The 326,311-nt window shown below is 72.6% G+C and carries 324 protein-coding genes, 1 tRNA gene, 2 pseudogenes and 5 riboswitches; of the genes and pseudogenes, 160 read left to right on the top strand and 167 right to left on the bottom strand.

The window, feature by feature from the left end:
* Positions 1-564 precede the first annotated feature (564 nt).
* Together QSK34_RS09090 and QSK34_RS09085 are read right to left on the bottom strand one after the other, a co-directional pair.
* Entirely contained in the window at positions 565-1,104 is a 540-nt protein-coding gene (locus QSK34_RS09090) for a DUF1062 domain-containing protein (RefSeq protein WP_285581983.1), read from the bottom strand.
* A 246-nt stretch (positions 1,105-1,350) separates the two neighbouring features.
* Positions 1,351-2,088 carry a VOC family protein gene (locus QSK34_RS09085; protein ID WP_285581982.1) on the bottom strand — a complete coding sequence of 246 codons (738 nt, stop codon included), beginning with the start codon at positions 2,086-2,088 and terminating at the stop codon, positions 1,351-1,353.
* Between the two features lie 33 nt (positions 2,089-2,121).
* On the opposite strand from QSK34_RS09085, the gene QSK34_RS09080 reads away from it, so the two are divergent.
* Positions 2,122-2,763: a class I SAM-dependent methyltransferase gene (locus QSK34_RS09080; protein ID WP_285581980.1), complete on the top strand. Its 642-nt coding sequence runs from the start codon at positions 2,122-2,124 to the stop codon at positions 2,761-2,763.
* Here the strand turns inward: QSK34_RS09080 and QSK34_RS09075 are convergent.
* Positions 2,732-3,436, bottom strand: a complete 705-nt coding sequence (locus tag QSK34_RS09075) for a sulfite exporter TauE/SafE family protein (RefSeq protein WP_285581978.1) — start codon at positions 3,434-3,436, stop codon at positions 2,732-2,734. The genes QSK34_RS09080 and QSK34_RS09075 overlap by 32 nt on opposite strands.
* Before the next feature lie 73 nt (positions 3,437-3,509).
* Between QSK34_RS09075 and QSK34_RS09070 the strand changes: the two genes are divergently transcribed.
* Positions 3,510-4,172 carry an HD domain-containing protein gene (locus tag QSK34_RS09070; RefSeq protein ID WP_285581976.1) on the top strand — a complete coding sequence of 221 codons (663 nt, stop codon included), beginning with the start codon at positions 3,510-3,512 and terminating at the stop codon, positions 4,170-4,172.
* A 126-nt stretch (positions 4,173-4,298) separates the two neighbouring features.
* On the opposite strand, the pseudogene QSK34_RS09065 reads toward QSK34_RS09070, so the two are convergent.
* Positions 4,299-4,880 (bottom strand): annotated as a pseudogene (locus tag QSK34_RS09065) (GntR family transcriptional regulator); the annotation flags it as partial.
* A gap of 48 nt (positions 4,881-4,928) precedes the next feature.
* Here QSK34_RS09065 and QSK34_RS09060 point away from each other — a divergent pair.
* The gene (locus QSK34_RS09060; RefSeq protein WP_285581974.1) at positions 4,929-5,399 is read left to right on the top strand and encodes a DUF5946 family protein; all 471 of its coding nucleotides are present in this window, start codon (positions 4,929-4,931) and stop codon (positions 5,397-5,399) included.
* Here QSK34_RS09060 and QSK34_RS09055 read toward each other — a convergent pair.
* Entirely contained in the window at positions 5,383-5,913 is a 531-nt protein-coding gene (locus tag QSK34_RS09055) for an ATP-binding protein (RefSeq protein WP_285581973.1), read from the bottom strand. The genes QSK34_RS09060 and QSK34_RS09055 overlap by 17 nt on opposite strands.
* Positions 5,914-6,031: 118 nt before the next feature.
* A complete protein-coding gene (locus QSK34_RS09050) occupies positions 6,032-6,478 on the bottom strand; it encodes a MarR family winged helix-turn-helix transcriptional regulator (protein ID WP_285581971.1) in 447 nt (148 codons plus the stop codon).
* A gap of 75 nt (positions 6,479-6,553) precedes the next feature.
* On the opposite strand from QSK34_RS09050, the gene QSK34_RS09045 reads away from it, so the two are divergent.
* Positions 6,554-7,318 (top strand): SDR family NAD(P)-dependent oxidoreductase, encoded by a 765-nt coding sequence (locus tag QSK34_RS09045; protein ID WP_285581968.1) that lies wholly within the window; start codon positions 6,554-6,556, stop codon positions 7,316-7,318.
* Here the strand turns inward: QSK34_RS09045 and QSK34_RS09040 are convergent.
* From QSK34_RS09040 to QSK34_RS09030, 3 genes are read right to left on the bottom strand one after another with little or no spacing between them, the layout of a single operon-like run.
* A complete protein-coding gene (locus QSK34_RS09040) occupies positions 7,285-7,980 on the bottom strand; it encodes an NADPH-dependent F420 reductase (RefSeq protein WP_285581966.1) in 696 nt (231 codons plus the stop codon). The genes QSK34_RS09045 and QSK34_RS09040 overlap by 34 nt on opposite strands.
* The gene (locus QSK34_RS09035) at positions 7,977-9,014 is read right to left on the bottom strand and encodes an LLM class flavin-dependent oxidoreductase (protein ID WP_161477677.1); all 1,038 of its coding nucleotides are present in this window, start codon (positions 9,012-9,014) and stop codon (positions 7,977-7,979) included. The genes QSK34_RS09040 and QSK34_RS09035 overlap by 4 nt, the downstream gene beginning before the upstream one ends.
* Positions 9,011-10,051, bottom strand: coding sequence for an LLM class flavin-dependent oxidoreductase (locus QSK34_RS09030; RefSeq protein WP_285581963.1), 1,041 nt, complete (start codon positions 10,049-10,051; stop codon positions 9,011-9,013). The genes QSK34_RS09035 and QSK34_RS09030 overlap by 4 nt, the downstream gene beginning before the upstream one ends.
* A 72-nt stretch (positions 10,052-10,123) precedes the next feature.
* Between QSK34_RS09030 and QSK34_RS09025 the strand changes: the two genes are divergently transcribed.
* Together QSK34_RS09025 and QSK34_RS09020 are read left to right on the top strand one after the other, a co-directional pair.
* On the top strand, positions 10,124-10,609 hold the full coding sequence (locus QSK34_RS09025; RefSeq protein WP_161477679.1) for a MarR family winged helix-turn-helix transcriptional regulator: 486 nt from the start codon (positions 10,124-10,126) through the stop codon (positions 10,607-10,609).
* A 511-nt stretch (positions 10,610-11,120) separates the two neighbouring features.
* Positions 11,121-11,375: a MerR family transcriptional regulator gene (locus tag QSK34_RS09020; protein ID WP_285582078.1), complete on the top strand. Its 255-nt coding sequence runs from the start codon at positions 11,121-11,123 to the stop codon at positions 11,373-11,375.
* Between the two features lie 290 nt (positions 11,376-11,665).
* Here the strand turns inward: QSK34_RS09020 and QSK34_RS09015 are convergent.
* Together QSK34_RS09015 and QSK34_RS09010 are read right to left on the bottom strand one after the other, a co-directional pair.
* Positions 11,666-11,733: transfer RNA gene (locus QSK34_RS09015), tRNA-OTHER, on the bottom strand.
* 42 nt (positions 11,734-11,775) lie between these two features.
* On the bottom strand, positions 11,776-12,507 hold the full coding sequence (locus tag QSK34_RS09010; RefSeq protein ID WP_030453828.1) for a DUF7873 family protein: 732 nt from the start codon (positions 12,505-12,507) through the stop codon (positions 11,776-11,778).
* A gap of 94 nt (positions 12,508-12,601) precedes the next feature.
* Here QSK34_RS09010 and QSK34_RS09005 point away from each other — a divergent pair, with 94 nt between their 5' ends.
* From QSK34_RS09005 to QSK34_RS08985, 5 genes are read left to right on the top strand one after another with little or no spacing between them, the layout of a single operon-like run.
* Positions 12,602-13,120 carry an RNA polymerase sigma factor gene (locus QSK34_RS09005; protein ID WP_285581958.1) on the top strand — a complete coding sequence of 173 codons (519 nt, stop codon included), beginning with the start codon at positions 12,602-12,604 and terminating at the stop codon, positions 13,118-13,120.
* The gene (locus tag QSK34_RS09000; RefSeq protein ID WP_285581956.1) at positions 13,117-13,884 is read left to right on the top strand and encodes a zf-HC2 domain-containing protein; all 768 of its coding nucleotides are present in this window, start codon (positions 13,117-13,119) and stop codon (positions 13,882-13,884) included. Before QSK34_RS09005 ends, QSK34_RS09000 begins: the two co-directional genes overlap by 4 nt.
* A complete protein-coding gene (locus QSK34_RS08995) occupies positions 13,869-14,717 on the top strand; it encodes an ATP-binding cassette domain-containing protein (RefSeq protein WP_285581954.1) in 849 nt (282 codons plus the stop codon). The genes QSK34_RS09000 and QSK34_RS08995 overlap by 16 nt, the downstream gene beginning before the upstream one ends.
* Complete coding sequence (locus QSK34_RS08990; protein ID WP_285581951.1) at positions 14,714-16,072, top strand: hypothetical protein; 1,359 nt, start codon at positions 14,714-14,716, stop codon at positions 16,070-16,072. Before QSK34_RS08995 ends, QSK34_RS08990 begins: the two co-directional genes overlap by 4 nt.
* Positions 16,069-16,671 carry a hypothetical protein gene (locus QSK34_RS08985; RefSeq protein ID WP_285581949.1) on the top strand — a complete coding sequence of 201 codons (603 nt, stop codon included), beginning with the start codon at positions 16,069-16,071 and terminating at the stop codon, positions 16,669-16,671. Before QSK34_RS08990 ends, QSK34_RS08985 begins: the two co-directional genes overlap by 4 nt.
* On the opposite strand, the gene QSK34_RS08980 is transcribed toward QSK34_RS08985, so the two are convergent.
* Together QSK34_RS08980 and QSK34_RS08975 are read right to left on the bottom strand one after the other, a co-directional pair.
* Complete coding sequence (locus tag QSK34_RS08980) at positions 16,652-17,473, bottom strand: alpha/beta fold hydrolase (protein ID WP_285581948.1); 822 nt, start codon at positions 17,471-17,473, stop codon at positions 16,652-16,654. The two genes, QSK34_RS08985 and QSK34_RS08980, sit on opposite strands and share 20 nt — an antisense overlap.
* Before the next feature lie 32 nt (positions 17,474-17,505).
* Positions 17,506-17,943, bottom strand: a complete 438-nt coding sequence (locus tag QSK34_RS08975) for a MarR family winged helix-turn-helix transcriptional regulator (protein WP_285581946.1) — start codon at positions 17,941-17,943, stop codon at positions 17,506-17,508.
* A gap of 40 nt (positions 17,944-17,983) precedes the next feature.
* Between QSK34_RS08975 and QSK34_RS08970 the strand changes: the two genes are divergently transcribed.
* The 3 genes from QSK34_RS08970 to QSK34_RS08960 are packed head-to-tail and all read left to right on the top strand — an operon-like array spanning position 17,984 to position 20,552.
* On the top strand, positions 17,984-18,658 hold the full coding sequence (locus QSK34_RS08970) for an NAD(P)-dependent oxidoreductase (RefSeq protein ID WP_285581943.1): 675 nt from the start codon (positions 17,984-17,986) through the stop codon (positions 18,656-18,658).
* A gap of 53 nt (positions 18,659-18,711) precedes the next feature.
* Complete coding sequence (locus QSK34_RS08965; protein WP_285581941.1) at positions 18,712-20,010, top strand: PP2C family protein-serine/threonine phosphatase; 1,299 nt, start codon at positions 18,712-18,714, stop codon at positions 20,008-20,010.
* 56 nt (positions 20,011-20,066) lie between these two features.
* Positions 20,067-20,552, top strand: a complete 486-nt coding sequence (locus QSK34_RS08960) for a DUF3592 domain-containing protein (protein WP_285581939.1) — start codon at positions 20,067-20,069, stop codon at positions 20,550-20,552.
* 222 nt (positions 20,553-20,774) lie between these two features.
* Here the strand turns inward: QSK34_RS08960 and QSK34_RS08955 are convergent, their stop codons facing one another.
* From QSK34_RS08955 to QSK34_RS08945, 3 genes are read right to left on the bottom strand one after another with little or no spacing between them, the layout of a single operon-like run.
* Positions 20,775-21,908 (bottom strand): NAD(P)/FAD-dependent oxidoreductase, encoded by a 1,134-nt coding sequence (locus tag QSK34_RS08955; protein ID WP_285581937.1) that lies wholly within the window; start codon positions 21,906-21,908, stop codon positions 20,775-20,777.
* A gap of 51 nt (positions 21,909-21,959) precedes the next feature.
* Positions 21,960-22,829 (bottom strand): RNA polymerase sigma factor SigJ, encoded by an 870-nt coding sequence (sigJ, locus tag QSK34_RS08950; protein WP_285581935.1) that lies wholly within the window; start codon positions 22,827-22,829, stop codon positions 21,960-21,962.
* 23 nt (positions 22,830-22,852) lie between these two features.
* Positions 22,853-23,623 (bottom strand): TetR/AcrR family transcriptional regulator, encoded by a 771-nt coding sequence (locus QSK34_RS08945; RefSeq protein WP_285581933.1) that lies wholly within the window; start codon positions 23,621-23,623, stop codon positions 22,853-22,855.
* Between the two features lie 57 nt (positions 23,624-23,680).
* Between QSK34_RS08945 and QSK34_RS08940 the strand changes: the two genes are divergently transcribed.
* From QSK34_RS08940 to QSK34_RS08930, 3 genes are all read left to right on the top strand, one after another.
* A complete protein-coding gene (locus tag QSK34_RS08940; protein ID WP_285581931.1) occupies positions 23,681-24,607 on the top strand; it encodes an ATP-binding cassette domain-containing protein in 927 nt (308 codons plus the stop codon).
* A gap of 103 nt (positions 24,608-24,710) precedes the next feature.
* Positions 24,711-25,499, top strand: coding sequence for an ABC transporter permease (locus tag QSK34_RS08935; protein WP_285581929.1), 789 nt, complete (start codon positions 24,711-24,713; stop codon positions 25,497-25,499).
* 10 nt (positions 25,500-25,509) lie between these two features.
* Positions 25,510-26,244, top strand: a complete 735-nt coding sequence (locus tag QSK34_RS08930) for an SRPBCC family protein (RefSeq protein ID WP_285581927.1) — start codon at positions 25,510-25,512, stop codon at positions 26,242-26,244.
* A gap of 9 nt (positions 26,245-26,253) precedes the next feature.
* Here QSK34_RS08930 and QSK34_RS08925 read toward each other — a convergent pair whose 3' ends face one another.
* Both QSK34_RS08925 and QSK34_RS08920 read right to left on the bottom strand, forming a co-directional pair.
* A complete protein-coding gene (locus QSK34_RS08925; RefSeq protein ID WP_285581925.1) occupies positions 26,254-26,904 on the bottom strand; it encodes a CHAP domain-containing protein in 651 nt (216 codons plus the stop codon).
* Positions 26,905-26,964: 60 nt separating this feature from the next.
* Positions 26,965-27,169: riboswitch (cyclic di-AMP (ydaO/yuaA leader) on the bottom strand.
* A 119-nt stretch (positions 27,170-27,288) separates the two neighbouring features.
* The gene (locus QSK34_RS08920) at positions 27,289-28,632 is read right to left on the bottom strand and encodes a serine hydrolase domain-containing protein (protein WP_285581924.1); all 1,344 of its coding nucleotides are present in this window, start codon (positions 28,630-28,632) and stop codon (positions 27,289-27,291) included.
* Between the two features lie 30 nt (positions 28,633-28,662).
* On the opposite strand from QSK34_RS08920, the gene recD2 reads away from it, so the two are divergent.
* On the top strand, positions 28,663-30,852 hold the full coding sequence (gene recD2 / locus QSK34_RS08915; RefSeq protein ID WP_285581922.1) for an SF1B family DNA helicase RecD2: 2,190 nt from the start codon (positions 28,663-28,665) through the stop codon (positions 30,850-30,852).
* A 166-nt stretch (positions 30,853-31,018) separates the two neighbouring features.
* Positions 31,019-32,227 carry a L,D-transpeptidase gene (locus QSK34_RS08910; RefSeq protein WP_285581920.1) on the top strand — a complete coding sequence of 403 codons (1,209 nt, stop codon included), beginning with the start codon at positions 31,019-31,021 and terminating at the stop codon, positions 32,225-32,227.
* Positions 32,228-32,235: 8 nt separating this feature from the next.
* Here the strand turns inward: QSK34_RS08910 and QSK34_RS08905 are convergent, their stop codons facing one another.
* Positions 32,236-32,415 (bottom strand): hypothetical protein, encoded by a 180-nt coding sequence (locus QSK34_RS08905; RefSeq protein ID WP_030453809.1) that lies wholly within the window; start codon positions 32,413-32,415, stop codon positions 32,236-32,238.
* A gap of 36 nt (positions 32,416-32,451) precedes the next feature.
* Between QSK34_RS08905 and QSK34_RS08900 the strand changes: the two genes are divergently transcribed.
* A complete protein-coding gene (locus tag QSK34_RS08900) occupies positions 32,452-33,219 on the top strand; it encodes an MBL fold metallo-hydrolase (RefSeq protein ID WP_285581917.1) in 768 nt (255 codons plus the stop codon).
* Here the strand turns inward: QSK34_RS08900 and QSK34_RS08895 are convergent.
* A complete protein-coding gene (locus QSK34_RS08895) occupies positions 33,176-34,123 on the bottom strand; it encodes an aminoglycoside phosphotransferase family protein (RefSeq protein ID WP_285581914.1) in 948 nt (315 codons plus the stop codon). The genes QSK34_RS08900 and QSK34_RS08895 overlap by 44 nt on opposite strands.
* 228 nt (positions 34,124-34,351) lie before the next feature.
* Here QSK34_RS08895 and QSK34_RS08890 point away from each other — a divergent pair, with 228 nt between their 5' ends.
* The gene (locus QSK34_RS08890) at positions 34,352-35,815 is read left to right on the top strand and encodes an ankyrin repeat domain-containing protein (RefSeq protein WP_285581912.1); all 1,464 of its coding nucleotides are present in this window, start codon (positions 34,352-34,354) and stop codon (positions 35,813-35,815) included.
* Between the two features lie 356 nt (positions 35,816-36,171).
* Here the strand turns inward: QSK34_RS08890 and QSK34_RS08885 are convergent, their stop codons facing one another.
* Both QSK34_RS08885 and QSK34_RS08880 read right to left on the bottom strand, forming a co-directional pair.
* A complete protein-coding gene (locus QSK34_RS08885) occupies positions 36,172-36,900 on the bottom strand; it encodes a phytanoyl-CoA dioxygenase family protein (protein WP_285581910.1) in 729 nt (242 codons plus the stop codon).
* A gap of 82 nt (positions 36,901-36,982) precedes the next feature.
* A complete protein-coding gene (locus QSK34_RS08880) occupies positions 36,983-37,966 on the bottom strand; it encodes a radical SAM protein (protein ID WP_285581908.1) in 984 nt (327 codons plus the stop codon).
* Between the two features lie 97 nt (positions 37,967-38,063).
* Here QSK34_RS08880 and QSK34_RS08875 point away from each other — a divergent pair, with 97 nt between their 5' ends.
* Both QSK34_RS08875 and QSK34_RS08870 read left to right on the top strand, forming a co-directional pair.
* Positions 38,064-38,387: a DMT family transporter gene (locus QSK34_RS08875; RefSeq protein WP_030453803.1), complete on the top strand. Its 324-nt coding sequence runs from the start codon at positions 38,064-38,066 to the stop codon at positions 38,385-38,387.
* 28 nt (positions 38,388-38,415) lie between these two features.
* Positions 38,416-38,739, top strand: coding sequence for a DUF952 domain-containing protein (locus tag QSK34_RS08870; RefSeq protein WP_030453802.1), 324 nt, complete (start codon positions 38,416-38,418; stop codon positions 38,737-38,739).
* 17 nt (positions 38,740-38,756) lie between these two features.
* Here QSK34_RS08870 and QSK34_RS08865 read toward each other — a convergent pair whose 3' ends face one another.
* Together QSK34_RS08865 and QSK34_RS08860 are read right to left on the bottom strand one after the other, a co-directional pair.
* Positions 38,757-39,416 carry a response regulator gene (locus tag QSK34_RS08865; RefSeq protein WP_161477703.1) on the bottom strand — a complete coding sequence of 220 codons (660 nt, stop codon included), beginning with the start codon at positions 39,414-39,416 and terminating at the stop codon, positions 38,757-38,759.
* Positions 39,413-40,597: a sensor histidine kinase gene (locus QSK34_RS08860; RefSeq protein WP_285581903.1), complete on the bottom strand. Its 1,185-nt coding sequence runs from the start codon at positions 40,595-40,597 to the stop codon at positions 39,413-39,415. Before QSK34_RS08860 ends, QSK34_RS08865 begins: the two co-directional genes overlap by 4 nt.
* A gap of 134 nt (positions 40,598-40,731) precedes the next feature.
* Here QSK34_RS08860 and QSK34_RS08855 point away from each other — a divergent pair, with 134 nt between their 5' ends.
* Positions 40,732-41,361, top strand: coding sequence for a DedA family protein (locus QSK34_RS08855; RefSeq protein WP_285581901.1), 630 nt, complete (start codon positions 40,732-40,734; stop codon positions 41,359-41,361).
* Here QSK34_RS08855 and QSK34_RS08850 read toward each other — a convergent pair.
* Entirely contained in the window at positions 41,352-41,807 is a 456-nt protein-coding gene (locus tag QSK34_RS08850; protein ID WP_285581899.1) for a hemerythrin domain-containing protein, read from the bottom strand. The two genes, QSK34_RS08855 and QSK34_RS08850, sit on opposite strands and share 10 nt — an antisense overlap.
* A 121-nt stretch (positions 41,808-41,928) precedes the next feature.
* Between QSK34_RS08850 and QSK34_RS08845 the strand changes: the two genes are divergently transcribed.
* A complete protein-coding gene (locus QSK34_RS08845; protein WP_285581897.1) occupies positions 41,929-43,098 on the top strand; it encodes an AF_0692 family protein in 1,170 nt (389 codons plus the stop codon).
* On the opposite strand, the gene QSK34_RS08840 is transcribed toward QSK34_RS08845, so the two are convergent.
* The 3 genes from QSK34_RS08840 to QSK34_RS08830 are packed head-to-tail and all read right to left on the bottom strand — an operon-like array spanning position 43,095 to position 45,622.
* Positions 43,095-43,922, bottom strand: a complete 828-nt coding sequence (locus tag QSK34_RS08840; RefSeq protein WP_285581895.1) for an ABC transporter permease — start codon at positions 43,920-43,922, stop codon at positions 43,095-43,097. The genes QSK34_RS08845 and QSK34_RS08840 overlap by 4 nt on opposite strands.
* Before the next feature lie 6 nt (positions 43,923-43,928).
* Positions 43,929-44,684, bottom strand: a complete 756-nt coding sequence (locus tag QSK34_RS08835) for an ABC transporter permease (RefSeq protein WP_285581893.1) — start codon at positions 44,682-44,684, stop codon at positions 43,929-43,931.
* A 14-nt stretch (positions 44,685-44,698) separates the two neighbouring features.
* Entirely contained in the window at positions 44,699-45,622 is a 924-nt protein-coding gene (locus tag QSK34_RS08830; RefSeq protein WP_285581891.1) for an ABC transporter ATP-binding protein, read from the bottom strand.
* 181 nt (positions 45,623-45,803) lie between these two features.
* On the opposite strand from QSK34_RS08830, the gene QSK34_RS08825 reads away from it, so the two are divergent.
* Both QSK34_RS08825 and QSK34_RS08820 read left to right on the top strand, forming a co-directional pair.
* Complete coding sequence (locus QSK34_RS08825) at positions 45,804-46,247, top strand: ribonuclease domain-containing protein (RefSeq protein WP_285581890.1); 444 nt, start codon at positions 45,804-45,806, stop codon at positions 46,245-46,247.
* A gap of 9 nt (positions 46,248-46,256) precedes the next feature.
* On the top strand, positions 46,257-46,631 hold the full coding sequence (locus QSK34_RS08820; RefSeq protein WP_285581888.1) for a barstar family protein: 375 nt from the start codon (positions 46,257-46,259) through the stop codon (positions 46,629-46,631).
* On the opposite strand, the gene QSK34_RS08815 is transcribed toward QSK34_RS08820, so the two are convergent.
* Positions 46,621-47,067, bottom strand: coding sequence for an SRPBCC family protein (locus QSK34_RS08815; protein ID WP_285581886.1), 447 nt, complete (start codon positions 47,065-47,067; stop codon positions 46,621-46,623). The two genes, QSK34_RS08820 and QSK34_RS08815, sit on opposite strands and share 11 nt — an antisense overlap.
* Before the next feature lie 86 nt (positions 47,068-47,153).
* Between QSK34_RS08815 and QSK34_RS08810 the strand changes: the two genes are divergently transcribed.
* Positions 47,154-47,537, top strand: a complete 384-nt coding sequence (locus QSK34_RS08810) for a DUF3224 domain-containing protein (RefSeq protein ID WP_285581884.1) — start codon at positions 47,154-47,156, stop codon at positions 47,535-47,537.
* An 865-nt stretch (positions 47,538-48,402) separates the two neighbouring features.
* On the top strand, positions 48,403-48,852 hold the full coding sequence (locus tag QSK34_RS08805) for a hypothetical protein (protein ID WP_285581882.1): 450 nt from the start codon (positions 48,403-48,405) through the stop codon (positions 48,850-48,852).
* A 65-nt stretch (positions 48,853-48,917) separates the two neighbouring features.
* Here the strand turns inward: QSK34_RS08805 and QSK34_RS08800 are convergent, their stop codons facing one another.
* Positions 48,918-49,403 (bottom strand): cupin domain-containing protein, encoded by a 486-nt coding sequence (locus QSK34_RS08800; protein WP_285581880.1) that lies wholly within the window; start codon positions 49,401-49,403, stop codon positions 48,918-48,920.
* Between the two features lie 60 nt (positions 49,404-49,463).
* Here QSK34_RS08800 and QSK34_RS08795 point away from each other — a divergent pair, with 60 nt between their 5' ends.
* The 3 genes from QSK34_RS08795 to QSK34_RS08785 all read left to right on the top strand — a co-directional run bounded on the left by QSK34_RS08795 (position 49,464) and on the right by QSK34_RS08785 (position 52,191).
* On the top strand, positions 49,464-50,492 hold the full coding sequence (locus tag QSK34_RS08795; protein WP_285581878.1) for a tyrosine-type recombinase/integrase: 1,029 nt from the start codon (positions 49,464-49,466) through the stop codon (positions 50,490-50,492).
* Positions 50,493-50,578: 86 nt separating this feature from the next.
* Positions 50,579-51,340, top strand: a complete 762-nt coding sequence (locus tag QSK34_RS08790) for a MerR family transcriptional regulator (RefSeq protein ID WP_285581875.1) — start codon at positions 50,579-50,581, stop codon at positions 51,338-51,340.
* Between the two features lie 128 nt (positions 51,341-51,468).
* Positions 51,469-52,191, top strand: coding sequence for an HAD family hydrolase (locus QSK34_RS08785; RefSeq protein WP_285581872.1), 723 nt, complete (start codon positions 51,469-51,471; stop codon positions 52,189-52,191).
* 11 nt (positions 52,192-52,202) lie between these two features.
* On the opposite strand, the gene QSK34_RS08780 is transcribed toward QSK34_RS08785, so the two are convergent.
* The 6 genes from QSK34_RS08780 to QSK34_RS08755 form a co-directional block, all read right to left on the bottom strand.
* The gene (locus QSK34_RS08780; protein WP_353051370.1) at positions 52,203-52,508 is read right to left on the bottom strand and encodes a transcriptional regulator; all 306 of its coding nucleotides are present in this window, start codon (positions 52,506-52,508) and stop codon (positions 52,203-52,205) included.
* Between the two features lie 22 nt (positions 52,509-52,530).
* Positions 52,531-53,127 (bottom strand): hypothetical protein, encoded by a 597-nt coding sequence (locus QSK34_RS08775; protein WP_285581868.1) that lies wholly within the window; start codon positions 53,125-53,127, stop codon positions 52,531-52,533.
* 87 nt (positions 53,128-53,214) lie between these two features.
* Positions 53,215-54,255 (bottom strand): DUF4037 domain-containing protein, encoded by a 1,041-nt coding sequence (locus tag QSK34_RS08770; protein ID WP_285581866.1) that lies wholly within the window; start codon positions 54,253-54,255, stop codon positions 53,215-53,217.
* A gap of 41 nt (positions 54,256-54,296) precedes the next feature.
* The gene (locus QSK34_RS08765; RefSeq protein WP_285581864.1) at positions 54,297-55,343 is read right to left on the bottom strand and encodes a GNAT family N-acetyltransferase; all 1,047 of its coding nucleotides are present in this window, start codon (positions 55,341-55,343) and stop codon (positions 54,297-54,299) included.
* The gene (gene purB / locus QSK34_RS08760) at positions 55,340-56,764 is read right to left on the bottom strand and encodes an adenylosuccinate lyase (protein ID WP_285581862.1); all 1,425 of its coding nucleotides are present in this window, start codon (positions 56,762-56,764) and stop codon (positions 55,340-55,342) included. Before purB ends, QSK34_RS08765 begins: the two co-directional genes overlap by 4 nt.
* Positions 56,765-56,802: 38 nt before the next feature.
* On the bottom strand, positions 56,803-60,003 hold the full coding sequence (locus QSK34_RS08755) for an efflux RND transporter permease subunit (RefSeq protein WP_285581860.1): 3,201 nt from the start codon (positions 60,001-60,003) through the stop codon (positions 56,803-56,805).
* 138 nt (positions 60,004-60,141) lie between these two features.
* Between QSK34_RS08755 and QSK34_RS08750 the strand changes: the two genes are divergently transcribed.
* Positions 60,142-60,675, top strand: coding sequence for a MarR family winged helix-turn-helix transcriptional regulator (locus QSK34_RS08750; protein WP_161477721.1), 534 nt, complete (start codon positions 60,142-60,144; stop codon positions 60,673-60,675).
* Positions 60,644-61,417, top strand: a complete 774-nt coding sequence (locus QSK34_RS08745) for an SDR family NAD(P)-dependent oxidoreductase (RefSeq protein ID WP_285581858.1) — start codon at positions 60,644-60,646, stop codon at positions 61,415-61,417. The genes QSK34_RS08750 and QSK34_RS08745 overlap by 32 nt, the downstream gene beginning before the upstream one ends.
* A gap of 354 nt (positions 61,418-61,771) precedes the next feature.
* Here the strand turns inward: QSK34_RS08745 and QSK34_RS08740 are convergent, their stop codons facing one another.
* A complete protein-coding gene (locus QSK34_RS08740) occupies positions 61,772-62,245 on the bottom strand; it encodes a pyridoxamine 5'-phosphate oxidase family protein (RefSeq protein WP_030453777.1) in 474 nt (157 codons plus the stop codon).
* Between the two features lie 116 nt (positions 62,246-62,361).
* On the opposite strand from QSK34_RS08740, the gene QSK34_RS08735 reads away from it, so the two are divergent.
* Complete coding sequence (locus QSK34_RS08735) at positions 62,362-63,333, top strand: aldo/keto reductase (RefSeq protein WP_285581855.1); 972 nt, start codon at positions 62,362-62,364, stop codon at positions 63,331-63,333.
* A gap of 1 nt (position 63,334) precedes the next feature.
* On the opposite strand, the gene QSK34_RS08730 is transcribed toward QSK34_RS08735, so the two are convergent.
* Both QSK34_RS08730 and QSK34_RS08725 read right to left on the bottom strand, forming a co-directional pair.
* Positions 63,335-64,102, bottom strand: coding sequence for an alpha/beta fold hydrolase (locus QSK34_RS08730; protein ID WP_285581853.1), 768 nt, complete (start codon positions 64,100-64,102; stop codon positions 63,335-63,337).
* Between the two features lie 163 nt (positions 64,103-64,265).
* Entirely contained in the window at positions 64,266-65,234 is a 969-nt protein-coding gene (locus QSK34_RS08725) for a helix-turn-helix transcriptional regulator (protein ID WP_285581851.1), read from the bottom strand.
* Between the two features lie 56 nt (positions 65,235-65,290).
* Between QSK34_RS08725 and QSK34_RS08720 the strand changes: the two genes are divergently transcribed.
* Both QSK34_RS08720 and QSK34_RS08715 read left to right on the top strand, forming a co-directional pair.
* On the top strand, positions 65,291-66,049 hold the full coding sequence (locus QSK34_RS08720; protein WP_285581849.1) for a DeoR/GlpR family DNA-binding transcription regulator: 759 nt from the start codon (positions 65,291-65,293) through the stop codon (positions 66,047-66,049).
* A gap of 16 nt (positions 66,050-66,065) precedes the next feature.
* Positions 66,066-67,274 carry an MFS transporter gene (locus QSK34_RS08715; protein ID WP_285581847.1) on the top strand — a complete coding sequence of 403 codons (1,209 nt, stop codon included), beginning with the start codon at positions 66,066-66,068 and terminating at the stop codon, positions 67,272-67,274.
* On the opposite strand, the gene QSK34_RS08710 is transcribed toward QSK34_RS08715, so the two are convergent.
* The 7 genes from QSK34_RS08710 to QSK34_RS08680 are packed head-to-tail and all read right to left on the bottom strand — an operon-like array spanning position 67,210 to position 72,876.
* The gene (locus tag QSK34_RS08710) at positions 67,210-67,926 is read right to left on the bottom strand and encodes a sulfite exporter TauE/SafE family protein (protein WP_161478605.1); all 717 of its coding nucleotides are present in this window, start codon (positions 67,924-67,926) and stop codon (positions 67,210-67,212) included. The two genes, QSK34_RS08715 and QSK34_RS08710, sit on opposite strands and share 65 nt — an antisense overlap.
* 48 nt (positions 67,927-67,974) lie before the next feature.
* Entirely contained in the window at positions 67,975-68,838 is an 864-nt protein-coding gene (locus QSK34_RS08705) for a DUF2268 domain-containing putative Zn-dependent protease (RefSeq protein ID WP_285581845.1), read from the bottom strand.
* Positions 68,839-68,872: 34 nt separating this feature from the next.
* The gene (locus QSK34_RS08700) at positions 68,873-69,955 is read right to left on the bottom strand and encodes a zinc-binding dehydrogenase (RefSeq protein ID WP_285581843.1); all 1,083 of its coding nucleotides are present in this window, start codon (positions 69,953-69,955) and stop codon (positions 68,873-68,875) included.
* Positions 69,952-70,356, bottom strand: coding sequence for an acyl-CoA thioesterase (locus QSK34_RS08695; protein WP_285581841.1), 405 nt, complete (start codon positions 70,354-70,356; stop codon positions 69,952-69,954). The genes QSK34_RS08700 and QSK34_RS08695 overlap by 4 nt, the downstream gene beginning before the upstream one ends.
* The gene (locus tag QSK34_RS08690; protein ID WP_285581839.1) at positions 70,357-71,496 is read right to left on the bottom strand and encodes an acyl-CoA dehydrogenase family protein; all 1,140 of its coding nucleotides are present in this window, start codon (positions 71,494-71,496) and stop codon (positions 70,357-70,359) included.
* Positions 71,497-71,524: 28 nt separating this feature from the next.
* On the bottom strand, positions 71,525-72,118 hold the full coding sequence (locus QSK34_RS08685; RefSeq protein ID WP_285581837.1) for a TetR/AcrR family transcriptional regulator: 594 nt from the start codon (positions 72,116-72,118) through the stop codon (positions 71,525-71,527).
* 17 nt (positions 72,119-72,135) lie between these two features.
* Positions 72,136-72,876, bottom strand: coding sequence for a hypothetical protein (locus QSK34_RS08680; protein ID WP_285581835.1), 741 nt, complete (start codon positions 72,874-72,876; stop codon positions 72,136-72,138).
* A 197-nt stretch (positions 72,877-73,073) separates the two neighbouring features.
* Between QSK34_RS08680 and QSK34_RS08675 the strand changes: the two genes are divergently transcribed.
* Genes QSK34_RS08675 through QSK34_RS08665 form a run of 3 tightly spaced genes read left to right on the top strand, consistent with a single transcriptional unit; the run spans position 73,074 to position 75,921 of the window.
* Positions 73,074-74,078 carry an AAA family ATPase gene (locus tag QSK34_RS08675; protein WP_235965855.1) on the top strand — a complete coding sequence of 335 codons (1,005 nt, stop codon included), beginning with the start codon at positions 73,074-73,076 and terminating at the stop codon, positions 74,076-74,078.
* Complete coding sequence (locus QSK34_RS08670) at positions 74,075-74,977, top strand: DUF58 domain-containing protein (RefSeq protein ID WP_285581833.1); 903 nt, start codon at positions 74,075-74,077, stop codon at positions 74,975-74,977. Before QSK34_RS08675 ends, QSK34_RS08670 begins: the two co-directional genes overlap by 4 nt.
* Positions 74,974-75,921 (top strand): VWA domain-containing protein, encoded by a 948-nt coding sequence (locus tag QSK34_RS08665; RefSeq protein ID WP_161477736.1) that lies wholly within the window; start codon positions 74,974-74,976, stop codon positions 75,919-75,921. The genes QSK34_RS08670 and QSK34_RS08665 overlap by 4 nt, the downstream gene beginning before the upstream one ends.
* Before the next feature lie 19 nt (positions 75,922-75,940).
* Here QSK34_RS08665 and secD read toward each other — a convergent pair whose 3' ends face one another.
* Entirely contained in the window at positions 75,941-78,175 is a 2,235-nt protein-coding gene (secD, locus tag QSK34_RS08660) for a protein translocase subunit SecD (protein ID WP_285581831.1), read from the bottom strand.
* A gap of 41 nt (positions 78,176-78,216) precedes the next feature.
* Positions 78,217-78,579, bottom strand: a complete 363-nt coding sequence (locus QSK34_RS08655) for a hypothetical protein (RefSeq protein ID WP_285581829.1) — start codon at positions 78,577-78,579, stop codon at positions 78,217-78,219.
* 92 nt (positions 78,580-78,671) lie between these two features.
* Here QSK34_RS08655 and QSK34_RS08650 point away from each other — a divergent pair, with 92 nt between their 5' ends.
* From QSK34_RS08650 to QSK34_RS08620, 7 genes are all read left to right on the top strand, one after another.
* The gene (locus QSK34_RS08650; RefSeq protein WP_285581827.1) at positions 78,672-79,034 is read left to right on the top strand and encodes a hypothetical protein; all 363 of its coding nucleotides are present in this window, start codon (positions 78,672-78,674) and stop codon (positions 79,032-79,034) included.
* A 120-nt stretch (positions 79,035-79,154) separates the two neighbouring features.
* Complete coding sequence (locus QSK34_RS08645; RefSeq protein WP_285581825.1) at positions 79,155-79,493, top strand: TraR/DksA family transcriptional regulator; 339 nt, start codon at positions 79,155-79,157, stop codon at positions 79,491-79,493.
* Between the two features lie 74 nt (positions 79,494-79,567).
* Positions 79,568-80,161: a class I SAM-dependent methyltransferase gene (locus tag QSK34_RS08640; protein ID WP_285581823.1), complete on the top strand. Its 594-nt coding sequence runs from the start codon at positions 79,568-79,570 to the stop codon at positions 80,159-80,161.
* The gene (locus QSK34_RS08635) at positions 80,158-80,703 is read left to right on the top strand and encodes a TrmH family RNA methyltransferase (RefSeq protein ID WP_161477741.1); all 546 of its coding nucleotides are present in this window, start codon (positions 80,158-80,160) and stop codon (positions 80,701-80,703) included. Before QSK34_RS08640 ends, QSK34_RS08635 begins: the two co-directional genes overlap by 4 nt.
* Before the next feature lie 66 nt (positions 80,704-80,769).
* Positions 80,770-81,555, top strand: coding sequence for a glycerophosphodiester phosphodiesterase family protein (locus QSK34_RS08630; protein ID WP_285581820.1), 786 nt, complete (start codon positions 80,770-80,772; stop codon positions 81,553-81,555).
* 12 nt (positions 81,556-81,567) lie between these two features.
* Positions 81,568-82,926, top strand: a complete 1,359-nt coding sequence (locus QSK34_RS08625; protein ID WP_285581818.1) for an MFS transporter — start codon at positions 81,568-81,570, stop codon at positions 82,924-82,926.
* A 146-nt stretch (positions 82,927-83,072) separates the two neighbouring features.
* Positions 83,073-83,417: an RNA polymerase-binding protein RbpA gene (locus QSK34_RS08620; protein WP_030453745.1), complete on the top strand. Its 345-nt coding sequence runs from the start codon at positions 83,073-83,075 to the stop codon at positions 83,415-83,417.
* 150 nt (positions 83,418-83,567) lie between these two features.
* Here QSK34_RS08620 and ligA read toward each other — a convergent pair whose 3' ends face one another.
* Together ligA and QSK34_RS08610 are read right to left on the bottom strand one after the other, a co-directional pair.
* Entirely contained in the window at positions 83,568-85,655 is a 2,088-nt protein-coding gene (ligA, locus tag QSK34_RS08615; protein WP_285581815.1) for an NAD-dependent DNA ligase LigA, read from the bottom strand.
* Positions 85,656-85,663: 8 nt separating this feature from the next.
* Positions 85,664-86,623, bottom strand: a complete 960-nt coding sequence (locus tag QSK34_RS08610) for a GlxA family transcriptional regulator (RefSeq protein ID WP_285581813.1) — start codon at positions 86,621-86,623, stop codon at positions 85,664-85,666.
* Between the two features lie 120 nt (positions 86,624-86,743).
* Between QSK34_RS08610 and QSK34_RS08605 the strand changes: the two genes are divergently transcribed.
* On the top strand, positions 86,744-87,175 hold the full coding sequence (locus QSK34_RS08605) for a DUF6010 family protein (protein WP_285581811.1): 432 nt from the start codon (positions 86,744-86,746) through the stop codon (positions 87,173-87,175).
* Here QSK34_RS08605 and tenA read toward each other — a convergent pair.
* Together tenA and QSK34_RS08595 are read right to left on the bottom strand one after the other, a co-directional pair.
* Positions 87,121-87,807 carry a thiaminase II gene (gene tenA / locus QSK34_RS08600; RefSeq protein ID WP_285581809.1) on the bottom strand — a complete coding sequence of 229 codons (687 nt, stop codon included), beginning with the start codon at positions 87,805-87,807 and terminating at the stop codon, positions 87,121-87,123. The two genes, QSK34_RS08605 and tenA, sit on opposite strands and share 55 nt — an antisense overlap.
* Positions 87,803-87,913, bottom strand: a riboswitch (TPP riboswitch). Its footprint overlaps the gene before it by 5 nt.
* 36 nt (positions 87,914-87,949) lie before the next feature.
* The gene (locus QSK34_RS08595) at positions 87,950-89,833 is read right to left on the bottom strand and encodes an ATP-binding protein (RefSeq protein WP_285581807.1); all 1,884 of its coding nucleotides are present in this window, start codon (positions 89,831-89,833) and stop codon (positions 87,950-87,952) included.
* A 54-nt stretch (positions 89,834-89,887) separates the two neighbouring features.
* On the opposite strand from QSK34_RS08595, the gene QSK34_RS08590 reads away from it, so the two are divergent.
* Together QSK34_RS08590 and QSK34_RS08585 are read left to right on the top strand one after the other, a co-directional pair.
* A complete protein-coding gene (locus tag QSK34_RS08590; protein WP_285581804.1) occupies positions 89,888-90,742 on the top strand; it encodes an alpha/beta fold hydrolase in 855 nt (284 codons plus the stop codon).
* A gap of 104 nt (positions 90,743-90,846) precedes the next feature.
* Positions 90,847-91,335, top strand: coding sequence for a hypothetical protein (locus QSK34_RS08585; RefSeq protein WP_285581802.1), 489 nt, complete (start codon positions 90,847-90,849; stop codon positions 91,333-91,335).
* Positions 91,336-91,339: 4 nt separating this feature from the next.
* Here the strand turns inward: QSK34_RS08585 and QSK34_RS08580 are convergent, their stop codons facing one another.
* Positions 91,340-92,116: an isoprenyl transferase gene (locus QSK34_RS08580; protein ID WP_502875403.1), complete on the bottom strand. Its 777-nt coding sequence runs from the start codon at positions 92,114-92,116 to the stop codon at positions 91,340-91,342.
* A 310-nt stretch (positions 92,117-92,426) separates the two neighbouring features.
* Here QSK34_RS08580 and QSK34_RS08575 point away from each other — a divergent pair, with 310 nt between their 5' ends.
* From QSK34_RS08575 to QSK34_RS08555, 5 genes are all read left to right on the top strand, one after another.
* A complete protein-coding gene (locus QSK34_RS08575; protein WP_285581800.1) occupies positions 92,427-93,293 on the top strand; it encodes a nitroreductase/quinone reductase family protein in 867 nt (288 codons plus the stop codon).
* 74 nt (positions 93,294-93,367) lie between these two features.
* A complete protein-coding gene (gene trpB, locus QSK34_RS08570; protein ID WP_285581798.1) occupies positions 93,368-94,543 on the top strand; it encodes a tryptophan synthase subunit beta in 1,176 nt (391 codons plus the stop codon).
* Positions 94,540-95,406: a tryptophan synthase subunit alpha gene (trpA, locus tag QSK34_RS08565; protein WP_285581796.1), complete on the top strand. Its 867-nt coding sequence runs from the start codon at positions 94,540-94,542 to the stop codon at positions 95,404-95,406. Before trpB ends, trpA begins: the two co-directional genes overlap by 4 nt.
* The gene (locus tag QSK34_RS08560) at positions 95,327-96,079 is read left to right on the top strand and encodes a GntR family transcriptional regulator (RefSeq protein WP_285581794.1); all 753 of its coding nucleotides are present in this window, start codon (positions 95,327-95,329) and stop codon (positions 96,077-96,079) included. The genes trpA and QSK34_RS08560 overlap by 80 nt, the downstream gene beginning before the upstream one ends.
* Before the next feature lie 53 nt (positions 96,080-96,132).
* A riboswitch (SAM riboswitch) is annotated at positions 96,133-96,248 on the top strand.
* Positions 96,249-96,263: 15 nt separating this feature from the next.
* Positions 96,264-97,478, top strand: a complete 1,215-nt coding sequence (locus QSK34_RS08555) for an aminotransferase class V-fold PLP-dependent enzyme (RefSeq protein WP_285581792.1) — start codon at positions 96,264-96,266, stop codon at positions 97,476-97,478.
* Here QSK34_RS08555 and QSK34_RS08550 read toward each other — a convergent pair.
* Positions 97,465-98,028: a TetR/AcrR family transcriptional regulator gene (locus QSK34_RS08550; protein ID WP_285581790.1), complete on the bottom strand. Its 564-nt coding sequence runs from the start codon at positions 98,026-98,028 to the stop codon at positions 97,465-97,467. The genes QSK34_RS08555 and QSK34_RS08550 overlap by 14 nt on opposite strands.
* A 92-nt stretch (positions 98,029-98,120) precedes the next feature.
* On the opposite strand from QSK34_RS08550, the gene QSK34_RS08545 reads away from it, so the two are divergent.
* On the top strand, positions 98,121-99,008 hold the full coding sequence (locus tag QSK34_RS08545) for an NmrA/HSCARG family protein (RefSeq protein WP_285581788.1): 888 nt from the start codon (positions 98,121-98,123) through the stop codon (positions 99,006-99,008).
* Here QSK34_RS08545 and QSK34_RS08540 read toward each other — a convergent pair.
* The 4 genes from QSK34_RS08540 to QSK34_RS08525 are packed head-to-tail and all read right to left on the bottom strand — an operon-like array spanning position 99,005 to position 103,533.
* Positions 99,005-100,375, bottom strand: coding sequence for a glycoside hydrolase family 5 protein (locus QSK34_RS08540; protein ID WP_285581786.1), 1,371 nt, complete (start codon positions 100,373-100,375; stop codon positions 99,005-99,007). The genes QSK34_RS08545 and QSK34_RS08540 overlap by 4 nt on opposite strands.
* A 13-nt stretch (positions 100,376-100,388) precedes the next feature.
* Entirely contained in the window at positions 100,389-101,186 is a 798-nt protein-coding gene (locus QSK34_RS08535; RefSeq protein WP_197038681.1) for a carbohydrate ABC transporter permease, read from the bottom strand.
* Positions 101,170-102,123: a carbohydrate ABC transporter permease gene (locus tag QSK34_RS08530; protein WP_202609511.1), complete on the bottom strand. Its 954-nt coding sequence runs from the start codon at positions 102,121-102,123 to the stop codon at positions 101,170-101,172. Before QSK34_RS08530 ends, QSK34_RS08535 begins: the two co-directional genes overlap by 17 nt.
* A gap of 18 nt (positions 102,124-102,141) precedes the next feature.
* A complete protein-coding gene (locus tag QSK34_RS08525) occupies positions 102,142-103,533 on the bottom strand; it encodes an ABC transporter substrate-binding protein (protein WP_161477758.1) in 1,392 nt (463 codons plus the stop codon).
* A 358-nt stretch (positions 103,534-103,891) separates the two neighbouring features.
* Between QSK34_RS08525 and QSK34_RS08520 the strand changes: the two genes are divergently transcribed.
* The 7 genes from QSK34_RS08520 (at position 103,892) to QSK34_RS08490 (ending at position 111,535) form a co-directional block, all read left to right on the top strand.
* Entirely contained in the window at positions 103,892-104,938 is a 1,047-nt protein-coding gene (locus QSK34_RS08520; protein ID WP_285581782.1) for a LacI family DNA-binding transcriptional regulator, read from the top strand.
* Positions 104,939-105,021: 83 nt separating this feature from the next.
* Positions 105,022-105,387, top strand: coding sequence for a tautomerase family protein (locus QSK34_RS08515; RefSeq protein WP_161477759.1), 366 nt, complete (start codon positions 105,022-105,024; stop codon positions 105,385-105,387).
* Positions 105,388-105,396: 9 nt separating this feature from the next.
* Entirely contained in the window at positions 105,397-106,413 is a 1,017-nt protein-coding gene (locus tag QSK34_RS08510) for an NAD-dependent epimerase/dehydratase family protein (protein ID WP_285581778.1), read from the top strand.
* The gene (locus QSK34_RS08505; protein WP_285581776.1) at positions 106,413-107,258 is read left to right on the top strand and encodes an SMP-30/gluconolactonase/LRE family protein; all 846 of its coding nucleotides are present in this window, start codon (positions 106,413-106,415) and stop codon (positions 107,256-107,258) included. Before QSK34_RS08510 ends, QSK34_RS08505 begins: the two co-directional genes overlap by 1 nt.
* Position 107,259: 1 nt before the next feature.
* Positions 107,260-108,186: an aldo/keto reductase gene (locus QSK34_RS08500; protein ID WP_285581774.1), complete on the top strand. Its 927-nt coding sequence runs from the start codon at positions 107,260-107,262 to the stop codon at positions 108,184-108,186.
* A complete protein-coding gene (locus QSK34_RS08495) occupies positions 108,183-110,486 on the top strand; it encodes a beta-glucosidase family protein (protein ID WP_285581772.1) in 2,304 nt (767 codons plus the stop codon). Before QSK34_RS08500 ends, QSK34_RS08495 begins: the two co-directional genes overlap by 4 nt.
* A 59-nt stretch (positions 110,487-110,545) precedes the next feature.
* Entirely contained in the window at positions 110,546-111,535 is a 990-nt protein-coding gene (locus tag QSK34_RS08490; RefSeq protein ID WP_285581770.1) for a Gfo/Idh/MocA family protein, read from the top strand.
* Here QSK34_RS08490 and QSK34_RS08485 read toward each other — a convergent pair.
* Positions 111,520-112,575 (bottom strand): LacI family DNA-binding transcriptional regulator, encoded by a 1,056-nt coding sequence (locus QSK34_RS08485; protein WP_285581768.1) that lies wholly within the window; start codon positions 112,573-112,575, stop codon positions 111,520-111,522. The two genes, QSK34_RS08490 and QSK34_RS08485, sit on opposite strands and share 16 nt — an antisense overlap.
* Before the next feature lie 18 nt (positions 112,576-112,593).
* A complete protein-coding gene (locus tag QSK34_RS08480; RefSeq protein WP_285581767.1) occupies positions 112,594-114,324 on the bottom strand; it encodes an IlvD/Edd family dehydratase in 1,731 nt (576 codons plus the stop codon).
* Positions 114,325-114,433: 109 nt separating this feature from the next.
* Here QSK34_RS08480 and QSK34_RS08475 point away from each other — a divergent pair, with 109 nt between their 5' ends.
* On the top strand, positions 114,434-115,630 hold the full coding sequence (locus QSK34_RS08475; RefSeq protein ID WP_285581765.1) for an RNA-guided endonuclease InsQ/TnpB family protein: 1,197 nt from the start codon (positions 114,434-114,436) through the stop codon (positions 115,628-115,630).
* A gap of 38 nt (positions 115,631-115,668) precedes the next feature.
* Here QSK34_RS08475 and QSK34_RS08470 read toward each other — a convergent pair whose 3' ends face one another.
* The 3 genes from QSK34_RS08470 to QSK34_RS08460 all read right to left on the bottom strand — a co-directional run bounded on the left by QSK34_RS08470 (position 115,669) and on the right by QSK34_RS08460 (position 118,630).
* Positions 115,669-116,415, bottom strand: a complete 747-nt coding sequence (locus tag QSK34_RS08470) for an SDR family NAD(P)-dependent oxidoreductase (RefSeq protein WP_285581763.1) — start codon at positions 116,413-116,415, stop codon at positions 115,669-115,671.
* A complete protein-coding gene (locus QSK34_RS08465) occupies positions 116,412-117,506 on the bottom strand; it encodes an alcohol dehydrogenase catalytic domain-containing protein (protein ID WP_285581760.1) in 1,095 nt (364 codons plus the stop codon). Before QSK34_RS08465 ends, QSK34_RS08470 begins: the two co-directional genes overlap by 4 nt.
* A gap of 188 nt (positions 117,507-117,694) precedes the next feature.
* Positions 117,695-118,630, bottom strand: a complete 936-nt coding sequence (locus tag QSK34_RS08460; protein WP_285581758.1) for an NADP-dependent oxidoreductase — start codon at positions 118,628-118,630, stop codon at positions 117,695-117,697.
* Between the two features lie 50 nt (positions 118,631-118,680).
* Here QSK34_RS08460 and QSK34_RS08455 point away from each other — a divergent pair, with 50 nt between their 5' ends.
* From QSK34_RS08455 to QSK34_RS08440, 4 genes are all read left to right on the top strand, one after another.
* Positions 118,681-119,301: a TetR/AcrR family transcriptional regulator gene (locus tag QSK34_RS08455; RefSeq protein ID WP_161477769.1), complete on the top strand. Its 621-nt coding sequence runs from the start codon at positions 118,681-118,683 to the stop codon at positions 119,299-119,301.
* A 121-nt stretch (positions 119,302-119,422) separates the two neighbouring features.
* Positions 119,423-120,358, top strand: coding sequence for an aliphatic sulfonate ABC transporter substrate-binding protein (locus QSK34_RS08450; RefSeq protein ID WP_285581755.1), 936 nt, complete (start codon positions 119,423-119,425; stop codon positions 120,356-120,358).
* Positions 120,355-121,113 (top strand): ABC transporter permease, encoded by a 759-nt coding sequence (locus tag QSK34_RS08445; RefSeq protein WP_285581752.1) that lies wholly within the window; start codon positions 120,355-120,357, stop codon positions 121,111-121,113. The genes QSK34_RS08450 and QSK34_RS08445 overlap by 4 nt, the downstream gene beginning before the upstream one ends.
* Complete coding sequence (locus QSK34_RS08440; RefSeq protein WP_285581751.1) at positions 121,086-121,805, top strand: ABC transporter ATP-binding protein; 720 nt, start codon at positions 121,086-121,088, stop codon at positions 121,803-121,805. The genes QSK34_RS08445 and QSK34_RS08440 overlap by 28 nt, the downstream gene beginning before the upstream one ends.
* Positions 121,806-121,810: 5 nt before the next feature.
* On the opposite strand, the gene QSK34_RS08435 is transcribed toward QSK34_RS08440, so the two are convergent.
* The 5 genes from QSK34_RS08435 to QSK34_RS08415 form a co-directional block, all read right to left on the bottom strand.
* Positions 121,811-122,434: a response regulator gene (locus QSK34_RS08435; RefSeq protein ID WP_285581750.1), complete on the bottom strand. Its 624-nt coding sequence runs from the start codon at positions 122,432-122,434 to the stop codon at positions 121,811-121,813.
* Positions 122,431-123,549: a sensor histidine kinase gene (locus QSK34_RS08430; protein ID WP_285581748.1), complete on the bottom strand. Its 1,119-nt coding sequence runs from the start codon at positions 123,547-123,549 to the stop codon at positions 122,431-122,433. Before QSK34_RS08430 ends, QSK34_RS08435 begins: the two co-directional genes overlap by 4 nt.
* A gap of 2 nt (positions 123,550-123,551) precedes the next feature.
* A complete protein-coding gene (locus QSK34_RS08425; RefSeq protein ID WP_285581746.1) occupies positions 123,552-124,289 on the bottom strand; it encodes an ABC transporter permease in 738 nt (245 codons plus the stop codon).
* The gene (locus QSK34_RS08420; protein WP_285581744.1) at positions 124,286-125,188 is read right to left on the bottom strand and encodes an ABC transporter ATP-binding protein; all 903 of its coding nucleotides are present in this window, start codon (positions 125,186-125,188) and stop codon (positions 124,286-124,288) included. The genes QSK34_RS08425 and QSK34_RS08420 overlap by 4 nt, the downstream gene beginning before the upstream one ends.
* Positions 125,189-125,443: 255 nt before the next feature.
* A complete protein-coding gene (locus tag QSK34_RS08415) occupies positions 125,444-126,376 on the bottom strand; it encodes a helix-turn-helix transcriptional regulator (RefSeq protein ID WP_285581742.1) in 933 nt (310 codons plus the stop codon).
* A 74-nt stretch (positions 126,377-126,450) separates the two neighbouring features.
* Between QSK34_RS08415 and QSK34_RS08410 the strand changes: the two genes are divergently transcribed.
* The 4 genes from QSK34_RS08410 to QSK34_RS08395 all read left to right on the top strand — a co-directional run bounded on the left by QSK34_RS08410 (position 126,451) and on the right by QSK34_RS08395 (position 130,884).
* A complete protein-coding gene (locus QSK34_RS08410) occupies positions 126,451-126,840 on the top strand; it encodes a VOC family protein (RefSeq protein WP_285581740.1) in 390 nt (129 codons plus the stop codon).
* Entirely contained in the window at positions 126,837-127,391 is a 555-nt protein-coding gene (locus QSK34_RS08405) for a YdeI/OmpD-associated family protein (protein ID WP_285581738.1), read from the top strand. Before QSK34_RS08410 ends, QSK34_RS08405 begins: the two co-directional genes overlap by 4 nt.
* 271 nt (positions 127,392-127,662) lie before the next feature.
* On the top strand, positions 127,663-130,440 hold the full coding sequence (locus QSK34_RS08400) for a M14 family zinc carboxypeptidase (RefSeq protein ID WP_285581735.1): 2,778 nt from the start codon (positions 127,663-127,665) through the stop codon (positions 130,438-130,440).
* Between the two features lie 105 nt (positions 130,441-130,545).
* On the top strand, positions 130,546-130,884 hold the full coding sequence (locus QSK34_RS08395) for a peptidase inhibitor family I36 protein (RefSeq protein ID WP_285581732.1): 339 nt from the start codon (positions 130,546-130,548) through the stop codon (positions 130,882-130,884).
* On the opposite strand, the gene QSK34_RS08390 is transcribed toward QSK34_RS08395, so the two are convergent.
* The 3 genes from QSK34_RS08390 to QSK34_RS08380 form a co-directional block, all read right to left on the bottom strand.
* Positions 130,881-131,966, bottom strand: coding sequence for a DUF5685 family protein (locus QSK34_RS08390; RefSeq protein ID WP_285581730.1), 1,086 nt, complete (start codon positions 131,964-131,966; stop codon positions 130,881-130,883). The two genes, QSK34_RS08395 and QSK34_RS08390, sit on opposite strands and share 4 nt — an antisense overlap.
* Before the next feature lie 84 nt (positions 131,967-132,050).
* Positions 132,051-133,085: a hypothetical protein gene (locus tag QSK34_RS08385; protein ID WP_285581728.1), complete on the bottom strand. Its 1,035-nt coding sequence runs from the start codon at positions 133,083-133,085 to the stop codon at positions 132,051-132,053.
* Between the two features lie 263 nt (positions 133,086-133,348).
* On the bottom strand, positions 133,349-133,819 hold the full coding sequence (locus tag QSK34_RS08380) for a hypothetical protein (RefSeq protein ID WP_285581726.1): 471 nt from the start codon (positions 133,817-133,819) through the stop codon (positions 133,349-133,351).
* A 64-nt stretch (positions 133,820-133,883) separates the two neighbouring features.
* On the opposite strand from QSK34_RS08380, the gene QSK34_RS08375 reads away from it, so the two are divergent.
* From QSK34_RS08375 to QSK34_RS08365, 3 genes are read left to right on the top strand one after another with little or no spacing between them, the layout of a single operon-like run.
* Positions 133,884-134,669, top strand: coding sequence for an ABC transporter ATP-binding protein (locus tag QSK34_RS08375; protein WP_285581724.1), 786 nt, complete (start codon positions 133,884-133,886; stop codon positions 134,667-134,669).
* The gene (locus QSK34_RS08370) at positions 134,666-135,679 is read left to right on the top strand and encodes an aliphatic sulfonate ABC transporter substrate-binding protein (RefSeq protein ID WP_285581722.1); all 1,014 of its coding nucleotides are present in this window, start codon (positions 134,666-134,668) and stop codon (positions 135,677-135,679) included. Before QSK34_RS08375 ends, QSK34_RS08370 begins: the two co-directional genes overlap by 4 nt.
* A complete protein-coding gene (locus QSK34_RS08365; RefSeq protein ID WP_285581720.1) occupies positions 135,676-136,491 on the top strand; it encodes an ABC transporter permease in 816 nt (271 codons plus the stop codon). The genes QSK34_RS08370 and QSK34_RS08365 overlap by 4 nt, the downstream gene beginning before the upstream one ends.
* Here the strand turns inward: QSK34_RS08365 and QSK34_RS08360 are convergent.
* A complete protein-coding gene (locus tag QSK34_RS08360) occupies positions 136,399-137,181 on the bottom strand; it encodes a MerR family transcriptional regulator (protein ID WP_285581718.1) in 783 nt (260 codons plus the stop codon). The two genes, QSK34_RS08365 and QSK34_RS08360, sit on opposite strands and share 93 nt — an antisense overlap.
* A 79-nt stretch (positions 137,182-137,260) precedes the next feature.
* On the opposite strand from QSK34_RS08360, the gene QSK34_RS08355 reads away from it, so the two are divergent.
* From QSK34_RS08355 to QSK34_RS08330, 6 genes are all read left to right on the top strand, one after another.
* Positions 137,261-138,388 (top strand): erythromycin esterase family protein, encoded by a 1,128-nt coding sequence (locus tag QSK34_RS08355; RefSeq protein ID WP_285581715.1) that lies wholly within the window; start codon positions 137,261-137,263, stop codon positions 138,386-138,388.
* Between the two features lie 40 nt (positions 138,389-138,428).
* Positions 138,429-139,286, top strand: a complete 858-nt coding sequence (locus tag QSK34_RS08350) for a fumarylacetoacetate hydrolase family protein (protein WP_285581713.1) — start codon at positions 138,429-138,431, stop codon at positions 139,284-139,286.
* Positions 139,287-139,356: 70 nt separating this feature from the next.
* On the top strand, positions 139,357-140,208 hold the full coding sequence (locus QSK34_RS08345) for an ABC transporter ATP-binding protein (protein ID WP_285581711.1): 852 nt from the start codon (positions 139,357-139,359) through the stop codon (positions 140,206-140,208).
* A complete protein-coding gene (locus QSK34_RS08340) occupies positions 140,208-140,915 on the top strand; it encodes an ABC transporter permease (RefSeq protein ID WP_285581709.1) in 708 nt (235 codons plus the stop codon). Before QSK34_RS08345 ends, QSK34_RS08340 begins: the two co-directional genes overlap by 1 nt.
* On the top strand, positions 140,906-141,964 hold the full coding sequence (locus QSK34_RS08335; protein WP_285581707.1) for a sensor histidine kinase: 1,059 nt from the start codon (positions 140,906-140,908) through the stop codon (positions 141,962-141,964). Before QSK34_RS08340 ends, QSK34_RS08335 begins: the two co-directional genes overlap by 10 nt.
* The gene (locus QSK34_RS08330; protein WP_285581705.1) at positions 141,961-142,554 is read left to right on the top strand and encodes a response regulator transcription factor; all 594 of its coding nucleotides are present in this window, start codon (positions 141,961-141,963) and stop codon (positions 142,552-142,554) included. Before QSK34_RS08335 ends, QSK34_RS08330 begins: the two co-directional genes overlap by 4 nt.
* Positions 142,555-142,640: 86 nt before the next feature.
* Here the strand turns inward: QSK34_RS08330 and QSK34_RS08325 are convergent, their stop codons facing one another.
* Complete coding sequence (locus QSK34_RS08325) at positions 142,641-143,480, bottom strand: SDR family NAD(P)-dependent oxidoreductase (protein WP_285581703.1); 840 nt, start codon at positions 143,478-143,480, stop codon at positions 142,641-142,643.
* Between the two features lie 33 nt (positions 143,481-143,513).
* Between QSK34_RS08325 and QSK34_RS08320 the strand changes: the two genes are divergently transcribed.
* On the top strand, positions 143,514-143,981 hold the full coding sequence (locus QSK34_RS08320) for a MarR family winged helix-turn-helix transcriptional regulator (RefSeq protein ID WP_285581701.1): 468 nt from the start codon (positions 143,514-143,516) through the stop codon (positions 143,979-143,981).
* Here QSK34_RS08320 and QSK34_RS08315 read toward each other — a convergent pair.
* The gene (locus QSK34_RS08315) at positions 143,944-144,525 is read right to left on the bottom strand and encodes a TetR/AcrR family transcriptional regulator (protein ID WP_285581699.1); all 582 of its coding nucleotides are present in this window, start codon (positions 144,523-144,525) and stop codon (positions 143,944-143,946) included. The genes QSK34_RS08320 and QSK34_RS08315 overlap by 38 nt on opposite strands.
* Positions 144,526-144,596: 71 nt before the next feature.
* Between QSK34_RS08315 and QSK34_RS08310 the strand changes: the two genes are divergently transcribed.
* Positions 144,597-145,607, top strand: coding sequence for an aldo/keto reductase (locus tag QSK34_RS08310; protein ID WP_285581697.1), 1,011 nt, complete (start codon positions 144,597-144,599; stop codon positions 145,605-145,607).
* 42 nt (positions 145,608-145,649) lie between these two features.
* On the opposite strand, the gene QSK34_RS08305 is transcribed toward QSK34_RS08310, so the two are convergent.
* From QSK34_RS08305 to QSK34_RS08285, 5 genes are all read right to left on the bottom strand, one after another.
* Positions 145,650-147,989 carry an alpha/beta hydrolase gene (locus tag QSK34_RS08305; protein ID WP_285581694.1) on the bottom strand — a complete coding sequence of 780 codons (2,340 nt, stop codon included), beginning with the start codon at positions 147,987-147,989 and terminating at the stop codon, positions 145,650-145,652.
* 136 nt (positions 147,990-148,125) lie between these two features.
* Positions 148,126-148,689: a TetR/AcrR family transcriptional regulator gene (locus QSK34_RS08300; protein WP_030453680.1), complete on the bottom strand. Its 564-nt coding sequence runs from the start codon at positions 148,687-148,689 to the stop codon at positions 148,126-148,128.
* Between the two features lie 13 nt (positions 148,690-148,702).
* Entirely contained in the window at positions 148,703-149,158 is a 456-nt protein-coding gene (locus QSK34_RS08295) for a nuclear transport factor 2 family protein (RefSeq protein ID WP_285581691.1), read from the bottom strand.
* A gap of 47 nt (positions 149,159-149,205) precedes the next feature.
* Positions 149,206-150,072 (bottom strand): LysR family transcriptional regulator, encoded by an 867-nt coding sequence (locus QSK34_RS08290; protein ID WP_285581689.1) that lies wholly within the window; start codon positions 150,070-150,072, stop codon positions 149,206-149,208.
* Complete coding sequence (locus QSK34_RS08285; protein WP_285581687.1) at positions 150,053-151,048, bottom strand: glycoside hydrolase family 113 protein; 996 nt, start codon at positions 151,046-151,048, stop codon at positions 150,053-150,055. Before QSK34_RS08285 ends, QSK34_RS08290 begins: the two co-directional genes overlap by 20 nt.
* A gap of 109 nt (positions 151,049-151,157) precedes the next feature.
* Between QSK34_RS08285 and QSK34_RS08280 the strand changes: the two genes are divergently transcribed.
* Positions 151,158-161,591, top strand: a complete 10,434-nt coding sequence (locus QSK34_RS08280) for a non-ribosomal peptide synthetase/type I polyketide synthase (protein ID WP_285581685.1) — start codon at positions 151,158-151,160, stop codon at positions 161,589-161,591.
* On the opposite strand, the gene QSK34_RS08275 is transcribed toward QSK34_RS08280, so the two are convergent.
* Entirely contained in the window at positions 161,588-162,181 is a 594-nt protein-coding gene (locus tag QSK34_RS08275) for an NAD(P)-dependent oxidoreductase (protein ID WP_285581683.1), read from the bottom strand. The genes QSK34_RS08280 and QSK34_RS08275 overlap by 4 nt on opposite strands.
* 63 nt (positions 162,182-162,244) lie before the next feature.
* Between QSK34_RS08275 and QSK34_RS08270 the strand changes: the two genes are divergently transcribed.
* Positions 162,245-162,607, top strand: a complete 363-nt coding sequence (locus QSK34_RS08270) for a winged helix-turn-helix transcriptional regulator (RefSeq protein WP_285581681.1) — start codon at positions 162,245-162,247, stop codon at positions 162,605-162,607.
* Here the strand turns inward: QSK34_RS08270 and QSK34_RS08265 are convergent.
* Genes QSK34_RS08265 through bla form a run of 4 tightly spaced genes read right to left on the bottom strand, consistent with a single transcriptional unit; the run spans position 162,600 to position 167,327 of the window.
* A complete protein-coding gene (locus QSK34_RS08265) occupies positions 162,600-163,148 on the bottom strand; it encodes a dihydrofolate reductase family protein (protein ID WP_285581679.1) in 549 nt (182 codons plus the stop codon). The two genes, QSK34_RS08270 and QSK34_RS08265, sit on opposite strands and share 8 nt — an antisense overlap.
* A gap of 57 nt (positions 163,149-163,205) precedes the next feature.
* The gene (locus QSK34_RS08260; RefSeq protein ID WP_285581677.1) at positions 163,206-164,132 is read right to left on the bottom strand and encodes an RNA polymerase subunit sigma-70; all 927 of its coding nucleotides are present in this window, start codon (positions 164,130-164,132) and stop codon (positions 163,206-163,208) included.
* A 4-nt stretch (positions 164,133-164,136) separates the two neighbouring features.
* On the bottom strand, positions 164,137-166,479 hold the full coding sequence (locus QSK34_RS08255; protein WP_285581674.1) for a transglycosylase domain-containing protein: 2,343 nt from the start codon (positions 166,477-166,479) through the stop codon (positions 164,137-164,139).
* The gene (gene bla / locus QSK34_RS08250; RefSeq protein ID WP_285581672.1) at positions 166,479-167,327 is read right to left on the bottom strand and encodes a class A beta-lactamase; all 849 of its coding nucleotides are present in this window, start codon (positions 167,325-167,327) and stop codon (positions 166,479-166,481) included. Before bla ends, QSK34_RS08255 begins: the two co-directional genes overlap by 1 nt.
* Before the next feature lie 83 nt (positions 167,328-167,410).
* Between bla and QSK34_RS08245 the strand changes: the two genes are divergently transcribed.
* The 4 genes from QSK34_RS08245 (at position 167,411) to QSK34_RS08230 (ending at position 170,886) form a co-directional block, all read left to right on the top strand.
* Positions 167,411-168,280 carry a LysR family transcriptional regulator gene (locus QSK34_RS08245; RefSeq protein ID WP_161477808.1) on the top strand — a complete coding sequence of 290 codons (870 nt, stop codon included), beginning with the start codon at positions 167,411-167,413 and terminating at the stop codon, positions 168,278-168,280.
* A 17-nt stretch (positions 168,281-168,297) separates the two neighbouring features.
* Positions 168,298-169,155 (top strand): serine hydrolase, encoded by an 858-nt coding sequence (locus QSK34_RS08240; protein ID WP_285582076.1) that lies wholly within the window; start codon positions 168,298-168,300, stop codon positions 169,153-169,155.
* Between the two features lie 29 nt (positions 169,156-169,184).
* On the top strand, positions 169,185-169,967 hold the full coding sequence (locus tag QSK34_RS08235) for a TIGR02452 family protein (RefSeq protein ID WP_285581669.1): 783 nt from the start codon (positions 169,185-169,187) through the stop codon (positions 169,965-169,967).
* A gap of 544 nt (positions 169,968-170,511) precedes the next feature.
* Positions 170,512-170,886 carry a hypothetical protein gene (locus QSK34_RS08230; RefSeq protein ID WP_285581667.1) on the top strand — a complete coding sequence of 125 codons (375 nt, stop codon included), beginning with the start codon at positions 170,512-170,514 and terminating at the stop codon, positions 170,884-170,886.
* Between the two features lie 73 nt (positions 170,887-170,959).
* Here QSK34_RS08230 and QSK34_RS37920 read toward each other — a convergent pair whose 3' ends face one another.
* Together QSK34_RS37920 and QSK34_RS08225 are read right to left on the bottom strand one after the other, a co-directional pair.
* Positions 170,960-171,097, bottom strand: coding sequence for a hypothetical protein (locus tag QSK34_RS37920; protein WP_502875388.1), 138 nt, complete (start codon positions 171,095-171,097; stop codon positions 170,960-170,962).
* A 35-nt stretch (positions 171,098-171,132) separates the two neighbouring features.
* A pseudogene (locus QSK34_RS08225) lies at positions 171,133-171,515 on the bottom strand (SPFH domain-containing protein).
* On the opposite strand from QSK34_RS08225, the gene QSK34_RS08220 reads away from it, so the two are divergent.
* Both QSK34_RS08220 and QSK34_RS08215 read left to right on the top strand, forming a co-directional pair.
* On the top strand, positions 171,453-171,650 hold the full coding sequence (locus QSK34_RS08220) for a hypothetical protein (protein ID WP_285581663.1): 198 nt from the start codon (positions 171,453-171,455) through the stop codon (positions 171,648-171,650). The pseudogene QSK34_RS08225 and the gene QSK34_RS08220 sit on opposite strands and share 63 nt — an antisense overlap.
* Before the next feature lie 556 nt (positions 171,651-172,206).
* A complete protein-coding gene (locus tag QSK34_RS08215) occupies positions 172,207-174,219 on the top strand; it encodes an NACHT domain-containing protein (RefSeq protein ID WP_285581660.1) in 2,013 nt (670 codons plus the stop codon).
* Here the strand turns inward: QSK34_RS08215 and QSK34_RS08210 are convergent, their stop codons facing one another.
* The 5 genes from QSK34_RS08210 to QSK34_RS08190 form a co-directional block, all read right to left on the bottom strand.
* Positions 174,220-175,107 (bottom strand): SGNH/GDSL hydrolase family protein, encoded by an 888-nt coding sequence (locus QSK34_RS08210; protein WP_353051369.1) that lies wholly within the window; start codon positions 175,105-175,107, stop codon positions 174,220-174,222.
* Positions 175,108-175,385: 278 nt separating this feature from the next.
* The gene (locus QSK34_RS08205; protein ID WP_285581658.1) at positions 175,386-177,662 is read right to left on the bottom strand and encodes an ATP-binding cassette domain-containing protein; all 2,277 of its coding nucleotides are present in this window, start codon (positions 177,660-177,662) and stop codon (positions 175,386-175,388) included.
* 10 nt (positions 177,663-177,672) lie between these two features.
* Positions 177,673-178,368, bottom strand: a complete 696-nt coding sequence (locus QSK34_RS08200) for an ABC transporter permease (protein WP_285581656.1) — start codon at positions 178,366-178,368, stop codon at positions 177,673-177,675.
* A complete protein-coding gene (locus QSK34_RS08195) occupies positions 178,365-179,840 on the bottom strand; it encodes a DUF1349 domain-containing protein (protein ID WP_285581654.1) in 1,476 nt (491 codons plus the stop codon). The genes QSK34_RS08200 and QSK34_RS08195 overlap by 4 nt, the downstream gene beginning before the upstream one ends.
* Positions 179,837-180,742, bottom strand: a complete 906-nt coding sequence (locus tag QSK34_RS08190; protein WP_285581652.1) for an ATP-binding cassette domain-containing protein — start codon at positions 180,740-180,742, stop codon at positions 179,837-179,839. Before QSK34_RS08190 ends, QSK34_RS08195 begins: the two co-directional genes overlap by 4 nt.
* A gap of 111 nt (positions 180,743-180,853) precedes the next feature.
* Between QSK34_RS08190 and QSK34_RS08185 the strand changes: the two genes are divergently transcribed.
* Complete coding sequence (locus QSK34_RS08185) at positions 180,854-181,900, top strand: sensor histidine kinase (protein WP_285581650.1); 1,047 nt, start codon at positions 180,854-180,856, stop codon at positions 181,898-181,900.
* Positions 181,897-182,535 (top strand): response regulator, encoded by a 639-nt coding sequence (locus tag QSK34_RS08180; protein ID WP_285581648.1) that lies wholly within the window; start codon positions 181,897-181,899, stop codon positions 182,533-182,535. Before QSK34_RS08185 ends, QSK34_RS08180 begins: the two co-directional genes overlap by 4 nt.
* 4 nt (positions 182,536-182,539) lie before the next feature.
* Here the strand turns inward: QSK34_RS08180 and QSK34_RS08175 are convergent, their stop codons facing one another.
* A complete protein-coding gene (locus QSK34_RS08175; RefSeq protein ID WP_285581646.1) occupies positions 182,540-183,973 on the bottom strand; it encodes a multicopper oxidase family protein in 1,434 nt (477 codons plus the stop codon).
* Complete coding sequence (locus QSK34_RS08170) at positions 183,970-184,335, bottom strand: hypothetical protein (RefSeq protein ID WP_161477812.1); 366 nt, start codon at positions 184,333-184,335, stop codon at positions 183,970-183,972. The genes QSK34_RS08175 and QSK34_RS08170 overlap by 4 nt, the downstream gene beginning before the upstream one ends.
* Before the next feature lie 167 nt (positions 184,336-184,502).
* On the opposite strand from QSK34_RS08170, the gene QSK34_RS08165 reads away from it, so the two are divergent.
* Complete coding sequence (locus tag QSK34_RS08165; RefSeq protein WP_285581643.1) at positions 184,503-185,561, top strand: serine hydrolase domain-containing protein; 1,059 nt, start codon at positions 184,503-184,505, stop codon at positions 185,559-185,561.
* Here QSK34_RS08165 and QSK34_RS08160 read toward each other — a convergent pair.
* The gene (locus tag QSK34_RS08160; protein ID WP_285581642.1) at positions 185,551-186,267 is read right to left on the bottom strand and encodes a GNAT family N-acetyltransferase; all 717 of its coding nucleotides are present in this window, start codon (positions 186,265-186,267) and stop codon (positions 185,551-185,553) included. The two genes, QSK34_RS08165 and QSK34_RS08160, sit on opposite strands and share 11 nt — an antisense overlap.
* Positions 186,268-186,328: 61 nt before the next feature.
* On the opposite strand from QSK34_RS08160, the gene QSK34_RS08155 reads away from it, so the two are divergent.
* Positions 186,329-187,213 carry a DUF3800 domain-containing protein gene (locus QSK34_RS08155; RefSeq protein ID WP_285581641.1) on the top strand — a complete coding sequence of 295 codons (885 nt, stop codon included), beginning with the start codon at positions 186,329-186,331 and terminating at the stop codon, positions 187,211-187,213.
* On the opposite strand, the gene QSK34_RS08150 is transcribed toward QSK34_RS08155, so the two are convergent.
* On the bottom strand, positions 187,156-188,166 hold the full coding sequence (locus QSK34_RS08150; protein WP_285581639.1) for a zinc-dependent alcohol dehydrogenase: 1,011 nt from the start codon (positions 188,164-188,166) through the stop codon (positions 187,156-187,158). The two genes, QSK34_RS08155 and QSK34_RS08150, sit on opposite strands and share 58 nt — an antisense overlap.
* A gap of 103 nt (positions 188,167-188,269) precedes the next feature.
* On the opposite strand from QSK34_RS08150, the gene QSK34_RS08145 reads away from it, so the two are divergent.
* Together QSK34_RS08145 and QSK34_RS08140 are read left to right on the top strand one after the other, a co-directional pair.
* Positions 188,270-188,830: an ArsR/SmtB family transcription factor gene (locus tag QSK34_RS08145; protein WP_285581636.1), complete on the top strand. Its 561-nt coding sequence runs from the start codon at positions 188,270-188,272 to the stop codon at positions 188,828-188,830.
* Positions 188,827-190,134, top strand: a complete 1,308-nt coding sequence (locus tag QSK34_RS08140; RefSeq protein WP_161477818.1) for an MFS transporter — start codon at positions 188,827-188,829, stop codon at positions 190,132-190,134. The genes QSK34_RS08145 and QSK34_RS08140 overlap by 4 nt, the downstream gene beginning before the upstream one ends.
* On the opposite strand, the gene QSK34_RS08135 is transcribed toward QSK34_RS08140, so the two are convergent.
* Together QSK34_RS08135 and QSK34_RS08130 are read right to left on the bottom strand one after the other, a co-directional pair.
* The gene (locus QSK34_RS08135; protein WP_285581633.1) at positions 190,036-190,743 is read right to left on the bottom strand and encodes a pentapeptide repeat-containing protein; all 708 of its coding nucleotides are present in this window, start codon (positions 190,741-190,743) and stop codon (positions 190,036-190,038) included. The genes QSK34_RS08140 and QSK34_RS08135 overlap by 99 nt on opposite strands.
* Complete coding sequence (locus QSK34_RS08130) at positions 190,740-191,312, bottom strand: helix-turn-helix domain-containing protein (RefSeq protein ID WP_285581631.1); 573 nt, start codon at positions 191,310-191,312, stop codon at positions 190,740-190,742. Before QSK34_RS08130 ends, QSK34_RS08135 begins: the two co-directional genes overlap by 4 nt.
* 78 nt (positions 191,313-191,390) lie before the next feature.
* On the opposite strand from QSK34_RS08130, the gene QSK34_RS08125 reads away from it, so the two are divergent.
* Positions 191,391-192,011 carry an AzlC family ABC transporter permease gene (locus QSK34_RS08125; RefSeq protein WP_285581630.1) on the top strand — a complete coding sequence of 207 codons (621 nt, stop codon included), beginning with the start codon at positions 191,391-191,393 and terminating at the stop codon, positions 192,009-192,011.
* 174 nt (positions 192,012-192,185) lie between these two features.
* Positions 192,186-192,482: an AzlD domain-containing protein gene (locus QSK34_RS08120; protein ID WP_285581628.1), complete on the top strand. Its 297-nt coding sequence runs from the start codon at positions 192,186-192,188 to the stop codon at positions 192,480-192,482.
* Here QSK34_RS08120 and QSK34_RS08115 read toward each other — a convergent pair.
* The 5 genes from QSK34_RS08115 to QSK34_RS08095 all read right to left on the bottom strand — a co-directional run bounded on the left by QSK34_RS08115 (position 192,466) and on the right by QSK34_RS08095 (position 196,028).
* Positions 192,466-192,804 (bottom strand): DUF4180 domain-containing protein, encoded by a 339-nt coding sequence (locus QSK34_RS08115; RefSeq protein WP_285581626.1) that lies wholly within the window; start codon positions 192,802-192,804, stop codon positions 192,466-192,468. The genes QSK34_RS08120 and QSK34_RS08115 overlap by 17 nt on opposite strands.
* Before the next feature lie 2 nt (positions 192,805-192,806).
* Positions 192,807-193,220, bottom strand: a complete 414-nt coding sequence (locus QSK34_RS08110) for a helix-turn-helix domain-containing protein (RefSeq protein WP_285581624.1) — start codon at positions 193,218-193,220, stop codon at positions 192,807-192,809.
* A 30-nt stretch (positions 193,221-193,250) separates the two neighbouring features.
* Entirely contained in the window at positions 193,251-193,472 is a 222-nt protein-coding gene (locus tag QSK34_RS08105) for a hypothetical protein (RefSeq protein WP_161477824.1), read from the bottom strand.
* Between the two features lie 266 nt (positions 193,473-193,738).
* The gene (locus tag QSK34_RS08100; RefSeq protein WP_285581621.1) at positions 193,739-194,392 is read right to left on the bottom strand and encodes a response regulator; all 654 of its coding nucleotides are present in this window, start codon (positions 194,390-194,392) and stop codon (positions 193,739-193,741) included.
* 427 nt (positions 194,393-194,819) lie between these two features.
* On the bottom strand, positions 194,820-196,028 hold the full coding sequence (locus QSK34_RS08095; RefSeq protein WP_285581619.1) for a sensor histidine kinase: 1,209 nt from the start codon (positions 196,026-196,028) through the stop codon (positions 194,820-194,822).
* 111 nt (positions 196,029-196,139) lie between these two features.
* On the opposite strand from QSK34_RS08095, the gene QSK34_RS08090 reads away from it, so the two are divergent.
* From QSK34_RS08090 to QSK34_RS08075, 4 genes are all read left to right on the top strand, one after another.
* Positions 196,140-196,847: an ABC transporter ATP-binding protein gene (locus QSK34_RS08090; protein ID WP_285581617.1), complete on the top strand. Its 708-nt coding sequence runs from the start codon at positions 196,140-196,142 to the stop codon at positions 196,845-196,847.
* The gene (locus QSK34_RS08085) at positions 196,841-199,180 is read left to right on the top strand and encodes an FtsX-like permease family protein (protein ID WP_285581615.1); all 2,340 of its coding nucleotides are present in this window, start codon (positions 196,841-196,843) and stop codon (positions 199,178-199,180) included. The genes QSK34_RS08090 and QSK34_RS08085 overlap by 7 nt, the downstream gene beginning before the upstream one ends.
* Positions 199,181-199,233: 53 nt before the next feature.
* On the top strand, positions 199,234-200,412 hold the full coding sequence (locus tag QSK34_RS08080; RefSeq protein WP_285581613.1) for a sensor histidine kinase: 1,179 nt from the start codon (positions 199,234-199,236) through the stop codon (positions 200,410-200,412).
* Between the two features lie 90 nt (positions 200,413-200,502).
* Positions 200,503-201,171 (top strand): response regulator, encoded by a 669-nt coding sequence (locus QSK34_RS08075; RefSeq protein WP_161477831.1) that lies wholly within the window; start codon positions 200,503-200,505, stop codon positions 201,169-201,171.
* Here QSK34_RS08075 and QSK34_RS08070 read toward each other — a convergent pair.
* Positions 201,152-201,934, bottom strand: coding sequence for a class I SAM-dependent methyltransferase (locus QSK34_RS08070; RefSeq protein ID WP_285581609.1), 783 nt, complete (start codon positions 201,932-201,934; stop codon positions 201,152-201,154). The genes QSK34_RS08075 and QSK34_RS08070 overlap by 20 nt on opposite strands.
* A gap of 389 nt (positions 201,935-202,323) precedes the next feature.
* A complete protein-coding gene (locus tag QSK34_RS08065) occupies positions 202,324-202,719 on the bottom strand; it encodes a YciI family protein (RefSeq protein WP_161477832.1) in 396 nt (131 codons plus the stop codon).
* 25 nt (positions 202,720-202,744) lie between these two features.
* On the opposite strand from QSK34_RS08065, the gene QSK34_RS08060 reads away from it, so the two are divergent.
* The 3 genes from QSK34_RS08060 to QSK34_RS08050 are packed head-to-tail and all read left to right on the top strand — an operon-like array spanning position 202,745 to position 205,319.
* Entirely contained in the window at positions 202,745-203,962 is a 1,218-nt protein-coding gene (locus QSK34_RS08060; protein WP_285581606.1) for an RNA polymerase sigma factor, read from the top strand.
* 5 nt (positions 203,963-203,967) lie between these two features.
* Positions 203,968-204,912: a tyrosine-type recombinase/integrase gene (locus tag QSK34_RS08055; RefSeq protein ID WP_285581604.1), complete on the top strand. Its 945-nt coding sequence runs from the start codon at positions 203,968-203,970 to the stop codon at positions 204,910-204,912.
* A complete protein-coding gene (locus QSK34_RS08050) occupies positions 204,909-205,319 on the top strand; it encodes an ACT domain-containing protein (protein WP_285581602.1) in 411 nt (136 codons plus the stop codon). The genes QSK34_RS08055 and QSK34_RS08050 overlap by 4 nt, the downstream gene beginning before the upstream one ends.
* On the opposite strand, the gene QSK34_RS08045 is transcribed toward QSK34_RS08050, so the two are convergent.
* Genes QSK34_RS08045 through QSK34_RS08020 form a run of 6 tightly spaced genes read right to left on the bottom strand, consistent with a single transcriptional unit; the run spans position 205,268 to position 210,234 of the window.
* Positions 205,268-206,119, bottom strand: a complete 852-nt coding sequence (locus QSK34_RS08045) for a phosphotransferase family protein (RefSeq protein WP_285581600.1) — start codon at positions 206,117-206,119, stop codon at positions 205,268-205,270. The two genes, QSK34_RS08050 and QSK34_RS08045, sit on opposite strands and share 52 nt — an antisense overlap.
* Positions 206,116-207,315 carry a TolB-like translocation protein gene (locus QSK34_RS08040; protein ID WP_285581598.1) on the bottom strand — a complete coding sequence of 400 codons (1,200 nt, stop codon included), beginning with the start codon at positions 207,313-207,315 and terminating at the stop codon, positions 206,116-206,118. Before QSK34_RS08040 ends, QSK34_RS08045 begins: the two co-directional genes overlap by 4 nt.
* The gene (locus tag QSK34_RS08035) at positions 207,312-207,809 is read right to left on the bottom strand and encodes a SigE family RNA polymerase sigma factor (RefSeq protein WP_285581596.1); all 498 of its coding nucleotides are present in this window, start codon (positions 207,807-207,809) and stop codon (positions 207,312-207,314) included. The genes QSK34_RS08040 and QSK34_RS08035 overlap by 4 nt, the downstream gene beginning before the upstream one ends.
* Positions 207,810-207,854: 45 nt before the next feature.
* Positions 207,855-208,658, bottom strand: coding sequence for an NAD-dependent protein deacetylase (locus QSK34_RS08030; RefSeq protein WP_161477839.1), 804 nt, complete (start codon positions 208,656-208,658; stop codon positions 207,855-207,857).
* Positions 208,658-209,890, bottom strand: coding sequence for an RNA polymerase sigma factor (locus tag QSK34_RS08025; RefSeq protein ID WP_285581594.1), 1,233 nt, complete (start codon positions 209,888-209,890; stop codon positions 208,658-208,660). Before QSK34_RS08025 ends, QSK34_RS08030 begins: the two co-directional genes overlap by 1 nt.
* Positions 209,887-210,234 carry a YciI family protein gene (locus QSK34_RS08020; protein WP_285581592.1) on the bottom strand — a complete coding sequence of 116 codons (348 nt, stop codon included), beginning with the start codon at positions 210,232-210,234 and terminating at the stop codon, positions 209,887-209,889. Before QSK34_RS08020 ends, QSK34_RS08025 begins: the two co-directional genes overlap by 4 nt.
* A 235-nt stretch (positions 210,235-210,469) precedes the next feature.
* On the opposite strand from QSK34_RS08020, the gene QSK34_RS08015 reads away from it, so the two are divergent.
* Both QSK34_RS08015 and QSK34_RS08010 read left to right on the top strand, forming a co-directional pair.
* The gene (locus QSK34_RS08015) at positions 210,470-211,426 is read left to right on the top strand and encodes an ATP-binding cassette domain-containing protein (RefSeq protein WP_285581591.1); all 957 of its coding nucleotides are present in this window, start codon (positions 210,470-210,472) and stop codon (positions 211,424-211,426) included.
* A 3-nt stretch (positions 211,427-211,429) separates the two neighbouring features.
* Positions 211,430-212,179, top strand: coding sequence for an ABC transporter permease (locus QSK34_RS08010; protein ID WP_285581589.1), 750 nt, complete (start codon positions 211,430-211,432; stop codon positions 212,177-212,179).
* A gap of 326 nt (positions 212,180-212,505) precedes the next feature.
* On the opposite strand, the gene QSK34_RS08005 is transcribed toward QSK34_RS08010, so the two are convergent.
* Positions 212,506-213,276, bottom strand: coding sequence for a hypothetical protein (locus QSK34_RS08005; protein WP_285581587.1), 771 nt, complete (start codon positions 213,274-213,276; stop codon positions 212,506-212,508).
* A gap of 300 nt (positions 213,277-213,576) precedes the next feature.
* A complete protein-coding gene (locus QSK34_RS07995; protein ID WP_285581585.1) occupies positions 213,577-214,692 on the bottom strand; it encodes a winged helix DNA-binding domain-containing protein in 1,116 nt (371 codons plus the stop codon).
* A gap of 264 nt (positions 214,693-214,956) precedes the next feature.
* Between QSK34_RS07995 and QSK34_RS07990 the strand changes: the two genes are divergently transcribed.
* The 3 genes from QSK34_RS07990 to QSK34_RS07980 are packed head-to-tail and all read left to right on the top strand — an operon-like array spanning position 214,957 to position 217,859.
* Positions 214,957-215,604, top strand: coding sequence for a lysophospholipid acyltransferase family protein (locus tag QSK34_RS07990; RefSeq protein WP_285581583.1), 648 nt, complete (start codon positions 214,957-214,959; stop codon positions 215,602-215,604).
* 22 nt (positions 215,605-215,626) lie between these two features.
* On the top strand, positions 215,627-217,237 hold the full coding sequence (locus QSK34_RS07985) for a penicillin-binding transpeptidase domain-containing protein (RefSeq protein ID WP_285581581.1): 1,611 nt from the start codon (positions 215,627-215,629) through the stop codon (positions 217,235-217,237).
* 31 nt (positions 217,238-217,268) lie between these two features.
* Positions 217,269-217,859, top strand: coding sequence for an ArsR/SmtB family transcription factor (locus QSK34_RS07980; RefSeq protein ID WP_285581579.1), 591 nt, complete (start codon positions 217,269-217,271; stop codon positions 217,857-217,859).
* Here the strand turns inward: QSK34_RS07980 and QSK34_RS07975 are convergent.
* Positions 217,856-218,425, bottom strand: a complete 570-nt coding sequence (locus QSK34_RS07975; protein WP_285581577.1) for a TetR/AcrR family transcriptional regulator — start codon at positions 218,423-218,425, stop codon at positions 217,856-217,858. The genes QSK34_RS07980 and QSK34_RS07975 overlap by 4 nt on opposite strands.
* Before the next feature lie 56 nt (positions 218,426-218,481).
* Here QSK34_RS07975 and QSK34_RS07970 point away from each other — a divergent pair, with 56 nt between their 5' ends.
* Positions 218,482-219,612, top strand: coding sequence for an FAD-dependent oxidoreductase (locus QSK34_RS07970; protein WP_285581575.1), 1,131 nt, complete (start codon positions 218,482-218,484; stop codon positions 219,610-219,612).
* Between the two features lie 2 nt (positions 219,613-219,614).
* Here the strand turns inward: QSK34_RS07970 and erm are convergent, their stop codons facing one another.
* Positions 219,615-220,295 carry a 23S ribosomal RNA methyltransferase Erm gene (gene erm / locus QSK34_RS07965; protein ID WP_502875402.1) on the bottom strand — a complete coding sequence of 227 codons (681 nt, stop codon included), beginning with the start codon at positions 220,293-220,295 and terminating at the stop codon, positions 219,615-219,617.
* Positions 220,296-220,747: 452 nt separating this feature from the next.
* Positions 220,748-221,014: a DUF3040 domain-containing protein gene (locus QSK34_RS07960; protein ID WP_030453621.1), complete on the bottom strand. Its 267-nt coding sequence runs from the start codon at positions 221,012-221,014 to the stop codon at positions 220,748-220,750.
* 133 nt (positions 221,015-221,147) lie between these two features.
* On the opposite strand from QSK34_RS07960, the gene QSK34_RS07955 reads away from it, so the two are divergent.
* From QSK34_RS07955 to QSK34_RS07935, 5 genes are all read left to right on the top strand, one after another.
* Complete coding sequence (locus QSK34_RS07955; protein WP_285581571.1) at positions 221,148-222,158, top strand: Rv2578c family radical SAM protein; 1,011 nt, start codon at positions 221,148-221,150, stop codon at positions 222,156-222,158.
* Between the two features lie 71 nt (positions 222,159-222,229).
* Positions 222,230-222,925: an ABC transporter ATP-binding protein gene (locus QSK34_RS07950; RefSeq protein ID WP_285581569.1), complete on the top strand. Its 696-nt coding sequence runs from the start codon at positions 222,230-222,232 to the stop codon at positions 222,923-222,925.
* Entirely contained in the window at positions 222,922-223,656 is a 735-nt protein-coding gene (locus QSK34_RS07945; RefSeq protein ID WP_285581567.1) for an ABC transporter permease, read from the top strand. The genes QSK34_RS07950 and QSK34_RS07945 overlap by 4 nt, the downstream gene beginning before the upstream one ends.
* On the top strand, positions 223,653-224,699 hold the full coding sequence (locus tag QSK34_RS07940; RefSeq protein WP_285581565.1) for a sensor histidine kinase: 1,047 nt from the start codon (positions 223,653-223,655) through the stop codon (positions 224,697-224,699). Before QSK34_RS07945 ends, QSK34_RS07940 begins: the two co-directional genes overlap by 4 nt.
* Positions 224,699-225,304, top strand: coding sequence for a response regulator transcription factor (locus tag QSK34_RS07935; RefSeq protein ID WP_285581563.1), 606 nt, complete (start codon positions 224,699-224,701; stop codon positions 225,302-225,304). Before QSK34_RS07940 ends, QSK34_RS07935 begins: the two co-directional genes overlap by 1 nt.
* Here QSK34_RS07935 and QSK34_RS07930 read toward each other — a convergent pair.
* Positions 225,301-226,110, bottom strand: a complete 810-nt coding sequence (locus QSK34_RS07930; RefSeq protein WP_285581561.1) for a GDSL-type esterase/lipase family protein — start codon at positions 226,108-226,110, stop codon at positions 225,301-225,303. The two genes, QSK34_RS07935 and QSK34_RS07930, sit on opposite strands and share 4 nt — an antisense overlap.
* Positions 226,111-226,275: 165 nt before the next feature.
* Between QSK34_RS07930 and QSK34_RS07925 the strand changes: the two genes are divergently transcribed.
* Together QSK34_RS07925 and QSK34_RS07920 are read left to right on the top strand one after the other, a co-directional pair.
* Positions 226,276-227,484: an isochorismate synthase gene (locus QSK34_RS07925; RefSeq protein WP_285581559.1), complete on the top strand. Its 1,209-nt coding sequence runs from the start codon at positions 226,276-226,278 to the stop codon at positions 227,482-227,484.
* Between the two features lie 83 nt (positions 227,485-227,567).
* Entirely contained in the window at positions 227,568-228,767 is a 1,200-nt protein-coding gene (locus tag QSK34_RS07920; RefSeq protein ID WP_353051375.1) for an MFS transporter, read from the top strand.
* Here the strand turns inward: QSK34_RS07920 and QSK34_RS07915 are convergent.
* The 6 genes from QSK34_RS07915 to QSK34_RS07890 all read right to left on the bottom strand — a co-directional run bounded on the left by QSK34_RS07915 (position 228,726) and on the right by QSK34_RS07890 (position 233,611).
* Positions 228,726-229,340, bottom strand: a complete 615-nt coding sequence (locus QSK34_RS07915; protein ID WP_285581557.1) for an IMPACT family protein — start codon at positions 229,338-229,340, stop codon at positions 228,726-228,728. The two genes, QSK34_RS07920 and QSK34_RS07915, sit on opposite strands and share 42 nt — an antisense overlap.
* Before the next feature lie 29 nt (positions 229,341-229,369).
* Positions 229,370-229,783, bottom strand: coding sequence for a cupin domain-containing protein (locus QSK34_RS07910; RefSeq protein ID WP_285581555.1), 414 nt, complete (start codon positions 229,781-229,783; stop codon positions 229,370-229,372).
* A 10-nt stretch (positions 229,784-229,793) separates the two neighbouring features.
* Positions 229,794-230,282, bottom strand: a complete 489-nt coding sequence (locus tag QSK34_RS07905; protein ID WP_161477859.1) for a flavin reductase family protein — start codon at positions 230,280-230,282, stop codon at positions 229,794-229,796.
* Positions 230,283-230,452: 170 nt separating this feature from the next.
* Positions 230,453-231,049: a DedA family protein gene (locus tag QSK34_RS07900; RefSeq protein ID WP_285581552.1), complete on the bottom strand. Its 597-nt coding sequence runs from the start codon at positions 231,047-231,049 to the stop codon at positions 230,453-230,455.
* A gap of 10 nt (positions 231,050-231,059) precedes the next feature.
* The gene (menD, locus tag QSK34_RS07895) at positions 231,060-232,700 is read right to left on the bottom strand and encodes a 2-succinyl-5-enolpyruvyl-6-hydroxy-3-cyclohexene-1-carboxylic-acid synthase (protein WP_285581550.1); all 1,641 of its coding nucleotides are present in this window, start codon (positions 232,698-232,700) and stop codon (positions 231,060-231,062) included.
* Positions 232,697-233,611 (bottom strand): o-succinylbenzoate synthase, encoded by a 915-nt coding sequence (locus tag QSK34_RS07890; protein WP_502875401.1) that lies wholly within the window; start codon positions 233,609-233,611, stop codon positions 232,697-232,699. The genes menD and QSK34_RS07890 overlap by 4 nt, the downstream gene beginning before the upstream one ends.
* Positions 233,612-233,662: 51 nt before the next feature.
* Between QSK34_RS07890 and QSK34_RS07885 the strand changes: the two genes are divergently transcribed.
* The 3 genes from QSK34_RS07885 to QSK34_RS07875 all read left to right on the top strand — a co-directional run bounded on the left by QSK34_RS07885 (position 233,663) and on the right by QSK34_RS07875 (position 236,514).
* Positions 233,663-234,769 (top strand): AMP-binding protein, encoded by a 1,107-nt coding sequence (locus QSK34_RS07885; RefSeq protein ID WP_285581548.1) that lies wholly within the window; start codon positions 233,663-233,665, stop codon positions 234,767-234,769.
* A gap of 47 nt (positions 234,770-234,816) precedes the next feature.
* Positions 234,817-235,122: a hypothetical protein gene (locus QSK34_RS07880; protein ID WP_285581546.1), complete on the top strand. Its 306-nt coding sequence runs from the start codon at positions 234,817-234,819 to the stop codon at positions 235,120-235,122.
* A 156-nt stretch (positions 235,123-235,278) separates the two neighbouring features.
* Positions 235,279-236,514: an RNA polymerase sigma factor gene (locus QSK34_RS07875; RefSeq protein WP_285581544.1), complete on the top strand. Its 1,236-nt coding sequence runs from the start codon at positions 235,279-235,281 to the stop codon at positions 236,512-236,514.
* A 97-nt stretch (positions 236,515-236,611) separates the two neighbouring features.
* Here the strand turns inward: QSK34_RS07875 and QSK34_RS07870 are convergent, their stop codons facing one another.
* Positions 236,612-237,388, bottom strand: coding sequence for a VOC family protein (locus QSK34_RS07870; protein WP_285581542.1), 777 nt, complete (start codon positions 237,386-237,388; stop codon positions 236,612-236,614).
* 88 nt (positions 237,389-237,476) lie between these two features.
* Positions 237,477-237,857, bottom strand: coding sequence for a hypothetical protein (locus tag QSK34_RS07865; RefSeq protein WP_285581540.1), 381 nt, complete (start codon positions 237,855-237,857; stop codon positions 237,477-237,479).
* A 105-nt stretch (positions 237,858-237,962) separates the two neighbouring features.
* Here QSK34_RS07865 and QSK34_RS07860 point away from each other — a divergent pair, with 105 nt between their 5' ends.
* Together QSK34_RS07860 and QSK34_RS07855 are read left to right on the top strand one after the other, a co-directional pair.
* Positions 237,963-238,529, top strand: a complete 567-nt coding sequence (locus tag QSK34_RS07860; RefSeq protein ID WP_285581538.1) for a TetR/AcrR family transcriptional regulator C-terminal domain-containing protein — start codon at positions 237,963-237,965, stop codon at positions 238,527-238,529.
* A gap of 312 nt (positions 238,530-238,841) precedes the next feature.
* On the top strand, positions 238,842-239,042 hold the full coding sequence (locus tag QSK34_RS07855; RefSeq protein WP_030453600.1) for a DUF5999 family protein: 201 nt from the start codon (positions 238,842-238,844) through the stop codon (positions 239,040-239,042).
* 18 nt (positions 239,043-239,060) lie between these two features.
* On the opposite strand, the gene QSK34_RS07850 is transcribed toward QSK34_RS07855, so the two are convergent.
* Positions 239,061-239,651 carry an alpha/beta hydrolase family protein gene (locus QSK34_RS07850; RefSeq protein ID WP_285581535.1) on the bottom strand — a complete coding sequence of 197 codons (591 nt, stop codon included), beginning with the start codon at positions 239,649-239,651 and terminating at the stop codon, positions 239,061-239,063.
* A 94-nt stretch (positions 239,652-239,745) separates the two neighbouring features.
* Between QSK34_RS07850 and QSK34_RS07845 the strand changes: the two genes are divergently transcribed.
* Entirely contained in the window at positions 239,746-240,084 is a 339-nt protein-coding gene (locus QSK34_RS07845; protein WP_285581533.1) for a hypothetical protein, read from the top strand.
* Positions 240,085-240,098: 14 nt separating this feature from the next.
* Here QSK34_RS07845 and QSK34_RS07840 read toward each other — a convergent pair whose 3' ends face one another.
* The 10 genes from QSK34_RS07840 to QSK34_RS07795 all read right to left on the bottom strand — a co-directional run bounded on the left by QSK34_RS07840 (position 240,099) and on the right by QSK34_RS07795 (position 251,891).
* On the bottom strand, positions 240,099-240,587 hold the full coding sequence (locus QSK34_RS07840; RefSeq protein WP_161477871.1) for a hypothetical protein: 489 nt from the start codon (positions 240,585-240,587) through the stop codon (positions 240,099-240,101).
* Between the two features lie 131 nt (positions 240,588-240,718).
* A complete protein-coding gene (gcvP, locus tag QSK34_RS07835; protein ID WP_285581530.1) occupies positions 240,719-243,559 on the bottom strand; it encodes an aminomethyl-transferring glycine dehydrogenase in 2,841 nt (946 codons plus the stop codon).
* A gap of 36 nt (positions 243,560-243,595) precedes the next feature.
* Positions 243,596-243,697, bottom strand: a riboswitch (glycine riboswitch).
* Positions 243,698-243,793: riboswitch (glycine riboswitch) on the bottom strand.
* Positions 243,794-243,833: 40 nt separating this feature from the next.
* Complete coding sequence (locus QSK34_RS07830; protein ID WP_030453595.1) at positions 243,834-244,454, bottom strand: MerR family transcriptional regulator; 621 nt, start codon at positions 244,452-244,454, stop codon at positions 243,834-243,836.
* 146 nt (positions 244,455-244,600) lie between these two features.
* Positions 244,601-245,071: a bifunctional nuclease family protein gene (locus QSK34_RS07825; RefSeq protein WP_156045686.1), complete on the bottom strand. Its 471-nt coding sequence runs from the start codon at positions 245,069-245,071 to the stop codon at positions 244,601-244,603.
* Between the two features lie 85 nt (positions 245,072-245,156).
* The gene (gene ftsR, locus QSK34_RS07820) at positions 245,157-245,810 is read right to left on the bottom strand and encodes a transcriptional regulator FtsR (protein WP_161477873.1); all 654 of its coding nucleotides are present in this window, start codon (positions 245,808-245,810) and stop codon (positions 245,157-245,159) included.
* Between the two features lie 2 nt (positions 245,811-245,812).
* Positions 245,813-246,343: a double zinc ribbon and FHA domain-containing protein gene (locus QSK34_RS07815; protein ID WP_030453592.1), complete on the bottom strand. Its 531-nt coding sequence runs from the start codon at positions 246,341-246,343 to the stop codon at positions 245,813-245,815.
* Between the two features lie 186 nt (positions 246,344-246,529).
* On the bottom strand, positions 246,530-249,034 hold the full coding sequence (locus QSK34_RS07810) for a sugar phosphate nucleotidyltransferase (RefSeq protein WP_161477874.1): 2,505 nt from the start codon (positions 249,032-249,034) through the stop codon (positions 246,530-246,532).
* A 16-nt stretch (positions 249,035-249,050) separates the two neighbouring features.
* A complete protein-coding gene (clsA, locus tag QSK34_RS07805) occupies positions 249,051-249,620 on the bottom strand; it encodes a cardiolipin synthase ClsA (RefSeq protein WP_062332225.1) in 570 nt (189 codons plus the stop codon).
* 10 nt (positions 249,621-249,630) lie between these two features.
* On the bottom strand, positions 249,631-250,296 hold the full coding sequence (locus QSK34_RS07800) for a response regulator (RefSeq protein ID WP_062332222.1): 666 nt from the start codon (positions 250,294-250,296) through the stop codon (positions 249,631-249,633).
* Complete coding sequence (locus QSK34_RS07795; RefSeq protein WP_285581518.1) at positions 250,293-251,891, bottom strand: sensor histidine kinase; 1,599 nt, start codon at positions 251,889-251,891, stop codon at positions 250,293-250,295. The genes QSK34_RS07800 and QSK34_RS07795 overlap by 4 nt, the downstream gene beginning before the upstream one ends.
* Positions 251,892-252,009: 118 nt before the next feature.
* Here QSK34_RS07795 and QSK34_RS07790 point away from each other — a divergent pair, with 118 nt between their 5' ends.
* Entirely contained in the window at positions 252,010-252,606 is a 597-nt protein-coding gene (locus tag QSK34_RS07790) for a class I SAM-dependent methyltransferase (protein WP_161477877.1), read from the top strand.
* A gap of 22 nt (positions 252,607-252,628) precedes the next feature.
* Entirely contained in the window at positions 252,629-253,810 is a 1,182-nt protein-coding gene (locus QSK34_RS07785) for an acyl-CoA dehydrogenase family protein (protein WP_285581517.1), read from the top strand.
* On the opposite strand, the gene QSK34_RS07780 is transcribed toward QSK34_RS07785, so the two are convergent.
* A complete protein-coding gene (locus QSK34_RS07780; protein ID WP_285581515.1) occupies positions 253,807-254,673 on the bottom strand; it encodes an alpha/beta hydrolase in 867 nt (288 codons plus the stop codon). The genes QSK34_RS07785 and QSK34_RS07780 overlap by 4 nt on opposite strands.
* 58 nt (positions 254,674-254,731) lie before the next feature.
* Here QSK34_RS07780 and QSK34_RS07775 point away from each other — a divergent pair, with 58 nt between their 5' ends.
* Positions 254,732-255,520 carry a TSUP family transporter gene (locus QSK34_RS07775; protein WP_285581513.1) on the top strand — a complete coding sequence of 263 codons (789 nt, stop codon included), beginning with the start codon at positions 254,732-254,734 and terminating at the stop codon, positions 255,518-255,520.
* Between the two features lie 3 nt (positions 255,521-255,523).
* Here the strand turns inward: QSK34_RS07775 and QSK34_RS07770 are convergent, their stop codons facing one another.
* Complete coding sequence (locus tag QSK34_RS07770; RefSeq protein WP_285581511.1) at positions 255,524-256,336, bottom strand: AfsR/SARP family transcriptional regulator; 813 nt, start codon at positions 256,334-256,336, stop codon at positions 255,524-255,526.
* A gap of 93 nt (positions 256,337-256,429) precedes the next feature.
* Between QSK34_RS07770 and QSK34_RS07765 the strand changes: the two genes are divergently transcribed.
* On the top strand, positions 256,430-257,365 hold the full coding sequence (locus tag QSK34_RS07765; RefSeq protein WP_285581508.1) for an ArsR/SmtB family transcription factor: 936 nt from the start codon (positions 256,430-256,432) through the stop codon (positions 257,363-257,365).
* Between the two features lie 13 nt (positions 257,366-257,378).
* On the opposite strand, the gene QSK34_RS07760 is transcribed toward QSK34_RS07765, so the two are convergent.
* On the bottom strand, positions 257,379-258,065 hold the full coding sequence (locus QSK34_RS07760) for a gamma-glutamyl-gamma-aminobutyrate hydrolase family protein (protein ID WP_285581506.1): 687 nt from the start codon (positions 258,063-258,065) through the stop codon (positions 257,379-257,381).
* A gap of 346 nt (positions 258,066-258,411) precedes the next feature.
* Between QSK34_RS07760 and QSK34_RS07755 the strand changes: the two genes are divergently transcribed.
* Positions 258,412-259,527 carry an FAD-binding oxidoreductase gene (locus tag QSK34_RS07755; RefSeq protein WP_285581504.1) on the top strand — a complete coding sequence of 372 codons (1,116 nt, stop codon included), beginning with the start codon at positions 258,412-258,414 and terminating at the stop codon, positions 259,525-259,527.
* A gap of 40 nt (positions 259,528-259,567) precedes the next feature.
* A complete protein-coding gene (locus tag QSK34_RS07750; protein WP_030453580.1) occupies positions 259,568-259,879 on the top strand; it encodes a ubiquitin family protein in 312 nt (103 codons plus the stop codon).
* On the opposite strand, the gene QSK34_RS07745 is transcribed toward QSK34_RS07750, so the two are convergent.
* The 6 genes from QSK34_RS07745 to QSK34_RS07720 all read right to left on the bottom strand — a co-directional run bounded on the left by QSK34_RS07745 (position 259,876) and on the right by QSK34_RS07720 (position 268,592).
* Positions 259,876-262,734, bottom strand: coding sequence for a CLIPPER-2 domain-containing protein (locus QSK34_RS07745; protein ID WP_285581501.1), 2,859 nt, complete (start codon positions 262,732-262,734; stop codon positions 259,876-259,878). The two genes, QSK34_RS07750 and QSK34_RS07745, sit on opposite strands and share 4 nt — an antisense overlap.
* An 82-nt stretch (positions 262,735-262,816) precedes the next feature.
* Complete coding sequence (gene thyX, locus QSK34_RS07740; RefSeq protein WP_161477886.1) at positions 262,817-263,527, bottom strand: FAD-dependent thymidylate synthase; 711 nt, start codon at positions 263,525-263,527, stop codon at positions 262,817-262,819.
* A 20-nt stretch (positions 263,528-263,547) separates the two neighbouring features.
* Positions 263,548-264,330 (bottom strand): ABC transporter permease, encoded by a 783-nt coding sequence (locus QSK34_RS07735; RefSeq protein ID WP_285581498.1) that lies wholly within the window; start codon positions 264,328-264,330, stop codon positions 263,548-263,550.
* Positions 264,327-265,220: an ABC transporter ATP-binding protein gene (locus QSK34_RS07730; RefSeq protein ID WP_285581496.1), complete on the bottom strand. Its 894-nt coding sequence runs from the start codon at positions 265,218-265,220 to the stop codon at positions 264,327-264,329. The genes QSK34_RS07735 and QSK34_RS07730 overlap by 4 nt, the downstream gene beginning before the upstream one ends.
* A gap of 54 nt (positions 265,221-265,274) precedes the next feature.
* Entirely contained in the window at positions 265,275-266,390 is a 1,116-nt protein-coding gene (locus tag QSK34_RS07725) for an amidohydrolase (RefSeq protein ID WP_285581494.1), read from the bottom strand.
* A gap of 78 nt (positions 266,391-266,468) precedes the next feature.
* Positions 266,469-268,592 carry an anthranilate synthase component I gene (locus tag QSK34_RS07720; RefSeq protein ID WP_285581492.1) on the bottom strand — a complete coding sequence of 708 codons (2,124 nt, stop codon included), beginning with the start codon at positions 268,590-268,592 and terminating at the stop codon, positions 266,469-266,471.
* Between the two features lie 298 nt (positions 268,593-268,890).
* Between QSK34_RS07720 and QSK34_RS07715 the strand changes: the two genes are divergently transcribed.
* From QSK34_RS07715 to QSK34_RS07705, 3 genes are all read left to right on the top strand, one after another.
* Positions 268,891-269,097 (top strand): DUF3311 domain-containing protein, encoded by a 207-nt coding sequence (locus tag QSK34_RS07715; RefSeq protein ID WP_285581490.1) that lies wholly within the window; start codon positions 268,891-268,893, stop codon positions 269,095-269,097.
* Positions 269,094-270,692 (top strand): monocarboxylate uptake permease MctP, encoded by a 1,599-nt coding sequence (mctP, locus tag QSK34_RS07710; protein WP_285581488.1) that lies wholly within the window; start codon positions 269,094-269,096, stop codon positions 270,690-270,692. The genes QSK34_RS07715 and mctP overlap by 4 nt, the downstream gene beginning before the upstream one ends.
* A 113-nt stretch (positions 270,693-270,805) precedes the next feature.
* Positions 270,806-271,909 (top strand): AI-2E family transporter, encoded by a 1,104-nt coding sequence (locus QSK34_RS07705; RefSeq protein WP_285581487.1) that lies wholly within the window; start codon positions 270,806-270,808, stop codon positions 271,907-271,909.
* A gap of 5 nt (positions 271,910-271,914) precedes the next feature.
* On the opposite strand, the gene QSK34_RS07700 is transcribed toward QSK34_RS07705, so the two are convergent.
* A complete protein-coding gene (locus QSK34_RS07700) occupies positions 271,915-273,180 on the bottom strand; it encodes an aminotransferase class V-fold PLP-dependent enzyme (protein WP_285581485.1) in 1,266 nt (421 codons plus the stop codon).
* Between the two features lie 113 nt (positions 273,181-273,293).
* On the opposite strand from QSK34_RS07700, the gene QSK34_RS07695 reads away from it, so the two are divergent.
* The 3 genes from QSK34_RS07695 to QSK34_RS07685 all read left to right on the top strand — a co-directional run bounded on the left by QSK34_RS07695 (position 273,294) and on the right by QSK34_RS07685 (position 276,385).
* Complete coding sequence (locus QSK34_RS07695; protein ID WP_285581483.1) at positions 273,294-274,307, top strand: PLP-dependent cysteine synthase family protein; 1,014 nt, start codon at positions 273,294-273,296, stop codon at positions 274,305-274,307.
* A complete protein-coding gene (locus tag QSK34_RS07690) occupies positions 274,304-275,476 on the top strand; it encodes an MDR family MFS transporter (protein ID WP_285581481.1) in 1,173 nt (390 codons plus the stop codon). Before QSK34_RS07695 ends, QSK34_RS07690 begins: the two co-directional genes overlap by 4 nt.
* A 360-nt stretch (positions 275,477-275,836) precedes the next feature.
* Positions 275,837-276,385, top strand: a complete 549-nt coding sequence (locus QSK34_RS07685; RefSeq protein ID WP_285581480.1) for an EXLDI protein — start codon at positions 275,837-275,839, stop codon at positions 276,383-276,385.
* A 4-nt stretch (positions 276,386-276,389) separates the two neighbouring features.
* Here the strand turns inward: QSK34_RS07685 and QSK34_RS07680 are convergent, their stop codons facing one another.
* The 3 genes from QSK34_RS07680 to QSK34_RS07670 form a co-directional block, all read right to left on the bottom strand.
* A complete protein-coding gene (locus QSK34_RS07680) occupies positions 276,390-278,645 on the bottom strand; it encodes a catalase (protein WP_285581478.1) in 2,256 nt (751 codons plus the stop codon).
* 86 nt (positions 278,646-278,731) lie between these two features.
* Entirely contained in the window at positions 278,732-280,048 is a 1,317-nt protein-coding gene (locus tag QSK34_RS07675; RefSeq protein ID WP_285581475.1) for a PEP/pyruvate-binding domain-containing protein, read from the bottom strand.
* A gap of 5 nt (positions 280,049-280,053) precedes the next feature.
* Positions 280,054-280,599: a transcriptional regulator gene (locus tag QSK34_RS07670; protein ID WP_285581472.1), complete on the bottom strand. Its 546-nt coding sequence runs from the start codon at positions 280,597-280,599 to the stop codon at positions 280,054-280,056.
* Between the two features lie 120 nt (positions 280,600-280,719).
* On the opposite strand from QSK34_RS07670, the gene QSK34_RS07665 reads away from it, so the two are divergent.
* Entirely contained in the window at positions 280,720-281,865 is a 1,146-nt protein-coding gene (locus tag QSK34_RS07665; protein ID WP_285581468.1) for a zinc-dependent alcohol dehydrogenase, read from the top strand.
* Positions 281,866-281,922: 57 nt separating this feature from the next.
* Positions 281,923-282,495, top strand: a complete 573-nt coding sequence (locus QSK34_RS07660) for an HDIG domain-containing metalloprotein (protein ID WP_285581463.1) — start codon at positions 281,923-281,925, stop codon at positions 282,493-282,495.
* Here QSK34_RS07660 and QSK34_RS07655 read toward each other — a convergent pair.
* Positions 282,464-283,561, bottom strand: coding sequence for a quinone oxidoreductase family protein (locus QSK34_RS07655; RefSeq protein ID WP_285581460.1), 1,098 nt, complete (start codon positions 283,559-283,561; stop codon positions 282,464-282,466). The genes QSK34_RS07660 and QSK34_RS07655 overlap by 32 nt on opposite strands.
* Before the next feature lie 141 nt (positions 283,562-283,702).
* On the opposite strand from QSK34_RS07655, the gene QSK34_RS07650 reads away from it, so the two are divergent.
* The 4 genes from QSK34_RS07650 to QSK34_RS07635 all read left to right on the top strand — a co-directional run bounded on the left by QSK34_RS07650 (position 283,703) and on the right by QSK34_RS07635 (position 287,283).
* Entirely contained in the window at positions 283,703-283,951 is a 249-nt protein-coding gene (locus tag QSK34_RS07650; protein WP_285581456.1) for a hypothetical protein, read from the top strand.
* Positions 283,952-284,044: 93 nt separating this feature from the next.
* A complete protein-coding gene (locus tag QSK34_RS07645; protein ID WP_285581453.1) occupies positions 284,045-284,776 on the top strand; it encodes an ABC transporter ATP-binding protein in 732 nt (243 codons plus the stop codon).
* Entirely contained in the window at positions 284,773-285,594 is an 822-nt protein-coding gene (locus QSK34_RS07640; RefSeq protein ID WP_161477903.1) for an ABC transporter permease, read from the top strand. Before QSK34_RS07645 ends, QSK34_RS07640 begins: the two co-directional genes overlap by 4 nt.
* 84 nt (positions 285,595-285,678) lie before the next feature.
* Positions 285,679-287,283, top strand: coding sequence for a serine/threonine-protein kinase (locus QSK34_RS07635; RefSeq protein WP_285581448.1), 1,605 nt, complete (start codon positions 285,679-285,681; stop codon positions 287,281-287,283).
* Here the strand turns inward: QSK34_RS07635 and QSK34_RS07630 are convergent.
* Positions 287,277-287,687, bottom strand: a complete 411-nt coding sequence (locus QSK34_RS07630) for a hypothetical protein (protein ID WP_285581446.1) — start codon at positions 287,685-287,687, stop codon at positions 287,277-287,279. The genes QSK34_RS07635 and QSK34_RS07630 overlap by 7 nt on opposite strands.
* 75 nt (positions 287,688-287,762) lie before the next feature.
* Here QSK34_RS07630 and QSK34_RS07625 point away from each other — a divergent pair, with 75 nt between their 5' ends.
* From QSK34_RS07625 to QSK34_RS07610, 4 genes are all read left to right on the top strand, one after another.
* The gene (locus QSK34_RS07625; protein WP_285581444.1) at positions 287,763-290,840 is read left to right on the top strand and encodes an AfsR/SARP family transcriptional regulator; all 3,078 of its coding nucleotides are present in this window, start codon (positions 287,763-287,765) and stop codon (positions 290,838-290,840) included.
* 750 nt (positions 290,841-291,590) lie between these two features.
* Positions 291,591-291,980, top strand: a complete 390-nt coding sequence (locus QSK34_RS07620) for a hypothetical protein (RefSeq protein ID WP_285581442.1) — start codon at positions 291,591-291,593, stop codon at positions 291,978-291,980.
* Between the two features lie 15 nt (positions 291,981-291,995).
* A complete protein-coding gene (locus QSK34_RS07615) occupies positions 291,996-292,514 on the top strand; it encodes a hypothetical protein (RefSeq protein ID WP_285581440.1) in 519 nt (172 codons plus the stop codon).
* Positions 292,495-293,205: a CpaB family protein gene (locus tag QSK34_RS07610; RefSeq protein WP_285581438.1), complete on the top strand. Its 711-nt coding sequence runs from the start codon at positions 292,495-292,497 to the stop codon at positions 293,203-293,205. Before QSK34_RS07615 ends, QSK34_RS07610 begins: the two co-directional genes overlap by 20 nt.
* Here QSK34_RS07610 and QSK34_RS07605 read toward each other — a convergent pair whose 3' ends face one another.
* Genes QSK34_RS07605 through QSK34_RS07590 form a run of 4 tightly spaced genes read right to left on the bottom strand, consistent with a single transcriptional unit; the run spans position 293,206 to position 299,395 of the window.
* The gene (locus QSK34_RS07605; RefSeq protein ID WP_285581436.1) at positions 293,206-294,618 is read right to left on the bottom strand and encodes a WS/DGAT/MGAT family O-acyltransferase; all 1,413 of its coding nucleotides are present in this window, start codon (positions 294,616-294,618) and stop codon (positions 293,206-293,208) included. It abuts the gene before it with no gap.
* A 50-nt stretch (positions 294,619-294,668) separates the two neighbouring features.
* Entirely contained in the window at positions 294,669-295,196 is a 528-nt protein-coding gene (locus tag QSK34_RS07600; protein ID WP_285581432.1) for a DUF7158 domain-containing protein, read from the bottom strand.
* Positions 295,193-298,945 (bottom strand): glycoside hydrolase family 38 N-terminal domain-containing protein, encoded by a 3,753-nt coding sequence (locus QSK34_RS07595; protein ID WP_285581429.1) that lies wholly within the window; start codon positions 298,943-298,945, stop codon positions 295,193-295,195. The genes QSK34_RS07600 and QSK34_RS07595 overlap by 4 nt, the downstream gene beginning before the upstream one ends.
* 42 nt (positions 298,946-298,987) lie before the next feature.
* Positions 298,988-299,395, bottom strand: coding sequence for a PH domain-containing protein (locus QSK34_RS07590; protein ID WP_285581425.1), 408 nt, complete (start codon positions 299,393-299,395; stop codon positions 298,988-298,990).
* 126 nt (positions 299,396-299,521) lie between these two features.
* On the opposite strand from QSK34_RS07590, the gene QSK34_RS07585 reads away from it, so the two are divergent.
* Positions 299,522-299,653 (top strand): hypothetical protein, encoded by a 132-nt coding sequence (locus tag QSK34_RS07585; protein ID WP_268903063.1) that lies wholly within the window; start codon positions 299,522-299,524, stop codon positions 299,651-299,653.
* 343 nt (positions 299,654-299,996) lie between these two features.
* Entirely contained in the window at positions 299,997-300,881 is an 885-nt protein-coding gene (locus tag QSK34_RS07580) for a helix-turn-helix domain-containing protein (protein WP_285581419.1), read from the top strand.
* Here QSK34_RS07580 and QSK34_RS07575 read toward each other — a convergent pair.
* The 3 genes from QSK34_RS07575 to QSK34_RS07565 all read right to left on the bottom strand — a co-directional run bounded on the left by QSK34_RS07575 (position 300,878) and on the right by QSK34_RS07565 (position 303,442).
* A complete protein-coding gene (locus tag QSK34_RS07575; protein WP_285581415.1) occupies positions 300,878-301,669 on the bottom strand; it encodes an SAM-dependent methyltransferase in 792 nt (263 codons plus the stop codon). The two genes, QSK34_RS07580 and QSK34_RS07575, sit on opposite strands and share 4 nt — an antisense overlap.
* Positions 301,670-301,924: 255 nt before the next feature.
* A complete protein-coding gene (locus QSK34_RS07570; RefSeq protein WP_161477915.1) occupies positions 301,925-302,869 on the bottom strand; it encodes a Ppx/GppA family phosphatase in 945 nt (314 codons plus the stop codon).
* Positions 302,870-302,935: 66 nt separating this feature from the next.
* Positions 302,936-303,442 (bottom strand): CGNR zinc finger domain-containing protein, encoded by a 507-nt coding sequence (locus QSK34_RS07565; protein WP_285581409.1) that lies wholly within the window; start codon positions 303,440-303,442, stop codon positions 302,936-302,938.
* A gap of 107 nt (positions 303,443-303,549) precedes the next feature.
* Here QSK34_RS07565 and QSK34_RS07560 point away from each other — a divergent pair, with 107 nt between their 5' ends.
* A complete protein-coding gene (locus QSK34_RS07560; RefSeq protein WP_285581404.1) occupies positions 303,550-304,314 on the top strand; it encodes a class I SAM-dependent methyltransferase in 765 nt (254 codons plus the stop codon).
* Between the two features lie 28 nt (positions 304,315-304,342).
* Here QSK34_RS07560 and QSK34_RS07555 read toward each other — a convergent pair whose 3' ends face one another.
* From QSK34_RS07555 to QSK34_RS07525, 7 genes are read right to left on the bottom strand one after another with little or no spacing between them, the layout of a single operon-like run.
* Positions 304,343-305,494: a 4-hydroxybenzoate 3-monooxygenase gene (locus tag QSK34_RS07555; protein ID WP_161477918.1), complete on the bottom strand. Its 1,152-nt coding sequence runs from the start codon at positions 305,492-305,494 to the stop codon at positions 304,343-304,345.
* The gene (gene pcaDC, locus QSK34_RS07550; RefSeq protein ID WP_285581400.1) at positions 305,491-306,591 is read right to left on the bottom strand and encodes a bifunctional 3-oxoadipate enol-lactonase/4-carboxymuconolactone decarboxylase PcaDC; all 1,101 of its coding nucleotides are present in this window, start codon (positions 306,589-306,591) and stop codon (positions 305,491-305,493) included. The genes QSK34_RS07555 and pcaDC overlap by 4 nt, the downstream gene beginning before the upstream one ends.
* Entirely contained in the window at positions 306,572-307,999 is a 1,428-nt protein-coding gene (locus QSK34_RS07545; RefSeq protein WP_285581398.1) for a lyase family protein, read from the bottom strand. Before QSK34_RS07545 ends, pcaDC begins: the two co-directional genes overlap by 20 nt.
* A 14-nt stretch (positions 308,000-308,013) precedes the next feature.
* Complete coding sequence (gene pcaG / locus QSK34_RS07540) at positions 308,014-308,559, bottom strand: protocatechuate 3,4-dioxygenase subunit alpha (RefSeq protein ID WP_285581396.1); 546 nt, start codon at positions 308,557-308,559, stop codon at positions 308,014-308,016.
* Entirely contained in the window at positions 308,556-309,299 is a 744-nt protein-coding gene (gene pcaH / locus QSK34_RS07535) for a protocatechuate 3,4-dioxygenase subunit beta (RefSeq protein WP_285581394.1), read from the bottom strand. Before pcaH ends, pcaG begins: the two co-directional genes overlap by 4 nt.
* Positions 309,292-310,050: a CoA-transferase subunit beta gene (locus tag QSK34_RS07530; protein ID WP_285581390.1), complete on the bottom strand. Its 759-nt coding sequence runs from the start codon at positions 310,048-310,050 to the stop codon at positions 309,292-309,294. Before QSK34_RS07530 ends, pcaH begins: the two co-directional genes overlap by 8 nt.
* Entirely contained in the window at positions 310,047-310,859 is an 813-nt protein-coding gene (locus QSK34_RS07525; protein WP_285581386.1) for a CoA transferase subunit A, read from the bottom strand. The genes QSK34_RS07530 and QSK34_RS07525 overlap by 4 nt, the downstream gene beginning before the upstream one ends.
* A gap of 95 nt (positions 310,860-310,954) precedes the next feature.
* Between QSK34_RS07525 and QSK34_RS37735 the strand changes: the two genes are divergently transcribed.
* From QSK34_RS37735 to QSK34_RS07480, 8 genes are all read left to right on the top strand, one after another.
* Complete coding sequence (locus tag QSK34_RS37735; protein ID WP_353051368.1) at positions 310,955-312,460, top strand: IclR family transcriptional regulator domain-containing protein; 1,506 nt, start codon at positions 310,955-310,957, stop codon at positions 312,458-312,460.
* Between the two features lie 30 nt (positions 312,461-312,490).
* Entirely contained in the window at positions 312,491-314,092 is a 1,602-nt protein-coding gene (locus QSK34_RS07510; RefSeq protein WP_285581383.1) for a RecQ family ATP-dependent DNA helicase, read from the top strand.
* Between the two features lie 22 nt (positions 314,093-314,114).
* Positions 314,115-314,891: an SDR family NAD(P)-dependent oxidoreductase gene (locus QSK34_RS07505; protein WP_285581380.1), complete on the top strand. Its 777-nt coding sequence runs from the start codon at positions 314,115-314,117 to the stop codon at positions 314,889-314,891.
* The gene (locus QSK34_RS07500; RefSeq protein ID WP_285581376.1) at positions 314,888-315,460 is read left to right on the top strand and encodes a TetR/AcrR family transcriptional regulator; all 573 of its coding nucleotides are present in this window, start codon (positions 314,888-314,890) and stop codon (positions 315,458-315,460) included. Before QSK34_RS07505 ends, QSK34_RS07500 begins: the two co-directional genes overlap by 4 nt.
* 126 nt (positions 315,461-315,586) lie before the next feature.
* A complete protein-coding gene (locus tag QSK34_RS07495; protein ID WP_285581373.1) occupies positions 315,587-317,839 on the top strand; it encodes a glycosyl hydrolase family 18 protein in 2,253 nt (750 codons plus the stop codon).
* Positions 317,840-317,958: 119 nt separating this feature from the next.
* A complete protein-coding gene (locus tag QSK34_RS07490; RefSeq protein ID WP_285581369.1) occupies positions 317,959-318,885 on the top strand; it encodes an NADP-dependent oxidoreductase in 927 nt (308 codons plus the stop codon).
* Positions 318,886-318,914: 29 nt separating this feature from the next.
* Positions 318,915-320,708 carry a hypothetical protein gene (locus tag QSK34_RS07485; RefSeq protein ID WP_285581366.1) on the top strand — a complete coding sequence of 598 codons (1,794 nt, stop codon included), beginning with the start codon at positions 318,915-318,917 and terminating at the stop codon, positions 320,706-320,708.
* The gene (locus QSK34_RS07480; RefSeq protein ID WP_502875376.1) at positions 320,693-323,059 is read left to right on the top strand and encodes a Tex family protein; all 2,367 of its coding nucleotides are present in this window, start codon (positions 320,693-320,695) and stop codon (positions 323,057-323,059) included. The genes QSK34_RS07485 and QSK34_RS07480 overlap by 16 nt, the downstream gene beginning before the upstream one ends.
* A 287-nt stretch (positions 323,060-323,346) precedes the next feature.
* On the opposite strand, the gene QSK34_RS07475 is transcribed toward QSK34_RS07480, so the two are convergent.
* Genes QSK34_RS07475 through QSK34_RS07465 form a run of 3 tightly spaced genes read right to left on the bottom strand, consistent with a single transcriptional unit; the run spans position 323,347 to position 324,566 of the window.
* On the bottom strand, positions 323,347-323,760 hold the full coding sequence (locus QSK34_RS07475; RefSeq protein ID WP_285581358.1) for a hypothetical protein: 414 nt from the start codon (positions 323,758-323,760) through the stop codon (positions 323,347-323,349).
* Positions 323,761-323,814: 54 nt separating this feature from the next.
* Positions 323,815-324,291: an HAD domain-containing protein gene (locus tag QSK34_RS07470; RefSeq protein ID WP_285582070.1), complete on the bottom strand. Its 477-nt coding sequence runs from the start codon at positions 324,289-324,291 to the stop codon at positions 323,815-323,817.
* A 20-nt stretch (positions 324,292-324,311) separates the two neighbouring features.
* The gene (locus tag QSK34_RS07465; protein ID WP_202609527.1) at positions 324,312-324,566 is read right to left on the bottom strand and encodes a helix-turn-helix domain-containing protein; all 255 of its coding nucleotides are present in this window, start codon (positions 324,564-324,566) and stop codon (positions 324,312-324,314) included.
* Between the two features lie 65 nt (positions 324,567-324,631).
* Between QSK34_RS07465 and map the strand changes: the two genes are divergently transcribed.
* Both map and QSK34_RS07455 read left to right on the top strand, forming a co-directional pair.
* A complete protein-coding gene (gene map, locus QSK34_RS07460) occupies positions 324,632-325,399 on the top strand; it encodes a type I methionyl aminopeptidase (RefSeq protein WP_285581355.1) in 768 nt (255 codons plus the stop codon).
* 38 nt (positions 325,400-325,437) lie between these two features.
* The gene (locus tag QSK34_RS07455; protein WP_285581353.1) at positions 325,438-326,091 is read left to right on the top strand and encodes an alpha/beta hydrolase; all 654 of its coding nucleotides are present in this window, start codon (positions 325,438-325,440) and stop codon (positions 326,089-326,091) included.
* Positions 326,092-326,311 lie beyond the last annotated feature (220 nt).

Genomic DNA, 326,311 nt, shown 5'->3' with positions numbered 1-326,311 from the left:
GGTCCGGCGGCAGCGAGCGCCGTCCCGGGTGATGGCCGACAGATCAAACACAGGGCACATGGGCCAGTCGTAACGCGGGTCAGACCACCACCCGAGGCGGCACCCTTCGATCCTCACAGTCGTAGCGGGTCGCTGCGGCACGGAACTGTTTGAGCCGGTTGATCGCCCGCTCGACCACCTTACGGCCCGCGTCTCGTGCGGGGTCGTAGCCGGTCGGGCGGCCGCCGAGAGGGTCGCGCCGACGGCAGTTGGCCTTCTGATCGGCTGGTTCGGGAGTGATGAGCCGGATCTTGCGAGATCGAAGGTAGGCGCAATTGGTGGGGGAGCTGCGGGCCTGGACGGCGGCGGTTGGCCTTCTGATCGGCTGGTTCGGCGATGGTGTGCCGGATCTTGCGGGATCGAAGGTAGGCGCAATTCGCGCGGGAGCTACAGGCTTTCTCGGCGGCCGAACTCGTCGGCCGCCGCCGATGCGGCGACGCGGATGCGTTGCAGTACTGCGGCCAACCCGCAGATGATCAGTATCCCGGGGGCGGCCCCATCCACGAAACCGCCCCCGGATCACCACTAATCGGTGGCCAGCACCGTAAAGGAGAACCCGCTGCTCACCGAACGCCGCAGCGACACCTCACACTTCACCCGGCGCCCCACCTCCCTCCGGCTGAGACCAAGCCCAGCGGCGATGAGCCGATCCGCCCGCACCGGCACCGGATCGTCGAAGCCCACCTCCACCCGAACCGGCCAAACCCCGTCGAGCGGTATCGAAGGGCCGTAGAGCCGCCAGGCCCCGGCCCAGTCGAGCCCGATCCGGTTCCGGTGGGCGAACAGTGGATCGAGCAACGTCGTGGCCACCAGGCGGGGATCGTTGTCGCGGTAGCCCCGAAGCGCGTCCGCCTCCAGGCACCTGACCGGCACCCGCTCGTGAACGGTCAGCTTGCTCGTCCGGTCGCAGGACACGCACCGGACCAGCAGCCACACGTCCAGCAACTTCCCGTTGGCATTGACCCGGAAGCGTCCCGCCCCAGTGGTGAAGGACCGCGTCCCGCAGTCGACGCAGCGTAGTGACAGCAGCGGCAGCCTGGTCCGGCGGACGGTCCAGGGCAGCACGATATGAGGTTGTGAAGACATGGTCTCTCTGGATCTGACACGAGGCCGATTGCGCGCGGCCTCGAACGCCGTGTGACCGGGCGCTCAAAACGGGCAGCCCGGCGGAGCCGACCGCGGGGTCGGCTGACGGTGCGCGGAATTACGTGTCAGATCTGGAAAGCAGGCGGGGTCACGCGGGTGTCCTCATGTCTTCACGGCTGGGGCCGCAGGCAACCTACGGCCACGCCGATCCGGAGCACAAACGGTTTACATCGGGGTCAGCACGCAGAACTCGTTGCCCTCGGGGTCGGCGAAGACGGTCCACGGCACGTCGACCTGGCCGATGTTGATGTCGACGGCGCCGAGTGCGCGGATGCGGGCCGCTTCGGCGGCCTGTTCGTCGCCGGGGTAGGGGCGCAGGTCGAGGTGGACGCGGTTCTTCACGGTCTTCACGTCGGGAGTGCGGATGAACTCCAGGTAGGGGCCGACGCCCTTGGCCGAGCGCAGGCGGGCGTGGTCGTCGGTGACCTCGTGGAGGGTCCAGTCGATCGCCGCGTCCCAGAAGCGTGCCATGGCGCGCGGGTCGGCGCAGTCGACGACGACGGCGGCGACCGGGCCGGTGTCGCGGTAGAGCTCCCGGGGTTCCAGGACGCAGAACTCGTTGCCCTCGGGGTCGGCAAGAACCGTCCAGGGCACGTCGCCCTGGCCCACGTCGATCGGGGTCGCGCCGAGGGAGCGGAGGAGGGCGACCAGGTCGGCCTGGTGGGCGGCCGAGGTGGTGGCGAGGTCGAGGTGGACGCGGTTCTTGACCGTCTTGGGGTTGGGGTCGTGGACGACGTCGATGCAGACGGCCGTCGGGTCGGGGTAGACGAAGCCCTCGGGTTCGAGGTTGGTGACGCCCGGTCCTTCGCTGGACATGCCCCAGCCGAGGGCCTGCGCCCAGAAACGGCCGACCGCTTCGTCGTCCGCGGCTTTCATGTGAATCTGCACCAGCCTCGTCGCCATGCGGACGATCTTATGCGTGGGTCTAATGGAGTCATGCCCAAGCTCTTCGCCCGGATGTGGCCGCGTCTGCGGCAGACCATGGACCGTCGCGGCATGGCCGAGCACCGCCGTGCCCTGCTCGCGGGGTTGTCGGGGCAGGTGGTGGAGGTCGGGGCGGGGGACGGCGCGAACTTCGCCCACTATCCGCCGGCCGTCACGCGGGTTCTGGCGGTGGAGCCGGAGGCCCTGCTGCGGCGGCACGCCGCCGCCGCGGCCGCGGCGGCGCCGGTGCCGGTCGAGGTGAGCGCGGGGGCGGCGGGCCGGTTGCCGGCGCTCGACGCGAGCGCCGACGCCGTGGTGTTCTGCCTGGTGTTGTGCTCGATCCCGGACGTCGGCCAGGCGCTGGCCGAGGCGCGGCGGGTGCTCAGGCCCGGTGGCGAGCTGCGGTTCCTGGAGCACGGAAAGGCCGACACCCCCGGTCTTGTACGCATGCAGCGCGCCCTCGACGCCACGATCTGGCCCCCGCTCGCGGGTGGTTGCCACACCGGCCGCGACACCGTCGCCCTGCTGGAGCGCGGCGGGTTCACGGTCACCGGCGTGCACCGCTACAACTTCCCGCCGGTCCGCACCCCGTGGTCGTTCCACACGCGGGGCAGCGCCGCCGTCAGCCCTGCAGGCCCTTCGCCAGGGTCGTGAGGCCGCCGGCCAGCGCGAGCGACAGGACGACCCACCGGGCGGGGCGTTCGGGCACGTGCCGGGCCAGCAGCGAGCCGACCGCCAGCCCGGCCGCGATCCCGGCGCCGACCAGGGCCCACGTCGGCGCGCTGAGCCGGGGGAGTCCCTTGGCGGCGATCGAGAAGACGTTCACGACGACGCCGTAGAACTGGGCGTTGGGGACGAACTCGCGTACCGTCCAGCCGGCGTTGACGGCGTACAGGGAGACGGCGGGGCCGCCCACCCCGGCCGAGGCGTTGAGGAACCCGCTCGCGGCGCCGGCCGCGACCGCGCCCCCGCGCCCGCGGAGCGATCGCACCCGGACCCCGCTCATCACGAGCAACGCGGCGGCGCTGACCAGCGCTCCGGTGACGGCCAGCAGCGCGGGTTCGGGCAGGCCGCGGGCGATCCAGGCGCCGGCCGGTACGGTCGCCGCCGCCGCGACGACCAAGGGGATCATCGCGCCCGGCCGGACCGACCGCCAGGTGCCGACGAGCCCGGCGGCGCTGATGACCAGCGCGCCGCAGTTGGCCAGCCGCACCCCGTCGGCGGGGCCCAGCAGGAGCACCATCGCGGGCACGCCGACCAGCGCGAACCCGATTCCGGCGAGCCGCTGCACGGACGCCCCCACCACGACGATCCCGAACAGCACCACGCACCCCAGCCTCACGAACCGGGCCGGTCCCGCTCAACGGAATTTCACCTTCCGGACATCTCGCCCCGCAAAGTTGATCTTCGACAACACCCGGCTCCTGCACGCCCGCACCGCCTTCGAGCAGAGCGGCGCGCGGCACCTGCAGGGTGTGTACGCCGACCTCGACGGCCTGGCGAGCACGCTGGCGGTGCTGCGCCGGACGGCGGCGCTCGACGAGCTCGACGCCCTCTTCACCGGCCCCGGCACCGGCGACTACCTGGGCGAGGCCGTCACGATGGCCGGGCACATGCTTCAGGCCGCCGCGCTCGCCGAGGCGGCCGGCGCGCCCGCGCACCTGGTCGCGGCGGCGCTGCTGCACGACATCGGCCACCTCGACGGGGGCGCGGAGCTGATGTCGGGCGTCGACAACCGGCACGGCCACACCGGCGCGCAGGTGCCGGCCCGCTGGTTCGGGCCGGAGGTGACCGAGCCGGTCCGGCTGCACGTCGCCGCCAAGCGTTACCTGTGCGCGGTCGAACCCGATTACCGGGCCCGGTTGTCGGCGGCCTCGGAGTTCACCCTCCAGGTGCAGGGCGGCCCGATGAGCGAGGAGGAGGCCGCCGCGTTCGCGGCGCTGCCGGGCGCGGCCGACGCGGTGGCGGTCCGGCGCTGGGACGACGAGGCCAAGGTCGCGGGCGCGGCGACCCCCGGTTTCGGCCACTTCCGGCCGCTGCTGGCCCCGCTGCTGCGCCGCTGACCGCAACCGCGACAACGTCGAGGTCGCGATCGAGTTGTGCACGGTGAACGCCACCGTCCCGGGCAGGTAGCGGTCTTCGGACCACTCCACCGGCCGCCCGGCCGGGTCGGTGGTGCGGCGGCGTTCGCGCAGCAGCGCGGCGCCCTCGGGGCAACCGAGCAGCCGGGCGTCGTCGGGGTCGGCGAAGGCCAGGTCGATGGTGTGCTCGGCGTCGGCGAAGACGATGCCGTGGCCGAGCAGCCGTTCGGTGTACGACACCGTGTCGGCCGGCAGCCGGGCCACGATCTGGCCGACCCGGGCCGGATAGCAGGTGCGTTCGATCATCACGGGGCGCCCCGACAGGGTCCGCACCCGGAGGGCGGCGTACACCTCGGTGCCCGCGCGCAGCCGCAGCCGGGTCAGCTCCTCCTCGTGGCCGGGCCGGACGGTCAGCGATTCGAGCATCCCGCCGGGCTCCTCGCCGATCGAGCGGGCCCAGGTGGTGAAGCTCAGCAGTTCGGCGAAGCTCTGCGCCGGGGCCGCGCCGAGGACCACCCGGCGGGTGCCGCGCCGCGAGGTGACCACGCCGCCGGCCCGCAGCAGCGCCAGGGCCTGCCGGCTCGTGCCGCGGGAGACGCCGTAGTGCTCGGCCAGCGCCGACTCGGCCGGGAGCCGGCCGTCGGAGCCGTAGACCCCGCCCGCGACGGCCTCGCGCAGGTCGGCGGCCACCCGGCGGTAGAGCACGTCACGGTCGTCCACTCACCTATGATCCAGGCCATGACGGATCACTGTGACTGCGGGGCGCCCGCCGGGCCGCTGGGCCGGTGCGCCGACTACTACTACGCGATCCTGGCCGAGGAGCAGGCCGACCCGGACATGTACCGCTGGCACAACCCCGTCGTCTGCTCCTACCTGCTGCAACACCCGGCCGAGGGCCACGCGAAGCACTTCGACGTGCAGTTCCGGTGGCTGCAACTGCTGCTCGACCAGGGGGTCGACGCGGTGGTCCGGGTCGCGGCCCACCAGGTCGCGCGCAACCGGCACACCTCACGCCAGGGCTATGACATGACGCCCTTCGAGACCTACGCGCCGCTGCCGCCGGGCGCGGCGGCGACGGGCTTCCGGGCCTCCTTCAGCGCGCTGCCCGTCGTCGGCGGCAGTTTCGTGTTCGACGGCGCCGAGGCCTACGGCCGCCGTGTCGAGGCCATCGCCGCGGCGACGGTCGAGCGGCTCAGCGGTCGAACCTGACCTCTTTGAGCCGGTCGGCCTCGTCCCGGGTCAGCACGTGGGCCGTGAGGGCGGGCGCGGGCTCGCCCTCCTGTACGCGGCCAAGCAGCCGCCCCCACCTGCGCAGATGCCGGCCGAAGGCGGCCTCGGGCACCACCCGTCCCCGCGACCGCTGCCCGGCCTTCGCCAGGTGGGGCGGGGTGTCGAGCATCAGCAGGTGCAGCCGGGTGCCGCGCCGGACGGCCAGCCAGGCCAGCACGTAGAGGGGGAAGACGCCGCAGCCCCGGTTGTGGGCGATCACCGGGCCGGTGCGCATGGCCCGGGAGATGCGGGACATGTGGGTGACCCAGGTGATCGCGGTGCGCACCGGTTTGGGCGCCCATGGGATGCGGCCCCTCCAGTGGAGCCGCGACTGGTAGCTGTCGATGACGGTCAGGCCGCCCCTGTCGACGGGCCGGGTCTCCTCGCCGCTGAGGGCGTAGAGGCGGCGCAGCAGTGTGGTCTTCCCGGCGCCCGGCAGGCCGGTCAGGATCACCAAGGATCCCGGCGGATAACGCAGTGTGTCGGCCGTCCTGCCGGCGGCCGGTACCCCCAGGGTCAACCTGTCCCCTCCCGTTGTCCTTCATGATGGCGAACAAATCGGGAAGATGGGCTCAGTCGGCGAGGGCGACGTTCCCGATGGCGCGGGCCAGGCGGGCGACGTCGATGCCGTCGAGGTGGTCGAGCAGGTGCCGCCGCAGGCTGGCCAGGTTGGTCGGCCAGGCCCGTTCGAGGCGGGCCAGCCCCGCGTCGGTGATGACGGCGTTCCAGCCGCGGGCGTCCTCGTCGCTCCTGACGCGTTCGATCAGGCCCTGTCTCTCCAGCACGTTCGCGATGCGGGTCATGCCGCTCAGCGACAACTCGCACGCGGTGGCGAGCTCGCCCATCCGCATCCGCCGCCGAGGGGCCTCCGACAGGCGCATCAGGGCGGTCCACTCGATCAGCGGGAGCTGCTGTTCGCGCACCATGTCGGCGTCGATGGCCCGGGGGAGGGCGTACATGAGCCGGGGCAGCGCGCGGACCAGGGCGTCCTCGTCGGGGGAGAGCGGTCGTGTGGTCATCCCCACATGGTAGTTGCTTCACGAAAGAAGTAATGTACTTTTTTGACGAAGCAACTATTACTCGGGGAGGACTCGATGGGATCACTGAACGGGAAGGTCGTGCTGATCACCGGCACCGCCGGAGGGCAGGGACGGGTCGCCGCGCTGGCCTTCGCCCGCGAGGGCGCGAAGGTGGTCGGGTGTGACATCCAGACCGCCGCCAACGACGAGACGGTGGCGCTGGTGCGCCGGGCGGGCGGGGAGATGACGGGCGTCGCGCCGATCGACCTGACCGACCCCGGGCAGGCGCGCCGGGTCGTCGAGGAGGCGGTCGCGGCCTACGGCGGGCTCGACGTCGTCTACAACAACGCGGCCCTGCCGCGTTTCGGGCCGCTGCCCGGCTTCTCGGTCGACGACTGGCACACCACCATCGCGGGCGAGCTCGACATCCCCTTCTTCGTGTCGAAGTTCGCCTGGCCGCACCTGGTCGCGCGCGGCGGCGGCGTCATCGTCAACGTGGCGTCGATGGCCGGCCTGATCGCCGGCGAGGTGCCGCCGATGGTCGCGCACGCCGCGGCGAACGCCGGGGTCATCGGCATGACCCGCCAGCTCGCGCTCGAAGGGGCTCCGCACGGGATCCGGGCGGTGGCCGTCAGCCCGGGGCCGGTGCTGACCCCGGCCAGCGAGCGGGACCTGGGCGACGACCAGGCGGCCCGCGAGGCGATCACGCGCAAGACGCTGCTCAAGCGGTTCGCCCGGCCGGAGGAGATCGTCGAGCTGGTGGTCTTCCTCGCCTCCGACCGGGCGGCCTACATCACGGGCGCCAACTACATGGTCGACGGCGGCGCGACCGCCTGGTGACGGGCGCGTCCGCGCTCCGATTCGGGGAACCGGGCCAGCATCGCGCGCAGTTCGGCGGCCTCGACGTTGGCGCCGAACGGCTCGGTTCCCGGCTCCATCCGCACGCCCTCGGCCAGCGGCCCGGCGATGACCGGGTCGAAGCCGAGGGCGTCGACGATCCCGGCGACGACCGCCACGTCGCCGGGGTCGTCCCCGGCGACGGCGATGGCCCGGCGGCCGGGCGCGCCCGAGGGCAGCGCGCCGTCCTCCAGGTCGTGGTAGCCCATGTGGTTGAACGCCTTGACCACCCGCGCGCCCGGCAGGAACTCCTGGACGATCTCGCTGGTGGTGGTGCGCGGGTCGGTCAGGTCGTCGCGGACGCCGTCGACCTCCCACCAGTAGTTCATCGCGTCGACGACGAGCTTGCCGTCGAGCGCCCGCGCCGGGATGTCGCGGTGCTTGCCGAGCGGCAGGGCCAGCACGACCACGTCGGCCCCGGCCGCCGCCTCCCGCGCCGTGACCACGGTCGCGCCGGGGGTGAGCACCTCGACGATGAGGGCGATCTTGGCGGGGTCGCCGGAGCCCGCGATCAGCACACGGTATCCGGCCGCCAGCGCCAGCCGGGCCAGGACGGTGCCGACCTTGCCCGCCCCGAGGACGCCGATCGTCTGTACGGGGCTCATGACCGGTCGCCCAGGAGGTCGCGGACCATCGGGATGACCTTGCCGCCGAACAGCTCCACGGCCTTGGTGCGGGCGCCGACCGGCTGCGGGCCGACGCTGTAGATGAGGTCGAACCGGGCGACGCCGAGCGTGCCGACCGCCTTGGCGATCTTGCGGGCGACCGTCTCGGGCGAGCCGATGTAGAGGGAGCCGTGGGCGATCTCGGCGTCGTACTCCGACCGGCTGATCGGCGGCCAGCCGCGGGTGGCCCCGATCCGGTCGCGCATCACCTTGTAGCCCGGCCAGAACCCCTCGCGCGCCTCCTCGTCGGTGTCGGCGACGAACCCCGGCGAGTGCATGCCGACCGGGTGGGCGGTGGTGCCGAACTGCTCGGCGGCCCGCTTGTAGAGGTCGATGTAGGGGGCGAAGCGGTCGGGGGCGCCGCCGATGATGGCGAGCATCAGCGGCAGGTCGTAGTGGGCGGTGCGGACGACCGACTGGGGCGAGCCGCCGACGCCCACCCACGTCGACAGACGGCCCGACTCGGTCTTGGGGTAGACGTCGGCCTGGTCGAGCGGGGCGCGGACGGTGCCGCTCCAGGTGACGGGCCGTTCGTCGAGGAGCTTGACGAACAGCTCGATCTTCTCCTCGAACAGCTTGTCGTAGTCGGCCAGGTCGTAGCCGAACAGCGGGAACGACTCGGTGAAGGAGCCGCGTCCGAGGATCACCTCGGCCCGGCCGTTCGACAGCGCGTCGACCGTCGCGAAGCGCTGGAACACCCGGACGGGGTCGTCGGAGCTCAGCACGGTCACGCCGGAGGCCAGGCGGATGCGCGAGGTGCGGGTGGCGATGCCGGCCAGCACGGTCTCGGGCGTGGAGATCGAGTATTCGGGGCGGTGGTGCTCGCCCAGCGCGATCACGTCGACGCCGAGCTCGTCGGCGATCACGGCCTCGTCGAGGACCTGGCGGATGGCCGCGGCGTGGGACAGCGGGGCGCCGGAGTCGTCCGACGGCACGTCGCCGAAGGTGTCCAGGCCGAAGGTGATGTCGGTCATGCGCTTCTTTTCTGCGAGGAGGAGAGGAGTTCACGGACACGGGGGGCGACGTCGCGGCCGAGCAGCTCGATCGTGCGGGCTCGGGCGTCGCGGGGGAGACGCATGATGTCGTACTTGAGGTCGAAGCGGCTGAGCCGCAGGTCGCGGGCGGTTCTGGCGATCTTCCTCGCGACGGTCTCGGGGGAGCCGACGTACAGGGCGCCGTGGTCGAGTTCGGCTTCGAAGCGGTCGCGGGTGGGGGCGTAGAAGCCGCGTTCGGCCGCCAGCGCCGCGACGACCGGCTGCCAGTACGTCCACCAGGTCTCCCTGGCCTCTTCGTCGGTGTCGGCGACCAGGCCCAGGGAGTGCTGCCCGATCGGCAGCTCCGGCCGGCCCGCGCGCCGCAGCGCGGTCAGGTAGAGGTCGACGTTGCCGGCGAACCGCTGGGGCCGCCCGCCGATGACCGCCATCATGAGCGGCAGGCCGTGGCGGGCGGCGCGGAGCACCGAGCCGGGGCTGCCGCCGACGCCGATCCAGGTGGGGATGCCTCCCGGGCGCATGCGGGGGCGGGCGGCGTACCGGACCAGAGGGGTTCTGACCGTGCCCGACCAGGTCACCTCCTCCTCGCGCTCCAGCCGGACGAACAGGTCGAGCTTCTCCTCGAACAGCCGCTCGTAGTCGGCCAGGTCGTAGCCGAACAGCGGGAACGACTCGGTGGCCGAGGCGCGGCCGAGCACGATGCGGGCCCGGCCGCCCGACACCGCGTCGAGGGTGGCGAACTCGTGGTAGAGCCGCACCGGGTCGTTGGTGCTGAGCACGGTCACCGAGGTGCCGAGCGCGATGCGGCCGGTGGCGGTGGCGATGGCGGCCAGCAGCACCGGCGTGGCCGAGTCGGTGTGGCCCTCGCGGTAGTGCTCGCCCAGGCTGAACACGTCGAGCCCGGACGCCTCGGCGAGCCGGGCCTCCTCGACGATCAGCCGCACGGTCTCGGCGTCGGACAGGGTCCGCCCGCCGTCCGTGGCGACCTCCCCGAAGGAGTTCAGCCCTAGTTCGAACATGTCGTGCCTCAACGTCATATGATCGGAAATGATTGACGTGTCAATTATATTCCCGGCGGGGAGGAGACGACGTTGACGCAGCGCAGAGGCCGCTTCCCCACCCGGGAGGAGCTGCGGATCTGGCGGGATTTCATCGAGACGACGGAGGCGCTGCGAGCCGCGACGGCCGCCCGGCTGCTGAGCGAGTCGGGTCTGTCGACGGGCGACTACAGCGTCCTGCTCGCGCTGAGCGAGGCCGAGAACGGCCGCCTGCGCTCCTCGGAGCTGGCGGCGACGATCGGCTGGGAACGCAGCCGCCTGTCCCACCACCTCGGGCGCATGGACCGGCGCGGCCTGATCAGGCGGGAGAACTGCACCGAGGACAACCGGGGCGCGGAGGCCGTGCTCACCGAGGAGGGCGCCGCCGCCTTCCACCGGGCGACGGTCCCGCACCTGCGCGCCATCCGCGAACTGTTCGTCGACGGGCTCACACCCGCGCAGATCCGGGCGGCCGGCGACCTGGCCGCCGCACTCCGGGACCACCTGATCCTTGACCGGGAGAAGGAAGAAAATCTGTAGTCGCGACGATAGACATTCGGCCGCGTGGGGGATAACGTTTGTGTCAGCGTAAGAGAAGGATCCACGAGGGCAGCGCAGTACGAGCATCACGACGACCTGCCTGGACGAGCGTGGAAGCAGTAACGATGCGGAGGAGGCGGAAGGTCGGACCGTCGCGGCCGGCGAAGTCAGACAGGGCCGGGACGGTGGACGCGCCGCCATTGCAGGAATGCAGAGATAACCGGAAAGGAGTGTTGAACGCCATCAGGGATCGCCCGTCGCAGGCCGCTTGCGGCCGCACGGGTACCGGAGCTCCATGAACAGGATGGTGGTCTACGGTCACGCATACGCGATCCACGCACATAGGTGAACCGGCCGACACGGCCGGTGGATGGTGTTAAACCCTCTGGGCCCCGGCGCATCACCGCGCCGGGGCCCCTGTTCGCGTTTTCAGGAAGGTTGAGTGGATCAAGCACATCAGGCGTCAGCCTCAGAACAACGCTTCGACGATGACGACTATCCCGCCTACAGCATGGGCCGGGCCGCCGAGATCCTGGGGGTCACCCCGGCCTTCCTGCGCAGTCTCGGCGCCGCCAAGCTGATCGAGCCGCTGCGCAGCGAGGGAGGTCACCGCCGTTTCTCCCGCTATCAGCTCCGGCTGGCCGCCCGCGCCCGCGAACTCGTCGACGCCGGCACCCCGGTGGACGCGGCGTGCCGCATCATCATCCTGGAAGACCAGCTCGCCGAGGCGCTGGCCATGAACGAGGAACTGCGCCGGCGCGGCTGACACCGGCCGGCGAAAAGGCGGTGGCCCCCAGGAAATACCCTGAATCCCGGGGGCCGTTACGCCGCCACATCGCGGCGCCGGAACCTTTGAAGGCCACGGATCACGATCATGTCGTCCGCTCTTCCGTTGAGCTACGGGCGCAGGGAGAGCACCCGGTGGGATTCGAACCCGCAACCTGACGACTTCCGTCCGTGACCGGTCGCTCCGGCGACCGGCGGCAATGCTGAGTCTGGAGCGAGAGCCTGAGTTTGAACGGCTGCCTCTACCGGTTGGGCCACCCCCGCGAGAGATGCAGGGGGCAGGATTCGAACCTGCGCTGTCACCGTCGTTCAGTCGTGATGCTTCAGTTTCAGCTTGCGCTCATCGCGCACCCCGCCCTTCCGGGCGGGGGTCCTTGGGGTCACCCGAGCAGGTAGCCGAACAGCGCCTCCCCGACCCGCTGGTCGGTGATCTGGGTGCCGTTGGCCTCCTCGCGGGCGAATTTCACCGCCTCCTGCAGCTTGGTCAGCCGGGTCAGCAGCTCGTTGACGCGCCGCTGGGGCAGCGCGCCGGAGAAGGCGACGCGCGTCCAGTAGCCGACGACGACGTCCTCGGTGAAGACCTGGACCTGGGCCGGGTGCTTGTCGGTCGCCTCGGCCAGCACGTGGTTGCGCGGCACCTTCTTGGTCCGGGTGGTGCGGACCGGCTCGGTGCGCCAGGTGTCGGTGTTGCCGTCGAGCGACCAGGTCTCCGACGGGTCGAGCGTGGGCAGCCGGGAGATGAGGCCGTGCAGGTCGGCGAGCTGCTTCTCGAGGAAGAGCAGGTAGGTCACCGGCACGTCGCGGACCAGGGTGGCGCCGTCGACGACGATGTCGGCCTTGGCCGAGCAGTTGGCGACGTCCTTGGTCGCGGTCACGTCGAACAGCCGGGTCAGGGTGACCGTGACGTCCCGCAGCACCTGCTCGGCCTGCACCTGCACGCGCGTCGACTCGGGCGGCAGCTGCTCGCCCTCGTCGTCGATCGGCTGGTAGGTGCGCGAGATGCCCGACAGCAGCGGCGCCTTCTGGATGAGGGTGTTGGCGTCCGTCACCTTGCGCTGGACGTCGGCCTTGACGCCCTTCTCGACGGCCAGGATCTGGTTGAGCTTGGTCACGATCATGACGGTAGCGGCTGCCTCGTTGGGACTTCACCTGATTTGTTCCACTCGGAGCAGAACCTTTCTCCCCGCCGGTCGCGATAGAGGAGACATGAGCCCCGACAGCGACGCCGCCCTGCTGGCCGCCGTGGCCGAGGGCCGGCTTGAGGCGCTGCGTGTGCTGCACCACCGGCACGCGCCCTGGCTGCGGGCCCGGCTGGTCCGCCGGTGCGGCGACCCCGACCTGGTGCAGAGCGCCGTGCAGGACACCTTCGTCGCGGTCTGGCGGGACGCGGGCCGCTACCGCCCCGCCGACGGCGCGGCGGGGGCGTGGTTGTGGACGATCGCGATCCGCAAGCTGGTCAGCGCGCTGCGCGGACGGCCCGTCCCGGTCACCGCCGAGGTCACCGCGACCGAGTCGGCCGAGGACCTGGTGCTGCGCGCGGTCGAGCACGGCGACCTCGGGACGGCGCTGAACCGGCTCTCGCCCGACCTGCGGGCGGCGATCCGGGCCACCGTCCTGGACGGCCTGACCGTGAAGGAGGCCGCGCGGCTGCTCGGCGTCCCGGAAGGCACCGTGAAGACCCGCGTCATGCGGGCCAAGGCCCGGCTGAGGGAGTTGCTCACATGAACGGGTGGCACGTGCCCGACGACCTGCGGGCGGCCTATCTGGGCGGGGGCCTGCCGGAGGCCACGGCGATGTCGGTGGAGGCCCACGTGGCGTCGTGCCCGGCCTGTCAGGCCGCCTTCCCCGCGGAGGAGGCGTGGCTGGAGGCGAGCTGGGCGGCGGTCGCCGACGTCGTCGACCGGCCCCGGCCGCGCCCGCTGACGCGGCTGCTGACCGCGCTGGGGGTGCCCGAGCACGTGGCGGTGTTCCTGGCGGCCACGCCGGGGCTGACCCGTTCGTGGTTGCTGGGGGTGGCCGGCGCGCTGGCGTTCGCGGTGGCCGCCGCGCACGCCGCCGACCGGTCGATGCTCGTCTTCCTGGCGGTGGCGCCGGTGCTGCCGCTGCTCGGCATCGCCGCCGCCTACGGCGCGCGGATCGACGCGCTGCACGAGATCACGGGCGCCGCGCCGATCCGCCGCACGCGGGTGCTGCTGCTGCGCGCGCTGGCGGTGCTGGTGACGGCGCTGCTGGTCACCGGGGCGGCGACCCCGGCGCTGCCCGGGTTCACCGCGGCCTGGCTGCTGCCGTCGCTGGCCCTGACGGGGGCCGCGCTCGCCTTCGGCGCGCGCCTGGCGCCGCAGCGTGTGTCGGCGCTGCTGGCCGCCGGGTGGCTGGTGGCGGTGCTGGCCGGCCGGGAGGCGCTGTTCGGCGCGCCCGCGCAGGCCGCGTACGCGATGGCTCTGATTCCGTTCGTCTATCTGGGGGCACGTCGATGGAACCGACTCTGACCGTCTGCGATCTGACCCGGCGGTTCGGCCGCCGGACCGCGCTCGACCGGGTGTCGTTGGCGTTCGGCACCGGCGTGACGGGCCTGCTCGGCCCGAACGGGGCCGGGAAGACCACGCTGATCCGGATTCTGGCGACCACGCTGGCGCCCGACGAGGGCGGCGTGCGGGCGTTCGGGCTCGACCCGGCCGACCGGGAGCAGCGGCGGGCGCTGCGCCGCCGTCTGGGCTACCTGCCGCAGGATCCGGGCGTCTACCCGCATTTCACCGCGTTCGAGCTGGTGGAGTACGTCGCGATCCTGAAGGAGATGCACGACCGGCGGGCCCGGCACGACGAGGTGCGGCGGGTGCTGGCCGAGGTCGACCTGAGCGACCGCGCCCGCACGAAGGTCCGCAGGTTGTCGGGCGGCATGCGGCAGCGGCTCGCGCTCGCCCAGGCGTTGCTGGGCGAGCCCGATCTGATCGTCCTGGACGAGCCGACGGTGGGCCTGGACCCGGAGCAGCGGATGCGGTTCCGGGCGCTGCTGTCGAAGCTGGGCGCGAGCCGGACCGTCGTGTTGTCGACCCACCAGACCGAGGACGTCACGACGTTGTGCGAACGCGTCGTGGTGCTGAGGACGGGGTCGGTGGTGTTCGAGGGCACGCCGGGCGAGCTGGCCGCCAAGGCGTCCGGGCGGGTCTGGCTGACCACGACTCCGCCGGACGGGACGTTCTGGCGCACCCCCGACGGCCGCTACCGCTCCCTCGGCGACCGGCCGCCGTCGGCGGTGCCGGGCGAGCCGGGCGTCGAGGACGGCTACCTGCTGCTGCTCGGCGCGCAGGGGGTGCGGGCATGACGCTGGCCGTGTTCGAGCTGCGGCGGATGGCGCGCAACCCGCTGATCTGGGCGGCCGTCGTGGTCGCGGTGGCCGTGGAGGGGCTGCGCGCGTCGTCGTGGTGGCCCGATCTGACGTTCGTGACGTTGCGCGCGGTGACGGCGTCCACGCTGGTGGCCGGGGCGGTGCTGGTGGCCGCGAACCTGGCGGCGGGCCGCGACCGCAGGGGCGGCCTGCCGGAGTCCCTGGGCGCGCTGCCCGCACGGGCCGCCGCGCGCACCCGCGCGGTGCTGCTCGCCGCCCCGGTCGCCGGGGCGCTGGCCGCCGCCTCGGTGATCGCCCCTCTGGTCGGGTACGCCCTGCTGCGCGGCCCCGCCGCCGGGACCTTCGACGGCTGGGAGGCCCTCAACGGCCTGGCCCTGACCGCGCTGGCGGCGACCCTCGGCGCGGCGCTGGCCCGCTGGACGCCCTGGCCCTTCACCCCCCTGCTGGTGATCTTCGGCTTCGCGTTCCTGATCTTCGCCAATCCCCGGGGCGAGTACGGCGGCTGGGCGCTCCCGTGGGTCGCCACCCACGACGCGACGCTCGGCCCGCGCCCCTCGGCGGCGCACCTGTCGTATCTGGTGGCGCTCGCGGTCGCGGCGGGCGCGGTGGCGGTGCTCCGGCACGGGCCGCGGCCGATCCCGGCGGTCCTCGCCGCGGTGTCGCTGGCCGTGGCGGTCCCGGTGGCGGCCCGGGCCGATTACCTGCCCAAACCCGCGCCGGCGGGGTGCCAGGACCGGGACGGGCTGACCTTCTGCCCGCGCCCGGGGTACCAGCCGTGGGTGGCGCGGTGGGCCGCGGCGCTGCGCCCGATCACCTCGGTCGTGCCGCCGGGGGCCCTGGCCCGGGTTCCGGAGCTGCGCCAGGACCTCCACGGCTCGCTGCCGCTGGTCTGGCGCACGGGGGTGAGCGAGACGAGCCTGGCGGGCGTGGAGGCCCACGGCGCGGCCGGGCTGGAGCCGGGCCCGGTCTGCGGTCAGGCCCGCACGGTGGTGGCGTTGTGGCTGACCGGCCGGGTCGCCGGGCTGGCGGAGAGCGCGCCGCGAACCTGGGGGCCACCTCCGGAGACCATCCGGCCGGGCGACGGCTGGCACGTGTACCCGCTGGCCGAGACCGGCAGTTCCGCCATCGTCCCCGGACGGCTGAACGGCGCCGTCTACGGCGACGCCGACCTGGTCAACGCCCGCGTGCTGCTCCGCGACCCGGCGGCGGCCGGGCGGGTGCGGGCGCACTGGGCGGTGCTCACCGATCCGGCCACCACGACCGTCCGGGCCGCGCCCCTGCTGGGCATCAAGGCGGTCACCGACTCCCGGGCGTGCGGGGAGCCGGCATGAAGACGCCGGCGGTGTCACTCGCGGTGCCGCTGGCGCGGGCGGCCGACTGGCTGCCGCTCGGGATCACGGCGCCGCTCGTGCTCGCCGGGGCCTGGCTGGTCCCGGCGGAGTTCGCGGGGGCGGTGGTGCGGTCGGCGGGCGCGGTGCTCGCCGCGGCGGCGGCGTTCACGCTGGTCGACGGCATGGCCGCGACGACCGCCGCCACACCGGTGCCGCGCTGGGTGCGGCAGTGGGCGCGCACGCTGATGGCCGCCGCGGCGGCGGGCGGGGGGTGGGGGGCGGCCTGGTGGCTGGCCGGTGCCCCGGGGCCGGCGGACGCGCTGGCCGGGGAGGCGGTGGCGGCGCTGCTGCTGGCGCTGGCCGGGGCGGGGTGGGCGGTGCGGCGCGCGGAGGGCCGGTCAGGGGGCCGGTCAGAGGGCCGGGCGGTGGCGCTGGCGGGGGCCGCGCCCCTGCTGGCCGCCGGCGCCGGCACCTGGGCTCCGGTGGGGTCCGGCTGGTGGTGGGCGGTGGTCCCGCTGCTGCTGGTGGTGGCCGCCGCGCACACCGACCCGGTTCGGCGGGGCCGGTGGCGCGGCGGGGTCATCCCAGGAACTCGTTGACGGTGCCGGTCTGGCCGGTGATCAGGTGGCCGACGCCGGGCAGCAGCCGGACGTCCGCCTTGGGCACGTTGGCGCGCACCCGCCGCGCCGTCTCCGGCCCGTTGATGAGGGCGTCGCGGTCACCCGCGATGACGAGCACCGGCATCGTCAGGCCGGCGAGCTCGGCGTCGGTGTAGATCCTCAGGTCGGTGCGGCGGGGCTTGAAGTCGCGGTTGATCCGGTCGTGGAACTCGCCGAACCATCCGGTGCCGCTCAGGTCGGCGCCCAGGATGAGCTTCTGCGACCGCTTGCGCTGCCCGAGCGCCAGGAGCAGCAGCGCCACCAGCAGGAGGCCGCGCCGGACCCTGCCGATGCCGCCGGGGCAGATCAGCGCGAGCCGCTCGACGCGGCGGGGGTCGCGGACCGCCAGGCCGGTCGCGATCCAGCCGCCCAGCGACAGGCCGACGACGGTGGCCGACTCGACGCCCAGACCGGTCATGACCTCGCCGAGCCAGCCCGGGTAGTCGCCGATCGGCGGCCGGTTGGGGGCCGACAGGCCGGGCTCGCCGGGGATGTCGACGGCGTAGACGCGGTGGTGCTCCGACCAGGCGGCGATGTCGCCGTACCAGGTGAGGGAGTTGGCCATCGCGCCGTGGACCAGGATCACGGGCGGCGCGCCGGGCGGGCCGGAGGCCAGGACGAAGGTGTCGCCGAGCGTGGTGGGGACGGTCAGCCGCTCGGCCGGGACGGGCCAGGTGTCCAGGAGGTCGCGGTAGCGGTCGAGGAGGGCGCGCCCGGCGTCAGGGGAAGTGAAGATGTCCATGAAGACACCGTATCACTCCCTTTGATAGGGAGTCATAGGGAATTTTTCGCCGTGGTAGCGGCGTCGGTGACCTTGGTGATGAAGTCGAGGAGGAGGGCGCGCTCCTCGGGGGAGTAGCCGGCGCAGATCTCGTCGAGGGCACGGGTCATGCCGGCGTACAGAGAGACGATCTCGGGGACCCGGCGCGGGAGCGGGCGGATGAGCACCGCGCGCCGGTCGTGCGGGTCGCGTTCGCGGGCGATCCAGCCTCCCTTCTCCAGCCGGTCGAGCACGCCGGTCATGGTCGCCGGGTGCAGGCCGGTCAGCTTGGCCAGCGCCGAGGGCGTCATGGGGGCGTGCCGGGAGATCAGGTAGAGGCAGTCGCGGTCGACCGGGCGCAGGTCGAGCCGCCCGCCGACCTGCTGGTTGAGCAGCGAGACCTGGGCGGTCAACGCGCGCAGCGCATCCTGGATGGAAGATACTGAAACCATATAATACGACTCTCATACTATTCGCGTTTCGGAGGAATCCGTGAAGATCACGATATTCGGCGCCACCGGCGGAGTCGGCAGCGAATGCCTCAGACTGGCCATGGAGGCGGGCCACGAGGTCACCGTGGTCGTCCGCGACGCCGCCCGCCTGTCGCTCGACCCCCACCACGTCATGGTCGCCGACCTGCGCGTCGCCCCCGACAAGAAGGAGCTGATCCTGGCCTGCGAGGGCGCCGACGGGGTGTTGTCGTGCGTGGGGCCGCGCTCGCCCAAGCACGACCGCGGCGTCGTGACGGCCGCGACGCGCGTCATCGTGGCCGCCATGCACGCCGCGCACGCCCGCCGGATCCTCATCGTCAGCGCCGCCCCCGTCTCGACCGTCCCCACCCCGGGCAATCCCGACGCCCCCAAGCACGACCCGGGCGAGGGCCCGTTCGCCCGCTACGTGCTGACCCCGATCATCAAGCGGGCCATGCCCACCGTGTACGCCGACCTGTCGGCCGCCGAGGACGTGCTGCGCGAGAGCGGCCTGGACTGGACGGCTGTCCGCCCGCCCCGCCTGACCGACAAACCGGGTACCGCCCGCTACCGCACCGCCCCCGACCGCAACCTGCGCGGCGGCCTGTCGATCCCGCGTGCCGACGTGGCCGCCGCCATGCTCGCGATGGTGAACCAGCCCTCGACCGTCGGCCACGCCATGGGCGTGGCAACCTGATCGGCTTTTCGGGTAGGGGACCGTGAGGAGGGAGCACACCCGGGAGGCCGGCCATGACACGCGACGGACACGACCGCCTCGTCCAGGCCCAGGCCGCGTTGTCGCGGTCGGAGCTGCTGCTGCGTCTGGCCGACGACCTGGCCGGCACCACCAGCCTGCTCGACGTCCGGCGGCGCGTCCAGCGCCTGATGGGCAGCGACCTGGAGCCGGTCTACGTCGGCCTGGTGCTGGCCGAGGACGACCGGCTGCGCCGCGTCATCGACGACGAGATCCCCCGCACGGTCGAGACCCTGGCCCGGCAGTACGACGTCGACCCCCACGGCCCGACCTCCGAGGCCTTCCGGCGGGAGCGCATGGTCGAGCTCACCGACCCGGCCGCCCTGCGCGACGGCTACGGCGACGCGGCGCTGGCCGCGTTCACCGACCTGGGGCTGAAGTCGGCGGTGTGCGTGCCGCTGCCGGGGGTGGCGGGGCCGGTCGGGGTGCTGGTGCTGGGCTGGGACCGGCCGCACCCGCTCGACGTCGAGGAACGCGCCGTCCTGCTGGCGGTGGCCGGCTACACCGCCCGCGCGGTCGAGCGCGCCCACGTGCTCCACCAGCGGGTGACGGTCGCCCAACAGCTGCAGCGGGCGATGCTGACCGACCTGCCGCCGGTGACCGGCCTGGAGGTCGCCGCGCTCTACCGTCCGGCGATGACCGCCGACCTGGTCGGCGGCGACTGGTACGACGCCTACTTCCTGGACCTGCCGGAAGGGTCGGGACGCCGGCCGCTGGCGGTCACCGTGGGCGACATCACCGGCCACGACATGCAGGCCGCGACCCTGATGGGCCAGGTGCGCAGCATGCTGCGCCAGGCCGACGTCGACCACCCCGGGCACGGGCCGGCCACCTCGGTGACGGCGCTGGAGCACGCCTGCCGGCTCGTGCTCCCGCAGGCGACCGGCAGCCTCGTGCACGGCCACCTGGTCCCGCGCCCGGACGGCTGGGAGCTGACCTGGACCAACGCCGGGCACCCGCCGCCGATCCTGGTCCACCCGGGCGGCCGGGCCGAGGAGCTGACCGCCCACGACCTGATGTTGTTCCCGACCCTGGACCCGCCCGAGGGGAGCAGGCGCACCGAGTCGACCCGGCTGCTGCCGCCCGGCACGCTGCTGGTGATGTTCACCGACGGCCTGGTCGAGTCGCCCCGCGTCGACCTCGACACCGCGACCGCCCACCTGCTCGCCGCCCTGTCGCGCCGCGCCGGCCGTCCGCTGCCCGGCCTGCTGGAGGAGCTGGCCGACGAGATGGCGGTCGGCGAGGGCAACGTCGACGACATCGTCGTGCTGGCGGTGCGGGTGCCGGCGGGCTGAGACGCACGGCACAAAACGGCGTAGACGATCACGTGAAGGTGCCGCATAGTCGAGGAGTGATCGGCGAATTCATCCGCTGGCAGGTGCTCACGTGGCTGGGCGTCTCCGCGCTCGCCTTCGGGGTCGCGGCCTTCGTGTACGCCGGGGAGACCGCCTTCGCGCGCCGGTCGGTCGTCACCTCGGGCACGGTGGAGGAGGTTCGCCGCAGCGGCGTGCTCTACACCGATGACGGCAGCTCACAGGTGGAGTACCACGGCCGGGTGCGTTACACCGTGCGGGGCGCCGAGGTCGTCAGCAACCGGATGCGGCTGGCCGGCTGCGACGTCCCGGTGTGCCCGGCGCCGAAGGAGGGGCAGATCGTCCATGTCGCCTACGACCCGGAGAACTTCAACCGGGCCGTCCGCACCTCGGCGGCCGGGCTCCCTCACTGGCCGGTGCCCGGCCCGGTCGTCTGGATTCTCGGGCTGATGGGCCTGGTCCCGCTGATCGGCGCCGTGGTCAACCTGGTGTGGATCTGGCCCGTGCTCCGGACCAGGTCCTAATCGCGTCACCGTGGCCTCAGATCCGGCGGCCACCAGCGCCAGACACGAGCGTGACCCCATACGCCGTGGCCCCCCGGATGGTCTCGTGTGGTGCGGCGTAGTCCAGGCCGTGACTCCGCGCTGACCTGTCCCGCTGGCCGAGCAGCGCCGCCGCCCGAAGGTGGTCGTCCCTCGCCGCTGCTCGGCCACGGCTCGTGTGATGGAGGCGGACGTGTTGCCAGGTCAGCCCTGGCGGGCGGCCAGCACGCTGATGCCCGGGTGGCGCGGGTTGTAGCGGCCCGTGGTGCGCAGGACGGCCTTCTTGATGAGCGCCACCCGGCGGCCGGTCAGCGGTCTGCCGTGCGGGACGCCGTCGAGGCCGGTGTGCTGGAGGATGCCGTCCCACGCGCCGAGGCCGATGCACAGGGTGTCGGCTTCGACGCGCAGGGGCCTGGGGTCGCGTCCGGCCATGCGGGCGGTGATGGCGTGGAAGGCGCACGCGCCGGCCAGGCCGCCGGGTCCGCAGCCCATGCGCAGCACGTGGCCCTCCCTGGTGCGGGCGGCGGCGGCGTCGCCGATGCCGTACACCTCGGGGTGCGAGCGGGAGCGCAGGGTGGCGTCCACGAGCAGGCGGCCGTGCTCGTCGACGGCGAGGCCGGCCTGCCGGGCCAGGGCGGGGACGGTGAACCCGGCGGTCCAGGCGACCGCGCCGGCGGCGAGGTGGCGGCCGTCCTCCAGCAGCACGCCGTCCGCGTCGACCTTGGCGACGGCGGTGTGCTCCCAGACCTGGACGCCGAGGCGGTCCAGGACGCGGCGCAGGTGGTCGCGGCCCGGTTCGGTCAGTTCGCGGCCCAGTGTCCCGGCGGTGATCAGTTGCACGGTGTGGCCGGGGTGGGTCTCGGCCAGTTCGGCGGCGGTCTCCAGGCCGGTCGGCCCGGCGCCGACCACGGCGACGGTGCCCGCGGCGCGCAGCCGTTCGCGCAGTCGCTCGGCCTGGTCGACGCCGGCCACCGCGTGGGCGTGTTCGGCGGCGCCGGGGACGGCGTCGAGGTCGGCGTGGCTGCCCAGGGCGTACACCAGCAGGTCGTAGCCGAGGGGGTCCGCGCCGCCGGCGAGTTCGACGTGCCGGGCGGCCGTGTCCAGGCGGGTGACCCGGTCGACGACCAGCCGGACGCGAGATCCCCTGAGCAGGTCGCGCAGCGGCAGGCGGCGTGTCTTGCGGCCGGCGGCGACCTGGTGGTTGCGCATGCGTTCCACGAAGTGGGCGCGGTCGTTGACGAGCGTGACCTCGGCGGCGGTGCGCCGGGCGAGCAGGTGGGCGATCGTCAGTCCGGTGTATCCGGCTCCCAGGACCGCGATGCGGGGTGTTTTCGTCATGCGCGATGAACGGGGAACGGGCGCGATTCGTGACAGTGCGGCGGAAAACAATCAGATTTTCTGTCTGGCGAGGTAGGCGAGCTTGGCGGGGTTGGCGACGGCGCGGATGGTCACGACGCGGTCGTGGTCGAACTCGACGACGGTGATCCCGGACAGGTGGCCGTCGAGGTAGAACGCCAGGGCCGGCTGGCCGTTGACCGTCTCGGGTTCCAGGCGGATCCGCCCGGCGTAGCGGGTGAGGGCGAGCAGGTGGCGCACGACCTGGTCGCGGCCGGTCACCGGGCCGCGTGTGGCCGGCGCCTTGCCGCCGCCGTCGGCCCAGGCGACGACGTCGTCGGCCAGCATCCGTTCCAGCGCGGCCACGTCGCCGGCCAGGGTGGCGGCCATGAAGCGCTGCAGAAGCCGGTCGCCCTGCTCCGGGGAGGGGGTGAACCGTGTGCGCTCCTCGGCGAGGTGCCGCTGCGCCCGGCGGTAGAGCTGGCGCACGTGCGGCTCGGTGGCCTCAAGGATGTCGGCGATCTCGCGGTGGCTGTGGCCGAAGGCCTCGCGCAGCACGAACACCGCGCGCTCGGGCGGGGTGAGCCGCTCCAGCAGCACCAGCAGGCCCAGGGACAGCAGTTCGCGCTGCGCCACCACCTCCAGCGGGTCGGGCGGGCCGCCGGTGAGGATCGGCTCGGGCAGCCAGGTCCCAACGTAGCGCTCGCGCCGGGCGCGGGCGGAGGTGAGCCGGTCGAGGCACAGATTGGTGACGATCTTGGTCAGCCAGGCCTCCGGGGAGACCGCCGTGTCGCAGCGTTCCCAGCGCAGGTAGGCGTCCTGCACCACGTCTTCGGCGGCGGAGGCCTCGCCGAGCAGCCGGTAGGCGACCCCGAACAGGCGGCGCCGGTTGGCCTCGAACCGTGCCAGCCGCTCGGGGGTCATGGGAGCCAGGGTAACGGCGGCCCCTACCGCCCCTCGATGAGGGCGGCGATGCCGTCGAGGAGCCGGGCGAGCCCGAACTCGAAGGCGCCCTCGGGGTCGGCCGGGGCGTTGTAGGCCTCGCCGCTGGCGCTGCCGACCCGGCCGGCCAGGGGGTAGGCGGACATGTCGCCGGCGGCGGCCAGGAACGGCTCGTGCGCGCGCCACCACTCCTCGTCGGTCATGCCGGTCTCCTGGGCGGCGCGGGCGGCCTCGACCACGCCGCGGGCGGCGCCGTGGACGTAGGCGCCGATGAGGGTCAGGACGTTGTCCATCTCCAGGTCGGTCAGGCCGATGCCGTCCAGGGCCGACAGTTCGTGCTCGTACTTGCCCAGGGTGCCGGGGCCGAGCGGGGGGCGGCTGACGGCGAGCTGGAGGATCCACGGGTGGCGGCGGTAGAGGGCCAGGTTGTCGCGGGCGACGCGCTCGACCCGGGCCCGCCAGCCCTCCGGGATCGGCGTGTCGGTGAAGGTCTCCTTGAAGACGGTGTCGAGCATGACGTCCAGGAGCTCGGCCTTGCCCGGGACGTGGGTGTAGAGCGACATCGTGCCCACGCCCAGGTGGTCGGCGACCTTGCGCATGGACAGCGCGGCCAGGCCCTCGGCGTCGGCGACCTCGATCGCGGCGGCGATGACCCGGTCGGCGGTCAGTTCGGGGCGGCCCTTGCGGGGGGCGCGCTCGCGGGCGCGGGACGGGTCGCGCCACAGCAGCGCGAGGGTGCGCGCGGGGTCGCCTCGTCCGATGTATTCGGTCGTCATGATGCCGCTCAGCGTACTCGGGCGCTTAACCGTAGGCTGTACGGTACGCTGTACGGCATGACGTACACGATAGAGGCGCACGGGCTCGTCAAGCGCTACGGCGCGCGGGCCGCCCTCGACGGGTTCGACCTGGCCGTCCCGGAGGGGACGGTCCACGGCCTGCTCGGCCCCAACGGGGCGGGCAAGACCACCGCGGTGCGGGTGCTCACCACGCTGCTGCGCCCCGACGCCGGCACCGCGCGGGTGGCCGGGTTCGACGTGACCCGCGACGGCGGCCGGGTGCGCCGCCGCATCGGCCTGGTCGGGCAGCACGCCGCCCTGGATGAGGCCCTGTCGGGCCGGGCCAACCTGGAGATGTTCGGCCGCCTGTCCCACCTGCGCCCCAGGGCCGCCCGGCTCCGGGCCGGGGAGCTGCTCGACCGGTTCGGGCTGGGCGACACCGGCCGCAAGGCGGTCAAGGACTATTCGGGCGGCATGCGCCGCCGCCTGGACCTGGCGGCCGGGCTGATCCTGTCGCCGCCGGTGCTGTTCCTCGACGAGCCGACCACGGGCCTGGACCCGCGCGGCCGCGCGGAGGTGTGGGCGGCCGTCCGCGCTTTGGTCGCCGACGGCACCACCGTGCTGCTGACCACGCAGTACCTGGAGGAGGCCGACCAGCTCGCCCACCGCATCACCGTCGTCAACGAGGGCCGCCAGGTCGCCGAGGGCAGCCCGGAGGAGCTGAAGAAGACCGTCGGCGGCGACCGGGTGGAGGTCGTCGTGCACGACCCGGCGGACCTCCCGGCCGCCGCGGCCCTGCTCGGCCCCGCCGCCGAGACCGACCCCGACACCCGGCGCGTCAGCGCGCCGGCCCCCGACCGCATGGCGACCCTGAGCGCGGTCGTCCACGACCTGGCGGCGAGCGGCATCGCCGCCGACGACGTCGCGATCCGCCGGCCCACCCTCGACGAGGTGTTCCTGCACCTCACCCGGGGTGCGGCGTGACAATCCCCTTCCGTTACGGCTCCGCCCACCCTGCCCCGCCCGCCGCCGCCGGCGCCCGCCGTATCCGGCGCCGACCGGCCGCGCCCGCCCCGAGGAGTCACGCGTGAACCGACTGACCTGGGCCCTCGCCGACGGCTGGACCGTCACCCGGCGTGAGGTCACCCACTGGACCGCCAACCCCGGCCAGCTCGTCGCGGGGCTGCTGTTCCCCGTCATGGTGCTGCTGCTGTTCGGCTACCTGCTGGGCGGCGGCATCGCGGTGCCCGGCGGCGACTACCGCGAGTTCCTGATGCCCGGCATGTTCGCGATGACGATGGTCTTCGGCCTGGAGGGCACCTTCACCGCGATCGGCAACGACGTCACCAAGGGCGTGACCGACCGGTTCCGGTCGCTGCCGATGGCCTCCTCGGCGGTGGTGTCGGGCCGGGCGGCGGCCGACATGCTCACCACGGTGTTGTCGCTGACGGTGCTGATCGTCAGCGGCCTGGCCGTCGGCTGGAGCGCCCGCAACGGGTTCGGCGACGCGCTGGCGGCCGTCGGGCTGCTGTTGTGGTTGCGCTTCGCGCTGTTGTGGGCGGGGATCTGGCTCGGGCTGAAGATCCGCAACCCGGAGGCGGTGATGGCCCTGCAGATCCTGGTGTGGCCGATCGGCTTCCTGTCCAACGCCATCACCTCCCCGGCGACGATGCCGGGCTGGCTGGGCGTGATCGCCGACTGGAACCCGCTGTCGTCGACGGCGGCGGCGGCCCGGGAGCTGTTCGGCAACCCCGGCTGGGCCAACGACACCTGGGCGGCGGCGCACGCGCTCGAACTGGCGCTGGCCTGGCCGCTGGTCATCACGGCGATCTTCGCGCCGCTCTCGGTGAGGGCCTACCGGAACCTGTCTCGCTAGGCTGAGCCGCATGGCACACGAGTTCGAGGTCCGTGAGGAAATCGTCCTGCCCGCCACGACCGAGGAGGTGTGGGAGGCGATCGCGACCGGGCCGGGCGTCGACTCGTGGTTCATGGGAGCCAACGACTTCGAACCCGGGGTCGGGGGCGCGGGCCGTCAGACGGTCGCCGGGTTCACCACCCACGCCACCGTGACCGGCTGGGAGCCGGGCGAGCGGCTGGCGTTCACGACCGACACGGCGGCCGACGGGTCGTTCATGGCGTTCGAATACCTGCTGGAGGGCCGGTCGGGCGGCAGCACGGTGTTGCGGTTCGTGCACTCGGGGCTGCTGACCGGCGACTGGGAGGACCAGTACGACGCGCTGTCGGTGGGCGACGGTCTCTACCTGCGCAAGCTGGAGGCCTACCTGCGGCACTTCCCGGGCGTGACCGCCGACTACGCGTTGTTCGAGATCGGCCGCCCCACCCCCGATGCCGCGAGGGTGTGGGCGGCCTTTCTCGACGCCTTCTCTCTGGGGCAGCCACCGGAGAAGGGCCGCGTCGCGGTGCCCGGCCTGAACCCCGACGACGCGCAGGTCGTGTTCGCCGAGGCGGGGTTCCTGTGCGTGGTGACCGCGACGTCGCTGATCACGCTCGTCCACGGCTACCGCGACGCCGTCGTCGCGGAGCACCACGCCTTTCCGGGGGAGATCGCCAGGCCGCTGGCGGAGAGCGCCTGGCGGGCCTGGCTGGGGGAGAACTTCTAGGCCGTGGGGTCAGGCCGTGTAGACGGGGTAGCCGTATCCGACGACGTCGGCGGTCTGCCGCTCGCGGACCTCGACCACGCCGTTGCCGGTGTTGCCCTCCACGGTCTCGATGGTGCCGTCGCCGTTGTCCTTGATGACGAAGCCGACGTGCTGGATGTCGTGGATGTCCTTTCCGCCGTTCCAGTCGAAGAACACGACCGCGCCGGGGGCCGGGACGGTGCCCCAGCGGTTGTTCTCGGCGAACCACTCGGCGTGGCGGACGGTGTAGGCGTCCTCGCCGAGCACCGGGCTGATGCCCAGCTGGTTGCCGACCCAGCTGACGAACATGTCGCACCAGGGGGCGTTGGCGTAGCCGTAGCGGGTTCCGCCGTCACGGGCGATGGTCTCGGCCGCGCGCTCGGAGTTCATGTACCAGTGGTGGAACTTGGTGCCGCCGCCGTACATGTTCTCGCTCGTGCCGACCTGGCTGGTGGCGAGGTTGAGCACCTGCTGGGCGCTGACCTTGGGCAGTCCCTTGGCGACCTCCAGCAGAGGGCTGTAGGCCAGGGTGACTCCCTCGGGTGCCGTCCCCGCGGGGGCGGCGGCCTCGGCGTTGGCGACGGCGTTGGGGGTCAGGTCGACAGCGGCGACGGTGCCGCCGGTGACCAGGGCCGCCGTCATCAGACCGGTTGCCAGGACAGCGCGGATTCCAGGTTTGGGGGCTCGCATGGGTGGGGTTGACTCCTTGCTTCCATGCGCCTACCGGGTTAGCTGACGGACTCGGGCGTGGAAGCCGCCCTACGGCCTGTCGTTGAGGGGCAGACAGGCCGATTCACCCCAGAGGACCCGGTGGGTGTGCGTGGTGATCGGGAGAGTCAGGTGATCACCGGGTCCTCGCTGGTTCCCCGGTTCCGCGCGGGGCGCGCGGATTCGGCGATCTCTAGTTGTCTTCCTTCGGCGGCTGACCTGCGGTTACGTAGGTCACACCGCCTCGAGTTCCCCAGAAGGTAGTACAAAGCCCAGAATCGGTCAAACTTGGACAATCAACACATTGTGGGGGTAACGTCAGCGCCAGCCCTCCGGGTCGACCCCGCCGGGCACCGGTCCGGGCGGCCCATAGGGCTCGCGGGTGAACACGAAGGTGTTGAGATCGAGGTGTACGCCCTCGCCGGTGCGGACCACCCGAAGCGTCTCGCCGGCGTAGTAACCGTCCAGGCCCAGCCAGGTTCCGTCGGCGAGCGCGGCGAACCGGGAGGCGCGCCCGGTCTCGCCGACCGGCGTCAGGGCCAGGCCCCGGCCGGGCAGGGCCCGCAGGACGTAGGCGGCCGGCCCCCAGTACCAGGGGCCGGTCAGGGCCAGCAGGTCGTCGTCGACCGGGGCGGGCCGCCATTCGGCCGGCAGCGCGGGTTCGTGCTCGTCGAGGATGTCGAGCAGGTCGCCGGTCAGGGCGTTGCCCTTGACGCCGCTGGTGGTGTTGGCCAGGAACAGCACGCCCACGCCGTCGGACGGGTCGGCCCACACGGTGGCCAGGAAACCGGGCATCGAGCCGGTGTGCCCGGCCAGGCGGCGGCCGTTGTGGCGGCGCAGCTGCAGGCCCAGGCCGTAGCCGGAGGTCCACGACGGGCCGTCTTCGACGGTGGCCGGTTCGCGCATCTCGGCCATCGTGGCCGGGCGCAGGACGCCGGCGCCGTCGCCGCCGACGAAGATCGCCCACCGGGCCAGGTCGGCCGGGGTGCACCACATCTGCCCGGCGGGGGCCAGCGCGACCGCGTCGTGCTCGGGCTCGGGCAGCAGCACGTCGGCCCACGGGTGCACGGCGTATCCGGTGGCGTGCGGGACCCGGGGCCGCTCGGTCGTGTCGCGCATGCCCAGCGGGATCAGCACCTCGTCGTGGACGGCCTGCGCCCACCCCCGGCCCCGGACGCGCGCCACCACCTCGCCGAGGAACCCGAACCCGAGGTTGGAGTAGTGGAAGCGGCGGCCGGGCCGGTGACGGCCGGTCATCGCGTCGAGCATGCCGACCAGCTCGGGCATCGGAACCCCGGGCGTGCGCTCCCACCACGGGCCGGGCGGCTCGGCGGTCAGCCCGCCGGTGTGCGAGAGCAGCTGGGCGATCGTCACCTCGCCGGCGGGCGTGCCGGGCAGGTGCTTCTCCAGCGGGTCGAGCAGGTCCAGCAGCCCCTCGTCGCGCAGCCGCATGATCATGACGGCGACCATGCTCTTGGTGATCGACCCGACCCGGAACTGCGTGGAGGCCGTCGGCGGGCCCTCGCCCACGCGTCCCCGGTAGCCCGACCAGACCAGCTCGCCGCCGCGGATCACCGCGACCGCCAGAGCGGGGATGCGGGAGGCGGCCTGCTCGGTGGCCACCCGTAGCGCGAGGGCCCGCGCCGTACTCTCCAAGACCATGGGGCCAGGCTATGGTCTACGCTCTGGCGCGTGGAATCGGGCTCGGTGATCGAATGCGTTCTCGAACGGATCACTTTCGCCAGTGAGGAGACCGGCTACACCATCGCGCGCGTGGCCACCGAACGGTCCGGCCCCGACCTGCTGACGGTGGTGGGCCCGCTGCTGGGCGCGCAGCCGGGCGAGTCGCTGCGGCTGACCGGCCGCTGGACCTCCCATCCCCGCTACGGGCGGCAGTTCGAGGTCTGGTCGTACACCACCGTCCTGCCGGCGACGATCCAGGGCATCCAGCGTTACCTGGGGTCGGGGCTGATCAAGGGCATCGGGCCGAAGATGGCCGAGCGCATCACCCTCCACTTCGGCGTCGACACCCTGCGGGTCATCGAGGAGGAGCCGGCCCGGCTGGTGGAGGTGCCGGGGCTGGGCCCCAAGCGCACCAAGATGATCGCGGCGGCGTGGGAGGAGCAGAAGGTCATCAAGGAGGTGATGATCTTCCTGCAGGGGGTGGGCGTCTCCACCTCCATCGCGGTCCGCATCTTCAAGCAGTACGGCGAGACCTCCATCGAGGTCGTGCGCGCCGAGCCCTACCGGCTGGCCGACGACGTGTGGGGCATCGGCTTCAAGACCGCCGACACCATCGCCCAGGCGGTCGGCATCGCCGCCGACAGCCCCGAACGCGTCAAGGCGGGCCTGCGCTACACCCTGTCCCAGGCGGCCGACGACGGCCACGTCTACCTCCCGGCCCCCAACCTGGTCGCCGACGCCGTCAAGATCCTGTCGGTGCCGCCCGAGCTCGTCGCGGCCTGCCTGGAGGAGCTGGTCGCCGAGGAGGGCGTGGTCCGCGAGGAGGTCCCGGTCGCCGAGGGCGCCGTCCCGGCGGTCTACCTGGTGCCCTTCCACCGCGCCGAACGCTCGCTGGCCGCCACGGTGCTGGGGCTGCTGCGCTCCTCCCGCGACCGGCTGCGCGCCTTCGCCGACGTCGACTGGCCCCAGGCCCTGGCGTGGCTGAAGACGCAGACCGGCGCCGAACTGGCCAAGGAGCAGGACCAGGCGGTCCGGCTGGCGCTGACCGAGAAGGTGGCGGTGCTGACCGGCGGCCCCGGCTGCGGCAAGAGCTTCACGGTGCGCTCGGTCGTCACGCTGGCCCGCGCCAAACGCGCCAAGGTCATCCTGGCCGCCCCGACCGGGCGGGCCGCCAAACGCCTGGCCGAGCTGACCGGCCACGAGGCGACCACCGTCCACCGCCTGCTGCAGCTGCGGCCCGGCGGCGAGCCGACCTTCGACCGCGACAACCCGCTCGACGCCGACCTGGTCGTCGTCGACGAGGCCTCGATGCTCGACCTGCTGCTGGCCAACAAGCTCGCCAAGGCGGTCGCGCCCGGCGCGCACCTGCTGTTCGTCGGCGACGTCGACCAGCTGCCCTCGGTCGGCGCCGGGGAGGTGCTGCGCGACCTGCTGGCCGCCCCCGACGTGCCGCGGGTGCGGCTGACCCAGATCTTCCGCCAGGCCCAGCAGTCGGGCGTGGTCGTCAACGCCCACCGCGTCAACGCCGGCCAGCTGCCGCTGGTGCGCGACTTCCCCGACTTCTTCCTGTTCCCGGCCGAGGACCCCGAGGAGATCGCCGCCCTCACCGTCGACGTGGTCGCCCGCCGCATCCCGGCCAAGTTCGGGCTCGACCCGCGCCGCGACGTCCAGGTGCTGGCCCCCATGCACCGCGGCGCGGCCGGGGCCGGGGCGCTCAACGGGGCGCTGCAGGAGGCGCTCACGCCCTACCGGGAGGGCATGCCCGAACGCCGGTACGGCGGCCGGGTCTTCCGCGTCGGCGACAAGGTCACCCAGCTGCGCAACAACTACGACAAAGGCGCCGCCGGGGTGTTCAACGGGACGGTCGGCGTGGTGACCGCGATCACCCCCGACGACCACAAACTGACCGTTTCCACCGACGAGGACGAGAGCGTCGACTACGCCTTCGACGAACTGGACGAACTGGCCCACGCCTACGCCGTGTCCATCCACCGCTCGCAGGGGTCGGAATATCCGGCGGTGGTGATTCCGTTGGCGACCTCCGCGTGGATGATGCTGCAGCGGAACCTGCTCTACACGGCGATCACCCGGGCCAAACGCCTGGTCGTCGTGGTCGGCTCCCGCCGGGCGCTCGGCCAGGCGGTCAGGGTGAAGGGGGCCGGACGCCGCCACACCGGGCTGACGCACCGGCTGCTCTGACACCGATCCGCAGATCGGCTGATCAGGACGTGAACCTTACTTGATCGTCAGACGTCTCAAGTGGCATCGCTACCGAATTGTGAGTCAAGTCAGGTGAAAGTGGCTCACAAGCCAGGTAAGCCCTAATAGGGTTTTAGATGCGCTTTGCCACTGTGGGGGAGTAGTTGTGAACAGCAAGTCTCGTCGCCGGAATCTGCCTTTCGTCACGGCCGCCGTCGTGATGTCGGCGGTCCTGACGGCATGCTCGGGGGGTACGACGCCGGCGCCGGGCGGCGGCGGGAACGTGACAGGCGGCGGCGACAAGCCGTCGGTGGCCGCCCCCACCCTCAAGGTGTCGCCCGCCGAGGGGGCCCAGAAGGTCCGCCCCGACAAGAACGTCGTGGTGACCGCCGCCGGGGGCGAACTCGACGAGGTGACCGTCCAGTCCCAGGGCGTCCCGGTCGAGGGCGAGTTCGACGCCACCCGCACGAAATGGACCTCCAGCAAGCCACTCAAGCCCTCCACCACCTACACGGTGTCGGCCAAGGCGACCGGCGCGGGCGGCCCGGCCGCGCTGACCAGCGAGTTCACCACGCTCAAGCCCAAGCGGGAACTGCAGGTCATCGACATCACCCCCGGTATCAAGGGCGAGACCGTCGGCGTCGGCATGCCGATCATGGTGACGTTCAACAACGACGTCACCAACAAGGCCGCCGTCGAGGCCGCCCTGCACGTCGAGGCCGAGAAGAAGGCCGTCGGCGCCTGGCGGTGGATCTCCGACCGCCTGGTCATCTACCGCACCGCCAAGTACTGGCAGGCCCACCAGAAGGTCGTCTTCACCGCCGACCTGGCGGGCGTGCGCGGCGCGGGCGACATGTGGGGCACCAAGTCGTTCCGGCAGACCATCAAGATCGGCGCCGCCCAGATCAGCAAGGTCGACACCCGCACCCATCAGATGGTCGTCCGCGTCGACGGCAAGGTGAAGCAGCGCATGCCGATCAGCGCCGGCAAGGCCGACACGCGTGAGTACACCACCACCAGCGGCGTGCACCTGACGATGTCCAAGCACAACCCCGAGATCATGATCTCGCCCGGCAAGAAGGAGGGCGACCCCGGCTACTACAAGGAGATCGTCAACCACGCGGTGCGGATCTCCAACTCGGGCGAGTACGTCCACTCGGCCCCCTGGTCGGTCGGCTCGCAGGGCCGCGCCAATGTCAGCCACGGCTGCATCAACGCCAGTCCGGCGCAGGCCAAGTGGTACTACGACAACTTCCAGCGCGGCGACGTCGTCGACATCGTCGGCACCGACCGCGAGCTGGAGTGGAACAACGGCTGGGGCTTCTGGCAGATGTCGTTCGCCAAGTGGAAGAAGGGCAGCGCCCTGGAGGCGTGACGGGAGGCCTAGCGGACCCCCAGCTGCATCAGCAGCAGCGCCCCCGCGAACTTGACCACGACGACCCCCACGACGACGCAGAACACGATGAAGGCGGGCCGGTGCTCGAAGTGCCGGCCCTCCTTCAGCGGAGGCCGCTTGGCGACACGGTCGGCGATCCGCTCTTCGAGGGGCTTACGCGCAAACATGACCCCAACGTTACCCTTGACCGCCACTATGGGGCGGTGAAGGTCCACCACCTCAACTGCGGCACGATGCGCCCTGCGGGCGGATTCACCATCGTCTGCCACTGCCTGCTCCTGGAAACCCCCCGCGGCCTGTGCCTGGTCGACACGGGCTTCGGCATCGGAGAGGCGGCCTTCGGCGCACTGCCCGGCTACTACCGCCCCCTGATCCGGCCGGCGCTGCTGGACTCGGAGGCGGCCTACAACCAGGTGATCGGCCTGGGCCACGACCCGCGCGACGTGCGCGACATCGTGGTGACCCACCTGGACGCCGACCACGCCGGCGGCCTGCGCGACTTCCCGTGGGCCCGCGTCCACCTGCACGCCGCCGAGCACGCGGCCGCCACCCGCCCCGCCACCTCGGCCGACAAGGGACGCTACCGGTCGCGGCAGTGGGCGCACGGGGTCGACTGGATGACCTACGACGACCGCGGCGGGGAGACCCTGTTCGGCCTGTCGGCGATCCGGCCGCTGTGCGACCTGCCGGACCTGGCGCTGGTGCCGCTGGCCGGGCATTCACGGGGGCATTCGGGGGTGGCGGTCGACACCGGGACGGGATGGCTGCTGCACGCGGGGGACGCCTACTGGCACCACGGCGAGGTGGCCCCCTCCCCGCACTGCCCTCGGGCGCTGGCGCTGACCCAGCGGCTGGTCGCCACCGATCACCGGCAGCGGCTGGCCAACCTGGCCCGGTTGCGGGAGCTTCCGGCGCAGGTCCGGGTGTTCAGCGCCCACGACCCTCATGAGCTGGATCTGGCGGTCGCGTAGGGGCGGTGGCGAGCAGGCGGCGCAGAGCGGCCCGGGCGGGCGGGCCCCACGTGGCCTTGCCGCCGGGACGGCCGTGCACACCGGCGTCGCCGATGAGGATCCCGCTGAGCGCCCGCGCCATCGCCCATCCGCGGGCGCGGCGCACCGTGGCGGCGTCCGCCCGGTAGGCGGCGTGGAGGTGGCCGGCCGCCCCGTCGGGCAGCAGCAGCCACGCGGCCGACAGGTCACACGCCGGGTCTCCCGCGCAGAGGTCACCGAAGTCGACGACGCCGCAGATCGTGCCGCCGGCGGTCAGGACGTTGGCCGGGTGCAGGTCGCCGTGCAGCCACACCGGCGGCCCCGCCCACGCGGGCGCCTCGAGCGCGTCGGCCCAGACGGCGCGGACGGCGTCCGGGTCGGCCACCGACCCCGACCGGACCGCTTCGGCGAGCTGCCGGTCGAACCCGTCGGTGTATCCGGCGAGGGGCCCGCCGCGTCCCCGGCCCCGGGGGGCGTGGCCGGGAGCCGGCCGGTGCAGCGCCGTCAGGAAGGCGGCCAGGGCGCCGGCGCTGTGCACCCCCTCGGTGACGGGCGCACGGTCGGCGGGCTCGCCCTGCACCCACGTGGTGACGATCCACGGGCGCGGGAACCGCGGCGAGGGCGCGCCGAGGCGTTGCGGGACGGGGACCGGGAGCGGCAGCCGCGCGGCGAGCCCGGGCACCCAGGTGTGTTCCTTGCGGAGCAGGTCGTCGGCGGACTCCGTCGCCCAGGGAAGGCGGACGGCCAGGTCGTCGCCGAGCCGCCACAGCTGGTTGTCCCAGCCGCGCGCACCGAGCCGGAGCGGAAGCTCGGCCAGGTCGGGGTGCTGGTCGCGGAGCAGATCCCGGACCAGCTCCGCGCTGACCTCGGTTTCGGTGTACGCCATGCTGATCAACAGTAGGCCCCATTGGCGAACTCCCATGCCGTAACGGGCACCGGTGTCCGGCCGCCGCGGTCGTGCGCCGGACTCGGTCGGCGTAGGCTTGGGGGGCGCTCAGGGCGCGTCCGATCCGCGGGAAGGGCCGAGCCCACCTGATGCTCCTCGAACCACCCGGTCCGACCTCCTTTCCGGCCTGATCATGCGGATGCCAGGCCACACGGAAACGAGGTTGTGATGGCCGTCCGCCGACTGCCCGACGATCCCAGCATCGCGTGGCTGCGCAAGCAGGCCAAGACGCTCCTGCGGCAGGCGCGGTCGAAAGAATCCACCGAGCTGGTCGCCGAGTTCCATCCCCGCCCGCCGCGCACGCTCACCCTGTCGGACGCGCAGCTCGTCGTCGCGCGCATGTACGGTTTCGCGAGCTGGCCCCGCCTGAAACACCACCTCGACACCGTCGCCCGCTACTCCCGCTCACCGCACCTGGTCGAACCCACCGCGGACCTTGCGGCCGAGTTCCTGCGGCTGGCCTGCCTCACCTACGGCTCCGACCACCCGGGCCGGACGCGGGAGGCCGACCTGCTGCTGGCCCGGCATCCCGAACTCGCCGCCGCGAACGTGTTCACGATGGCGGCCACCGGCTCGGCCGAGGCGCTCGCCGCCGTGCTGGCCGCCGACCCCGCGCTCGCGCGGGCCGAGGGCGGCCCCTTCGGGTGGGAGCCGCTGCTGTATCTCACCTACGCCCGGCTTGCGGCACCCGGTGATCCCGTGGCGGCGGCGCGGGTGCTGCTCCGGCATGGGGCCGACCCGGACGCCGGGTTCCTGTGGGAGGGGCTGACCTCGCCGTTCACCGCGCTCACCGGGGCGTTCGGCGGCGGGGAGTCCGATCAGCCCGCGCATCCGCACGGCCTGGCGCTCGCACGGGTTCTGCTGGAGGCCGGCGCCGACCCCAACGACGCCCAGACCCTCTACAACCGAGGGCTGGGCGGCTCCTTCACCGACGACACCGACCATCTGGAGCTGCTGCTGGAGTTCGGCCTGGGCCGGGGCGGCGGCGGGCCGTGGCATACGCGGCTGGGGCCGACCCTGCAGTCGCCACGGCAGCTGATGCGGGAGGAACTGGCCACCGCGGCGCTGCGGGGCGGGCCGCGCCGGGCCCGGTTGCTGCTCGCGCACGGCGCCGAGGTGGACGGCCGGGGCGAGCATCCCGCCTACGGCGGGCGCACCCCCTGTGAGCTGGCGCTGCTCAACGGGCACACCGAGGTCGCGGACCTGCTCGCCGCCGCCGGGGCCTCGGCGGACCTGGGGGAGCTGGAGGCCTTCGTCGCGGCCTGCATGCGCGCCGACGCCGCGGCGGTCGCCGGGTTCGGGCCCGAGGTGCTCGCGCGGGCGCTGGCGCGGCATCCGGGGCTGATCAATCGTGCCGCCGGGCTGGGGAAGGCGGAGGCGGTGCGGTTGCTGGCGGCGCTGGGGTTCGACGTCGACCACCGGGAGCGGTCGACGCCGCTGCACGAGGCGGCGTGGAACGACGACGTGGAGACGGTGGGGGCGCTGCTCCAGCTCGGGGCGGACCCGGCGATCACCGACACGCGGTTCGGGGCGACCCCGCTGGGGTGGGCCGAACACGGCGGCAGGCACCGGGCGGCGGCCCTGCTGCGCGAGGTGGGGGAGCGGCGGGAGACCTCGCCGGAGCCGGGCTGAACGCGCCGGCTCCCGCTGTCACGCATCTCCGCGATGCGGGGGAGTGAGGAAAGCACGCGTCAGAGCCGGGTTGGGTGCGCCGGTTCCGGTGGTCGCCCAGGTGAGGCGATCCGCGCGGCGGGCGCGACAACGGATCGGGGCGGTCCTGGCCGTGGTGTGCGGCCAGGTGATCGCCTCCTCGAAGGACGCGCCTTTGGCGACGCCCTCGCCGTAAACGCACGTCGACGTGGTCCCGGAAACATCCGGACACCGTCGTCGCGGCGGTTGGGGGCGCGGCCGGTTGGCGCCGGATGCGGCGCGCGGGCTGGGCGGGGGGCGGTGCCGGGGTGGGCGGAGCCGTAACGGAAGGAAGGAAGCTAGCGCAGGGCGGCGCCCAGCGGGGTGTCCTCGGCGGGGTCGAGACGGGGGTCGAGGGTGATCGGAAGCTGGGACATGAAGCGGGGGCGGGTGCCCTGGTGGGTCTGGGCGGCGTGGACGAGGAGCGGGTGGCAGATGTAGACGTCGCCCGGCTCGCCGGTCGCATAAGCCAGGGGGCGGTCGCGGCTGACCTCCTCCAGGCGGGGCCCGTAGGCCATCAGGTCGACCTCGTCGTCGCCGAGCAGCGCCGCGACGTCGCGCTGGGAGCCGGCGCGGATGCGGGTGGGGGCGTCGTCGGGGCCGACCTCGGAGAACAGGGTGAGCAGCAGCAGGCTCCGCGACCGGACGGCGATCTTGGACCAGTCGGCGGCGGCGTTGAGGTCGATGTGCCAGCCGGTGTCGCCCGCGTCGGGCAGATTGGGGAACCGGACCGGGATGTTGCCCAGCGTGGTGCGCCTGCCCCAGCGGCCCTCGCCGGCGATCTGGTCGAGCCCGGCGGCCAGGCGGGGGGAGCCGATCATCTGGCCGAACGGGCCGAAACCGGCGGGGTCGGCGGTCCACACGACCGTCTGGGTCCAGGAGGACGGGTCGTCGGGGGACAGGCCGATCTGCTGCCACAGGACGGCCCGGGCGGCGTCGGCGACCTCCCGGGGGACGATCGCGGGCAGTTTCAGGAAGCCGTCGCGGGCGAAGGCGTCGAGATCGGCGGCGGAGAAGGGCGCGGACATGGGGGCGACGGTAGCGAGGTCCCGCGCCGCCGACCATCCATTTAACCCGCCGCCGCGCTGCCCGCAGGGCGTGATCGTGCTCTCAGACCAGGGTGAGCTGGCGGTCGGGGGAGCGGCGGCGTTTCCACTGCCGGGAGGTCTTGCCGATGCCGTAGGCGGCGGCCAGCGACTCGACCTGGGCGGCGATGCGGGCCCGGTAGTCGGCCGGGGTCAGCGGGCCGGTGCCGTAGAGGTCCTCATAGCGCGGCACCAGGCCCGGGTGGTCGCGCGCCAGCCACGCCAGGAACGCCTCGCGCGCGCCCGGCGGCAGCCGCAGCACGCCCGGCACCAAAGAGACCGCGCCCGCCTCGGCGGCGCGGCGGACGGTCGCCTGCAGGCTGTCGGGCGAGTCGGTGATCAGCGGCAGGATCGGCGCCATCAGCACCCCGCACGGGACGCCCGCCTCGTTGAGCGCGGCGCACACCTCCAGGCGGCGCTGCGGGGAGACCGCGCCGGGTTCCAGGCCGCGCCGCAGCCGGTCGTCGACGAAGCCGACCGACACCGCGACCGACACGCGGGTGACCTTGGCGGCCTCGCGTAACAGCGGCAGGTCGCGCAGGACCAGCGGGCTCTTGGTCAGGACGGTGAACGGGTTGCCGGCGTCGGCCAGCGCCTTGATGATCTTCGGCATGAGCCGGTAGACCTCTTCGGCCCCCTGGTAGCAGTCGCCGTTGAGGCCGAGCGCGACCGGCTCGCCCCGCCACCGGGGCGCGGCCAGCTCGCGGCGCAGCCGGGCGGCCAGGTCGGTCTTCACCACGATCTTGGTGTCGAAGTCGTCGCCGGTGTCCAGGCCCAGGTAGCGGTGGCCTCTGCGGGCGGCGCAGTAGCGGCAGCCGGTGGCGCAGCCGCGGTAGGGGCTGACGGCCCAGGCGTAGGGGAGCTCGGCGGCGGCCGGGACGGCCTCGATGGCGGTGCGGGCGCTCACCTCGTAGCAGGTGATGTCGCCGAACTCGCGGGTGATCGCCTGCCGCTCGACCCGGGGGCGCGCGGGCCCGGCCTCGTGCAGGGTGGGTGCGTCCCAACGCATGACGACCAGTAGAACACGCATTCGACCCTTCTCGCCAGTCGGACGCGCCCACCGATAACGTGTCACAAAAGGTGCAAATAACGTGAAAGGAACAGCTGTGGCGTGGATTTTCCTGGCGGGAGCCATCGTGTCCGAGGTGCTCGCCACCACCGCGCTGAAACTCAGCAACGGCTTCTCCCACAAGCTGTGGTCGGTCGTCGTCGTGATCGGCTACGTCGCCTCCTTCGCGCTGCTGTCACGGGCGCTGAAACTCCAGATGCCCGTCGGCGTCGCCTACGCCGTCTGGGCCGGGGTGGGCACCGCCGTGATCGCCTCCATCGGCGCGCTGTTCCTCGGCGAGGCCATGACGATGGCCAAGGCGGGCGGGATCGCGCTCATCATCGGCGGCGTGGTGCTGCTGAACCTGTCCGGATCCCACTGACAGAATCGCCCTGGCATAAGGTCGGAGGGTGATCTTTCATCTCGCGCTGGCCTCGGACTGGGCGCACGCCCAGAAAGACGGGGAATACCGCATCTCCACCCTGGGACGCACCCTGGAGCAGGAGGGTTTCATCCACGCCTCCCGCGACCTGCCGCAGGCCCGCGCCGTGGCGACCCGCTACTACGCCGACGTCACCGAGCCGCTCCTGCTGCTGCACATCGACGACACCCGGCTCCAGGTCCCGGTCGTGATGGAGACCCCCGAAGGCACCGCCGAGGAGTTCCCCCACATCTACGGCCCGCTCCCGGTCGCCGCCGTCGCGGCCGTCACCCCGTTCAGCCTCGCGACCTGACCCGATCTCACCCGGTCTCACCCGTCGAAGGTGACCGCGCCCGCCTCATAGGCGACGATCGCCGCCTGCACCCGGTTGGCCACCCCCAGCCGGGTCAGGATCGCGCTGACGTAGGTCTTCACCGTCCCCTCCGTCAGCCGCAATGACCGGGCGATCGCCTGGTTGGACAACCCCGCCCCCACCAGCTCCAGCACCTCTCGTTCACGCGGCGTCAGCACCGCCACCCGGCCCCGCGCCGCCGCCGCCCGCCCCGAGTCGCGGTTGTTCAGCTCGGCGATCACCCGCGCGGCGACCTTCGGCGATAGGTAGGCCGCCCCGCCCGCCACCGCGTGGATCCCGGCCAGCAGCTCGCGCGGGTCGCCCGACTTCAGCAGGAACCCGCCCGCGCCGACCTTCAGCGCCCGCGCGATGTACTCGTCCTCCCCGAACGTCGTCAGCATCACCACCCCCGTCGCGGGGGAGACGCGGCGGATCTCGGCCGCGGCGGCCAGCCCGTCCATGACCGGCATCCGGATGTCCATCACGACGACGTCGGGCCGGTGCGACAACGTCCGCTCCACCGCCTCCCTGCCGTCGGAGGCCTCGGCGACCACCTCGATGCCCGCATCGGCGTCCAGGATCGCCCGCACCCCGGCCCGGATCAGCATCTCGTCGTCGGCCAGCACCACCTTGATCATGCGCGCGCCTCATCGGGCAGGCCCGCGCTGATCTCGAACCGGCCCTCCTCGGCCCGCGCGGCGAACGTGCCGCCCGCCAGCCGCACCCGCTCCGACAACCCGACCAGGCCCGTGCCCGCCCGCGTCATCGGCCGCGTCATCGGCCGCACCGTCTCCGCGCCGGGTTCCAGGTCGTTGCGCACCGTCACCGTCATCCGCCCCTCCCGCCGGGTCAGCCGCACCACGACCGGCGCGCCCGGCGCGTGCTTGGCCGCGTTCGTCAACCCCTCCTGCACGACCCGGTAGGCCGCCCCCAGCGGGTCGGCGCCCGCCGGATCCCCCTCCAACGTCACCGTCATCCCCGACGCGCGCGCCCGCGCCACCAGGTCGGCGATCCCGCCCGCCCGCGCGTGGGGGAGCAGCGTCACCGGTTCGTCCTCGGTCCGCAGCATCCCGATCACCCGCCGCAGCCGCTCGGTCGCATCCCCCGCAGCCTCCCGCAGCCCCGCCGCCGCCTCCCGATGCCGGGCCGGCAGGTCGGAGGCCATCTCCATCGCCCCCGCCCGCAACGCGATCAACGCCAGCTCATGCCCCAGCGAATCGTGCACGTCCTGCGCGATCCGCGCCCGCTCCCGCAGCCGCGCCTGCTCCTCGACCATCCGCCGCTCCCGCAGCCGCCCCTGCCGCCGATGCCGCACACTGCGCCCGGCCGTCCACGGCAGCAGACTGCAGATCAGCACCCCCGACAACCCCGACACCCACACGTTCGGCTCCAGCGACGGCGCCGGACCCAGCGTCGAGACCGCCGCGCACACCCCGCCCACGACGACGATCACCCCGTACAGCACCACCGCCGGCCGCGCCCGCTCCATCCGCAACCCGGCCAGGAAACTCAGCGTCACCACCGCCGGCGTGAACCCGTTCAGCGGGCCGATCTTCGCCGAATGGTTCATCGGCCACAACTGCACCGTCGCCAGCGCCTCACTGGACGCCCACGGCCCCAGCAGCAGCACCACCACCAGCGCCACAAGCGGCCGCGCCCGCGCGAGCGCCACCGCGCCCGCCAGCACCAGGCACCCGCCCGCCACCGACACCACCAGCGTGTTGCCCGACAACGGCCGCCAGTCATAGGGGTTGACCGGCGCGAACACCACCGGCACACACAACACCAGCCACAACGGCAGGTCTCTCAGGCGGGGCACCCCAGCACGCTACCCCGCCCCGCCACCAGCCGCCCTCATCCCCAGGTCGCACCCCACCCCTGCCGAAAGTCAGCCCCGCCGGGCGACCATCGCCGGGGGCGCCCCCACCCGCCACCGCCCTAGGGTCGGCTGCCATGACCGATGCCGTCATGACCCTCCTGCACGACGTGATGACATCCCCGTGGATCTACGCCGCCATCGCGGCCATCGCGGTGATCGACGCGTTCTTCCCCGTGGTGCCCAGCGAAACCGCCGTGATCACCGCCGGGGTCTTCGCCGCCTCCACCGGCGCCCCCCACCTCGGCCTGGTGATCGCCGCCGCCGCCGCAGGAGCGTTCATCGGGGACAACATCTCCTACCAGATCGGCCGCGCCGGAGGCGCCCGCTTCCAGAAGCGCGCCGCCATCCGCTGGGCCCACGCCGCCTTCGAGGAACGCGGCGGCCTGCTGCTCGTCGTGGCCCGCTACATCCCCGGCGGCCGCACCGCCGTCACCCTCACCACCGGCGTCGTCCGCTACCCCCTGCACCGCTTCGCCTTCTTCGACGGCCTGGCCGTCATCTCCTGGGCCCTCTACTCGGCCATGATCGGCTACATCGGCGGCGCCGCCTTCGAGGACAACCCCTTCAAAGGCCTCCTGCTCGGCCTCGGCATCGCCCTGACCGTGACGGCGATCGTGGAGATCGTCCGGTACGCCGTGCGCCGCCGCACCCGCCCCGCACCCGACGCCACCGAACAGCCGCGCGTCCCGGCCGGTCAGCCGTAGACGCGCAGGAACTCCGGCGGATCCTCCCGCCACTCGGGGACGTCGATCCGGTTCAGCGCCTCGACGATCGTCCTCTCCTCGTAGGCGAAATGCGAGGTCACGATCGCCGCCAGACCGGCCACCTCCCCGGCCACCTCCCCGGCCAGCCGCTCCTCGCCCGGCCGCCCGGCCACCGCCGCCAGCCGCGCCAGAATGCCCGCGATCATCTCGTGGTCGCGGCGCAGCAGCTCCAGCGTCGGCCCCAGCTCCGGGAAGTCCTCCTCCACCGCCGGGAAACCGCGCGTGTCCTCCCCGACGTGATGCCGCTCCAGCGCCGAACAGAAGGCCAGGCAGTGGGCCCGCAGATCACCACCCCCGCCCTCACCGGCCACCAGCCGGTCAAGCTCCTCCCGCAACCACAGATGCACCTCGACGAGCTGGTTCCCGAACGCCGCCAACCGCCCCACAGGGCCTTCATGAGATGTATGCATACGGCCGCCCACTGTAGCCCGCCCCGACCAAAGTCACCCCCGGCCCCGCCTTCCGCCCGATCCGCCGAACCCGGCCCGCCCCCTACGGTTCCTGGACATGACCCGGATCGCCCTGGCCGTCGGGCTGTTCCTCCTGGCCCCGCTGATGGGGGAGTACCTCATCGGCAACATCCCCGCCACCCACCTGCCCGGCCTCATCGTCCTGGCCCCCATGTACGGCGGCGCCGCCCTCCTCATCCGTGAGGTCACCCGCCGCACCCGCCGAGGCTGGCCCACCCTGCTCACCCTCGCCACCGCCTACGGCCTCCTCCAGCCCGCCGTCATCGACCAGTCCCTGTTCAACCCGTCCTTCGACGGCCACGACTTCACCGCCGCCCCCACCCACCTGCCCGCCCTCGGCCTGGACCCGGGCCTGCTGCTCACCTTCACCGCCGGGCACGCCATCACGACCCTGGCCGTCCCGATCGCCCTCATCGAGGCCCTGGCCCGCCACCGCGCCGACCAGCCGTGGCTGCGCACCCCCGGCCTCATCGTGACCACCCTGCTGTTCGCCGCAGGGTCATGGCTCATCTACGACGACCACCAGCGCACCTTCCAGGCCTCACCCACCCAGCTGACCATCTCCGCGCTCGTCGTCATGGCACTGACCGCTGCCGCGTTCACCTTCCGCCCCGGGGGCGGCAGAAATGACCGCACGGGGGAGAGCCGCGGTCCGGCCGCCGCCAAGCACCTCAGACCATCCGCCCCGAACCCAAGCACGAACTCCGCCCCCAGCACCGCCCCCAGCACCGCCCCCAGCGTGGACTCGGGCGTGGACTCGGGCGTGGACCGAAGCGTGAGTCGAAGCGTGGACCCGGGCGTGAGTCCCGCGCCTGATCCGGCCCCCTGCCCGGCCCCCAGCCCCGCCACAAGCCTGGCCCTGAGTCTTGGCGCACGCCCCGCGCCCCGCCCCTGGCAGGTCGCCGTGGCGGTGTTCGCCCTCGACACCGCCGAGACGCTGCGTCCCGAAACCTGGCCCGGCCTCATCGCCGGTGCCGGCATCCTGGCCGGCGCCGCCCTCGTCATCACCCGCTGGGCCGCCCGCCCCGGCTGGTCACGCCGGCACATCACCTGCCTGGCCGCGGGGGCCGCCCTCACCCCCATGTGGACCGGATTCCTCCTGCTCCACCTCACCGGCAACGCCACCCCGGCCAACCTCACCGGCCAGGCCCTCGTCGCCGCCACCGCCCTGGCCGTCGTCACGGCGGCCGTGCGCGCCGCCCGCTAGACCAGCAGCAACTTCCCGATCCGACGCGACGCCACCCACAACCCGGCCACCGCCATCACCACCAGATAACCCGCGTGCACCAGCAGCATCCACCCCGCCGGCCCGACCGCCAGCCCCCGCACCAGCTCCACCGCGTGATAGAGCGGCGTCAGCGTCACGATCACCTCGAACACCACCGGATAGTCCTGCACGGGGGAGAAGGTCCCCGAGAACAGGAACAGCGTGAACTGCCCCGTCGTCAGCAGATCGAAATCCTGCCAGCCGCGCAGGAACGTCGAGATCGCCATCCCCACCGCCCCGAACGCCAACCCCACCAGCGCCGTCGCCGGAAACGCCGCCAGCGCCCCACCGGCCGAGGTCAACCCCAACACCACCATCACGACCAGGAACATGAGCGTGTAGAACAGGCACCGCACCAGCGCCCACGTCAGCTCACCCAGCGCGATCTCCACCGGACGCACCGGCGTGGCCAGCACCGCGTCATACGTCTTGGCGTACTTGAACTTGAAGAACACGTTGAACGTCGTCTCGGCCAACGCCCCCGACATCGCCGACACCGCCAGCATCGCCGGCGCCACGAACACCGCGTAGTCGACCGGACGCCCCCCGACCGGCACCGCCCCCACCAGCGCCCCCACCCCGACACCGATCGACAGCAGATAGAGCAGCGGCTCGAAGAACCCCGACAGCAACACCAGCCAGTAGGCCGGCCCCGACCGCAGCGCCCCCACGTTGCGGCCCAGCACCGCCCCCACCCGGCCCGCCGACACCCCGCCCAAAAGGCCACGCCGGACCGCCCGCCCGGCCGCCAGCACCGTCATCATCAGCCGCTACACCGCCAACCGGCGGGCGAACCCGCGCATCGCGAACCAGCCGCCCGCCACCGTCCACGCCACCAGACACGCCACATGCGCCCAGACCGGCCACGGCGGCGCCACCCCCAGCGTCGCCGCCCGGCACAACTCCACCCCGTGCCACAACGGCGACACCCACGCCAGCCACTGCGCCACCACCGGCAGCTGCGACACCGGGAAGAACACCCCCGCGAACAACGTCATCGGGATCATCACGAACCGGAACAACAACGCGAAATAGCCGTCGTTGTCGATCCGCGCCGAAAACCCCATCACCGGCAGCGCCGAGGCCACCACCACCGCCGCGCACACCAGCGGCGTCACCACCGACCACCACGACCGCAGCCCGCCGAACAGCAGCACCACCAGCAGGAACACCACCGCCTGCGGCAGCACCCGCACCACCATGAACAGCACCTGACCGGCCACCATGTCACCGATCCGCACCGGCGTCGCCCGCATCGCGTGATAGCCGCGCGTCCACTTGAAATCACCCAGCACCGGATAGGTCGTCTCACCGACCGCCATCTGGAACGCCGTGGACGCCATCACCCCCGGCACGATCCACTGCAGATAACTCACCCCGCCGAGGTCACCCACATAACCGCCGACCCCCAGCCCGATCGACACCAGGAACAGCACCGGCAGCAGAAACGACGACATCGCCGACGCCCAGAACAACCGCCGATACAACGTCAGATGCCGCTCCAGCACCGCCACCGTCGCATGCACACCCGAACCCGCCATCAGTCGACCAGCGTCCGGCCCGTGAGATGCAGGAACACATCCTCCAGCGTCGACCGCCGCACCAGCACACTCGACGGCGCCAGCCCCCGCCGGTGCACCTCCGCCACCGCCGCGTCACCATCACGCGCGTAGACCAGCACCCGGTCGGGCAGCGGATCGACCCGCTCACCCACCCCATCCAGCTTCACCGCCGCATCCGCGCCGCCCGCGAACCGCAACTCCACCACCTCCGGCGTCGAATAACGGGCGATCAGCTCCCGCGGCGACCCCTCCGCCACGATCCGCCCGCCGTCCATCACCACCAGCCGGTCGCACAACTGCTCGGCCTCATCCATGTAGTGGGTCGTCAGCACCAACGTCACCCCCCGCCGCTTCAGCTGGTAGAGCCGCTCCCACAACAGATGCCGCGCCTGCGGATCAAGCCCCGTCGTCGGCTCGTCGAGCAGCACGATCTCCGGATCGTTCACCATCGCCCGCGCGATCGTCAGCCGCCGCTTCATGCCCCCCGACAGCGGCTCCACCTTCCCCTTCGCCCGATCGGCCAGCTGCACGAACTCCAGCAACTCACCCGCCCGCCGCCGCGCCTCGGCCCGCGACAACCCGAAATAGCGCGCATACGTCGTCAAGTTCTCGAACACCGACAGATCGGTGTCGAGATTGTCCAGCTGCGGGCACACCCCCAGCCGCCCCCGGATCGCCACCCCGTCACGCACCGGATCCATCCCCAGAATCCGCAGCTCGCCGGCCGTCGGCGCCGACACACAACTGATCATCCGCATCGTCGAGGACTTCCCGGCCCCGTTCGGCCCCAGAAACCCGAACGCCTCACCACGCTCCACCGACACGTCGATCCCGTCGACCGCCGTGAACTCCCCGAAACGCTTGACCAGCCCACGAGCGACAATCAACGGTTCCTCAGCCACGAGACCCGACCCTAGCCCCGCCCACCGACAGTTCCGCAACGCCTTTCCCGCCTGACCACCGCGCCCCCGCACGGCCACCCCAACCCCCACGACACGGCCATGCCGAAAACGCCGCTAACTGTTCACCGTCCCGTTGATCGTCTTACATTGCACGTGACCACCCGCCAAGTGATCATTCCGGATGACCACACCCCACCCCCACGGAGGCACCGTGCCCACCCCGCAGCGCCCCCACCTCACCTGGCCGGCCGGGCTCACCCTCATCCTGGCCACCCTGGTCTCCCTCATCGCCGTAAACGCCCCCGCCCCCGCCCAGGCCGCCGTCTACTCCACCTGCACCCAGACCCGCTGCGCCGACGCCCGCACCGCCAACACCGTCTGGAAATCCAAGGGCTACCCCACCAGCGCCGGCTGGTACACCTGGACCGGCGGCCTCTACAACTACACCGGCGGCCGCCACTACAACCGCGAAGGCCAGCTCCCCACCAACGCCACCTACTACGAATACGACGTCTACCCCCGCCCCCGCGGCGCCGCCCGCGACGCCTACCGCATCGTCGTCAACCGCAGCACCGGCGCCACCTGGTTCACCCCCGACCACTACGCCAACTTCTACCGCCTCTAGGACCCGCCCATGACCGCCCGACCCCTGCCGACCTGGCTCACCCTCACCACCGGCCCGGCCCCGGCGGTCATCGACGGACGCGCCTGCCGCACCCGCGCCGCCCTCTTCGACGAAACGGCGCGGGTCCTGCGCTTCCCCGACTACTTCGGCCGCAACTGGGACGCCTTCGCCGACTCCCTCGGCGACGCCGTCCGCGCCGGCACCACCACCCTCATCGTCCGCCACGCCGAAGACCTCCTCAGCGCCGAACCCCCCGAGCAGTACGCCACCCTCCTCGACATCCTCGCCGTCGCCGCCCGCACCGGCCTCACCCTCACCCTCCACACCGACCCCGCCCAAGAACCCCACCTGCGCGCCCGCACCACCGCCGCCCTCACCCCCTAGCCGCCAGCCGCGCCAACCGCTCCAGCGACACCTTCAACGCCGCCGCCGCCACCGGCCGCGCCACCACCCACCCGGCCCGGCCCACCACCCCGAACGGCAACTCCAGCTCCTCCACCCACTCCACCCGGCTGCGCCCACCCGGCAACGGCGACACCCGGAACACCCCGCCACCCCGCACCAGCGCCCCCGTGTGCCGCACCTCCACGATCGCCCCCGCCGTATATGCCGTGATCTCCATCGTGTCGGTGAACCCCACCCGGCCCACCCCCGTGAACGCCGACAACCGCGACCCCACCCCACGCCCGTCACCCGACGTCACCCGCGCATCCGTCAGCACCATCCACTCCCGATGCCGCGGCCAGTCCGTCATCACCGCGAACAACCGCTCCGCCGGCACATCGGCCTCCGCCGCCACCCGCAACCGCACCACTGCCACGACGCCCCCTCCACTCCAGATGGCACACCCCTACCCGATCAGAAAACTGACACCCCCTGGCAGGAACCCCCGCCATCCTGGACCCCATGCACGCAACCGGAACCTTCGACATCACCAGCTGGGACACCCTCGCCACCGACGACCACCCCGGCGCCACCATCAGCCGCCACCGCCTCACCAAACACTTCACCGGCGACCTCACCGGCACCTCCACCACTGAGATCCTCACCGTCGCCACACCCGCCGGACCCGCCGCCTACACCGGCCTCGAACACGTCGACGGCACCCTCCACGGCCGCAAAGGCACCTTCGTCCTGGCCCACAGCGCCGGCGGGGGAGCGGACGGCACCCCCTGGATGCGCTGGGAGATCGTCGCCACCTCAGGAACAGGCGAACTGGTCGGCATCACCGGCTCTGGCCAGATCATCAACGACGACGGCCACCACTACACCCTCGACTACACGCTGTAATCAACCGGTGTTCGCCCTCGTCTGCACGAATACAGGTTCCGGCTCGAACCGGGGCAGCGGCGGGTGTACGCCTCGATCGAGGCCTGAGGGGACAATGCTCACCCGCGGGAGGGGAGTCCTCGAGGCGGACGTCGAGGAGGCCCAGACCTCGTTACACCGGGGGACGACCCGCCGATGGGCCGGTCGACTGCCGTGTCGCCCCTCGGCGGCGCAGGAGCGGCCAGAGGCGGTTGCGTCCCATTTGGACCCGACCTCCGGAAGCCATGCATGCGCGGCTGGGACCCCAAGCGGGGGAGAGGCCCACACCACCGAGTCGGGCGCGAGTTCTGGCCAAGATCAAGATCCGCGCCGAAACCCGGACTCGTGACGGCGCGGCCCCCAGCGCCCGGTTGCCGCCTGCCACCGGCCAGACCCCCGGCGGCGGGAGGCGCCGGCCAGGCGGAGCCGTAACGGAAAAGGAGGAGCCCCCCTCCCAACAGACGGGAAAGAGGGCCCCTCATCACGCCACGGCACCGGCAGGCGACGGGGGACGGCACCGCGCGGGCCACCGCCGTAACCCGCGACGCCGTCACCACCGGCGGCCCCGGAAGCAGGCGGCCGGCACCGCCGCGACCGACCACCACACCGGCGCCACCCAATCCCGCCGACACGTCATGCCCGCCGAAAGCCGGACGAACGGCGATGTTCGTTCCCGCCGCCCACGCCGGTCAAAGCCGAGACCCGCTCACGACCGGCCCGGCACCCGCACCCACCAGCACAACCACGCCCGCCTGTGCCGCCCGGCGGGCTGAACCTTTCACCCCCGCCAGCCAACTTGACATAATGTTCATTATCGAGCAGGCAAAGCCGTCGTAAGATCACCGTCATGGGCACCGTCGGACCCGCCGAAATCCTGGTCCTGCTGATCCTCCTCGGCGTCATCGCCGGCATCGTCCTGCTCGCCGTCAGAGCCTCCGGCGGACGACCCCGCGCACAGGTCGCCTACTGGGCGCCCGGCGTCATCCCGCAGATCGCCGAACCCATCCGCGAACGTGTGCGCGAACTCGGCGCCGAGGGGCGCGTCGTGGAGGCGATCAAACTCGTCCGCCAGGAGACGGGCCTGGGGCTGCGCGACGCCAAGTTCGTCACCGAATCGATCATCGCCGGGCGCTACCTCCCCACCAGCACCGAACGCGCCCTGCAGACCGGCCCCGACCTGGCCGGCCGGGTCCGCGAGCTCAAGGAGGCCGGGCGGACCGAGCAGGCGGTCTTCCTGGTGCGCGGCGAGACCGGCATGAACCAGGAACAGGCCGAGGCGTTCGTCGGCCTCATCTGAAAACCGTCATAACGGGCAAAAGATGGCTATACCAGACAGAAGGTGAATTCTGTTTGGTATCGGATTTACTTCTCGTCGACCCAGAACGTGTCGTGCCGCACGAAGAACTCCTGGTCCTCACGCCCCGACGCGGCCCACTCGGCGATGCCCTCGAAGTAGCCCTCGCGCGGCGCCCCCGGCGAGAAGATCAGCAGCAGGCTGGCCGGTTCGCCCGATTCGTTGCGGAATCCGTGGACGCCGCCCTCCGGCACGTGCACGAAGTCGCCGGGCACCGTGGTGATCCACTCCTGGCCGTTGTAGATGCGGACCGTGCCGGTGAGGATGAAGAACGACTCGGTGAGGCTGCGGTGGAAGTGCGGGGCGGGCCCGCTGGGTTTGGCGCCCATGTCCCAGCGGTAGAGGCCGAACTTGCCGCCGGTGGTGGCGCCGGTGGCGAGGTAGGTGCAGGTGCCGCCGTTGGCGTAGCTGATGTCGGGCGGGGCGCCGTGCGGGAGGTAGGTGGCGGTGATCTCCCCGGTGTCCCCCAGGTAGCGCGGTTCCGGATATGTCATGTTATCGATCATGCCACTGAGCTGTGGAATTGTCGGTGGCCGGGGTTAGGGTTTGGGGTCATGCGTCCGGCGGAGCTGAATCGGTTGTCGGTGGAAGAGGCGGCGGATCGTTATGTGGAGCTGGTCCGCGCGAAGGTGGTGACGGGCGGTCTGTCGCGGGCGACCGCCGAGGTGTACGCGCGTGATGTGCAGACGTTCGTGCGGCTGACGCGGGTGTGCCGGTTGTCGGAGGTGCTCGACGATCTGTCGGGTGACGACGTCGACGCGGTGCTGCTGGCGTTCGCGCGTAAGCCCGACGAGCGGCGGCGGACGCCGTCGGAGGGCGGGGAGGTGCAGAGCGCGGCGTCGCAGGCGCGGTTCCGGCGGTCGGTGTCGGCGTTGTTCAAGCATGCGGCGCTGGCGGGGTGGGTGCAGCTGAATCCGATGGCGTCGGCGACGGTGGTGGCGCGGGAGCGGGGCGGGTTGCGGGCCGAGCGGCGGGCGTTGACGCGGGAGCAGGCGCAGGGGCTGGTGGGGGCGGCGGTGTCCCCTGCCGGTGATGAGGTGCGGGGGCGGCGTGATCAGCGTACGGAGGTGCGGGACGCGTTGATCGTGCTGCTGCTGACGATGGTGGGGCCGCGGGTGTCGGAGCTGGTGCGGGCGAATGTGGAGGATTTCTACACCAACGACGGGGAGCGTTACTGGCGGATCTTCGGTAAGGGCGGCAAGACGCGGGATGTGCCGCTCCCCCGGTTGGTGGCGCGGGTGCTGGCGGCGTATCTGGAGGTGCGTCAGCAGGCCCGTGAGGGGGATGAGAAGGCGTTGTTGTTGTCGTGGCGGGGGCGGCGGCTGGCGCGGGGTGATGTGCAGGCGGTGATCGACCGGGTGCAGGCGCGGGTGGATCCGGAGCGGCGGCGGTCGGTGACGCCGCATGGGTTGCGGCATACGACGGCGACGCATCTGCTGGCGGGCGGGACGGACATGGACGCGGTGCGGCGGGTGCTGGGTCATGGGGATCTGAGCACGCTGGGCCGGTATCGGGATGAGTTGCCGGGTGAGCTGGAGGCGGCGATGCGGGCGCATCCGCTTGTGCACGATACGGGTGTCTAGGGCGGGCGGTAGAGGGCCGTATAGGGCTTGACTCTCACGTTACGGGAGGCCGCAGGCTGGGTCGCGTCAGGAAGGGAGGGGGAGGCGTGGCGGGTTATTCGGTGGGTCAGGTGGCGGCGTTCGCGGGTGTGACGGTGCGGACGTTGCACCATTACGACGAGATCGGCCTGTTGTCGCCGAGTGAACGGACGGCGGCGGGTTACCGCCGGTATTCGGAGCCGGATCTGGATCGGTTGCAGCAGGTGCTGTTCTACCGGGAGCTGGGTTTCCCCCTGGAGGAGATCACCACGATTCTCGATGATCCGGGGGTGGACGCCGCGACGCATCTGCGGCGTCAGCATGAGCTGCTGCGGCGGCGGATCGCCCGGCTGGAGGCGTTGGTGGTGTCCGTGGAGACCGCGTTGGAGGCGGCGAGGATGGGTGTGTCGTTGACGCCGGAGGAGCGTTACGAGGTGTTCGGGGAGTTCCGGCCGGAGGATCATGCGGCTGAGGCGGAGAGCCGGTGGGGTGGGTCGCCGGCGTGGGCGGAGAGCCGTCGGCGGACGTCGTCGTACACGAAGGCTGACTGGCAGGCGATCTCGGCGGAGGCCGGGGAGCTGGTGGAGGCGTGGCGGTCGTTGTTCGCGCGGGGGGTGGCGGCGGACTCCCCCGAGGTGACGGCGGTGGCGGAGCGGCATCGGGAGCACATCAGCCGGTGGTTCTATTCGTGCACGTCGGAGATTCATGTGGGTCTCGGGGAGATGTACGTGGCCGATGAGCGGTTCGCCCGCAATTACGAGGGGGTGGCGGAGGGGTTGTCGGTGTACATCCGGGATTCGATTGTGGCGAATGCCGGGGTCGTCCGGTGATTCCGGGTTTCGCCCGCGCGGGCCCGCGGTCTTTGTCATGATGGGCGTGACTGGTTGTGGGTAAGCCCGGTTTCCCCTTTCACTTCGTGGAAACGCCGTTGTAATAGGGGTTCCGGAGGATGGGCGGCATGATCAGGGCCATTCTCTTCGACCTGGACGAGACGCTGTTCGATCATCGTGCGGCGGTGGCGCACGCGGTGACGGCGTGGACGGCCGAGCGGTCCCCGTTCCATCCGCTGCTGGCCGAGGGGCCGGGGTTGTGGTTGCGGCTGGAGGACGTCCATCTGCCGGCGTGGCACCGGGGCGAGTGCTCTTTCGGTGAGCAGCGGCGCCGGCGGTTGCGTGACTACTGCCGGCGGATGGGTGTGGCGGTGCCGGGTGATCTCGACGGGGCGTACGCGGAGTTCCTCGATCTGTACGAGCAGGCCTGGACGGCCTTCCCCGACGCCGCGCCGCTGATCGGGCGGCTGGCGGGCACGGGGGTGACGCTGGGGGTGCTGACGAACGGCCAGCCGGTGCAGCAGGAGGCGAAGCTGCGGCGGCTGGGCCTGCTCGACCGGCTGGACCCGGTGCTGACGCCCGATGCGCTGGGCGGGAACTTCAAGCCGTCGGCCGAGGTGTACACGGCGGCGGCCTCGAAGCTGGGCCTGGAGCCGGGCGAGGTGGTGCTGGTGGGCGACAACCTGAACCTGGACGCGATCGGGCCGACGCGGGCGGGCATGCACGGGGTGTGGCTCGACCGGTACGGGTCGGCTCCTCCCCCGGCGGGTGTGCCGACGATCCGCACCCTGGCGGAGTTGCCGGCGCTGCTGCCGGTGCTGGCGGCGGCGCGGCCGTCGGCCCTGGTCTGAGGCGCCCGGCGTCAGTCCTGGGTGGGGACCCAGGTGCGGGCGGCTTCGTGGAGGCGGATGAGCCGGTCCCAGTGGTCGGCGACGATGGCGCGGCCGGGTTCGGTGAGGCTGACGACGGTGCGGGGGCGGCGTCCGGTGGTCTTGTCGATGGTGACGATTCCGCCTTTCTCCAGTTTGGCCAGGTGGCTGGACAGGTTGCCTTTGGACAGGCCGGTGACGCGCTGGAGGTAGAGGAAGTCGGCGCTCTGGCAGGCCGACAGGGCGCTGGTGATCGCCAGCCGGGAGGGGTCGTGCACCAGCCGGTCGATCTCTGTCATGTCCGCGAAGGGGGTGCCCACCTCATTGCTCCTGTACGGCCGGTCGCGGCAGCGAGCGCACCAGGGCGCGGTGGTCGAGCAGGCCGTTGACCACGAGGAGCGCGCCGGCGGCCATGAGTTGCCAGAGGGGGTCGGTGGAGGCGAAGGGGTGCTCGCCGGTGGGGGTGAGCACGCCGAGCGGTGCCAGGGTGAGGGCCATGAGCGCGCCGGCGGAGGCGGAGTAGTGGCGGCGGCGGTGCCGGGGCGGGCCGCCCATCAGCGCCAGAGCGCCGGCGAAGATCAGGCCGCCGGTGAGATGGCCGGGCGTCGCGGTGAGGTTGGCGGCGACGACCAGCACGAGCACGGCCGCCGGCAGGGCGGGGATGAGCCACGCCGGGTAGCCGGCGTTGTGGCGTCGCGGGATGACCGTGCCGTAGGTGTGGCGGTAGTAGCCGGCCGCGGCGGCGAGCAGGACCGCGCCGAGGAGGACGGGGGCGGCCATGGTGTCGCGGGTGGCGTCGGAGGCGTAGTACATGAGGGTGAGGCCGAAGGCGGCCGGATAGAGGCCCTGGCGGTGGGCGTGCGCGGCGGTGGTCGTGCGGATGCGGTCGAGGTGGTCGAGTTCCTGGGCGCTGATCATCGAACCTTCCGGTTTGCGGTGCAGACCTTTCGTGCAGCCTAAAGCCCGGCGTCGAGGTTTGCAACGCAGACCATCCGGGGTGGGGGTTCAGCGGGCCGCGGCGGCCAGGTTGCGGGCTCGCCGGGGATGGGTGAGGGCGTCGGTGTTGTCGGCGACCTGGTCGACGGTGCCGACGAGGTCGAGGCGGGCGATGGCGGGGTCGGTGACGGCGTCCATGAGGGCGCGGGCGAAGCGGTGGCCGCCGATGACCTGGAAGGGCCGGTCGTGGTAGGGGCGGGTGCCGGGTTCGACGGGTTCGGTGAGGTTCAGCCGGTTGTGGAGGGCGGCGACGCGGCGGTAGGCGGTGGACAGGTGGTGTTCGCGGCCCTGCCAGGTGGTCTCCCGCAGGGCGCCGGTGAGGGCGTCGCCGAGTTCGGCCGACCCGGACAGGCGGTTGAAGGCGCTGCCGAGCCACTTGGTGTACGGCGGGTAGCGGCGCCGCATGAGCAGGGTCAGGCGCATCAGGTCGCGGGCGATGCGGCCGGTGGCCAGGACCGACCCGAGGTCGTCGCCGACCTCCCCGGCGCGGCCGGGGAAGCTCTCCTCCTGGGCGATGCGGGTCCATTGGCAGGCCAGGACGTAGCGCCACACGTCGTCGGGGTACCAGCGCAGGCGGCGCCGGGCAGGGCACAACTCCTCCAGGCCGTCGTGGAAGACGTCACCGCCGGTGAACTCGGCCAGCCGCTGCCAGGGCACGCCGAGCCAGTCGTCGACGCCGATCGGGCCGCGGGGGTCGAAGCCGAGCAGGTCACGGGCCCAGGGGGTGAACTCGGTGACGGTGACGCCGGGCCGTACCGGATGGAGGTCGGACCCGAACGCGGTCGGGAAGCCGCCGTATTCGGCCGGCAGCCGCTTCCAGACGCGGTCGCGGATCTCCTCGGCGCGTCCGGCCGGGACGAAGATGATCGCGCGGGGGCCCCAGTCGTGGTCGGCGGAGCGGGCGGTGTCGAAGCCGAGGACCTCCGAGCCGGGGCCGATGAGCGCGGCGCTGTGGGGAACGGGGTGGGGGCCGTCGTCGAGGAGGGGCCGCAGCACGTCGTGGTAGTAGGCGCGGCACAACTCCAGGCCGGGGACAAACGCGGACATCATTCCCTCACTGTGCATGGTCGGGCCGCGCCGCTCACCTGGTTTTATGTCTCCTGTACGGCCCGGGTCGCCGCCACCGGCCTGCGCGTGTAGCCGAGCCGCCGGTAGACGGCCAGCGCGGCGGCGTTGACGTCGTCGACCATGAGCGAGACCCGGCCGTGCCGGTCCAGGAGGCCGGCGGTGAGGAACCGGCAGATCGCCCCGGCCAGCCCGCTCCCCCGCACCTCGGGCAGCGTGGCGACGCCGCCGACGAACCCGACACTGGGCGCCGACCAGGCGTCGGCCCCGACGGCGACCAGCCGCCCGGCCTCGTCGCGGACACCGGCCCAGCGGGTGACACCGGGCATGCCGGGCCGGGCGTAGGCGTCGGGGTTGGCGACGTCCAGCACCGCGGCGACCTCGTCTTCGGCGCCGGGGGCGAGCCAGGCGACGTCGGGCTTCACCATCAGGGCCGCCACTCCTCCAGCCAGGCTTTCTCCTGCCGCCTGTCCCCCACGCGACCTGTTCGCCTCAGGCCCGTAGGTCACGGCCGATCCCGTTTCCAGCCGAGCGATGTCGGTCCGATGAGCGTCGGTCCGATGAGCGTCAGGCCGAAAAATGTCGGTCCCAACTGCGTCGGCCTTCGCTGCGCCGGTCCCAAGAGCGTCGGGCCAAAGGCTCTCCGGCCGAAGAGTGTCCGGCCGAGAAGTGTCGGCCTTGATCGCGTCGGGCCCGAGGGCATCGGGTGTGCGAACGTCGAGGCGGACGTCGTCGGGCCCCACGGTCATCCACGTGAAGTTCCCGGCCGGGCCCAGCTCCCCCGGCATCGCCTCCACCAGCCGGTGGATCGTCTCCCGGTCGCCGAAGGGCCGGTAGCCGGTGCCCATCTCCCGCCACACCTGCCGCACGAGCCCGGCGTGCGCGGGATCCCCAGGATCACCGAAGACGGCCAGCCGGTCGTGTTTGGACACCGCCGGGCAGGCCACCACCACCGCCTCGCCGCGCGCCCACGCACGCGCTCCCCCGAAGGGCAGCCGCTGGGCGGTCCACACGACCAGGTCGTCGCCCCCGCAGGCGGCGGCGACCTGGTCGGCGTCGTGCAGTTCGATCACAGAATGGCGCCCGGGGTGTACTGGGCGGCCTGCGCATACCGGGTGGTGATCTCCCCCACGCGGGCGACGACGGCGGCGACCTGGTCGGCGGCGGCGCCGGTGAAGGAGACCCGGTCGGCCAGGAGGGCGTCGAGGTCGGCGCGGGACAGGGGGAAGCGCGGGTCGGCGGCCAGCCGGTCGAGGAGGGTGTTGCCGCCGCCGTCCTGGCGCATCGCCAAAGCGGCGGCGACGGCGTGTTCCTTGATGATCTCGTGGCCCGCCTCGCGGCCCAGGCCGGCCTTGACGGCGGCCATGAGCATCTTGGTGGTGCCCAGGAAGGGCAGGTAGCGGTCGAGTTCGGCCTCAATGACGGCGGGGAAGGCGCCGAACTCGTCCAGGACGGTCAGCATGGTCTCGACCAGGCCGTCGAAGGCGAAGAACGCGTCGGGCAGGGCGACTCGGCGGACGACCGAGCAGGACACGTCGCCTTCGTTCCACTGGTCGCCGGCCAGTTCCCCGGCCATGGAGGCGTAGCCGCGCAGGACGACGGTCAGGCCGTTGACGCGCTCGCAGGAGCGGGTGTTCATCTTGTGCGGCATCGCCGAGGAGCCGACCTGGCCCTCCTGGAACCCTTCGGTGACCAGTTCGTGGCCGGCCATCAGCCGGATCGTCTTGGCCAGAGAGGAGGGCGCGGCGGCGAGCTGGACCAGGGTGGTGAGGACGTCGTAGTCCAGGGAGCGCGGGTAGACCTGGCCGACGCTGGTGAGGGCGCGGGTGAAGCCGAGGTGGGCGGCGACGCGGTTCTCCAGGTCGGCGAGCCGGTCGGCGCCGAGCAGGTCGAGCATGTCCTGGGAGGTGCCGACCGGGCCCTTGACGCCGCGCAGCGGGTAGCGGGCGATCAGGTCCTCCAGCCGCTCGTAGGCGACGAGGAGTTCGTCGGCGGCGGTGGCGAAACGTTTGCCGAGGGTGGTGGCCTGGGCGGCGACGTTGTGGGAGCGGCCGGCCATGACGGTCGCCGCGTACTCCCCCGCCAGCCGCGCCAGCCGGGCCAGGAGGGCGACGACGCGGTCGCGGACCAGCAGGAGGCTGTCGCGGACCTGGAGCTGCTCGACGTTCTCGGTCAGGTCGCGGCTGGTCATGCCCTTGTGGACGTGTTCGTGGCCGGCCAGCGCGTTGAACTCCTCGATGCGGGCCTTGACGTCGTGGCGGGTGACGCGTTCGCGCGCGGCGATCGAGGGCAGGTCGACGGTGTCGGCCGCCTTCTCGTAGGCGGTGATCACGTCGGCGGGGACCGGGATCCCGAGATCGGCCTGGGCCTTGAGCACGGCCACCCACAGCCGCCGCTCCAGCACCACCTTGTGGTCGGGAGACCACAGGCGGGCCAGGGCGGGCGAGGCGTAGCGGGTGGCCAGGACGTTGGGGATGCGCGGCTTGTCGGTCACGTTCCCCGAGCTTATCCAAGCCGCGCATCCCCACACGCTCACCGGGTGGGGGTCAGCGCCTCCTCGTCGTACACCTCAAGCCGGCGTTCGTGCTTGGGGGCGCGGCGGAAGCGTTCCTTGGTCCTCTCCACCATGACGTACAGCGTCGGGACCAGGACGAGCGTCAGCAGCGTCGAGGAGACCAGGCCGCCGATGACGACGATCGCCAGCGCCTGGGAGATGAACCCGCCCGAGCCGGTCAGGCCGACCGCCATCGGGGTGAGGGCGCCGATGGTGGCCAGCGCCGTCATCAGGATCGGCCGCACCCGGCGGCGACCGCCCTCCATGACGGCCTCGGTGACGCCCATGCCCTGCTCGCGGTACTGGTTGATCAGGTCGATCAGCACGATCGCGTTGGTGACGACGATGCCGATCAGCATCAGCATGCCGATCAGCGCCGGCACGCCCAGCGCCGTGTCGGTGATCAGCAGCAGGCCGATCGCGCCGGTCGCGGCGAACGGGATCGACACCAGCAGGATCAGCGGCTGCACGAAGCTGGAGAACGTCGCCACCATGATCATGAAGACGATCGCGATGGCCAGCACCATCGCCAGCCCCAGGTCGGCGAACGCGTCGGCCTGGTCGGCCGAGGCGCCGCCCACGACGGCGGTGACCCCGGCGGGCAGCGTCAGCGCGTCGAGCCTGGTGGTGACCTCGGCGGTGACCGCGCCCAGGTTGGAGGCGTCGGCGTCACCCGAGACCGTCGCGGTGCGCTCACCGTCGAAGCGGCTGATCTGCGTCGGGCCGCCCTCCTTGACGACCTCGGCGACCTGCGACAGCTTCACCATGCCGGTCGCGGTCGGCAGCTCCAGATCCCTGACCGCCTCCAGGCTCTCGGGCGCGTCGCCCGTGCGCAGGACGATGTCGGCGGCCCGGCCGTCGATGTCGATCGACCCCACCGGCGCGCCGCGGAAGGCCGTGGCGACCTGCTGGCCGATCCCGGCCTCGGTCAGGCCACGCGCGGCGGCCTCCTCCCGGTCGACGTGGACCTCGATCCGCTCGCCGCTGTCGGCCAGGTTGGAGGTGACGTCCCGCAGGCCCGGCACCCCGGCCAGCGCCTGGATGACCGTCGCCGACGCGGCGCGCAGCTGGTCGACGTCGGGGCCCTGCAGCCGCACCTGGAACTGGTTGGACGACAGCCCGCCGCCTCCCCCGCCGCCGCCGACGGTGATCTCGCCCACGCCCGCGCCGAGCGCCGTCAGCTTCGCCCGCAGGCCGTCCTGCAGCGCCGTCGCGTCGACGTCCTCATCCAGCGTCACCGAGAACGAGGCCCGGTCGGCGCTGCCGCCCGCCCCGCCCATGAACTGGTTGCCGCCGCCGACGTTCACCTGGTAGGAGGCGACACCAGGTTCGGCGGCGATGACGTCCTCGACCTTGCGGGCGGCCGCGTCGGTCACCTCCAGGTTCGTGCCGACCGGCATCTTCTGGGTGACGTTGACGGTGTTCATGCCGGCCGAGTCGAGGAAGTTGGTCTTCAGGTTCATCCCCAGTGCCGCCGTCCCGGCGAAGACCACCAGGCCGATCGCCAGGGTGATCCAGCGGCGCTGGGTCGCGAACCGCAGCACCGGCAGATAGGCGCGCTGCAGCGGCGAACGCAGCTCCTTGGCCTCGGCCTCCTCCCGCACCCGGCGCGCCTCCTCCGGCGACAGCGCAGGCGCCTTCAGGAACCAGTAGGCCAGCACCGGGATCACCGTCAGCGACACCAGCAGCGAGGCCAGCAGCGCCACCGTCACCGTCACCGCGAACGGGGAGAACAGCTGGCCCACCATGCCGCCGACGAACGCGATCGGCGCGAACACCGCCACCGTCGTCAGCGTCGAGGCCGTCACCGCGCCCGCCACCTCGCGGACCGCGCTCAGGATCGCCTGCCGCTTCGGCTCGCCGTAGCCGAGATGACGTTTGATGTTCTCCAAGACCACGATCGAGTCGTCGACCACCCGCCCGACCGCGATCGTCATCGCGCCCAGCGTCAGGATGTTCAGCGAGTAGTCCCCCACCCACAACGCGATCAGCGCGATCACCACCGACAGCGGGATCGACACCGCCGTCACCAGCGTCGAGCGGATCGACAACAGGAACACCAGAATGATGATCACGGCGAACGCCAGGCCCAGCAGGCCCTCGGTCGTCAAGTCGTGGATCGACCGCTCCACATAGGGCGCCTGGTCGAACACCACCGTCAGCGCCGCGCCCGACCCCAGCGCCGCGGTCAGCTCCGGCATCGCGTCCTGGACGTCATGGGAGATCGCCACCGCGTTCCCATCGGGCTTCATCGTGATCGACACGCCCAGGCTCGGCTTGCCGTTGGTCCGGGTCAGCGTCACCGCCGTGTCGTCGACCACCTCGATGTCGGCCAGCGACCCCAGCGTCACCGGCTTGGGCGGCGCCGGCGGCCGCACCGCGGCGACCGGACGGCCCGGCACCTGCGGCTGCTGCGCCTGCGGCTGAGCGGCCGGCGCGGCCGGCGGGGTCAGGTAGAGGTTCTTCAGGTCCTCCACCGTCGCGACCCGGTCACCGATCTGGACGGTCAGGTTCCGGCCGTCCTCAGTGACCGACCCGGCCGGGATGGCCACGCCGTTGGCGCGCAGCAGCTCGGGGATCGCCGCCGGCGACAACCCCTTCTTCGCCATCTCGGCGACGTCGGGCGTGATCGTCACCTGCTTGCCGCGGGCGCCGGTGATCTGCACCTCCCGCACTCCGTCGATCCCCTGCAGCGACGGCACCACCGTCTGCTCCAGCCGGTCGAGCGTCGTCGCCTCGTCGCCGCCGGAGGCGGCCAGCACCACGACCGGGATGTCGTCGGTGCTGCCCGCGATCACCTGCGGGTCGACCGTGGCGGGCAGCGTCGCCTCGATCCGGGAGATCGACTGCTCCATCTGGCCGATGGCCTCGTCGATGTCGGTGCCGAACTCGAACGCCACCTGGATGGAGGCCAAGCCCTCACTCGACGTCGAGGAGATCTGCGTCACCCCGGCGATGCCCTGGAAGCTGTTCTCGATAGGCTTGGTGACCTGGTCTTCGACGATGTCGGGCGCCGCGCCGGCGTACCGCGCCACCACGAACGCCCCCGGGAACTCCAGCGACGGGAACAGCTGCTGTTTCAACGAGGGGATGGCGTAGGCGCCGAGAGCGCTGGCCACCACCGCAATCATGATCACCAGACTGCGGTTGGCGAGGCTCAGCCTGGCCAGGAAGGTCATGCGCGAAGGCTCCTTGACAGAAGGTGGGCCGGAAGATTAGTGCGGCTCACCCTAACACTTCGCGTCGTACGAATATTTAATGTCACGTGGCGTTCCTGATAACCTTCTCAGGTTTGCGACCGCCCACCGAAGGCAAACGTGAGAAACCACGACACCACCGACGGCGCACCACCCGCCGATGAACGCGCCCAGCTCATCGACTGGATCGCCGACACCCAGCGCCTCCTCGGGCGCTTCTTCGCCCGCGACCGCTCCCTGCCCCTGCTCGCCACCACCCTCACCATGCAGCAGCTCAAGGTCATCGTCGCGCTGTCGTTCCAGGAATCGGCCTCCGGCCAGGAACTCGCCCGCGAACTCGGCATCGGCCTGGGCACCCTCACCGGCATCGTCGACCGCCTCGTCGCCCACGGCCTGGTCTCCCGCCGCGAAGACCCCGCCGACCGCCGCGTCCGCCGCCTCACCCTCACCACTGAAGGCCGCACCCTCACCGACGAGATGCTCGACGCCGGCACCGCCAACTGGCGCCAGCTCCTCACCCGCCTCGACACCGCCACCCTCCGCGACATGCGCCGCGTCATGCAACGGATCAGCGACGTCATGACCGAAGAACTCGGATCATCCGACGATAGAATGAGCGGTCATGAACAATGCGGCCGCCCCCTACCTCACTGACCTGTTCGGCCTCCACGGCCGCACCGCCCTCATCACCGGCGGAAGCAGCGGCATCGGCTACGCCATCGCCCGCGCCCTCGGCGGCGCCGGCGCCCACATCACCATCGCCGCCCGCCGCCAGACCCACCTCGACCAGGCCCTCACCCGCCTGCACGCCCACGGCGTCACCGCCACCGCCGTCCAAGCCGACATGGGCGACCCCGACGACCTCACCCGCCTGTGCGAGGCCGTCCCCGACACCGACATCCTCGTCACCAGCGCCGCCAACAACATCCGCCGCCCCATGGGCGAACTCACCCCCGGCGACTACGAACAGACCATCGCCGTCAACCTCACCGCCCCCTACCGCCTCGGCCAGCACCACGCCCCCCGCATGGCCTGCCGCGGCTGGGGCCGCATCATCAACATCGGCTCCCAGCAGACCCACCGCGCCTTCGGCAACAGCGGCGCCTACGGCGTCGCCAAAGCCGCCATCGGCGGCCTGTCCCGCTCCCAGGCCGAAGCCTGGAGCCCCCACGGCGTCACCGCCAACACCATCCTCCCCGGCTTCGTCCTCACCCCCCTCACCGAAGCCGCCCAGGCCATCCCCGGCCGCGTCGAGGCCCTCGCCGCCCGCCACGCCATCGGCCGCAACGGCCTCCCCGACGACTACGCCGGCATCGCCGTCTTCCTCGCCTCCGACGCCGCCGCCTTCGTCACCGGCCAGAACATCTGCGTCGACGGCGGCTTCTCCATCACCTGACCCACGACCACCCCGCGCCCACCGGCCCGGCCGGTCAGGCCCGCTTCTCGAAAGCGGCCAGGCCCGCCTTCACGGAACCCGCACACCCCCGCAAAGAAACCCGGCCCACCGGCGATCGAACCCAGGCCGCCGGGCGAACGGAACCCGCCCACCCTCGGCGCATCGTCCCGGCCCCCCGTCAGGCCACCCCATCCCCGTGACCCGCCGAACCGGAACACGGCCGGTCCGCGCCGCCGGCGGCGCGGACCGGACACGGCCCTCGGCGCCGGCCAGGCGGAGCCGTAACGGAAGAAGAAAGACCCGTACCCATCGGCCGCCCGCAGGAGGGGAAGAACACGGGCGGCCGATGGGGCACTAGCGGCGGCGGACCACACTCACCCCACGGCCCGGCGCCCAGCTCTCGATCACCAGCATCGCGTCTTCGACCCGCGTGATCACCGCACCCTCGATCTCCACCCGGAACAGGTGCGACTCCCCCGGCTCCCCGCCCACCACCGACTTCACCACCAGCGGATCGGTCACCTCCACCGCGCGCCCCGACAGCTTCGCCTCACCCGGCCAGGTGCCCGACCCCTCCTCCCCCGGATCGGCCGTCGGGCCGTGGAGCGCCATGCGGCCGTCACGCAGCAGATCGGCCGCCTTCACCGCCTTGGTCATCGACCCCAGCCACAATTCCCCCTGCGTGAACTGCGTCTCGGTGCCGCTGATCCGCGGCGAGCCGTCGCGGCGCAGTGTCGCCATGGTCTTGTGCTTGCCCGCGTCGAACAGCCGCAGAAAGCGTGCTGCGAACTCCGGGGCGTCGTTCTCGATCTCCTGCCACGTGGCCATGCCCGCCATAGTGCACCCCGCCACCGACAAAATCGGCTCACCCGTCGTCGATAGGTTGTGGATTGGGGGTGGGTGGACGCCAATAACCCACCGGCTTTACAAAGTAAGGAGCAGACATGGAGACGCGCGCACTCGGACAACTCACCACTTCCGCGCTCGGGCTCGGCTGCATGGGCATGAGCGACTTCTACGGCCCCGGCGACGACGCCGAATCCCTCGCCACCATCCACCGCGCCCTCGACCTCGGCGTCACCCTCCTCGACACCGCCGACGCCTACGGCCCCTTCACCAACGAGAAGCTCGTCGGCCGCGCCGTGCGGGACCGCCGCGACCAGGTCGTCATCGCCACCAAGTTCGGCATCCAGCGCGCCGACGACGGCACCCGCCTGGGCGTCAACGGCCACCCCGACTACGTGCGCGCCTGCGCCGACGCCTCCCTGGCCCGCCTCGGCGTCGACCACATCGACCTCTACTACCAGCACCGCGTCGACCCCCGCGTGCCCGTCGAGGACACCTGGGGCGCCATGAAGGAACTCGTCGACGCCGGGAAGGTCCGCTTCCTGGGCATCTCCGAGGCCGCGCCCGAGACCGTGCGGCGGGCCCACGCCGTCCACCCGGTCACCGCCGGGCAGTACGAATACTCGCTGTTCACCCGCGACATCGAGGCCGACCTGCTGCCGACGCTGCGCGAACTGGGCATCGGCCTGGTCCCCTACAGCCCTCTGGGCCGTGGCCTGCTCACCGGCGCCGTCGACCTCGGCGACCTGCGCGAAGACGACTTCCGCCGCACCAACCCGCGCTGGGAGGACGCCAACCTCAAGGCCAACATGGCCCTGGTCGGCGAGGTCGCCGCCGTCGCCCGCGCCCACGACGCCACCGCCGCCCAGGTCGCCCTGGCATGGGTGCTGGCCCAGGGCGACGACGTCGTGCCCATCCCCGGCACCCGCCGCGCCGCCCGCGTCGAGGAGAACCTCGCCGCCACCGGCCTCACCCTGTCGGGGGACGAGCTGGCCATCCTGGGCGACCTGGCCGACCAGGTCGCCGGCGACCGCTACAACGCGGCCGGCATGTCAACGCTCAACCACTGAGTCAACCACTGAGTCGACCACTGAGGTCGCCCAGCCGGTCGAGCAGCAGGCGCGTCACCTCGCCGGGCCGCTCGATCGACGGCAGGTGACCCGCCCAGGCGAGCTCCACCAGCTCCGCCGAGGCCAGCCCGGCCGCGATCGTGCGGGCGGTGTCCTGGAAGTAGGGCAGGTCATGGACACCGGACACCACGACCGCCGGCGCGGTGATCGCCGCCAGGTCGATCGGCAGATGCCCGGCCGTGGGCTCGGGATCGGCGGCCAGCTGCAGCTCGAAGGCGGTGCGCTGCATCTCCGCCACCCAGATCCGCTCGGCCTCCCCCGCCTCGGGGCCCAGCCACGTGTCGACGTTCAGCCGCACGGCCCCCTCGACGTCGTCCGCCTCGATGAACGCGTCCTCGGCCTGGCCGAACGCGCGCAGCTCCGGCGTCGGCGGCAGGCCCATCCCGGCGGCCAGCAGCACCAGCCGCCCCACCAGATCGGGGCGCGCGGTGGCCACCTCCAGCGCCACCCGGCCGCCGTGCGAGGCGCCGACCACGGCGGCCTCGCGCACGCCCAGCCCGTCGAGCACGTCGGCCACGTCACCGGCGTCGGTGTAGGGCTCCTGGGCCGCCCACGGGCTGCGGCCGAAGCCGCGGAAGTCCAGCCGCACCACGCGGAAGCGCGCGGCCAGCTCCACCCATAGCGGGTCCCACATGCGCGCGTCGGCGGCACTCGAATGCAGCAGCACGACAGGAGCGCCGGAACCGGCCTCCTCGAACCAGACACCCACCAGAGGTCGGCCTTTCTGAAGAGGGCGCTCCGGCCCCCGTGGCAGAGCGCCCGGCCCATCGTCGCCACCCGGTCGGGCCCGGAGCAAACCATTTACCATCGGTGCGAGGCTTTTTGCGGGCAAAGGTTTGATCGCAACAACCCAGCAGCTTTACAAAGTAAGTCTAGCGGTACATCTCCGCCATGCCGAGCGCGGCCTCGGCCATCATCGCGCGCAGGTCCGGCGGCCCGAGCACCTCGATCAGCGCCCCCATGCGCAGCAGCGTCCAGCGGGCCCCGTTGAGCCCCTCGACGGGGATCTCCAGCACCGTCCACCCCGGCCGTTCGGGGTCGGGTTCGGCCAGGGCCAGCGCGGGGGCGGCCCGCTCCTCCCCGATCGTGTATGCCAGCAGCCCCTCTCCCCCGGGCGCGAGCCGGATGCGGGCCGTCCCGGTGTACAGGCGGGTGGCGAACTCGGCGGAGAACTTCTCCCAGAACGCCGGCAGGTCGAAGTCGGCCCGTTCGAAGCGACCCGGCAGCTCGGTCACCGATAGGATGCGGGCCACCCGGTAGGTCCGCATCGAGCCCTCGCACTCGGCCGCCAGGTACCAGGACCCGCCCTTGAGCACCAGTCCGTAGGGCAGCACGTCCCGGGACACGTCGGCCGGCCCCCACCGCCGGTAGGCCAGCCGCAGCGGACGCTGCTCCCACACCGCCGAGGCGACCTCGGCCAGGAACGGCGCGGCGTCGGCCCCCCGGTGCCAGCCGGGCACGTCCAGCAGGAACCGCTCGCGCATCCGGGCCGCCTGCGAGCGGGGGCCGGGCGGCAGCGCGGCCAGCAGCTTGAGCTCGGCGGCGGCCGCGACCTCGGCCAGCCCGAGTTCGGCGGCCGGGCCGGGGAGCCCGGCCAGGAACAACGACGACGCCTCGGCCTCGGTCAGGCCGTTCAGGCGGGTGCGGTAGCCGTCGAGGAGCTGGTAGCCGCCGGCGGGGCCGCGGTCGGCGTAGACGGGCACCCCGGCCGAGGACAGCGCGTCGATGTCGCGGTAGACGGTGCGGATCGACACCTCAAGCTCGGCGGACAACTCCGCCGCCGTCATCCGCCCCCGGGTCTGCAGGAGCAGCAGCAGGGAGAGCAACCGGCCGGCACGCATGGCGTCCAGTCTGTCCCATATTGCCGATCGAACATATCTCGTGTTCAAATGAACACATGGAAAGTGCCGAAAGGCTCAACGCGATCATGGGCACGCTGCGGTCGGCCGACAGCGTCACCGTGGCCGACCTGGCCGTCCACTACGGCGTGTCCGAGATGACCATCCGCCGCGACCTCGACGAACTCGCCCAGCAGGGCGTCGTGCGCCGGGTCAGGGGCGGGGCGCTCAGCCTGCTGCTGCGCGGCGAGGAACCGCCCTACGGGGCCCGCGAACTGGAGGCGGTCGACGCCAAGAAGCGCATCGCCCAGGCCGTGGCCGCGTTGCTGGCCGACGGGGAGGCCGTCGTCCTGGACGGCGGCTCGACCCTGCTGGAGGTGGCGCGGGCGGTGCACGACCGCCGGCTGACCGTGCTGCCGCTGGCCCTGCGGTGCGCCAACGAACTGGCCACCGCGCCGCGGGTGAAACTCGTCATGCCCGGCGGGGAGGTGCGGCCGGTCGAGCTCAACTTCGTCGGCCCGCTCGCCGAGGCGTCGCTGCGGGCGCTGCGGTTCGACACCGCCGTCATCGGGTGCTGCGGATTGTCGGCCAAGCACGGCGTCACCGCCCACGACCTGGAGGACGTCGCGGTCAAGCAGGCCGCCATCGCCTCGGCCCGGCGCGTCATCGTGGCCTGCGACTCCGGCAAGTTCACCCGCACCGCCTTCGGCGCCGTCTGCTCCTTCACCGGGCTCGACGTCGTCGTCACCGACACCGGCGTCCCGCCGGGCGAACACGACGCCCTCACCGGAGCGGGCGTCACCGTCATCACCGCCTGAGAGGGCAAACCCCCACATGTTGTTGCGCGCCCGCGTGGCCGTCTACGGGCTGTTCCTGATCTCCGGGGTCGCCCTGGGCACCTGGACCTCCCGCATCCCCGCCATCAAATCCGACCTTCACCTCAGCGAGGGCGAACTGAGCCTGGCCCTGCTGGGCATCGCGGCCGGCGCCATCGCCGGCATGCAGGCCGTCGGCCGCCTGGTCGACCGCTACGGCTCCCGCCGCGTCATGATCCCCGTCGCGCTGCTGCAGGGCCCCGTGCTGGTGCTGCCCGCCTTCGCGCCGGGCCTGATCGGGCTGGCCGCGGCGCTGCTGGCCTTCGGCGTCGTGCACGGCGTGCTGGACGTGTCGATGAACGCCAACGCGGTCATCGTCGAACGCCACTACCGCCGCCCGATCATGTCCTCCTTCCACGCCGTCTTCTCCGTCGGAGGGTTCCTCGGGGCCTCCACCGGCGGGTTGTTCGCGCACGCGGGGGCCGGTGTGGCCGCGACGTTCGCGACGGTCGGCGCCCTCATCCTGGTCGTCTCGGTCGTCTGCGCGCGCATGGCGCTGCCCGACGAGCTGGACCTGTCGCGCGCCCCGGCGCAGCAGGCGCCCGGCAAGACCGGCAACGCGATGGCCGGATGGGTGCTGTTCCTGGGCGTGCTGGCCTTCTGCTGCCTGGTCGGCGAGGGGTCGATGGCCGACTGGAGCTCGGTCTACCTGGTGGAGGACCTGCTGTCGGACGAGAGCGTCGGCGCGGCCGGGTATGCCGCCTTCTCGATCATGATGACGATCGGCCGGTTCGCCGGCGACCGGCTCGCGGCCTGGCTCGGCCCGGTCGTGCTGGTGCGCTGCTGCGGCGCGCTGGCCGGGACCGGCCTGCTGGCCGCGCTGCTGATCGGCCACCCGGTGGCGGGCATCGCCGGGTTCGGCCTGTTCGGGGCGGGGCTGTCGTGCATCATCCCGCAGGTGTTCTCCGCCGCCGGGCACCGCGACCCGGCCACCAGCGGCCGGGCGCTGGCCCGCGTCGCCAGCCTCGGGTACGCCGGCCTGCTCGCCGGCCCGGTCCTCATCGGCGGCCTGGCCGAGTTCACCGGCCTGCCGTTCGCCCTTGGGGTGCCCGCGGTGATGGCCCTGTTCGTGGCGCTGGCCGCGGGAGCGCTCCGGCCCGTCGCTACAGCAGATCCCAGCCCAGCCGCAGCACCAGCGCCGACACCACAGTCAGCAGAACGGCCCTGACGAAGCCGGCGCCCCGCTTGAGCGCCATCCGCGCGCCGAGCTGGGCGCCGGCGATGTTGGCCACGCCCATCGCCAGCCCCAGCGCCCACACCACGTGCCCCTGGGCGGCGAACACCGCGATGGCGCCCACGTTGGTGCCCATGTTGATGATCTTCGCGGTGCCGGAGGCGCGGACGAAGTCCATCCCGACGAGCGAGGTGAACGCGATGATCAGGAAGGTGCCGGTGCCCGGCCCGATCAGCCCGTCGTAGAAGGCGATCACCCCGCCCGCCGCCAGCAGCGCCGCCGCGAGCCGGCCCCGGGTCCGCAGCGCGGGGTCGGCGACCTCGCCGAAGGAGGGCCGCCAGGCCACGAACGCCGCCACCCCGACCAGCACCACGATGATCAGCGGCTTGAGCACCGCCGCGTCCAGCAGCCCCGCCAGCAGCGCCCCGCCGGCCGAGCTCAGCACCGCCGCCACCCCGGCCGGGACGGCGATCCGGTCGACGCCGGTCCGGCGGGCGTAGGTGTAGGCGGCGCTGGCCGTGCCGAGCACCGAGGCGCTCTTGTTGGTGGCCAGGGCCTCGACCGGGGTGAGCCCGGCCAGCAGCAGCGCGGGCAGCTGCAGCAGCCCGCCGCCGCCCACCACGGCGTCGACCCAACCGGCCGCCATCGCGGCCACCAGCAGCAGTGCGATATGTCCCCAGGTCACGGGCGAGAACTATAGCCCCGCGTTGGCGATGATCTCCGCGCTGGGCAGGGCGGTCGACTGCGCGGCGGTCAGCCCCGTCGCCGCCAGGTGCGCCTCCACGATGCGGCGGCCGACCGGATATCCGGCCATGGCGGGCAGCCCGACGGGGGTGCCGCCGAACCGCGCCGCGGCCGCGTCGCCGTGGACGTAGGCGGAGAAGTTGTGCATCCCGGTCAGCGACAGGTTCTTCACGATCGTCGTGTACGCCCCCTCGAACTCCCCCTCGGCCAGCGGGCCGGCCCAGTAGCCGGGGGTCCCGCCCAGTTCGGCCACGAACGCGTCGGCCAGGCCCTCGGAGACGATCTGCTCGCCGAGCTGCACGGTCGGCGGGTCCCAGGTCACGTTGGCGTAGCGCACGTTGTGGTGGAACTCGTGCACCGCGCAGTCCACGATCCCGGCCACGCTCTCCTCGGTCGGCCACACGGTGAGGTGGATCCAGCCGGGGATGCCGCCCATGCCGAAGTAGCCGTGGCTGGTCTCGGTCAGGTAGGCGTCGTCGGGGTCGCCGAGCACCAGCAGCACGTTCACGGTGTCGGCGACCCTGATGCCGGGCACCGCGGCGGCCTGGTGGTCCCAGGCGCGGCGCAGGGCGGCCTCGATCCGGGCGGGCACGCCGTCGAGCCGGTCGAGCGCCGGCAGGTAGCGGTCGTCGTCGCGGTCGGTGCGGAACCCCGACCCCCGGTGGTGGAAGTCGGCCAGGTCCCCGGTGGTCAGCCACGGCATCGCGGCGGCCATCGGCCGCAGCAGCTCCCGCAGGCCCTCGGCCCGGCCGGGCAGCGGGGTGGCGAAGATCTCGCGCATCCGCGTGAGGGTGTCGATCACGTTGAGTCTCATGCGGCCGACCCTAGAGACTCCCGTTACGTGAGGCTCAACGCATTAAAACGACCTGGCGGACGGCCTGGCCGCTCCTCAGCCGGTCGAAGCCCTCGTTCACCTGGTCGAGCCTCAGCCGGCCCGACAGCAGGCGGTCGACCGGGAGCACGCCGGAGGTGTACATGCCGATGAAGCGGGGCACGTCGCGGCGCGGCACGCACGACCCCAGGTAGCTGCCGCGCAGCGTCTTCTCCTCGGCGACCAGCGACAGGGCGGGGATGGTGAGCCCGGCGCCGGGGGCGGGCAGGCCCACGGTGACGGTGACGCCGCCGGGGGCGGTGGCCGCGTAGGCCTGCGCCAGGACCGGCGCGACGCCGGTGGTGTCGACGACCTTCACCGCTCCCCCGCCGGTCAGGTCCCGGACGTGCTCGACGGCGTGCTCCCCTCCCGGGACGGCGTGCGTGGCCCCCAGCGCCAGGGCCAGGTCGCGTTTGCCCTCCACCACGTCGACGGCGATCAGGGTGCCCGCCCCGGCCGCCTTCGCCGCCAGCAGCGCCGACAGGCCGACCCCGCCGAGCCCGAACACCGCCACGCTGTCACGCGGCCCGATCCCGGCGGCGTGCAGCGCGGCCCCCGCGCCGGTCAGCACAGCGCAGCCGAACAGCGCCGCCACCTCGAACGGCAGACCGGCGGGCACCTTCACCGCCGAGCGGGCCGACACCACGGCGTACTCGGAGAAGGCCGACACCCCCAGGTGGTGGAACACCTCGCCGAGCCGCCGGCCGCCGCCCAGGAGGGAACCGGCCCGGTTGGCCGCCGCGCCCGGCACGCACAGCGCGGGCCGCCCGGACACGCACGGCGGGCAGGCGCCGCAGGCCGGGACGAAGGTGAGCACCACGTGGTCGCCGGCCGCGAACTCCGGCGACCGCGACGCGGCGACGACCCCGGCCGCCTCGTGCCCGAGCGCCATCGGCAGCGGCCTGGGCCGCGACCCGTCGATCACCGACAGGTCGGAGTGGCACAACCCCGCCGCCTCGATCCGGACCAGCAGCTCCCCCTCGCCCGGCGGGTCGAGGGTCAGCTCCCGGACGTCCAGGGGCCGGCCCGTCTGCGCCAGCACGGCCGAACGGACCTTCACGCGACCACCAGCCTCTCCATCGCCGCCCGCATCCGGCCCTCGATCGGCGCGGGCCGGCGGGTGCGGCGGTCGACGAACACGTGGGTGAACTCCCCTTCGGCCAGCGCCCGATCGCCCTCGAACAGGCCCAGCTCGTAGCGGACCGAGGAGGTGCCGAGCCTGCCGACGCGCAGCCCGACGCGGATGACCGCCGGGTAGGCGGCCTCGGCGGTGTAGGTGCAGCGCGACTCGACGCAGAGCCCGATGGAGGGGCCGGTCATCGGGTCGAGGCCCGCCTCGGAGATCAGCCAGCGGTTGATCACCGAGTCCATCAGCTCGTAGTGGACGACGTTGTTCAGGTGGCCGTAGACGTCGTTGTCCCGCCAGCGGGTCGGCATCTCGTCCCAGTGCGCGTAGGCCATCTACAACCCCAGGTCCCGGCCGATGATCTCGCGCATGATCTCGTTCGACCCGGCCCAGATGCGGGTCACCCGCGCGTCGGCCCACGCCCGCGCGACCCGGTGTTCCCGCATGTAGCCGTACCCGCCGAACAGCTGCACGCACGCGTCCAGGACCCGCCACTGCACCTCCGAGGACCACAACTTGGCCTTGGCCGCCTCGACGGCGCTCAGCTCGCGGGCGGCGTGGGCGGCGACGCACTGGTCGACGTAGGCGCGGGTCACCTCCAGTTCGGTGACCAGGCCGGCGAGGGTGAACTTGTTGTACTGGAACGACCCGACCGGCTGCCCGAACGCCCGGCGTTCCCGCACGTAGGCGAGCGTCTCGGCCAGCGCCGACCAGGCGTGCGCGAGGTTGGCGACGGCCGCGCCGAGCCGTTCCTGCGGCAGGCGTTCCATCATCGCGACGAACCCGCCGTCGACCGGCCCGATGACGTTGGCGGCCGGGACGCGGACGTCGCGGAAGAACAACTCGGCGGTGTCGGCCTCGGGCTGGCCCATCTTGTCGAGCTTGCGGCCCCGCTCGAAGCCGGGCATGCCGGCCTCGACGCCGAACAGCGTGATGCCCTTCTTCCCGGGGCCGGTGCGGGCCGCGACGACCACCAGCCCGGCCTGGACGCCGTTGGTGATGAACGTCTTGGACCCGTTGAGCACCCAGTCGTCGCCGTCGCGTACGGCGGTGGTGGTCAGGGCCGCCAGGTCGGAGCCGCCGCCGGGCTCGGTCATGCCGATGGCGGTGACCAGCTCGCCGGAGCAGAAGCCGGGCAGCCAGCGCCTCTTCTGCTCCTCGGTGGTCAGGTCGACCAGGTAGGGGGCGACGATGTCGAAGTGGATGCCGAACCCGGAGGCCAGCGCCATCCCGTGGGCGGCCAGCTCCTCGTGCAGCACCGCGTTGAAGCGGTAGTCGCCGGCCGCGCCGCCGCCGTACTCCTCGGGGATCTCCAGCCCGAGCAGGCCCAGGCGGCCGGCCGCGCGCCACACCGGCGGGCCGATGAGCCGCTCCTCGGCGAACCGGGCGGCGTGGGGTTCGACCTCGCGGGCGACGAACTCCCTGACCGACTCCCGGAACGCCTCGTGGTCCGCCGTGTACACCGTCCGCCGCATGACACCCTCCCGCTAAGCGATCGCTTAGTCAGGGTAGCGCCCGGACCATCCGCAGGGCCAGGTGGGCGTACAGCGCGCCGACGTCCTCGGGGCCGTCGGGGCCGCCGGGGCGGTACCAGCGGGCCACGTCCACGCACATCGACACGATCGCGCGGGCGGTGCCGGCGACGTCGGCCGCCTCGAAGACGCCCGCGGCGACCCCGGCGGCGACCTCGTCGCGGAACAATGCCTCGACGCGGCGGCGCTCCCCCCGGATCCGGGCCCAGTCGGCGGGGGCCAGCGCGCCGAGCTCGTTCTGCACGACCCGGCATCCGCGCTGGTGGGCGGCGTGGAACCGGGCCAGCGTGTAGACCAGGGCGCGGAGGCGGGCGGCCGGCGCATCGGCCTGGGCGGCGGCCGAGGACACGGCCAGATAGGCCGCCTCGTGCACGATCAGCACGATCCGGGCCAGCAGCTCGGCCTTGGAGGGGAAGTGGACGTACATCGCCCCCGGGCTCAGCCCGGCCGCCGCGGCGATGTCGCGCGTCGAGGCGCCGCCGAAGCCGCGCTCGGCGAACAGGTCCACCGCGCCCGCCACCAGGCGGCGCGCGGCCGGGGGCTCGACCGTGTCCCACAACTCCATAAGGAGTAAGCGTACGCTTAGATGGCGTCGCCGGGGTCGTCGGAGCCACCGGGAAGCGGCGTCGGGCTGCCCCCCTCGCTCGGGCCCGGCGAGGGCGAGGGCTGCGTCGGTTCCGACTGCTCGGGCACCGGCGGCGGCGTCGGCACGAACACCGTCGGCGGCAGCGGCTGCGCCGGGATCGCCTCGTCGTCGCCCCGGAACAGGAACAACCACACCATCACCAGGAGCAGCAGCACCAGCACGGCCAGCACGGCCGAGGCCATCGCCACCTGACGCGGCGTCGCCGTCGGCGGCGGGGCCGGAGGAGGCGGCGCGGGCAGCGCCGGATTGCGGTCGCCCAGCCAGTAGGGCACGAAATCGGGGCCGTGCCGGTCGCCGATCAGCATCCCCGACACCATGACCGGTTCGAGGAACTTCTCGGCCCCCGGCCCGCCCGGCACGAACGGCGTCGCCGCCCACGGCGCCTCACCGCCGTCCCACGCCACCACGTACGGCGTGGCCGGGCTCGCCCGCCGCACCCGCGACAGCAGGCCCCGCACCCCCGACCGGGCCGACTCGGCCTCCCTGATGCCGGTCACGAACCGGTCGCGGGCCGCCGCGTCGAGCGCCGCGCCGCGCGTCAGCACCACCACCGACACCGCCCGCCCGTCGGGCGCCTGCCCCAGGTAGACCAGACCCGCCGGAGCCGACTGCAGACGCGCCTGCAGGACGAACGGACCCAGTCGCGGCGGGTCGCCATACTGGAGAGGAGTGGCCACACCCCATCAAAACACAACGAGACACGGACGGCCGAAGACCGGTCGTGGCTCGTGCCGGAACCCGCCCGACGCACCGGGTGTCCCCGGCGATCGCAACGGGCAGGGTGAGACCATGGTCTTTCCCGCCAAGTCACGATTGAATAACACGCATGATGGTTGCTGATGAAGGGCCGGGCACGTCCGTCGTGCCGGCGAACATGCCCGCAGGTGGCGGCGCCTCGACCGACGCCGACATGGGCGCGCTGCGCGACGCCCTGGCCGAGGTGCGGCGGGTCATCGTCGGGCAGGATCACATGGTCGAACGGCTCCTGGTCGCCCTGCTCGCACGCGGCCACTGCCTGCTGGAAGGCGTGCCCGGCGTGGCCAAGACGCTGGCCGCATCCACCCTGGCCACCGTGGTCGGCGGCACGTTCGCGCGCATCCAGTTCACGCCCGACCTGGTTCCCAGCGACATCGTCGGCACCCGCGTCTACCACCCCGGCACCGAACGCTTCGACGTCGAGCTCGGGCCCGTGTTCGTCAACTTCCTGCTCGCCGACGAGATCAACCGCGCCCCGGCGAAGGTGCAGTCGGCGCTGCTGGAGGTCATGGCCGAACGCCAGGTCTCCCTGGCCGGCGTCACCCACCCGCTGCCGCGCCCCTTCGTCGTGCTGGCCACCCAGAACCCGATCGAGTCCGAGGGCGTCTACCCGCTGCCCGAGGTGCAGCGCGACCGGTTCCTGTTCAAGGTCCGCGTCGGCCACCCCACCGCCAACGAGGAGCTGGAGATCCTCCACCGCATGAGCGTCACCCCGCCGACGCCCGACCCGGTCCTCGACGCGCCGCGCCTGCTCGCGCTGCAGAAGTCGGCCGAGGCGGTGTCGGTCCACCAACTGGTCGCCGACTACGTCGTCCGCCTGGTGATGGCCACCCGCGCGCCCGCCGACTACGGGCTGCGCGAACTGGAGGAGACCATCGAGATCGGGGTCAGCCCCCGCGCCACCCTCGGCCTGGTCGCCGCCGGCCGCGCCCTGGCGCTGCTGCGCGGCCGCGACTACCTGCTGCCCGACGACATCCGCGACGTCGCCGTCGACGTCATGTCCCACCGGCTCATGCTCACCTTCGACGCGCTGGCCGACGGCATCGAGCCCGAAGACGTCGTCCGCCAGATCCTCCACTCCGTGCCGCCGCCGCTGGTCGTCTGGAACCAGGGCCAGCGATGAAGGGCGCCGACTCCGCGCTGCGCAAACTGGAGCTGACCGTCGTGCGCAAGCTCGACGGTCTCCTCCAGGGCGGCCACCTGGGCCTGCTGCCCGGCCCCGGCAGCGAGTTCGGCGACACCCGCGTCTACGTCCCCGGCGAGGACGACACCCGGCGGATGGACTGGAACGTCACCGCCCGCACCACCGTGCCGCACGTCCGCGACCTCATCTCCGACCGCGAACTGGAGACCTGGGCGCTGGTCGACCTGACCGCCAGCATGGACTTCGGCACCGCCGACATGGACAAGCGCACCCTGGTCATCCACGCCGTCGGCGCGCTCGGCTTCCTGTCCAGCCGCGTCGGCGACCGCTTCGGCGCCTACGTGCTGCACGGCGAGGAGGTCCACCGCTACCCCGCCCGGCCCGGCCGCGCCAACCTCTTCGGCCTGCTCCAGTCGCTCACCGACGCCCCGAGGTCCACGGGCAGCAGCAGCCTGGGCGGCGCGATCGAGATGCTCGCCGCCGCCCACCGCCGCCGCGGCATGCGCGTGGTCGTCTCCGACTTCCTCGACGACCCCGCCGACTGGGAACGGCCCATCCGCCGCCTGGCCACCCGCCAGCAGGTGCTCGCCATCGAGGTCATCGACCCGCGCGAACTCGAACTGCCCGACGTCGGCCAGATCACCCTGCTCGACCCGGAGACCGGCCGCCACCGCGACATCCACCTCACCCGGCGTGTCCGCGAACGCTACGCCGAGGCCGCCGCCGAGCAGCGCGAGAACAACCGGGCCGCGCTGCGCCGCGCCGGCGCCGAACACCTCGTCCTGCGCACCGACCGCGACTGGATGACCGACATCGCCCAGTTCGTGCTCCGGCAGCGCCGAACCGCCCATCTGATGGCCCGGAGGGCCCGCGCATGATCTTCCTGTCCCCCGCGTGGCTCTGGTTGTTCGCCGCGCTGGCCGCCCTCGCCGTGGTCTACGTGATCATGCAGTACGTCCGGCGCCGCTACGCGGTCCGCTTCACCAACCTGGCCCTGCTGGCCCTGGTCGCGCCCGAGAAGCCCGGCTGGCGCCGCCACCTGACGGCCGGACTGTTCCTGGCCATGATGAGCCTGCTCGTGCTCGGCGCCGCCCGGCCCGCCGACGAGGTGCGGGTGCCGCGCGACCGCGCCACCATCATGATCGCCGTCGACATCTCGCTCTCGATGGAGGCCGCCGACGTCGCCCCGACCCGCATGGTCGCCGCCCGCCAGGCCGCCGAACGCTTCGTCCAGGACCTGCCCGAACGCTTCAACGTCGGCGTCGTCTCCTTCGCCCGCTCGGCCGCCGTGGCCATCCCGCCCACCACCGACCACGCCGCCGTCATCAACACCATCCGCAACCTGACCACCCGGCCCGGCACCGCCATCGGCGAGGCCGTCTTCAACTCCCTCGACGCCATCAGGTCCTTCGACCAGCAGGCCGTCACCGACCCGCCGCCCGCCGCCATCGTGCTGCTGTCCGACGGCGACAACACCAGCGGCCGGTCGGTCAACGAGGCCGTCGAGGCCGCCGCCGGCGGCAAGGTCCCGGTCTCCACCATCGCCTACGGCACCCCCGAGGGCACCGTCGCCATCGACGGCCGCAGCGTCCAGGTGCCGGTCAACAAGCAGACCCTCCAGACGCTCGCCGACGGCACCAACGGCCGCGCCTACACCGCCGAGTCGGGCGACGAACTGCGCGAGGTCTACGCCCAGATCGGCACCAGCCTCGGCTACCGGGTCGTCCACCAGGAGATCACCCAGCGGTTCATCATCGGTGCCGTGATCGCCGGGCTGCTGGTGGCGGGATCGGCGCTGGTGCTCGGCACCCGCATCCCCTGACGCGGGCGCCGAGCCCGGCTCACACCACCGCTCCGGTTCCCGTCCGGCGCCGGCGGGGCGCGGGCGGCTCGGGCGGCGGCTGCTCGCTGACGCGTTCGAACTCGATCGCGAGAGGACCGGCCACCAGCGACGAGGACGCGGTCCCGACCACGATCCCCGTGACGAGCGCGACGGCGAAGTCCCGCAGGGAGTCGCCGCCGAACACCGCCAGGGCCACCAGGATGAACAGCGCCCCCAGCCCGGTGTTGACCGTTCGCGGCACCGTCTGCAGGATCGCCGCGTTCACCACGTCGGGCAGCCGGGCCGCGGGGCTCGCCTGCCACAACTCGCGGACCCGGTCGAAGACCACCACCTTGTCGTTGATGGAGTAGCCGATGACGGTCAGCATGGCCGCCAGGAACACCCCGTCGACCGGCCGCCCCAGCCAGGCGAACAGGCCGGCCACCGCCAGCGCGTCCACGACCAGCGCCAGCACCGACGCCGCCGCGAAGGTCCAGCGGAACCGCACCGACAGGTAGACCAGCTGCGCCGCCAGCGCGACGCCGAGCGCGATCAGCGCGTTGCGGCGCAACTCCTCGCCCAGGCTGGGGCCGACCATCTCGTCGCGCTGCTTGGTCACCTCACCCACCCGCGCCTCCAGGGCCCCTTCGATCGCCGCGACGTCGTCCGGGCCGATCTGACCGGCCCGTACCGACACCTCGGCGCCCGAGGTCTGCACGGTGGCCGACGCGTGCCCCGCCTCGGCCACCGCCTGGCGGGCCACCTCCCCGCTCACCGGCCGGGCGGCGGTGAACTCGACCATCCGGCCGCCGGTGAACTCCACCCCGACGTTCAGCCCGTTCACGACCAGCCCCGCCACGGCCACCCCGGCCAGCAGCGCCGCTCCGGCCAGCCACCGCCGTCCGGCGGCCATGAGCCGGGGATCGCGCCGCACGATCCACGTCCTGACCCGGCCGGGCGAGGCCAGACCCGACCACCGCCCGCCGATCACGCCGGCCAGGGAGTGCGTCAGCACACGGGTGACGAGCATGGCCGAGACGAGCGCGGCGAAGACGCCGATGGCCAGGGTCACGCCGAAGCCGCGCACCGGCCCGGACGCCAGCCAGAACAGCAGACCGGCCGCCAGCAGCGTGGTGACGTTGGAGTCGGCGATCGCGCTCCACGCCCGGGCGAAACCGCGATCCAGCGCCGGCCGCAGGCCCCGGCCCGGCGCCCGTCCGTACTCCTCCCGGGCCCGCTCGAAGACCAGCACGTTGGCGTCCACCGCCATGCCGACCGCCAGGACGAACCCGGCCAGGCCCGGCAGGGTGAGCGTCGCCCCCAGCGCCACCAGCGCCGCGTAGGAGATCAACCCGTACGTCGCCAGCGCGACCGCCGCCATCAACCCCGACAGCCGGTAGACGACGACGATGAACACCGCCGTGAGCAGCACCCCGGCGACCCCCGCCTTGGCGCTCGCCTCGATCGCCTCCGCGCCGAGCGTGGGCCCGACGGTCCGCTGCTCGACCAGCGCCAGCGGGACGGGCAGGGCGCCGCCCTTGATCAGCATGGCCAGGTCACGCGCCTCCTCGGGGGAGAAGGAACCGGTGATCTGCGTCGAGCCGCCCGGGATGCCGGCCCGGCACCCCACGCTCGGATCGACCTGGGGCGAGGAGATGACCTCCTCGTCCAGCACGATGGCCACCCGCCGCCGGGGGTCGCCGGGGTCGTGGCACGCCGCCTCGGCCGTCAGCCGCCGCCAGGCGCCGGCGTCGTGGAAGTCGAGGCCGACGAACCAGCCGGGGCCCTGCGCCGGATCGGTGCGCGCGGCGGCGTCCCGCACGTCGCCGCCGGTGATCGCGGCCGGGCCGACGCTCAGCGGCTGACCCGACTCGTCGGCCAGGACCCGCCCGGAATCCCCGGCCGGTCCGAGCACGGGGTGGAAGGTGAGCTGCGCCGTCCGGCCGATGACCTCGGCGGCCTGGCGGGGGTCGAGCACACCGGGCAGCTCGACGATGATGCGCCGCTCCCCGGAGCGGAGCAGGGTGGGGTCGACCACGCCGAGCGCGTCGGCGCGGCGGCGCAGCACGTCCAGCGCGCGGTCGGCGGCCTCGGCGTCGGCCTTGGCCGCCGGGCCGTCCCGGGTCTCGAACACGAGCTGGGTGCCGCCACGCAGGTCCAGCCCGAGACGTGGCGAAAGGGTGAGCGTGAGCAGCAGAGCGGTGACGACGACGACACACGCCGCCACCGCGCGCCAAAAGGGCGCACGGAACATGAGAAAGCCTCCACGGCGATCGCAGAAGGGGAAAAGGGACCTCAGCGCGTCGTGGAAGGAGGGGCCCGGGCCGGAGCCCGGCCGGCCGCCGGTCGCGGCACGGCGGAGAAGGACGCGGCGACGGCCGCGACCGCCCGCAGGACCGGAACCGGCCACCCGGTGGACGGCAGCACCGCCGGCAGCAGCAGGGGCGCGGCCACAGCCCACCCGGGCCGCAGCCGGGGCGGGGCGGTGTCACGATCGGCGTCCGGAGCCGGATCGCCCCACTGGGCGAGCGGCGCGGAGCCGCCGGGCGCCACGTTCGGGATCGCCACCGGGAGACCAGGGGCCCCGGTCGCCGGGGCCGGCCCCAGCAGGAAGGCCGACAGCAGCAGGAGCAGCGCGACGGGCAGTCTTCCGCGCACGTCTCCTCCTGCCGGCTCGGGGGGTTTGCGCCACCGTACCCCGCTACCGCGACCGGCGCGCTCCCCCGATGCGCTCGGCTATGGTCGGCATCATGGCAGGACCGTGGAGAACACCACGAAGGCCCGTCGCCGGCGTCGCCGCGACGGTCCTGGTCCTGCTGTGCCTGATCGCGTCGTCACTGCTGACGACCGGCGCCTGGAGCACGGTGAACGACGGCTCCGGCCGGGTGTGGAGCCAGAGCGACGCGGGCGCCGACGTGTCGAGCCTGCCGCCGCAGACCGGCGCCGCCCGCGAGCACCACGCGCCGTCGTCGTGGCCGCTACGCGGCGGGTTCCACGACGCGCCCGCCTACCAGCCTCTCGTGACGCCTTCGGCCCCGGACACCGACGAGTTCCGTGATCCGCAGCGCCCGGCCCACCGCACCGCGGGACCGCGCAGCCCGCCCGGCGCATAACCGGACCTTCACCGAGCCCCGTGGCCATAGGAGCCAGGGCTCTTCTTCGGCGCGGCACCCGAGACGCCCCCTACGGGCCGGTGCCGACGCCTCCCTGCGCGCGCAAAGGAACACACGATCATGACCACTCGTCATCCCACCCCGATCAGCAGCGTCCAGATCCAGTCGCTGCGCGAGGAACTGCGGGAACAACTGGAGCAGCGCGGCCGCCACCTCGACGGGCTGCGCAGGCAGCAGCGCGACAGCAGCGGCGCCGACGACACCTGGCAGGAGCTGAGCGTCGCGATCGTCGTCGCCGAACGCGCCGTCGCCGAGTTGTCCCACGCCCTGGAACGGCTGGCGGAGGGCACCTACGGCCGCTGCGCGGACTGCGCGGGCGTCATCCCCTTCGAACGGCTCAAGATCCGGCCGCTGGCCCGCACCTGCATCGACTGCCAGCGGCGGCACGAGGCCGCCTGACCCGGCCGGCCCGGGGGCGGACTGCCCTCGGGCCGGCACCCGTGTCCGCGGAAGCTGGGGTAACGTTCCGGCCCGTGCACTACTTCGACGAGCGGCCGCAGGCCGAGAGCCGGCCCGCCACGGTCACGCTGGTGCTGCCCGACCTGCACCTGCGGCTGGAGACCGACCGGGGCGTGTTCTCCCCCGACCGCGTCGACACCGGCACCAAGATCCTGCTGGAGTCGGTGCCGCCCCCGCCGACCTCGGGCGATCTGCTGGACCTGGGCTGCGGCTACGGGCCGATCGCGCTCACCATGGCGACCCGGTCGCCGCAGGCGACCGTCTGGGCCGTGGACGTCAACCGGCGGTCACTCGACCTCACGGCGCGCAATGCCGCGGCCGCCCGCCTTGACAAAGTAAGGTGCGTGCACGCCGACGAGATGCCGGGCGACGTGCGGTTCGCCGCGATCTGGTCCAACCCGGCCATCCGCATCGGCAAGCCCGCCCTCCACGCCATGCTCACCCGCTGGCTCGACCGGCTCCTCCCCGAGGGGGCCGCCTACCTGGTCGTGCAGAAACACCTCGGCTCCGACTCCCTGCAGAAGTGGCTCACCGAGCAGGGCTGGACCGCCACCCGCCACGCCTCCCGCGCCGCCTACCGCATCCTGAAAGTGACGCCCAACAGATGAGCACCCCGAACCCGCGCCGCCAGCTCCGCCCGACCGACGTCAAGCGGCTCAACCGCACCTGGCGGCGCAACACGGCCGGCCGCCTCGGGATGATCGTCGAATCGGTCACCGGGCCGTTCAACATCGGCTCCATCTTCCGTACGGCCGCCGCCTTCGGCGTCGACGTCATCTGGCTGGCCGGCAACGCCACCCCGCCCACCAACCCCAAGGCGCAGAAGACCGCCCTGGGCACCGACCGGCTGGTCGAGTGGCACGAGCCGGTCCCGGCCGCCCAGGCCGTGCGCGCGGCCAAGGACGACGGGTTCACCGTCGTGGCGATCGAGCTCACCGGCGACGCCCTCCCCCTCCACGAGGCCAAGCTGACCGGCGACGTGTGCCTGGTCGTCGGCAGCGAGGACCACGGCTGCTCCCCCGCCGTCCTGGAGTCGGCCGACGCGGTCGCCTACATCCCGCAGGTGGGCCGCGTCGGCTCCTTCAACGTCTCCGTCGCGGCGGCCATCGCCCTGGCCGAGGCCCGCCGTCAGGAGTGGTCGGCCCTCTAACCGGGACAACCCGCCACGCGGGCAGGTGAGTGGAACAGGGCTCGCACACCGGGCATACTCACGCTCGTGCAGCGACGGTTCGCCTTCCTCGACCATCCCGGGCCGCTGGCCTTCGCCCACCGGGGCGGGGCCGCCGAGGGGCGCGAGAACACGATGGCCGCCTTCGAGAAGGCCGTCGCGATGGGCTACGACTACCTCGAGACCGACGTCCACGCCACCGCCGACGGCGTGCTCGTCGCCTTCCACGACCACACCCTCGACCGGGTCACCGACCGGCGCGGGCGCATCTCCCGGCTGCCCTACCGCGAGGTCGCCAAGGCCCGCATCGGCGGGGTCGACGAGATCCCGCTGCTGGAGGACGTGCTCGGCACCTGGCCTGAGGTGCGGGTCAACATCGACGTGAAGGAGTCGCCGGCGATCGTGCCGCTGGCGCGGGTGCTGCGGCATACCGGCGCCTCCCACCGGGTGTGCCTGACCTCCTTCTCCGACATGCGGCTGGCGCAGGCCCGGCGGGCCTGCGGGCCCGAGGTGTGCTCGGCGATGGGCCCCCGGGCCGTCGCCGCGCTGCGCACCGCCTCGGCGCGCGCCGGCTCCGGGCGGCTGCTGGCGCGGCTGGCCCACTCGGGCGTCCCCTGCGCGCAGGTGCCCGTCGGGTGGCGGGGGCTGCGCGTGGTCACCCCGGCGTTCGTCCGCACCGCCCACTCGATCGGCGTGCAGGTCCACGTGTGGACCGTCGACGACCGGCCGACCATGGAACGCCTGCTCGACCTCGGGGTCGACGGCATCATGACCGACAACATCACCGGGCTGCGCGAGGTGCTCACCGAACGCGGCCAGTGGCCCACTGCCTGAGAGCGAGTAGGAATGGCTTCCCCCCAGGTCATCGACGAGAGCCCGCAGGCCAGAACCCGCGAGCAAAAAGGCTGGTACTGGTACGACTGGGCCAACTCGGCCTTCCCCACCACGGTCATGACCGTGTTCCTCGGGCCCTACCTGACCGAGATCGCCGAGCAGGCCGCCAACGGGGCGCCGTTCGTCGACGTGATCGGGTTCGACGTCCGGCCCTCGGCCTACTACTCCTTCGTGGTCGGCGTCGCGGCGGTCTGCCAGATCGTCGTGATGCTGATCGCCGGCGCCCTGGCCGACCACACCGGGCGCAAGAAAGAGATCATGGGGTTCTTCGCCTACCTGGGGTCGGCGGCCACCCTGCTCATGTGGTTCGTCGCCGACGGGGCGTACCTGCTGGGCGGGGTGTTGTTCATCGTCGGCCAGACCAGCTTCGCGGCGGCCTTCGTGGTCTACAACTCCTTCCTGCCGCAGATCTCCACGCCCGAGGAACGCGACAGCGTGTCGGCCCGCGGCTGGGGGTTCGGCTACCTGGGCGGCGGCCTGCTGCTGGTGGTCAACCTCGGGCTGTTCCTGAACGCCGAGGCGATCGGCATCTCGACCGGCACGGCGGTGCGCCTGGCGCTGGCCTCGGCCGGCCTGTGGTGGGGCGGCTTCACGATCATCCCGCTGCTGCGGCTGCGCAACCGGCGCGGGGAGGCCGCCGCCGACGAGGGGGCCGTCAGGGCCGTGGCGCTCAGCGTCCGCCAGCTCGGGCGCACCATCCGCGACCTGGTCACCCGCTATCCGCTGACGCTGGTGTTCCTGCTGGCGTACATCGCCTACAACGACGGCGTGCAGACGGTCATCAGCTTCTCGGCCACCTACGCCGACCAGGAGCTGCGCCTGGGCGAGACCGAGCGCATCGGCGCGATCCTCATGGTGCAGTTCGTGGCGTTCTTCGGCGCGATCCTGCTGGGCCGGATCGCGGTCCGGATCGGCACCCGCAAGACCGTGCTCTGGTCGCTGGCCGGCTGGTGCGGGGTCGTGGCCGCCGCCTACTTCGTGCCGCCGGAGCGGCCGCTGCTCTTCTTCGCCCTCGGATTCGCCATCGCGATCGTGATGGGGGGAACACAAGCCCTGTCGCGGTCGTTGTTCTCCCACGTGATCCCGAAGGGGCGGGAAGCGGAGTATTACAGCCTCTACGAGATCAGTGACAAGGGTGCGACGCTCATCGGATCCTTCACCCTGGGCCTGGCCCTCCAGCTCACCGACAGTTACCGGTACGGCATCGTCTCGCTGGTGATCTTCTTCGTCATCGGCGGGGTGCTGCTCGCGTCGGTCAACCTGCCGAAGGCGATCAGGGCCGCGGGCAACGACGTGCCAGAACGGATTTGACGGCGAATCGGTTCACGAGCGCCGGAAAAAGCGCGATTGGATCACGTCTTGGGTGGGAATCCACACACGGTATCAGGCGTTGTACCCGGTGGAGACCAACCCCTCTATAGCTGTGTCGTATAGGGGGATCTCAGGAGGCTTAGAACATGGGCGAGCGTGCACTTCGCGGTACCCGGCTCGGCGCGACCAGCTACGAGAACGACCGCAACACCGATCTGGCACCCCGCCAGGAGGTGTCCTACACCTGCCCCAGGGGTCACCACACCACCGTTCCACTGGCCGCCGAGGCCGAGATCCCCGCGAGCTGGGAGTGCCGTCACTGCGGCTCCCCCGCCCTCCGGGTCGACGCCGAGCAGCCCCAGCAGAAGAAGGCCAAGCCCCCGCGCACCCATTGGGACATGCTGCTGGAGCGACGCTCGATCGAAGACCTCGAAGAGGTGCTGAACGAGCGGCTGGCCATCCTGCGGGCCCAGCGGCGCAAGAGCGCATAGGGACCCATCCCACCACCGACGCGAGGGCGCCCTCCGGATCACCCGGGGGGCGCCCTGTCGCGTCCGGGGCCCGGACCACGTCCGGCGGCTAGGGTCTCGCGTTCTACACGGGCTATCGCGCCGTGGCCAGGCCGACCACCCGCACGACGGTCACAGGAAGGCCGCGACCAGTTCGGCGAACTCCTCCGGTGTCGCCACCCGGACGCCCAGGGTCTCGGCCTTGGTGCGCTTGGAGCCCGCCTTGTCGCCCGCGACCACCAGCGACGTCTTGGCCGACACGCCCGACGACGCCTTGCCGCCCGCCCGTTCCACCAGCTCGTTGACCTCGTTGCGGGACAGCGCCGCCAGGGGGCCGGTCATCGTGCCGGTCACCACCACCGACATGCCCGCCAGCGGCAGGTCGAGCGGCTCGCCCGCCGCTTCGGCGCCGTCGGAATCGCGGGCCGGGGCGCGGACCGCGCCGGGCTGGGTCATGTTCACGCCCGCCTTGATCAGCTTGTCGATCAGGGGGTCGAGTTCGGCCAGTTCGGCGACGACCACGGGGGCCTTCTCCGGGCCGATGCCCTCGACCTGCTGGATCGCGGCGGCGTCGGCGGCGCGGATGGCGTCCATGGTGCCGAAGTGGGCGGCGATGCGGCGGGACATGCTGCGGCCGGTGCCACGCACGCCGAGCGCGCAGAACACGCGGCTGAGCGGCTGGGCCTTGGCGCGTTCGAGGGCGGCCAGGAGGTTGTCGGTGCTGGTCTCGCCCATGCGGTCCAGGGCGAGCAACTGGTCGCGGGTGAGGAAGAACAGGTCGGCGAAGTCGGTGATGAGGCCGGCGTCGAGCATCTGCTTGATGCGGTTGACGGCCAGGCCCTCGATGTCGAGCTGGTCGCGGCCCACGGCGTATTCGATCGAGGCGATGGCGCGGCAGGCGCGGCCGCGCACGCACCGCCAGCGTTCCTGGCCGGCGTCGATGGCGTCGCCGCACGACGGGCAGACCTGCGGGATGTCGATCGGCGTCTCGTCGCCGGTGCGCAGGTGGACGACCGGGGCCTCGACCCGCGGGATCACGTCGCCGGCCTTGTAGACGGTGACCGAGTCGCCGATCATCAGGCCGCGCCGGGCGATGTCGGCGGCGTTGTGGAGGGTGGCGTAGGTGACGACCGAGCCGTCGAGCTCGACCGGCTCCAGCACGGCGCGTGGCGCGATGATGCCGGTGCGGCCGGTGTTCCACTCCACCGCCAGCAGCTTGGTGATCTTCTCGGTGGCGGGCAGCTTGTAGGCCACCGCCCACCGGGGGGCGCGCGAGCTGAAGCCCGCCGCCGCCTGGTCGGCGGCCAGGTCGCACTTGACCACGATGCCGTCGATGCCGAACTCCAGGTCGGCGCGGGCGGCGGCGATCTCCTCCACCCGCGCCTGCACCGCCGCCAGGTCGGAGACGAGCACCCCGGCGACCGGCGTCACCGCCGTGGTCTGCACGCCCTGACCGGCCACCCACTCCATGATCTGGCTGTGCGGCAGCTCCCGCAGCCGGACGGCCAGCGGCGAGCCGTCGCCGGGCGGCAGCGGCAGGGCGCCGTAACCGAAGAACGTCAGCTCGCACACATAAGGGCGGTCCTTGGTCCGCAACGTGCCCGCCGCCGCGCTGCGCGGGTTGGCGAAGGTGGTGCCGTCGTGGGCCTGCCGTTTGGCGCACGCGTCGGCGAACTGCGCCGTGGTCATCATCACCTCGCCGCGCAGCTCCACGGTGACCGGCTCGGCCAGCCGCTCGGGCAGCCCTGCGATCGTGCCGATGGAGTGGGAGACGTCCTCCCCCGCCTGGCCGTCACCCCGCGTGACCAGCTGCACCAGGCGGCCCCGCCGGTAGCGGGCCGAGACCGCCAGCCCGTCGAGCTTGGCCTCCACGCTCCACGCCGTCACGGGGCGGTCGAGCCGCCGCTCCAGCGACGCCGCCCACGCGGCCAGCTGGTCGGGGCCGAACACGTTGTCAAGGCTGAGCATCGGCACCGTGTGGGGCACGTCGCCCACGACCGCGCCGCCCGCCACCTTCCCGGTCGGCGACGTCGGGAGCACCTGGTCGGGATGTCCGGCCTCGTAGGCCTCGATCCCGCGCACCAGCCGGTCGTAGGCGTCGTCGTCAAGGGCGGAGGTGCCGTCGCCGTAGTAGGCGGCCGACGCGTCGACGGCCAGCTGCACGGCCTCGGCGTAGGCGCTCTCGTCGGCGATCGCCGTCATGGGGGGTGTCTCACTCATGCCCCTCATCATGGCGAACCCGACCGACAATCCCCGAAGGCCGCGCGGTAGGCCGTCGGCGTCACCCCGGCGACGCGTTTGAACCGGTCGCGGAAGGCCGCCGCCGACCCGAACCCGGACCGCGCCGCCACCCGCTCCACCCCCTCGTCGGTGCTCTCCAGCAGCAGCTGGGCCCGCCGCACCCGGGCCAGCAGCAGCCACTGCAGCGGGGTCGTCCCCGTCTGCTCGCGGAAGCGCCGGCTGAAGGTCCGCTCCCCCATCCCGGCCCGGCGCGCCAGCCGCGCCAGCGTCACCTCCCCGTCGAGGTTCTCCTCGATCCACGCCAGCACCGGCTCCAGCGACGACCCGCGCGGCACGGCCGGCGGGGCGTGCGGGACGAACTGCGCCTGCCCGCCCTCCCGTTCCAGCGGCACCACCGACAACCGCGCCGTCGCCGCCGCCACCGCCGACCCGAAGTCGCGCCGGACCAGGTGCAGGCACAGGTCGAGCCCGGCGGCGGCCCCGGCCGAGGTGAGGATCTGGCCGTTGTCGACGTACAGGACGCCGGGGTCCACCTCCACCTCGGGGAACGACCGGGCCAGCAGGCCGGCGGCGGCCCAGTGGGTGGTGGCGCGCAGCCCGTCGAGCAGCCCGGCCGCCGCTAGGGTGAAGGCGCCCGCGCAGATCGACACGATCCGGGTTCCGGCGGCCGCCGCCGCGCGCAACGCGTCGAGCACCTCCGCAGGCGGCGGGGGCGCGCCTTCCGAACATCCCGGGACGACGACCGTGCCCGCCTCCCGCAGCGCCGACAGGTCGTGCGGCGCGACGATGGCGAAGGCCTCCCCGGCCACCTGCGGGGCGGGGGCGCAGACCACCACCCGGTAGGGGCGGCTCCCGTCGGCCAGCCGGACCCGCCCGAACACCTCCACCGGCGTCGCCAGATCGGCCGCCACCACATGGTCCAGCGCCAGGACCGCCACCGTGTGCATTCCCCCACGCTAGTGCGGCGGGAACCCGGCGCTGATTGTCCGTTCACCCCCTGGGGCGGCCCCGCCCGGCCGCCCTACCGTGGCGCTGCCACCCAGAAACCGCCGAGAACGGAACCCCACATGGCCGTCGTCATGCCGATCGTCATCGGGCTGATCTGCGCCGCCCTGCTGTCGCTGATCCCCGAACCGCACCGCCGCCCGGTCAACGCCGTGCTCGTCGCCGGCGCGGGCGCCGCCTACCTGGGTGGCGGCGGGCTCGGCTACGCCGAGTTCCTGATGCCCGCCGTCATGACCTACGTCGCCTACCGGGGCCTGACGAACTGGAACTGGATCGGGATCGGCTGGTTGCTGCACACCGCCTGGGACGTCGTCCACCACCTCCAGGGCGCGCCGATCATCCCCTTCTTCGCCGACTCCAGCTTCGGCTGCGCCCTGTGCGACCCCGTCATCGCGGTGTGGTGCTTGGCGGGCGGGCCGTCGATCACCCGCCTGTGGCGTCACAGGGGCCAGGACTCCCGCCGCCAGGCCGCGTCCCAGAACATCCACTCGTAACGGGCCGTCGCCACGAAGTGCTCCGCCGCCCGCGCCCGCTGCGCCCCGGTCGCCTCCGCGCCCAGCCGGTCGGTCAGCGCCACCACCCGGCGCACGGTCTCCTGGAACTCCTCGTTCCCGTACGCCGCGATCCACCGCCGGTACAGGGGGTCGGGCGACGAGCGCGCCAGCAGGTCGGCCCCCACCCGCGCGTAGATCCAGTAACACGGCAGCACCGCCGCCAGCCCGTCGAGGAACGAACCGCCGTACACCGTGGCCAGCACGTAACTCGTGTACGCCCGCGTCGTCGGCCCCACCGGCTGGGCCGCCGCCTCCTCGGCCGACCCGCCCAGGTCGGCCATGAACGCGGCGTGCATCTCCCGCTCGGCCGCGATCGCCCCCACCGCGTCGCCGGCGAACGCGCGGGTGACCTCCTCGTCGGGCGCCCTGGCCGCGCACACCGCCAGCGCGCGGGCGTAGTCGCGCAGATAGTGGGAGTCCTGGACGACGAAGTGCCGGAACGCCTCCCTGGGCAGCGTCCCGTCGACGAGCCCGGTGATGAACGGATGACGGAGGATCGCCTGGTAGACGGGGTCGACGGCGTCCCACAACCCGTCGCTGAACGTGGTGAGGGACGTCGGCTGATACGTCATGGTGAGACCTTCTCCCTACGCCGGCATGACCCGGTCAGGTTCAAGCGGTCTGCGGCCGTCCAGCCGCACTCTCAGCCCGGTACGCCGGGCTCCCGCGATGTCATGATCAACCTAACCGACACGCCGCCCGCCGCAAAGAGGGTCAGCCGATGACGTCCCTCACCCACCCCAGGCTCACCAGACCACTCCCCGCCCCCGCCAGCTCCCCCGCCGCCGGCCGCAACGCCTCCCGCGCCCGATCGAACACGACGCCGTCGCCCCGCGCGCGGGCGGCCGTCGCCAGCAACGTCCACAACGCCTCGGCCAGCAGGTCGCCCGGCGGATCGGGCACCGCGCCCAGATCGGCGTCCGGCCGCAGAACCGGACGCACCCACGGCTCGAACGGGCCGTACACCCCCGGATCGGCCGGCTCGGGCGCACGGCCGTGCCGGAGCCGCAGGCACAACGACGCCAGCGCCGGCAACCCCTCGCTCAACCCGGGCATCCCCGCGCCCTCCAGCAGCCCGGCCGCCTCCCGGTAGGCCGCCTCCTTGGCCGCGAACGCCGCCGCCGGATCCTCCGCCCGCCGCAGCGCCCGGTACCAGGCCGTGAACACCGACGTCAGCGGCCGGTCGTGCCGCACCGCCAGCACGTCGAGACGCGCCGCCTGCCCGTCTGCCCCGGCGAAGTCGCCGACCGCGCACACCGACTGCAGACCGATCAGCCGGCCGAGGATCTCGTAGTTCGCCAGACCGTGGCGGGCCGCCACCTCGACGATCTCGGCCCCGATCCGGGCCCGCCGCCCCGACAGGCCGGTGCGCCCGAACTCCTGCATGTAGGCGCCGTTCAGCGCGAACACCAGCAGCACCGGGTCCTCCAGCCCGCGCGCGATCTCCACCGCCTCGGCCGCCGCCGCGCGTGCCCGCCCCGACCCCCCGCCCCGCGACTCCACCGCGATCGTGGCCAGCAGCCGCGCCCGCGTCGCCGGCGCCGCCCCGGCCGCCAGCCGGTCGAGCGTGCGCGCCGCCGCGCCGACCACCCGCGCGGCCTGCGCCGGGTCGTCGGACCGCGTCCAGATCGCCGGTACGTCGTAGGCGCCGATCACCCGCGCCACCAGTTCGGCGTCACCCAGCTCCTCGGCCGCCTCGACCGCCGCCGCCCGATGCTCCCGCGCCGCCACCAGGCCCTCGCCGCCGGTCACCGCCAGGCCGCGCATCAGCCCGACCGCCGCCTCCAGCCTCGGCCCGGCCCCCGGCGCGACCCGGTCGTGCGCCGCCGCCGCGCTCGCCCACACGCGCGCGGCCGCGTCGCCGAACGCCAGCCGGTCGTCGTGCCGCAGGATCGCCTCCTCCAGGTGCCGCAACCCCGGCCCCGGATCGAGCCCCAGCCGCCCCGCCAGCTCCGCCCGCGCCGCCCGCAGCGCCGCCAGCGCGTCGGCCTGCCGTCCCGACCGGTACAGCGCCAGCGCCAGCAGCCGCCACATCTCCTCCCGCCACGGATGGGCCCGGGCGTGCGCGTCGAGATCGAGCACCGCCTCGGCGGCCCGGCCCAGCTCCAGCAGCGCCTGCGCCCGCCGCTCGACCACCCGCAGCCGCACCTCCGCCAGCCGCGCCCGCTCCCCCTCGGCCCACGCCATCCCGGCGTACGCCGGCCCACGCCACAACCCGAGCGCCGCATCGAGCCGGGCCAGCACGACCGACGGCGGCCCGCCCGTCCGGGCCGCCTCCTCGAACCGCCACACGTCCGCCTCGGCCCGCACCGCGTATCCCGGGCCCGCCGTCACGATCACCCGCGGCGGCGTGCGCGGCGGCCGGCCGGGCTCCAGCGCGCGCCGCAACGCGGCCACGAACGTCCGGATCGCCGCCACCGCGCCCTCCGGCGGGTCGTCCCACAGATCGGCGGCCAGCACCTCGACCGGCACCACGCGGCCCCCGGCCGCGACCAGCCGCGCCAGCACCTCACGATGGCGCGGCCCGCGCAACGCGATCGCCGCCCCCGCCGCGTCCCACGCCTCCACCGGCCCGAGGACCCCCACCACAACGGACACACCGCCACGCTAACGCTCATCGGATGCTCATCCGCACCCGGCAACCTCGACCCCGTGCTCGAGAACTTCACCCGCCACCGCGTCCCCGTCGCCGACGACGTCACCCTCACCGCCGCCGTCGGCGGCTCCGGGCCCGCGATCGTCCTGCTGCACGGCTTCCCGCAGACCCGCCTCATGTGGCGGCACGTCGCCGCCGACCTCGCCACCACCCACACCGTCATCTGCCCCGACCTGCGCGGCTACGGCGACAGCGACAAACCCGCCACCGGATACTCCAAACGCGAGATGGCCGCCGACGTCGTCGCCCTCGCCCACGCCCTCGGCCACGATCGGTTCGCCCTGGCCGGGCACGACCGGGGCGCCCTCGTCGCCTTCCGCGCCGCGCTCGACCACCCGGCCACGATCACCCACCTGGCCTGCCTGGACGTCCTGCCGACCCTGGACATGTGGGACGTCCTGCACGGCGCCTCGGCCGCCGTGGCCTGGCACCTCTACCTCATGGCCCAGCCGCCCGGCCTGCCGGAGACGCTCATCGCCGCCGACCCCGACGCCTTCTTCGGCCACTTCCTCGACGCCTGGGTCCGCGATCCCGAGGCCCTCCGCGACGTCCGCGACGCCTATCTGACCGCCGCGCGGCAGGCGATCCCCTCGATCGTCGCCGACTACCGCGCCTCCGCCGGCGTCGACGTCGACCACGACGCCGCCGACCGCGCCGCCGGAACCCGGCTCGCCATGCCCGTCACCGTCATCCAGCAGGACTGGGGCGCCGCCCTCGGCTACGACGCCGCCGCCCTGTGGCGGGCCTGGGCGCCGGACCTGCGCCACCACACCACCACGGCCGGCCACTTCATGGCCGAGGAGGCCCCTGCGGAGATCACCGGGCGAATCCGCGAACTGCTGGCCCGCTGACCAGGTGAAATTCCGGCAAACCCCGGCGCCCCCTGGCACGTCGGCACGCCTCCGGGGCGCCCGCCCGTGAACATCATGGAGCCCTTCGACAGAAGGGATGACCCATGCGTGCGATCCTGTGCGCCGCCGCCCTCGCGCTCACCCTCGCGCCGCTCCAGCCGGCCGCGGCCGACACCGGCGACATCACCTGCCACGGCGGCAGCCTCAGCCTGAGCTACACCCCCGGGCTGACCTACCGGAGGACACCCGCCTGGATGGCCGGAACGGGCGACCTCGGCGTCTGCTCCTCCGCCCGCCACCCGGCCATCACCGGCGGATCCGTCCGCGTCGAAGGCGGCCTCACCAGCCAGTGCCCCGGTCCCATCGGCCCCGGCTACGCCCGCATCGCCATCACCTGGAACGACGGCACCACGACCACGGTCAACAACGTCCTCTACCGAGGCGACCTGACCGCGTACACCCTCGAAGGCGGCACCGCCCACCTCACCGGCCGCACCACCAGCAACCTCATCGACCTCGGCGCCGGGTGCGTCCTCAACGGCGTCACCCACACCACCGCCACCATCGACCGGCTCACCACCGACCACGGGTGAACGGTCAGCGGCCGAACCGGCGGCCCCGGCCCGCGTACGAACGAAGCGCCCGCAGGAAGTCGATCTCCCGGAAATCGGGCCAGTAGCACTCGCAGAAGTGCATCTCCGCGTACGCCGACTGCCACAACATGAAACCCGACAGGCGCTGCTCGCCGCTGGTCCTGACGATCATGTCGAGCGGCGCCTGCGCCGCCGTGTAGACGTGCCGCGAGATCGACTCGGCGTCGAAGCCGTCCAGGATGTCCTCCAGCGGGACACCCGACGCCAGCTGCTCACCGATCGCCGACCGGACCGCGTCGGCGATCTCACGCTGACCGCCGTAGCCGATCGCGACGTTCACCTTCGCCCCGCCCCGCCGGCCCGCCGTCCGGGCCGCCGCGTCCTTGATCGCCCGGGCCGTGGCGTCCGGCAGCAGGTCCAGGCTGCCGATCGGGGTGACCTCCCACCGGCGGCCCGGCGCGGCCAGCTCCTCGACGACGCCCTCGATGATGCCCAGCAGGGCCGCGACCTCGTCCTTCCCGCGGGCCAGGTTGTCGTCGGACAGCAGGTAGATCGTCACCTGCTCGATCCCGTAGGCGTCGCACCAGCTCAGGAACGTCGGGATCTTCGCCCCGCCCGCCCGGTGCCCGTCGGCCGGATCACGGAAGCCCGCCGACCGCGCCCAGCGGCGGTTGCCGTCGACCATGATCCCGATGTGCCGCGGCATCAGCTCGCGGGGCAGCCGCCCCGCCAGCCGCCGCACGTAGATCCGGTCGAGCACGCCCCTCAGCCGCCGTCGCATCCCCATCATGGGCTCATCGTCGACCGGCCCCGCTCCTCCGGACAACCGCCTGCACCGAACCCCCACCGAAAAACGACAAGCGGTCCTCGCCGGTTGACGGGGGAACGCCCGGCGGATCTAATGGGCCCCGATGTCGCGTGACTCCGGTCAAAGAGCAGTGGGCCGGCCGGTGATCGGGCGAACATCCTTCACGCGAAGGGTCTTCGACACCCCGCCTCTCTCCTAGCACGCCGCCGGCACCGTTCCCGTGTGCCGCCTTCGGCGACCCCTTTTTTTCCTTTCATCCTGATCTTCGGAGACACGCATCCGCATGCCCACGTCATTCGACCAGTCCGTCATCGCCGAGTTCCGCGCCAACAAGGGAAGGGTCGGCGGCCCCTTCGCGGGCGGTGACCTGCTCCTGCTCACGACCACCGGCGCGAAGTCGGGAAAGGAGACCACCACTCCGCTGGGCTATGTCCGCCACGGCGGCTCGCTGCTGGTCGTCGGCTCCAACCTGGGCGCCGCGCGGCACCCCGGCTGGTACCACAACCTGCTCGCCCATCCTTCTGTACGGGTGGAGCTCGGCGCCGACACCTTCGAAGCCCTGGCGATCCCCGCCGAGGGAGCCCGCCGCGACGCGCTGTTCGAGCAGGTCGTGAAGGTCTCCCCCGGCTACGCCGACTACCAGGCCGCCACCACGCGGCTGCTTCCCGTCGTCGTCCTGGAACCGGCCCGGCCCGGCGAGGTCGCCACTCTCGCCGACAAGCTCCTGGAGGTCCACACCTGGTTGCGCGGGCAGCTCCGCCACGTGCGGGCGGAGGTCGAGGCGCACTTCGCCGCCGGGCCCGGCGAACCCCCGGGTCTCGGCCTGCAGATCCGGCAGCGCTGCCTGGCGTTCTGCCAGACCCTGGAGTTCCACCACGCCGGGGAGGACGGGCACCTCTTCCCCGGCCTGGCCCCGCACCATCCCCACCTGGCGGGCGCCTTCGCCCGGCTCGCCGCCGAACACCACACGATCGCGCGGGTCCAGGGCGAGCTGGCCGCCCTCCTGGCCGACATCGGCACCGCCGACCCCGGGCGTTTCCGCGCCGAGCTCGACCGCATGTCGGCGGAGCTGAACGCGCACCTCGACCACGAGGAGGCGGTCGTCCTCCCCCTCCTGGCCGGGATCCCGTGGCCTCCGGCGCGCCCGTGACCGCGCCGTGAGCCGTCTCTGGGGTACTGTTCTAGAACACTCACTGTTCTAGAACAGTCCGGAGGACGACGTACATGAGCGAACACGCCCTGATGAGCGACCCGGGAACCACCGGGCGGTTCGGCGACTACGGCGGGCGGTACGTCCCCGAGTCGCTGATCCCCGCCTGCCACGAGATCGAGGCCGCGTTCCGGGACGCCTGGGCCGACCCCGGCTTCCGCGACCGGCTCACCACCCTGCTCACCGTCTACGCCGGACGCCCCACCCCGCTGACCCCCGCCCGGCGGTTGTCGCGGGAACTCGGGATCACGCTGCTGCTCAAGCGCGAGGACCTCACCCACACCGGCTCACACAAGATCAACAACGTCGTCGGCCAGGCGCTGCTGGCCCAGCGGATGGGCAGACGGCGGCTGCTGGCCGAGACCGGCGCGGGACAACACGGCGTCGCCACGGCCACCGCCGCCGCCCTCCTCGGGCTGGAGGCGACCGTGTTCATGGGCGAGCGCGACATCGAACGCCAGGAGCTCAACGTCCTGCGGATGAACGTGCTCGGCGCCGAGGTCGTGCCGGTCACCAGCGGCAGCCGCACCCTCAAGGACGCCTGCAACGAGGCCATGCGGCACTGGGTCGCCTCCGTCGGCGACTCCTACTACTGCGTCGGCTCGGTGATGGGGCCGCACCCCTACCCGTGGATGGTGCGCGAGTTCCAGCGGGTCATCGGCGAGGAGGCCCGCGCCCAGTGCGCCGCCGAACTGCCCGCCGCGGTGCCCGACTACGTGGTCGCGTGCATCGGCGGCGGGTCCAACGCCGCCGGCACCTTCGCCGGGTTCGTCGGCACCACCGCCCGGCTCGTCGGCGTCGAGGCCCACGGCGGCGCGGCGGCCACCTCCGGCCGGTCGGGCATCCTGCACGGCTTCCGCTCGCTCGTCCTCCAGGACGACGACGGCCAGGTCAGGGAGGCCCACTCGATCGCGGCCGGGCTCGACTACCCCGGCATCGGGCCCGAGCACGCCCACCTCCGCGACGACGGCCGCGCCCGGTACGCGACCGTCACCGACGACGAGGTCGTGAGCGCGCTCGTGCGCCTGGCCCGCACCGAGGGGATCCTGGCCGCGCTGGAGTCCTCCCACGCCCTGGCCTGGGTGATCCGGGCCGCCGAATCCGGCGGGATCGCGCCGGGGTCCACCGTGCTGCTGACCCTCTCCGGCCGGGGAGACAAGGACATCGCCTCCATCAGGGAGCTGCTGTGACGCTCGAAGAGTTCCTGACCGCCCGCCGCGACGCGGGCCGTGCGCTGCTCGTGCCCTACGTCACCGGCGGGGTCACCCCCGGGTGGACGGACGTCGTCCGCGCCTACGCCGACGCCGGGGCCGACGCCGTCGAGATCGGCCTGCCGTTCTCCGACCCCATGCTCGACGGCGTCACCATCCAGGAGGCCTCCGACCGGGCCATCGCGGGCGGGACCACGGTCACGCGTATCCTCGCGGAGCTGGCCGCGCTCGACGTGGAGGTGCCGCTGTTCGCGATGACGTACAGCAACCTGGTCTTCCAGCGGAGCGCCGCCGCGTTCTGCGCGGCGCTGCGGGCGAGCGGGCTGCGCGGGCTGATCGTGCCCGACTCGCCGCTGGAGGAGGTCGGCGAGCTGGCCGGCGCGGCGGCGGCCGAGGGGCTGGACCTGGCGCTGATGGCCGCGCCCTCGTCCTCCCCCGAGCGGCTGCGCGCGATCGCCGCGCGCAGCCGGGGGTTCGTCTACGCGGTGACGCGGATGGGCACGACCGGCGAGGACGGCGGCATCTCCGCGGAGGCGGCCCGGCTCGGCCGTGACCTGACGGCGCTCACCGACCGGCCGGTGCTGTTCGGCTTCGGGGTGTCCGACCCCGCTCGGGCCGCCGAGCTCGCGCGGCACGCCGACGGCGTCGTGGTCGCCTCGGCGCTGATGCGCCGGCTGCTCGACGGCGCCGGGCCCCGCGAGCTGGGAGAGTATGTGGCGAGCATCCGCCGCGCGCTCGACCGCCCACTCGACAGGGAGCCCGATGAGCAGTACGCCCCGCTACCGCGCCATCGCCGACGACCTGATCGCCAAGATCCGGTCGGGCCACTACCGCGCGGGTGAGGCGCTGCCCGCGCAACGTGAGCTCAGCGCCTCCTACGGCGTGACGATGATGACGCTCCGGCAGGCGCTGCAGGTCCTCAGTGCCGAAGGGCTGATCGACCAGCGGGCCGGCCGCGGCACCTACGTGAGGCGGCCCAGCGCCGAATACCCCCTCGACACCCTGCGCAGCCTCGGCGACGACCTGCGCAGGCAGGGCCATCCCCTGCGAACCGAGGTGCTCTCGGCCGCGCTGCGGCCGGCCCCGCGCGCGCTCACCCGGCTGCTCCCCGACGCGCCGGCCGGCCTGCGGGCCCTGCGGCTCGCCCGGGTGCGCCACCTCATGGAGCGGCCCGCCGTCCACCAGATCTCGTGGATCGTCGAGCCGTACGCCTCGGCGATCAGGGGCGCCGACTTCACCGAGACCCCGCTCTACACCGCGCTCGCCGACGCCGGGGCGCGGGTGCACCGGGCGACCGAGCGCATCAGGCCCGCCCTGCTCACCGCCCCCGTGGCGGCCCGGCTGGGGCACCCGGCGGGCAGCCCGGTGTTCGTCAGCGAACGGGTCACCTACGACGACCGGGGTGCGCTGGTCGTCACCGACCACGCCACGATCCTCGGCGAGTGGATGGAGATCCGGGCCGAGCGCAAGGCCGCGGACCTGTCGTTGCACTGGTCCGGCGCCTTTACAAAGTAGATCCAGAGCGGGCTTGCGTCCGGGCGGGGCCGCCGGGTTATAGTTCCGGCGAAGGTCATGAGTGCCAGCGCACAGCCCCGGCTTGCTGGCCGGCAACCCTCGCGTCCGCGGCGGGGTGCCCCGGGTGAAGACCTGGTCCGTCGCGGGGTGCGACGGGCAAGCGCGTGGCTCTCCTGGAGGCGTTGTGTCCCCCGTGTTGTCCCTTGACGTGCCCGTCCGCGACGGCGCCCTGGTCCCCTACGCCAACCTCGACTACGCCGCGAGCGCCCCCTGTCTCCAGGCGGTCAGCCAGGCCGTGGCCGAGGCGCTGCCCGCCTACTCCAGTGTCCACCGGGGCGCCGGGTACGCCTCCCAGCTCACCACCGCCCGCTACGAGCAGGCCCGCCACACGATCAAGGCGTTCGCCCGCGCCCGGCCCGACGACGCGCTCGTGTTCACCCGCAACACCACCGACGCGATGAACCTGCTGGCCCGCGGCCTGCCCGAGGGCACCACGGTGGTGGTCTTCGACACCGAGCACCACGCCACCCTCCTCCCCTGGTCCGCGCCCGTCCGCCTGACGCCGCCCGCGCTGCCCGGCGAGGCCCTCCGCGCCGCCGACGAGGCGCTCGCCGCGATCGACGGCCCCGCGCTGCTGGTCGTTACCGCGGCCTCCAACGTCACCGGCGAACTGTGGCCGATCGCCGGGCTCGCGCACATCGCCCACCGGCACGGCGCCCGCATCGCGGTCGACGCCGCCCAGCTCGCCCCCCACCGCCCGCTGAACGTCGCCGCCCTCGACCTCGACTACGTCGCCTTCTCGGGCCACAAGCTGTACGCGCCCTTCGGCACCGGCGTGCTGATCGGCCGCCGCGACTGGCTGGAGCGGGCCGAGCCCTACCTGAAGGGCGGCGGCGCGGTCGTCTCGGTCGGCGAGCAGGCCGAGTGGCAGACCGACGTGGAGGCCCGGCACGAGGCGGGCACCCCCAACGTGCTGGGCGCCATCGCCCTGGCCGCCGCCTGCGACCACCTGAGCCAGACCGGCTGGACCGGCCTGATCGAGGAGGAGGAGCGCCTGCTCACCCGCCTGCGGACCGGGCTGGCCGCCATCGAGGGCGTGCACGAGCTGGCCCTGTGGCCCTCCGACCACCCCCGGGTCGGCATCGTGTCCTTCGTCGTCGACGGCCACACCGCCCGCGAGGTGGCCGAACGCCTGTCGGCCGACCACGGGATCGGCGTCCGCGACGGCAAGTTCTGCGCCCACCCGTTCGTCCGGCACCTGCTCGGCGTGGGCCAGGGCGGCTGCGACGAACTCGGCGGCGCGGTCCGCGCCTCGATCGGCATCGGCAGCACCGAGGAACACGTCGACCGCCTGCTGTCGGCCCTCAGCAGCCTCGCGAAGCGGGTCAGGGCCGCCTGACCCGGCCGTCGGCGGGGCTGAGCCCCGTTATGGCCAGGCCGAGGAGGCGGTTGGCCTCGGCCGCCGGGTCGGGGTGGTCTTCGGTCGCCAGGGCGATGCCGGTGATCAGGGCGAGCAGGTCGGTGACGGTGACGCCCGGAGTCAGGTCGCCGGCCGCCTGCCGGACCAGGGGTTCGCCCGCCTCCGTCAGCTGGGTCGTGGCGCAGTGTTCGTGTTCCACGTCGGCCGTCCGGTCGCGGTTGAGGGCCATGGCCAGGCCGCGGATCGTGGCGGCCGAGGTGGTCACCGCGTTCAGCCACTCCAGGAGGGCCGCGCGGGTGTCGGCGCGGCCGACGCGGTCGCGGGCGTGGGCGCACAGGTTCTCCACGCGGTCGCGGAAGACGGCGGCCAGCAGGGCGTGCCGGGTGGGGAAGTGGCGGCGGACCGTGCCCGAGCCGACGCCGGCGATCCGGGCGATCTGTTCCAGTGACGCGTCGGCGCCGTTGAGGGCGATCTCCTCCTCGGCGACGGCGAGCAGGCGCGCGTAGTTGCGCTGGGCGTCGGCACGCATCGGTCCTGACCTCGGGGTTGCTAAACGGCGGGGGCCTCCGTATCGTACCGGAACAGAAACGGCGGGGTCCGCCGTTTTTTGAGAGGAGTGTCATGTCCCACGTTCTGGTCACCGGCGCCACCGGGCAGCAGGGGGGCGCGACCGCCCGCGCCCTGATCGAGGCGGGAGTGCCCGTCCGGGCGCTGGTCAGGGATCCGTCGACGGCGAAGGCGCAGGCGGTCGAGGCGCTCGGGGCCGAGCTGGTGACGGGCGACCTCTACGACCGCGGCTCGCTGGTCGCGGCGGCGCACGGGGTCAGGGCGGTGTTCTCGGTGCAGATGCCGCCGATGGACGGGAACGGCATCGACTTCGACGGCGAGCGTGTGCAGGCCGAGAACCTGATCGAGGCCGCGCTGGCCGCCGGGGTGCCGCAGTTCGTGCACACGGCCGTGTCGGGGGCCGCGCAGAAGATCACCACGGAGCGGTGGGCGCACCTGCAGCCGTACTACACCACCAAGTCCGGCATCCAGGACCGGGTCCGCGAGGCGGGGTTCGCCCACTGGACGCTGATCAACCCGGGCTGGTTCATGGAGAACTTCCTGCCGTCGGCGGCCTACCTGCTGCCGCGCGGCGTCGAGGGCGGCCTGGTCACGGTGCTGAAGCCGCAGACCAGGTTGTCGCTCGTCGCGGTCGACGACATCGGGCGGGCCGCCGCCGCGGCCGTGCTCGACCCCGAGCGGTTCCACGGGATCGAGCTGGAGCTGGCGAGCGACTTCCTGACGATGACGGAGATCGCCGCGATCCTCTCCAAGGCGCTCGGGACCGAGCTGACCGCGCCCGACCTGACCGAGGAGGAGGCGCTGGCCAAGGGCATGCCCGTGTGGGCGGGCGCCTCGCACGAACGGACCGGGGCGGTCGGGCAGCCCGCGCGACCGGAGTACGCGCGGGCGCTCGGCATCCCGCTGACCAGCTTCGAGGAGTGGACCGCGAAGTACCTCTAACCGGCGATCAGCTGGTCGCGCAGGGTGGTGCGGACGTCGCAGTTGGCCAGGGCGAACGAGTCGGCCAGGGCGATCAGCTCGTCGTCGGTGAGGCCGCGGAACAGCTCCGCGTACTCGTAGGCGAGCGGCTGGGCCACCGTCAGGTTGAGCAGCAGGGTGCGCACCCAGTCGTACTGGCCCCAGGGGTAGGGGTCGAAGCCGGGGAACTCGTCGGCGATCATCTGGTAGAAGGGGCCGGTCACCTCGGCGACGCCCTTGCCGTCGCTGCCCCACTGGTCGGCGCCCAGGCGCACCTTCTTGGCGACGAAGTCGCCGAACCGCTTCAGGTACGGGGAGTCGGGACGCACCATGACCAGGCCCTGGCGGCCCAGGTCCTTGTACATCCAGATCGACCACCCGGCGCCGTCGCGCTTGAAGATGTCGAGCTGGTCGGCCAGCAGCCGGCGGAGCTCGGCGTCGCGGGGCTCGGAGCCGGTGTAGATGGGGCCGAACTCGCCGACCCACACGGGGGTGCCGGTGCGGGTGCAGTATTCGGTGCGCTCGGCGTACTTGGCCTCCAGGGCGGCCTTGTCCCAGTGCTTCCCGGCGGTCTCGCCCGGGTAGGGGCCGCCGCCGCCCAGGCCGGGGGCGGCGTAGTCGTGGGCGACGTACACCGTGTTGTCCCACGGCTCGTCGAAGACGTCGAACTCGGTGGAGTAGGTGTTGCCGTCCAGGAACAGGATGTGCCGGTCGTCGATCGCGCGGATGGCCTCGACCAGGCGGGTGTAGAACGGGCCGACCACCTTGCGCGACTCGTCGGCGGGCTCGTTGATCGGGTTGTAGCCGGCCACCCAGGGGTTGTCCTTGTAGTGCTCGGCGATGTGCTCCCACATCTTCACCACGCGGTCCTGGAAGTGGGGGTGGTCCCAGAACAGGGGGCGGTGGGTGATGTTGTCGGAGTGCCAGTGGTGGTTCTGCGAGCCGGGCAGGGCGTGCAGGTCGATGACGGTGTAGATGCCGTGCCTGGCGCACGCCTCCACCGCCCGGTCCAGGTGCTTGAAGCCCTCGGGCTTGAACTCGAACGGCCGGGCGTCGTCCTCGAAGTGGCGGTAGTTGACGGGAAGGCGGACGCAGTTCATGCCCATCTCGGCCAGCAGCTTCGCGTCGTCCTCGTTGAAGAACGCGGTCAGCAGGCGGTCGAAGAACAGCTCGTACTTCTCGTCACCGAGGACCTCGCGCACCAGGCTGCGCATGAGCGCCTCGTTGCCCGAGTAGCCGGTGATGAAGTTCTCCATGTTCAGCCAGCCGCCGACCGCGACGCCGCGCAGGCGGACGGGGGTGCCCGACTCGTCGACGAACTGGCGTCCTTCGACCCGGAGGAAGGTCATGTGAGGGGTTCCTTTACTTGATGGCACCGGCCGACAGGCCGCGTTCGAACAGGCCCTGGAGGCAGAGGTAGGCGACGATCTCGGGGATCGCGGTGATGACCGCGCTGGCCAGGACCTTGGTCTGGTCGTTGCTGAACTGGCTGACGAAGAACTGCGGCAGCAGCGTCACGGTCTGCTGGGCGGGGTCCTGGATGAGGACCAGCGGCAGCAGGTAGGCGTTCCACGAGCCGATCAGGGTCAGCACCACGATCGCGGCGGCGATCGGCCGCGTCATGGGGATGATGATGTAGCGGAAGGAGGTGAACGTGCTCGCGCCGTCGATGCGGGCGGCGTCGAACAGCGCGTCGGGCACGCCGTCGACGAACCGGCGGGCGATCAGCACGGTGAAGGGGATCTGCAGCGCGGCCAGCGGCAGCACGACCGCCCAGTAGGTGTCGTAGACGCCGAGGGCCAGCGTCGTGGCGAACAGCGGGGTGAGCAGGACGACCTCGGGCAGCGTGAGCGCGGCCAGGATCATCCAGAAGTAGACCTCCTTGCGGCGCACGCGCAGCTTGGAGAAGCCGAAGGCGGCGAGCATCGTCAGGACGTACACGATGGCGATCGTCGAGACCGAGATGATGACGCTGCTCTTGAAGAACGTGCCGATCGTGCCGACCTCGAACACCGCCCGGTAGTTGCCCCAGCCCTCCCCCGCCAGCGAGCCCTGGACCATCACGACCAGGGGGAACAGGTAGGGGATGACCATCGCGGTGACCAGGATCTGCAGCAGCAGCCTGGCCGACGGGCGGCGGGCCTCAAACACCGCTCTCACCGTCCTTCCGGTTCGATCGGGCGGCGACGGCGATGGCGCCGAGCAGGGCCAGCACGAGGAGCATGATCGACAGTGCCGCCCCGTAGCCGACGTGGGCGCTGGGGATGCTGATCCGGTAGATGTAGGTGCCGAGGAACTCGGTGGCGTAGTTGGGGCCGCCGATCGTCACCAGGTAGGGGATGTCGAAGGTCTTCAGCGCGCCGATCACGCTGAGCATGGCGAGCGCCACCGTGGTGCTCCGCACGCCGGGCCAGACGATGCTGACCAGGGTGCGCAGGTTGCTGGCGCCGTCGGTGCGGGCCGCCTCCAGCACCTCCGGGTCGATCTGGCCCATCGCGGCGTAGTAGAGCACGAAGGTCAGCCCGGTGAAGTTCCAGACGGTGATGAACATGATCACGGGCATGGCGGTGCTCGACTGGGCCAGCCAGGGCTGGGAGAGGAAGCCCAGGCCGACGTGGTCGAGGAACCAGTTGAGCTGGCCGTCGGCGGCGAACATCTGCCGGAAGACCGGCGCCATGGTCGCCGGCGCGATGACGACCGGGGTGAACACGATCACCTTGTAGACGGTGGCGAGCCGCACCTTCGAGTGCAGCAGCGCCGCGAAGGTGAAGCCGATCGCGGTCTGCGCGGTGAAGGTCACCAGGAAGAAGATCACGGTGTGCCAGATGGCCTGCCAGAAGATCGGGTCGACCAGGATGTCCTGGTAGTTCTGCAGGCCCACCGAGGTCGGGGTGGGGCTGGTGCCGTCCCAGTCGAGGGTGGACAGGTAGCCCGTCTCGCCGATGCAGTAGTAGAGGATGCCGACCACGAAGACGAACGCGGGCAGGATCCACGGAAGGCCGGAGGGGCGGATCGCCCCGCTCCGGGAACCGGGTCCCGGAGCGGAGGATCCGGAAGGACGGCGTGCCCCGGTCTTCGATGTGGTCGTGGAGGTCAAGGGTTCCGTCCTCGGGGGTTACTTGATCTTCGAAGCGGTGTCCTGCAGCGTGGCCGCGGCCTCCTCGGGAGTGGCCTCCCCGGCCGCCACCGTGGTGGACGCGACGCCGATCGCGGTCTGCAGGTCGGCGACCACCGTGGCGAGGCGCGGCTCGTCCGACTTGCCGGCGTCGGAGATCAGCTTCTCCAGCGCGGGCTTCTGCACCTCGGGGTTGACCAGCTTGACGGCGTCCCAGTTGGGCTGGGCGCTGACGAGGGCGGGGATGTCGTTGAGGATGTCGGCCACCGCCTGCTGGCCCTCGGCGGAGGTGCCGAGCCAGGTCGCGAAGGTGGTGGCGGCGGCGATGTTCTTCGACTTCTGGTTCACGGCCAGGCCGAAGTCGGCGTCGCCGTAGAGGGAGCCGACGTTGCCGGTGCCCGCGATGTCGGGGAAGGCGATGGGGAGCTGGGTGAACGGCTTGGGGTCGGCGACGCCGGCGCCGGAGATGGCGGCCGTCATGCCCTCGACGGTGGAGTACTGCATGTACCAGCTGCCCATCATGACCATGGCGTACTTGCCGGACATGAAGCCGTTGTTGGCGTCGGGGTACTGCTGGGTGCCGAGCGCGCCCTCCTGCATGATCCCGTCGTCGAACAGGCCCTTCCACAGGGTCAGCGCCTTGACGATCGTCGGGTCGGTCCAGGGCACCTCCTTCTTGAGGGCCTTCTCCCACACGCCCGGCTGGACGTTGTTGGAGATCGCCTGGAGGGTGTCCTCGTTGAACGCGGTCTGGGCGGCGCCCTGCACGAAGCAGCCGACGTTGTTGGCCTTGAAGGTCGCGCAGACCTTCTTCCACTCGTCGTAGTTCGTGGGGGGCTGCAGGTTGTACTTGTCGAACAGGTCCTTGTTGATCCAGACCGTGCCGGAGAACACCGAGCCGACCGACAGGGCGGCGAGCTTGTCGCCGTTCTTCAGGCTGGAGACCCCGATCGGCGCCAGCTTCGACTCCCAGTCGGCGCCCAGCGCCTTCTCCACGGCGGGCTTCAGGTCGATGGCGTTGACGCCGTAGATGTCGACGGACCCGTTGGCCGCGCCGGGGGCGACGTCGAACACGTCGGGGCCGACCGACGAGGCGAGGGCGGGCCGGATGGCCGCGTCGTACCCGTCGATGGTGAGCTTCTTGAAGGTGACCTTGATGTTCGGGTAGACCTTGTTGAAGGCCTTGATGTATGCCTCGGCGGGCGCCGCGTCGGGGGTCCAGCCCCACCAGGTGATCTCGCCGGAGTCGGCGGATCCCTGATCCGCGTTCTGGGCGGCGTTCTGCCCCGGCGCCCCGCCGCCGGCGCACCCGGCGAGCACCAGCGCGCCGCTCATGAGCGCGGCGGCGAACCCGAGGGGACGACGCTTCCAGATTCGCGAAGATCCCAGCATGTGTCTCTCCTTGCGCGTGATAGGCACGCACCGTGGTACTGACGCCGTTCCGCGCCCTGTGAGAACTGTCGAGAGCCGGAGCAGGCAAGGCTTCCGAAAACTCCGAAAGTTTCGAAAGCGGTCTCGAAAGAGAGAAACACCGAGCTCTCGGCAGTGTCAAGAATTTCGGCTAAATTGTTTCCGTCGAGTTTCGAAACTCCGGATCTTGCCCGGTCGGCGGTCAGCACCGGTCCTTACGGACGGTCTGCGAATGCGACTAAGTCTTCGCAGTTCACAAGCGCTATGGACGGCACCGGCCCGGCCGGTGCTACGGTGAAGGAAAGTTTCGACAGATCGAATCTACGCATGATGAGGTGTCGTGCCGAAGCGGGTCGCAACCAGGCGCGCCGACCGGGTGACCATCGCGATGGTCGCCTCGGCGGCGGGGGTATCCGTGCCGACCGTGAGCAAGGTGCTCAACGGCCGTGACGCCGTGGGCCCGGAGACCCGACGACGCGTGCAGGATGCGCTGGAGGCCACAGGCTACCAGCGAAGGGCCAGGTCAGAGCCACGCAAAGTGGGTCTGGTCGACTTCGTGATCACCGAGCTCGACACCGCCTGGGCGAGCGAGCTGCTGCGCGGCGCCGAGCAGGAGGCCTACCGGCTGGGGGCCCGGCTGGTGCTCACCGTCACCCACGACCGGCAGGCCAATCCGCGCGAGTGGCTGGCGGCGATCGCCTCCCGGCCGACCGACGGCGTGGTCCTGGTCGGGTCGGGCACCCAGCACCTGGGGGCGGCCCGGCTGCGCACGATCGACGCGCCGTTCGTGGTCGTCGACCAGGTCGGCGGCTTCGACAAGGACATCCCGACCATCGGCGCGACCAACTGGGCCGGCGGTTTCGCGGCCACCGAGCACCTGATCGGCCTTGGCCACGAGCGCATCGGCATGATCACCGGGCCCGACGGCGTGCCGTGCAGCATGGAGCGCCTCGACGGCTACCGCGCCGCCCTGCGCCGGGCCGGGCTGCCGGTCGACGAGCGCCTGATCCGGCCGGGCGACTTCTATCCCGAGAGCGGCCGCCGCGGCGCGGCCGACCTGCTTGACCTGCCCGAACCTCCGACCGCCGTGTTCGCCGCCTCCGACCAGCAGGCCGCCGGCGTCTACGAGGAGGTGCACGCCCGGGGCCTGCGCGTGCCCGACGACCTCAGCGTGGTCGGGTTCGACGACACCGAGGTCTGCGAGTGGACGACCCCGAAACTGACCACCATCCGGCAGCCCCTGGCGCAGATGGCGATGCTGGCCGTCCGCAACGTGCTGGAGGCCGAGCACCCCGCCGAGGAGCCGTTGCGGCTGGAGCTGTCGACCAGCCTGGTGATCAGGGACAGCACCGCGGCGCCGTCCGAAACTTCCTCGAAACAGGCTTGACGTCCGGAAAAGTCAGCCCTACGGTGTCTCCGAATGCTCGGAGTTTCGGATAATTGCCGAAACTTTCTTTGAAGGAGTCCCCGGTGCCTCTCGTGCAGATCGACCTCGACCGTTCCCTCGCCGAACGGCTCGGCCCGCAGATCAGCGAAGGCGTCCACCAGGCTCTGGTGGACGGGCTCGGGATGGACCCGACCGACAGGTTCCAGATCTTCCGCACGCACGCCCCCGGCGAGCTGATCGCCGACCCCGGGTACAACGGCGTCGACCGCCGCGACCTGATCAGCATCCAGATCCAGATGGTCCACATGTACGACGTGACCACCAAGTGGGCGACCTTCGACCTGATCGCGAAGAACCTGGCCGACCTCGGCATCCGCAACGACGACCTGCTGATCAGCGTCGTCGAGAACGGCTTCGAGGACTGGTACGCCGGCAAGTCCCGCAACTAGGAGTACACAGTGAAGGTTCTCTACATCGGCGGCACCGGCACGATCAGCTCGTCGTGCGTGGCCGAGTCGGTCCGCCAGGGCCAGGACGTGTACGTCCTGAACCGCGGCCGGACCAGCAAGCGCCCCCTCCCCGAGGGGGTCACGCCCATCACGGGCGACGTGCAGGACCCCGAGTCGCTGAAGCGGGCGTTCGAGGAGACCGGCTTCGACAGCGTCGTCAACTTCCTCAGCTTCGGCGCCGACGACGCCCAGGCCATGGCCGACCTGCTGGACGGCCGCGTCGGCCAGTACGTGCACATCAGCTCCGCCTCGATCTACCACAAGCCGGTGCGGCAGTGGCCGGTCACCGAGTCGACCACCCGACGCAACCCCTACCTGGCCTACGCCCAGGACAAGATCGCCGCCGAGGTCGTGCTGGAGCGCGCCTACGAGGAGCGCGGCTTCCCGGTCACGATCGTCCGCCCGTCGCACACCTACGACGACGCCAACCCGCCGCTGCCCGGCGACTGGACCGCCTGGGACCGCATCGCGCGCGGCGACGAACTGGTCGTGCCCGGCGACGGCACCAGCCTGTGGACGCTCACCCACGCCCGCGACCTGGCCGTCGGCCTGGCCGGCCTGATCGGCAACTGGCAGGCGATCGGCGAGGACTTCCACATCACCTCCGACGAGTCGCTGACCTGGGACGAGATCTACGGCATCATCGCCACGACCGAGAAGGTGCCGCCGAGGCTGGTCCACCTGCCCGCGGAGTTCCTGCCGAAGGTGGCGCCCGACTGGTTCTGGTCGACGCTGATCCTGGGCGACCTCGCCCACACGGCGGTCTTCGACAACAGCAAGATCAAGCGGTTCGTCCCGGCCTTCAACCCGACGACGACGTGGTCGGAGGGCGCCCGGCGGCTGCACGCCTGGCGGTCGGCCAACCCCGGGGAGACCCGCCCCGACGCGGCCACCGACGAGGTGCTCGGCCGGCTCGTCCGCGCCCACCACGCCGCCGTGGCGGCGATCACCCCGCTGGCTCCTTGATGGCGGACGTCTGGCTGGACGTCGGCGGCGTCCACCTGGAGGGCGTGACCTGGGACGACGTCGCGGGCCGCCTGCGGTTCGTGGACATCCCCCGGGGCCGGGTCTTCGACGTGGGCGCTCCGGACGACGTCCACTGGGTCGACCTGCCGGCGCCGGTCACGGCCGTGCACATGACCACCGACCCCGGCACCCTGCTGATCGCCGACGGCGACGGCATGGCCCTGACCTCGGGCGGCGTGCTCACCGAACGGCTGGCCGCGCCGCTGGCCGACCGGCCGGAGATCCGGATGAACGACGGCAACGTCGACCCGGCCGGGCGCTACCTGGCCGGGAGCATGGCCTACGCCTTCACGACCGGCGCGGCGGCCCTCTACCGGCTCGACGCCGACCGTTCGCTGCACACCGTGCTGACCGGCGTGACGTGCAGCAACGGCATCGACTGGTCGCCCGACGGCACCCGCTGCTACTACGTCGACACCCCGACCCGGCGGATCGACGTCTTCGACGCCGACATGAGCGGCCGCCGGACCTGGGCCGACACCTCCGACCAGCCCGGCATGCCCGACGGCCTGACCGTCGACGCCGAGGGCGGGGTGTGGGTGGCCTTCTGGGGCGGCGGCCGGGTGGTCCGATTCTGGGAGGGCGAGCCCGACGTGGTCGTCGAGCTGCCCGTCACCCAGGTCACCTCGTGCGCGTTCGGCGGACCGGACCTCGACGTGCTCTACATCTCCACCTCCACCGAGGAGCTCTCCCCCGCCCAGCTCCGCGACCAGCCCGCCGCCGGTGCGATCTTCCGGGCCGTGCCCGGCCACCGCGGCCGACCCGCGAACAGGTTCGTGATCTGAGATGGACAGACGGCCCTTCGGCCGGACCGGCCTGCGCGTGACGCCGATCTGCGTCGGCACCAGCCCGCTGGCGAGCATGCCCGACCTGTACGGCTACGCCGTCGACGACGCCCGCGCCGAGGCGACCGTGGAGGACGTGTTCGACGGCCCGGTCAACTTCCTCGACACCTCCAACAACTACGGCGCCGGCAGCGCCGAACGCCGCATCGGCGCGGTCATCCGCCGCCGCGGCCTGCCGGAGGGGTTCGTGCTGGCCACCAAGGCCGACGCCGACCCCGGCACCGGGGACTTCTCCGGCGAGCGGGTGCGCCGCTCGGTCGAGGAGAGCCTGGAGCGCCTCGGCGTCGACCACGTGCCGGTCATGTACCTGCACGACCCCGAGTACCACATCACCTTCGAGGAGGCGATGGCCCCCGGCGGCGCCGTCGAGGCGCTGGTTGCGCTGCGCGAGGAGGGCGTGGTCGGCCACCTCGGCGTCGCGGGCGGCCCGGTGGACCTGATGCGGCGGTTCGTCGGCACCGACGTGTTCGACGCCGTGATCAACCACAACCGCTGGACGCTGGTCGACCGCTCCGCCGACCCGCTCATGGACGACGCGGCCGCGAAGGGCGTCGCCTTTGTCAACGGCGCCCCCTACGGCGGCGGCATGCTCGTCAAGGGCCCCGACGTCCAGCCCCGCTACGCCTACCGGGAGACCGCCGAGCCGATCCGGGAGGCGGTCAGGGCCATGACCCGGGCGTGCGCCGCCCACGGCGTGCCCCTGGCGGCGGCGGCGCTCCAGTTCTCGCTGCGCGACCCCCGCGTGACCTCCACCATCGTCGGCGTCTCCGAACCCGGACGCGTCGCCGCGACGCTGGACCTCGCGTCCACCCCGATCCCCGCCGAGTTGTGGGACGAACTCGACCGCATCAACCGGAGATACACATGACCATCGTGACCACCCCCGCGCCCTGGAAAGACGCGGGACGGTCTCCCGAGGAGCGGGCCGAGGCGCTGATGGCGCGGATGAGCCTGCCGGAGAAGATCGCCCAGCTCTACGGGGTGTGGGTCGGCATCGACAACACCGACGGTGAGATGGCCCCCCACCAGCACGAGTTCACCGCGCTGCCGGTCCCGTGGGACGACCTGGTCAAGGACGGCATCGGCCAGCTCACCCGGCCGTTCGGCACCACGCCGGTCGACCCCGTCAAGGGCGCGGCCACCCTCGCCGCCGCGCAGCGTTCCCTCGTGACGGCCGGGCGGTGGGGCGTCCCGGCGCTCGTGCACGAGGAGATCCTGACCGGCGTGGCCGCCTGGCAGGCCGGCGTCTACCCCAACCCGCTGTGCTGGGGCGCGACCTTCGACCCCGACCTGGTCGAGGAGATGGGCGCCCAGATCGGCGCCACCATGCGCCGTCTCGGCGTCCACCAGGGGCTCGCGCCGGTCCTGGACGTCGCCCGCGACCTGCGCTGGGGCCGGGTCGAGGAGACCATCGGCGAGGACCCGCACCTGGTGGGCCTGATCGGGAGCGCCTACGTCAGGGGCGTGCAGTCGCAGGGCGTGGTCGCCACGCTGAAGCACTTCGTGGGCTACTCGGCGTCCAAGGGCGGCCGGAACCTCGCCCCGGTGTCGGCGGGCCGCCGCGAGGTCGCCGACGTGCTGCTGCCGCCGTTCGAGATGGCCCTGCGCGCGGGCGCGGGGTCGGTGATGAACTCCTACTCCGACATCGACGGCACCCCCGTCGCGGCCGACGTGACCCTGCTGACCGACCTGCTGCGCGACGCCTACGGCTTCACCGGCACGGTCGTGGCCGACTACTTCTCGGTGGCGTTCCTGCAGACCCTGCACCACGTGGCCGAGTCGCCCACCGACGCGGCCCGGCTGGCGCTGACCGCCGGGATCGACGTCGAGCTGCCCACGGTGAACACCTTCGGGCCGGCGCTGGTCGAGGCGGTGGAGCGGGGCGAGGTCGACCTCGCGCTGATCGACCGCGCGCTGCGCCGGGTGCTGGTCCAGAAGGCCGAGCTCGGCCTGCTCGACGAGGACTGGGACCCCGAGCCGCCCATCCTGCACGAGACCGACCCGGTGCTCGACGGGCCCGAGGTCCGGGAACTGGCCGGCCGGCTGGCCCGCCGCTCCATCGTGCTGCTGCACAACCGGGACGCCGCCCTGCCGCTGGCCCCCGGCGTGAAACTGGCCGTGGTCGGGCCGCGCGCCGACACCGCGCAGGCCATGATGGGCTGCTACTCCTTCCCGATGCACGTCGGCGTGCACCACCCGGAGACGGGCATGGGCGTCGAGATCCCCACGCTGCTCGACGCGCTCAGGGCCGAGTACGACGTGACGTACGCGCAGGGCGTGCCGGTGACCGGCGGCGACGACGAGGGCATCGCGGCGGCGGTCGCGGCCGCCGCCGAGGCCGACGTGGTCGTGGCCGTGCTGGGCGACCAGGCCGGGCTGTTCGGGCGCGGCACCTCCGGCGAGGGCTGCGACGCCCCCGGCCTGGCGCTGCCCGGCCGTCAGGAGGAGCTGCTGGAGGCGCTGCTGGCCACCGGCAGGCCGGTCGTGCTGGTGCTGCTGGTCGGCCGCCCCTACGAGCTGGGCCGGCAGATCGACCGGCTGGCCGCCGTGGTGTGCGGGTTCTTCCCCGGCGAGGAGGGCGCGGCGGCGCTGGCCGACGTGCTGTCGGGCCGGGTCGACCCGGCCGGGCGGCTGCCGGTGAGCTTCCCGCGTGACGGCGGCAACCAGCCGGCCACCTACCTCGGCGCGCCCCTCGCCCAGAAGAGCGAGGTCAGCAACGTCGACCCGACCGCGCTGTTCGCCTTCGGCCACGGCCTGTCCTACGCGCCCGTGACGTGGGGCGAGGTGACCGGCTCCGGCGCCTGGACCACCGACGGCACCTTCGACGTCACCGTGAGGCTGCGGAACGAGAGCGGGCGGGACTCCTCCGAGGTCGTCCAGGTCTACCTGCACGACCCGGTCGCCGAGGTGGCCCGGCCGGTGCAGACGCTCGTCGCGGCGCGGCGCGTGGACCTGGCCCCCGGCGAGAGCCGCGAGCTGACCCTCACCCTGCACGCCGACCAGACCTCCTACACCGGGGCGTCGTGGCGGCGGCAGGTCGACCCCGGCGACGTGGAGCTGCGGGTGGGCGCGTCCAGCGCCGACATCCGCGCCGTGCTCGCCGTGACGATGACCGGCCAGCGACGTTTTGTCGGTTTCGACCGCGTCATGGAAGCATCCGTCGTCTGACGGATCCGGGGGCGGTCCGTCGGCCGGGCCGCCCCCTTTTTTCTCTCCCTGGAGTTGTCATGACCTCTTCCCCTCCCCTGCGCTGGGCCGTCATCGGCACCGGAGGCATCGCCCGGCAGTTCGCCGACGACCTGCGCCTGTCGGAGTCCGCCGAGCTGGTCGCGGTCGGCTCCCGGACCGCGGCCCGCGCCGAGGCCTTCGCCGCCGAGGTGGGCGCGCCCCGCGCCCACGGCGACGTGGCCGAGATGCTGGCCGCCGACGACGTCGACGCCGTGTACGTCGCCACGCCCCACCCCGCCCACCACGCCGGCGCCCTGGCCGCGATCGAGGCGGGCAAGGCCGTCCTGGTGGAGAAGCCGTTCACCATCAACCGGCGGGAGGCCGAGGAGCTGGTCGCGGCGGCCCGCGCGCGCGGCGTGTTCCTGATGGAGGCCATGTGGACGCGGTTCCTGCCGCACATGGTCCGCATCCGCGAACTGCTCGCCGAGGGGCGGCTCGGCGACGTCCGCCTCGTGGTGGCCGAGCACGGGGTGTGGTTCCGGCACGACCCCGTCCACCGCATGTTCGACCTCGCCCTGGGCGGCGGCGCGCTGCTCGACCTGGGCGTCTACCCGGTCTCGTTCCTGTCGATGGTCTTCGGCGCGCCCGCGTCGGTGACCGCCTCGACGCAGTTCGGCGGCACCGGCGTCGACGGCCAGACCTCCGTCATCACGACGTACGAGGGCGGCCGGCAGGGGGTCGCGACCAGCAGCATGGAGGCGTTCCTGCCCAACCGGGCCTCCATCGCCGGCACCGACGCGCACATCGACATCGACCCCTGGTGGTACCGCCCCACGTCGTTCACCCTGACCACGCGCGCCGGCGCGGCCGAGCGCTTCACCTTCGACGTGCCCGGCAACGGGCTGCGCTTCCAGGCCGAGGAGGTCGCCCGCTGCGTGCGCGCGGGCCTCCTGGAGAGCCCGATCCTCACCCTTGAGGAGTCGTGCCAGATCATGGGCACCATGGACGAGGTCCGCGCCCAGGCCGGGCTGCGTTACCCCGGCGAATAGGGGGCGGTGCTGGCCCGGACCACCAGCTTGGTCGACAACTCGACCCGGCCCTCGGTCATCTCGGCGCCGTCCTGGTGACCGAGCAGCGACCGGACCGCCAGCGCCGCCATCTTCGCGATCGGCTGCCGGACCGTCGTCAGCGGCGGGGCCATCCACTGCGCCATCGGCACGTCGTCGAACCCGACGACGCTCACGTCGGCGGGCACCCGCAGGCCCCGCTCCTGGATCGCGGCGTAGACGCCGAGGGCCTGCTCGTCGTTGCCCGCGAAGATCGCCGTCGGCGGTTCGGGCCGGTCGAGCAGGGCCTGGGTCAGCGAGAACCCGCTGTGGTAGTGGAAGTCGCCGTGCTGGACCAGGTCGTCGTCGAGCGTCAGCCCGGCCCGCTCGAGCGCCGCGCGGCACCCGGCCAGCCGCGCCTGGCTGCACAACAACCGCATCGGCCCGGTGATCATGCCGATGCGGCGGTGGCCCAGCTCGACCAGGTGTTTCGCGGCGGCCATGCCGCCGCCCCAGTTGCCCGCGCCGATGGAGGGGATCGTGCCGTCGGCGTCGCCCACCGGGTCGACCAGCACCGCGGGCAGCCCCAGCTTCGCGATGCGGGTCAGGTCGGCCGGGGTCAGCTCCGACAGGGCCAGGATGATGCCGCCCGGCGCCCGGTCGGCGATGTCCTCCAGCCACTGCTGCCCGTGCCCCGGCGCGCCGTCGAACACCGACACCACGACGCCGACCCGGGCCGGCCGCGCCTCCTGCTCGGCCCCGCGGATCACCTCGGCCGCCCACGGCGAGTTCACGTCGCTCACCACCAGCTCCAGCAGCCCGCCCCGCCGGGCGGCGGGCCGGGGCAGCGGAAGGTGCAGCGGCCGTTTCGTGCGCTTGGTGGGGACGTATCCGCGCCGGGCCAGCAGCGTCTCGATCTGCGACCGGGTGGCGGGCGCCACGTCCGAACGCCCGTTGAGCACCTTCGAGACCGTCGCCCGGGACACCCCCGCCTCGGCGGCGATGTCGGCGACGGTGACGCGAGAATCTAACGAGTCGGACACCAACCGATCGTACCGAGGTCAGTGGGAGTCGCGCGGCACGTCGCTGCCACGACCACCCCGCAGGAAACCGAAGTCGGCCCCGTCGTCGGCCCCGAGCACGTGCTCCCGGTAGAGCCACCGGTAGCCGCCGACGTCCTCATGGAGCCGCGGCGTCCAGTCGGCGCGCCGCTTCTCCAGCTCCTCGTCCGGCACGAGCAGCGTCAGGCTGCGGTTCGGCACGTCGAGCGCCACGCGGTCGCCCGTGCGGACCAGCGCCAGCGGGCCGCCCACCGCCGCCTCCGGCGAGACGTGCAGGACGACGGTGCCGAAGCCGGTGCCGCTCATCCGGCCGTCGCTGATCCGCACCATGTCGGTCACCCCGGCGCGCAGCAGCTTGGCGGGCAGCGGCACGTTGGCCACCTCGGGCATGCCCGGGTAGCCCTTCGGCCCGGCCCCCCGGATGATCAGGACGTCGTCGGGGGTCACGTCGAGGTCGTCGTCGTCGCAGACCGCGTGGTAGTCCTCCGGCGAGTCGAACACCAGCGCCCGGCCGGTGTGGCGCATCAGCGCGGGCGAGGCCGCCGACTGCTTGATGACCGCCCCGTTCGGGGCCAGGTTGCCGCGCAGGATCGCCGTGCCGGTGCCGGCGGGCTGCAGCGGCTCGGTCATCGGGCGGATGACCTCGGTGTTCCAGTTGACCGCCGTCTGGACGTTCTCCCGGAGCGTGCGCCCCGTCACCGTGAGGGCGCCGGGGTTCACCAGACCGGCCTGGTCGAGCTGGTTCAGCACGACCGGCAGGCCGCCCGCGTAGCAGAAGTCCTCCATGAGGAACCGCCCCGACGGCATCAGGTCGACGATCGTCGGCACGTCGCGGGCCAGCGCGTCGAAGTCGTCGAGCGGCAGGTCGACGCCGAGCCGCCCGGCCAGCGCCGTCAGGTGCACGATCGCGTTGGTCGAACCGCCGATCGCCGCGTTGGCCCGGATCGCGTTCTCGAACGCCGCGCGGGTCATGATCTGGCTCGGCTTCAGGTCCTCCTCGACCATGGCCACGATCCGCCTGCCCGCCTCCTGCGCGACCTCGTAGCGGCGCGAGTCGACGGCCGGCCAGGTGGCCGACCCGGGAAGCTGCATGCCGAGCGCCTCGGCCAGGCACGCCATCGTCGAGGCGGTGCCCATCGTCATGCAGTGGCCGTTCGACCGCGCCATGCAGCCCTCGGCGACGTAGCCGTCCTCGACCGACATGCGGCCGGCCTTGATCTCGGCCTCGAACTTCCACACGTGGGTGCCCGACCCGACGTCCTGCCCCCGGAACTTCCCGTTCAGCATCGGCCCGCCCGTCACCATGACGGCCGGCAGGTCGACGCTGGCCGCGCCCATGAGCAGCCCCGGCGTCGTCTTGTCACACCCCGACAGCAGCACGACGCCGTCGAGCGGGTTGGCCCGGATCAGCTCCTCGGCCTGCATGGCGAGCATGTTGCGGTAGAGCATGGCGGTCGGCCGCAGCAGCGTCTCGCCGGTGGACATCACCGGGAACACGAGCGGGAACCCGCCCGCCATCCAGACGCCGCGCTTGACCGCGTCGGCGACCCGGTCGAGGTGGGCGTTGCAGGGGGCCAGCTCCGACCACGTGCTGGCGATGCCGATGACGGGCCGCCCGTCGAAGACCTCCGGACCGAACCCCTGGTTGCGCATCCAGGAGCGGTAGAGCATGCCGGAGCGCCCCTCGGCCCCGAACCAGTGCTGACTGCGTCGCGTCACGTTCTCGTTCACCGAGTGTCTCCAATAAGGGTCTCCCGGTTTTCGGACCGGGGAGAAACCGCGGAAGGGTGCGGCATTGTTTCTCTCAATTCCATCTGCGGGATTCGGTAACGTCGGCGGCATGTCCCGCTACCGGCTTTCTCCGACGCCTGCCCAGGTGTCGGCGCTGTCGGAGCATTGCGGGCACGCGCGCTACATGTGGAATCTCGCGGTCGAACAACATTCGTATTGGAGGCCCGGCCGGAAATCCGCGCCGGGCTTCGCCGAGCAGTGCAGGCAGCTGACCGAAGCGCGCAGCGAATGCGATTGGCTGCGGGCCGGGTCCATCATCGTCCAGCAGCAGGCGTTGAAGGACTTCGCCCGGGCCATGGCGAACTTCTTCGGTGGAACACACCGGAGACCTGCGTGGCGTAAACGCGGGCAGAGTGAGGGGTTCCGGATCGTCGCCGTGAAAACGGGTGACGTCCGCCGTCTGTCCCGCAACGTCGGCGAGGTTCGTGTCCCCAAAGTGGGCTGGGTCCGCTTCCGCTGGTCGCGCGCCGTTCCCGACGGTGTGAAGTCCTACCGGGTCACGCGTGACAGAGCCGGGCGCTGGTTCGTGGCCTTCGCCGCCGTCCCCGAGCCGATACCCGCGCCCGGGACGGGTCAGATCGTGGGAGTGGATCGCGGCGTCGTGGTCACTGTGGCGCTTTCGACCGGTGAGATGGGCCGGGTGCCCACTCTGGGAGACGGCGAAAGAGCCCGCCTGTCGAGGCTTCTCCGCAAGCTGGCCAGGGCCCGGCGCGAATCGGTGCGGCGCGGCAAGGTCATGGCCTCGATCGCGAGGCTGAGGGCCCGTGAAACCGACCGGCGCAGAGACTGGATCGAGAAGACCAGCAGCGAACTCGCCCGCCGCTTCGACGTGATCGGCGTCGAAGACCTGAACATCGGCGGGATGACCCGGTCGGCCACGGGCACGCTGGAGACGCCCGGGAGGAACGTCCGCCAGAAGGCCGGGCTCAACCGGGGCATTCTCACCGCCGGTTGGGGACGGCTGGCCGAGCGGCTTGAGGCCAAGGCGCCCGGCAGAGTAGTCAAGGTCGGTCCCGCGTTCACGTCGCAGACCTGTAACGCCTGTAGGCATGTCGCCCGGAAGAGTCGTGAGAGCCAAGCTCTCTTCCGTTGCGTCGCCTGCGGGCATCAGGACAACGCCGATGTGAACGCGGCGAAGAACATTCGAGACATCGCCGCAGGGCTTGCGGTGAATGCGCGCGGAGGCGACCGGGGTGCCGGGCCCGTGAAGTGCGAACCTCAACGCGATCTCCTCCTTATGAGGTAGTCACCGTTGGAATCCCCTTCCTCCCGAAGGGGAGGAGGTCAAATCATCCACCCTGCGTCGACGATCCAGTTCTGTCCGGTGCACATGGCGCTGTCGTCGGCGGCCAGCCAGAGCACCAGGCGCGCCACGTCCGACGGCGCGAGGTTGTCGGGCAGGCACTGCACCTCCGCGAGTTTCTCGCGAACCTCCGGGGTGACCCAATGGGTGAGCTGGCGCTCGGTGAAGACCCAGCCGGGGATGACGCAGTTGACGCGGATGTGGTCGGGGCCGAGTTCGCGGGCCATCATCCGGGTCAGGCCCTCGATGGCCGACTTGGAGGAGACGTATGCGGGCAGGCCGAGCAGGCCGACGTGGGGGCTGACGGAGCCGAGGTTGATGATGGAGCCGCCGCCGAGCGCGCGCATGCCGGCCATCACGGCCTGGGCGGCGAAGAACTGGTGGCGGAGGTTGACCGCGATGCCCTGGTCCCATTCGGCGGGTTCGAGGGTCTCGATGCCGGTGCGGGTGTCGTTGGCGGCGTTGTTGACGAGGATCGAGACGGGGCCGAGGGCCTGTTCGACCATGACGATCGCACCCCGGAGGGCGTCGACGTCGGTGACGTCGGCGTGGATGTAGAGGGCCTGGTCGGTGAGCTTCTGGGCGCCCTCGTCGTCGACGTCGACGAAGGCGACCTTGGCGCCCTGGGTGGCGAGCTGGGCGACGAACTCGGCGCCGAGGCCGGTGGAGCCTCCGGTGACGAGGGCGACCCGGCCGCGCAGGCTGGGGTAGACGGCGTACTCGCTCATGGCACGATCACTCCACGGCCGACGGCGCCGCCGGTGAGGTCGGCGAACGCCTCGTTGATCTGGTCGAGCCGGTAGCGCCTGCCGACCAGGAGGTCGAGGGGCAGGCGTCCGGCGAGGTAGAGGTCGAAGATCTTCGGCAGGTCGACGAGGGGGTTGGCGGAGCCGTAGAGGCTGCCGACGATCCGTCGCTCGCGCTGGACCAGCAGGTTGACGGGCACGTTGAAGGTCTGGCCGACCTTGCCGAGGCCGACGGCGACGAGGGTGCCGCCGGGGCGGAGCGCCTCGAAGGCGGTCTCCAGGGTGTCGGGGCGGCCGACGGCCTCGATGGCCCATTCGGCGCCGCCGGGGCGGATGGCGGTCAGGGCGGCGGCGACGTCGACGGCCGAGGCGTCGACGACGTGGGTGGCGCCCAGGCGCTCGGCGGTCTCCAGGCGTTCGGCGACGACGTCCACGACGACGATGGGGTTGGCGCCCGCGAGCACGGCGCCGAGGACGGCCGACAGGCCGACGCCGCCGGCGCCGAAGACGACGATGCCGTCGCCGGCGCACTCGCCGATGGCGTTGAGCACCGCGCCGACGCCGGTGATGACGGCGCATCCGGCGATGGCGGCGACCTCCGGGGGGACCCCGTCGGGGACCGGGACGACGGCCCGTTCGGACACCACGCAGTATTCGGCGAAGCAGGAGACGCCGAGCAGGTGGTGGACCTTCTCGCCGTCGGCGCTGAGCCGGGTGGTGCCGTCGAGCAGGCCGCCCGAGCCGACCATGACCCCGGCGGCCTCGCACAGGGCGGGGCGGCCCACCAGGCAGTTGCGGCACTGGCCGCACCGGGGCCGCCACATGAGGCAGACCCGGTCGCCGGGCCGGAACCGGGTCACCCCGGGCCCGACGGCCTCGATCACGCCGGTGCCCTCGTGCCCGGGGACGACCGGCAGCGGGCATCTGAGGTCGCCCGCGAGGTAGTGCTGGTCGCTGTGGCAGACCCCGGCCGCCTCGACCCTGACCAGCACCTCTTCCGGCCCGGGCGGCGCGAGGTCGAGGTCGCGCACGACGAGGGGCGCCCCGACCCGTTCCAGCAGCGCAGCTCTCATCTGACCCCGTCCCTCCGTCTGCCGTACTCGATCGCAGCAAACGTAGATGTAACGAACGTAGGGGTCAATAGTTTCGAAACTTTCACCTTCGACCGGCCGCCGGTCAGCTCGGATAACCCGGTCTCAACTGCGGCGATCCGCCGATCAGGGGTTTCGGTAGCCCGCCGCCGGATGACCGAAACTTTCCGTCAGGGCACCAGCACGACCTTCCCCCGGGCGTGCCGGGTCTCGACGAGTTCGTGCGCGGCGGCGACCTCGTCCATCGGGAAGGCCGCCGCGACCGGCACCCGCAGCCGCCCCTCGTCGGCGAGGGCGACGGCGTCCGCGAGCCCGTGCCAGGCCAGGGGGTCGCCCGCGCCCACCTCGGCGGCGGGCGCGCCGTGGGACAGGTGCACCCCGTGGGCCCGCGCGGTGAAGTCGGCGATCGTCACCACCCGCGCGGGGTCGCCGGCCAGGGCGACGAGGTCGGGCAGCGCGCCTCCCGCGCAGTCGAGGACGGCGTCGATCCCGGCGGGGGCCAGCGCCCGGACCCGGTCGACCAGTCCCGGCCCGTACGTCGCGGGCACCACCCCCAGCGAGCGCAGGAAGTCGTGGTTGTGCTCGCTCGCGGTGCCGATGACCGTGGCCCCGCGCGCGACGGCGAACTGGACGGCGACCGCGCCGGTCCCCCCGGCCGCGCCCTGGACGAGCACGGTCTGCCCGGGGACGACGGCGAGCCGGTCGAGCACGCGGGTGGCGGTCTCGGCCGCGCCCGCCGCGCCGCCCGCCTCCTCCCAGCTCCACGCGGCCGGTTTGGGGGCCCACGCGGTCAGCACCGCGAATTCGGCGTTGGCCCCGCGCCGGGCGGGGTCGGCCGCGCCGAACACCTCGTCGCCGGGGCGCACGCCGGTGACGCCCGCGCCGACCTCGTCGACCACGCCCGCGGCGTCGAAGCCGGTCCGGAACGGGAGCACGACGGGCACCACCTCGCGCAGCCGGCCGGAACGGATCGCGACCTCGCCGGGCGCGACCCCGGACGCCCGCACGGCGACGCGGATCTCCCCCGGCCCGGCGTGCGGTTCCGGGGCCTCGGTGACGTGGACGACGGCGGGCGGGCCGTATGCGGTGAACTGCACGATTCTCATGTCCGGGGACCGTAACGGAACACCCCGTCCGGTTGACTAAAGTGAGAGCGGTGACGGCGGAAGTGGGACCGAGGCGGCGTTCCGACGCCCGCGACAACCGCGAGCGCATCCTCGCGGTGGCCCGCCTGGCGTTCGCCACCGAGGGCCTCGACGTGCCGCTCCGGGAGATCGCCCGAAGGGCCGAGGTCGGCGCGGCGACCCTCTACCGCCACTTCGCCACCAAGGACGCGTTGTTGTCCGAGGCGTTCGCCGAGCAGATGGAGACGTGCTCGGCGATCGTCGCCGAGGGCCTGGCGACGCCCGATCCGTGGCAGGGCTTCCGCCTGGTCGTCGAGCGGCTCATGGAGTTGCACGCCCTCGACCGGGGCTTCGCCCGCGTGTTCACCTCGCGGCTGCCCGAGGCCGTCTTCGCCGCCGACCGCGACCGCACGCTGCGGATGCTGCTCGAACTCGTCGGCCGGGCGAAGAAGGCGGGCCCGCTGCGCCGCGACTTCGTCATCGAGGACCTCAGCCTGGCGCTGATGGCCAACGAGGGCATCCGCGCCGAGTCGCCCGCCACGCGGGTCGCCGCCTCCCGCCGCTTCGCGGCCCTGATGCTCCAGTCGTTCATGGCCGACCCGGTCGCCGCGCCGCTGCCCCCGCCGGTCAGGCTGCCGCTGACGCGGGCCTAGGTCCCGATTTCGCATGTCGGGCCCGGGCCCGGGAGTATTCCCTACTAACCCTATACAAAAAGTAGGATTTGTCGGCATACTGACGACCGTTTGCGTCGTTCCCCGCAAGGAGCCACCCGTTATGCGCCGCATCGCTGCTTTATTTGGCGTGCTCACCCTGCTCGGCAGTCTCGCCGCCTGCGGGGGAGGTGAGACGACGGCCGACGGCGAGCAACTGCGCGTCGGCTACCAGCGCTTCGGCGGCCAGAGCCTGCTCAAGGCCAGGGGTCTGGCCAAGGACGCCACCTGGTCGCTGTTCGAGAGCGGCCCGGCACTGACGGAGGCGCTCAAGGCGGGGGCGATCGACATCGGCCAGACGGGCGAGGCCCCGCCGATCTTCGCCGCCGCCGGCGGCACCAAGTTCAAGATCATCGCGACCTCGCAGCCGGTGCCGAAGGGCGAGGCCGTGCTGGTCAAGGAGAAGAGCGGCTTCACCTCCTTCAAGGACCTCGCGGGCAGGAAGGTGGCGCTCAACAAGGGCTCCAACGTCAACTGGCTGCTGGTCAAGCTCCTCGAGGCCAACGACATGAAGATCGGCGACATCCAGGTGCAGTACCTCAAGCCGGCCGAGGCGCGCCCCGCGTTCGACAACGACCAGGTCGACGCCTGGATCATCTGGGACCCGTACTTCTCGCTGGCGGAGGCGCCCGGCGTGAAGGTGCTCGCCGACGCCACCGGTCTGGCCAACAACCGGGAGTACCTGCTGGTCTCGCCGGAGGCCCTGGAGAAGAAGCCCGATCTCGTACGCGAGTACCTGAAGGTCTACCGCGAGGTCACCGACTGGGGCATCGCCAACCCGGAGGAGCGCGTCAAGCTGCTCGTACCCGAACTGAAGATCCCCGAGGACGTCGCCCGCCGCGCCCTGGAGCGCAGCGCCCAGCCGCTGGCCCCGGTGGACGCCGCGATCGGCGACGAACTCCAGCAGATCGCCGACGGCTTCGCCGAGCTGAGCCTCATCCCCGGCAAGGTCGACGTCAAGAGCCTGATCGACCCGGGTTTCGCGGACGTCCTGACGTGAGGTTCCGGCCAAGGCGGCTGATCACGCCGATCGCCCTCGTCGCCGTGTGGGAGGGCGCCGCGCGGGCCGGCGTCCTGTCGCCCGACAAGCTGCCCCCGCCGAGCGAGGTCGCCGGGGCGGCCTGGCGGCTGACCCTGGACGGCTCTCTCGGCCTGCACCTGCTGGAGTCGGTGGAGCGGGCCGCCCTCGGACTGCTCATCGGCGGGCTGCTCGGCCTGTTCCTGGGCGCGGTGGCGGGCCTGTTCCGCAACGGCGACGACCTGGTCGACCCGCCCGTGCAGGCGGCCCGCATGCTGCCGCACCTCGGGCTGGTGCCGCTGCTCATCATCTGGGTCGGCATCGGGGAGTCGCTCAAGGTGTCGCTGGTGGCCCTGGGCGCGTTCTTCCCGATCTATCTCAACACCTACGCCGGCATCCGCGACATCGACGAACGCCTGGTCGAGGCCGCCCGCACCTGCGGCCTCACCCAGCTGGAGCGCATCCGCCACGTCGTGCTGCCCGGCGCGATGCCGTCGTTGTTCCTGGGCCTGCGCCTGGCGTTCGCGGCCGGCTGGCTCAGCCTGGTCGTGGGTGAGCAGGTCAACGGCCAGAGCGGCCTGGGCTTCATGATGATGGAGGCCCGCGACTTCAGCCAGACGGAGATCGTCGTCCTCGGCCTGATCGTCTACGCCGCCCTCGGCCTGCTGTCCGATCTGGCCCTGCGCACCGCGGAGAGGAGAACGTTGTCATGGCGTCGCGGCCTGAAGGCGTCGTGACCGCCACCGGCGTGCGCCGCGTCTTCGGCGGCACGACGGTCCTGGACGGCGTCGACCTGCGTATCGAGAAGGGCGAGGTCGTGGCCCTGCTGGGCGAGAGCGGCTCGGGCAAGAGCACGCTGCTGCGCATCCTGGCCGGCCTCGACGAGGAGGCCACCGGCGAGTTCACCACGTTCGGCTCCAGGGCGGTGGTCTTCCAGGAGCACCGCCTGCTCCCGTGGAAGCGGGTGGCCGAGAACGTGGCCCTGGGCGTCCGCGGCGGCGACGCCCCGGCCCGCACGGCGACCGCGCTGGAGGAGGTCGGCCTGGCCGACCGCGGCCGCGCGTGGCCGTCGGAGCTGTCCGGCGGCCAGAGCCAGCGGGTGGCCTTCGCCCGGGCGCTCGTGCGCGAGCCCGACCTGCTCCTGCTCGACGAGCCCTTCGGCGCGCTCGACGCCCTGACCCGGCTGAAGATGCAGGCGCTGTTCGGCCGGCTGCGCGCCAGGCACGGGTTCGCGGCCCTGCTGGTGACGCATGACGTGGAGGAGGCGCTGCTCCTGTCGGACCGTCTCCTGGTGCTGGACCGGGGACGCATCGCCGAGGAGATCGAGGTGGACCTGGGCCGTCCGCGCGCGGTCGACGTGCCGGGCTTCGGCGAACTGCGCCGCCGCCTGCTGGCCCTGCTCCACGTCCCGGCCGATCCGGAGGAGTAGCCGGGTCACTTCGGCACGAGCAGGCCGCGGTTGAACGCCTCGGCGACGGCGGCGGCGCGGTCGTTGACGCCGAGCTTGGCGTAGACGTTCAGCAGGTGGCTCTTGACCGTGGCCTCGGTGATGAACAGCAGGGCCGCCGCCTCGCGGTTGGTGTTCCCGGCCGCGATCAGTTCGAGGACCTCCAGCTCGCGGGGGCTGAGCGGCGGCGGTGGCGTCCGCACCCGGCTCAGCAGCCGGGCCGCCACCGACGGAGACAACACGCTCTCGCCCCGGGCGGCGGCCCGCGCGCCACGCAGCAGCTCCTCACGGGGCGCGTCCTTCAGCAGGTAGCCGGTCGCGCCCGCCTCGATCGCGGGCAGGACGTGCGCGTCGGTGTCGTAGGTGGTCAGGACCAGGATCTTCGACGGCACGCCCAGCCGCGCCAGCTCGGTGATCGCGCCCAGGCCGTCGAGCACCGGCATGCGCAGGTCGAGCAGGACGACGTCGGGCCGCAGGCCGGCCGCGAGCCGCACCGCCTCGGCGCCGTCGCCCGCCTCGCCCACCACCTCGAACCCGGGGGCCGCCGCGAACATGGCGCACAGCCCGTCCCGGACGACGGGGTGGTCGTCGGCGACCAGCAGCCGGATCACGCGGACCTCCAGGGGACGCAGGCGGAGACGCCGGTGCCGCCGCCGGGCTCCGACTCGACGTGCAGGCTCCCGGCGAGCCCTTCGACCCGCTGCCGCATGATCGCCAATCCGAACCCCTCACTCCGGTGGGAAAGATCGAAACCCCGGCCATCGTCCCGTACGTCCAGCGCCACCTCCTCCTCCAGGTAGGAGAGCGTCACCCCGACCCGGGTGGCCCCGGCGTGCCTGGCCACGTTGGCCAGCGCCTCCTGGGCCGTGCGCAGCAGCGCGAACTCGACGGCGGGGGCGAGCGGGCGGGCCGTCCCGGTGGTGGTGAACCGGACGGGGACGCCGTGCAGCGCCGACCACTTCCCGGAGACCGTTTCCAGCGCCTCGCCCAGCCGGGCGGTATCCAGGTCGCCGGGCCGCAACGCGTCGACCGACCGGCGGGCCTCCGCCAGGCTCTCGCGGGCCAGCCCCAGCACCGCGTCGAACGGCCGCCGCCAGGCGGCCGGCACCTCATGCCGCTGCTCGGCGGCCTGGAGCTGGGTGATGATGCCGATCAGCCCCTGGGCGAGGGTGTCGTGGATCTCCCGGGCCATGCGCTGCCGCTCGTCGAGCACGCCGGCCTCCCGGGCCTGGACGAGGAGCTGGGCGTGCAGCCCGGCGTTCTCCTCCAGCGCGGCCTCCAGACGTTCCATGGCGGCCAGCCGCCGCTCCCGTTCGACGTCGGCGGTGTGCAGCACCCAGGCGGTGGTGACCATCATCACGACGTTGACCGTGATGATGACCCCCTGCAGCACGACCATCCCGGGCGCGGCCGACGCCTGCGCCGCCCCGGCCACCACCGCCGTGAGGGCCACCCCGCCCAGCCGCCACGGCCAGGTCAGCACCGTGAAGGCGTAGACGTAGGGGACCGGGGTGAACAGCCCGTACAGAGGATTCTGCAGCACCATCACGGCGGTGATCACCAGCAGCCCGGCGAAGAACGGCGGCGTCGTGCGCCACCGGAACAGGACGATCATCCACGCCGCCGCCGGGAGCAGTTCGGTCACCGGGAACCCGGCGGCCACGACCAGGACGGCGAGCCCGGCGAGCAGCGTGTACGGCACGACGGTGACGATGAGGAACGGCAACCCTACTCCCAGCGGAACCAGCGGACCGCGACGGCCGCGCACCCGACCGCGTAGGCCACCAGGATCACCAGCGGCGGCCACGAGGGAAAGCCGCCCAGGTAGGCGTCCTGGAAGGCGCCCATGCCCGCGCCGAGCGGCGTGTACGCGCTGACGTCCCGCAGCAGCGGCGGCATCTGCTCGATCGGCACCCACAGGCCGGCGAAGAACATCATCGGGAAGAACAGCAGCGTGCCGACCGCCGTGGCCGCCGACCGCGACGGCGCCAGCGCGGTGACCAGCAGCCCGATCGAGAGCAGCGCGGCGGTGGCCAGCAACCAGGCGACCGCGAACCCGAGCGGATGGCGCGGCGGGTCGACCCCGAACCCGAGCCCGGCCACCAGGAGGAAGATCACCATCGCGACCAGCGCGATCACGAAGTTGGCGGCGAGCTGGGCGGCCAGGACCCGGACCGGCCCGACGGGGGTGGTCCGCATCCTCCGCAGCACGCCGTTCTCCCGGTAGCCCGCCACAGTGGTGGGCAGCGCGGTCATCGCCAGGATGGCGACGTTGAACAGGATCAGGACCGGCACGTAGACGTCGAAGACGGTCAGGTCCGCGGTGAGCGGCTCCCGCAGCGCCGGGACGCTGCCCAGGATGACGAGCACCACCAGCGGACAGGCCACGCCCCAGACGAGGGCGACCCTGTCGCGGACGGTGAGCCTCCCCTCCACGGCGATCAGCCGCCAGGTCGCCTGGTTCACGGGAGGTCCTTCCTGGTCAGCTGGACGAAGGCCGCTTCGAGGCCGCCCTGTTCGACACGCAGCCGCTCGGCCGTGATCTGGTTCCTGGCCAGCACGGCCATGACGGCGGTCACGACGGTGTCGTCGCCGGTGACGACGATCAGCTCGCCCCGGCGGGTGACGCCGGTGACGCCCGGCAGGTCCGCGAGCAAGGCGACGTCCAGCTCGCGCGAGGGGCGGAACTGGAGGCGCTGCTCGATCTGGGCGCGTTCGGCCAGCCCGGCGGGCGTGTCGACGACGACGACCCGGCCCGCGTCGATCAGGGCCACCCGGTCGCAGAGGCGTTCGGCCTCCTCCATGAAATGGGTGACGAGCACGATCGTCACCCCGCGCGCCCTGACCCCCTCGATCAGCGCCCACGTGTCGCGCCGCGCCTGCGGGTCGAGGCCGGTGGTCAGCTCGTCCAGGATGGCGATGTCGGGATCGCCGATCAGGGCCAGCGCGATCGAGAGCCGCTGCTTCTGGCCGCCGGAGAGGGCGGCGTACCGGGACTTCGCGGGCAGGCCGAGGTCGTGGAGCAGGGCGCGCCAGTCGGCGGGGCGCGGGTAGAAGGAGGCGTACAGCTCCAGGGCCTCGCCGACGCGCAGGTTGCCGGGCAGCAGGCCGGCCTGCAGCTGGACGCCGACCCTGCGGGTCAGTTCGGCGCGGTCGCGCAGCGGGTCGAGGCCGAGGACGGAGACGGCGCCCCCGTCGGGGGTGCGCAGGCCTTCGACGCACTCGACCGTGGTGGTCTTCCCGGCCCCGTTGGGGCCGAGGATGCCGAAGATCTCGCCTTGCTCGACGGTGAAGGAGACGTCGTCGACGGCGACCTTGTCGCCGTAGCGTTTGTGGAGGTTGTGCACCTCGATCACGGTGGGCATGGCCCAAGCGTGCTCCGGCGGGGGCGGCCCGCGGCACCGCCCGGCAGGCGGGAATCCGGCTCAGCCGATCGGTGGATTCCGCAGAGACTCCGGCCGTGCGACGCTCGACCGTCATGGACGACCAGCCGGCCCGCGTCGCGTTCGACCTCGACGGATCCACCCGCCGGACGGCTGAGGGGCCGTGCTTCGTCTGCTCCTTCGTCGGATGCGCAGCCGCAGGGCGTATGGCAGCACGGATCCGGGTGCCGAGTGTGCTCAGGCTCGGGCGTATCGCTCCGCCAGCCGGTGGAGGTGCTCCCTCAGTTCCGGCGGGTCGAGCACGGTGAAGTCGACGCCCAGGCTCCCGAGGAAGGCCGCCAGGTCGCCCAGCGAGTCGCCGCCCGTCTCCAGCACGCCGTCGTCGGTGAGCACCCCGGCCGCCGGGGGGAGCAGTTCGGCCAGCCGCTCCATCGGGGCGTGCAGCCGGACGCGGGCCGGGTGGCGGTAGGACGCCGAGCCGACCCCGCGCATGACGTGGGTCGCGGCGTCCGCCGGAGGTTCCCTCGGGACGAAGCGCGGACCGTTCGGCACGCGGGGCCGCACCCGGTCGACACGGAAGGTGCGCCAGTCGGCGCGGGCGACGTCCCAGGCGAGCAGGTACCAGCGGCGGCCGGTGTGGACGAGCCGGTGCGGTTCGACCTCGCGCACGCCGGGGGTGCCGTCGCGGAGCCGGTAGTCGAAGCGCAGGCGTTCGCGGTCGCGGACGGCGGCGGCGATGTGGGTGAGGACGTCGGCGTCGACGGTGGGGCCGCGCCGGGTGACCGACACCGTGGCCATGCCGACGGCGTCGATGCGGTGCCGCAACCGCGAGGGGAGCATCCGCTGCAGTTTCGTCAGCGCGCGCAGCGAGGTCTCCTCGATGCCGGTGACGGTGCCCCCGGCGGCGGCGTGCAGGCTGACCGCCACCGCCACCGCCTCCTCGTCGTCGAGCAGCAGCGGCGGCAGGGCCGCGCCCGCGCCGAGCCGGTAGCCGCCCGCGACGCCCGGGGTGGCGCGGATCTCGTAGCCGAGGATGCGCAGGCGCTCGACGTCGTTGCGGACGGTCCGGCCGGTCACGCCGAGCCGGTCGGCCAGCTCGGGGCCGCCCCAGGCGGGGCGTGACTGGAGGAGGGACAGCAGGCGGAGCAGCCTGACGGAGGTTTCCAGCATGGTCCCAGTCAATCGCGGAACCGTACGTTCCGCGATCGTCCCTAGTGTGCGAAGGGAGACGAAGGGAGCAACCCATGTTGCGCGGACCGGCCACCATCACGTTCTGGGCCGACGACCTGAAGGCCGCCACGGAGTGGTACACGGAGGTGCTCGGGATCGAGCCTTACTTCGCGGTGCCGGGGTACGTGGAGTTCCGGATCGGCGACCACCTGGCGGAGCTGGGCCTCGCCGACTCCCGGTACGCCCCCGGAGGCGCCCCGGACCGGCCCGGCGGCGCGGTGGTCCACTGGCACGTCGACGACGTGGCGGAGTCGCTCGACCGGCTGCTGAAGCTGGGCGCGACGCCGCACCTCCCGCTGACCGACCGCGGCGAGGGGTTCGTGACGGCGGCGGTCGCCGACCCGTTCGGCAACGTGCTGGGCGTCATGTACAACCCCCACTACCTGGAGATGCTGGGCCGATGATGCACTTTCCGGACGCGGCGGCGTGGGAGGCCTGGTTGTCGGCCAACCACGCCGGTGAGGGCGTGTGGTTGCGCATCGCCAAGAAGGGCGCGCCGCTGACGTCGGTCACGATCGGCCAGGCGCTCGACGTGGCGCTCTGCTTCGGCTGGATCGACAGTCAGCGCAGACGCCACGACGAGCAGAGCTACCTGCAGCGCTTCTCCCGGCGGCGGCCGGGCGGCGCGTGGTCGCGGGTGAACGTCCGCCGGGCCGAGGCCCTCATCGAGGCCGGGCGCATGCGCCCGCCGGGGCTGGCGGAGGTGGCGGCGGCCCGCGCCGACGGCCGGTGGGACGCCGCCTACGCGGCGCAGAGCGAGTTCACGGTGCCCGCCGATCTGGAGGCGGCGCTCGACCCCGCCACCCGCGCGGTCTTCGAGGGCCTCGACCGGACCGCGCGCTACCTGCTGATCCTCCCGCTGCTCAAGGCGCGCGGCCCGCGAGCGCGGGCGGCGCGGCTGGAGAAGGCGCTCGGTGAGCTCCGGACCGGTATGGCCGGCCAGGCGGAGCCGTGACGGAAGGAAGCAGTTCCCGGGTTGCGAAGCCGACGCCCACTCGTTATCAGGCGTTATAAAGGGACATTCGGGACCGGCGTGACCCATGTGACCTGGTAATATGTCAGATACCACATGTTCTGACAGTGTTTTGTTGAGTTTTCCTATCCCTTGTCCCTTTTTTACCGTTCCATTACCGTCCGCAGTGGCTTTCCACTCCCTCGGACGGGCTCCCTCTCCCGAGCGCCCCCGTCCCCTCCGCCCTGGAGGCGACATGCGGTTCCGCGCGTCAATGCGCAGAAAAACCCCCTACGTCGCGGCACTGGGCGCCGCGACGCTGGTGGCGGCCGGCCTCACCCTGACGCCGACCGCCTCGGCGCAGTCGGCGGCGGCCGACTGCTCCAGCGACCCCACCGCCCACATCGCGTCGGTCCCGAGCCCCCAGCAGTTCTTCGGGTTCCCGCTCGGCACGGGCCAGACCCGGATCCTGACCAGTCAGGAGCTCATCGACTACACCCACGCCGTGGGCGCCGCCTCCGACCGCGTGCGCCTGGGCGTCATGACGAACAGCGTGCTGGGCACCGAGCTGCCCTACGCGATCGTCTCGAACGCGGCCAACGTCACCGACGCGCGGCTGAAGAAGATCGCGGACGACATCGTGTCGCTGCGGGACCCGCGCACCCTGACCGACGCCAAGGCCGCCAAGATCGCACAGGACGCCCCCGCGATCGTCTACGTCGCCGGCAACGTGCACGGCGGCGAGAAGAGCGGCGCCGACGCCTCGCTGCAGACCCTCTACGAGCTCGCCTCGGGCCTGTCGTGCGACGTCAAGACGCGCAACGACAACCTGATCACGATCATCGTGCCGACCCAGAACCCGGACGGCCGCGACGCCAGCCGCCGGCAGAACGAGTACGGCTTCGACCTCAACCGTGACTGGTTCGCGCGCACCCAGAAGGAGACCGACGCCAAGCTGGAGCTGCTGCGGAGGTATCCGCCGCAGGTCTTCATCGACGCCCACGAGATGGGCGGACGGCAGTACTTCTTCCCGCCGAACGCCGACCCGATCCACCACGAGATCGCCGACCAGCCGGTCGACTGGATCAACCGCATCGGCGAGGCCAACAAGGCCGGCTTCGGCTTCAACGGCGCCTGCGGCGGCTCGGTGACCGTCGAGTGCTACTTCAACTACGCCACGTACGACATGTTCTACATGGGCTACGGCGACACCGTCCCGGCCACCGGGTTCGGCGCCGCGGGCATGACGTTCGAGAAGGGCTCCTCCTCGGCCGTCCCCGACCGGGTGCAGCAGCAGTTCAACACCCAGTGGGCCACCACGGGCTGGGCCGCCGCCAACAAGCACGAGATCCTCGGCAGTTACTGGAACATCTGGAAGACCGCGCTCGCCGAGGGCGAGCAGGGCGTGCTGGAGCCGAACGAGGTCGTGCAGCCGACCAACACCGTCCAGTTCCCGGTCCCGGACGTCAAGATCCGCTCGTACTTCCTGCTGAACGACCGTCAGCTCGGCGACGTGCGCAAGCTGGTCGAGCGCCTGCGCAAGATGGACGTCGAGGTCTACCGCCTCACCAAGCCGCTCACGGTGCCGAACGCCAAGATCTTCGGCGGCCGGTCCGAGACGGACAAGGTGATTCCGGAGGGCTCCTACTACATCCCGATGGCCCAGCCGCAGAAGCACTGGATCCAGGCGACGCTCGGCGAGGACCCGTACGTGCCGTTCCCGTACTTCTACGACGTGTCCTCCTGGAGCAACCCGCTCCTGGCGGGCGTCGACACGGTCTACAGCGGTGACGTCGTGTCGCCGCAGGCCCAGCTGGTCCGCAAGATGGAGGGCGGCGTCGCCCAGGGCGCGTCGAAGAAGGGCTCCTTCTCCTACCCGCTCGACTCCGCCGCCGCCTCGGAGCTGACCTTCAAGCTCCTCGGCCAGGGCGTGGCGCTCAAGCGCGACCTGTCGACCGGTGTCGTCAGCTTCTCGCCCGGCGAGGTCGACCGCGCCGAGCTCGACGAGCTCGCCACCTCCCTCGGCGTGACCGTCGCCGGCAGCGGCGAGGCTCCTTCGGGCACCCTCCTGACGACCCCGGACGTCGGCCTCTACAACGGCACGGGCGTCTCCACCACCTCCGGCTCCTACGGCGAGGCCCGCTTCGTCCTGGGCGCCAAGTGGGGCCTGACCCTCAAGCCGGTCACCACCGCCGACATCAACAACAACACCGCCGCCTTCACCGAGCGCGGCGTCCTGCTGATGCCCGACGGCAGCAACGCCACCGGCGGCCTGACCGCCCAGGGCCAGGCCAACCTCAAGGCGTGGGTCTCGAACGGCGGCACCTACATCGGCCTGCGCAACCAGGGCACCCGCGTCGCCCGCGCGGCCGGTCTGACCAGCACCACCGAGAAGACCAAGCCGACCGGCTACCAGGTCATCGGCTCGCACTTCCGCGTCGACACCGCGACGTCGGACCCGGTCGCCCTGGGCCGCCCGGCCGAGGACTTCCAGTTCAACAACGGCGACCCGATCCTCAACCCGTCGACGACCGGCGCCAACGTGCTGACCTACCCGAGCGACGGCACCTGGTGGGTCAACGGCACCACCAACGGCGCCGACGCCCTCAAGGGCTCGGTCGCGCTGACCAACGAGCCGACCGGGGCCGGGCACGCGGTGCTGTTCGCCTACAACCCGCTGTTCCGGGCGTACAACGAGAACGGCATCCACCTGGTCGCCAACGCCCTGCTGATGCCGAAGGGCGCCCCCGCCCCCGCCGCGCAGAAGAAGGCGCTCGCCCGGACCGCCGCCCCCGCCGTCTCGGAGGAGACCCCGCTGATCGGCGGCGAGTGGCGTCCGTTCCAGATCCAGGTGGCCGACGCCGACCTCGCCCGCACCCAGGCCGTGGTCGCGAAGTACACCGACACCGCGACGGTCGCCAGCGCGGCCGGGTCGTCCTACCTGACGATCCCGAACCCGGAGGGCCTCGACATCCACGAGCACCCCTTCCTGCGTGACCTGGTCAACGAGCTGAACGTGGCGGGCATCCCGCTCCGCTCGGTCGTCGGCTGACCCATGGGAGACGGCCCGGCCGGGTGCCACCCCGGCCGGGCCTTTCCCTTTTCCTGTACGTCGCCTACGGGAGTCACATGATCACCCGGGGTTATCGTCGACACCATGATTCGTTTCGCCACCCTCGCCGGACTGATCGCCCTCGCCTCCCTGACCGCGGCCGCTCCCGCCGCCCAGGCGCGGACCGGTGACATCTGCATGTTCAGCGGCCGCGACTACAAGGGCTCGTCGTGGTGCTGGAACCCGGACAACGGCTACGTGGACATGCCCCCGGCGCTGCACGACAACGTGGGCTCCTTCCGGGCCACCTCCGCCGGGTGCTTCATCAACTGGATCGAGGTGCCGACGCGGAAGGAGACCCGGACCGTGCGCGGCGGCGACTTCCGCAGGGTCTACGACGACGACTTCGGCGCGAAGATCGACGCCGTCGCCCCGAAGTGCTAGCAGTCGCAGGAGCAGTCGCAACACTCGCAGCAGTCGCAGCAGCCCGAGCACCCGTTGCAGCAGTTGGAGCACGCGTCGCACCCGCTGCAGTCGCAACGCTCGGTGCATGACTTGTACCGCTCCTCGTCCCACGGCGGGCGGTAGAGCCCGCAGGTGCAGCAGGCGGCCGACGTGCACAACAACGAGACCAGGCCGCCGGGGTCGGGCTTGAGGCGGCGGTCCTTCTTCGGGGCCTCCGCCTCGGCGAAGGTGCGGTCGACGGCGCGGGCCGTCTCCCTGACGAGCAGCGCTCTGACCAGGCCGCGGCGTTCGAGGTCGAGGTCGGCCAGCGCCAGCCTCAGCCCGCCGACCGCGTCGTCGCAGTGCCGACGGGCGGTGGCGAGGTCCGTGCCGGAGGCGACGAGCGGGTTGTAGGCGCCCTGCGCGCGGTCCTGTTCGAGGTCCTCGACGGCGTCGAGCAGGTGGGCGAGCCGCCCGAAGTAGCGTCCGGCCTCCTCCAGCGTCTCCCTGTTGCCGGGCTTGCCGGCCAGGACGGCCGTGTGGCCGAAGGCCGCCGCGACGGCGTCCTCGGTCGGGGCGGTGAGCTGGAGCAGGGTTCTGTCCGGGAGGCGTTCCACCCTCGTCTGTTCCTGTACGGCCGCCAGCAGCGGCCCCGGGTCGAACGCCAGCGCCCCGGCAGTGGCCGTGCCCGCGCGCGACCACCGCTCGGCGAGTCTCGTCCCGCCCGCGGCCACGAGGCGGCGGGCGAACGGGCCGTCGCCGTCCTCGACGTGGTCCTTGAGCTTGCCCGAGGCGAGGATCAGGGACACGGCGGCGGCCAGGCGGACGCCCTCCGCCTCGCTGATGTCGGCGCCCTTGAACCCGCGCAGGGCGCAGGGGGCGGCGCGGCGGTGCCTGGTCTCCTTCGACTGGGCCTCGGTCAGCACCGAGACGAGCAGCCCGTCGTAGTTGGTGACGAGGCGGGCGGCGTGGCCGTGCTCGTCGCGGAGGGCCACGCAGAGGCCGCACAGGTGGGCCATCCACTCCGCGAACAGGCCGCCGCAGAGGTTGTGCTTGCAGGGGCGAACAATCCCGAACACCATGATCCTTCCCGATATTTCGGGACTAGCTTCGCAGGGATCACTTGCACACCACTTGGAGACGGGCCTAGGTCCCCGAGCCGCCAGTCAGCGCCAGATCGTCCAACTCACCCGGATCCACCCGCCCAGGGCGTCGTTCCGCCAGTCTCGGACGCTGACTGTTCCCATGCGGCCGTCGCTGGTGCGCAAACAGTAGGTGTCGCCGTTGCCCAAGTCGCCGGTAGGGACCCGGTCGAGTCCAGCGGCGTCGATCGCCTCATCGCAGGCGGATGGTGACAGGACAATCCCAGTGGGAGCCGTCGCGAGCCGTGCGTTGTTCAGAGTCGTCAACCCCACATCGCCGGTGAAGGACAGGTCGTCGAGACCGCTGGACTCGGTGCGGGGGTCGAGGTCATGCCCGTTCTTGATCAGCCAACTCCCGGTGAACGGCTTCCGCGACGGTGACGGCACGGGTGACGGCGACGGGGGCGGGGAGCCGGGGGACGTTTGCGCGGGCGGCGTCGCGGGAGGCGTCGCGGCTGTCGTGGCGGCCTGGGTGACGGCTGACTGCCGCCCGACGACGACGCCGGTGCCGATCACGCCACCGCCGAGCAGCAGCGCCAGCCCCAGGACGCCGAGTCCCCCTGTCCCGATCGTCACGCGGCGCGACTGGTCGACGTCCCCGCCCGCGATGACCGATCGGTTCATGGTCACCGTCGATCCCAGAATGGTCACCCGCGCCACCTCGCGGGCGAACCGCGGATCCTCCGCCAGCAGCCGCGCGATGGCTCGCCGCGCCTCCGAGTCGACCCAGCCGTTGTCCGGATCCCGCGCGAGCGCGTCGACCAGCGCGTCACCGTGCGGCGGCATGGCCCGGAGTCTCGCAATCACCTGGGCCCCCACGGGGTCGCCCGGGCCGGCGAGTTCGCGCCGCACCGCCTCCAGAACGGTGGACGCGCTCGCGTTCGACGGCTTCGCGTCGTCCATCCGCCTGCGGAGAACCTCCAGGCCACCGACCGCCGCCGTGACGACGACCAAGAAGGTCGCGACGGTCCACGTCCACTGGTCGACCAGGATGTTGCTGAGGATGCCGGCCACCACGGCCAGCCCCACCGACAGCACAATGGCCACGTCACGTCGCATGTTGTCGTCCGTATCAGTAGGAAATGCCGGCCGAGAGGATCGAATGCGAATTCCACCAATTCAACGCGTTCATTGGAACGGAGCGCACCGCCCGGCACGGCCTGGGAGGACGGCCACCACCGCACGCACGGGACATGAATCACCCTCCCCGGAGATTACTTAGATCCGTTTTATCTGCGGCATTGGCCGGAGTTAGCGGACTATCTCAATTCGTGATGATCGGGTGAGGAATATGTCTCCACATCAGCCATTCATCGAGCCGATCAGGCCATCGCGTCGAGGACGACGCCCGCCGCCAGGGCCGCGAAGTCGTCGCCCGTGCTCAGTTCCTCCAGGACCCCGACCGCCACGTCGGCGGGGTGCAGGGCGACCGCGACGCGGTAGCGCACGCCCCGGTCCTCCTCCACGGCGAGCCGCGCCAGCAGCGCCTCCCCCGACGCGCCCAGCGTCGCGGCGGCGCGCACCCGGAGGTCCCCGTCGGCCAGGGCCCGGTCGAACACCTCTCTATACGCGCCGGGCGCGGCGAGGGCGGCCAGGGTCTCGATCGCGACCAGGCGGACCGGTGTCCGGTTCGCCTCTTCATGGTCGCTACATTCGTCCCGGTCGTCGAACACGGCGTGGTCGTCGATGAGGGCCACGACCGCCGCCGCGTCCCGGGTCGCGCCGTGCATGGCGAGGCGGCGGAGGGCGTTCGCGCGCGCACGCGGGTCGTCCGAGGTCAGGTCGGCCTTCATGGGTCGCATGATTACGGCCGGTACCCCGTTATGTCTATCGGTTTGGTAGGATATAGTCCGGTTCGTGACGATCACTACCGCACCCGCAGGGGTTTCGCTGCGCGGCGTCGGCCGGGCCTTCGGCGACCATGTCGTGCTGCGCGACATCGATCTGGACATCGCCCCCGGCGAAGTGGTCGCCCTGCTCGGCGCCTCGGGGTGCGGCAAGTCCACGCTGCTGCGGATGGTCGGCGGGCTCGACCTCGCCACGTCGGGGACGGTGCAGGTCGACGGGCACGACGTCACCGGGATCGACCCCCGTTGCGCCGTCGTGTTCCAGGAACCCCGGCTCCTCCCCTGGCGCACCCTCGCGGGCAACGTCGCCCTCGGCCTGCCCCCCGGCCTGCCGCGTAACCAGCGCGACGCCGAGAGCCGCCAGTGGCTCGCCGAGGTCGAGCTGCGCGGGTTCGCCGACCACCGGCCCCGGCAGGTGTCGGGCGGCATGGCGCAGCGCACGGCGCTGGCCCGCGCGCTGGCGCGGCGGCCCGGCGTGCTGCTGCTCGACGAGCCCTTCGCCGCGCTCGACGCGCTGACGCGGCTGCGCATGCAGGACCTCGTCGAGGACGTGCAGCGGCGGTCGGGCACCACCGTCATCCTCGTCACCCACGACGTCGACGAGGCGCTGAAGCTGGCCGACCGGGTCGTGCTCCTGGGCGGCGCTCCCACCGGAGTGAGCGTCGTCCTGGACGTGCCGGGTGATCGGCCCCGGGACCATCATCAGCCGGAACTGGCCGAGCTGAGGTCCGAACTGCTGGCAGGCCTCGGCGTGCCGCGACGTACCCCCCTGGAAAGAGAGACCCACGCACGATGAGCAGACTCCGGATCACGCTGACCCTCGCCCTGGCCGCGACGCTCGCCACCGCCTGCGTCAGCGGCGAGGACGCGACGGGGCAGCCCGCCGCGGAGAACACGGGCGGGCAGCAGACCGAACTGCGGCTCGACTACGCCTACTACAACCCCTCCAGCCTGGTCATCCGCGAGCAGAAGTGGCTGGAGACCGAGCTGGCCGCCAAGAACGTCAAGGTCACCTGGACGTTGTCGGCCGGCTCCAACAAGGCCAACGAGAACCTGCGCGGCAACGTGATCGACCTCGGTTCCACGGCGGGCGCCGCCGCGTTCCAGGCCCGCTCGAACGGCACGCCCATCAAGGCCGTCGGCATCTTCAGCCAGCCCGAGTGGGCGGCCGTCGTGGTGGCGAAGGACTCCCCCATCACCGACGTGGCGGGGCTGAAGGGCAAGCGGGTGGCCGCAACGAAGGGCACCGACCCCTACTTCTTCCTGCTCCAGTCGCTGCACGAGGCCGGCCTGGCGGCGACCGACGTCGAGGTGGTCAACCTCCAGCACGCCGACGGCAAGACCGCGCTGGAGCGCGGCGACGTCGACGCGTGGGCGGGGCTCGACCCGCTGATGGCGCAGAGCCAGATCGACGGCGGGTCCAAGCTCATCTACCGCAACGCGGGCTTCAACTCCTACGGCTTCCTCAACGCCCGCGAGGCGTTCATCACCGAGCACCCCGACCTCGTCCAGGCGACGATCAACGCCTACGAGAAGGCCCGTGACTGGATCCAGAAGAACCCCGACGCGGCCGTCGCGCTGCTGTCGAAGGAGTCGAAGGTGTCGCCCGAGGTCGCCAAGCTGGTGCTGACCGAGCGCACCAACCTGGCCGTCAGCCCGGTGCCGGGCGCCGACCAGCGCGCGGTGCTGGAGCGCATCCTGCCGACCCTCGTCGAGGAGAAGCAGGTCAAGACCGAGCAGGACGCGACGACCGCCCTCGACAGCCTCTTCGAGCCGAAGTTCGCCGAACAGGCGGCCAAGCAGTGACGGTCGCCGACGACGTGAAAACCGTCGCCGGCGCGAAGGACGGGCGGCCGGCCCGGTCGCGGCGGCGGTGGACGTCGGTCGCCGCCGCGCTGTCGCTGCCCCTCGTGGTGCTGGTGGTGTGGCAGCTCGCGGCGTCGTCCGGGGCGTACTCGACCGCGCAGCTCCCGCCGCCGCTGTCGGTGCTGGAGGCGCTGGGCGAGCTGGGCGGGGACGCGTCGCTCTGGACGCACATCGCCATCAGCGTGCAGCGGGTGCTCCTCGGCTTCGCGGCCGGGGCCGGGCTCGGGTTCCTGCTCGGGGCCGTCGTCGGCCTGTCGCCCGGGGTGCGGGCGGTCGTCGCGCCGAGCATCGCGGCGCTGCGGGCGGTGCCGTCGCTGGCCTGGGTGCCGCTGCTGGTGTTGTGGCTCGGCATCGGCGAGGGACCGAAGATCACGCTGGTCGCGATCGGCAGCTTCTTCCCCGTCTACACGACCATCTCGGCCGCCCTCGCGCACGCCGACCCGCACCTCGTGGAGGTCGGGCGCGCCTACGGGCTGCGCGGCGGCGGGCTGCTGGGCCGCATCATGCTGCCCAGCGTCGCTCCCGCGATCTTCTCCGGGCTGCGGCTCGGGCTGGCGCAGGGGTGGTTGTTCCTGGTCGCCGCCGAGCTGATCGCCTCGTCGATGGGCCTGGGCTTCCTGCTCACCGACAGCCAGAACACCGGCCGGACCGACATCCTGCTACTGGCCATCCTGCTGCTCGCCACGCTCGGCAAGTTGTGCGACGCGATCCTCGGGCTGGTCGAGCGGCGGGTCCTGCGCACCCACACGTGACAGGTAGTCGCCGAGCCGCGCCGCCGCGCGGAGCGTGGCCAGCCCCTGGGCGGTGAGGCGGCGCCGCCAGTCGTCGAGGGCGCGGGCGAGCGAGCCGGCGCCGCCCCCTGTGCCGCTCGCTGTGCCGCTCGCCGTGCGCACCTGCCCGACGACCGTGGCGATGTGCGCCAGCGGGTAGCCGCCGCGCCGCAGCAGGTGGGCGAGTTCGGCGTCGCGGACGTCGTGCGGGCGGTAGAGGCGGTAGCCGGTGGCCGGGTCGCGGCCGGGGTCGAGGATCCCGGCCTCCTCCCATTTCCGCAGCGTGGCCGGGGTGGTCCGGAGCCGGCGCGCGAGCGCGCCGATGCTCCGCGCGCCCGGTCTTCCCGGCCCCTCCGTCAGGTGGTGGACGGCGCCGCGCACCGCGTCGAGGGTCTCCCGGTCGCGGACCAGCTGGACGTGGCCCGCGTCGACGAGGGCCAGCGCGTCGTCGAGCCGGCCGTCGTGGACGGCGTTCATGATCTGGACCGCGGTCGCGTGCCCGTACGCCGGGACGAGCGCCAGGAAGGCGCGCAGCGCCGCGGCGTGGACCTCGGTGTAGACGCGGTGGCCGCTGGGGGTGCGCCCAGCGGGCGGCAGGCACCCGGCCTGTTCGTAGTTGCGGACGGCCTGGGTCGAGATGCCGTGCTCGCGGGCGAGGTCGGTGGGACGCACGGTTGAGACTTCAGCCCCTTCGTCCTGCGGAAACGCCGCAAAAGTCTCCACGGAGCCTTCAATGTTACGCTTGCGGCACATGAGTCAGGACATTCGCGACTTCGTCCCTCCGTCATGTGAACTCCTGGGCCTCGGCGAGCCGACCCACGGCGAGCCCGCCTTCGGGTGGTTGCGCAACGACCTGTTCGACCGGCTGACCGGTCTCGGCTTCCGCTCGATCGCCCTGGAGATCGACCGCGTCGCGGCGCTGGCCGTCGACGACTACGTCCAGGGCGGGCCCGGCTCCCTCGACGCCGTCATGCGCGACGGCTTCTCCCACGGCTGGGGCGCGTTCGCGCCCAACCGGGCCCTGGTCGCCTGGATGCGCGACCACAACGCGGCCCGGCCGCCGGAGGAGCGGCTGACCTTCCACGGCTTCGACGCCCCCACCGAGAACACCACCGCGCCCAGCCCGCGCGCCTACCTGGAGCACGCCCGCGACCACCTGGGCCTCGACCTCGACCTGGCCGGGCTGCTGGGCGACGACGAACGCTGGGGCCACACCGACGCCATCATGGACCCGGCCCGGTCGCCGGGCGCGACCCCGGAGGCCGACAGGGCGCGCGTCATCGCCGACGAGATGCTCGCCCGGCTCCACGAACGGGCGCCGGAGAGCCCCCGCGCGGCGTGGCTGCGGGCCAGGACCCATCTGACCGCCGGGATCGGCCTGCTGCGCTACCACCGGCAGGCGGCGATCCCGCTGGACCAGGGCGCGCGTATCTCCCTGCTGCTCGCCACCCGCGACGCCATCATGGCCCAGAACCTCTTCGACATCCGCGACGTCGAGGCCCGCCGCGGCCGGACCCTGGTCTTCTCCCACAACCTGCACCTGAAGAAGACCCCGAGCGCCTGGCACCTGGGCGACAAGGCGCTGACCTGGCACTGCGCCGGGGAGATCGTGGCCTCGTTGTGGGGAGACCGGTACGCCTTCATCGCCGCCGGCCTGGGTCGCAGCACGCCCCTCGGGCTCGGCGAGCCCGCACCGGACACCTACGAGGGCGACCTGGGACGCCGGTTCCCCACGTGGGGCCTGACCACCACGATGCCGTCGGGCGTCACCCGCACCGACACGACCCCGCAGATGGGCTACTTCCCCCTGGCCGCCGACACCTTCGAGGGCGCGGACGCCCTCCTGCACATCGCCGACGGAACGTCTTTGGGAAGATAGCCCCCGAAGAACCACCCCAAAGGAGCAGATAGTGCACATCGTGCGGTTTATCGGCCCGGTCACCGGCCAGGCCACGATCGGTCTCGACGACGGCGTCGGCATCATCGAGATCGACGGGTCGATCGGCGAACTGCTCCGGCTGACCGTCGAGGAGCTGCGCGACCGGTGCGCCGCCGCCGGCGGTGCCCGCCACGACCGGTCCTCGGTCCGCCTGCTCCCGCCGCTCGACGACCGCATGGAGGTGTGGGCGGCCGGGGTGACCTACGAGCGCTCCAAGGCGGCCCGCATGGTCGAGAGCGAGAAGGCGGCCGACGTCTACGACCTCGTCTACGACGCCGACCGCCCCGAGTTGTTCTTCAAGTCGGCGGCCTGGCGGGCGACCGGCCACGGCGGGCACGTGTCGGTGCGGCGCGACTCCGGGATCGACGTGCCGGAGCCGGAGCTGGGCCTGGTCGTCAACCGGCACGGCGAGATCGCCGGATACACCGTGGTCAACGACATGAGCTCGCGCACGATCGAGGGCGAGAACCCGCTCTACCTGCCCCAGGCCAAGATCTACCTGGGCGGCTGCGCGGCCGGCCCGGGGATCAGGCCGTCGTGGGAGGTGCCCGACCCGTACACGCTGGGCATCGAACTGACGATCACCCGCGACGGCGAGACGGCCTGGCACGGGCGGGCGAGCACCAGCCAGCTCCACCGCCGGCTCGACGATCTGGTCGGCTACCTGTTCCGCGAGGACGTCTTCCCCGACGGCGTGATCCTGGCGACCGGCACCTGCCTGGTGCCGGAGCTGCCGTTCACCCTCCGCGCGGGCGACGGGATCACCATCACGATCTCCGAGGTCGGCACCCTGACCAGCACGGTCGTCGCGGGGAAGGACGCGATGCCCCGCGTATGACATTCGTCATCCCGGCCGGGCTGATCGGCGGCACTACAGGCCGCCGCCCCCTCCCGGCGAGGCTGGGCGCATGCTGGAACTCACCGGACTGAAGAAGAACTACGGGGAGATCACCGCGCTCGACGGCGTGAGCCTGCGCGTCGGCGAGGGTGAGAAGGTCGCGCTGCTCGGGCCCAACGGGGCCGGGAAGACCACGTTGTTGTCGATCGCCCTCGGGCTGCTCACCCCCGACGCGGGCGCCGCCCGGCTGTTCGGACGGCCGCCCCGCGAGGCGCTGGCCGCCGGGCGCGTCGGGGTGCTGCTGCAGGACGCCGGGCTGCCCGACGACGTCCGGGTCGGCGACCTGGTCGCGGCCGTGGCCGGGATGTACCCGACGCCGTCGATCCTGGCCGACCCCGAGCTGGAGGCGCTGGCCGGGCGCCGCGTGATGGGGCTGTCGGGCGGGCAGCGGCAGCTCGTCCGGTTCGCGCTCGCGCTGGCGGGCGACCCGGCGCTGCTGATCCTCGACGAGCCCACGGTCGGGCTCGACGTCGACGCCCGTAGGTCGTTGTGGCGGCAGGTCAGCGACCGCACCGTCGTGTTCGCCACCCACTATCTGGCCGAGGCCGACGACCACGCCGACCGGGTGGTGCTGCTGTCGGGCGGGCGGGTCGTCGCCGACGGCCCGGTCGGGGAGATGAAGGCGCTGGTCGGCGGCACGGAGGTGCGGCTCACCCTCGATACGATGGACGAACGCCGGCTGCGGTCGCTGCCGGGCGTGCACGACGTCCTGGTCGAGGGCGCCACGGCCACCCTGCGGACCGGCGACTCCGACGCGACCCTCCGCGCGCTGTTCGCCGGGTTCGGCGACGTGCGGAACGTGCGCACGTCGGAGGCCGACCTGGAGAGCGTGTTCGTCAGCCTGACCGGGAAGGGGGCGTGATGCGGTCCTTCCTGCGCTTCGAGGTGCGGCGCGCCCTGTCCAACCCGGTCAACCTCGTGTTCCTGGCCGGCTTCCCGGTGCTGCTCTACCTGCTGTGGACGAAGGTGCTCGACCTGGCGTCCGGGCCCGTGTCGATGGTGTCGATGGCGACGTACGGCGCGATGGGCGGCGCGTTGTTCATCGGCGGGGCGATCGCCCTGGAGCGGTCGAGCGGGTGGTTGCGGCAGCTCGCCGTCACGCCGCTGCCCGCCCACGGCTACATCGTGAGCAAGCTGGCCGGCGGGATGCTGGCGGTGCTGCCGAGCGTGGTGATCGTGCTGGCGGCCGGGGCGCTGCTGGGCGGGGTGCGGCTGCCCGCCGCCACGTGGCTGGCGCTGCCGGTGCTGATCTGGGCCGGGGTGGTCCCGTTCGCGGCGCTCGGGGTGGCGTTCGGCTACTCGCTGAAGGGCCAGTCGGCCACCATCGCCATGATGGTCGCCTACTTCGTGCTGGCGGTGCTCGGCGGGCTCTGGCTGCCGGTGTCGCGGATGCCCGGCGGGCTGCGGACGCTGGCCGAGTACAGCCCCGCCTACCAGGCGGGGTCGCTGGGGTGGCGGGCGCTCGACGGGCTGCCTCCGACCGGGACCTCGGTGCTGGTGCTCGCGGCGTGGACGGCGCTGTTCGTCCTGCTCGGCGGGTGGCGCTACCGGAGCGCCGCGTGGAGGTGAGCCGCAGGGCGCTGACCGCCGCGCGGCTGGCCTCCCAGGTCTGGCTGCTCGTGCTGGTCTGGCCGCTGTGGACGGCGTTCCGGACGGCCGGGCCCGCCGAGATCGCCCTGATCACGGCCCTCAGCTGCGTGTTCGCCTACTGCTGGGCGCGCGTCATGTGGCGGGTCATGGGCGTCGGCGGGCCCGACCTCCGGAGCGTGGCGCTGCTGCTGGGCTCGGCGGCGGCGCTCTATCCGCTGCTGGGCGCGCCGTGGGCGTACACCTCGTACGTGCTGGTGATCTCCGTGCTGGGCACGCTGCGCCCGGTGTTCTTCGCGGCCGGGCTGGTCGTGACCATGGTGGTGAACGTCGCGGTGCTGATCGCCCACGGCGAGGGGTTCGTGTGGTGGGTGCCGCTGGTGATGGCGCTGGAGGCGGGGGCGGTGCGAGGGATGGTCCACATGCGCGATCTGATCATGGAGCTCGGCCGGGCGCGGGCCGAGAGCGAACGGCTCGCGGTGGAGAACGAGCGGCTGCGGTTCGCCCGCGACCTGCACGACATCCTCGGCCACACGCTGACCTCGATCACCATCCGCAGCCAGCTCGCCGCCCGGCTGGCCGAGACCGACCCGGCGCGGGCCGCCGAGGAGATGGGCGGGGTCGAGCGCACCGCCCGCCAAGCCCTCGACGACGTGCGCGACGCGGTCGCGGGCTACCGCGCGGTGTCGCTGCCGGAGGAGCTGGGCAACGCGCGGGCGGCGCTCGACCTGGCCGGGATCCGGCTGACCGTCTCGGGCGCGGGCCCCGTCCCGCCCGGTTCCGAGTCGCTGTTGGCGTGGGTCGTCCGGGAGGCGGTGACGAACGTGCTGCGGCACAGCGGCGCCACCCGGTGCTGGATCACCCTCGGCCCCCGGTCCCTGGAGATCACCGACGACGGCCGGGCCGGCGCGGGGGCCGGGCCCGGCACCGGGCTGCTGGGCCTGGCCGAACGGGTCGAGGCGGCCGGTGGCACCCTGGAGGCCGGCGCCCGGCCGGCGGGCGGCTACCGGCTGCGGGTGGAGGTGCCGTGATCCGCGTGCTCATCGCCGACGACCAGGACCTCGTGCGGGGCGGCCTGGCCGCGCTGCTCGGGCTCGAACCCGACATCGAGGTGGTCGCCGAGGTGGCCCGCGGCGACGAGGTGCTCGCCTCGGTGGCCGCCCACCGGCCCGACGTGGTGCTGCTCGACATCGAGATGCCGGGCCTGTCCGGACTGGAGGTGGCCGAGCGGCTCACCGGCGTGCGGGTCGTCATCGTCACCACGTTCGGCCGGCCCGGCTACCTGCGCCGCGCGCTCGACGCCGGGGTGGCCGGCTTCGTGGTGAAGGACGCGCCCGCCGCCGAACTGGCCGCCGCCGTCCGGCGGGTGACGGCGGGCGAGCGCGTGGTCGACCCGAAGCTCGCGGTGACCGCGCTGACGGTGGGGGCCAGCCCGCTGACCACGCGGGAGTGCGACGTCCTGCGCGCCGCCGACGGCGGGGCGAGCGTCGCCGACATCGCCCGGTCGCTGTTCCTCACCGAGGGGACGGTGCGGAACTACCTGTCGTCGGCCATCGGCAAGACCGGGGCGCGCAACCGCGCCGAGGCGGTGAGCACGGCCCGTTCCCGCGGCTGGCTCTGAGACCTGGTCCTATACCGCGCGTATACGCGGGTGCCGGATGCTCTGAAGTGCTCCCGCCCGGCGTTCCCACCGCCGGGCGGGGGCCTCTAGCCGTCGAGCAGCCGTTCGGTCTCCCGCCACAACCGCGCCCGGAGCCCGGGGTCGTCCGCCGGGGGCGCGGGGCGGATCGGGCGCGCTCCCGGGACGGAGTAGTAGCCGCCCGTCCGGCCCGCGAAGGCGGGGTCGGCGGCGAGCGCGACGATGAGGGCCGCGCCGCGCGCGGGGTCGCCGATCGACAGGCGGGTGAGCAGCTTCTCCAGGGGCGCCGCGAAACGCAGTTCGCGGCCCAGGCCCGTGGTGTTGAAACCGGGGTTGAGGCAGTTGGCGGTGACGCCCGTGCCGGTCAGGCGGCGGGCGAGTTCGAGGCTGAACATGATGCCGAGCAGCTTGCTCCGGCCGTAGTGCGCCGAGGATCCGCGTGCGGTGAACGGGACGGTCTCGGTCAGGTCCTCGGGGAGGCGCAGGGTGCCGTGGCGGCGGGCGGCCTCGGAGGCGACGGTGACGACCCGCGCGGCCGGGGCCCGGCGCAGCGCCGGGAGCAGTTCGCGGGTGAGCAGCCACGGGGCGAGGTAGTTGACGGCGACCATCTCCGGGAGGCCGTCGGGCGTGGTGCGGGGCGTGAAGGCGTGGAGCCCGGCGTTGTTGACGAGCACGTCGACGTGCCCGTGCCGGTCGGTGATCTCGCGGGCGAGGCGGCGGACGTCGGCCAGGCGGCCGAGATCGGCGAGGAGGACCTCGACGCCGGCACCGGCCTCGGCCCGGAGCCGTTCGGCCTTCCCGGGGTCGCGGGCGACGGCGACGACGTGGGCACCCTGGCGGGCCAGGTCGAGCGCGGCCAGGCGGCCCAGGCCGCCGGTCGCGCCGGTGACGACAACAGTAGTTTGCATATGCCCATTACTGTAGGGCGATATAGTTTGGATGTGCAAACTACTCCGGGTGGACGGCGAGACCTCGAACTGGCACTGGGCGAGCAGCTCAACGCTCTGCTGAGCGCCGGACGGGCGTTGAGCGAGCGCAGCGCCGCCCACTTCCACCCCGGGCTGCAACCGGCCGCGTTCCACATCGCGCGCTGGCTCTACGCGTTCGGTCCCGCCACGCCCAGCGCCGTCGCGGAGGCCGTCGGCATGGACCGCAGCTCCACCAGCACCCTGATCGGCAGGATGCGGTCACTCGGGCTGCTGGAGAGCACACCCGCCCCCGGCGATCGGCGCAGCGTCATCGTGGGGCTCACGGAGAGGGGACGCGAGCGGGTGGCGGCGACGCTGGAGGAACGCGGGCGCGAGTTCCACGCCCGCACCCAGGACTGGTCCGACGACGATCTGGCCCGCCTCACCGAGTTGCTCGCCCGGCTCACCGGCTCCGGGCGCGGTAGCGCAGGCCGTCGATGAGCAGGGCGACCATGCGCCTGCTGTAGTCGACGCCCGTCTCGGCCGACGGGACGCACAGGGTGGCGACGGCGTAGAGCAGGTCTTCCGGGCTCACGTCGGAGCGGATCTCGCCACTTGCCGCCGCGGCGTCGAGCAGGGCTCCGAGGGTGGGGCGCAGGCGGCCCATGAAGTAGCCGGGCAGGGCGTCGAAGGCCGGGTCGCCCGAGTGGAGGGCGGCGGCCAGGCCCCGCTTGGTCGCGATGAACTCCGTGTAGCGCAGCACCCACCGTTCGAGGGCCTCCCCCGGCGCGTATGCGGCGCTCAGGGCCGGGGCGGCGTCGGCGCAGGCGTCGACCTCGCGCTGGAACACCGCCTTGACCAGGTCGGACCGCTGCGGGAAGTGGCGGTAGAGGGTGCCGACGCCCACGGAGGCCAGGTCGGCGATCTCCTTGGCGGGGGCGTCGACCCCGGACGTGCCGAAGACGGTCTTCGCCGCCTCCAGCAGGGCGTCGACGTTGCGCTGCGCGTCGGCGCGCAGCCGTCGCGGCGCTCCGTTCGTTTGCATAAGCGGAAAAACTTTCCATATAGTTCCGGAAAGGCGTTCCACTTAATCTACCGCCTGTCAGGAGAGACCGCATGCACTACCGCACACTCGGGCGCACCGGGATCAGGGTCAGCCCCTACGCGCTCGGCGCGATGATGTTCGGGGCCATCGGCAACCCCGACCACGACGACGCGATCCGCATCATCCACAAGGCGCTCGACGCCGGGATCAACCTCGTCGACACCGCCGACGTGTACTCGCGCGGCGAGTCGGAGGAGATCGTCGGCAAGGCGCTCAAGGGGTGCCGGGAGGAGGTCGTCCTGGCCACCAAGCTCGGCCTTCCGATGAGCGACGACCCCAACCACCGGGGCGCCTCGCGCCGCTGGATCACGACCGCCGTGGAGGACTCGCTCCGGCGTCTCCAGACCGACCACATCGACCTCTACCAGATCCACCGGCCCGACCCCGGGACCGACGTCGAGGAGACGCTGTCGGCGCTGACCGACCTGGTCAGGAGCGGGAAGGTGCGGGCGGTCGGCTCGTCGGCGATGCCCGCCTCCGACATCGTCGAGGCGCAGTGGACGGCCGAGCGGCGCGGCCTGGAGCGGTTCCGCACCGAGCAGCCGACCTACTCGATCCTGAACCGGGGCATCGAGGCGGAGGTGCTGCCGGTCGCCCGGCGCTACGGGATGGGCACGCTGGTGTGGAGCCCGCTCGCCAAGGGCATGCTGACCGGCCGGATCAGGAAGGGCCGGGCGACCGACCTGCGGCGCGCGACCCGCTTCCGCAGCTTCGCCGACGAGCGGCGGCTCGACGCCGTCGAGCGGCTCGTCCCGCTCGCCGAGGAGGCGGGGCTGCCGATGACGCACCTCGCGATGGCCTTCGCGACCGCCCACCCGGACGTGTCCAGCGCCATCATCGGGCCGCGCACGATGGAGCAGCTCGACGACCTGCTCGCCGGCCTCGACGTGGTGCTCTCCCCGGAGATCCTCGACCGCGTCGACGAGATCGTGCCGCCCGGCACCGACGTCGGCGACCGCGACGAGTCGGCCTACCTGCCCCCGGCCCTGGTGGAGCCGGGCCTGCGGAGGAGGGCCGCCTAGGAGCCGGCCCGCGACGGCGGACCGGCTCCCTTTGGGCGGGGATCAGTCGTCGTCGGTGACGACCAGGCGGGCGAAGCCGTCGCCGATGGTCGCGCCGGCCGAGACGCCGGCCACGACCTGGTACGACTGCGCGGCCGTCGCCTTCACCGTGTTGCCGGTGACCGGCACCGTGAACGTGCCGCCGGTCGACCCGGCCGGGATCGTGACCGACGCCGCGAGCGAGGTGATCACCGGGTTGGTGCCGCTCTGGAGGGCCTGCACCGACACGGTCACCGGCCGGTCGGAGACCCGCGACAGGGTCAGCGGGATCACCGCCGTGCTGGTCTCGTTCCCCTCGACCACGGTCACGTCGCCGACCGCGACCTGCGGCAGCGTGGCGATGGTCTCCTCGCCGACGCGGTAGCGGGTGAACGACAGGTCGGCCAGGTAGACGCCGCCGGCCGGCGAGGCGCCGGTCAGCGACACCTCCTTGACGTCCTTCTTGTCGAGGCCGCTGAGCCCGGACAGCGGCAGGCGGACCGTGCGCAGCCACGTCTTGGGCAGCGGCGACGCCAGGCCGGGCAGCGCCTCAAGGGCGGTGCTCAGCGAGGAGACCGGCACGCTGACGCTGCGGTCGCGGCCGTCGACCAGGGTGAGGGTGAGGTCGAGCGGCTGGGCGGCCGGGATCGTCTCGTCGCGGGCGACCCGGAAGGTCAGGTACTCGGCCTTGGAGATGTTCCGCTCGGGCAGCGTGACGGTCAGCTTCCCGGTGGTGTCGGTCCAGGCGAACCGCATGAGCGAGGTCGCCGTGGCGTTCGGCAGGTACGTCGCCGGGGTCCACGACGGCGCCTGCGAGGTGGTGAGCCGGGTCGCGCACGACGGCAGCCCGCTCTGCGGGGAACGGTCGAGCATGCTGGCGCAGACGACGCCGGTCGCGCCTCCGGAGACCGTGGAGATGGTGGAACCGGAGAAGGTGTCGACGTCGATCCGGCTGGAGGCCGGGGCCTGGGCGACCGAGTAGACGACGGCGCGGCCGGCCGAGGCGACCGTCTTGTTGCTGCCGTCGAACAGCGGCAGCAGCGCCGTCTCCTGGCCCTGGACCAGCCGGAAGAACCCGGCCATCAGGGCGGTGCCGACGGCGTACTGCTCGCTCGCCGACAGGCGGGAGGGCGCCCGGTTGCCGCAGACGGGGTCGTTGTTGTTCGACCAGTCGTCGGAGGCGGGGGCGGTGGCGACGCCGGGCGTCCACTCGGTGTTGAAGAAGTTGTGGTCGGTGCCCATGACCATCTGGACCGAGCGGAAGGCGGTGTCGCCGGGGACGGCGTACAGGGAGTCGTCGTAGAAGTGCTGGCCCTGCTGGTTCGACACGTCGCCGTCGCAGTACGGCAGGATCGTCAGCGTCGGGATGCCGGGCAGCGAGGCCCGCGCGAAGTCGGTGGGCGCGAGCGGCAGCACGGCGCGGATGCCATAGGGCCTGGCCCGGCCGGCGTTCATCAGCACGGCCTTGGCCACGCCCTCGCCGCCGCGCGAGTGGCCCATCAGGCCGACGTTGTCCAGGTCGACCCGGCCGGCGAACAGCGAGACCAGGCGGGGGTCGCCCTTGCCCTTCTCGGCCTCGTTGATGAGGTCGAGGTGGCGCATGACGACCTCGCCGCGCGCCAGCGCGCCCCGGTCCTCGGAGAAGTTGGCGTCGAAGGCGTTGACCGCGTTGGCGCTGACCGACACGACGACGTAGCCGTGGCTGGCCAGCGCGTCGGCCGGGCCCTTGTAGCCGGTGTAGCTGTCGATCGGGATCTGCGGCGCGGGGCACGGCCAGGCGTTGTTGCTGGTCCGCCGCGTCGCCGCGTCGTAGCAGGCGGAGTGCCGCCCGTGCAGGAACAGCACCAGCGGACGCCGCCCGGTGGCACCCGACGGCGCGTAGACCCTGGCCTTCAGCTCGCCGAGCCGCCCGCCGAGCCCTTCCAGGGCGATGGCCTGCGAGCCCAGGTCGTAGTCGGTCTCGGTGACCGGGAACGGTCCCGGCACACCCGGGTCGGTGGGGATGGTCGACGGCTGCGGCTCGGCCGGCGGGGTGTAGACCGCCCGCGACCTGGCCTGCGCCGCCGACTCGACGACGCCGTTCCAGGCGACCTCGACGCTCTGCGCCCCGGCGGCGCGCGGATCGTCGGTGAGCAGGGTCAGGGTGTGGCCGTCGGCGCTCTCGGTGGCGTAGCCGAGCGACTCTCCGTCGACCGCCAGCTCGGGGACGGCGTTCCGGACGGGCAGGGGTTCGTCGAGCGTTAACGTGATCTTGTATCCGCCGTCGACCTCGACGACCGACCAGGTGTCGGCGGCGGCGGGAAGGGGCAGGGCGAGCAGCCCTGTCACCACCGCCAGGATCGCGGTGGCCCTAGAAAGCCTCATGGCATTCCTCTCGTGCATTTATGTCCCGCAAGCCACACAAAGCTCACGAAACAGCACGAGTTAAACTTTCAACTATTGTCCCGGCATTAACCTCCGTTGCACGGACGTAAACGATCCAGCGCATCGCCGGATCCGATCAGGTGAAGACGCACTCCAGCGCCCGCCGGATGACGTCGGCGAAAGGCTGGTTGGCCGCCGGGGTGAGCCAGTGTCTCCCGGCGACCCTGATCGCGGCGACCACCGCCGCCGCCGTGACCTCGGGCCGCAGGCCGCTCTCCCCGGTGCGTTCGGCGATCGCCTCGGCGAGCGGGGTCTCGCCCACCGTGAAGGCGCGCAGCGCCTCGCCCTCCAGCTCGGGGGTCAGCATGATCATGCGCAGCCCGGCCCGGTCGGGCTCGGGATCGGTGAACAGGTCGACCATCGCCTCGGTCAGCGCCACGTCGAGGGGCTCGCCGGCGGGCCGGGCGCGGAGCGCGTCGCCCGCGCGCCGCGACTGGTCGGCCTGCCCGCCGCAGATGGCCTCCTCCCTGCTGGAGAAGTAGTTGTTGTACGTCCGGGGCGACACCCCGGCCGCCGAGGCGATGTCGTTGACGCGGACGAGGGCGAGGCCGCCGGGGCCCTGTTCGACGGCCAGGCGCAGCGCGGCGGTGGTGATCGCCTCGCGGGTGGCCTGCCGGTTGCGGGCCCTCAGGTCGGTCATGAGGGCAGCATATTCACGACACGTAGCGCCCGACGCAGTCGGTGAAGGCGCCGCCCGCGACCGCGCAGTCATAGGTGAACCGCTCCTCGCCGCCGGAGCCGGTCGTGAAGTCGTAGCGGGCGACCACCCGGTCGCCGTTGGGGGCGAGGTCGAGCAGCGTGTACCTCCCGCCGGCCTCGATCACCTCCGGCACCAGGAAGCGGTCCATGATCTCGGCCCGGCCCGAGTAGATGCGCCCGACGCTGTCGAACCGCGCCGCCTCGGCGAACATCGCGCCCACCCCCTGGGCGTCGCCCGCGTTGATCGTCTTCACGAAGCGGTCGACCACCTCCCGGAGTTCGGGGGCGACGGCGGCCGGGGCCGTCGTCGCGGGAGTGGTCGTCGCGGGAATGGCCGCCGAGGGTTGTTCGTCGCCGGAGCAGCCGGTCAGCAGGGTCGCCGTCAGGACGCCGATCACGAGTCTCTTCATGGCCACGAGTGTGCGGAGACCGGCGGGAGGGCGTCCAAGACCTGCTTTCATAACCGGTGGTTATGGCAGGCCAGGAACTCGCGCACCGCCGGGCGGCGGTCGGCGGCCCGCCAGGCGATGGCCAGTTCCGCCGGGGGCAGCCCGGCGACGGGGCGGCAGACCACCCCCGGCCGCCGGTAGAGGTCGGCGTTGCCCTCGGCGACCAGCGCGATTCCGAGCCCGCCCGCGACCGCCTCGAACACCTCGTCGGCCGAGGCGACCTCCGTCCCGACGACGGCCGAGGCACGCCCGTCGAGGCCGAGCCAGAAGTCGCGCAGCGGCCCCGCCGACGCGGGCAGCGCGAGGAACGGCTCGTCGCGCAGGTCGGCGAGGCCGACCTCCTCCCGGGCGGCCAGCCGGTGCCCTTCGGCGAACGCGGCGAACCTGCGTTCCCTGGCCAGCACGCGGAAGTCCAGACCGGCGGGCGCGGGAAGCCAGACGTAGGCGACGTCGCTGGTGCCGTCGGACAGGCCCGCGCTGGGGTCGTCCCAGGGCACCAGGCGCAGCGCGACCGACCAGCCGGGCATGCGGTCACGGAAGCGGCGCAGCGTCGCGCGGTGCAGGTCGCGGCCGACCGAGGTCTGCATGCCGATGACGAGCGTGCCCGCCGGAGCCGCCTCGCGGGCCGACTCCAGGCCCTCGGCCCAGCGGCCGAGCAGGTCGCGCGCGACCGGCAGCAGCGCGGCGCCCTGCGGGGTGAGGGTCACCCCGGCCGCGTCGCGGTCGAACAGGGGGAAGCCCAGTTGCCGTTCGAGCGCGCGGATCTGCTTCGACAACGCGGGCTGCGACACGAAGAGGCGTTCGGCCGCGCGGGTGAAGTGGAGGTCGTCGGCGACCGCGACGAAGTAGCGGAGGTCACGCAGGTGTGCGTCCATAGATGTCGGCGAGGGCGTGGAAGGACGCCTTCGGCTCCCACCGTAGACCGTCGTCGAGCACCTTCACCACACCGCCGCTCGCCACGTCGAAGCCGCCCCGCAGGTCCCACCGCGCGAAGGTGTACCAGAACGCCGCGTCGACCCCCTCCCCGTCGAGGACCGCCAGCACCTCGCGCAGGTAGCGGGCCTGCTCCTCCTCGTCGCGCACGACCTCCCTGTTCAGCCGCGCGGGCGGGCCGTGGTCGCTCCACTCGACGATCGCGTCGCCGCGCTCGCCCGCGTCGGCCGCGCCCCGGAAGGTCACGCAGCCGAACTCGTTGACCGAGACGGGCTTGCCCAGCGCCCTCCCCTGCTCGACCAGGGCCCGCACCGTCTCGCGGTAGGTCGCGGCGGTGGCCGCCGACCGGTATCCCGCGTCGGTCGCGACGATGTCGAAGATCGTCCAGTCGACCCGCTCGAACGGCAACGACGAGTAGGTCACGCGCCCGCCGAACCGTTCGCGCACCAGCCGCACCGCCTCGGCCAGGAACGTGTTCACCTTCTCCGGCACGTCCGCGACGCCCTCACGCATCCGCGCCACCCGCTCCCACAACGTCTCCCCCGGCAGGAAGCCGGTGGTCATCAGGCTCACCTCCGACCCGGTGACCATGACGACCTCGGCGCCGTCCCGTCGCAGCCGCTCGGCGTGCTCGGCGCAGTCGGCGATGACGGCGAGCACCTCCTCGGGGGTGACGTCGCAGGTGAACGGGGACAACCAGACCTCCAGCCCGGCGCGGGCGGCGGCGGTGGCGGCGGCCTTCAGCCGGTCGGCGTACTGCCCGCTGATCCGGACGGCCGTGCAGTGCAGGTCGTCGCGGATGACCCGCATGTCGCGGGCGACCTCGGCGGGGTCGAAGGGTTCGTGGGTGCTGTGCCCGGCGGCGCGGGCGTGGACGTCGGCGAAGCCGGTGTCGTAGTTGATGCCTCTCGTGCGCATGCCGCCGAACCTACCAACAACTTGCGTGTCACGCACTATTTGCGCGATACGCATTTTGCTTCGCCTCTGTCATCATGTCCCGACGAACGCGGAGATCCGGGGGCGAACGATGCTGCTTGATGTGCTGCTGGGGGCGGCCGACGAGGCGCCCGGCCAGGTCGTCGTGCACGTGCGCGGCGACGGGACCGAACGGGTCGTCACCCACGCCGAGTTACGCGACGAGGCCCTCCGGGTGGCCGGCGCGCTGCTGCGGGAGGGCATCGCGCCGGGCACCCCGATCCCACTGGTCGCCGACCGGAGCGAGGACTTCCAGCCGCTCTTCTGGGGGCTGGTCGCGGCCGGGCTCGTGCCGGTCCCGCTGGCCCCCGATCCGCGCCGGGTCCGGCCGGTGTGGGAGTTCCTCGGCCGCCCGCCGACGGTGGCCGGCGAACCGCCGATCCCGGAGGCGCGCACGTTCTCCCCCGCCGCCCTGCTGCGCGGGGAGAAGGCCGCCGACCTGCCGGTACGGTCCCCGCACGACGTGGCCTTCCTCCAGTTCTCCTCCGGCAGCACCGGAGACCCGAAGGGCGTCGAGCTCACCCACGCCGCCGTCGAGGCGAACCTGGCGCAGATCCGGGCCGCCGCCGCGATCACCCCCGCCGACGTCTCGGTGAGCTGGATGCCCTACTTCCACGACATGGGCCTGATCGGCACCCATCTGGCGCCGCTGGCCGCGCGGATCAAGCAGGTCAAGCTGGGGCCGCTGGCCTTCGCGAAGCGTCCGGCGCTCTGGCTGGAGACCGCCGCGCGGCACCGGGCGACCGTGCTGACGGCGGCCAACTTCGCGCTGGCGCTGGTGGCGCGGCGGGTGCCCGACGAGGTGCTCGCCCGGCTCGACCTGTCGAGCGTGCGGCTGATGCTGGTCGGCGCGGAGCCGATCTCACCGCGCGTCTGGCGGGCCTTCCTCGCCAAGACGGGGCTGCCGCCGCACGTGCCGCAGCCGGTCTACGGGCTGGCCGAGGCGACGCTCGCGGTGACCGTGCCGCCGCCGGGCTCCACGGCCGAACCGCTGGTGCTCGACCGGCGGGCGCTGGCGGAGGGCCGGGTCGAGCTCACCTCCACCGGACCGCACGCGGTCGAGCTCATGGACGTCGGCGTGCCGGTGCCGGGCTGCGAGGTCCGCATCGCCGGCGATAACCGGGTCGGGCCGATCCAGGTGCGCGGTCCGCAGGTCGCCCGGGGCTACCACCGCGACGTGCCGTTCGGGCCCTGGCTCGACACCGGCGACCTGGGCTTCCTGCACGAGGGCCGGTTGTGCGTCACCGGCCGGGCCAAGGACGTCGTGTTCGTCAACGGCGCCACCTTCCACGCCGCCGACCTGGAGGAGGTCGCGGCAGGGGTGGTGCGGGGATCGGTGGCCGTCGTCGGCTCGCCGGGGGCCGAGGGCGAGCGGGTCGCGGTGTTCGTCCAGGCGCCCGTCCCGGCCGAGGTCGCCGCCGAGGTGCGGCGGCGGGTCGCGGAGGCGTGCGGGCACGACGACGTCACCGTCGTTGCGGTGCCGTCGACCGCGTTCGCCCGCACGACCAGCGGGAAGCTGCGCCGGTCGGTGCTGCGGGCGCGGTTCGAGGCCGGGGAGTTCACCCCCGCCCCGCGCTCACGGGCCGACGTCGAGGCGGCCGTCACGGTGATCTGGGCCGAGGTGCTCGGGGTCGAGGCGGTCGGGCCGCACGACCGGTTCGCCGCGCTCGGCGGGTCGTCGCTGAAGGCCATGCAGGTGCTCGCCGCCGTCGAGGACCGGTTCGGGGTGACCCTGCGGCCCTCGGACGTGCGCGACCACGACACCGTCGCCGCCCTCGCCGCCCATCTGCTGGCCCCGCCCGCGCCCGAGAACCGCCCGGCGCGGCCGGGCGGCGCGTCTCCGGTCGCCGTCGTCGGGATGGCCTGCCGGTTCCCCGGCGCCGACACCCCGGAGCGGTTCTGGGAGCTGCTCGAAAGCGGCCACGACGCCGTCACCCCGATCACCCGCTTCGACCACCCCGGCCACGGCGGGTTCCTCGACGACCCGGCCCTGTTCGACGCCGGGTTCTTCGGCCTGTCCGACGAGGAGGCCGCCGCCACCGACCCCCAGGCCCGGCTGCTGCTCGAACTCGCCCACGAGGCGCTCGAACGGGCCGGGTACGCGGGCCCGCGCCGCCACGGCCGCCGGGTCGGCGTGTTCGCCGCCGCCGGGGAGAGCGGCTACCGGGAGGTCCTCGAAGCCGCCCACGGCGCGGGCGGCCTCCCGGCCGAGGCGCTGACCGGGAACCTGCCGAACCTGCTCGCCGCCCGGGTCGCCCACACCCTCGACCTGACCGGTCCTGCGCTGGCCGTCGACACGGCCTGCTCCTCGGCGCTGGTCGCCCTCCACCTGGCCCGGCGCAGCCTCCAGCAGGGCGAGTGCGACCTCGCGGTGGTCGCGGGCGTCAACCTCACCCTCACCCCGGCCGGTTACCGCGCCCTCGGCAGGACCCGGGCGCTCTCCCCGACCGGACGGTGCCGCGCGTTCGGCGCGGCGGCCGACGGCTTCGTGCCCGGCGAGGGCGGCGCGGCGCTGGTGCTGGCCCGGCTCGACGACGCCGGCCGGTCCGGCGACACCGTCCTGGCCGTCGTCCGGGGCACCGCCGTCAACAACGACGGCCGGTCGCTGAGCCTGCTCGCGCCGAACCCGCTCACCCAGCGCGAGGTGATCGTCCAGGCCTACGCCGAGGCGGGCGTCGACCCCGCCGAGGTCACCTACGTCGAGGCCCACGGGACCGGCACCCCGGTCGGCGACCCGATCGAGCTGCGGTCGCTGCGGCACGCCTTCCCGTCCGGCTCCCGGCTGCTGGGCTCGGTGAAGACCAACGTGGGCCACCTGCTGAACGCCGCCGCGATGCCGGGCCTGGTCAAGGTCGTGCTGATGCTGGGGCACGGGAGGGTGCCGCCGTCGCTGCACGCCGCTCCCCCCGCCGACGGCCTCGACGGGTTCACGGTCCCGGCCCGGCCGGTCGAGTGGCCCGGCCCGCGCACCGCCGGGGTCAACGCGTTCGGCTTCGGCGGCACGAACGCGCACGCCATCCTGTCCGAGGCCCCCGCCCGCCAGGTCGAGCGCACACCCCACGAAGGGCTCAGCCTGCTCACCCTGTCGGCGTGGTCGACGTCCGCGCTGCGCCGGGCCGCCGACGACCTGGCCGCGTTCCTCCCCGGCCACGACGAGGGCGACGTCTGCGCGTCGGTCGCGCTGGCCCGCGACGAAGGGCCGCACCGCCTCGCGGTCGTCGCGGACGGCGACCTGGCCGACCGGCTGGCGACCGCCGAGGGGCGGGTCGCCGGGCCGCGTCCCCGGCTGGTGTTCCTGCTGCCCGGCCAGGGCGCGCAGGGCTCCGGCGCGGACCTCTACGCGAACGCGCCGGTGTTCCGGCAGGTCATCGACGAGGCCTCCGACCTGGTCGGCCCGGTCGGCGGGCGCACCCTGAAGGACTGGTGCGCCGATCCCGCCGCCGACGTCGTGCGCACCGACGTCGTGCAGCCGCTCATGGTCGCGTACGGGGTCGCGCTCGCCCGCCAGCTCCGCGCCTGGGGCGTGCGGCCGGACGCCGTCGCCGGGCACAGCGTGGGCGAGCTCGCCGCCGCCTGCGTGTCCGGACGGCTCAGCCTCGCCGACGCCGTCACGTTCGCGGCCGCACGCGGCCGGTCGATGCACGACCTCTGCCCGCCGGGCGCGATGGCGGTCGTGCCCGACGGCACCGAGCTGCCGCCCGGGGTGACCGTGGCGGCGGTCAACACACCCGGCCAGGTCGTGGTCGCCGGGCCTCCCGAGGCGGTGGAGGCGCTCGGCGGGCGACCCGTCGCCGTCACGCGGGCGTTCCACTCGCCGCTGATGGACCCGGCGCTCGGCCCGCTGGCGGAGGCCGCGGGCCGGATCACCGTACGGCCGCCGGAGATCCCGCTGCTCAGCACGGTCACCGGCGAGTGGAACCCGCCCTTCGACCCGGCCTACCTGCGCGACCACGCGGCGCGCCCGGTGCGGTTCGCCGACACGATCGCCCGGCTGGTCGCCGAGGGATATGACACGTTCCTGGAGCTGGGGCCGTCCCCCGCGCTCGGCGGCGCGGTGCGGGCCGCCTCGGGCGCGGCGACGACGATGGCGGCCGGGCACGCGGGTGGCGCGCGGGCGCTGCTGGAGACCGTGGGGGCGTTGTGGCGGCGCGGCCTGCCGATCGACCGCGCCACCATGGACCGGGGGCGGACCCGGGTGGACGTGCCGACGTACCCGTTCGAGCGCCGCCGCCACTGGCCGTCGTCGCGGCTGCTGCACCGGCTGGTCTGGCGCGAGCGGCCGGTCGACGGTCCCCGCGTGACCGTCGACGGACTGGCGCACGCGCTCGACGCCCCCGGGGCGACCGTGCTGACCGGCGGCGACGTCACGATCCTCGTGGCCGGAGCACCCAAGCGGGCCGAGTCGGCCGACGCGCTCGACGCCGTGCACCGCGAGCTGGCGGAGGCGCTTCTCCCGCTCGACGCGACGCGGGTGCTCGTCGTCACCCAGGACGTGCACGTCGACCGGCCCGAGCAGGCGGTGCTCGAAGGTCTGGCGGCGGCGCTGGCCGGGGAGACGGGCTTCGAGGTCAGGGTCGCCGACCTGACCTCCCGGGAGCCCGTGGAGCAGCGGGTGGCCGCGGTCGAGACCGAGATCGCCGCCCGGGGGTGCGGCCTGGTCAGATGGCACGGAGGCAGGCGGTCGGAGCGGGAGCCGGAGGCGGTCGTCCCGGCTGGGCGGGACCTGCCTGCCGACGGGGTCTATCTGATCACCGGAGGCGCGGGCGGGGTCGGGGCCGCGCTCGCGCGGGAGCTGGCCGATCGGGGGCGGCCCACGATCGTGCTGGCCGGGCGGTCGCCCCGGCCGCCCGCCGCGCTGCTCGCCGACCTGCGCTCCCGGGGCGCGACCGCCGACTACCACGCCGCCGACGTGTCGCGGGAGGCCGACGTCGAGGCGCTGCTCGCCCGGCTGCCCCGGCTCGACGGGTTGTTCCACGCCGCCGGGGAGGCGCGTCCCGGCCCGCTGCGCGGCGGGTCGCCCGGGGAGATCGTGGCGGGCATGGCGGCCAAGACCCGGGGCGGCCACCTGCTCGCCGAGGGGGTGCGCCGCCACGGGTTCACGCCGGTCGTGTGCGTCGCCTTCTCGTCGGTGTCGTCGGTGCTGCCCGGCCTGGCCGGGGGGCTCGGCGGGTACGCCGCCGCCAACGCCTACCTCGACGCGCTCTGCCGGGCCGAAGGGGGGCCGTGGATCGCGGTGAACCTCGCCGCCCTCGCGGAGGTGGGCCTGGCGGCCCGCGCCGGGCTGATCCGGGGCGCGCTCGACCCGTCGGCGGCGCTGGCCGCGCTGCGCGGCGCGATCGGCTCGGGGTCCGCGCAGGTGGTGGTGGCCGATCTGTCCGCCGTACCGGAACCGGCTCCGGCGCGGCCGCCGGGTGACGTCCGCACGGTCGTCAGGCGGCTGGTCGGCGGCGCGCTCAAGCGGGACGACCTCGGCGACGACGAGTCGTTCCTCAGCCTCGGGCTCGACTCGCTGACCGCCGTCGACCTGGTCAAACGCCTGGAGAAGGAGCTCGGCCGCACCCTCCCGGTCACCCTGTTCTTCGAGTTCCGCACGCTGCGCGAACTGTCGGCGCACCTCGACGCCGACGGGTCGTTCCCGCTCACGCCGGTGCAGGTCGCCTTCCAGACCCAGCAGCGCCTCTACCCCGAGATCTCGGCGTACGGGCACGTCCGGCAGACGATCACCGGCCCCCTCGACCCGTCGCTGCTGGAGAAGGCGCTGGACCACCTCGTCGACCGGCACCCCATGTTGCGCCTGCGCATCCACGCCGACGGCACGCAGTCGGCCGCCGCGTCCGCGCCTCCCTTCCTGGAGGTCCGCGACACCGACGACCTCGACGCCCTGGAGAGCGGCCTGCGCAACCGGCCGTTCGACCTCACGCGGGAGAGCCCGCTGCGGGCGGTCCTGGCCCGCACGCCAACCGGGACCCACCTGGTCATCGTCGTCAGCCACGTCGCCGCCGACGGCTTCAGCCTGAACGTGCTCGGCGAGGAGCTCTGGACCGTCTACACCGCCCTGTCGCGCGGCACGACCCCGGTCCTGCCGCCACCCGGCCCCACGTTCGCCGAGTACGCCGCCGCCGCGGAGCCCGCGAGCGCGGCCGATCTGGCGTACTGGACGAAGGTCCTCACGACCACCCCCGAGGTGCGCCTCCCCTACGACGGCGACCCGGCGGGGCCGCCGCTCGACACCGTCCAGGTCGCGCTGACCGGCGAGCGGTCGGCCGCCCTGCGGGCGCTGGCCGCCGCGCACGGCGTCTCGCTGTTCCACCTGCTCCTGGCCGCCTACGTCCGCTGCCTGGCCCGATGGACCGGCGGGGAGGAGGTCGCGGTGAACGTCGCCAGGGCGCGCCGCGAGATCCGCCTGCCGGGCGTCGACCGCCTGGTCGGCCCGCTCGCCGACACCCTGCCGCTGCTCGCGGCCGTGCGCCCCGGCGAACCGCTGCCTCGGCTGGCCGCGCGGCTGCGCGACCTCTGGCAGGACGCCGAACGCCACGCCACCCCGGCCTCCGCCGACCTCGCCCGGCTGCTGCCCGCGTCGGGCGGCCCCCGCACGGCGAGCCCGGCGTCGTTCAGCTTCGCCCGGTTCCCCGCCGCCGCCGATCCGGACCGCCCGGTGGAGGTCACCGTGACCGCCGCCGGGACCGCGTCGGCCGCGACCCGGCTCGGCCTGCTGTGCTGGGAGTCCGGCGGCGAGTTGCGGTTCTCGTGGAACTTCCCGTCGCGGCTGTTCCACCGGGCGACCGTCGACCGGCTGGCCGCCGAGCACCTGGCCGAGCTCGCCGTCGGCGAGAGGCCGGGGCTGGCCGCCCGGTTGCGCGCGCAGTTCAAGGCCACCCCCGACGCCGTCGCGGTCGACACCGGGACCACCCGGCTGACCTACGCCGAGCTCGACCGGCGGTCGGCCGCGCTGGCCGCCCGCCTGCGCGGGGCCGGCGACCTGATCGGGCTGATGACCGAACCCGGCGTCGACACCGTCGTCGGCCTGGTCGGCATCGTCCGCGCGGGCGCGGGCTGGGTGCCGCTCGACCCCGCCCATCCGGAGGCCCGCCGCCGCGACCAGCTGGCCCGCTGCGGCGTGACCACGGTCGTCACCGGCACCTCGGGCGAGGGCTCCTACGACGCCCCGGACGTCTCGCCCGACGCCACCGCCTACGTCATCTTCACCTCCGGCTCGACCGGCCGTCCCAAGGGCGTGCCCATCACCTGGCGGTCGCTGGAGAACTACCTCGACTGGGCGCTGGACACCTTCGGCTACCACGCGGGCGACCGGCTGGCCCAGACGGCGTCGATCTGCTTCGACGCCTCGGTCCGGCAGCTGCTGGCCCCGCTGCTGGTCGGCGCGACCGTGGTGACGTTCACGCGGGAGGAGGTGCGCGACCCCGCCCTGCTGGCCGGGCGGCTGCGCGACGTCACGGTGTGGAGCTCGGTGCCGAGCCTGTGGTCGCGGCTGCTGGACGCCGGGCCCGTCGAGCACCGGCTGCGCTGGATCCACGTCGGCGGCGAGGCGCTGCCGCCGGAGCACGTGCGCCGCTGGTTCGACCTGTACGGCCCCGGCGCCCGCATCGCCAACCTCTACGGCCCGACCGAGTCGACTATCAACACCACCTGCCACGTCATCGACGAACGCCCCGCCGACGACGTCACCACGATCCCGATCGGCCGGCCCGTCGCGGGCACCTTCGTCGACGTCGACGCGTCGGGCGAACTCCTCATCGCCGGGGCCGGGCTCACCCCCGGCTACCTCGACGACCCGGACACGGCGTTCGTCGAACGCGACGGCGTGCGGTGGTACCGCAGCGGCGACCGCGTCCGCCGGGAGACCAATGGTGACCTGGTCTTCCTCGGGCGGCTCGACGCGCAGGTCAAGGTGCGGGGCCACCGGGTGGAGCCGGGCGAGGTCGAGGCGGCCTTCCACACCCATCCCGAGGTCGCGCGGGCCGCCGTGGCGCTCACGGGCGACCGGCTGACCGCCTTCGTCGAGCCCCGGCCCGGCCGCGACCCCGACCCCGTGGCGCTGCGCGGGCACCTGGGGGCGACGCTGCCCTCGTACATGATCCCGGCCCGCATCGAGATCGTGCCCGCGCTCCCGCACACCGGCACGGGCAAGATCGACCGCCGCGAGCTGCACGGGACGCCGCCCGCGACCCCCACCGAGGAGCTGGTCGCCGAAGTGTGGCGCTCCCTGCTGGAGGTGCCGCGCGTGTCGCGGGAGGACGACTTCTTCGCGCTCGGCGGCGACTCGATCCTGATCCTGCGGGTGTTCGCCCGGCTCGCCGAGCACCTCGACCCGCTGCCGCGCCCGACGGTCGTCTACGAGCACGGCACGCTGGCCGCGCTGGCGCGGGCGATCGACGAGGCCGAACCCGCCGCCTTCCTCCCGCAGCCGGCCGGCGGGCCGTTCCCGCTGACGCCGGCGCAGCGCGGGTTCCTGCTGGCCGGCCAGACGTGGCTGGCGACGCTGCGGGTGCACGGGCGGGTCGACCGGGAGCGGTTCCAGCAGGCGGTCGACGCCTGCGTGGCCCGGCACGGGATGCTGCGCACGATCTTCCCGGGCGACGCGCAGCAGGAGCTCCCGGACACCCTGCGGCTGCCGGTGATCTTCGAGGAGGCCGCCGACCCGGCCGCGTCGATCGCCGCCGAGCGGGCCCGGGTCCTCGAGCCGTGGGCGTGGCCGCTGCTCCGGCTCCGGCTGGTCACGCTGACGCCCGTCGAGCACGTGCTGGTCGTGCACGCCCACCATCTGATCGGCGACGGCTACAGCGCCGCGCTCCTGGGACGTGAGCTGCTCGATTCCTACGACGGGGTCGACCCGCCCGCGCCGCGCAGCACCTTCCGCGACCACGTGGCCCGGCTGCGGCCCCCGGCGGGCGGGCGGGAGGCGTACCGGAAACCCGTGGTGGCGGCCGGACCGGACCGCACGACGGCGTTCACCGTCGGCGCGACGGCGCTGCGGCGGGCCGCCTCGGAGGCGGGCACGACGCTGTTCGTCGCGGTGCTGGCCGCCTACCACCGGGCGCTGACCGCGTTCACCGGCCACGACGACCTCATGCTCGGCGTCGCGGTGTCCGGCCGCGACGACGCGCCGCCGGACGCCCACCGGGTCTTCGGGCCGTACGCGCACGCGGTGCCGGTCCGGCCCGCCGCCGGAGACCCGCAGGCGGTGGCCGCCGCGGTGACGGCCGCCCGCGCGGCGAACGCCGAGGACATCAGGGCGGCCCAGTTCTTCTTCAGCCACCTCGACTTCACCGCCCTGGGCCCGCTGGAGGGCCGGGAGCTGCGGCTGACCTGGGACCTCGACGGGGAGATCGCCCCCGTGGGCGCGCAGACCTTCCTGTCGGTCCGGCCCACGCCCGGCGGCGACCTGCGGATGGTGCTGCGCACCGCCGTGGCGGACGCGGAACGTTTCGAACGGCTGCTGCGCGCCGAACTCCCCGCGCCGGACGCGGCCCCGACCGCCCCGCCGCTGTTCGGCCGGGAGACCGCCGCCCTGGACGCCGCCCTGGTCGGCTACCTGCCCCCGTTCGACCAGGTCCGGGCCGTCGCCGGAGACGCCGCCCTGACCAGGGAGGACGTGCGCGCCCTGCTGTTCCCCGACGGCCGCCCGCGCCTGGCCGAGGAGCTGGAGACCCCGCTCGGCCGGTCGGGCTTCGTCTGCCTGCCGCTGTTCGCCGACGAACTGGCGAGCACGCCCGACCTGGCCGCGCGGACCGCCGGGGCCGTCGAGCACGCCGCCGCGCTGGGCGCGCGGACCGTGTCGCTGGCCGGGATGATCCCGTCGCTGACCGGCTACGGCTTCGACGTGACGCGGCGGACCGGCGTGCCCGTCACCACCGGCCACGCCGCGACGGCCGTCTCGGTGGTGCTGACCGTGCAGAAGGCGCTGGCGGGCCGCCCGCTGAGCGAGCTGACCGTCGCCTTCGTCGGCCTCGGCTCGATCGGCCGCTCGGCCCTCGGCCTGCTGCTGAGCGTGGCCGGACCGCCGGGACGGCTGCTGCTGTGCGACGACGCGGCCCCGCTCGACGGCCTGCACCCCGGCGCGGAGCGCTGCGCCGTCGACCGGGTCTACGAGGCCGGCCTGATCGTCGCGGCGGTGAGCGGCCACGAGGTCGTCATCGACGTCGACCGGCTGCGGCCCGGCACGGTCGTCGTCGACGACTCCTTCCCCCACTGCTTCGACGTCGCCAGGGCGCGGGCCAGGCGGGACGTCACGGTGGTCGGCGGCGGCCTGTTGTCGATGCCGGGGATCGAGCGGCGGCTGGCCCAGGACGTGCCCGCGCCCTGGTTGCCCGGCACCATCGCCTCCTGCCGCCTGGAGTCCCTCCTGCCGGGCCTGCCGCCCGTGCTCGGCCTGGTGGACACCGGGACGGCCCTGGCCTGCCTGCGCGCGATGACCGCCGCCGGGGTCGAGGCCGCGCCGCTCCACCTGGCGGGGGAATGGGTCTAGACGGCTGTGACGGCCACGAGTTCCCGGTGGTGGACGGGCCGCTCGACCTCGTCGACCACCGCCGCCGCCAGGTCGGCGTAGCCGAAGGTCTCGTCGGCGGGTGCCGCGCGCCCGCCGATCCGGTGCCGTCCGGTCGCCGGTTCGTCGTTCAGGAAGAGCGGCGGCGGGGCGAGCACCACCCAGTCGAGCCCCGACCCGCGCAGGACGCCGAGCTCCTCGACGTGGCCGAGGGTGAAGGCCCGCGCGTCCTCCGGGAAACCGGGCGTCTCGTACAGCGGCACACCCTCCGGCGTCTCCAGCGTCGTGCCGATGCCGACCGCCACGAGCCGGGTCACCCCGGCCTTCGCCATCCCGTCGGCCAGCGCCCCGGCCGCCCGGGGGAAGAAGCCCGGTTCGAACCGGCTCGCCGCCATCACGACCGCGTCCTGACCGGCGACCAGGGAGGCCACCGACGCGGGGTCGGTGACGTCGCCGACCGTCCAGTCGCCCGGACGGTGGGAGACGCCGGTCACCTCGTGCCCGCGCACACCCGCCTCGGTCACGATCCGGCGGCCCGCCCGGCCGCCCGCTCCGAAAACCACGATTCTCATGGGGCGTGACGCTAACCTGCGCACCCTTGGTTTCCGCAACGATACTGACGTACCCTCCCGAAGGTGGCAGAGCCTCTCGACCCCGACATGTTCGCCGGGTGCGCACCCGTCACCCCGCCCGTCCGGATCGGCGACAAGTGGACCGCGAAGATCATCCGCTGCCTCCAGGACGGCCCCCGGCGCTACTCCGAGCTCAAGGTCCCGCTGACCGGCATCACCCCGAAGGTGCTGACCGAGTCGCTGCGCTCGATGGAGCGCGACGGGCTGCTGACCCGGACCGCCCATCCGGGCATCCCGCCGAAGGTCGTGTACGAGCTCTCCCCCCTCGGCCACTCGCTGGTCGAGCCGCTCGACACCATGTGCGCGTGGTCCCGGGCCAACCTCCCGAAGGTGCTGTCGGCCCGGGACGCCTACGACCTCACCTGACGTACCGGGTGAGGACGGCGGCCCCCGTCCGTTCCGCGCCCGCGCACGTCAGGTGGACGGGCGGCCCGCCCGCCGGGAAGAGGCGCTCGCCCTCGCCGAGCACCGTCGGGAAGACGAGCAGCCGGTACTCGTCGACCAGGTCCTCGGCCATCAGGGCGCGGACGACGCCGAGGCTGCCGGCGACGACGACGTCGCGCGGCTCCCCCTTCACGCGACCGACGAGGTCCTCCCCGATCACCCGGGAGTTCGCCCACGCGGACGTGTCGGTGAGCGTGCGGGAGGCGACCAGCTTCGGCACGGCGTTCATCCGCGCCGAGAACGGGTCGTCGCGGTGCGGCCAGAGCCGGGAGAACAACTCCCAGGTGGTGCGCCCGAGCAGCAGGACCCCCTCGTCGAGGGTGCGGCCCAGCCGGAACTTGTCCCCGGCGACCGTCTCGGGGCCGTGCCGGAAGGCCCAGCCGCCCGACGGCGTGCCGCCGCGGCCGTCGGGGTCGGACACGATCCCGTCGAGGGTGATGAACTGGATGACGACGACGCTCATGGCGGAGGTCCTTTCGGTCGGATGCTCGCCCGTACGTACCGGCGGCGCCGCCTCCGCTCATCGCTCCCGGAGGTAGATCTCTTTCGGCAGGCCGAAGACCGTGAACACGTCCGGGTCGGCGAACACCACGTTGTGGGTGATCCGGCCCCCGGCGACCGTGAAGACCTGCAGGCTGTGCGGGCGGAGTCCGGCGTCCGGCGCCGGCGCGTAGGCGGCGAGGGCGGGCTGGCCGTTGGCGGTCAGCCGCGTCATGGCCCAGCCGCCGCCGCGCAGCTCGAACACCCGGCGCATGAACGCCCCGTAGTCGCGGCGGCCCCGGAACCACAGCGGCACCGGCGGCATCTCCATGGCGACGTCGTCGGCGAGCAGCCGCACCAGCCCCGGCACGTCGGCCGCCTCGAACGCCCGCATGTAGCGGTCGATCACCGCGCGGGTCTCCGGGTCGCCGGGCTCGGCGATCTCGGTGGCGTCCGCCATCCCGGCGAGCGCGGCGCGGGCCCGCTGCAGGGCGCTGTTCACCGCCGGCACCGTGGCGCCGAGCTGCGCGGCGACCTCGGCGGCGCTGAACTCCAGCACCTCGCGGAGCACCAGCACGGCCCGCTGCCGGGGCGGCAGCACCTGCAGCGCCGCCACCAGCGCGAGCCGCAGGTCCGCCCTGGCCGCCACGTCGTGGCGCGCGTCGGGGAACGGCTGCAACCACGGGACGTCGTGCGCCGGGGTGAGCGGGGCCCCGGGGTCGTCCCCGGGCGCGCCGAGCCCCGAGGGCAGCGGCCGGCGCGCCCGCCCGTCGAGCGCGGTCAGGCAGACGTTGGTGGCGATCCGGTAGAGCCACGTCCGGACGGAGGCCCGCGCCGGGTCGTACCGGTCGCGGGCCCGCCACGCCCGGGTCATCGTCTCCTGCACCAGGTCCTCGGCCTCGTGGAAGGAGCCCAGCATCCGGTAGCAGTACGCCACCAGCTCCGCCCGGTGAGGCTCGAAGTCCACGGGATCAGCCCCGGCCCGCCCCGGTGGACATGTCGGGCGTGCCGCCCTGGCCCGGCCCGCCGGGGCCCGGGTCGTCCGGGCCCTGGTCGCCGGGACCCGGGTCGTTCGGTCCCGGGTCGTTCTGGCCGGGGTCGTTCTGGCCCGGGTCGTTCGGCCCGGGATCGTTCTGGCCGGGGTCGTTCGGCTTGGGGTCGTTCTGCCCCGGACCGTCGTTCCCTGGACCGTCGTTCCCCGGGTCGGTGGTGCCGGGGTCGGTCTGGTCCCAGCCGTCCGGGGGGCCGTACTGGTCCCACGGGTCCTCGCCGTAGGGGTCGTCAGACCACGGGTCGAAGCGCTCCACCGCGCCGAACCGCTCCTCGTTGATCGGGGTGAACGGCGTCGCCGGAACCCCTTCCAGCGCGGCCAGCATGGTCGCCTTCCAGATCGGGCCCGGCACCGTCGCGCCGAACACCGAGCCGTACCAGCGTCCGCCGATCGTCACGTTGTTCAGCTTGTGGGTGCTCGCCCCGCGCGGGTCGGCCAGGCTGACCGCGCCGGCCAGGTCGGGCGTGAAGCCGGCGAACCAGGCGCTCGACTGGTTGTCGTTGGTGCCGGTCTTGCCGGCCGCCGGGCGGCCGATGCCGCCGACGCCGCGCATCGTGCCCTTGGTGAACACCCCGGACAGGATGTCGGCGGCCGCGTCGGCGACCTCGGCGTCGATGGCCTGCGAGCACTCGGGCGCGAACGACGTCTTCTTGCCGTCGCGGTCGACGACCTCGGTGATGGCCATGGGCTTGCAGTACTTGCCGCGCGCGCCGATCGCCGCGTAGGCGTTGGCGACCGTCACCGGGTCCATCTCGTTGATGCCGAGCGTGAAGGTCTCGAACTCCTGGAGCTTCTTGCCGTCGGCGCGCTTGATGCCGAGCGACTTGGCGGTCTTGACCGTCTCGCACAGGCCGACACGCTCCTCCAGTTCCATGAAGAACGTGTTGACCGAGCCCCACGTCCCGGTCTGGAGGGTGGTGTAGCCGGGCGAGCCCTCGTCGTTGGTCACCGCGTGGTTCGGGTCGCCGACGGCGTTGCCGGCGCAGTCGGTGAACGCCGAGGGCGACGGCGCGGTGTACGACCCGCCGACGTTGAACCCGTCGCTCAGCCGCATGCCCTGGCTCAGCGCCGTGAGCAGCGTGAACGTCTTGAACGTCGAGCCCGCCTGGACGCCGCCGAGCCCGCCGTGGGCACGGTCGGCGACCACGTTGTAGTCGAGGTCGTCCCGGCTGGCGGCCATCGCGCGGATCGCGCCGCTGCCCGGTTCGACGAGCGCCTGGGCGGCCACCGGGCCGTCCTTCTTGCCGACGTAGGCCGCGATGCCCTTCTGGGCGGCGTCCTGCATCTTCGGGTTCAGGGTGGTGCGGATCGTCATGCCGCCCTGCTTGAGGGCGCGTTCGCGGTCCGAGCGGGTCTTGCCGAAGCGCTTGTCGGCCAGGACCTCGGCGGAGACGTACTGGCAGAAGTAGCGGTACTCGCTCGTCTCGCAGCCGCCGGGGATCGGCACGCCCTTGTAGCCGAGCTTGCTCTTCTTCGCCTTGGCCGCCTCGGCGGGGGTGATCTTGCCGAGTTCGGCCATCCGGTCGAGGACGACGTTGCGGCGGGCGACCAGCGCGTCGCGGTTGCTCTTGCCGCCCTCCGGGTCGGTCGCGGTCGGCAGCCGGACGGCCGCCGCCAGCGTCGCCGACTGGACCAGGTTCAGCTTGGCCGCCGAGACGCCGAAGAAGCGCTTGGCCGCGGCCTGGATGCCGTGGGCGCCCGCGCCGAAGTAGGCGATGTTCAGGTACTTCTCGAGGATCTGGTCCTTGGTGTACTTCTCCTCGACCGACAGCGCGTAGCGCAGCTCGTTGAGCTTGCGGACGTAGCTCGGCGCGAGCGCGGCCTCCTTCTGCTCGTCGGTGGTGGCGCTGTTGAGGAGGACCTGCTTGACGTACTGCTGGGTGATGCTGGAGCCGCCCTGGGCGACGCCGCCCGCGCTGAGGTTGGCGGCCAGGGCGCGGATGGTGCCCTCGATGTCGATGGCGCCGTGCTGGTAGAAGCGGTCGTCCTCGATCGCCACGATCGCGGTGCGCATGACGGGCGCGACCTTGTCGATGGTGACGTTCTCGCGGTACTGGTCGTAGAACTGGGCGATGCGCTTGCCGTCGGCGTCCAGGAGCGTGGTCTTCTCGGCGAGCGGCGGTTCGGTCAGTTCCATGGGTCTCAGGTCGATGGTCTCGGCCACCCCGCTGAGGGCGATCCCGGCCGGGAGGGCGAGGCCGGCGGTGATCACCCCGGCGGCGATCCCGGCGACGAGCAGGCCGGGCATGGTACGCAGGCGCATCACAGCTTCCCGAGGCCTCGTGCCGCGATCGTGGCGGCCCTGGCGATGACGGACTCGTCGGCGGCGGCGTTCCTGTCGGTGCGGTTGGTGTAGATCGCCATGATGATCGGTTTCTTCGATCCCTTCGGCCAGATGACGGCGTAGTCGTTGGCGGTGCCGTAGGTGCCGCCGGTCCCGGTCTTGTCGCCGATCCGCCAGCTCTTGGGCAGGCCGGCGCGGATGCGCTTGTCGCCGGTCTCGTTGGCGACGAGCCAGCCGGTGAACGTGCGGCGGTCGCCCGCGTCGAGGGCGCCGCCCACGGTGAGGGCCTTCAGGTCCGCGGCGATGGCGGCCGGGGTGGTGGTGTCGCGGACCTCCCTCGGGTGCCACAGGTTGAGCCCGGGTTCGTTGCGGTCGAGGCGCGAGACGTGGTCGTCCAGGCCGCGGAAGTACCGGGTCAGGCCCTTCGGGCCGCCGATCTGCCGGAGCAGCAGGTTGGCGGCGGCGTTGTCGCTCTTGGTGACGGCCGCGCGGGCCAGCGCGGCCACGGTCATGCGGGAGCCGACGTGTTTCGCGGTCTCCGGCGAGTTCGGCAGCAGGTCCTTCTTCCTGATGAGGATGCGCTTGCCGAGGATGTCGGGCTTCTTGTCCAGCACGGCCGCCGCGAGCACGCCCTTGAAGGTCGAGGCCAGCGGGAAGCGCTCGCCCGACCGGTAGGCGACGGTCCGGCCGGTGGCGGTGTCGAGGGCGTACAGGCCGATCCGGCCTTTGAACGCGGTCTCCAGCGCGCGCAGATCCGCGACCGCCGAGGTCGGCGGCGCGGTGACGCCCCCGGAGAGCAGGGCGAGGGACAACACGAGGGGAAGCATGCCGAAGAGTCTGTTCTGTCAGCGTAAATACCGTCAAAGACACTTGAAGCCTACATTATGCATTCATGACATAATCACTGGTCGTGGACCTCCTCGCCGCCTGGAGAGTGTTCGTCAACGTGAGCGAACGCGGCAGCTTCACCGAAGGCGCCGCCGCCTCCCAGGTGCCCCAGCCCGTGGCCAGCCGCCGCATCGCCGCGCTGGAACAGCACCTCGGCGCCAAGCTCTTCGACCGGTCCGCGCGCGGCGCGCTGCTGACCGACTTCGGCCGCGACCTGCTGCCCTCGGCGCAGCGTCTGGTCCGGCTCGCCGACGACATGGAGTGGGAGGCGGGCCAGGCCCGGCTCAAGCCGCTGCGACTGGCCGTCCCGGAGATCTGCGCGGTCCGCGACCTGGCCCTCCTGACGGTGGAGGCCCGGCAGGAGGGCGTGCACCTCGACGTGGTCGGCGCCGCCGCCGGGATCAGGGCCGAGCTGGCCCGCTCCCGCGAGGTCCGCGCGGCGCTGGTGGCCACGCCGGAGGACGGCGCGACGTGGGTGGTCGACCTGGGCCTGGCCGGCGTGGGGGGTCCGCCGGGTCCGGTCGTGTACGTCGAGAGCCTCCGGCCCGCCCGCGCCGACAGGTCGGCCCGCAGGCCGAGGATCTGGATCCAGCCGGAGGACGACGTCCCGCACATCAGGGACCGGCTCCTCCGGATCAGGGACGCCGCCGGGCTGCTGCCCTCCCAGGTCGCCGTGGCCCCCTCGCTGGTGACGGCCGCCGCCGAGGTGATGGTCTCGGCCGACCTGCTGCTCTGCTCCCCCCGCCAGGCCGCCGAGCTCGGGCTGGCGTGGCGGCCCGTCGGCGAGCTGCGCCTCACCCGCGGGTACGCTGTGGCCTCCGCCATCGGGGACGACGCCGAGCGGGTGCGGGGATGGCGTCGGGTGGCCGCCTGCCTGGGGGTTGACGCGTGATCCGTGACCTGCGCCGGATGCTCGACGACGGAGGACTGCGGGGCTCGTTCCTGGTCCGCGACCTGCGTACCGGCGAGGAGCTCGGCATCGACCCCGACGACGAGTACCCGACCGCGTCCCTGGTCAAGGTGCCGCTGGCCGCGGCCACCCTCGACCGCATCAGGCGCGGCGAGCTCGACGGGGCCACCCGCCTGACGGTCGGCCCCGGCGCCCGTTTCTCGCCCGGCCCGACGGGCACCAGCCGGTTCCGCCACTCGGCCGAGATCGCCGTCGACGACCTGCTCCTGCTGACCATGACGGTCAGCGACAACACCGCGGGCGACGCCCTGTTCGAGCTGACCCCGCCCGCGATGGTGGCCGCCTTCCTGGAGGAGCACGGCCTGCGCGGCATCTCCGTCCGCCACACGCTGCGCCACCTGACCGAGAGCCCGGTGCAGGCCCTCGGCGGCCACCTGGCCCACGTGCTGGCCATCGAGGGCTCCACCGCCGGACGCGGCCACCCCGTCCCCGAACTCGACGTGACCCGGGGCTCGTCGGGGTCGGCCCGCGCCTTCGTCGACCTGCTGGCGGCGTTGTGGCGGCCGTCCAGGATCGACCCCTGGGTGGCCGGGCGGGTGCGCGAACTGATGGGCGACAACGTGCTGCGCCAGCGCCTGGCCCCCGACTTCACCTCCGACCTGACGACGTGGTCGTCCAAGACCGGCACCATGCTCAACCTGCGCCACGAGGTCGGCGTGGTGGAACACGTCGACGGCCAGGTCCACGCCGTGGCGGCGCTGACGGAGTCCCGCGTCGCGGCGGTCCGCCAGCCCGGGGCCGAGGCGCTCATGGCTCAGGTGGCGCGGGCGTTACGGGACGAAATCCGGTCGCGCTGACCCCGGTCGCTTTGCGACGATCGCGGCAAATGAGCACCCGACTGCGGGCCGTCGCCCGCGAGACCATGGACATCGTCGAGACCGGCGGATACCGGCTTCCCTCCGGCCGCTGGGTCGAGGTGACGGTCGACCCGGCCCTGACCCGGCTCCACCTCCCGGACGAGAGGCTCGACCGGCACGGCGACCGCACACCGCTGGTCGAGGTGCGCAACCAGACCACCCTCCAGGCCGCCCGTGAGCTCGGCGGCGACCCGGCCTGCCTCGTGTTCGCCTCGGCCAAGAACCCCGGCGGCGGCTTCCTCAACGGGGCGAAGGCGCAGGAGGAGGACGTGGCCCGCGCCTCGGCGCTCTACCCCTGCCTGACCGCCGCCCCCGACTTCTACGCGTTCCACCGGCAGCAGGGCGATCTGCGTTACAGCGACCGGGTGATCTACTCCCCAGGCGTGCCGGTCTTCCGCGACGACCGCGGCGCCCTCCTCGACGAGCCCTACCGCGTGGCGTTCCTGACCTCGGCCGCCCCCAACGCGCGGGCCATGGGGCAGACCCAGCGCGAGTCGCTCGCGGAGCTGCCCGCCCTGTTGCACGCGAGAGCCGCGCGGGTGCTCGACGTCGCGGCGGCGCACGGGCACCGGCGGGTGGTGCTGGGGGCGTGGGGCTGCGGCGTGTTCGGCAACGATCCCGGCATGGTCGCCGCCGCCTTCGCCGCGGCCCTGGCCGGTCCGCAGCCGTTCGACGTGGTCAGATTCGCCGTGCTCGACCGCAACCCGGGCACCCCCACCTTCGCCGCGTTCACGGCGGCCCTCACCGGCTGAGCAGCACCGGCACGGCGGCCAGCACGACCAGCGCAGCACGACGACCGGCGCGGTCACCTTGGCCGCGCTGTAGGGCCGTCTCCCGCGCACCTCCCCGGTGGCCCCGTCGACGGTGAACCGGCAAGTCCTCCCGTCGAGCAGATAGGTCCGGGTCCAGTACGGCAGCAGGACGAGGTCCCCGTCGATCGAGGGATACGTGGTGACGACGGAGTGCAGCCGCCGGTCGTCGCCGCCGATGTCGGCCAGGCAGGCCGCCCTGACCGTCGGCCGCACCGAGGCCTTGGCCGCGTCGAGCGCCTGGTCGGGCGGCACGGTGTAGCGCGGCGTCTCCACCCCCGACAGGTATCCGGCCCGGAACGGCACCGTCGCCGCCGGAAGCCGCCGGGCCGGCAGGTCGCGGATCCCCGGCACGACGACGTCGGCGAACCGGCGGCCGACCTTGCCGCGCGCGTAGCTCCAGCGGGTCCGCCGCACCTGGCGGGTGCGCCCGTCGCCGTCGGTCTCGACCTGGTAGTAGTGGTGGCCGCGCCGCCCCGCGTACCGGGTGACGGTCTCCAGGTCGAACACCCAGGCCGCCAGGAACGTGGCCCGCATCGACGCGGCGTCGGAGAACCGGGCCAGCGACTCGGGCGCGAACCAGAGCGTGGCCGCCCACCGGTCGAGCGCCGCCGAGGCGTCCCGCGGATCGACGGAGAACGGCACCACCGCCCCGGGCCGCACCTCGCCCCCGAGCTCCCGGACGATCGGCGTCTCACACGCCGGGCACCGCGACGACAACAACGCGGGCGTGGACGTGGTCGCGCACCGGGGACACACCACCCGATGCTCGTCGGTGACGGTCACGGGCAACCGCCCGGGCAGCGTCTCCACCGGCCGCCGCGCCGCCGGCCCGGTCACCACGAGAGGCTGGAAATCCTGACAGTACGGGCAGCGCATGCCTTCGCCCCCAGGGACGTACTCGGTCACGCCGCCACAGAGATCACAGTGCATCGCTACCCCCACGGTGGCAGGGGCGTGGTCAGGCCCCCGATGTCGATGTCGCAGATCTCCAGCCCCGTCTCGGCGAGATCCCGGTTGACCGCGGCCGCCACCTCGTCGGGCAGCGCCGCGTCGTTGAGCACGTCGAGCACCGTCCGCCGCTCCGACCAGGCCGCGAGCGTGTTCGTCAGCCGCCGCAGCAGCGGCCCCCGGACCGCCTCGGCGACCTGCCCGGCCTCGACGAGCGCCTGCCCGGCGACGAGCTGGGTGAGGAAGGCGGTCGGATCGGCGACCCGGAACGAGAACTCCCATGGGCCGCGAGCAGCACCGGCCCCGTCTCGGGATCGCGCAACTGGACGGGCCGCCGCGTGCCCCACTTGAGATTGGTGAACCTGCGGGTGCTGACGAAATGGACCTCGGCCTTGTCGGGGGACCGGAATCCGTACCGGAACCCCCGCAGCCTGCTCGTGACGGGGACGTTGCCCGTCGCAGGGTCTGCGTCCCGGCGTGACACTCGCGGACGATCTGCCCGCCCCGGACGAACAGCGCGACCTGCCATTCCCGGACGATCAGCTTGCTGCCGTTCTTCAGCTCGTCGAACGGCCGGTCGTACCGCCAGGCGACGACCCCCGGCCGCTCGCCCTTCCACTCGACGATGTCGATCAGTTCGCCACGGATCAGGCCCATGTGCTCCCGCCTTCGTGAACTCACACACATCAGTGGGAACAGGTAACCGTCCGCTTGCGGCAGTGGGGGTAACCCGGCGGATAAATGAATATAGGGAAATATCGCGTGGTGTCCGGGAGTGTGATACAGGCCACTCGCTGACGCCGACGGACAGCTCACCGAACGCCTCGAACCACGCATGCCGCCACTTCACACCTCAAACGAGGCGCGTTCCAATCGCACGAACGTCCAGCTCCGAGCCCGCGCCGCGAACCACGGGCCGACCGCCGACTCCATGTTCCGACGGCGATGGACCACACATCCGACACCTTCCACGAGTGATGACGGTCATGCTCTCGGCAGAAAACGGCCATCACTAATCCGCGTCAGATCACGCCGAATGCACGCCACGATTCCGGATGTGCACCATTCGAGAATCGGGCCATCCGGCCAGCGATTCGACAAACCGACCAAATGGTTCATTTACGGATGAAGCCATTCGATCGCGTTTTGATGAATTCACACAATATGGAGACATAGAGCTCAGCCAACTTCGAAGATTGATGCCATGAATCGAGATCGTTGGTCAGATCGCATGTGGCTGGCCATCGTCGCATTACTGGTCGCAGGAGCCGTCGGTGTGACGTGGCCGGCGATTCAGCAGGGCCAGTGGGACGGGATCGATCCGGGCGGCGTCCTGGGCATAGCCCTGGGACTGGCGGCCACAGTGATCGCCAGCCGCCAGGTGGTCCGGGCGCAACGGATCATCGACGTCGACTACTGGGCGAGATGGCTGGCCGACCACGTAGGACGGGCGGAAGCCCGCGAGTTACGGCACCTGCTGGGGTATGACGGCCAGACCGATCTCGCCGACAGATCCATCGACGTGGAGTTCGTCCTCCAGCCCACCTCCGGTCACCAGGCCACCGGAGCAGGCCGATCAGGGCGTCTGACCGAGGTGGTCGACTATTACCGGAAGCTGAAGCCCCGGCGGCTGGCCATCACCGGCGCGCCCGGAGCCGGTAAGACGGTGCTGGCGGTGCGCCTCATCGTCGGTCTCCTCGCTGACCCCGCACCGGGAGACCGAGTCCCGGTCCGGCTTCCGGCGGCCGAATGCGACGCCGAGGGCTCGCTGCCGACTTGGTTGATCTCTCACCTCGTCACCGCCTTCTCGATGCCTCGACGAGTGGCCACGGCACTGGTGGAAGCCGGCCGGGTACTGCCCGTCATCGACGGGCTGGACGAGGTGGATCTCGACACCGGCGGGCTACCTCACGCGACGCGAGTGCTGCACGAACTGAACTCGCACGCCGACATCGCAGGCAAGACCGACGTGGTGCTGACCTGCCGCACCGAACAGTTCGCCGCCCTGAACCAGCCACAATCGGGAATCCAGGCGCAGGACTTCGCGACGGTCCAGATCATCCCCGTGGTCGCCTCCAGCGCACTGAGCTTCCTGGAAACACGCGTCGGCACCGGCGACCTCCCCCGGTGGGGAGAGGTCTTCGACACACTCGACTTTCACCCTGACGCGCCACTGACCCGCGCCCTGGCCAATCCGTGGCGACTGACCCTGGCCCTCACCGTCTACCAGCAACGCGACCCCGCCACCCGCGCTTTCGTCCGTGAACCCGTCGAACTCACCGATCCCGGTTATGACTCTCCGCAGAAGATCCGCGACCGCCTTCTGGCCGACTACATCGGTGCTTCGGTCGCCATCGCCGGCGCGAACGGCCGGAACGTTTCTCGTTATTCCGCCGAGCAGGTCCATGCCTGGCTGGGCACCCTCGCCGGTTATCTCAACGGAAATCGCCGAAAACAGCTTTTCAACGGCAGGAAGCTGCCCAGCACGGAAATCGTCCTGCACGAGCTGTGGCCCCTTGCCGGCGATCGCCCTCGTCTCCTGACCAACACCTTGGCGGGCGCGTCCAGCTTCATGATCTTGCTGGCCGTCCTGCTCTCCATCCATGCTCCTTCACGCCTGATGTTGTCCTTGGTCGGCGCGTTGGCGTTGACCCGGGTGACCAGCGTCACGTGGCCCGACCCATGGCGCGTCAGCTTGCCACGACCGAGAACTCACCTCGGACACCGCAGGCTGGCGGCCGGTGCGTTGTTCGGGCTGGCGGGAGGCACGCTTATCGGCCTGGCGACGGGGCTCACCCGCGGATTCATCCCTGGAATCGTCGCCGTTGCCGCATTCACCCCCCTGTTCGCCCTGTATCTATGGCTGCTGATCCCCGGCGATGGAGCCTCCTTGAGTCCAGGCGACCCGCTGCGAAAAGACGTCGTGGCGGGACTCGCATTCGTGTTTCTCCCCTGTCTCCCGTTCACACTCGCTTACGTGTTGGTCGGCTTCGAAAACTCGCTCTTCTGGCTGCTCTGGCCGTTGTTCTGGTTCGGGCTCATCCAAGCCAGCCGACGGGCGTCGACGCGATATCTTGCGCTGATCATGTGCACACGCGGCCGCCTGCCGTGGCGTCTCAGCCGGTTCCTGCGCTGGTGTTACCGCGACGCGGGAATACTCCGTGTGGCGGGAATCAGTTACCAATTCCGGCACCGGGAACTCCAGGACTTCCTCGCACCAACTCACGTCAAGCGGTCTAGCTGATCATGAGGGCACGCGTGCGGTAGAGCCGGGCTCAGAGCCTGTTGGCCGCGCAGGCACGGCGTGCTGCGCACCGGGCCGCGGCCATTCGGTCTCCGGGCCGGCCTCCTGCAGTTGAGGTGTGCCCGAGACGACGTCGGTCAGGGACGGGCGTTTGGCCAGGCGGCCGTTGCCCGAGGATCGGCCGGTCAGGCGGCGGATCAGCCATGGCCCCAGGAAAGTGACCACCCAGACCACCTCCGCGTGATACCGGGCCAGCCGGTTCGGCCGCTTCAGCGGTGGCAGGGGCGCCGCCCACGACTCGTCGGCGCCCGGCAACCCGAGGGCGTGGGCCGCGCCCGCGGCGATCAGCGAATGGCCCAGCGGCGTGGCGTGGACGCGGTCGCGGCACCACAGTCGCGGGTCGACGCCGATTTCGTAGGACTCCGTGTCGACCACGATCACGCCGAGGCGGCGCGCGGACTCGCGGATGCGCTGGTTGAACTCCAGCAGTTTCGGCCGCAGGTGCCGGGTCATCGCGGAGATCCGGGTCACGTCGGGATAGGTGAAGGTGAGGATGGTCGCGCCCGCCCCGGCGAACGCGGCGTAGACGGCGTCGAGGTCGGCCATCACCGCGTCGACGTCGAAGCCGGGACGGACCAGGTCGTTCATGCCGACCATCACGGAGACCAGGTCGGGCTTCATCGCCAGGGCCGGGTCGAGCTGCATCGACCTCACGTGGCGGGCGCGGTGGCCGCGGACGGCGAGGTTGGCGTACCGGAGGCCGGGATGGTGGACGGCGAGCATCTCGGCGAACCGGTCGGCCCAGCCCCGGTAGCCCGCCGACTCGTCGCCGTCGTTGAGGCCCTCGGTCTGGCTGTCGCCGACGGCGACGTAACGGAGATAGCGCATGCCGGCTCCTGCGCTCAGGTGGTCGTTATGCGGTCGAGCGCCCGGCGCGAACCCACGGACGCGTGCGGAGTGATCGCATCAGCCCCGCCTGTCCGGTTCTCGCCGCCCAGATGACAGCCGTCTTAAGGCCCGGTGAGCCTTGCCCCGCCACCGCGCCCGCCGCCCCGCCGTCACAGCCGATCCGACCCGCTCGCCAGCACGGCCGGCTGACCCGCCCGCCGTCACGGTCGAGCTGATCCGGCGCCGCCGGACGCCGCGCCGGGTCAGCCGCATGGCGTTCAGGCCACGTACTCCCGCAGGTGCCGGGCCGTCAGGGTGTCGGCGTCGGCGACCAGGGAGGCCGGCGGGCCGGTGAAGACGACCTCGCCGCCGTCGTGGCCGCCGCCCGGCCCGAGGTCGATGATCCAGTCGGCGTGGGCCATGACGGCCTGGTGGTGCTCGATCACCACGACCGTGTTGCCGTCGTCGACCAGGCGGTCGAGCAGGCCCAGGAGCTGGTCGACGTCGGCCAGGTGGAGGCCCGTGGTCGGTTCGTCGAGGACGTAGACCGACGACTTCTCGGCCATGTGGATGGCCAGCTTCAACCGCTGGCGCTCGCCGCCCGACAACGTGTTGAGCGGCTGGCCCAGGCGCAGGTAGCCGAGGCCGACGTCGACCATGCGGTCGAGGATGGCGCGGGCCTGGCCGGTGGTGAAGAAGTCGCGGGCCTCGGTCATCGACATGCCGAGGACCTCGTGGATGTTCTTGCCGCGCAGCGTGTAGCCGAGGACCTCGGCGGTGAAGCGCCGGCCCTCGCACTGCTCGCACACCGACGACACCCCGGCCATCATGGCCAGGTCGGTGTAGATCAGGCCGATGCCGTTGCAGCCGGGGCAGGCGCCCTCGGAGTTGGCGCTGAACAACGACGCCTTCACGCCGTTCTCCTTGGCGAAGGCGGTGCGGATCGGGCCGAGCAGGCCGCTGTAGGTGGCGGGGTTGCTGCGCCGCGAGCCCCTGATCGCGGTCTGGTCGGCGACGACCACGCCCTCGCGGCCGGACAGGTAGCCGTGGATGAGGGAACTCTTGCCCGACCCGGCGACGCCGGTCACCACGGTCAGCACGCCGAGCGGGACGTCGATGGCGACGTGCTTCAGGTTGTGGAGCGTGGCCCCCGAGATGGAGATGTGGCCGCGCGGGGCGCGTACCCGGTCGCGCAGTCTGGCCCGGTGGTCGAGGTGGCGGCCGGTCAGGGTGCCGGAGGCGCGCAGGCCGGCGACGTCGCCGGTGTAGCAGACGCGGCCGCCGTTCTCCCCCGCGCCGGGCCCGAGGTCGACGACGTGGTCGGCGATGGCGATGACCTCGGGCTTGTGCTCGACGACCAGCACCGTGTTGCCCTTGTCGCGCAGCATGAGCAGGATCTCGTTCATGCGGCGGATGTCGTGGGGGTGCAGGCCGACGGTCGGCTCGTCGAAGACGTAGGTGACGTCGCTGAGGCTCGACCCGAGGTGGCGGACCATCTTCACGCGCTGCGCCTCGCCGCCCGACAGGGTGCCCGAGGGGCGGTCGAGGCTGAGGTAGCCGAGGCCGATGCCGACCAGGGAGTCGAGCAGGCCGCGCAAGCCGGTCAGCATCGGCCTGACGCTCGGGTCGTCGATCGTGCGCAGGAACGCGGCCAGGTCGTTGACCTGCATCGACGAACATTCGGCGATGTTCACCCCGTTGATCCTGGACGACAACGCGGCGCGAGTCAGCCGGGTGCCCCCGCATTCGGGGCACGGGGCGAACACCACGGCCCGGTCGACGAACGCCCTGATGGCGCCCTGCATCGACTCGCGGTCCTTGGTCAGGTAGATGCGGTTGACCTTGACGACCAGGCCCTCGTAGCTGAGGTTGTTCGAGCCGACCCTGACCTTGGTGAGCGGCTTGTTGAGGAAGTCGTCCCACTCCTGCTCGGTGAAGTCCTTCAGCTTCTTGTCCGGGTCGTAGAAGCCGGGGTTGGCCATGATCTGCCAGTACCAGCTGTCGACGTGGAACTGCGGAACGGTGATCGCGCCCTCGTTGATCGACTTCTCGCGGTCGACGAGCTCGCCGACGTCGATCGTCGAGACCTGCCCGAGGCCCTCGCACCGGGGGCACATGCCGTCGGGCAGGTTGAACGAGAACGCCGTCGACGGCCCGATGTGGGGCCGCCCGAGACGGCTGAAGACGACGCGGAGCATGGTGTAGGCGTCGGTGGCGGTGCCGACCGTCGAGCGCGAGTTGGCGCCCATGCGCTCCTGGTCGACGACGATGGCGGCGCTCAGGTTGTGGAGCGCGTCGACGTCGGGGCGGCTCTGCGACGGCATGAACGACTGGATGAACGCGGTGTAGGTCTCGTTGATCATCCGCTGCGACTCGGCCGCGATGGTGCCGAACACCAGCGACGACTTGCCGGACCCGGAGACCCCGGTGAAGACGGTGATGCGGCGCTTGGGGATGTCGAGGGAGACGTCGGCCAGGTTGTTCTCCCTGGCCCCCCGCACCTGGATGACGGTGTGGGAGTCGGCCGCGGGCGATGCGTTGAGGGGAGGCAGCACCCGGGAGAGCCTAGACGACCGGAGCGACGCTCCGGCCCGCCCGCGCCCGGCCGGCCGCGAGCGCGACGGCCGCCCAGACCGCCGGCACCGCCAGCCCGGCCCAGGTGCCGACGGGCTCCAGCCCTCCCTGGACGGCCAGCCCCGCCTCCATAGGCGAGACCCACGCCAGCCGCTCCTGCCAGACGGGGTCCTGGACCATGCGGGCGACCAGCGGGAGTCCGTACAGGACGCCGAGGGTGACCCCCATCGCCACCGCCGCGTCGCGGACCAGCGCGGCCACGCCGAGGGCGAGCTGCGACACCAGGACGAGGTAGACGATCGACCCGGCCACGGCCGTCGGCGTGACGCCGGGCCCGACGGCCGCCGACACCGGGATCGCGACCAGCGCCCCGGCCAGCGTCGCGCCCCCGGTCAGCAGCGCCTTGGCGGCGAGCAGCCGCCCCCGGCCCGGCACGGCGAGCAGCGACGTCGTGATCATGCCGGTGGCGTACTCCCCCGACACCACCCCGACGGCCAGCGCGACGACGGCGACCTGCCCGGCGAGAACGCCGGCGAGCGACACCCGCGAGGGGAGCACGTCGCAGCAGGGCACGAGCGCCGTGGCGGCCGCCCCCACGCCGACGGTCACCACGACGAGCAGGACGACGAGCCACGGGAGGCCGGGGAGGGTGCGGAACTTCGTCCACTCCGACCGGATCGCCGTCATGCGTCCCTCCGGCGCAGCATCACCACGGCCGCGGACAGGGCCGCCGCCGCGTACAGGCACGTCACCGCGAAGCCGCCCCACGGGGGCAGCGGGTAGTAGCCGAGAGCCGGGACGGAGTAGTCCTCGACCTGCGGATACGCGGGGATGCTCTGCTGGATCGCGAACCCGGCGGCCGGGGTGACCCGCAGCAGCCACTCGGCCGCCGGCGCCGGGATCACCGAGGCCGTCGCGAGCAGTTGCGGCAGCAGGACCAGCAGGATCGTCGTGATCACCGCCGCCGCGCTGCGCCGGAACAGCGCGCCCAGGGCGAGGGCCAGCACGGCCGTCACCGCCAGCAGCGCCGCCGTGCCGACGACGACCCGGACCTCGGTGAGCACGGTGACCGGCGCGATGGCGTTGTTCCGGTCGCGCATGAGCCGGAGCCCGGCCGGCACCGCGATCGCCGCCGCGACCAGCCCGCCGGTGAACGTCACCGCCGCGACCACGACGGCCTTGGCCGGGAGGATTGCGGTCCGGCCGGGAGCGGCGGCCAGCGTGGAGGCGATCAGGCCGCGCCGGTATTCGGCCGTCACGAACAGTACCCCGACGACGATCACGGCGATCAGGCCGATGGTCGCGCCGCTGAGCGTGCGTTCGATGACCGCGCCCCCGTCGATGCCCGCCGGGGCGATGTCGCCCGAGCCGGTGAGCTGGATCGTGCTCCCCCAGTCGCGCGCCGAGCCCACCGACAACGACGGCGCGCCGGGTTCGCCCCCGATGTCGTCGTGCGTCCACGTCCCGGACGTCCCCTCGACGGCGGCGTTCTCGAACCTGCCGGTGACGTTGGTGAGGCGGCAGGCGCCGACGACCCCGCCGAGCGAGCCCTGGCCGAGGGTGACGTCGCAGGGGGAGGCGGCGAACAGCCCGATCACCGCCGGTCCGGCGAGCCGGGTCGTGGCGACGGCCCGCCATGACCTGCCGTCGGGCGAGGTCTCGCCGGTGAGGACGTCGCCGGTCCGCGAGAGCCGCAACCACGGGTCGCGGCCGGCCGCGCGGTCGTTCACGAAGTCGTCCTGCACGCGGGTGCCGTGGTCGCCGGTGACCATGAGGGCCGTGTAGGCGGACCCCGGGGTGAGGTCGCGCTTGACCATCACCCCGACCTTGGCCCAGGGCACCACCCCCGCGACGATCGTGTCGTGGTCGGGCGGCGGGTAGGTGATGACGCCGCTCACGCCGGTGACCTTGACCGTGATCGCGCCGTCGCCGGGCAGCGCCTGATGGTAGAAGGAGAACCGGTCGGTGACGGCCTGGCCGCCGGGCCCGATCGGGATCTCCGGGCAGACGTTCCCCTGCGGCCCCTCGCACGAGCGGACCGTCCCGGCCGCGCCCAGCAGCCCGACCCCGGCGGTGAGCAGGACCGCCACGATCGACCCGGCGATCCAGCCGCGCACCGTGCGGAACTTGGTCCATTCGGACCTCAGCAGCGCGATCACCGGAACTCCACGCTCTCTCGGGTGAGCTCCATGTAGGCCTCCTCCAGCGTCGCCCGGTGGGCGCTCACCTCGGCGAAGGGCACCCCCGCCGCCGTCAGCGCCGCGACCGTCGCGGCCCCCGCCAGCCCCGACACGGTCAGCGTGTCGGCCCCGGTCACCGTCACGGTCGCGCCCGCACGGGCCAGCGCCTCCATGGCGTCCTCGCGGGCGGTCGTGCGCAGGGTCACCCGGCCGTCGGAGGCGGCCGCGATCAGGTCGGCCACGTCGCGGTCGGCGACGACGCGGCCGCGACCGGCGACGACCAGGTGCCCGGCGACGTCCTGGAGCTCGCTCATCAGGTGGCTCGACACGAGCACCGTGCGCCCGTCGGCCGCCAGCGACCGCAGCAGGCCGCGGATCCACACGATGCCCTCGGGGTCGAGCCCGTTGAACGGCTCGTCGAACAGCAGCACCGGCGGGTCGCCCAGCAGGGCCGCCGCGATGCCGAGCCGCTGCCGCATCCCGAGGGAGTAGCCGCCCGCCTTGCGCCGCGCGGCCTCGCCGAGGCCGACCAGCGCGAGCACCTCGTCGACCCGGCGCGTGCCGATGCCCTGCGAGCGGGCCAGCCAGAGCAGGTGGTTGCGGGCGGTCCTGCTCGGCTGCAGCGCCGAGGCGTCCAGCAGGGCGCCGACGTGGGTCAGGGGCCTCTTCAGGGTCCGGTACGCCACCCCGCCCACCAGCGCCGACCCCGCGTCGGGCCGGTCGAGGCCGACGACGATCCGCATCGTGGTGGACTTGCCGGCCCCGTTGGGGCCGACGAACCCGGTGACCACTCCTGGCCTGACGGTGAAGGTCATGTCGTCGAGGGCCCGCGTCGCGCCGAAGCGTTTGCGGAGCCCGTTGACGTCAACGGTCACGTTCATGCTCCGGAACCCTAGGGTCGGGGCCGCGGCGGGGCGTCCCGCCGGGGAGCGGTCTCGGGATAGCTCGTACGAGGGATGCCACGTGCTCCCCCGAGGGGCAGAATGACCTGCGTGAACGGGCGTGTCGTCGCAGGTCTCCTCGTGGTGGCCGCCTTCGGCCTGGGGGTGTCCGAGTCGACGGCCCTGGCGCTGGTGGGCCTGGCGACCACGTTGCCGCTGGTGCTGCTGTGGCCGCAGCGCGCGGCGGCCGCGGTGCTGGTCACGGTGGCGACGGTGGTGTCGGTGACGGCCTTCCGGCATCCCGCGTACGCCGGCCTGGCGGCCACCATGATCGCGCTGTTCCGTCTCGGCGAGACGTCCGGCCGGTCGGCGCTGGCCTGCTCGGTCCCGTGCCTGGCGCTGGCGCTGACCGGGCACGCCCACGTGGCGGCGGCGCTGGCCCCCAGCGCCGCCCTGGCCGGGATCGCCTGGCAGGCGAGGAGCCGGGCGCGGGTGACCGCCGCCGCGCGCGACGTGATCGAGGAGAGCCTGCTGCGCCGCAGCGCGGCCGCCGAACGGGCCAGGATCGCGCGGGAGCTGCACGACGTGGTGGCCCACCACATCTCCATGGTCGCCGTCCAGGCCGAGACGGCTCGGCTGGCGACCCCCGGTCTGCCGCAGGCCGGGGCCGACCGGCTGCGCGCGATCGGCGACACCGCGCGGAGCGCGCTGACCGAGATGCGCCGCCTGCTAGGTGTGCTGCGCGAGGACACCGGGCCGCCGGAGCGGGCGCCCCAGCCGGGGTTGCGGGAGCTGAACGCCCTGGTCGACACGGCCCGCGCGGCCTCCGGCGGCACCACCCGGCTCATCCTGCGCGGCACGCCGATCCCCCTCGATCCGGTGGCGGAGCTGGCGGCGTACCGGATCGTCCAGGAGGCGCTGACGAACACCCGGCGGCACGCCCCCGGTGCGGCGGTCGACGTGGAGTTCGCCTACGGCGACGGCGTGCTGCGGGTGGTGGTCCGGGACAACGGGCCCGCCGTCGACGACCCGGTCGAGGGGCTGGGCCTGGCGGGCATGCGGGAACGCGCGGGCGCGGTGGGCGGGACGTTGCGCACCGGCGCGGTGCGCGGCGGCGGGTTCATGGTCGAGGCGATCCTCCCCGGGACGACCACGTGATCCGCGTCGTCATCGCCGACGACCACCCCGTCGTCCGGTCGGCGTTCGCCGACCTGCTGGCCACCCAGCCCGACTTCGCCGTGGTCGGCACCGCCTCCGACGGCGCGGAGGCGGTGCGGGTGTGCGCCCGCACCACCCCCGACCTGGTGCTGATGGACGTCCGGATGCCCGTGATGGACGGCATCGAGGCCACCCGGCGGCTCTCCCCCGGCGCCCGGGTGCTCATCCTGACCACCTTCGACCTCGACGAGTACGTCTACGACGCGCTGCGCGCGGGAGCCAGCGGCTTCCTGCTCAAGGACGTCACCGCCGAGCGCCTCTTCGACGCCGTCCGGGTGGTGGCCGCCGGGGAGGCGCTGCTCGCGCCCACCGTCACCCGGCGGCTCATCGGCGAGTTCGCCCAGCTCCGGCCGAAGGTCTCCGTCGAAGGGCTGACGCCCCGGGAGACGCAGGTGCTGCGGCTGATCGCCGAGGGCCTGTCGAACCCGGAGATCGCGGCCCGGCTGACCGTCACCGAGGAGACGGTGAAGACCCACGTCAGCCGGGTGCTGAACAAGCTGGGCCTGCGCGACCGGACGCAGGCCGTGGTCGCGGCCTACGAGTCGGGCCTGGTGGTGCCGCGCTTCAGAGGGTGACGTCTCACGGGATCACGTCGAAGGTGGCCATCATGGCCATGTCCTCGTGTTCGAGGTTGTGGCAGTGGAAGACGTACCGGCCCGGATAGCCGTCGAACCGGGCGATCACCTCCACGGTCTGCGCCTCCCGCAGCTCGACGGTGTCCTTCCACTCCGGGTTCGGCGTGCCGTCGGCCATCACCTGGAAGTGCGCCAGATGCAGGTGGATCGGGTGGCTGACGTCGCTGGTGAAGCGCCAGATCTCGGTCGCGCCCAGTTTCACCGTGGCGTCGACCCGGTCGGCGGCGTACGGCCTGCCGTTGATCAGCCAGCCGGTGCCGCCGTGCATGGTGCCGCTGGTGAACTCGAAGTCGCGGGTCACCGTGGCCGAGGCCGGGTCGAGCCGGTCGACCCGGGAGAGCACGGCCGGGACGGCGGAGTCGTCGGGGGCGTCGCGGTCGACGTCGAACCGCATGACGCGGCCGTCGCCGGCGAGGTCGCGCAGCTCGACGCGGTCGCCGATCCGGTGGGCGGCGAAGTCGACGACGAGGTCGGCCCGTTCGCCGGGCGACAGGCGTACCGAATCGAGGGTTCTCGGCGCGGGCAGCAGGCCGCCGTCGGTGCCGATCTGGACGATCGGGCCGCCGGTCGACAACTCGTAGGGCCGGGCGTTCGACGCGTTGACCACCCGCAGCCGGTAGCGGGCGCGGGCCACCTTCAGCACGGGCCACGGCGCGCCGTTGACCAGCGTGACGTCGCCCAGCACCCCGCCCATGTAGGCCTCCTTGGCGCCGGGCCTGCCCGGCACGCCGGGGTAGGGCATCGTGCCGTCGGCCGCGAAGGAGCGGTCGCAGATCACCAGCGGGATCTCGCGTTCGCCCTTCGGCAGCGGCAGCGCGTCCTCCTCGTCGTCGCGGACCAGGAACAGCCCGGCCAGCCCGCGCCAGACCTGCGGGCCGGTGTGGTCCATGCGGTGGTCGTGATACCAGAGGGTGGCGGCGCGCTGCGTCATCGGATAGTCGTATTCGCGGATCGCCCCCGGGTGTACGAGGTCGGTCGGATGCCCGTCCGAGGCCGCCGGGGTGTGGCCTCCGTGCAGGTGCAGCACGGTCGGCGCGGCCAGGCCGTTCCTGAGCCGGACCACGGTCCTGCGGTCGCGGCGGGTCTCGATCGTCGGGCCGGGGAAGACGCCGTCGTAGCCCCAGATGGGCGTGCGCAGCCCCGGGAGGATCGTGGCGACCGCCTGGCGGGCGGTCAGGTCGTAGTGGTCGGCGTCGCCGCGCCGGACCGGGCGGGCCACCGGCGGCACGGGCAGCGGGACGGCGAACGGCCGAGGCAGTGGAGCGGTGCTGCGCAGGACCTGCGGCACCGGGGTGCCCGCGAGCAGCGAGCACCCCGTGACCAGGGCGAACCCGCCCAGGCCGATGGTGGCCAGGGCCTCGCGCCGGGTGAGCCTCACGCCGCCGCCGACACGTTCCGCCGGGCCGGGTAGAGGTAGCCGAGCGAGTGGACCACACCGCCGAACATGAGCATGCCGATCGGCACGTGCAGCGCCTTGAAGTGCGCGAATCCCAAGTACATCTGCACGAAGACCAGCAGCAGCGTCAGCGCCGCCGGGACGATCACCTTCCGGTCCTTCGTCATGATCGAGACCACCAGCGAGGCCAGCGCCGCCAGCAGCACCAGGATCGCGCTGGCGCGGTGCATCCCGCGCCCGCCCGGTGAGGCCAGCAGCAGCCCTGCGGTGATGCCCTGGATGAGGAGTGCGGCCGCGAGGACCAGCGTCACGATCCGCCGCGCGCCCAGATATGCCGTGTTCATGGGCCGATCGTCGCCGCCCGCCGAGGCCCGGCGCGTCATGCCGGGGATGGCCCGTCGCCTACGTCCGCTGCGGTAGCCGCCGACGCGTGTCAGCCCCGCGACGGTCCCGTGTCAGCGCGGTCGGCGACGGTTGACCCATCGAACAGCACGGATGCGAGGAGCACCCCATGTCCACCACCACCGCCACCCTCCAGGCGACCATCGACGAGCTCGTCGGCGACGGCATCCTCAGCGCGCAGCTGCGTCTGCACGACCGGGGCGACGTCTGGGTCGGCACCGCCGGGGTCGCCCGCCTGGGCGAGCCGGAGGGGCCGCCGGCCGACGGCCGGTTCCGGATCGGCAGCGCCACCAAGACCTTCGCCGCGACCGTGGTGCTGGGGCTGGTCGCCGAGGGCAGGTTCGGCCTCGACGACTCCGTCGCCGCCTGCCTGCCCGGCTTCGGCCTCGACCCCCGCATCACGGTGCGCATGCTGCTGCAGCACACCAGCGGGGTGTTCAACTTCACCGGCGAGTACTTCGAGGACGGCACCGTCGTCCCCGGCATCCCGGTGCTGGGCCGGGAGTGGGTGGAGGCCCGCTTCCGGTCGTACACGCCCGAGGAGCTGGCGCGGTTCGCGCTGAACAAGCCCGCGCGGTTCGAGCCGGGCGCCGACTGGAGCTACTCCAACACCAACTACGTGCTGGCCCGGCTCCTGGTCGAGAAGGTCACCGGCCGCTCGCTCGCCGAGGAGACGCACCGCCTGATCCTCGGCCCGCTCGGCCTGACCGGCACCTTCCTGCCCGGCGAGGACACCGGCGTCCCCGGCCCGCACGCCCACGCCTACTACCGCTACGAGGAGGACGGCGTCGAGAAGACGGTCGACGTCACCCGCCAGAACCCCTCGTGGATCTCCACCGGCGGCGACATGATCTCCACCACCGAGGACCTGCACACGTTCGTCTCCGCGCTGATGGGCGGCCGCCTCCTGCCGGCCCCGCTCCTGGACGAGATGCGCACCCCCCACCCGAAGGCGGGCTACGGCCTCGGCCTGTTCGTCCTGCGGGACGGCGCGCTCCTCAACCACAACGGCGGCCTGTCGGGCTACGCGACGCTCATGTACAGCACCCCCGACGGCGACACCACCCTGACCGGTTCGATCACCTTCGTGGACGACGCCGCGATGTCCCAGGCGGCGGCCTTCCAGAAGTTCGTGGAGCGGATCCTGGACGAGGTCTTCAGTCGCTGATCCGGTAGTGGTAGGCGTGGGACCGAGTGAACCCGTGCCGCTCGTAGAGGGCCCTGGCGCCCGGGTTGTCCTCCTCGACCTGGAGGTAGAGACACCGGGCGCCCTCTCCCTCGGCCCAGGCGGCCCCCGCCGCCAGGATGCGCGACGCGATCCCCCGGCGGCGGTGATCGGGGCGGGTGGCCATGCAGAAGACGCCCGCGTAGCCGTCGTCCACGGCGACGACCCCCATGCCGGCGACCTCGCCGCCCACGGTGGCGGCGAAGAAGGCGACCGGTTCAGGGATGCGCAGGATGACCTCGGCGGTGCTGACCCGGTCGTCGAGGGCCGCGAAGACCTCCGGCCAGCGGCCCCGGTCGCGGACCCGCGCCACCGAGGCGGCCTCGCCCGCGACGGCCGAGGCGGGGGCGGTGAGGATCAGCGTCGGGGCGTCGCGGCGGTAGCCCCGGGCGGCCAGCGCCCGGTCGAGTCCGGTGTGGACGTCCGCCGGGCTGACCTGGACGCAGACGGCCCGGCCGCGATCACGGTAGTAGCGCTCGACCGCCTCGATCGAGGGGTCCGCTCCGGGCAGCGGCAGCGCCGAGTTCGTGCGGCGGCGCGGCACCGAGGGGGTGTGCCGGAGCAACCAGCCGTCCCGCTCCTCGACGTGGACGGCCGGCCAGGCGCGGGCCGCGCGGCGTTCGAGCCGCCACCATTCGGGCTGGTCCATGGGCGGCACCATACACATACCGGGAGGCGGGGAGTTCGCCCCGTATTGTCTAATGGCCAGCATGGAGATCGGGTGTGACGAGTCGGGGGCGGAGGGCGAGAAGCTCATCGGCGGGGTGACCGACGTGTTCGCCCACGCCGGCGTCGCGCTCACCCTCGGCGAGGCCGAGGCCTGCATGGACGAGGTGCGGCGGCGCGCCCCCTCGCCCATCACCGAGTACAAGGCCTTCGTGATCCGGCGGGCCAAGCACCGGCTGGCCCGCCAGTGGCTGCTGGGCCCGACGGGCCCGCTCCAGGGCCGCGCCCACGTCCACCTGACCGACAAGACCCTCCACATGACCCGCCGCGTCGCCGATCTCATCGGTGAGGACGGCGACCGCCTCTACCGGCTGGGCCCGGCCGCCTTCGGCGCCCGGTGGCGGGAGCTGCTGGAGGGCTTCAACGACCTGATGCGCCCCTACGCCGACCGGTCGATCGACGCGGTGTTCACGCTGGTCGACGACCTGGCCCAGGCGCCCGGCGAGGCCGGCGACCTGCTGCGCCGCCTGGCCAAGACCCGCCCCCAGATCGAGGACCTGCGCGAGCGGCTGGCCCGCGACCCGGGCACGGCCGCGCCCCTCGACCCGCTGCTGCCGGCGATCGTGCGGGCGGTGGAGTACTGGGGCCGCGGCCGTCCGGTGACGGTCGTCCACGACCGCCAGACCAGCCTCACCGAGGAGCGGATCGAGCTGCTGCGGCGGGCCTGTCCCCTGGAGGAGCTGCGGCTGCAGGAGTCCCACCTCGACGCCCGCATCCAGGTGGCCGACCTGCTGGCCGGGATCGCCCGGGGCATCGCCGCCGACGAGCTGCACGGCCGGGGCGACCGGCTGCTGTCGGGCCTGCTCGCGCCCTACGTCGACGAACGGTCGGTCTGGGCGGACGGGTCGATGTGGATCTTGGGCGGCTGACCGGGATCCCGCTCCCCCGCCAGCGCTCCGGCCACCTCGTCGAGCCCGACCGTGGCGGCGATCAGCGGCGTCGGGTCGACCGCGCCGGAGGCGTAGCGCTCGATGGTCCCGGCCAGGCCGCCTGAGGCGCTGAGCACGCCGGTCACCCGCAGGTCCTTCAGCGCGATCACGCGGCTGTCGACCAGGCTGGGCTCCCCGGCCAGGCCGATGAAGACCACCCGCCCGCCCGGCTCGACCTTCTCCACGGCCAGCGCGGGCAGGCGGGCGGCGTTGGAGGCGTCGATCACCGCGTCGAACGGCAGGTCGGGCACCTCCGTGTGGCAGGCGAAGCCGAGCGACCGGGCGAAGGCGGTCGACAACCCGAGCAGGTGCACCTCGGCGCCCTCGGCCCGCGCGAACATGGCCGCCAGCAGGCCGATCGTGCCCGGCCCGAGGATCAGCAGCCGGTCGCCGGGCCGCAGAAGGGCCGCCCGGACGGCGCGCAGCGCGTTCCCGCCCGGTTCGACCAGCGCCCCGAGCGCGGGCCCGACGTTGTCGGGCAGGGTGTGCAGGGCGAAGACGGGCACCGGCAGGAATTCGGCCAGGGCGCCCGGACGTCCGTGCCGGATCCCGATCTCGAACCGGTCGGCGCACAGGTGCTGCCGGCCGCCGCGGCAGCGGTGACAGGTCTGGCACCCGAGCATGGTGTCCCCGGTGACCCGGCGGCCGAGCCACTCGCGGGAGACCCCGGCCCCGAGGGCGGTGACCACACCGCACCACTCGTGCCCGATCCGGAGGGGGTAGCGGGCCTGGCCGTCGTGCAGGTAGGCCATCTCGCCGGTGAAGAACTCGGCGTCGGTCCCGCAGACCCCGGCCCGTTCGACCCGGACGACCACCTCGCCGGGCACCGGGACGGGCGGCTCGACGTCCAGGACCTCGCCCTGGAACGGACCGGTGATGACGAACGCGCGCATGATCCCCTTTTCTCCCGGATCTTACGGTGACGTACCGTTTTCGGCCATCCCAAACCGCAAAGGGTTCTTTGCAAAGAGTTCTTTGCGGTTTATGGTGGCTCTCATGAACGAGTCCGTCTTCCTCGACGCCAAGGGCCTGCGCGCGCTGGCGCACCCAGTCCGCGTGCAACTGCTCGGCCTGCTGCGGCTCCACGGCCCCCAGACCGCGACCGGCCTGGCCGACCGGCTGGGCCTGACCTCCGGCGCGACCAGCTACCACCTGCGCCAGCTCGCGGGCGGCGGGCTGGTCGAGGAGGACGTCAACCGGGGCAACGGCCGCGAGCGCTGGTGGCGGGCGATCCACCGCATCACCCACTTCGACGACACCGAACTGGCCGACCAGGAGCCGGAGGCCGCGTTCATGTACCTCCAGTCGGTGATCGACGTCCAGGGACAACGCGCCCAGCGCACCCTGGCCGCCCACCAGACGATGCCCGGCCCGTGGCGCGACGTCTTCGACCTCAGCGACTGGGCGCTGCGCCTCACCCCCGAGGAGGCCCACAGCCTGATCGAGGAGCTGCACGCCGTCGTCGGCCGCTACCGCCTCGACGGCCCCGAGGCCGAGGCCCCCGGCGGCGCGGAGCGTGTCGTGCTCGTCATCCACTCCCTGCCGGAGCCGTCATGACCCGCTCGTGGCGCCCGGTCGCGGGCCTGTTCGCCGCCTCCCTGATCGCCCACACGGGCACCCGCGTCTCCGCGATCGCCATCCCCTGGTTCGTGCTGGTCACCACCGGCAGCGTCACCCAGACCGGCCTGGTCGCGTTCTGCGAGATGGCCCCGTACGTGCTGGTCAAAGCCCTCGCGGGCCCGGTCGTCGACCGGATGGGCCCCCGGCGGATGTCGTGGCGGGCCGACGCGGTCAGCGCCGTGGCGGCCACGCTGATCCCGATCCTGCACTTCTCCGGGGGGTTGTCCTTCCCCGTGCTGCTGGTCCTCGTGGCGGTCATCGGGGCGGTGCGCGGACCGGGCGACCTGGCCAAGGAGATCATGGTCCCGGAGGCGGCGGAGCTCGGCCGCATCCCCCTGGAGCGGGCGGCCGGCCTCGCGGGCGTCGCCGAACGCCTCGCCTCCACGGTCGGCCCGGCGGTCGCGGGCGCGCTGGTGGCCCTGACCGGCCCCATGGTCGCCCTGATCGCCAACGCCGTCTGCTTCGCCCTCGGCTCGGTGATCGTGGCGACCGTCCTGCCCAAGGACATGGGCCACCGCCCCGCCGAGACGGGCCCGAAGACCGGCTACTGGCGGCGCTTCGGCGAGGGCTTCGCCTTCCTGAGGAACGAGCGCCTCATGCTGACCATCACGATCATGGTCGGCCTCACCAACTTCCTGGACGCCGCCTTCTCCTCCCTGCTCCTCCCGGTCTGGGCCAAGGAGACCGGCGGCGGCCCGGCCGCGATCGGCCTGGCCACCAGCGTCATGGGCGTCTCGGCCGTGGCGGGCTCCCTGATCGCGGCGATGGTCGCGCACCGGCTGCCCCGCCGCCTGGTCTTCTTCCTCGGTTTCCTCGTCATCGGCGCCCCGAGGTTCCTGATCCTGGCGGTCGACGTGCCGTTGTGGGCGGTCATCGCCGTCTTCGCGGTCGGCGGCTTCGGCAGCGGCTTCCTCAACCCGATCATCGGCGCGATCTACTTCGAGCGGGTGCCGAGGCCGATGCTGGGCCGCGTCAACTCCCTCAGCGACGCGGTGGCCTGGTCGGGCATGCCCCTCGGCGGCCTGGCGGCCGGCGCGGCGGTGGCGGCCGCCGGCCTGGTGCCGGTGCTGGCCTTCTGCGGGGTCGCCTACTTCCTGATCACGACCCTCACGGGCCTGCGCCCCGAGTGGCGGGAGATGCGCTCAGCGCCAGTGACCGGGCCGGTCGAGGTCGAGCCGGGTCTCCCGGTCACCCCGGGCGGCGGCGACCTGCGGACGGGTCAGGAACAGCGCACCCCGTAGATCGGCGCCCCGCACGTCGGCCCCGCGCAGGTCGGCCCCCAGCAGGTCGGCCCCGCGGAGGTCGGCGTCCCGCAGGTCGGCCCCGATGAGCAGCCGCCCCCGGAGGCTGACGTTCCGCAGGTCGTGCCCGCGCATTCGGGCCCCCGCCAGGTCGCGGCGCATCTCCCTGGCCGGGCCGCGCACCTGCTCGCTGATCTCCCCGAGCCGCGCCCCGACCCGCGCCCGCAACTCGCCGATCGCGAAGGCGTCGATCACCGGGGACGCGGCCAGCGCCTCGGTCTCCTCGCGCAGGTCGGCGGCGTGGCCGTACCGGCCGGCCTCGTCGAGGTACCAGAGCAGCTCGTGGAGCTGCCGCAGCAGCGGAAAGAGCGCGACGTCGCGTTTCTCCTGGGTGACCCGCTGCCCGGCTCCGAAACAGTCGAAGGTCACACATCCTTGGTAACCGCTGTCGAGCAGCCGGTCGTGGATGCGGCAGCGGAAGTCCCCGGTCAGATTGACGCAGGGTTTCCCGGCGGGCTTGTCGACGGCGAAGTCGGCCGATCGGGTGAACGGCAACTCCACGCAGCACAACCCCGCGCAGGAGGCGCAGTCGGAGCGCAGGTCGATCACACGTGCTCCATGACGATCACGGCGGTGGTCTGGGGTTCGAGTGCCCGGAAGACATGCGGCACGTCGCCAGGGTAGGTGATGTAATCGCCCGGCCCGAGCTCGACGGGCCCCTCGGTCGGCCCGACGAGGGCCCGCCCCCGCCCGATGATCGCGTGCTCCATCGTGCCCGGGTTGTGCGGATCGGACACCCGCGCCTCCCCCGGCTCGGCGTCGATCCGGAACAGGTCCCGCCGCGCCCCGGGCGGACACGAGGCGAGCAGGGTCGCGGCGTAGTCGGCCCGCTCGGAATGGGTCACCGGCCCCTCCCCCGCCCGGATCACCCGCACATGCGGCCGGGGCGGGTCGATGAGCCGGCTGATCGGCACCCCCAGCGCGACCGCGAGCGCCCACAACGTCTCCACGCTGGGATTTCCGGCCCCCGACTCGAGCTGCGACAGCGTCGACTTGGCGATCCCCGCCCGTTTGGCGAGCTCGGTCAGCGACAACCCGACCCGCTCACGCTCGCGGCGTATCGACGCGGCGATGAGGGTGATCAACGCGGCGGAGGTGTCCAAGCCCGTTCGCTCCATCAGTCCGATTGTTCGCCTTGACGAACATTGTCGTGTGTGTTCATTCTAGTGGCCATGCGTTCGATATCACGAACGGCTTTGCGCGACATAGCCCTCGTCTGCGTGGCCGACGCCATCGTCGGAGCCTCCTTCGGCGCCATCGCCGTGTCCGGAGGTTTCGAGCCGTGGGTCCCCGTGGTGATGTCATTGATCGTGTTCGCCGGAGGAGCCCAGTTCGCCGCCATCGGCATCGTGATGGCGGGCGGCGGCGCCGTGGCGGCCGTGGCGACCGGCCTGGTGCTGAACGCCCGCCTGCTCCCCTTCGGCTTCGCCGTCGCCGACACGTTGAAGGGCCGCCTGTACGGCGCCCAGCTCATCACCGACGAGACGGTGGCGTTCGCCCTGAAGGGCCGGGACGCGCGGGAACGGCACGACTACTTCTGGGTCAGCGGCCTGGCCCTCTTCGCGGCGTGGAACGTGTCGGTGGTCGTCGGGGCGCTGGCCGGGACCTTCATCGGCGACACCGACGCCCTGGGACTGGACGCGATGTTCCCGGCGGTGCTGCTGGCGCTGATCATGCCGGCGCTGTCGGAGCGGGGGGTGCGGGTGCCGGTGCTGGCGGGCGGGGCGGTCGCCTTGGCGGCGTCGACGGTGCTGCCGGCGGGGGTGCCGGTGCTGCTGTCACTGCTCGGGTTGCTGGCCCGTCCGAAGAAGGCCTGATGAACACGTTCGACCGAGGCTCCGACACCCGCCGCGGAGCCCGGCGCGACCACGGGACGCGTGAGATGGAGAAGTTCAGGCACCACCGCCGAACCCGACGCGACCGAGCGACACGACCAGCCGAAACAACGCTGCCGCCTGACGCGACCCGGTGACAGACCAAAGGAGGCCTAAATGGACATGCCGATCGTCGCGATCGTGGTGCTGGCCGCCGGGACGCTGGTGTTCCGGCTGGCGGGCCCTCTTTTCCGGGATCGCGTGCGGATTACGGCCCGCCTGGAGGACCTGCTGTCGCTGGCCGCGCTCGTTCTGCTGTTCGCGCTGGTCGTGACCTCGTCGTTCGCCGGATGGGCGCGGCCGGCCGGGGTGCTGGTCGCGGGGGTGCTGGCCGTCCGGAAGGCGCCGTTCCCGGTGATCGTGATCGCCGCGGCCGCGACCACGGCCGTGCTGCGGCTCATCGGGGTGCCGTGACGCGGGCGTCGAACTCCTCGCGCGTCGGCAGGAACCACGTCTGGTCGCCGCGGTTGCATTCGCGGACCAGGTCGCGGAAGGCGTCACTGGCCGCGATGTGGCGGGAGACGTCTCCGATGACGGCAAGGCGGAAGCCGTACTGGACGAACTTCTGCAGGATCGCGCCCGCCAGGCCCGTCCGCAGGGAGAAGAAGGCGTCGGGCAGCCGCTCGGCCGGGATGACCACCCAGGTCACGCCCTGCCCGAAGGTGGCGCCGATGACGTCGAGCGCGTCGGCCTCACTGGCGATCGGCGGCCCGTCGGCGGGGAGGGTGAAGTGCACGGTCACTCCTTGGTGAGGGCGTCGACGATGGTGAGCAGCGCGGCGGTGTCGGCGACCCCGCCGATCACGATGATCTTCAGCGAGGCCCTGACCTCGTCGTAGATGGCCTCGACCCGGAGCTTTCCCTCGGCGCTGCCGCTGTTGGCCAGGGCGATCACCGCGTTGGAGATCCGATCGGTCTGCTCCCGGCTGATCGCGTCGACCTGGACCACACTGGAGACCTCGACCGCCCGATGCCGCCGCACCGTCTCGGGGACCACCGGCTGGCCCGTGAAGGCTTCGAGGTCCTCGCGGGTGATCCGGTACTGCTTGCCGATGCGGACGGCCTTCAGCTTGCCGTCCCGCACGTAGTTGCGCACGGTTTTGACGTGAAGCCCGAGCAGGTTCGCTACCTGTTCGACCGAATATGGCTGCATGTTCCCCATTATAGGGAACGATAGGGAATGTCAGCGCCGAAGCGAGAAGGCGACCAGCACGACGCCGACGAACGCGAGCGACAGGTTGGCGAAGACCTCGCGGCCCTCGAAGAGGTCCATCCGCTCGAAGATCCAGCGGTTGGGGGCGTTGAACAGTATGCCCATGATCGGCTGCGTGGCCAGGTGGTCGACGGTGCCGCTGACACCCATCATGAACAGGAGCAGACCCAGAAGCCGGGGACCTTTTCGCATGCCGCCGAGATTAGGGGCGGCGACGGTCGGGAGAACTCGGCCGAAGGTCTCCCTCGGTCCGACTTTGGGGTGTTGTGTGGCCGGCGACAACACCGGTTGCGACTGGGACGCCTTCGCCGACTCCCTCGGCGACGCCGTCCGCGCCGGCGTCGTCAGGCGAGGCGTGGCCTGCTCGGCGACGACCGGGACAACGATGGTCACGCTCCCGGTCAGCAAGGCCCGGCCCGCTCTCAGGCGGCCTATGACGACGACGCCGTACCACCTGGTCAGCGGCCTCGGAGGTAGGCCAGCACGGCCAGGACCCGGCGGTGGTCGTCTTCGGCCGGAGGCAGGTCGAGCTTGGCCAGGATGCTGGCGATGTGCTTGGCGACCGCCGCCTCGGTGACCACCAACGCGCGAGCGATGGCCGCGTTGGAGCGGCCTTCGGCGACCAGACCCAGGACCTCGTGTTCGCGCGGGGTCAGCCGGGCCAGGGGTTCGCGGCGGCGGCTGAGCAGTTGCCGTACCACCTCCGGGTCGACGACCGTGTGCCCCTCCGCGACGCGTTCGACCGCCTCGACGAACTCGCGCACCTCGCCGATGCGGTCTTTCAGCAGGTATCCGATGCCGGCGCCGCCGCCGGAGTCGAGGAGTTCGGCGGCGTAGGTCTGCTCGACGTACTGACTGAGCACCAGCACCGCCAGCCGCGGACGGGTGGCGCGCAGGGCGAGGGCGGCCCGCAGTCCCTCGTCGGAGAAGCCGGGCGGCATGCGGGCGTCGGTGACGACGATGTCGGGTTCGTGGGCGGTGACGGCCTCGACGAGCGCGTCCCCGTCGCCGACGGCGGCGACGACCTCGTGGCCGAACCGCTCGAGGAGCCCGGCGAGCCCTTCACGCAGCAGCACGACGTCTTCGGCCAGAGCTACCCGGAGACGGGGCACACGACCTCCACGAGAACCTTCACCCCGGCTGACACGAGACCTCCACCACGACCACCCGAGAACGGAACGAACGGCTCCCCGGAGAGGGGAGGCCGTCCTCTGGAAATACGCGGCGGAAGCGGACGACCACATCGCACGCCATCTCCCTCCCGACCGTTCGGCGACGCGAGACGACAACCTCCGCCAGAGCCACCCGAGATTGCCCCGAAAAGGAACAAGCAGCAACCGCCGAGGCACCGCACCCCGCACCCCGCACCAAACTGTTCGGCGGCCCGCTTGCAGAGGTCGATGTAGGGCGCATGGCGGTCGGAGACGCCGCTGCTGAGGGGGCGCGTCAGCGGCAGGTCGGGATCGGCCGGAGAAACCCCGCCGCGTCTCCCAAGACCGCCGAAGACATGGCACATGATCTCATCCGAGCCTCCCCCGACTAACCGGGCGCGGGACACGGAATCTCCACACGTAACAAGGTCGGGCCACCACGCGGACTCGACAGGCTCATCACCCCGTCGGTGACGGCTACCCGGTCGGCCAGGCCGGCCAGGCCCGAGCCCGCCGCCGGGTTGGCGCCGCCCACTCCGTCGTCGCGGACCTCCAGGACCAGGGCGCCCTCGTGGAGGCGGCCGTAGACGTGCCCGTGCCGGGCTCCGCTGTGTTTGGCGATGTTCGTCATCGCCTCGGACACGACGTAATAGGCCGCCGCCTCGATCGGGGCGGGCAACCGCCCGGGCAGCGACACGTCGACGTCGACGGGGACCGGCGACCGGCCCGCCACGTCTTCGACGGCCGCGCCGAGCCCCCGGTCGGTGAGGACCTGGGGATGGATGCCGCGGATCAGTTCGCGCAGTTCCGCGAGCACACGTTTGGCCTCCTCGTGGGCCTCGGCGACCTGGGTCTCGGCGGGCGAGCCGGGCGGCAGGTCGAGGCGGGCCAGGCCGAGTTTCATGCTGAGGGACACCAGCCGCTGCTGGGCGCCGTCGTGGAGATCGCGCTCGATGCGGCGGCGTTCGGCCTCGAACGCGTCGACCAGCCGGGCCCGGGAGCGGATGATCTCGGCGTCGCCGGGCGCGAGCACCGCCCGCGCGATCATGGCCCTCGTGCCCGCCCACGCGGCCAGCATGTAGGCCGACAGCGGCACCAGCAGCAGCCCGCCGGCGGCCAGGGGCAGGCCGTCGACCCAGTGCATGCTCGGCTGGAGCGGCGCCGACATCAGCAGCACCGGCAACCAGAACGCCGATGAGACCAGCCCGAGGTCCATCCAGCACAACACCGACAGCGCGACGACCGTGAACCCGAGATCACGCCAGGTCGCCTGCTCCCGCACGCGCGTGGTGATCCAGGCCCGCAGACCCGGGTTCGGCGGCTTCACATGCGGGTTGCCCGCGGGCGTGCGGTCGACCAGCCGCATCCGCGCCCGTTCGAACGCCCCGACCGGCAGCGCCGCCACGATCAGGGTCAGCAGGGCGGCGGCGAACGCCGTTCCGGTGCCGAAGACGTAGGCCGTGTAGATGAGCAGGCACATGGCCACCGCGTAGACCGCGCTGCACAGCAGATAGGCGAGCGCGCGCCACGGCCACGACGAACCCAGGAACGCCAGTGGCCGACGCGTCATCGCGGCCATCGCGGTTCTGGTCAGCACGCCCCGACCGTAACCGATCGACCCCGACCGGCACGGTAGTGCCAGGACTACTCTCATCCCTCGCCGCAGCACCAATGCGCCGGCCTGAGCCGTTCGGCTTCGCTTGACGCCATGAAGGTTCGATTGGAAGCGGTACGCCGCACCTACGGAACGGTGACGGCGCTCGACGGGGTGACGGCCGGCTTCGCGGCGGGCACCCTCACGGCGATCATGGGCCCGTCGGGGTCGGGCAAGTCGACGCTGCTGCACTGCGCGGCCGGTCTCGACCGCCCGACCGAGGGCACGGTCGTCATCGACGGCACCGACCTCGGCTCGCTGAACGAACACGGCCTGACCGTGTTGCGGCGCGAGCGGATCGGGTTCGTCTTCCAGGCGTTCAACCTGGTGTCGGCGCTGACCGCGGAACAGAACGTCGCGCTGCCGCTCCGGCTCGCCGGGCGGCCCGCCGCCCCCGACCTGGTTCGCCGGGCGCTGGCGCAGGTAGGCCTCGCCGATCGGGCCGGTCACCGGCCGGGCGGCCTGTCGGGTGGCGAGCAGCAGCGGGTGGCGATCGCGCGGGCGCTGATCACCAAGCCCGCCGTGGTGTTCGCCGACGAACCGACCGGCCAGCTCGACACCCAGACCTCCCGTCAGGTGCTCGGCATGCTGCGCCGCCTCGTCGATGACCACGCCCAGACGATGATCATGGTGACCCACGACCCGGTGACGGCGTCCTACGCCGACCGGGTGATCTTCCTGGAGGACGGGCGCGTCGTCGACGAGTTCACCGGCGCCCTGACGGCCGAGACCGTCGCCGCCCGGATGGCGGGCACATGCTGAGCTTCGCGACGGTACGAGAACGGTGGCAGTCGTTCGCCGGTGGTTTCGTCGTGTTGTCACTCGGCATGGCGCTGGTGTCGATGAGCGTCCTGGCGCTGGCCTCGGCGGGGCCGAGAGTGCCCGACCGGCTGGCGGGGACGCCGGTGTTCGTCTCGGCTCCGAGGCTCGATCGGGCCGACGGCAGCTTCGCCCCCGACCGCCCGTGGTCGCCCGAGACGGTCGCGTCATTAGTTGAGGGGCTCTCCGCGATCCCCGGGGTCGCGCAGGCCGTTCCCGACCGCGCCTTCTACGCCCAGCCCGTGATCGGCGGCAGACCCGCGCCGTCCGAACGGGGTCACGCCTGGTCCACGGCGAGGTTGGCGCCCTACCGGCTGACAGCGGGCACCGCACCCCGAAAAGGCGAGACGGTCGTCGACCGGTCACTGGGGTTGACGCCGGGGACCGACGTGTCCGTTCTGACGGCGCGCGGCCCGGTGACGTTCACGGTGTCCGGCACGGTCGACGGGCCGGGGGTCTTCCTGAACGACGCCGAAGCGGCCCCTCTCTCGGCGGGCGTACGCGCCATCGGCCTGGTCGCCGAACCGGGGGCCGACGTCGCCGCGATCGCCGAGGCTGCGGGGAGGTTCGCCGACGTGCTCACCGGAGACGGCCGGAGCGTCCTGGAGTCCCGCGACGACGAGCGCACCCGCTGGATCGGCATGCAGATCCTCACCGGCATGGCCGTGCTCTCGGCGCTCGTGTCGGTGCTGGTGGTGGGGTCGACGTTCGCCGTCGGGGTGGCGCAGCGGCGCCGCGAGTTGGGGCTGCTGCGCGCCGTCGGGGCGACGCCGCGTCAGATCCGGGCCATGGTCTACGGCGAGGCGCTCGTGGTCGGCGTCGCCGCGACGGCGGCGGGTGTGGCGGCCGGTGCGCTGCTCGCGCCGGTGCTGGGCGCCGTGCTGGTCGAGGTCGGGTTCGAGCCGACGGGCTTCGCGGTCGCTCTGTCGCCGCTGCCGCTCGCGGGGTCGTTCGCAGGTGGGGTGATCCTGACGCTGGTGGCGGTCTGGTCGGCGTCGAGGCGGGCGGCGCGGGTGAGTCCGCTGGAGGCGCTGCGCGAGGCCGAGGTCGACGACCGGCCGATGCCGCGGCTGCGGTGGATCATCGGGCTGGCGTCGTGCGCGCTGGGGGTGGCGTCGGCGGTGAGCTCGGACGGCGAAGGCGCGTTCGTGATGTCGGGCCTGGTCGCCGCGGTGGGCCTGATCGCCGGTCTGGCGCTGCTGTCCCCCGTGGTGGTCCCGCCGGTGGCGCGCTACGCGTCGTGGCCGTTCACCCGGGGCCGGGGTGCGGTCGGCATGCTCGTCAGGGAGAACGCCAGAACCGCGGTTCGCCGGACCGCCGCCACGGCCACGCCGGTGCTGGTCACCATCGGGTGCGCGGTGCTGATCACCGGGATGGTGCAGACGACCGCCGCCGGTTTCGCGGCCGTCCGGGCCACGACGATCCGGGCCGACGCGGTCATCGTGCCCGACGGCACACCGGGCCTGACCGATGCGTCCGGTGGAGAGTCGTCCCTGTTCAGCGCGGTGTTCGAGGCCAACGGCGACCCGTTGAGCACCATCGGGGCGACGCCGGAGCTGCTGAAGACGGCCGGTGACACCTCCGGCCCGCTCGACGAGCTCCGCCACGACGACCGGGTCCTGGTCGCCGAGTGGCTGGCCGATGACCGGGGGCTGCGGCCGGGCGCGGTGCTGCCGGTGTCGTTCGAAGACGGCACCTCGGCGAGGCTGACCGTCGCCGGCACCGTCCGGAACGCCGACGCCGACGTGCTCGTGTCCCGTGACCTGCTGAGGAGGCACGACCCGGTGGTCCTCGCCGACGAGGCCTACGTCGTCGGGGCCGCTCCCGATCCCGGTCCGGGGGCGCGGGTGGTCGACGTGGCGGCCTACGCGGCCGAGGCCGACGCCGAGGAAGACCGGCTGGTGTGGATCGCGACCCTTCTCCTGGTCGTGGTGTCCACCGCCTACGCGGGCGTGGCGATCGTGAACACGATGGTGATGTCGGCCGCCGGGCGGGTGCGCGACCTGGAGGTGCTGCGGTTGTCGGGGGCGACGCCCCGGCAGGTGCGCGGCACCGTCGCGGCGGAGTCGGCGCTGGTGGTGCTGCTGGGCGCCGGGCTGGGGACGGTGGTCGCGTTGCCCGCGCTGTTCGGCATCCGCGGCGCGTTCGCCGAGGCCATGAACACCGACGTGCCGCTGGTGATCCCCTGGCCGCTCATCGGGGGGCTGGTCGCCGTGTGCCTGGTGCTGGCGGCCGGCGCGTCGGTGCTCGCGGCCACGACGAAAGTCGGGCGTTGACCGACCATCGTCGCGTAGCCGGGGGAAAGCCGGCGTGGTTACGCTCGAACGCGATGGACGTCTCCCCCCGCCGCCCCCGTGACTGGATCGTCGACTCGCTGCTGTTCGGGTTCGCGGTCGGCTTCGGGTTGTTCACCGCGTCCGTGCGGATGCCGATCCTGCATCTACTGCCGCACCCCGCCTTGTTCCACCTCGACCAGGTGCTCGGGGTGGCGGGCTGCGCGGCCATCTGGTGGCGGCGGCGTCACCCGACCGGGCTGGCGCTGGTGCTGGTGGTCGTCTCGGCCTGGTCCGAGCTGATCGCCGGGGCGACGATCGTGGCGCTGTTTAACGTGGCCGTGCACCGGCCGCCCCGCGTCACCGCGGGCGTGTTCGGGCTCAGCGTGTTGTCGTGTGTCGTCTTCGTCGTCCTGCGGCCCGATCCGGTCGATCCGGGCGGGGCGGTGTTCCTGCTGGGTACGTCCATCTACGGCATGGCCACCGGCTGGGGCATGGTGATCCATCATCGGCGGCAGCTGGCCGCCTCCCGCCGCGACCGGGAGGCCCAGATGGCGACCGAGGTCCGGCTGCGGGCCGAACAGGCGCAGTTGCAGGCGCGCGAGGCCATCGCGCGCGAGATGCACGACGTCCTGGGCCACCGGTTGTCGCTGCTCAGCGTGCACGCGGGCGCGCTGGAGTTCCGTCCGGACGCGCCGCCCGACGACGTCGCCCGCGCCGCCAAGATCATCCGCGAGAGCGCCCACCAGGCGCTCCAGGACCTGCGTGACGTGATCGGGGTGCTCCGTGCCCCCGTACGCGAACTGCCGCAGCCGACGCTCGCCGAGGTCGGCCGCCTCACCGAGGAGTCGGCGCGGGCGGGCATGCGGGTGACGCTCACGGAGCAGGTCGAGGGTGCGGTGCCGGGCCTGACCGGGCGGACCGGCTACCGCGTCGTCCAGGAGGGCCTGACCAACGCCCGCAAGCACGCCCCGGGCGCCGAGGTGGCGGTGTCGGTCAGCGGCGCTCCGGAGGCGGGTCTCACGGTCGAGGTCCGCAACACGCCGCCACCCGGGGAACCGGCGGTCCGTCCGGGCGGGCAGGGGCTCACCGGCCTGGCCGAGCGGGTGGCGCTGGCGGGCGGCACGCTCACCCACGGCGGGCGGCCTGACGGAGGGTGGGTGCTGACGGCCTGGCTACCCTGGCCGGCGGCAGGCTCACCCACGGAGGCCGTCCTGACGGAGGGTGGGTGCTGACGGCCTGGCTACCCTGGCCGGCGGCAGGCTCACCCACGGAGGCCGTCCTGACGGAGGGTGGGTGCTGACGGCTTGGCTACCCTGGCCGGCATGACCATCGCCGTGCTGATCGTCGACGACGACCCGCTGGTGCGCGCGGGCCTGACGATGATGCTCGGCGGCTCGCCCGACATCCGGATCGCCGGTGAGGCGGGCGACGGCTCCCAGGTCGCCGGTCTCGTCGAGACGCTGGCGCCCGACGTGATCCTCATGGACATCCGCATGCCGAACGTCGACGGCCTGGCCGCGACCGAACGGGTGCGCGCCCGGAAGGACGCGCCCGAGGTCATCGTGCTGACCACGTTCGACGCCGACGAGCACGTCCTGCGGGCGCTGCGGGCCGGCGCGGCCGGGTTCCTGCTGAAGGACACCCCGCCGGCCGAGATCGTCGAGGCCGTCAGAGAGGTGGCGCGCGGCAATCCGGTGTTGTCGCCGGGGGTGACCCGCCGCCTAATGGACCGGGTGGCCGAAAGCGGGCCCGACCGCCGCAGGTCGGCCGCCGTGGCGAAGCTAGAAGGCCTCAACACCCGCGAGCGGGAGGTCGCCGTCGCGGTCGGCCACGGCCGGTCGAACGCCCAGATCGGGGCCGAGCTGTATCTGAGCGTCCCGACGGTCAAGACCCACGTGTCGAGCATCCTGGCCAAACTCGGGTTCAACAACCGGGTGCAAATCGCGCTGCTCGTCCACGACGCGGGCCTGATCAGCGAACCGCCTCGATGAGAATGCGCTGCGAGTGGGCCACGAACGGCCCGTGCCGCTCGATGAAGTCGTGCAGCGTCTCCAGGCGGTCGCGGTAGGCGTCGACGGTGAAACCGGGGACCGTCCAGATGACCTTGCGCAGGAACACCACGACGGCGGCGACGTCGAAGAACTCCATCCGCAACGCCTCGTGCCGGACGTCGGCCACGTCGAGCCCGGCCCGTTCGGCGGCGGTGACGAGGGTGACGACGTCCACGCCGGAACGTGTCGTGCGGGGATCCACGTCCCGGCGTCCGCCGGTGACCGGGCCCATCATGAACTCGGTCAGTTCCCGCACCGTGCCCGACCCGACGTGCTGGGCCAGGTAACGCCCGCCGGGGGTGAGGACGCGGGCGACCTCGTCCCAGCGGGTGGCGACGGGGTGGCGGGAGACGACGAGGTCGAAGTGCCCGTCGGGGAAGGGCAGGTCGGCGTCGTCGGCGACGTGGGCGACGACGTCGCCGAGCCGCCGCCGGGCCAGGGCGAGATTCGGCTCCCACGATTCGGTCGCCGCCACCACCGGCGGCAGAACCGGGACGGACGCCAGCACCTCACCGCCGCCGGTCTGCACATCGAGCAGCGCCTTCGCCGAAGCGGCCCGGCCGGCGAGCAGCCGCGCATATCCCCAGGAGGGCCGCTGCTCGGTGGCCCGCCCCTCGAACCAGGAGAAGTCCCACCCTTCGACGGGAACGGCCGATCCTTCGGCCAGACGATCGGAGAACATGCCGTCCACCTTGCCGGTCATCAGGTGACGTTCCCACCGAATTTCACGCCCGCCGACCTCCGCGCCCCCTCCTGGACAGGTCTCCCCATCCTCACCATGGCAGCAGTCACAGGCCACGCGCTCGCGAACAACCTCGCCAGGGTCGTTCACCTGACGATGGTGTCGGCACTGGTGCCGGGGCGGGACCTCCTTCTGAGCGCTACCGCGTCCAGGGCGAACGACAGGCCGGTTACCCGGCCAGACCGCCGATCACCAACACGAGCAGGCCGGCGCGCCGCCTCCCAATGACGATTACGACCCCGGGGTCCACTTGGTGCTCGTCGCGGTGACGGGCGGAGGCCCAGGGTCCACCCCGTGCTGACGCAGATGACGGAACCGATCACGAGACCTACAGCCGACGTACCCGCCCCTCACCGCTCTCCTCGCGCCCGTTCCTCCGCGATCCGCTCGTCGAGTTCCGGCACCTCGAAGACCTCCCGGATCTCCACCCCCTCCTCCCCGTCCTGCACATACGGCATCTTCAACGCCCAGGCCACCGCCTCCTCCTTGGACTCCACCTCGATGATCCAGAACCCGGCGATGACCTCCTTCGTCTCGGTGAAGGGACCGTCGATGACCACGGCCTTGCCCTTCCGGTACGAGATCCGCGCCCCCCGCGTCATCGGGTGCAGCGCCTCCGCGGCCACCAGGACCCCGGCCTCCGTCATGGCGGCGTTGTAGGCGTGCATCGCCGCGATGAGCTCGTCGCTGGGCAGCACCCCGGCCTCGGTCGCCTCGTTTCCCAGGCCCATGATCATGAATCGCATCCGCCCAGTCTGGTGGAATGGCGCGGTGACCAACAAGGCGCACCACGTGGTGGAAGAGGTCTGGCGGAGCGAGGCGGCCCGCGTCATCGCCGGGCTGACGCGGCTCACCGGCGATGTCGGCCTGGCCGAGGAGCTGGCCCAGGACGCCCTGGTGGCGGCACTGGAACAGTGGCCCCGCGACGGTGTCCCGGCCAATCCGGGGGCCTGGCTGACCACGGTCGCCAAACGCCGGGCCGTCGACGTGTTCCGGCGGCGGGAACGCCACGACGAGAAGCTCGCCGAACTGGCCCGGACCGCCGTCGACGTCGAGGAGCAGCCCGATCCGGACGCCATCGAGGACGACGTCCTGCGGCTGCTGTTCGTCGCCTGCCATCCGGTGCTGACCACCCAGACGCGGGTCGCGCTGACGTTGCGGCTGCTCGGCGGGCTGAGCACCGACGAGATCGCCCGCGCGTTCCTCTCCCCCGAGGCCACGATGGCCCAGCGGATCTCCCGCGCGAAGAAGACCCTCGCCGTCGAGCGGGTCCCGTTCGAGGTGCCGGCCCGCGAGGAGCTGGGCGAGCGCCTGGAGGCGGTGCTGGAGGTCGTCTACCTGATCTTCAACGAGGGCTACACCGCCACGGCGGGAGACGACTGGGTCAGGCCGCACCTGTGCGAGGAGGCGCTGCGGCTGGCCCGCCTCCTGGAGGACCTGCTGCCGAAGGAGCCCGAGGTGCACGGCCTGCGGGCGCTGCTGGAGATCCAGGCCTCCCGGCTGCACGCCCGCACCGACGAGCACGGCGACCCCATCCTGCTGCTCGACCAGGACCGCACGAAGTGGGACCGCGGCCGGATCGCCGCGGGGCTGGCGGCGCTGGAGCGGGCGGGCACGGGACCGTACGCGCTCCAGGCCGCCATCGCCGCCTGTCACGCCCGGGCCGAGACGGCGGAGGCGACCGACTGGCGGCGCATCGCGGGTCTCTACGACCGGCTGGCCGAGGAGGTCCCGTCGCCGGTCGTCGAGCTGAACCGGGCGGTGGCCCTGGCCATGGCCTACGGCCCCGCGGCCGGGCTGGCACTGGTCGACGAGCTGGCCGACGAGCCCGCGCTGCGGGGCTACCACCTGCTGCCGAGCGTGCGGGGCGATCTGCTGGCCCGGCTGGGCCGCGACGAGGAGGCGCGGGCCGAGTTCCGGCGGGCGGCCGGGCTGACGCGCAACGAGCGCGAGAGGGCCCTGCTGCTGGCGCGTGCCGGAGTATCCTGACGATCATGAGTCTGCCCGAACGTGTGATCGACGGCGTGGTGGCCCGTGACGGCGAGGCGGTGCTCGACCGGCTCACGCAGGCGTGGTTGTTGTCGTTCGCCTCCCCCCACACCCGTTCGGCCTACGGCTCCGACCTGGCGCAGTGGCTCGCCTTCTGCGAGCGGCACGAGATCCATCCGCTGCGGGCCGTCCGGGTGCACGGCGACGCGTTCGCCCGCTGGCTCGAACCGGTCTCGCCGCGCACCCTCGCGCGGAAGTTGTCGGCGATCTCGTCGTGGTACGCCTACGCGACCGACGAGGGCGTCCTGGAGTCCAACCCCTTCACGCGGGTACGCCGCCCCAAGGTCGAACGGTTCCAGTCGGAGACCGTCGGCCTCACCGAAGAGGAGGCGCGTGCCCTCGTGGCGGCGGCCGACGCGACGACGGGGCCCACCGCCCTGCGCACGGCCGCGTTCGTCCGGCTGATGATCGAGCTGGGGCCGCGGGTGTCCGAGGCGCTGGCGGCCACCATCGACGACCTGGGTCACCAGCGCGGCCACCGTACCCTCAGGATCGTCGGCAAGGGGCAGAAGACCCGCGTGCGCAACCTGCCGCCCGCCACCGCGGCGGCGCTCGACGCCTACCTCGACGACCGCGCCCGCCGGGCCGGGGTCACCAGAGACCGGCTGACCGGCCCGCTGTTCGCCACGGCGGGCGGCCGGGCGCTCGACCGCGCCGACGCCTACCGGCTGGTCGTGAAGGTCGCCAAGGCCGCCGGCCTGGAGTCGAAGGTGACGCCCCACGCGCTGCGCCACACGTTCGCGACGGTCGCCAGCGACCGGGGCGCCTCGGTCAAGCAGCTGCAGCAGGCGCTCGGCCACTCCAGTTCGTCGACCACCGACATCTACATCCACAGCCGCGACAACCTCGAACGCGACCCGTCCCAGATCGTCGCGGCGGTCATCGGATGACACCCGGCGAACACGACCTCGCCACCCTGCTGGCGACCCTCGACCCCGTTCTGCACGACGGCGTCTACGTCTTCGCGACCGCCGCCGAACCGCCGCCCGGGCTCACGCCGGTGCTGACGTTCACCGAGCCCGAGGGCGTGACCCTGGTGGTCCCGGAGGGCCGGGCCGAGGGCGTCTTCCCGTGCCGCTGGATCACGTTGCGGGTGCACTCGTCGCTGGCCGCCGTCGGCATGCTGGCCGCGATCACGGCCGCGCTGGCGGCCGAGGGCATCCCGTGCAACGCGGTGTCGGCCTACTTCCACGACCACCTGTTCGTGCCGCCGGAGCGGGCCGGCGACACGATGCGGGTGCTGGGTCAGTTGTCGGCGAACGTCCAGGCCAGGTGGGACAGGCCCTCTTCGGCGTAGAAGCGGGCGCCGGGCCGGGTGAGGCCGTAGGCGATGTCCTCGATGATCGCGCAGCGCGCGTAGAACCGGGCGCGCGTCTCCACCGTCGGCCCGGCGTCGCCGCCGTGGTCGCGGTAGTGGCGCAGCGTCTCGGCGAACACCTCGGGGCCGAGGTCGCGCAGGACCAGCCCGAGGTCGTGGGCGGGGTCGGCGACGGCGGCGTCGGTCCAGTCGATGACCCCGGTGACGGTCGCGCCGTCGGTCAGCACGTGTTCGGCGCCGAGGTCGTTGTGGCAGAACGCCAGCGTCTTGGTCTCGTCGCGCGGCGGGTTCTCGCGGAGGAACCTCTCGATGGGCACCCGCAGGTCGCCGGGCACGTGCTCCTGGACGACCTCCTTGTACTCCTCGATGGTCCCGGCCAGCCAGGCGTAGAACGGGTCGTCGTCGACCTCGACCAGACCGGCGACCCGCTCCCGCGGCACCGCGTTCATCGCCGCGAGGAAGGCCCCCAGCGGCTTGGCGACCGCGAGCCCGAGCCGGCTGTCGAGAGGTTCTCCCGCCAGTTTCCGGTACGCCATCACGCCCGCCTCCCCGTCCACGAAGAGGACCTGAGGGGTGGGCACGGGCGAGACCTCCGCGACGACGGCGAGCAGCGCGGCCTCGCGGCGGACCTCCGCCGCGCCGCCCTCCTTGCTGCCGCGCACGATGAGGTCGCCGTCGACCTCGTAGGCGACGTTGTCCCAGCCTTCGCCGAGCTTGACCACCGACCGGGCCGGACGCCCCAGATGACGCGCCGCGACGGCGCCGATCTCGTCGATCACGGGCCTGAGGTTATCCGCCTCAGGTCGATGAACACCAACGTGTCGTCACCGGTCCGATGCGCGCTGAGCATGTCCCGGTCGTCCGCGGTGAGGCCCATCGTGGTGTAGGACCGCTCGCCGCCGTCCAGGGTGACGTTCAGCTCCAGGCTGCCGGACCGCCCGGTGACCACGTCGACGACGTACTGCTCGGCCTCGTCCCGGCCGGTGACCGTCACGGCCATGAACCGGTCGGCGGCCAGCCCCTGCGGCGCGAACGGCACCTCCCGTTCGCCCGACCCGTCCCGTGCGCGCGCGAAGGACGTGCCGTCGGCGTGCTGCCCGGAGCAGGTGGTCACCCCGCAGACGACGTGGCGGTCGCCCGGGGTGAGGGCGGCGTGGCGGACCTCCCCGGTCTCCAGGTTGACGAGCCGCCGGAAGCGGACGTCCTTCTCGCCGTCGGCGGGCAGGTGGGGGTCGCCCGCCCAGGGCCACTCCAGCAGGTGCAGCCCCTCGCCGCCCGGCACCGGCGTGGGCGGCCCGCCGGTCACCGGGACGCTGAAGACGCCCGTGTCGCCCGCGGAGTAGACGAGGCGGTCGCCGACCAGGTCGGTGGCCCAGGGCACGTGCGGCAGCGTGCCCGGCAGCCGCTCGGCGGTCCCCCCAGCCAGCGGCGCCCGCCACAGGGTCGCGGAGGTGTCGGTCTTGACGTGCCAGACCAGCCGGTCGCCCGCGACCACGAAGCCGTCGGCGATCTCGCCCTTGCGGGAGGGCACCAGCGTGACCTGGCGCAGCTCGCGGGTGCGCTGGTCGTAGGCGTAGACGGCGCCGGCCCTCTCGTGGGAGCTCCATGTCGTCAGCAGCGTGGTGTGGTCGTCGGCGATGAGCAGCGGGCGCAGCCGCTTGCCGTTCTCCAGGGAGGCGGGGGCGATCTGGACCGCGCCCGGCCACACCTCCTCGACCGGCGGCGACCCCGCCACCTGCTCCTCGGTGATGGCCGGCGGGGGCGGGGTGACCACCACCGGCTCGGGCTGCTCGTGCCGGACGGCCAGCACCGTCCCGGTCGCGACCAGCACGACGGCGGCCGCCGAGGCGAGCAGCCGGGACCGGGCCCGGCGGCGGCGACGGCGGGCGACCCCGTCGAGCAGGCCGGGCGGGGCGGGAGGAGCGTGGGTCGCGGCGCGCGCCAGCGTGGCGCGCAGGTCGTCTTCCAGCGTCATCGCGGGCTCCTGTCGGTCGCGGTGTCTCCGATGACGGCGCGCAGGCGGGCCAGGCCGTGGCTGGCGTGGCTGCGGACGGTGCCGCGCGCGATGCCCAGCACCCGGGCGATCTCGGCGTCGGTCAGGTCCTCGTAGTAGCGCAGCACCAGCACGGCGCGCTGTTTGCGGGGCAGGTCCGCCAGCGCGCGCCACAGTCCCTGCTCGCGGTCGGAGGGACGCTCGTCCTCCCAGGCGCCGTCGGGCGGGTCGACGGCCAGGCTCTCGCGGCGGCGCCGCCGCCAGACGCTGATGTGCAGGCGGGCCATAACGACCCGCACATAGGCCTCCGGGTCGTCCTTCCGCCGCACGCGCGGCCACGCCCGGTGCAGCCGCGCCAGCGCCTCCTGCGTGAGGTCAGCCGCGTCGTGGGGGTCGCCGCTCAGGACGTAGCCGTACCGTAAGAGCGCGTCGGCGCGTTCGGCGGCGAACGCGGCGAAGTCGGGGTCGGGGTCCACATCACCTAGACGGCCGAGGGCCGCGAAGTGTTGAAGCCGGGCCGCTCACGCTCCGGCCAGCACCGTCAGCGTCTCGCCCAGGGGCGCGTCGAGCTTGAGGAGCGCCTGGTCGTCGCCGCCGGTCGGGCCCTGGTTGACGATCGCGATCGGGATGCCGAGCGCCTCGGCCCGGTCGACGAAGCGCCGGCCCGACCGCACGGTCAGCGAGGAGCCCAGCACCAGCAGCAGCCGGGCCGCGGCGACCATACCGAAGCACTCGTCGACGCGCGGCTGGGGCACGTTCTCGCCGAAGAAGACGACGTCGGGCTTGAGCAGGCCGCCGCAGCCGTCGCAGTCGACCACGGTGAACCCGGCCACCAGTTCGTCGGGGACGACGGCGTCCCCGTCGGGGTTGATGGGGCCGACGGCCGCGTCGAAGCCGGGGTTGGCCGCCTTCAGGCGGTCGTCGAGCTCGGTGCGGGGGATGCGCGCCCGGCAGCGGAGGCAGGCCACCCGGTCGAGGCCGCCGTGCAGCTCGACCACACGGCGGGTGCCGGCGGCCTGGTGGAGGCCGTCGACGTTCTGGGTCACGACGCCGTCGACCAGGCCGAGCCGTTCGAGGCGGGCGACCGCGTGGTGGCCGGAGTTGGGTTCGACGCGGCCCATGTGGCGCCAGCCGACGTGGCTGCGGGCCCAGTAGCGGCGCCGGGCGGCGGCGCTGGTGGTGAAGGTCTGGTAGGTCATCGGGTCGGCGCGGCGGGCCCGGCCGGTCTCGCCCCGGTAGTCGGGGATGCCCGACTCGGTCGACAGTCCCGCGCCGCTGAGGACCACCACTCCCCCGTCGCCGACCAGGCCGGCGAGTTCTCGCATCACCTGTCCATTCTGCGGTCCGCCTGGCGTGCCTTGTGCTCCAGGTAGCGCCGTTCGGGCTGGTTCGCGGTCTGGCGCGCGGCCTTGGCGTAGGCGGCGCGGGCGCCGTCGAGGTCGCCGGCCATGTCGAGCAGGTGGGCCCGGACCGCCTCCACGCGGTGGTGGCCCTTCAGCCGGGCGTCCCGCTCGACCTCGGCGAGCAGGTCGAGGCCGGCGGCGGGACCGTCGACCATGGCGACGGCGACGGCGTGGTTGAGCGACACCATGGGGCCGGGCCAGAAGCGCTTGAGGGTGGCGTACAGGACCAGGATCTGCCGCCAGTCGGTCTGGGCGGCGCTGGGGGCCTCGTCGTGGACGGCCGCGATGGCGGCCTGCACCTGGTAGGGGCCGAGCGAGGCCGAGCGCAGGGTCTCGGTGATCAGGTCGGTGCCCTCGGCGATGAGGGCCCGGTTCCAGCGGGAACGGTCCTGCTCGGCGAGCGGGACCAAGGTGCCGCCGGGGCCGGTGCGGGCCGGGCGCCGGGCGTCGGTGAGCAGCATCAGGGCCAGCAGGCCCGACACCTCGCCGTCGCCGGGCAGCAGCGCGTGCAGCCGCCGGGTCAGCCGGATCGCCTCGGTGGTCAGCTCGACGTCGAGGAGGCCCTCTCCGGCGCTGGCGGCGTAGCCCTCGTTGAAGATCAGGTAGAGGACGTGCAGGACGACCGCGAGCCGGGCCTCCCACTCGGCCGCCGGAGGCGGCTCGAACCGGGCTCCGGCGGCCCTGACCGACTGCTTGGCGCGGCTGATGCGCTGGCCCATGGTCGCCTCGGGGACCAGGAACGCCCGCGCGATCTGCCCGGTCGTCAGCCCGCCCACGGCCCGGAGGGTGAGGGCGACCTGCGACGACGGCGAGATCGACGGGTGGCAGCAGAGGAACAGCAGGGTGAGGGTGTCGTCGTGATGCTCCACGTCGTCGCCGGGGCCGGGCATCGCCGCGACGCGTTCCTCGCGGCGCTCGCGTGCCTGGTCGCTGCGCGCCTCGTCGGCCAGGCGGCGGGTGGCGACGGTCACCAGCCACGCCTTCGGGCTCGCCGGCACGCCCTCCACGGGCCACTGCAGCGCCGCCGCCAGCAGGGCCTCCTGGACGGCGTCCTCGCACGCGTCGAAGCGGCCCCAGCGGCGGACCAGCACCGCGAGCACCTGCGGCGCCAGCTCCCGCAGCAGGCGGTCGGTCACCGCGTCGACGCCGGTCATGAGCCCTCGAACACCGGTCTCACCTCGACGGCGGAGAACTCGGCCTCGGGCAGCCCGGCCGCCAGTTCGACGGCCCGTTCGGCCGAGCACTCGACGATGTAGAGGCTGGCGAGGAACTCCTTGGCCTCCACGAACGGCCCGTCGGTGACGACGGGGATGCCGTCGCGCACCCGGACCGACCTCGCCTGGTCCTCTCCTTCGAGGCCCTGGGCGGCCACCAGCTCGCCGGTCTCGCGGAGTTTCGCGATCCAGGCGTCGTGGCGGTCGACCAGGGTCTGGAACTCCTCCGGCGAGAACGCCGCGTAGCCCGCCTGAGTGCCGTAGATCATCAGCGCGTACTTCATGGACCCGACCGTATCGCCCCCGATCAAAAAATCTTCAAAAACCGGTTGCCGCCCAGTTCAAGGGCTGTTTCACGATCGGTGGACACCTGCCACCCTCCGGCGTTTCCGCAGGTCAGACCGAACGTGAACGTACATTTCACGTTTGCCTGGGGCCGCCTGGGCCGGTCAGGATGGAGCGATCCCGAAACGCCCCCGACCAGGGGTTTCTTCGGCGTGTCCAAAACCTGGAGGGTTCATGATTCACGCCCGTGGCCTGACCAAGACGTACACCCTCAAGAAGACCTCCGTCGACGCCGTGCGCGGCGTCGACCTCGACGTGGAGCCCGGTCAGCTCGTGGCCTTCCTCGGGCCCAACGGCGCCGGCAAGTCGACCTGCCTGCGGATGCTGACCGGCCTGCTCCCGCCGACGTCCGGCACGGCCCGGGTGGCCGGTCACGACGTCACGACCGAGGCGGCGGCCGTGCGCGCCCGGATCGGCTACATCGGCCAGAAGGGCGGCGCCGGGGAGGCGTTCCGCATCGGCGACGAGCTGGTCACCCAGGGCCGCTGCTACGGCATGACCCGCCGCGCGGCCCGCTCGCGCGCCGAGGAGCTGCTGACGGTGGTCGGCCTCGACGGCATGTTCGCCCGTAAGCCGTCGACGTTGTCGGGCGGCCAGCGCCGCCGCCTGGACATCGCGCTCGGCCTGATGAACCGCCCACCCCTCCTGTTCCTGGACGAACCCTCGACCGGCCTCGACCCGGCCAGCCGCGCCGACATCTGGTCGCACATCCTGCGCCTGCGCGCCGACCACGGGACCACCCTGTTCCTGACCACCCACTACCTGGACGAGGCCGACGCGATGGCCGAACGCGTCGTCGTCATCGACCAGGGCCGCATCATCGCCGACGGCACCGCCCGCCGCCTGAAGGCCGACCTGGCCGGCGACCGCCTGACCGTCACCCTGCACGACCCGGCCGACGTCCCCCGCGCGGCCGAGATCGCGGCGGGCCTACCCGGCGCGGCCGGCCTCGCCTCCGACGGCCCGAGGCTGACCCTGCGGGTGGCGGCGGCCGACCGCGCGCTGCCCGAGTTCGTGCGGGCCCTGGACGCGGCCGGGCTCAAGATCGACACGGCCGAGAGCTCCCGCCCGACCCTCGACGACGTCTTCCTGGCCCTGACGGGCCGCACCATCCAGGACCAGGAGGCCTGACCCGTGACCTTCCTCCGCGACACCGCCACGATCTTCAGCCGCGAGTTCGCCCCCGTCTGGCGAGAGCCCCTCTCGCTCGTCTTCACCATGGCCCAGCCGCTGCTGTTCCTCTACCTGTTCGGCCCCCTGCTGGAGAACGGCACCGACACGCCGGGCCCGGCCTGGCAGTGGTTCGTGCCCGGCATCCTGATCATGATGTGCCTGTCGGGGCCGCTGATGGCCGGATACTTCCTGCTCCTCGACCTCATCGGCGGTTCGATGGAGCGCCTGCTCGTCACCCCGGTCAGCCGGACCGCCCTGCTGGTCGGCCGCACACTCAAGGAGTTCGTCGTCCTGCTGGCCCAGGCGGTCCTGATCATCGGGCTGGCCGTCCCGCTCGGGCTGGACCCGCACGTCCCGGGCGTGCTGACCGGGCTGACCCTGCTGGTCGTGTTCGGGATCGGGCTCGGCGGGTTGTCGTTCGTGCTGGCCATCGTCTCGGCGCCCGGCGGGGAGTTGTTCTACGGCGTCACCCAGGTCGTCATGTTCCCGCTGCTGCTGCTGTCGGGCGTGCTGCTGCCGGTCGAGAACGGGCCGGGCTGGCTGCAGGTGGCCGCCGCCGTCAACCCGGTCACCTACGTCGTCGAGGCCGAACGCGCCCTGTTCGCCGGGAGGTTCCTCGACGCGCCGGTCCTGTGGGGCGCAACGGCGGCCGTGGTGACCGCCCTCCTCGGGCTCCACCTGGCCCGCCGCCGCATGGCACGCGGGCTCTAGCCCTGTTTCTTGGATCAGGTGCGGAGCCGGCTCGGCCCCACGCGAGCCGGCCCCGAGCCGGTGTTCCAGGTCAGGTCGGAGACGGACGTGCGCACCCACGTCCGCCGCCCCGACAGCGACACCTTCCGCCGCGGGGAGGCCGCCTACTCGGGCTGGGCGGGGCCGGGAGTACCGCCGCCTGCTGCTCATCCGCGACTGGGGGCCGCTCCGACGTACACCTGCGGCCGCCGCCGTTCAGCCGCGTCCCGTTCCGGCTCGTGCTGGCCTCGGCCTACGCCCACCTGTCGAAGTGGGTGGCCAGAGGCATCTCGCCCCCGACCGCGCCGTCACACGTCAGCCGAGTCGATCACCTGGTCAGCCGGCGGCGCGGTGACGACCAGGGGGAACCCCCAGTCGAGGAAGCGGGTGTCGTAGCTGAGGCCCATCCTCGGCTCCCGGCCGTAGACGAGGTCCGTGGTCCGGAGCCGGGTGGGCAGGCCCTTGGCGTCGGTCCAGAGCGACCAGTGGATCTCGTCTTTCACGTCACCGGTGGGAGGAAGCCCCAGCCGCTTGTGGCTCACGACGCCGCGATAGACGTACCCGCCGGAAACGGCCCTGCCGGTGACCCCGCGCAGCAGAGTGCGCAGAACGCGTTCGTCGAACACGTTGATCCCCTGATTGCTGAAAACCGCGACCTGCGGCGCCTTCCAGTCCCACCGGATCCACGACTTACCGTCGGGGAGACTGCCGGGCGGTTCATGCGTGTACGTGACCCCGCCGACGTACGTGGTGTCGTCCCAGTCGGCCCCGCCAAGAGCGGCCCGCCAGGAGGTTTCCTGGTCGTCGTACGGAACGAGAATGGAGTAACCGGTGGCGTCGTAGGCGACCGGCCCCTTCGGGCTCAGTTGCACCTGACCGCGTATGCGGGCCGCAGCGGTGGAGTGTGTCCCGTCGATCATCGCGGCGAGCTCGGAGATCCGCACCCCGTGCCCCTGACGCAGCTGCTTCTGCACGGCCCGCACGGGGTCGGGCGGCCGGGTCTGCGCGACCGCCGCAGCGGGCGCGGCCACCCCACCGGCCAGCAGCGCGGCCACGACCGAAGCCAACGATCGCCTCATCACGACTCCGTCCATCCCAGAAGATGCGGCCATCGTCGCAGGCGGCGATAACGAAAGCGATCAGCATTGGCCTCGAACCAGCTGCACGATCACCGGGTACACCGTCTGGCCCACGATCCCCGAACCCGACGATCAGAAGGCGCATCGGCGTCAGCGCGGGTCGGCCGGTGGCCGCCGGACCGGCCCCGACCCCGCTCGCTACGCCCGCCGCAACGTGGTCGAGCGGGCGATCAACAGGCTCAAACAGTTCGGGCGGTGGCCACCCGCTACGACAAACGCGGTCACATCCTCGAAACAGGCCTAGCCCCGGAACACCACCTCGTGGGAGGTCGCGGCGGGGTGGGTGAACTCCAGCAGCCGCTTGGCCTCGGCGACCAGCTCGGCCTTGGCCAGGATCGGGACCTGCTCCAGCGGGGTCAGCACCAGCGTCACCGCCCCGCCCTTGGCCGTCGTCATCGTCCAGAGCCCGGCGACCCTCCCGTCGACCAGGAACGACGGCTTGAGCTGGCCGTTGGCCTTCACATAGACGTGGTCCTTGTGGGCGTCGGGCAGGATGCGGGTGCGGCGGCCGGGGGCGTAGGCGAGCAGGGTGCTGTCGAACCACGGCAGCAGCCGGACCGGCGCCTCGGCGTCCTCGCCCGGCCGGGGCGCTCCGGGCAGGTCGTAGAGGGTGCGGCCGTCCTCGTCGGTGAAGGTCACCAGGTCGGGCATGGCCTCCAGCGCCGCGCGGACCGGCGTGATGTTCCAGGCGATCCACGAGGCGACGTCCTCGGCGGCGGCCGGGCCGAACGCCCTCAGGTGGCGGCGGACGACGAAGTCGAGCGCCTCCCGCAGTGGCGGGAACTCCTTGGCCGGGCCGAGCGCGAACAGCACCGGGGTGCGCTTGGACCACGTGCCCTCGGCCGGGACGCGGATGAACCCGACCCGCATCATCACCGACGTCCACCGGTAGAGGCGCTGGAGCTCGATCTCGCGGTCGGACAACACGCCCGGGTGCGCGACCACCCATTCGTCGATCGCGGCCACCAGTTCGGCGGCCGGACGCGGGGTGGCGCCCATCTCGCGCACCAGGTCGAGCAGCTCGCCGATCTCGGGTTCGGGGCCGGCCCGGAACGCGCCCACCTTCGAGGCGGCTGACACCGCCGCGTAGGCGGGGTAGTCGGCCGGGGTGACGGTGTGGATGGTGCCGCGCAGCAGGGTGCCGGTGACCAGGTCGCCGGTGGAGTGGGCGTGCCAGGGCGACTCGGGCGCGAGCTCGTGGGCGCGGCTCCACAACGCCGGTCCCAGCGCGGGCCAGTACTGCATCTGCAGCGCGCCGATCCGCTCGGCCACATCCGGCAGCGGGAGCCGCATCCGCTCCAGCAGACCCTGGCGGGCGAGCAGGGCACGGTTGAGGGCGCGGGTGGTGATCGGCATGCGGCCAGCCTACGGGGCGGGAACACCGGGCCCCCGTGTGTGGTTAACTACGTAGTGCCGGTGTGGATGTGTCCCCCGGGCCGCATATACCGCCTTCACGGAATACCGTTCGGCTGGAACCGTGTTGTGCATCTCGCCGAGGAGGCGACCACCACACCGGCCTAAAACGTTCTCCAGCGATGCCCCGCCCGCGTGCGGGGCATCGTCGTCTCTCGGTCCAGGCGACATCTAGGCTTGGAGCGGTCAACCGAGGGAGGAGCCCCCTTGTCGTCGCTGTTCTACCGCGTCGCCAAAGTCGTCAGCGTCCCCGTGATGCACGCCCTCTGGCGTCCGCGCGTCGTGGGGATGGAGCACGTCCCGGAGACGGGCCCGGCGATCATCGCCGCCAACCACCTGTCCGCGCTCGACTCCTTCTTCCTGCCCGCGCTGATGCCCCGCCCGGTCACCTTCGTCGCGAAGAACGAATACTTCACCGGCAGCCCGATCACCCGCCTGATCATGAGCGGCAACATCGCGATCGACCGCGACAGCGCCGGCGCCGCCCAGGCGATGCTCGACGCCGCCGCCGGCGTCCTGAACGACGGCGGGCTGTTCGGCATCTACCCCGAGGGCACCCGCTCCCCCGACGGCCGCCTCTACAAGGGCAAGATCGGCGTGGCCTGGCTGACCCTGACGACCGGCGCGCCCGTCCTGCCGGTGGCGCTGGCGGGCACCGACAAGGTGCTGCCGCCGGGCGCGTCGGTGCCGCGCGTCCACCGCATCGACGTCACGATCGGCAAGCCGATGACCTTCGAGGGCGACGCCGCCAAGGCCCGCGACCGGCGTGAGGTCACCGACCAGATCATGGACGCCATCCGCGAACTCTCCGGCCAGGAGTACGTGCCCAGCTACGCCAAACGGCCCAATACGTAACGAATTCGCTAAGCTCGTCGCCGTGCGGGGACGAACGATAGCGATCATTTCGGTGGCGTGCGTGGTCGCCGCCGCGGGCGGCGGGGCCGGCGCCTGGTGGGTGCTGCACACGCGCGGCACCCCTCAGGAGACCGCCCGCCTCTACGCCGCCGCCTGGGCGGCCGACGACCTGGCGGCGATGAAGACGCAGCTGGTGACCCCGGTCCCGGCCACGTTCGACACGGTGACCGCCTCGATCGCCAAGGATCTCAAGGCGACCGTGAAGAACGTCGAACTGGGCCAGGTGGCGCCCGCCGGCGACGACCGCTACGAGGCCTCCTACACGGCGACCCTCGACATCGCCGACGTCGGGCCCTGGACGTACACGGGCACCTTCGACCTGGTCGTGTTCGACCGGCACTGGAAGGTCGACTGGAAGCCGCAGGCCCTGCACCCCGGCATTGACGGCACCGCCAAGCTGGCGCTGAAGACGACCTGGCCGCAGCGGGCCGCGCTGACCGACGCCGACGGCAACCGCATCGACGGCACCGACGTCGGCGGGTCGGTGCAGCAACTGGTCGGCTTCCTCGACAAGGCGAACGCCAAGGACGTCGCGAAACTCGGCCCCGCCTACCGGAAGAACCAGGCCATCGGACGCGGCGGCCTGCAGGAGACCTTCCAGAAACGCCTGGCTGGGACCCCCACCACCGACGTCATGGCCGGCGACACGCCCCTGGAGTCGATCAAGGGCAAGGAGGGCGAGCCGGTCAGGACCAGCCTGGACATGACGATCCAGAACGCCGCCGCGAACGCCGTCCGCGACCTCGACAAGCCCGCCTCGCTCGTGGCCATCCGCCCCTCGACCGGCGAGATCCTGGCCATCGCCAACAACCGCGGCGACTTCAACCGGGCCCTCAACGGCCAGTACGCCCCCGGCTCGACCTTCAAGACGGTCACCGCCGCCGCCCTGCTGGCCAAGGGGGTCGGCCCGGGCGAGAAGGTGACCTGCCCGGAGAACGCCGTCGTCGGCGGCCTGAAGATCCGCAACAGCGACAACGCGGAGTACGGCACGATCACCTTCAGCGACTCCTTCGCCTACTCCTGCAACACCACCTTCGCCCCGCTGGCCCAGGAGCACCTCGGCGCCGAGGGCCTCTACGACGCCGCGGGCGACCTCGGATTCAACCAGCCGCTCAACATCGGCGTGCCGGCGAGCGAGGGCAGCATGCCGAAGGCCACCTCCGACGCCGAGCTCGCCGCCGAGTCGTTCGGCCAGGCGAAGATCATCGCCAGCCCGCTGATCATGGCCTCGGTCGCTGCGGCCGTCGCCGACGGCACCTGGCGGCCCCCGACGCTGGTCCCGGGCCTGAAGCAGAAGGCCAAGGAGAAGCCGCTGCCCGACGGGGTGGCCGACGACCTGCGCGCGATGATGCGCGCGGTGGTGTCGAAGGGCACCGCCAAGTCGGCCGGGCTGCCCGGCGGCGCCTACGGCAAGACCGGCACGGCCGAATACGGCAGCGGGCCCGAGCTGCCCTCCCACGCCTGGTTCCACGGCTACCGCGACGACGTGGCGTTCGCGGTCGTGGTGGAGGGCGGCGGAGGCGGCGGCAAGGTGGCCGCGCCGGTGGCGGCCGACTTCCTGCGGGGGCTTTGACAATTTTTCTTGTCGGTGAGACTCTGAGGCCATGTTCGAAGTGGCGGTCATCGACGACCCGGCGGCCGCCGAGGTCTCCCTCGACCCGGTCCGCGCCCGCATCCTGGCCGAACTGGCCGAGCCCGGCTCGGCCACCCAGCTCGCCACCAAGATCGGCCTGCCCCGGCAGAAGGTCAACTACCACTTGAAGACGCTGGAGAAGCACGGCCTGGTCGAGCTCGTCGAGGAGCGCCGCAAGGGCAACGTGACCGAGCGGGTCATGCGCGCCACCGCCGGGTCCTACGTCATCTCCCCCGCCGCGCTGGGGGCGGTCGAACCCGACCCCTCCCGGCGTCCCGACCGCCTGTCGGCGGCCTGGCTGCTCGCCGTGGCGGCCCAGCTCGTGAAGGACGTCGGCACGCTGATCACCCGCTCCGAACGCGCGCAGCAGAAGGTGGCCACGTTCGCGATCGACGGGACCGTGCGCTTCGCCGGCCCCCGCGACCGGGCCGCGTTCGCCGAGGAACTGTCGGCCGCCGTGGCCTCCCTCGTCTCCCGCTACCACGACGAGCAGGCGCCGGGGGGCCGTGACCACCGGGTCGTCGTCGCCCTCCACCCGGCCATCACCCGCCAGGAGCCCTAGCCCGGCGCCTCGGGCACCATCGCCCGCACGATCGTCTCCACGCCCTCCCGGGTGACCGTACCCTCGGGGGCCGTGACCAGGGTGAACAGCGCGCCGCCGTAGAGCGCGATCAGCCCCGGCACCCGCTCGGGCGCGATGGCGAGCCCGAGCTGGGCGTGGTGCCCGGCCGTGAACACCGTCGCCGCCGCCTGGAGTCCCTCCAGGGCCCGGTTCAGCTCGGGGCGGCGGACGGCCTCCAGCCGCAGCTCGAAGATGGCCAGGTAGCGGTCGCGCAGCGCGGTCGCCGCGCCCAGCAGCGAGTCGGTCAGCAGGCCGACCAGGTCGGGCTCGCCCGTCTGGCGTTCGGCGGCGGCGTCCATGTCGGCCAGGTGCAGCTCGACCACCCGTTCGGCCGCGGCCACCAGCAGGGCCTCGCGGTTGCGGAAGTAGTTGGACGCCGTGCCCGTCGGCAGGCCCGCCGCGCGTTCGGCGGTGCGGTGGGTCAGGCCGTGCACCCCCGACGAGGCGAGCAGCCCGATGGCGGCGTCGGTGAGGGCCCGGCGGCGGTCCGGATTGGTGGGCGGCACCCGGCCATGCTACCAATAACGGTAGTAGTACGACCGTAGTGAATGACGGGACCCCCATGAGAATCGCGATCATCGGAGCCGGGCTCGGCGGCGTCGCCGCCGCCACCGGTCTCCACCTGACCGGCCACGACGTCACCCTCTACGAACGCGCCCCCGAACTGCGCGAGACCGGCACCGGCATCGTCGTCATGCCCAACGGCCTCGCCGCCCTCGACACCCTCGGACTGGGCGCACCCCTGCGGGAGCACGCCGCGCCCACCGCCCAGGGCGGGCTGCGCGACCGCGCCGGCCGTCCGCTCCTGGTCACCGACGCCGCCAAGGCCCAGGAACGCTACGGCCCGACCATCGTCGTCGACCGCGCCGTCCTGCACCGCACCCTGCGCGAGCGACTGCCGGCCGACCGCATCCGGACGGGCGTCGCCGTCGGCGGCCTCGCCGAAGAGCCCGGCCGCGTGCTCGTCGACGGCGCCGACGCCGCCGACGCCGTGGTCGTGGCCGACGGGATCGGCAGCCGCCTGCGCGCCCGCCTGTTCCCCGGACACCCGGGCACCGAGCGGACCGGCCGCCTGGACCTGCGCGGCACGCTCGGCCGGATCCCCGGCGTCGACGACCTGCTCACCGCGATCCTCCTCGACCGGCACAGCGGCGCGATGTTCGGCCTGTTCCCGATGGGGTCCGGCGGCCTGTACTGGTTCACCGACACCCCCATGCCCGCGACCGTCCCGGAGCCGGAGCAGGCCCTGGAGCAGGTGGCCGAGCTCATGGCGGGCTGGCACCCGGCCGTGCCGGCCGTCCTGCGGGCGACCGCCGTGGCCGACGTCCATGTCGATCCCATCACCCGGCTGGCCAAGCCGCTGGCGACCTACACGACCGGCCGGATCTGCCTGCTCGGCGACGCCGCCCACGGCATGACCCCCGATCTGGGGCAGGGCGCGAGCCAGGCCTTCGAGGACGCCGCGGCCCTGGTCAGGCACCTTGCGGGCGCGACCCCGGCCGAGGCGGCCGAACGCCTCGGCCGCTACGACGCCGAAAGGCGGCCACGGGCCAACCGGCTCATGGCCGCCTCCAGCCGTCAGTCGCGGCTCACCACCCGCACCGGGCCGGCCGCCTGGCTGCGCGACACGCTGCTGCGCGCCACCCCGCCGTCGCTGGCCGCCCGGCAGCTCGCCGCGATCTGGCTCGCGTGAGCTCAGTGCAGGCGCCGCCAGATGGTGACCCACTGGTCGGGGTGGACGTGTCCCACGACGGCGTCGCGGGGCACCCCCGCGGCCGACAGGGCGGCGTCCACCCCCGCGTAGCGGGTCCTGAGCGACGCCCGCACCGAACCGCCGGTCCCGCCGAAGCCGAGCTCGACCAGCGCGCGGTAGGAGCGCCGGTCGGGCACCAAGGGCTCGGGCCTGCGCTCGATGCGCAGGATCGCCGAGTCGACCGAGGGCGCCGGCCGGAACGACTCCCGGAAGACGGTGTGCCCGAGCCGCCAGTGGAACCACGGCCACGACTCGACCGTGACCAGGCTCCAGCGGCCGTAGTCGCCGGTGCGCTTGCGGGCGTACTCACGCTGGGTCAGTAGTGTCGCCGACGATAGATCCGGCGCCCGAAGACACCAGTCGACGATCTTCGAAGTGACCGAATACGGAATGTTCCCCACCACCGCGAACGGCTCCCGTGGTATCCGCGCACGCGTGAAATCACCTCTCACCACTTCGATGACGGAATCGTCCTTCGTACGGGAGGCGAGCCGCCCCGCGAGCCGGGGATCGATCTCGTAGGCGATCACCCGCGCGGCCACCTCGGCCAGCGCGAACGTGAGCGCCCCCTCCCCCGCGCCGGGCTCCAGCACGAGCCCTTCGGGCGCGGCGGCCTTCACCATCAGGTCGACGGCGTGCCGGTCGACCAGGAAGTTCTGCGAGAGCGTCCGGCGCGCGCCGTCGGCGGGCGTGCGACCGCCACCGCTGTTCCTGGCCTTCTTCTGGGTATGCGAATAGTTTCCGTGCGCGAAATTCTGCGCCACAGCACTGCCCTTCTGGGTCTTCGAGATTCATGGGGTCTCGAAGGGCCCTGGGCGCGCCTGGGACGCGAAATGCCCTCAGTTCAGAGAATGAATCGCGTCCGCTAGCGGGCCAGAGCCCGGCCGTGGCGGATGCGAATGAAGAAGGGGCAGCAGAATGCAGAGGCCATGCGGGTCACTGTAGACATCGGGGAATGGCGCGGACAAAGCATTTAACCCGTGACGGCGGGCCGCCGGGAGCGGGCGGCCGGCGCCGGTGGAGGGCCCGCACCGGGGGCGGCGGGCGGTGCCGGCCGGGCGGAGCCGTAACGGAACTAGAAGGGAACCGCCGCCGCGTCGTTGTGGAAGGCCATCACCAGCAGCGTCGCGATCAACGTCGCGATCAGCAACCAGCTCACCGCGATCACCACCGTCGACCGCCGCCACCGGCGCCTCTTCTTGTCGGTGCGGCGGCGATTGCGCTCGCCCCGCTCCACCCGTTCGTTGAACGACTCTAAACGGGCGGCCAGCCGCGGATCCTCGTCTGTGAGGTGCCGCTCGATCATCGCCAGCATCCGCTCCTCGTCTTGCGACCAGGACATGGCGCACCTCCCAGGGATGCAAGGTGTGTGCGGACGTCGTTCCCCCTAAAGAAGATCGTTAGCCGTTTGGTGGGGTGCGATTTGCCCCCGCTTTCCGTTGCGATCATGATCGAACAGGTGTTCCAATCATGGGATGCGCTGGGACAACCTGCAACTCATCCCCGAACGGCCCGACAACGCCCTGATCACCAAGGGTGCGGTCGTCCGCACGATCGACACGCCCGAGTTCCGCGGCGTCACCTTCTACGAGATCCACGCCCGCTCGATCGTCAACCGCGTCCCCGGCGCCAGTCGTGTCCCGTTCGAGTGGACCCTCAACCCCTACCGCGGCTGCACCCACGCGTGCGTCTACTGCTTCGCCCGCAACACCCACACCTACCTCGACCTCGACGCGGGCCACGACTTCGACACGAAGATCGTCGTGAAGACCAACGCCGTCGAGCTGCTGCGCCGCGAGCTCGCCGCGCCGCGCTGGCGGGGCGACCCCATCGCGATGGGCACCAACGTCGACCCCTACCAGCGGTGCGAGGGGCGCTACCGCCTGATGCCCGGCATCATCCGGGCCCTCACCGAGTTCGCCAACCCCTTCTCGGTCCTGACCAAGGGCACGCTCATCCTCCGCGACCTCGACCTGCTCGCCGAGGCGGCCCGGCGGACGCGGGTGTCCACGGCCATGTCGATCGGCACCACCCATCCGGCGGCCTGGCGGGCCACCGAACCGGGAACGCCGAGCCCGCGCGCCCGGCTGGGCGCCGTGGCCGCGCTCAACGAGGCCGGCGTCCCGTGCTCGGTGCTGATGGCGCCGATCCTGCCCTACCTGACCGACTCCCCCGCCCAGCTCGAGGCGACCGTGAAGGAGATCGCCGAGGCGGGGGCCACCGGCGTGACCCCGCTCGTGCTCCACCTGCGCACCGGCGCGCGCGAGTGGTGGCTCGAATGGCTGGCCCGCGACCATCCGCGCCTGGTGCCGCGCTACCACGAGCTCTACGGGCGCGGCGCCTACGCGCCCCAGGCCTACCAGCGGCGCATCACCGACCAGGTGGCCGAGCTGGCCCGCAAATACGGCATCAGGGAGCGGGCGGGCCGCCCGGCCGCCCTTCCGGCGCGCACGCCGGACGCGGAGCAGCTCGGACTGTTCCGTTAGGACATTTGTCCCGCCGATCTCGGGATCCGGCTCCCTACGGCCGCGCGAGCGCCGGAAATAGCGTCGTCGTCATGACCGACGCCATCGTCATCCGGGGCCTGCGCAAGGCCTACCGGCACGTCCTCGCCGTCGACGGCCTCAGCCTGACGGTCCCCCAGGGGCAGCGCCTGGCCCTGCTCGGGCCCAACGGCGCGGGCAAGACCACCACCATCAGCGTGCTGCTCGGGCTGCTCGCGCCCGACGCCGGCGCCACGTCCATCTTCGGGCGCGACTCCCGCTCGGCGGTCAACGACGGGCTCGTCGGGGTCATGCAGCAGGAGATCGGGCTGCCGCCCCGCGTCACCGTCCGCGAGCTGGTGCGGTTCGCCCGCGCCGTCTTCCCCGCGCCGCTCCCCTACGACGAGATCGTCGCCCGGACGGGACTCGCCGGCCTCGACCGCACCCGCGTCGACCGGTTGTCCGGCGGGCAGCGCCAGCGGGTGCGGTTCGCCATGGCCCTGGCCGGCGACCCGAAGCTGCTCGTGCTCGACGAGCCCACCGCCGGGCTCGACGTCGAGGCCCGCCGCGACTTCTGGGACGGCCTGTCGACGAGCGGCCGCACCGTCGTCTTCTCCAGCCACCACCTCGACGAGGCCGACCGGTTCGCCGACCGCATCGTCGTGCTCAACCGCGGCCGGCTCGTCGCCGACGGCACCAGCGCCGAGATCAAGCGGGGCGGCGACCTGGAGGACGCCTTCCTGGCCCTCATCTCCGGGAGGATCGCATGACCGCCTACATCCGCCTCGAAGTCCGCAAGATGCTGCGCGACCACGGCTTCATCGTCATGAGCCTCACCCTGCCGGTCGTGCTGTACCTGATCTTCAGCAACCTCGCCCTGGGCGCGCAGGGCGAGGAGGCGCGGGCCGCCGCCGCGGCGTGGAGCATGGTGGGCATGGCCGCCTACGGCGCGCTCGGCGGCGCGTTCAGCAACGGCACCGGCACGAGCGAGGACAAGTCCCTCGGCTGGCTGGCCCAGCTCGCCGTGCTGCCCATCGCGCCGTGGCGGGTCATCGCCGGCAAGGCCGCCACCGGCGCGATCATCGTGGTGCCCTCGATCCTGCTCGTCCTGACCGCCGGGGGGCTGGTCAACGGGGTGCCGCTGACGCCGTCCGCGTGGGTCGCGGTCACCCTGCTGCTCTGGGTGGGCACGATCCCGTTCAGCCTCTTCGCTCTCGGCAACGCCTACCTGCTGAGCCCGCAGAACGCGGCCGCCGCCAACCTCGCCGGCTACATCTCCCTGTCGGTCGTCGGCGGCCTGTGGTTCCCGGCCGCCGGCTTCCCCGGCTGGTTGCAGGCCGTCAGCGAGTGGAGCCCGGTGGCGGCGTACGCGAACCTGCCCTGGGCGGTGCTCTTCGGCGAGGCCCCCTCCCTGCGATCGGTGCTGCTCCTGCTGGGGTGGACCGCCGTCTTCACCCTTTACGCTTTGTACGGTTTCCGCCGTGCCGGGAGGAGTGCATGACCCACCGTCAGGGAGGATTCGCCTTCTGGGTCCTCCTCATGGCCCTCCCCGTCCTGGAGACGGTCGCCCGGCCCTCGATCCTCCGCTGGGCGGCCGTGGTCGCGATCACCGCCCTCTACCTGTGGACCGCCCGCCGCCGGTCCCGCCTCACCCTGGCCCTGCTCGGCGTCACGAGTTCGGCGGCCGCCCTGGCCTTCGGCGGCGCCTTCACCTTCGCGCTCACGATGAGCGCCGTCCTCACCGGCGCGATCGTCCGCCGATGGCCGGGAGTGGCGCTGCTGGTGCCGCTCACCGCCGTCGCGGTCGCCGCCGCCGTCAGGAGCGACGTCGGCGGCCTGAACGTCGCCTTCTCCGGCTGGGGGGTGTTCGTCGCCGGGCTGGTGCCGTGGATCATCGTGCAGCTCTGGGACACCATCGCCGAGCTCCGGGCCACCCGGAAGGAGCTCGCCCGGGTGGCCGTCTCGGAGGAGCGCCTGCGCTTCTCCCGCGACCTGCACGACCTGCTCGGCCACACCCTGTCCGTCATGGTCGTCAAGGCCGAGGCGGTCCGGCGGCTGGCCCCCCGCGACGGCGCGGCCGCCGCCCGGCAGGCCGCCGACATCGAGGAGATCGGCCGCCAGGCCCTCACCCAGGTCAGGGCCGCCGTCACCGGCTACCGGGGCCGGGGGCTCGACGCCGAGCTCTCCTCCGCCCGCGACGCGCTGGCCGCCGCGGGCATCGAGCTGACCGTGCGCGGCCCCGGCAGCCCGCTCACGCCCGAGACCGACGCGCTGCTCGGCTGGGCGGTGCGCGAGGGCGTCACCAACGTGATCCGCCACAGCACCGCCCGGACCTGCGCCATCACCCTCGTCGTCGGCGACGGTGACGGGGCCGAGCTGACCGTCGCCGACGACGGCGCCGGGGTCACCGGGACCGCGTCCGGGAACGGGCTCGGCGGCCTGCGCGAACGCGTCGAGGCGGCGGGCGGCCGGTTCACCGCCGGGAACGTCCCCGCCGGGGGCTTCCGGCTCACCGTCGGCGTCCCGGAAGGAGCCACCCCCTGATGATCCGTGTGCTGCTGGCCGAAGACCAGGGCATGATGCGCGGCGCCCTGGCCCTGCTGCTCGGCCTCGAACCGGACATCGAGGTCGTCGCCCAGGTCGGCGACGGCACCCAGGTCGTGCCCGCCGCCCTGGAGGCGCGGCCCGACGTCGCCCTGCTCGACATCGAGATGCCCGGCCGCGGCGGCCTGGAGGCCGCCGCCGACCTGCGCGACCGGCTGCCCGCCTGCCGGGTGCTGATCCTCACCACGTTCGGCCGCCCCGGCTACCTGCGCCGGGCCATGGACGCCGGGGCGCGCGGCTTCCTCGTCAAGGACGGCCCGGTCGAGGACCTCGCCGACGCCATCCGGCGGGTGCTGCGCGGCGAACGCGTCGTCGACCCCGCCCTGGCCGCCGCCGCCCTGTCGGCCGGGCCGAGCCCGCTGACCGACCGGGAACGCGAGATCCTCGCCATCGCCGGCGACGGCGCCACGATCGCCGACCTGGCCGCCCGCCTCCACCTGTCGGAGAGCACGGTCCGCAACTACCTGTCGTCGGCCATCGGCAAGACCGGCACCCGCAACCGGGTCGAGGCCGCCGGGGTGGCCCGCCACAACGGCTGGCTCTAGACCGGCGACTCCACCCGCTGGAACGACAACCGGGCGATCGTCTTCTGCCCCTCGGCGTTGGGGTGGAAGAAGTCCCACTTGCTCACCATCGACACCGGGAACTGGTAGCGGAACACCTCGCCGTTGTCGTACCGGCACAGCGGCCCGTAGGCGGCGCAGGCCTTGGCCATCTCGTTGTTGTACGCCATCACCCGCGCCCGCACCCGGTCGCGCCGGGCCTCGTCCTTCGGCGCGGTCGAGGTCGGGTTGGCCAGCATGCTCTGGCAGATGCGCGCGACGCCCCAGAACGCCCGCGCGACGGGGTTGTCCTTGGCGACCCGCCACAGGCGCTTCAGGTCGGGGATGCTGGTGATGCGCACCTGCGCGCCCGTCGGGGCCAGCCTGGCCAGCGCCGCGTCGACCCGGGCCCGGTAGGTCGCCACCGGGGTCATCTGGCTCTCGGTACGCACGCACGCGTCCTGCGCGCCGACGAGGATCGTCACGTAGGTGGCCTTGGCCTCGATGGCCTTCTCCATCTGTTCCATCAGGTCGTCGCTGGTCGCGCCGTTGTACGCGAAGTTGCGGTTGCGGCCCTTGACGTCGGCCCCGTCGGCCAGCAGGCGCAGGTAGTGACTGTTCACGTCCTTGTGGTCGCCGGCCGCCCACGAGCGCGACGTGCAGGCGACGTACCAGCCGCAGGCGTTGAAGCCCGCGGTGATCGAGTCGCCGAGCGCCGCGATGGTCATCGGCGGGGTTGAGGCCTGGACCGTTCCAGGCCATACGAGCAGCGCGACGGCAGCGGCCACCGGCGTGATCTTCTTGATCATGGACACCTCCGGGAGCCAAAGGTAGAGATCACGAACGCCAAGGCTCTATTACCGAGGCGGCAGGCGTCTCTTCCATGACCAAGCTGCTATCGGGGCTTGACACCGGCGTACCGACGAAAGGGACCCGATGTCGAACACGTTCAGTTTCTGCGTAAAGTGGGTCAGGTGAGCGTCGCCCTCGGACTTCATCCCCCGCTCGTGGTCCGCACGGTCCCGGTACGCGACCCCGGTGACCTCATCTCCCTGCTGCCGGGTCCGGCGTCCTACACGTGGGTGCACCACGGCGACGGGCTGGTGGCGTGGGGCGAGGCGCTGCGGGTGACCATACCGCCGGGGCCCGGCCGGTTCGCGTGGGCCCGCGACTGGCTGGCCGGCGCGTTCGGGCACGCCGACATCGACGACCAGGTCAGGCGGCCCGGCTCCGGGCCCGTCGCGTTCGGCAGCTTCACCTTCGACCCCGCCTCGGCGGGGTCGGTGCTCGTCGTGCCCCGGGTCGTGGTGGCCCGGCGTGACGGGCAGGCCTGGCTGACCACGGTCGGTGAGGAGAACCTGGGGCTGGTCACGCCCGCCGCCCCGCCGGGCCGCATCCGCTACTCCGACGGCGCGCTGACCGCGCCCGGCTGGGAGCACGCCGTCGCCACGGCCGTGCGGCACATCACGTCCGGGGAGCTGGAGAAGGTCGTGCTGGCCCGCGACCTGATCGCGACCGCCGACGCCGACATCGACCCGCGGGTCCCGCTGGCCCGCCTCGCGGCGCGTTACCCCGAGTGCTACACCTTCTCCGTCGGCGGCCTCATCGGAGCCACGCCCGAGCTGCTCGTGCGGCACACCGGGCGGGCCATCGAGTCGCTCGTGCTGGCCGGCACCATCCCCAGCGGGGCCGACCCGGCCACCCTGTTCGACTCGCCGAAGGACCGCTACGAGCACACCTGCGCGGTGGCCTCGGTCGAGGCCGCGCTGAAGCCGTTGTGCGCCGAGCTCGACGTGCCGGCCGCACCCGAGCTGCTCTCGCTGCCCAACGTGCAGCACCTCGCCAGCCGGGTCACCGGCCGGCTCGACGACGGCGCGTCGGTGCTCGACGTGGTGGCCGCCCTCCACCCCACGGCCGCGGTCGGCGGCACCCCGACCGACGACGCGGTCGCCCTCATCCCCCGGCTGGAGCGCATGGACCGGGGCGGCTACGCCGGGCCGGTCGGCTGGATCGACGCCCAGGGCGACGGCGAGTGGGGCATCGCGCTGCGCTGCGCCCAGCTCGACGGCCCGCGCGCCCGCCTTTTCGCAGGTTGCGGCATCATGGGCGGGTCCGACCCGGCCGCCGAGCTCGCGGAGGCGCAGTCGAAGTTCCGCGCCATGCAGTACGCCCTCGAAGGCTGACAAAGGGGCGAAGTTTCGCATTAGCGGACAATCCTGAAAGGCTGGGCCCGGACCGTCCCAACGCAAGCACCACGCACGACCTCCTGGAGGGCCGACCCCTGATCTCCCCCGCCGACCGCCGTGCCCGGGTCGCGGTCGCCCTGCTGTTCCTGACCAACGGCGCGATCTTCGCCAACCTGATGCCGCGCTACCCCGCCATCATCGAGGCCCTCGACCTGTCCAACGCCCAGTTCGGGCTGGCCGTCGCCGCCGTGCCCGCCGGGTCGCTCGCCTCCGGGCTGCTGGCGGGCATCCTCATCCGGCGGCTCCGGTCCTCCCGCGTCGCGGTCGGCGGCATGATCCTCACCAGCGGGTTCGTGCTGCTCGCCGGGCTCGCCCCCAGCTGGGCGCTGTTCGCCGGGGCGCTGTTCGCCGTCGGGGCGCTCGACTCGGTCGTGGACGTCGCCCAGAACACCCACGGCCTGCGCGTGCAGCGGCTCTACGGCCGCTCGATCATCAACTCCTTCCACGCCATCTGGAGCCTGGGCGCCGTCCTGGGCGGGCTCATGGGCGGGGGCGCCGCCGCGCTCGGCCTGTCGCTCGGGCTGCACCTGAGCATCTCGGCGGTCACGTTCGTCATCGTCAACGTGGTCGCCTACCGGTTCCTGCTCCCCGGCCCCGAGCCGCAGGAGCCCGTGGAGGCCGCGAGCCCCGACCGGCCCGCCGCCCCGGCCAGGTCGGTCGCCTACGGCGCGCTCGCCCTGCTCGCCGTCATCGCGATCTGCGGCGCCACCGTCGAGGACGCCGGCGGCACCTGGGCCGCCGTCTACCTTTCGGGCTCGCTCGGCGCGGCCCCCGGCATCGCGGCGTTCGGCCTGGTCGCCGTGGTGGGCGCGCAGTTCGTCGGGCGCGCGCTGGGCGACCGGTTCGTCGACCGGTGGGGCCAGGCCGCCGTGGCGCGGGCCGGCGGCCTGCTGATCGCGCTGGGGTTCGGGCTCGCGCTGGCCTTCCCGAGCGTGCCCGGCACCGTCGCGGGCTTCGGCCTGGCCGGGTTCGGCAGCGCCACCCTCATCCCGGGCGCCATGCACGCCGCCGACCAGCTGCCGGGCTTCCGGCCCGGCACCGGGCTGACCCTGCTGTCGTGGCTGCTGCGGGCCGGCTTCCTGCTCACGCCGCCGCTGGTCGGGCTCATCGCCGACGCGAGCTCGCTGCGGATGGGGCTGCTGGTCGTCCCGGTCGCCGGGATCATCGTGGCCGCCTGCTCAGGCGTCTTCCGCGCGCACGAACAGAAGGTCGCCCGCTGAGGCGGTCGCCCGTCCGGCCGTCGCGGTGGCCAGCCACTCCTCGAACCCGGCGGGGTCGGCCACCGCGACGTCGAAGGCCACTCCCGAGCCGTAGGTGACCCCGCGCACGTCGTAGCGGCCGCGCAGGTCGTTCTCCAGCCGGCCCGCGTGGGCGTGGTCGATCGACACCGTCACCAGGCGGGCCTCGACCATCGTGACCGGCCGCACCCGGTCGAGGGTCTCCCCCACCGCGCCGCCGTAGGCCCGCACCAGCCCCCCGGCGCCCAGCAGCACGCCGCCGAAGAAGCGGGTCACCACCGTGACCACGTCGGCGTAGCCGCGCCGGAGCAGCACGTCGAGCATCGGGGTGCCGGCCGTGCCGCCCGGTTCGCCGTCGTCGTCGGAGCGGCGCGCGCCGGCGCCGATGACGTAAGCGGTGCAGTTGTGGGTGGCGTCGGCGTAGAGGGCGCGGCGGGCCGAGATGAACTCGCGGGCGGCCTCTTCCGAGGGGGCCGGCGCGACGGCGCAGACGAACCGCGACCGCCGCACCTCCGTCTCGTGTTCGACCACGTCGTCGAGGGTCTTGTACGGCACCGCGACAGACTAGCCCCGACCCGGCGCCTTTACAAAGTAGATCCCAATGACGGGAGATTGACCACGATCGCCTCCTGCGACGACCGCGCGATCACCACCACCGCCTCCTCGTCGGGCGAGGGGTTCTCCTCCCGGTGCGGCGTGAACGGCGGCACGTACACGTAGTCGCCCGGCGAGGTGTCGATCCGCTTCTCCACGCCGTCGTCGCCGAGGAAGACGAACGACGGATGCCCGCTGACGACGTAGATCGCGGTCTCGGAGTCGCCGTGGTGGTGGTCGGCCGATCGGGTGGACGGGGCGACGTGGGTCTGCCCCATCCACAGCCGGGCCGAGCCGACGCTCCGCCCGCTGATGGCCGCCCGCCGGTACATCCCGGACGTCTGGGCCGTCTCGTCCGACAACCCGGCGGGCACGACGTGGTGCAGCGGTTCGTGGAAGGACAAACCGGGTCTCCTAGGTGAAGGATCCGAAAGTTCCGTCATGGTAGAGCAGCGGCCGCCGTCCGGGGATCGTCTCCCCCTCGGTGACCAGGCCGACCACCAGCCGGTGGTCCCCCGCCACGAACCGTTCCCTGATCTCGCACCGCAACCACGCCGCCACGCCGTGGAGCACGGGTTCACCGGTGTCGAGGACGTCGTACCCGGTCTCCGGGCCGAAGCGGTCGGCGCCGCTGCGCGCGAACAGCACGGCCAGGTCGCGCTGGGACTCGCCCAGGATGTGGACGACGAAGCTGTCCCGGTCGCGGATCGCGGGCCAGCTCGACGACCCCAGCCCGATGCCGAAGGTGACCAGCGGCGGTTCCATCGAGACGGACGCGAGGGAGGTGGCGGTGAACCCGACCGGCCCCGCCGTGGTGACGACGGCCACGCCGGCGGCGTGGCGGCGGAAGGCGCTGCGGAACAGGTCGCGGGTGTCGGTCTCGACGTCGGGGGGGATTCTCATGGTTCCACCTCTGAATGGTTCCGGCGCATCGCCGATCCGGGGGCGCGGCAAATCCGACACGGCCGTCACGGTGTTCCTCTCGTTCAGGTCCCTTCATCGTAGAAATACCCCTAATACCTGTCAATATTGTAGGGAATTGGCCCGCGCGTAATCCCGAAGAGACCGGCCCCCTACGAACGGGCCCGCCGCCGCACCCACACCATGGTCACCAGGCCGAACACGACCGCCACGGCCAGCGCCGCCCAGGACAGCTGCTTCAGCCACCGCTCGGCCGCGACGCCCACGTAGTAGACGACCGCCGTGGTCCCCCCGGCCCACACGATCGCGCCCAGCACGTTCGCGGCCAGGAACCGCCAGTACGGCAGGTGCAGCGCCCCCGCCAGCGGCCCCGCCAGGATCCGCAGCAGCGCCACGAACCGCCCGAAGAACACCGCCCACACGCCCCAGCGCCGGAACAGCGCCTTGGCCCGCCCGACGTGCTCGTCTCCGAAGTGCCGGGGGAACCGCCGGCCCAGCCGGTCGAACAGCCCCTGCCCGCCCCGATGACCGATGGCGAAGCCGATCGAGTCGCCCACGATGGCCCCGGCGGTCGCGCACCCGCCGACCACCAGCGGGTCGACGAGGCCCTGGGCCGCCATGAGAGACGCGCTGACCAGCACGATCTCCCCCGGCAACGGGATGCCGAGACTCTCGATCCCGATCACCAGACCCACGACGACGTAGATCCAGAGATCCGGGATCGACTGCAGCCAGTGTTCGACGCCCATCCGACTCCCTCTAGCCGATCGCCGCCCGGACGGCGTCGCGCATCGCCACGTGGACCGCCGCGTTGGCGTTCCGGTCGGTGCGGGCCTCCACCAGGCGGGGCCCCTCGCCGCGGATCGCCTTGGCCAGGTCGTCGGGGTCGCTGACCACGCTGTAGGGCGTGCCCGTCGCGGCCGCGAGGTAGCCGAGGTCGACGCCGTGGGGCGTACCGAAGATGCGCTCGAACGAACCGCCGAGCGACGACTGCGGCAGCAGGGAGAAGATCCCGCCGCCGTCGTTGTTGACCACCACGACGCACAGGTCGGGCCGGGGCTCCCGGGGCCCGATGACCAGCCCGTTGTGGTCGTGGAGGAAGGACAGGTCGCCCATCAGGGCGTAGGCGCGGCCGTGGTGGGCCAGCGCCGCCCCGGCCGCCGTCGACACCAGGCCGTCGATCCCGGACGCCCCCCGGTTGGCCATCAGCCGCACCCCTCGGCGGGGCCGCATGGCCTGGTCGAGGTCGCGGACCGGCATCGAGGAGCCGCAGAACAGCAACGACCCGTTCGGGATGATCGCGGCCAGGTCGCGGGCCAGCCGGGGCTCGCTCAGGCCGCCCGCGTCGAGCACGTCGTCGACGGCGTGGCGGGCCGCCATCTCGGCCCGCCGCCAGGCGTTCAGCCACTGGTCGCCGCCGGCCGCGACGGGGATCTCCACCGCCTGCGCCACCTGGGTGGCCGACCGCGTCGGATCGGGCCAGCGGGTCAGGTCGCGGGCGACCACGACGTGTTCCTGGGCCCGCTTCAGCCAGGCCAGCAGGGGCCGCGACAGGCCGGGCCGCCCGAGGGTGACCACCACGTCGGGCCGGTGGGCCTCGGCGAAACCGGGGGTGCCGAGCAGGAAGTGGTAGGTCGAGATCGCCGTGTCGCCGTAGCGGCCGCCGCCGTTGGGCTCCGAGAGCACCGGCCAGCCCGCCATCCCGGCCGCCGCGACGTAGCGCCGCACGTTGGTCGCGCCGTCGCCCACCACCAGGACCCCGCGCCGGGTCGCGGGGATGTGCAGCGCCGACGACGGCGGAGCAACCCGGGCCCGCACCCACGGCCCGTTCGCGTCGAGCGTCTCGGGCCAGTCGTCGTTCCCGTCGGGGACGAGCGGCTCCCGGAACGCCACGTTGAGGTGCACCGGGCCGGGGTCGCCCGGCCCCTCGGCCCGCTGGTAGGCGCGGCAGGCCAGCGACCGCCAGTAGGCCACCTGCCCCGGCCGCTCCTCGGGCACCCCGACCTCGGCGAACCACCGCACGGCCGAGCCGAACAGCTTCACCTGGTCGATCGTCTGGTTGGCGCCGGTCCCGCGCAGCTCCGGCGGCCGGTCGGCGGTGAGCAGCAGCAGCGGCACCCCCGACTCGCCCGCCTCGATCACGGCGGGATGCAGGTTCGCCGCGGCCGTTCCGGACGTCGTGACGACCGCGACCGGCTTCTCCAGGCGCCGGGCCAGCCCGAGCGCGAGGAACCCGGCCGAGCGTTCGTCGGTGCGCACGTGGAGCCGGATCCGCGGGTCGTCGTGGAGCGCCAGCGCCAGGGGCGCCGACCGGGACCCGGGTGCGACCACCGCCTCGGTGACCCCGCACCACGCCAGTTCGTCGACGAGCACGGTCGCCAGCGCGGTAGCCGGATTCACGCGGCGGCCCCCTCCATCCGCCGAATCCACTCCGGCGACTCGATCTCGAAACGCGCCAGGGCGTCTTCGTCCACCTCGGGACGCCGCACGCGCAGGACCCCCTGCTCCTCTGCCAGCGGATCGGCCACGACATCCCCGGCCAGAAGCGACATGGTCCCGAGTCCGCAAGCGTACGGCAATTCCGGCAGCGCGGCGGCCAGCGCGAGCCCCGCCGCCAGGCCCACCGAGGTCTCCACGGCCGACGACACGACGGCCGGCAGACCGCACGCCTCCACCACCCGCAGGGCACTGGCGACCCCGCCGAGCGGCTGCACCTTCACGACCGCGATGTCGGCCGCCCCGGCGGCCCTGACCTTCAGCGGGTCCTCGGCCCTGCGGATCGACTCGTCGGCGGCGACCGGGACGTCGACCCGCCGCCGGACCCGGGCCAGCTCGTCGAGGGTCGCGCACGGCTGCTCGACGTACTCCAGGGTGAACCGGTCGAGTTCCTTGATCGCGCGAACGGCGTCGTCGACGTCCCAGCCGCCGTTCGCGTCGACCCGCACCTTCCCGCCCGGCCCCAGGGCGTCGCGCACCGCCTCGACCCGGGCCAGGTCGTCGGCGAGCGTCTGGCCCGCCTCGGCGACCTTGACCTTGGCCGTGGCGCAGCCCGAGGCGCGCACCATCGCGGCGGCCTCGCCGGGCCCGACCGCCGGCACGGTCGTGTTCACCGGCACGACCGCGCGCACCGGTTCCGGCCAGCCCTCGAACGCGGCCTCCCGCGCGCAGGCCAGCCACCGGGCGCACTCGGCCGGACCGTACTCGGGGAAGGGGGAGAACTCCCCCCACCCGTGGGGGCCCCTGATCAGGATGCCCTCCCGTGCGGTCTGCCCCCGGAACCGGACCACCATGGGAATCCGGAACACCCGCAGCTCCACGCCGCCCTCCCCGCTCTCCGGCACCGGCCCGGCTACCCTGACCAGGTGGTCGATCGTCCGGTGCACGCACTCATCCTGCCGCCAGGTCCCGCCCTCGCCGAGGCGGTGGCCGCCGCGCTCGACGGCGGCGGCCCGGCGATCCTGCCGGTCGCGCCATCGTTGCCCGACCGGGCGGTCAGGGCCCTGTTCGACACGCTGCGGCCGACCCATGTCACCACACCCGACGGCACGAGCGTGCTCCCGGAGGGCGTGCCGGCAGAAGACGACACGGCCGTGATCATCGCCACATCGGGGTCCACCGGGGTCCCGAAGGGCGTCGAGCTCTCGGCGCGCGCCCTGCTGGCCTCGGCGCGGGCCTCGCTCGACCGGATCGGGGCCCGGCCCGGCGACCGGTGGTTGTGCTGCCTGCCGCCCTCCCACGTCTCCGGGCTCCAGGTCATCACGCGGGCGCTGCTGTGCGGCACCGACCCGATCGTCCACGAGTCCTTCGACCCCGGGAAGGTGCTGGCCTCCGGGGCCGACCACGTCTCGCTGGTGCCGACCCAGCTCCGCCGGCTGCCCGACGTGTCGGCGTTCACCACGATCCTGCTGGGCGGCGCCCCGGCGACCGCCGAGCTGAAGGCCCGGCATCCGCGGATCTTCCACACCTACGGCATGACGGAGACCTGCGGCGGCTGCGTGTACGACGGCCGCCCCCTTGACAATGTAGATCTCAAACTCGACGCGGAGGGCCGCGTCATGATCGCCGGCCCGATGCTCATGAACGGCCACCGCCTCGGCCCCCGCCTGACCGGCCCGTGGTTCACCACGAGCGACCTCGGCGAGATCGAGGACGGCGAGCTGCGCGTCCTGGGCCGGGCCGACGACGTGATCAACACCGGCGGCCACAAGGTCGTCGCCGGGGTCGTCCAGAGCGTGCTGGCGACGCACCCCAAGGTGCGGGAGGTCGTCGTGGTCGGGCGTCCCGACCCGGAGTGGGGGCAGATCGTGGTGGCGGTCGTGGCGGGCGAGGCGACGCTGGAGGAGCTGCGCGGCCATGCCAAATCGGAACTGCCCGCCTATGCCGCGCCGAAGGCGTTGGTGCAGGTCACGGCACTTCCCCTGCTCCCCAACGGCAAACCCGATATGGTTACCATACGGAACCAAGTATGACAATCATCCGTCATACGATCAGGTAGCCCGACGAAAGGAAGCAGACCATGATCCCGACCCCGAGGACGCTGATCTCCGCAGGGATCGTCGGTGTCATCGTCGTCGGTGGCGTGGCCGTGGCGGCCACCGCGTCGGCCGGGCGCATCGAGTTCGAGCAGCAGCGCCTGCTCAAGACCGTCGGGGACAAGGCCGAGGAGACCACCTCCGCGCCCACCCCGGAGCCGGTCCCCTCCGACGTCGTGGTCAGGGAGCTGGAGACCGACCCCGAAGAGGTCACCGGCTACTGGACGCCCGAGAACCTGGAGCAGGCCGAGCCCATGAACATCCCCCGTGTCGAGGTCGAGCTCAACTGAGGAGACCGCCCATTTCCGTGCGGTTTAGGTAACACGGGAACAAATATCCGGCGTTGGCGTTCTTACTAAGGCAGCCGTGTTGGCGCGAGGTCGCCCGGGCGTGCCTGAACCCATTGACGACGAATCTTTGATCTCCGCGAAGGAGGAGGTGTCCTCATGCCCCGAACCGCCGTGGCGTCTACCTCGCCCGCGCGCGAGGCCGTTCCGACGACTCTCGACCAGCTCCTGGAGCGGGGACGTAAGCAGGGCCGCCTTTCCCTGTCAGAACTGCGCGAGGCGTTCGTGGACGCCGGGGTGAGCGCGACGAAGGCCCGTGGGATCCTGCGCGGCCTCACCGAGGCCGGAGTGAGCCTCGCCGAGACCACCGACGACACTACGAAGGTTACGACCCCTGTCAAGGACGACGAGGAGATCTCCGAGGGCGACATCGAGGCCGAGGCCGCCGCGGTCGACCTCGACGACACCTCCTCGGCGATGGGCGACTCCGTCCACACCTACCTGAAGTCGATCGGCCGCCGCACCCTGCTCACCGCCGCCCAGGAGGTCGAGCTGGCCCGCCGCATCGAAGCGGGCCTGTACGCCGAGTACAAGCTCGACCTGGCCGAGGAGACCGGCCGGCGGCTGTCCGCCGTCGAGCGCGAGGACCTGGAATGGGTCATCGAGGACGGCCGGCGGGCCAAGGACCACATGCTGGAGGCCAACCTCCGCCTGGTGGTCTCGGTGGCCAAGAAGTACACCGACCGCGGCATGGCCCTGCTCGACGTCGTGCAGGAGGGCAACCTCGGCCTCATCAGGGCCGTGGAGAAGTTCGACTACACCAAGGGCTTCAAGTTCTCCACCTACGCCATGTGGTGGATCCGGCAGGCCATCCAGCGCGGCTTCGCCGACTCCGCCCGCACGATCCGGCTCCCCGTCCACGTGCTGGAGATGCTCTCCAAGCTCTCCCGCGTGGAGCGTGACATGCACCAGCGCCTCGGCCGCGAACCCACGCCCGAGGAACTGGCCGTGGAGCTCGACAAGACCCCCGACCAGATCGAGGAGCTGCTGCGCACCAGCCGCCAGCCGATCAGCCTCGACAGCACGATCGGCGAGGACGGCGAGACCCGGATCGGCGACCTCATCGAGGACGTCGACTCGCTGGAGGCCTCCGAGGTGGTCGACCGGCAGCTGCTGGCCGAGCAGCTCAAGGGCGTGCTGAACAACCTGTCCCCGCGCGAGGCAAAGATCATGGCCCTGCGCTTCGGCCTGGCCGACGGCAAGCCCCACACGCTCGACGAGATCGGCAAGCACCTGGGCCTGACCCGCGAGCGCATCCGCCAGCTGGAGAAGGAGTCCCTCTCCAAGCTCCGCCACCCCAGCAACGCCCGCCCGCTCCTCGACTGGGCGAGTTAGGAAACCTCCCGGTACGGGGTTCGCTCCCGACCCGCACCGCCCCTCGGCCGGCCCGGCCGTCACCTCGCTCGACCGGGCCGGCTTTCCCGTGGCATCGCTACGACGTCAGCTCGATCAGCGACAGCACCGCGCCCGCAGGGTCGGTCACCACGGCCGCCCAGCCCGAGGGCAGGTCGAACGGCGGGACCTGGACGGCTCCGCCCAGGTCGGCCACGGTCCGGCAGGCCTCCTGGCAGTCGGCGACCGCGAAGTAGACCATCCAGTGGGGCGGGATCTCCGGCGGCCACGCGTCGGTCATCTCGACCATCCCGGCCACCGTCGTCTTCGACCGCTTGAGGTCGAACTCGGTGTAGCTGCCGCTGCCGCTCAGGAACGGCGCCCGACGGGCGTGCCAGCCGAACAGCCGGCCGTAGAAGGCGGCGGCCTCGTCGACGTCGCGGGCGGCCAGTTCCGTCCAGCAGAAGGCCCCCGGCGCCCCGCGCACCCCCGCCCCTTCGAGGGCGACCGGCTCCCACAGGGCGAACTCGGCCCCGGAGGGGTCGGCCAGCACGGTCCGCCAGCCCTGTTCGCGGCCCTCGTCGAAGATCTGCTCGGGCCCGGCGAGCACGCGGGCCCCGGCGTCGTCGGCGCGCCGCGTCGAGTCGTCGATGTCGTCGGCGGCGATGTGGACCAGCCAGGCCGGTCCGCCGGGACGGGCGGGCCCGAGCCCGGCGACCGGTTCGCCGCGCAGCAGCGCCGTGGAGTGGCTGCGCCCGCGCGGCTCGAAGTCCCAGGCGAAGACGCCGTGGTAGAACGCCTCGCTGAGCGCGAGATCGGCGGTGCCGACCTCGACCCAGCACGGCCGGCCCGCCGCGTACCTCACCCGTCCGGGCATCTCTCCGGCCTCCCTGACCCCAAGGTAATCCTTAGACGGCGCAGCGTGCCGGTCCGTTGACGCCCCGGACATGCCCGAAGGGTATTTGTCAGCGGGCCGAAGCGGTCACCGGCCGCGGCAGCCGCACGATACCGGTCAGCCGGTTCTCCTCGCGGAGCGTGCGCAGCTTGCTCACCTCGGTGGTCCACTTGGCGCCCTCGGGGGTCGCCCGGCCCTTGCGGCGGCGGATGCGGTCGTCGTAGGCCTTCACGCCGAAGGTGGCCCGCTGCGCCGCCTCGGCGGCCCGGAGGGCGGCGGTGAGCGCCTGGTCGTAGGCGACGCCGGCCTCACGCAGCTCGGGGCCGGACGCGTGGGCGGCCTGGCGGGCGCGCAGGTGGGCCTCGGCCTGGCGGGCCTTGTCGAGCAGCTCACCGTAGCTCTTGGAGATCTCCTGGTCGGCGTGGAACCTGACCTCCGCCTCCCGGCTCACCCGCGGACGGAAAAACGCCATCGTCAACCTCTCAGTCCTGATTGAAACGCACTGGTCGACAGCGTAGACCCTCCCCTGTCCGGCCGGGATGGCAGGATGATCCGCATGCCTGCCAAGCGACCTCCGACCCCCCTCTCGCGCGAACGCATCATCGACGCCGCCCTCCACATCGCCGACGGGCAGGGGCTGCGCCGGTTGACCATGCGGCGGCTGGGCGACGCGCTCCAGGTCGAGGCGATGGCCATCTACCACCACCTCCCCCGGGGCAAGGAGGCGCTCATGGACGCCCTGGCGGAGCACGTGACGGCCGTCCACGTGGAACCGAGGGAGGCGCCCTGGCCGGAGATCGCCCGCGACTGGGCGCGGGCCGCCCGCGCCGCCCTGCTGGAGCACCCCGGGGTGTTGTCGCTGGCGCTGACCAAACCGCCCAAGGGCACCGCGCTGATGTCCGTGGCGAGCCAGGTCGAGCAGCTCCGCGACGCCGGCCTCGACCAGGCGCAGGAGGCGGTGCAGACCCTGCGCGCCTACGTCTACGGCGCGGTCGCGGTCGAGATGCAGGCCTCGGGCTGGGCCGATCCCGACGCCGACGTGGCGAAGGCACGGGTGGCGACGGGCGACGCCGACTTCGAGCGCGGCCTGACCGCGGTGCTCAGAGGGCTGGAAGACTCGTAACGGCCCTGTCGTCTGAGGCAGATTCCGTGGCGCGAGACGCTTTGCCGAAGTGACGGCGTGTCGCGCTTGGGGTGTTATCGTGCATCGGGCACCCTTGTGTCGTAGGTCACACGCATGACCACACCCCCCTACCAGGGTGTGGGCGAAATCGTCCGAACGGGCTATGTCCTTGTGGAGTGACCTGGCGCACACTGGTGTAGGCCGACAGTGGTGTAGGCCAATTTGCGTCAACTCAACCCCATACGCTCGTCCCCCACATGGCTGGGCGGATCCACGTCACGAGCGACACGAGAAAGACACGGAGCCCCGGCGATGTGCCCTCATGAGCCCGGCTGTCCCAGCGCGGAAGCGCAGGACCGCGAAGCCGCCCGAACGGTCGCGGCCCACCCCGAACAAGGGTGGAGCCTCCTCTGCAACGGTGTCGTCCTCTTCGAGGACACCGGCGAGCTGCTCCCCAACGGGGCGATCATCGCTCCGCACCGGCCGACCGACATGGCCGTCACCGCCGCCTGACGCGGCGTCCACGGGGGATCACCGGCGCGCGGTCAGCCAGCGCGCCACCTCCGCCCCGATCAGGGCGGGGTTCTTCCGGAGATCGTGATTCTCTCCGGGCAGCACGACCAGCAGTTCCGCGTCCGCCTCATCAGGCACCCCGAACGGATCACGGTCACCGTTGATGACCAGCACCCCCGCCTTGGCGCCGCGCAGCTCGGCGGCCCGTGACCTCTCCGGGTGACCGGGCGGATGCAGCGGAAACGCCAGCGCCACCACCCCGACGGCCCCGACGTCACCGGCCGTGCGGCAGGCGACCCGCGCTCCGTTGCTCCGCCCTCCTTGGGCGACCGGCAGACCCGGGAAGCGCTCCTTGACCGCCGCGGCGATGGCCACCCAGCTCTCGTCCTGCCGCACGGCCGACCCCGGCGCCCGCGCCCCGCGGAGCCGGAACGGCTGGGTGATCCGGGCGACGGCGATGCCCTCGGCCAGGCAGGCGTCGCGCACCGCGACCAGGTCGGGCGCGTCGACTCCCCCGGCCGACCCGTGGGTCAGCAGCAGCACCAGGCCCGCCGAACCGGGGTCGTCGATCTCCGCCAGCCCCGGCCCGTGAGGTGTCTCGATCCGCATAACCGCACGTTATCGCGGGTCCATCCGCCGCATGACCGCCGTGTCATCCGAATGGATGATGACGCCCCCGGGGGGTTGTGCCACATTTGTGGACGTGCCTGACACATCTCTTCCGCATGAGGACCTGCGCGCCACCCTGGCGGCCCGCCGCGATCTCGGCCCCGCCTACGAAGACGCGCTGGTCGACTCGTTCATCGAGAAGCTCGACAACGAGATCACCGCGCGCGTGCAGGCCGAGGTGGCCCGGCGCGGCGAGATCAAGCCCGCCAAGCCCGACAACAGCCACATCCCGATCGCCCTGGGTTCGCTGGGCATCGGCGTCCCGCTGACGGCCATCGCGGTCAGCCAGGCGGGCAGCTTCGGCCTGATGCTGGCCTGGGGCGGCATCGTCCTGGTCAACATGGCGGCGGCGATCCGCCGCAAGCGCCCCTAGATCTCACCGACGGCTCAGGGCCGGTCCTGGCGCATCTGGACCTGGGCCGCCAGGTCGGCGTCCTGGTGGTCGAGGCCGTAGCGCCAGACCGTCTCGGCGTCGGCGTCGCGACCGCGCAGCGGCAGCGTGCGGGCCAGCAGTTCGATCGCCAGGGCCGCCGTGTCAGCGTCGGGGCCCGCCTCGACCGCGACCTCGAACTCGGCGCAGGCCATCTCCAGGTGGGCGATGCCCAGCAGGACGCGCAGCCGCGCCGCGTCGGCCACGCCCGGCACCGACAGGGCCTGCAGGAGCAGGTCGGCCGCCTCCGCCGGGGCGTTCTCCTCCAGGAGGGTCTGGGCCATGCGTTCGGCCGTGACCGACAGGCCGACGGCGGCGCTGGCCTGGTCGGGGGCCGCCGCGTCGGCGGCCAGTGTGGCGAAGATCGCCGCGGCGGCGTCGAGATTCCCGGCGTCATAGAGGCGCCGGGCCTCGTCGATCTGCCGTCCGGAGTCGATGGCCGTCATCTCGGGGGGCCTCCAGAGGGAACCGGGCCGAAAGGGTTGCGAAGATCCTAACGACCCGGTCCGCCCCACGGCGGCAGACATGCGGAAGGTGATGGGTTTCTGTCCCCTTCCCCGGGGAAGAGCCAGGCGGTTCAGTCCTCGTAGGAGGAGAGCGGCGGGCAGGCGCAGACCAGGTTGCGGTCGCCGTAGGCCTGGTCGATGCGGCGGACGGGCACCCAGTACTTCTGGTCCCGCAGCGTGGCCACCGGGTAGGCGGCCTCGGTGCGGGTGTACGGGTGGTCCCACGCGTCGGCGGTGAGCACGTCGGCCGTGTGGGGGGCGTTGCGCAGCGGGTTGTCCTTGGCGTCGTACCCGCCGGAGGCCACCTTGTCGATCTCGCCGCGGATGGCGACCATCGCGTCGACGAAGCGGTCGAGCTCGGCCAGGTCCTCCGACTCGGTCGGCTCGATCATCAGCGTGCCGGCCACGGGGAAGGACATGGTCGGGGCGTGGAAGCCGTAGTCGATGAGCCGCTTGGCGACGTCGTCGACGGTGACGCCGGTCTCCTTGGTGATCGCGCGCAGGTCGACGATGCACTCGTGGGCCACCAGGCCCTCGCGCCCGGTGTAGAGGACCGGGTAGTGCGGCGCGAGCCGCCGGGCCAGGTAGTTGGCCGACAGGATGGCCTGCTCGGTGGCGGCCTTGAGCCCGTCGGCGCCCATCATCCGCACGTACGCCCACGAGATCGGCAGGATGCCCGCCGAGCCGTACGGCGCGGCCGAGACCTGGCCCACGACGCCGCGTCCCGGCAGGAAGTCGGCCAGGTGGGCCTTGACGGCGACCGGGCCGACGCCGGGGCCGCCGCCGCCGTGCGGGATGCAGAAGGTCTTGTGCAGGTTCAGGTGGGACACGTCGGCCCCGAACTCGCCCAGCTTGGCCAGGCCGACGAGGGCGTTGAGGTTGGCCCCGTCGACGTAGACCTGGCCGCCGGCGGCGTGCACCTTGGCGCACAGCTCGACGATGGTCTCCTCGTAGACGCCGTGGGTCGACGGGTAGGTGACCATGATCGCGGCGAGCCGGTCGGCGTGCTTGGCGATCTTGGCGTCGAGGTCGGCCAGGTCGACGTTGCCGTCGGCGTCGCAGGCCACCACGACGACGCGCATGCCCGCCATGACGGCGGAGGCGGCGTTGGTGCCGTGGGCCGACGACGGGATCAGGCAGACGTCGCGCTCGGCGTCGCCGTTCGCCCGGTGGTAGGCGCGGATGGCCAGCAGGCCGGCGAACTCGCCCTGCGACCCGGCGTTGGGCTGGATGGAGACCGCGTCGTAGCCGGTCACCTCGGCCAGCCAGCTCTCCAGTCCCTGGATCAGGTCGACGTAGCCGCCGGTCTGGCCGGCGGGCGCGAACGGGTGGATGGAGGCGAACTCCGGCCAGGTGATCGGCTCCATCTCGGTGGTCGCGTTGAGCTTCATCGTGCAGGAGCCCAGCGGGATCATCGACCGGTCGAGCGCGATGTCCTTGTCCTGGAGTTTGCGCAGGTAGCGCAGCATCGCCGTCTCGGAGCGGTGGGCGTGGAAGACCGGGTGGGTCAGGTAGCCGGTGGTGCGCTGGAGGTCCTGGGGCAGCGCGTCGTCGGTCGAGATGTCCAGGTCGTCCACCGACGGCCCCTCGACGCCGAAGGCCGCCCAGACGGCCTCCAGGTGCGCGGAGGTCGTCTTCTCGTCGCAGGCGACCGCGACGTGGTCGGCGCCGTCCTGCCGCACGTTGACGCCGCGCTCGCGGGCCGCCTCGGCGATCTCGGCCGCGCGGCCGGGCACGTGGGTGGTCACGGTGTCGAAGAACTCGTCGTGGACGACCTCGACGCCCCCCGCCCGCAGCCCGGCGGCCAGCACGGCGGCGTGCCGGTGCACCCGCTGGGCGATCCGGCGCAGGCCCTCGGGGCCGTGGTAGACGGCGTACATGGAGGCGATCACCGCCAGGAGCACCTGGGCGGTGCAGATGTTGCTGGTCGCCTTCTCGCGGCGGATGTGCTGCTCGCGGGTCTGCAGGGCCAGCCGGTACGCCGGCCGCCCGTCGGCGTCGACCGACACCCCGACCAGACGGCCGGGCATCTGCCGCTGCAGGCCCTCGCGGACCGACATGTAGGCGGCGTGCGGGCCGCCGAAGCCGAGGGGCACGCCGAAGCGCTGCGACGAGCCGATCGCGATGTCGGCCCCGAGGGTGCCGGGCGCCTCCAGCACGGTCAGCGCCAGCAGGTCGGCCGCCACGGTCACGACCGCCCCGGCGGCCTTGGCCCGGCCCGCCAGCTCGCGGAAGTCGGCCACCCGGCCGGAGGCCCCCGGGTACTGGACCAGGACGCCGAAGCACTCGGGCAGTTCGCCGGTGTGGTCGGACTCGACGAGGGTGATGCCCAGCGGCTCGGCCCGGGTGGCCAGCACCGCCTTGGTCTGCGGCAGGGCGTCGGCGTCCACGACGAAGACGTCGCTCTTGACCTTGGAGGCCCGGCGGGCCAGCGTCATCGCCTCGGCGGCGGCGGTGGCCTCGTCGAGGAGCGAGGCCCCGGCGACGTCGAGCCCGGTCAGGTCGCTGACCACGGTCTGGAAGTTGAGCAGCGCCTCCAGGCGCCCCTGCGAGATCTCCGGCTGGTAGGGCGTGTACGCGGTGTACCAGCCCGGGTTCTCCAGCACGTTGCGCAGCACCACGCCGGGCGTGATGGTGTCGTGGTAGCCCAGCCCGATCATCGAGGTCAGCACGGTGTTGCGGGCGGCCAGCGCGCGCAGTTCGGCGAGCGCCTCCGGCTCCGACACGGCGGCCGGCAGGTCGAGGGCGCGGGTGGTGCGGATCGACTCGGGCACCGCCACGGCCACCAGGTCGGCGATCGTCTCGTAGCCGACGGCCTCCAGCATGCGCGCCTGAGCGGCGTCGGAGGGCCCGATGTGGCGGGTGGCGAACGGCGGGGCGTCCAGGTCACGGAGCGGTGTGCGATCGGTCATGACAGGAACTCCAGGGCAGACGAGACCAGGGCGGTCTCCCCCTCTGTCATGGAACCTGAGAGCTTCACCGGACGCCGTCGGCCGGTTTTCCCCTTCGGTGAGGCGCCGCCTGGACGGCGGACCTGCTTTTCAGAGCTGCCTCGCCTGGCGGTACCGGGTGCCTGAGAGATTCCGGGGAGGTTTGCTCCTTCGGCGCCCCATCAGTGCTGATGGGGACTCTCCCGCGCAGGGTCGATGGCTACGACAACCTTACCCGTACCCGGGAGATGGAGCCTCAACCGGTGCGGCGGGCCCGCCTGCGCTGGGCCAGTTCGTCGGAGGGGTGGTCGGCCTCGTCAGTGTCGGGGCCGACCGCCAGTTCCCCCGGCAGCTCCGCGAGCGATCCCTCGACCTCGCGCCAGACCCGGCCGAGGGCGATGCCGAAGACCCCCTGCCCTCCTTGGAGAAGGTCGATGACCTCGTCGGCGGAGGTGCACTCGTAGACGCTGACGCCGTCGCTCATGAGCGTGATCTGGGCCAGGTCGTTGACCCCGCGGTCGCGCAGGTGCTGGACGGCGGTGCGGATCTGCTGGAGGGAGACGCCGGTGTCGAGGAGCCGCTTGACGACCTTGAGCACCAGGATGTCGCGGAAGCTGTAGAGCCGCTGGGAGCCGGAGCCCTGGGCCGCCCGGATCGTCGGCTGCACCAGGTCGGTGCGGGCCCAGTAGTCGAGCTGGCGGTAGGTGATCCCGGCGGCAGCGCATGCCGTGGGGCCGCGGTAGCCGATGTCGTCGCGCACCGCCGCGGGCCGCTCGTCGAACAGCAGACCCTGCTCGCCGGCGCGCTCCCGCGCCGACTCACGCTGAGCCGAGTCGTGCTGGTCGGCCTTGTTACCCTCGCCGCTGCTGACCGCCACTGCGGACCTCCGGCTTTCTCTCATCCCACGGTCTGATCTGGGGGTACGCGAACTACAACCGTGGATTCCCTTGCACCGTAGGACTGGGGAAAGGCACAGTCAACGACCGCCCCCGGCGCGTCGTGAAGGTGAGATAACCCCTCAACTCAACCGGCACGGCCGAAATCCTCGGGGCTGATGTTGTCCAGGAACTCCCGGAACTTCTCGACCTCGTCCTCCTGGTCATCGGCCATGCTGACGCCGTTCTCCCGCATGACCTCCTCGCTGGCGAAGATCAGCGCGTCGGTCCGCAGGGCCAGCGCGATGGAGTCGGAAGGACGTGCGCTTACCTCTACGCCGTTGGAGAACACGAGGTCGGCGTAGAAGATTCCGTCACGCAGCGCGACGATGTTGACGCGTTCGAGTGACACCTTCAACGCGCCCAGCACATTGCGGAACAGATCGTGGGTCAGCGGCCGGGGCGGCGGTTCGTCGGCCTGGGCGAGCGCGATCGCGGTCGCCTCGGTCATGCCAATCCAGATCGGCAGGTAGCGGTCGCCGTTCGCCTCCTTGAGAAGGACGATCGGCTGGTTCGAGGGCATCTCCACCCGGACCCCCACGAACTCCATCTGCAACACAGGCGCTCACTCTCCGGGATGCGGCATTTCACCAGGTATTCAACTCACCAGGCATTCAACGTAACACCCGCGCGCCGGACCCGCGTCAACGGCCGAGAGAGCCGCGGACGGCCCCTTCCAGCAGCGCGGCGTGGATACGTAATAACAACCCGGAGATCTCCCGTGCCGATTCCCCGGCATGGTCGACGGCCCCCGGGGCCCGGCGGCGCAGCAGCGGCGCGACGGCCTGTTCGACCAGGCCCGCCTCGCGTTCGGCGGCGGCCTTGACCGCGCGCAGGTGACGGGCGTGGAGGCCGAAGGCGGCCAGCGCCCCGACGGTGCGGGCGATCTCGAGGGCGGCCTCGTCGTAGAGCCGGGCCGTCGGGGCGATCAGGCCGTAGTCTTCGAGCTCGGCCAGCGTCTCGTCGTCGATCTCGGCCGCGGCGAGCAGCTCCTCGCGGCTGAGCCGCACCGACACCGGCTCGGCGTCGACCGCCCGGGGGCGGGCCGACTCGTCGAGCTGGGATTTGATCACCCGCAGCGGCAGGTAGCGGTCGCGCTGTGCGGTCAGGATGAACCGCAGGCGCTCCACGTCGCCGGGGGTGAACTTGCGGTAGCCGGAAGGGGTGCGCTCGGGCTCGATGAGCCCTTCGCCCTCCAGGAACCGGATCTTGGAGATCGTCACGTCGGGGAACTCGCCCTGAAGCTGGGCGAGCACCTCCCCGATGCTCATGAAGGCCCTGGCCGCCTCGGCGCCCATGATCAGCCCCGGGTCAGGAACACCAGCCGGAACTTCCCGATCTGCACCTCGTCGCCGCCCGCGAGGGGGAACTCCTCGATGCGCTCCCGGTTCACGTAGGTGCCGTTGAGGCTGCCGACGTCGCGCGCGGTGAACTGCCCGCCGCGCCGGTAGAACTCGGCGTGGCGCCGGGAGACGGTGACGTCGTCGAGGAAGATGTCGCTCTCGGGGTGGCGGCCGGCGGTCGTGAGGTCGCTGTCGAGCAGGAACCGGCTGCCGGCGTTGGGGCCGCGCATCACGACGAGGAGGGCGGTGCCGGGCGGGAGCTGCTCGATCGCGGAACGGTCCGGAAGCAGGCCCTGGCCGGTGGCCTCCTCGATCGCCTCAAGCGAGATCGTCGAGGTGTTGTCGGGGACGAAGCCCTGACCGGTCGTGTAGGGGTTGGGAGGTGCCGGGGTGTGGGCCGCGGGGCTCAGCGGCGAACCGCATCGCGAACAGAAACGGGCATCCTCGGGGTTGGGGTGACCGCACTGCGTGCAGTAGACGCTGGGCATCGAACGGCTCGGCCTCTCTCACGACTAGCTCAAACTTGCGAATGCCGAAACTTACGCTGATCAGGCACAAAGGTCAAGGCAGACGCGCCGGACAATGGCCACCCAACGTTATCGTCAGGCACCGGCCACGGTCCATGGCGCCACACCAACCACATGTGATCACCGTTTCCCGGCCAGGCTATCGTTTCATGCCGACCCGGCGGCACGCTCGACCACGTCGGCCCATCGTTCGAGAAGCGACTGCGCGGTGTCCATGTCGTGTCCCTCGGCCCACAGATGGGTGACCGCCTCCGACGGGTCGGGCAGCACCAGCGCCCAGCTCCCGTCCTCTCCGACGACCCTGACCCCGTCGGTGGTGTCGATGCGGTCGCCCTCGGCGGCCTCGACGACCGAGCGCATGACGGTGCCCTTGTGGGCCCACGGGGTGGGCACGGTCCGGCGCAGCAGCTTGGTCTCGGGGATGCGGGCGTCGATCTGGCTGAGCGACAGGCGGGTGCGGGCGACCAGGCCGAGCAGCCGCAGGAAGACGGCCAGGCCGTCGACCGTGGGGCCGAACTCGGGCACGATGAAGCCGCCCCGGCCGTCGCAGGCGAACACCATCTCGGGGTGGCGGGCCGCCGTGGTCAGCGCGTCGGTGCTGGTGGCGGTCCAGTCGACGTGGACGCCGTGGAAGCGGCAGACCATCTCGGCGACCCTGGTCGTGGTGACCGGCAGCGCGACCCGCCCGCCGCGGCGTTCGGCGGCGACCAGGTCGAGGACGACCAGCAGGGCCCGCTCCTCGCTGATGAGCTGGCCCTTCTCGTCGACGAGGGAGACCCGCTCCCCCACCGGGTCGAACCGCACCCCGAACGCGGCCCGCGAGGAGGCCACCAGCTCGGCCAGGCGCTGCAGGTCGCGGCGGCGTTCGGCGAAGGTCTCGGTGGGCGAGGCGTCGTCGAGCCGGTTGTTGACCGTGAGGACGCCGACCCCGACCCGGCCGAGCAGGCTGGGCAGCACGAGCGAGGCGGTGCCGCCGGCGCAGTCGACCACGACCTTCATCTCGGCGTCCTTCACGCCGGTCATGTCGACGCAGCGGACCAGGTCGCGGCTGTAGGTGTCGAGGGCTCGGGCCGGGAAGGACAACTCGGCGATCTCGCCGGGGAAGGCGCGGCGGTACTCCTGGCGGGAGAAGACGCGCTCCAGCTTGCGCTGCGCGGTCTGGGAGAGGTCGGCCCCGGTCTCGTCCATGAAGACGATGTCGACGCTCTGGGGGTCGCCCGCGGTGGTCCGCAGGGCGATGCCGCCCTTCACGGTCTCGCGGGAGGTGTGGAAGCGGGCCACCGGCATGGCGGCGGCCTCCAGGTCGACCACGTTGATCGCGCTGGCGTTGAGCGCGCTGATCACGGCCCGCTTGAGGGCGCGGGCGGCCCGGGAGCCGTCGCGGGAGGTGACGACGGTGTCGCCCTTGCTGAGGGTGGTGGCGTAGGCGCTGGCCAGGCGGACGCAGAGCTCGGGGGTGATCTCGACGTTGACCAGGCCGCTGACGCCCCGGGGGCCGAAGAGGCTGCGCTGGCCCCGCGACTCCCAGATGACGCTGGTGTTGACGACCGCGCCCGCCTCGACGGTCTTGAACGGGTAGATCTTGACGCCGCTGGAGACGTAGGCCTCGGCCTCGATGACGCACTCGTCGCCGACGACCGCGTTCTCCTCGATGCGGGCGGCGGCCATGACGTCGGTGTTCTTGCCGATCACGCAGCCGCGCAGGTTGGCGGCCGGGCCGACGTAGACGTTGTCGTGGACGACCGCCCGGTGGAGGAACGCGCCCTCCTTGACCACGGCGTTGCTGCCGAGCACGGTGTACTCGCGCAGCTCGGCCCCGGCCTCGACCTTGGCGTAGTCGCCGATGAACAGGGGGCCCTTGAGCACCGCCTCGGGGTCGACCGAGGCGCCCTCGGCGGCCCACACGCCGGGCGAGAGCTCGAACGCGTCGAAGTCGACCTTGACCCGGCCCTCCAGCACGTCGGCCTGGGCCTTCAGGTAGCTCTCGTGGGTGCCGACGTCCTCCCAGTAGCCCTCGGCGACGTAGCCGAACAGCCGCTCGCCGCGCTCCAGGAGCTTGGGGAACACGTCGGAGGACCAGTCGACCGACCGGCCCGAGGGCACCTCGTCGAGGACGGCCGGCTCCATGATGTAGATGCCGGTGTTGACGGTGTCGGAGAAGACCTGGCCCCAGGTGGGCTTCTCGAGGAACCGCTGGATGCGGCCGTGGTCGTCGACGATGATGATGCCGAACTCCAGCGGGTTGGGCACCCGCTTGAGGCCGATGGTGACCAGGGCCCGGTTCTCGCGGTGGAACCGCAGCATGTCGGTCAGGTCGATGTCGGTGAGGGCGTCGCCCGAGATGACCAGGAAGCGGTCTTCGCGCAGCCGGTCGGCGGCGTTCTTGACGCTCCCGGCGGTGCCGAGGGGGCTCTCCTCGGTGGCGTAGTGGAGGGTCATGCCGAGCTCGTCGCCGTCGCCGAAGTAGTTGCGGATCAGCGCCGCGAGGAACTGGACGGTGACGACGGTCTCGGTGAAGCCGTGGCGTTTGAGCAGCCGCAACACGTGTTCCATGATCGGCCGGTTGATCACGGGGAGGAGGGGTTTGGGCTGGTTGGCGGTCATCGGCCGCAGCCTGGTTCCTTCCCCGCCCGCCATCACAACGGCCTTCACGGGATGATCACCCTCTTCAGGAAACGCGTGCGAGCTGCCGCACCTGCACCACGTACAGCACCCCTGCCCACCAGTACAGACCCGTACCCCAGATGACGAACGCCCACCCGAAAACAGCGCAGATCTCCGCATACCAGCTGGGGTGGGAGGCCAGGAACAGGAGAGGGAAGGCGTACATGAGGTTGGCCGTGGCGGCCTTGCCGAGGAAGTGGACGGGCAGCGCGTAGCCGTAGCCCATGCGGCGCAGGAACGGCACGGTGAACAGCAGCAGCACGTCGCGGCCGATCACCAGGGCGGCCAGCCACCACGGGATGATGTCGCGCAGCACCAGGCCCGCCAGGGTGGCCAGGATGTAGAGGCGGTCGGCGGCGGGGTCGATGAGGCGGCCCAGCTTGCTGGTCTGGTTCCAGGCGCGCGCGAGCTTGCCGTCGAGCCAGTCGGAGAAGCCGGCCACCATCAGCAGGGCGACGGCCCAGCCGTCGGCCTTCGGGCCGAGGATGAGCCAGAGGAAGACCGGCACGCCGAGCAGCCGCAGGAAGCTCAGCAGGTTGGGGATCGTGAAGATCCGGTCCTCGCTGGTTGTCACGACCCCGACCCTACATGTCGGCGGGACGGAAGTCGGGGCCGACCAAACCCAGACGGTGGGCGACCACGGCGACCTGGGTGCGGTTGCGCAGCCGCAGCTTCTCCATGAGCGCCGCCACGTGGGTCTTGACCGTCGTGACGCCCACGTGGAGGCGGGCGGCGATCTCCTGGTTGGACAGGCCGGTGCCGACCAGGGTGAGCACCTGGATCTCGCGTTCGGTCAGGAACGGGGGCCGCTCCGGGGCGCGCTGCTCCTCGGCCGACAGGGCCTTGGCGACGACGCGGCGCAGCACCGAGGGGGCCAGCAGCTGCTCGCCGTGGGCCGCCCGGCGGACCGCCTCGACCATGCGGTCGGGCGGATCGTCCTTGACCAGGAAGCCCGTCGCGCCGGCCCGGAGGGCGGCGTACACGTTCTCGTCCTCGGCGAAGGTGGTCAGCACGACGACGCGGGCCGACGGGTGGGCGGCCAGGATGCGGCGGGTGGCCTCCAGGCCGTCGACGCGCGGCATGCGCAGGTCCATCAGCACCACGTCGGGCCGTTCCCGTTCGACGACGCGGACGGCGTCGCCGCCGTCGGCCGCCTCGCCGCAGACCGACACGTCTCCGGCGGCCTCCAGCATCATGCGCACCCCGGCCCGGACCAGCGCCTGGTCGTCGGCGACCACGACCCTGATCATCGGGCCGCCGCCTCGACCGGGAGGACGAAGGTGGCCACCAGGCGCCAGCCGCCGTCGGGGAGCGGACCGGCGGTCAGCCGTCCGCCGAGCGCGCGGGTGCGTTCGCGCATCCCGGCCACGCCGTGCCCCGACGACGGCAGATCCGTCGGGGCCTTGCCGGGGGTGTTGCGGATCTCTACGACGAGCTCCTTCTCATCGGCCGTGACGCTCACCGTCGCCCGGCTTCCCTCTCCCGCGTGCTTCAGCACGTTGGTCAGTCCCTCCTGGACGATCCTGGCCGCCGACGCGCGGGCCACCAGGGCGGCCCTGGCGGTCGCGGGGGCGATGTCCAGGACCACCTCGACGCCCGCGGCGGTCACCCGGGCGGCGGCGTCGCGCATGACCTCGTCGGGGTCGGCGACCGGCAGCGTCGTGTCGGGGCCCGGGTCGCGCAGCACCGCGAGCAGGCCGCGCAGGTCGTCGAGGACCTGGTGGCCGGTGTCGCGGATGTCGGCCAGCGCCTCGGCGGCCGGGCCGCCCGCGCCCGCGTACTGGGCGGCGCCCGCGCGCAGCACGATCGCGCCGACGTGGTGGGCGACGATGTCGTGCACCTCGCGGGCGATGCGCTCGCGTTCGGCCAGGCGGTCGCTGCGGGCCCGTTCGGCGCGCAGCTCCTCCTCTCTCCGGGCGGCGGTCCGGCGGACGCCCACATAGGCCCCGATCGCCGCCGGGGCCACGACCATGGTCGCGACGACGCCGTAGGTCAGGCCGGTGACGTCGCTCGTGGAGTCGATCACCGTGGCCAGGGTGACCCCGCAGGTCAGCAGGTAGCCCGCGCCCAGCCACCGCCAGGTGGCCTGGCTGGCGAACACGGCCAGCGCGACGAACAGCACCACCCGGAGGGTGTCGGCGACCGGCGGCACGAGGTTGTCGGCCAGCAGCACCAGCCCGCTCTCGAACAGCAGCACCGACCCGGGCAACCAGCGGATCGCGCCCAGCGCCAGCCCCGACAACACGGCCAGCAGGCCGACCCCGCCGACCCGCAGGTCGTGGCCGTCCCAGTACGACCAGGTGCCGAGGACGGCGTAGGCCACTCCCCCGGCGGCGAACAGCACGTCGAGCAGCGGGGCCGGCTCCTCCCCGTGGTCGCGCCGCCCGGCCGCGCCCCGGAGGTAGCGCCCGATCAGCACCGGCAGCAGCACGACGCCGACGACGTAGTACCAGTAGTTGCTGGTGAACGCGATGCCGGGATCGGCCAGGTTGACGCCCGTGGCCAGGCACGCCGCGACGGCGGCCAGGCCGGTCCAGAGGAGGGTGCGCTGCCGGGCCACGACGCCGACCACGATCGGCAGCAGGATCTGGATGCCGTCGACCAGGCCCGACCCGGCGTTGTCGAACACGACCAGCAGGGCGGCCAGCGCGAACGCGACCGCGACCGGCCGGTGGCGCAGGAAGACCAGCGGCAGGCCGGTGCAGACGGCGATCAGCAGTACCAGCGGGCCGGACGCGGGCGGGGCCCCCGCCCACGACTCGCTCGCGAGCACCGAGAGCGCGACACCGGCGGCGGCCAGGACGAGGTCCGGCCACCAGGTGACGTGCCACCGGAGGTATGACATGAATGCACGGTAGCGGCCCAAATAGACGCGGTGGTCCGCTTCGCCTCCGCCAAGTGGCCGGTCACTCGGGCCGTTTGGACGGCTCGGGCACTCCCCTCCGCCTCATACCTTGCAACTCATGGCCAACGAATCAGCCCTCTTCTTCGGGCAGTTCATGCGCTCCCCCGCCTCGGTCGGCGCGATCGCCCCCAGTTCCCGCCGGCTCGCCGAGGCCGTGTGCGCGCCCATCCCGGAGCAGGGCGACCCCGTCGTGGTCGAACTCGGGCCTGGAACGGGTTCCTTCACCGCGGAGATCCAGCGCCGGCTGGGCGGCCGGGGCCGGCACCTGGCCGTGGAGATCAACCCCGCCCTGGCGGCCCACCTGTCCGACCGCCACCCCGGGGTCGAGGTCGTCGTCGACGACGCGTGCGGGCTGCCGACGCTGCTGGCCGACCGGGGGCTGGCGCGGGCCGACGTGATCATCAGCGGCCTGCCGTGGGCCGCGTTCTCCCCCAAGCTGCAGGACAGCCTGCTGAACGGCATCCTCGGCTCGCTGAAGCCGGAGGGGGCGTTCACGATGTTCGCCTACGTCCACGCGATGATGCTGCCGCCCGCGCTGCGGATCCGGCGGGCGCTGTTCGCCTCGTTCGAGGAGGTCGTGATGGGACGGACCGTGTGGCCGAACCTGCCTCCGGCGTTCGTCTACCACGCCCGGCGGCCCCGCGACCGGCGATAGAGAACGCGTTCTAGAATGCGGCATGGATTTCAGGCTGCCGGAGAGCGCGCGGGCCGTACGGGACGGCATCGGCGAGATCTGCTCCCACTACGACATGTCCTACTGGGAGCGGTGCGAGGCCGAGAAGCGGTGGCCTGAAGAGGTGTGGGCCGAGCTCGCCAAGGGCGGCTGGCTCGGCCTCGCGGTCCCCGAGGAGTTCGGCGGGGGCGGCCAGGGGCTGCTGGAGCTCACGGTGGCGACCGAGACGCTGTCGGCGTCCGGGTCGGCCGGGGGGTCGGCCTTCACCTACGTGCTGACGCCCGGCTTCGGGGCGATGACCATCGCCCGGCACGGCTCCCCCGAGCAGCGGGCCGACCTGCTGCCCCGGCTGGCGGCCGGGGAGATCGAGACCTGTTTCGCGCTGACCGAGCCCGACGCCGGGTCGAACTCGCTGGCCATCACCACCTCGGCCCGCCTCGACGGGTCGGAGTTCGTGGTGAACGGGCAGAAGATCTGGATCACCGGGGTGCAGCGGGCGACCTGGATGCTGCTCGTCACCCGCACCGTCCCGGCCGCCGAGGCGAGACCCCGGACCAACGGGCTCACGGTGCTGCTGGTCAACGTGCCCGAGGCGGTCGCGGCGGGCACGCTGTCCTACCGGCCGATCCCGAAGATGGGGGCCAACACGACGCCGTCCAACATGGTGTTCTTCGACGACCTGCGGGTGCCCGCCCGCAACGTGGTCGGCGAGGTGCACGGCGGGGCGGTCGTGCTGTGGGACATCCTCAACCCCGAGCGCATCCTGCTCGGCGCCTCCGCGCTCGGCGGGGCCGAGGTCGCCCTGCGGGTCGGCGTCGAGTACGCCAGGCAGCGCGAGGTGTTCGGACGGCCCATCGGCGCCAACCAGGGCATCGCGTTCCCCCTGGCGGCGGTCAAGGCCAAGATCGAGCTGGCCCGGCTGATGCTCTACAAGGCGGCGTGGCTCTTCGACCGGGGCGAGCCGTGCGGGACCGAGGCCAACATCGCCAAGCTGACCGCCTCCCAGGCGTTCTGGGAGGCGGCCGACGCGGCGTTCCAGACCCACGGCGGCATGGCCTACTCGCTGGAGTATCCGGTGGCCCGGCTGCTCGCCGACGCCCGGATCGGGCTGGTCGCGCCGGTGACCGAGCAGTTGCTGCTCAACTACCTGGCCACGCAGGTGCTGGGGTTGCCCCGGTCGTTCTAGAACGACGCCCTGAGGCGGTCGGCGGCGTACCTCCTGGCCTCGGCCGCCTCGGGGAAGAAGCCGGGCAGGCCGAAGAAGCCGTGCAGGGAGCCGGCGAAGCAGCGGTACTCCGCGCCCAGCTCGGCCGCGTAGCGCTCGCACTCGGCGGTCAGCGGGTCGTGCTCGGCGGTGATGACCGTGGCGGGGGCCAGGCCCGTCTTGTCCGGCAGCAGGGCCGGGGCGAAGCGGGGGTCGGTGCGGTCGGCGGCGCCGGCGTACTGGTCGAAGAGCCAGGCCACGCGGGCGGTCTCCAGGTTGTGGTGGCCCTCGTCGGCGAAGCCCTGGGTGTCGGTACGCATCTCCGTGCAGGGATAGACGAGCATCTGGTGCGTGAGGCGCAGCCCGGCGTCGCGGGCCAGGGCGGCGCAGACGGTGGCGAGGTTGGCCCCCGCGCTCTCCCCCATGACCGCGACCGTCGGGTGCTCGCGCAGCACCGCCTCCACCACGGCCCAGCAGTCGTCGACGGCGGCCGGGAACGGGTGTTCCGGCGCGAGCCGGTAGTCGACCGAGACGACCAGGGCGCCCGTCTGGACCGCGAGGTCGCGGCACATCGGGTCGTCGACGTCGGCGCTGCCGAAGACGAACCCGCCCCCGTGGACGTAGACGACGACGGGCAGGTCGCCGGGCGCCGGGCGGAAGATCCGGACCGGCACCCCGGCGATGACGGTGTCGGCGACCTCGTGCAGCGGGATGCGCGGGCTCCGGCCCTCGGCGTCGCCGTCGACGGGACGGCTCTCCTGGATCTCGGCGAGGGTCGGCGGGACGTAGTCGACGGCCGGGGGGAATCGGTCCAGGTACACGCGGGCGCGGTCGTGCAGTGTCATGCACCGCACCCTAGTTCCATGCTTTCCCTACTATGTTCCCGGAGAATGGTGGGGGGACATGGCGGAGATCGCGCTGGCGCTGGTGGCCGGCTTCCTGGTGGCGGCGCTCGGCACCCCGGTCGGGGTCTCCGGAGCGGTGTTCCTGCTGCCGCTGCAGGCGAGCGTCCTGGGGGTGAGCGGGCCCGCCATCAGCGCGACCAACCTGGTCTTCAACGCGGTGTCGACCCCGCTGGCGCTGCTGCGCGCGCCGGCGTTCCGCGGGCGGGCGGCCGAGTTGCTCGTCGTCGCGGGCGCGTGCGTGCCGGCGGCGGTGGTGGGGGCGTACGGGCGGGTGACGCTGTTCGCCGATCCGGCGCGGTTCCGGCTGCTGGTGATCGCGGTGCTCGCGCCGCTGGGCGTGCAGCTGCTGGTGCGGGCGGTGCGCGGGGCACGGGTCCGCGACGGTGACTCCCCGCCCGTCCGGGCGCTGCCGCTGGCGGTGCTCGCGCTGGTGACCGGGGCGATCGGGGGCACGATCGGGATCGGCGGCGGGTCGATGCTGGCCCCGGTCCTGGTGGCGGCGGCGCACCAGAGCGTGGCGCGGGCCGCGCCGCTCGCCCTCACCTCGACCCTGTCGACCTCGCTGAGCGGGCTGGTGGCCTACAGCCTGTTCGACGCCTTCCACGTCGGCACGCCCCCGGCCGCGCCGATCTGGCACGTCGGGATCGCGACCGGACTCGGCGGCGTCGCCGGGGCGCTGCTCGGCGCGGCGGTGGCCCGGCGGGCCGGGGAACGGGTGCTGACGCTGCTGCTCGGCACGACCGCGACGGTGACGGCCGCCACGTACGTGATCCAGCTGGCCCGATGAGGGTCACCACCAGGCGGCGGACGGTCCCGCCCGCCGCGCCCCCGGAGGCGGCAGGTCGAGCGACCGGTCGGCGTGCACCATCCGGTCGTGCACCTCGCCGAGGCCGCCCGTCGGTTCGAGGCCGAGCTCCCGGGCGAAGTCGCCCCGCGCCCTGCGGTAGGCCGCCAGGGCGTCGGGACGGCGGCCGTCGCGGTAGAGGGCCAGCATGTACGCGCGGATCAGCCGCTCCCGCAGCGGGTGCTGCCGCACCAGGTCGGCGAGCTCCGGGAGCAGCTCCCGGTGCCGCCCGCACTCCAGCTCGGCCTCCACGCACGACTCGACCGCCGACAGCCGCAGCTCCTCCAGGCCCGCCCCCAGCCGGTCGCGGACCCGGTCGGTGGCCGCGCCGGCGAGCAGCGGCCCGCGCCAGTGCGCCAGGGCGGCGCGGAGCAGGCGGGCCCGGCCGCCCGGACCGGCCAGGCCCGCCCGCCCGACCAGGTCGCGGAAGCGGTGCACGTCGACGGCGCCCGCGTCGGTCTCGGCCACGTAGCCGTCGCCCCGCAGCAGCAGCCGGAAGCCCCGCGACCCCGTGCGGTCGGGATCGAGGGCGCCGCGCAGCCGGGCGACGTGACTGTGCAGGACGCCCCGGGCGTGCGCGGGCGGATCGTCGTCCCACAGCAGTTCGAGCAACCGGCTCACCGGGACGACCCGGCCCGCCTCCAGCAGCAGCAGGCCCAGCAGGCAGCGCTGGGCGCGGCGGGGGAGCCCGATCCGCCCGCCGCCGTGCCACACCTCGACCGGCCCGAGCAGCCGGAACTCCCAACCCCGGTTCGACATGACCGGGAGCGTCCGGCACCTCGGTATAGGTGGGGTATAGACGCAGGTCGGAGCGGCAAGCCGGTGTCAAGACGGGCCGCCGACACTCGGCGGGTGCTGCGCATCCACTTCACCGCCGAGGACATCGCGCGGACCCGCCTGAGCACCGTCGCCGACCCTCTGTGGGAGGTCCTGCTGAGCCACTTCCGGCTGGGCGACCCGGCCCCGCCGGCCCGCCTCCGCCCGTGGACCGCGCGGCTGCGCGCCCGCCCCGACCTGACCGACCTGCTGCGGCCCGGCGCGGCGTTCCTCGCCGCGCTCGCCCCGCGCGGCCGCTACGTGCCCGACTTCCTCACCCCCGCCGAGTCGGCGGCCGGGCTCGACGCGGGCCTGGAGGCCGTCCGCGCGACGGACCCGCGGCGGCTCCGGCGTGAACTGGACACCGCCGGGCGCCGGCTCCCCGCCGGTCTGCCCGAGCTGGCGTGCGCCCTGGGCGACTTCCACCGTGCCGCGGTGGGCGCCCACGACGACCTCGTCCGCGCGAGCGTCGAGGCCGACGTCGCGACCCGGACGGGCGCGCTGCTCGCCGGGGGCGTCGAGGCGCTGCTGCGCGGGTTCGCGCCGATGATGCGCTGGCGGCGTCCGGTGCTGGAGGTGCGCCACCCCGCCGACCGGGACCTCCACCTCGGCGGCCGGGGACTGCGGTTCGTGCCGTCGTTCTTCTGCGACGGGACGCCGGTGTCGCTCGCCGACCCGGACCTGCCGCCGGTCGTGGTCTACCCGATCGCGGCCGAGCACCGGGCCGCCGGGACCGGGACGGACGGCTCGCTGGCCGAGCTGATGGGTCCGACCCGCGCCGCCGTGCTGGCCGCCCTGCGGCACAGCGCCTCGACCACCCAGCTCGCCACGCGGCTGCACGCCTCGCTCGCCTCGATGAGCCGCCACACCAAGACCCTGCGGCAGGCGGGCCTGATCACCAGCACCCGGCGCGGGCCCGCCGTGCTGCACGGCCTCACCCCGCTGGGCCGCCGCCTCCTCGACGGCGGCTGACGGTCCGCGCCGGTCAGAAGGGCCGGGCCGCCTCGACCAGGGCCTCCATGAGACGGTTGTCGGCGCCGCGCTCGGGGTGCCACTGCACGCCCACGCAGAAGCGGTGCCCCTGCAGTTCGACGCCCTCGACGATCTGGTCGTCGGCCCAGGCCACCGCGAGCAGCCCCTGGCCGAGCTTCTTCACCGCCTGGTGGTGCGGCGCGTTCACCTCCAGACGGTCGCCGACCGCCTTGCCGATCTTGCTGGACACGCTGATGATCACGGTGTGCCGCGCGCCGGAGTGCCGGTCGTGCGCCACCACGTCGGGCAACCACGGGATCAGCGAGCCGCCGAGCGCCACGTTCAGCACGTGCATGCCGCGCGACACCGCGAGCACCGGCTTGCCGGCCGCCACCGCCGCCTTGGCCAGGGCGATCTCGAAGCGGTCGCGGTGGGCCTGCGGCTCGTCGACGCGCGGCTCGCGCGGCTCGCCGTACAGACCGGGGTCGACCTCGATGCCGCCGGCGAGCAGGACGCCGTCGAGGCCGCGCAGATGGTCGTCGACGTTGGCCGGCAGCAGCGCGGGCAGCACGACCGGGACGCCCCCGGCCTTCTCCACGGCCCGCGAGTATCCCTGCGGGGAGACCACGGCCTCCCGCACCCACGCGCCCCAGCGGGCGGCCTCAAGGTAGCTGGTGATGCCGATGATCGGACGGGCCATGGAGTCTCCAGTAGGTTGCGCGCGACGGCATGCCCATCATGGCGCACTTGATTTCGGTTTTGTCACGTATCCCACGTATCAGTCAGCACGCCCCCGCAACAACACGAATGACATTCGCGTTTCTTGTCCGAAAATGTCGGGACCTGAGCTCACGGAGGATGACGTACTGACTACCAACAGTCGCCTTTGGGGTGAATCAGTTGTGACGTGCATCTCAGAGTGGAAGACTCCCAAATGAGCGAAGGTTGTGCCGGGGGGCCGCCGCGCTCGTTCACCCGGAACCGTCAGGGAGGTGGATCGGCAGACCGGAAGAACCTATTCCGGTCACTCAGGGTGGGACCATTACATGTCGTTGAATCCGCGCCTCGTCAAAGAGAGTTTCTCCGTCGTCGAGCCTGTCGCGGAGCGAGCAGCCGCGTACTTCTACGGCCGCCTGTTCGCGCAGAGTCCGCATCTCCGGGGCATGTTCCCCCCGGCGATGGACATCACGCGAGACCGTCTTTTCGGCTCGCTGACCCGGATCGTCTGGATGCTGGACAGCCCGGACAGCCTGGGGGGGTATCTGGGACAACTCGGACGTGACCACCGTAAGTACGGGGTCGTGGCCGAGCACTACACCGCCGTCGGCAACGCGTTGCTGGCGACGATCAAACGCTTCGCGGCCGAGATCTGGAACGCGGAGATCGAGGCGGCCTGGGTGGCCGCCTACACCGCCGCCGCCGACGCGATGATCGGGGCGGCCGACGCCGACGCGGGCAGGAACCCCGCCTGGTGGCTGGCCGAGGTGGTCGACCACGACCGCCGCGCGCCCGACATCACCGTCGTCACGCTCCGGCCCGGCCAGCGCATGGACTTCGTGCCGGGCCAGTACGTCAACGTGCAGGTCGCCCGCTGGCCCCGCGTCTGGCGGACCTACTCCATCGCCAACGCGCCCCGGGCCGACAACACCATCACGCTGCACGTGCGCACCCTGCCGGGCGGCTGGGTGAGCACCGCGCTCGCGCAGCACACCAAGATCGGCGACCAGATCCTCCTCGGCCCGCCGGTCGGCACCATGGCCCCGCCCGACGGCGAGCGCGACATCCTCTGCGTGGCGGGCGGCACCGGCCTGGCCCCGCTGAAGGCCATCGTCGAGCAGGTCATCTCCTCGGGACGGCGGCCCAACATCTCCATGATCGTGGGCGCCCGCCGGGCGGCCGAGCTCTACGACCTGCCCGACCTGCGCCGCCTGGAGTCGGGCTTCCCGTGGCTGAGCGTGCTGCCGGTGGTCTCGCACGACGACTCGTACACGGGCATGCGGGGCGACCTCGACGAGGTGGTGCCGAGGATCAACACGTGGACCGGCCACGAGGTGTACGTGTGCGGACCGGCGACCATGGTCAACACGACCGTGCGGCGGCTGCTCGACAGCGGGGTGCCGCTGTCGTCCATCCACCGGGACGCGATCCAGGGCGAACCCTGAACCGCGCCCGCGGACGCCGCGGGCCTGGCACGATGAACGGATGAAAGCCCGGCCGGTCACCCTGGTGACCTTCGTGCTGCCCACCACCCTGCGCCACTGGATCGGCGACGACACCCAGGTGCGCGTGTTCGCCGTGGCGCCCGGGGAGTCGGAGACCCCGACTCTCGGGGGCGCGCTCGACACGCTGCGCCGCACCCACCCGGATCTGGAGGGGCGGCTGCGCGACGAATACGGCGCGCTGCGGCGGCACATCGGCATCTTCGTGTGCGGGGAGAACGCCCGGCGCCTGGGCGGGCTCGACTGCGAGCTCCCCCCGGGCGCCGAGGTCTACGTCCTCCCCGCGCTGAGTTAGTACCGCTCCGCGATCCCGGCGTTCACCTCGGTGAGCACCACGCCGGTCTTGGCGTAGCGCGCCAGGTTCGGCGGCGTCGGCGGCTGGGCCAGCGTGGCCTGGGCGTAGCGGACGGCGTCGCCGACCGTGCCGAGGCCGAGTGACCTGATCACCGGCGTGCTGACGACGGTGCCGGCGTTGATCCTGCGGGTCGCCGTGTTGAGCAGGGCGGCCAGCAGGTCGGCGCGCAGCGTGCGCGGCTGCGTGACCGGCAGGAGGAACACCGCGTCCGCCTCCTGCTGCGACAACCTGCCGTCGGGCGCCGACCCGTCGGCGCCGTCCCAGCGGGTGTCGGTCGCCTGCACCCGGGCCAGCGTCTCGGGTGTCCGCAGGTCGTCGCGCAGCGCCCACAGGGCCCGCAGCATCGGGTCACGGCTCGGCGCGACCGCGGTGACCGTGGTCGACGACGAGGCGGTGACCGGGGCGTAGGCGCAGGCCCCGCTTCCGTTCCTGTACAAGATCGACACCGCCCCGGCGAAGGTCGCGCCCGGCAGGGCGAGCAGGGTCGGCCGGGCGGTGAAGACGATCGCCCGGTCGCCCGAGTTCGCGGCCAGGCCGCCGGGGTTCCAGGTGAGGGTCCTGGTGCCGTCGGCGTTCAGGGTCACCGTGGCCGGCTTCGGCCCGGCGCCCAGGTCGAGCGCCGTGCTGTAGTAGACGTCCTTCGGCACGGTGGCCGAGACGGCCACGTCCGAGGCGGCGTCGCCACCCGTGTTCGCGTAGGTGATCGTGTACGTGATCGCCTCGCCCGCGCCGACCGAGGGGGTCGCCGTCTGGGACACCGTCAGCTTCGGCGCCCGTGCGGTCGTCGTCGCGGCGGCGGTGTTGTCGGTCCGCGACGGGTCGGGCACGCCCTCGGCGTCGGTGCCGGTGACCGTGGCGGTGTTGGTGATCACGGTGCCGTCGGTGACCGCGCACGGCACCTGGTAGGTGAACGGCGTGGTCGTGGTCGCCCCGGCGGCCAGGTCGGGCAGCGTCCGGTGCTGGACCGTTCCGTCGGGCAGGGTGTCGGCGACCTTGATCGCCTTGGCCGGGCCGGGGCCCAGGTCGGTGACGCCCACCGTGTAGGAGATGACGTCGCCGCCCGCCGCCGTCGCGCGGTCGGCGGTCTTGGTGAGCTTCAGGTCGGCCTGCTGCGTCATCGCCTTGAGGTCGCGCTCGGTCAGTTCCCTCGGCAGGTTCCGCCGCACGCCGTCGGAGAAGAAGCCGACGTTCAGGCGGGGGTTGTACTGGATGCCGGCCCAGTCGTCGTGGCCCTTGAGCTCGGTCTTCTCCTGGATGTTGCAGCCCTCGCCCGGGTCGCCGATGGAGTCGATCCAGTTGATGTCGGCCTCGGCCTCGGTCTCGTTGTCCCCGTCCTTGCCGTTCCAGTCGATGGGCTGGTCGTTGGCGTCGTCGAGCCGCCACTTCCCGTCGAGTCCCCAGATCATCTTGCGGGCCGGGTTCGGCGTCGCGTGGAGGCGCTTGTTCTCGTCGAGTTGCGTCTCCTTCAGCGGGGTGCCGAAGGCGGTGCCCTTGGCGGCGCTGCTGTAGTCGAGGGGCCGGTTCGGGTCGCGGCGCGGGAACTGGAAGGCGTAGCTCATCACGCTCAGGTAGTTGGGCTTGCAGTTGACGTGGTCGCCGCCGCCGTGGCCCAGGCTCAGGGTGTGGCCGAGCTCGTGCATGAACGTCGAGCCCTCGATCACCTGCCGGTCGGCGTCGTCGTCGAAGTCCCAGGTGGCGACGGTGACGATGAAGTCGTTGCCGCCTTCGAGGGTGGCGTCGTCGATCTCGGCCTGGCCCGAGGAGTCGGGGAACTGCTCGTACTTGTGGCCGAAGATCATGTAGCGGTAGACCTGGCGGCGGGCGTCCAGGACGGCCGCGCAGTTCGGGCTCGCGCGGTCGGCCGCGGTGCCGAAGTGACCGTCACAGGGGTTGTCAGGTTTGCCGCTCTTGAGGTCGTTGAAGTCGTCGAGGTCGCCCGGACCGGGGTCGTTGAACTTCACGACGTCGATCCGGGGCACCTGCTCGCCGCTGAGGACGTGCAGATTGACGCCGCGGTACTTGCCGGGTTCGTACTCGTCGACCGGGGCCGCGGCGAACGCGTTGACCACGTCGGTGATCGCGCCGGGGCGGGGGGCGGCGCCCTCCATGTGGTCGGCCTCGACGAACAGGTCCTTGCGGTAGGGCAGCGCGCCCATGTCGCCCAGCGGCAGGTCGACGCCGCCGTTCCCGTCGACGTCGAGCCCCTGGCCGGGGGCCTCCCAGACGTCCATGAGGCCGTCGCCGTCGCCGTCGGTGGTCTTGGCCTTCTGGAGGCAGTCGGGCGTGGTGATGGTGAAGTAGCCGCGGGCCGAGTCGACCGCGCTCTGCTCGCTCTCCCCCGCCAGCGACGTGACGCCCGCGCCCTGTTGCGCGGTCAGGCCGCCGCCGGTGAACACGCACGTGTTCAGGTCGAACTTCAGGTCGACGTGGTCGCCGGGGGCGCCCCAGTCGATGGGGTCGTCGGCGGTGAGGTCGTCCTGGTCCCACAGTTCCATGTGGATGTCGACGGGGTTCTGGCTCGTGTCGACGTCGGCCGAGTGCACCCAGTTGGTCCGGAAGTCGCCTCCATGGGCGCAGCAGAAGTCGTCCTTGCCGTCGTAGAGCTCCTCACCGCCGATCTTGAACTTCGGGTAGTAGTCGTTGCCGCACGCCTCCCCCGCGCCCTCGTCGCAGGAGATCTCGACGACGCGGTAGAGGTGGACGGTGACCTTCACGGTCGCCGCGTGGGCGGGCGGGGCGACGAGAAAGGCCGCCACGACCAGTAACCCGGTCAGGGCGGCCTGCAGTCTCCTCATTTCGGGGTGCTCCTTCCGCGATGTTCGTCATCGCAGGATGGAGCCGCCCGGCGGCGGGCGCCTGAGCACCCCGGTACTCAAATCAGGGGGAGACGCGCCCGTTGGCGTTGAAGGCGGCGTGGGTGAGCGGCATCAGCCCGGCCCACAGGGCCTCCATCTTCTCGGCCACCATCTCGATCTCGCGCTGGGGGAACGACGGGACGACGGCCCGTTCGTCCTTGGTGCGCAACGACAGGAAGTGCATCAGCGCGCGGGCGTTGCAGGTGGCGTACATGGAGGAGAACAGCCCGACGGGGAGCACGGCCCGCGCCACCTCGCGGGCCACCCCGGCCTCGAGCATCTTCTGGTACGCCGCGTAGGAGGCCCGGTAGGACTCCTCCATCGTCTCGGAGACGAGGGTGTGCTGCTCGGGGGTGCCGTCGACGAACACGTACTTGCCGGGGCGGCCCTCCTGCACCAGCTTGCGGTCGGGGCCGGGCACGTAGAAGACCGGCTGCAGCTCCCGGTAGCGGCCGCTCTCCTCGTTGTAGGACCACACGCGGTGGCGGTGGAACTCGCGGAAGACGAAGATCGGCGCGCTGATGAAGAAGGTCATCGAGTTGTGCTCGAACGGCGACCCGTGGCGGTCGCGCATCAGGAAGTTGATCAGGCCCTTCGACCGCTCGGGGTCTTTGTGGATCTCCTCAAGCGACTGCTCCCCCGCCGTCGAGACCCGGGCCGCCCACAGCACGTCCGAGTCGGACGCGCTGTGTTTGACCAGTTCGACGGATACATCACTCTGCAGCTTCACCATGGGCCATGAGCATAACGACCTCAGGTGATGTCTCTCCGGGTGGTGGTGAGGTTGGCGACGACGGCGAACAGCAGGGCGTAGCCGATCAGGACCAGCGCGCCGCCCCAGGCGGGCAGCAGGTTCGACTCCCCGAGGCCGGTGTCGAAGTCGATGCTCATCAGCGCCTGCGCCGCCCCGCCGGGCAGCCACTTGCCGACCGTCTGGAGGGCGGGGAAGGAACTGAGGATCGACTCGATCACGAACGCCCAGACGACGCCGCCGATCAGCGCGGCCACCTGGTTGCGCACCAGCGCGCCCAGGCCGATGCCGAACAGGGCGTACAGGATCATCGTGGCCAGCACCCCGACCGCGAGCTGCGGGATGCGGTTGGCCGTCAGGTCGACCGTGCCGCCGCCGATCAGCACGGCGGTGACGGCGACGACGGCGGTGAACAGCAGCGAGACGACCGCGAAGAACGCGCCGATGAGCACGCCCGCGCCCAGCTTGGCGGCGATGACCCGGCCGCGCTTGGGCGTGGTCAGGAAGGTGCCGGTGATCGTCTGGTACCGGTATTCACCGGTCATCAGCACGATGCCGAGGATCATCGTGAAGATGTTGCCGTTGGCGTTGCTGAGGGCCAGCGGCAACCACGCCGGGTCGTCGAGGGCGGGCAGCGCGGGCTGGCCGTTGGGCGCCGGCGCCCCGGCCTGCGCGATCAGGAACGCCAGGCCGAGCGTGGTCAGGGCGAGCATGACCAGGGCCATCGCCCACCACAGGCGGGTGGTGAAGAGCTTCTGGAGCTCCGCGCGGATCAGGTTCGTCATGCCGGGGCCCCCTCGCCGGTCAGTTCGAGGAAGACGCTCTGCAGGTCGGAGCGCTCCTGGGCGACCTCGGTGAGGAGCACCCGCTGGTCGAGGGCGAGGCGGCCGATCTCCTCGGCGTCCAGGCCCTTGACCCGCAGCACGCCGGGTTCGACCTCCTCGACCTCGGCGCCGGCGGCGCGCAGGGCCGGGGCGAAGTCGTCCTTGGTCTTCACCCGGACCGTGCCGCCGCCGTTGCCGGTGAGTTCGGCGAGGCTGCCCTGGCGGACCAGCCGGCCCTTGGCGATGATCACCACGTTGTCGACGGTCTGCTCGACCTCGGCCAGCACGTGGCTGGAGACCAGCACGGCCGCGCCCAGGTCGTGGGCCAGGTGGCGCAGGAAGCCGCGCAGCCACTGGATGCCCGCCGGGTCGAGGCCGTTGGCGGGCTCGTCGAGGATGAAGATCTTCGGCTGGCCGAGCAGCGCGCCCGCGAGGGCCAGCCGCTGGCGCATGCCGAGGGAGAAGCCGCCGACCCGCTTGCGGGCGGCGTCGGCGAGGCCGACCTGTTCGAGCGCCTCGTCCGGCCGGGAGGCCGGCAGGCCCGCCGCGGTGGTCATGATGCGCAGGTGGTCGCGGGCGGTGCGGCCCGGGTGGAAGCTGGTGGCCTCCAGGACCGCGCCGACCTCGTTCAGCGGGTGGTCGAGGCTGGCGTACCGCCGCCCGTTGACCAGCGCCTCCCCCGAGTCGGGGGTGACCAGGCCGAGCAGGGAACGCAGGGTGGTGGTCTTGCCGGCGCCGTTGGGGCCGAGGTAGCCCGTGACGGTGCCGGCTTCCACCGTGAAGGAGACGTCGTCGACGGCGCGGACGGCGCCGAACGACTTGCTGAGGTTGCGGATCTCTATGGCAGTCATGGCGTTTCAAGTCTTTCTGCCAAGATCTGCTGGTTCCTCCTACCTGAAGACGATTTAGAGTCGGTAGATCCGACGAGCGTTCCCCGACCCGATCATCCCCGCGACCCGTTCCGCGTCTCCGCCCGACCAGTCGCCCGCCTCGATGCGGGCGGCCAGCTCGCGGGCCAGCACGGTGCGGTGCCGCAGCGCCCCCAGGTAGACGGTCTCGGCGACGCCCCAGCCGCCCGAGCCGAACATGATCTTGTGGAACGGCGCCAGGCCGAGCACCTCGGGGAGCCCGTCGCGGACGTCGATGTGCACGTGGGGGAAGGCGGCGGCCAGGAACGCGGCGGCGCGCTCGTACGGCGAGCAGTGCAGCAGGATGACCGGCACCCCGAGCGGGCCCAGCGCCCTGATGAAGGGGACCAGCGCGGTCGGGTCGGACCGGTGCAGCAGGCCCAGCTCGACCCCCGAGTGGCCGCACGGGATCTGCAGCGGCATGGCCCGCTCCCGCGCCACGTCGACGCCGGTCCAGAGCAGGTGGCGCAGCAGCACCGGGTCGGCGAGCGGCTTCTTCGGCTCGGCGGCCCGCCGCCCGGCCGCCGCCAGCACGGCCCCGCGCGCCGGCCGGACCGGATCGACGTCGAGCCCGCAGCGGTAGCCGATCACGGTCGACAACCCGACCGCCCGGGAGGCCCGCGCGGCCACCTCGCCCCGCAGCCGGTCGAGGTAGGCGGGCGCGCTCAGTCCTTCCTCCGCGACGTCCTGCTCGACCCGCTCCAGCCGGACGATCTCGTCGGAGGCCGCGCCCCCGAGCCGTCCGGTCTCGGCCACCGACAGCAGGTCGGGCGAGGCCTCGGTGCCGGTGTCGACCAGGAACGCGACGACCCCGGCGGCCCGCAGCAGCGTCCGGTTGACCTCGGCGGCGCCCAGTTCGGCCCGCCTGGCCAGGTATACCGCGGCCGGGGCGTGCGGTTCGAGCCCCAGGACGGGCGCGCACCAGCGCCGGATCGCCACGCCCTCGGGGGTGTCGAAATGGGTCGTCCCGGGCGGCGCGGGATGGCCCGCCCGGGTGATCAGCGTCTCGAACTGGGCCCTGACCAGGTCGTCGCGGCGCACCCCCTGGCAGTGGTGGTCGACCAGGGGCGCCGCCAGCGCCGCCCGGACCGGACCCGGCAGCACCGGCGTCATTTCCCTCGTCCCCCTTTTACGACAGGGACAGGACTTTAGAGCCGGGGACGCCGGGCGGTCAGGCGATCGGTGCGATCTTTACCGGGTCAGCCGGAGCACGTTGGCGATGATCTTCGCACCCGCGCCGCCCTCGGTGGTGAGGATCGACTCCGGGTGGAACTGCACCCCGAACCGGCGGTTGACGGGGTCTTCGATCGCCATGACGGCGCCGTCGGCGGTGGCCGCCGTGACCGTGAAGCCCTGCACACCCGGGTGCTTGGCGTGCACCGAGTGGTAGCGGGCCGCGGTGAACGCCTCGGGCAGCCCGTCGAGCAGCACGCTGTCGCCCTCGCGCTTGATCTGCCCGCGCTTGCCGTGCTCCGGGTAGGGCAGCAGGTCGAGCTGCCCGCCCGCCTGCTCGACCATGGCCTGCAGGCCGAGGCAGACCCCGAAGACCGGCAGGTTCCGCTCGTAGAGGGCGGCGATCAGGCGGTCGGTGCCGAAGTCGCTCGGCCAGCCGGGGCCGGGCGACAGCACCACCAGGGTCGGCGCGACCTGCTCGATCATCGCGAGCGGGAAGCCGTGGCGCAGCGTGACGACCCTGGCGCCCTGCTGGCGGAAGTAGTCGGCCAGGGTGTTGACGAACGAGTCCTCGTAGTCGACGAGGAGCACCGTGTGGCCCTCGCCCGGCTGCTCGGCCGCGACGGCCTCCTGGGCGACCTCGCCCCGGCCGACCGCCGCCAGCGCGCCCAGCAGGGCGCTGGCCTTGAGCTCGGTCTCGCGCTCCTCGGCGTCGGGGTCGGAGTCGAACAGCAGCGTCGCGCCCGCCCGGACCGTCGCCACGCCGTTCTTGATCTGGGCGGTGCGCAGGGTGAGGCCGGTGTTCATGGAGCCGTCGAAGCCGATGAAGCCGACCGCGCCGCCGTACCAGCGGCGGGTGGTGGCCTCGTGGTCCTCGATGAACTGCATCGCCCACGTCTTCGGCGCGCCCGTGACGGTCACCGCCCACATGTGGGTGAGGAAGGCGTCGAGGGCGTCGAACTCGGGGCGCAGGTAGCCCTCGATGTGGTCGACGGTGTGGATCAGCCGGGAGTACATCTCGATCTGGCGGCGGCCGATGACCTTGACCGAGCCGGGCACGCAGATGCGCGACTTGTCGTTGCGGTCGACGTCGGTGCACATGGTCAGCTCCGACTCCTCCTTCACGCTGGACAGGAGGGTGCGGATCGCCTCGGCGTCCTCGACCGGGTTGGCGCCCCGGGCGATGGTGCCGGAGATCGGGCAGGTCTCCACCCGCTCGCCGGTGACCCGGACGTACATCTCCGGCGAGGCCCCGACCAGGTGCTCGCCCTCGCCGAGGCTGAGGATGAACTCGTACGGCGCCGGGTTGCTGGTGCGCAGCCCCCGGTAGAAGGCGGGCGGGTCGTCGCACGGGGCGTGGAAGACCTGGCCGGGCACGACCTCGAACAGGTCGCCGCGCTTGAACTTCTCCTTGGCCTTGGCCACGACGTCGGCGTAGGCGCCCCGGACCGGGTCGGCCGGGATGTCGACGGCCTTGACCAGCTCGCGGGAGTCGCCGGTCCGCGGCAGGCCCTTGGTCTCGCGGCCCTCGTAGGCGAACTCGTAGGAGTACTCCAGCACGGTCTCCTTCACCCGGTCGATCACCACGAGGCGGTCGGGCAGGTGGAGGACCAGGTCGCGCTGGTCGTCGGGGCGGGTGAGCTGGTAGCGGATCGGCTCGAACTGGAAGGCCAGGTCGTAGCCGAACGCGCCGTAGAGGCCCAGGTGCTGGTCGTCGCCCTTGAACGCGGCGATGACCTCGCGGATCGCGGTGAAGACCGTGGGGCGGCGCGAGCGCATCTCCTCGGGCAGCCACTCGTCGGACTCGGGCACCTCGACCTCGGTGAAGGTGGCGGTGGGCGTGCCGACGACCTCACCGGCGGCGCGGAGACAGGCCGCGACGGCGGGGAGCACGACGGCGCCCCGGTCGTTGAGCGCGCGGGCCGAGATGCGCCGGCCCCGCGCGACAAGCTCCAGGCAGGGATCGGCGTAGCCGAAGGCCCATCGGCTGTACCTGCCCGGATAGTCCATCCCCGAGGAGAACGCCCCGCCCCGGCGAGTGCCGAGCGAGTCGACGATCTCGTCGAGGGCCGCCTCGGGGACGGCGCGCACCACGCGCTCGACCCCGATGCCGCCCGCCGTGGTGTAACCGCTGGTCTCCACTGTCGCCCCTTGATCCGTTCATGCCCCGGGGGCGGAAACGCAGAAGGCCGCCCAATCCCGGGGCGGCCTGTTTCGATTTCGCGAAAACCTGAGCTGAGGGCCGCCTGCTAGCGGCGCCACCACTGCTGCTGAGGAATTCGCATGCGGCACACAATAACACGCCGGACTCCACATGTCGGGCGAATGGCCGGGCACATGACCGCTCGGCGCGTCCAGGCTGCCGCTCGTCGATGGGAGCTCCACCTGTGACACCCGTCACTTTACGCTCCAATCGACAACCTGTCGGAAGGAGAGTCCGTTGACGGATCCACGCTCCCCCAGATCGGACCGCAGCCGCTGGAACTGGGTGTTGCTGCCCGCCGTGGTCATCCCGCTCGTACCGGCCCTGTTCAACCATGAGGAGCCCCGGCTGTTCGGCGTTCCGCTGTTCTACTGGCTGCAGCTCGCCTTCCTCGTCATCAGCGTGTCGGCGACCCTGATCGTCTACCGGGTGACCCGCCGATGAACGAGCACATCACCGAGATCGTCATCTTCACCGTCCTGTTCCTGCTGGTCAGCGGCATGGGCTTCGTGGCCGCCCGGTGGCGGCGGGCCGACGATCTGGCCTCGCTCAACGAGTGGGGGCTGGGCGGGCGCAACTTCGGGTCGTGGATCACGTGGTTCCTGGTCGGCGGGGACCTCTACACGGCGTACACGTTCGTGGCGGTGCCGGCGCTGCTGTTCGGGGCCGGGGCGACCGGGTTCTTCGCGGTGCCCTACACGGTCATCACCTATCCGCTGGTGATGCTGGTGCTGATCCGGCTCTGGTCGGTGTCCCACGTGCACGGGCTGGTGACGCCGGCCGACTTCGTGCGGGTGCGGTTCGGCTCGCCGACCCTGGCGCTGCTGGTGGCGATCACCGGGATCGTGGCGACGATGCCGTACATCGCGCTGCAGCTCATCGGCATCGAGGCCGTGCTGAAGACGATGGGCGTGACCGGCGACCTGCCGCTGATCATCGCGTTCGCCATCCTGGCGGCGTACACCTATCAGAGCGGCCTGCGCGCGCCGGCGCTGATCGCGTTCGTGAAGGACATCCTCATCTACCTGGTGATCCTCGTCGCGGTGATCTACATCCCGGCGCGGCTCGGCGGGTTCGGGTCGATCTTCGACGCGGCCGAGGCGAAGTTCGCCGGCACCCCCGCGCCCGGTGACGGGATCCTGCTGAACGCCAACAACCAGCTCCAGTACGTCACCCTGGCCCTGGGCTCGGCGATGGCGCTGTTCCTCTACCCGCACAGCGTGACCGGGGTGCTGGCCTCGCGGTCGCGTGACGTGATCAAGCGGAACATGTCGGCGCTGCCGGCCTACAGCCTGCTGCTGGGGCTCATCGCGCTGCTCGGCTACATGGCCATCGCGGCCGGGATCACCCCGATCGGGAAGGACGTGAACACGGTCGTGCCGCAGCTGTTCGACCAGATGTTCCCCGACTGGTTCACCGGCGTCGCGTTCGCGGCCATCGGCATCGGCGCGCTGGTCCCGGCGGCGATCATGTCGATCGCGGCGGCGAACCTGTTCACCCGCAACATCTACAAGGAGTACGTCCGGCGCGACGCCACCGACGCGCAGGAGGCCCGGGTCAGCAAGCTGACCTCGCTGGTCGTCAAGGTGGGCGCGGTGTTGTGCATCCTGCTGATCGACCCCCAGTTCTCGATCGACCTGCAGCTCATCGGCGGGGTGATCATCCTGCAGACGCTGCCGTCGGTGGCGCTCGGGCTGTTCACGCGGTGGTTCCACCGGGTGGGGCTGATCGCCGGCTGGACGGCCGGCATGACGGCCGGGATGGTCCTGCTCTACAACATCGCGAACCCGGCCAACAACCACGCCCATTTCGGCGGGTCGGCGTTCCCGCTGAGCAAGCTCGGCTTCGACACGCCGATGACGATCTACGCCGGGTTCCTGGCCCTGATCGTCAACCTGGTGGTCGCCGCCCTGGTGACGGTGGCGGCCCGCCGCCTGGGGTCGTCCGAGGGCGTGGACGGGACCCGGCCGCGCGACTACACCGCCGACGCCGGGGACCCGGAGGTGAGGGACGACCTGGAGCCGGCGGGCTCGACCTGAACCCCCTCCCCGTGCCGTCTTCGTCGCGCTCGTCCCGGCCACACGGAAGCTGGCCCCTCCCCGTCATCTCTGCGATCATCGGCGAGCACCGAACGTCACGGGGAGGGACGCCGATGGCACATCCGGCGGAGGAAGGGGACGGCCTGACGAGGGCCGCCAAGACGGCGGGGCGGATTCTGATCCTCATCGCCCTGACAGCAGTGATCCTGTGGATGGTCTACCAGGTCAAAACCGTCGCCATCAGCATCATCCTGGCGGTCTTCATCACCACGCTCATGATGCCCCTGGCCCGCGCCCTGCGCGACATCGGCCTGAACCGGACCCTGTCCACCGTGGGCGCCTTCATCGGCGTGATCGTCGTGCTGGCCGCCTTCATCGCGCTGCTGGTGCCGCCGACCATCGACGGGTTCGCCGAGCTCAACGCCAGCATCGGCCAGGTGGTCACCGACCTGCAGAAGACCGCCGCGGGGTTCGGCCTGGACCAGGCGAAGATCCAGGAGATCGTCGTCGACGTCCAGACATACCTGTCGCAGCGCGGCCAGGAGATCGCGTCGGGGGCGCTCACGGGGGTCCGCACCGCCGGCGAGATCGTGGTCGGCGGGGTGCTCGCCCTGATCCTGGCGGTCTACCTGGTCCACGGCGGCGACCACCTGGTCCACTGGGTGGCCGACCTGGCGCCGCGCGGCAGCCGCGGCCACATCCTGAACACCTGCCGCATCGTGTTCGACGTGATCGGCCGCTACGTCCGCGGCGTGGCGGCGGTCGGGTTCGTCGACGCGTTCTTCATCGGCATCACGCTGTGGGTCCTCGGGGTGCCGATCGCACTGCCACTGGCGGTGCTGACGTTCGTCGGCGCGTTCCTGCCGGTCATCGGGGCACTGTTCGCGGGCCTGCTGGCGGCCGTGGTGGCGTTCGTCGCCAAGGGGTGGATCGTGGCCGTGATCGTGATCGCGGTGACGATTCTCGTGCAGCAGCTCGAGGGGCATGTCCTGGCGCCGTTGATCTACGGGAAGGCGCTCGACCTGCCCGGGGCGGTGATCCTGGTGGCCTTGGCGGTGGGCAGTGTCGTCGCGGGGATCATGGGCGCGTTCCTGGCGGCCCCGGTGGCCTCGGTGATCGTGGCCCTCATCCGCAACGCCAAGGGCCGCTCCCCCGACGAGGGCCCGCCGGCGGCGCCGCCGGAACCGCCGCCCCCCGCCAGGCCCGCGGTGGCCTGACCCGGTCAGCGCCCGGTCAGCTCCCGCAGGGCGGCGGCGAGGCGGTCGACGTCGGCGGCCGAGGTGAACAGGGCCGGGGTCACCCGCACGCAGTCGCCCTTGGTGACGCCGTCGCGGTGCACGGTGAAGATGCGGTGCCGGGTGTAGAGGTGGTCGACGACGGCGGTGTTGTCGGCCTTCGACGTGCGCCCGGCGAGGCGGAAGGCGGTCATGCCGCCGTACATGGCCGGGTCGTCCGGGGTCAGGATCTCGATGGGCAGGTCGCGCACCTGGTGGACCCAGCGGTCGCGGAGGTAGCGCAGGCGGGCCTCCTTCGCCGGGGCGCCGAGGCTCTCGTGGAAGTCGAGGGCGGCGCCGACGCTGAGGATGGGGGCGACGTCCATGGTGCCCGAGTGCACCCGCGACCGGATGTCGGCCGCCTGCGACTCGTCGCCGAACACGGGGGCGATGTCGGGCAGGCGCTCCCTGCGGATGTAGAGGAAGCCGCTGCCGAGGGGCGCGCCCATCCACTTGTGCAGCGAGAAGACGCCGAAGTCGGCCTTCAGCGACGGCAGGGTGAAGTCGAGGTGGCCCCAGGAGTGGGCGGCGTCGACGATCACGTCGACGCCCCGGGCGCGGGCCAGGTCGACGATCTCGCCCACGGGCACGACCAGGCCGGTGCGGTTGTTCATGTGGCTGAGCAGCAGCAGCCGCAGCCTCGGGGTCGTCTCCAGGGCGGCGGCGTAGGCGTCCAGGACCGCCTGGCGGGTGGCCGGTTCGGGGATCACCAGGCGTTCGACGCGGGCGCCGTGCCGGTCGGCCAGCCAGTTCAGGGCCGACTGGCCGGTGTGGAAGTCGAGGTCGGCGTACATGACCGCGTCGCCGGGGGCGAGGCGGCGGTAGCCGGTGATCAGGTTCTGCAGGGCCTCGGTGCCGCCCCGGGTGAAGGCGATCTCCTCCTTGGTCACGCCGAGGAGGCCGGCGATCCGCGCCGCCGCCTCCTCCGCGTCCTGCCGGTACGCCGTGCGCAGCAACCGGCTGTTCTCCGCGTTCAACCGGTCGGAGTGGGCGTGGTAGGCCAGCCTGACGGGTTCGGGCATGCTGCCGAAGTAGCCGTTCTCCAGGTTCACGAAGCCGGGGTCGACCCGGAACGCCGCCGCCACCGACCGCCAGAACGCCTCGTCGTGGGCGAGCCGCCCGGGAGGGCCCGCGGGCGCCGCGATTGCGGTCGCGGGGCGGGCCATGAGCGACAGCGGCAGGCCGGTGAGCATCGCGCGGCGTGACAGGGTCACGTCTCCCCCTTCGGTACGGCTGGGGGGGCTGATCGATTATCCGCCGCCCCCGCCGCCGGGACCGGCGGGGCACCACCAAACACGCGGAAAGTTCGGTTACTTTGCGTGACGACATGTCTTCTCAACTGGTGGGCGGCACCCCGGTACGCCTGATCACCGAGCCCTTCGCCCCCGCCGGGCGGGGCTTCTGGGCCAAGCTGGAGGCGGTCAACCCCGGCGGTCTCAAGGACCGGGCCGCCCTGCACATCGTCGGGCGGGCCAGGGAGCGCGGCGAGCTCGCGCCGGGCGCGATGATCGTGGAGTCGACCTCCGGCACGTTCGGCCTGGGGCTGGCGCTCGCGGGGATCGTGTACGGCCATCCGGTCACCGTCGTCACCGACCCCGGCATGGAGCCCCTCGTCCACCGGCTGCTCTCCGCCCACGGCGTGCGGGTCGAGACGGTGACCCGGCCCCATCCGGACGGCGGCTGGCAGCGGGCCCGGCTCGACCGGGTGGCCGAGCTGCTGGCCGAGCACCCGGGGGCCTACTGCCCCGACCAGTACGCCAACCCCGACAACGTCGGCGCCTACGCGGGCCTCGCCGACGAGCTGGTCGAGCAGCTCGGGCGGGTCGACGTGCTGGTGTGCAGCGTCGGGACCGGCGGCCACTCGGCCGGGGTGACACGGGCGCTGCGGCGGCACGACCCGCGCGTCGAACTGGTGGGGGTCGACGCGGTCGGGTCGACGATCTTCGGCCAGCCGGCCCGGCCCCGGCTGATGCGCGGCCTGGGCAGCAGCATCCACCCGCGCAACGTCGCCCACGGGGAGTTCGACGAGGTGCACTGGGTGGCCGCCAACGAGGCGGTCTGGGCCTGCCGGACCCTGGCCGCCACCCACTACACGACCGGAGGGTGGAGCGTCGGCGCGGTCACCGTCGTCGCGTCGTGGCTGGCCCGCACGCTTCCGCCGGGCACCGTCATCGCCGCCGTCTTCCCCGACGGCCCGGCCCGCTACGGCACGACGATCTACGACGACGCCTACTGCGCCGCCCACGGCCTGCTCCACCGGCCGCCGGCCGCCGAACCCGACGAGATCAAGACGGCCGGCGAGGCCGAGGTGACCCGCTGGACCCGGATGGTGATCCGGTGACGGCCTGGCGCTCGTTCGACGCGACGACGCGATTGCTGATGGTCAACCAGTTCACCATCAACGTGGCCTTCTACCTGCTGATGCCGTTCCTGGCCGGGCACCTGTCCGGCGGCCTGGGCCTGGCGGGCTGGACCGTCGGGCTGGTGCTCGGCGTGCGCAACCTCAGCCAGCAGGGCCTGTTCCTGCTCGGCGGCACCCTCGCCGACCGGCTCGGCTACCGGCCGGTCATCATCGCCGGATGCCTGCTGCGCACACTCGGTTTCGCGCTGCTCGGCTTCGCCCACACCCTGCCGGTGCTGCTGGCGGCCTCGGCGATGACCGGGTTCGCGGGGGCGCTGTTCAACCCGGCCGTACGCGCCTATCTCGCCCATACGGCCGGTGACCGGCGGGTCGAGGCGTTCGCGCTGTTCAACGTCTTCTACCAGGCCGGGATCCTGCTCGGCCCGGTGGTCGGGCTGGCGCTGATGGCGGCCGACTTCCGGCTGGTCTGCGCGACGGCCGCCGGGGTGTTCGCGCTGCTGACGGCCGTGCAGGTGCTCGCGCTGCCGCCCGGCCCCGAGACGCGGACCGGGCCCGCGGGGGTGCTGGCCGACTGGCGGGCCGTGCTGGCCAACCGGCCGTTCGTGCTGTTCGCGGGGGTGATGACGGGGTCGTACGTGTTGTCGTTCCAGGTCTACCTGGCGCTGCCGCTGGCCCTCGGCGACCCGGGCGCGGTGACGCTGCTGTTCGTGGTGTCGGGCGGGATCGCGGTGCTCGGCCAGCTGAGGATCACCGCCTGGGCGCGGGCCCGGTGGACGCCCGCGCAGGCCATGACGTGGGGGCTCACCCTGATGGGGGCGGCGTTCGTCCCGCTGACGCTGACGACCTGGCCGGGCGCGGTGCTGCTGTGCGCGGCGCTGCTCGGGGTGGGCACGGCGCTGACGTACCCGTTCGAGATGGACACCGTCGTGGCCCTGTCGGGCGGGCGGCTCGTCGCCACCCACTACGGCCTCTACAACTCGATCGCCGGGATCGGCATCACGGTGGGCAACCTGGCCGTCGGGGCGCTGCTCGACCGGGCGGCCCTGTTGTGGGTGGCGCTGGCCTGCCTGGGCGGGGGGTGCGCGGCGGGCGTCCACCTCCTCGGCCGCTCGGGACTCACCCGGCCGCTACCGTGGGCCCATGGCTGACGGATGGCGCTGGGACGAGACCCTGTTCGCGGGCACCGCTCCTCACTACGAGCGCGGCCGGCTGCCCTACACCCCCGGCTACGCCGAGACCCTGGCGGCGGCGCTCGGCCTGGACGACCGGAGCCGGCTCCTCGACGTCGGCTGCGGCCCGGGGACCGTGACCCTCGCGACGGACCCGTTCGTCGGCGAGGTCCGACTCCGCGCCGCACCTGTTCGGCGACCGGCTCGCCGACTTCGAGCACGACCTGCGAGCATTGCTCGGCGAGGGCCCGTTCCCCGAACGCCTCCCGGCGACGGAGATCCGGCTCTGGCGCTCCGCCCAACATACGTATACTTATGCGCATACGGAGGAGGCCGACGATGCCCAATAAGACGATCTACGTCTCAGACGACGACCTGCCGCTCTTCCAGCGGGCCACCGAGCTCGCCGGGGGCAAGCTCTCGGCTGCGATCAGCACCGCCCTGCGGCGCTACGTCGAGACGGAGGAGGGCCGGCAGGAGGGCTACGACGAGGTCGTCGTGAAGGTCGGCCAGGGCACGGCGGTGCGCAAGCAGCGTTTCTCCGGCGTGCTGCTCGGCGAGTGGAGCCGCATGGTGGGCCAGCGGACCGAGACGTTCCGGGTCTACCGCTCCCGCAAGGGCAAGTACGTCCTCCACGTCGAGCGCTCCCCCGAGTGGACCGACAGCATGACCCGCGACGCCGACAACTGGTTGTCGGGCCTGTTCTCCCGCGAGGCGTTGCGCACCTACCTCGGCCTGGCCGACTCCGACTACGGGTTCATCCAGGGCGAGGCCACCCTGGAGGTCCTCGACACGTTCGAGGGGCTGCGCGGCCGGGTCCCCGACGAGTTCTACGACATGATCACCGGTCTCGGCCGGCCGCCCGTCGTCGAGGACCTCGACATCTAGCCCGTCAGGCGTTCGGGCCCAGCGAGGCGGGGAACCGCGACCAGACGCGGTGGCCGCCCAGCAGGGTGACGACCTCGCCCAGCACCTCCGGTCCCGCCTCGCCGACGACCACGCCGGGCGCGCCGGGCGGGATGCCCGCCGAGGCGAACGCGTCGGCCGCGCCGTCCCAGCCGCCCAGCGGCTTGCCGTGGCGGTAGGCCTCGTTCAGCATCAGCGAGACACGCGGGTCGACCGGGCCGCTGAGGCCCGCCTTGGCGTCGCGGGCGCCGATCGCGTCGGGGCCCGGCGCGGGCGCGCCCGCCACCACGATCGCGTCGAACTCGACGGACCGGGCGGCGGCGAAGGTCCGCTGCACCGAGATCGGGTCGCCGGGGCCGGGCAGCACGCCGCCCGCGGGCGCGATCACCAGCGGCACCATCCCGCCGTCGAGCACGGCCTGGCGGACCGTCCGCAGGGCGTCGAGGTCGCCGCCCGCGACGATGCCGACGATCCGGCCCGTGGTCGGCCACTGGCGGCCGACCTGCGACAACGCGGGGCTCGGCTCGACGTACACCTCGGGTTTGCCCTCCGGGACCGGCAGGCCGAGGCCGAGCGCCACCTGCTCACACAGGTAGGGGTCGACCCGCGCCAGCACCTGGAGCTGGCGCTCCCTGATGGCCTGCTCGAACACCTTGCTCAGCTCGAAGGTGTACGCGGCGATGATGTGCGCCTGCTCCACCGGCGACATGCTCAGCCAGAACAGGCGCGGCTGGCTGAAGTGGTCGGCGTAGGAGGCGGGCGCCGTCCGGCCACGGGCCGCCGCCTCGACCGGGACCGGCACCTCGACGTAGCCGCCGGGCGCCTGGAACGGGCAACCCCCGTCGAGCGAGTTCGGCCGGTAGGGCGCGACCCCGGTGTGCACGGCGGTCTGGTGCATGCCGTCGCGCAGCATGTCGTTGACCGGGGCGTGCGGCCGGTTGATCGGGAGCTGGACGAAGTTGGGGCCGCCCAGGCGGGTGATCTGCGTGTCGAGGTAGGAGAACAGGCGGCCCGCGAGCAGCGGGTCGTCGGTCACGTCGATGCCGGGCACGAGGTGGCCGACGTGGAAGGCGACCTGCTCGGTCTCGGCGAAGAAGTTGACCGGGTTGGCGTTCAGCGTGAGCAGGCCGATCGGCTGCACCGGCGCGAGCTCCTCGGGCACGATCTTCGTCGGGTCGAGCAGGTCGATGCCCTCGAACGTCTGGTCCGGGGAGTCGGGGAAGACCTGGATGCCGAACTCCCACTCCGGGTAGGCGCCCGCCTCGATGGCGTCGGCCAGGTCGCGGCGGTGGAAGTCGGGGTCGACCCCGTTGACGATCTGCGCCTCCTCCCACACCAGGGAGTGCACGCCCGCCTTCGGCTTCCAGTGGAACTTGGCCAGCACGGTGCCGCCGTCGGCGGCCACCAGGCGGAAGGTGTGGACCCCGAACCCCTCCATCATCCGGTACGACCGGGGGATGCCCCGGTCGGACATGTTCCACATCGTGTGGTGGGTCGCCTCGGTGTGCAGCGAGACGAAGTCCCAGAACGTGTCGTGGGCGCTCTGCGCCTGCGGGATCTCGCGGTCGGGGTGGGGCTTGCCGGCGTGGATGACGTCGGGGAACTTGATGGCGTCCTGGATGAAGAAGACCGGGATGTTGTTGCCGACCAGGTCGAAGACGCCCTCGGAGGTGTAGAACTTGGTCGCGAACCCCCGGGTGTCGCGGACGGCGTCGGCCGAGCCGCGCGAGCCCAGCACGGTGGAGAAGCGTACGAAGACCGGCGTCTCCACGTCCTTGGCGAGGAAGGCGGCCTTGGTGACCTTCGCGGCGGAGCCGTAGCCGCGGAAGACGCCGTGGGCGGCCGCGCCGCGCGCGTGCACGACCCGTTCGGGGATGCGCTCGTGGTCGAAGTGGGTGATCTTCTCGCGCAGGTGGTGGTCGCGCAGCAGCACCGGCCCGCGCGGCCCCGCCTTGAGCGAGTGGTCGGTGTCGGGCAGGCGCGTCCCGGTCGCGGTGGTCAGGTAGGCGCCGCCCTGCGCCCTGGTCTCGGTGGTGTCGCCCGAGGGCTGACCGGTCGCCGTGAACGGGTCGGGGCCGCGCTGGTCGGGTTTGGGCGGCAGCGGACCGCGCGGCTCGACCGGTTCGGCGACCTGCGGAGGGGCGCTGCCCGGCCGGCCCGGGATCTCCTCCCCGCCGTTGTCGGAGATCGCGTCGATGACCTTGTCGACGGCCTTGGCGACCGGGTTTTCCTTCTTGTTCACGGTGTCCCCTCAGTGGCGGGCGCTGGTCTGGAGATCTGCCCGGTGCTACTGAGTGGCACGCGACACAAGGGACGAAAATGACCATTTCACTGTCTGAGGACGGCGTGGGCCGCCCGGAGGCGTTCCACCTCGGGCCGGTCGGGGGCGCCGCCCGAGACGTCGTCGGCCCAGCCGAGCAGCCGGTGGACGTGGGCGTCGGCGAGTTCCGCGGTCACGGCGGGCTCGCCCAGTGCCACCTCTCCGCTGGTCCCGTCGAGCGTGACGAGGGCGCCCTCGGGGATCGTGCGCCCGCCGGCCCGCACCGACCCCGCCGACACCACCAGCCCGGCCGCGCCGACCACGGCCGGTCTGCCCATCGCGCGGGCGACGACGGCCGCGTGGCTGGCCGGGCCGCCGCGCGCCGTGACGATCCCGGCGGCGGCCGCGATGCCGCGCAGGTCGAGGGGGGAGGTCTCCGGGCGCACCAGGACGACGGGCCCGGCGGCGGCCATCCGGACCGCCGCCTCGGCGCTGGTGGCGACCCGTCCGGTCGCCACCCCCGGGCAGGCGCCCAGCCCCCGGGCGACGACGTCGGCGGGGCCGGTGACGCGGGCCACCCGCCGGAGGTCCGCCGGGGCGACCCGCAGCAGCGCCTCGGCCCGCCCGATGACACCCTCGTCGGCCAGGTCGGCGGCCACCACGACGGCGGCGGCGCCGGTGAACCGGCCGGGACGCACCTGGAGGAACCACAGGTCGCCGCTCTCGTAGGTGAACTCCAGGTAGCAGGCGTCGCGGTAGTGCGCCTCGACCCGCGCCATCGCGTCCGTCAGCCCGGCCCACACGGCGGGTTCGCGCCCGGCCAGCTCGCCGAGCGGCACGGTCGCCTCCCGGCCGGAGACCACCGCGTCGCCCCGCCGCCCGAACAGGACGTCGCCGAAGGGGACGGGCGCGCCCGTCGTCGGGTCGCGGGTGAAGGCGACGCCCGTTCCGCTGCGGGGGTCGCGGTCGCCGTACACCATGGCCTGGATGGTCACGGCGGTGCCGAGGTCGTGGGGGATGCCGTTCAGTTCCCGGTACGTCCGGGCCCGGGGGGCGTGCCACGAGGCGAAGACCTCGGTGACCGCGTCGAGCAGGGGCCCGATCGGGTCGGCGGGCAGGCCGAGGACGGTCGTCATCATGCCGGGCATCGAGACGCCCGCGCCCGACCGCACCGCCACCTCGCCGGCGGGCAGCCCCGCGAGGGCGGCCGACACCTCGGCGGCCAGCCCGCCGGGCAGGCGGCCGTCGCGCAGGTAGGCGCGGCAGGCGTCGGCGCCGATCACGAATCCGGCCGGCACGGCCAGCCCGAGCCGCATCAGGACGCCCAGCCCGTGGGCCTTCCCGCCGATCACCTCCACCGGCTCCCCGGACGGCAGGGGACGCACCCACCTCACCGGGGGATGCCGAGGGTGAGCAGCAGATCCTCGTGGAGCTGGAACCAGACGACGTGGTAGGACGCCATGTCGTCGGTCACGTAGCGGGTCTCCCCCGCCCGGACCCGCACCAGCGCCTCCGCCAGCCGCACCCGGTAGCGCCCGAACCGGGGCAGCGCCTCAGCCAAGTCGGCGAGGACCGGCTCGGCCCGCCGGTCGAGATCGCCGAGCAGCGTGAGCACCCGCGCGTCGGGGCGGAGCTGCCACGCCTCGCACAGGTCGAGCAACTCGGCGTTGAGCGGCAGGAACCGGTCGAGCGCCCCGGCCACGGCCGCCCCGGTCCCGGCGGCGGCCAGCTCGTCGGCGATCCACGCGGCATGGGCGTTCCGGCCCGCGGGGGTGATGCCCCACCCGCCGAAGGGGCCGGGCTCGAACGTCACCAGCCCGGCCACGGCCAGGTCGATCAGCTCCGACTCGACGTCGGGCTCGGCCCGCCCGGCGACCTCGGCCAGCCGCGCGAGCGTGGTGGAACCGGCGCAGCGGAGGGTGTGGAGGGTCAGCACAGAGGAAGCATACGCCGACCATCCAGATGTTATGAACATCCGGATCGGCCGTTAGGCGATCGAGGTCAGGGGCACGGCAATAGCAGGGCCACGACCTTCCATCGCCGAAGGAGGCAACCCATGAAGGCAGTCGTCTGGCACGACACCGGGAAGATCTCGCTCGATCAAGTCCCCGACCCGAAGATCCAGGAACCCGAGGACGCGGTCGTCCGCATCACCACCAGCGCCATCTGCGGCACCGACCTGCACATGGTCCGGGGCACCATGCCGGGCATGCGCCCCGGCACGATCCTCGGCCACGAGGCGGTCGGCGTCGTCGAGGAGACCGGTCCGAAGGTCCGCAACTTCAACGCCGGCGACCGCGTCCTGGTCTGCTCCACGATCAGCTGCGGACGCTGCGTCTACTGCCGGGCGGGCTACCACGCCCAGTGCGACGTCGCCAATCCCAACGGGCCGGCGGCCGGGACCGCGTTCTTCGGCGGCCCCGAGGCGACCGGCCCCTTCGACGGGCTGCAGGCGGAGTACGCCCGCATCCCCTACGCCCACACCGGCCTGGTCGCCATCCCGCCCGGGGTCAGCGACGAGCAGGCCGTCACGGTCAGCGACATCTTCCCGACCGCCTGGTTCGGCGCGCGCCTGGCCGAGGCCGGCCCCGGGGACGTGGTGGTGGTCCTGGGAGCGGGCCCGGTCGGCCAGCTCGCCGCCCTGTCGGCGCGGATGCAGGGCGCCGGGCGCGTCATCATCGTGGACGGCAACGCCGACCGCCTGGAGACCGCCCGGCTCCAGAACGCCGAGACCGTCGACTTCAACGCCGAGGACCCGGTCGAGGCCGTCAAGGACCTGACCGGCGGCGTGGGCGCCGACCGGGTGATCGACGCGGTCGGGGTGGACGCCGAACCGCCCGCCCGCGACCGCGAACGGCCCGGCCACGATCTGTGGGAGCCCGGCGAGGCGCCCGACCAGGCGCTGCGCTGGGCCGTCGAGATGGCCGACAAGGCCGGCACGATCGGCATCGTGGGCGTCTACCCGCCGGGCTTCGGCAACTTCCCGCTCGGGACGGCCATGAACCGCAACCTGACGGTCAAGATGGGCAACTGCCACCACCGGCGTTACGCCCCCGGCCTGCTCAGCAGGATCGCGGCCGGGTCGGCCGACCCGACGACGATCCTCACCCAGCAGGAGACGATGCCCGGCGTGCTGGAGGCCTACCAGGCCTTCGACCGGCGCGAGCCCGGCTGGACCAAGGTCGCCATCGAACTGGGCTGACCGGCTCACCCGAGGGCCTTCGGCGCACTCATCCCGATTCGCGGCTATGGTCGGCACGTGATTCCCACGGATCGGGAGATCCGCGCGCTGCACCGCGCGCACGCCCCCTCGCCGGAGGCCTTCGAGGTCGTCTTCACCCACTGCGAGATCGTGTGGGCGATCGCCGAGCAGCTCCTCGCCCGCTGCCCGGAGGACCTCGACGCCGACCTGGTCAGGGCCGGCTGCCTGCTCCACGACATCGGCGTCTACCGGCTGCACGGCGCCCCCTACGTGCGCCACGGGGTGCTGGGCCACGAGATCCTCGCCGAGGCCGGGTGGCCCGAGCCGATCCGCCGGTTCGCCTCCTGCCACACGGGCGTGGGCCTGCGCCGCGCCGACATCCTGGCGCAGAACCTGCCGATCCCGCTCGGCGACTACGTGGCCGAGACGGGTGAGGAGGCGCTCGTCATGTACGCCGACAAGTTCCACAGCAAGAGCGACCCGCCCACCTTCTACAGCCCCGCCGCCTTCGCCGCCCGGATCGCGCGGTTCGGCGCCGACAAGGTCGACCTCTTCGACGCGCTGCGGCTGCGGTTCGGCGATCCGGACCTCGCGCCGTTCATCGCTCGTTACGGGCACCGTCTGGTGTGAGCCCGGGTTCCACGACCACCGCGATCTTGCCGCGCACCCCGCCTCCCGCCTTCAGCGCCGCCAGGCCCGCGTTGATCGTCTCGACGCCGCTGACGACCGTCCGGCCGACGTGCGGGACCACGAGTCCCCGGGCCGCCCAGTCCATGGCCGACTCCATGCCGCGGCGGAGGAGGTCGCGGGCCCGGCCGTCGAGCAGGCCCGGCTCGGAGAAGTAGCGGAGCAGGTTGACGTTGACGTGCCGCGCGCCGCGTCCGGCCAGGATCGTGTCCACCGGGCTGGAGGTCTCCGCGACCCGCGTGGTCCGGCCCGGCCCGACGCCGAGCACCACCCAGCTCCCGCCCCGGCGGACCGTCTTCGCGGTCTCGGCGAAGCTCCGCTCGTTGTAGGTGGCGTCGAAGACGAGGTCGGCGCCCCGCCCGTCCGTCAGGCCCGCGATCTCGGCGGCGACGTCGTCGCGCCTGTAGTCGAAGACGTGGTGGGCGCCCGACCGCCGGGCCAGCTCGATCGACTCCGGGCTGCCGCCGCTGCTGACGACCGTTCCGGCCGCCAGGACACGGGCCGCCATCTGCACGGCCAGATGCCCGACCCCACCGCCGCCACCCGGGATGTAGACGGTGTCACCCGGCCGGACGGCCCCGTGGAGGCCCGCGTAGGCGGACAAGAAGCACATCGGCAGCGCCGCCGCGTCACGGAAGCCCAGCGACGGCGGCTTGCGGGCGGCGAGGAACCGGCGGGCGACCGCGTAGGAGGTCTCCCCGGCGGCGGCCCAGCCGCCGTCGCCGTCGAGGTCGGCCATGGCGGCCACCTCGTCGCCGACGGCCAGGTCGTGCACCTCGCGGCCGGCGCCGACCACGACGCCGGCGAGGTCGAAGCCGAGGGCGACGGGCGGCGTCCGCCCCATGAAGCCGAGTTCGGCCAGCTTGTACTCCAGCGGGTTGAGCGACGAGGCCGCGACCCGGATCAGCACCTGGTCGGGCGCCGGTTCCGGGACGGGCACCCGGACGGCCTCCAGCGGCAGCCCGGCGTGGTCCCGGGCGTAGCCGACCCCGAGGAACGTCTGTTTCATGATCCGATTCCACCCCGGCGACGCGTCCCCGACGACCCGACGCGCTGTCCTTCGAGCGTGATTGTCGGTCGCTCTTTCTAGGCTGCCGGCCATGTCAGTCGTGCACACCGTCAGCGTGACCTCGACGGTTACGAGGACATCGTGGAAATCGCCTTCGATTCGCCGTCGGGGCGGCTCACGTTGGAGGAATGGAACGAGGGGACCTCTCACCCCGTGCCCCCGTTGACCGCCGGGCCCGGGACCTATCGCCTGCGTTATCACGTCCTCGGAATGGACGACGAGCCGGGAGACGAGCGTTACCTCCTGCAGATCTGGCCCGAGGCCCATCGGGAACCCGTCATCGTCAAGTCGACGACCGAGTTCTTCCGTTACTGGCTCGACGCCGGCTGACCTCGGCCGGTCGGCGCGTCCGGCGGAGCCGTAGCGAAGCACCGAGGCGAAAATGCGTTGCGGGGGCCGTCCCTCTCAACGGATCGTGGCTCGGTGGCCATCCTTGAAGCCCAATCCCTGACCAAACGCTTCGGGCCGGTTCAGGCCGTCGACGGGGTCAGCCTCACCGTCGGCCAGGGCGAGATCACCGGTCTGCTCGGGCCCAACGGGGCCGGCAAGTCGACCACCCTGCACATGCTGCTCGGGCTCGTCACCCCCGACTCCGGCCGGGTCACGATGTTCGGGCTCGACCTGCAGAAGCACCGGACCGAGGTGCTGAGCCGGGTGAACTTCTCGGCCAGCTATCTCGGGTTGCCGGGGGTGCTGCACGTCCGGGAGGTGCTGAACTCCTTCGCCCGGCTCTACGGGCTCCGCGACCCCCGTGCCCGGGTGGCCGAGGTCGCCGAGCTGCTGGAGATCGGGCCGCTGCTGAAGCGGCGGACCGCCGACCTGTCGTCGGGGCAGCACACCCGCGTCCAGCTCGGGAAGGCGCTGCTCAACGATCCCGAGCTGCTCATCCTCGACGAGCCCACGGCGGCGCTCGACCCCGACGCCGGGGAGCGGATCCGGCACCTGCTCGTCTCGGTCGCCCGGGAGACCGGGACGGCGCTGCTCATCACCTCGCACAACATGCGGGAGGTGGAGCGGATGTGCGACACCATCCACTTCCTGTCGGCGGGGCGGATCGTGGCCAGCGGGTCGGCCGCCGAGCTCGCCGCCCACTTCGGGGTGGTCGACCTCGAAGAGGTGTTCCTCAAGGTCGCGCGTGAGGGGGTGCCGGCGTGACGGCGATCGCGTTCGAGCCGCACAGTACGCAGGCCCGGTGGCGGCGGGTCGCCGGGGTGGTCTACCGCGACCTGGCCGCGATGCGGCGCAGCCCGATCCGGGTGTTCGAGATCCTGTTCTGGCCGGTCATCGAGCTGGTGGTGTGGGGGTACGTCACCCTGTTCCTCCAGGCCAACAAGGTGCCCTTCATCGTCTCGATGCTGCTCGGCGCGGTGCTGCTGTGGCAGGTGCTGCACCGGGCCTCCAACGAGGTGTCGATCGGGTTCCTGGAGGACGTCTGGAGCCGCAACCTCATCAACCTGCACGTCACCCCGGTGAAGCCCGGCGAGTACGTCACGGGGCTGATCCTCTTCTCGCTCATCAAGATCGCGGGCGGGCTGGCGGTGATGGTGACGCTGGCCTACGTGCTCTACGGGTTCGGGCTGTTCAGCGTCGGGATCGGGCTGATCCCGTTCATGGCGGTGCTGCTCGTGCTCGGGTGGGCGCTGGCGCTGGTGGCGATCTCGGCGGTGCTGCGGTTCGGTGAGGGCGCGCAGGTCATCGCGTGGAGCCTGGTGTTCGTGTTCCAGCCGGTCGCGGGCGTCTTCTACCCCGTCTCGGTGCTGCCCGAGCCGCTGCAGTGGCTGGCGACCGCCGTTCCGGCCAGCCACGTGTTCGAGGGGATGCGGGCGGTGCTCGGCGGCGCTCCGGTGCCGTGGGACACGCTCGCGCTGGCCGCCGGGCTCGACGTCCTCTACGTCGGGGTGGCCCTGTGGCTCTACACCGCGACGTTGCGGCATGCCCGGTCCAAAGGGCGGTTGTCCCGCTTCGGAGAGTGAACGCGAGAAGCGGCCGACCGAAGGTCGGCCGCTTCTCGCGCTAGGAATCTGCCCCAGGGAGCTCGTACGGTAATGTCCCGGATCATGAGTGAGGCGAGCGCCCCGCTCGTCCAGGGGTACGAGGTGCTCGGCATCCTCGGCCAGGGCGGGTTCGGCATCGTGTACCGGGCCCGGCAGCTCGCCGTCGGCCGCGAGGTCGCACTGAAGATCGACAACAGGGTCCTGGTCAACGACCGTGACCGGCGGCGCTTCATGCGCGAGGTCACCTCGGCCGGGGCCCTGTCGGGCCACCCCAACGTCGCCGACGTCTACGACGCGGGGGTGCTCGGCGACGGGCGCCCGTTCATGGTGCTGGAGTTGTGCCCCGGCGGCAGCCTGGCCGACCGGCTCAAGGACCGGGGTCCCTTCTCGCCCCGCGAGGTGCGCGACATCGGGATCAAGATCTCCGACGCCGTGGCCGCCGCGCACGCCCACGGGGTGCTCCACCGCGACATCAAGCCGGCCAACATCCTGATGAACGGCTACGGCCAGGTGGCGCTGTCGGACTTCGGGCTGGCCACCATGCCGTCCAAGGGCGAGGGCGCCGAGTTGTCGGTCACCCGCGAGTCGCTGACCCCGGCCTACGCGCCGCCGGAGGCGTTCGAGCTGGTCGAGCCGACCGCGCAGGGCGACGTCTACTCGCTCGCCGCGACGTTCTACGCGCTGCTGAACGGGCGGCCGCCCCGGTTCCCCGCCAACGGCGTGGCGAACATCGCGGTCATCATGGCGCTGCACCGGCAGCCGGTCCCCGACGTTCCGGGGGTGCCGCAGGGGTTGCTGAACGTGCTCCGGCACGCCCTCGTCACCGACCCCGCGCAGCGCACCCAGACCGCCGCCGAACTCCGCGACGCCCTGGCGGCGCTCGACGCCGACGGCAACGCGACCGCCGCGCGCCCGGTCGCGCCGGTGCCCCCTCCCCCGCCCTACCAGCCGCCGCCGCTGCGGCCGCCGTTCCAGGACGTCCGGGTCGGCGGGCCCGCCACCCTCAACCCGAAACACGGGCCGGTGCAGCAGTACGCCTCCACCCGGCCGCCCGCCTACCGCCCGCCGGCGCCCCCTCCGGTACGGCGGACCTCGCCGGTCGGGTTCATCATCGCGGCGGTGTTCTTCGCGTTGCTCCTGGGCGGCGGCATCGCCTACTGGGTGATCGAGGGGCGGACCGCCGACCCGCCGGCCACATATGAGCCGACCGGCGCGGAGGGCGGCGCGCCGAAGGAGGCCGGCATCCCGGCCAACGTGGCGACGTTCACGGAGAACTGCGCGGCGGCCAAGGTGGCGGCGGGCGCCGCCTGCGTGCGGGAACCCGAGTGCTGGGAGGGCATCCTCAGCCTGGCCGGGGCGGTCAGCGCCCCCCGCGTGGGGTGCGAGGCGCAGCACACGTGGGAGACCTACGCCATCGCGCCGATGCCGTCGGACGCCGTCACCTGGAACGGCGACACGCTGGAGAAGCACCCCACGGTCGCCAAGCTCTGCTCGATGGCGACGCTGCTGGCGTCCCGGCAGGGAAAGGCGCGGAAGGTGACGGCCGACCAGTGGTCACCCAGCGTGCTGCCGCCGACCAAGGAGGCGTTCGAGGCGGGTGACCACTCCTACCGGTGTGTGGGATCGGTCATCGGGAAGTCCGGCGACGGGACCTACTTCGCCTACTGAGGCCAGCCGGCGATGATCTCCGGCGTGATCTTGTCGGTGTGGCAGCGGGAGGTCTTCTTGTTCGCGTACAGGCAGACCTTCACGTCGACGCGCCTGATCCGCCCGTCTGAGCTCAACCGGAACGACGTCGCGGAGCACGTCGTCCTCGCCCGGCTCCAGCCGGTGCCGCCGCCCGTGTAGTGGAAACGCGCCCGGATGTAGGCGCAGTGCGAGGGCGACCGGTCGCGCAGCTTTCCGTACACGACGAAGGTCTCGGCCGTGAACGGGGTGATCCGGACGTCGGCCTCGGCGCGGCCGTTGGTGGACTTCACCGGGCCCCAGTGGATGCCGGCGGCGGCCTCGGCGGGGCTCCCGGCCGCGAGCGCGAGGGCGGTCAGTCCGGCGGCGATCAGTGTCTTCTTCATGGATCCGACGGTAGAGATCGCGACTTGGAGCACCCTTGCGAGCGGCTTGGTCACGGGATTGGGCGATACTGCCCTGTGCGCGTTGACTTGCTCGGGCCGTTCGAGGTCCGGAACGAGGCCGGTTCCCCGGTGGAGGTGCCCGGGGCCCGGCTGCGGGCCCTGCTGGCCGCGCTCGCCCTGGAGCCCGGCCGGATCGTGACCCGTTCGCGGCTGGTCGACTGGATCTGGGGCGAGCGGCCGCCGGCCGACGAGGTGAACGCCGTGCAGGCGCTGGTCTCCCGGCTGCGCCGGGTGCTGCCCGACGGGGTGATCGAGGCCGACTCCGGGGGCTACCGGCTGGCCGTGGCCCCCGACGCGGTCGACGTGGCCCGGTTCGAGCGCCTGGTCGTCCAGGCCCGGACCGCCGAACCGTCGGCGCGGGCCGAGCTGCTGCGGTCGTCCCTGGCGCTCTGGCGCGGCCCCGCCCTGGCCGACGTCGCGCCGGACGGCAGCGCGACGCTCGACGCCGCCGCCGCCCGGCTCGACGAGCTCCACCTCGCGGCGCTCGGCGACCGGATCGACGCCGATCTGCGCCTCGGCCGCGGATCGGAGCTGGTCACCGAGCTGACCGGCCTGGTCGCCGCCCATCCGCTGCGCGAGGGGTTCGTCGGGGCGCTGATGCGGGCGCTCGCCGAGGCGGGACGCGGCGCCGAGGCGCTCACCCTCTACCAGCGCACCCGCGAGCGGCTCGCCGACGAACTGGGCGTCGACCCGTCGGCCGAGCTGACCGCCCTGCACACCGCCGTCCTGCGGGGCGAGGCGGGCGGCGAGCGGCGCACGACCAACCTGCGCGCCGAGCTGACGACCTTCGTCGGCAAGGACGACGAGATCGCCGCGGTCGCCGCCCTGGCCGCCGGCCACCGGCTGGTCACCCTGACCGGCATGGGCGGCGCCGGCAAGACCCGGCTCGCCACCGAGACCGCGCGGCGCCTGCTGCCCGGCCTGCCCGACGGGGTGTGGCTGGTCGAGCTGGCCCCGCTCCGGCCGGGCGGCGACCTGGCCCAGGCCGCGCTCACCGCGATCGGCCTGCGCGACCAGGCCCTGCTCGGCGGCGTGCGCGCCGGGGAGCCCGCCGACCGGCTCGTCACCGCGCTGCGGGACCGCGAGATCCTGCTGGTGCTGGACAACTGCGAGCACGTCGTCGAGGCCGCCGCCGCGTTCGCCGACCGGCTGCTGGGCGAGTGCCGGCGGTTGCGGATCCTGGCCACCAGCCGCGAGCCGCTCGGCATCACCGGCGAGGTGGTGTGGCAGGTCGAGCCGCTCGCGCCCGAACCGGCGCTGCGGCTGCTGCGCGACCGCGCCGCGCTGGTGCGCCAGGACGTCGGCGCCGACGAGCCCACCCTGGCCGCCATGGCGCGGATCTGCCGGGCGGTCGACGGCATGCCGCTGGCGATCGAGCTGGCCGCGGCCCGGCTGCGCACCATGTCGGTCGACCAGCTCGCCCGCCGCCTCGACGACCGGTTCCGGCTGCTGACGGGCGGCAGCCGGACCGCGCTGCCCCACCACCGGACACTGCGCGCGGTCGTCGACTGGAGCTGGGACCTGCTGTCCGGCGACGAGCGCCGCGTGCTGCGGCGGTTGTCGGTGTTCGCGGGCGGGGCGAGCCTGGAGGCGGCCGTGGAAGTGTGCGGCGCGGAGGACCTGCTGACCGCGCTGGTGGAGAAGTCATTGGTGCTCGCCGACGGCGCGGGCGCGCCCCGCTACCGCCTGCTCGGCGTCATCGCGGAGTACGCCGCCGACCGGCTCGCCGAGGCCGGGGAGACCGAGGCGGCCCGCCGGGCGCACCTCGCCTACTTCACCGAGCTGGCCGAGACGGCCGACCCCCACCTGCGGCGGGCCGAACAGCTCGACTGGCTGGCCGCGCTGGAGGCCGAGCACGACAACATCTCCGCCGCCCTGCGCGGGGCCATCGCCGACGGGCGGCCCGAGGAGGCGATGCGGCTGGCCGCGGCGGCGGGCTGGTACTGGTACCTCAGCGGGCACCGGGCCGAGGGCACCGAGCTGAGCCTCGCGGCGGCGTCCCTGCCGGGCGAGGTGTCCGACGAGGTGCGGGCGCTGGCGTACACGATCGTCACGGTGTTCGTCACCTCGGGGCTCGGCGGCGACCACTTCCAGGCGGAGAAGTGGATCCTGGAGGCCCACCGGCTGGCCCGGCGCGGCGGCTACCGCCACCCCATGCTCGGGTTCATCGAGCCGCTGGAGCGCATGCTGCGGGAGCCGTCGGGCTTCCTGTCCGCGTTCGACCCGCTGATCCTCGACGACGACCCGTGGGTGCGCGCGCAGGCGCGGCTCAGCCGGGCCCGGCTGCGGCTGACGGTCGGCGGCGACGAGACCGGCGTCGACACCGACGGCGAGCTCGCCCTGGCCGGGTTCCGCGAGGTCGGCGACCGGTGGGGCGTCTCGTCGGCGCTGGCGTTCGTGGCCGACCGGCTCGCCATGCGGGGCGCGTTCGAGCGGGCGTGCGCCCACTACGAGGAGGCGGTGACCGCGCTGACCGAGGTCGGCGCGATCGAGGACGTCGTGGGCCTGCGGGCCCGGCAGGCCCAGCTCTACTGGCTGCTCGGCGACGAGGCGCGCAGCGCCGCCGCGATGGCCGAGGCCCAGCGGTGCGCGGGCGGCATCGCCTGGCCCACCGTGCTGGCCGAGCTCGCCGTCGCCAAGGGCCAGCTGGCCCGGTGGCGCGGCGATTCGGAGGAGGCGCTGCGGCAGCTCGCCTCGGCCGGGGCGCTGCTGGGCGACGACGACCCGACCGGCTGGGTCCGCGCGCTGGCCATGGACGCGCACGGCGGCCTCGCCGACGACCTCGCCGAGTCCCGCCGGTACCGGGCGGAGGCCTTCCGCGTGGCCGCGACCAGCGGATACCCGCCGCTGATCGCCACCGTGCTGATTGGGATCGCCGACCTGGCGCACCGCCAGGGCGAGCACGCGCAGGCCGCCCGGCTGCTCGGCGCGGCCGAGGCCGTGCGCGGCGCCGCCGACCACTCGCTGCCGGACGTCGCCAGGATCGCCGCCGCGACACGCGACCACCTCGGCGACGAGAAGTTCACCGAGGCGGTGGACGAGGGAGGACGGCGCGACTGGCGGGAACTGGCGGAGGTCACCCTCGCTTCGTGAACGCGGCCCGCGCCCACACATAGCCGACCACCGCGATGGCGAGGCACCATCAGGAAGATCGGGAAGACCGGCAGGAGCAGGGCGTTGATGACCGCCACTGGGTTCCGCACGAGTGCCTCATCGCGCACCGCCGACGAGGAGGTCGTCGACCGAGGAACTGTCTGGTGACGCCGATCGCGGCGCGGACCGCCCCGGGTCTGGGTGGTCATGTCATGCCCGGCGACGAGTACGGTGCCGGAGCCGGGGAGCAGCAGCGTGGTCAGGACGTTGACCGTGATGGTCTTGCCGTCGAGCACGACCTTTCATGGTCCTACGTTCGCGGGCCGTGCTGACACGAGACCGTCGCCGTGCTGATAGCGGCGATCCTGGATCACCAGGCACTGCTGGCGCCCCCTAGCCGTATTGACGTCGTCCTCCCCAGGATCCACCGTGACACCAAGGGCTTGGCGAACACCCGGGCTGGGGGCGGACCCATGAGCCCAGGCAGTCTCATTCCACCGGGCGATCCGCACCGTGCCCGCGGCCCCGTCTTCTATGTGTGGTGCGATACGTGCGCTTTGGGCTCCGAAAAGGACCGCGACCTCGATACGTGCCCCTGGAACTCCAGACACCGCGCGCGACAAGTGCGGGTCCTCCTCAGATGCGATGTGTGCGATCGCACCTTCGAACGCCTCTTCCAGAAACTTCCCCGGTGCCCGAAAGCCGTCTCGGATTATGACCACCCGCTGACGGTTGTGGAATACTTCCCCTATGATTGAAGGGCTCTTCGACAGGGCGGCTTCAATCTTCGAGCGGCGATTTCTCAAGAATGCCTTCCTCCCCGTCCTTCTGCTCGGTCCTGCCGTGGCGGCGCCCATCTTGATGCAGGGAGACAGGCTTTCAGCTTTGGTTTCCTGGTGGAACGCCCAATCTCTCACCGTGCAGTTCATCGCGCTGGCGGGGTATTTCACCATCTCCTGGTTCGGCGCGGCGATCGTTTCCAGCCAATGGCGCAACATCATCCGGCTCTACGAGGGCTATCCGCTGACGCGCCTGCCCACGTTCTTCTTCGCCCGGCAGGCGGAGGAACGTCATCGCGCCGCGCGCCGCCGAATCATCGATTCCAGCGTCAACGCAGACCTCGCCGTTTATCGCGTCTAGCCCGACGAGCATCATGTGCTGCCCACACGCCTGGGCAACGTCCTGCGCGCCGCGGAGCTCTACCCGATGCGGCGATACGGAGCCGACCTGATCATCGTGTGGTCGCGCCTCTATTACGTTCTCCCCCGAGACATGATCGATGATGTGGAGGACGCCCGTGCCACGCTGGAGTTCTCGCTCGTCCTGTCGCTGTGGTTCGCCGCATTCGGGTTCGGTGGCCCACTGGTCGCGTACACCACCGGGTCGTCGATGTCCGTTGGTTTTCTCTGCTTCTTCGGCGGGATACCGCTCGCCTATCTGCTATATCTTTCGGCCATCTCGGCGGCCACCGAATACGGTGAGCATCTCAGAAGCGCCTTCGAGCTCCACCGGTTCGACCTGCTCGCCCGTTACCGGCTGCCGTTCCCGAACAATCTGCAGGAGGAGAGGGCCCAGTGGCGTCACCTCATGAGTTTCATTGTGAGTGGCGCAGAGCCGAACTGGCGCTACATCTCCAACGACGCCGTCGCCTTCGATGACCGGCAACCACTTTGACCAGCCGATCGGCGAGAGCGAACCGATCCCGGAGGGCGCCATCGGCCACCGGGTGGCCCCCGGCGCATTCGCGAGACTCGCCCCAGAAGCCGCGCGTGAAGACCGCCCGGCCCGCCCTCGGGCGTTCGGCAGCAGAGCGGGCACCATCTCCGGCTACGTCCTGGTCGCGCTTGCCACCGGCATGGTGATGATGTTCCTTTGGCAAGACGCCGATGCCGGCCAGATGCCGGTGCTGGTGCTCAAGGAGGACCTTCCCGCCCACCGCATGCTCACCGAAGACGACGTGACCCTTTCGACTGCGACGTCCGCGGGAAAGGACGGCTACGTCTCCCTGCCAGTAACGGGGCGGCTCACCCTCAGAGCCGTCAAGAAGGACCAGCCCCTCACCAAGGCCGATCTCTCACCGGACGTGACCAAGGTCCTGGGGACTGCCCCCGTTGTCGTCGGCGTCTCGGTTCCGCATCCCGGTGGTCTCAACGGCGCGCTCCAGTCCGGCGACCAGGTCCGGTTGCTGCTGTCCGGCGCGACCGGCGTGCGTGCCGAGGTCGACGCCTTCGTCTTGTCGGTCGCCTCCGGCGGCGCGGGCAGACAGGCCTCACTCGTGGTCGCGCTCCGGCGAAAGGACGCGGAAAGGCACACCGCCGCTCTCCTCGAAGGAAACATCCTCGTCGTGAAGCGGGTCCGCGCGTAGCTAGAGCTCGGCCAGGGCGTCTTTCAGGTAGTCGATGAAGTCCCAGACGTCCGGGACCATCTCGCGGTCGACGACGATCCCCACGTCGAGGAACCCGTCGTAGGAGAACACCGTGATGTTCATGCCGCCGCTCACGTCGGTGATCACCGACAGCGGATAATGGGCGACGATCCTCGACCCGAGGATGTAGAGCGGCAATTGGGGTCCCGGCACGTTCGACACCATCAGGTTCATCGCCGAGACCGTCCCCGAGGCCAGCCGGAACGCCGCCCGGTCGGCCAAGCCGCTCAGCGCCGCGGGCATCGCCTGGCTGAAGTCGAGCAGCCAGCGGGCGGGGGCGACCGAGAAGCGCTCCTTGACGGTGGCCATGTTCGCGCTGATCATCCGCAGCCGGGTCTCGGGGTCGGAGACGTTGGTCGGCAGCGTCGTGGTGGCCAGCAGCACCTGGTTGCCCAGCTCCGGCCGCACGTTCGAGGAGAACGGGATGCCCACGACCAGCGGCTCGACCGGCAGTTCGTCACGCTGGGAGAGCCAGCGGCGCAGCGCCGTGGCGGCCACCGCCATGACGACGTCGTTGACGGTGACGCCGTACTCGTTCTTCACCTTCTTGACCTCGTCGAGGGGCAGCCGGCCGAAGGCGAACCGGCGGTGGGGCGAGATCGGGCCGGAGAACGGGGTCGCGGGCACGGTCACCCTCGGCAGGTCGGGCAGCACGGAACCGGTATCGCCCGGCCAGCCCGCGCCCCGGATGAAGCGTGACAACATGCCGGTGCCGGGGATCTGCGACACCACCGGGATCTCGTCGAGCCTCGGGATCGCGCCGGCCACGAACCGGAGCAGCGCCTGCGGGCTGTCGAGGAACCGTTCGACGCCCTTGCTCAGCATGATCGCCGGGTCGGGCGCCTTGACCGGGAGCTCCTCCGACGGCGGCACCTCCCGGGGTTCGGGGGTGATGTCCATGAGGGTGGCCAGCACCTCGGCGCCGGCGATGCCGTCGATGGCGGCGTGGTGGACCTTGGTGTAGACGGCCGAGCGGCCGCCCTCCAGGCCGTGGATCAGGTACATCTCCCACAGCGGCCGGCTGCGGTCGAGCCGGCGGGCGTGCAGCCGGGCCACCTGCTCGGCGAGTTGGTGGTCGTCGCCGGGGGCCGGGAGGGCCAGTTCGCGCACGTGATAGTCGAAGTCGACGTCCTTCGACTCATCCCAATAGGGGTGGTCGAGGCCGAAGGGGACGCGGACCAGCCGGCGCTTGAGCGGGGGCGCCAGGTGGAGCCGGGAGCGGAGCAGGCCGATGATCCCGGCGCGGGTCACCGACGCGTCCTCCAAAACCGCCAGGCTGGCGATGTGCGCCACGTTCGTGGCCGTTTCGAAGTTCAAGAACTGTGCGTCGAGCGCGCTGAGTTGCCGTCCCATGCTGGGATCATTGCCCATCCGGCGGCCCGGCGAGTCATGAAATGCACGACTCAGTGACGGTGTGTCGCATCCGGCTGACGCGGGTCGCCGGGATGCTCGAACCCGGGCATCAGCGTGACCTTCTCGCGATGCCGCGCCTCCAGCCACCGGGCGAAGAGGATCTCTCGCCTGGTGTGGACGAGACGCGCCTCGATCCGGGACGACTCGTCCTCGAACCGGCCGGGGTGACGGTCGCGGTTGCGGTCGTAGTAGCCGCGCACCTCCTCCGGCGGCACGTCGGCGGCCACGCGGTCGAACAGCGCCCGGCCCGCCGGGGTGGCCAGGACGGCGGCGACGACGCCCCCGGTCCGCAGCGCGACCGGCAGCTCCACCGGCACGGCCTCCCCGTCGGCGTCGCACTCCTGGGCCACCACCCGTTCCATGGTCATGAGCTGCACCAGCCAGCGGCGCAGGTTGCGGCCCTCGGGCGAGGCGGGATGGGGCAGACGGGCGGCGAGCGGGCCGTCGTACAGGGCGGCCAGGCGCGCGTCGACCTCGGCGACCGAGACGACCTCGCCGCCCACGGTGGCGGCGATCACGGGAGCACCTCGATCGTCACCGGCTCGGTGTAGTGGACCCGTCCGGCGGAGGCGAGCTTGACCAGGGCCCACCACGTTCCGGGCAGGTGGCCGCCGACGACCGGGAACCGCAGTTCCCGGCTTCCCGGGCCCACGCCGGTGTTCCAGACGGGGAGCACGTCGTAGGTGTGCCACGGGCTGACGAGCTGGGCCTGGACCGGCGCGTCGCAGGTCAGCCGGATCACGATCTCCGCCCGCTCGCCCGCGCGCACGGCGACGTGTGGCGTGACGGTCGCCGCTTCGAGGGCCGCCGGGCCGAGGCGGTCTTCGAAGGTCTGGCCGTCGAACTCCAGCGTGGCCGTCGTCCAGCCCTCGTTGGGCCAGGCCAGGAACGCGCCCGGCTCCAGGGTGAAGGCGCGGGTCTCGGCGCCGTCGAGCGTGACCACCCCCTCGACCACCCCTTCCACCAGGGACGACGCCACGGTGACCGTCTCCTCGGTGAGGTGGACGGCGACCGGCAGGTTGCCGACCGGGGCGGGGCCGGTGTTGTGCAGCCAGTAGCGGGTGAAGACCGGCTGGAACGGCTCGGCGCCGGGGGCCGCGCCGCCGCCCTCGGCGTCGCGGGTCAACGTCACCACGTCCATGCCGGTCACCGGCCCGCCGGGCAGCTCGCGGGTCTCCAGGAGGTCGGTCCGCCGCCATCCGGGCAGGTCGAGAGGTCCGGTACGCCCATGCGGCTCGTACAGCCGCATCGTCATGCCGGTGACCGGGCCCGGCAGGCGGCCCGTCGCGATCGGGTTGCCCGCGGGCTTCAGCGCGGTCAGCACCAGGCCGCCGGGCACCTCCAGCAGCGACCCGGCGGCGGGTTCGCCCCGCACGCCCTGGTCGCGCGCGATCAGCGGGTGGTTGACGTCGTGGCCCTCGTGGACCAGCCCGGTCTCGCGCCAGTCGCCGGGGCCGGCCACCAGGCCGTACTCGAAGCGGTGGGTCCAGTGCTGGAGCTGGAAGTTGCTGCCGTCGGGGACGGTCCGGCGGGGCGGGTCGATCCAGATCCCGGACGGCCAGCCCGTGCACGACCGGAGCAGCGACAGGTTGAGCGCCCCGTTGGGCTCGACCGCGAAGCCGGGCACGCCCCGGTTGATCAGCCCGACCGTGTAGGGCTGGTAGCTCTCCCCCTCGACCTCGACGACCGCGTCGGCCAGGTCGTCGATCAGCGCGTCGACGTCGCCGGCGCCGATCGACAACACCGGGAGCGCGTCGTGTGCCTTCAGGTCGGCGCTCGGCACCCAGACCTCGGTGAGCGGCCTGGCTGCCGGATGCCAGCCTTTCGGCCAGGCCGTCTCGCCGACGGCGATCCGGACGTCGGGCAGGTTGGAGTCGACCGCGAGGTCGCCGTAGCGGGGGCCGTCGGCGCGCGAGACCGTGGCCGTGACGCCCTGCTTGACGAGGGCGACCGCGAGCGCGCGCAGGGCCGGCACGGGCACGTCGGGCCCGGCGACGATCTCGGCCACGCCGATGGGCCGTCCGCCGATCCGGCAGGTGGCGGAGAGGGCGAACCAGTTGTGGGCCGGGTTGTCGAGGGTCCACGGGTGCTCGGCGGTGTCCGCGTCGATGAGCGCGAACCCCCGTCCGACCACGGCGTTGCCGACCTCGCTGACCGGCAGCGCGTGGTCGATCGCGACCGGCCAGCGGAGCCGGACCAGCTGGTCGGCGCCGTCGAAGTCGAGGCGGGTGGCCAGGTCGACGCGGCGCAGGCCGTGCCAGAGGGTGATCTCCTGCACGTACCGGACCGGCCCGAACGCCCCGCGCACGACCAGCCGCTCCCCGGCCGCCGACCGCTCGGCCACGACCTCGGCGGCGCTCTCCGACGACCTCGTCCGGGTCCCCTTGGGCACCAGGTGCCAGGGGCCCTCGTGGAACTTCGGATGGGCCGGATATTCGTCGTGGACGACCAGCTCGTTGCCCACCTGGCCCGGCTGGAGCAGCTCACGGCCGCCGGTGACCCAGCTCGACACGCCGCCGCCCCGTGCCGGGTCGGCGGTGACGGCGTGGGTCTCGCTGGCGATCGAGGTGCCCCCGGCGGGCAACCATCCGGCGTTGACGCCGGGGGTGAAGGAGAAGGTGCGGTAGCCGAGCGGCGGCACGTCCTCGGCCAGGAACACGACGTCGGCCTCGGTGACGAACCCGTCGGCGTCGACGACCGCGTTCTCGACCACCACGGGCTCGGCGATGCCCCGCCACCCGGGCGGGAGCGTCAGCCGCACCCGCACGACGTCGGTGCGCGGCCACGACGACGGGTTCCAGACCACCACCCCGCTCAGCTCCGCGCCGAGCACCCGCAACGCGCCGTCGAGCACCTGCGAACCGATCGTGTACGCCTCCCGCCACCCCGTCAGCAGGTCGAGGTAGACCTGGTCGGACTCCGACCCGGTGATCGCGTCGTGGTGGGCCCCGTAGACGAGCTGCCGCCAGGCCTTGTCCATCAGCGCGAACGGGTAGCCGGCCCGGTCGCGGACGGCGGCGAGGGTGGCGAACTTCTCCGCGTCGGCGACCACGACCTCGGCCCGGCGCTGCACCTGCTTGGTGTCGACGAACGAGACGTCCTTGCCGGTGTAGACGGGGTTCATGTCACGGGTCTGCGGCAGGAAGTCGGCCCGCTCGGCCCGGACGGCGGCGAAGAACTGCTTCGGCAGCCCGCAGACGAACCGGGGCCAGACGTAGCGGGCGTTCCACTCCCGCTGGATGTCCATGATCCACTTGTTCGGCGGCGTGTAGTCGGTGCCGACCGGCAGCAGCACGTTACGCGTCGCCGCGACCTGCTTCAGCGCCAGGAACCACGTGTAGACCTGGGCCGCCGCCTCGTCGACGGTCGTCGAGGAGTCCATCCACCACCCGGCGCTGTAGTGGCCGGGCATGTAATGGGTCAGCACCCCGTCGCCCGACGGGGCGACCCAGTCGAACTCGGCCGGGAACTGCATCCGGCGCGGGTCGCCGCCGCCCAGCATCGGCCCCCACTGGTGGAACGGCCCCCGGGCCCAGGAGCTCGACGTCAGCCCCGCCGCCGCGGCCAGGCCCGGGAACTGCGGATCGTGCCCGAACGCGTCGAGCTGCCAGGCGGTGTGCGGGTCGCCGCCCAGAACGTCCCGCTGGAACCCGGTGCCGTGGACGAGGTTGCGGATCGTCGACTCGGCGCTCGTGAGGTTGGTGTTGGGCTCGTTGTAGGTGCCGCCCATGATCTCGACGCGGCCTTCCCGGATGAGCCTGCGCAGGTAGGCGCGGTGCTCCGGGCGGGCGTCCCAGAAGGGCTTGAGGTAGTCGACCTCGGCCAGCACGAACGTGTAGCCGGGCTCCCTGCGCGCGGTCTCCAGGTGGAGCTCGACGAGCTCGAAGCCGGCGTGCTGGAAGGCCGACCGGCTGACCTGGGCGGCCTCTCCGGCGGTGTCCCACGTCGTGGTGTAGGCGGCCTGGGTGTTCCACCAGACCGGGTCGTAGTGGAAGTGGGAGACCATCCAGACCGTCCAGCCGGGCTCGGCCACGACGAACTCCGCGGTCTTCTCCTCGCCGCCGGCCGTCACGGTGACGGCGGCGGTCTCGCCCGGCGCCCTTTCGGTCTCGACGGGCACCTCGACCACGCCCGTCCCCGTCGCGGACCCGGTCGCGTCGCCGGTGATCACCACCTCGGCGGGGGCTCCCTCTTCGAGGGTCACCCGCACGATCTGGCGCGGTCCCTCGGCGAACAGTTCCGTCCCGGCGATCTCGGCGATCCGCATGCGCCAATGATCACACAAGGGGAGGATCCGGTCACGGGTCGCTCAGGGGCGCATGCGCATCAGCGTCTCGGCCACCGGCACGACGGGTTCGCCCAGGTCGTACTGGCTGAACAGGTGGACGTCGTCGCCGGTGTCGATCTCCAGGATGGTGGTCCGCAGGCCGTAGCGGGCGCGTTCGTCGACCTTGATGCGCTCGATCTCGCCCCAGGCGATGCGGCGGCGGCCGGCGAACCCCTCGACCACCGTGATGCCGCCCTGGTCGGCGCTCAGGCGGACGCGGGCGACGACGTCGCGGGCCGTGACGGCGGCCAGCACGACCGTGGCGACGCCCGCGAGGATCAGGGCGCGGAGGTCGCCGGCGAGCAGGCCGTAGAGGACCAGGAGCAAGCAGATCAGGGTCCCGGCGGCCTTCACGGCCACGACTTTGGCGGGGACCTGCCACACGTTCATCACCGCAGGTTACTGCGACGGCAGACTTTACCTGCCCTAGGTGCGAAGCGGGGTATACAGGGAAGAGCGTGATGAATGTGCGCGCCGCCCGGCGTGCGAGTCGATATTCCGCCCGCCGGAGGCACCATGAGCAGGCAGATCGCCAACGGGTACCAGCAGGTGACGCTCGCCGAGCTCGAAGCCCGCGTGAGGGGGCTGGAGACTCAGGTCGCCCATCTGACCGAGATGCTGGAGGTCCTGACCGAGGAGCGCGACTAGCGAAGCCGTGATCAGCCGTCCGGAGCAGGCGCGGGAACTCGGCCTCCACGGCGGCCTGCCTGATTCCCCGGGCCGCGTCCCGTGACTCCTGCCCGGCCTGCTTCTGGTCCGCGTTGCCCAGCAGACTCCGTCCCCGAGCCGGCCCATACAACCGATGGTTGATCGGATCCGACCTGCCGAAACCGCACATTTCCTCTTTTATTGCGGGGCATTCATCCGATATCTCGTGACCGAATTGCCGACAAGCTCGGAAAATGCCGGAAAATGGCGTACTCGGTTAGGGTTGGCGTGGCACTATCTGCGGGTCCGTTCAAGCCGGTCAGCATCTGGGGGAACACGAGCGATGCCGCCTGTTCAGGGAGCCGGCGAGGATCTCGGCCACGCCGGCCCGACCGCGTTGCGCATGCTCGTCGGCGCGCAGTTGCGCGACCTGCGCGAGGCGCAGGGGATCAGCCGTGAGGACGCCGGCTTCGCCATCCGCGCCTCCGCCTCGAAGATCAGCCGCATGGAGACGGGCCAGGCCACCTTCAAGCCGCGCGACGTGGCCGACCTGCTCACCCTCTACGGCGTCACCGACGACAGGGAACGGTCGGCGATCATGATTCTGGCCGGAAGAGCGAACGAGCCCAGCTGGTGGCATCCGCTGCGCGAGGTCGTGCCCCACTGGTTCGAGGCCTGCCTCGGCCTGGAGCAGGACGCGGCGCTGATCCGCACGTACGAGATCCAGTTCGTCCCCGGCCTCCTCCAGACGCCCGCCTACGCCCGCGCGGTCGTCTCCCACGCCCACCGCGTCTACGACGAGGACCAGGTCGCCAAGCGGGTCGAGCTGCGGATGCGGCGGCAGCGCATCCTGGTCGGGGCCGCGCCGGTGAAGTTGTGGGCGGTCGTCGACGAGGCGGCCCTGCGGCGCACCATCGGCGGCCCGGCCGTGATGCGCGAGCAGCTGCGCCACCTCGACGAGATGAACCGGCTGCCGAACGTGACCCTCCAGGTGGTCCCGCTCGAATCCGGCTACGTCTCGCGCGGGATCGGGCCGGTCACCCTGCTGCGCCTGGCCCAGGGCGCCCTGCCCGACGTGATCTACCTGGAACGGCTCGGCGACGCGCAGTACCTGACCAAGGACCACGAGGTGCAGCCCTACCTGCACCTGCTGAACGAGGCCGGCACCGAGGCGGAGCCGGCCACCGCGACGAGCGAGATCCTGCGGCGCTGCATCGATGATCTCTAGGGCTTGCGGGCCACGCCCACCAGCGCGTCGACCGGCGAGGGCGGGCCGAAGGGGTCGGGGTCGGGCCGCCACTGGGTGATCGGCACGACGCCCGGCTCGACCAGTTCCAGGCCGTCGAAGAAGCGGCTGATCTCCTCGTGGTTCCGCAGCGTGTACGGCGCCCCCGGGCCCTCGTTGAGGTCGTCCTGGGCCTTGTCGAGGGCCTCGCCCGTGACCACGTTGGAGCCGTCCCAGACGGCCAGGTAGCTGCCGGAGGGCAGCGGCTCCATCAGAGTCCGGACGATCGTGTAGGCCTCCTCGTGGTCGCCGACGTAGCCGAGGATGCCCATCAGCATCAGCGCCACCGGGCGGTCGAAGTCGAGCGACTTGGCCGCGCCGGCCAGGATGCGGGCCGGGTCGCGCAGGTCGGCGTCCATGTAGTCGGTCACGCCCTCGCGGGTGCCCACCAGGAGGGCGCGGGCGTGGGAGAGCACCAGGGGGTCGTTGTCGACGTACACGACCCGGGCCTCGGGGTTGATCCGCTGGGCCAGGTCGTGGGTGTTGTCGACCGTCGGCAGGCCGGTGCCGATGTCGAGGAACTGGGTCACCCCCGCCTCCACGCTGACGTGGCGGACGATGCGGGCCAGCAGGTAACGCGACAGCCGGGCGATGGCCACGATGTCGGGGAAGGCGGCGGCGAACTGGTCGCCCGCCACCCGGTCAACCTCGTAGTGGTCTTTGCCGCCCAGCCAGTAGTTCCACATCCGGGCCGAATGGGGGACGGTCGTGTCGATCTTGGGGTCGTTCACCGGTGCTCCTGTCAGGTCGGCTCCCCAAGAACCTACTGTTTTCCGGCGGTTTCAACTGGTGTCCGGATATTTCCCGATGACCGCGGCGGACGGGGACCTTCGTGCTCAGCGCCATCAGGGCGAGCCCTGCCAGCATCAGCACGGAGATGATGAGAAGTGCCGCGATCGCCATCGCCAGAATCGATGCGAGCATGGCGGCGACACCCAGTAGCTCGATCATGCGGCCGTTTTGCCCGGTATGACCATTCTCATTCCTTACTCAGGGGCGAGGTCAGAACCCCCCAGGACGTCCAGCCGCCGGAAGATCACTCCCTCGCGCAGCGCCCAGGGGCAGATCTCCAGGGCCGGCACCTGGAACAGGTCCATCGTCGCATCCGCCACGAGTGCGCCCGCCAGCAGCTGACCGGCGCGGCCCGCCGACACCCCCGGCAGGGCGGCCCGGCGGTCGGCCGTCATCTCGCCCATCCGCGCCGCCCACGTCGAGACCGCCTCGTGGCTGAGGTTGCGGCGGACGTAGAGGCCCTCGCTCGACGGGGCGGCCCCGGCCATCCTGGCCAGCTGCTTGAAGGTCTTCGAGGTGGCCACGGCGTGGTCGGGGGGACCGTAGCGGGTGACCTCGCCCACCCGGCGGCCGATCTCGGTCCGGATGTGGCGGCGCAGGGCGCGGATCTCCTCGGGGCTGGGCGGGTCCTCGGTGAACCAGTCGCGGGTCAGCCGCCCGGCCCCCAGGGGCAGCGAGACGGCCGCGTCGGGGGCCTCGTCGATGCCGGAGGCGATCTCCAGGGAGCCGCCGCCGATGTCGAGGACGAGCAGGCGGCCGGACGACCAGCCGTACCAGCGCCGGACCGCCAGGAAGGTCAGCCGGGCCTCCTCCGCGCCCGACAGGACCTGGATGTCGACCTGGGTCTGGCCCTTGATCTCGGCGAGCACCTCCTCGCCGTTGCGGGCCTCGCGGACGGCGGAGGTGGCGAACGCCACCAGTTCCTCACAGCCCTTGTCCTCGGCGAAGCGCAGCGCCTCCTCGACGAAGTCGCGGAGCTTGCCGGCTCCCTGCTCGGAGAGGTGGTGGTCGTCGATGTGCTCGGCGAGTCTCATGTCGACCTTGTGGGAGAACGCCGGCTGGGGGCGGGCCCCACGGTGCGCGTCCATCACGAGGAGATGCACCGTGTTGGAACCCACGTCGAGGACACCTAGTCGCATGCCCATGACGGTATCGCCCTTTGCGGAACGTTCCTGTCGCCGTTACCCCGTCGGAATGACGAAAAGTCACACTCTGGCCCGAAAAGCAGCGGTTTTCGTACGATTCTGACACGCCGTGGAGCAGAAGCGCCGGGTGCCGTTGCGGGAGACGTCCACGAAGACCCGGTCGCAGCGGTCGGCCGTGCAGACCCCCAGACGGTCGCGGAACTCCCCGCCCAGCACGATCGCGAGCGCCGTGGCCCCGGACGCGGCCCAGTTGGCCGCCCACGTGCCGGTCGTGCCGTGGAAGTGGAGATGCCAGGGCTCGCCGTCGTGGCCGCTCAGGTGGGGGCGGGCGTCGGTGGCGTCGAGCACCCGGTTGATCACGGTGCAGGCGTGGTCGAGGTCGCCGGAGAAGGCCGCGCGCAGGTCGGCGGCGTAGCCGGCCAGCTCGGCGACGTCGGACCCGGCGATCTCGCCGCGCTCGCGCAGCGCCGCGGCCACCTCGGCGGCCAGCTCGGGCCCCGTCGGCACGACATAGGGGCGCCCGCGCCGCTCCCCCGGGGTCAGCACGTTCACCAGGGTCACGAACATGGCCACAACGGCATCGGTGTGACTGTTGAAGTTCACTTGACCAGTTACATCCTTCGTGATTACGGTAACTGACATAAGCCTAGACGACAGTTACAAGGGAGATGGCCGTGACACTCACCCGTGACCACGCCCGGCAGTGGCTCGACCGCTGGGACGTCCAGCAGGAGGGCTACCACCCCGCCCGCGAGGAGCGCTTCGCGGTTCTCGTCGACGCGGTCGTCGAGACGGCCGGGCGGCCCGATCCGCTCGTCCTGGACCTCGGCTGCGGGCCCGGGTCGCTCGGCGCCCGGCTCAAGGAGCGGCTGCCGGAGGCGACCGTGGTCGGCTTCGACACCGACCCGCTGCTCACCGCGCTCGGGCAGGCCGCCTACGACGGGCTCCGGTTCGTGGACGCCGACCTGCGCGTCCCGGGGTGGAGCGCGGCCGCGGGCCTGCCCCGCCTCGCTGACGCCGCGGTCAGCACGACCGCGCTCCACTGGCTCCCGGAAGGGCCCCTGACCGACCTCTACCGGGAGCTGGCCACGGTGCTGCGGCCAGGCGGGGTGTTCCTCAACGGCGACCAGATGGCCTCCCCTGACGGCACCCGCCTGGCCGCGCTCGAGCGCGCCCTGGCCGGCCGTGCCACCGACCGGCGGTTTCCCGGGGAACGCCCGGAGAACTGGGCCGACTGGTGGGCGGCGGTGGAGCGGGACCCCGTGCTCACCGCCCTCCACGCCGGCCGCGAGAAGCGCCGCGAGATGGCCGCGCACCACGGCTCGGAGTCGCTCCACCTGGAGACCCACGTGACCGCGCTGACCAAGGCGGGCTTCGCCGAGATCGGCACGTTGTGGCAGGAGGGCGACGACCGGCTGCTCTGCGCGTTCCTTCCGTAGACATCGGCCCGTATAGCGGGCGTATTTCTCAGACCGTCCCGGTGTAGTTGAGCGCCAGCTCCGCCGCCGCGGCCTCGGAGGTCGCGATGCGGTGGAGCTGGGCGAGCTGGAGCCGGGTCTCGTAGTCGGACTGGCCGGGGGCCAGGTGCAGCATCGTGGTCATGAACCAGGAGAAGTGCTCGGCCCGCCAGACCCGCCGCAGGCAGATGTCGCCGTAGTCGTCGAGCAGGTCGTCCTTGCCGGTACGCCGCCAGTGCTCCAGCGCCCGCGCCAGCACCACCACGTCGGCGACGGCCAGGTTGAGGCCCTTGGCCCCGGTCGGCGGCACGATGTGGGCGGCGTCGCCGGCCAGGAACAGGCGGCCGTGCCGCATCGGCTCGGTGACGAAGCTGCGCATCGGGGTGACGGCCTTCGCGGTGATCGGCCCCCGGGCCAGCTTCCAGTCGCCGTCGATCGCGAACCGCAGGTCGAGCTCGTCCCAGATCTGCTCGTCGTCCCAGGCGGCGGGGTCGGTGTCGTTGGGCACCTGGAGGTAGAGGCGGCTGACCGTCGGGGAGCGCATGCTGTGCAGCGCGAAGCCGCGCGGCGAGTGGGCGTAGATGAGCTCGTCGGTCGAGGGGGCGACGTCGGCCAGCACGCCGAGCCACGAGTAGGGGTAGTCGGCCTCGTAGACCCGGCCCGAGGGCACGACGGCCCGCGAGATGCCGTGGAAGCCGTCGGCCCCCACGATGAAGTCGCAGGTCAGGGTCTTCTCCTGGCCCTCGTGGCGGTAGGTGACGTAGCCGTCGCCGATGGCGGTCGCCTGGGCCTCGAACAGCAGCGGGCCGCCCTCGTCGAGCTGGAGGGCGACCAGGTCCTTCACGATCTCGGTCTGGGCGTAGATCATGACGGAGCTGCCGCCGGTCAGCGCCGGGAAGTCGAGGCGGTGGGCCCGGCGGTCGAACCGCAGCTCGATCCCGTTGTGCGGGAGCCCCTCGCGGTCCATGCGCGCGCCCGCGCCGCACTCGCGCAGCGCGTCGACCGTGCCCTGTTCGAGCATGCCGGCGCGCTGGCGCTGCTCGACGTAGGCGCGGTCGCGGCTCTCCAGCACGACGGAGTCGATCCCGGCGTTGTGCAGCATCCGGGCCAGCAGCAGGCCCGCCGGGCCGCCGCCGATGACGGCGACCGTGGTGTGGGTCATTCCAGGCTCCCTAGCGTGCGTTGGGCGACGGCGAAGGCGGCGTTGGCGGCCGGGACGCCGCAGTAGATCGCGGTCTGGAGGAGGACTTCCTTGATCTCATCCGGCGTGAGACCGTTGCGGATCGCGGCTCTGACGTGCATGGCCAGCTCGTCGAGGTGGCCGCCCGCGACCAGTGCGGTGAGGGTGACGCAGCTGCGGGTCTTCCGGTCGAGACCCGGGCGGGTCCAGATCTCCCCCCAGGCGTAGCGGGTGATCAGGTCCTGGAAGTCGGCGGTGAAGCCGGTGGTGTTCGCGACGGCCCGGTCGACGTGCTCGTCGCCCAGCACGGCCCGGCGCACCGTCATCCCGTCGACCGGGGGCAGGTGGGCGCGCATCGCCGCCACGACGGCCTCGGGCCGCTCGACCGGGGCCAGGTGGGCGGCTCCGGGGAGCTCATGGAGGGCCGCGCCCGGGATGCCGTCGGCCAGTTCGCGCGCCACGGCCGGCGGGACGGCGGGGTCGTCGCGGCCCGCGACCACCAGGGTCGGGGCGGTGATGGCCGGGAGTTCGGCGCGGACGTCGTACCCCGCCAGCGCCTCGCAACATGCGGCGTAGCCCTCGTCGTCGGCGGCCAGCAGGTCGTCGATCATGACCTGGCCGGCGGCCTTGTCGGCGTTCCCGGTGAACCACCGGCCCCACGCCAGGTCGGCCAGGGCGCGGGTGCCCTCGCCCCGGACCAGCGCCGAACGCTCGTGCCAGCTCTCCTCGGTGCCGAACTTGGCGGCCGAGCAGACCATCGTCAGGGAGAGCACCCGGTCGGGGTGCCGCAGCGCCAGCCACGCGCCGATCGCGCCGCCCAGGGAGATCCCGCCGTAGTGGAAGGAGTCCGCCCCGGCCGCGTCGGCGACCTTGACCACGAGCGCGGCCAGCGCCTCCATCGAGGTCGCTCCCGGCACGACCGGGGAGTCGCCGTGGCCCGGGAGGTCGTACCGCACGACCCTGAAGTGCCGCGACAGGGCGGCGGCGGGGGCGTCCCAGACGCGGAGCGAGGTGCCCAGCGACGGGCCCAGGATCAGCGCGGGCGCGTGCGCGGGCCCGTCAACGCGGAAGTTCAACATCGGCGATCTCCTTGAGACGACGGTCGAGGGCTCGATCGACGAGTTCCCCCGCCGCACCGGAATAGCCGGTCGGGTCGAAAAGCGCGGGATCGATGCGAATCACGCCGGGCCGTCCACCCGGGCCTTCTGCCGCGGAATCTGGACGGATCGCCCCTGCCGGTCCGCCTTGGTGATCGGGAGTCACCGGACGGGGCCGCCCGCCTTCTTGATCGGTCGTGGGACCGGGCCGGCGCACGGCCGACCCGGTGATCTCGACGGAGACTCCGGCATGCGCGCAGGCGAGCTCCAATGCCTGGCGGAGGGGCATGCGGAGGCGGGCCGCGTCGCGGGAGGCGGTTTCGAGCAGCTCTCGCGCCGCCTTCTTCCCGATCTGCCGGGACAGCTCGCCCATGACGCGCTCGGCCACGATCAGGCCGCCCGTGAGCGACAGGTTCTCCCGCATCCGGGCCGGGTGGACCCGGAGGCCGCCGGTCAGCGCGGCCGTGTGGAAGGCCGCTCCCCCGGCCAGGCGCAGCAGGGTGCGGAGCGGCTCCCACTCGGCGTGCCACGCCCCGGCGGGGCGTTCGTCCTCGGCGGCCATCGCGCCGTAGAGGATCGCGGCCAGTGCCGGGGCCTGCCGGGCGCAGGCGGCGACCAGGGTGGCGTGGACGGGGTTGCTCTTGTGCGGCATCGCCGACGAGCCGCCGCCCGATCCCTCGGCGACCTCGCCGATCTCCGTACGCGACAGCACCAGGACGTCGGCCGCGATCTTGCCGAGCGCCCCGCAGCAGAACGCCAGCGCCCCGGCGAGGTCGGCGACCGGGGTGCGCAGCACGTGCCAGGGCAGCACCGGGACCGCCAGCCCGAGCTCGCACGCGAACCGCTCCATGAGCGGAACCGAGAGCGTCGCCAGGGTGCCCCCCGCCCCGCCGAGCTGGGCGGGCAGGGTCACCGCGCCGAGCCGCTCGTAGGCGTCGAGCACCAGCGACCGCCACCCCGCCGCCTTCAGGCCGAACGTCGTCGGCACGGCGTGCTGGGTGAGGGTGCGGCCCGGCATGGGGGTGTCGCGGTGCTCGCGGGCCAGCGCCTCCAGCGCCCCGGCGGCCGAGGCGAGGTCGGGCAGGATCAGCCGCCGGGCCCGCGCGGCGACCAGCATGAGCGCGGTGTCCATGACGTCCTGGCTCGTCGCCCCGTCATGCGCACCTTCGGGCAACGCCTTGACCAGCGGAATCACCGGATTCCCGCCGCTGTGCCCGAGGTCCCCGGGCTCCGCCGCGGTGATGGCATCGGCCAGGTCGGGGCGGTTCTGGGCGCGGGCCAGCGCCGCCTCCGCGTCGAGCAGGGCGCGCAGGACCGCCGGGTCGGCGGTCGCCCCGTCGACCGGGGCGCCCGACCAGGCCGGGCCCAGCAGCCCGTCACCCGTGATCACGAGAGCCTCCCGGTTCAGCCCAGGTCGAGGAAGACCGTCTCGCCCTCGCCCTGGAGGCGGACGTCGAACCGGTACACCCCGTCGCGCTCCGGAGCGGCGACCAGGGTCGCGCGCCGGTCGGCGGGCAGCGACGTCAGCAGGGCGTCGCCGGCGTCCTCCAGGTAGACGCGGGTGTACAGGTGGTGCAGCAGCCCCCGGGCGAACACGCACACCGCGAGGTAGGGCGGCCCGCCGGGGCGGACCGTGCGGAGCGTCCAGTGCCCGCCGAGGTCGGTCGCCACGCGGGCGAACCCGGTGAACGTGACCCCGTCGCGGCCGGCGACCGAGCCGTCGACGTCGTCGCGGCGCATCGAGCCGGGCCTGCCGTCGAGGTTCCCGCCCTCGTCGGCCTGCCAGAACTCCAGCAGCGCGTCGGGGACGGGCTCGCCCGCGCCGTCGTAGACGTACCCGTGGACGGAGACCGCGCCCGGGTGGCCCGGCGGGACCAGGTCGCCGCCGCCGCGGAAGGGCAGGGCGTAGCCGTAGAAGGGGCCCACGGTCTGCGAAGGGGTGGGTCTCATCGGCCTTCCTCCATCCAGGTCGCCGACGGTCCGTCGAGGACGATGTCCCATCTGTACCCCAGGCTCCACTCCGGCCGGGAGAGCTCGTGGTCGTAGGCGGCGACGAGGCGCTCGCGGGCCTTGTCGTCGGTCACCGACTGCAGGATCGGGTCGTACGGGAACAGCGGGTCGCCCGGGAAGTACATCTGGGTGACCAGGCGCTGGGCGAAGGCCGTGCCGAAAACCGAGAAGTGGATGTGGGCCGGCCGCCAGGCGTTGACGTGGTTCTTCCACGGGTAGGCGCCGGGCTTGATCGTGGTGAAGGCGTAGCGGCCCTCGTCGTCGGTCAGGCAGCGGCCGGTGCCGGTGAAGTTGGGGTCGAGCGGCGCGGGGTGCTGGTCGCGCTGGTGCGGGTAGCGGCCGGAGGCGTTGGCCTGCCAGACCTCCACCAGCTGCCCGCGCACCGGGCGGCCGTCGCGGTCGACCACCCGGCCGGTCACGGTGATGCGCTCCCCGAGGGGCTCCCCGGGGTGCTGGCGGGTGAGGTCGGCGTCCAGGGGCGTGACGTCGCTCGCCCCGAAGACCGGGCCGCGCAGCTCGGCGTAGGCCTCGGGCGGGGCGACGAGCGGGCGGTGCGGGTGCCGCAGGCCGCTGGAGCGGTAGGGCGGGTAGTCGCGCGAGGGGTGGTCGCCGCCGTCGGACCTGGCGGCGAGGTCGGCGATCTCCCGGGAGATCGTCTCCTGGGACAGCGGTTCAGGCATCGGGTGCTCCTTGGGCGAGGCGGCGCAGGGCGGTCAGCTCGGCCTCCGTGGGCGGTTCGGTGACGCGCAGGCCGGGGGCGACGGCGAGGGGCCAGCCGGTGGCGGCGACGGCCTGTTCCGGGGTCGTGCCGGGGTGCACCTCGGTGAGGGTCAGCTCGGCGGTCTCCGGGTCGGGCCGCATGACGCCCAGGTCGGTGATCACGGCGACCGGACCCGCCCCGGGCAGGCCGAGCCGGGCGCGCGACCCGGGCCCGTCGCCGTGGCCGACGGTGGTGACGAAGTCGAGCCGCTCGACGAGGTTCCGGGTGGAGTGGCGCAGCACGAGCAGCACCTTCCCGCAGCTCGCGGCGATCTCCGGGGCGCCGCCCGCGCCCGGCAGCCGGCCCTCCGGCTTGCCCGGCCCCCGGTCGACGACGGTCGTGTTGACGTTGGCGAACCGGTCGACCTGGGCGGCGCCGAGGAAGCCGACGTCGATCCGCCCGGCCTGCAGCCAGTAGTTGAAGATCTCCGGCACCGACACCACCGCGTCGGCCGTGTCGGCCAGCTCGCCGTCGCCGATCGACAGGGGCAGCCGCGACGGCTTGGAGCCGAGGGTGCCCGACTCGTAGATGAGCACCAGCCCCGGTTCGGTGGTGCGCCGGGCCAGGTTGGCGGCGGCGCTCGGCAGGCCGATGCCGACGAAGCAGGTCCGGGCCCCGGCCAGGGCGCGGGCGGCGTTGACGGTCATCAGCTCGTCGGAGGTCCAGCTCATCGGGCGGCCTCCAGGACGTTCTCGTCCATCCAGCGCAGGAAGGCGTCGCGGTCGCGGGAGACGGCGTCCCACGCCTGGTAGAAGCCGTTGTCGCGGACGGTGTAACCGGCCGCGTAGGAGGGGTGGGCGCCGTTCGGGACCACGGCCACCGCGTCGACCGTCCAGGACGGCAGCACCACCGCGCCGGGGGCGGGCGCCAGGTCGTCCACGATCTCCTCGACCGTCACGAGCACCCGCGCGGCGGCCAGCGCGGCCTCCTTCTGCACTCCGACCAGGCCCCAGAGCTGCACGTTCCCGTCGCGGTCGGCACGCTGGGCGTGGATCACGGTCACGTCGGGGTTGATCGCGGCGACCGCCGCCAGTTCCTCGCCGGTGAACGGGCACACCACGGTGGAGATCGTCGCCGACCGCGACGGCAGGTCGCTGCCCCGGTAGCCGCGCAGCACGGCGAACGGCAGCCGGGACGCCCCGGCGACGTAGCGGTTGGCCATGCCGGCGTGGCTGTGCTCGTCGAGTTCGAGCGGGCGCGGCCAGCCGTTCTCGACCGCGTCGCGGAAGCGGTGCAGCGAGCCCACGCCGGGGTTGCCGCCCCACGAGAAGACCAGTTTGCGGGCCGCGCCCATGCCGATGAGCTGGTCGTAGATGACGTCGGGGGTCATCCGGACGAGGGTGAGATCGCTCACCCGCTGCCGGATCATCTCGTGCGCGGCGGCGAACGGGATGAGGTGGGTGAACCCCTCCATCGCCACGGTGTCGCCGGAGTGCACCAGCCCGGCCACCGCGTCCCGCAGGGTGAGGATCTCCGCCATGTTCTCCCTGTTCGGAGTGGACTTGTTCGTCTGATGAACTATTGTTCACATTTGACGTAGTTCAGGAGTCTGCTACCCCCTTTGGACGTGTGTCAATGACCGAGGCAGTCGTGGGGCCGCTGGAGCGCGGGCTCGCCGTGCTGCGGGCGATGGCCGGCGGCGAGCCGTGCCGCCCGAGCGATCTGACCCGCGTCACCGGCCTGGCCCGCTCGACCGTCGACCGGGTGCTGGCCACCCTCGTCGCGACGGGCCTGGCCCGCCCGGCCGGGGCCGATCGGTCGGTACGGCTGACGCCCCGCGTGCTGGCCGTCGGGAACGCCTACCTGTCCGGCAGCGGCGTGCCCGACGCGCTGGGACCCGAGGCGAGCAGGCTCGCGGAGACCCTCGACGAGTCGGTGTCGCTGGCCGTGGCCGACGGCACGGCGGTCCGGTTCGTCACCCAGCTCCCCCGGCGGCGCAGCCGCTCGCTGACGTTCCGGGTGGGCGACCTGGTGCCGGCCGAACGCTGCGCGGCGGGCGCGCTGCTGGCCGCAGAGTGGACCGAGGCCGGGTGGGCCCGCTGGCGGGCGGCCCGGCCGCACACCGTGGTCGCCCCCGACCCGAAGGCCGAGCCGGAGTTCCGCGACCGGGTCAAGGCCGCGCTGGAGGCGGGCTGGGCCCGCGACGACGAGCTCATCGAGCCGGGCCTGATCGCGGTGGCGGTGCCGGTGCGCTCGCGCGGCCGGGTGGTGTGCGCGGTCAGCGTGGTCTCCCACCGCAGCCGCCACACCGTCGAGTCGCTGGCCTCGCTGGCCCTCCCCCGGCTCGACGTCGCCCGGATGGAACACCTCCTGGCGGCCCGCACGCCCACGCGCCCGACGCCGATCGAGATCCCCGCCGACACCCCGGTGCAGTCGCTGGCCCGGGGGCTGGCGGTGCTCACCGCGCTCGGCGGCACGCTGTCGGAGATCGCCGAGGCGACCGGGCTGGCGCGGGCGACCGCCCGGCGGGCGCTGCTGACCCTGGTCGAGCTCGGCTACGCGGTGAAGACGGGCAACCGGTTCGTCGCCCTGCCCAGGGTCCTGGAGCTGGGCTACGCCCGGTTGTCGTCGCTGACCCTGGGCGAGCTCGCCACCCCCCACCTCGCCGCGCTGGCCGAGGCGGTGGGCGAGTCGGCGTCGGTGGCGGTGCTCGACGGGACCGACATCCGTTACGTGGCGCGGGCGCCGGCGTACAAGATCATGAGTGTGGACATCACCGTCGGCACCCGGTTCCCGGCCTACGCCACGTCGATGGGCCGGGTCCTGCTCGCCGACGACGCCGACCTCGGCCACCCCGTGGCGCTGACGCCGCGCACCGTGACCGACCCCGAGCGGCTGCGGGCGCTGATCCGCCGGGCCCGCGCCGACGGCTACGCGATCGTCGAGGACGAGCTCGAAGAGGGCCTCCGCGCGCTGGCCGTGCCGATCCGCGACCGGGGCGGCCGGGTGGTCGCGGCGGTGAACGTCGCCATGACCGGCCAGGTCAGGCCGGGCCTGCTGGCCCATCTGCAGGCCACCGCGCACGCCGTCGAGACCGATCTGGCGCTGGTCGCCGAACGAACCGCGCCCCGCCCGGCCTGAATCGCCCCAGGCCGGGCATAGAGGGCGGCCATGAGGAGAGCGCTCGCGAGATTCCGGCTCGGGTCGACGGCCCGGCGCGTGTTCGGCTGGCAGGGGCTGCGGCCCGGGCAGAAGGAGGCCATGCGGCATCTGGTCGCCGGGCGCGACGTGCTGCTGGTGATGCCGACCGGGGGCGGGAAGTCGGCCGTCTACCAGGTGCCCGCCCTGCTGCTCGACGGCCCGACGGTCGTGGTGTCGCCGCTGATCGCGTTGCAGCGCGACCAGGTGATGAGCCTGCTGAAGGCGGGCACCGGCGCGGTGGCGGTCAACTCGACGCAGTCGGTCGACAAGGGCCTCGACCAGGTCACCGCCGGGACGGCCGAGTTCGTGTTCCTGTCGCCGGAGCAGCTCGCCAAGCCCGAGGTGGTGGAGCGCCTGGCGGCGGCCCGGCCGTCGCTGGTCGCGATCGACGAGGCCCACTGCGTGTCGTCGTGGGGGCACGACTTCCGGCCCGACTACCTGCGGCTCGGCCAGGTGATCGAGAAGCTGGGGCATCCGCCGGTGGTGGCGCTGACCGCGACGGCGGCGCCGAACGTGCGGGCCGAGATCGTGCGGTCGCTCGGGCTGCGCGACCCGGTGGAGATCGTGCGGGGCTTCGACCGGCCGAACCTGACCCTGTCGGCCCGGCGGTTCACCTCCGAGGACGACCGGCGCAGGGCCCTGGTGGAGCACGCCCTCGCGGGCGAGGGCCTGACGCTGGTCTACGTGCCGACCCGGCGGGACGCCGAGGAGTACTGCGCGCTGATGGAGGGCAAGCGGGCCGAGCCGTACCACGCCGGGCTGAAGACGGCCGACCGCAACCGCACCCATGCGCGGTTCGCGGCCGGGGAGCTGGACGTGGTCGTGGCGACCTCGGCCTTCGGCATGGGCATCGACCGCCCCGACGTGCGCCGGGTGCTGCACGCGGGCCCGCCGGAGTCGCCCGACGCCTACTACCAGGAGATCGGCCGCGCCGGCCGGGACGGCCGCCCCGCCGAGGCGGTCCTGTTCTACCGTCCCGAGGACCTGGGCCTGCGCCGGTTCCAGGCCGGCGGCCGGGCCGACCCCGACCTGCTGCTGCGCATGGCGGTGCTGATCCGCGAGCACGGCGGGGTGGTCCCCGCCGGGGAGCTGCGCGACCTGCTCGGCGTCGGCACCACCCGGCTGACCGCCCTGGCCAACCTGCTGGAGCGCGCGGGCGCGCTGGTCCCCGGCGAGCTGCGCTGGGCCCGCCGGCGGCTCACCGCCGAGCGGGCGGTCGAGAGGGCCGTCGAGCTCGACGAGACCCGTCACCGCGTGGACGAGTCGCGCCTGGACATGATGCGCGCCTACGCCGAGACGACCGGCTGCCGCCGCCGTTTCCTCCTGGAGTACTTCGGCCAGCCCTACGGCCGTTCCTGCGGCACCTGCGACACCTGTCACGGGGTGGCCCAGGAGGCGGTCCAGGAGGGGGACGACGGCCCCTTCCCGCTCCAGTCGAAGGTCGAGCACACGGCCTGGGGCGCCGGGACGGTGATGAGCGCCGACCCCGACCGGGTGACCGTGCTGTTCGACTCGGTCGGCTACAAGACGCTGGCCCTGGCCGCCGTCGACGGCCTGTTGAAGAAGATTTAGAGAACTGTTCTAATTTGTCGCCATGAACGTGGTGGTGACCGGAGGAAACCGGGGAATCGGGTACGCCGTCTGCGCCGAGCTGGCGCGGCGGGGGCATCGGGTGGTCGTCGTCGCGCGCGACGCCGCGCGGGGAGAGCAGGCGGTCCGCTCGCTGCCGGGCGAGGCGGTCCTCGTCGTCGGCGACCTGTCGGCCGTGTCGGGCATGCACGAGGTGGCCGGGCGGCTGGCCGAGGCCTGCCCCCGGATCGACGTGCTGGTCCACAACGCGGGCCTGTGGCCGTCGCGGCTCACCCTCACCGCCGACGGCCTGGAGGAGGCGTTCGCGGTCAACCACCTGGCCCCGTTCACCCTGAACCGCCTGCTCGAAGACCGCCTCACCCGGGTCGTGCAGGTCAGCGCGGGCCTCTACGTGAAGGGGAAGGCCGACCCCGACCGCACCCCCTACGGCCACGACTTCCACCCGCTGCGCACCTACGCCGACACCAAGCGCTGCAACGTGGAGACGCTGCCGCTGTTCGCCGAGCGCTGGCGGGAGCGCGGCGTGACGATCGACGCCGTCCACCCCGGCGTGATCAACACCGGCCTGGGCGCGCGGGGCGGGCCGGTCGGGCTGCTGCTCAAAGTGGCCAAGCGGTTCTGGAAGACTCCCGAGCAGGGCGCGGCCCCGGTGGTCGCGCTGACCGAGAGGTCCACCACGGGCCGCTACTACGACGAACTGGAGGAGATCCCGATGAACGTCGACCGCGAGCTCGGCCTGCGGTTGTGGGAGCAGGCCGGGAAGCTCTCGGGAGTCGCGTGAGGCAGGCCCGCAGCGAGGCCACGATCCGCCGGCTGCTCGACACCGCCCTGGAGGCGTTCACCGACGACGACTTCACCCTGCGCGCGGTGACCTCGCGCAGCGGCGTCAGCACGGGCAGCCTCTACCACCACTTCGGCAGCTTCGACGGGCTGGCCGCCGCCCTCTACTCCGAGTGCATGGACGACCTGCTGACCGGCCTGATCGAGGCGGTCGAGGGGGCCGAGGGCACCGAGGAGGGGGTGCGCGCGATCGTGCGCGCCTACCTCGCCTTCGCCCGCGACGAGACCGCACGGGCCCGGTTCATCCACGCCGCGCCCTTCGTCGAGCCGCACGCCGCCGCCGTCGCGGCCCGGAAGGCGCCCCGCATGGACCGGCTGACGGCGTGGTTCGCGCCGCGCGTCGCCGCCGGGGAGATCGCCGACCTGCCCCCGGCGCTGATCGAGATGCTGCTCATCGGGCCGCTCGCCGAGACCACACGCCGGGTGCTGGCCGGTGCGCCGGGCCTCGATCTGGACGAGGCGGCCGCCGCGCTGCCCGGTCCGATCTGGCGTTCCCTGCGCGCCCATTGACGGGATCTGTGACGCGGGTTACGTTCGCCCTAATTAAAAGGAAAGCTTCCTATTAGTTGGACGGGAACCCCCTGTTCCCGGCGCGTCCCGCCGCATTTCCCTTCCCCCCGGACGTGGAGTAGCACGATGAGAAGAGTCCTGACCCTCTTACTGGCGATCGGTGCGCTGATCCTGCCACTGATGTTCGCGCAGTCCGCGGCGTACGGCGCGGTGACCGTGCCCCTGCGGGCCAACGCCAACGGCCCGGCCCTGACCGACGGCGGCGGCAACGCCTGGCTCGCCGACAAGGCCTACTCCAGCGGCAGCTGGGGCTACGAGACGTCCTACGGCTCCGGCTCCACGGGCAGCGCGATCGGCGGCACCACCGACGACGCGCTCTACCAGAACTACCAGCTGTTCAGCGGCTGGGGCGGCTACAAGTTCGACGTGGCCAACGGCACCTACCAGGTCACCCTGAAGATGGTCGAGGACTGGGCGAACGCCGCCGGGCAGCGCAAGTTCGACATCCGGATCGAGAACACCGTGGTGGCCTCGGCGTTCGACGTGTTCGCCTCCTGCGGCGCGCTCACCGCCTGTGACCGCACCTACACCGCGACCGTCTCCGACGGCCAGCTCAACGTGCAGTTCAACATGAACGGCGGCGCCAACTACGCCATCGTCTCGGCGATCCAAGTCACCGGCGGCACCGGCGGCGGCGACACCACCGCGCCGAGCGTGCCCGGCAACCTCCAGGTGACCGGCGTGACCAGCAGCAGCGTCTCGCTGAGCTGGAACGCCTCGACCGACAACGTCGGCGTCACCGGCTACCTCGTCTACCGGGGCGGCACCCTGGTCACCACCGTGACCGGCACGACCTTCACCGACACCGGCCGCGCGGCCAGCACCGCGTACACCTACCAGGTGCGCGCCCGCGACGCCGCGAACAACCAGTCGGGGCTGTCCAACAGCGTCACCGGCACGACGAGCGGCACCACCCCCGACACCACCGCGCCCTCGACGCCGGGCGGCCTGACCGTCACCGGGGTGACCAGCAACAGCGTCTCGCTCGGCTGGAACGCCTCGACCGACAACGTCGGCGTCACCGGCTACCTCGTCTACCGGGGCGGCACCCTGGTCACCACCGTGACCGGCACCTCCTTCACCGACACCGGCCGCGCGGCGAACACCGCGTACACCTACCAGGTGCGCGCCCGCGACGCCGCGAACAACCAGTCGGGGCTGTCCAGCAGCGTCACCGGCACCACCTCCCAGACCGGGACCGGCGGGAACAAGAAGCTGCTCGGCTACTTCGTCCAGTGGGGCGTCTACCAGCGGGCCTACCACGTGAAGAACATCGTCACGAGCGGCTCGGCGGCGAAGCTGACCCACATCAACTACGCCTTCGGCAACGTCCAGAACGGGCAGTGCACCATCGGCGACAGCTACGCCGACTACGAGAAGGCCTACACCGCCGCCGAGAGCGTCGACGGCGTGGCCGACACGTGGGACCAGCCGCTGCGCGGCAGCTTCAACCAGCTGCGCAAGCTCAAGCAGCAGTACCCGCACATCAAGGTCCTGTTCTCCTTCGGCGGCTGGACCTGGTCGGGCGGCTTCGGCCAGGCGGCGCAGAACCCGACCGCCTTCGCCAACTCCTGCTACAACCTCGTCGAGGACCCGCGCTGGGCCGACGTGTTCGACGGCATCGACATCGACTGGGAGTACCCGAACGCCTGCGGCCTGTCCTGTGACACCTCGGGCTTCGCGTCCTTCAAGAACCTGATGCAGGCGCTGCGCAACCGCTTCGGCCAGAACTACCTGGTCACCGCGGCCATCACCGCCGACGGCACCACCGGCGGCAAGATCGACGCGGCCGACTACGGCGGCGCCGCGCAGTACCTCGACTGGTACAACGTCATGACCTACGACTACTTCGGCGCCTTCGCGGCGCAGGGCCCGACCGCCCCGCACTCCCCGCTGTACAGCTACACCGGCATCCCGACGGCCGGCTTCTACAGCGACAACGCGATCCAGAAGCTCAAGTCCAAGGGCGTGCCGGCGTCCAAGCTGCTGCTCGGCATCGGCTTCTACGGCCGCGGCTGGACCGGCGTCACCCAGGCCACCCCGGGCGGCACCGCGACCGGGGCCGCGCCCGGCACCTACGAGGCGGGCAACGAGGACTACAAGGTCCTGAAGAACACCTGCCCGCCCACCGGCACCATCGCGGGCACCGCCTACGCCAAGTGCGGCAGCAACTGGTGGAGCTACGACACCCCGTCCACGATCACCGGGAAGATGACCTATTCGAAGGACCAGAGCCTCGGCGGCGCCTTCTTCTGGGAACTCAGCGGTGACACGAGCAACGGCGAACTCATCACGTCCATGAAGAACGGCCTCGCATAACACCTTTCAACCAGAAACCCCGGGCGTTTCCGCCCGGGGTTTCTTTTTCTGATCTTTTGGTTGAAATATCTACTACGATCATCAGCTTCGGGGCCCCCGGACTCACTGGAGGAGAACCAATGCGCGCGGTGGTCGTCAGGAAATACGGGGGCCCGGAGGCCCTCGAGACCGTGGAGGTCCCGGCCCCCGAGCCGGGCCCAGGCCAGGTCCGCATCCGGGTCGAGGCGGCGGCGGTCAACCCCGTCGACCTGTTCATCCGCGGCGGCGGCCTGCTCATGCACGGCGCCCCGGCCCGGGAGCAGACCGGCATGGGCTGCGACGTCGCCGGCGTCGTGGAGGCCCTCGGCCCGGACGTCACCGGGGTCGCCGTCGGCGACCGCGTCCTGGCCGCCTCCACCTGGGGCGGCTTCAACCGCGACTTCGGCCCGTACGCCGACCAGGCGGTCATCGCCGTCGACGAACTCGCCCCCGCGCCCGCCGACTGGCCCGCCGAGCGGGCCGCCGGCCTCCCGCTGCCCGGCCTGACGGCCTGGCAGTGCCTCGACATCCTGAACCTGCCGGAGGGCTCGACCCTGCTGGTCACCGGCGCCGCCGGCAGCGTGGGCGGCATGCTGGTGCAGCTCGCCGCGCTGCGCGGCCTCACGGTCGTCGCGCTGGCGCGTTCCACCGACGAGGAGGAGCTGCGCGCCCTCGGCGCGCACTACGTGGTCGACGACGTCGCGAAGGTCCGCGAGCTGCTGCCCGAGGGCGTGGACGCGGCCGTCGACCCGGCGAAGCTCATGGAGGCCGCCCACGACGCGGTGCGCGACGGCGGCCAGTTCGTGGCCGTGGTCGTCGACGGCGCGCCCGCCGACGGCCGGGGCATCACGTCGCAGGTCATGTGGGCCCACTCGGCCCGCGAGCAGCTCGACGCGCTCGTGGGGCTGGTGGACGCCGGCAAGGTCAGGGTCCGGGTGGCCGCCACCTATCCGCTCACCGAGGCCGCCGCCGCGCACACGCGGATGGCCGAGGGCGGATTGCGGGGACGGCTCGTTCTCCTGCCGTAATCCTGACAATCTGGAATGCTGCCGGTCATATGCGCCTACGAGTCACGCCCATCGGCGAACCGCTGACCGGCCATTCCGCCCCCGTCGCCGGGGTGGCCCTCCATCCCGGCGGCGACCTGATCGCCACCTCCGACGACACGGGCCTCATCCGCTACTCCACGGGCGTGGAGATGAGCGGGTCCCCGTACACGATGACCCTGGCCTTCCACCCCGACGGCCACCTGCTCGCCTCCGGCGGCGAGGACGGCGCCGTCCGCCTGTGGGACCTGTCCGGGGTGCCGGCCGGCGAGCTGAAGGGCCACGACGACGTCGTGACCGCCGTCGGCTTCCACCCCGACGGCCACCTGCTGGCCAGCGCGGGCTGGGACCACACGATCCGCCTCTGGGACCCGGTGACCCGGATGCCGGTCGGCGACCCCCTGACCGGTCACACCGGCCGGGTCGTCGACCTGGCCTTCCACCCCGCCGGGCACCTGCTGTCCACCGCCGCCCAGGACGGCACGGTCCGCCTGTGGGACGCCGGCACCGGCCAGCCGGTGGGCGACCCCGTCCCCGGCGAGGGCGTCGCCTTCCTGGCCGGACGGCTGGTCATCGTCGGCCCCGACCGCCTCGCGCGGGCCGACGACGAGGTGATCGTCCCCGAGCCGGTGTCCGGGCTGGCCGCCCGCGGCGACGTGCTCGCCGCCGTGAACTGGGACGGCTCCATTTCCCTGTACGACCTGAGCGCCGCCCCCCTGGCCCGGGTGAGCGGCCACACGGGCGCCGTCCAGGCCGTGGCCCTCGGCCGGTCGCTCATGGTGAGCGTCGACGACCGCGGCGAGGTGCGGCGGTGGCGGGTCGACGGACTGCCCGAGGAGGAGCCGTCCGACCACGTCGCCCGGCTGCGCCGCTCCCTGGTCACCCTCCAGCACACCCACGCGGTGGCCCGGCGGGTCCGCGACGACCTGCACCGCCGCCTCGAGGAACGCGACGACCTCGTGCGACGGCTGACCGCCCGCGTCGACGAACTGGAGACCCGGATGACCTCGGCGGCCGTCGCCCGCCGGTTGACCGGCCACGACGCGCCCGTCCACGGGGTGGCGTTCCACCCGCGCGGCCACCTGCTGGCCACCGCCGACCGGGCGGTCCGGTTGTGGGACCCGGTGACCCGCGACCAGATCGGCGACCCGCTGCCCGGCGGCCCGGTCGTCGCCTTCCACCCCGGCGGCCACCTGCTGGCGGCCGCCTGCGCCGACCACACCGTCCGGCTCTGGGACCCCGGCACCCGGCGCTCCTTCGGCGAGCCCCTGACCGGGCACACCGGCCCGGTGACCTCGGTGGCCTTCCACCCCTCCGGCGATGTCATCGCGACCGCGAGCGCCGACGGCACGGTCCGGGTGTGGGACACCGTCATGGGCCGGCAGCTGAGCGAGCGGCCCGGCACCCGCGTGGTCTTCGCCGGCGACGAGCTCGTGGTCGGGGCGAGCGCCGCGTGCGGCCATCTGGTGGCGACCGTCCTGCCGGGGGGCGCGGTGGCGCTGGCGAACCGGCGGACCCGCGCGACGCGCGAGCTGACCGGCCACACCTCCGGCGTGCGCGCCGTGGCCTTCGACGGCACGGGCGAGCTGCTGGCCACCGGCGGCGGTGACCGTACCGTCCGGATCTGGGACACCGCGAGCGGCGCGGAACTGGCCGTCCTCACCGGCCACACCTCCGCCGTCAACGGCGCCGCCTTCCACCCCGACGGCCACCTGCTGGCCACCACCTCGGACGACTGCACCACCCGGCTCTGGCCGACCAGGCTCGGCGGGCACGCCGGTCCGGCAGAATGGGCCGGAGCCTAGGGAGAAGGAAGATCGTGATCCAGTCGATCAACCAGCGGATCGCCGAGGAACTCGGCGTACGTGAGCGGCAGGTCGCCGCGGCCGTCGATCTGCTCGACGGCGGCGCGACGGTGCCGTTCATCGCCCGCTACCGCAAGGAAGCGACCGAAATGCTCGACGACGCGCAACTGCGCGCGCTGGAGGAGCGGCTGCGCTACCTGCGGGAGATGGAGGAGCGCCGCACCGCGATCCTGGAGTCGATCCGGTCGCAGGGCAAGCTCGACGACGCGCTCGAGGCGCAGATCATGGCGGCCGACTCGAAGGCCCGGCTGGAGGACATCTACCTCCCCTACAAGCCGAAGCGCCGCACCAAGGCCCAGATCGCCCGCGAGGCCGGCCTCGAACCGCTGGCCGACAAGCTGCTCGCCGACCCGAACCTCGACCCGGCGGCCACGGCGGCCGGCTTCGTCGGCGAGAACGTCGCCGACGCCGCGGCGGCCCTGGAGGGCGCCCGCGCGATCCTGATCGAGCGCTTCGGCGAGGACGCCGACCTGATCGGCACCCTCCGCGAGTCGATGTGGACCCGGGGGCGGCTGATCTCGGCCGTGCGTGAGGGCAAGGAGGAGGCCGGGGCCAAGTTCTCCGACTACTTCGACTTCGCCGAGCCGTTCGCCAAGCTGCCCTCCCACCGCGTCCTGGCGATGTTCCGGGGCGAGAAGGAGGAGGTGCTCTCCCTCACGCTGGAGCCCGAGGAGCCCCAGGAGGGCCCCTCGACGTTCGAGGTGCGCATCGCGACCCGGTTCGGCATCTCCGACCAGGGGCGGCCGGCCGACAAGTGGCTCTCCGACACCGTGCGGTGGGCCTGGCGCACCCGCATCCTCGTGCATCTGGGCATCGACCTGCGCATGCGCCTGTGGCAGGCGGCCGAGGACGAGGCCGTGCGGGTGTTCGCGGCCAACCTGCGCGACCTGCTGCTGGCCGCCCCGGCCGGCACCCGGACGACGATGGGCCTCGACCCCGGCCTGCGCACCGGCGTGAAGGTCGCCGTGGTCGACGCGACCGGCAAGGTCGTCGACACCGCCACCATCTACCCCCACGAGCCGAAGCGGCAGTGGGACCAGTCGCTCGCCGTGCTCGGGGCGCTCTGCCAGAAGCACAAGGTCGAGCTGGTCGCGATCGGCAACGGCACCGCCTCCCGCGAGACCGACAAACTCGCCGGCGAGCTGGTCGGCCTGGTGCCCGGCCTGACGAAGATCATGGTGTCCGAGGCCGGGGCGTCGGTCTACTCGGCGTCGGCCTTCGCCTCGCAGGAACTGCCCGGCCTCGACGTGTCGCTGCGCGGCGCCGTCTCCATCGCCCGCCGGCTCCAGGACCCGCTGGCCGAGCTGGTCAAGATCGACCCCAAGTCGATCGGCGTCGGCCAGTACCAGCACGACCTGGCCGAGCAGAAGCTCTCCCGTTCACTCGACGCGGTGGTCGAAGACTGCGTGAACGCCGTCGGCGTCGACGTCAACACCGCGTCGGCCCCGCTGCTGACCCGGGTGTCGGGCATCGGCTCGACCCTGGCCGACAACATCGTGCAGCACCGCGACGCCAACGGCCCGTTCCGCTCGCGGTCGGCGCTCAAGCAGGTGCCGCGCCTGGGCCCGAAGGCGTTCGAGCAGTGCGCGGGCTTCCTGCGCATCCCCGGCGGCGACGACCCGCTCGACGCCTCCAGCGTGCACCCCGAGTCCTATCCGGTGGTCCGCAAGATCCTGACGGCGACCGGCAGCGACCTGCGCACCCTGATCGGCAACACCGCCGCGCTGCGCTCGCTGAAGCCGGCCGACTTCGTCGACGGCACGTTCGGCCTCCCGACGGTGACCGACATCCTCGGCGAACTGGAGAAGCCCGGCCGCGACCCGCGCCCGGCGTTCAAGACGGCCGCCTTCAAGGAGGGCGTCGAGAAGATCTCCGACCTGCAGAAGGGCATGATCCTCGAAGGCGTGGTCACCAACGTGGCGGCCTTCGGCGCGTTCGTGGACGTCGGCGTCCACCAAGACGGGCTGGTCCACGTGTCGGCCATGTCGAACACCTTCGTGAAGGACCCGCGCGACGTCGTCAAGCCGGGCGACATCGTGAAGGTGAAGGTGCTGGAGGTCGACATCCCCCGCAAGCGCATCTCGCTGACGCTGCGCCTCCAGGACGAACCGGCCCGCCAGCAGGCCCCGCGCCAGGAACGCGGCGAGCGGCAGCCGCGCCAGGACCGGCAGGACCGCCAGCCCCGTCAGGGCCGTCAGGACCGCCGCCAGTCGTCGCCGCCGCCGGGCGGCGCGATGGCCGAGGCGCTGCGGCGCGCGGGCCTGACCGACGACGGCCGCAAGAAGCGCTGACCTTCGCCGAAGGGCCGGCCATGGGTGATGGCCGGCCCTTCGTGTTCGATGCCCGAGGCCGGGCAGGAGGCCTTCGAAGGGCTGTCCGGGTACACCTGCGCCGACGCCACTCCGGCGTGCGTGGCTCGTCCGCCGGGGGTGCGACACCACCGGCGAGCAGCACCGCCTGGAGGACATCCCCGTCTTCGACACCTCCAGCTTCCACGAGGACGCCCGCACCCGATCAGCGCAGTTCTGCGCTCCGGCACGCTGACGCCCTTTATGGGGCCCTCTCCTCGCGTGAACCCTTAGTCGACGGAGAAGCTCCCGGTGAGGGGCGGAACACGGCTGCCGTGACCGGGCTGGACCGTGATGCTCGGGGTCAGGCAGAACGGATCGAGATAGACGCGGACAGGCCTGTCGGTCTGGTTGTTCAGCTGGGTGCTGGCGAGCGGCAGTTTGTGACAGCCATCGGGGTCGTTGTAAATCGACAGCGGGGTGAACTCGGTGCTGAACACGACCACCTGGCCGGTGGCGGCGTGGGCCGGGATCGGCGCGCCCAGCACACTCATGACGGAACCCGCGGCAACCACGACGACGAACCCCAGCCGGGACTTCGAAGACATCCGTGCTCCAGTGAAAAGGGCCCGCGTATCGGGCCGGCACCACTGGTATTCCATGATCCTTTGCTCCATCAGCCGGCTACCGGAGATCTTGGTCAAGTCAATACCTCCGACGACGACGCCGCCTGACGTGACGCGGATCAGGGGGCCACTTCACCCCGACGTGAGCCAGGCCCGCGCCTGCCGGAGGTGGGCGTCGCGGATGCCGCGGCTTGAGCCGACGTACAGGAGCCGGAACCGGCCGACGTTCGGGTGGGCCTCCAGCCAGAGCCGGTCGGCCCGCCCGAGGTCGTCGTCGAACCAGACGAAGGGGCGGCGGTCGACGAACTCGGCGACGGCCGGGATCTTCCAGCAGCAGCCGGGGCCCTCCGCGCCCCGGCCCTTGTCGACCTCGATGACCGGCAGTTCGGGCAGCCCGAGGATTGGGCCGATGCTCGTGTTGGCGTCGTGCTGCCAGGTGGTCGCCCACACCAGTTCGGCCCCGGTCGCGTGGGCGAGCGCCAGCAGCAGCGGGCCGTGGGCCGGGTTCAGCCAGAGCAGGTAGGGCTGACCGGCGGCCGTGCACGTGTACGGCCCCCACTCCGGCCCCGGTCGCCGGAACGGGTTCAGCACCCCGTCGACGTCGAGCAGGATGAGGGGCCGGCCGGTCGTCAGGCGGCGCGCTCCGCCGTGGTGATCTCGGCGAGGACGTCGAGGGAGATGCCCAGCGCGGCGGCCAGGGCGGCGATGGTGAAGAACGCCGGGGTCGGCACGCGGCCGGTCTCGATCTTGCGGAGGGTCTCGGGGCTGATGCCGGCGGTGGCGGCGACCTCGGTCATGCTGCGGTCGCCGCGCGCCTGGCGGAGCAGGGCGCCCAGGCGGTTGCCGCGTTCGTGGTCGAGTTCGGTGAGCGGTGGTCGGACCATGCACGCGATCATAGCAACACGTGATAACAATACCGGTATAAGTATTGGATCCACGGGAGCAGACCATGGTTGAGATCAAGACCGCCACCGAACTGGACGCCATGCGCGAGGCCGGAAGAGTGGTGGCCAGAGCCCTGCAGGCCGTCCGCGAGGCCATCGTCCCGGGAGTGCGCCTCCTGGAACTGGACGAGGTCGCCGCGACCGTCATCAGGGAACACGGCGCCAAGCCCGCCTTCCTGCACTACCAGCCCCGCTTCGCGCCGACCCCCTTCCCCGCCGTCATCTGCGCGTCCGTCAACGACGTGATCGTGCACGGCATCCCCGACCGCTACCGGGTCCGCCTGGGCGACGTGGTCAGCATCGACTGCGGCGCCTACCTCGACGGCTGGGCCGGCGACTCGGCCTTCACGATGATCGTCGGCCCCGGCGACCCGGCGGACCAGTCCCTCGTCGCCACCGCCGAGCAGGCCCTGGCGGCGGGCATCGCCGCCGCCGTGCCCGGGAACCGGCTCGGCGACATCGGCGCGGCCATCGGAGCGGTCGGCCGGGCCGCCGGATACGGCATCCCGCAGGACTTCGGCGGCCACGGCATCGGCCGGCACATGCACGAGGACCCCCACGTCGCCAACGAGGGCCGCCCCGGGCGGGGACTGGTGCTGAAGCCGGGCATGACGCTGGCGATCGAGCCGATGTTCATGTCCGGGGGGAAGGACCGCTACCTGACGGCGGCGGACGGCTGGGCCCTGCACACCGTCGACGGCAGCCGGGCCGTGCACGTCGAGCACAGCATCGCGGTGACCGACGACGGCCCGCGGGTGCTGACTTCCCTCTGAAACCCGTCCGTTCCGGGCTCCGCTCCGAATGAGATGTCATGGAGAGCATGCCGTACACGACCGTCCATCCCGCCCGGGGCACGACGCGCCTCGTCACGTTGGTGCTGCACGGCGGCAGGGAGGTCGGGCCGGGGCCGACGAGCGCGTGGCAGCTCGCCGTCCTGCGGATGGTGCCCTTCGCCTGGGCGATCCGGAACGCGGGGACGCGCCGGGGGGTCGCGGTCTGGCGGGTGCGGTACCGGGTGCGCGGCTGGAACGGGCCGGCCGCCTCTCCCGTCGGTGACGTAGAACGGGTCCTGGAGCAGGTGCGGCTCGCGCACGGGGACGACGTGCCGGTCGTGATGGTCGGGCATTCGATGGGCGGGCGGACGGCGTTGCGGGCCGCGGGGCATCCAAGCGTGCGGGGGGTGGCGGCGCTGGCGCCCTGGTTGCCGAAGGGGGAGCCGGTGGAGCAGCTCAGGGGGCGGCGGGTGCTGCTGGCGCACGGGACTACCGACCGGGTGACCTCTCCTCGGGCGACCCACCATTACGCCGACCGGGTCCGGGAGGTGACGGGGGACGTCAGGGTGGTGGACGTGCCCGGGGAGAACCATGCGATGGTGCGGAAGCCGGGCTACTGGCATGACCTGTCGGCGGACTTCGTGCTCTCTTTCTTGCCTGGGAGCTCAAGCGGGCGGTCTTTTAATCCGTAGGTTCAGGGTTCGAATCCCTGGCGCCCCACCACTTATGACCCGATTTGACCGGTGGTTATGCTCCGGTTTGGGGCCTCGGCAGCGAGGCGCGATCGTCCATGGTTGCTCGCCGGTTGCTCATTGGTACGTCCCCGCGCCGGGCGAAGATCGCTAAGCGGACCGGCGTCACGTCGGACCCAAATGACGGCCACAGAACATCCCCCGAGAACGGGTTTTCGAG

Source organism: Herbidospora sp. NBRC 101105 (genome assembly GCF_030269205.1).
In the GTDB taxonomy this organism is placed as follows: domain Bacteria; phylum Actinomycetota; class Actinomycetes; order Streptosporangiales; family Streptosporangiaceae; genus Herbidospora; species Herbidospora solisilvae.
Note: the sequence above shows the minus strand (reverse complement) of the source record. Positions and strands in the feature narration are given on the sequence as shown.

Coding starts and splice junctions, on each gene's coding strand:
- QSK34_RS08065 (WP_161477832.1), bottom strand. CDS start 202,719: ATGCGATTCATGATCATGGGCCTGGGAAACGAGGCGACCGAGGCCGGG.
- QSK34_RS08420 (WP_285581744.1), bottom strand. CDS start 125,188: ATGCCCACCGTGATCGAGGTGCACAACCTCCACAAACGCTACGGCGAC.
- QSK34_RS07490 (WP_285581369.1), top strand. CDS start 317,959: ATGCGCGCGGTGGTCGTCAGGAAATACGGGGGCCCGGAGGCCCTCGAG.
- QSK34_RS07760 (WP_285581506.1), bottom strand. CDS start 258,065: ATGGCCCGTCCGATCATCGGCATCACCAGCTACCTTGAGGCCGCCCGC.
- QSK34_RS08825 (WP_285581890.1), top strand. CDS start 45,804: ATGACCACACCCCACCCCCACGGAGGCACCGTGCCCACCCCGCAGCGC.
- QSK34_RS08685 (WP_285581837.1), bottom strand. CDS start 72,118: ATGGAGTTGTGGGACACGGTCGAGCCCCCGGCCGCGCGCCGCCTGGTG.
- QSK34_RS08735 (WP_285581855.1), top strand. CDS start 62,362: ATGGAGACGCGCGCACTCGGACAACTCACCACTTCCGCGCTCGGGCTC.
- QSK34_RS08325 (WP_285581703.1), bottom strand. CDS start 143,480: ATGCAAACTACTGTTGTCGTCACCGGCGCGACCGGCGGCCTGGGCCGC.
- QSK34_RS08755 (WP_285581860.1), bottom strand. CDS start 60,003: ATGACCTTCCTGGCCAGGCTGAGCCTCGCCAACCGCAGTCTGGTGATC.
- QSK34_RS08855 (WP_285581901.1), top strand. CDS start 40,732: ATGACCGATGCCGTCATGACCCTCCTGCACGACGTGATGACATCCCCG.
- QSK34_RS08995 (WP_285581954.1), top strand. CDS start 13,869: ATGGAACCGACTCTGACCGTCTGCGATCTGACCCGGCGGTTCGGCCGC.
- QSK34_RS07565 (WP_285581409.1), bottom strand. CDS start 303,442: ATGTTCGTGACCCTGGTGAACGTGCTGACCCCGGGGGAGCGGCGCGGG.
- QSK34_RS08975 (WP_285581946.1), bottom strand. CDS start 17,943: ATGGTTTCAGTATCTTCCATCCAGGATGCGCTGCGCGCGTTGACCGCC.
- QSK34_RS08885 (WP_285581910.1), bottom strand. CDS start 36,900: ATGTCCGCGCCCTTCTCCGCCGCCGATCTCGACGCCTTCGCCCGCGAC.
- QSK34_RS07995 (WP_285581585.1), bottom strand. CDS start 214,692: ATGCCGATCACCACCCGCGCCCTCAACCGTGCCCTGCTCGCCCGCCAG.
- QSK34_RS08170 (WP_161477812.1), bottom strand. CDS start 184,335: ATGAACACGGCATATCTGGGCGCGCGGCGGATCGTGACGCTGGTCCTC.
- QSK34_RS07620 (WP_285581442.1), top strand. CDS start 291,591: ATGATTGAAGGGCTCTTCGACAGGGCGGCTTCAATCTTCGAGCGGCGA.
- QSK34_RS08040 (WP_285581598.1), bottom strand. CDS start 207,315: ATGACGCTGGAAGACGACCTGCGCGCCACGCTGGCGCGCGCCGCGACC.
- QSK34_RS08370 (WP_285581722.1), top strand. CDS start 134,666: ATGAGCAGACTCCGGATCACGCTGACCCTCGCCCTGGCCGCGACGCTC.
- QSK34_RS08300 (WP_030453680.1), bottom strand. CDS start 148,689: ATGACCGACCTGAGGGCCCGCAACCGGCAGGCCACCCGCGAGGCGATC.
- QSK34_RS07775 (WP_285581513.1), top strand. CDS start 254,732: ATGGCGGAGATCGCGCTGGCGCTGGTGGCCGGCTTCCTGGTGGCGGCG.
- QSK34_RS07785 (WP_285581517.1), top strand. CDS start 252,629: ATGGATTTCAGGCTGCCGGAGAGCGCGCGGGCCGTACGGGACGGCATC.
- QSK34_RS08215 (WP_285581660.1), top strand. CDS start 172,207: ATGTGGCTGGCCATCGTCGCATTACTGGTCGCAGGAGCCGTCGGTGTG.
- QSK34_RS08390 (WP_285581730.1), bottom strand. CDS start 131,966: ATGGTGTTCGGGATTGTTCGCCCCTGCAAGCACAACCTCTGCGGCGGC.
- QSK34_RS07530 (WP_285581390.1), bottom strand. CDS start 310,050: ATGAGCTGGACCTCCGACGAGCTGATGACCGTCAACGCCGCCCGCGCC.
- QSK34_RS07840 (WP_161477871.1), bottom strand. CDS start 240,587: ATGACGGCCATCGACTCCGGACGGCAGATCGACGAGGCCCGGCGCCTC.
- QSK34_RS07480 (WP_502875376.1), top strand. CDS start 320,693: ATGGGCCGGAGCCTAGGGAGAAGGAAGATCGTGATCCAGTCGATCAAC.
- QSK34_RS08140 (WP_161477818.1), top strand. CDS start 188,827: ATGACCCGCTCGTGGCGCCCGGTCGCGGGCCTGTTCGCCGCCTCCCTG.
- QSK34_RS08310 (WP_285581697.1), top strand. CDS start 144,597: ATGCACTACCGCACACTCGGGCGCACCGGGATCAGGGTCAGCCCCTAC.
- QSK34_RS08030 (WP_161477839.1), bottom strand. CDS start 208,658: ATGCGAGAACTCGCCGGCCTGGTCGGCGACGGGGGAGTGGTGGTCCTC.
- QSK34_RS08210 (WP_353051369.1), bottom strand. CDS start 175,107: ATGCGCTATCTCCGTTACGTCGCCGTCGGCGACAGCCAGACCGAGGGC.
- QSK34_RS07850 (WP_285581535.1), bottom strand. CDS start 239,651: ATGCGGATCGAGACACCTCACGGGCCGGGGCTGGCGGAGATCGACGAC.
- QSK34_RS09085 (WP_285581982.1), bottom strand. CDS start 2,088: ATGGCGACGAGGCTGGTGCAGATTCACATGAAAGCCGCGGACGACGAA.
- QSK34_RS07630 (WP_285581446.1), bottom strand. CDS start 287,687: ATGAAGAAGACACTGATCGCCGCCGGACTGACCGCCCTCGCGCTCGCG.
- QSK34_RS08585 (WP_285581802.1), top strand. CDS start 90,847: ATGCGTGCGATCCTGTGCGCCGCCGCCCTCGCGCTCACCCTCGCGCCG.
- QSK34_RS07595 (WP_285581429.1), bottom strand. CDS start 298,945: ATGCGGATCGCCGAGATCGCCGGGACGGAACTGTTCGCCGAGGGACCG.
- QSK34_RS07465 (WP_202609527.1), bottom strand. CDS start 324,566: ATGGTCCGACCACCGCTCACCGAACTCGACCACGAACGCGGCAACCGC.
- QSK34_RS08050 (WP_285581602.1), top strand. CDS start 204,909: ATGACACCCGGCGAACACGACCTCGCCACCCTGCTGGCGACCCTCGAC.
- QSK34_RS07485 (WP_285581366.1), top strand. CDS start 318,915: ATGCGCCTACGAGTCACGCCCATCGGCGAACCGCTGACCGGCCATTCC.
- QSK34_RS08190 (WP_285581652.1), bottom strand. CDS start 180,742: ATGAACGTGACCGTTGACGTCAACGGGCTCCGCAAACGCTTCGGCGCG.
- QSK34_RS08340 (WP_285581709.1), top strand. CDS start 140,208: ATGCGGTCCTTCCTGCGCTTCGAGGTGCGGCGCGCCCTGTCCAACCCG.
- QSK34_RS08505 (WP_285581776.1), top strand. CDS start 106,413: ATGGCGGACGTCTGGCTGGACGTCGGCGGCGTCCACCTGGAGGGCGTG.
- QSK34_RS09035 (WP_161477677.1), bottom strand. CDS start 9,014: ATGACCGACATCACCTTCGGCCTGGACACCTTCGGCGACGTGCCGTCG.
- QSK34_RS08955 (WP_285581937.1), bottom strand. CDS start 21,908: ATGACGAAAACACCCCGCATCGCGGTCCTGGGAGCCGGATACACCGGA.
- QSK34_RS07510 (WP_285581383.1), top strand. CDS start 312,491: ATGAGGAGAGCGCTCGCGAGATTCCGGCTCGGGTCGACGGCCCGGCGC.
- QSK34_RS08745 (WP_285581858.1), top strand. CDS start 60,644: ATGAACAATGCGGCCGCCCCCTACCTCACTGACCTGTTCGGCCTCCAC.
- QSK34_RS08560 (WP_285581794.1), top strand. CDS start 95,327: ATGAGCAGTACGCCCCGCTACCGCGCCATCGCCGACGACCTGATCGCC.
- QSK34_RS08490 (WP_285581770.1), top strand. CDS start 110,546: ATGACCTCTTCCCCTCCCCTGCGCTGGGCCGTCATCGGCACCGGAGGC.
- QSK34_RS08985 (WP_285581949.1), top strand. CDS start 16,069: ATGAAGACGCCGGCGGTGTCACTCGCGGTGCCGCTGGCGCGGGCGGCC.
- QSK34_RS08265 (WP_285581679.1), bottom strand. CDS start 163,148: ATGAGCGTCGTCGTCATCCAGTTCATCACCCTCGACGGGATCGTGTCC.
- QSK34_RS08930 (WP_285581927.1), top strand. CDS start 25,510: ATGGCACACGAGTTCGAGGTCCGTGAGGAAATCGTCCTGCCCGCCACG.
- QSK34_RS07580 (WP_285581419.1), top strand. CDS start 299,997: ATGCCGCCTGTTCAGGGAGCCGGCGAGGATCTCGGCCACGCCGGCCCG.
- tenA (WP_285581809.1), bottom strand. CDS start 87,807: ATGACGTATCAGCCGACGTCCCTCACCACGTTCAGCGACGGGTTGTGG.
- QSK34_RS08840 (WP_285581895.1), bottom strand. CDS start 43,922: ATGATGACGGTGCTGGCGGCCGGGCGGGCGGTCCGGCGTGGCCTTTTG.
- QSK34_RS08990 (WP_285581951.1), top strand. CDS start 14,714: ATGACGCTGGCCGTGTTCGAGCTGCGGCGGATGGCGCGCAACCCGCTG.
- QSK34_RS08925 (WP_285581925.1), bottom strand. CDS start 26,904: ATGACGGCGGCCCTGGTCACCGGCGGCACCGTCGCCGCTGTCGACCTG.
- QSK34_RS08235 (WP_285581669.1), top strand. CDS start 169,185: ATGAGCACCCGACTGCGGGCCGTCGCCCGCGAGACCATGGACATCGTC.
- QSK34_RS08345 (WP_285581711.1), top strand. CDS start 139,357: ATGCTGGAACTCACCGGACTGAAGAAGAACTACGGGGAGATCACCGCG.
- ligA (WP_285581815.1), bottom strand. CDS start 85,655: ATGAGTGAGACACCCCCCATGACGGCGATCGCCGACGAGAGCGCCTAC.
- QSK34_RS07870 (WP_285581542.1), bottom strand. CDS start 237,388: ATGCCCGGACGGGTGAGGTACGCGGCGGGCCGGCCGTGCTGGGTCGAG.
- QSK34_RS08290 (WP_285581689.1), bottom strand. CDS start 150,072: ATGGACGCACACCTGCGTGACCTCCGCTACTTCGTCGCGGTCGCCGAC.
- QSK34_RS07590 (WP_285581425.1), bottom strand. CDS start 299,395: ATGAACGTGTGGCAGGTCCCCGCCAAAGTCGTGGCCGTGAAGGCCGCC.
- QSK34_RS07725 (WP_285581494.1), bottom strand. CDS start 266,390: ATGACGCCGGTGCTGCCGGGTCCGGTCCGGGCGGCGCTGGCGGCGCCC.
- QSK34_RS08470 (WP_285581763.1), bottom strand. CDS start 116,415: ATGAGCGAGTACGCCGTCTACCCCAGCCTGCGCGGCCGGGTCGCCCTC.
- QSK34_RS08670 (WP_285581833.1), top strand. CDS start 74,075: ATGAAGGGCGCCGACTCCGCGCTGCGCAAACTGGAGCTGACCGTCGTG.
- QSK34_RS08465 (WP_285581760.1), bottom strand. CDS start 117,506: ATGAGAGCTGCGCTGCTGGAACGGGTCGGGGCGCCCCTCGTCGTGCGC.
- QSK34_RS07730 (WP_285581496.1), bottom strand. CDS start 265,220: ATGACTGCCATAGAGATCCGCAACCTCAGCAAGTCGTTCGGCGCCGTC.
- QSK34_RS08965 (WP_285581941.1), top strand. CDS start 18,712: ATGACACGCGACGGACACGACCGCCTCGTCCAGGCCCAGGCCGCGTTG.
- QSK34_RS08705 (WP_285581845.1), bottom strand. CDS start 68,838: ATGAGACTCAACGTGATCGACACCCTCACGCGGATGCGCGAGATCTTC.
- QSK34_RS08410 (WP_285581740.1), top strand. CDS start 126,451: ATGTTGCGCGGACCGGCCACCATCACGTTCTGGGCCGACGACCTGAAG.
- QSK34_RS08160 (WP_285581642.1), bottom strand. CDS start 186,267: ATGGACCAGCCCGAATGGTGGCGGCTCGAACGCCGCGCGGCCCGCGCC.
- QSK34_RS07815 (WP_030453592.1), bottom strand. CDS start 246,343: ATGCCCAGCGTCTACTGCACGCAGTGCGGTCACCCCAACCCCGAGGAT.
- QSK34_RS08015 (WP_285581591.1), top strand. CDS start 210,470: ATGATTCACGCCCGTGGCCTGACCAAGACGTACACCCTCAAGAAGACC.
- QSK34_RS08665 (WP_161477736.1), top strand. CDS start 74,974: ATGATCTTCCTGTCCCCCGCGTGGCTCTGGTTGTTCGCCGCGCTGGCC.
- QSK34_RS09080 (WP_285581980.1), top strand. CDS start 2,122: ATGCCCAAGCTCTTCGCCCGGATGTGGCCGCGTCTGCGGCAGACCATG.
- QSK34_RS07855 (WP_030453600.1), top strand. CDS start 238,842: ATGTGCCCTCATGAGCCCGGCTGTCCCAGCGCGGAAGCGCAGGACCGC.
- QSK34_RS08675 (WP_235965855.1), top strand. CDS start 73,074: ATGCCCGCAGGTGGCGGCGCCTCGACCGACGCCGACATGGGCGCGCTG.
- QSK34_RS08575 (WP_285581800.1), top strand. CDS start 92,427: ATGCCCACGTCATTCGACCAGTCCGTCATCGCCGAGTTCCGCGCCAAC.
- QSK34_RS08540 (WP_285581786.1), bottom strand. CDS start 100,375: ATGACCTTCCTCCGGGTCGAAGGACGCCAGTTCGTCGACGAGTCGGGC.
- QSK34_RS07800 (WP_062332222.1), bottom strand. CDS start 250,296: ATGATCAGGGTCGTGGTCGCCGACGACCAGGCGCTGGTCCGGGCCGGG.
- QSK34_RS08710 (WP_161478605.1), bottom strand. CDS start 67,926: ATGGCGGCCGGTTGGGTCGACGCCGTGGTGGGCGGCGGCGGGCTGCTG.
- QSK34_RS07525 (WP_285581386.1), bottom strand. CDS start 310,859: ATGGCGGAGATCCTCACCCTGCGGGACGCGGTGGCCGGGCTGGTGCAC.
- QSK34_RS08845 (WP_285581897.1), top strand. CDS start 41,929: ATGACCCGGATCGCCCTGGCCGTCGGGCTGTTCCTCCTGGCCCCGCTG.
- QSK34_RS08945 (WP_285581933.1), bottom strand. CDS start 23,623: ATGACGACCGAATACATCGGACGAGGCGACCCCGCGCGCACCCTCGCG.
- QSK34_RS08110 (WP_285581624.1), bottom strand. CDS start 193,220: ATGCAGCCATATTCGGTCGAACAGGTAGCGAACCTGCTCGGGCTTCAC.
- pcaDC (WP_285581400.1), bottom strand. CDS start 306,591: ATGTTGAACTTCCGCGTTGACGGGCCCGCGCACGCGCCCGCGCTGATC.
- QSK34_RS08545 (WP_285581788.1), top strand. CDS start 98,121: ATGTCCCACGTTCTGGTCACCGGCGCCACCGGGCAGCAGGGGGGCGCG.
- QSK34_RS07935 (WP_285581563.1), top strand. CDS start 224,699: ATGATCCGTGTGCTGCTGGCCGAAGACCAGGGCATGATGCGCGGCGCC.
- QSK34_RS09020 (WP_285582078.1), top strand. CDS start 11,121: ATGGGCCGGGCCGCCGAGATCCTGGGGGTCACCCCGGCCTTCCTGCGC.
- QSK34_RS08610 (WP_285581813.1), bottom strand. CDS start 86,623: ATGCACACGGTGGCGGTCCTGGCGCTGGACCATGTGGTGGCGGCCGAT.
- QSK34_RS08450 (WP_285581755.1), top strand. CDS start 119,423: ATGCGCCGCATCGCTGCTTTATTTGGCGTGCTCACCCTGCTCGGCAGT.
- QSK34_RS08525 (WP_161477758.1), bottom strand. CDS start 103,533: ATGCTGGGATCTTCGCGAATCTGGAAGCGTCGTCCCCTCGGGTTCGCC.
- QSK34_RS08550 (WP_285581790.1), bottom strand. CDS start 98,028: ATGCGTGCCGACGCCCAGCGCAACTACGCGCGCCTGCTCGCCGTCGCC.
- QSK34_RS07505 (WP_285581380.1), top strand. CDS start 314,115: ATGAACGTGGTGGTGACCGGAGGAAACCGGGGAATCGGGTACGCCGTC.
- QSK34_RS08905 (WP_030453809.1), bottom strand. CDS start 32,415: ATGTTTGCGCGTAAGCCCCTCGAAGAGCGGATCGCCGACCGTGTCGCC.
- secD (WP_285581831.1), bottom strand. CDS start 78,175: ATGTTCCGTGCGCCCTTTTGGCGCGCGGTGGCGGCGTGTGTCGTCGTC.
- QSK34_RS07655 (WP_285581460.1), bottom strand. CDS start 283,561: ATGAAACAGACGTTCCTCGGGGTCGGCTACGCCCGGGACCACGCCGGG.
- QSK34_RS08800 (WP_285581880.1), bottom strand. CDS start 49,403: ATGACATATCCGGAACCGCGCTACCTGGGGGACACCGGGGAGATCACC.
- QSK34_RS08055 (WP_285581604.1), top strand. CDS start 203,968: ATGAGTCTGCCCGAACGTGTGATCGACGGCGTGGTGGCCCGTGACGGC.
- QSK34_RS07635 (WP_285581448.1), top strand. CDS start 285,679: ATGAGTGAGGCGAGCGCCCCGCTCGTCCAGGGGTACGAGGTGCTCGGC.
- QSK34_RS08720 (WP_285581849.1), top strand. CDS start 65,291: ATGGAAAGTGCCGAAAGGCTCAACGCGATCATGGGCACGCTGCGGTCG.
- QSK34_RS08625 (WP_285581818.1), top strand. CDS start 81,568: ATGGCTTCCCCCCAGGTCATCGACGAGAGCCCGCAGGCCAGAACCCGC.
- QSK34_RS07755 (WP_285581504.1), top strand. CDS start 258,412: ATGTCGTTGAATCCGCGCCTCGTCAAAGAGAGTTTCTCCGTCGTCGAG.
- QSK34_RS08255 (WP_285581674.1), bottom strand. CDS start 166,479: ATGCGCCTGCGTACCATGCCCGGCCTGCTCGTCGCCGGGATCGCCGCC.
- QSK34_RS08650 (WP_285581827.1), top strand. CDS start 78,672: ATGGCAGGACCGTGGAGAACACCACGAAGGCCCGTCGCCGGCGTCGCC.
- QSK34_RS07735 (WP_285581498.1), bottom strand. CDS start 264,330: ATGACGAACCTGATCCGCGCGGAGCTCCAGAAGCTCTTCACCACCCGC.
- QSK34_RS07555 (WP_161477918.1), bottom strand. CDS start 305,494: ATGACCCACACCACGGTCGCCGTCATCGGCGGCGGCCCGGCGGGCCTG.
- gcvP (WP_285581530.1), bottom strand. CDS start 243,559: ATGACCGATCGCACACCGCTCCGTGACCTGGACGCCCCGCCGTTCGCC.
- QSK34_RS08715 (WP_285581847.1), top strand. CDS start 66,066: ATGTTGTTGCGCGCCCGCGTGGCCGTCTACGGGCTGTTCCTGATCTCC.
- QSK34_RS08200 (WP_285581656.1), bottom strand. CDS start 178,368: ATGACGGCGATCCGGTCGGAGTGGACGAAGTTCCGCACCCTCCCCGGC.
- QSK34_RS07570 (WP_161477915.1), bottom strand. CDS start 302,869: ATGCGACTAGGTGTCCTCGACGTGGGTTCCAACACGGTGCATCTCCTC.
- QSK34_RS09030 (WP_285581963.1), bottom strand. CDS start 10,051: ATGTTCGAACTAGGGCTGAACTCCTTCGGGGAGGTCGCCACGGACGGC.
- QSK34_RS07940 (WP_285581565.1), top strand. CDS start 223,653: ATGACCCACCGTCAGGGAGGATTCGCCTTCTGGGTCCTCCTCATGGCC.
- QSK34_RS07795 (WP_285581518.1), bottom strand. CDS start 251,891: ATGTCATACCTCCGGTGGCACGTCACCTGGTGGCCGGACCTCGTCCTG.
- QSK34_RS37735 (WP_353051368.1), top strand. CDS start 310,955: ATGACCGAGGCAGTCGTGGGGCCGCTGGAGCGCGGGCTCGCCGTGCTG.
- trpB (WP_285581798.1), top strand. CDS start 93,368: ATGAGCGAACACGCCCTGATGAGCGACCCGGGAACCACCGGGCGGTTC.
- QSK34_RS08155 (WP_285581641.1), top strand. CDS start 186,329: ATGGAGATCGGGTGTGACGAGTCGGGGGCGGAGGGCGAGAAGCTCATC.
- QSK34_RS07705 (WP_285581487.1), top strand. CDS start 270,806: ATGGCACATCCGGCGGAGGAAGGGGACGGCCTGACGAGGGCCGCCAAG.
- QSK34_RS08105 (WP_161477824.1), bottom strand. CDS start 193,472: ATGCGAAAAGGTCCCCGGCTTCTGGGTCTGCTCCTGTTCATGATGGGT.
- QSK34_RS08820 (WP_285581888.1), top strand. CDS start 46,257: ATGACCGCCCGACCCCTGCCGACCTGGCTCACCCTCACCACCGGCCCG.
- QSK34_RS08305 (WP_285581694.1), bottom strand. CDS start 147,989: ATGAGGCTTTCTAGGGCCACCGCGATCCTGGCGGTGGTGACAGGGCTG.
- QSK34_RS08070 (WP_285581609.1), bottom strand. CDS start 201,934: ATGACCGGCAAGGTGGACGGCATGTTCTCCGATCGTCTGGCCGAAGGA.
- QSK34_RS08415 (WP_285581742.1), bottom strand. CDS start 126,376: ATGCTGGAAACCTCCGTCAGGCTGCTCCGCCTGCTGTCCCTCCTCCAG.
- QSK34_RS07960 (WP_030453621.1), bottom strand. CDS start 221,014: ATGTCCTGGTCGCAAGACGAGGAGCGGATGCTGGCGATGATCGAGCGG.
- QSK34_RS07665 (WP_285581468.1), top strand. CDS start 280,720: ATGAAGGCAGTCGTCTGGCACGACACCGGGAAGATCTCGCTCGATCAA.
- QSK34_RS07495 (WP_285581373.1), top strand. CDS start 315,587: ATGAGAAGAGTCCTGACCCTCTTACTGGCGATCGGTGCGCTGATCCTG.
- QSK34_RS07610 (WP_285581438.1), top strand. CDS start 292,495: ATGACCGGCAACCACTTTGACCAGCCGATCGGCGAGAGCGAACCGATC.
- QSK34_RS08085 (WP_285581615.1), top strand. CDS start 196,841: ATGCTGAGCTTCGCGACGGTACGAGAACGGTGGCAGTCGTTCGCCGGT.
- QSK34_RS08275 (WP_285581683.1), bottom strand. CDS start 162,181: ATGAGAATCGTGGTTTTCGGAGCGGGCGGCCGGGCGGGCCGCCGGATC.
- QSK34_RS07685 (WP_285581480.1), top strand. CDS start 275,837: ATGCCCAATAAGACGATCTACGTCTCAGACGACGACCTGCCGCTCTTC.
- QSK34_RS08690 (WP_285581839.1), bottom strand. CDS start 71,496: ATGCGGCGGACGGTGTACACGGCGGACCACGAGGCGTTCCGGGAGTCG.
- QSK34_RS07950 (WP_285581569.1), top strand. CDS start 222,230: ATGACCGACGCCATCGTCATCCGGGGCCTGCGCAAGGCCTACCGGCAC.
- QSK34_RS09005 (WP_285581958.1), top strand. CDS start 12,602: ATGAGCCCCGACAGCGACGCCGCCCTGCTGGCCGCCGTGGCCGAGGGC.
- sigJ (WP_285581935.1), bottom strand. CDS start 22,829: ATGACCCCCGAGCGGCTGGCACGGTTCGAGGCCAACCGGCGCCGCCTG.
- QSK34_RS08285 (WP_285581687.1), bottom strand. CDS start 151,048: ATGCGCACGAGAGGCATCAACTACGACACCGGCTTCGCCGACGTCCAC.
- QSK34_RS09060 (WP_285581974.1), top strand. CDS start 4,929: ATGACGGATCACTGTGACTGCGGGGCGCCCGCCGGGCCGCTGGGCCGG.
- QSK34_RS08500 (WP_285581774.1), top strand. CDS start 107,260: ATGGACAGACGGCCCTTCGGCCGGACCGGCCTGCGCGTGACGCCGATC.
- QSK34_RS07880 (WP_285581546.1), top strand. CDS start 234,817: ATGATCCCGACCCCGAGGACGCTGATCTCCGCAGGGATCGTCGGTGTC.
- QSK34_RS08620 (WP_030453745.1), top strand. CDS start 83,073: ATGGGCGAGCGTGCACTTCGCGGTACCCGGCTCGGCGCGACCAGCTAC.
- QSK34_RS07980 (WP_285581579.1), top strand. CDS start 217,269: ATGTTCGAAGTGGCGGTCATCGACGACCCGGCGGCCGCCGAGGTCTCC.
- ftsR (WP_161477873.1), bottom strand. CDS start 245,810: ATGGGCGCCGAGGCGGCCAGGGCCTTCATGAGCATCGGGGAGGTGCTC.
- QSK34_RS08460 (WP_285581758.1), bottom strand. CDS start 118,630: ATGAGAATCGTGCAGTTCACCGCATACGGCCCGCCCGCCGTCGTCCAC.
- QSK34_RS07970 (WP_285581575.1), top strand. CDS start 218,482: ATGAGAATCGCGATCATCGGAGCCGGGCTCGGCGGCGTCGCCGCCGCC.
- QSK34_RS07790 (WP_161477877.1), top strand. CDS start 252,010: ATGGCCAACGAATCAGCCCTCTTCTTCGGGCAGTTCATGCGCTCCCCC.
- QSK34_RS07900 (WP_285581552.1), bottom strand. CDS start 231,049: ATGGGCGTCGAACACTGGCTGCAGTCGATCCCGGATCTCTGGATCTAC.
- QSK34_RS08090 (WP_285581617.1), top strand. CDS start 196,140: ATGAAGGTTCGATTGGAAGCGGTACGCCGCACCTACGGAACGGTGACG.
- QSK34_RS08130 (WP_285581631.1), bottom strand. CDS start 191,312: ATGGAGCGAACGGGCTTGGACACCTCCGCCGCGTTGATCACCCTCATC.
- QSK34_RS08280 (WP_285581685.1), top strand. CDS start 151,158: ATGCTGCTTGATGTGCTGCTGGGGGCGGCCGACGAGGCGCCCGGCCAG.
- QSK34_RS08440 (WP_285581751.1), top strand. CDS start 121,086: ATGGCGTCGCGGCCTGAAGGCGTCGTGACCGCCACCGGCGTGCGCCGC.
- QSK34_RS08695 (WP_285581841.1), bottom strand. CDS start 70,356: ATGGCCTACGCGCACTGGGACGAGATGCCGACCCGCTGGCGGGACAAC.
- QSK34_RS07455 (WP_285581353.1), top strand. CDS start 325,438: ATGGAGAGCATGCCGTACACGACCGTCCATCCCGCCCGGGGCACGACG.
- QSK34_RS08920 (WP_285581924.1), bottom strand. CDS start 28,632: ATGGTCTTGGAGAGTACGGCGCGGGCCCTCGCGCTACGGGTGGCCACC.
- QSK34_RS07585 (WP_268903063.1), top strand. CDS start 299,522: ATGAGCAGGCAGATCGCCAACGGGTACCAGCAGGTGACGCTCGCCGAG.
- QSK34_RS08380 (WP_285581726.1), bottom strand. CDS start 133,819: ATGAAGGCCGACCTGACCTCGGACGACCCGCGTGCGCGCGCGAACGCC.
- QSK34_RS08635 (WP_161477741.1), top strand. CDS start 80,158: ATGAGCACCCCGAACCCGCGCCGCCAGCTCCGCCCGACCGACGTCAAG.
- QSK34_RS08770 (WP_285581866.1), bottom strand. CDS start 54,255: ATGATGTCCGCGTTTGTCCCCGGCCTGGAGTTGTGCCGCGCCTACTAC.
- QSK34_RS08020 (WP_285581592.1), bottom strand. CDS start 210,234: ATGAAGTACGCGCTGATGATCTACGGCACTCAGGCGGGCTACGCGGCG.
- QSK34_RS08405 (WP_285581738.1), top strand. CDS start 126,837: ATGATGCACTTTCCGGACGCGGCGGCGTGGGAGGCCTGGTTGTCGGCC.
- QSK34_RS09045 (WP_285581968.1), top strand. CDS start 6,554: ATGGGATCACTGAACGGGAAGGTCGTGCTGATCACCGGCACCGCCGGA.
- QSK34_RS08385 (WP_285581728.1), bottom strand. CDS start 133,085: ATGCGACGTGACGTGGCCATTGTGCTGTCGGTGGGGCTGGCCGTGGTG.
- QSK34_RS09000 (WP_285581956.1), top strand. CDS start 13,117: ATGAACGGGTGGCACGTGCCCGACGACCTGCGGGCGGCCTATCTGGGC.
- QSK34_RS08400 (WP_285581735.1), top strand. CDS start 127,663: ATGCGCAGAAAAACCCCCTACGTCGCGGCACTGGGCGCCGCGACGCTG.
- QSK34_RS08890 (WP_285581912.1), top strand. CDS start 34,352: ATGGCCGTCCGCCGACTGCCCGACGATCCCAGCATCGCGTGGCTGCGC.
- QSK34_RS09050 (WP_285581971.1), bottom strand. CDS start 6,478: ATGACCACACGACCGCTCTCCCCCGACGAGGACGCCCTGGTCCGCGCG.
- QSK34_RS08895 (WP_285581914.1), bottom strand. CDS start 34,123: ATGGCGTACACCGAAACCGAGGTCAGCGCGGAGCTGGTCCGGGATCTG.
- QSK34_RS07955 (WP_285581571.1), top strand. CDS start 221,148: ATGCGCTGGGACAACCTGCAACTCATCCCCGAACGGCCCGACAACGCC.
- QSK34_RS08005 (WP_285581587.1), bottom strand. CDS start 213,276: ATGAGGCGATCGTTGGCTTCGGTCGTGGCCGCGCTGCTGGCCGGTGGG.
- QSK34_RS07875 (WP_285581544.1), top strand. CDS start 235,279: ATGCCCCGAACCGCCGTGGCGTCTACCTCGCCCGCGCGCGAGGCCGTT.
- QSK34_RS08780 (WP_353051370.1), bottom strand. CDS start 52,508: ATGACAGAGATCGACCGGCTGGTGCACGACCCCTCCCGGCTGGCGATC.
- QSK34_RS08740 (WP_030453777.1), bottom strand. CDS start 62,245: ATGGCCACGTGGCAGGAGATCGAGAACGACGCCCCGGAGTTCGCAGCA.
- QSK34_RS08795 (WP_285581878.1), top strand. CDS start 49,464: ATGCGTCCGGCGGAGCTGAATCGGTTGTCGGTGGAAGAGGCGGCGGAT.
- QSK34_RS07770 (WP_285581511.1), bottom strand. CDS start 256,336: ATGTCGAACCGGGGTTGGGAGTTCCGGCTGCTCGGGCCGGTCGAGGTG.
- QSK34_RS08145 (WP_285581636.1), top strand. CDS start 188,270: ATGAACGAGTCCGTCTTCCTCGACGCCAAGGGCCTGCGCGCGCTGGCG.
- QSK34_RS08725 (WP_285581851.1), bottom strand. CDS start 65,234: ATGCGTGCCGGCCGGTTGCTCTCCCTGCTGCTGCTCCTGCAGACCCGG.
- QSK34_RS08150 (WP_285581639.1), bottom strand. CDS start 188,166: ATGCGCGCGTTCGTCATCACCGGTCCGTTCCAGGGCGAGGTCCTGGAC.
- QSK34_RS07905 (WP_161477859.1), bottom strand. CDS start 230,282: ATGAGAATCCCCCCCGACGTCGAGACCGACACCCGCGACCTGTTCCGC.
- QSK34_RS07780 (WP_285581515.1), bottom strand. CDS start 254,673: ATGACACTGCACGACCGCGCCCGCGTGTACCTGGACCGATTCCCCCCG.
- thyX (WP_161477886.1), bottom strand. CDS start 263,527: ATGGTGAAGCTGCAGAGTGATGTATCCGTCGAACTGGTCAAACACAGC.
- QSK34_RS07860 (WP_285581538.1), top strand. CDS start 237,963: ATGCCTGCCAAGCGACCTCCGACCCCCCTCTCGCGCGAACGCATCATC.
- pcaH (WP_285581394.1), bottom strand. CDS start 309,299: ATGCCTGAACCGCTGTCCCAGGAGACGATCTCCCGGGAGATCGCCGAC.
- QSK34_RS08785 (WP_285581872.1), top strand. CDS start 51,469: ATGATCAGGGCCATTCTCTTCGACCTGGACGAGACGCTGTTCGATCAT.
- pcaG (WP_285581396.1), bottom strand. CDS start 308,559: ATGAGACCCACCCCTTCGCAGACCGTGGGCCCCTTCTACGGCTACGCC.
- QSK34_RS08240 (WP_285582076.1), top strand. CDS start 168,298: ATGCTCGACGACGGAGGACTGCGGGGCTCGTTCCTGGTCCGCGACCTG.
- QSK34_RS08080 (WP_285581613.1), top strand. CDS start 199,234: ATGGACGTCTCCCCCCGCCGCCCCCGTGACTGGATCGTCGACTCGCTG.
- QSK34_RS08120 (WP_285581628.1), top strand. CDS start 192,186: ATGGACATGCCGATCGTCGCGATCGTGGTGCTGGCCGCCGGGACGCTG.
- mctP (WP_285581488.1), top strand. CDS start 269,094: ATGAACGAGCACATCACCGAGATCGTCATCTTCACCGTCCTGTTCCTG.
- QSK34_RS08495 (WP_285581772.1), top strand. CDS start 108,183: ATGACCATCGTGACCACCCCCGCGCCCTGGAAAGACGCGGGACGGTCT.
- erm (WP_502875402.1), bottom strand. CDS start 220,295: ATGGTGAAGGCCGCCGCGCCCGAAGGGCTCGTGCTGGAGCCCGGCGCG.
- QSK34_RS08940 (WP_285581931.1), top strand. CDS start 23,681: ATGACGTACACGATAGAGGCGCACGGGCTCGTCAAGCGCTACGGCGCG.
- QSK34_RS08645 (WP_285581825.1), top strand. CDS start 79,155: ATGACCACTCGTCATCCCACCCCGATCAGCAGCGTCCAGATCCAGTCG.
- QSK34_RS07605 (WP_285581436.1), bottom strand. CDS start 294,618: ATGGGACGGCAACTCAGCGCGCTCGACGCACAGTTCTTGAACTTCGAA.
- QSK34_RS08475 (WP_285581765.1), top strand. CDS start 114,434: ATGTCCCGCTACCGGCTTTCTCCGACGCCTGCCCAGGTGTCGGCGCTG.
- QSK34_RS07695 (WP_285581483.1), top strand. CDS start 273,294: ATGTCTTCTCAACTGGTGGGCGGCACCCCGGTACGCCTGATCACCGAG.
- QSK34_RS08880 (WP_285581908.1), bottom strand. CDS start 37,966: ATGCGTTGGGACGCACCCACCCTGCACGAGGCCGGGCCCGCGCGCCCC.
- QSK34_RS08580 (WP_502875403.1), bottom strand. CDS start 92,116: ATGCGACGGCGGCTGAGGGGCGTGCTCGACCGGATCTACGTGCGGCGG.
- QSK34_RS07945 (WP_285581567.1), top strand. CDS start 222,922: ATGACCGCCTACATCCGCCTCGAAGTCCGCAAGATGCTGCGCGACCAC.
- QSK34_RS09040 (WP_285581966.1), bottom strand. CDS start 7,980: ATGAGCCCCGTACAGACGATCGGCGTCCTCGGGGCGGGCAAGGTCGGC.
- map (WP_285581355.1), top strand. CDS start 324,632: ATGGTTGAGATCAAGACCGCCACCGAACTGGACGCCATGCGCGAGGCC.
- QSK34_RS07745 (WP_285581501.1), bottom strand. CDS start 262,734: ATGAGGAGACTGCAGGCCGCCCTGACCGGGTTACTGGTCGTGGCGGCC.
- QSK34_RS08775 (WP_285581868.1), bottom strand. CDS start 53,127: ATGATCAGCGCCCAGGAACTCGACCACCTCGACCGCATCCGCACGACC.
- QSK34_RS07930 (WP_285581561.1), bottom strand. CDS start 226,110: ATGATCAAGAAGATCACGCCGGTGGCCGCTGCCGTCGCGCTGCTCGTA.
- QSK34_RS08315 (WP_285581699.1), bottom strand. CDS start 144,525: ATGCAAACGAACGGAGCGCCGCGACGGCTGCGCGCCGACGCGCAGCGC.
- QSK34_RS07750 (WP_030453580.1), top strand. CDS start 259,568: ATGAAAGCCCGGCCGGTCACCCTGGTGACCTTCGTGCTGCCCACCACC.
- QSK34_RS08395 (WP_285581732.1), top strand. CDS start 130,546: ATGATTCGTTTCGCCACCCTCGCCGGACTGATCGCCCTCGCCTCCCTG.
- QSK34_RS08980 (WP_285581948.1), bottom strand. CDS start 17,473: ATGGACATCTTCACTTCCCCTGACGCCGGGCGCGCCCTCCTCGACCGC.
- QSK34_RS08355 (WP_285581715.1), top strand. CDS start 137,261: ATGAGTCAGGACATTCGCGACTTCGTCCCTCCGTCATGTGAACTCCTG.
- bla (WP_285581672.1), bottom strand. CDS start 167,327: ATGCTTCCCCTCGTGTTGTCCCTCGCCCTGCTCTCCGGGGGCGTCACC.
- QSK34_RS08295 (WP_285581691.1), bottom strand. CDS start 149,158: ATGAAGAGACTCGTGATCGGCGTCCTGACGGCGACCCTGCTGACCGGC.
- QSK34_RS08605 (WP_285581811.1), top strand. CDS start 86,744: ATGGCCGTCGTCATGCCGATCGTCATCGGGCTGATCTGCGCCGCCCTG.
- QSK34_RS08075 (WP_161477831.1), top strand. CDS start 200,503: ATGACCATCGCCGTGCTGATCGTCGACGACGACCCGCTGGTGCGCGCG.
- QSK34_RS08025 (WP_285581594.1), bottom strand. CDS start 209,890: ATGACCGGCGTCGACGCGGTGACCGACCGCCTGCTGCGGGAGCTGGCG.
- QSK34_RS08810 (WP_285581884.1), top strand. CDS start 47,154: ATGCACGCAACCGGAACCTTCGACATCACCAGCTGGGACACCCTCGCC.
- QSK34_RS08865 (WP_161477703.1), bottom strand. CDS start 39,416: ATGATCAAGGTGGTGCTGGCCGACGACGAGATGCTGATCCGGGCCGGG.
- QSK34_RS08805 (WP_285581882.1), top strand. CDS start 48,403: ATGGGCACCGTCGGACCCGCCGAAATCCTGGTCCTGCTGATCCTCCTC.
- QSK34_RS08165 (WP_285581643.1), top strand. CDS start 184,503: ATGTCCACCACCACCGCCACCCTCCAGGCGACCATCGACGAGCTCGTC.